Source organism: Pseudomonas sp. 21LCFQ02 (genome assembly GCF_024129895.2).
Classification (GTDB): Bacteria; Pseudomonadota; Gammaproteobacteria; order Pseudomonadales; family Pseudomonadaceae; genus Aquipseudomonas.
The window spans coordinates 4630134-5091506 of record NZ_CM178749.1; the positions used below are offsets into that span (position 1 = coordinate 4630134).

At 60.9% G+C, this 461373-nt stretch carries 374 protein-coding genes, 1 tRNA gene, 14 pseudogenes and 1 riboswitch (2 of these 390 running past the window's edge); of the genes and pseudogenes, 169 read left to right on the forward strand and 220 right to left on the reverse strand.

Annotated features, from left to right (window positions below; genetic code table 11):
* Both NJC40_RS21065 and NJC40_RS21070 read left to right on the forward strand, forming a co-directional pair.
* Window positions 1–414: the final stretch of a hypothetical protein gene (locus tag NJC40_RS21065; RefSeq protein ID WP_253142911.1), read on the forward strand. 531 nt of this gene lie to the left of the window's left edge; only the last 414 of its 945 coding nucleotides appear in the window; its start codon lies off the left edge, out of view; it ends in the stop codon at window positions 412–414.
* Between the two features lie 259 nt (window positions 415–673).
* Window positions 674–2323, forward strand: coding sequence for a hypothetical protein (locus tag NJC40_RS21070; RefSeq protein WP_253142912.1), 1650 nt, complete (start codon window positions 674–676; stop codon window positions 2321–2323).
* Window positions 2324–2486: 163 nt separating this feature from the next.
* On the opposite strand, the gene NJC40_RS21075 is transcribed toward NJC40_RS21070, so the two are convergent.
* Together NJC40_RS21075 and NJC40_RS21080 are read right to left on the reverse strand one after the other, a co-directional pair.
* Window positions 2487–5426 (reverse strand): DEAD/DEAH box helicase, encoded by a 2940-nt coding sequence (locus tag NJC40_RS21075; protein ID WP_253142913.1) that lies wholly within the window; start codon window positions 5424–5426, stop codon window positions 2487–2489.
* Window positions 5427–5965: 539 nt separating this feature from the next.
* On the reverse strand, window positions 5966–7216 hold the full coding sequence (locus NJC40_RS21080) for an MFS transporter (RefSeq protein ID WP_253142914.1): 1251 nt from the start codon (window positions 7214–7216) through the stop codon (window positions 5966–5968).
* Between the two features lie 102 nt (window positions 7217–7318).
* On the opposite strand from NJC40_RS21080, the gene NJC40_RS21085 reads away from it, so the two are divergent.
* The 3 genes and pseudogenes from NJC40_RS21085 to NJC40_RS21095 all read left to right on the forward strand — a co-directional run.
* On the forward strand, window positions 7319–8323 hold the full coding sequence (locus NJC40_RS21085; protein ID WP_045494800.1) for an AraC family transcriptional regulator: 1005 nt from the start codon (window positions 7319–7321) through the stop codon (window positions 8321–8323).
* A 400-nt stretch (window positions 8324–8723) separates the two neighbouring features.
* Window positions 8724–9431 (forward strand): annotated as a pseudogene (locus NJC40_RS21090) (MCP four helix bundle domain-containing protein); the annotation flags it as partial.
* Window positions 9432–9737: 306 nt separating this feature from the next.
* Window positions 9738–10334, forward strand: a pseudogene (locus tag NJC40_RS21095) (methyl-accepting chemotaxis protein); the annotation flags it as partial.
* Window positions 10335–10438: 104 nt separating this feature from the next.
* Here the strand turns inward: NJC40_RS21095 and NJC40_RS21100 are convergent.
* A complete protein-coding gene (locus NJC40_RS21100) occupies window positions 10439–11065 on the reverse strand; it encodes a TetR/AcrR family transcriptional regulator (protein ID WP_253117356.1) in 627 nt (208 codons plus the stop codon).
* Between the two features lie 134 nt (window positions 11066–11199).
* On the opposite strand from NJC40_RS21100, the gene NJC40_RS21105 reads away from it, so the two are divergent.
* On the forward strand, window positions 11200–11640 hold the full coding sequence (locus NJC40_RS21105) for a hotdog fold domain-containing protein (RefSeq protein ID WP_253142915.1): 441 nt from the start codon (window positions 11200–11202) through the stop codon (window positions 11638–11640).
* Here NJC40_RS21105 and NJC40_RS21110 read toward each other — a convergent pair.
* Window positions 11632–12645, reverse strand: a complete 1014-nt coding sequence (locus NJC40_RS21110) for an AraC family transcriptional regulator (RefSeq protein WP_253142916.1) — start codon at window positions 12643–12645, stop codon at window positions 11632–11634. The two genes, NJC40_RS21105 and NJC40_RS21110, sit on opposite strands and share 9 nt — an antisense overlap.
* 44 nt (window positions 12646–12689) lie before the next feature.
* Between NJC40_RS21110 and NJC40_RS21115 the strand changes: the two genes are divergently transcribed.
* On the forward strand, window positions 12690–13688 hold the full coding sequence (locus NJC40_RS21115; protein ID WP_045491583.1) for a zinc-dependent alcohol dehydrogenase family protein: 999 nt from the start codon (window positions 12690–12692) through the stop codon (window positions 13686–13688).
* Window positions 13689–13844: 156 nt separating this feature from the next.
* On the opposite strand, the gene NJC40_RS21120 is transcribed toward NJC40_RS21115, so the two are convergent.
* Window positions 13845–14624 (reverse strand): hypothetical protein, encoded by a 780-nt coding sequence (locus NJC40_RS21120; RefSeq protein ID WP_253142917.1) that lies wholly within the window; start codon window positions 14622–14624, stop codon window positions 13845–13847.
* Between the two features lie 1014 nt (window positions 14625–15638).
* Complete coding sequence (locus NJC40_RS21125; RefSeq protein WP_253143067.1) at window positions 15639–16871, reverse strand: IS4 family transposase; 1233 nt, start codon at window positions 16869–16871, stop codon at window positions 15639–15641.
* Window positions 16872–17068: 197 nt separating this feature from the next.
* On the opposite strand from NJC40_RS21125, the gene NJC40_RS21130 reads away from it, so the two are divergent.
* Window positions 17069–18130 (forward strand): RNA-guided endonuclease InsQ/TnpB family protein, encoded by a 1062-nt coding sequence (locus NJC40_RS21130; RefSeq protein ID WP_492180406.1) that lies wholly within the window; start codon window positions 17069–17071, stop codon window positions 18128–18130.
* Between the two features lie 13 nt (window positions 18131–18143).
* Here NJC40_RS21130 and NJC40_RS21135 read toward each other — a convergent pair whose 3' ends face one another.
* A complete protein-coding gene (locus NJC40_RS21135) occupies window positions 18144–19358 on the reverse strand; it encodes an aldose 1-epimerase family protein (protein ID WP_253142800.1) in 1215 nt (404 codons plus the stop codon).
* A 262-nt stretch (window positions 19359–19620) separates the two neighbouring features.
* On the opposite strand from NJC40_RS21135, the gene NJC40_RS21140 reads away from it, so the two are divergent.
* Complete coding sequence (locus NJC40_RS21140) at window positions 19621–21474, forward strand: ABC transporter ATP-binding protein (RefSeq protein ID WP_253142799.1); 1854 nt, start codon at window positions 19621–19623, stop codon at window positions 21472–21474.
* A 51-nt stretch (window positions 21475–21525) separates the two neighbouring features.
* Here NJC40_RS21140 and NJC40_RS21145 read toward each other — a convergent pair whose 3' ends face one another.
* The 3 genes from NJC40_RS21145 to NJC40_RS21155 are packed head-to-tail and all read right to left on the reverse strand — an operon-like array spanning window position 21526 to window position 23254.
* A complete protein-coding gene (locus NJC40_RS21145) occupies window positions 21526–22056 on the reverse strand; it encodes a hypothetical protein (protein ID WP_253142798.1) in 531 nt (176 codons plus the stop codon).
* The gene (locus NJC40_RS21150; protein ID WP_253142797.1) at window positions 22053–22577 is read right to left on the reverse strand and encodes a hypothetical protein; all 525 of its coding nucleotides are present in this window, start codon (window positions 22575–22577) and stop codon (window positions 22053–22055) included. The genes NJC40_RS21145 and NJC40_RS21150 overlap by 4 nt, the downstream gene beginning before the upstream one ends.
* Complete coding sequence (locus NJC40_RS21155) at window positions 22574–23254, reverse strand: hypothetical protein (protein ID WP_253142796.1); 681 nt, start codon at window positions 23252–23254, stop codon at window positions 22574–22576. Before NJC40_RS21155 ends, NJC40_RS21150 begins: the two co-directional genes overlap by 4 nt.
* 243 nt (window positions 23255–23497) lie before the next feature.
* Between NJC40_RS21155 and NJC40_RS21160 the strand changes: the two genes are divergently transcribed.
* From NJC40_RS21160 to NJC40_RS21170, 3 genes are all read left to right on the forward strand, one after another.
* Entirely contained in the window at window positions 23498–24028 is a 531-nt protein-coding gene (locus NJC40_RS21160; protein WP_253142795.1) for a sigma-70 family RNA polymerase sigma factor, read from the forward strand.
* Entirely contained in the window at window positions 24025–24963 is a 939-nt protein-coding gene (locus NJC40_RS21165) for a FecR family protein (protein WP_253142794.1), read from the forward strand. Before NJC40_RS21160 ends, NJC40_RS21165 begins: the two co-directional genes overlap by 4 nt.
* A gap of 86 nt (window positions 24964–25049) precedes the next feature.
* A complete protein-coding gene (locus tag NJC40_RS21170; RefSeq protein ID WP_253142793.1) occupies window positions 25050–27452 on the forward strand; it encodes a TonB-dependent siderophore receptor in 2403 nt (800 codons plus the stop codon).
* Between the two features lie 23 nt (window positions 27453–27475).
* On the opposite strand, the gene NJC40_RS21175 is transcribed toward NJC40_RS21170, so the two are convergent.
* From NJC40_RS21175 to NJC40_RS21185, 3 genes are all read right to left on the reverse strand, one after another.
* A complete protein-coding gene (locus NJC40_RS21175; RefSeq protein WP_253117363.1) occupies window positions 27476–28423 on the reverse strand; it encodes a SphA family protein in 948 nt (315 codons plus the stop codon).
* 69 nt (window positions 28424–28492) lie between these two features.
* Window positions 28493–29260 (reverse strand): coniferyl-alcohol dehydrogenase, encoded by a 768-nt coding sequence (locus NJC40_RS21180; protein WP_253142792.1) that lies wholly within the window; start codon window positions 29258–29260, stop codon window positions 28493–28495.
* A 49-nt stretch (window positions 29261–29309) separates the two neighbouring features.
* Window positions 29310–30785 (reverse strand): benzaldehyde dehydrogenase, encoded by a 1476-nt coding sequence (locus tag NJC40_RS21185; RefSeq protein ID WP_253142791.1) that lies wholly within the window; start codon window positions 30783–30785, stop codon window positions 29310–29312.
* A gap of 259 nt (window positions 30786–31044) precedes the next feature.
* Here NJC40_RS21185 and NJC40_RS21190 point away from each other — a divergent pair, with 259 nt between their 5' ends.
* Window positions 31045–32787: a sigma-54-dependent Fis family transcriptional regulator gene (locus NJC40_RS21190; RefSeq protein WP_253142790.1), complete on the forward strand. Its 1743-nt coding sequence runs from the start codon at window positions 31045–31047 to the stop codon at window positions 32785–32787.
* A gap of 4 nt (window positions 32788–32791) precedes the next feature.
* Here the strand turns inward: NJC40_RS21190 and NJC40_RS21195 are convergent, their stop codons facing one another.
* From NJC40_RS21195 to NJC40_RS21205, 3 genes are read right to left on the reverse strand one after another with little or no spacing between them, the layout of a single operon-like run.
* On the reverse strand, window positions 32792–34042 hold the full coding sequence (locus NJC40_RS21195) for an MFS transporter (RefSeq protein ID WP_253142789.1): 1251 nt from the start codon (window positions 34040–34042) through the stop codon (window positions 32792–32794).
* 50 nt (window positions 34043–34092) lie between these two features.
* Window positions 34093–35175 (reverse strand): sugar phosphate isomerase/epimerase family protein, encoded by a 1083-nt coding sequence (locus tag NJC40_RS21200; protein WP_253142788.1) that lies wholly within the window; start codon window positions 35173–35175, stop codon window positions 34093–34095.
* Window positions 35172–36344 (reverse strand): Gfo/Idh/MocA family protein, encoded by a 1173-nt coding sequence (locus tag NJC40_RS21205; RefSeq protein ID WP_253142787.1) that lies wholly within the window; start codon window positions 36342–36344, stop codon window positions 35172–35174. The genes NJC40_RS21200 and NJC40_RS21205 overlap by 4 nt, the downstream gene beginning before the upstream one ends.
* Window positions 36345–36534: 190 nt before the next feature.
* Between NJC40_RS21205 and NJC40_RS21210 the strand changes: the two genes are divergently transcribed.
* The 6 genes from NJC40_RS21210 to NJC40_RS21235 all read left to right on the forward strand — a co-directional run bounded on the left by NJC40_RS21210 (window position 36535) and on the right by NJC40_RS21235 (window position 46082).
* A complete protein-coding gene (locus NJC40_RS21210) occupies window positions 36535–37536 on the forward strand; it encodes a LacI family DNA-binding transcriptional regulator (protein ID WP_253142786.1) in 1002 nt (333 codons plus the stop codon).
* A 310-nt stretch (window positions 37537–37846) separates the two neighbouring features.
* A complete protein-coding gene (locus NJC40_RS21215; protein ID WP_045491621.1) occupies window positions 37847–38992 on the forward strand; it encodes an MFS transporter in 1146 nt (381 codons plus the stop codon).
* Between the two features lie 116 nt (window positions 38993–39108).
* The gene (gene folD, locus NJC40_RS21220; protein ID WP_045491623.1) at window positions 39109–40014 is read left to right on the forward strand and encodes a bifunctional methylenetetrahydrofolate dehydrogenase/methenyltetrahydrofolate cyclohydrolase FolD; all 906 of its coding nucleotides are present in this window, start codon (window positions 39109–39111) and stop codon (window positions 40012–40014) included.
* Between the two features lie 225 nt (window positions 40015–40239).
* Complete coding sequence (mexE, locus tag NJC40_RS21225) at window positions 40240–41481, forward strand: multidrug efflux RND transporter periplasmic adaptor subunit MexE (RefSeq protein ID WP_253142785.1); 1242 nt, start codon at window positions 40240–40242, stop codon at window positions 41479–41481.
* A 12-nt stretch (window positions 41482–41493) separates the two neighbouring features.
* Complete coding sequence (locus tag NJC40_RS21230) at window positions 41494–44685, forward strand: efflux RND transporter permease subunit (protein WP_045491627.1); 3192 nt, start codon at window positions 41494–41496, stop codon at window positions 44683–44685.
* Window positions 44685–46082, forward strand: a complete 1398-nt coding sequence (locus NJC40_RS21235; RefSeq protein WP_045491629.1) for an efflux transporter outer membrane subunit — start codon at window positions 44685–44687, stop codon at window positions 46080–46082. Before NJC40_RS21230 ends, NJC40_RS21235 begins: the two co-directional genes overlap by 1 nt.
* 344 nt (window positions 46083–46426) lie before the next feature.
* Here the strand turns inward: NJC40_RS21235 and NJC40_RS21240 are convergent, their stop codons facing one another.
* Window positions 46427–47035, reverse strand: coding sequence for a S1 family peptidase (locus NJC40_RS21240; protein ID WP_253142784.1), 609 nt, complete (start codon window positions 47033–47035; stop codon window positions 46427–46429).
* A gap of 641 nt (window positions 47036–47676) precedes the next feature.
* Here NJC40_RS21240 and NJC40_RS21245 point away from each other — a divergent pair.
* Entirely contained in the window at window positions 47677–48375 is a 699-nt protein-coding gene (locus NJC40_RS21245) for a helix-turn-helix transcriptional regulator (protein WP_253142783.1), read from the forward strand.
* Between the two features lie 228 nt (window positions 48376–48603).
* Here NJC40_RS21245 and NJC40_RS21250 read toward each other — a convergent pair whose 3' ends face one another.
* From NJC40_RS21250 to NJC40_RS21315, 14 genes and pseudogenes are all read right to left on the reverse strand, one after another.
* Entirely contained in the window at window positions 48604–50571 is a 1968-nt protein-coding gene (locus tag NJC40_RS21250; RefSeq protein ID WP_045491636.1) for a MacB family efflux pump subunit, read from the reverse strand.
* A gap of 2 nt (window positions 50572–50573) precedes the next feature.
* On the reverse strand, window positions 50574–51719 hold the full coding sequence (macA, locus tag NJC40_RS21255; protein ID WP_045491638.1) for a macrolide transporter subunit MacA: 1146 nt from the start codon (window positions 51717–51719) through the stop codon (window positions 50574–50576).
* 563 nt (window positions 51720–52282) lie between these two features.
* Window positions 52283–63817: a non-ribosomal peptide synthetase gene (locus tag NJC40_RS21260; RefSeq protein WP_492180407.1), complete on the reverse strand. Its 11535-nt coding sequence runs from the start codon at window positions 63815–63817 to the stop codon at window positions 52283–52285.
* The gene (locus tag NJC40_RS21265) at window positions 63814–76857 is read right to left on the reverse strand and encodes an amino acid adenylation domain-containing protein (RefSeq protein ID WP_492180408.1); all 13044 of its coding nucleotides are present in this window, start codon (window positions 76855–76857) and stop codon (window positions 63814–63816) included. The genes NJC40_RS21260 and NJC40_RS21265 overlap by 4 nt, the downstream gene beginning before the upstream one ends.
* 275 nt (window positions 76858–77132) lie before the next feature.
* Window positions 77133–77645 (reverse strand): YciE/YciF ferroxidase family protein, encoded by a 513-nt coding sequence (locus NJC40_RS21270; protein ID WP_045491644.1) that lies wholly within the window; start codon window positions 77643–77645, stop codon window positions 77133–77135.
* 470 nt (window positions 77646–78115) lie between these two features.
* Window positions 78116–78373, reverse strand: a complete 258-nt coding sequence (locus NJC40_RS21275) for a DUF1652 domain-containing protein (protein ID WP_253142863.1) — start codon at window positions 78371–78373, stop codon at window positions 78116–78118.
* A 297-nt stretch (window positions 78374–78670) separates the two neighbouring features.
* Window positions 78671–79039 carry an immunity protein PIM1 family protein gene (locus tag NJC40_RS21280; RefSeq protein WP_253142861.1) on the reverse strand — a complete coding sequence of 123 codons (369 nt, stop codon included), beginning with the start codon at window positions 79037–79039 and terminating at the stop codon, window positions 78671–78673.
* Window positions 79040–79071: 32 nt separating this feature from the next.
* Complete coding sequence (gene hisN / locus NJC40_RS21285; protein WP_253142860.1) at window positions 79072–79860, reverse strand: histidinol-phosphatase; 789 nt, start codon at window positions 79858–79860, stop codon at window positions 79072–79074.
* A gap of 84 nt (window positions 79861–79944) precedes the next feature.
* The gene (locus NJC40_RS21290) at window positions 79945–80355 is read right to left on the reverse strand and encodes a response regulator (protein WP_045491653.1); all 411 of its coding nucleotides are present in this window, start codon (window positions 80353–80355) and stop codon (window positions 79945–79947) included.
* Window positions 80356–80583: 228 nt separating this feature from the next.
* A complete protein-coding gene (locus tag NJC40_RS21295) occupies window positions 80584–82995 on the reverse strand; it encodes a TonB-dependent siderophore receptor (RefSeq protein ID WP_253142859.1) in 2412 nt (803 codons plus the stop codon).
* Between the two features lie 192 nt (window positions 82996–83187).
* Window positions 83188–83658 (reverse strand): arsenate reductase ArsC, encoded by a 471-nt coding sequence (locus NJC40_RS21300; protein ID WP_253142858.1) that lies wholly within the window; start codon window positions 83656–83658, stop codon window positions 83188–83190.
* Window positions 83659–83667: 9 nt separating this feature from the next.
* The gene (locus NJC40_RS21305; RefSeq protein WP_045491659.1) at window positions 83668–84954 is read right to left on the reverse strand and encodes an arsenic transporter; all 1287 of its coding nucleotides are present in this window, start codon (window positions 84952–84954) and stop codon (window positions 83668–83670) included.
* A 22-nt stretch (window positions 84955–84976) separates the two neighbouring features.
* Window positions 84977–85327: a metalloregulator ArsR/SmtB family transcription factor gene (locus NJC40_RS21310; protein WP_253142857.1), complete on the reverse strand. Its 351-nt coding sequence runs from the start codon at window positions 85325–85327 to the stop codon at window positions 84977–84979.
* 200 nt (window positions 85328–85527) lie between these two features.
* Window positions 85528–85621, reverse strand: a pseudogene (locus NJC40_RS21315) (MotA/TolQ/ExbB proton channel family protein); the annotation flags it as partial.
* Window positions 85622–85921: 300 nt separating this feature from the next.
* On the opposite strand from NJC40_RS21315, the gene NJC40_RS21320 reads away from it, so the two are divergent.
* Window positions 85922–86863 carry a LysR family transcriptional regulator gene (locus NJC40_RS21320; RefSeq protein WP_253142856.1) on the forward strand — a complete coding sequence of 314 codons (942 nt, stop codon included), beginning with the start codon at window positions 85922–85924 and terminating at the stop codon, window positions 86861–86863.
* A gap of 69 nt (window positions 86864–86932) precedes the next feature.
* Here NJC40_RS21320 and NJC40_RS21325 read toward each other — a convergent pair whose 3' ends face one another.
* The 4 genes from NJC40_RS21325 to NJC40_RS21340 form a co-directional block, all read right to left on the reverse strand.
* Window positions 86933–87577: a DUF6250 domain-containing protein gene (locus NJC40_RS21325; protein WP_253142855.1), complete on the reverse strand. Its 645-nt coding sequence runs from the start codon at window positions 87575–87577 to the stop codon at window positions 86933–86935.
* Between the two features lie 28 nt (window positions 87578–87605).
* On the reverse strand, window positions 87606–90341 hold the full coding sequence (locus NJC40_RS21330; protein ID WP_253142854.1) for an exo-rhamnogalacturonan lyase family protein: 2736 nt from the start codon (window positions 90339–90341) through the stop codon (window positions 87606–87608).
* A complete protein-coding gene (locus NJC40_RS21335) occupies window positions 90341–92566 on the reverse strand; it encodes a TonB-dependent receptor (RefSeq protein ID WP_253142853.1) in 2226 nt (741 codons plus the stop codon). Before NJC40_RS21335 ends, NJC40_RS21330 begins: the two co-directional genes overlap by 1 nt.
* A 66-nt stretch (window positions 92567–92632) precedes the next feature.
* On the reverse strand, window positions 92633–93640 hold the full coding sequence (locus NJC40_RS21340; RefSeq protein ID WP_253142852.1) for an ABC transporter substrate-binding protein: 1008 nt from the start codon (window positions 93638–93640) through the stop codon (window positions 92633–92635).
* A 341-nt stretch (window positions 93641–93981) separates the two neighbouring features.
* Here NJC40_RS21340 and NJC40_RS21345 point away from each other — a divergent pair, with 341 nt between their 5' ends.
* Together NJC40_RS21345 and NJC40_RS21350 are read left to right on the forward strand one after the other, a co-directional pair.
* On the forward strand, window positions 93982–95199 hold the full coding sequence (locus NJC40_RS21345) for an MFS transporter (protein WP_253142851.1): 1218 nt from the start codon (window positions 93982–93984) through the stop codon (window positions 95197–95199).
* Window positions 95200–95284: 85 nt separating this feature from the next.
* Complete coding sequence (locus tag NJC40_RS21350) at window positions 95285–95872, forward strand: histidine phosphatase family protein (protein ID WP_253142850.1); 588 nt, start codon at window positions 95285–95287, stop codon at window positions 95870–95872.
* Window positions 95873–96060: 188 nt separating this feature from the next.
* Here the strand turns inward: NJC40_RS21350 and NJC40_RS21355 are convergent.
* Together NJC40_RS21355 and NJC40_RS21360 are read right to left on the reverse strand one after the other, a co-directional pair.
* Window positions 96061–97288, reverse strand: a pseudogene (locus NJC40_RS21355) (RNA-guided endonuclease InsQ/TnpB family protein).
* Window positions 97289–97543: 255 nt separating this feature from the next.
* Entirely contained in the window at window positions 97544–99100 is a 1557-nt protein-coding gene (locus tag NJC40_RS21360; RefSeq protein ID WP_492180580.1) for a hybrid sensor histidine kinase/response regulator, read from the reverse strand.
* A 197-nt stretch (window positions 99101–99297) separates the two neighbouring features.
* Between NJC40_RS21360 and NJC40_RS21365 the strand changes: the two genes are divergently transcribed.
* Window positions 99298–101421 (forward strand): TonB-dependent receptor family protein, encoded by a 2124-nt coding sequence (locus NJC40_RS21365; protein ID WP_253142846.1) that lies wholly within the window; start codon window positions 99298–99300, stop codon window positions 101419–101421.
* A 366-nt stretch (window positions 101422–101787) separates the two neighbouring features.
* Here NJC40_RS21365 and NJC40_RS21370 read toward each other — a convergent pair whose 3' ends face one another.
* A complete protein-coding gene (locus tag NJC40_RS21370) occupies window positions 101788–103011 on the reverse strand; it encodes an RNA-guided endonuclease InsQ/TnpB family protein (protein ID WP_492180409.1) in 1224 nt (407 codons plus the stop codon).
* 14 nt (window positions 103012–103025) lie between these two features.
* Here NJC40_RS21370 and NJC40_RS21375 point away from each other — a divergent pair.
* Window positions 103026–103112: pseudogene (locus NJC40_RS21375) on the forward strand (IS200/IS605 family transposase); the annotation flags it as partial.
* 152 nt (window positions 103113–103264) lie between these two features.
* Here the strand turns inward: NJC40_RS21375 and NJC40_RS21380 are convergent.
* Genes NJC40_RS21380 through NJC40_RS21390 form a run of 3 tightly spaced genes read right to left on the reverse strand, consistent with a single transcriptional unit; the run spans window position 103265 to window position 104881 of the window.
* Complete coding sequence (locus NJC40_RS21380; RefSeq protein ID WP_363321695.1) at window positions 103265–103957, reverse strand: alpha/beta fold hydrolase; 693 nt, start codon at window positions 103955–103957, stop codon at window positions 103265–103267.
* A gap of 32 nt (window positions 103958–103989) precedes the next feature.
* On the reverse strand, window positions 103990–104352 hold the full coding sequence (locus NJC40_RS21385) for a hypothetical protein (RefSeq protein ID WP_492180595.1): 363 nt from the start codon (window positions 104350–104352) through the stop codon (window positions 103990–103992).
* Window positions 104288–104881 carry an amino acid synthesis family protein gene (locus tag NJC40_RS21390; protein WP_253142279.1) on the reverse strand — a complete coding sequence of 198 codons (594 nt, stop codon included), beginning with the start codon at window positions 104879–104881 and terminating at the stop codon, window positions 104288–104290. The genes NJC40_RS21385 and NJC40_RS21390 overlap by 65 nt, the downstream gene beginning before the upstream one ends.
* Window positions 104882–105115: 234 nt before the next feature.
* On the opposite strand from NJC40_RS21390, the gene mapR reads away from it, so the two are divergent.
* Window positions 105116–106525 carry a GntR family transcriptional regulator MpaR gene (gene mapR, locus NJC40_RS21395; RefSeq protein ID WP_253142278.1) on the forward strand — a complete coding sequence of 470 codons (1410 nt, stop codon included), beginning with the start codon at window positions 105116–105118 and terminating at the stop codon, window positions 106523–106525.
* Between the two features lie 9 nt (window positions 106526–106534).
* Here the strand turns inward: mapR and NJC40_RS21400 are convergent, their stop codons facing one another.
* Together NJC40_RS21400 and NJC40_RS21405 are read right to left on the reverse strand one after the other, a co-directional pair.
* Entirely contained in the window at window positions 106535–107311 is a 777-nt protein-coding gene (locus NJC40_RS21400) for a WaaZ-like lipopolysaccharide core biosynthesis protein (protein WP_253142277.1), read from the reverse strand.
* A gap of 192 nt (window positions 107312–107503) precedes the next feature.
* Complete coding sequence (locus tag NJC40_RS21405) at window positions 107504–108418, reverse strand: LysR family transcriptional regulator (RefSeq protein WP_253142276.1); 915 nt, start codon at window positions 108416–108418, stop codon at window positions 107504–107506.
* Window positions 108419–108540: 122 nt separating this feature from the next.
* Between NJC40_RS21405 and NJC40_RS21410 the strand changes: the two genes are divergently transcribed.
* The gene (locus tag NJC40_RS21410; protein ID WP_253142275.1) at window positions 108541–109419 is read left to right on the forward strand and encodes an MBL fold metallo-hydrolase; all 879 of its coding nucleotides are present in this window, start codon (window positions 108541–108543) and stop codon (window positions 109417–109419) included.
* Window positions 109420–109793: 374 nt separating this feature from the next.
* Here NJC40_RS21410 and NJC40_RS21415 read toward each other — a convergent pair whose 3' ends face one another.
* From NJC40_RS21415 to NJC40_RS21445, 7 genes are all read right to left on the reverse strand, one after another.
* Window positions 109794–110852, reverse strand: coding sequence for a YVTN family beta-propeller repeat protein (locus NJC40_RS21415; RefSeq protein ID WP_253142274.1), 1059 nt, complete (start codon window positions 110850–110852; stop codon window positions 109794–109796).
* Window positions 110853–110944: 92 nt separating this feature from the next.
* A complete protein-coding gene (locus NJC40_RS21420; RefSeq protein WP_253142273.1) occupies window positions 110945–112006 on the reverse strand; it encodes an RNA-guided endonuclease InsQ/TnpB family protein in 1062 nt (353 codons plus the stop codon).
* A gap of 120 nt (window positions 112007–112126) precedes the next feature.
* Window positions 112127–112609: an HIT family protein gene (locus NJC40_RS21425; protein WP_253142272.1), complete on the reverse strand. Its 483-nt coding sequence runs from the start codon at window positions 112607–112609 to the stop codon at window positions 112127–112129.
* 35 nt (window positions 112610–112644) lie between these two features.
* Window positions 112645–112968, reverse strand: coding sequence for a YciI family protein (locus NJC40_RS21430; RefSeq protein WP_253142271.1), 324 nt, complete (start codon window positions 112966–112968; stop codon window positions 112645–112647).
* 35 nt (window positions 112969–113003) lie between these two features.
* A complete protein-coding gene (locus tag NJC40_RS21435; protein WP_253142270.1) occupies window positions 113004–113426 on the reverse strand; it encodes a hypothetical protein in 423 nt (140 codons plus the stop codon).
* On the reverse strand, window positions 113423–113884 hold the full coding sequence (locus tag NJC40_RS21440; RefSeq protein WP_253142269.1) for a metallophosphoesterase family protein: 462 nt from the start codon (window positions 113882–113884) through the stop codon (window positions 113423–113425). Before NJC40_RS21440 ends, NJC40_RS21435 begins: the two co-directional genes overlap by 4 nt.
* A gap of 19 nt (window positions 113885–113903) precedes the next feature.
* Window positions 113904–114266, reverse strand: a complete 363-nt coding sequence (locus NJC40_RS21445; protein ID WP_253142268.1) for a hypothetical protein — start codon at window positions 114264–114266, stop codon at window positions 113904–113906.
* A 175-nt stretch (window positions 114267–114441) separates the two neighbouring features.
* On the opposite strand from NJC40_RS21445, the gene NJC40_RS21450 reads away from it, so the two are divergent.
* Window positions 114442–114939, forward strand: a complete 498-nt coding sequence (locus NJC40_RS21450; RefSeq protein ID WP_253142267.1) for a signal peptidase II — start codon at window positions 114442–114444, stop codon at window positions 114937–114939.
* Between the two features lies 1 nt (window position 114940).
* Here the strand turns inward: NJC40_RS21450 and NJC40_RS21455 are convergent, their stop codons facing one another.
* The 6 genes from NJC40_RS21455 to ydiJ form a co-directional block, all read right to left on the reverse strand.
* A complete protein-coding gene (locus tag NJC40_RS21455) occupies window positions 114941–116479 on the reverse strand; it encodes a sensor domain-containing diguanylate cyclase (RefSeq protein WP_253142266.1) in 1539 nt (512 codons plus the stop codon).
* Between the two features lie 170 nt (window positions 116480–116649).
* Window positions 116650–116724: transfer RNA gene (locus NJC40_RS21460), tRNA-Gln, on the reverse strand.
* Window positions 116725–116933: 209 nt separating this feature from the next.
* Entirely contained in the window at window positions 116934–118493 is a 1560-nt protein-coding gene (locus NJC40_RS21465) for an alkaline phosphatase D family protein (protein WP_253142265.1), read from the reverse strand.
* A 274-nt stretch (window positions 118494–118767) separates the two neighbouring features.
* Window positions 118768–119874: a Gfo/Idh/MocA family protein gene (locus NJC40_RS21470; RefSeq protein WP_045491737.1), complete on the reverse strand. Its 1107-nt coding sequence runs from the start codon at window positions 119872–119874 to the stop codon at window positions 118768–118770.
* 168 nt (window positions 119875–120042) lie between these two features.
* On the reverse strand, window positions 120043–120291 hold the full coding sequence (locus NJC40_RS21475) for a hypothetical protein (RefSeq protein ID WP_045494821.1): 249 nt from the start codon (window positions 120289–120291) through the stop codon (window positions 120043–120045).
* Window positions 120292–120454: 163 nt separating this feature from the next.
* A complete protein-coding gene (gene ydiJ / locus NJC40_RS21480) occupies window positions 120455–123505 on the reverse strand; it encodes a D-2-hydroxyglutarate dehydrogenase YdiJ (protein ID WP_253142264.1) in 3051 nt (1016 codons plus the stop codon).
* 167 nt (window positions 123506–123672) lie between these two features.
* Between ydiJ and NJC40_RS21485 the strand changes: the two genes are divergently transcribed.
* Window positions 123673–124563, forward strand: coding sequence for a LysR substrate-binding domain-containing protein (locus tag NJC40_RS21485; RefSeq protein WP_045491742.1), 891 nt, complete (start codon window positions 123673–123675; stop codon window positions 124561–124563).
* 18 nt (window positions 124564–124581) lie between these two features.
* Here NJC40_RS21485 and NJC40_RS21490 read toward each other — a convergent pair whose 3' ends face one another.
* The 9 genes from NJC40_RS21490 to NJC40_RS21530 all read right to left on the reverse strand — a co-directional run bounded on the left by NJC40_RS21490 (window position 124582) and on the right by NJC40_RS21530 (window position 136400).
* Window positions 124582–125532 carry a D-isomer specific 2-hydroxyacid dehydrogenase family protein gene (locus tag NJC40_RS21490; RefSeq protein ID WP_253142263.1) on the reverse strand — a complete coding sequence of 317 codons (951 nt, stop codon included), beginning with the start codon at window positions 125530–125532 and terminating at the stop codon, window positions 124582–124584.
* A gap of 81 nt (window positions 125533–125613) precedes the next feature.
* Window positions 125614–127263 carry a dipeptide ABC transporter ATP-binding protein gene (locus NJC40_RS21495; RefSeq protein WP_253142262.1) on the reverse strand — a complete coding sequence of 550 codons (1650 nt, stop codon included), beginning with the start codon at window positions 127261–127263 and terminating at the stop codon, window positions 125614–125616.
* Window positions 127260–128126 (reverse strand): ABC transporter permease, encoded by an 867-nt coding sequence (locus tag NJC40_RS21500; protein WP_253142261.1) that lies wholly within the window; start codon window positions 128124–128126, stop codon window positions 127260–127262. The genes NJC40_RS21495 and NJC40_RS21500 overlap by 4 nt, the downstream gene beginning before the upstream one ends.
* Entirely contained in the window at window positions 128123–129130 is a 1008-nt protein-coding gene (locus NJC40_RS21505) for an ABC transporter permease (RefSeq protein WP_253142260.1), read from the reverse strand. The genes NJC40_RS21500 and NJC40_RS21505 overlap by 4 nt, the downstream gene beginning before the upstream one ends.
* A 69-nt stretch (window positions 129131–129199) precedes the next feature.
* Window positions 129200–130798, reverse strand: a complete 1599-nt coding sequence (locus NJC40_RS21510; RefSeq protein ID WP_253142259.1) for an ABC transporter substrate-binding protein — start codon at window positions 130796–130798, stop codon at window positions 129200–129202.
* Window positions 130795–132141: an LLM class flavin-dependent oxidoreductase gene (locus NJC40_RS21515; RefSeq protein ID WP_253142258.1), complete on the reverse strand. Its 1347-nt coding sequence runs from the start codon at window positions 132139–132141 to the stop codon at window positions 130795–130797. Before NJC40_RS21515 ends, NJC40_RS21510 begins: the two co-directional genes overlap by 4 nt.
* Window positions 132142–132156: 15 nt before the next feature.
* Window positions 132157–134589: a TonB-dependent receptor plug domain-containing protein gene (locus tag NJC40_RS21520; protein ID WP_253142257.1), complete on the reverse strand. Its 2433-nt coding sequence runs from the start codon at window positions 134587–134589 to the stop codon at window positions 132157–132159.
* A 6-nt stretch (window positions 134590–134595) separates the two neighbouring features.
* Window positions 134596–135558: an ABC transporter substrate-binding protein gene (locus tag NJC40_RS21525; RefSeq protein ID WP_253142256.1), complete on the reverse strand. Its 963-nt coding sequence runs from the start codon at window positions 135556–135558 to the stop codon at window positions 134596–134598.
* An 11-nt stretch (window positions 135559–135569) separates the two neighbouring features.
* The gene (locus NJC40_RS21530; RefSeq protein WP_253142255.1) at window positions 135570–136400 is read right to left on the reverse strand and encodes a class II aldolase/adducin family protein; all 831 of its coding nucleotides are present in this window, start codon (window positions 136398–136400) and stop codon (window positions 135570–135572) included.
* Window positions 136401–136984: 584 nt separating this feature from the next.
* Here NJC40_RS21530 and NJC40_RS21535 point away from each other — a divergent pair.
* Window positions 136985–138025, forward strand: coding sequence for an ABC transporter substrate-binding protein (locus NJC40_RS21535; protein ID WP_045491771.1), 1041 nt, complete (start codon window positions 136985–136987; stop codon window positions 138023–138025).
* Window positions 138026–138112: 87 nt separating this feature from the next.
* On the opposite strand, the gene NJC40_RS21540 is transcribed toward NJC40_RS21535, so the two are convergent.
* The 4 genes from NJC40_RS21540 to NJC40_RS21555 form a co-directional block, all read right to left on the reverse strand.
* Window positions 138113–139426, reverse strand: a complete 1314-nt coding sequence (locus NJC40_RS21540) for a GDSL-type esterase/lipase family protein (RefSeq protein WP_253142254.1) — start codon at window positions 139424–139426, stop codon at window positions 138113–138115.
* A 31-nt stretch (window positions 139427–139457) separates the two neighbouring features.
* The gene (locus NJC40_RS21545; protein ID WP_253142253.1) at window positions 139458–139946 is read right to left on the reverse strand and encodes a bifunctional diaminohydroxyphosphoribosylaminopyrimidine deaminase/5-amino-6-(5-phosphoribosylamino)uracil reductase RibD; all 489 of its coding nucleotides are present in this window, start codon (window positions 139944–139946) and stop codon (window positions 139458–139460) included.
* A 617-nt stretch (window positions 139947–140563) separates the two neighbouring features.
* Window positions 140564–141247: a glutathione S-transferase family protein gene (locus tag NJC40_RS21550; RefSeq protein WP_253142252.1), complete on the reverse strand. Its 684-nt coding sequence runs from the start codon at window positions 141245–141247 to the stop codon at window positions 140564–140566.
* 50 nt (window positions 141248–141297) lie between these two features.
* A complete protein-coding gene (locus NJC40_RS21555) occupies window positions 141298–142056 on the reverse strand; it encodes an SDR family NAD(P)-dependent oxidoreductase (protein WP_253142251.1) in 759 nt (252 codons plus the stop codon).
* 156 nt (window positions 142057–142212) lie between these two features.
* Between NJC40_RS21555 and NJC40_RS21560 the strand changes: the two genes are divergently transcribed.
* Entirely contained in the window at window positions 142213–143112 is a 900-nt protein-coding gene (locus tag NJC40_RS21560; RefSeq protein ID WP_253142250.1) for an AraC family transcriptional regulator, read from the forward strand.
* Window positions 143113–143234: 122 nt separating this feature from the next.
* Here the strand turns inward: NJC40_RS21560 and NJC40_RS21565 are convergent, their stop codons facing one another.
* Complete coding sequence (locus tag NJC40_RS21565; protein WP_253142249.1) at window positions 143235–144440, reverse strand: MFS transporter; 1206 nt, start codon at window positions 144438–144440, stop codon at window positions 143235–143237.
* 112 nt (window positions 144441–144552) lie between these two features.
* Here NJC40_RS21565 and NJC40_RS21570 point away from each other — a divergent pair, with 112 nt between their 5' ends.
* Window positions 144553–145173, forward strand: a complete 621-nt coding sequence (locus NJC40_RS21570) for a TetR/AcrR family transcriptional regulator (RefSeq protein WP_253142248.1) — start codon at window positions 144553–144555, stop codon at window positions 145171–145173.
* Between the two features lie 320 nt (window positions 145174–145493).
* Here NJC40_RS21570 and NJC40_RS21575 read toward each other — a convergent pair whose 3' ends face one another.
* Window positions 145494–147872, reverse strand: a complete 2379-nt coding sequence (locus tag NJC40_RS21575; RefSeq protein WP_253142247.1) for a TonB-dependent receptor plug domain-containing protein — start codon at window positions 147870–147872, stop codon at window positions 145494–145496.
* Window positions 147873–148091: 219 nt separating this feature from the next.
* A complete protein-coding gene (locus tag NJC40_RS21580) occupies window positions 148092–148973 on the reverse strand; it encodes a LysR family transcriptional regulator (RefSeq protein ID WP_253142246.1) in 882 nt (293 codons plus the stop codon).
* Window positions 148974–149086: 113 nt separating this feature from the next.
* Between NJC40_RS21580 and argC the strand changes: the two genes are divergently transcribed.
* From argC to NJC40_RS21595, 3 genes are all read left to right on the forward strand, one after another.
* Window positions 149087–150025 (forward strand): N-acetyl-gamma-glutamyl-phosphate reductase, encoded by a 939-nt coding sequence (argC, locus tag NJC40_RS21585; RefSeq protein ID WP_253142245.1) that lies wholly within the window; start codon window positions 149087–149089, stop codon window positions 150023–150025.
* A 64-nt stretch (window positions 150026–150089) separates the two neighbouring features.
* Window positions 150090–150659: a histidine phosphatase family protein gene (locus tag NJC40_RS21590; RefSeq protein ID WP_253142244.1), complete on the forward strand. Its 570-nt coding sequence runs from the start codon at window positions 150090–150092 to the stop codon at window positions 150657–150659.
* A gap of 119 nt (window positions 150660–150778) precedes the next feature.
* The gene (locus NJC40_RS21595) at window positions 150779–151570 is read left to right on the forward strand and encodes an outer membrane protein OmpK (RefSeq protein WP_253142243.1); all 792 of its coding nucleotides are present in this window, start codon (window positions 150779–150781) and stop codon (window positions 151568–151570) included.
* A gap of 145 nt (window positions 151571–151715) precedes the next feature.
* On the opposite strand, the gene dctA is transcribed toward NJC40_RS21595, so the two are convergent.
* A complete protein-coding gene (gene dctA, locus NJC40_RS21600) occupies window positions 151716–153038 on the reverse strand; it encodes a C4-dicarboxylate transporter DctA (protein ID WP_253115755.1) in 1323 nt (440 codons plus the stop codon).
* A 221-nt stretch (window positions 153039–153259) separates the two neighbouring features.
* Complete coding sequence (locus NJC40_RS21605; protein ID WP_253115753.1) at window positions 153260–154429, reverse strand: mandelate racemase/muconate lactonizing enzyme family protein; 1170 nt, start codon at window positions 154427–154429, stop codon at window positions 153260–153262.
* A gap of 173 nt (window positions 154430–154602) precedes the next feature.
* On the opposite strand from NJC40_RS21605, the gene NJC40_RS21610 reads away from it, so the two are divergent.
* Window positions 154603–155475 (forward strand): LysR family transcriptional regulator, encoded by an 873-nt coding sequence (locus NJC40_RS21610; RefSeq protein WP_045491812.1) that lies wholly within the window; start codon window positions 154603–154605, stop codon window positions 155473–155475.
* Between the two features lie 44 nt (window positions 155476–155519).
* On the opposite strand, the gene thpR is transcribed toward NJC40_RS21610, so the two are convergent.
* Together thpR and NJC40_RS21620 are read right to left on the reverse strand one after the other, a co-directional pair.
* Window positions 155520–156116 (reverse strand): RNA 2',3'-cyclic phosphodiesterase, encoded by a 597-nt coding sequence (thpR, locus tag NJC40_RS21615; protein WP_045491813.1) that lies wholly within the window; start codon window positions 156114–156116, stop codon window positions 155520–155522.
* A 252-nt stretch (window positions 156117–156368) separates the two neighbouring features.
* A complete protein-coding gene (locus NJC40_RS21620; RefSeq protein ID WP_253142242.1) occupies window positions 156369–157427 on the reverse strand; it encodes an NAD(P)H-dependent flavin oxidoreductase in 1059 nt (352 codons plus the stop codon).
* 93 nt (window positions 157428–157520) lie between these two features.
* Here NJC40_RS21620 and NJC40_RS21625 point away from each other — a divergent pair, with 93 nt between their 5' ends.
* The gene (locus NJC40_RS21625) at window positions 157521–158435 is read left to right on the forward strand and encodes a LysR substrate-binding domain-containing protein (protein WP_253142241.1); all 915 of its coding nucleotides are present in this window, start codon (window positions 157521–157523) and stop codon (window positions 158433–158435) included.
* Between the two features lie 18 nt (window positions 158436–158453).
* On the opposite strand, the gene NJC40_RS21630 is transcribed toward NJC40_RS21625, so the two are convergent.
* From NJC40_RS21630 to NJC40_RS21650, 5 genes are all read right to left on the reverse strand, one after another.
* Entirely contained in the window at window positions 158454–158978 is a 525-nt protein-coding gene (locus NJC40_RS21630) for a glyoxalase superfamily protein (protein WP_045491816.1), read from the reverse strand.
* 191 nt (window positions 158979–159169) lie between these two features.
* On the reverse strand, window positions 159170–160159 hold the full coding sequence (locus NJC40_RS21635) for an asparaginase (RefSeq protein ID WP_253142240.1): 990 nt from the start codon (window positions 160157–160159) through the stop codon (window positions 159170–159172).
* Between the two features lie 133 nt (window positions 160160–160292).
* A complete protein-coding gene (locus NJC40_RS21640; RefSeq protein ID WP_253142239.1) occupies window positions 160293–161705 on the reverse strand; it encodes an aspartate ammonia-lyase in 1413 nt (470 codons plus the stop codon).
* The gene (locus tag NJC40_RS21645; protein WP_253142238.1) at window positions 161692–162681 is read right to left on the reverse strand and encodes a LysR family transcriptional regulator; all 990 of its coding nucleotides are present in this window, start codon (window positions 162679–162681) and stop codon (window positions 161692–161694) included. The genes NJC40_RS21640 and NJC40_RS21645 overlap by 14 nt, the downstream gene beginning before the upstream one ends.
* A 39-nt stretch (window positions 162682–162720) precedes the next feature.
* The gene (locus tag NJC40_RS21650; protein WP_253142237.1) at window positions 162721–164085 is read right to left on the reverse strand and encodes an MFS transporter; all 1365 of its coding nucleotides are present in this window, start codon (window positions 164083–164085) and stop codon (window positions 162721–162723) included.
* A gap of 221 nt (window positions 164086–164306) precedes the next feature.
* Window positions 164307–164518, forward strand: a riboswitch (cobalamin riboswitch).
* A gap of 121 nt (window positions 164519–164639) precedes the next feature.
* Between NJC40_RS21650 and NJC40_RS21655 the strand changes: the two genes are divergently transcribed.
* A complete protein-coding gene (locus NJC40_RS21655) occupies window positions 164640–165653 on the forward strand; it encodes an ABC transporter substrate-binding protein (protein ID WP_253142236.1) in 1014 nt (337 codons plus the stop codon).
* Window positions 165650–166078, forward strand: a complete 429-nt coding sequence (locus NJC40_RS21660) for a pseudoazurin (protein ID WP_045491818.1) — start codon at window positions 165650–165652, stop codon at window positions 166076–166078. The genes NJC40_RS21655 and NJC40_RS21660 overlap by 4 nt, the downstream gene beginning before the upstream one ends.
* Before the next feature lie 116 nt (window positions 166079–166194).
* Here NJC40_RS21660 and cobF read toward each other — a convergent pair whose 3' ends face one another.
* Both cobF and NJC40_RS21670 read right to left on the reverse strand, forming a co-directional pair.
* Window positions 166195–166953, reverse strand: a complete 759-nt coding sequence (gene cobF / locus NJC40_RS21665; protein ID WP_253142235.1) for a precorrin-6A synthase (deacetylating) — start codon at window positions 166951–166953, stop codon at window positions 166195–166197.
* Between the two features lie 89 nt (window positions 166954–167042).
* Window positions 167043–168134 (reverse strand): annotated as a pseudogene (locus NJC40_RS21670) (5-methyltetrahydropteroyltriglutamate--homocysteine S-methyltransferase); the annotation flags it as partial.
* A gap of 218 nt (window positions 168135–168352) precedes the next feature.
* Between NJC40_RS21670 and NJC40_RS21675 the strand changes: the two are divergent.
* Window positions 168353–169867, forward strand: coding sequence for a methylenetetrahydrofolate reductase C-terminal domain-containing protein (locus NJC40_RS21675; protein ID WP_253142283.1), 1515 nt, complete (start codon window positions 168353–168355; stop codon window positions 169865–169867).
* 133 nt (window positions 169868–170000) lie between these two features.
* Here the strand turns inward: NJC40_RS21675 and urtE are convergent, their stop codons facing one another.
* The 9 genes from urtE to NJC40_RS21720 all read right to left on the reverse strand — a co-directional run bounded on the left by urtE (window position 170001) and on the right by NJC40_RS21720 (window position 183219).
* The gene (gene urtE, locus NJC40_RS21680; RefSeq protein ID WP_253115736.1) at window positions 170001–170699 is read right to left on the reverse strand and encodes an urea ABC transporter ATP-binding subunit UrtE; all 699 of its coding nucleotides are present in this window, start codon (window positions 170697–170699) and stop codon (window positions 170001–170003) included.
* A 49-nt stretch (window positions 170700–170748) separates the two neighbouring features.
* Window positions 170749–171612, reverse strand: coding sequence for an urea ABC transporter ATP-binding protein UrtD (gene urtD, locus NJC40_RS21685; protein ID WP_492180410.1), 864 nt, complete (start codon window positions 171610–171612; stop codon window positions 170749–170751).
* Window positions 171609–172688: an urea ABC transporter permease subunit UrtC gene (urtC, locus tag NJC40_RS21690; protein ID WP_045491823.1), complete on the reverse strand. Its 1080-nt coding sequence runs from the start codon at window positions 172686–172688 to the stop codon at window positions 171609–171611. The genes urtD and urtC overlap by 4 nt, the downstream gene beginning before the upstream one ends.
* Window positions 172688–174259, reverse strand: a complete 1572-nt coding sequence (gene urtB, locus NJC40_RS21695; RefSeq protein ID WP_253115732.1) for an urea ABC transporter permease subunit UrtB — start codon at window positions 174257–174259, stop codon at window positions 172688–172690. Before urtB ends, urtC begins: the two co-directional genes overlap by 1 nt.
* Window positions 174260–174362: 103 nt before the next feature.
* Window positions 174363–175628 (reverse strand): urea ABC transporter substrate-binding protein, encoded by a 1266-nt coding sequence (urtA, locus tag NJC40_RS21700; protein WP_253115730.1) that lies wholly within the window; start codon window positions 175626–175628, stop codon window positions 174363–174365.
* A 163-nt stretch (window positions 175629–175791) separates the two neighbouring features.
* On the reverse strand, window positions 175792–176562 hold the full coding sequence (locus NJC40_RS21705) for a GntR family transcriptional regulator (protein WP_253142234.1): 771 nt from the start codon (window positions 176560–176562) through the stop codon (window positions 175792–175794).
* 1 nt (window position 176563) lies between these two features.
* Window positions 176564–180193, reverse strand: a complete 3630-nt coding sequence (uca, locus tag NJC40_RS21710) for an urea carboxylase (protein ID WP_045491831.1) — start codon at window positions 180191–180193, stop codon at window positions 176564–176566.
* Window positions 180194–180203: 10 nt separating this feature from the next.
* Window positions 180204–182015: an allophanate hydrolase gene (gene atzF, locus NJC40_RS21715; protein WP_253142233.1), complete on the reverse strand. Its 1812-nt coding sequence runs from the start codon at window positions 182013–182015 to the stop codon at window positions 180204–180206.
* 283 nt (window positions 182016–182298) lie between these two features.
* Window positions 182299–183219: a LysR family transcriptional regulator gene (locus NJC40_RS21720; protein ID WP_253115724.1), complete on the reverse strand. Its 921-nt coding sequence runs from the start codon at window positions 183217–183219 to the stop codon at window positions 182299–182301.
* 150 nt (window positions 183220–183369) lie between these two features.
* Here NJC40_RS21720 and NJC40_RS21725 point away from each other — a divergent pair, with 150 nt between their 5' ends.
* The 3 genes and pseudogenes from NJC40_RS21725 to NJC40_RS21735 all read left to right on the forward strand — a co-directional run bounded on the left by NJC40_RS21725 (window position 183370) and on the right by NJC40_RS21735 (window position 185105).
* Window positions 183370–184119, forward strand: a complete 750-nt coding sequence (locus tag NJC40_RS21725) for a 3-oxoacyl-ACP reductase family protein (protein WP_253142232.1) — start codon at window positions 183370–183372, stop codon at window positions 184117–184119.
* 77 nt (window positions 184120–184196) lie between these two features.
* Window positions 184197–184670: pseudogene (locus NJC40_RS21730) on the forward strand (GrpB family protein); the annotation flags it as partial.
* 3 nt (window positions 184671–184673) lie between these two features.
* Window positions 184674–185105, forward strand: a complete 432-nt coding sequence (locus tag NJC40_RS21735) for an NUDIX hydrolase (RefSeq protein ID WP_231906620.1) — start codon at window positions 184674–184676, stop codon at window positions 185103–185105.
* 16 nt (window positions 185106–185121) lie between these two features.
* On the opposite strand, the gene dapA is transcribed toward NJC40_RS21735, so the two are convergent.
* The 3 genes from dapA to NJC40_RS21750 all read right to left on the reverse strand — a co-directional run bounded on the left by dapA (window position 185122) and on the right by NJC40_RS21750 (window position 188725).
* Window positions 185122–186000, reverse strand: coding sequence for a 4-hydroxy-tetrahydrodipicolinate synthase (dapA, locus tag NJC40_RS21740; protein ID WP_253142231.1), 879 nt, complete (start codon window positions 185998–186000; stop codon window positions 185122–185124).
* A 420-nt stretch (window positions 186001–186420) separates the two neighbouring features.
* A complete protein-coding gene (locus NJC40_RS21745) occupies window positions 186421–187230 on the reverse strand; it encodes a DUF6216 family protein (protein WP_253142230.1) in 810 nt (269 codons plus the stop codon).
* 592 nt (window positions 187231–187822) lie between these two features.
* On the reverse strand, window positions 187823–188725 hold the full coding sequence (locus NJC40_RS21750; RefSeq protein WP_253142229.1) for a LysR family transcriptional regulator: 903 nt from the start codon (window positions 188723–188725) through the stop codon (window positions 187823–187825).
* A 125-nt stretch (window positions 188726–188850) separates the two neighbouring features.
* On the opposite strand from NJC40_RS21750, the gene NJC40_RS21755 reads away from it, so the two are divergent.
* A complete protein-coding gene (locus NJC40_RS21755) occupies window positions 188851–189261 on the forward strand; it encodes a RidA family protein (RefSeq protein ID WP_253142228.1) in 411 nt (136 codons plus the stop codon).
* A gap of 215 nt (window positions 189262–189476) precedes the next feature.
* Entirely contained in the window at window positions 189477–191690 is a 2214-nt protein-coding gene (locus NJC40_RS21760; RefSeq protein WP_253142227.1) for a TonB-dependent siderophore receptor, read from the forward strand.
* A 278-nt stretch (window positions 191691–191968) separates the two neighbouring features.
* On the opposite strand, the gene NJC40_RS21765 is transcribed toward NJC40_RS21760, so the two are convergent.
* A complete protein-coding gene (locus NJC40_RS21765; protein ID WP_253142226.1) occupies window positions 191969–193402 on the reverse strand; it encodes a purine-cytosine permease family protein in 1434 nt (477 codons plus the stop codon).
* Window positions 193403–194062: 660 nt separating this feature from the next.
* Here NJC40_RS21765 and NJC40_RS21770 point away from each other — a divergent pair.
* The 4 genes from NJC40_RS21770 to NJC40_RS21785 all read left to right on the forward strand — a co-directional run bounded on the left by NJC40_RS21770 (window position 194063) and on the right by NJC40_RS21785 (window position 196435).
* The gene (locus NJC40_RS21770; protein WP_045491844.1) at window positions 194063–194548 is read left to right on the forward strand and encodes a flavin reductase family protein; all 486 of its coding nucleotides are present in this window, start codon (window positions 194063–194065) and stop codon (window positions 194546–194548) included.
* Between the two features lie 90 nt (window positions 194549–194638).
* Window positions 194639–195676, forward strand: coding sequence for an LLM class flavin-dependent oxidoreductase (locus NJC40_RS21775; protein WP_253142225.1), 1038 nt, complete (start codon window positions 194639–194641; stop codon window positions 195674–195676).
* Between the two features lie 190 nt (window positions 195677–195866).
* Window positions 195867–196067 carry a type II toxin-antitoxin system VapB family antitoxin gene (locus NJC40_RS21780; protein WP_045494840.1) on the forward strand — a complete coding sequence of 67 codons (201 nt, stop codon included), beginning with the start codon at window positions 195867–195869 and terminating at the stop codon, window positions 196065–196067.
* Window positions 196067–196435 carry a type II toxin-antitoxin system VapC family toxin gene (locus NJC40_RS21785; RefSeq protein ID WP_253142281.1) on the forward strand — a complete coding sequence of 123 codons (369 nt, stop codon included), beginning with the start codon at window positions 196067–196069 and terminating at the stop codon, window positions 196433–196435. The genes NJC40_RS21780 and NJC40_RS21785 overlap by 1 nt, the downstream gene beginning before the upstream one ends.
* A 160-nt stretch (window positions 196436–196595) precedes the next feature.
* Here NJC40_RS21785 and NJC40_RS21790 read toward each other — a convergent pair whose 3' ends face one another.
* From NJC40_RS21790 to glnT, 5 genes are all read right to left on the reverse strand, one after another.
* Window positions 196596–197921 (reverse strand): ammonium transporter, encoded by a 1326-nt coding sequence (locus tag NJC40_RS21790; RefSeq protein WP_052483507.1) that lies wholly within the window; start codon window positions 197919–197921, stop codon window positions 196596–196598.
* 141 nt (window positions 197922–198062) lie between these two features.
* On the reverse strand, window positions 198063–199400 hold the full coding sequence (locus tag NJC40_RS21795; protein ID WP_045491848.1) for an FMN-binding glutamate synthase family protein: 1338 nt from the start codon (window positions 199398–199400) through the stop codon (window positions 198063–198065).
* A gap of 15 nt (window positions 199401–199415) precedes the next feature.
* Entirely contained in the window at window positions 199416–200099 is a 684-nt protein-coding gene (locus tag NJC40_RS21800) for a GltB/FmdC/FwdC-like GXGXG domain-containing protein (protein ID WP_045491850.1), read from the reverse strand.
* A gap of 12 nt (window positions 200100–200111) precedes the next feature.
* Window positions 200112–201017: a class II glutamine amidotransferase gene (locus tag NJC40_RS21805; protein WP_253142224.1), complete on the reverse strand. Its 906-nt coding sequence runs from the start codon at window positions 201015–201017 to the stop codon at window positions 200112–200114.
* 131 nt (window positions 201018–201148) lie between these two features.
* A complete protein-coding gene (gene glnT / locus NJC40_RS21810; protein WP_045491854.1) occupies window positions 201149–202483 on the reverse strand; it encodes a type III glutamate--ammonia ligase in 1335 nt (444 codons plus the stop codon).
* 282 nt (window positions 202484–202765) lie between these two features.
* Here glnT and NJC40_RS21815 point away from each other — a divergent pair, with 282 nt between their 5' ends.
* The 14 genes and pseudogenes from NJC40_RS21815 to NJC40_RS21880 all read left to right on the forward strand — a co-directional run bounded on the left by NJC40_RS21815 (window position 202766) and on the right by NJC40_RS21880 (window position 219799).
* Window positions 202766–203365 carry a helix-turn-helix domain-containing protein gene (locus NJC40_RS21815; protein ID WP_045491856.1) on the forward strand — a complete coding sequence of 200 codons (600 nt, stop codon included), beginning with the start codon at window positions 202766–202768 and terminating at the stop codon, window positions 203363–203365.
* 400 nt (window positions 203366–203765) lie between these two features.
* Window positions 203766–204632: a formyltetrahydrofolate deformylase gene (purU, locus tag NJC40_RS21820; RefSeq protein ID WP_253142223.1), complete on the forward strand. Its 867-nt coding sequence runs from the start codon at window positions 203766–203768 to the stop codon at window positions 204630–204632.
* Window positions 204629–205525 carry a bifunctional methylenetetrahydrofolate dehydrogenase/methenyltetrahydrofolate cyclohydrolase FolD gene (gene folD / locus NJC40_RS21825; protein ID WP_253142222.1) on the forward strand — a complete coding sequence of 299 codons (897 nt, stop codon included), beginning with the start codon at window positions 204629–204631 and terminating at the stop codon, window positions 205523–205525. Before purU ends, folD (NJC40_RS21825) begins: the two co-directional genes overlap by 4 nt.
* Window positions 205516–206757, forward strand: coding sequence for an FAD-dependent oxidoreductase (locus NJC40_RS21830; RefSeq protein ID WP_253142221.1), 1242 nt, complete (start codon window positions 205516–205518; stop codon window positions 206755–206757). The genes folD (NJC40_RS21825) and NJC40_RS21830 overlap by 10 nt, the downstream gene beginning before the upstream one ends.
* Before the next feature lie 14 nt (window positions 206758–206771).
* Window positions 206772–207074: a sarcosine oxidase subunit delta gene (locus NJC40_RS21835; RefSeq protein ID WP_045491864.1), complete on the forward strand. Its 303-nt coding sequence runs from the start codon at window positions 206772–206774 to the stop codon at window positions 207072–207074.
* The gene (locus NJC40_RS21840) at window positions 207071–209977 is read left to right on the forward strand and encodes a 2Fe-2S iron-sulfur cluster-binding protein (RefSeq protein WP_253142220.1); all 2907 of its coding nucleotides are present in this window, start codon (window positions 207071–207073) and stop codon (window positions 209975–209977) included. The genes NJC40_RS21835 and NJC40_RS21840 overlap by 4 nt, the downstream gene beginning before the upstream one ends.
* A gap of 2 nt (window positions 209978–209979) precedes the next feature.
* Window positions 209980–210555: a sarcosine oxidase subunit gamma gene (locus NJC40_RS21845; RefSeq protein WP_253142219.1), complete on the forward strand. Its 576-nt coding sequence runs from the start codon at window positions 209980–209982 to the stop codon at window positions 210553–210555.
* Between the two features lie 106 nt (window positions 210556–210661).
* Window positions 210662–211450 (forward strand): IclR family transcriptional regulator, encoded by a 789-nt coding sequence (locus NJC40_RS21850; RefSeq protein WP_253142218.1) that lies wholly within the window; start codon window positions 210662–210664, stop codon window positions 211448–211450.
* 307 nt (window positions 211451–211757) lie between these two features.
* Window positions 211758–212642 (forward strand): annotated as a pseudogene (locus NJC40_RS21855) (HAMP domain-containing protein); the annotation flags it as partial.
* A 309-nt stretch (window positions 212643–212951) separates the two neighbouring features.
* Window positions 212952–213548: pseudogene (locus tag NJC40_RS21860) on the forward strand (methyl-accepting chemotaxis protein); the annotation flags it as partial.
* A gap of 433 nt (window positions 213549–213981) precedes the next feature.
* A pseudogene (locus tag NJC40_RS21865) lies at window positions 213982–214866 on the forward strand (cache domain-containing protein); the annotation flags it as partial.
* Window positions 214867–215067: 201 nt separating this feature from the next.
* Window positions 215068–215772 (forward strand): methyl-accepting chemotaxis protein, encoded by a 705-nt coding sequence (locus NJC40_RS21870; protein ID WP_492180582.1) that lies wholly within the window; start codon window positions 215068–215070, stop codon window positions 215770–215772.
* 247 nt (window positions 215773–216019) lie between these two features.
* A complete protein-coding gene (locus tag NJC40_RS21875) occupies window positions 216020–218488 on the forward strand; it encodes a sensor domain-containing protein (RefSeq protein WP_045491876.1) in 2469 nt (822 codons plus the stop codon).
* A gap of 78 nt (window positions 218489–218566) precedes the next feature.
* Complete coding sequence (locus NJC40_RS21880) at window positions 218567–219799, forward strand: IS4 family transposase (RefSeq protein ID WP_253143067.1); 1233 nt, start codon at window positions 218567–218569, stop codon at window positions 219797–219799.
* Between the two features lie 854 nt (window positions 219800–220653).
* Here NJC40_RS21880 and NJC40_RS21885 read toward each other — a convergent pair.
* From NJC40_RS21885 to NJC40_RS21920, 8 genes are all read right to left on the reverse strand, one after another.
* On the reverse strand, window positions 220654–221931 hold the full coding sequence (locus NJC40_RS21885) for an OprD family porin (protein WP_253143021.1): 1278 nt from the start codon (window positions 221929–221931) through the stop codon (window positions 220654–220656).
* 79 nt (window positions 221932–222010) lie between these two features.
* Complete coding sequence (locus NJC40_RS21890) at window positions 222011–223213, reverse strand: benzoate/H(+) symporter BenE family transporter (RefSeq protein ID WP_253143022.1); 1203 nt, start codon at window positions 223211–223213, stop codon at window positions 222011–222013.
* 82 nt (window positions 223214–223295) lie between these two features.
* A complete protein-coding gene (locus tag NJC40_RS21895) occupies window positions 223296–224636 on the reverse strand; it encodes an MFS transporter (protein WP_253143023.1) in 1341 nt (446 codons plus the stop codon).
* 120 nt (window positions 224637–224756) lie between these two features.
* Window positions 224757–225527, reverse strand: a complete 771-nt coding sequence (locus NJC40_RS21900) for a 1,6-dihydroxycyclohexa-2,4-diene-1-carboxylate dehydrogenase (protein ID WP_253143024.1) — start codon at window positions 225525–225527, stop codon at window positions 224757–224759.
* 15 nt (window positions 225528–225542) lie between these two features.
* Window positions 225543–226553, reverse strand: coding sequence for a benzoate 1,2-dioxygenase electron transfer component BenC (benC, locus tag NJC40_RS21905; RefSeq protein ID WP_045491886.1), 1011 nt, complete (start codon window positions 226551–226553; stop codon window positions 225543–225545).
* Window positions 226554–226599: 46 nt separating this feature from the next.
* A complete protein-coding gene (gene benB, locus NJC40_RS21910) occupies window positions 226600–227088 on the reverse strand; it encodes a benzoate 1,2-dioxygenase small subunit (protein ID WP_045491888.1) in 489 nt (162 codons plus the stop codon).
* Entirely contained in the window at window positions 227088–228443 is a 1356-nt protein-coding gene (gene benA / locus NJC40_RS21915) for a benzoate 1,2-dioxygenase large subunit (RefSeq protein WP_045494852.1), read from the reverse strand. Before benA ends, benB begins: the two co-directional genes overlap by 1 nt.
* 434 nt (window positions 228444–228877) lie before the next feature.
* Window positions 228878–229837, reverse strand: coding sequence for an AraC family transcriptional regulator (locus tag NJC40_RS21920; protein ID WP_045491891.1), 960 nt, complete (start codon window positions 229835–229837; stop codon window positions 228878–228880).
* A 278-nt stretch (window positions 229838–230115) separates the two neighbouring features.
* Between NJC40_RS21920 and NJC40_RS21925 the strand changes: the two genes are divergently transcribed.
* Window positions 230116–230511 (forward strand): hypothetical protein, encoded by a 396-nt coding sequence (locus NJC40_RS21925; RefSeq protein ID WP_253143025.1) that lies wholly within the window; start codon window positions 230116–230118, stop codon window positions 230509–230511.
* 18 nt (window positions 230512–230529) lie between these two features.
* On the opposite strand, the gene NJC40_RS21930 is transcribed toward NJC40_RS21925, so the two are convergent.
* A complete protein-coding gene (locus NJC40_RS21930; RefSeq protein ID WP_253143026.1) occupies window positions 230530–230856 on the reverse strand; it encodes a hypothetical protein in 327 nt (108 codons plus the stop codon).
* Between the two features lie 148 nt (window positions 230857–231004).
* Between NJC40_RS21930 and NJC40_RS21935 the strand changes: the two genes are divergently transcribed.
* The 3 genes from NJC40_RS21935 (at window position 231005) to NJC40_RS21945 (ending at window position 234972) form a co-directional block, all read left to right on the forward strand.
* Entirely contained in the window at window positions 231005–231520 is a 516-nt protein-coding gene (locus NJC40_RS21935) for a sigma-70 family RNA polymerase sigma factor (protein WP_045491899.1), read from the forward strand.
* Complete coding sequence (locus NJC40_RS21940) at window positions 231520–232470, forward strand: FecR domain-containing protein (RefSeq protein WP_253143027.1); 951 nt, start codon at window positions 231520–231522, stop codon at window positions 232468–232470. Before NJC40_RS21935 ends, NJC40_RS21940 begins: the two co-directional genes overlap by 1 nt.
* Before the next feature lie 90 nt (window positions 232471–232560).
* Window positions 232561–234972: a TonB-dependent receptor gene (locus NJC40_RS21945; RefSeq protein ID WP_253143028.1), complete on the forward strand. Its 2412-nt coding sequence runs from the start codon at window positions 232561–232563 to the stop codon at window positions 234970–234972.
* A gap of 281 nt (window positions 234973–235253) precedes the next feature.
* On the opposite strand, the gene NJC40_RS21950 is transcribed toward NJC40_RS21945, so the two are convergent.
* Window positions 235254–236285 (reverse strand): RNA-guided endonuclease InsQ/TnpB family protein, encoded by a 1032-nt coding sequence (locus tag NJC40_RS21950; RefSeq protein ID WP_492180411.1) that lies wholly within the window; start codon window positions 236283–236285, stop codon window positions 235254–235256.
* 187 nt (window positions 236286–236472) lie between these two features.
* On the opposite strand from NJC40_RS21950, the gene NJC40_RS21955 reads away from it, so the two are divergent.
* Entirely contained in the window at window positions 236473–236685 is a 213-nt protein-coding gene (locus tag NJC40_RS21955) for a hypothetical protein (RefSeq protein WP_253117767.1), read from the forward strand.
* Window positions 236686–236697: 12 nt separating this feature from the next.
* On the opposite strand, the gene NJC40_RS21960 is transcribed toward NJC40_RS21955, so the two are convergent.
* The 11 genes from NJC40_RS21960 to ppsA all read right to left on the reverse strand — a co-directional run bounded on the left by NJC40_RS21960 (window position 236698) and on the right by ppsA (window position 249118).
* Window positions 236698–237492, reverse strand: a complete 795-nt coding sequence (locus tag NJC40_RS21960) for an ABC transporter ATP-binding protein (RefSeq protein WP_492180412.1) — start codon at window positions 237490–237492, stop codon at window positions 236698–236700.
* 3 nt (window positions 237493–237495) lie between these two features.
* A complete protein-coding gene (locus NJC40_RS21965) occupies window positions 237496–239154 on the reverse strand; it encodes an ABC transporter permease (RefSeq protein ID WP_253142335.1) in 1659 nt (552 codons plus the stop codon).
* Window positions 239155–239431: 277 nt separating this feature from the next.
* Window positions 239432–240478 carry a Fe(3+) ABC transporter substrate-binding protein gene (locus NJC40_RS21970; protein ID WP_045491914.1) on the reverse strand — a complete coding sequence of 349 codons (1047 nt, stop codon included), beginning with the start codon at window positions 240476–240478 and terminating at the stop codon, window positions 239432–239434.
* A gap of 307 nt (window positions 240479–240785) precedes the next feature.
* Entirely contained in the window at window positions 240786–241823 is a 1038-nt protein-coding gene (locus NJC40_RS21975) for an OmpA family protein (protein ID WP_045491917.1), read from the reverse strand.
* Window positions 241824–241931: 108 nt separating this feature from the next.
* Entirely contained in the window at window positions 241932–242498 is a 567-nt protein-coding gene (sigX, locus tag NJC40_RS21980; RefSeq protein WP_045494859.1) for an RNA polymerase sigma factor SigX, read from the reverse strand.
* Between the two features lie 115 nt (window positions 242499–242613).
* Entirely contained in the window at window positions 242614–243438 is an 825-nt protein-coding gene (locus tag NJC40_RS21985) for a mechanosensitive ion channel family protein (protein WP_045491921.1), read from the reverse strand.
* Between the two features lie 2 nt (window positions 243439–243440).
* Complete coding sequence (locus NJC40_RS21990) at window positions 243441–243689, reverse strand: hypothetical protein (protein ID WP_045491924.1); 249 nt, start codon at window positions 243687–243689, stop codon at window positions 243441–243443.
* A 156-nt stretch (window positions 243690–243845) separates the two neighbouring features.
* Window positions 243846–244841 (reverse strand): divalent cation transporter CmaX, encoded by a 996-nt coding sequence (cmaX, locus tag NJC40_RS21995; RefSeq protein WP_253142334.1) that lies wholly within the window; start codon window positions 244839–244841, stop codon window positions 243846–243848.
* Window positions 244842–244851: 10 nt separating this feature from the next.
* Window positions 244852–245340 (reverse strand): ribonuclease E activity regulator RraA, encoded by a 489-nt coding sequence (gene rraA / locus NJC40_RS22000; RefSeq protein WP_045491928.1) that lies wholly within the window; start codon window positions 245338–245340, stop codon window positions 244852–244854.
* Window positions 245341–245613: 273 nt separating this feature from the next.
* Window positions 245614–246612, reverse strand: a complete 999-nt coding sequence (locus tag NJC40_RS22005) for an alpha/beta fold hydrolase (RefSeq protein ID WP_045494861.1) — start codon at window positions 246610–246612, stop codon at window positions 245614–245616.
* A 130-nt stretch (window positions 246613–246742) separates the two neighbouring features.
* Window positions 246743–249118 carry a phosphoenolpyruvate synthase gene (gene ppsA / locus NJC40_RS22010; protein ID WP_045491930.1) on the reverse strand — a complete coding sequence of 792 codons (2376 nt, stop codon included), beginning with the start codon at window positions 249116–249118 and terminating at the stop codon, window positions 246743–246745.
* 159 nt (window positions 249119–249277) lie between these two features.
* On the opposite strand from ppsA, the gene ppsR reads away from it, so the two are divergent.
* The gene (gene ppsR / locus NJC40_RS22015; RefSeq protein WP_045491931.1) at window positions 249278–250096 is read left to right on the forward strand and encodes a posphoenolpyruvate synthetase regulatory kinase/phosphorylase PpsR; all 819 of its coding nucleotides are present in this window, start codon (window positions 249278–249280) and stop codon (window positions 250094–250096) included.
* 137 nt (window positions 250097–250233) lie between these two features.
* On the forward strand, window positions 250234–250869 hold the full coding sequence (gene yfcF, locus NJC40_RS22020) for a glutathione transferase (protein ID WP_253142333.1): 636 nt from the start codon (window positions 250234–250236) through the stop codon (window positions 250867–250869).
* 21 nt (window positions 250870–250890) lie between these two features.
* On the opposite strand, the gene prpF is transcribed toward yfcF, so the two are convergent.
* From prpF to NJC40_RS22045, 5 genes are all read right to left on the reverse strand, one after another.
* Window positions 250891–252081, reverse strand: coding sequence for a 2-methylaconitate cis-trans isomerase PrpF (prpF, locus tag NJC40_RS22025; RefSeq protein WP_045491935.1), 1191 nt, complete (start codon window positions 252079–252081; stop codon window positions 250891–250893).
* Between the two features lie 55 nt (window positions 252082–252136).
* A complete protein-coding gene (gene acnD, locus NJC40_RS22030; protein WP_253142332.1) occupies window positions 252137–254722 on the reverse strand; it encodes a Fe/S-dependent 2-methylisocitrate dehydratase AcnD in 2586 nt (861 codons plus the stop codon).
* A 65-nt stretch (window positions 254723–254787) separates the two neighbouring features.
* On the reverse strand, window positions 254788–255915 hold the full coding sequence (gene prpC / locus NJC40_RS22035; protein ID WP_253117751.1) for a bifunctional 2-methylcitrate synthase/citrate synthase: 1128 nt from the start codon (window positions 255913–255915) through the stop codon (window positions 254788–254790).
* 200 nt (window positions 255916–256115) lie between these two features.
* Entirely contained in the window at window positions 256116–257009 is an 894-nt protein-coding gene (gene prpB, locus NJC40_RS22040; RefSeq protein ID WP_253117749.1) for a methylisocitrate lyase, read from the reverse strand.
* On the reverse strand, window positions 257006–257725 hold the full coding sequence (locus NJC40_RS22045) for a GntR family transcriptional regulator (protein ID WP_045491943.1): 720 nt from the start codon (window positions 257723–257725) through the stop codon (window positions 257006–257008). Before NJC40_RS22045 ends, prpB begins: the two co-directional genes overlap by 4 nt.
* A 252-nt stretch (window positions 257726–257977) precedes the next feature.
* Between NJC40_RS22045 and rloA the strand changes: the two genes are divergently transcribed.
* From rloA to pabB, 4 genes are all read left to right on the forward strand, one after another.
* The gene (gene rloA, locus NJC40_RS22050; protein WP_253142331.1) at window positions 257978–258508 is read left to right on the forward strand and encodes a retropepsin-like aspartic peptidase RloA; all 531 of its coding nucleotides are present in this window, start codon (window positions 257978–257980) and stop codon (window positions 258506–258508) included.
* Between the two features lie 4 nt (window positions 258509–258512).
* The gene (rloB, locus tag NJC40_RS22055) at window positions 258513–260051 is read left to right on the forward strand and encodes an osmotic stress tolerance membrane protein RloB (RefSeq protein WP_253117746.1); all 1539 of its coding nucleotides are present in this window, start codon (window positions 258513–258515) and stop codon (window positions 260049–260051) included.
* Window positions 260051–261025, forward strand: coding sequence for an alpha-L-glutamate ligase-like protein (locus NJC40_RS22060; RefSeq protein WP_162484360.1), 975 nt, complete (start codon window positions 260051–260053; stop codon window positions 261023–261025). The genes rloB and NJC40_RS22060 overlap by 1 nt, the downstream gene beginning before the upstream one ends.
* Window positions 261026–261126: 101 nt before the next feature.
* Complete coding sequence (gene pabB, locus NJC40_RS22065; RefSeq protein WP_253142330.1) at window positions 261127–262470, forward strand: aminodeoxychorismate synthase component I; 1344 nt, start codon at window positions 261127–261129, stop codon at window positions 262468–262470.
* A 55-nt stretch (window positions 262471–262525) separates the two neighbouring features.
* On the opposite strand, the gene thrH is transcribed toward pabB, so the two are convergent.
* Window positions 262526–263143 carry a bifunctional phosphoserine phosphatase/homoserine phosphotransferase ThrH gene (thrH, locus tag NJC40_RS22070; protein WP_045491954.1) on the reverse strand — a complete coding sequence of 206 codons (618 nt, stop codon included), beginning with the start codon at window positions 263141–263143 and terminating at the stop codon, window positions 262526–262528.
* 203 nt (window positions 263144–263346) lie between these two features.
* Here thrH and NJC40_RS22075 point away from each other — a divergent pair, with 203 nt between their 5' ends.
* Complete coding sequence (locus tag NJC40_RS22075; protein WP_253142329.1) at window positions 263347–264081, forward strand: phosphoadenylyl-sulfate reductase; 735 nt, start codon at window positions 263347–263349, stop codon at window positions 264079–264081.
* A gap of 118 nt (window positions 264082–264199) precedes the next feature.
* On the opposite strand, the gene cysB is transcribed toward NJC40_RS22075, so the two are convergent.
* The 4 genes from cysB to NJC40_RS22095 all read right to left on the reverse strand — a co-directional run bounded on the left by cysB (window position 264200) and on the right by NJC40_RS22095 (window position 267270).
* On the reverse strand, window positions 264200–265174 hold the full coding sequence (cysB, locus tag NJC40_RS22080; protein ID WP_045491959.1) for an HTH-type transcriptional regulator CysB: 975 nt from the start codon (window positions 265172–265174) through the stop codon (window positions 264200–264202).
* Window positions 265175–265310: 136 nt separating this feature from the next.
* Window positions 265311–265799 carry a universal stress protein gene (locus NJC40_RS22085; RefSeq protein ID WP_253142328.1) on the reverse strand — a complete coding sequence of 163 codons (489 nt, stop codon included), beginning with the start codon at window positions 265797–265799 and terminating at the stop codon, window positions 265311–265313.
* A 103-nt stretch (window positions 265800–265902) separates the two neighbouring features.
* On the reverse strand, window positions 265903–266883 hold the full coding sequence (locus NJC40_RS22090; RefSeq protein WP_253142327.1) for a putative 2-dehydropantoate 2-reductase: 981 nt from the start codon (window positions 266881–266883) through the stop codon (window positions 265903–265905).
* Between the two features lie 24 nt (window positions 266884–266907).
* Entirely contained in the window at window positions 266908–267270 is a 363-nt protein-coding gene (locus tag NJC40_RS22095; protein WP_144403405.1) for a YbbN family protein, read from the reverse strand.
* Between the two features lie 181 nt (window positions 267271–267451).
* Here NJC40_RS22095 and NJC40_RS22100 point away from each other — a divergent pair, with 181 nt between their 5' ends.
* Window positions 267452–268528, forward strand: coding sequence for a 3-deoxy-7-phosphoheptulonate synthase (locus NJC40_RS22100; protein WP_045491967.1), 1077 nt, complete (start codon window positions 267452–267454; stop codon window positions 268526–268528).
* 73 nt (window positions 268529–268601) lie between these two features.
* Here NJC40_RS22100 and NJC40_RS22105 read toward each other — a convergent pair whose 3' ends face one another.
* Together NJC40_RS22105 and NJC40_RS22110 are read right to left on the reverse strand one after the other, a co-directional pair.
* On the reverse strand, window positions 268602–268895 hold the full coding sequence (locus NJC40_RS22105) for a GNAT family N-acetyltransferase (protein WP_045491969.1): 294 nt from the start codon (window positions 268893–268895) through the stop codon (window positions 268602–268604).
* A 182-nt stretch (window positions 268896–269077) separates the two neighbouring features.
* Window positions 269078–269260 (reverse strand): hypothetical protein, encoded by a 183-nt coding sequence (locus NJC40_RS22110; protein ID WP_253142326.1) that lies wholly within the window; start codon window positions 269258–269260, stop codon window positions 269078–269080.
* A 167-nt stretch (window positions 269261–269427) separates the two neighbouring features.
* Here NJC40_RS22110 and oprI point away from each other — a divergent pair, with 167 nt between their 5' ends.
* Complete coding sequence (oprI, locus tag NJC40_RS22115) at window positions 269428–269679, forward strand: outer membrane lipoprotei OprI (RefSeq protein ID WP_045491971.1); 252 nt, start codon at window positions 269428–269430, stop codon at window positions 269677–269679.
* Between the two features lie 144 nt (window positions 269680–269823).
* Here oprI and NJC40_RS22120 read toward each other — a convergent pair whose 3' ends face one another.
* The 3 genes from NJC40_RS22120 to NJC40_RS22130 form a co-directional block, all read right to left on the reverse strand.
* On the reverse strand, window positions 269824–270801 hold the full coding sequence (locus tag NJC40_RS22120) for a L,D-transpeptidase family protein (protein WP_045491974.1): 978 nt from the start codon (window positions 270799–270801) through the stop codon (window positions 269824–269826).
* 85 nt (window positions 270802–270886) lie between these two features.
* Window positions 270887–271168 carry a hypothetical protein gene (locus tag NJC40_RS22125; RefSeq protein ID WP_045491976.1) on the reverse strand — a complete coding sequence of 94 codons (282 nt, stop codon included), beginning with the start codon at window positions 271166–271168 and terminating at the stop codon, window positions 270887–270889.
* 57 nt (window positions 271169–271225) lie between these two features.
* Window positions 271226–271834 (reverse strand): arylesterase, encoded by a 609-nt coding sequence (locus tag NJC40_RS22130; protein ID WP_045491979.1) that lies wholly within the window; start codon window positions 271832–271834, stop codon window positions 271226–271228.
* 10 nt (window positions 271835–271844) lie between these two features.
* On the opposite strand from NJC40_RS22130, the gene NJC40_RS22135 reads away from it, so the two are divergent.
* On the forward strand, window positions 271845–272528 hold the full coding sequence (locus NJC40_RS22135) for an ABC transporter ATP-binding protein (protein ID WP_045491981.1): 684 nt from the start codon (window positions 271845–271847) through the stop codon (window positions 272526–272528).
* Window positions 272528–275044, forward strand: a complete 2517-nt coding sequence (locus tag NJC40_RS22140) for an ABC transporter permease (protein WP_253142325.1) — start codon at window positions 272528–272530, stop codon at window positions 275042–275044. Before NJC40_RS22135 ends, NJC40_RS22140 begins: the two co-directional genes overlap by 1 nt.
* A 48-nt stretch (window positions 275045–275092) precedes the next feature.
* Here NJC40_RS22140 and NJC40_RS22145 read toward each other — a convergent pair whose 3' ends face one another.
* Together NJC40_RS22145 and NJC40_RS22150 are read right to left on the reverse strand one after the other, a co-directional pair.
* Window positions 275093–275650, reverse strand: a complete 558-nt coding sequence (locus NJC40_RS22145) for a DsbA family protein (protein ID WP_253142324.1) — start codon at window positions 275648–275650, stop codon at window positions 275093–275095.
* Window positions 275651–275707: 57 nt separating this feature from the next.
* On the reverse strand, window positions 275708–276460 hold the full coding sequence (locus NJC40_RS22150) for an SDR family NAD(P)-dependent oxidoreductase (RefSeq protein ID WP_045491985.1): 753 nt from the start codon (window positions 276458–276460) through the stop codon (window positions 275708–275710).
* Window positions 276461–276624: 164 nt separating this feature from the next.
* Here NJC40_RS22150 and NJC40_RS22155 point away from each other — a divergent pair, with 164 nt between their 5' ends.
* A complete protein-coding gene (locus tag NJC40_RS22155) occupies window positions 276625–277302 on the forward strand; it encodes an IclR family transcriptional regulator (protein WP_253117731.1) in 678 nt (225 codons plus the stop codon).
* A 27-nt stretch (window positions 277303–277329) separates the two neighbouring features.
* On the opposite strand, the gene NJC40_RS22160 is transcribed toward NJC40_RS22155, so the two are convergent.
* Complete coding sequence (locus NJC40_RS22160) at window positions 277330–278043, reverse strand: methyl-accepting chemotaxis protein (RefSeq protein WP_442965481.1); 714 nt, start codon at window positions 278041–278043, stop codon at window positions 277330–277332.
* A gap of 192 nt (window positions 278044–278235) precedes the next feature.
* A pseudogene (locus tag NJC40_RS22165) lies at window positions 278236–279219 on the reverse strand (cache domain-containing protein); the annotation flags it as partial.
* A 248-nt stretch (window positions 279220–279467) separates the two neighbouring features.
* Here NJC40_RS22165 and greB point away from each other — a divergent pair.
* Window positions 279468–279956 carry a transcription elongation factor GreB gene (gene greB, locus NJC40_RS22170; protein ID WP_253142322.1) on the forward strand — a complete coding sequence of 163 codons (489 nt, stop codon included), beginning with the start codon at window positions 279468–279470 and terminating at the stop codon, window positions 279954–279956.
* Between the two features lie 16 nt (window positions 279957–279972).
* Here greB and NJC40_RS22175 read toward each other — a convergent pair whose 3' ends face one another.
* The 3 genes from NJC40_RS22175 to NJC40_RS22185 all read right to left on the reverse strand — a co-directional run bounded on the left by NJC40_RS22175 (window position 279973) and on the right by NJC40_RS22185 (window position 282475).
* Window positions 279973–280284, reverse strand: coding sequence for a hypothetical protein (locus NJC40_RS22175; protein WP_045491994.1), 312 nt, complete (start codon window positions 280282–280284; stop codon window positions 279973–279975).
* 219 nt (window positions 280285–280503) lie between these two features.
* A complete protein-coding gene (locus NJC40_RS22180) occupies window positions 280504–280944 on the reverse strand; it encodes a DoxX family protein (protein ID WP_253142321.1) in 441 nt (146 codons plus the stop codon).
* 103 nt (window positions 280945–281047) lie between these two features.
* Window positions 281048–282475 carry an MltF family protein gene (locus NJC40_RS22185; RefSeq protein ID WP_253142320.1) on the reverse strand — a complete coding sequence of 476 codons (1428 nt, stop codon included), beginning with the start codon at window positions 282473–282475 and terminating at the stop codon, window positions 281048–281050.
* A gap of 209 nt (window positions 282476–282684) precedes the next feature.
* Here NJC40_RS22185 and NJC40_RS22190 point away from each other — a divergent pair, with 209 nt between their 5' ends.
* The 3 genes from NJC40_RS22190 to NJC40_RS22200 all read left to right on the forward strand — a co-directional run bounded on the left by NJC40_RS22190 (window position 282685) and on the right by NJC40_RS22200 (window position 285577).
* Entirely contained in the window at window positions 282685–283539 is an 855-nt protein-coding gene (locus tag NJC40_RS22190; protein ID WP_253142319.1) for a TatD family hydrolase, read from the forward strand.
* Between the two features lie 62 nt (window positions 283540–283601).
* Window positions 283602–285077: a methyl-accepting chemotaxis protein gene (locus NJC40_RS22195; RefSeq protein ID WP_253142318.1), complete on the forward strand. Its 1476-nt coding sequence runs from the start codon at window positions 283602–283604 to the stop codon at window positions 285075–285077.
* A gap of 137 nt (window positions 285078–285214) precedes the next feature.
* Window positions 285215–285577, forward strand: a complete 363-nt coding sequence (locus tag NJC40_RS22200; protein WP_253117723.1) for an Mpo1-like protein — start codon at window positions 285215–285217, stop codon at window positions 285575–285577.
* 129 nt (window positions 285578–285706) lie between these two features.
* On the opposite strand, the gene NJC40_RS22205 is transcribed toward NJC40_RS22200, so the two are convergent.
* The 6 genes from NJC40_RS22205 to NJC40_RS22230 all read right to left on the reverse strand — a co-directional run bounded on the left by NJC40_RS22205 (window position 285707) and on the right by NJC40_RS22230 (window position 291887).
* The gene (locus tag NJC40_RS22205; RefSeq protein ID WP_253142317.1) at window positions 285707–286504 is read right to left on the reverse strand and encodes an acyl-CoA thioesterase; all 798 of its coding nucleotides are present in this window, start codon (window positions 286502–286504) and stop codon (window positions 285707–285709) included.
* Between the two features lie 187 nt (window positions 286505–286691).
* Entirely contained in the window at window positions 286692–287459 is a 768-nt protein-coding gene (locus tag NJC40_RS22210; RefSeq protein ID WP_144403328.1) for a CHAD domain-containing protein, read from the reverse strand.
* Between the two features lie 15 nt (window positions 287460–287474).
* Window positions 287475–289475 (reverse strand): transglutaminase TgpA family protein, encoded by a 2001-nt coding sequence (locus NJC40_RS22215; protein ID WP_253142316.1) that lies wholly within the window; start codon window positions 289473–289475, stop codon window positions 287475–287477.
* Window positions 289475–290428 (reverse strand): DUF58 domain-containing protein, encoded by a 954-nt coding sequence (locus NJC40_RS22220; protein WP_253142315.1) that lies wholly within the window; start codon window positions 290426–290428, stop codon window positions 289475–289477. Before NJC40_RS22220 ends, NJC40_RS22215 begins: the two co-directional genes overlap by 1 nt.
* Window positions 290425–291342, reverse strand: a complete 918-nt coding sequence (locus NJC40_RS22225; protein WP_045492016.1) for an AAA family ATPase — start codon at window positions 291340–291342, stop codon at window positions 290425–290427. The genes NJC40_RS22220 and NJC40_RS22225 overlap by 4 nt, the downstream gene beginning before the upstream one ends.
* A 266-nt stretch (window positions 291343–291608) precedes the next feature.
* A complete protein-coding gene (locus tag NJC40_RS22230) occupies window positions 291609–291887 on the reverse strand; it encodes a hypothetical protein (RefSeq protein ID WP_045492018.1) in 279 nt (92 codons plus the stop codon).
* Between the two features lie 124 nt (window positions 291888–292011).
* On the opposite strand from NJC40_RS22230, the gene NJC40_RS22235 reads away from it, so the two are divergent.
* A complete protein-coding gene (locus tag NJC40_RS22235; RefSeq protein WP_253142314.1) occupies window positions 292012–293046 on the forward strand; it encodes a patatin-like phospholipase family protein in 1035 nt (344 codons plus the stop codon).
* A gap of 10 nt (window positions 293047–293056) precedes the next feature.
* Here the strand turns inward: NJC40_RS22235 and NJC40_RS22240 are convergent, their stop codons facing one another.
* Window positions 293057–293611 carry a TetR/AcrR family transcriptional regulator gene (locus tag NJC40_RS22240; RefSeq protein WP_045492022.1) on the reverse strand — a complete coding sequence of 185 codons (555 nt, stop codon included), beginning with the start codon at window positions 293609–293611 and terminating at the stop codon, window positions 293057–293059.
* Window positions 293612–293795: 184 nt separating this feature from the next.
* Between NJC40_RS22240 and NJC40_RS22245 the strand changes: the two genes are divergently transcribed.
* Together NJC40_RS22245 and NJC40_RS22250 are read left to right on the forward strand one after the other, a co-directional pair.
* Window positions 293796–294965, forward strand: coding sequence for an efflux RND transporter periplasmic adaptor subunit (locus NJC40_RS22245; protein WP_373568477.1), 1170 nt, complete (start codon window positions 293796–293798; stop codon window positions 294963–294965).
* Window positions 294966–294986: 21 nt separating this feature from the next.
* On the forward strand, window positions 294987–298112 hold the full coding sequence (locus tag NJC40_RS22250; RefSeq protein ID WP_253142313.1) for a multidrug efflux RND transporter permease subunit: 3126 nt from the start codon (window positions 294987–294989) through the stop codon (window positions 298110–298112).
* Window positions 298113–298349: 237 nt separating this feature from the next.
* Here NJC40_RS22250 and NJC40_RS22255 read toward each other — a convergent pair whose 3' ends face one another.
* The 4 genes from NJC40_RS22255 to NJC40_RS22270 are packed head-to-tail and all read right to left on the reverse strand — an operon-like array spanning window position 298350 to window position 303015.
* Window positions 298350–299810 carry an amidase gene (locus tag NJC40_RS22255; RefSeq protein WP_045492026.1) on the reverse strand — a complete coding sequence of 487 codons (1461 nt, stop codon included), beginning with the start codon at window positions 299808–299810 and terminating at the stop codon, window positions 298350–298352.
* Between the two features lie 5 nt (window positions 299811–299815).
* The gene (locus NJC40_RS22260) at window positions 299816–301045 is read right to left on the reverse strand and encodes an MFS transporter (RefSeq protein ID WP_253142312.1); all 1230 of its coding nucleotides are present in this window, start codon (window positions 301043–301045) and stop codon (window positions 299816–299818) included.
* 10 nt (window positions 301046–301055) lie between these two features.
* Complete coding sequence (locus tag NJC40_RS22265) at window positions 301056–301979, reverse strand: SphA family protein (RefSeq protein WP_253142311.1); 924 nt, start codon at window positions 301977–301979, stop codon at window positions 301056–301058.
* A gap of 55 nt (window positions 301980–302034) precedes the next feature.
* Window positions 302035–303015, reverse strand: coding sequence for a helix-turn-helix domain-containing protein (locus NJC40_RS22270; protein WP_253142310.1), 981 nt, complete (start codon window positions 303013–303015; stop codon window positions 302035–302037).
* Window positions 303016–303239: 224 nt separating this feature from the next.
* Here NJC40_RS22270 and NJC40_RS22275 point away from each other — a divergent pair, with 224 nt between their 5' ends.
* The 7 genes from NJC40_RS22275 to NJC40_RS22305 all read left to right on the forward strand — a co-directional run bounded on the left by NJC40_RS22275 (window position 303240) and on the right by NJC40_RS22305 (window position 308692).
* Window positions 303240–303833, forward strand: coding sequence for an amino acid synthesis family protein (locus NJC40_RS22275; protein ID WP_045492034.1), 594 nt, complete (start codon window positions 303240–303242; stop codon window positions 303831–303833).
* A gap of 102 nt (window positions 303834–303935) precedes the next feature.
* Window positions 303936–304769 carry an alpha/beta fold hydrolase gene (locus NJC40_RS22280; protein ID WP_045492036.1) on the forward strand — a complete coding sequence of 278 codons (834 nt, stop codon included), beginning with the start codon at window positions 303936–303938 and terminating at the stop codon, window positions 304767–304769.
* A complete protein-coding gene (locus NJC40_RS22285; protein ID WP_045492038.1) occupies window positions 304766–306247 on the forward strand; it encodes an aldehyde dehydrogenase in 1482 nt (493 codons plus the stop codon). The genes NJC40_RS22280 and NJC40_RS22285 overlap by 4 nt, the downstream gene beginning before the upstream one ends.
* 15 nt (window positions 306248–306262) lie before the next feature.
* Window positions 306263–306748, forward strand: a complete 486-nt coding sequence (locus NJC40_RS22290; RefSeq protein ID WP_253142309.1) for a flavin reductase family protein — start codon at window positions 306263–306265, stop codon at window positions 306746–306748.
* Between the two features lie 330 nt (window positions 306749–307078).
* Entirely contained in the window at window positions 307079–307831 is a 753-nt protein-coding gene (locus NJC40_RS22295; RefSeq protein ID WP_253142308.1) for a GntR family transcriptional regulator, read from the forward strand.
* A 2-nt stretch (window positions 307832–307833) separates the two neighbouring features.
* Window positions 307834–308397 (forward strand): NUDIX hydrolase, encoded by a 564-nt coding sequence (locus tag NJC40_RS22300; RefSeq protein WP_253142307.1) that lies wholly within the window; start codon window positions 307834–307836, stop codon window positions 308395–308397.
* Between the two features lie 40 nt (window positions 308398–308437).
* A complete protein-coding gene (locus NJC40_RS22305; protein WP_253142306.1) occupies window positions 308438–308692 on the forward strand; it encodes a hypothetical protein in 255 nt (84 codons plus the stop codon).
* Window positions 308693–308710: 18 nt separating this feature from the next.
* Here NJC40_RS22305 and NJC40_RS22310 read toward each other — a convergent pair whose 3' ends face one another.
* Window positions 308711–309346: a LysE family translocator gene (locus NJC40_RS22310; RefSeq protein ID WP_253142305.1), complete on the reverse strand. Its 636-nt coding sequence runs from the start codon at window positions 309344–309346 to the stop codon at window positions 308711–308713.
* 251 nt (window positions 309347–309597) lie between these two features.
* On the opposite strand from NJC40_RS22310, the gene NJC40_RS22315 reads away from it, so the two are divergent.
* Window positions 309598–310317, forward strand: a complete 720-nt coding sequence (locus NJC40_RS22315) for a hypothetical protein (RefSeq protein ID WP_253142304.1) — start codon at window positions 309598–309600, stop codon at window positions 310315–310317.
* Between the two features lie 152 nt (window positions 310318–310469).
* Here NJC40_RS22315 and NJC40_RS22320 read toward each other — a convergent pair whose 3' ends face one another.
* The gene (locus NJC40_RS22320) at window positions 310470–310757 is read right to left on the reverse strand and encodes a DUF1330 domain-containing protein (protein ID WP_253142303.1); all 288 of its coding nucleotides are present in this window, start codon (window positions 310755–310757) and stop codon (window positions 310470–310472) included.
* Between the two features lie 113 nt (window positions 310758–310870).
* On the opposite strand from NJC40_RS22320, the gene ribBA reads away from it, so the two are divergent.
* The 5 genes from ribBA (at window position 310871) to NJC40_RS22345 (ending at window position 316201) form a co-directional block, all read left to right on the forward strand.
* Complete coding sequence (gene ribBA / locus NJC40_RS22325) at window positions 310871–311989, forward strand: bifunctional 3,4-dihydroxy-2-butanone-4-phosphate synthase/GTP cyclohydrolase II (protein ID WP_253116710.1); 1119 nt, start codon at window positions 310871–310873, stop codon at window positions 311987–311989.
* A 263-nt stretch (window positions 311990–312252) separates the two neighbouring features.
* A complete protein-coding gene (locus NJC40_RS22330) occupies window positions 312253–313278 on the forward strand; it encodes an ABC transporter substrate-binding protein (protein ID WP_045492054.1) in 1026 nt (341 codons plus the stop codon).
* On the forward strand, window positions 313263–314231 hold the full coding sequence (locus NJC40_RS22335; RefSeq protein WP_084710113.1) for an ABC transporter permease: 969 nt from the start codon (window positions 313263–313265) through the stop codon (window positions 314229–314231). Before NJC40_RS22330 ends, NJC40_RS22335 begins: the two co-directional genes overlap by 16 nt.
* Window positions 314232–314237: 6 nt before the next feature.
* Window positions 314238–315053, forward strand: a complete 816-nt coding sequence (locus tag NJC40_RS22340) for an ABC transporter permease (protein WP_045492058.1) — start codon at window positions 314238–314240, stop codon at window positions 315051–315053.
* On the forward strand, window positions 315050–316201 hold the full coding sequence (locus tag NJC40_RS22345; protein WP_045492060.1) for an ABC transporter ATP-binding protein: 1152 nt from the start codon (window positions 315050–315052) through the stop codon (window positions 316199–316201). The genes NJC40_RS22340 and NJC40_RS22345 overlap by 4 nt, the downstream gene beginning before the upstream one ends.
* A gap of 76 nt (window positions 316202–316277) precedes the next feature.
* On the opposite strand, the gene NJC40_RS22350 is transcribed toward NJC40_RS22345, so the two are convergent.
* The 8 genes from NJC40_RS22350 to NJC40_RS22385 form a co-directional block, all read right to left on the reverse strand.
* The gene (locus NJC40_RS22350; protein WP_253116580.1) at window positions 316278–317327 is read right to left on the reverse strand and encodes an AI-2E family transporter; all 1050 of its coding nucleotides are present in this window, start codon (window positions 317325–317327) and stop codon (window positions 316278–316280) included.
* Window positions 317328–317414: 87 nt separating this feature from the next.
* Window positions 317415–318173 (reverse strand): DUF4892 domain-containing protein, encoded by a 759-nt coding sequence (locus tag NJC40_RS22355; protein ID WP_253142336.1) that lies wholly within the window; start codon window positions 318171–318173, stop codon window positions 317415–317417.
* A 181-nt stretch (window positions 318174–318354) separates the two neighbouring features.
* Window positions 318355–319209 carry an alpha/beta hydrolase gene (locus tag NJC40_RS22360; RefSeq protein ID WP_253116582.1) on the reverse strand — a complete coding sequence of 285 codons (855 nt, stop codon included), beginning with the start codon at window positions 319207–319209 and terminating at the stop codon, window positions 318355–318357.
* Window positions 319206–320009 (reverse strand): alpha/beta fold hydrolase, encoded by an 804-nt coding sequence (locus tag NJC40_RS22365; RefSeq protein ID WP_253142302.1) that lies wholly within the window; start codon window positions 320007–320009, stop codon window positions 319206–319208. Before NJC40_RS22365 ends, NJC40_RS22360 begins: the two co-directional genes overlap by 4 nt.
* 145 nt (window positions 320010–320154) lie before the next feature.
* Entirely contained in the window at window positions 320155–320598 is a 444-nt protein-coding gene (locus tag NJC40_RS22370; RefSeq protein WP_253142301.1) for a hotdog fold thioesterase, read from the reverse strand.
* A 34-nt stretch (window positions 320599–320632) separates the two neighbouring features.
* The gene (sixA, locus tag NJC40_RS22375; RefSeq protein ID WP_045492071.1) at window positions 320633–321088 is read right to left on the reverse strand and encodes a phosphohistidine phosphatase SixA; all 456 of its coding nucleotides are present in this window, start codon (window positions 321086–321088) and stop codon (window positions 320633–320635) included.
* A complete protein-coding gene (locus NJC40_RS22380) occupies window positions 321085–321375 on the reverse strand; it encodes a DUF4389 domain-containing protein (RefSeq protein WP_231906624.1) in 291 nt (96 codons plus the stop codon). Before NJC40_RS22380 ends, sixA begins: the two co-directional genes overlap by 4 nt.
* 77 nt (window positions 321376–321452) lie before the next feature.
* On the reverse strand, window positions 321453–322478 hold the full coding sequence (locus NJC40_RS22385) for an NAD(P)H-dependent glycerol-3-phosphate dehydrogenase (protein WP_045492075.1): 1026 nt from the start codon (window positions 322476–322478) through the stop codon (window positions 321453–321455).
* Between the two features lie 267 nt (window positions 322479–322745).
* Here NJC40_RS22385 and NJC40_RS22390 point away from each other — a divergent pair, with 267 nt between their 5' ends.
* The 3 genes from NJC40_RS22390 (at window position 322746) to fabB (ending at window position 326627) form a co-directional block, all read left to right on the forward strand.
* Window positions 322746–324659: a response regulator gene (locus NJC40_RS22390; RefSeq protein ID WP_045492077.1), complete on the forward strand. Its 1914-nt coding sequence runs from the start codon at window positions 322746–322748 to the stop codon at window positions 324657–324659.
* Window positions 324660–324880: 221 nt separating this feature from the next.
* Complete coding sequence (gene fabA / locus NJC40_RS22395) at window positions 324881–325396, forward strand: 3-hydroxyacyl-[acyl-carrier-protein] dehydratase FabA (RefSeq protein ID WP_045492081.1); 516 nt, start codon at window positions 324881–324883, stop codon at window positions 325394–325396.
* Window positions 325397–325406: 10 nt separating this feature from the next.
* Window positions 325407–326627, forward strand: a complete 1221-nt coding sequence (fabB, locus tag NJC40_RS22400) for a beta-ketoacyl-ACP synthase I (protein WP_253116588.1) — start codon at window positions 325407–325409, stop codon at window positions 326625–326627.
* Window positions 326628–326910: 283 nt separating this feature from the next.
* Here fabB and NJC40_RS22405 read toward each other — a convergent pair whose 3' ends face one another.
* Window positions 326911–327816 carry a LysR substrate-binding domain-containing protein gene (locus NJC40_RS22405; RefSeq protein WP_045492084.1) on the reverse strand — a complete coding sequence of 302 codons (906 nt, stop codon included), beginning with the start codon at window positions 327814–327816 and terminating at the stop codon, window positions 326911–326913.
* A 91-nt stretch (window positions 327817–327907) separates the two neighbouring features.
* Here NJC40_RS22405 and NJC40_RS22410 point away from each other — a divergent pair, with 91 nt between their 5' ends.
* The gene (locus NJC40_RS22410) at window positions 327908–328978 is read left to right on the forward strand and encodes a tartrate dehydrogenase (RefSeq protein ID WP_045492086.1); all 1071 of its coding nucleotides are present in this window, start codon (window positions 327908–327910) and stop codon (window positions 328976–328978) included.
* 72 nt (window positions 328979–329050) lie between these two features.
* Here the strand turns inward: NJC40_RS22410 and NJC40_RS22415 are convergent, their stop codons facing one another.
* Entirely contained in the window at window positions 329051–331123 is a 2073-nt protein-coding gene (locus NJC40_RS22415; RefSeq protein ID WP_253142300.1) for a hybrid sensor histidine kinase/response regulator, read from the reverse strand.
* Between the two features lie 197 nt (window positions 331124–331320).
* Here NJC40_RS22415 and NJC40_RS22420 point away from each other — a divergent pair, with 197 nt between their 5' ends.
* Window positions 331321–331617: a DUF3144 domain-containing protein gene (locus NJC40_RS22420; RefSeq protein WP_253142299.1), complete on the forward strand. Its 297-nt coding sequence runs from the start codon at window positions 331321–331323 to the stop codon at window positions 331615–331617.
* Window positions 331618–331702: 85 nt separating this feature from the next.
* Here the strand turns inward: NJC40_RS22420 and NJC40_RS22425 are convergent, their stop codons facing one another.
* Window positions 331703–332155, reverse strand: a complete 453-nt coding sequence (locus NJC40_RS22425) for an Lrp/AsnC family transcriptional regulator (protein ID WP_253142298.1) — start codon at window positions 332153–332155, stop codon at window positions 331703–331705.
* 113 nt (window positions 332156–332268) lie between these two features.
* Between NJC40_RS22425 and NJC40_RS22430 the strand changes: the two genes are divergently transcribed.
* The gene (locus NJC40_RS22430; protein ID WP_253142297.1) at window positions 332269–332889 is read left to right on the forward strand and encodes a LysE family translocator; all 621 of its coding nucleotides are present in this window, start codon (window positions 332269–332271) and stop codon (window positions 332887–332889) included.
* A 29-nt stretch (window positions 332890–332918) separates the two neighbouring features.
* Here the strand turns inward: NJC40_RS22430 and NJC40_RS22435 are convergent, their stop codons facing one another.
* Both NJC40_RS22435 and NJC40_RS22440 read right to left on the reverse strand, forming a co-directional pair.
* The gene (locus NJC40_RS22435) at window positions 332919–333791 is read right to left on the reverse strand and encodes a carbon-nitrogen hydrolase family protein (protein WP_253142296.1); all 873 of its coding nucleotides are present in this window, start codon (window positions 333789–333791) and stop codon (window positions 332919–332921) included.
* Window positions 333791–334378, reverse strand: coding sequence for a GNAT family N-acetyltransferase (locus tag NJC40_RS22440; protein WP_253142295.1), 588 nt, complete (start codon window positions 334376–334378; stop codon window positions 333791–333793). Before NJC40_RS22440 ends, NJC40_RS22435 begins: the two co-directional genes overlap by 1 nt.
* Window positions 334379–334489: 111 nt before the next feature.
* Here NJC40_RS22440 and NJC40_RS22445 point away from each other — a divergent pair, with 111 nt between their 5' ends.
* Together NJC40_RS22445 and NJC40_RS22450 are read left to right on the forward strand one after the other, a co-directional pair.
* Complete coding sequence (locus tag NJC40_RS22445; protein ID WP_045492094.1) at window positions 334490–334888, forward strand: nuclear transport factor 2 family protein; 399 nt, start codon at window positions 334490–334492, stop codon at window positions 334886–334888.
* A 268-nt stretch (window positions 334889–335156) separates the two neighbouring features.
* Entirely contained in the window at window positions 335157–335672 is a 516-nt protein-coding gene (locus NJC40_RS22450; RefSeq protein WP_253142294.1) for a GAF domain-containing protein, read from the forward strand.
* A 9-nt stretch (window positions 335673–335681) separates the two neighbouring features.
* Here the strand turns inward: NJC40_RS22450 and NJC40_RS22455 are convergent, their stop codons facing one another.
* From NJC40_RS22455 to NJC40_RS22480, 6 genes are all read right to left on the reverse strand, one after another.
* On the reverse strand, window positions 335682–336440 hold the full coding sequence (locus NJC40_RS22455) for a sulfite exporter TauE/SafE family protein (protein WP_253142293.1): 759 nt from the start codon (window positions 336438–336440) through the stop codon (window positions 335682–335684).
* 4 nt (window positions 336441–336444) lie between these two features.
* Window positions 336445–336936 (reverse strand): GNAT family N-acetyltransferase, encoded by a 492-nt coding sequence (locus NJC40_RS22460; RefSeq protein WP_253142292.1) that lies wholly within the window; start codon window positions 336934–336936, stop codon window positions 336445–336447.
* A 221-nt stretch (window positions 336937–337157) separates the two neighbouring features.
* Window positions 337158–338168: a transketolase family protein gene (locus NJC40_RS22465; protein ID WP_253142291.1), complete on the reverse strand. Its 1011-nt coding sequence runs from the start codon at window positions 338166–338168 to the stop codon at window positions 337158–337160.
* Window positions 338165–339013, reverse strand: coding sequence for a transketolase (locus tag NJC40_RS22470; protein WP_045492102.1), 849 nt, complete (start codon window positions 339011–339013; stop codon window positions 338165–338167). The genes NJC40_RS22465 and NJC40_RS22470 overlap by 4 nt, the downstream gene beginning before the upstream one ends.
* A 16-nt stretch (window positions 339014–339029) precedes the next feature.
* Window positions 339030–340328 (reverse strand): MFS transporter, encoded by a 1299-nt coding sequence (locus tag NJC40_RS22475; RefSeq protein ID WP_045492104.1) that lies wholly within the window; start codon window positions 340326–340328, stop codon window positions 339030–339032.
* A 127-nt stretch (window positions 340329–340455) separates the two neighbouring features.
* Window positions 340456–341205, reverse strand: coding sequence for an SDR family NAD(P)-dependent oxidoreductase (locus NJC40_RS22480; protein WP_045492106.1), 750 nt, complete (start codon window positions 341203–341205; stop codon window positions 340456–340458).
* Between the two features lie 308 nt (window positions 341206–341513).
* Between NJC40_RS22480 and NJC40_RS22485 the strand changes: the two genes are divergently transcribed.
* Complete coding sequence (locus NJC40_RS22485) at window positions 341514–342431, forward strand: LysR substrate-binding domain-containing protein (protein ID WP_253142290.1); 918 nt, start codon at window positions 341514–341516, stop codon at window positions 342429–342431.
* On the opposite strand, the gene NJC40_RS22490 is transcribed toward NJC40_RS22485, so the two are convergent.
* The gene (locus NJC40_RS22490) at window positions 342421–343155 is read right to left on the reverse strand and encodes a phosphatase PAP2 family protein (RefSeq protein WP_253142289.1); all 735 of its coding nucleotides are present in this window, start codon (window positions 343153–343155) and stop codon (window positions 342421–342423) included. The two genes, NJC40_RS22485 and NJC40_RS22490, sit on opposite strands and share 11 nt — an antisense overlap.
* Before the next feature lie 255 nt (window positions 343156–343410).
* Between NJC40_RS22490 and NJC40_RS22495 the strand changes: the two genes are divergently transcribed.
* Together NJC40_RS22495 and NJC40_RS22500 are read left to right on the forward strand one after the other, a co-directional pair.
* The gene (locus NJC40_RS22495) at window positions 343411–344097 is read left to right on the forward strand and encodes a response regulator transcription factor (protein ID WP_253142288.1); all 687 of its coding nucleotides are present in this window, start codon (window positions 343411–343413) and stop codon (window positions 344095–344097) included.
* 162 nt (window positions 344098–344259) lie between these two features.
* Window positions 344260–345882 (forward strand): phosphoethanolamine transferase, encoded by a 1623-nt coding sequence (locus NJC40_RS22500; protein WP_253142287.1) that lies wholly within the window; start codon window positions 344260–344262, stop codon window positions 345880–345882.
* Window positions 345883–346046: 164 nt separating this feature from the next.
* On the opposite strand, the gene catA is transcribed toward NJC40_RS22500, so the two are convergent.
* The 3 genes from catA to NJC40_RS22515 all read right to left on the reverse strand — a co-directional run bounded on the left by catA (window position 346047) and on the right by NJC40_RS22515 (window position 348481).
* Window positions 346047–346976, reverse strand: a complete 930-nt coding sequence (catA, locus tag NJC40_RS22505) for a catechol 1,2-dioxygenase (protein ID WP_045492116.1) — start codon at window positions 346974–346976, stop codon at window positions 346047–346049.
* 64 nt (window positions 346977–347040) lie between these two features.
* Window positions 347041–347331 carry a muconolactone Delta-isomerase gene (gene catC, locus NJC40_RS22510; RefSeq protein WP_045492117.1) on the reverse strand — a complete coding sequence of 97 codons (291 nt, stop codon included), beginning with the start codon at window positions 347329–347331 and terminating at the stop codon, window positions 347041–347043.
* 25 nt (window positions 347332–347356) lie between these two features.
* Window positions 347357–348481, reverse strand: coding sequence for a muconate cycloisomerase family protein (locus NJC40_RS22515; RefSeq protein ID WP_045492119.1), 1125 nt, complete (start codon window positions 348479–348481; stop codon window positions 347357–347359).
* Window positions 348482–348582: 101 nt separating this feature from the next.
* On the opposite strand from NJC40_RS22515, the gene NJC40_RS22520 reads away from it, so the two are divergent.
* The gene (locus NJC40_RS22520; RefSeq protein ID WP_253116622.1) at window positions 348583–349449 is read left to right on the forward strand and encodes a LysR family transcriptional regulator; all 867 of its coding nucleotides are present in this window, start codon (window positions 348583–348585) and stop codon (window positions 349447–349449) included.
* 17 nt (window positions 349450–349466) lie between these two features.
* On the opposite strand, the gene NJC40_RS22525 is transcribed toward NJC40_RS22520, so the two are convergent.
* The 3 genes from NJC40_RS22525 to NJC40_RS22535 form a co-directional block, all read right to left on the reverse strand.
* Window positions 349467–349682, reverse strand: a complete 216-nt coding sequence (locus tag NJC40_RS22525) for a DeoR family transcriptional regulator (protein ID WP_253142286.1) — start codon at window positions 349680–349682, stop codon at window positions 349467–349469.
* Between the two features lie 85 nt (window positions 349683–349767).
* Window positions 349768–350991: an RNA-guided endonuclease InsQ/TnpB family protein gene (locus NJC40_RS22530; RefSeq protein ID WP_253142900.1), complete on the reverse strand. Its 1224-nt coding sequence runs from the start codon at window positions 350989–350991 to the stop codon at window positions 349768–349770.
* A gap of 657 nt (window positions 350992–351648) precedes the next feature.
* Complete coding sequence (locus NJC40_RS22535; RefSeq protein ID WP_492180413.1) at window positions 351649–353802, reverse strand: TonB-dependent siderophore receptor; 2154 nt, start codon at window positions 353800–353802, stop codon at window positions 351649–351651.
* A 563-nt stretch (window positions 353803–354365) separates the two neighbouring features.
* Here NJC40_RS22535 and NJC40_RS22540 point away from each other — a divergent pair.
* The 7 genes from NJC40_RS22540 (at window position 354366) to NJC40_RS22570 (ending at window position 364807) form a co-directional block, all read left to right on the forward strand.
* Window positions 354366–355697, forward strand: coding sequence for a DUF4214 domain-containing protein (locus NJC40_RS22540; protein ID WP_253142901.1), 1332 nt, complete (start codon window positions 354366–354368; stop codon window positions 355695–355697).
* 581 nt (window positions 355698–356278) lie between these two features.
* Window positions 356279–358822: a TonB-dependent receptor plug domain-containing protein gene (locus tag NJC40_RS22545; protein ID WP_253142902.1), complete on the forward strand. Its 2544-nt coding sequence runs from the start codon at window positions 356279–356281 to the stop codon at window positions 358820–358822.
* 112 nt (window positions 358823–358934) lie between these two features.
* Window positions 358935–360578 (forward strand): ABC transporter substrate-binding protein, encoded by a 1644-nt coding sequence (locus tag NJC40_RS22550; protein ID WP_253116630.1) that lies wholly within the window; start codon window positions 358935–358937, stop codon window positions 360576–360578.
* Entirely contained in the window at window positions 360575–361525 is a 951-nt protein-coding gene (locus tag NJC40_RS22555; RefSeq protein WP_045492132.1) for an ABC transporter permease, read from the forward strand. Before NJC40_RS22550 ends, NJC40_RS22555 begins: the two co-directional genes overlap by 4 nt.
* A gap of 2 nt (window positions 361526–361527) precedes the next feature.
* Complete coding sequence (locus NJC40_RS22560) at window positions 361528–362427, forward strand: ABC transporter permease (protein ID WP_045492134.1); 900 nt, start codon at window positions 361528–361530, stop codon at window positions 362425–362427.
* Complete coding sequence (locus NJC40_RS22565) at window positions 362424–364061, forward strand: dipeptide ABC transporter ATP-binding protein (RefSeq protein ID WP_253142903.1); 1638 nt, start codon at window positions 362424–362426, stop codon at window positions 364059–364061. The genes NJC40_RS22560 and NJC40_RS22565 overlap by 4 nt, the downstream gene beginning before the upstream one ends.
* Window positions 364058–364807: a nucleotidyltransferase domain-containing protein gene (locus NJC40_RS22570; protein WP_253142904.1), complete on the forward strand. Its 750-nt coding sequence runs from the start codon at window positions 364058–364060 to the stop codon at window positions 364805–364807. The genes NJC40_RS22565 and NJC40_RS22570 overlap by 4 nt, the downstream gene beginning before the upstream one ends.
* Window positions 364808–364846: 39 nt before the next feature.
* Here NJC40_RS22570 and NJC40_RS22575 read toward each other — a convergent pair whose 3' ends face one another.
* Window positions 364847–366073, reverse strand: coding sequence for an MFS transporter (locus NJC40_RS22575; RefSeq protein WP_045492137.1), 1227 nt, complete (start codon window positions 366071–366073; stop codon window positions 364847–364849).
* 420 nt (window positions 366074–366493) lie between these two features.
* On the opposite strand from NJC40_RS22575, the pseudogene NJC40_RS22580 reads away from it, so the two are divergent.
* From NJC40_RS22580 to hisD, 3 genes and pseudogenes are all read left to right on the forward strand, one after another.
* Window positions 366494–367567 (forward strand): annotated as a pseudogene (locus NJC40_RS22580) (IS630 family transposase).
* A gap of 914 nt (window positions 367568–368481) precedes the next feature.
* Window positions 368482–369294: a helix-turn-helix transcriptional regulator gene (locus NJC40_RS22585; protein WP_253143015.1), complete on the forward strand. Its 813-nt coding sequence runs from the start codon at window positions 368482–368484 to the stop codon at window positions 369292–369294.
* A 238-nt stretch (window positions 369295–369532) separates the two neighbouring features.
* Entirely contained in the window at window positions 369533–370840 is a 1308-nt protein-coding gene (gene hisD, locus NJC40_RS22590) for a histidinol dehydrogenase (protein WP_253143014.1), read from the forward strand.
* A 71-nt stretch (window positions 370841–370911) separates the two neighbouring features.
* Here the strand turns inward: hisD and NJC40_RS22595 are convergent, their stop codons facing one another.
* The 3 genes from NJC40_RS22595 to NJC40_RS22605 all read right to left on the reverse strand — a co-directional run bounded on the left by NJC40_RS22595 (window position 370912) and on the right by NJC40_RS22605 (window position 374764).
* Window positions 370912–372066, reverse strand: a complete 1155-nt coding sequence (locus NJC40_RS22595) for an MFS transporter (protein WP_290447806.1) — start codon at window positions 372064–372066, stop codon at window positions 370912–370914.
* Window positions 372067–372147: 81 nt separating this feature from the next.
* On the reverse strand, window positions 372148–373527 hold the full coding sequence (locus tag NJC40_RS22600; RefSeq protein ID WP_253143013.1) for an amino acid permease: 1380 nt from the start codon (window positions 373525–373527) through the stop codon (window positions 372148–372150).
* A 178-nt stretch (window positions 373528–373705) separates the two neighbouring features.
* A complete protein-coding gene (locus NJC40_RS22605) occupies window positions 373706–374764 on the reverse strand; it encodes a LacI family DNA-binding transcriptional regulator (protein ID WP_253143012.1) in 1059 nt (352 codons plus the stop codon).
* 881 nt (window positions 374765–375645) lie between these two features.
* Between NJC40_RS22605 and NJC40_RS22610 the strand changes: the two genes are divergently transcribed.
* The 6 genes from NJC40_RS22610 (at window position 375646) to NJC40_RS22635 (ending at window position 382940) form a co-directional block, all read left to right on the forward strand.
* Entirely contained in the window at window positions 375646–376305 is a 660-nt protein-coding gene (locus tag NJC40_RS22610; RefSeq protein WP_253143011.1) for a ThuA domain-containing protein, read from the forward strand.
* Window positions 376306–376398: 93 nt separating this feature from the next.
* Window positions 376399–378186, forward strand: coding sequence for a thiamine pyrophosphate-binding protein (locus tag NJC40_RS22615; protein WP_180688484.1), 1788 nt, complete (start codon window positions 376399–376401; stop codon window positions 378184–378186).
* A 22-nt stretch (window positions 378187–378208) separates the two neighbouring features.
* On the forward strand, window positions 378209–379801 hold the full coding sequence (locus NJC40_RS22620) for an FAD-dependent oxidoreductase (RefSeq protein ID WP_253143010.1): 1593 nt from the start codon (window positions 378209–378211) through the stop codon (window positions 379799–379801).
* Window positions 379802–379878: 77 nt separating this feature from the next.
* On the forward strand, window positions 379879–381129 hold the full coding sequence (locus NJC40_RS22625; protein ID WP_492180414.1) for an MFS transporter: 1251 nt from the start codon (window positions 379879–379881) through the stop codon (window positions 381127–381129).
* 123 nt (window positions 381130–381252) lie between these two features.
* The gene (locus NJC40_RS22630) at window positions 381253–382476 is read left to right on the forward strand and encodes a maltoporin (RefSeq protein ID WP_253143008.1); all 1224 of its coding nucleotides are present in this window, start codon (window positions 381253–381255) and stop codon (window positions 382474–382476) included.
* 71 nt (window positions 382477–382547) lie between these two features.
* Window positions 382548–382940: a GlcG/HbpS family heme-binding protein gene (locus NJC40_RS22635; RefSeq protein WP_253143007.1), complete on the forward strand. Its 393-nt coding sequence runs from the start codon at window positions 382548–382550 to the stop codon at window positions 382938–382940.
* A 349-nt stretch (window positions 382941–383289) separates the two neighbouring features.
* Here NJC40_RS22635 and NJC40_RS22640 read toward each other — a convergent pair.
* The 3 genes and pseudogenes from NJC40_RS22640 to NJC40_RS22650 form a co-directional block, all read right to left on the reverse strand.
* A pseudogene (locus NJC40_RS22640) lies at window positions 383290–384363 on the reverse strand (IS630 family transposase).
* Between the two features lie 76 nt (window positions 384364–384439).
* Entirely contained in the window at window positions 384440–385783 is a 1344-nt protein-coding gene (locus NJC40_RS22645) for a putative bifunctional diguanylate cyclase/phosphodiesterase (RefSeq protein WP_253142528.1), read from the reverse strand.
* Window positions 385784–386804: 1021 nt separating this feature from the next.
* Window positions 386805–387263, reverse strand: a complete 459-nt coding sequence (locus NJC40_RS22650; protein ID WP_253142529.1) for a winged helix-turn-helix transcriptional regulator — start codon at window positions 387261–387263, stop codon at window positions 386805–386807.
* A gap of 96 nt (window positions 387264–387359) precedes the next feature.
* Here NJC40_RS22650 and NJC40_RS22655 point away from each other — a divergent pair, with 96 nt between their 5' ends.
* The gene (locus NJC40_RS22655; RefSeq protein ID WP_253142530.1) at window positions 387360–388307 is read left to right on the forward strand and encodes an aromatic alcohol reductase; all 948 of its coding nucleotides are present in this window, start codon (window positions 387360–387362) and stop codon (window positions 388305–388307) included.
* Between the two features lie 306 nt (window positions 388308–388613).
* On the opposite strand, the gene ybiA is transcribed toward NJC40_RS22655, so the two are convergent.
* From ybiA to NJC40_RS22670, 3 genes are all read right to left on the reverse strand, one after another.
* The gene (gene ybiA, locus NJC40_RS22660; RefSeq protein ID WP_253142531.1) at window positions 388614–389177 is read right to left on the reverse strand and encodes a riboflavin biosynthesis intermediates N-glycosidase; all 564 of its coding nucleotides are present in this window, start codon (window positions 389175–389177) and stop codon (window positions 388614–388616) included.
* 222 nt (window positions 389178–389399) lie between these two features.
* Window positions 389400–391739, reverse strand: coding sequence for a GAF domain-containing hybrid sensor histidine kinase/response regulator (locus tag NJC40_RS22665; RefSeq protein ID WP_290447756.1), 2340 nt, complete (start codon window positions 391737–391739; stop codon window positions 389400–389402).
* 618 nt (window positions 391740–392357) lie between these two features.
* Complete coding sequence (locus NJC40_RS22670) at window positions 392358–393314, reverse strand: LysR family transcriptional regulator (protein ID WP_253142533.1); 957 nt, start codon at window positions 393312–393314, stop codon at window positions 392358–392360.
* 393 nt (window positions 393315–393707) lie between these two features.
* Between NJC40_RS22670 and NJC40_RS22675 the strand changes: the two genes are divergently transcribed.
* The 4 genes from NJC40_RS22675 (at window position 393708) to NJC40_RS22690 (ending at window position 396258) form a co-directional block, all read left to right on the forward strand.
* Complete coding sequence (locus NJC40_RS22675; RefSeq protein WP_253142534.1) at window positions 393708–394442, forward strand: putative quinol monooxygenase; 735 nt, start codon at window positions 393708–393710, stop codon at window positions 394440–394442.
* Window positions 394443–394575: 133 nt separating this feature from the next.
* On the forward strand, window positions 394576–394926 hold the full coding sequence (locus NJC40_RS22680) for a DUF1330 domain-containing protein (protein WP_253142535.1): 351 nt from the start codon (window positions 394576–394578) through the stop codon (window positions 394924–394926).
* 83 nt (window positions 394927–395009) lie between these two features.
* Window positions 395010–395504 carry a (R)-mandelonitrile lyase gene (locus tag NJC40_RS22685; RefSeq protein ID WP_253142536.1) on the forward strand — a complete coding sequence of 165 codons (495 nt, stop codon included), beginning with the start codon at window positions 395010–395012 and terminating at the stop codon, window positions 395502–395504.
* Window positions 395473–396258, forward strand: a complete 786-nt coding sequence (locus tag NJC40_RS22690) for a carboxymuconolactone decarboxylase family protein (protein ID WP_253142537.1) — start codon at window positions 395473–395475, stop codon at window positions 396256–396258. The genes NJC40_RS22685 and NJC40_RS22690 overlap by 32 nt, the downstream gene beginning before the upstream one ends.
* A gap of 249 nt (window positions 396259–396507) precedes the next feature.
* Here NJC40_RS22690 and NJC40_RS22695 read toward each other — a convergent pair whose 3' ends face one another.
* Together NJC40_RS22695 and NJC40_RS22700 are read right to left on the reverse strand one after the other, a co-directional pair.
* Window positions 396508–397041, reverse strand: coding sequence for a HEPN domain-containing protein (locus tag NJC40_RS22695; RefSeq protein ID WP_253142538.1), 534 nt, complete (start codon window positions 397039–397041; stop codon window positions 396508–396510).
* Window positions 397038–398177, reverse strand: coding sequence for a DUF262 domain-containing protein (locus NJC40_RS22700; protein ID WP_253142539.1), 1140 nt, complete (start codon window positions 398175–398177; stop codon window positions 397038–397040). Before NJC40_RS22700 ends, NJC40_RS22695 begins: the two co-directional genes overlap by 4 nt.
* Before the next feature lie 205 nt (window positions 398178–398382).
* On the opposite strand from NJC40_RS22700, the gene NJC40_RS22705 reads away from it, so the two are divergent.
* From NJC40_RS22705 to NJC40_RS22715, 3 genes are all read left to right on the forward strand, one after another.
* Complete coding sequence (locus tag NJC40_RS22705) at window positions 398383–399003, forward strand: tyrosine-type recombinase/integrase (protein WP_253142540.1); 621 nt, start codon at window positions 398383–398385, stop codon at window positions 399001–399003.
* 307 nt (window positions 399004–399310) lie between these two features.
* On the forward strand, window positions 399311–400438 hold the full coding sequence (locus NJC40_RS22710) for a phage exclusion protein Lit family protein (protein WP_253142541.1): 1128 nt from the start codon (window positions 399311–399313) through the stop codon (window positions 400436–400438).
* Window positions 400439–400551: 113 nt separating this feature from the next.
* Window positions 400552–401178, forward strand: coding sequence for a hypothetical protein (locus tag NJC40_RS22715; RefSeq protein WP_253142542.1), 627 nt, complete (start codon window positions 400552–400554; stop codon window positions 401176–401178).
* A 293-nt stretch (window positions 401179–401471) separates the two neighbouring features.
* Here NJC40_RS22715 and NJC40_RS22720 read toward each other — a convergent pair whose 3' ends face one another.
* On the reverse strand, window positions 401472–401741 hold the full coding sequence (locus NJC40_RS22720) for a DUF6124 family protein (protein ID WP_231906505.1): 270 nt from the start codon (window positions 401739–401741) through the stop codon (window positions 401472–401474).
* Window positions 401742–402249: 508 nt separating this feature from the next.
* Here NJC40_RS22720 and NJC40_RS22725 point away from each other — a divergent pair.
* The gene (locus NJC40_RS22725; RefSeq protein WP_253142543.1) at window positions 402250–403428 is read left to right on the forward strand and encodes an MFS transporter; all 1179 of its coding nucleotides are present in this window, start codon (window positions 402250–402252) and stop codon (window positions 403426–403428) included.
* 100 nt (window positions 403429–403528) lie between these two features.
* Here NJC40_RS22725 and NJC40_RS22730 read toward each other — a convergent pair whose 3' ends face one another.
* From NJC40_RS22730 to NJC40_RS22740, 3 genes are read right to left on the reverse strand one after another with little or no spacing between them, the layout of a single operon-like run.
* Window positions 403529–404167: an RraA family protein gene (locus NJC40_RS22730; protein ID WP_253116652.1), complete on the reverse strand. Its 639-nt coding sequence runs from the start codon at window positions 404165–404167 to the stop codon at window positions 403529–403531.
* Window positions 404168–404197: 30 nt separating this feature from the next.
* Window positions 404198–405175: a hydroxyacid dehydrogenase gene (locus NJC40_RS22735; protein WP_253142544.1), complete on the reverse strand. Its 978-nt coding sequence runs from the start codon at window positions 405173–405175 to the stop codon at window positions 404198–404200.
* A gap of 10 nt (window positions 405176–405185) precedes the next feature.
* Window positions 405186–406535: an MFS transporter gene (locus NJC40_RS22740; RefSeq protein ID WP_253142545.1), complete on the reverse strand. Its 1350-nt coding sequence runs from the start codon at window positions 406533–406535 to the stop codon at window positions 405186–405188.
* 246 nt (window positions 406536–406781) lie between these two features.
* Between NJC40_RS22740 and NJC40_RS22745 the strand changes: the two genes are divergently transcribed.
* Entirely contained in the window at window positions 406782–408266 is a 1485-nt protein-coding gene (locus tag NJC40_RS22745) for an IclR family transcriptional regulator domain-containing protein (protein ID WP_253142573.1), read from the forward strand.
* Window positions 408267–408302: 36 nt separating this feature from the next.
* Here the strand turns inward: NJC40_RS22745 and NJC40_RS22750 are convergent, their stop codons facing one another.
* Together NJC40_RS22750 and NJC40_RS22755 are read right to left on the reverse strand one after the other, a co-directional pair.
* Complete coding sequence (locus NJC40_RS22750; protein ID WP_253142546.1) at window positions 408303–408926, reverse strand: SMI1/KNR4 family protein; 624 nt, start codon at window positions 408924–408926, stop codon at window positions 408303–408305.
* A 94-nt stretch (window positions 408927–409020) separates the two neighbouring features.
* Window positions 409021–410268, reverse strand: coding sequence for a D-amino acid dehydrogenase (locus tag NJC40_RS22755; RefSeq protein WP_253142547.1), 1248 nt, complete (start codon window positions 410266–410268; stop codon window positions 409021–409023).
* 97 nt (window positions 410269–410365) lie between these two features.
* On the opposite strand from NJC40_RS22755, the gene NJC40_RS22760 reads away from it, so the two are divergent.
* From NJC40_RS22760 to NJC40_RS22770, 3 genes and pseudogenes are all read left to right on the forward strand, one after another.
* Window positions 410366–411229: a LysR family transcriptional regulator gene (locus NJC40_RS22760; RefSeq protein ID WP_253142548.1), complete on the forward strand. Its 864-nt coding sequence runs from the start codon at window positions 410366–410368 to the stop codon at window positions 411227–411229.
* Window positions 411230–411638: 409 nt separating this feature from the next.
* Window positions 411639–412499, forward strand: a pseudogene (locus NJC40_RS22765) (methyl-accepting chemotaxis protein); the annotation flags it as partial.
* A 201-nt stretch (window positions 412500–412700) separates the two neighbouring features.
* The gene (locus tag NJC40_RS22770) at window positions 412701–413405 is read left to right on the forward strand and encodes a methyl-accepting chemotaxis protein (protein ID WP_492180587.1); all 705 of its coding nucleotides are present in this window, start codon (window positions 412701–412703) and stop codon (window positions 413403–413405) included.
* 112 nt (window positions 413406–413517) lie between these two features.
* Here the strand turns inward: NJC40_RS22770 and NJC40_RS22775 are convergent, their stop codons facing one another.
* Complete coding sequence (locus tag NJC40_RS22775; protein ID WP_253142550.1) at window positions 413518–414147, reverse strand: glutathione S-transferase family protein; 630 nt, start codon at window positions 414145–414147, stop codon at window positions 413518–413520.
* Between the two features lie 104 nt (window positions 414148–414251).
* Window positions 414252–415085 carry an EamA family transporter gene (locus tag NJC40_RS22780; protein WP_257107422.1) on the reverse strand — a complete coding sequence of 278 codons (834 nt, stop codon included), beginning with the start codon at window positions 415083–415085 and terminating at the stop codon, window positions 414252–414254.
* 108 nt (window positions 415086–415193) lie between these two features.
* On the opposite strand from NJC40_RS22780, the gene NJC40_RS22785 reads away from it, so the two are divergent.
* Window positions 415194–415670 carry an Lrp/AsnC family transcriptional regulator gene (locus tag NJC40_RS22785; RefSeq protein WP_253116668.1) on the forward strand — a complete coding sequence of 159 codons (477 nt, stop codon included), beginning with the start codon at window positions 415194–415196 and terminating at the stop codon, window positions 415668–415670.
* Between the two features lie 204 nt (window positions 415671–415874).
* Here the strand turns inward: NJC40_RS22785 and mqo are convergent, their stop codons facing one another.
* Window positions 415875–417521, reverse strand: a complete 1647-nt coding sequence (gene mqo / locus NJC40_RS22790; RefSeq protein WP_253142551.1) for a malate dehydrogenase (quinone) — start codon at window positions 417519–417521, stop codon at window positions 415875–415877.
* 338 nt (window positions 417522–417859) lie between these two features.
* Between mqo and NJC40_RS22795 the strand changes: the two genes are divergently transcribed.
* Window positions 417860–418030 carry a hypothetical protein gene (locus tag NJC40_RS22795; RefSeq protein WP_253116672.1) on the forward strand — a complete coding sequence of 57 codons (171 nt, stop codon included), beginning with the start codon at window positions 417860–417862 and terminating at the stop codon, window positions 418028–418030.
* Between the two features lie 59 nt (window positions 418031–418089).
* Window positions 418090–418464: a hypothetical protein gene (locus tag NJC40_RS22800; RefSeq protein WP_253142552.1), complete on the forward strand. Its 375-nt coding sequence runs from the start codon at window positions 418090–418092 to the stop codon at window positions 418462–418464.
* Window positions 418465–418705: 241 nt separating this feature from the next.
* Here the strand turns inward: NJC40_RS22800 and NJC40_RS22805 are convergent, their stop codons facing one another.
* The gene (locus tag NJC40_RS22805) at window positions 418706–420346 is read right to left on the reverse strand and encodes a methyl-accepting chemotaxis protein (protein WP_253142553.1); all 1641 of its coding nucleotides are present in this window, start codon (window positions 420344–420346) and stop codon (window positions 418706–418708) included.
* A gap of 174 nt (window positions 420347–420520) precedes the next feature.
* The gene (locus tag NJC40_RS22810; protein WP_253142554.1) at window positions 420521–421561 is read right to left on the reverse strand and encodes a zinc-dependent alcohol dehydrogenase family protein; all 1041 of its coding nucleotides are present in this window, start codon (window positions 421559–421561) and stop codon (window positions 420521–420523) included.
* A 145-nt stretch (window positions 421562–421706) separates the two neighbouring features.
* Here NJC40_RS22810 and NJC40_RS22815 point away from each other — a divergent pair, with 145 nt between their 5' ends.
* The 4 genes from NJC40_RS22815 (at window position 421707) to NJC40_RS22830 (ending at window position 424148) form a co-directional block, all read left to right on the forward strand.
* Window positions 421707–422189: an Lrp/AsnC family transcriptional regulator gene (locus NJC40_RS22815; RefSeq protein ID WP_045492180.1), complete on the forward strand. Its 483-nt coding sequence runs from the start codon at window positions 421707–421709 to the stop codon at window positions 422187–422189.
* A gap of 96 nt (window positions 422190–422285) precedes the next feature.
* Window positions 422286–422996, forward strand: a complete 711-nt coding sequence (locus NJC40_RS22820; RefSeq protein WP_045492182.1) for an AzlC family ABC transporter permease — start codon at window positions 422286–422288, stop codon at window positions 422994–422996.
* Entirely contained in the window at window positions 422993–423304 is a 312-nt protein-coding gene (locus NJC40_RS22825; protein WP_253116675.1) for an AzlD domain-containing protein, read from the forward strand. Before NJC40_RS22820 ends, NJC40_RS22825 begins: the two co-directional genes overlap by 4 nt.
* A 10-nt stretch (window positions 423305–423314) precedes the next feature.
* Window positions 423315–424148 carry an AraC family transcriptional regulator gene (locus NJC40_RS22830; protein ID WP_253142555.1) on the forward strand — a complete coding sequence of 278 codons (834 nt, stop codon included), beginning with the start codon at window positions 423315–423317 and terminating at the stop codon, window positions 424146–424148.
* Window positions 424149–424169: 21 nt separating this feature from the next.
* On the opposite strand, the gene NJC40_RS22835 is transcribed toward NJC40_RS22830, so the two are convergent.
* Entirely contained in the window at window positions 424170–425507 is a 1338-nt protein-coding gene (locus tag NJC40_RS22835; RefSeq protein WP_253142556.1) for an OprD family porin, read from the reverse strand.
* 326 nt (window positions 425508–425833) lie between these two features.
* Between NJC40_RS22835 and accB the strand changes: the two genes are divergently transcribed.
* The 10 genes from accB to NJC40_RS22885 all read left to right on the forward strand — a co-directional run bounded on the left by accB (window position 425834) and on the right by NJC40_RS22885 (window position 434328).
* Window positions 425834–426304: an acetyl-CoA carboxylase biotin carboxyl carrier protein gene (accB, locus tag NJC40_RS22840; protein WP_045492189.1), complete on the forward strand. Its 471-nt coding sequence runs from the start codon at window positions 425834–425836 to the stop codon at window positions 426302–426304.
* A gap of 5 nt (window positions 426305–426309) precedes the next feature.
* Window positions 426310–427665: an acetyl-CoA carboxylase biotin carboxylase subunit gene (gene accC, locus NJC40_RS22845; protein WP_253142557.1), complete on the forward strand. Its 1356-nt coding sequence runs from the start codon at window positions 426310–426312 to the stop codon at window positions 427663–427665.
* Window position 427666: 1 nt separating this feature from the next.
* Window positions 427667–428092, forward strand: coding sequence for an acetyl-CoA carboxylase biotin carboxyl carrier protein (locus NJC40_RS22850; protein ID WP_253142558.1), 426 nt, complete (start codon window positions 427667–427669; stop codon window positions 428090–428092).
* 4 nt (window positions 428093–428096) lie between these two features.
* On the forward strand, window positions 428097–428864 hold the full coding sequence (locus NJC40_RS22855; protein WP_253116687.1) for a LamB/YcsF family protein: 768 nt from the start codon (window positions 428097–428099) through the stop codon (window positions 428862–428864).
* 131 nt (window positions 428865–428995) lie between these two features.
* Window positions 428996–429739, forward strand: a complete 744-nt coding sequence (locus tag NJC40_RS22860; RefSeq protein ID WP_253142559.1) for an SDR family oxidoreductase — start codon at window positions 428996–428998, stop codon at window positions 429737–429739.
* Between the two features lie 100 nt (window positions 429740–429839).
* Entirely contained in the window at window positions 429840–430541 is a 702-nt protein-coding gene (locus NJC40_RS22865) for an amino acid ABC transporter permease (protein ID WP_045494901.1), read from the forward strand.
* A gap of 6 nt (window positions 430542–430547) precedes the next feature.
* Entirely contained in the window at window positions 430548–431306 is a 759-nt protein-coding gene (locus NJC40_RS22870; protein WP_045492196.1) for an amino acid ABC transporter permease, read from the forward strand.
* 14 nt (window positions 431307–431320) lie between these two features.
* On the forward strand, window positions 431321–432049 hold the full coding sequence (locus tag NJC40_RS22875; RefSeq protein ID WP_045494904.1) for an amino acid ABC transporter ATP-binding protein: 729 nt from the start codon (window positions 431321–431323) through the stop codon (window positions 432047–432049).
* Between the two features lie 74 nt (window positions 432050–432123).
* Window positions 432124–432957, forward strand: a complete 834-nt coding sequence (locus NJC40_RS22880; RefSeq protein WP_045492198.1) for a transporter substrate-binding domain-containing protein — start codon at window positions 432124–432126, stop codon at window positions 432955–432957.
* Window positions 432958–433125: 168 nt separating this feature from the next.
* Window positions 433126–434328, forward strand: a complete 1203-nt coding sequence (locus tag NJC40_RS22885) for a pyridoxal phosphate-dependent aminotransferase (RefSeq protein WP_253142560.1) — start codon at window positions 433126–433128, stop codon at window positions 434326–434328.
* 74 nt (window positions 434329–434402) lie between these two features.
* Here the strand turns inward: NJC40_RS22885 and NJC40_RS22890 are convergent, their stop codons facing one another.
* From NJC40_RS22890 to NJC40_RS22900, 3 genes are read right to left on the reverse strand one after another with little or no spacing between them, the layout of a single operon-like run.
* On the reverse strand, window positions 434403–435371 hold the full coding sequence (locus tag NJC40_RS22890) for a 5-oxoprolinase subunit C family protein (RefSeq protein ID WP_253142561.1): 969 nt from the start codon (window positions 435369–435371) through the stop codon (window positions 434403–434405).
* Window positions 435368–436069 (reverse strand): 5-oxoprolinase subunit PxpB, encoded by a 702-nt coding sequence (gene pxpB / locus NJC40_RS22895; RefSeq protein WP_253142562.1) that lies wholly within the window; start codon window positions 436067–436069, stop codon window positions 435368–435370. The genes NJC40_RS22890 and pxpB overlap by 4 nt, the downstream gene beginning before the upstream one ends.
* Window positions 436070–436105: 36 nt before the next feature.
* The gene (locus NJC40_RS22900) at window positions 436106–437626 is read right to left on the reverse strand and encodes an MFS transporter (RefSeq protein WP_253142563.1); all 1521 of its coding nucleotides are present in this window, start codon (window positions 437624–437626) and stop codon (window positions 436106–436108) included.
* 277 nt (window positions 437627–437903) lie between these two features.
* Here NJC40_RS22900 and nac point away from each other — a divergent pair, with 277 nt between their 5' ends.
* Window positions 437904–438821 (forward strand): nitrogen assimilation transcriptional regulator NAC, encoded by a 918-nt coding sequence (gene nac, locus NJC40_RS22905; RefSeq protein WP_045492208.1) that lies wholly within the window; start codon window positions 437904–437906, stop codon window positions 438819–438821.
* A gap of 33 nt (window positions 438822–438854) precedes the next feature.
* Here the strand turns inward: nac and NJC40_RS22910 are convergent, their stop codons facing one another.
* On the reverse strand, window positions 438855–439868 hold the full coding sequence (locus tag NJC40_RS22910; protein ID WP_253116700.1) for a bile acid:sodium symporter family protein: 1014 nt from the start codon (window positions 439866–439868) through the stop codon (window positions 438855–438857).
* A gap of 238 nt (window positions 439869–440106) precedes the next feature.
* Between NJC40_RS22910 and NJC40_RS22915 the strand changes: the two genes are divergently transcribed.
* Window positions 440107–440808 carry a DUF3053 domain-containing protein gene (locus NJC40_RS22915; RefSeq protein ID WP_045492211.1) on the forward strand — a complete coding sequence of 234 codons (702 nt, stop codon included), beginning with the start codon at window positions 440107–440109 and terminating at the stop codon, window positions 440806–440808.
* 135 nt (window positions 440809–440943) lie between these two features.
* Window positions 440944–442023 (forward strand): metal-dependent hydrolase, encoded by a 1080-nt coding sequence (locus NJC40_RS22920; RefSeq protein ID WP_253142564.1) that lies wholly within the window; start codon window positions 440944–440946, stop codon window positions 442021–442023.
* Between the two features lie 137 nt (window positions 442024–442160).
* Here the strand turns inward: NJC40_RS22920 and NJC40_RS22925 are convergent, their stop codons facing one another.
* From NJC40_RS22925 to NJC40_RS22940, 4 genes are all read right to left on the reverse strand, one after another.
* The gene (locus NJC40_RS22925; RefSeq protein ID WP_253142565.1) at window positions 442161–443807 is read right to left on the reverse strand and encodes a BCCT family transporter; all 1647 of its coding nucleotides are present in this window, start codon (window positions 443805–443807) and stop codon (window positions 442161–442163) included.
* Window positions 443808–443983: 176 nt separating this feature from the next.
* Complete coding sequence (locus tag NJC40_RS22930; protein ID WP_253142566.1) at window positions 443984–445126, reverse strand: FAD-binding oxidoreductase; 1143 nt, start codon at window positions 445124–445126, stop codon at window positions 443984–443986.
* A 6-nt stretch (window positions 445127–445132) separates the two neighbouring features.
* Entirely contained in the window at window positions 445133–446389 is a 1257-nt protein-coding gene (locus tag NJC40_RS22935) for an aromatic ring-hydroxylating oxygenase subunit alpha (protein ID WP_253142567.1), read from the reverse strand.
* A 118-nt stretch (window positions 446390–446507) separates the two neighbouring features.
* Window positions 446508–447464, reverse strand: coding sequence for a LysR substrate-binding domain-containing protein (locus tag NJC40_RS22940; protein ID WP_253142568.1), 957 nt, complete (start codon window positions 447462–447464; stop codon window positions 446508–446510).
* Window positions 447465–448011: 547 nt separating this feature from the next.
* Between NJC40_RS22940 and proV the strand changes: the two genes are divergently transcribed.
* The 5 genes from proV to fdhA all read left to right on the forward strand — a co-directional run bounded on the left by proV (window position 448012) and on the right by fdhA (window position 453936).
* Window positions 448012–449172, forward strand: coding sequence for a glycine betaine/L-proline ABC transporter ATP-binding protein ProV (proV, locus tag NJC40_RS22945; RefSeq protein WP_253142569.1), 1161 nt, complete (start codon window positions 448012–448014; stop codon window positions 449170–449172).
* A gap of 28 nt (window positions 449173–449200) precedes the next feature.
* The gene (proW, locus tag NJC40_RS22950) at window positions 449201–450154 is read left to right on the forward strand and encodes a glycine betaine/L-proline ABC transporter permease ProW (RefSeq protein ID WP_253118187.1); all 954 of its coding nucleotides are present in this window, start codon (window positions 449201–449203) and stop codon (window positions 450152–450154) included.
* A 57-nt stretch (window positions 450155–450211) separates the two neighbouring features.
* On the forward strand, window positions 450212–451249 hold the full coding sequence (proX, locus tag NJC40_RS22955; protein ID WP_253142570.1) for a glycine betaine/L-proline ABC transporter substrate-binding protein ProX: 1038 nt from the start codon (window positions 450212–450214) through the stop codon (window positions 451247–451249).
* A gap of 98 nt (window positions 451250–451347) precedes the next feature.
* A complete protein-coding gene (gene dddP / locus NJC40_RS22960; protein WP_253142571.1) occupies window positions 451348–452694 on the forward strand; it encodes a dimethylsulfonioproprionate lyase DddP in 1347 nt (448 codons plus the stop codon).
* A 39-nt stretch (window positions 452695–452733) separates the two neighbouring features.
* Window positions 452734–453936 carry a formaldehyde dehydrogenase, glutathione-independent gene (gene fdhA, locus NJC40_RS22965; RefSeq protein WP_492180415.1) on the forward strand — a complete coding sequence of 401 codons (1203 nt, stop codon included), beginning with the start codon at window positions 452734–452736 and terminating at the stop codon, window positions 453934–453936.
* 182 nt (window positions 453937–454118) lie between these two features.
* Here fdhA and NJC40_RS22970 read toward each other — a convergent pair whose 3' ends face one another.
* Complete coding sequence (locus NJC40_RS22970; RefSeq protein WP_253142443.1) at window positions 454119–455075, reverse strand: hypothetical protein; 957 nt, start codon at window positions 455073–455075, stop codon at window positions 454119–454121.
* 370 nt (window positions 455076–455445) lie between these two features.
* Here NJC40_RS22970 and NJC40_RS22975 point away from each other — a divergent pair, with 370 nt between their 5' ends.
* Window positions 455446–457587 (forward strand): TonB-dependent receptor, encoded by a 2142-nt coding sequence (locus tag NJC40_RS22975; protein ID WP_253142444.1) that lies wholly within the window; start codon window positions 455446–455448, stop codon window positions 457585–457587.
* A gap of 240 nt (window positions 457588–457827) precedes the next feature.
* Here the strand turns inward: NJC40_RS22975 and NJC40_RS22980 are convergent, their stop codons facing one another.
* From NJC40_RS22980 to NJC40_RS22990, 3 genes are all read right to left on the reverse strand, one after another.
* Entirely contained in the window at window positions 457828–458730 is a 903-nt protein-coding gene (locus NJC40_RS22980) for a DUF4214 domain-containing protein (protein ID WP_253142445.1), read from the reverse strand.
* Between the two features lie 117 nt (window positions 458731–458847).
* The gene (locus NJC40_RS22985) at window positions 458848–459009 is read right to left on the reverse strand and encodes a hypothetical protein (protein ID WP_253142446.1); all 162 of its coding nucleotides are present in this window, start codon (window positions 459007–459009) and stop codon (window positions 458848–458850) included.
* Window positions 459010–459030: 21 nt separating this feature from the next.
* Window positions 459031–459285 carry a hypothetical protein gene (locus NJC40_RS22990; RefSeq protein ID WP_045492235.1) on the reverse strand — a complete coding sequence of 85 codons (255 nt, stop codon included), beginning with the start codon at window positions 459283–459285 and terminating at the stop codon, window positions 459031–459033.
* A 162-nt stretch (window positions 459286–459447) separates the two neighbouring features.
* Here NJC40_RS22990 and NJC40_RS22995 point away from each other — a divergent pair, with 162 nt between their 5' ends.
* Entirely contained in the window at window positions 459448–459786 is a 339-nt protein-coding gene (locus tag NJC40_RS22995; RefSeq protein ID WP_045492236.1) for an FKBP-type peptidyl-prolyl cis-trans isomerase, read from the forward strand.
* Window positions 459787–459791: 5 nt separating this feature from the next.
* Here the strand turns inward: NJC40_RS22995 and NJC40_RS23000 are convergent, their stop codons facing one another.
* A complete protein-coding gene (locus tag NJC40_RS23000) occupies window positions 459792–460280 on the reverse strand; it encodes a DUF3237 domain-containing protein (protein ID WP_253142447.1) in 489 nt (162 codons plus the stop codon).
* Window positions 460281–460397: 117 nt separating this feature from the next.
* Here NJC40_RS23000 and NJC40_RS23005 point away from each other — a divergent pair, with 117 nt between their 5' ends.
* Window positions 460398–461373, forward strand: the 5' portion of a protein-coding gene (locus NJC40_RS23005; RefSeq protein ID WP_253142448.1) for a tannase/feruloyl esterase family alpha/beta hydrolase. It continues 686 nt past the right edge of the window; only the first 976 of its 1662 coding nucleotides appear in the window; the start codon lies at window positions 460398–460400; its stop codon lies beyond the right edge, outside the window.

Consider the following 461373-nt stretch of genomic DNA (forward strand, 5'->3'; position numbering starts at 1 on the left):
CGCAGTATGATCATGTTCCATGGTGCAGGAGCACTGATCATTAGCGTGCCATTTGCCATGAGCTACGGCTACCTTACCGACAACTTCAATCCGGCCTTCAAGGCCGTGACCAAAGTCATTGCACTACGAAGTGATTTCCACAAGACCCCTAACTATCCCGACGTGCGGACTGGAGAATATGTGCATCCATTGGAGAATGGCTTTATCGCTTACGCCCGCGAACTAGAAGACAAAAGTGTCATCATTGGCGTTCGTCTACAGCCTGCCGAGAATTATGATGTCGTCGTGTCAACTATTCCGCCTCTCAAGGTTGCAATAGCAACCATGGCAGAACACGTCAAGCAATCCCCAGCGCTGATTTGGCTGCTCAGTAACACTGCTTCAGAAACTAAGTCTGACTCGATGCTGCGTTAGGCCTGGTTGCCGAGCCAGCAGGACAGCAGCTTGAGACATCAGTGGATGAGTCAAGGCGCATCAGTTGCTCTCCACCGATCCATTTCTTACAGGGGCATAGAAGAGCTTAAGCGACGGAATCTGCATCTTCCAGCCCTGAATCTCCAAAACCCAAAAAACCGCCAATACAGATAAACGGCTTCAAAAAGACAGTGGAGGAAAGGCTTTGATCTGGTACGGACTACCAATAGGACAAATTAAGACGTTGCGGCGAATGATGATGCATCCGCTCGACTTTGACCCAATAAGTTACATTGAGAAAACCCTTCATGAACCTGACTCTCATCCCTCGAAGGAAACGCTGATTCTGGCTAGTGAGTTCAACAGGCTTAGAGAAAAGTTACTGCCTTCACTGGGCCAGATTCATTCCGATCTAGCGAATAGCGGACCATTAAACCTTGAAAACACCACAGCAAAGCCTAGGCCACTAGAATACAAATTCTTAAAGACCAGCCTTTCAGAACCACTCAAACAAGCGCTAACCATTAAAGCTTGCGATGGCATCAACATGCAACTAGACAGGATCTCTGACTCTCTTAAAATAAATGAATATCACGGCACAAAGCCGAATGAAGGCCTATATGACATTATTAGGCTTTACTTTCTTAGCGAGGTGCTTTTTCTTCTGCTATCAAAAACCGCATCCGCGACAAAGCAGGGTAACTCAATCGAAGTCAGACCATCCTCCCATGAAGTCACGAAGCAATTGCATCGAAAGTGGTTTGCTAATCAATGGGAGCAAAATAGCTGCGCAGCCAACATAGCTTATCTTGACATGATTCCTTTAGGCTTCGATAAGCATTCCATGTTCCCTTTGATTATAAAGGCGCCGGGCGAAAAACTTACAGACAAAATATTTTTTGTTCCCGAAGGGGAACTACCATATAAAATTCAAAACCTTCCAAGCATACAATGGGCTAGAAAGCTTTGTAAGCTTGCAGTTCTTTGCTCATGGTGTCAGATCAAGAACGAATTGAATTACGCACCCAATCAGCTCATCAGCAAGATAGGTATAACAACAGACGAAATTCAAAAAATCGAAGAGTTCTCGGAAAAACAGCCAAGACCTGACCGGGTGTTCGATGTCACCAGCAAAGGAATATCCATTAATAACCCCAGCATTACAATACAGCTTCGGCATACAATCAATTATCTCGCCAACAAGATTTCTGACGAGAAATTAAACCATGAAATTGGAATATTTTTCGAAAAAAGGTGTGTGTTTGACTATTTTTTCCGTGAAGACATCAAGAAAAATTACTGCGCATTTGAAGGCTTTGTACCTCATGAACTCGGTGAGAAAAATCTTAACCCTGACGTAGACCTGATAATCAAAGACATAAAGCGAAATCAATATTATTTTACTCAGGTTAAATATCTTCGAACAGGCGGCAGAGCCTATATTCTTGGGGATAGTGACCACCTCGTTACCGACAAAATAAATAAAGGCCTTCGACAGCTGACTGACGCTAGACTTGCACTAAAGGAAGGAAAACTCGACGAAATACTTAAAAGAAAAGGAATATACGACTGCACCAACGAGAACTCACACCTCCTTCTAATTCATAATATTTTTAACTTTGACTTCACAATATGGCCACAAGGCGTGATTTCGTACGAATGGAATACGCTCAGGAACGTATTAAATAATGGAATGGTACGATTTAGCCATAGCCAACAAGCTTTAAAAACTTGGCAGCATGCAAATGTTCTTCCACTTGAAGACCCTGATCAGCTTATAATGCACTACATTAAAAACTCCCCTGCACAAATTGCATGTTCCATCGGCACAATTTTTGATGCTGACAATATTGTAGTGCAAACGGAGATTAATGGAATCGAAATTCGTTGCAGAGGCCTCGGGCTTTGACTCAACCACGACAGCCAAGCATTGCCTGGCTTTTATTGATCGTAAGCGTTCCATAAACCCCAGCGTGTAAACGATGAGGCGGTGCGTCAGCGATGTTTCAATGGTTTTTCTGAAGCACCACACTAAGTGTTCAGTCTCTGAGAGTTATGAGTCCACCTTCGTGTTACGCACTGGTTACGACCCGGACATCTGAACCGGACACGTTCTTAATATAAGAGTAACTGGTGCCGAGGACAGCAAGCTGATCAGCGGAGATTTTCGCTGCTGAAATGGCGGGCTGTACGATCACGAATCTGAAAATCATCTCGTGGTCGTGGCACTTGTTGCGAAGCAGCTCCAAATCCATTGGGTCACCCTTGAGGATTCTGTCGAACCCTTTCGGCAGCGATTGCTGGTACCGTCCCATCAATCGATTGAAGAATTTTTCCTCGGTGTGCAGCCACTTCACCGATCGTGAGGCCTGGCCGCAGACCTCATAGACATCGTTCACACGAGCGCCAGGTCGAGCCTCTCCATCTTTTTGGGGGCAATACTTGCAGTGGTAAAGGTCGACAAAGATTGCGTCTTTGCTCTCTTTGATTGCCACCAAATCCGCAATCTCACCTGCGCTATCATCGTTGAAAATGAATGCATAGTCGTCCTCGATTCGGCTGTAGGTGAACCCTTGGACGGTGTCCATGTTACGAGTTGCTCTCATGGACTCGCTGTGAATCTGAGTGGTCCCCCAGTCCCAAGCCTCAATCAGCGCTATCGGAAGCTTCAAGTCCAAACTATTGGGTGTGTAGAACCGGTAATTGCCCTCGATCATCGAGCCGTCCACGGCTAGCAGGACCAAAGGGTTCATATCCAGGTACTGCTCGAACGAGCTCTCTTCGGCGAAAATGATCTTGACCCCAGGGCAGGAGACTTTGTAGCTGTCGTTCAGTAACCGTATCGTGATGTCAGGCAACAGACGCTCCGTGCCATCTACTGCAATGGCGATGAGGGGCACTTCTAGTGTCGGGTCATCTCTTCGCCGAGGCTTGCCAAGCTCGACATCAAGCAGGTTGAAAATCTCACCGTTGAACGCTAGCGAAATTTTCTGCTCGTTTTCGATCGCAATGGACTCTGGCCAATCAGCATAGAAAAGTCCCGTTGGCCAAGCCCCTTCGATCTTCTCCGAGCGAATCACATCCTTGAGCACTTCAGAAGGGTTGATCGAGGCATCGTTGAGTTTTTGCGAGGCACGTTTGCACCACTCAATCCAGTAAATGATGCTGGAAGAGTTCATCTCCCAGATCTTCCCTTTGTGAGAGCAGCCAACGGTGGTGCGCTGTCCATCTTCATAGCCCGTTGCGAAGATGTTGGACTTTTTCGCAGTGCCGTTCTCGATTTCACTGATGACGGTATTGATGTCCCGCCCGACGTGCATCGTGAATCTCAGATCCTTGCGTGTCCTGGACAGCCCCACGTTCTGCAGCTTCATGAGCTTGATGTCGTGCAGGGTTCGGAAGGTAGACTCACCGTTGATTCGCCTGGCATCCTTGGCAATCAAATTCAAAAAACGCGTCGCTTGCGACTCATCACCAGAGGAGTGAATGAAGAGCGTCTTGTCGGGCGCGTGGTAGTACGCCAGGTACAGAATCCAGTTCGTGTCCACAATCGCCGAGGTCTGAGCCCATCCGACGGGTGTTTCTCGTCGGGTCACCATGATGATGGTGTCTGAATCGTCGTTGATAGAAAGGAACTGCAGCGGTTCTTTCTTCTGGGAGAAGTGATCCGCTTTTTCTGGCCGCCAATGGTCGCGCTCCACATGGTAGGCGATCGCACTGATCTTCGGGTTTGGGTTCAACCCGAAGATCTCCTCGGAGTCGGCATCATCCGGGAACTGTTCAGTGAACGCCTCTTTTTCGATTTCGCGGGCGATCTTGTCTTGGCTCACATCTCGAATCACGGCGCTCCAGTCGGCACTTTCCTTGTAAAGCACTGCCATCTGGTAATCGACTTTCTGGTTGGCAATGTTTGAGACGAATTTGGCGTCGCCTAGCGTGTCATCAACCCGGGTTAGCCGACCGATGAACTGTAGCGTGACGGCCGGACTGCGATGCTGGTCGTGAATAGCCGCGATTTTCAGCTCTGGCAGGTCGAAGCCTTCGCCCAGCATGTCCACGCATACGATGATCTTGTATTTCTTCTCGACAATTTCACCCAGCAGTTTGACCCGATTCGGCACCTTGCTGTGGATGAGAATGGGTGAGAGGTCTTCATGCTTTTTGTAGAGCTCAAATAGGGCTTCAGCACGTTTTTGCGATCGTGCACGTACCATCAGTAGGTGGTTAAAGCCTTGCTCTCGATCGCCTCGCAACAACTCTACCGCCTTATCAGCAACCACTTGGTCAGCCAACTCGAGGTTGTATTCGCGCACTGGGTGAAATTCGATCGACTTGAAGTAGCCATCGATCTGCGCATCCTTCAACGGGTAGTTGTAGATAATCTTGCCTTCAAGGGGCTGATTGTCCTCCCTGAAAGGCGTGGCAGTGAACTGCAGGCATGGCTTCTCTTTAAACGCGGTTTTCACCCGCCCCCATGTCATGGCGGCCACATGATGGCTTTCATCGATGATCAGGTGGCTGCAGAGCTCAGCCAAGGCTTGGAGGGACTCTGTGTCGAATCGCTGCAATGCTTGCGGGGTAGCGACAATTACATTCGCCTCGGCAAGCTGTTGGACATCTTCAGCCGACATTCCTGAGCCGATCGCCCTAACCACAGGGTTAAGTGCTGTGGCAGAAACAGCACCGATCTCCCGAAGTTTTTTCAGCCCGAGGCATTTTTCGACAAGCTGGGAACGCAAGGCATCTGACGGGACGAGCACCAATGTCCTTGCCAACCGCCCTGCGATAAGCAGACCAAGCATGGTATCGGTCTTGCCGGTACCCGTTGGCATCACGATCGTTGCCGTCGTGGCCGGAGACATCACCAAGTGGCCCAGTGAAGCGTATAGGGCGGCAAGCTGAGGCTTACGCAAACCCGGCGTATTGGTATCCCGGACTGCCAGGTTGAAGTTGAAGAGGTGTTGCTGCCAGCTTTGATATACGTCTAAGTACTTCCCTGTAGCATCGACCATTGCGCTCACCAAATTGAATGTGAGAATCAGCACCGATTATTAAATGGCTACATGCTATCAGTGAACATCATTTCAGGTGTCCCCCGAAAAGCAGTGCTCAAACGCGCCACGCCCTCTGCCTTCACCAACCGACTATCGATGCCAAACAGTCCAATCTGAGATGAAGGTACACTGAAAGCCATCCGAATCCATCTTGGTCTATTTAAGAAATCGCCATTCGCGATCACTCGCAAAACTGATGCCATTGGGGGCAAAATTGGGGACATATTTGATATTTTTCCGCCTAAAAATACCGTCCTAGAGCCTAGTCAAAATGTTTTTTGGGGATCCAGATAGTCTCTGACCTACACCTCCCTGCCATCAAACGTTGCCCACCTGGATCACGAACACGCCGTACCCTTCCGGCGGTCGTATCGAACAGGTGTCCGTGCTGTGTAGCTCAACCTGGCAACGACTTGAGGCGTACCTGGTGAGACGTCGTATCGTTGCCGGGTTAACTCCTGATCACGGACGGGATCAAGACGATTTGGCAAACCGGATCAAAGATGCAACGCAGGCTTGGGCTGGCCAACGCCATGGCCAGATGGAACCCGGACCCGCAGCGCAATCAGCAGCGCGGCCAGCAGCATCAGCACGGCCGCTGCGACGAATACGCCTGCGCTGCCACCGAGGCTGAATACTGCACCGCCAGCGGCGGCGCCTGTTGCGATGGCGGACTGCACAGATGCCACCACCATGCCCCCGGCGCTTTCCGCCTGATCAGGGACTGCACTGGCAACCCAGTTCGACCACGCCACCGGCACACCGCCGAATGCCAGGCCCCAGACCGCCAAGAGTATCGCCTGCCCCGCCACCGAGGCCGGTAACAGCACCAACGCCAGTGCTGCAATACCGACCAGCGCGGGCATCAATACGAGCGTGGCCAGCGGGTGGCGCTCCAGCAGCTTCCCGGCCAACAGCGTGCCGGCGAAGTTCGCCACACCGAAGCCCAGCAGCATCAGTGACAGCCCTTGCGGGCCGATGCCGGTAGTCCCTTCAAGCAATGGCCGAACATAGGTGAACATCGCAAAGTGGCCGCTGTGCACCAGCACGCAACCGAACATGCCCATGGCAATGCCCGGACGCTGCAACACCTCGAGTACGGTGCGCAGACGTGCCGGCCGGCGCGGCGCAAGGGGCGGTAGAGTGAACAACTGGAACGCCAAGGTCACCATGCCAACCGCCGCCGCTGCAAAGAACGCGCTGCGCCAGCCATACAACCCGCCCAGATAGCTGCCCAGCGGCACGGCAACGACTGTCCCGATGGCAATGCCGCTAAAAATGATCGACAGCGCCCGTGGCAACAAAGCGCTCGGTACCAAGCGCATCGCGACCGCCGCCGCCATGCTCCAGAACCCGCCAAGGGCAATGCCCAGCAAGATGCGCATCAACAACAGCACCGCGAAGCTGGAGGAAACGGCAACCAACAGATTGGAGGCTACCATCAACGTGGAAAAACCCAGCAACACCCAACGCCGGTCGATGCCACGGGTCAGGCCTGGCACCAACAGGCCGGCGAACAGCGCGACGACTGCTGTCACCGTTACCGCCTGGCCAGCCAGCGCTTCGGACACGCCAAGGTCAGTCGCCATCAGCGTCAACAAACTGGCCGGAAGGTACTCAGCGGTCAGTAACCCGAATACCCCCATTGCCAACGAAAAGACCGCCAGCCACGCGGGGGTCGCAGGCTCCACCTCCAAGTCGACGCCAGGATGGCGGTCGGGTACGGCATTACATACACAGTCAGTCATCGTACGGATCTCCCAATCTTCATTACGAGCCGAAGTCTAGGCCTCCGAATCCGGATGATCTATGATTGAAAATCTCTATTTTTTGACCAAAACACCTGAATGATGCCTGCAGATCAGTTTGCTCTTTCTTCGGACCTCATTAACGAACTGTTGCGCGGCATGCGCCTGCGCGGCGTCGAATACCGACGTATTCAGGCAGGTCCTACCTTCGGCTTGGGCTTCACGGAAAAACCTGGGCACGCCTGGTTCCACTTCATAGCCGTCGGCAATGCGGTGCTGCAAATGGAGGATGGCACCCACTACGCGCTGTCTGCCGGCAACGCCGTATTCATCTCCCATGGCGCAGCCCATCAACTGCTTTCCCACCCTGGCGCGCCGGTTCTAGACATCAACCGCCTGGACGGCGCCCCGCTCGGTGACACCGTCAGCGCAGTGGATACCGGAGCCGATGCCAGCCCCACGCCAAGCACTACGTTGTTCAGTGGTTGTATGGAGTTTGAACTGGGCAGCATCCATGGCCTTGGCCAGCTGATGCCGGGCGTGATGCTGATTGATGCCGGCGGCCAGCGTTACCCCGGTTTGGTACCGATCCTGGCAACCATGGAGCGCGAGGTTAGCAGCGCACGGGTCGGCTTCGCCGGTATCCTTGCGCGTTTGGCCGACGTGGTGGCTGCGATGGTCGTTCGCGGCTGGGTGGAATGCGCCTGCGGCAATGCTTCAGGTCTGGTCGCCGCCTTGCGGGATCCGCGCCTGGCCGGTGCACTGCTTGCGCTCCATCAACAGCCAGGCCGCGACTGGACCGTTGCGCAGTTGGCAGCGCACTGTAATACCTCACGCTCGGTGTTCGCGGAGCGCTTCCAGGTGACAATTGGCATGGCCCCGCTGCGCTATGTCACCGAACTGCGAATGCGGCTTGCGAGCCAGTGGCTGACCCTCGAAAGGCTGCCGATTGAAGAGGTAGCGCAGCGTTTGGGCTACACATCGCAGGCCGCATTCAGTCGTGCCTTCAAGCGCATTACCGGCAAAACCCCTGGATTAAGTCGTAAGGTGAGGCAACCCGCTGTTACTCGCAACCGAGCGCAAGTCGTTGATGATCCATGCCTATGACCCATTCACGACTCCAAATCCAGAGTGATTGTCCGCGCATGGATCAACGATGAGAACACCTGAGGTCAACTGACGGCCGGATTGGGGTTTCTGCGAAAAAATCACAAACTGATAGTTTTTGCGAATATCACTGCCCTCATTGAACCTGTACCGTTGCCACTGAAGTTTCGCCCTCCTCGCCAGCCACCTTATTGGCGTCAAAAAATAGAACTAAATATCTCCTCAACAATTCCCGAAGGCCTGCCGATAGAAGTAACAAGGTGTTACGAGCGCAGATCCTCTTGTCTAAACGCTGGTTTAACAAGGCAGGATCCTACAGGGCAGGTTGCGACGTAACGGTTAGAGCATGAAGCGCTTTTGCTGTTTACTTCACTGAGAAAAATTTATGTCTATAAGAAACATGAATATCGCTCCACGAGCGTTTCTTGGTTTTGCGTTCATTGCTCTATTGGTCGTCGCGCTGGGGCTTTTTGCGCTGAACCGCATGAGCCTGATCCGCCAGGCCACGGTCGACATGGAAACCAACACCATGCCGAGCATCACGCTGCTAGGCAACGTCAATGAATCGGTGCTGCGCCTTAGGGTCTTTTCATTACGCCTGCTGGTCAATCGCGAGCCTGAAATGCTGCAGGAGACCGATCAGCGGATTGCTGAAATAACCACCCAATTGCAAACGGCCAAGTCTGCTTATAGTGCGCTACCGGCCGAGGCGCAAGAGAGAGCTACTTATCAACAGTTCGATACAACACTGACTCAGTATCTTGGGTTACTCAATCAGGCACTGCAGCTGTCGCGTGAGAACAAGACCGAAGAAACCCGGACCATGATTAACACGGGTATGCGACAAACTTCTGACTTGATGACCAAACAACTCAAGGATCTGGTTGATATCAACCGAGCCGCTGCTATTGCAGGCTCTCACATAGCTGGGCAGCAATATGACGGTGCAACGGTTGCCATTATTGCCGTGGCGATAATTGCATCAATGATGACGGTCCTGCTCGCCTGGTTACTGACCCGCAGTATTGTGACGCCTTTGTCGCGAGCGGTTAGCGTTGCTCAGGCAATCGCGGCGGGCAACCTGACCAAACACATTGAAGTCGATGGCAAGGACGAACCGGCGCGCTTGCTTGAAGCGTTGGTGGTCATGCAGCAGAACCTTCGTACGACTATCCAGATGATTTCAGGGTCGGCCACGCAATTGGCCTCGGCAGCAGAAGAGTTGAGCGCAGTCACTGAAGAGTCGTCCCGCGGCTTGCAAAAGCAAAACGATGAAATTGAACAGGCAGCGACTGCCGTGAACGAAATGACCGCCGCTGTCGAGGAAGTTGCGCGCAATGCCGTGTCCACCTCCCAAGCTTCAGAGCAGTCAACGGATACAGCGCGTCAGGGTCGCGACAAGGTCGTGCAGACCGTACAAGCGATTCAGGCCATGACCCAGGATGTGCAGACCACCTCCAACCTGATTGAAGGCCTGGCAGAACAGGGCCGCGATATCGGCAAGGTGCTGGATGTGATTCGCTCCATTGCCGAGCAAACCAACTTGCTGGCATTGAACGCGGCAATCGAAGCTGCAAGGGCTGGCGAAGCAGGTCGTGGCTTTGCGGTGGTGGCCGATGAGGTTCGGGCTTTGGCCCACCGTACGGCGCAGTCGACTCGAGAGATCGAACAGATGGTCGCCGGTATTCAAAGCGGAACCGGCAATGCCGTGCAGTCGATGAGTTTGAACACCAGCCGCACGCTCACCACGCTGGAGCTTGCCCGGGCTGCCGGAGAAGCGCTTGAGCAGATCACCGAAGCCATTTCGAAAATAAACGAACGCAACCTGGTGATCGCCAGCGCCTCGGAAGAGCAGGCCCAAGTGTCTCGCGAAGTGGACCGTAATCTGGTGAACATTCGTGACCTGGCCACTCAGTCGGCAGCCGGGGCCAATCAGACCAGTGCCGCCAGTCATGAGTTGTCGAGATTGGCAGTGGCCCTGAACGGCATGGTGGCACGCTTTGTGTTTTGATTAGCGCTTGACTGAACAAGTGCGGCTGTAGTCATGAGTCTGATGCAGTCCGCACTTCAATCAGCACACTGTAGATCAAGCCTGCAAACCCGTGCGGCATGAGGCTAACCCGCTTTGGCCGCCGTTTCGATCGACTGCCACGCCGCCCGCCCCAGCATGTCCCGATAGTGCCTGGGGCTATTAACCACACGTTTCGATAGCCAGGCCCGTGAATAATTTTCTGCCTGACCAATGATCAGCGACGGCAATAACTCGGCAGGCACGTGCGCAAAATGCTCGGCGATGCCTTGCGCGGTCATCCATTCCAGCAACTTCTTGTTGCGCTGCTTGTTGCGGGCGGCGAGTTCTTCCTTGAACGGACCGGTGGCCACGGCAAAGCGCCCCTGCAGGACAAATCGTGCCCAGTCCGGTTGCGCGTCCACCCAGTCGACATAGCTGTGCACCAGCGCAAGTACCCCGGCCTTGGCGTCACCTGCGTGTTGCAGGTAGGCGTCGCGCAGCCGTTCCTGGTCATCAAGCGCTGCAAAAAACAGCGCCGCCACCAGCCCTTCCTTGCTTTGAAAGTGGTGGTAAATCGCCCCCACGCTGGTGTCGCATTCGGCACGAATGGCCTCGATGGTAGTGGCTTCAATACCCATATCGTTAAAGGAGCGCAAAGCCTGGCGCAGGATGGCGCGTTTAAGGTCGCCGCGTCTCCCGGGAAAAACACGGTCTAGCAGATCAGATTCCATGCGGGTGCGCCTGAAAAAGACGAATGGTACGACGACCACGGGGGCTGCAGGAAGCGGCGCTTGACACCTGTCAAATACAGAATTATGTTCTGTAACAGAGCAATATTCTGCAACCAACAAGAAGGTCGTGTTCCATGAGCCAAGCCCTGAGCATGTTCAACAGCGTCGGATCATCTGCATTCAGCAACATGGTCTGCCAGACGGCCCCTTACTTCAGCACTATTACCCCGGAAGTGGCTGAGCTGAGGCCCGGTTATGCGCTGGTTAAAGTGCCGTTTCGCAAAGAAATCACCAATCACTTGGCATCAGTGCATGCCATTGCCTTGTGCAACGCCGCTGAACTGGCGGGCGGCATGCTGACGGACGTATCCATTCCCGCGGGCGGCAAGTGGATTCCGAAGGGCATGACCGTTGAGTACCTGGCAAAAGCCAAAACCGGCATCCGCGCAATTGCCGATGGCAGTGGCGTTGACTGGAACAGCGCAGGCGACAAGATCGTCTCGGTGGATATTTTTGATGAGGCGGATGTGAAAGTGTTTACGGCCAAAATCACCATGAATGTGAAGTCAGCTTGAGCTGAGCGAGGCGCCTCGGGCAACCCTGTGGCGCTCATTGCGCCATTGACCGGGGGCCACCCCGGTTGCGGCCTTGAACGCGCGACTGAGGGCCACATCCGAGCCGTAGCCCGTCTGCTCAGCCGCTATCGCAATCGAGTGCCCCGCCGCCAGCAGTAGCTTGGCCTGATAAATCCGCCAGGTCGCAATGTAGGCCAACGGCGGTATGCCGATAACCGACTTGAACAACGCCGCGAACGCCGAACGGGACATGGCCGCATCACGCGCCAACTGCTCCAGCGTCCAGGGATGGGCGAGGTCTGCGTGAATACGCCGCAGGGTTTTCGCCAACTGCCGGTGACTCAGGCCGGCCAGCCAGCCATCGGCCATGTTGCCTTCGGATGCCGCCCACACCCGAATCGCCTGAATGAACAGAATGTCCAGCAACCGACTGACGATATAGGGCGTGCCCAACCCATCCTGGGCCTCCTCCAGGCCGATCTGTTCAAGAACCGAAAGCATGCGCCCGGTATCAGAATCGCTCATGGCAACGTGCACTACATCAGGCAGCAAGGCTGACAGCGGCTCGCCGGCGGCATGGTCGAAGCTGAACAGGGTCGAGAAAAACTCACAGGCCGGCCCTTCACCGCCAAAGGTGACCCGATGGCCTGTCACGTGATCCGCCACCTCCCAGCAGGAGATGGCGACGGTGTCCGGTGTGTCGCCCAACACGCCGTCCACGCTCTGCTTGATGATCAGGCAGTCACCAGCCCTGATCTCGACAGGCGCCTGCCCTATGCGGGTGAACCAGCACTGGCCGCTGGCAACAACCAACAGCCGAGCCTGCCCCCCACTGTCAAACGAAATCGCCCACGGCGCCTGCCCACGCAAACGAACAAACAGGGAGCTTTCCAGGTGCATGGCATTGAGTACGGAGTCGAAGGGGTGCATGGCGCCGACTTTGGACGATGGGTTAAGACTTCGATACTCCAGGCAATGGGCCATCCAGTCAAGCAAGGCCACCATAGGCCTTATTCAGGCCATTGGGACCTGATCGACCGAGGTGACGCATGAAGGTTTACCGTTTACAGAAAATCGGATCCATCGAAGGCCTGGAGCTATGTGAGGAGCCCATCCCGACACCAGGGCCAGGTGAGGTTCTGGTGCGCATTGTGGCCACCTCCCTCAACTACCGAGACTTGGCGATTCTCAATGGCTCATTGCCGTTCGGCGCGCAGGACGGTCGAGTACCGCTGTCGGACGCATCCGGCATTGTCGAGGCAGTGGGCGCCGGTGTGAGCCGGTTTGCGGTGGGCGATCGAGTGGTCAACGCGTTCGTTCCCGGCTGGGTGTCGGGGCCTTTTCGTGAGTTTGCCCCGCAATACGGTCTGCAGCTCGATGGCTGGTCCAGCGAATATCGCACTATTGACCAACAAGAGCTGGTAGCGTTACCCGACTCGATCAGTTTCGAGGCCGCAGCCACCCTGCCCTGCGCCGCCGTTACCGCTTGGTCAGCACTCAAAGGCATCGGCCCGCATCAACGGGTACTGACCCAAGGCACCGGCGGCGTGTCACTGTTCGCCGTGCAACTGGCCAAAGCCGCTGGCGCGCAGGTCATCGCTACCACGTCCTCGGAACAGAAAGCCGCACAATTGCGCGACCTGGGCGCCGATCACGTCATCAATTACCTTGAGCACCCGAACTGGAGCGAGGCCGTTCGGGCACTGACCAACGGTCGTGGCGTGGACCGTGTGGTCGAAGTCGGCGGCCCCGGCACCTTGATGCAATCGGTCAAAGCGGTCGCCATTGGCGGGCAAGTGTCACTGGTGGGCATATTGGCGGCCGGCGAAATGCCAGGGTTCATGGATATTTTCCTGAGCCAGGCACGCTTGCAACCGATTGCCACCGGTAACAGACAGGACCTGGAAGATCTCATCGCCACCGTGGCCCGGCATGATCTCAAACCGGTGATCGACAGCCGCTATGCTTTTGATGATGCGTCCAGTGCGTGGCGACGCTTTGCGGCACGCAATCTGTTTGGCAAGGTGGTGATCACCCAAAACCTGTGACCCAACGTCCGGTACCCAGGCCCTGCCATCGGTGCATTCCTGGGTTTGCTGGAGCAAGGCAAAAACAAGTGAAGAAGCGGCCAGGGCGGACTCGCGCACAAGCCTGTTTTTAACACGGCTATGGCAACACAGTTAGTTTTAGAGGTGCCCGGATATCTAGCCAGGGATTACCACGCAGCCGTTCTTCAACCGCGGTACAACAATTTCAAGAAAATAGACGTCCAGCGGCCAACTAAAGAACTCGTCCTGCCCTGCGAAAATCACATCATGAAGAACCCGCTCGATACGCGAAACCCGATTGATGGGGCGTTCGACTTTCCAGGCATCCGGTTTAAGCAGACGCGCTTCAGCGATCCGCGACATCTGACCGGGCAGTATATTGGCCGCATGCCTTCGGCTCTTGGCCACATTGTCCGTATAGCATTTGCCGCAATTCTTCGCCGCCTGCCAGCCAATAGCGCAGATATCTGCCAGCGACAGTGTCTCAAGCATCGTACGCAGCACTTTTCTTGTGGCAGCCTCGCAAGAGAGCTCCAGCCCCGCCTTGTGCATCTCTAATTCGATGTAAACATATGCTGCGTCTTCTACCAGTTCCCTGATCATGGCGACCAATATCGGTTCATCGCTTGTCTGCAGATTGTTATCCAGGTCAGTGAACAGACACTCGACCAGTTCGGCTGCCGGCACTGCCGCCTCATCGCCCTGCTCTGCGCTCACATTGCTCGACCAGCCGTACTCTTCTGGCATGTAGACCCATTCTGAACGATGGTCCGAGGTGCGCCAGGCGGGAGCGCGGCTCAGCACGATGACGCCCGCATCCCATAGCTCATTGATAAATGATTCGGCACTGCTGGAGCCAGGAGCGAAAGGTCCGAGTTCACGGGCTCTCTTCGTACCTGCCACTTCGTCACGCTGCGTAACAAGCAGCGCACTCAAGAGAATCTTTTGTCTAAGGCCCAATTGTGAGTATGGGAGCCGCGTGGCGGCCCATTCCCGATTGGCACTTTGCAGCCGCTGATGATAGCAGTACCGGCATAGGCAACTTTGGGTCTGCTCATGGCCACAGGGTTTACAGAATGCTGACTGCAATCTGTAAGACCTTGTTGGCCATTTTTTTCGCATCGGTGCGCTGCAACCCGGACATGGCTGATCGTTGAGAATCTGCAGCGGTAACAGCGACGCCAACTGGTTCTGTTTGTACTCGATTCGGTACTCGGCCAAAAGGCTCTGCACGGTCGCACCGTCCATATAGCGCGCGTGCATTTCGCTGATTTGCTCGATTGAAAGGTGCGAGAGTGCTGGATGTAGAGGAGCGTACGAGATAGATGCTGACATCTGTGCCTGTGTTCTATAGCCGACCATTGGGGCCAGCGAGAATAGGGGCAGGTATCTGCTCGACGTTGAAAAACCTGTAACAAACTCTAATGCCTATATCAATGACGACACAGCCCAGAGCCCCGGAATTCATGTGAGTGTCGATTGACCATACAGGCGACGTTGAAAATTCACGTTACATTTTCTCAATGCTTGGCAAGCCACAAGTAATACGCAGCGACGTGCAAATACCTTCCCGCTCAAACCCGCCCGTTTACCCGGCTGAGCGTAATCCCAATACTGCTCTATTAGACTGGAGGAAGTTTGCTTGCTGGCGAAGGCGACGACACATTCACCACAAATGCTGTGATTTCAATGGCCTCTTCGCGAGCAAGCTCGCTCCCACAGAGATTTGCGATGCTTAATCGAACAGTATTGGGCGTAATTCCAATACTGTTCACTTAAGCAAAAATGGGTACTTGACTACATGGCCGATTGAGGGGCTGTCCTCGTCGTCGGACGGGATAGCCGCTCATCTTGCGCTTAACGCCTCGCGGATTGGCCTTGCCTCGACTGCTGATGCACTTGCCGCGCAAGATCTCTTTCAAAACCGATTCACGCCAAAGTTCGACGTGCTCAGGGGGGAAAAGCTGCCGCTTGCGGCAGCTTCCTTCTGACTACCCACACGGCGTTCGTAAAACCCAGCCTGTCCGGGTCGATCGCTGCCTTATCAGCCGCCTGGATCATCAACTGGCGGATTGCAAAATGTGCCAGTAGAAAACCCCACATCTCTTGCTTGACCAGTTCGGGCTTCTTGCTGCGCAGTACCGTGCTGGCTCCGCGCAAATGGGTTTTGAGTTCATCGAAGACGTTTTCGACCTCCCAGCGCTCGTGATACAAGGCGGCCAACTCTGCTGCAGGAGCTTCCTCAGGCACTAGCAGGTTGGTCACCAGTCGGTAGCGCTCACCCAGTTGCCCCTCCTCATCCACCAGAGTGAACTCCACGACCCGTACGCGATGGCTGTTTTTTCGGTTTCGGCCATGGAGTTCGTACGTCGTACTCAAATACGAGCCATCACTGAGGCATTCTTCGACTGGCAGCTTGACGGTACTTTTGACTCGCCAAAGCAATTTACCTCCACACTGAGTCGCCAAACTCCAAAGCTTGAAGCTGTAGAAGCCCCGGTCGGCCATCAGTAACTCGTCAGATCGAAGATGTTCGGGCAACAATCGCTCTGCCAGGGTTTGCTCGCTCTGGCGGCAATTCCCAAGCTGGGCCGCCGTGATGACATGGGTTCCGCACTCGACCAGGTTGACGAGCCGCAGTTGTGGAAACGCACTGCTACCTCTCGATGAAGGCGGGTAGCCAAAGTAGTCGGCGTTGGCTTGCTCGTCAGCCACGTCGAGGACGGTGCCATCAAGGCCCATCAAGCGCCAACCACGATACCAGGCACCTCGGGTCTCGGGCGTGGCCAGCGGGCGTAGCACCCGTTGTGCGAGACCCTGCATGACTTTGGCACCTAGCCGGTTGCGGGCGGCCGAAATCGCCGATTTGGTGGGTAGTTGGAGGTTGTGAGGATGAGCTCCGGCGCCAATATTGAGCCAGTTCGCGCCCTCACAGACGATCCGTAAAACCTCTTCGAGCGGAGCGTCACGCCAAAGCGCCATGGCCATTACGTAATAGACAACGGTGGGGGCAGTTAACAGACGTTCACGTTGGCTGCCGCGTCCTGTTTGTTTGAGAACTTCGTCGATCAAGGTACGAGGACAGCTGTTTATCAACACACCTGCACTGATCAAATGAGCCAGATCGAGGGAGTCTGGAAGGCATTTGCGTGTCCGAGCCACAGGCGTGTCCTCCTGAGCCATTTACAGGAGGATAGCTCGGCCAGCATTCACTTCGTCTAACTGAACAGTATTGGGCGTAATTCCGAACCTGCAATGATTGTTTACCAAGCTGGCGCGAAAAGCCCCTTCCTTCAGGTGGGGGATGAAAGCGCCACCGCGAAGCGATCATAGGGGTTAAAACCCCAAAAACCGCCCCTATTCTGTGTTTCATGACTGAAATGAAAGCGACCAAAACCCTCAGGATTCGAGTGCGAGACAAGCATGCAGCGCAGCTGCGTGAAGCTTCTCGTGCTGTGAATTTTGTGTGGAACTACGTAAACGAGTTGAGCAGTCGCTCGATTCGTGAGCGTGGCCGTTTTCTGTCGGCGTTCGACATTCACAAGTACACCAACGGGGCCAGCAAAGACCTGGGACTGCACAGCCAATCGGTGCAGGCTGTTGCCGACGAATATGTCACACGGCGCAAGCAGTTCAAAAAGCGCCAGCTCCGCTGGCGCTGCTCGGGCGGCGCCCGGCGCAGCTTGGGCTGGGTGCCCTTCAAGGTCGGCGCTGCTGTCTGGAAAAACGGCCAGGTCGTCTTCAACAGACAGCACTTCAAGGTCTGGGACAGCTACGGCCTGGCGGGCTTTAAATTCAGATCCGGCAGCTTCAACGAAGACACCCGTGGACGTTGGTATTTCAACGTCGTGGTCGAGGTCGACCGCCAGTTATCGCCAGGCCAGGACGCGGTGGGTATCGACCTCGGACTGAAAACCACGGCCACCTGCAGCGACGGTGATCGCCTTGAAAGCGGCAGGTTCTACCGGGATCTGGAGAGCGCCCTGGGCACGGCCCAGCGCGCCGGCAAGAAAGCCCGTGTGCGGGCGATTCACGCCAGGATTGCGAACCGCCGCAAGGATTGCCTGCATAAGTTCAGCAACGCGCTGGTCGCACGTTGTGGCGTCATTGTGGTGGGCGATGTGAACTCACTGAAACTCGCGAAAACCAGGATGGCCAAGTCGGTGCTGGACGCCGGCTGGGGCCAATTGAAAACCATGCTGGAATACAAATGCGATCACGCAGGCACGGTTTTCAAGGTTGTCAGCGAGAGAAACACCACCCAAACCTGTTCGAGCTGCAAGCAATTGCCGGACTCGAGGCCGAGAGGTATCGCAGGGCTTGGAATAAGGGAATGGACTTGTTGTGGGTGCGGTGTCACCCACGACCGCGACGTCAACGCCGCAAAGAACATTCTCGCGCTCGGGCATGAGCGTCCAATTGTGGGAATCCCGGCCCTTTAGGGCGGGGAGGATGTCAATCTTTGCTCAAATCCACCAACGGCACCTGGCGTACTTCGGTCGCACGGCCGTTCTGGATCGTTTTGATCTGCTGCAGTGCCTGGTCCACCGCCGGTTTATCGGCCAGCAAGGCGTAGCTGATGCTGAACTGACGCTGTTGTTCAGGACCAATAGTCGGCACCAGATTCAGCGGTCGCTGGTAACGCCGGTTGTACGAGAAACTGGTGCCAGGCTCCAACCCGGTGACGTAGCCCTGGCCGCGGGTGTCAGTGTTTTTCCATAGCGAGAACACTGGCAACTGCTGGATATTGAAGCCCACTGCAACGCCGAGGCTGGCGGCTTTGTTGTGCAGCACCGTCAGCGTGTTGCCTTGGTCGTCGCCGTAAGGCACCACGTTGTACACGGTTTCATCGTAGTCAGGGGTCGGCCCGCGATAGGTCTGCCAGTCGCTCAGGTCGGCTTTGGCTTTATCGTTGAAAGGCGACACTTGCTTGACCGGCGCGGCAAAGCGCGCGCCCTCCTCCAAAAACGGCGTACTGAAGTTGCTGTGGTACAGCGCCTGGTATTCCTTTGGATAGTCGCCATTGTTGGTCAGGGTGTCATTGAGCACGAACCGCGCCGTACCTGGCTCAGTCACCAGTTCGGTCTGCACACTGAAGTCCACTTTCTTGAACGCCTGCTCTTTCAACTCACCACGCACCCGAATGGCATACGGCGGGGTTTGGTCGATATGCACGGTGACCTTGCTGGCCGGAATATTCGCTGCGCGGCCATGCAGGGTCAGCAACTCGCCATTGTCGATGCCCGGATGACCGACCCATTCGTAACCGCAGCGGGTGACCAGTTCGTTGAAACCTTCCAGCCAGCCCAGACCACCGCGCCCGTTAAGCTCAATGAAGGCCGGGTTGACCACTTCATTGACCGGCGAATCCCAGCCCATCCTGGCCTCGCCGACCTGAGCATTGAGTACGTTCATGCCACGGGTCGGCACCAGCGTCAGCTTCATCGTGCCGTTATCAATATCAATCAGGCTCACACCTTCCTGACGCCCGCCATGCAGGGTGCGCATGCTGATGGAAAAAGGCTTGTCGAGCTTGACCCCAAGCTGCTCGCTGGTGATCCGCATATTGCTGGCGGGCTTGTCGCTGTCGAGCAGCACGAAGTCCCAGGCAAGGGCCTGGGTGCTAAGAGAAAGAGCGGCAATGGCGCAGGAAATCAGAGGCATTTTCATGGGCGGTTCCTTTCTTGGAATTATGATTCGCTTAAACAGATGAAACGTTTCAGCGACAGGTCCAGTCTAGTCCCATTTACAGCGCCGGTGTAGCCACCCATGGCCTGGCCACCTGTCTGCGACCGGGTCGAGACTCATGACTTTGCCAGCGCGCGCTCGCGCCTGACGAAGTGAATCTTCTCTGGGAAAAATCGTCCAGAGATCACTCAAGACAATCACACAGTGGCAAAATCGCGCTAACTTGAACACTTCGGAGACCCCGATGCTTCGCATTTTTGAACGCTGGCTTGACCCTTTTCCGCCCGACGAGACGCCGCCACCGCCCATGGGCCTGGCGCGTTTTCTGTGGGCCTGCACCCGCGGTGCGCGTGGCTACATCCTCATGTTTGCGCTGCTCAGCGCCGCCGTCTCGATCTACGAAGCCTGGCTGTTTTCGTTCCTTGGGCAAGTCGTGGACCTGCTGTCGACCTGGCAGGCCGGCGGTGCGGTGAGCGCCGAAGAAAGCGGTGTGCTGTGGGGCATCGGCATTGTGCTGCTGGTCAGTATCGTGCTGGTGGCGCTGCGCACCATGGTTCAGCATCAGGTGTTGGCAATCAACCTGCCGCTGCGGCTGCGCTGGGATTTTCACCGGCTGATGCTGCGCCAGAGCCTGTCGTTCTTTTCCGATGAGTTTTCCGGGCGGGTCACCACCAAGGTGATGCAGACCGCGCTGGGCGTACGTGAAGTGCTGTTTACCCTGATCGAGATCATTCCCGGTATCGGTGTGTACTTCATCGCGATCATCGCCCTGGCCGGCGGCTTTGCCCTCAAGCTGATGCTGCCGTTCATTGCCTGGATCGTGTTGTTTGGCCTGGCCATGCTGTATTTCGTGCCGCGTCTGGGCCAGGTCGGTCAGGAACAGGCCAATGCGCGCTCCTCGATGACCGGCCGGATCTCCGACGCCTACACCAACATCACCACGGTCAAGCTGTTCTCGCACTCCAAACGCGAGGCGCATTTTGCCCGCGCGGCGATGGAAGACTTCAAGCAGACCGGCTTTCGCCAGATGCGGCTGGTCAGCCAGTTCGAGATCGTCAACCAGACCCTGGTGGTCGCGCTGATCATCGGTGCCGGCGGCTATGCCCTGTGGCTGTGGCACCAGGGTGACGTCGGCACCGGTGCAGTGGCGGCAATCACCGCCATGGCCTTGCGTATCAACGGTATGTCGCACTGGATCATGTGGCAGATGACCTCGCTGTTCGAGAGCATCGGCACCGTGCAGGACGGCATGGAAACCCTGGCCAAGGGGCCCAAGGTCCAGGACGCGCCGAATGCCACGGAGCTTGCGACCACCGGCGGCGCCGTGACCTTCGACAACGTGAGTTTCAACTATAACGGCGAGCGCCAGGTACTCGACGGCCTGACGCTGAACATCCGCGCGGGTGAAAAAGTCGGCCTGGTGGGCCGCTCCGGGGCCGGCAAGTCCACCCTGATCAACCTGCTGCTGCGCTTTTATGACGTCGACCAAGGCGAGATTCGGGTTGATGGCCAGAACGTCGCCAAGGTCACGCAGGACAGCCTGCGCAGTGCCATTGGCATGGTCACTCAGGACACTTCGCTGCTGCACCGTTCGATCCGCGACAACATCGCCTACGGCCGCCCGGATGCCAGCGACGAGCAGGTCCGGCGCGCCGCCATCAACGCCCAGGCCGACGGCTTCATCCGTCAGTTGAGCGACAAGCATGGCCGCAGTGGCTATGACACCCAGGTTGGCGAGCGCGGCATCAAGCTGTCCGGCGGCCAGCGGCAACGCATCGCCATCGCTCGGGTGATGCTCAAGAACGCACCGATCCTGCTGCTCGACGAAGCCACCAGCGCCCTGGACTCGGAGGTCGAAGTGGCGATCCAGGAAAGCCTGGATGAAATGATGGTCGGCAAAACCGTTATCGCCATCGCCCATCGACTGTCGACCATCGCCGCCATGGACCGACTGATCGTCATGGACGATGGACGGATCATCGAACAGGGCACGCATACCGAGTTGCTGGCGAAAAACGGCGTTTATGCAAGATTGTGGCAGCACCAGAGTGGCGGGTTTCTGGGAGAGGATCAGGGCGTGGTTGAGGCCGTGGAATAACCGCGCAGCATTAACCTGCAGGAGCGGCTTTAGCCGCGAAAGACTTCGCAGCTAAAGCTGCTCCTGCTCATGCGGTATCAGTGCACTGCGCTCCAGATCCTGCATCAGTTCGGTCAGCATCTGCCGCCGGTTTTCGGTAATCGGCGGCGGGACGTACCAGGTGGCCACGCTCATGCCTTCGCGCTTGTAGGTGAAAGTGCGCAGTAACTGGCCGTCCTTGTAGACCTTGCCCTCAAGGTTATGCAGGTAGCTGTAAGGCACCGGCAAGGTCAGCAGGGTCAGGGCGTTGAGCGCCACCAGCACGCCTGCGCCCTCGCCCGGCGGCTGGCTGATGACCAGCCCATAGCCCTTGCGTGAGAAACCGTGGTCAACGAACGAGAACGCGCCCGATGACTTGACCGCCTCGGTCAGTTCGTTGCGTTCCTGCATGTCATGGCGCGTATAACCTTGCGGCACCACCATCAGGCTCATCGGCACATAGCGCTGTTGCGCGTGATAGCCCAGCGGCTTCATTGACGGGTTGCATCCGCCCAGCAACAGCAGCCCGCCAGCCGCTATTGATATCTTGACCAAGCGGTTCATCGTGGTGCATCCAGCGGCTGGTCGGCCAGGCTCGCGGTCTGCATGTCACGGGCAAAAGCGCGGGCAATACGCCGGATGTTTTCCTGCCGCTCTGGCACCCCGAGATCAAACAGCCAGGAATACTTGCCCATGTAGTTTTCGTAGTGATAACGCTTGAGCACCTTGCCGTCGCGCATCACGGTGAAGTCGGCCTTGGAGTCCATGTCGTTTTGCAGCGGCAACAGGAACAGTGTCGCAGCGCTTAGAAACAGCAGCGGCGTGGGCGCCAGTTCGCGTTTGACGTTCAGGTTGACCATCACCTGGGTTTCCCCGGCCTTGGCGCTGCCATTTTCGACCTTGCTGAACACCCCGCTTTCGCGCAGGTAATTGCGCAACTCGGCGCCATGCTCCAGTGAATCAACCATCACCGTGATCGGCGGCAGATAATCGCGCCCCGCCTCGATCTGTGGATCGGGCAGCGTCTGGGTGCCGGCGCAGCCGCCCAGCAGCACGCTGGCAGCAAAGACCATCGGTTTGTTCATGGTGTGTTCCTTGGGGTGGTTGATTGCGCGTCGGTTCGCCCCTGCGCTGGCATTGGCAGGACGAAGGGATAGGCAGGTTTCAGGTCCAGGTTCATGGGCTGCAATACCGGTAAACCGGGGCTATAGCGCCGGGCGATTTGCTCATCGCGGGGTTGCTGATTGGCATGCAGGAACATGCACACCGACATACCGATGCAGCGCGAGCGAAATTCACCGAGGTAATAGGCCTTGCCGGCCTCCAGACGCAGCGGCACCACGAACTGCTCGCGCGCCTGCAAAGAACGGAAGCTGCTGTTGGCGCCAGTCCAGAAAAACTGGAAGTCATACAGCTCGTAATCGCCCGGCTTGAGCGGCATGACGAACACACTGGCCTGGCCAGGCAGGGCCTTTTCATCGGCGCTGCGCGAGTCTTCGATGTCCTTGGGGGTATGCGCCACCTCGGCATGGCCCCACCAGGCTGCCGCACCGTCTTGCGAACCGCGCTTGCGCAGCAGAATGCGCTGATTGGTAAAAGCGCTGTCGCGCCCCTGCGGGCCGATGCTGCCGACCAGCCAAGCCACCGGGCTACCGGCCGCCGGTTGCAACGGCTCGCTGACGAACACGGGCGACTTGGCGGCGCAGCCGGTAATCAGGGCGATAGGTAGAAGACGTGCGAATGCACGGATAAATCCAGACATGAGGGGTCCTTTGGATGAGTCGCGTTCCATCGGTGGCAAGCGGCTGACAACTGTTGCAGGTTTGCGGGGTGTCACGAGGATTGCCGCCTCAGGCAGTCTCTGACCAGCGGCTGCGCGTCTGATCGTTTTAAACCGCGAAGGTTCCCCCAGAGGGCCGGCTCATGTGGCGAGGGCGCCTGGCGGATTGCAATCAAACGGCCTTCCCGGCATCATTTGATAACAATTTCCATTAGCTTTTGAGCCATGCCACCATCCACGTCTGACGCCGCGCAATTGAACGTCCGCAATCGTGTTCTGCATCAGTTGTTCGGCGATCACCACAGCTGGCTGCTCGGCCGCCTGCGCGCACGCCTGGGCTGCCCGGCAGAAGCCGCAGACATGGCTTCGGAAACCTTCGTTCAGGTGGTCGCTGCGCCTTGCCCGCTGGCAATTCGTGAGCCGCGTGCGCTGCTGACCACCATCGCCAAGCGTCTAGTGTTTGCCAGTTGGCGACGCCGTGACCTGGAACGCGCCTATCTGGAAAGCCTGGCGCAGCAACCCGAAGTTTACGCCCCGTCAGCCGAAGAACAGGCCCAGGCACTGCAAGCCTTGGTGGCGCTGGATCGGCTGCTCGAAGGCCTGTCACCGATCGGCCGCAGCGCCTTTCTGTACAGCCAGCTGGACAACCTGACCTACGCCGAAATCGGCCAGCGCCTGGGCATTTCTGCGCCACGGGTTCATCAGTACGTGGCCAAGGCGCTGGCGCTTTGTTATCTGGCGCTGGAGCCGGCATGAAAGCCCGCCAACTGCCGCCCGCTGTAGCCCAGGCCGTCGAATGGCTGGCCTTGCAACGCTCCGGAACGATGAGTGACGGCCACCGGCAACGCTTCGAACACTGGCTGCACGCCAGTCCTGAACACAGCCTGGCCTGGCAGCAGTTGCAGCAGCGAATTGGCCAGGTGTTCAGCGGCACACCGCAAAGCTCGCGAGAAATGCTTGATCGTGCCGGCAACAGCCGTCGCCACCTGTTACGCGGCGCATTGGGGCTGAGCGGAGTGGGTTTGGCTGGCTGGTGGCTGCAAGGCCAGGGACTGCTGCCCGGCCTGGGCGCCGATCTGCAAACCGCAATCGCCCAACGCCAGCGCTTCGACCTGGCCGATGGCAGCCGGGTGCTGCTCAATGCCGATAGCCGCGTCGATCTGCTGTTCGACGGGCGCCAGCGCACGTTGCTGCTGAGTCAGGGCGCGCTGAATATCGAGGTGGCGCGCGACCCTGAGCGGCCATTGGTGGTGCGTACCGCGTTTGGCGAGGCGCGGGCGCTGGGCACCCGCTTCAGCGTGGCGCTGCACGAGCAATCGGCGCAGGTCTGGGTGCAACAGTCGCACGTGCTGGTCTCGGTGCCTGGCGCGACGCCCTTGCAACTGCGCGCAGGCCAGGGCGCGCAGCTCGACGGTCGCCGGGTGCAGGCGCTGGATCCGCAACTGGCCCGCGCTGCGGCCTGGGAAGATGGCCGCCTGGAAGTCCATGACCGCCCCCTGAGTGAAGTGATCGAAGCCTTGCGCGCCTATCATCCCGGCTGGCTGCGGATCAGCGCCGAGGCTGCGGCCTTGCGGGTGACCGGCATCTTCCCGCTGGACGACAGCACCCAGGCACTGCGCATCCTCCAGGAGGTGTTGCCAGTGCGGGTCGAGCGCCCGCTGAGCTGGTGGACCCAGGTGAGCCTGCGCTGAGCCTGAATTATTTTTTCATTGCCCCCTTAATAACCACCCCGCTCACGTCACAAGGCAGGCATCCACCTCATCAGGAACCCGCCGCCATGCATTATCCGTTGCCCTTCTCACCTATCGCCCTGGCCTTGGCGCTGGCTTTCGGCTCCAGCCTGGCCAGTGCCGACAGCCTGGCTGCGCCTGCTGATATCAGTCACGCATCATTCGACTTCGACCTGCCAGCCGGCCCGCTGGATGCCACCCTGACCGCCATTGCCCGCCAGAGCGGGCGCAATATCGCCTTCAGCGCGTCTTTGACCCGTGGCCTGAACAGCCCCGCGCTGCGCGGTCGCTACAGCGCCGAGCAAGCAGTACAGCAGGCCTTGCAAGGGCTGGCCCTGCAACTGGGCATCACCCCCAGCGGCACCTTGAGCATCGAGCCGCGTAGCGACGCCGCCGTACAACTGGCGCCCATCGACATTGCCGCCGCCAGCCACGCGCAGAATGCCTGGGGACCGGCGTACAGCCGCGTGGCGACCCACAGTGCCAGTGCCACCAAGACCGACACCCCGCTGCTGGAAACGCCACAATCGGTCTCGATCATCACCCGCGAAGAAATGACCGCCCGCCAGCACACTAGCCTGGCCGACGTACTCAACTACACCCCCGGCGTGATCGCCCAACCCAACGGCTACAGCCGGGTGGCCGATGACTACCGGATGCGCGGTTTCGACATCGGCCCGCGCACCGGCAGCGTGCTGCGCGACGGCATGAAGATGCAGAGCACTCAATTCGAAGGCGGCCAGGAGCCTTACGGCCTGGAGCGCGTTGAAGTGCTCAAAGGCGCCTCCTCGGTGCTTTACGGGCAACTGGCGCCGGGCGGGCTGGTCAACACGGTAAGCAAACGCCCGACCCTGACGCCGCTGCATGAGCTGAATCTGGAGTATGGCAATCACCAGCGCATGCAGTTGTCTACCGACCACGCTGGGGCACTGGATGAGCAAGGTCGCCTGAGCTATCGCCTGACTGCGCTCAGCCGTGACAGCGGCACCCAGTATTCGGCCATTGACGACGACAAGCACTACATTGCCCCGGCGCTGACCTGGCAGATCAGCGACGACAGCCGCCTGACCCTGCTCGCCAGCCAGCAGCGCACCCGCACCACCCTCACCCCGCCGATGCGTTATGACCTGACCGTGTATAGCCGCACACCCGGTTACAAGGTGCCGTATGACCTGTTTGCCGGCGAGCCGGATTACGATCGTTATGACGGCAACCTGCATACCGCAGGCTACCTGTTCGAACATCGCGTCAATGAGCACCTGCAACTGCGCCAGGCCGTGCGCTATTTCGAGTCCAGAGCCGACTACGACTACATTACCCTCAACACCAGCCGGGTCAGCGGCGCCAATCTCTCGCAACTGTCGCGCAGTTATAACAGCCGCGAAGACATCGCCACCGGCTGGACCAGCGACAACAGCCTGCAACTGGACCTGGAACACGGGCGCTGGCAACACACCGTGCTGGCCGGCGTGGACTATTACCACAAGACCTACGACAGCCATCGCTTCAGCGGTAACGCGCCGGTGCTGGACCTGGCCAATCCGGTGTACGGTAACCTGCCCAATGTTGACCGCTCAGTCGATCGCGGCTCAGACCTGCACGCCCGACAACTGGGTCTTTACCTGCAAGAACAGCTTAAGTTTGATGAGCACTGGGTCGGCGTGTTCGGCTTGCGTCAGGACTGGGCCGACAGCACGACCCGCACCTACCGCGAAGGCGCACGCAGCACTACCGACGACAGCCAGCTTACCGGCCGGGTCGGGGTGGTCTACCTCGCAGGCAACGGCCTGGCCGCCTACGCCAGCTACAGCCAGTCATTTCTGCCGGCCAGCGGCAGCGGCGCCGACGGCAAACCGTTCAAACCCACCGAAGGTGAACAGTACGAGATCGGCCTGCGTTATCAGCCAGCCGACCGCGAATGGCTGCTCAGTGCAGCGCTGTATCAACTGACCCAGCGCAACGTCACCAGCTCGATTCCCGGCTCCGATTTCGACGAGCAGACCGGCAAGGAACGCAGCAAGGGCCTGGAGCTCGAAGCCAAGGCGCAGTTGACCGATAACCTGGCGTTCAGCGCCGGCTACGCCTACACCGACGCCCATGTGATCGCCGACAACGACCCGCAACTGGAAGGCTCGCGCATAGAGGGCACGCCCTACCACAGTGCTTCGCTGTGGCTGGACTACCGCCTCGCCGCATTGGGTCTGCACGGCGTCAGCGTCGGGGCCGGAGCGCGCTACAACGGCACCACCCATACCCTGCCGAGCATCAGCGACCGCAAGATCCCGGCCTACACCCTGTTCGACGCACGGCTCAGCTACGCACTGGACGACCATTGGCAACTGGCCGTCCGCGCGCAGAACCTGACCAACCAGCGCTACCTGTACTGCGCCAACTCATGCCGCTATGGCGATGAACGCAGCCTGGTGGGTTCAGTCAGCTACAACTGGTAACGGCTAGGCAGATGGCTGCACAGCTAGAACTTGTGCAGCCAGTTCAGCACCAGCTTGTCGCCCTCGGTGCGGTTCTCGGCGCCCTGTTCGAAGTACAGGTTGACCGACAGCACGTCCTCTTTGCTGAACGCGTAGAGCATCCCCGGCCCCGCTGCCCAGACCTTTTCGCGGCGGCCGCTGACCGCGTGGCCATCGACTTTGGTGTCGGTGAACTGCTTGAGCCAGTAGCCGTTCAGACCCACGCTAAACGCCTGGCTGACCGCGTATTGCAAGGTCAGGTTAGCGTGCAGCGCCTGACCGGCCTGGGTGTCGGAGACATCACCGAAGCCGGCCTGCGGGTCGTTGTTCTTGCCGTTCCACAGGTACATGAAACGGCCGCTGGCCGACCATTTTGGCGTGAACCAGTAGGTGGCCGCGTAGTACGGGTTGAACGACCAGAAGTTGCTGCCCGGATTGATCGAGCGCTCACGGTCATAGGCGCCCACCGGGATCGACACATCAGCTTCAATGCGCTGGGTCAGCAGCGGGCTGCCGTCGGCGCGGGTCAGGGTCGGCAATTGCAAGAACGCGCCGAGCACCAGATCGCCCAGCCCGGCACGCGAGCTGAGCGCCGCGTTGTTCAGACCGTCATCGACATCCACATGGGCCAGTGATGTGTTGATCAGGGTAAAGCCCGGCATTGCGCCATTGGCCCATGGCTGGCCGAGGTAGATGATTTGCGTGGTCGGCGCGAATACCTCCAGATCCTGCCGGGGCAAGCCCAGCTTGTCGCCATTGGCATCATTGAAGCGGCTGGCCCGTGAGTAGGTCAGGTACTCTTCCAGGTACCAGCCAGGCCCGGCTGGGGCCGGCGAGCCATCATAGAAACTGGTGGAGCCCAGATTGAGTCCGGGCAAGTCGTAACCGTGGGCAGTCGAGCACAGCGCAACACAAAGCATGGCCGCAACCGGCCGCAAGAATGGCTTGGGCATCTTGTAAGTCCTGTATTGTTTTTATTGTTCAGAACCCCGCCGCCTCAGGGCTGGCGGGGGGGCAAGCGCTCAAACGTAAGTGGCTGCCAGGCCGCCATCCACCGGCAGGTTTACGCCATTGACCCAGCGCGCCGCATCCGAGCAGAAAAAGGCAATCACCGCCGCCACCTCGTCGGCCAATGCCGGGCGGGTCATGCGCTGGCTGTCGCGGGCCACCCGCTCCGGGCCGAGCATGCTGACGAAATCACCGAGGATCGGCGTGAATACCGGGCCGGGCGCGACGCAATTGAGGCGCACGCCATGGTCACGGAACCACGCCTGCGATTGCTGAAAGCTCCAGACAATCAGCGCCTCCTTGAAGTATTGATAGCAATCGCTGTGCTGTACCGGGTTGGCGTCCAGCCAGGCGCGGCCTGCCGCGTAGCTGTCAGTGCCGGCCAGCGCCTTGTGCTGCTCCACGCGCAGCGGCCATTGCGCGCCCAACACCGACGCCACGTTGACGATGCTGCCGCCACCGGCCAGGCGCGGCAGCAGCGCGGTAGACAACTGCCGCACGCCCAGATAGTTGACCGCCGCCACCACGTCGAGCGGCGCGGTGCCGGGCACCCCGGCAATGTTGCACAAGGCATCGACCCGGGCCGGCAGGCGCTCGACCAGCGCGTCAATGCTGGCAGGGTCGCCCAGGTCGGTTTGAAAAAAACCGTCCAGGCTCAGTTGCGCCTCGTGGCGGTCCACACCGATAACCCTGGCGCCTTGAAGGCGCGCCAGCCTTGCCACCTCGGCACCGATGCCCGACGCAACGCCGGTGACCAGCAGGGTTTTGTTGTACAGATTCATGTTCAAGCCCTCTTATTGTTGTGTAGGCATGCCGCGATAAATCGATCACTCAAAACGGGTACTGCGGCGCGGTGTTTTTCACCGTCACCCATTGCCACTGGCTGTATTCATCCCAGTCCGCCGGGCCGCCGACGCTGCCGCCGTTGCCCGAGGCGCCGCGGCCGCCAAATGGGTTACTGCATTCATCTGCCACGGTCTGGTCGTTGATGTGCAGCAGACCGCAGTTCAGCCGCTCGCCGATGGCCATGGCGCGGCCCACCGAAGCCGAGATCACCGCCGCCGACAGGCCGTACTCGGTGCGATTGGCCAGCTCGACTGCCTCCTCATCGGTCGCAAAACTCACCACCGCCGCCACCGGGCCGAACAGTTCTTCCTCGAACACGCGCATGCCCGGCCGCACCCCGCTGAGCACCGTGGGGCGGTAGAACAGTTGTTCATACTCACCGCCCGCCTCCAATCGTGCCCCGGCCTGCAGGCTGTCGCTGACGATGGCGTGCAGGCGCTGCAATTGGCGCGGGTTGATCAGCGGCCCCAACACCGCTTCACCACGCGCCGCATTGCCGACGCTCAGCGCCCTGGCCTTGTCGGCCAGCTTGCGGGTCAGGCTGGCGGCGATGGACTCGTGCGCCAGAATCAACCCGCTGGCCATGCAGATCTGCCCCTGATGCAACCAGGCGCCCCAGGCGGCATTGCTCGCGGCAAGGTCCAGATCAGCGTCTTCGAGGATGATCAACGGGTTCTTGCCGCCCAGTTCCAGAGCGACCTTTTTCAGGTGCTCACCGGCCACAGCGGCGACCTTGCGCCCGGCGCCGGTAGAGCCGGTGAAGGCGATCATTCGTACATCCGGGTGCCGACACAGCGCCTCGCCCGCGTCAGCGCGCCCCGGCAGCACATGCAGCAAGCCTTTGGGCAGGCCGGCCTCTTCGAGCAGCCGAGCGATGAGAAAGCCGCCGCTGACCGGGGTCTGCGGGTCGGGCTTGAGCACCACCGCATTACCCACCGCCAGCGCCGGAGCCACCGAGCGCAGCGACAGAATCAATGGAAAATTGAACGGCGAAATCACCCCCACCACCCCATGGGGCTGGCGCCGCGCATACGACAGCCGCCCGGCCGCGCTGGGCAGCACCAGACCGTGGGGTTGCGACAACAGGCCGGCCGCCTGATGCAACAGGACAATCGCCTCACGTACTTCATGCTCGCCTTTGAACAACGCCCCGCCAGTCTCCCGCGCCACATACAGCGCCAGTTCAGAGAAATTGCCTTCGGCCACCTCCGCAGCCTTGCGAAAGATCTGCGCCCGCTCGCGAGGCCCGAGTGCCGCCCAGGCCGGCTGCGCCAAGGCAGCGCTGCGACAGGCAGCGGCGACATCATCGGCATCGGCCATGGCGCAGTACATCAGCGGCTCGCCAGTGGCCGGCTCGACAACCGGATCAACCAGACCGGACCCGCGAATCCAGTCACCGTTGAACAGGCATCCGGGCACCAGCGCCGGTTGCAGCAAAGAGGGGGTGTGTGACTCTGACATGGCAACTCCTGATTCTTATGATTGTGTTCGGCTGCGCCGCACCAGGGTCAGAGCAAGGGCTGTGCCGTGTTGCTCAGCACCTTCACGTATAAATGCCCAAAGGCTCTGCACCAAGGCTTTGCATGCAGCGGCCCTGCTGCACAGTGCAAAGCGGCTGCCGGGGCATCAGCGCGCGGACTTGTTCATTTGATAAAGTTATGTTTAATAACTATCTGCGTAGTTGCTCATATCAAGCACTCAGCCATCCAGGGGCATAACAATGACTAATCCCCGCAGCGCCCAACCCGTTACTGCTCCACCGCGTGGTGACAGCCGCCAGTTAAGCGCCAGCAGTTCGCCCACTCCAGCGGAGCTGACCGATTGTTTGTTTTTCTGCCCTGAAGACGGACGGATCTGGCTCAATGACCAGCGCATGCTGTTGCTGCACAGTTCCTCGTTCGGCGCGCTGCGCAGCGAGGTGATCGCCCGGTTGGGGCTGGAGCAGGCGCGTGGGCTGTTCACCCGCACCGGCTATGCCTCGGGCCTGCGCGATGCCCGGTTGATCCGCGAACGCTGGCCACAGGCCGATGCCGCTGCGGTGTTCCGTGCCGGCACCCACCTGCACACCCTGGAAGGCATGACCAAGGTCGAACCGCTGTATTTCAAATTCGACGCCGAATCGGGTTTCTACGAAGGCGAGTTTCTTTGGCACCACTGCTGCGAAGCCGATGAACACCTGGCTGTGCACGGTGTCGCCCAGGATCCGGTGTGCTGGACTGAAACCGGCTACGCCATGGGTTTTGTCAGTGGCTTGTTCGGGCAAATGGTGATTTTCCGCGAGGTGCAGTGCCGCGGCATGGGCCACGCCAGCTGCCGGGTGGTCGGCAAGACCGCTGCCCAGTGGAACGATGCCGGGCAAGACCTCAGCTACCTGAATGTGTCGTCGAGCTTGAGCCATCCTGATCCGGCCCCGGCGCCTGTGCCACACGCCGCGGTCGGCCCGCACCCGCCGCTGATCGGCGCCAGCGCGGCCTTCAATGCTGCCACCCAGGCTCTGCAGCGGGTCGCCAAAACCCCGGCCAGTGTGCTGATCAGCGGTGAGTCGGGGGTGGGCAAGGAGTTGTTCGCCCGTCAGTTGCACCAACTCAGCCAGCGTCGCAACGGCCCGTTCGTGGCGCTGAACTGCGCAGCGATTCCGGATAACCTGATCGAAGCCGAGCTGTTTGGTGTCGAACGCGGCGCCTACACCGGCGCCACCCATTCAAGACCCGGACGCTTTGAACGGGCCGCCGGCGGCACGTTGTTTCTCGATGAAATCACCTGCCTGAGCCTGGCCGGCCAGAGCAAGCTGCTGCGCGCCCTGCAAGAGCGGGAGATCGAACGAGTCGGTGGCGTGCACGGCATCCGGGTCGATGTGCGCGTCGTTGCCGCGACCAATATCGATCTGCGCAAGGCTGTGGCTGACGGCAGCTTTCGTGAAGACCTGTTCTACCGATTGAACGTCTACCCGATCGCGTTGCCGCCATTACGCGAGCGCCGCGATGACATTGCGCTGCTGATCGACGCCTTCCTGACCCGCTTCTGCCGGGACTATGAGCGCACCCCGGCGGGGCTGACCATGCGTGCCCTCAAGGTCCTGCTGCGCTACGACTTTCCCGGCAATGTGCGAGAGCTGCAAAACCTCATCGAGCGCGGCCTGATTGCCAGCGATGAGGGGCAGCCCATTGATCTGGTGCATCTGTTTCGCAATGAGCCGCTGCCCGGCGACCCGTATGGGGTGGATGATCACGGCAGCCTGTCCAACAGCATGCCACCTGCCCCAACAGCAGCAGCTGCCCCGCCGCTGCTGGAAACCCTTGGCCAACTGGACCCGGCTTTTACCCTGCACGGCCTCGAATCACGGCTGATCAACGAGGCCTTGCAGCGCAGTGCAGGCAATCTGGCGGCAGCGGCCAGGCAATTGGGCCTGAGCCGGGCGCAGTTTGCCTATCGTTTGAAAAAGCATCAGCCAGCGGCTGATTGAGCGCTCAGCGTGTTGCTTGCGCGCTGTTGGCTTCAGGGCTGCCAGGCTCACGGCCCTTGAACACCAGCAAAAAGCACACCAGCACCAGCGTCGCAAAGGCCGCCGGGAACAGCCAGATGCCCTGCCAGTCATGGCTGCCAGCGCCGGTGGCGTAGTGATCGGTCACTCGCCCGGCGACCCAGAAGCCGATCAGCATGCCGAATCCATAGGTGGCCATCGTAATCAGGCCTTGGGCGGAGCTTCTGAACCGCTGCGGTGCTCTGGCGTCGGTGTAGATCTGCCCGCAAACAAAGAAGAAGTCGTAGCAGATGCCGTGCAAGGCGATGCCGATGAACAGCATGAAGGCCAGCTCACCGTTATTGCCGTAAGCGAACAACAAGTAGCGCAATGACCAGGCCAGCATCCCCACCAGTAGCGCAAGCTTGATCCCGAAGCGCTGGATGAACAACGGCAGCAACAGCATGAACAGCACTTCCGAGACCTGCCCGATCGCCATCTTCGCGGTCGGGTTGGCCATGCCGGTCTGGGCCAGGAACGGGTTGGCGTTCTGGTAATAGAACGCCAACGGAATGCAGATCAGGATCGAAGCGATGAAGAACACCAGGTAATTACGGTCCTTGAGCAGGCTCAAGGCGTCCAGCCCCAGGTTCTGCCGCACGCCGGCATTGCCTGCCGTGGCCTGCACCGGCGGCGTGCTCGGCAAACTCAGGCTGTACAGGCCCAGCAACAGCGAGGCGAGTGCCGACATCAGGAAGGTGTTGCGCAGCGCGCCGGACGCAATCGCGCTCTGCGCGTCCCAGGCGAACACAAAGCTGATCAGCAGACCGGCCACGATCCAGCCGACCGTGCCCCATACCCGAATGCGCGAGAACTCCAGCGCCGGGTCGCGCATCTGGCGCAAGGCAACCGAGTTGACCAGCGCCAGGGTCGGCATATAGACCATCATGTAGGCCAGCACATACGGGTAGAAGCTGCTGAAGTCCTCGGCCCGGTAGAGCTGCAACAGCAGCACCGCGCCAAGCAGATGCAGCACCGCAAGGATCCGTTCGGCATTGAACAACCGGTCGGCGACCAGGCCGATCACAAAGGGCGCGATGATCGCGCCCCAGGACTGGGTGGCAAACGCCATGCCGATCTGCCCGCCCGAAGCCCCAAGGCTGCTGCCCAAAAAGGTGCCCAGGGTGACGAACCAGGCGCCCCAGATAAAGAACTGCAAGAACATCATTACGCTCAGTCGCGCATTCATTCTGGTCATGACAGTACCGCCTTATTGTTGTTGTAGGTTTGCCAACCAGCGTGCCGGCCTCAGGCCTCGGGCAAGCCCAGCAGGCGCCGATTGGACGCCGCATCAGCCGACACGCCGGCAAAGTCGTCGAACGCCTTGCGGGTCTTTTCAATCATGTGCCGCTCGATGAAGGCCACCCCCTCGGCAGCGCCCTGGCGGGCGTCCTTCAGGCAGCACTCCCACTCCAGTACCGCCCAGCCGTTGTAGCCGTACTGAGTCAGTTTGCTGAAGATCGATTTAAAGTCGATCTGCCCATCGCCCAGTGACCGAAACCGCCCCGGCCGCTGCACCCAGTCCTGATAGCCGCCATACACCCCGGAGCAGGCATCGGGGCGGAACTCGGCATCCTTGACGTGGAACATGCGAATCCGTGGGTGGTAACGGTCGATAAAGCCCAGATAGTCCATCTGCTGCAGCAGCAAGTGGCTGGGGTCATAGAGGATCGCCGCCCGCGGGTGGTGATTGACCGCCTCCAGAAAGCGCTCAAATGACGCGCCGTCGTGCAGGTCTTCGCCGGGGTGAATCTCGTAGCACAAATCGACCCCGGCCTGCTCGAAACAGTTGAGGATCGGCAGCCAGCGTTTGGCCAGTTCGGCAAAGCCCAGCTCGACCAGCCCGGCCGGGCGTTGCGGCCAGGGGTAAACAAACGGCCAGACCAATGCCCCAGAAAATGTCGCGTGAGCGGTCAGGCCCAGGCGCTGGCTGGCGCGGGCGGCCAGTTTCAGTTGCTCAATGGCCCAGGCCGTGCGCTCGGCCGGTTTGCCGCGCAAGTGGGCCGGGGCAAAGTCATCAAACAGCTCATCGAAGGCCGGATGCACCGCCACCAGTTGGCCCTGCAAATGAGTCGACAACTCGCTGATCTCGACACCGGCCTCGGCACACACGGCCTTGAGTTCATCGCAATAGGCCTGGCTTTCGGCGGCGCGCTGCAAATCGATGAAACGCGCATCCAGGGTCGGCAACTGAATCGCTTTGTAGCCCAGTGAAGCCGCCCACTGCGCGATATTGGCCAGATTGTCGAACGGCGCTTGATCGGCGATGAACTGCGCAAGAAAAATTCCCGGCCCGCGCAGGCCGCCAGAGGTTTTGAGTGAATCAGTCATGGTGTGCTCCGTTGCGGCAGCTCGCTCCACTTGGCCGTGCCGTGATGGTTGGTGATAGCGGTCTCGATAAAGGCCATGCCGCGCAGGCCGACCTCGATACCCGGCACACCGGGTACCTGGTGACCGCTCACGTGGCTACGAATCGCCGTGGCGAAGTCGCCGTACAAATTGGCCATGGCTTCGAGATAGCCTTCCGGGTGCCCGGCCGGCAGGCGCATGCGCTGCAACGCCGCTGCGCACAACCATGGCTGGCCAAGGCCAGCGCGCAGAACGCGCATGGGTTGCTCCAGCGAGCGGTGAATCAGGCTGGCCGGGGTTTCCTGCTGCCACTCCAGACCGCCCAGCTCGCCGTAGACGCGGATTTTCAGCGGGTTCTCTTCGCCGGCGCAGACCTGGCTGGCGATCAACACGCCGCTGGCGCCATCGGCCATGCGAAACAGTATCGCGGCGTCATCGTCCAGTTGCCGGCCTTCAATGTGGCTGCCGAGCATCGCGCTCAACTGACGGATTGGCTGGTCAGCAACAAACTCGGCCAGCGCAAAAGCGTGGGTGCCGATGTCGCCAATGCAGCCGCCCAGCCCGGAGTGCTCCGGCTGGTCGCGCCAGGCCGCCTGCTTGTTACCCTGCCCGGCTACATCCTGACTGAGCCAGCCTTGCGGGTACTCGACCAGCACCTTGCGGACTTTACCGATAGCCCCGCTGCGCACCATCTCCCGCGCCTGCCAGACCATCGGGTAACCCAAGTAGGTATGCGCCAGGCCGTACAGACGGTTGCTGCGTTCGGCCACCTGCTTGAGCGCCAGCAACTCGTCGAGGTTCAGCGCGGCGGGCTTTTCACTGAACACATGAAAGCCCGCCTGCAGCGCCTGGCTGGCGATTGGCGCGTGCAAGTGGTTAGGGGTGACGATCACCAGCAGCTCCATGCGCTGCTCGGCAGGCAACGCCTGTTCGGCCTGGAGCATCTGCTGCCATTGGTCGTAGCACCGCGCAGCCGCCACCCCCAACACCGCGCCAGTGGCCTGATTGTTGGCCGGGTCGCGGCTGAATGCACCGCACACCAGTTCGAAACGGCCATCGAGCCCGGCAGCCTGACGATGCGCCTGTGCGATGAACGCCCCGACACCGCCACCGACAAAACCCATTCTTACTTTCGGCACTGCAGTATTCATCCATTCTCCATTTGCAGGGTCGTGGCTAGACTATTGAGCTCGCGACGCACAGAATGTAACCGGTTACATTGATGCAGAAATCTAGGCCCGTCATGCCGGTCTGTCAATGCTCGCCTTAACGACCTGAGCGTTTCAGGCTAAAGGCCAGCTGCGGTAAGCTCGCAGGCTACGCGTTCTGAAAGAGGTGCTCTTGTCCAATATCCGTGAAGTCGCCCGGCTCGCCGGGGTCTCTGTCGCCACCGTGTCCAGAACCCTGAAATACCCCGAGCGCGTGCTCGCCCAGACCCGTGACAAGGTCAACGCGGCAGTCAAACAGGCCGGCTACCGGCCCAACCAGATGGCAGTGCAATTTCGTTCACGCAAGACCGGCAATCTGGTGATTCTGGTGCCGACCATCGCCAACACCTTCTTTGCCCGGGTCATCAGCGGCGCACAACAGGCGGCCCAAGCGGCCAACTACCGCTTGTTGCTGTGCGACACCCAGGGCCGCGAGGCCGTCGAACGCGAGTTCGCCGAGCTGGTGTACGCCCACCAGGCCGACGGGGTGATTCAGTTGCGCGCCTACGATCCCTATCAACAGCCACTGCTCGGTGTCGAATTACCGCCCATCGTCAATGCCTGTGAAGTCGACGCCCAGGGGCGTCATCCGACCATCAGCCTGGACAATCGCGCCGCCGCCAGGGCCGTAACCCAACACCTGATCGAGCTGGGCCACCGGCGCATCGGCCTGATCAAGGGGCCAAAAAGCAGCCCGCTGACCCGCGAACGTGTGGCCGGTTATCAGGATGCCGTGCACCAGGCCGGCATCGCGCCAGACCCGGCGCTGATCTGTCATGGCAACTTCAGCCTGCAGGCCGGCTATGACGGCGCGGCGAACCTGCTGCAACTGGCCGAGCGCCCGACCGCGCTGTTCTGTGAAAACGACGAAATGGCGATTGGCGCGCTCAAGCAGATCAAACAACACGGCCTGCGCGTACCCGAAGACATCTCGCTGGTGGGTTTCGACGACATCCCGTTCGCGGCCTACTGCGACCCGCCGCTGACCACCATCGCGCAACCGGCAGAAGCCTTCGGCCAACTGGCGGTCGAAATGCTCATCGCCCTGATCGAGAAGAAGCCGCTGGCCGCCCAGCACGTAACCCTGCCGTTCGAGCTGACACTGCGGCAAAGCACAGCGCCGCCTTCAAACTGAACGAAGCGGGTCGAGAATGCTCTAGAACAAGCATCTACATCCGGGTGCCTCTAAAAACGTAGGCGAGGCAGTCAGCGCTAGGCGAAATCAGGCGAGCAACGGTCGGAGTCGCGCACGACTTTACGGGTTGTAAATGAGCATTTTGAGCCTGATTTCAACAACGCGATGGCAACGCAGGTAGTTTTTAGAGGTGCCCACATGACGGTGCGGGCCTGATGCCGTATGGTGCCCGGCCTCGCTGTCTTGCGTACCACCGTTGTAATGAGGTTCATCCGTGTCAACAAGCAATGAAAACACCCCCTCCTCCGGCATGCGCCTGCTGATTCTGATCGCCCTGTCGATGGGCAGTTTCGCCATCGGCACCAGCGAATTCGTGATTATGGGCTTGCTGCCGGAAGTCGCCCGGGGGCTGGCCATCACCGAGCAACAGGTCGGCCATCTGATCAGCGCCTATGCCTTGGGCGTGGTGATCGGCGCCCCGGTGCTGGCGATTCTCGGCAGCCGCCTGAAACGCAAGACCCTGCTGGTGGCGCTGATGCTGTTTTACGGCGTCGCCAACCTGGCCAGCGCGATGGTCAGCGATTACCACGGCGCGCTGCTGGCGCGCTTTATCAGTGGCCTGCCACATGGCGCCTATTTTGGCGTCGCCGCCCTGGCTGCAGCGGCCATCAGCCCATTGCACAAACGCGGCGCGGCGGTCAGTGCAGTGATGATGGGCCTGACCCTGGCGATCCTGATCGGCAACCCGCTGGCCACTTGGCTGGGGCAGATCCTCGACTGGCGCTACGCCTTTGTGGTGGTGGCGGTAATTGCCGGGCTGACCAGCATGCTGGTGTACGCCCTGCTGCCGGGTGGGCCGAAGCCTGAAGCCAGCAGCGTGCGCGGTGAACTCAAAGCGTTCTTCCAGCCACAGATTGGCGTCTTGCTGCTGATCGCCTCGGTCGGCTTTGCCGGCATGTTCTGCGTGTTCAGCTACCTGGCGCCCACCTTGCTGCAGGTCACCGGCGCTTCGCCAAACTGGATTCCGGCAGCATTGGCCAGTTTCGGCGCCGGCGCGGTGCTGGGCAATATCGTCGGCGGGCGGTTGTTCGACCGCTACGGCGTGCAGGCGATCGGCATCGTACTGGTCTGGTCGATCGTGGTGATGCTGGCTTTCCCGTTGGCGGCGCAGTCGATCTGGACCCTGCTGCCGGGCATTGCCTGTGTCGGCACCATGATCGCCCTCGGTCCGGTGCTGCAAACCCGGCTGATGGACATCGCCAAGGGCGCGCAAACCCTCGCTGCGGCCTCCAACCATGCCGCGTTCAACCTGGCCAACGCGCTGGGGCCGTGGCTGGGCGGCATGGCCATCGCCGCCGGCTGGGGCTGGACCTCGACCGGCTTCGTCGGCGCCACCACCGCGCTGCTGGGCTTGCTGGTGTATGTGGCGGCGGTACGCGGCAAGACGGCCGGCTAAGGGGGAGTTGACGACACCGCTCATGGCCGCGACCATGAGCGGCTTGCCAGCGTTGATATTCAGCGTAACGATTCATCGTCTGGCAACTTTCCAACCCCGCAGCGGAAGACCCGGCAATGACCACCTCACACACCTGCGACCTCTCCTCGCCCACCCAGGCGGCAATCATCGACGGCAAGCGCTTTGCCGAGCAGGTGCGTCAGGAAGTCGCCGAGGGTGCCCGAGCGTTTCGTGACACTTACCAGCGAGGACCGGGCCTGGCCGTGGTGCTGGTTGGTGACGACCCGGCCAGCCAGGTTTATGTAAAAACCAAAATGAAAAAGGCCGCCGAGCTGGGCATTGAGTCGTTCCCTCACCTGTTGCCGGGCAGCACGCCTCAGCAAGAGTTGCTGGCACTGATCGACATCCTCAACCATGACCGCAGCGTGCACGGCATTCTGGTGCAATTGCCGCTGCCCGCCCATATCGATGAAGCCCGAGTGATCGCCGCCATCGCTCCGGCCAAGGACGTCGACGGCTTTCACCCGGTCAACGTTGGCCGCCTGGCGCAGGGCAAACCCGGCCTGACGCCCTGCACACCGTTGGGCTGCCTGATGCTGCTCAAGGACCGACTCGGCGACCTGACCGGCAAAAAAGCCGTGGTGGTCGGGCGCTCGAACATCGTCGGTAAACCCATGGCCAGCCTGCTGTTGCAGGAAAACTGCACGGTGACCATCGTTCACTCGCGCACCCAGGACCTCAATGCCGAGTGCCGTCAGGCCGATATCCTGGTAGTCGCCACCGGCCACGCCGAACTGCTCGGTGCCGAGGCCATCAAGCCTGGCGCTGTGGTGATCGACGTCGGTATCAACCGCATCGAACGCAACGGCGCGCCGGTACTGGTAGGCGATGTGGACTTTGCGGCTGCCAGCCAGGTGGCCTCGGCCATCACCCCGGTGCCAGGCGGCGTCGGGCCGATGACCGTGGCCTGCCTGATGAAAAATACTCTGACGGCAGCGCTGGCGATTGAGGCGGCCGTTTAAGATTGATGCTGGTCAGTAGCGCTAATACCAGATCTTTCGGCCGAGCTTGGTTCTAGTGGGAGGGGCCGGCCGGCTCCCTCCCACCGAGTCCGCAGTGCTTATCTGAACAGTAGTCGGTAAACATCAATCAGATCGATATTAACCTTCGTCCCATTCGATTCGTTAATAGTCCGCGCGCACAACAGAATCCGCCCCATCACCCTTTTTACCTGCGGCGGATTCTCCATGGCTCAGTCACTTCACTTTTTGCGCTACCCCTTAACCGCACTGGCCATGGTGGTACTCACCGCCTGTGGTCGCGCCCCGGAAGCCACTCAGGCGCCAGCCGCCCCCAAGGTCAGTGTGGCCAAGGTGCTGGAGCAGCCGATCAACGAGTGGGACGAATTCACCGGGCGGCTCGAAGCGCCGGAAACCGTTGAGGTCCGTCCACGAGTCTCCGGCCAGATTGATCAGGTGGCCTTCACCGACGGCGCGCTGGTCAAGAAAGGCGACCTGCTGTTCCAGATCGACCCGCGTCCGTTCCAGGCTGAAGTGCGCCGTCTCGAAGCCCAACTGCAACAGGCCCGGGCCGTGGCCAGCCGTAGCGAGAACGAAGCCGAGCGTGGCGACCGGCTGCGCGCCAACAACGCGATTTCTGCCGAACTGGCTGATTCGCGGACCACTTCGGCACAGGAAGCCAAGGCCGGCGTGGCAGCGATTCAGGCGCAACTGGACCTGGCGCGCCTGAACCTGAGCTTCACCAAGGTTACCGCACCGATCAGTGGCCGGGTCAGCCGCGCCGAGATCACCAGTGGCAACATCGTCACCGCCGACGTCACGGCCCTGACCAGCGTCGTTTCCACCGATAAGGTCTATGCCTACTTCGACGCCGACGAACGCGTATTCCTCAAGTACAACGAACTGGCCCGTCAGGGTCAGCGCGGCCAGAGCACCCCGGTGTATCTGGGCCTGTCCAACGAAGCGGATAACCCGCACCTGGGCCAGATGAACTTCGTCGATAACCAGGTCAACCCGCGCACCGGCACCATTCGTGGCCGGGCAGTGTTCGACAACACTGACGGGCGCTTCACCCCTGGCCTGTATGCGCGCCTGAAGCTGGTGGGCAGCGGCACCTACTCGGCAGTGCTGATCCAGGACGAAGCGGTCGGCACCGACCTGGGCAAGAAGTTCGTGCTGGTCATGGACCAGAACAACACCCCGGCTTACCGCGCCGTGGAGCTGGGTCCGAAGCTTGAAGGCCTGCGCATCGTGCGCAGCGGCCTGGCCAAGACCGACACCATCGTGGTCAAGGGCCTGCAACGTGTGCGTCCCGGCCAGCCGGTGGACCCGCAGGTCACGCCGATGGCCAGCGACCAGACCCTCGCCGCCCTGCGCCAACAACGTGAGGCGCTGGAAGCCAGCAACATGGCGCCTGTCAGCACCAAGACCACCGTCAAACTCGCCAGCGTCACAGCGCCACGCGGTTAAGGGATACGACCGATGAACTTCTCGACATTCTTTATATCCCGGCCGATCTTCGCCGCCGTGTTATCGCTGCTGATCCTGATCGCCGGTTCCATCTCGCTGTTCCAGTTACCGATCAGCGAATACCCGGAAGTGGTGCCGCCCACCGTGGTGGTGCGCGCCAACTTCCCCGGTGCCAACCCCAAAGTGATCGGCGAAACCGTGGCCTCGCCACTGGAGCAAGCCATCACCGGCGTGGAAAACATGCTCTACATGTCCTCCCAGGCCACCGCCGACGGCAAGCTGACCCTGACCATCACCTTCGCGCTGGGCACCGACCTGGACAACGCCCAGGTGCAGGTGCAAAACCGCGTGACCCGCACCGAGCCCAAGCTGCCCGAGGAAGTGACGCGCATCGGGATCACGGTGGACAAGGCCTCGCCCGACCTGACCATGGTCGTGCACTTGACCTCGCCGGATGACCGCTACGACATGCTCTACCTGTCGAACTACGCGGTGCTCAACATCAAGGACGAGCTGGCGCGCCTCAATGGCGTGGGCGATGTGCAGTTGTTCGGTATGGGTGACTACTCGCTGCGGGTCTGGCTGGACCCGAACAAGACCGCTTCGCGCAACCTGACCGCCACTGACGTGGTCAACGCGATCCGTGAACAGAACCGCCAGGTCGCCGCCGGCCAGTTGGGCGCGCCACCGTCGCCGAATGCCACCAGCTTCCAGATGTCGATCAACACCCAAGGCCGCCTGGTCAGCGAGGAAGAGTTCGAGAACATCGTCATCCGCTCCGGTGCCAACGGTGAAATCACTCGCCTCAAGGATGTGGCGCGCATCGAGCTGGGTTCGAGTCAGTACGCGCTGCGCTCACTGCTCAACAACAAACCTGCTGTCGCCTTGCCGATCATGCAGCGCCCCGGCTCCAACGCCATCGACATTTCCAACCAGGTCCGGGCCCGCATGGCCGAACTGAAGAAGGAATTCCCGCAGGGCATGGACTACGAGATCGTCTATGACCCGACCATCTTCGTCCGCGGTTCCATCGAGGCAGTGATCCACACCCTGTTTGAAGCGCTGATTCTGGTGGTGCTGGTGGTGATCCTGTTCCTGCAGACCTGGCGCGCTTCGATCATCCCGCTGGCGGCCGTGCCGGTGTCGCTGATCGGCACCTTTGCGGTCATGCACATGTTCGGCTTCTCGTTCAACGCCCTGTCGCTGTTCGGCCTGGTGCTGGCGATCGGGATCGTGGTCGACGACGCCATCGTGGTGGTAGAGAACGTCGAACGTAACATCGAGCTGGGCCTGGAACCGGTGGCTGCCACCCACAAAGCCATGGGCGAAGTGACCGGGCCGATCATCGCCACGGCGCTGGTACTGTGCGCGGTGTTCGTGCCGGCGGCGTTCATTTCCGGGCTGACCGGCCAGTTCTACAAACAGTTCGCCCTGACCATCGCGATTTCCACAGTGATCTCGGCATTCAACTCGCTGACCCTGTCGCCGGCCCTGGCGGCGGTACTGCTCAAAGGTCACAACGCACCGAAAGACCGCTTCTCGCGCCTGCTTGATCGTCTGCTGGGCGGCTGGCTGTTCAAGCCGTTCAACCGGGTGTTCGAAAAAGCCAGCCATGGCTACGTGGGCACTGTGGCGCGGGTGATCCGGCGCAGCGGCATTGCCATGGTCGTGTATGCCGGGCTCATGGCCCTGACCTGGCTGGGCTTCTCGACCACCCCGACCGGCTTCGTGCCCAGCCAGGACAAGCAATACCTGGTGGCCTTCGCGCAACTGCCGGACGCAGCGAGCCTGGACCGCACCGAAGAGGTGATCAAACGCATGTCCGATATGGCCCTCAAGCAACCTGGGGTGGCCAATGCCGTGGCCTTCCCCGGCCTGTCGATCAACGGCTTCACCAACAGCCCGAACAGCGGCATCGTATTCGTGACCCTGAAGCCCTTTGATGAACGCAAGGACCCGAGCCAATCGGCCAACGCCATTGCCGGTGCGCTGAACGGCCAGTTTGCCTCGATCCAGGAAGCCTACATGGCGATCTTCCCGCCACCACCGGTGATGGGCCTGGGCACCATTGGCGGCTTCCGCCTGCAGATTCAGGACCGTGGCAACCTCGGCTATGACGAGCTGTACAAAGAAACCCAGAACGTCATCGCCAAGAGCCGCAGCGTGCCGGAACTGGCCGGGCTGTTCACCAGCTACACGGTGAACGTGCCGCAGGTCGATGCCGCCATCGACCGTGAGAAAGCCAAGACCCACGGCGTGGCGATCAGCGATATCTTCGACACCCTGCAGGTTTACCTGGGGTCGCTGTATGCCAACGACTTCAACCGGTTCGGCCGTACCTATCAGGTCAACGTCCAGGCTGAACAGCAGTTCCGTCAGGATGCCGAGCAGATCGGTCAGCTCAAGGTCCGCAACAACCTGGGCGAAATGATCCCGCTGGCGACCTTCGTCAAGGTCAGCGACACCGCAGGTCCCGACCGGGTGATGCACTACAACGGCTTTATCACCGCTGAAATCAACGGCGCGGCCGCCCCCGGCTACAGCTCCGGCCAGGCCGAAGCGGCGATGAACAAGCTGCTGCGCGCAGAACTGCCCAACGGCATGACCTACGAGTGGACCGACCTGACCTATCAGCAGATCCTGGCCGGCAACACCGCGCTGTTCGTGTTCCCGCTGTGCGTGCTGCTCGCGTTCCTGGTACTGGCGGCACAATACGAGAGCTGGAGCCTGCCGCTGGCGGTGATCCTGATCGTACCGATGACCCTGCTGTCGGCGATTGCCGGGGTGATCATTGCAGGGAGTGATAACAACATCTTCACCCAGATCGGCTTGATCGTACTGGTCGGCCTGGCGTGCAAGAACGCAATCCTGATCGTCGAGTTCGCCAAGGACAAACAGGAAGAAGGCCTCAGCCCGCTGGACGCGGTACTGGAAGCCTGCCGCCTGCGGCTGCGGCCGATCCTGATGACCTCCTTCGCGTTCATCATGGGCGTGGTGCCGCTGGTGCTGTCCAGCGGCGCCGGTGCCGAAATGCGTCATGCCATGGGCGTGGCGGTGTTCTCCGGGATGCTCGGGGTGACCTTCTTCGGCCTGTTGCTGACCCCGGTGTTCTACGTGCTGATCCGTAACTTCGTCGAGCGTCGCGAGGCCCGCAAGGCGGCCCGCATCGCCCAACAACCGACTCACTCCGTGGAGGCGCATTGATGAGTGCCCTGAAACTCTTCGCCCCTTCCTTGCTGGTGCTGGCGCTGGCGGCCTGCGCCGTCGGCCCGGACTACAAGGCCCCGACCACAGCTGACGCCAGCGCCCAGGCCGCTGGCGCCCAGGCGGCCTATGACCGCAGCCGCAGCGCCGCCAACTGGTGGCAACAGTTCGACGATGCGACCCTGAACAAACTGGTCGAGCAGTCTCTGGCCGGCAACCGTGACCTGCGGGTGGCGTTCGCGCGCCTCAAGGCCGCCCGGGCGATCCGCGATGACGTCAGCAACGACGCCATGCCGGTGATCACCAGCCGCGCCAGCAGCCAGATCGGCAAGGGCCAGGTCCCCGGCCAGACCGAAGACCGGGTTAACAGCGAACGCTACGATCTGGGCCTGGACATGGCTTGGGAAGTCGACCTGTTCGGTCGCATTCAGCGCCAACTGCAAGCCAGCGATGCCGACCAGCAGGCGGCCGAAGCCGAGCTGTACCAGTTGCAAGTGACCCTGATCGCTGATGTGGTCGATGCCTATGGCCGCCTGCGCGGTGCCCAGCTGCGTGAAGCCATTGCCCGCGACAACCTGAAAAACCAGCAGGACTCGCGCAACGTCACCACCCAACTGCGTGACGCCGGGGTGGGAAATGAACTGGACGTGGTGCGCGCCGATGCGCGCCTGGCCGCAGTCGAGGCCAGCGTGCCGCAACTGCAGGCCGAACAGGTGCGCCAGCGCAACCGCATCGCGACCCTGCTGGGCGAACGCCCCGATGCACTGAGTGTCGATCTGAGCCCGGCCGGGCTGCCAGCGATCAGTAAAACCCTGGCCGTCGGTGATCCGACCCAGGTGTTGCGCCAGCGGCCTGACGTCTGGGCCGCCGAACGGCAACTGGCGGCGTCCACCGCACGCATTGGCGTAGCCACTGCCGACCTGTTCCCACGGGTCAGCCTCAGCGGTTTCCTGGGGTTTACCGCCGGGCGCGGTTCGCAGATCGGCTCCCAGGCGGCCAAGGCCTGGAGCCTGGGCCCGAGCATCACCTGGGCGGCCTTCGACCTGGGCAGCGTCCGCGCCCGGATTCGCGGTGCCGACGCCGACGCCGAAGGCGCGCTGGCCAGCTACGAGCAGCAGGTATTGCTGGCCCTTGAAGAGTCGCAGAATGCGTTCAGCGATTACGACAAACGCCAACAGCGCCTGCTCGCCCTGCTGCGCCAGAGCAACGCCAGCCGCGAGGCGGCCCGTCTGGCCTCGGTGCAGTACCGCGAAGGCACGGCGGATTTTCTGGTGCTGCTCGACGCCGAGCGTGAGCGCCTGGCTGCCGAAGACGCCCAGGCTCAAGCGCAGATCGAGTTGTATGAAGGGATCGTCGCCATCTACAAAGCCCTGGGCGGCGGCTGGCAACGGGCCTGATGGCCCGGCTTCTTGTTTTTGCTGCTCGAACCGAGATAGTACTGACACCGCCGAACGCGACTTGGGTGCAGGCCGAGGGTAGGCGTCGATTCGGGGGAGAAACCGACATGGATGTCGGTTTCAGGTGCGCTGGGCAGGACGCCCATCGCGCCGGCCCCCGAATCGGCGCCGGACGGAGGGAAGTCTGCCCGCAGGGCAGACCCAAACCAGGAGCAAGCGGTTTTCCCCTATTTTGCCAAGCACAAAATAGGGTCGCCCGTCGGGGCGAAACCCGCAGTTCAGACAACCGCGGCAACGATCCTTACATTGGACCCAGCCATTGGCACGAAAAGCCACACGGTGGCTTACCGCGCCGCCGTCAAACCCACCGGCGCCGGCACCGCTCTGGCCTTGGCCTGCAACTGGGTCTGAAAGCGCTGCCATTCGCGGTTGATTTCCGAGTACGGCAGGAAAATGCTGACCTGGGCTTGCGCCGGCAAGTCGGCACGTTTGAGCATCTGCAGGTCGTCGCCTTCCAGATAGGCCACGCTGATGCCCACCGCCTGACCATCGGCGGCAAACACCGGTCCGCCCGACATCCCCTTGACGGTAGGGCCATTGTGGGTGGCGTACATCACTCCCCCATCATTGGCATCCAGACGCACCATGGCACTGAGCGCATGGCCCTGCCCCTGAGTCGGGAGATACATCGAGTTGAAACCCACCGCGGTGACTTGCTCACCCGGTTTGTACTGGCGCCATACCGGCGCCTGTTCAGCCTTGTGGCGGAAAAACTGCACATCGCCACGGCCCTGGAATACCGCGCCCGGTAAATACGGCAAGTGTTTTACCGTAACGGCATAGTCATCGTTCCACTGCACTGCGGTACCGATCATCAATAATGACAACGGCCCGCCAGCATGGACGAGAAATGCCTGTTCTTGAATGGGATCCTTGGTTAACGCGGTGGACATTCCATTGCAACCACCCAGCAGCATGAATGCTGCCAATAGAGGCTTGCAGGAAATCATTTTGACTCACGGCAGGAGATGAAGACGGCGCAAATATGTCACTGTGCTACTATCAAATCAATATGCCATCACGCGCCGCTGGTCGGCTGTGCCAATTGCCGTCTGGCCTCATCAGGCAAACCGCCGGGGCCACTGGTACCGCGCTCTGGCGGGTGCGTGGCAGCTTACAAAAAATGACTGAAAAGGCGACAAACGGTAAGCCGGACACTGTGCCCGGACGTCATCCGGGGCTTTCCTGGAGTATCAGGTTCACCAACATAAATCGGTAATGCACTTTACTGTAAGGTGTAATAACCCCAACTAAACATGGAAAATTACAGCCACCCACTAAAACTAGCCAAGACCAAAAACGCTATGCTTAGAACCTTTAAATGAGTAATACCGACCCAGAAACGGTTATGCTGTTGTTCTGCGGCATTAGCACTTACCCCCCCTGTTAGAAGGACCTGCCTATGTATCCTCTGCCCGAGAAGTCTCTGGCCCTGCATGACGTCGTGCCCCGCCCCGCCTGTTCCCAATCTACGCGCATGGGCCAGGCTGATCGCGCGCACTAATCACGACACTTGTAACTCAGGGATGAAACGATGAATTCACGTGCGCTGTTCCCTCACCTCGGCAAGGTCATTGCCAGTACCGGCAGCCGGCATTTTCCGCGCATGCTGCATGATCTGATCCACAGTCATCTGGCCATCGATGCCACGCACATTCGCCGCCTGCCACTGGACCCGGTGCAACAGGCCAGCTCCCCCGACGAAATCGACTTCTGCGCTTCGGCCCATGCCGAGCAGACGCCAACCGCGTCGCACACAGAGGCCGCGCAACTGCATCTGAGCCGCCACAAGGACGGTTTCCGCTACGAAATTTCCTTGTACCGCAGCCGCGAGCCGCAGGGCTTTTCGGCCCAGGAGCGCACGCTGCTGCAGGATATCTCGCCGCTGTTGCTGCCCATGGTCGAAAAACACATCAGCGCCGTGCAACCGGCCGATACTCAAGCGCCAGTCGATGACAGCAGTGAACCGCAAACGCTGCGCCTGCGCTTCATCGAACGCCTGCAGCAAAGCGGCCTGAAACTGTCGGCCCGCGAGATGGAAGTCTGTGTCGGCCTGCTGGCCGGGCGCACCGCACCGGAGCTGGCTGTTCAGCTGGACCTGAAGGTCAATACCATCGAAAGCTATCTTAAACGCGCCTCGATCAAACTGGGCATCAGTGGCCGGCATTCACTCAAACGCTGGATGTACTCGGCAGACGACACACCGCTCGCTGGTGAGCCGTACGTTCAATAACGCTGCCGCCTCTGCGCCGCGCTCTCGCGCAGCAAACACGGACCCCGTAGGACCGGCCGGGCGGCGATCCGCTTTAGCCGGGAAGCCTTCGTTGCTGAAGCAGCTCCTACGGAATAACCATTAAAAATCAATGGTTTGTAATGTTGTTTGATGAGAGCCGCTTTAGCGGCGAAGCTTTCGCGGCCAAAGCGGATCGCCGCTTGGCCGCTTCTGCCAAACAGCATTCGATCAATCCCGCGCCAGCGCATCAATCGGATCCAGGCGCGCCGCGTTGCGCGCCGGGACGAAGCCGAACACCACACCAATCAGGGTCGAACAGGCCACGGCGGTGATGATTGCCCCGCCCGAAAACACCATCTCCCACTCCTTGATGAACACCGTAAACAGATGCCCGAGCCCGTAGGACAGCGAGATCCCAATCGCCCCGCCCAACAGGCAGACCATCACCGCTTCGACCAGAAACTGCTGGCGGATGTCTGACTGACGCGCGCCGACTGCCATCCGAATGCCGATTTCCCGGGTCCGCTCGGTCACCGACACCAGCATGATGTTCATCACCCCGATACCGCCCACCAGCAATGAGATCACCGCAATCAGCGACAACAGCAGCGCCAGTGAGCGGCTGGTTTTCTCCACGGTCTGCATGATGCTGTCGAGGTTATTGGTGAAGAAATCCTTGGTGCCGTGGCGCTGCTGCAGCAATTCGGTGACTTTCTCTTCGACCAGCTTGCTTGGCTGACCATCGCGGATGCGCACGCTGATGCTGTCCAGGTGGCGCTGGCCCAGCAGCCGGCCGGCGGCGGTCTGGTAAGGCACCCAGACGTTCAGGGCCTTGCTGGCGGCGAACATGTTCTTGTTGTCGGCGGTGACGCCGATCACCGTCACCGGCAAGTTGTCGATCAGGATCACCTGACCCAAGGGGTCGATCGTGTTGCCGAACAACCGCTGGCGCGCGTTGTGATCAATCACGACCACCTGGGCCTGACGCCGGGCATCGCTTTCACTGAAGGTGATACCCGCCTCCATCTTGATCCCGCGCACCTGGAAATAACTGTCGCTGACCCCGTTGACCTGGGCATCGAGGTCGATATTGCGATAGCGCAGCAGCAGGTTGCGGTTGACCACTGGCGTTGCGCTGTCCACGTAATACAACTGCCCCAGCGCCTGCACGTCCGAAAGCTGCAAGGTCTCGATGGCCGCCGCCCGGCTGTCGCCAAAGCTGGCGCCGGGGTACACATCAATGGTGTTGCTGCCGATCGCCTGAATGTCCTTGAGCACGTAGCGCTTGGCACCTTCGCCGATGGCCGAGATCGACACCACCGAGGTGATGCCGATAACGATGCCGAGCATGGTCAGCAAGGTGCGCATGCGATGCGAGATCAGCGCCACCCAGGCCATGCGGAACGCTTCCTTGAACAAACCGACGCTGGCCACCATGCGCCGTGCAACCCCCGCCGCTGGCTGCTCGGTCGCCGGTTTGTCATGCGCCGAAAGCTGAGCATCGTTGCGCCGGTCGCTGATGATCACCCCGTCGCTGACCTCAATGATCCGCTCGGCATTGGCGGCCACCTTGGGGTCGTGGGTCACCAGAATGACCGTGTGCCCGGCAGCATGCAGCTCCTGGAGGATCGTCATGACCTCCTTGCCGCTGGTGGTGTCCAGTGCGCCAGTGGGTTCGTCCGCCAGGATCACCTCCCCGCCGTTGACCAGCGCCCGGGCGATACTCACCCGCTGCTGCTGGCCGCCGGACAGCTGGCTGGGGCGATGATGCACATGGCCGCTCAGGCCCAGTCGTTCGAGCAACCGCCGGGCCCGGCTGTGCCGTTCTTCGGGCGCGGTGCCGGCATAGATCGCTGGCATTTCGACGTTGTGCATCGCGCTCAGGTGCGGCAACAGGTGATAGCGCTGGAAGATGAAACCGAAGTAGTCACGGCGCAATTCGGCCAGTGCCTGATCATCGAGCTCACGGGTTTCCTGGCCATTGATCCGGTAGCTGCCGGCGCTGGGTTGGTCCAGGCAGCCGAGGATGTTCATCAGCGTCGATTTACCCGACCCCGAGGCACCGATGATGGCGACCATTTCGCCGGCATGGATGCTCAGGTCGATGCCCTTGAGGGCAATGAACTCACGGTCGCCGGCCATGAAGCTGCGGGTGATGCCTTTGAGGTGCAGCAAAGGTTGCTTGCCGTGCGCCATGCTCAGGTGTCCTTGTTGGCGTTGATCGGGTCGCCAATGACCACCCGATCGCCTTCAGCCAGGCCGGATTTGATCTCGACCCTGACGTTGTTATTGATGCCGGTCTGGACGCTGCGGCTCTGGGCCAGGCCTTTGCCGTCCAGCACCCGCACGTTGTAGCTGCCATCGGCGCTGCGCGCTCCGAGGGCGGCCACCGGCACGTTGAGTACCGCCTTGGCGGTGTCGAGCACGATATGCACCTGGGCAGTCATGGCGATGCGCAGGCGGTGGCCGGGGTTGGGCACGTCGAACAGGGCGTTGTAGAACACCGCGACGTTCTGTTTGGCGCTCTCGCTGTCGGCCTTCTGGAAGTCCTGCGGGGCCGGTTCGATACCGCGCAAGGTGGCGTAGTAGCGTTTGTCTTCACCAAGAATGGTGAAGTACACCTGCTGGCCGGGGCTGATGTGGATGACGTCAGCCTCGGAGACCTGAGCCTTGACGGTCATGGTGTCGAGGTCAGCGAGTTTGAGCAGGACCGGTGCCAGTTGGTTGGCAATGACGGTCTGGCCTTCCTGGGTGACGATCGCGACAACATCGCCGTCGATGGGCGCGTTGATGCGGGTGTAAGCCAGGTTGATTTTGGCCGTATCGATCTGGATCCGCGCATCTTTGATCTGGGCCTTGAGCGATTGCAGGTTGGCCTGCTGCACTTCGTGGTCGGATTCGGCGTTCTCGAATTCCTGGCGAGAGATGGACGAGCCGCTTTCAAGAATGGTGTAGCGTTCAAAAATGCGTCGGGTTTTCTTCAGTTGCGCTTCGGTCGCGCGCAGTTGGGCCTGGAGGTTTTCTTCGGCAATCTGCGCTTGCTGCAGGGTATTGCGCAGGATCTGTGGGTCGATTTCAGCGAGCCACTGGCCTTTCTGGACTTTGTCGCCGAGTTTGACCTTGAGGGACTTGAGCTGGCCGGAGACCTGGGCGCCGACGTCAACCTGTTTGATGCCTTCAAGGGTGCCGCTGGCCAGCACGGCGTTTTCGATGTCGCTGCGTTCGACCGGGGCGCTGAGGTATTGAGGGGCGTCGGCAGGTGCTTGTATGGCGTACAGAGCCAGGCCAGCCGCTACGGCAAGGGCCAGGCCAAGCGCGGTTTTGCGCAATGTTGAGGTTTGCATAGATCACTACCGTTCCAGGCTTTGCATGGGTGTTGCTGAGGTGTTGTGGGTTTGTTTGCTGATTGCTGATTGGTGGTCTTGCGGTCTTGTGATTGATCCGAAATACCGGTGCCTGAACCTCGGGTTCCGCCCCGACGGGCGGGTTACTTTGTTGCGGCAAAGTAACCAAACCGCTTGCTCCGGGTTTGGCCCCTTCGGGGTTCCCTCGCGCAGGCGCCATTCCAGGGGGCCGCCGCAATGGGCCATCCATGGCCCGGTGCGGCTAAACCGGCATCCATGCCGGTTTTCCCCCTTCCATGACACCTGCACTCGGCCAGCACCAACGTCGCGTTCGGCGGCGTCTGTGAGATCCCGGTTCGACGAGCAAGAGCTGGCGTCAACACTGTCCGAATAAACACCGCGAACCCGGTGGGAGCGAGCTCTGCTCGCGAAGGGGCCAGCAAAAGCGGCACATCTGCTGTGGATGTCACCCTGTATCGGTCGTGGTCCGGCATCCCGGCAAGCCAACTCCCATCGGGCTACCAGAACAATGCTGGAGCAAGAATGGATTCGCACTCCAGGTTTCATGACAACACCTCTCCTTCGGTGACGGTCTGTCCGTCGTGCCACCAAGCGGCGAGGCTATAGACGTTGGGGGTTTTGAGGATGGTGAAATGATTGCCGGGGCCGTACCAGACGGCCAGTTCCGGAGTGAGTTTTTCCCAGCCGTTGAGCATGTTGGTTTGTTCGCGCTGGTTGCCGGCGCTGTCCAGCACCGGGTCATCGACCAGCACCAGGCGCAGCGGGCCGTCGTAGCGTTGGGTCGGGCGGTAGCGGGTTCGCAAAGCGGTGGCGTAGGTGCGCGCAGGTCCGTGCATGGCGTCGGGAGCCGAGTGGCGCGACAGCACGCCAGCGCTGACCAGGCCCTGGTGCAAGAGCTGCAACTGGCTGGCGTCGTCGGCGTCGGCAAACACCTGCGGGTCAATGCCCAGCGACTTGCCCGAGGCCAGTTGCAAGGCTTCGATCAACCGCTGCAAGGCGGCGGTGGTGGTGTAGGACCGCCCCGCCACACCGCTGCTGCCGGGCGCTTCGCTGTCGATCAGGGTCAGCGAGGTGATTTCCCGGCCACGGCGTTGAAGTTCGGCCGCCATTGCGTAAGCCACCCAGCCGCCGAATGAATGCCCGACCAGGTTCAGCGGCCCGTGCGGGTAGACCTGTTCGATGGCTTGCACGTAGAAGCGCGCGGCCGCTTCGACCCGGCTGTGGGGCACCGAGGTACCGTCCAGGCCACGCGGTTGCAGACCGTGGATCGGCCATTCCGGACCCAGCGCTTCGCTCAGGCCAATAAAGCTGGTGATGCTGTCGCCGGCGCCCGGCACGCAGAACACCGGTGCATGGCTTGGCTGGCCGCTCTGGATGGTGACCAACGGCTGGTACGCCGCAGCCTGTGGCTGCCCGGCCCGCGCCTGCTGCGCCCGGCTCATGGCAGCGCTCAGCGCCTGGCCCAGCACCTGCACATGGGGTGCCTGCATCATGCTCTGGTGATCGCCCGGCACCTCGATGCAGCACAATTGCCCGGCCGCCAGTTGGGTTTCCCAGCCCAGGCTCGGGCTGCGCTGCGACAGCGGGGTCGGCCGCTCGGCGGCGCAGAATAGGTGGACCGGCAGGTTGATCGGGTTGATCCGGTAATGCGCCAGCGCATGCCCGTGGGCCACTTCCCGGGCCATGAACTGTTGCAGGTCCGCTGCACTGGCAGCGGCCAGGTCCGGATACAGCAACTGCTGGTCGCGGCAGCGTTGCAGCAGTTCGTTGAACTCAAGCCCCGCCGGTAACCGATCAAGGTCCTGCAACGGCTGCCGGCCAGCCTCGCCCTGGCTCAGCCAATGCATGCGGCAGTGCAGCAGCAGTTGTTGTTGCAGCACATCGACGCCGGACCAGCGCGCCTTGCCCTGGTCGGTCCAGCGCGGCACATAGGTGTCGAGCAGGCCGAGGAACTCGACCTGCTGGTCCATGCCCAGCAGTTGCAGGGCGACCTCAAAGGCCAGCACCCCACCGAATGACCAGCCGGCCAGACGATAAGGCCCTTCAGGCTGGGCGCTGCGGATCACCGTCACCAGCCGTGCGGCCAGGCATTCCATGGTCTGCAGTTGCGGCTGGCCCAACGCGATACCCGGCAGGCCGTAGATCGGGAAGTCGCCGTCGATGTGCCGGCCCAGCGCCGGGAAATACACATCCAGGCCGCTGAACTCATGAACCAGAAATAACGGCGTGCCGCTGCCCCCGCCGCGCACGGTAATCAGCGCCTGATTCTGCTCCGGCAAGCCGCTGCGTTGCGCCAGCAAGGCGGCCACAGACTCGACACTGACGTGCTGGAACAGCTCGGCCAGGGTGATACTCAGCCCGGCCTGCTGCAATTGGTTGACCAGCCGCACGGCCAGCAATGAATGACCGCCCAGCTCGAAGAAACTGTCATGGCGGCCCACTTGCGGCACCTGCAACACTTCGCGCCAACAGGCCGCCAGTTGCTGCTCCAGCTCGCCTTGCGGGGCCTCGAAAACGCGGCTGACAAAGGCTTCCGGGGACGGCATCGGCAATGCCTTGCGGTCAACCTTGCCGTTGTTGGTCAGCGGCAACTGGCTCATCCGCACCCAGGCGGCCGGCACCATGTACTCCGGCAGACGCGCCTGCAGCCAGGCCCGCAGCGCAGCGTTATCAGGGCATGCGCCGGGCTGCTCGGCCACGGTGTACCAGGCAACCAGCCGCAGGGTGCCAGGTTCGATCTGGCGGGCCAGCACCACCACGTTCTTGACGCCCGGACAGGCGGCCAGGCGTGCTTCGATTTCGCCCAGCTCGACACGGAAACCACGAATCTTGACCTGATCGTCATGCCGACCGATGTATTCCAGCTGGCCGCTCTCCAGCCAGCGGACCTGGTCGCCCGTGCGGTACATCAGCGCGTCGGCCTGTGGGCTGAATGGGTCACGGAGGAATTTCTCGGCGGTCAGCTCAGGGCGGTTCAGGTAACCGCGCGCCACCCCGTCGCCGCCGATATACAACTCACCGGGCACCCCCAACGGCACCGGCTGCTGCCGCGCATCCAGAACATAGACCGTGCTGTTGGCAATCGGCCCGCCGATCGGTACGCCCTGGGCGTGCTCATCCACCGCCTGCACCTCGTAGGTGGTGGCGTAGGTGGTGGTCTCGGTCGGCCCATAGCAATGCACCAGTCGCAGCTTCGGCGCCACGGCCAGCAGCCGCCTGAACATCGCCGGCTCGGCCCGTTCACCGCCACACAGCAGAATCCGCAGCCCGGCCAGTACCTCGGGCATCAACTGCACGTACTGATTGAACAACGCGGTGGTGACGAACAGGATGCTGACTTGCTGCTCGCGCAGGCAATCGGCGAAGCGTTGCGGGTCGAGCAAGGTGGCGTGGTCGACCACCACCACGCAGCCGCCGTTGAGCAACGCCCCCCATACGTCCATGGTGCTGGCGTCGAATGCCGGGTTGGAGGCGAAGGCCACCCGGTCTTGGGCGTTGAAGTCGGCATAGTTGCTGTTGAGCACCAGCCGGGTGATGCCGCGATGGGCGATCAGCACGCCCTTGGGCGTGCCGGTGGAGCCGGAGGTGTACATGATGTACACCGGCGCAGCGGCGTCCTGCGCCAGTTGCGGGTTATGGACCGATTGGTCGGCAAGTGGCAACTGGTCCAGATCCAGGCGCCGGGCCGGGTACTCCAGCGCGGTGTCGCTGCGGGTCAGCAACGCCACGGCCTGGCTGTCCTGGACGATAAACGCCTGGCGCTCGGCCGGCGCATGAATGTCCAGCGGCACATACACCGCCGCGCATTTGCTGATCGCCAACTGGCTGACCAGCAAGTCGATGCTGCGTGGCAACAGGATTGCCAGATGATCGCCGGGTTTGACTCCGATACCGATCAGGTAATGCGCCAGGCGGTTGGCACGGGCGTTGAGTTGCTCGTAGCTTAAGGTCTGCGACCCGTCCACCACCGCCGTGGCCTGCGGTTGCTGCGCGACCTGCCGTTCAAACGCCGCATGGGCCGTCAGTTCGCGTGGGTAGTCACGGGCGCTGGCATTGAAATCCACCAGCAAGCGTTGGCGTTCAGCCGCTGGCAGCGGATCCAGCGCCAGCAGCGCAGACTGCGGCGCCTGCTCCAGCGCCAGTGTCAGTTGCTGCAAGACCTCAGCCATTGCCCCGCACACCCGGCTGGCATTGATGCCCGACGTGGTCAGGGCGGTCAGGCTCAAGCCGCTGCCCAGATCATCGACACTCAAGGTCAGCGGGTAGTTGGTGCGTTCCTCACTGTGCAGCACTTCAATGCCTTGCCAGGCCTGCCGGCCCTGGCTGGCCGCATCGGCCGGCTCGGCGCTGTGCCGGTAGTTGAGCAAGGCGCTGAACAGCGGCGTGCCGGCGGCCAGGCCGCTGCAGCGCTGGGCCAGCGCCAACGGCGCGTGTTCGTGGCGCAGCAAGCGGGTCAGCCCGGCGTGTACTGCGCGGGCGGCGACCTCGACGCTATCCTCGGCAAGCCTGACGCGCAGCGGCAGGGTATTGATGAACACCCCCAGCGCCCGTTCGGCACCCTCGCCGCCCTGCAGACGCCCCAGCAACACGGTGCCAAACAGCACATCATCACGCCCCGCTAGCTGCCCCAGCAGCCGCGCCCAGGCCAGATGCACCAGGCTGGCGGTGCTGACGCCCAGCCGCCGGGCCTGCTCGCGCAGGCGCACACTCAAGGCGTCGTCGACCCGCTGCTGTGCCCGGCCGGTCGGCCCGGCGGCAAGCTGCGCGATACCAAACGGCAAGGTCGGCTCATCGACATCAGCGAGCATCTCGCTGAACAGCGCACGGTGTTGTTCCTCGCCCAGCCCCTGACGGCTGAGCGCGACGTAAGTGCGATACGGCACCGGGGCCGGCAGGCTCGCTTGCTCGTGCACCAACAGCGCCTGCATTTCATGGCGCAACACCTCCAGCGCCACGTGGTCCATGACCAGATGATGGAATAGCAGCAAGGCCACTACTCGCTGGCTGCCCGGCTCTTGCGCCTGCACCAGGCGCAGCAGCGGCGCCTGATCCAGCGGCATGCGGTAGCTATGGCTGGCGTAACGGGCCTGCAACTGTTGCAACAGCCCGGCCTCGCCCGGCGCGGCGTGGAATGTTTCACGGATCAGCGTGGCCTGGCGCCAGACCACCTGCACCGGCTCCGCCAGCGCGTCCCAGAACATCGAACTGCGCAGGATATCGTGGCGATCAATCACCGCCTGCAAGGCCTGGGCAAACGCATCGAGACGCTGCGGATCGGCAAACGCGAACTGCGCCTGCAACACATAGGGGTCGCCCTCACCGGCGGCCAGGTGATGGTAGAGAATCCCGGCCTGCAACGGCGCCAGCGGATAGATGTCCTGCACATTGGCAGCGCCGCCAGGGACGCTGGCAACGATGCGGTTGATATCGCTCTGTTGCAGCGCCAGCAGTGGTAACAACTCAGGGGTGATCTGGGTGCAACCTGCCGGGATCCGATTGGCCGGTACATCAGCCTGCGGGCCACGGCTCAGGGTCGCCGCCAGCGCCGCCAGGGTCGGCTGGCCAAACAACACCTGCACATCCGTGGCCAGCCCCAACCGGCGCAGGCGCGCCACCAGGGTCACGGCCAACAGCGAATGCCCGCCCAGCTCAAAGAAGTGATCCTGCCGTCCAACCCGCTCCACCCCCAGCAGCTCGGCCCACAGCCCGGCCAGGGTGATTTCCAGCTCGCCCTGTGGCGGCTGGTATTCACGCACCGCCAGCGATTGCGCATCCGGCGCCGGCAGGGCCTTGCGGTCCAGCTTGCCGTTGGGGCTCAGCGGCAAGGCCGCCAAGTGCACGAACTGCGCCGGGACCATGAACTCCGGCAGGCTTGCCAGCAGGTGCGCCCTCAAGGTGGCGATTTCCAGGGCATGGGCAGCGGTGTAGTACGCCACCAGACGCTTGTCGCCCGGCACGTCTTCGCGGGCAACCACGACTGCTTCATTAATTTCAGACTGATCGGTCAGGGATGACTGAATCTCGCCCAGCTCGATCCGCAGACCACGGATCTTCACCTGGTCGTCATTACGTCCCAGATACTCAATCGTGCCATCGGCCAGATAGCGTGCGACGTCGCCGGTACGGTACATGCGGCCGTCCGCAAACGGGTCATTGAGGAAACGTTCGGCATTCAGCTCCGGGCGGTTCAGGTAACCGCGCGCCACCTGCACGCCACCGATGTACAGCTCACCGACCACACCCAGTGGCACCGGTTGTTGCTGGCTGTCGAGGATGTACATGCGGGTATTGGCAATCGGCTGGCCGATCGGCGTGTTGTCCGGGGTCTGCTCCAGCGGCCCGGCGCAATCCCAGGCGGTGACGTCCACTGCCGCTTCGGTGGGGCCATACAGGTTGTGCAGTTCGCTGTGCGGCAACTGCGTCTTGAAGCGCCGCACCAGGTGGCCCGGCAGGGCTTCACCGCTGCACACCACGCGCTTGAGCGACGTGCAATCGCCCGCCTCGCCATGGGCCAGGAACACCTCCAGCATCGAGGGCACGAAATGCAGGGTGGTGATCTGCTGCTGATCGATGATCCGCTTCAAATAGGCCGGGTCTTTATGGCCCTCCGGCTTGGCCATGACCAGTTGCGCGCCAGTGATCAACGGCCAGAAGAACTCCCACACCGAGACGTCGAAGCTGAACGGGGTCTTTTGCAAGATCCGGTCTTGCGCCGTCAGGCCATAGGCGTCCTGCATCCACAGCAGGCGGTTGACCACCGCAGCGTGCTCGTTCATCACCCCTTTGGGCTTGCCGGTAGAACCGGAGGTGTAGATCACATAGGCCAGATTTGAGGCCGATGCATTCGCGAGCAAGCTAGCGCCTACAGGTGCTCCAGCGACAATTGTCTCCAGATTGATGACCGGGATGCCGCTGACGGGCAACAGGTTGCGGGTCGCTTGATGCACCAGCAACACCACCGGCTCGCTGTCTTCAAGCATGTGCTGCAGGCGCTCCAGCGGATACGCCGGGTCCAGCGGCACGTAGGCACCGCCAGCCTTGAGAATGCCCAGCAGGCCGACCACCATCTCGACACTGCGCTCGACACAGATCGCCACCCGCGCATCGGGCTGTACGCCCTGCTCAATCAGCACCTGAGCCAGAGCATCGGCCCGTGCCTCCAGTTGTGCGTAGCTGAGCACCTGCTCACCGGCCTGCAATGCCGTAGCATTCGGGGTGCGCTGCACCTGGGCAGAGAAAAGCCCGTGCAGGGTCTGCTCAAGATCGTAAGGTACCGCGGTGGCGTTGAAGCCTTCCAGCAACTGCCAGCGTTCCTCGGCCGTGAGAATGTCGGCATATTCCAGCGCAGCCTGCTCGGCATCCAGCATGGCCTGCAGGGTGCGCTGCAAGTAGCCGGCATAACGCTCGATGGTCGTGGCATCAAACAAGGCGCTGGCGTATTCCAGATTGCCGCCAATACCGCTGGCGGTTTCGCCCAGGTTCAGTGACAGGTCGAACTTGGCCACCTGGCTGTGCTGGGCAATACCTTGCAGATGCAACTCGCCCAGCATCGGCTGGCCATCGGCGCTACCGTCCAGCCCGCCATCCAGCCCCGAGTCCCAGCTCAGCAAGGTCTGGAAGATCGGGCTGTAAGCCAGGCTGCGGGCCGGGCGCACAGCCTCGACCACCTGCTCGAACGGCAATGCCTGATGCGCCTGGGCCTGCAATACCCGGTCCTTGACCCGTGCCAGCAGGGTCCGGGTGTCAGGCGCGTCGCTGATGTCGATGCGCAGGGCCACGGTATTGACGAACAACCCGATCAGGTTATCGATTTGTGCAGGATCACGGTTGGCCACCGGCGAGCCGATCACCACCTCTTGCTGACCGGACAAGCGCCCAAGCAACTGTGCCCAGGCACTGAGCATGACCATATACAGGGTCACCCCGTGACGCCGGGCCAGGGCCTTGAGCCCGGCGCTCAGCCGGGCATTGAGTTCGAACGGCACACTGGCGCCGCTGTAGTCCTGCTGCGCCGGGCGTGGGCGGTCGGTGGGCAGCAGCAGTTGCGCCGCAGCCCCGGCCAGGGTCTGACGCCAGTAGTCGGCCTGCTGGCTGAGCACTTCACCGCTGAGCCAGCGCCGTTGCCACACGGCGTAGTCACCATATTGCAGCGCCAGAGGCGGCAACGGGTCGGCCGCCCCCTGGCTGAAGGCTTGATACAAGGCGGCCAGTTCACGGGTCAGCACGCCCATCGACCAGCCGTCAGCGATGATGTGGTGCAAGGTCAACAACAGCACATGCTGGTCGTCGGCAATGCGCAGCAGCTGACCACGAATCAGTGCGTCGTGCTGCAAATCGAAAGGCCGCGCCGCCTCCTCACGCATCAGCGCATCGATATCCAGCCCCTGCGCGTCACTGACGCGCAGCAGCGCCCCGCCTTCGGCCGGGCTGATGTGCACCCGCGGTTCATCGTCATGGGCGACAAACCGGCTGCGCAACGTCTCATGGCGGGCCACGATACGGCTCAGCGCGCGTTGCAGGGCATGCTCATCGAGCCGGCCACTCAGGCGCAGCCGTACGGCAATGTTGTAGGCCGCACTGGCGCCCTGCATCTGGGCGAGGAACCACAGCCGCTGCTGGGCAAACGACAACGGCAGCGGCTCATTGCGCGCCACCGGCATAATCTCTGGCTGGCTGCTGCGGCTGGCGCGGCTCAGCGATTGGGCCACGGCAGCAAGCTCGCCATTGGCGAATAGCTCGCCCAGGCTCAGCTCCACCCCCAGCCGCTGGCGCACCTGGGCGGCCAGACGCATGGCCAGCAGCGAATGCCCGCCCAGTTCGAAGAAGCGGTCATGGCGGCTCACTCGCTCCACGCCGAGCAACTCGCCCCAGATCTGCGCCAGCGCGGTTTCCAGTTCGCCCTGCGGCGCCTGGTAACCGTGGCTGAACAAGGCACTGCGCTGCGGACGCGGCAAGGCGCGGCGATCGACCTTGCCGTTGGCGGTCAGCGGCAGCGCGTCAAGGCTGACAAACGCCACCGGCACCATGTACTCCGGCAATACGCCGAGCAGTTGCTCACGCAACACAGGCGGCTCCATGACCTGGGCAGCGGTGAACCAGGCCACCAGCCGGCTCTGGCCGGGCTCGTCTTCCAGCGCCAGCACCACCGCCTCTTTGATGCCCGGTACGTGCGCCAATGCGCTTTCAATCTCGCCCAGCTCGATGCGCACACCGCGGATCTTCACCTGGTCGTCATTACGGCCCAGATATTCGAGGTTGCCATCGGCCAGCCAGCGCACCAGGTCGCCGGTGCGGTACATCCGCCCGCCATTGAACGGGTCAGTCAAAAAGCGCTCGGCGGTGAGGTCTTCACGGTTCAGATAACCCCGCGCCACACCGGCGCCGCCGACATACAACTCACCGACCACACCGATTGGCACCGGCTGCTGTTGCTCGTCCAGCACGTAAGCCCTGGAATTGGCCATCGGCTTGCCGATATGCAGCAAACCGTCGACCTGCATGACCCCGGAGGTCGCTACCACGGTGGCTTCGGTCGGGCCGTAGTTATTGACCACCGCAAAGCCTGGATCACGCTGGAACTGGCGCAGCCGGTCACCGCCGATCAACAGGGTCTTTAGCGTCGGATGCGGCTGTTGCTGGCTAAAGGCGTATTCGGCAACAGGCGTGGGCAGGAAGCTGACGTCCAGCGGCTGAGCCCGCCACCAGTCGAGCAAGGCTTCGATGTCCTGTTCGCCGTCCTGAGTCGGGGCCAGATGCAGGGTCGCGCCACTGCACAGTGCCGGCCAGATTTCCCAGGCCATGGCGTCGAAACCGAAGCCGGCCAGGCTGGAGGTGTGTTTGCCCGCGCCAAGCTCGAAGGCTTGACAGTGCCAGTCCACCAGATTGTTCAGGGTCTGGTGCTCGACCATTACACCTTTGGGCAAACCGGTGGAGCCGGAGGTGTAGATCACGTAGGCCAGGTTATTGACCGTGGCCCGTTGAGTCAGCTCGACGTTTAGCTGGGCTAAAGGCAGACGGTCCAGTTCGATCACCGGCACTGACAACACCGGTAGCCGGCCAACCAGCTCGCTCAAGGTCAGCACCACCTTGGGCTGGCTGTCACTGAGCAGGTAAGCCAGCCGCTCGGCCGGGTGCGCCGGGTCGACCGGCACGTATGCGCCGCCGGCTTTGAGCACCGCCAGCAACCCCACCAGGGTGTCGAGGCCACGGCGGGCCACCACGGCCACCCGCTCATCGGGCTGGACGCCCTGCGCCAGCAATTGAGCCGCCAGGCCGTTGGCGCGCTGCTCCAGTTGCCCATAGCTCAGGCTCTGGCCCTGATACACGGCGGCTACGGCGTCGGGCCGTTCGGCAGCCTGCGCGGCCACGCGCTGATCAATGGTCAGGTGCTGCGGATAATCCGCGGCCGTGGCGTTGAAGCCGTTCAATAGCTGGCGGCGCTCAGCCGCCGGCAGGATCGGCAAGCTATCAATGGCGATCTGCGGGGTCAGCTCCAGCGCCTGGACCAGTTGCTCCACGGCGCAGAGCATGTACTGGCAGACTCGCGGGCCGTCGATGCCCGCCGTGCTCAGCAGGCTGAGACTGAACTCACGACCCAGGTCATCGACGCTCAGGGTCAGCGGGAAATTGGTGCGCTCGCGGCCATGACGGGTGTCGATGCCCTCCCAGGCCGCCAGCGCCTCGGCATTGGCGCCGGCCACGGTGCCGCTGGCGCTGTGTCGGTAGTTGAGCAACGCGCTGAACAACGGCGCCGGAGCCGCCACGCCGCTGCAGCGTTGGGCCAGGGCCAGCGGTGCGTGCTCGTGGCGCATCAGGCTGATCAGCCGGGCATGGGTGGCTTTCAATGCCTGGTCGGTGGCCGCGCCGTCGATATCCACCCGCAATGGCAAGGTATTGATGAAAATGCCCAGCGCCCGGTCAGTGGCTTCGGCGCCTTGCAGGCGGCCCATCAACACCGTGCCGAACACCACCCGGGCCTGGCCGCTGAGCACGCTCAACACCCGCGCCCAGGCCAGATGGAACAGGCTGGCGGCGCTGATGCCCTGCTGGCGCGCCTGTTCACGCAAGCGCAGGCTCAGTGGCGGCGGCAGGTTCAGGCCGGTCTCGCGGGTCGCGCTGCCGTCGCCCTGCACATCATGCAAACCAAACGGCAAGGTCGGCTCGTGGACCGCACCGAGCATGTCGCGGAAAAACGCTTCGTGATCGGCCTCGCTGGTGCCCAGCCGGGCCTGGGCCACGTAATTGCGAAATGGCACCGGCTTGCCCAGTTTGCCGCCCTGGCCACTGAGAAACGCCTGCATTTCATGGCGCACGACATCCAGTGCACTGTGGTCCAGTGCCATATGGTGAAACAGCAGCACCGCGCTGATCGTGCCGTTTTCTGGGTGACGGCTGAAGCCCAGTTGCAGCAGCGGCGCCCGGCTGACGTCCAGCCGCAAACGGGTCGGGTCAAAGTGTTGTTGCAGCGCCGATTGGGGCGTCTGGCCGGGCGCAGCGAGCACTTCCTGCTGAATCAGAAAGGCCTGGCGCCAGACCACTTGCACGGGTGCTGGCAGGCCCTGCCAGAGCACCGCGCTGCGCAGAATGTCGTGGCGGTCGATCACCGCCTGCAAGGCCAGCACAAAGGCGTCCAGGCGTTGTTCGCTGGCAAACACAAACTGCGCCTGCAGCACATAAGGGTCACCGCCACTGGCGCTGACATGGTGATAAAGAATGCCCTCCTGCAGCGGTGCCAGCGGGTAGATGTCCTGCACATTGGCCGCCCCGCCCGGCACCGTGGCGACGATGGCGTCGATCTGGGCCTGGTCCAGGCTTACCAGGTTAAGCATCGCCGGGGTGATCCGGGTGGTTGCTTCGGTAATGGCATTGGCCGGCACCGTGACCTGGCCGGTGTTGCCGGGGTCGTATAGCCCTGCGCGAATCAGCTCCAGCAACGCCGGCTTGTGCGCGCGCAATATCGCCAGCATGCCCGGCTCGCTGAGCGCCTGCCGGTTGCCTTGCACCACCAGTTGGTCATCCTTGAGCGCCAACTGGATGTCCTTGGCCTTCAGGGCCGCCAATACGTCATTCAGGCTCACAGGACGATCTCCATTCTTTCCGTAATTGCCGCGTAGCCGGCCAGGGTCGGTTGCTCGAACAACGCCCTGACATCGGCCTCGATTCCTTGCTGTTGCAGACGGCCGATCAGGGTCACGGCCAATAACGAATGCCCGCCCAGCTCAAAGAAGTGATCCTGCCGTCCGACCCGCTCCACCCCAAGCAGCTCGGCCCACAGCCCGGCCAGGGTGATTTCCAGCTCGCCCTGTGGCGCCTGGTATTCACGCACCGCCAGCGATTGCGCATCCGGCGCCGGCAGGGCCTTGCGGTCCAGTTTGCCGTTGGGGCTCAGCGGCAAGGCCGGCAGATGGACAAACTGCGCCGGGACCATGAACTCCGGCAGGCTTGCCAGCAGGTGCGCCCTCAAGGTGGCGATTTCCAGGGCATGGGCAGCGGTGTAGTACGCCACCAGACGCTTGTCGCCCGGCACGTCTTCGCGGGCAACCACTACTGCTTCATTAATTTCAGACTGATCGGTCAGGCGTGACTGAATCTCGCCCAGCTCAATTCGCAGACCACGGATCTTCACCTGGTCGTCATTACGCCCCAGATATTCGATGGTGCCATCGGCCAGATAGCGTGCGACGTCGCCGGTACGGTACATGCGGCCGTCAACAAACGGGTCATTGAGGAAACGTTCGGCATTCAGCTCCGGGCGGTTCAGGTAACCGCGCGCCACCTGCACGCCACCGATGTACAGCTCACCGACCACACCCAGTGGCACCGGTTGTTGCTGGCTGTCGAGGATGTACATGCGGGTATTGGCAATCGGCTGGCCGATCGGCGTGTTGTCCGGGGTCTGCTCCAGCGGCCCGGCGCAATCCCAGGCGGTGACGTCCACTGCTGCTTCGGTGGGGCCATACAGGTTGTGCAGTTCGCTGTGCGGCAACAGCGTCTTGAAGCGCCGCACCAGGTGGCCCGGCAGGGCTTCACCGCTGCACACCACGCGCTTGAGCGACGTGCAATCGCCCGCCTCGCCATGGGCCAGGAACACCTCCAGCATCGAGGGCACGAAATGCAGGGTGGTGATCTGCTGCTGATCGATGATCCGTTTCAAATAGGCCGGGTCTTTATGGCCCTCCGGCTTGGCCATGACCAGTTGCGCGCCAGTGATCAACGGCCAGAAGAACTCCCACACCGAGACGTCGAAGCTGAACGGGGTCTTTTGCAAGATCCGGTCTTGCGCCGTCAGGCCATAGGCGTCCTGCATCCACAGCAGGCGGTTGACCACCGCAGCGTGCTCGTTCATCACCCCTTTGGGCTTGCCGGTAGAACCGGAGGTGTAGATCACATAGGCCAGATTTGAGGCCGATGCATTCGCGAGCAAGCTCGCGCCTACAGGTGCTCCAGCGACAATTGTCTCCAGATTGATGACCGGGATGCCGCTGACGGGCAACAGATTGCGGGTCGCTTGATGCACCAGCAACACCACCGGCTTGCTGTCTTCGAGCATGTGCTGCAGGCGCTCCAGCGGATACGCCGGGTCCAGCGGCACATAGGCACCGCCAGCCTTGAGGATGCCCAGCAAGCCGACCACCATCTCGACACTGCGCTCGACACAGATCGCCACCCGAGCATCGGGCTGTACGCCCTGCTCAATCAGCACCTGAGCCAGGGCATCGGCCCGTGCCTCCAGTTGTGCGTAGCTGAGCACCTGCTCACCGGCCTGCAATGCCGTAGCATTCGGGGTGCGCTGCACCTGGGCAGAGAAAAGCCCGTGCAGGGTCTGCTCAAGATCGTAAGGTACGGCGGTGGCGTTGAAGCCTTCCAGCAGTTGCTGACGTTCTTCGTTGTCCAGCACCGGCAGGGTATTGACCGGCCGCCGCGGCTGCTGCTCCAGAGCCTCGACCAGCTCGCTCAGAGCCTGCTGCATGTAGCCGCACAGGCGCTCGGCACCGATGCTGGCCGGCGTCAAGACAGTCAGTCTAAAACCATCACCCAAATCGTCGGCATTCAGGGTCAGCGGGTAGTTGGTGCGCCCTTCATGCTTGAGGGTGACGATGCCTTGCAAGGCTTGTTGCTGGCTGGCGTGGTTCTCGCTGTGACGGAAGTTGAGCATCGCGCTGAACAGCGGTAGCGGCGCGGCCACCCCGCTGCAACGCTGGGCCAGGGCTAACGGCGCGTGTTCATGCACCAATAGCGCACTGAGCCGGGCATGGGTGCTTTTGAGCGCGTCACGCACACCGGCACCGTCAAGGTCGACCCGCAGCGGCAAGGTATTGATGAACATCCCCAGGCCGCGATCAGCGCCGGCACCGCCTTGCAGGCGGCCAAGCAACACGGTGCCGAACACCACGCTGTCCTTGCCGCTGGTGGCGCCCAGCACCCGTGCCCAGGCCAGGTGGAACAGGCTCGCCGCACTGACCCCGGCCTGTTGCGCCTGACTGCGCAGGCGGCTGGCCAGGCTGGTCGCCAGCTCCAGCTGGAATTGTTCGATATCGGCGCCGTCACCCTGCACGTCACGCAGGCCAAACGGCAGGGTTGGCTCGTCGATGTCGCCAAGCATGTCGCGGAAAAACCCTTCATGCTCCTGCTCACTGACCCCATGGCGAGCCTGCACCACATAGTTGCGATAGGGAATTGCCTGGCCCAGCGAGGCGTCCAGGCCCAGCAGGCTGACCTGCATTTCCTGGCGTACCACCTCCAGCGCGGTATGGTCCAGCGCCAAGTGATGGAACAGCAGGATCGCGACCACCCGCTGATTGGCCGGATCATTGGCCAGCACCAACTGGACCAGCGGCGCCTGGCTGATGTCCAGGCGGTAATCGCGGGCGTCGAAGCGCGCTTGCAACTGGGTCAGCACATCGCCGGCGGCCAGGTCGAGCTGCACTTCCAGCAACGGCAAGGGCGCCTGGCGCCAGACCACCTGCACCGGGGTCGGCAGCCCCTGCCAGAGCACCGCAGTGCGCAGGATGTCATGCCGGGCGATGACCGCGCGCAGCGCGTCAGCAAAGGCCAGCAGGCGTTCATGGCTGTCGAAGGCCAGGCACGATTGCAGCAGGTACGGGTCACCCTGGCGGGCACTGATGTGGTGATAGAGGATGCCTTCCTGCAACGGCGCCAGCGGGTAAATATCCTGCACATTGGCCACGCCGCCCGGCACGCTGGCGACAATATGGTCGATGGCTGACTGATCGAGCTGCACCAGCGGCAGCAGGTCGGGGGTGATGCGTTGCGTATCAAGCGTGATCAGGTTGGCCGGCACCGCCACTTCACGGCTGTTGCCCACGGCGGCGGCCAGCGCGGCCAGGGTCGGCTGGTTGAACAGCACCCGCACATCGCTGGCCAGCCCGGCCTGGCGCATGCGCTCGACCAGCGTGACCGCCAGCAACGAATGCCCGCCCAGTTCGAAGAAATGATCGAAACGCCCGACCCGCGGCACCTTGAGCACCTCAGCCCAGATCGCTGCCAGGGCCGTTTCGGTCTCGCCTTGCGGCGCCTGGTACTCACGGCTGAGCAACGCCTCCTGATCCGGGTCCGGCAGCGCCTTGCGGTCGAGCTTGCCATTGACGGTCAGCGGCAGGCTGTCGAGCTGTACCCAGGCTGCCGGTATCAGGTAATCGGCCAACCGGCCTTGCAGGTAATCACGCAGCGCCTGCAGGTCCACAGGCTGTGTGGCACTGAACCAGACCACCAGTTGCCCGCCGCGTACCAGCGCCACCGCATCCTTGACGGCCGCATGGCTGCTCAGCGCGGCTTCAATCTCGCCCAGCTCGACCCGCACACCGCGGATCTTCACCTGGTCGTCATTACGGCCCAGATATTCGAGGTTGCCATCGGCCAGCCAGCGCACCAGGTCGCCGGTGCGGTACATCCGCCCGCCATTGAACGGGTCAGTCAAAAAGCGTTCGGCGGTCAGGTCTTCACGGTTCAGGTAGCCGCGTGCCACACCGGCACCGCCGACATACAGCTCACCGACCACACCGATTGGCACCGGCTGCTGTTGCTCGTCCAGCACGTAAGCTTTGGCATTGGCCATCGGCTTGCCGATATGCAGCAGCTCACCCACCTGCATGACGCCAGAGGTCGCCACCACCGTGGCTTCGGTCGGGCCGTAGTTATTGACCACCGCAAAGCCTGGATCACGCAGGAACTGGCGCAGCCGGTCACCGCCGATCAACAGGGTCTTGAGGGTCGGGTGCGGCTGTTGCTGGCTAAAGGCGTATTCCGCTACCGGGGTCGGCAAGAAGCTGACGTCCAGCGGCTGAGCCCGCCACCAGTCGAGCAAGGCTTCGATGTCCTGCTCGCCGTCCTGGGTCGGGGCCAGATGCAGGGTCGCACCGCTGCACAGCGCCGGCCAGACTTCCCAGGCCATGGCATCGAAACCGAAGCCGGCCAGGCTGGAGGTGTGCTTGCCCACGCCCAGATCGAAAGCCTCGCAGTGCCAGTCCACCAGGTTGTTCAGGGTCTGGTGCTCGACCATTACACCTTTGGGCAAACCGGTGGAGCCGGAGGTGTAGATCACGTAGGCCAGGTTATTGACCGTGGCCCGTTGAGTCAGCTCGCCGTTCAACTGCGCTAAAGGCAGACGGTCCAGTTCGATCACTGGCACTGACAACACCGGTAGCCGGCCAACCAGCTCGCTCAAGGTCAGCACCACCTTGGGCTGGCTGTCGCTGAGCAGGTAAGCCAGCCGCTCGGCCGGGTGCGCCGGGTCGACCGGCACGTATGCACCACCGGCCTTGAGCACCGCCAGCAAACCCACCAGGGTGTCGAGGCCACGGCGGGCCACCACGGCCACCCGCTCATCGGGCTGCACGCCCTGCGCCAGCAGCTGGGCCGCCAGGCCGTTGGCGCGTTGCTCCAGTTGCCCGTAGCTCAGGCTCTGGCCCTGATACACGGCGGCTACGGCGTCGGGCCGTTCGGCAGCCTGCGCGGCCACGCGCTGGTCAATGGTCAGGCCTTGCGGGTAGTCAGCAGCCGTGGCGTTGAAACCGTCCAGCAGCTGTTGGCGCTCAGCGGCCGGCAAAATCGGCAACTGCTCCAGCGTCTGCGCCGGATCAGCCCGCAGCGCCTCGCTCAATTGCTGTACGGCCGCCTGCATATAGCCGCAGATGCGCTCGGCGCCGATGCTGCTGGCGGCCAGCACGGTCAGGGCAAAGTCTTCGCCCAGGTCATCGACACTCAAGGTCAGCGGGTAATTGCTGCGCTCTTCACCCCCCAGCAGTTGCACGCCTTCCCAGATCCCCTGGCCGTCGCGCGGCTGGTGTTCGACGGCGCTGTGGCGGTAGTTAAGCAAGGCGCTGAACAGCGGCGAGCCCTTGGCCACGCCGCTGCAACGCTGGGCCAGCGCCAGCGAGGCATGTTCGTGACCGAGCAAGGCGGTCAGGCGTTGATGGGTGGTCTTGACCCCGTCACGCAGCGCCGCACGGGTGTCGACCCGCAGCGGCAGGGTATTGATGAACACCCCCAGCGCCCGGTCGGCGCCCTCGCCGCCCTGCATGCGGCCGAGCAATACGGTGCCGAACACCACGTCACGCCGGTTGGCCAGAACCCCCAATACCCGCGCCCAGGCCAGGTGCATCAGGCTCGCGGCACTGACCCCGAGCTGACGGGCCTGCTCGCGCAGTTGGCGGCTCAAGGCCGGCGCCAACGGCAGGCGCGCCTCCTCGATGCCACGCCCGTCGCCTTGCACGTCCTGCAAGCCAAACGGCAGGGTCGGCTCGTCGATATCGCCCAACAGCTCACGGAAGAACAGCTCATGCTCCTGCTCGCTGGCGCCAAGCCGGGCCTGGGCCACGTAATTGCGGTATGGCACCGGCTGGCTCAGCGACTGGGCCTGGCCGAACATCAGCGCCTGCATTTCCTGACCGACCACCTCCATGGCGGTATGGTCCAGGATCAGGTGGTGGAACAGCAGAATCGCGACCACCCGCTGGTTGACCGGGTCATCGGCGTAAACAATGCGCAACAGCGGCGCCTGGCTCAGGTCGAGCCGGTAGTGGCGGGCGTCGAAACGCGCCTGCAACTGGTTGAGCACATCACCGTCCTGCGCCGCCAGCGGCACGTGCTGCACCGGCAGCTCGGCGTGGCGCCAGACCACTTGCTGGGCGGCGGGCAAGTCCTGCCAGAGCACCGCAGTGCGCAGAATGTCATGGCGGTCGATGACCTGCTGCAACGTCGCGGCGAAGGCCTGTAGACGTTCGACACTGTCAAACGCCAGACGCGACTGCAACAGGTACGGATCGCCGCGTTCGGCGCTGATGTGGTGGTACAGAATGCCTTCCTGCAGCGGTGCCAGGCCGTAGATGTCCTGCACATTGGCCGCACCGCCCGGCACGCTGCTGACGATCCGGTCGATCGACGGCTGGTCCAGCACGGTCAGCGACAACTGCTCCGGGCTGATATGTTCAGCGCCGCGCGCAATCAAGTTGTCCGGCACCAGAACTTCCCGGCCACTGCCCACCGCTGCCGCCAGCGCCGCCAGGCTTGGCTGGCTGAACAGCGCACGCACGTCGCAGCTCAGGCCGATCTGGCGCATGCGCTCGATCAGCGTCACGGCCAGCAGCGAATGCCCGCCCAGCTCGAAGAAGTGATCGAAGCGCCCGACCTGCTCGACCTTGAGCAACTCGCTCCAGATCGCCGCCAGGGCAATCTCGGTATCGCCCTGAGGCGGCACGAACGCGCGGCTGACCAGCGCCTGCTGGTCCGGGGCCGGCAAGGCGCGGCGGTCGAGCTTGCCGTTGCGGGTCAGTGGCAGGCTATCGAGCTGCACATAGGCAGCCGGCACCATGTAATCGGGCAACTGGCTGTGCAGATGCTCATGCAGTTCGGCCAGCAATGGCGCAGGCGCGCCGGCCTGAACAGTGAAGTACGCCACCAGGCGTTTGTCTCCCGGCGCGTCCTCGCGCACCAGCACCGCCACGTCGCGCAATGCCGGCAGCGCCGCCAGCCGCGCTTCGATCTCACCCGGCTCGATACGGAACCCGCGAATCTTCACCTGCTGGTCGTTACGGCCCAGATACAGCAGGGTGCCATCGGCCTGCCAACTGACCAGATCGCCGGTGCGGTACAGCTTTGCCTGGGGCTGGTCGCTGAACGGGTCGGCAATGAAACGCTCGTCAGTCAGTTGCGGCTGGTTCAGGTAGCCCTTGGCTACGCCGTCGCCGCCCACGTACAGCTCGCCCACCGCACCGACCGGCAACAACTGCTGGCGCGCGTCGAGCACATAAACCCGGGTGTTACCAATCGGCCGACCAATCGGGATGCTGCCCGGCCCGGCCTGGGTGATGAGCTCAGTGGTGGTAAAGGTAGTGGCCTCGGTCGGGCCATAGCCGTTGAGCAGGTGCTGCGGCGCGCCGTCGCGCAGGACCCGGGCGATCACCGCCGGGTCGAGCACGTCACCACCGACCATCAGGTAGCGCAACCGGCTGAACGCTGGCAGCAAGTCTGCGGCGTATTGATGAAACAGCCCGGCGGTCAGCCACAGGACACTGATGGCCTGCTGCTCCAGCAACGCGGCAAAGTCCTGGCGCGACAGCACGGTGTCCTGGCCGACCACCACCACACAACCGCCGTTGAGCAGCGGCGCCCAGACTTCCAGGGTGCTGGCGTCGAACGCCGGGTTGGAGGCAAAGGCCACCCGGTCCTGCGCGTTGAATTCGGCAAAGCCGTTATTGATCACCAGCCGGCTGATGGCCCGGTGCGGCACCAGCACCCCTTTGGGCGTGCCGGTGGAACCGGAGGTGTACATGATGTAAGCCACGCCTTCGGCTGATTGCATCAGATGCGGATCGTGGGCCGGGTAATCGTGCAGCACCTGCTCGTCGAGATTCAGGCGCCGCGCCGGGTAATCCACGGGCTGGCCGCTCTCGGTCAGCAACAGCACCGCCTGGCTGTCCTGAACCATGAATGCCTGGCGTTCGGCCGGGGCGTTGACATCCAGCGGCACGTACACCGCCGCGCACTTGCTGATTGCCAGTTGCGCCACCAGCAGCGGCAACGAACGCTCCAGCAACACCGCCACGCTGTGCCCGGACTGCACGCCCAGGCCGAGCAGATGATAGGCCAGGCGGTTGGCCTGCTCATTGAGCTCGCGATAGCTCAACTGCTGCGCGCCATGCACCGCCGCCACCGCCTGCGGCTGGCGGGCAGCCTGCAGCTCGAACAGCCGGTGCACGGTTTGCTCGCGGGGATAGTCACGCCCGGTCAGGTTGAAACCGCTCACCACCCGCTCGCGCTCGGCCGCCGACAGCACCGAAACCTTGTGCACGGCACGGTGCGGGGCCTGCTCCAGAGCCAGAACCAGGTTGTCCAGCGCCGCATGCAAGGCTTCGCAGACCCGCACCCCGTCCACGCTGGCCAGCGCTTGCACGGTCAGGCGCAGGCCGCTGCCGAAATCATCGACGTTGACCACCAGCGGGTAGTTGCTGCGCTCCCGGGAGCTGAGTACGTCAATGCCTTGCCAACCGGCCGCGCCGCTGTCGGGCGTGGTGTTGTGGCGATAATTGAGCAAGGTGCCAAACAGCGGCTGGGCCGCCGGCACCGCGCTGCAACGCAGCGCCTGGGCCAAGGATGCCTGCTCATGACCGAGTAACTCGGCCAGGCTTTGATGGGTGCTGCGCAGCGCCTGCAATACCGGGGCGGCATTGACATCAATGCGCAGCGGCAAGGTGTTGATAAACATGCCCAGTGCCCGGTCCGCGCCCTCGCCGCCCTGCAAACGGCCCAGCAGCACGGTGCCAAACACCACCTGCTCGCGCCCGGACAGGCGCGCCAGCACCAGTGCCCAGGCTTGATGCACCAGGCTCGCGATACTGATGCCCAGGTGCCGGGCCTGCTGACGCAGGCGTGTATCCAGTGCAGCATCGACCGGCAGGTGGCTGTCGACAATGGCACTGCCGTCGCCGTGAACATCCTGCAAGCCATAGGCCAGGGTCGGTTCGTCGATGTCACCGAGCATGGCCCGGAAGAACGCTTCATGAGCCTGCTCATTGGCACCCAGTCGTGCCTGGGCCACGTAGTTGCGGTATTGCGCTGGCGGCGCCAGCGGCTGGGCAACCCCGGCAAGCGCCGCGCTGATTTCGGTAACCAGGGTTTCGAGCGCCGTGTGGTCGAGGATGATGTGATGCAGCAGCAAAATCCCGACCCAGCGCCGGTTGGCCGGGTCGCGGGTATAAGCCAGCCGCAGCAGCGGCGCCCGGCTCAGGTCCAGGCGGTAATGACGGGGGTCGAAACGCGCCTGCAATTGCGTCAGTACATCACCCTGCAAAAGCGCTTCGTCGATTCGCTCAAGGGCCAGTGGCGCACTGCGCCATACCACTTGCACCGCTTCTTCGAGCCCTTCCCAGACCACGCTGCTGCGCAGAATGTCATGACGGGCAATCACCGTGTTCAGAGCGGCGACAAAGGCTTTGATCCGCTCGATATCGGCAAACGCGAACTGCACCTGCAACACGTAAGGGTCACCGGCAGCGCTGGCAAGGTGGTGGTAAAGAACCCCCGCCTGCAACGGCGCCAGGGCGTAGATGTCTTGCACATTGGCCGCGCCGCCCGGCACGGTGGCCAGCACTTGGTCGATCTGGGCCTGGCTCAGGCTGGCCAGCGGCAGCAGGTCCGGGGTGATGTGCTGCGCATCGGCGGCAATGCGATTGGCCGGCACCGCGACCTGCGGCGCAGCGTACTGTGAATCCCCCACCGCCGCTGCCAGCGCAGCCACATTCGGTTGGCCGAACAGCACCCGCACATCGGCGTGCAATTCGTGCTGGCGCATGCGCTCGACCAGCTTGACCGCCAATAACGAGTGACCGCCCAGCTCAAAGAAGTTGTCATGCCGCCCGACCCGCTCGATCTGCAGCAGGTCCTGCCAGAGCCCGGCGATCAGTTGCTCGACCTCACCTTGCGGGGCCTCGAACTGCTGGCGGGCAAACGCTTCGCTGTCCGGGCGCGGCAGCGCCTTGCGGTCGAGCTTGCCGTTGGTGGTCAATGGCAAGGCATCCAGGCGCACAAACGCACCGGGCACCATGTAGTCGGCAAGGTTTGCCAGCAATTGCTCGCGCAGTTCAGCGACCGTCGGCGCTGCACCCTCGGCGGCGATCCAGTAAGCCACCAGACGCTGGTCGCCGGGATTGTCCTGGCGCGCGATCACCACCGCGTCACGCACGCCGGCACAGGCGGCCAGCCGCGCCTGGATTTCGCCCAGTTCGATACGGAAACCGCGAATCTTTACCTGATCGTCATTGCGACCCAGATAGTCCAGGTCGCCCTCGGCATTCCAGCGCGCCAGGTCGCCGGTCCGGTACAAGCGGGCCTGCGGGTCGCTGCTGAACGGATCGTTGATAAACCGCTCGGCACTCAGTTGTTCGCGGTTCAGGTAGCCGCGGGCCACCCCGGCACCGCCGACGTACAGCTCGCCCACCACGCCGACCGGCAGCGGCTGGCGTTGCTCGTCCAGCACATACAGTTGCAGGTCGGGAATCGCCCGACCGATCGGGCTGACCCCGATCAGTTGCGCGTCGGCCGCCTGCAACGGCCGGTAGGTAACATGCACGGTGGTCTCGGTGATGCCGTACATGTTCACCAGCCGCGTGCCGGCATTGCTCAGATTGGCGTACCAAGGCTTGAGCATGCCCGGTTCCAGCGCCTCGCCACCGAAGATCACCTCACGCAGCGAATGCTTGAACGGGCTGCCCTGCTGGGCGGCGATCAGCTGGCGGAACGCGCTGGGGGTCTGGTTCAGCACGCTGACGCCGGCCTCGCAGAGCAAGGCGTAACACGCCTGCGGCTCACGGCTGATACGTTGCGGCACGATCAGCAACTGACCGCCGTAGGCCAATGCCCCCCAGATTTCCCAGACCGAAAAGTCGAAAGCAAAAGAATGGAACAGCGCCCAGACATCCTGCTGGTTGAAGTCGAACCACTCACGGGTGGCCGAGAACAGCCGGGTGACGTTGCGGTGTTCGACCATCACCCCTTTGGGCAGGCCGGTGGAGCCAGAGGTATAGATGACGTAGGCCAGATGCTGGCGGCCCAGGCCGACGACCTGCGGATTACTGGTGGGCTGGCTGGCAAGCCCGGCATCGCCCAGCTCAATGATCGGCAGGCCGGCTGAGGTGACTCGCTCACGGCTGTCGCCCTGGACCAGCACTGCCAGCGGCGCGCTGTCTTGCAGGGTGAAGACGATGCGTTCCTGCGGGTAAGCCGGATCGATGGGCACATAGCCAGCGCCGGCCTTGAGCACCCCCAGCAGGCCGACGATCATTTCCACGCCACGCTCGACACAGATCGCCACCCGTTGATCCGGCCCGGCGCCCAGCGCCAGCAGATGATGGGCCAACTGATTGGCGCGGCTGTTCAATTGGCCATAACTGAGCCGCTGCCCCTCGAAAATCAGCGCCGTGGCCTGCGGCCGGGCTGCGGCGTGGGCTTCGAACTGCTGATGGATCAGTGGCAGGTCGGCAAACTGCTGCGGTGCCGGGTTCAGACCGTGCAGCAAATGCTGGCGCTCTTGGGCCGGCAGAATGTCCAGGTCATGCAGCGCGCTGTCCGGCTGCTGCTCAAGGGCCTGGCTCAGTCTGTGCAGCGCGGTCTCCAGGTAATGGGTGAACCGCTCGGCGCCAATGCGGGTATCGGCCATGGCGGTGATGCGCAAGTCTTCGCCAAGGTCGTCGATGTTCACCGTCAGCGGGTAATTGGTGCGCTCTTGGGCCCCGAGAATCTGGATGCCTGGGGCGACGTCGATGATCTGCGCGCCGTCGACGGCATCGCTGTGCCGGTAGTTGAAAATCGCGCCGAACAACGGGGTCGGCACGTTCACCGCACTGCAACGCTGGGCCAGCGCCAGCGATGCCTGTTCATGGCCGAGCAAGGCGGTCAGCCGCTGATGGGTGGCCAACACCGCGTCGCGCACGCCCTGCCCGCCAACATCAACCCGCAGCGGCAGGGTGTTAATAAACATGCCCAACGCCTGCTCGGCACCGGCGCCGGCGTCCATGCGGCCAAGCAGCACGGTGCCGAACACCACCGCCTCGCGGCCGGACACCACGCCCAGCACCCGGGCCATGGCCAGGTGCATAAGGCTTGCCACACTCACCCCGGCCTGGCGAGCTTGCGCACGCAGCGTGCGGCTCAGGCCGGCGTCGAGCATCAGCCTGGATTCTTCGATGTCCTTTACATCCGCTTCCTGCAAACCGAACGGCAAGGTCGGTGCATCAATGTCGCCGAGCATGGCAGTGAAAAATTGCTCTTGGGCGCCAATGTCGTTATTGAGCCGCACTCGAGCCAAGGCATCGCGAAACGGCACGGCCGCCGGCAACTGATCGGCCTGGCCGGCGAGCACCGCCTGAATCTCGCGCCGCACCACGTCCAGCGCGGTGTGATCCATAACCATATGGTGGAACAGCAACAAGGCCACCACCCGCTGATTGGCCGGGTCCTCGGCAGACACCAGCCGCAGCAGCGGCGCCTGGCGAACATCCAGACGCAACTGCCGCGAGTCATGCCGGGTGCGCAGTTGCTGCAATACATCGCCGTCAGTGGCCAGGCTCAGCGTCTCAAAAGCCAGGGTTGCCCGGCGCCAGACCACCTGCAGCGGCTCGTCGAGCCGGTCCCAGACGATGGCGGTGCGCAGGATATCGTGGCGATCGATCACCCATTGCAGCGCCTGGGCAAAGGCTTGCAGGTGCTCGGCACTGGCAAAGGCGAACTGCGCCTGCAGCACGTAAGGGTCGCCCTGCCCGGCAGCCAGGTGGTGATAAAGCATGCCCTCCTGCAACGGCGCCAGCGGGTAGATGTCTTGCAGGTTGGCCACACCACCGGGCACCGTCGCGACAATGCGGTCGATGGCCGCCTGATCCAGCTGCACCAGCGGTAGCATGTCCGGGGTGATCCGGTAGGCCGGGCTCAGCCAGTTGCCACCGCGCAGGGCGAGCATGTCCAGCAGCCCGGCCTTATGTTCGGCCAGGCTGTCCCACAGCGCATCGTCTAGCGTTTCATCGTTGCCCAGCAACATCAGATCGGCGCCTTCACGTTGCAGACCGATCGCGTGGGTGGAAAGAACAGCCATTAATTCGCGCAAATGCATGGGAAGAACCTGCCGTGAAATCGTTGACGGAAACAGCCGGGCGGGCGTTTTCCAACTGCAAAGCCAACGCGAGCCTTCCTGGCCCGCTACCGGGGGAGAAAACTAAAGCATCCGGCAGTGGCACTCTGACAGGGGAAGCAGGGACAAACCGCAGGATTGGGTTGAACGCATCGGGCCAGAGCGGTTCGTGGCCTTTGGGGCGGCATGGGCGGCGGGTGATTGGCCGCGAAAAAAAGCCCGCCATCAAGGCGGGCAAGCTCGCACATCCGTTCGGCTTACTTTTTATTGGCCATCTTGGCGGCCTGAGCAGCACCTTGTTCGGCAATCACGGTGAGCTTTTCGTCGGCGCCCTTTTCCTCGACCAGAGTGTCCTTAAGCAGCTTTGCCGCCTCGTCGAACCCCAGTTGCCTGGCCATGGCGATCAAGGTGCCGTAGCTGGCGATCTCGTAATGCTCGACCTTCTGCGCCGCGCCGATCAGGGCGGCATCGAGTACTTCGCCCTTCTCGATTTCTTCGAGCAGGTCTTTACTCTCTTCAACCAGCCCTTCCATCGCGACGCACTTGATGCGCTTGAGCTTGAGCCCGGTGACCTCGACCAGTTGATCGATCCGTTCGATCTGGCCACGGGTTTCTTCCAGGTGCGTTTCAAAGGCCTCTGCCAGTAACGGGTTTGTGCAAGCGCGTGCCAGGCGTGGCAGCGCTTTGGTGATCTGTTTTTCTGCGCTGTAAACATCGGAAAGTTCGTGCACAAACAGATCCTGAACCGTAGTACGGGTAGCTTTAGACATGACAATTCTCCAATAAAAATACGATACAACCGATAAACACCGGCTCACCTTAGTTACAAATACTCAGCCACTGCCAATAAAACACCTGACAGCCCATCACTGTTTAGCGCGTGCATCAACACCGGGTTTAGCCGCAAAAAAAACAAGTACACGGGCTCAGTAGAAGTGCCGTCAAAAAAGCCAGGCGAGGCAAGCATTGCAAGGTAAATACTGGCCGCAATGGACTACCTGAATTCGCTCACACGCAATGCGCTGTGTTTAGTTACGACCGAAGCTGACCGGCGAATCGTTCATCTTTCGATATTTATAATGACGGACGGCAAGACAAGCGGCGCCTTGGTCAATTGAACAGTGTCCAGTGGCAAAAGCCCACTAACCAACAACTGTCTATTTCAACTTTAATAACGGCCTGAAAGCCTGAAAAAAGTTAAGCGGACAGCCCGGTTGGTTACGGATTGAATACCCCCGGCTCAGCTTTCCTTGCGCCAGTTCTCCAGGGTTCCGTGATGCTGTTGAGTCAGCTCCTGCTTGAGCTGGAACACCAGATCCACGATGGCCCGACTGGTGGTCAGACTGGAGGCGTCAATCTCATGGGCAATGAACGATGGGTGGCCCTTGCCCGACTGGTAGACCGAAACGGTCATTTTCTGGTTGTTGTCGATGGTGCAGATACACCTCAACGGAAGAAAGCCAGACTCGATGATCTGGCGAAGCTCTAGGGGCGACATCACGGCTGCTCTCCCGGACGGGTGGATGATCCATAAGCAGTCGAAAGGAAATGTGCAGTGTTTGTTCCATGAACTGGACGAGCGGGCGCTGATCGCAGCAAACACCGGATGTAGGACCGACTTTAGTCGCAATACTGTTCAGTTAGGTACTGTATACCCCCGGTGGGAGCTACCTTGGTAGCGAAGAGGCCGGTAAAGTCATAGCATTTGCTGCGAATGTGCGGCAATCTTCGCGACCAAGGTCGCTCCCACAAAGAAGCCGCTCCTACCCGGCCCGGCACCCCGGCGCGAGCACGCTCAGGACGGAAACCGCCCGCTGCAATACGCGCCGAGCATGTCACGCAGCCAAGGTGTCATCACCTGCTTGCCCAGCGCATCACCCAGCAAGCCCATGTCATCGGACACGCAGGCAGCGATCTCGGCATTGCGGGTTACCCGAAAACAGCGTTTGAACACGTACTCGCGCAGTTGCCTGACCTGCTCGGCCGCCGTCGACGAAACATGCTCATGGCAATCGACCATGGTGCAGGTCTGCACCCAGCGGCTGTCGAACGACTCACTGTCACGCCGTTCCAGCAGCGTATCCCAGTCATCGATATGGCCCAGCAGGCGCTGGAAAAAATCGTCCTGGCGCACGACAGCCGTGAGCTCGGCAAGGCTTTGCATAATCAGTGCATCGCTCCATCAGAGGGCAGGATTCAGCCCTTGCCCGCCAGCAACTCCAGCACCTGCGCGTGCAGCGCCGGATCACCGCAAGCCACCACCGGGCCGCCATGCTGCGCCGTGCCGCCGGTCCAGCTGGTCATCACGCCACCCGCGCCTTCGATGATCGGCATCAGTGCCTGCACGTCATAAGGTTTGAGGCTCGCTTCGATGATCACATCGACATACCCGCTGGCCAGCATGCAGTACGCATAGCAGTCACCGCCCCAACGCATCAGGCGGGTCTGGCTGGCGATCCGATCAAAGGCTGCACGCTGCGCTTGATCGAACATGTCTGGCGTCGTCGCCATCAGCGTCGCTTGCGACAGGCTCGCGCAACGGCGGGTCTTCAGCGGCGCGCCATTGCACCAGGCGGCGTCGCGGGTGCCGACATAACGCTCGCGGGTGAACGGCTGGTTCATGACGCCCAGCACCGGCTGCTCGCCGTCATTCAACGCAATCAGCGTGCCCCACAGCGGCAGCCCGGTAATAAAGGCACGGGTGCCGTCGATCGGGTCCAGCACCCAGGTCAGGCCGCTGCTGCCGGCCACCGCCTCTTCTTCTTCACCGAGAATGCCGTCGTGCGGGTAACGGGCCTGGATCAGCTCGCGCATCACCCGCTCTGCCGCCTTGTCGCCCTCGGTCACCGGATCGAACAACGCCCCGCCCTTGTCTTGCACCGCCAGCGGCGCACGAAACCACGGCAAAATCGCCAGGCCCGAGGCATTGGCCAGTTGGTGGGCGAAAGTCAGGTACTCCTGGAGTTTTTCTTGCGGCAAAGACATGAGCGATTCCCGGGCTTGATGCGAATAACGGGGGCAGATTCAGACACGCCCGCCATGACAGGCGCGCATCATAGCCCGAGCGCATCAGGAATGCAGGCCCGGCGTCTTATCCGAGCGGTTCCACGGATACCCCTTGGCCATCAGCAGCATCTCTTTGGCCTGATCGAGAAAATCACTGATCAGCCACGGCTTGGGCATGAACCGCGCATTGGCCGGCAACTCGTCATTGCGCACGGCGCGATGCCCGGATGTCACCAACACCGGAATCTGCGGCCAGCATTCAGAAATCAGCCAGGCCAGCTCGAACCCGTCGATCTTGCCCGGCATCTTGATGTCGGTGATGACCAGCCCGATGTCGGGGTGCTCCTGAAGAATCTTGAACGCTTGGTCGGCATTGGGCGCACCCAGTGCCTTGATCTCTCCAAGCTCAAGAATCTCCTGGGCCAGTTCCAATAACACCGGCTCGTCTTCCACTACTAATACGTACTGTTCCATAGACTCGGCTCCATCAGTTGTTACCCATGTGAAGCCTTGACTGGACAAACGGTTCAGAGAATTTTGCCGAACGGTCGTGACCGTGGGTTTGGGCAAAGGTGGTGGTGGCGGGGGTGGATTCCGATGAGTGGATAATGGCCTGATGCCTGGTCTTTGAGATGCTCAATCATGCCTGAACAGTCCCGATGGTTCCTGTCGGCAAGAACCATCGGCCGTCACGCGCCTTGACTAGAACGCATACACCAGTGTGGCCGTGGCGCTGCGCGGCGTGCCATACCAGCCACGTGAACCAATCGCGGTGTAGTATTTCTCGTCAAACAGATTATTGAGGTTGAGCGAAACACGGGTTTGCGCGGTGAACGCGTATTGCGCCATGACGTCGACAATGCTGTAGGCATCCTGGCCGAATGTTTCGTCATTGGGGCCGGCGCCCTTGTAGTACTCCGCCCCTTGCCAGCGCACCCCGCCACCCACTTTCAGTTGTGGCATCGACTGCAAGCGATAGCTGGTGAACAGCTTGAGGGTATCCCTGGGCACCTCAGTGCGCAGGCGCTGGTCATCCGAGTCCTCAATCACCGCGTAGGTGTAGCTGGCAGACACTTGCCAGTCAGGAAGGATTTCGCCAGCCATTTCCATCTCGAAACCACGGGTCTTGGTACCAGACTCGGCACGGTAGGCCTGATTGCCGTCCGGCGCCAGGTTGCTGCCGTCGGCCACCGCGAGGTTGTCCTGGCGGACCTCGAACACACTCAAGCCTGCGGTCAGACGCTTGTCCCAGAACTCGCTCTTGAGACCCAGCTCGTAATTCACGCCCTCTTCCGGATCAAGGTAGCTGCCAGTGACCGTCCTGTTGCTTTGAGGCTTGAAGATCGTGGTGTAACTGGCGTAGGCCGACCAGTTTTCGGACAGGTCATAGACCAGCCCCAGATAAGGCGTGACCACCCCGCTTTCGCCACGTGAAGTGCGGGTGACACTGCCGGTCGACAAGCGTTGGGAGAGGTCGTCACGTTGCCAGTCGATCACCCGTGCTCCGGTAATCAACGCTAGATCATCGGCCAGGCTCCAACGCACTGAAGCCACCAGCCCGGTCTGGGTTTCGTCCTGCGCCGTGCGCGAAGAGCGGGTATGGATCGCGCTCGGGGTCGCCAGCGAACCGTCCCATGTATAGATGTTGTCGATGGTCTGAAACGACCACAGCGGGTAACCGTAACTACGATAGTAGGCTTTGTAGTGGCTGGCTCCGAGGTAGAGCTGATGCTCGCGGGACAACAACTGGAACGGGCCGGACGCCGACAGTTCGAATGAGGTCTGGCGCGGCTCCCCTGCCCAGCGGCCAGTCCAGGTACTGATGCCGCTGCCATCGGGGTTGACAGTACCGCTGGCAGCGGTGGCAAAGGCATCGTCATAGCTGCGGCGGCTATGCTCGGCGTTGAGTTTCAACTGCCAGCCATTTCCGAGCTCATGGTCCAGGCTGGTGAACAACGTCTTGCTCCGACGTTTGTGGTAGCTCCAGTCCGACGCCGAGTTGAACGAGCGCGAAGGCTTGAAATGACTGCCATCAGTGTTGTACATCGGGAAGCCGTGATTGCCAGCGCCTTCGTTGTCCATTTCCTGGTATTCAGCCCCCACGGTCAGCATCGTGCTGTCAGTCAGGTCCCACTCCACCACCCCGTAAGCCACCTGCTTTTCCAGGGACTGGCGGTCGACATGGCTCTGGCCATCGCTGGCCGAGGCAACCAGGCGCCCGCGCACATGACCGCTGTCCGATAGCTTGCCGGACAGGTCCAGCTCAGTGCGGTAGGTGTCCCAGGAACCGGCTTTAAGGGTCAGCGAACGCTGCGGTTCGAAGGTCGGCTTCTTGCGAATCAGGTTGACCGTCGCGCCGGGGTCCCCGGTGCCGGACATCAGCCCGGTGGCCCCACGCACCACCTCGACCCGGTCATAGCTGACCATGTCGGCAAGGTCGTCGCGAAATCCGAAGGTATCCGGGCGGTTGAAACCGTCAACCTGAATACTGCCGACCTCAAAGCCGCGCACATAGATATGGTTGGCGTCGCTGCCAGCCGGCCCCATGCTGTCGACGACCACACCGGGCGTCTGCTCCAGTACCTGAGTAACATCGGTCAGGTTCTGGTCGTCAATCTGCTGGCGGGTGACCACACTCACCGACTGCGGTGTCTCGCGTGCCGACAGGCGCAGCCCAGTCGCGGTATTGGCAGAACCTGTGGTGTAACTACCAGTGCCTTCAGTGGTGGCCCCTAACTGCACGCTCGATACAGTGGTCGCGCCCAGCTCCAGCGCCCCTGGCTGTGCGGGTTGGGCCAACAGGTAACGCTTGTCTGCGGCGCGCTGCATCTGCAGCCCACTGCCCTGCAGCAGGCGCGCCAACCCTTGCTCGGGCTCGTAACGGCCCTGCAACCCCTGACTGCGCAGGCCGGCGGTTTGTTCGTTGCTGAAGCTGACCGTCACCCCGCTGACGGTGGCGAACTGGTTGATGGCAGTGGCCAGCGAACCCGCCGGGATGCTGTAGGCGACCGGGCCTGCCCAGGCATTGGCCCCCACCAGCATCGCACCTGAAAGGCCCGCTGCCAGGGTGGCCTGACGAACACTGATGGCGAGGGGAGAAAAACAAGCGGACATCCATTGACTCCTGTTCCGTGGACATTCGATTACCAATGCGAAACGAATCGATAACGAGAATCCTTCGTATGAAAGGGGCGCAATGTTCTGTAATGTTTTGCTGGTTTGTCAACTGGCGATCAGGATTTTGCCACTTGGCAATATGCCACCACGAAGTGTCTGGTTCGGGGTTATCGCAGACTCCGGCGACCGTTACTGCTGACCTATGCGGTCCAGCTCGTGCTTGAGTTTCTCCGCTGTGAGGGCCGAATGATCCAGGCGCAAGAATGCTTCTAAACGCTTTTTGATCTGGTCGACTGTCGCGTCAAATGCGGCCTGAACCTCGCTGTCTGATCCTTGCACGGTAGAAGGATCGGCAAGGCCCCAGTGGCTTTTGACAGCGGCTGCGAAATAGACCGGGCATGGTTCGCCTGCGGCCTGGTCACACACGGTGATCACCACATCCGGTGGTGAATCCGAAAAAACCTCTGAGCCTTTGCTGTAAAGATCGGTGGTGTCGATACCCAGCGCCTGTAGCGTGCTGACAGCGCGAGGATTGAGCTGGCCGCTTGGCAAGCTGCCTGAACTGACCGCAGTCAATCCACTCGGAGCCAGGTGGTTGAACAGCCCTTGCGACAGAACACTGCGGCAACTGTTGGCCGTGCACATAAACAACACTTTCATGGCTTTCTCCTAGGGGATGCTCAGCCGCAACGCCAGTGCCGCGAGCGTTACCAGCAAGATAGGGAGGGTGAGGATGCTGCCAACTTTGAAGTAGTAGCTCCAGCTGATACGGATGTTCTTTTGCGCCAGGACATGAAGCCACAGCAGTGTGGCCAAGCTGCCGATGGGGGTGATCTTCGGACCCAGATCGCAACCGATGACGTTGGCGTAGATCATGGCCTCACGCACCAGCCCCGTAGCGTTGCTGCCCTGGATGGACAGAGCACCGATGAGCACACTCGGCATGTTGTTCATGATCGACGACAGCAGCGCAGCGGTAATGCCCGTGCCCAAGGTGGCCGCCCACAGTCCATGCCCGGCGAACGTATCAAGCAACCCGGTGAGGGCGTCAGTGAGTCCTGCATTGCGCAGGCCATAGACCACCAGGTACATGCCCAGTGAAAACACCACGATCTGCCAGGGCGCGTGCCTGATGACTTTTTTTGTCGAGATGATGTGGCCTCTTGCAGCGATAGCCAGCAGGATTACCGCACACCCTGCAGCGACGGCGCTGATGGGGATGCCTGATGGCTCCAGGGCGAACAGCCCGAGCAACAGCAGGCCAAGCACCCACCAGCCAGCAATGAAGGTCGCCCGGTCACGAATAACCGCCTCTGGTGCCTCAAGCTGACCCACGTCGTAGCGGGCGGGGATGTCCTTGCGATAGAACATCCAGAGCATCACCAGCGTCGCCGCCACCGCCACTAGATTCACCGGCCACATGACTGACGCGTACTCTGCGAAACCCACGCCAAAGAAGTCGGACGAAACGATGTTGACCAGATTGGACACCACCATGGGCAGACTGGCGGTATCGGCGATAAAGCCTGCGGCCATCACAAACGCGAGGGTCGATGCAGGACTAAAACGCAGCGCCGTCAGCATCGCTATAACGATGGGGGTGAGGATCAGTGCGGCGCCATCGTTGGCAAACAATGCCGAGACGCTTGCCCCGAGCAGGATCATCAGCGCAAACAGACGCCCGCCTCTGCCGCCCCCCCAGCGGGCGACGTGAAGCGCTGCCCATTTGAAAAAGCCTGCCTCATCAAGCAGCAGACTGATGATGATCACGGCAATGAAGGTCGCGGTGGCGTTCCAGACGATGTGCCATACAACCGGCACATCCTCCCAACTGACCACACCCGTCAGCAATGCCAGACAGGCACCCGCAGCTGCGCTCCAGCCGACGCCCAAGCCCCTTGGTTGCCAGATGACGAGCACCAGCGTAACTACAAAAATCGATGCAGCGATAAACATGGGGATGTTCCAGATCAAGAGGTCAGCAGCAGGAGGTTTGGCGTACGGGCCTGTCGTGCATCGAAGCCAGCCGTCCTTGCTGGTCTTTGACCCAGCGCTGGTGGGCGTGCGTTGTGACCTTCAGAACATCCAGCGCCCACTGTTCAAGCTCAGGGTGCAGCCGGTAGTAAACCCACTGACCCTGCCTGCGGTCTGCGAGCAAGCCACAGGCACGGAGTTGGGCCAGGTGCCTGGATACCTTCGGCTGATTGTCATCCAGCGCCCAGATCAGCTCGCACACGCACAGCTCACCCTCAGCGCAAAGCATCAGCATGATCCGCGCGCGGGTTTCATCCCCCAGGCATTTGAAGAACGTGTGTGGTGCAAGAGTCATCGGCGAGCGGCCTGCATATACGGATAAACGAATATGCGGATGTAATCATATTTGACCCGTTTGTACAAATGCCTGGCGAAGATAATTATCGGCCACGTCCGGGATGCTCGGTCAGGCCAGCATTGAGACTGGCTACAACGCTTATAACCGGTGCGACTCGTCACTCTCCTTTGCCAACCGCGCTGCCCCGGCCCTTTCCATCACGGCCAGCCCGAGCACAGCGATCGAAAACACAATCAACAACCACACGACAGAGTTTTCAATCGATTGAAAAGGCGATTCGAGCAGTTCCATGGCGTTATTCCTGTTCCAGGGCTGGGGTATTGCGACGCGCCTTGGTTCAGGTAGCCCGCGAAGTGAGATGTACGGCGACGGCTCAAATAGAGCCTTCAGGCCACCGGACCCGGCCATGATGACCAACTCCGTATATTTCCAAAAAGAATTATTGGTTATTTTTAAATAACCGAAATTTACTCACCGCAGTAAATCCGAAATGGCATAAAAATCCAATTTTTGATTCTTTTTCAAATTTTCCCGCATCAGGCACAGTACTTCCCCACTCTTCTTGTTACCCGCCAGGAGCCGCCCTGCCCCATGCATCTGGATCTGCGTCAATTGCGTCATTTCATCGCTCTGGTCGAACACCGTAACTTCGGCCTGGCCGCGCAGGCGTCGAATATCTCGCAGTCGGCGTTCAGCCGCAGTATTCAGGGGCTGGAGCAGAGTTTCGGGGCGCGGTTGATTGATCGCACGCGCAATCTGGAGCCGACCAAGAAGGGCATGATTGTGCTGGAGCATGCGCGGTTGATGGTGGGCAATGCCCATGATCTGCTCAATGCCGTGCGTCAGTTCAATGAGCGTGAGGCCGGTGAGTTGTCGTTTGCCTGCGGCCCGGCGCCGGCGGCGTGGTTGATGCCGCAGGCGCTGGGGTTGTTTACCCGGCGGCTGCCGAAGGTGCGGCTGCGTTTTCATGTCGATAACTGGCAGGCGCTGGGGCAGCGGTTGCTGGCGGAGGAATGCGAGTTTTTCGTCGCCGATGCGCGTAATTTCGAGCATGACCCGGATTACCGGGTGGAGCTGCTCAGTTCGCATCGCTGGGGCTTTTGCTGCCGCAGCGATCATCCGCTGGCGGCGTTCGAGCAGGTAACGGTGGAGCAGTTGTTCAGTTATCCGCTGGCAGGTTCGGTGCGCCCGCCCAACCTGCGCAAGGCGCTGGTGGAATTGAGCGGGCGGCCGGATTTTCAGACCAGTATCGAGTGCGACAACGGCTATAGCCTGATCAGTGTGATTCAGCATTCCGATGCCATTGGCACCACCAATGTCAGCAAGAGCAATCCGTACCTGCGCCAGGGCTTGAAGATTCTCGATGTGCAGGGGCTGGATCCGCAGTTGCCGGAGTTTTATACCCACTACGGGATCGTCAGCCGGGCCGGTTACAAGCTGTCGTTTCTGGCCCAGACCTTGATCGAGTGTTTCCATGAGGCCGATCAGGCGATGCAGGCGCTGGAGGCACAGGATCTGTGCCTGGAGCATTGAGCAGATGGTGCGCAGTGTCAGTGCCGGCCTCTTCGCGAGCAGAGCTCGCTCCCACAGGGTTTGTGGTGATTACAGCGCTGTCACCCTGAAGCGGCTGATGGCCTGGCGTGACCAGACCGAGCGAAAGCCGAAGTAGCCGTCTGTGGATCGCCCGTCCAGCGCTTGCTGGAACATCAGCCGGTCATCGACCCAATAGGCGGTCTGGTCGGCGCTGACTTCAACCCGAATGCGGTAAATGCGTCCGGCTTCGAGCAGGTATTCGGGTTGCAGGTGTTCGCCCAGCAAGTGACGCTCGCCGCTGCCGTCGTACCAGCGAAAGCGCGTGGTGCTGTTGCCGTTGCCGCCCATGCCCACGTACCAGCTGGCCATGTTGTCGTAGGCTTCCAGCACGCCGTTGCGTCGCGCCAGGCGCAAGTGCCCGTCTGGCAGGTCCGGTTCGTGGGCGCCCCAGAACAGGTTCATGTCACTGAGGCGGTCGTTGGCCTGGCCGGCCACCAGCACCTGGCGCAGAAATTCGATGCGGTAGGCACCGCGCAGCGGCCGGTCGAGCCAGACGGTCATGCCGGCGCGGGTGTCCATGATCAGCCGTTGTTGCTCGACGTATACCGCCGAGCCGGCCGGATCCTGGGTTTCGATGCGCCAGCGCTGGGGGTCCAGTGCGCTGAAGTCATCCTGCTCGATGGCCGGGGCCGGTTGAGCGATCTGGGAAAGCATGGTTACGCCCTCTGAACGGGTAGATGGGTCAGGCATCGTGGTTAAAGGCCAGCAGGGCCATGGCGGTAAGACCCCATTGCGCCACGGCATTGGTCGACAGGTTGGCCGCTGCGGAGGTGCCAGCCTGTTCGTCGATCCGCGACACCGGGTCCGGTTCATCGAGCGGGTACAGGTAGGCCGGCACCTCGACGCGGTTCAGGCGTTCGTTGGGTCTGGGGATGCCGCCTGAGCCGGCGAAAAACTCCTTCCAGGCCCGCTCACGCAGGCCGCTATCGTTGAGCCGCCAGCCAGCGAACGCGGTCAGCCGGGCATGCCCTTGGGCCAGGTTGAGGTTGGCCAATGGCTGGCCGAGCGCCTTTTGCTTGTCAGCCGGTGCCGCGTTGTAGAGCCGGCAGTAGTCGAGCCAGGCTTTTTCGAAGCCGGCCGAGGGCAGCAGTTGCAGTAGTTCGCTGCAGATTTCTGCCAGGCCGAACACGGCTGACAGGTGCGAGACGCTGAGCTTGCCAGTGGTGTTGGGCTCGAAGCGGCCACTGTCGAGGTGCATGCTCGCCACGCCGGTAAAAAACCCGTGGGGCTGGGCGGCGATCGATTCCATGCTGGTGAGCAGGCGTTTGCCGATGGCCGGGTCGCCGCTGCGCTCCCACTCGGTGAGCCAGGCGGCGGCGATGGCGCCCCAGTCGGTGCCAAAGCTGATGCTGGCGTAGCCTTCGCGCGGCTCCGCCTGCTGACCAATCTTGCGCCCGGGCACCACTTCGCGCAGGGTGCGCAGCGCCTCGTTCTGCTCACGCAGCAGGTCACCGACCCGCTCGTCAGCGGTCAGGTAATAAAGAAAACGCCGGTTGGCGGCGGTGGAAATGCGCAGTTGCTTGGCGCTGTCGCCCCAATGCTGGACGTTGTGCCGCGAGCCCAGTGGTGCGAAGCGGCCCAGGTGGTGCACATCGACTTCACCGGTGTGGCGGGTCATGGCTTCGGCCATGCGGAACACGTCGTGGCGGCCGCTGCGCAAAAAGTAGTACCACAACCACAGGTCGGTGCTCAGTTCCGAGTTGTCCCAGGCGTAGCCGCCGACGTCGTAGCGCCACACGTGGCGATGCTCGTCGTAGGTGTGCATGACATCGCCGTAGTCCCAGAAGCCGTACCATTTGCGCTGTTCGACTTCGTTTTTGTAGAAGTCGAAGTACCAGCCCAGTTGCGACTCAAGCTGTTGCTCGCGTGCCCCGCCCTTGCCCGCCGGCGCCCAGCCGGGGCCGAACACCTGTGCGGCGTGCAAGTGCTGCGGGCTGGCCAGCAGTAACGGCGGCTCCTGAATACGCCGGGCGATCTGCTGCAGTTGGCGGTTGCTGGGGGTGGCAGCGACCAGTTGCAGTTCCAGCTCACTGGTGCGCGCCACGCCCAGTGGCGTGTTAAAGCCCGGTTCGTAGTCTTCGTAAGTGATTTCCAGTGCTTCACGCTGTTTGACGAAGCTGTCCTGGCCCAGGCCGTCGTGGTACGGGCGCAGGTCCATGGCGCTGGCCTGAGGCGCCCACAGCCAGAGGGTGATCTGCGCCTGGTCGGTGTGCGCGTCATTGATGTCCAGTTGTGCCGGGTAGCTCTGCCAGAAGTTGCGCAGGCCGAACACCACCCCGCCGCTCGGCGAGCCGAGGTAACCGACCCCTGCAGCACGCTGGCCACTGGCGCTGTGCAGCCAGCTGTGACCGCTGGCGGTGCGTTTGCTGATCTGGAAGCCGTCCGGGTGCGCCTGTACCAGCCGGTAGCTGCCGAACGCCGGAATGTAGTGCAGACGGTTGCCGACCTCCGGGGCGAACTGCTCCACCGGGCCGGTGCTGCGCCCTTCGACCTGGGCGCGCAAGATCGCCTCGCCCGCGTCGCGGCGCAGGCCGGTGAGGCCCCGCACCGCTTCGCTGAACACCCCGCCGTTGGCACCGACAAAGCGCACGTGGCGGTCATGCAGCGGCGCTTGCTGAGGGCTGTCGAAACGCAGCCCCACGCCCTTGATGAAGTCCTGTTGCGCATCGCCGTCGAACACCTGGGTGTGCAGGATGCGCAGGCTGTCACTGTTGGCGTAGGCATACAGGCGCACCACGAACGGCAGCAGGCTGCCCTCGCCGCCCTGTAGTTGATGGGTGCCGTGCAGCGCGACGACGGTGCGCAGCGGGCCGTTCTGCTCCAGCAGCACGCGCTGCACCCGGCTGCGGTAGTGACGCAGCGCGCCGCCGGGCTGGTCCGGGTCGCCCTGCACTTGCAGCAGCAGATGGCCGTTGCGCAGCAGGGTCTGGCCATGGCGTTGCACGCTGTCGAGCAGCACGTCGCCCTGGCGCGGGATGACGCAACGTAACAGGCCGGTGTCGATCACGATGCTGCCCGGCTGCTCATCGGCCAGTGGTTTACCGGACGGAGCAGCACGGGCCGGGCGCAGCTCGAACTGCTCAGCCAGTGGTACGCCGGGTGCCAGGGCATGGGCGGTCCATTTCAGGCTGCCATCCGGCCAGTAAGCCAGCGGCCAGCTCTGTACAGCGGTCGAGCCACTGCCGTGAGCGTGCAAGGCGAACTGGCTACCGGCCGGCACTTGCCCACGCGCCCACGGCGTGCCCCAGGTCACCCCGGCAAAGGCGTCCGGGCGCTGGCCGCCCAGCCAGGCCAATGGCGCCGACGCGGGCGCCAGCGCCGGGTTGGCAGCCTGCGCCTGAGCAAGCAACGGTGCGGCGCCGGCCAGTATCGCGCTGGCCTGGATGAAGCGGCGGCGGTCAATCAGCGGGCCGCGCATCAGAAGTCATAACCTACGGTCACACCCAGGGTGCGCGGCTCGCCGACCACACCAAAGGCCGAGCCATAGTCACCGGCGCTCATGCTGCGGTAGTAGCGCTTGTCGGTGAGGTTGTTGGCCCACAGTGAGGCACTCCAGGTGCCGTCGGCGTACTTGCCAGACAACCCGGTAGACAGGTTGAGCAGGCCGTAGCCGGGAATCCGGGTGAACGCCGAGTTGTCCACCGAGCCGTAAGCCCAACTGCGGTACGACCAGCGCGCCTGGGCGAACGCCTGCAGGGCGGCGAAGGTCTGCCACTCGTAGCGGCTGGTCAGGTTGTAGGTGACCTTGGGCGAGCGGAATACCCGTTCGCCGTTCATGTTGCACGAGGACGGCGCATTGGGTGCCAGGGTGATTTCCGCCGAGCAACGGCCGTCCGCGAAGTCCAGGTACTTGTTGTCCAGCAACGTGCCGTTGAAGTTGAGGCTCAGGCCGTCCAGCGGCTTAAGGGTGATGTTGGTCTCCAGCCCGCGCGAGCGCATGGTGCCGGCGTTGATCAGGTAGCTGCTCTGACTTTCCAGGTCATAGGCGGTGGTCTGGAACTGCTCGACCTGCGACCAGAACAACGCCGCATCGATGCTCAGGCGCTGGTCCAGCCACTGGCTCTTGAACCCCAACTCCGCGCCGCGAGTGCTTTCCGGTTCCAGCAGCAGGCTGTCGAAACCGGCTCTGGCCGCCGCGCCCGACGACACGTTCATGCCGGGGGATTTCTCGGCGTAGGCCAGCGTGGCGTAACCCTGCAGGGTCGGGGTGAAGTAGTAGGTGGCGTTGAGCATCGCTGCGGGCAGAACTTCGTACTGATTCAACTCGCCAGAGTCGAAGTCGTTCTTGTTGACCCGGCGGAACGAGCCGGATTTTTTCTCATAGGTGGCGCGTAACCCGGCGGTCACATCCAGTTTGGGGCTCAGGTGCCAGGTGCCCTGGCCAAATACCGAGAACATCGTGTCGTCGATCTGGCCCCAGCGCTGCACCAGCTTGCCGGTATTGCTGGTGTTGCCGTAGTACTGGGTGACCTGAGCGCTGCTGCCATAGTAGTCGTGGGCGTAGGTGTCGAGGTTTTCGCCCCAGTACACCGCGCCCAGGGCGTAGTCGAAGAACTCGCCCTTGGGTGAGTCCAGACGAATCTCCTGCGACCACACCCGGTCGCGCACATCGGCACCGCTGCCGGCATACAGCTTGATGTCGGTGCCGTCGGTGTTGTTCGGCTGGTAGCCGAAATAGCGGTAAGCGGTGGTCGAGCGCAGGTTGTAGCCGCCATCGAGCTTCCAGTTGGCCTCGACCGACAACCCGCCCTGATTGACGTAGGCGCGGTTCTCGTCGTCGGTATTGACCCGATAGCCGCCGCCCACCACCCGTGCGCCGACCAGGTTGGTGCGGGTGATGTAAGGCACGCTGCCGTTGATGCTGTGCGCCGCATCGAGCACCTGCACCGGGTAGCTGGTGGCCTTGTTGTAGTCGGCGATCACCCGCAGGCTGAAATCATCGCTTGGCACCCACAGCAACTGGCCGCGCGCGCCGTCTTGGTTGCTGCCGCCCAACTGGTGGCCGCTGTACTCGTTCTTGATGTAGCCGCCCTTCTCGGTGTGCGACACGTTGATGCGCCCGGCCAGGGTTTCGCTCAGGGGACCTGAGAACATCCCCTGGGTCTGGGTGTAACCACGCTGGCCGAGGGACTGACGAATCGAACCCTCGGGGCTAAAGGTCGGTTTGCGGGTATGAATGTCCACCGCGCCGCCGGTGGTATTGAAGCCGCGCAGGGTGCCTTGCGGGCCGCTCATCACCTCGGCGCTTTCGATGTCCAGCAGGTCATTGGAGAGCATGCCGGGGCGGCTCAGGTACACGTTATCGAGAAACAGCCCGACACTGCTGGGCATGCCGATGTTGATCTCGCTGCCGCCGCCATCGCCGACGCCGCGAATGGTCATGCGCGTGTCGAAGGCGTCGACAGTCGCCACGTCCAGGCCGGAGGCCACCTGCTGCAGGTCTTCAAGGCGATAGACGCCCTGCTGCTCCAGGGTCTTGCCGCTGAGTTTGCGCACCGAAGCCGGCGGTTGCTGAGCGTCGGCCTGGCGCTCGCCCTCCACCTGTACGGTCGACAGCGTGACCGGCTCGGCCAGGGTCAAGGCCGGGGCCAGCACCAGCGCGCTAAGCCAGGGAAGGTGTTTGTACTGCGGTAGAAGGTTCATGGCGGTTTCCAGAGGACGAGTTCAGGCCAGCCGGCCGCTCGGGGCGCCGGCACAGGAATGACGAAACTATTGGGCGGAGCTGTTCAAAAAGCGTGGCTCAAGCCACTGCTGCAGATCGATATCGCGACGAATCAGGCGCGCTTCTTTGGCACTGTCGATGGCCTGGCGCAGTTGCGCGACGAAGGCCGGATCCAGCTCCGGCGACAACAACTGCGAAAGCGGCGGCGCACCCTCCAGGTCACTGCGCAACAGGTCGATGGGGTAACCGGCCTGTTCGCTGAGCAGTTGCAGGTAAGCTTCGCGATGGTCCGGGGTACTGGCCCAGGTGGCGGCCTCACGCTGCACCTGGACGATGCTCTGCACCCAGTCGGGGTGTTTTTCCAGCAAGCGCCCGGAGACCAGCACCAGCCCGGCCAGCTCACCGGCGCCACCGAGGCTGCGGGTCGACACCGGTATCTCGGCCAGGCCGCGCCGTTTGAGGGCCAACACGTTGGCGCCGCCCCAAGTGGCGTCGATCTGCCTGGCCGCCAGGGCCGCGCTGGCGGCGGCGAAGTCCAGGTTCACCACTTTAAGGTCCTGCTCGGTCAGCCCGGCGGTGTGCAGTGCGCCAATCAACGACAGTTGGGCGGCGGTGCCGCGAAATACTGCGACGCGCTTGCCCTTCAAGTCCGCCAGCGCATGAATGTCCGAACCCGGCGCCACTGCCAGGTGATGCGCGATGCCGCGCGCCGCAACCGCCACCACACGGGTGTCCAGCCCGCCGGACTTGCCGACGATGCTGCCCAGGTCACCGAGGTACGCCATGTCGATCTGGCCGTTGGCGAACGACTCGTTGATCAGTGGTGCGGCGCCCTTGATGAAGTGCCATTTGATCTGCACGCCCTTGGGCGCCAGAGCCTTTTCCAGGCGTTGTTGGGCATGGATCACATCCACCAGCGCGCCGCCGGCCGGCTTGCCGCCGGCACCGATATCGGACACCGCAACATTGAGCTGCAGGGCTTCAGCCATGGCGGCTGGACTGCTCAGGCCAAGGCTGAACATGAGGGTCAGGGCTATGCGGAAAACAACAGACATCTTCGGCTCCGGATTCAATCGCCAGCACACAGGCTGGCTGCACGGCGCCTTTTAATCACGGCGCAATGCCTGCCGCTAAATACCTAAAGCGCCCTTGCTTATGCCCTGATGGCATAAACGGCTTAATCCGTGGTGCGCAGCGGTTATGTGCAAAGCGCAAAAAAATCTTGATGAAAACGCATTGGCCGTCCGTACAAGAAGCAGGTTTACTGCGCAGCCCTCGTGCCCAATGGACGCCGCGTACACGCCAGGCAGTTGCTGCTGTGTTGAACCCCGTCGCGGGCGAACGGTGCTGCTCACATTTAGGCTCGTCGCCTTTTTCATCTGATGATCAATCGCCCATGACCGCACTGCCTGCCTTGACCCAGCCCGCCAACCGCGTCTCCCCGCTGCTGATCACCATCGCCATGGCTCATGCCATCAACGACCTGTTCCAGGCCGTGCTGCCATCGCTGTATCCAGTGCTGCAGAGTCAGTACGGCCTGAGTTACACGCAACTTGGGCTGCTGACGCTGATGTTTCATCTCATCGGCTCGTTTTGCCAGCCGCTGGTAGGCTGGCACACCGACCGCCGCCCCTGCGCCTGGCTGCTGCCCTGCGCCATGTTGTGCATGGGCGCGGGCATGGTGCTGCTGGCCTACGCCGAGGGCTTTACCGGCTTCATGCTGGCGGCGGCCCTGGTCGGCCTGGGCTCATCGATCTTCCACCCCGAAGGCTCCCGCGCTGCACGGGCCGTTTGCGCTGGCCGGCCGGGACTTTCGCAGTCGGTGTTCCAGTTGGGCGGCAACCTTGGCTCGGCGGCCGCGCCACTGTTGCTGGCCACAGTCCTGCTGATGCCGATTGCTCAGTTAGGTTGGTGGATGGCCGCCCTGGCGGTGGCCGGCTGGTTGCTGTTGCGCAGCGTGGTGCGCAGCAATAGCAATGCCCGCCTGATGCCGGTAAGCCCACCCTCGCCACTGGGGTTGCTGCCAGCCAGACGCAAGGTTCAGGCGCTGAGTTTGCTGGTGGTGTTGGTGCTGTCCAAATATGTTTACCTGGCCTGCATCGCCAACTTCTATACCTTCTTTCTCATCGAGCGCTTCGCCATGGACATTCGCCAGGCGCAGCTGTACCTGTTCGCCTTTCTGGCCGCCATCACCCTCGGCAGCCTGCTCGGCGGGCCGCTGGTGGATCGTCTGGGCCGGCGCCGGGTGATTGTGCTGTCGATACTGGGCGCCTGCCCCTTCGCCTTGGGCCTGCCCTTGGCCACGCCAGGGCTGGTACTTGGCCTGTCGCTGCTGATCGGCTTGATCATTGCCTCCGCCTTCGCCGCCATTTTGCTGATGGCCCAGGACCTGCTGCCCGGCCGCATCGGCATGGTAGCGGGCGCGTTCTTCGGCCTGACCTTCGGCATCAGCGGCATCGGTGCAGCGGGGCTGGGGGTGATGGCTGACCGCTGGGGAGTGATTGCCATCTTCGGTTACGCCAGTTGCCTGCCACTGCTCGGCCTGCTGGCTCTGGGCTTGCCCAGAGACGACGATAAAAAACCGCCTCGGATATTCCGGGATGGAATCAGCTAGACCGCTAAAGCCTTTCACCCTGCCATCAAGGCTGGTTATAAAAAATGCTGTTAATACCCTTGGCAATTATCGGGAGCCTGTAACCATGACCCTGCAGCTCTACGTAGTACGCCACGGCCAGACGTGGGCCAACCGTGAAGGGCGCTACCTCGGCGCACTGGATGCAGAATTGACTGAAGACGGCCGTCAGCAGGCCGAGGCCTTGCGCAACGCGTTACCCGCGCAGATTGACGTGTTGGTCAGTTCGCCGCTGTTGCGGGCACGGCAAACCGCCGAGATCCTCAACCAGTCGCTGAACCTGCCTCTGGTTGTCGATAAGCATTTTCGTGAGCGTAACGTCGGCGTATTCGAAGGGCTGACCCAGGCTGAGGCCCGGACCCGCTATCCGCAGTTGTGGGCGCGCAATATCACCCGGCAATGGCAGCAAGCACCCGATGGCGGCGAGACCATTGCCGAGGTGGTCGAGCGGGTACGGCTGGGCCTGAATGGACTGGTCGAGCGCCATGCGGGCAGCACCGTGGTGCTGGTGGCCCATGGCTTTGTGGGCAAGACCGTGCGGGCACTGGTGCGCGGGGACTTCTCGGACTTCTTCGACTGGCAGCTTGAAAATGGGCAGCTGCTGGCCTTGGAAAATGTGGGCGGTATTGCTTTGCCCACTTCAGCGGTCATTTGAAATCGACTGAGTGGTGTTGCAGCCCATTCGCCAGCAAAGCTGCCTCCCACAGATCAGATCCGGGCCTGGATCTTGTGCACCTCCCATCAGCCAGCCGCCAGGCCCCACTCTTGTAACTGATCGACTTTATGCCGTGCGGCTATAATTGACATCCTCCCCGGCCTGAAGGCCGGAGATTCCTGCGGCGCTCAGGCGCGGCATCGAGCCGCCCCCGAGTCGCTTCGGTGGGTTCCTGCTGCTGGCGCCATGACCTCTGCGCTCACTTCACAGGCTAACCGGGCGTGTCCCGCCCTTAGTACATTGATCGCGCCGACCACATCGGCGTTGCCTTCGAAACCACATCCCACACACCTGAACAGCGCTTGCGTCTGGCGGTTGGCCGCCGACACATGGCCGCAACAGGGGCACCGAAGTGCGGCTGGTATCTCGCGGCGGTACGGCAATCAGCCAGCCGCCGCGCCACGCCAGCTTGTAGTCAAGTTGGCGGCGGAACTCGAACCAGCCCTGATCGAGGATGGCCCTGTTCAGGCCAGACTTGGCCCGAACGTTTCTTCCCGGCGCCTCGGCCGTGCCTGCCGCCGACCTGGACATATTGCGTACCTGCAAGTCCTCGATACACACCATCGCGTGGTTTTGGCTGATCGTGGTGGAGCACTTGTGCAGGTAGTCGCGGCGGGCATTGCCGATGCGCGAGTGAATGCGCTGGACGCGGGCTTTCGCCTTCTTCCAGTTGCGGCTGAATCTGACCTTGCGGCTCATCGCCTGCTGCGCTTTGCACAGCGCGGTTTCATGGCGTTTGAAGCTGTTGAGGGGTGCGTAGAACGAACCATCCGAAAGCGTGGCGAAGCGGGCAATGCCCATGTCGATGCCGACTGCCGCACCCTGTGCCGTGGGCTGCTCATCGATCTCGCGTTCGGTCTGGATGCTCACGAACCACTTGCCACACGACTGGCTCACGGTGATGTTCTTCACCGTGCCAGGCACCTCGCGGCTGTTGCGGTAGCGCAGCCAGCCCAGCTTGGGCAAGAACAGGCGGCTGTTGGTCTGGTCGAGCTTGATCTGTTTCGGGTCGGGGTAGCGGAAACTGTCGCGCTGCCCCTTCTTCTTGAGTCGGGGAAAGTCGGCTCGCTTGGCGAAAAAGTTGGTGTAGGCCCGCTCCAGATCCTTGAGGCTCTGTTGCAATGGGTGAACAGGCGCATCGGCCAGCCATGCGGTTGGCGGGCTATTGCGCCACTCGGTCAGCAACTTGCACAGGCCCGCATAGCCGAGCTTCTTCTCGCCTTGCTCGTGGCGCTCCTTCTGCAACGCCAGCGCCTTGTTGAAGACGAAGCTACAGGAGCCTGCAAAGCGGCGCATTTGCCCCTCCTGCTGGCCGTCTGGCATGAGCTCGTACTTGAAGGCTTGAAGTCGTTGCATGCTGCTCTTGAGCCATGAGCAATGAAGACGCCATTAGGCGCGGACGGCACGGTGTTTTCAAGCTGCATGACCATGGGGTCTTTGTAACGAAATACCGCCGTAGAAGGGCATCTGTGTCGCCGTATTACGTCGCATCATCCTGTGGCGGTGCGTCCATCGAGCAGCAGCAGACACCCCACGGCAACCAGGGACGGCTACGCCGTCCGCGCTATCCTTCCCCGCCCTGAACGGCGGGGCTTGTCGCGCGCCCGATGGTCAGGCAATCCCGTTCGGCCCATCCAGCACCTGCCGGACCTTGCGCGCCAGGTCGTGGGGCATACACGGTTTGGACACCACATCGAACTCCGAGCCGCCAATGTCGGTGCGCTCGATGGAGTTTTCCGCGTAGCCGGTGGTGAGCAGGACCTTCACCCCCGGATAACGACGCCGCACCTCACGGGCCAGCATCACACCGTTCATGCCGCCGGGCATGATCAGGTCGGTAAACAGCAGATCATAGCGGGCGCCGGCTTCGAATTTATTCAGTGCTTCGCGGGCGTTGTAGACGATTTCGGTGGTGTAGCCGTAGTCGTCCAGCACCATACGCGCCAGTTCTGCCACGTCCGGGCGGTCCTCGACGATCAGGATGCGTTCACTGCCCTGGCGCCGCTCGGGCACGTAATGGACTTCATGGTGAGCGACACTGGCCTCATCGACCGGGAAGTACAGACGCAAGGTGGTGCCAACGCCCTCTTCGGTGTAGATGCGCGCGGCACCGCCGGACTGTTTGGCAAAGCCATAGACCATCGACAGGCCGAGGCCCGAACCCTTGCCTTCGTCCTTGGTGGTAAAAAACGGGTCCATGACCCGCTCACGGATGCTGGCCGGCATGCCGATGCCGTTGTCGGTGATCGCAATGCTCACGTAATGCCCCGGCAGCAGACCGTCATGGGACATGCCGGCCAGGTCATGAATTTCCAGGTTGCGGGTTTCGATGAAGATTTTCGGCTCAGGCCTGCCGACCAGCGCGTCGCGGGCATTGGCGAAGATGTTGAGCAACGCGACTTCGGCCTGGGTGGGGTCGATCCGGCAGTTGCCCAAGGTCGGGTCAAGATCGGTTTCCACCTGCACATCGGCACTGAAGGTGCGCTCGATCATCGGTTGCATGGCGCCCACCAGACCATTGAGGTTGAGCACCCGTCCATGCAGTTTCTGCTTGCGAGCGAAGGCCAGCAGTTGCTTGGTCAGGGTGCTGGCGCGCTCCACGGCGGCCTTGGCGTGGTAGACGCTGCGCTGCACGCGCTGGCTGTCAATCTGCGGTTTCTCGGCAGCGCTGCCGATCAGATCGATATAGCCGCCCATGACCTGCAGCAGGTTATTGAAGTCGTGAGCAATACCGCCGGTGAGTTGCCCGAGGGCTTCCATTTTCTGGGACTGGCGCAGCGCGTCTTCGGCATCACGGCGGCGGCTGACATCCAGTTGCGAGGCGAAGAAATAGATCAGGTCGCCGTTCTCGTTAAAGATCGGCGAAATAAACAATGCGTTCCAGAAACTCGAACCGTCTTTGCGGTAGTTGAGAATCTCGGTCGACACGTCCTTGCGCTGAGCAATCGCCTCGCGCACGCTGCGGACCATTTCAGGGTCGGTTTCAGGCCCCTGCAGGAAGCGGCAGTTGTGCCCCAGCACCTCCTCGCTGCTGTAGCCGGTCATGTTCAGGAAGGCTTTGTTGGCAAACAGGATCGGATTGTCCGGCCGGTTCGGGTCAGTGACGATCATCGGCATGCGGGTGGTTTCCACGGCAGCGAAGAAGATGTTCTTGCCCAGCTGGGATATGTCCCCGGTGGCCGCATTGTCGACCCGTATCTTGTTGTCCGCCACGCTGTGTTTCCCCGATGTCTGTTCGTCTTACTGGCTACGACTTGTCGAGCAGTAAAAGAGTTCGCTCAAGTGCCAGCATGACGTGACGCCAGCCGCCGGCCCGGCATCGAATGACCACCCCTTTTTAGTTTATTGCCCCAAGGAACCCTGCGATGCGTGTGCAGCCTGCCCTTCCCCTTGCGCTCAGCGCCACGTTGCTTGGCGCGCCTTGCGCACTGGCGGCAGAGGGTGCCGTGACCCTGTCGGGCATTGCCGTCAATGCCACGGCCGCCAGCCCCGTCGAAACCGCCCAGGAGCAATTGCGCCAGGTGGCGGGCGCCACCAATGTGGTGGACATGAGCCAGGTCGATCAGGGCCGGGTCAGCAGCAGCGAAGATGTGTTCCGCTATCAGCCGGGCATCTATGCGCGCACTGCACATAACGAAGGTAGCAAGATTTCCATTCGTGGCTCGGGCCTGAACCGAGCCCCTGGCGGCCATGCCTCGGGGCTGTTCGAGATGCTCGACGGTCTGCCGCTGACCGGCCCCGGCGGCACCCCTTATGAACTCAAGGAACCGCTGTGGCTGAGCCGGGTCGAGGTGTATCGCGGCGCCAACGGTTTCGACCAGGGCGCGCTGTCGCTGGGCGGTGCGATCAACTATGTAACCCGCACTGGCCGTGATGCTTCGCCGCTGCAACTGCGCTACGAAGTTGGCAGCCATGGCTACAGCAAACGGCAGATCAGCTCCGGTCAGGTGCTGGGCGATCTGGATTACTACGTCAGCCTGACCGACTCCAGCACGGACGGTTTTCAGGACCAGACCGCAGGTGGCAGCAAGGGCATCGCCGCCAACCTCGGCTACCGGCTCAGCCCGAACCTGGAAACCCGGTTTTATTTCCGTTACCGGGAAAACGACTATGAGACGCCAGGCCGTCTGACCCGCGAGCAGATCCGTCACGACAGCCGCGCGGCCAGCCCGCTTAATGTCGCCCGCGACAACAAACGTATTCAGCCGGGCAGCACCTGGCTGGCCAACAAGACCACCTATTACATCGATGACAGCTCACGCATCGAGGCCGGGCTGGTCTATCACGACTACCCCATGGACCTGCGCGAAGGCACCAACCGCCTCAAGGTGGCCTACACCGACATCAGCGGCACCCTGAACTATGTACGCCAGGACACGCTGCTGGGCATGGCCAGCCAGACCACCGTCGGCCTGCGCCATACCAAAGGCCTGCCGAACAATGGCAGCTCGGAGTTCGTGCGCATCCCCACCGGCAATACCGCCGGCTACGCACCGGGCACACGCACCCGCGACTTTAGCTATCTGGGCTCGGACACCACGCTGCACATCGCCAATGAGCTGGAACTGGCACCGGACCTGTGGCTGAGCACCGGGGTTGCCGCGCTGTACACCCGCCGCGAGACCGAAGTCACCTACCCCGACGCCCGCGACCCGCTGAGCATGAGCGAGTGGGACTACGCCGCACGGCTCGGCCTGCGTTACCAGATCAACCCGGACCTGCAGGTGTACGGCAACCTGAGCCGCTCGGTGGAGCCGCCGCACGCCTGGTCGATGATCTGGGGCTCGAACAAGTACTTCCCGGCCGGCAGCGGCGCCTCGACCGGCCTGCAAAGCGGCGGCGTGAAGCTCGACAACCAGACCGCGACCACTCTGGAACTGGGCAGCCGCGGCGACAGCCGGTTCGGCCAGTGGGACCTGGCCTGGTACTACTCGCAGGTTCGTCATGAACTGCTCAGCGTCGAGATTCAGGCGGCGACCCAGACCACCTCGTCGATCATTGCCGAGAACAACGCCAGCCCGACCGTGCACCAAGGCATTGAGCTGGGCCTGCACAGCCCGCTGTGGCAAGGTCCGGCCGGCAAGGTCGAACTGCGTCAGGCCTACACCTGGAACGACTTCCGCTACCGTGATGACCCGCGGTTCGGCGACAACCGCCTGCCGGGCATCCCACAGCACTACTACCAGGCCGAAGTGCGCTACACCCACTCCAGCGGCGTGTATGTCGGGCTGAACACTGAGCATGCGGCGAAAGTGGCGGTGGACTATGCCAACTCGTTCTACGCCGATCGCTACACCCTGATTGGCGCGACGCTGGGCTACAACTCGCCGGACCAGAAATGGCAGACCTGGCTGGACCTGCGCAACCTGACCAACCAGCGCTACGCCACGACCGTGACGCCAGGCTACGACGATCGCGGGCTTGATACCGCCCGCTCGACGCCGGGCGAAGGCGCCGGGGTTTATGCCGGGGTTTCGTGGAGTTTGTAGACCGGCCGGGCGGCGATCCGCTTTAGCCGCAATACTGTTCAGATAAGCACTGCGGACCAAGGTGGGAGATTCTATGGTCCTGTGCAAGCCCGTTATTTCAGTTGTGAACGCAACATCGCATTCGTCGGCTGACCGGGGCGCCGGCCAGCCACTCCCACCGAGGTGGCGTGATGCCTGATACTTGAGCACGACGCAAACCCGGTGGGAGCGAGCTTGCTCGCGAAGAGGCCAGTAAAAGCAATACATCTGCTACGAGTGGTGGCCGATTACCTGATCGAACTGTTCGAGTAGCGTGTATCGAACTCGATCCGGCCCATTAAGCGTTGACATCCTCCCCGGCCTGAAGGCCGGAGCTTCCTACGGCGCTCAGGCGCGGCATCGAGCCGCCCCCGAGTCGCTTCGGTGGGTTCCTGCTGCTGGCGCCATGACCTCTGCGCTCACTTCACAGGCTAACCGGGCGTGTCCCGCCCTTAGTACATTAATCGCGCCAACCACATCGGCGTTGCCTTCAAAACCACATCCCACACACCGGAACAGGGCTTGCGTCTGGCGGTTGGCCGCCGACACATGGCCGCAACACGGGCACATGCGGCTGGTATTCTGCGGCGGCACGGCAATCAGCCAGCCGCCGCGCCACGCCAGCTTGTAGTCCAGTTGGCGGCGGAACTCGAACCAGCCCTGATCGAGGATGGCCCTGTTCAGGCCAGATTTGGCACGGACGTTTCTTCCCGGTGCCTCGGCCGTGCCTACCGCCGACCTGGACATATTGCGTACCTGCAAGTCCTCGATACACACCATCGCGTGGTTTTGGCTGATCGTGGTGGAGCACTTGTGCAGGTAGTCGCGGCGGGCATTGCCGATGCGCGAGTGAATGCGCTGGACGCGGGCTTTCGCCTTCTTCCAGTTGCGGCTGAATCTGACCTTGCGGCTCATCGCCTGCTGCGCTTTGCACAGCGCGGTTTCATGGCGTTTGAAGCTGTTCAGGGGTGCGTAGAACGAGCCATCCGAAAGCGTGGCGAACCGGGCAATGCCCATGTCGATGCCGACTGCCGCACCCTGTGCCGTGGGCTGCTCATCGATCTGGCGTTCGGTCTGGATACTCACGAACCACTTGCCACACGACTGGCTCACGGTGATGTTCTTCACAGTACCCAGCGTCTCGCGGCTGTTGCGGTAGCGCAGCCAGCCCAGCTTGGGCAAGAACAGGCGGCTGTTGGTCTGGTCGAGCTTGATCTGTTTCGGGTCGGGATAGCGCAAGCTGTTGTTCTGCCCCTTCTTCTTGAACCGGGGAAAGTCGGCTCGCTTGGTGAAGAAATTGGTGTAGGCCCGTTCCAGATCCTTGAGGCTCTGTTGCAACGGGTGAACAGGCGCATCGGCCAGCCATGCGGTTTGCGGGCTATTGCGCCACCCGGTCAGCAACTTGCACAGGCCCGCATAGCCGAGCTTGTTCTCGCCTTGCTCGTGGCGTTCTTTCTGCAACGCCAGCGCCTTGTTGAAGACGAAGCGACAGGAGCCCGCAAAGCGGCGCATTTGCCACTCCTGCCGGCCATCTGGCATGAGTTCGTACTTGAAGGCTTGAAGTCGTTGCATGCTGCTCTTGAACCATGAGCGATCAAGACGACATTAGGCGCGGACGGCACGGTGTTTTCAAGCTGCATGCCCATGGGGTCTTTGTAACGAAATACCGCCGTAGAAGGGCATCTGTGTCGCCATGTTACTTCGCATCATCCTGCGGCGGTGCATCCATCGAACAGCAGCAGCCCCTCACGGCAACCAGGGACGGCTACGCCGTCCGCGCTATCCTTCCCCGCCCTGAACGGCGGGGCTTGTCGCGCCCCGATGGTCAATCAGCCAGCCACTCCTGCAGCAACTGCGTGGTGCGCTCAGGATGTTCCAGCGGCGGTAGATGCCCACACTCGGCAAGTGTCACCAACCGTGAGCCGGCGATTTGTTCATGGATGAACTGTGCCTCAGCCGGCGGAGTGATCTGGTCGTCCTCGCCCACGACCACCAGGGTCGGCACCTTAATGTGCGCCAGTAACCCTGAATAGTCGGCACGCTCGATGATCGCCTGCTGCTGGCGAATGAAGCCGTCGCGGCCAACCTGTTGCGCCATGTCCCTGACCTGTTGCGCGGCAGCTGTACCCAGACTGTTGCGGTGGATCAGTTTGGGCAGCAACTGCGGCGTGACGCCCTTGAAGGTGCCCATCTGCGCCAGCTCCAGCAAGCCGCGACGCACCCTGGCCCGGTCGGCGCTGTCGGGGCGTGCCATGGTGTCGAACAGCGCCAGACGCGCCACGCGCTGCGGCGCCTGACGGATGATTTCCATAGCCACATAACCGCCCATGGACAACGCCGCCAGGGCGAATTGCGGTGGCGCCGCTTGCAGCACCCGTGCGGCCATCGCCGCAATCGAAGTGTCCTGGGTCAGGTCGGGGATCTGCACATGGCGGTCGCGAGCGATCAGCGCCTGCTGCTGCGCCCACAGGCGGGCATCGTTGAGCAGGCCGGGGAGCATGACGAGAGGGAGAATCAAAGGAGCAGTCCAGTTGGGCGAAGGGCCACAGTTTAAACCGCCTGTGCAACAGAGCAACCGTCTGGCCTGCCCTTTTCAGCGCCTTTGAGCAGGCACGCAGAAAAGACCCTTGATTGCTCAAGAGCCTTTTGCGCAATTGAATTGACGCGGCTTACAGCGGCGGCGGGATGGTCGCCAACAAGCCGATCAAAATGGTCACCGCCAAGAACCCAAGCATGAAAAACGCCATCTTGCCCATCAGATTGCTCCCATAGCCCTAAAAGATCATGGGGCCATGATGCAGCAGGCACTGATCCGGTTACAGATTCAGAAACCTGAATAAAAACCGGATCAGACGGCCGACTGTTCTGCGGCCAGCTCCTGTTGGTCGATATAACGGTTGCCGATTCGCGCATGGGGCCGGCCACCATCGGCGGCGCCCAGCACCACCACGATTTCGTCGGCGCGTGGCGCGTCGTCGATGCGCAACTCCAGGGTCAGATAGTGGGAGCGCAAGCCCTCATCGTCCTTGTGCATCATCGGCACCTGAATGGAGGTGCCCGCCCCGCCGCGCTTGTTGGTGAACACCAGGTAACTCTTGGCGTCCACCGCCTCACGAAAGTGATTGCCGAAGCGCAAGGTGTGGATCACCGCCGAGGCATGCTCGATTTCGCCCGCCTCCCCAACCACTGCGGCCTTGCCATAAGCCTCAATGCGCGCAGCACCACCGATGGCCTGGGCCAGTTGCGCAACGATCAGTTGCCCAAGGTCCGAACAATGCTCACGAATCTGCGGTTTGAAGTCCTCGACAAAGCCGCGACCGTGCCAGGGGTTAGTGATGATTGCCGCCACCGCGACCATGTTCAGTGGCGTCTGCACTGCTTTGCCACCTTCGATGAAGATCTGTTCTTTATACGTGACGAGTTTGCGGATCTGAAATGCCATGGAGCCTCCGATTTATGAACACCGTATTACGGTATACCAATGTTCTGTAATCCATAGGCACGGATAACAGGCTCAGATCCGGGCGTTTTTTGCAGAGCAGCGTCTTCAATGCCTCCGATTCAGCTTCATGCCAAACAAGTCATCTGATCCGTAAATAAATATCGAAAATGCATCTGGTGTCGTTTTTTTCCCGCAGGCATGCTGACGCCTCGATCCGCATGACACGACCTGCCCATGAAGCGCTACGAACAACTTGCCGAAGACATCGCCCAGATGATCCGCAACCGGACCCTCAAGGGCGGTGAGAAGCTGCCATCGGTGCGGGTCGCCAGCCAGCGCTTTGCGGTCAGCCCCTCAACCGTGTTCCAGGCCTATTACCGGCTTGAAGACCGCGGGCTGATCCAGGCGCGGGAGCGTTCGGGCTATTACGTGCGTGAACATGCCAGCCGCTCGCTGAGCGAACCGGCCATTCATCTGAGCCCTTCACTGGGCACCGAGGTGGATGTCAGCGAGCTGGTGTTTTCGGTGCTGGGCAGCTTGCAGGACCCGCAAACCGTGCCGTTTGGTTCGGCGTTTCCCAGCCCGGACCTGTTCCCCCTGCCGCGCCTGGCCCGCTCCATGGCCCACAGCGTGCGCGGGCTGCTGCCCCATGCGGTGATCGCCGACATGACCAGCGGCAACCAGGAACTGCGGCGCCAGATCGCGCTGCGCTACCTCAACAGCGGCGTGCACCCGGAACGCGAAGAACTGGTCATCACCAATGGCGCGATGGAAGCCCTGAGCCTGTGCCTGCAAACCGTGACCCAGCCGGGCGACCTGGTGGCTATCGAGGCTCCGGCGTTTTATGCCTGTTTGCAGATGCTCGAACGCCTCAAGCTCAAGGCCGTGGAAATTCCGGTGCACCCGCGTGACGGCGTGGACCTTGAGCAACTGGCCGACCGCCTCGGACAATTGCCGATCAAGGCCTGCTGGTTCATGAGCAGCCTGCAGAACCCGCTGGGCGCGAGCATGCCCGATGCCAACAAACAGGCGCTGTACGAGTTGCTCAAGACCCATCAGGTGCCATTGATCGAAGACGATGTCTATGCCGAGCTTTATTACGGCAGCCGTGCGCCACGCCCGGTCAAGAGCCTGGATACCGAAGGCCTGGTGATGCACTGCGGCTCGTTTTCCAAATGCCTGGCACCGGGTTACCGGGTCGGCTGGGTGGCGGGCGGACGCTATGCGCAAAAAATCAGCCGCCTGAAACTGATGACCAGCATTTCGCCCTCGGTGCCCGCGCAAGCGGCCATTGCCGATTACCTGCAACACGGCGGTTTCGACCGGCACCTGCGCAAATTGCGCCATACCCTGGAGATGCAACAAGGTGCGATGCTCGCCTCGGCGGCCCGGCACTTTCCGGAACAAACCCGGGTCACCCGGCCAGCCGGCGGATACTTTCTGTGGTTTGAGTTTCCCGAACGGGTCGACTCGCTGAAGCTTTACCAAATGGCGCTGGCGCAGGGCATCAGCATCGCGCCAGGGCCAATGTTCTCGGCGCAGCGCGGCTTCAGCCATTGTGCGCGGCTCAACCATGGCTACCCGTGGACCCCGCAGCGCGAAGCGGCGATGGGGGTACTGGGGCGCATTCTGCAGGCGTTCTGAGCTGATTTTTTATGCGTTGAGCATGCCTTCGACCTGCGCCAGGCTGACCTTGGGAATCACCCGCTCGGGGATTCGCGAGCGTGGCGACAGGTTGTACACCGCAAAGTCCTCGCCCACCACCTTGTCAGCCATGATCTGCAACGACGGCAAAATTCGCCGCTGAAAATGCTGGTCCAGGCCGCAGGGTGAATTGGCCGGATCGTTCGGGCTGGCCTCGTAAAAGCGCCCGACCGACTGATCCAGATCCACGCCCACCAGAAAGACCTTGCGAAACCCCGAGTGATAGGCGATTTGCAGGGCCAGATACGCCACCGTGCGCGCATCAAAAAAGCCTTGCGACAGGTCCTTGCTGAACCCCAGCGAGCGGGCACGACGGCTCCAGAAGGCACCGCTGCGCACCAGGTTGCGCTCGCGGCGCAGCAACGTGCGCAACAGCGACGGCGGCCCGGCCTTCTTCAAAGGCAGGACTTTATCTGCCGACAGCGCAGGCAGGTCGTCCAGCAGTTCGTCCCATACAGCCAGACGCTGGCTACGCTGAACGGCCTCGTTGAACAACTGCGGTTGCTGGCGTGGAAAATCCTTGTCGGTGCAGGCGTAACAGAACGGCCGGATAGCGGTGCGAGTGAACATCGAGATCGCGCCGTTCATGGTAATCATCGGCACCTTGGCAAAACGCTCAATGGGAAAATCCCGCGCCGAAGGCCCGGAGGCGACGATAAATACGGCGTTATGCTCGCCGCTGCCTGTGCTACGCCGTACAAGCGGGTGGTTGCTGGCCAATGGCACGATGCTGCTCCCTGGTCTGGCCGGATACCCGACGCTTCAAATCTGGCCGACAGGTATAAACGCCATTCTTTTCCGGGCAATCGCCGCTTGGTAGTGCTCTGCTACACAGCTGACACATTCGCTGATCTACCTGCGCGACCGACCTCACAGGAGCGGCTTTAGCCGCGAAAAGCTTCGCTGCTAAAGCAGCTCCTACGAATGAAGCGCTACCCGGTCCCAAGGAGCAACATCGCCGCCAAATCGCTCGGCCAGAAACTCGATAAGCAAGCGCAGCGGTAACGGCTGGTGGCGCCGCGACAGGTAGACGGCGTGGATATTCATGGTATCGAGTGCATAGTCGGGCAACACCACCTGCAGTGTGCCGCAGGCCAGCGCCTCGCCCACGTAATAGGTCGGCAGCATCGCAATCCCCGCACCCGCCAGTGCGGCGGCCAACACGATGGAGGTTTCGTTCGCCGTCAGGCTGCCTCGCGCTTGTACGACTGTCAGTTGCTCGCCCTTGCGCAGGTTGTAACTGGTCGCAAAGCCATGGCTGTGCAGAATGCTTTTGTGCGCAGCCAGATCCTCGGGGCTTACAGGCGTACCGACCCTGGCCAGATAAGCCGGCGACGCGCACAGGACCGAGCGGCAGACCGCCAGACGCCGTGCAACCAGTTCCTCATCGATGCGCTGGCTGAGGCGAATGGCCAGATCGATGCGGTCCTGGACCAGATCGACCGTCCGGTCGACCATCACCAGGTCAATCTCGACCTTGGGGTGCAGGGCCTGAAACTCCACCACCGCTGCGGTCAATTGCGCCTGCGCGAACGACGGCGCCGAGCTCAGCCGCAGCCGCCCCTGCACCTCGCCGGCCTGACTGGCTTGCGAAACAATGTCGCCGGCCAGGCTGACCATTTCCCGGCAGCTCTTGAGCGCCTGCTCACCGGCATCGGTCAGCGCCAGCCTGCGTGTGGTGCGGTGCAGCAGGCGCACGCCCAGCCAGGCTTCCAGCCCTTCAAGGTAGCGGCTGGTCATGGCCCTGGACATGTCCAAAGCCTCGGCGGCAGCGCTCATACTGCCCCGTTCGACAATCTCTACAAACACCCGCATGGCGGTAAGACGATCCATTGATATGCTCGATCTGGTTGACAAACCATTGCCTGAAGCGAAGTTTATCTGCGCCTATTGAATCAATACAGTGCTCTCCACCCGCAGCAGCCGCTGCAATCCAATCTGGAGAACACCTTTTGATGACGATCCCGCGCCTTTTCACCCGTCTGGCTGCCGTCGCCGCACTCTCGCTGTCGGCCGCCGCGGTCGCTCAAGCCGACCCGCTGGACCTCAAGGTCTACCATGCCGATGCCAACAGCTTTAACGTCAACGCCGTGCTGGTCACCGGCAAGACTGACGCGCTGCTGGTCGACACCGGTTTCACCCGCGCTGACGCGCTGCGCATCTCGGCCATGGTGCTCGACAGCGGCAAGACCCTGAAGACCATCTACATCAGCCAGCCTGACCCGGACTACTACTTCGGCATTGATATCCTCAAAGGCTACTTTCCGGATGCCCAAGTAGTTGCCACTGCGCCAACGATCAAAAAGATTGAGGCGACCCTGCCGACCAAGCTGAGCTTCTGGCCCGCGAAAATGGGCGCCAATGCCCCCGCACATGTCAGCCTGCCTGCCGTGCTTGAAGCCAACGCGCTGACGCTGGAAGGCCATACCCTGGAAATCCGTGGCGCCGACGGCCGCCTGCCGCATCGCAGCTATGTGTGGATTCCCTCGATCAAAGCCGTGGTCGGCGGGGTCAATGTGTACGCCGGGCTGCATGCCTGGACCGCCGACGCTGCCAGCGCTGAAGACCGCGCGGCCTGGTCGGCCAAGCTTGCGGACATCGCCGCCCTGAAACCGGCCATCGTGGTGCCAGGGCACGCCGCACCGGGCGCCACGCAGGACGTTTCGCAAGTGACCTACACCCAGCAGTACCTGCAACGCTGGGACACTGAGCTTAAGAAAGCCAAAGACAGCGCCACGCTGATCAAGGCCATGCAAACCGCTTATCCCGATGCCGGGCTGGGCATCGCGCTGGATATCGGCGCCAAGGTCGCTACCGGCGAAATGAAGTGGTAAGGGAGCGCGCATCACGCGCCAGCCAAGCGTTGGCGCTTAACCGACGCGGCTGTATATCGATGGCAATCCCGCCCCCCTTGCCGGGCACCGGCGCGACGCTGGCAGAGCTTGATTCGCAGCTAGACGCAATACTGTTCTATTAAACCTGTGGGAGCTAGCTTGCCGGGGTGCCGGACCACAGCGAAGGCGGCGGCACATTCGCAGCAGATGCTGTGACTTTCCTGGCCCTTTCGTCGGAGTGCCGCCCAGACCAAGGTCGCTCCCCCAGAGATCTGTGGTGCTTGTCTGAACAGTATTGCAGCTAGACGCGCATTCGGTGGGAGGCAGCTCAGCTGGCGAATCCAGTCCATTGCCCGGCCAAGCCGCCCCTCGTGTCAATCGCGGATGATGGCCAGCGCATCGGGCTCCGGCCCGGCCTTCCAGCGCTGCTGAATAGTCCATGTAGCGGTGTCGATCACCGCCACATGGTCACCGCCACTGACCGCCACAAAGGCGCGTTTGCCATCGGGAGCAACAATCGCACCGATCGGCAATGCCGCTTCACCGAGCATGGTCTTGCGGTAGCTCACGCCCTCCTGGGCCAGGGCGATGCGCTTGATCTCCTTTTTCTGCGCGACATCGATAACCGACAGTTCAGCCGAACGCGCATTGGTGACCAGCGCGTGTTTGCCATCCGGGGTCATGACGATACGGATCGGAAACTGGCCGGTCTTGATCCGCTCGGTGACCTTCAGACTCTGCGTATCAACAAACACCACTTCATCGGCTTCGCGGTTGCTGACCAGCACTTCGCGGCCATCCTTGCTGATCGCAATACCTTCACTGCCTTTGCCGGTCTCGACCTCGGCGATCTTCTGGTACTGCTCAAGATCCACCACCGACAGGCGGCCGCCGTCAACGTGGGTCACATAAGCACGGGTCTCATCCGGCGACAGCTCGACCATGTGCGGCTTGCCACCGCCAATGGCGATGCGCTGCACCACCTTGCCCTGTTTCAGGTCCACCAGCAGCAGGCGCTCGCTGCCCTCGGTGGTGACTGCAATGCGCTGGTTATCCGGCAGAAAGCGGATGCCGTGAGGAAAGGTGTCTTCGCCCAGGTCCACAGTGCGCAGCACCTTGCGCGTCGGCCAGTCGATCACCGTCAGGCTGTTGTTGGGCTTGCCCGGCGCACCGTAATTGCCAACCACAGCCAGTTTATTGTCACGCGACACGATGACCTCATGAGGACCGGTGCCCACCGGCAGACGCAACAGTTCCTTGCCATCGGCCATGCTCAGCGCCGAGACGCTGGCGCCGTCCTTGTTGCCGACCAACAGCACCTCGGCAGCCTGGGCCAGTGGCGCACCCAGCAACAGGCCGGCCAGGCAGGCACGGCGCAGGAAGGGGGGATTGAATGCAACATCGACAGTCTCCTTGCAGCGGTGAAATTCCATGATTGAAAAGCCGGATTTCGACTCGCTGCCTGCACTGTGAGTTCGCGACTAGAGCGTTTGCGGATGTTGCAGAGGTTGACATCCTCCCCGCCCTAAAGGGCGGGGATTCCCACAATTGGACGCTCATGCCCGAGCGCGAGAATGTTCTTGGCGGCGTTGACGTCGCGGTCGTGGGTGGCACCACACCCACAACAAGTCCATTCCCTTATTCCAAGCCCTGCGATACCTCTCGGCCTCGAGTCCGGCAATTGCTTGCAGCTCGAACAGGTTTGGGTGGTGTTTCTCTCGCTGACAACCTTGAAAACCGTGCCTGCGTGATCGCATTTGTATTCCAGCATGGTTTTCAATTGACCCCAGCCGGCGTCCAGCACCGACTTGGCCATCCTGGTTTTCGCGAGTTTCAGTGAGTTCACATCGCCCACCACAATGACGCCACAACGCGCGACCAGCGCGTTGCTGAACTTGTGCAGGGCATCCTTGCGGCGGTTCGCAATTTTGGCGTGAATCGCCCGCACACGGGCCTTCTTGCCGGCGCGCTGGGCCGTGCCCAGCGACTTTTCAAGGTCTCGGTAGAAGCGTCCGCTTTCGAGCCTGTCACCGTCGCTGCAAGTGGCCGTGGTTTTCAACCCAAGGTCGATACCCACGGCATCCTGGCCCGGCGACAGCTGGCGGTCGACCTCGACCACGACGTTGAAATACCAGCGTCCACGGGTGTCTTCGTTGAAGCTACCGGATCTGAATTTAAAACCCGCCAGGCCGTAGCTGTCCCAGACCTTGAAGTGCTGTTTGTTGAAGACGACCAGGCCGTTTTTCCAGACAGCAGCGCCGGCCTTGAGGGGCACCCAGCCCAGGCTGCGCCGAGCGCCGCCCGAGCAGCGCCAGCGGAGCTGGCGCTTTTTGAACTGCTTGCGCCGTGTGACATATTCGTCGGCAACAGCCTGCACCGATTGGCTGTGCAGTCCCAGGTCTTTGCCGGCCCCGTTGATGTACTTGTGAATGTCGAACGCCGACAGAAAACGACCACGCTCACGAATCGTGCGACTGCTCAACTCGTTTACGTAGTTCCACACAAAATTCACAGCGCGAGACGCTTCACGCAGCTGCGCTGCATGCTTGTCTCGCACTCGAATCTTGAGGGTTCTGGTCGCTTTCATTTCAGTCATGAAACACAGGATGGGGCGGTTTTATGGATGTTAACCCCTATGACCGCTTCGCGGTGGCGCTTTCATCCCCCACCTGAAGGAAGGGGCTTTTCGCGCCAGCTTGGTAAGCCCTCATTCTTCGAAAGCACGACGAAGTATGGCAACGACCTGCTCACGCCCTGGCCCGACAACCGGTGGTTTGGTCGGGTTCTCCCCAAACTCGCGCCAGATGAACAGGGTCAGTTCGGCACCGTCGGTCGTCGGGCTGGCAGCGGGAGGGTAATCGAACGCTCTGAGCGCCCGGTAGCGCTCATCCTTCCAGAACAGTTCTTCGACCCAGGCATAGACAGGGATGCAATGAAAATGAATAGGCCAGCCCGCCTCATGACCGTAACGGCTGATATACAACTGCTCAGGTTGCAACTCGCTCTGCATGATTCGCTGAACCTTGGCGAGCAGCACACCCAGTTCAGCCTGGGCGATCTCAGGCAAATCGCCCAAGGCACCTGCAGTTTTGGCACCGAGCATCAGATAGCCTGGCAGCGCAGAAGCCATGTGATGGTTGAGAACCCAGTGCCCGGTTTCAAAAATGATCAGGTGTTCAGGAATGTGCATCGCGGACCAGAAGGAGCTATGGGGTTGGCAGGATATCAGCAGTTGTTAGAGGGATGATGCCCAGCCGCATCGAACTGCCCCAGCCACCAGCGCAACCGCCAGGGTATGATTTGCACCTCGGCGCGAATGCCCGCTTTGGCGTAAGGATCTTCTGCCTCGAAGCGTTCAGCCTCTTGCCGATCTTCGGTGTCGATCAACGAAGCACCGCCTATGATCCGGGTGCCAGTCTCATCCAGCAGCGCGCCGGATGACAGCAACTTGCGGCCATAGGTCGCCAAGTACTGGCGGTGCGCGTCACGCACCTGCTCACGTGCCTGGTCCTTGCCCGGATGGTCATAAGCGATGATCAAGTACGGCATACCGTCCTCCATTTCGTTGCGGCTGATTCGCCCGCTCAGGCACTGCGCCTGTTACGGCCAGCGTTGAGCAGCAAGCCAGCCAACCAGGCGGCCCCCAGCAGCGGCCAGAGCATGAACAACTGCCCGGTGATGACCAACAAGATCACACTGCACAGCGTACCGCTGAGCAAACCGGCCCAGGCCCATTTGGACCACCGCGGATACCCGAATGATTTTAAAAAATGATAGTAAAGCCGCCAGCCCGTTACGATGCCGAACCAGCCGCCACCGAGCAAAACCGCCAGCCCCACGCGGCGGAGCATGTCCTCGATAGACAGCACAGCCTCTTCAACGACAAAGGACACCAGCAGACCCAGTGCCAGCAGGCCATAGACCCCGGCCAACAGCGTCACCGGCAGCATGACCACAATGGCCACGACTCGCAGCATCAGCACGGTGAAAACCGAGCGTTGCCTCATGAAGCCAGCAACGCCACCAGCCGCGCCTCGATACCCGAATCCAACACCTCCAGCAGCGCCACGGTCACCGGCAATTTGAAGCGTCGCGGCCCGGCACTGCCGGGGTTAAGGAATAGCCGCTCGCCGCGCCAGTCAATCAAGGGTTTGTGCGAGTGGCCGGTGATGACCAGTTTTATCGCCGGATCAAGCGGCGCAGGCACATCAGCGACATCGTGAACCAGCAACACCTGCCACGGCCCCAGATCGAACAGTGATTGATCCGGCAGGTTCTGCGCCCAGGCAAACTCCAGGTCGTTATTGCCGCGCACCACATGCAAGGGTGCGATACGCGCCAAGTGTTCCAGCACTTCGGGCTTGCCGATATCCCCGGCGTGGATGATCCGCTCACAGCCCTGCAAGGCCGCCACGGCCTCGGGACGCAGCAGGCCGTGGGTATCGGAAATGACGCCGATTTTCATGGGTTCTCCATCATCAGGATCAACCGCGCCAGACCTCACGTTTGGCCAGGGCACACTTGAATTGTATATGGGTCTCATCAGGCCATTCAAAGCCCAGCTGGTCAAGTTGGCGCATGGTGGCATTTATGAAAGCCTGCCCTTCAACACCGGTGCGACACACCCAGTTCAGGCCAATCACACGGGTGACCTTGCCTTCGTCGTTCACGCTGATGCGGTAGTCAGCCTCAACATCGCCACCAAACTCGGCCTTGAGGCGCAGGTTGAGCCGCTCGACTGTTGCACGGTCGGGCAGGCTGTTCGAAAACTGCTGGTAGCCGGTGTACATTCTCCAAGGGTACGACCAGTCGAGCCGGGTCCCAACGGCAAACAGTGCCACCGGCACCAGAAGGGTCAGTAAAAAGCGCGTCCTGCGGGGTATAACGAAGCCTCCATGACAAAGGCCACGCTGTATAGGCTTCAGCGAATGGCGCTTGAGCGCTTCGGCATTTCATGACCAGGCTACAGAAACAGGCTATCTTCACACCTCCTTCCATTGCTGACAGGCAGCGTCGCTCTCTATGTCATCCATTCTGAAAAAACCGGCATTCGCCATCGTTGCCGGTGTCCTGTTCGTGCTGTTCGACCAGTGGGTCAAACTTGTCGCCCTCGCCCGCCTGCCCTACGAGAACTTTCGCTACGGCTCCGACAGCCTCTGGCTGGACGTCGCCCTGAGCCTTAACCCCGGCGCCTTTCTGAGCCTGGGCGCCAGTCTGCCGCCGATGGTCAAACAAGGCATTTTCATCGTCGGCGTGGGTGTGGTGGTGGCCTGTGCGCTCTGGTGGGCGTTGTCACGCTGGCAGGCTTCACCTGCCAAAGCCGCAGCGGTGTACCTGATTGCTCTGGGCGGTGCTTCGAACCTGTTCGACCGCGCCTGGCGCGACGGCCATGTGGTGGATTACCTGGTGCTGAACGTTGGCAGCCTGCATACCGGCGTGTTCAATATCGCCGACATGGCGATCATGGCCGGTGCGCTGTATCTGCTATTTGAAGGTTTCGGCAAACCCCGCACGGCCTGAGTCAGGAAACCCCGTACACCCTGGGCCCAGCCTGGCAGACCCGGTTTCTGCCCTGCTGCTTGGCCTGGTACAGCAATTGATCGGCGCTGGCCAGCAACTGGGCAGCGTTGCTGGCCTGAAGACTGTCGCTGCTGACCACACCGGCACTGATCGAGACATGACCGAGCGGGCTGGCAGCGTGTTCCAGGCAATCGGCAGCAATCGCTGCGCGAACCCGCTCGGCGACAGCAGCGGCATCGGCCAGTGCGCTGCCGGGCAGCAGGATCACAAACTCTTCACCGCCGTAACGCGCCGCCATATGATCGGGGCGTTCAAGGTTGTCACGCAGCAGGCGGGCGACCCGTTTCAGGCACTCATCGCCTTGCAGATGGCCGTAGCGATCGTTGTACTGCTTGAACCAGTCGATATCCAGCAGGATGACACCCAGCGGCAGCCGGTTGATCCTGGCATGAGCCCACTCGCGCTCCAGCGCCAGGTCGAACGAGCGGCGGTTGGCAATGCTGGTCAGGCCGTCGGTGCGGGCAATCTGTTCCAGTTCACGGTGCGCAGCACTGAGGCTGTGCTCGGCACGCAACAGCCGCTGAATCTGTTGCCAGATCAGGTAGCCGAGCAAAGCCACTACCGTCACCATCAAACCGGTCAGGGCGAAGGAACGCCACACATAGTTCCACCACTGGGCGTATACCGCATCGAGCGACAGGCCCGCAGCCGTTACCAGCGGCAAGCCGGGAATACGCTGATAGGCATACAGCCGCTCGACCCCGTCAACCACGGAAGTAACCACGGCGCTGCCATGATCAGCCAGCGGCAAGTACCTGCTGAAGATCTCGCCCTTGGCGATATTGGTACTGATGATCTTTTCCAGCGTCGGGCGACGTGCCAGCAGGTCGCCATTTGCCAGGGCCAGGAAAATCACGCCCTTGCCATCAACGTCCAGGCGTTCAAAGAAGCTCTGGAAATACGCCACCGGTACAGTGGCCAGAACCACGCCGGCAAAGCTGCCATCGTCATGATTGAGGCGTCGGCTGATCGGTACGATCAGATCGCCTGTCGTGCGGCTCGCCACAATCGAGCCGATATGGACCGCCGCACTGGGGTTGTCCCGGTGCCAGATGAAGTAGTCGCGGTCGCTGTTGTTGCGGCTGCTCTGGGTCTGGGTGAACGAGTTGGCGATCCAGTTGCCGTGTTCGTCATAGATGAACAGCCCCTGCACGCCCTCCACGTCCACCACGTTGCGGGCCATCAGTTGCGAAAGACGCAGCCGCTGCGGCGCCCCCCAGCCATCGACCTCGATGCGTTCAGCAATGTTCTTCAGAGTGCTGTCAGCCTGGCGCACGGTGTCGGTCGCGTGTTGCTCGGCCGCCCGGACGATGTTGAACACCGCACTGCGGGCATTGGCCAGACGCTCATCCGCCGACTGTTTGACCTGCCAGAGCGTGGCCAATAGCAGCGAGACACAGACCAGGCAGATGAAGACCACGATCCACATCGACAGCGCTTTGGGCGTCAGGCGTCCAGACAGGAAGGCAGTTGGGTTCATAAATCGTCGTCAACGTTCTGGCAGTTACGCTACGCACTGCAGGTTTCATACCCTGCGGCATCTGAACGAAGAAAAATCTGCACATGCATACGTGCCTGTTGGCGGCTGCTGTGCTGACGACTTCAAGAGCGATTATTTAGAGATTCGGCCCGGCTGAGCCTGAGAGAAAATGGCAGGGGCGGCTGGATTCGAACCAACGCATGGCAGGATCAAAACCTGCTGCCTTACCGCTTGGCGACGCCCCTGTAGCGACGAGTGCGAACACTCTGCTGAAGATTCCTGCAAGCCTGTTTGGCGGGCTGTGCTGGAATGAGCGGCAATTTACCAACATTATTTACGTCTGTGAAGCCCTTTGTTTAAAAAAATTACTTTTAAAACAGCTGGTTACTGTTTAACCAGCTGTATGCACAGGCTTTCACAGGAATTTGGCCGCTGCGACCAGGCCAATCGCCCTTCAACTGACAGCGGGCGCCAGGGTCTTCTCGAACACCGCGACCCCGTCCAGATCCCTCAGGGTTACGGTCAGCGCGGCGCTTTGCCCGTCAATATTGACCTCACCGAAAAACTGAAAGCCGGCAAACGGCGAGGTGTTCTGCGCTGGCGGGGCCTTGTGGAATACCAGTTCCGGGCCAAAGGTCTTGTCCAGCGGGTTGGGGCCGAAGCTGCCAGCGTTCAGGGGACCGGCGACAAACTCCCAGAACGGGTCGAAATCCTGGAACACCGCGCGCTCAGGCTGGTAATGGTGAGCCGCGCAGTAATGCACGTCGGCGGTCAGCCATACGCAATCGCGAACCTGCTGGGCCTTGAGAAAGCCAAGCAGTTCGGCGATTTCCAGCTCCCGCCCGGCCGGTGCACCGTCCTGGCCGTTGGCAATGGCTTCCCAGCGCGGTACACCGGGGCTGACTTCGCCGTCCGGCACACCCAGCCCAATGGGCATGTCGGCCGCAATGATCTTCCACTGCGCTTTAGAGGCTTTGAGTTCGCGCTTGAGCCAGTCCAGTTGCTCGCGCCCTAAAAAAGCCGTGCCGGGGCCAGGCTTTTCGCTCAGGTTGGCGTCGTTGGCATCACGGTAACTGCGCATGTCCAGCACGAACACATCAAGCATCGGGCCATAGCCAATCTTGCGATAGACCCGCCCGCCGTTGTCAGCCTGCTGCAGGCGCATCGGCGCGTATTCGAGAAACGCCTGACGACCGCGCGCCGCCAGCAGCTTGATGTCCTTGACCTTGTAGCGGTCATCGAGCTGCTTGCCCGGTGACCAGTTGTTGGTCACCTCATGATCGTCCCACTGCCAGATCTGCGGCACCTGGGCATTGAAGCGGCGCAGGTTTTCATCGATCAGGTTGTAACGATAATTGCCGCGGTACTCGTCGAGGGTCTCGGCCACCTTGCTTTTCGCCTCGGTGGTGATGTTGCGCCAGATCTGCCCGCCTTCGGTACTCAGTTGCGCCGGCACCGGACCGTCGGCGTAAATGGTGTCGCCGCTGTGAATAAAGAAATCCGGCAGACGCAGGCGCATCGCTTCATAGATACGCATGCCGCCGATGTCCGGGTTGATACCAAACCCCTGCCCCACCGTGTCGCCACTCCAGACAAAACGCAGGTTGCGCCGTTGCTGCGGGGTGCTGCGCAAGTGGCCAAACTCCGGCTCGCTCAGCACACCGGACTGTGCATCCTCGAACTGCACGCGATAGAAGACCGCCTGATCGGCCGGCAATTCGCTCAGATCGACCCTGGCGGTGAAGTCACTGCGCGCATCGGCCAGCGCCGAGACCAACCGGCGCGGGTTGCTGAACATGCTGCGGGTGTCCCATTCCACAACCAGCCGCGCAGGCCGGTCGCAACGACTCCAGACCACGGCACGGTCGCCGGAAATGTCGCCGGACTGCACGCCATCGGTGATCTTCGGTCGGTCCCGATTCGAAGCGATCACTGCCGGTGCCAGGCCCGGCAAGAGCAGACCGGCACCGGCCACTTGAATGATGCGACGGCGTGTGGGGTCGAACAGGGTCATGGAGAAGCCTCTTGCAGATGTGAGGCTTCACGCTAACAGCCAGGCTTGGCAGGGATGTGACAGTGTTTCGTTGCGCTCTGGCCTACAGGCAATACTGCTCAGATAAGCGCCGCAGCCCTTGTGGGAGCTAGCTTGCTAGCGAAGACGGCGGCGTGTTCGCAGCAGATGCTGTGACTTTACCGGCCTCTTCACGTGCGACCGGAACGCCGGCCGGCTGCTCCCACAGAGACTTGCAGTGCCTAAACGCCCTCCCACAAGACCGCGCTCCCGACAATTATTCCGTCGGCATCTCGGTGTCGATCATCTCCGGCACCTTGGCCAGCGGGAACTGCCGCGCCTGGCCGGGTTGTGGTCCGCGCCTGGCCGGCAACGGCTCCAGCACCTGTGGGTGCCCGGTCTGCAAGGCGCGCTCGATGGCCGCGACCACCCGAACATCGCGCCAGCCTTCCTGGCCATCGGCCTCCGGTACTTCGTTGTTAAGTATGCAGTCAGAAAAATACGCAGTTTCACCGGCAAACTGATCCACCACCGGATGGGTGACCCTGCGGCTCTCGTCCTGCAAATGGGCACGGTAAGCAATGCCGACCCCTTCGCCGTAACCGAAACAAGGTGAAGCCTCGACCTCGCCTTCGCTACCGATCAGCTGGAAGCGCTCGCTGTCCGGCAGGCTGTAGCTGACCGTGAACTGCGCCAGGCGCTCATCCGGAAAGCGCAATGAAACGGTCACCGTGTCCCAGGTGCCGATATCACGGCCCGGCGTCTTGACGCCCACTGCACTGACCTCAATCGGCTCGGCCGCGAACAACTGGCGCACCATGTTCAGCGGGTACGGCCCCATATCCGGCACGGGACCTGCGCTAAAGCCATGTTGGGTACGGTGATTACTGAGTTTGACGGTCTGGGTGAAGGTCGAGGTAAACAGCCGAGGCACACCGAACTCCCCTGCCCGCACCCGCTCGATGATCTCCAGCGTGCCCGGCTCGCTGTGCAGCCGGTATGCGATCATCAGCTTGCTGCCAGTACGGTTGGCCGCTTCGATCATCGTGTGGCAGTCAGTCTCATTGGTGGCCATGGGCTTTTCCAGCAGCACATGGATGCCCGCCTCCAGAGCCGGCAGCACAAACTCCAGATGGCGAAAGTTGGGGGTGGCCACGTAGACCGCATCAATCTCGCCGGACTTGAGCAGCTTGCCATAGTCCTCATAACGGTAGGCCTTGATGCCATACAGCGTCGCCAGTCGATCAGCCTTGTCCGGGTCACCGGTCACCAGCGCCGTCAGCGTCGAATTACCGGTCTGGCCGACACCGGGCATGAATGCCCCTTGAGAAATCGAGCCGCCACCTACCACACCGTAGCGAATCTTGCCGTCTTCACTTGGCATCCTGACTCTCCTGGATCGCGGGCAGCCGGTTGGTTGCCCTCTCTTGAATGGGGCCAGTGATGGGCGGGGAAGTTCAGAGAATCTTGTCGGCGGCTGGATACGCGGCGATCACAGCATTTCAATCAGAAGCCTGCGAACAGCCAGGTTCACAGGCTTCCGCTCAAGTCATCAGGCATCGAGGCGCTTGGCCTGCTCCACCCCGGCACTGCTCAGTTTGATAGGAAAGGTGATCTGCGGCTCGTCCTGTTCGGACGTGACCGGCTGACCATGGATCAGGTTACGTGCCTGCAAATCCTTGAGGGTTTGGGCGACGACCTTCTCACCCCGGTAGTTGTCCAGAATTTCCTTGCCCAGCCCGGCCGGGTGGGCGTGCAGTAAACGGGTAAGAACTTCGCGCTCCAGTTCGTTATTGCTCATAGCGACCTCTCTGGTTGCAATCGACGTTTGTACACCTTTGATGATCGGGTGCCACATCAGGTCTGACCCGACCGACCAACAGAGATTCAGACAGATTGCCGCAGGTTTGCCGTACACAGAAAAACGCCCGCAAATGCGGGCGTTTTCAAAGGCTCGGTTTCCGTTACCGGGTATTGCTGCCACGCAAATGCGCCAGCAGCACCTGCAGCGGATGCAGTACCACCTTGCCATCCTGGCGCTTGACCTGGCTGCGGCACGAGTAGCCGTCGGCGACCAGCCCGCCATCTTCGCCGTGTTTGGCGACCAGTGGCTGCCAGGACTGTTGGTAGATGATCGCGGAGGTCTGCACGTTACGGGTTTCGTGGCCGTAGGTGCCCGACATGCCGCAGCAGCCGCTGGGCAGTACATCGAGCTTCAGGCCCAGCCGGCTATAGGCTTTCTGCCACAGACCGACGCTACCCGGTTCGTTGGTTTTCTCGGTGCAGTGCGGCAGGAAGCGGAACACCTGGCCTGAAGCTTCACGCTCCGGCAGTTGAGCATCGACCAGCCACTCCTGAGGCAGCAATACCGTGGGCGCCTGTTCGCCGAGGGTTTTGCTGTATTCCTGGCGATAGACCAGGGTCATCGCCGGGTCCAGTCCGACCAGCGGGATGCCGTAGGCCTGCAAGGTCCGCAGCGACTGGCTGTTGTAGGCAGCGGCTTTTTCGAAGGCGGCCATGAAACCCTGCACCTGCAGCGGCTTGCCGTTCGGCGCGAACGGCGCCAGGTACACCTGATAACCCAGACGGCTGATCAGTTCCAGCCAGTCGGCGGCCAGGTGAGTTTCGAAATACCGGGTGAAAGCATCCTGCACCACAATCACGGTGCGCTGGCGCTGTGCATCGCTCAGCCGGGCCAAGCGTTCAGGGGTGGCGATGGCCACATTCCAGCGCGCGCAGGCGGCGCGAAAATCCATCAGGCTCAGCAGCGGGCTGTCGACCATGCCGGCCAAGCGTTCCAGCAGGTAACGGACCGGTTTGGCGGCCATGATGGCGTTGTACAGCTTGGGGAAGCGCGCCATGTACGGAATGGTGAATTCCAGCGAACCGATCAGGTAGTCCTTGAGCGGGCGCAGGTAGCGGGTGTGGTACAGCTCCAGAAACCGCGAGCGGAAGTCAGGCACGTTGACCTTGATCGGGCACTGCCCTGCGCAGGATTTGCACGCCAGGCAACCGGCCATGGCCTCGTACACCTCGTGAGAGAAGTCCTGCTCGCCACGGCGCCGGCCCAGGCTGTTGCGCACCTTGCTGGTCAGCCCGGTGAAGAAACTGGCCGACCGCGCCCGCACGCTGGCCGCCAGCACGTCGATGTTTTGTTCGCCTTGCAGGCGCAGCCATTCGCGGATCAGCGAGGCGCGGCCCTTGGGCGAGTGGATGCGGTTGCGGGTAGCCTTCCACGACGGGCACATGGCGTCGTTGGGGTCGTAGTTGTAGCAGGCACCGTTGCCGTTGCAGTGCACGGCGCTCTCGTAGTGCTGCCAGACCCGCTCGTCGATGGTGCGGTCCAGGTCGCCACGCAGTTGCACTTCGTCAACCAGAGTCAGTTGCGCTTCGGGGCGCGTGGCCGGGGTCGCGATCTTGCCGGGGTTGAGCTGGTTGTGCGGGTCAAAGGCCGCCTTGAGCGCCTGCAACGACGGGTAAAGCTCGCCGAAGTAACCCGGCACATACTGCGAGCGCAGGCCCTTGCCGTGCTCGCCCCACAACAGGCCGCCGTGTTTCTGGGTGAGTGCGGCAACCTGATCGGAAATCGGCCGGATCAGGGCCGCCTGGGCCTGGTCTTTCATGTCGAGGATCGGCCGCACGTGCAGCACCCCGGCATCAACATGGCCAAACATGCCGTATTGCAGGCCGAAGCTGTCGAGCAGGTCGCGAAATTCCTGAATGAAATCGGCGAGGTTTTCCGGCGGCACGGCGGTGTCTTCCACGAACGGCTGCGGGCGTGCTTCGCCCTTGACGTTCCCCAGCAGGCCCACCGCACGTTTACGCATGGCATACACGCGGTTCACCGCCGCGCTGCCCACCGCCAGGGTGTGGCCGAGGCGCACCACCGAGGTATCCGTTTGCAGGTGTTCGATGAACTCGTGTACGCGGCGCTCGACGTCGTCCAGCTCATCACCACTGAACTCGATCAGGTTGATGCCCAGCGTCGGGGTGTCCGGGTCAGCCGGGAAGTATTCAGCCACGCCGTGCCAGACGATGTCTTGCATGGCCAGCATCAAAACCTTGGAGTCCACGGTTTCGATCGACAGCGGCTTGTGCGCCATCAGCGCCTTGGCATCGCGCAGCGCTTCCATGAAGCCGGCATAACGCACGTTGACCAGAATCGAGTGCTTGGGAATCGGCAGCACGTTCAGGCGCGCCTCAACGATGAAGCCCAGCGAGCCTTCCGAACCACACAGCACGCTATTGAGGTTGAAGCGGCCATCCTGCTCACGCAGGTGCGCCAGATCGTAGCCGGTCAGGCAACGGTTGAGCGGCGGGAAAATGTCCTTGATCAGTTGCGCCTTTTCATCGGCGATACCCTGGGCGCAGCGGTACACCTCGGCGGCACGGCCGCTGCCGGCTTTGGCGGTGTTGAGGGTGTCTTCGTCGATCACATGGCTGTACACCGAGCCGCCGCCGAGCAGGACGGTGTCCAGGTCCAGCACGTGGTCACGGGTCTTGCCATAGGTGCAACTGCCCTGACCGCTGGCGTCGGTGTTGATCATGCCGCCGATAGTGGCGCGGTTGGAGGTCGACAGCTCCGGGGCGAAGAACAGCCCGTGGGGCTTGAGCGCCGCGTTGAGCTGGTCTTTGACCACCCCGGTCTGGACCCGTACCCAGCGCTCTTCGACGTTGATTTCCAGAATCCGGTTCATGTGCCGCGACAGGTCGACCACCAGCCCGTCGGTCAATGACTGGCCGTTGGTGCCGGTGCCGCCACCGCGTGGGGTGAGGACGATCTGCTGGAATTCCGGGCTGCCGGCCAGGCGGGCAACGATCTCGACGTCATCGCGATCACGGGGAAATACCGCTGCCTGGGGCAGGCGCTGATAGATCGAGTTGTCAGTGCCCAGTACGGTGCGTGAGCCATGATCCCTGGCAATTTCTCCGGCAAAGCCTGACTGGCCAAGGGCGGTAAGGAAGCGCTCGTAGAGATCGGCCTGTCCGGTGACGGGTTTGAGCTGGGCAATCATGGCGGTAGTTCCTGATGCTAAGACTTTTTATATGCAGAACACGTAGCCCGGGACCAAGCCCGGATACGCTGCTATTCACGGTTAGCCGCGATTTTGCGTAAGATCCATGCGCACGGCAAATGTAAATCCTGGCCGTTTTGCATGACTTTTATGAATGAGCCCTGTGCATGAATCCGCGTCGTCTTACCCCGTCCATGTCATTGCTGATCGCTTTCGAGGCGGCGGCCCGGCATGGCAGCTTCACCAAGGCCGCCGATGAGCTGGCGCTGACCCAGAGTGCGGTCAGCCGTCAGGTTCAGGCACTGGAGGCGCAGCTGGAGGTCGAGCTGTTCAAGCGCGATGGCCGGCGCATCGAACTGACCACCGCAGGCGCGTTGTACCAGCATGAACTGGCTGCAGCACTGGGGCGCATCCGCAGCGCCACCTTGCAGACCATCGCCCACAAGTCGCAAAGCGGCACCTTGAGCCTGGCAGTGCTACCGACCTTTGGCTCGCGCTGGCTGCTGCCGCAGATGCATGACTTTTATGCCCGGCATCCCGGCTCGGTGGTGCATATCCATTCGCGCATTGCCTCAGGCGACCTGAGCGCCGCTTCGGCGGATATGAATGCACTGATTTGCGTCGGTAACGGCAGTTGGCCGGGGTACATTGCGCATCCGCTGATGGCCGAGGAACTGCTGGTGATTGCCAGCCCGAGTGCCCTGCCCGACCATGCCGGCATGCGCCCTGCGGATGTCGCCCAGCGTTCGCTGCTAAGCGTGGTATCGCGGCCCAACGCCTGGTCGGACTGGTTCGAGCATCATGGGCTGGACCACCACATCATGCGCCCGGGGCCGAGTTTTGAGGTGACCTCGCATTTGATTCAGGCGGTAGCGGCCGGGATTGGCATTGCGCTGGTGCCCAGTGTGCTGGTGCGCGATGAGCTGGCACGTGGCGAGCTGGTCAGTCTGTTTGCACCGATGGACAGCGGACGCCGCTATTACCTGGCCTATCCGACCCGCTTCCAGAACCTGCCGGCGTTGGTGGTGTTTCGGGATTGGCTGTTGAATAGTTTGTAGGAGCGAGTCTGTCTGTTTTCAGTACCCACGCTCAAAATCCACTACATCACCCAGCGGCTGGTCTTTGTGATACCGCAGCAGGTTGGCGACGAAGTGTTCGACGATGTTGTGCCAGATCACGCCGCTGGCCGGGGATACGTGGGGCGACAGGCGCACTTTGGGGTGTTTGTAGAAGGGGTGGTCAGCCGGGGTCGGTTCTACGGCGGTGACGTCGAGGGTGGCGCGGCTGAGCTGGCCGGCGTCCAGCGCGTCGAGCAGCGCGGCTTCGTCGATCAGGCTGCCGCGGGCGATATTGACCAGGTGCAGGCCCGGTTTGGCGTGGCTGAGCAGGGCCTTGTCGACCAGTTGCCGGGTGGATGAGGTGGCCGGCGCGGCCAGTACCACGTGGTCGGATTCGACGAACAGTTGCTCCAGGCTCTCGGCGCGCTCGACTCCCGGTACGTCGAAGGGTTTGCCCGAACGGTTCACCGCGATCACCTTGACCCCAAGCGCTTGAGCCCGCACCGCCAGGTCACGGCCAATGGCCCCAAAGCCGACGATGCCCAGCGTGCTGCCGCTCAATTGCTGCAACGGAAAGCGCTGCCACTGCTCGGCGCTGTCGATCCAGACCTGCGGGAACTGTTTGACCTGGGCGAGGATCGCCGCCAGGGCGAATTCGGCCACCGCCACCGAGGCGGTGCCGCGCGCCGACGACACCGGCAATTGATCGAACAGCCAGGCCGGGTAGCCGTCGATGCCCGACGAGGTCAGTTGGACCCACTTGAGGTTGAACGGCCAGCCCGCCGGCTGCTCCGGCAGTTCCTGAGTGAGAAAGTTACCGAAGAACGGCCGGGTCAGCAGAATGCTCGCCTCGGGCGGCACCTGCGGCGCGCCCTGGCCGATGGCAACGATGGTGTACTCCGGCAGGCGCTGGCGCAGCAGCGCGTTGATTTCTTCATCGTGCTGGCTGGCGATCACGGTGTGGGACATGGATCAGTTCCTGTTTGATTTGCTTGATAAAGCGATGCTAGCAATCCGCGCGTGATGCCGAAAATGAATTAAAAATCTAAGCTAATATGCATTTCCATAATTAAGCGCCAACGCAGCTTCAGGTACTTGAGTATCGAGCCAGAGCCTTCCCGGCACATCAGCCAGCAACTTCGCGGTGTAGTCGGACGACGGCGCCTGAAACACCTGCTCGCAGGCGCCCTGCTCCACCACCTTACCGTCGCGCATCACCACGACATGATCGGAAATCTGCCGCACCACGGCCAGGTCATGGGAGATGAACAGATAACTCAGGCCCAGACGCTGCTGCAATTGCCCCAGCAGCTTGAGGATCTGCGCCTGCACCGAGGCATCCAGCGCCGACAGCGCTTCGTCGAGCACCAGCAGCTCCGGCTCCAGCGCCAGGGCACGGGCAATCGCCACGCGCTGGCGCTGACCGCCAGACAACTCGCCGGGCTTGCGCTGCAACAGATGGGCCGGCAGTTCGACCTGCTCCAGCAGACTCGCCGCACGCGCCCGGCGTGCAGCGCGCTCGCCAATGGCAAACGCATGCAGCGGCTCGCTGATGATCTGCTCCAGGGTCCAGCGCGGGTCAAGTGACGCGTAAGGGTTCTGGTAGACGATCTGAATGCGCTGGCGCAGGGGCTGCCAGGCGCGCCGCGACAGGCGGCTCAGGTCTTGCCCGGCAAACAGCAGCTGGCCACGGTCGGCCCGCTCCAGGCCGAGAATCAGCCGCGCCGTGGTCGACTTGCCCGACCCCGACTCGCCCACCAGGCTGGTGGTGCCATGGCGTAGCACATTGAAAGACACCTCATCGACCGCTGCGCGCCCCGGCTGGCGCCAGCTGGAGAAATCCTTGCGCAGCAGATGCACCTGCAACAGCGGCTCGGCACGCAACACCCTGTCACGGCGCGCTTGCGGTGCATCGCTCAGGGTCGGTGCCGCATCGAGCAATTGCCGGGTATAGGCATGCGCCGGGTGCTGAAAAATCTGCTGCGCCGGGCCGCTTTCAACGATGCGCCCGCGCTGCATCACGATCAGCCGGTCAGCGCGATCCAGCGCCACCCCAAGGTCGTGGGTAATCAGCAATACCGCTGTGCCGCGCTGGCGGGCCAGGGTTTGCAGACGATCAAGCACCTGGCGCTGCACCCCGACGTCCAGCGCACTGGTGGGCTCATCGGCAATGATCAGCGGTGGGTCGTTGGCCAGCGCAATGGCGATCAGAATGCGCTGGCGCATGCCGCCCGACAACTGATGCGGATAGCTGCGCGCCACCCGCTCGACTTCATTGAGGCCAACCTGCGCCAGCAACGCTGGCACCCGTGCGCGGGCCTCGCGGCGCGATACACCGTGTACGGTCATGGCCTCGCTGAGTTGCTGGTCGATGCGTTTTACCGGGTCCAGCGACAGGCCGGGGTCTTGCGGCACAAAGCCCACCAGCCGGCCGCGGCGCTGACGCCACTGGCGCTCGCCCAGGCCGACCAGCTCTTCGCCGGCCAGGCGAATACTGCCGGCTTCAATCACCGCGTTACTGGCCAACAGGCCAATCAGCGCCCCGGCCGTGGTGGACTTGCCCGAACCGGACTCGCCAACCACTGCGACGATTTCCCCCGGATGGATGGCAAAACCCACCTGATCAATGCCCTCGACCCGCCCGGCGGTGCTGCAGTAACCGATGCGCAGACCTTCAACCTGCAAGATTGGCTGGCTCATGGGTGTTCTCCCTGAATGTCCTGAATGGCCCGCGCCAACTGGTTGGCCGCCAGCACCACCGAAGCCAGCACCAGCCCCGGCAGCGTGGTGTACCACCAGGCCGCGACCATATAGTTGCGTCCTTCGGAAATCAGCAGCCCCCACTCCGGTTGCGGCGGCGGCGCGCCAAAGCCGAGAAAGCTCAAGGCCGACACCGACAGCACTGCCGCACCAAACTCCAGCGCCGCCAGGGCCAGTACCGGCGCGGCGGCATGGGCAAGGATATGCCCACGAATGATCCCCCATGGCCCGACCCCGCTGACCAGCGCCGCCTCGACAAACAACCGGCTGCGCCAGTGCAGCACTTCGCCGCGTACCAGCCGGGCAAAGGTCGCCACTGACGACAGGCCCACCGCCAGGGCGATGTTCAGGGTGCCGAAGCCCAGTACGGTGATGATCGCCATGGCCAGCAACAGCGACGGAATAGCCATCAACACCTCGACCATGCGCATCAACAAGGCATCCAGCCGACCACCGAAATAGCCGGCAACTGTGCCCAGTACGATGCCCACCAACAAGGCGATCAGCACCGCCAGCGCGGTGGCTTGCAGCGACAACGCCGCCCCATGCACAGCGCGGCTGTACAGATCGCGGCCCAGATGGTCAGTGCCGAACCAGTGCTGCGCGCTGGGTGGTTGCAGCGCTTCGGCCGGCAGCCCCAGCAGCGGGTCCTGGGTGCTGAATAAAGTCGGCCAGAGCGCCCAGGCCAGGGCCAGGCTCAGCACGATGATGCCCAACGGCAGCAACGGCCGTTTGCGCAGCACCGGCCGCACGCGGGCCAGCCAGCCGGTGCCGTTTGCGGCATATAGAACGGTGGTAGTCATGGGGCACCTGCGCGGATACGTGGATCAAGCAACGGATACAGCAGGTCCACCAGCAGGTTGACCAGAATGAAGATCACCGCAGCGAGCAGCACCACGCCTTGCACCATGGGAATGTCCTGATTGCTCACCGCCGCCTGGGCCAAGCGCCCGACGCCCTCACGGGAGAACACGGTTTCGGTGACCACCGACCCCGCCAGCAGATTGCCCACCAACACCCCGGACAGGCTCAGCACCGGCACCGCCGCGTTGTGCAGCAGGTGCACGAACAATAAGCGCCGGCGGCTTAGCCCCTTCGCCAACAGGCTCTCGGCGAACGGCTGGCGCGAAACGTTGGCCAGTGAGCGCAGCAGCACCTGGGCAATCACCGCCGCGGTGGGAATGGCCAGGGTCAAAGCTGGCAACACCAGCGCAGCAAAACCCTGGTTACCCATGGCCGGAAACCAGTGCAGCTTGAACGAGAAACCCTGCAACAGCAGCAGCCCGACCCAGAACGTGGGCAACGACACCGACAACGCCGGCAGCCCGAGCAAGGCGTCGCGCAGCCAGCGCCAACGCACCAGGCTCGCAGCCAGCGCCAGACCGATACCGCCCAGTAACGCCAGGCCCAGCGCCAGCAGGCTCAACTGTGCGGTGGCAGGCAATGCCTGGAGCAAGGCCGCCGCCACCGGCTCGCCACTCTGGATTGAATGGCCGAAGTCCAGTTGCAGGGCTTTGTACAGGGCAATGCCGTACTGCACCGCCAGCGGCTCGTCCAGATGGTATTCGGCGCGCAACGCCAGAACCTGCGCCTGATCCGCCGCCGACGGTTCGCCACTCTGGTTAAGCATGATGCTTACCGGGTCACTGGGCAGCGCATACAGAATCACGAACGAAACCGTGAACGCCGCCCACAGCACCACTGCGCTCTGCCACAAGCGGTGCAGCGCGGCGGTTACGGTCTGGCGCCAATACAACCCCTGGCCTGGCGCGCCAGGGGTGGCGGTTATCGTTGAAAGGTCTGTCATTGGGTTACCTATTGGAGAGCCGTGGCCCGTTCGCTGCTGAAGCAGCTCCCACAGAGGCGCGTACGGCGTTCATGGCTTCTGCAGCCAGGTATCGAAGAACTGCAAGCGCGACGAAGCCTCGTAATGCAGGCCATGTACCCGTTTTCCATGGGCGATCACCGTGGCCAGTTCGATCAGCGGAATCACCTGGCCCTGTTCGATCAACTCACGGCTCACCGCGTCGACCCGTTGCTGGCGCAGCGCCGGGTCGAGGGTGGCCGCCGGGGCTTCGAGCTGTTTGTCCAGCTCGCCTGGCTGACGCTTGCCATAGTTACGCCCGTTCACATGAAACAGCGTGCGCAGCACATCCGGGTCAGCGCGGGTCAGGTTGTAGAAATGCAGGCTGATATCGCCGCTGTTCATCAGTGCGGTGACCTGGCTGATGGTGGTACGGTTCAGCCGCAGCTCAACCCCGACGCTTTTCAGTTGCTGCTGGATAAGCTCCAGAATCGGCGTGTTCTGCCAGTAATCGACCTTCAAGCTCAGGCGCTGGCCGTCTTTTTGCCGGATGCCGTCAACACCCGGCAGCCAGCCGGCCTCATCGAGCAGCCGCTTCGCGCCGTCAGGGTCATAAGTCAGCAGCGCGGAAAAGTCCGTGTAGAACGGCGTACTGCTGGCCAGCACCGAGGTCGCCGGGCGCTGGTAACGGGAAATGATGCTGCGCAGTTGCTCGCGATCAATCGCCTTGATCAGCGCCTGACGCACCCGCAGGTCGCGGTACAACGGGTTGTTCAGGTCGGGGGTGAGGTTGTACACCACCCCAGGGTTGGCGCGGGTCAGCAAGGGGATGTCCTGAGCCTCCAGGGTTTTCTCGTTCTGCGCCACCACCCCGGTATCGACGTCGATCTGCCCGGACAACAGGCTGCCCAGCCGCACCCCGGACTCAGGCACGATGATGAACTCGATGCCGTCCAGCCGGGCCTTGCCGGTGTGCGCCGCCAGCGACGAGCCCCAGTTGTAGTCGTCACGGCGTGACAGGCTGACCTTCTGGTTGTGCACAAAACTGTCGAGTTTGAACGGCCCGCTGCCAATCAACTTGCCCTGGCAACGCTCGGCCGGGTCGCTGGCCAGCGTGGCCGGTGCCAGCAACCCCAGGCTCATGGTCGAGGTGGCCTGCAGGAACTGCGCATTGGGTTGTTTGAACTCAATGACCAGGGTACGGCTGTCGGGGGTGTCGATGCGCTGCAGGCCCGCCAGATACGTACCGGCCAGGATCGAGCGGGCGCTCAGGGCGATGATCTTCTCGAAGTTGGCCTTGACCGCCTGGGCATCCAGTGGCGAGCCATCGCTGAAGCTCACCCCGTCGCGCAGGTAAAAGGTAAAGCGCCGGGACTCGGCGTCGATCTCCCAGCGGCTGGCCAGCCACGGCACGATCTCGCCAGTCTGCGGGTCCTGGTCGGTCAGCGAATCGACCAGTTGCCGACCGACATTCAACGCGGTGTTATTGCCGGCCTGATGCGGATCGACACAGTTGGGGTCGCCATCCAGCGCGACCTTCAGCACCCCGCCACTGACCGGCGTGCCGACCGCCGCCTGGCTGGCAGGCGGCGACGACTCGCCACAGCCGGCCAGCAGCAAGGCCAATACCAGCGCGGCGGGCTTGAACAACGTTTGCACCGGTTTGCTCATGCCACCTGCCCCGCTGTATGACGGTTGCGAATGTACGGCAAGCCCAGATTGTCGCGCAGGGTCTGGCCTTGGTATTCGGTGCGAAACAGCCCGCGGCGCTGCAACTCCGGCACCACCTCTTTGGCGAAGCCTTCGATGCCTTGGTGCAACCCGGAAAACATCACATTGAAGCCGTCGGCAGCATCGGCCTCGAACCAGCCTTGCAGGTCGTCGGCGATGCTCTGGGCGGTGCCGATCAGAATCCGGTGGCCGCCGGCGGTGAGCTTGTTGAACAGCTCACGCACGGTGGGCCGTTCACGGCGAATCAGCTCGAACACCAGTTTCTGCCGGCTCTTGTGAGTATTGGTGTCGAACTGCTCCGGCGGCAGCGGCACCACTTCGTCGAACGGCAGCTCGGACAAATCAAAGCCCAGGCTGGCGAACTTCGAGATGCTGCGCAGAAAGGTTTTCGGTTCCAGCAGTTCCTGCAACTGGTCATAGCGGGCCTGCGCCTCAGCCTGGGTCTTGCCGACCACCGGAGAAACGCCGGGCAGGATCTTCAAGTGATCGGGGTCGCGGCCGAATTCTGCCGCCCGCGCCTTGATCTCGCGGTAGAACGCCTGGCCCTGCTCGATGGTGTGTTGGGCGGTGAAAATCAGCTCACCGGCCCGCGCCGCCAAGGCACGCCCGGAGTCCGACGAGCCGGCCTGGGCGATCACCGGATAACCCTGCACGGGACGTGCGGCATTGAGCGGGCCACGGACCTGAAAGTGCTTGCCGTGGTGGTCGAGCACATGCAGCTTGGCGGTGTCGAGAAAGCGCCCGCTGGCCTTGTCTTGCACAAAGGCATCATCGGCGTAGCTGTCCCACAGGCCGGTGACCACGTCATAGAACTCTTCGGCGCGCTGGTAACGGTCAGCGTGCAGCACATGGGCGTCGAGATTGAAATTTTCACCGCCGCCCAGCGACGTCACCAGATTCCAGCCGACCCGGCCACCGCTGAGGTGGTCGATATTGGCCAGCTTGCGGGCCACGTTGTAAGGCTCGTTATAAGTGGTGCTGGCGGTGCCGATCAGGCCGATATGCCGGGTGACCAGGGCCAGTGCCGGGAGCAGGATCAACGGGTCCCAGCGCACGCTGTTGGGGCCGCGCTCCAGCACCGCCAGGTCCGGTTCGACATTGACCGTGTCATTGAAGAACAGCGCGTGAAAACGGGCGGCTTCGAGGGTCTCGGCGATCCAGCGAAAGTGCCCGAAGTCGCGAAACGAGTCAGGTGCGGCGCTCTCGTGGCGCCAGCTTGAACCCATGATGCCGGCGCTGGGGATGAAGGCGCCCAGCAATAGTTGTTTCTGCGTTGTGCTCATGAAAGCTCCTACAGATCAGAAGTCATAGCTCAGGCGCGTGTACCAGAAGCCGCCATAAGGGTTGAACGGTGAGGCGTTGCCGAATTTCGGGAAGCCGTTGACGTCACCGGCCGGGTAGCCGTTGTTGTCGGCACGCACGTCGAACAGGTTGTTGGCGCCCACAGCCACGCCCAGCTGGTCGGTGACCGCATAGGCGACTTCCAGGTCGGTGATCCACTTGGCGCCAAAGGTCGAGTCGAAGTTGGGGTTGGCATCGCGCACCGTGACCTTGTCGTAACGGGTCACGCCGAGGTTGATGTCGAAACGGTCGATCTTCCACTGCCCGCTGAGAATCAGCTTGGTCTCGGGGTTGGCCACGGTCAGGTAACCCTGGGCAACCCGGTCGAACAGCTCCAGCCCACTGCCGGATAACGCCGCCGGCGTCGACTTGATGCTGTCCAGCTCGGTCTTGTTGTAGTTGAACGCCACGCCGTACTTGACGCTGCCAAAGCGCCCGTAATCGACCCGATAGTCGGTAACCAGATCCACGCCACGGGTGGTGGTGTCTGCGGCGTTGGTGAAGTACTTGACCCGGTAACCGGGCGTATAACCCAGTTGCTGCAGCACCTGGTTGACCCCGCTGCCAAACAGAAAGCCGGTCAGCGCCACCCGGTCCTTGATCTCGATCTGGTAGGCATCGAGGGTCACGTTGGCTTGCGGCAATGGCTTCCAGGTCAGGCCCAGGCTGATGTTGCGCGACTTTTCCGGGTCGAGGTCTTCGGCGCCCAGGGCGCGGGCCAGCGGCGAGTCGACCCGTGCGGTTTTGGCTTCAACGAACTGCGCCACGCCGTTGACCAGGGTGTACTGGTTAGAGGTCTGGGCATAGGTCGATTGCGACAGCGACGGCGCCCGAAAGCCATTGCTCAGCGTGCCGCGCAGGGCGAACTCCGGGGTGAAGTCGTAGCGCACCGAAACCTTGCCGCTGGCGGTGTTGCCCGAGCTGTCGTCATATTTTTCGAAGCGCCCGGCCAGGCCCAGGTACAGCTTGTCAGTGGGGTTGATGCCCAGGTCCAGGTAAGTGGCGTAGCTGTTGCGGCTGTTCTGCCCGGCGTCTTCCGGGGTCAGGGTGATCGCGCCTTGGGCACCCACGGCGGCAGGCTGGCCGGCCAGCGGCCCGCTCGGGTAGACATAGCCACCGTTGATCCAGGCTTCGACATCTTCGGACTGGGTCTTGTAGCGCTCGTGACGATGCTCGGCGCCCCACGACACTTGCAGCGGCTTGGCGAGCCCCACATCAAAGGCGCGGGTCAGGTCGAGGTTGCTGGTCCACTGATCGAAGGTGTTGGTGTAACTGTCGAAGCGGGTCGGGCTGCCGGGGCCCAGCGAGGCGTTAAGGCTTTCGTCCGAGCCGGCCAGCGACTTGGCGCGGCCAAAGGTCGAACTCAGGTCCCAGTTCCACTCGGCGAGCTGGCCCTTGGCGCCGGCAGCGGCCTGAAAGTCGGTCTCGTCCAGGGTGTAGAACGGTGCGGTGCCGTCCGGGTAAATCTGCGGGATGATGTTGGTCGAGTTGGGCCGCCGGAAGTTCTGCCCGCCCCTGGCATCGCGCTGGCTGTAGGTCGAGAACGAGTACAGGGTCAGGTCGTCATTGACCGGCAGTTCGGCGTTATAGCTGAGGTTGTAGCCCTTGATCTTCGGCAGACCGTTGCGCTGCGGCTGGCGGTCGGCGCCGGCCTCGCGTGCATCGCCGGGAAAGTAGAAGTTACCGGTCGCGTCCCTGGAGCGCACCGCCGTCTGTTGCGATTTGGCATCCACCGAGACGTTGAAAAAGCCATCGTTGGGCAAGGCAAAGCCGGAGTTGACCGCACTGCGAATCGTCCCGCCGTCGCCGCCTTCGTAGTATTCGCCATACTGGGTGCTGACCGAGCCGCCATGGTCGGTCTGTTTGAGGATGATGTTGATCACCCCCGCGATGGCATCGGAGCCGTACTGCGCCGAGGCACCGTCGCGCAGCACTTCCACATGGTCGATGGCGCTGACCGGAATCAGGTCCAGGTCCACCGGGTTGGTGCCATAGGCGGCAGTGGAATCGAGGTTGATCACCGAGCTGTTGTGGCGCCGCTTGCCATTGACCAGCACCAGCACGTTGGAACCGTTCAGGCCGCGCAGGCTGTAGGGCCGGGCAATGCTGTCGTTGGAGCTACCCGACGGCCGCTGACTGAACGACGGCAAAGCTTTTTCCAGCGCGCCGCGCAGGCTGGCCTGGCCGGTTTTTTCCAGTTGCGCGCCGCTGACCACATCAATAGGCGCCGGGCTGCTGGTCACGGTGCGGGCTTCACTGCCGCGTGAGCCGGTGACCACTACGGTTTCCAGGCTTTCAACAGGTTCGGCGGCATGCACCGGCAACAGCGTGAAGCCAGCCAGCAGCATCGGTGCCAGCGCCAGGGAGGGCTGAGGGAACGTCAGTTTCATAAGGGATCAGGCTTCCAGAATGGTTTTAAAATCGTCGCGCCACAGCGGTCGTACATCGACGCGCTGGCGAATCAGGCGATGCTCGAAAAAGCTGTCAGCGACCTGCTGCGCCGAGACGATGGCCGGCTCGCTGATCGGTGCCAGACGCACCGGCTGGCCACGCTCACGGAACTGGCGCAGGTACAACTCGGCACTGATGCCGGTCAGTTCACTGCTGCGCTGTGCCCAGGCTTCGGGGTTGGCCGCCACCCAGGCCCAGATGGCGCGTTCGCGGCGCAGAAAGTCGGCGATCTGCGCCCGCTTGGCCGGGTCATCCAGAGCATCACGCCGCGTCGCAATCACCGTATTGCCCACGAACGGGCTGGCGTTTTCCAGACGCGCCCCTTGCTTTTGCTCAGTGGCCTGCAAGGCGCTGATACCACCGGCCACCAGCGCATCCAGGTGCCCGCTGCGAAAGGCGATCAGCGCTTCCTGCATGGGCATGGGCACCGGCTTGATGTCTTGCAGAGTCAAGCCGTGGCGGCTAAGCAGATCGAGCAGGTAATACTGGGTATTGGTGCCGCGCACATAGCTGACGCTACGACCTTTGAGGTCGGCGACTTGGGCGATGCCACTGCCCGCCCCCACCACCAGGCCAAGGTCCTGGCGGTCACCGGGCAACAGCGCGACCACTGCCAGCGGCACTTGGGCCAACGAGGCAAAAATCGGCGGCACGTCGCTCATCTGGGTGTAATCCAGACTGCCGCTGCGCAGCGCCTCCAGCACGATATTGCCCCCGGCAATGTCGACCCACTGCACCGGGTACGGCGTGTCAGCCTGGCCGGCCAGCTCGATGAACGACGCCGCCGAGCCCTTATAGCGCCAGACCCGCAGCGGTTCCTGCGTAGCCGCCAGTGCCGGAGCCAGCAGCCCGGCGGCGCCCAGCGCGGCCGCGCCACGCAGCAGCTTGCGTCGTGTCAGGTCGGTCATGATCAACCGCCTCAGTCGAGCAAGTCAGGCTGTTGGGCGATGATCTCGTCCCACAGCGGCTGGAAGTTCAGCCACGAAAACAGCTCGTTGCGGGCGCGGCTTTGCGCGGTGACCGGGTCGGTTTGCGGCACCACCGGCACACCGGCAGCACGGGCCAGCAAATGCGAGCGCGCCACGTCCTCGGCCAGAATGAAGCGCCAGGCGGCACTCTCGACGCTCTCGCCCACTGTCCAGACCCCGTGGTTTTGCCAGAACAACAGATTGTTGTTGGCAAAGCTGTCGACAAAGGCTGCGGTCACCCGATCACGGTCGTTGTCGAGGCGGCCGTCGCCGCTGCGCAGCTCATGGCGGCGGAAGATCGCCTGATCGTCAACAAAGGCACCGGCCTCGGCGGTAATGGGCTCGAACAACTGGCCAAGCGCTGACCAGGTGCGGCCATAAAAGCCGTGCAAGTGGGCGATGCCGACCACCTCAGGGCGCGCATTCTGGATACCGTCGTGCAGCTCCAGCGCGCTGGTGTTAAGCAGGCCTTCGCCCTCCACCACCTGCCCCTCACGGTTGACCCGCAACAGGCTCGATACGCTGATTTGCGAGAACGGCACACCCAACGGGTTGATCCAGTAATGCTCCGGTTCGATCGGGTCGCGGGCAGTGAAATGCCCGGCCAGCCCGACTTCGAACCCGTAGCGGGCAAACAATCGATAAGACGCCGCCAGACGCTGCTTGCGGTGCAGGCGCTCCAGCTGCAGGTCGTCGTGGTGCGGCACCGCCTCAAGGTTCAAGCGGTTATTGCCATGGGGCAGGCTCAGCAAGCTGTTGGAATAAGGTTGTCTCTGGCTCATGCCGGTTACTCGTGCTGGCGCTCGGCTTGGCGAGCTTTATTCAGAGCGAACACAGGCGCAAAGCGCCGTGCTGGGCTCAGGTTCGGGTTCGGACTCGGGGTCGATAAGGAGGATCTACGTCTGGGGCGACGGATCGGCAGGCAGTGTCAGGTGCTCATGTACAGGAACCCTCGCATGGAATCGATATGGCTACAGCTCTCCTCCACCGTGCGAGGGGTCGGGTCGAGCGCGATCTTGCTGGGCCGGAATGTCAAAAACGGCCTGGTGACCAGAGTGCGTGGCGATCCTGCCACGCGGCAAACGCACATCCATGCTGTGGCCGAGGATGCAGGGGAGCGTCATGAGCGGCCATGGCTAGAACATAAACGCAGGTTGATTGATCTGTAAAATTCCTTAATCGCATAACCTAATATTAATATTTGTTATTTATCGTTAATTTATTTATCTGAAAAGCGCATAAGAAAGCGCACTCGCCCGGCAGCGCTTCGAAACTATCGTTATTCAATATCGATATTTAAAAAATATTTTTAATACCTATAAGATCCATGCATCGAATGCCACCATTGCCGAACACCGGAGCATGCATGAACAAATCCACCCGCTTTCCTCGCCTCAGCCGCCTGGCCACCACCCTGGGCCTGTGCACCAGCCTGCTGGCCGGCGCAGCCATGGTGCCTGCCACCGCCCAGGCTGAAGGCGAGATTCGCATCGCCGAACAGTTCGGCATTGTTTACCTGCTGCTCAACGTGGTGCGTGACCAGAACCTGATCGAGAAACACGGCAAGGCTGACGGCCTGGAGATCAAGGTCGACTGGACCCAGTTGTCTGGCGGCTCGGCGGTCAACGACGCGCTGCTGTCTGGCTCGATCGACATTGCCGGTGCCGGTGTCGGCCCGCTGCTGACCATCTGGGACCGCACCAAGGACCGCCAGAACGTCAAGGCCGTAGCCTCGCTGGGCAACTTCCCGTACTACCTGCTCAGCAGCAACCCCAACGTGAAGACCATCGCTGACTTCACTGAAAAAGACCGCATCGCCGTACCGGCAGTCGGCGTCTCGGTGCAGTCGCGTTACCTGCAATACGCCGCCGCGCAACTGTGGGGCGACAAGGAATTCAACCGCCTGGACAAATACACCGTCAGCCTGCCGCACCCGGACGCCACCGCCAGCCTGATTGCCGGCGGCACCGAACTGAACGGCCACTTCTCCAACCCGCCGTTCCAGGATCAGGCACTGGCGAAAAACAAAGACGTGCACGTGGTGCTCGACACCTACAAACTGCTCGGCCCCAACTCGCCGACCGTGCTGTTCGCCACCGAAAAATTCCGCGCCGAGAACCCCAAGACCTACAAGGCGTTCATCGAAGCACTGGGTGAGGCCGAGGCCTACATCAAGAAAGACATCAGCGGCGCCGCCGACACCTACATCCGGGTCAGCAAGGCCAAGATCGACAAGGCCGAACTGCTGAAGATCATCGACAAACCCGAGTTCCAGTTCACCACCACCCCGAAGAACACCTACCCGCTGGCTGAATTCCTGTTCCGCGTGGGCGCGATCAAGAACAAACCGGCCTCATGGCAGGACTACTTCTTCCAGGACTCGTTCAAGCCGTTGCAGGGCAGTTGATGGCGGGTTAGCGATAGAAAAAGCGCAGCCTGTGGTGAGCAGGCTGCGCTTTTTTATATTTGCTCGATATAGCCCACGATCTACAGTTTATTTCGTTCCAGGGTTTAGAAGCATTTCAAGATCTATCGCCTTTCCCATCGCCTGATAACCTGCTCTGTTCGGATGGACTCCGTCGCCCGGGCCGCCGATCGTGCTGTCTGGCACGAATTGCTTTTGCAATTTTCCCGAGGCGGGATCGCGGGTAGCCAGGTCAAAATCAACATAGCCGTCGAATAACTGACTCGACCGGATAAAGTCGTTTAACGCTTTGCGTTTATTGTCTTGCTCGAGACTTCCATGGGCTGCGCTGGTACTGCCGTAAGCCGTCGTGAGGGTTGCACCTATGATGCGAACACCGCTTACCCACTCACGCAATTTTGCAATCGCGCCCGTCATTCCTTGGATAACGTCATCTAGCGAGGCCCTGCCGTTCTCGCTAAAGTCATTTATACCTTGCATCCAGATCACCGTCGAAACGCCAGACAGCTTGACAATGTCCGTATCAATTCGTGATACAGCGGCCGGTCCACCCCGAAAGGCCTGCTGCGCAGTATAGACACTTGGGCCAATGATCTGATTGCCACCCATCCCAAGGTTTACAACCGAAAATTTATCGCCGTAGGCGGCATGTAAGCGCTGGTTCAGAACATCCGGCCAGCGATCATCACCATTTAACGTTGACCCCACACCGTCGGTGATTGAGTCACCCAATGCGACGACAACTTGTGCATCGCCAGGCATACGCATATCCACAACATCAAGAAAGTAAGTGGATATCGTGCTGTAAGGCAGCTCCAGCCCGGCGTCATCATTCGCAGACGCAACGGTGTTGGGGTTGCTTAGATAGGAAGTGCTCAGCGACTTGGCATGCCATGTCATCGGCCCACTCGAACCTACGACAGCGAAACTGACGGCTATTTTCCTTCCCTCCAGCAGAGGGAATGCCTGTTTATGAATCGGCAGCTCAACAGCATCGCTCCAGACAGACTCCCCGGCGGGAATGATCACTTTACTTTGGCCCGCGAACAAAACCGGTCGACTGCTGCCTGCCACGATTGAAGACCCGTAAGCATGCAAGCCGACAGAGACTCCCTCAAATACCACCGACTGTGTACCAAATGAGTTTGATAGTCGAATACGGGCATGTGAGCCCCAGCGACTGGGCCGAACGATGAGGCGGAAACTCTGGTTGTTCGCCCCGCTCGCCTCATCTGGAAACGCATACTGTAAATCAGGCTGAGCGGCAGGATTTCCAACCGGATAAGGGCCCTGCTCGGCTGCCGCCCATACGGAAATCCATTTGCTGTCAGGGTCCGGACTTGAGTGAGCGCCAGGGCTCAACATATTGCTTGGTAAGATCATGGCCATCCTTGTTATGTTTATTCGGCGTATATCATTGACCTGGTTTTTCGAGCAGACCGAGGCCGCGATGCAGGTACGCGCCCAGATCCTCGCCAGCCTGCTCTTCAAGCAAGCCAAGCGTAACCGCTATCCCCGCTTGCTGAAGAATCGCGATACCCGCGCCAGCATTGCGCGGGTCAGGGTCCAGCATCGCGACATGCACGCGCTTGATCCCCGAACTGACCAGAGCCAGCGCACAGGAAGGCGTGCGCCCCGCGAACGAGCAAGGCTCCAGCGTCACATAGGCCGTCAGCTCATCGAGGCCTGGCGCCAACCGGGACAGCGCCATCGCCTCCGCATGATGCTGCCCCGGCGGCTGCGTGTAGCCGCTGGCGACAACAACGCCATGGCGCACGATGACGCAACCCACCGGCGGGTTCGGCTGGCAGCCGGGCAATGCGCGCCGGCCCTGCTCCAGTGCCTGATTCATGAACAGCCGGTCTGATTCCGAGAATATAGAGTGCTCAGCGGTTAGCGACATGGCTGAATCCTTGTGTTGCGGGATGGAGGTGTTTGGGGGATTGGATACTGAACCCCGATTGCACACGTTCGCGGCGTCCAAACAAAGCTTGCGCCCACGAGGCACATCCGCTGTTCATATTCTTTTTTCTAGCGAAAAAGTATACGTGAGAACGGTACAGTCTGTTTAATCATCAACACACTCTTCACGCAAATATGCAGAGATTTGCCAGGAGGTGCTTCGATGGTAAGCCTTGCATCTCGTGTTACGGAGTGTTGGAAATCAACGGAAGGCACAGTCGCTGCACTGTCTACTGGCTATCGAAGATTTTCTGAGCGAAGTTCACATCAAAGCAATCTCTCCATGCAGTGATCTAATCGCCTCCAAGCTCCAATATACCCATTACTTTCGTGGCTCCAATCTCGCTGCCATCAGCGCGCTCGAACTTATCGAGTCGTTCGATGAGCACTCTGTTACCGCCTGCAGCAATGGTGAGTATTTCAAAACTTACCTTTCGACTTTGGCGTCGGGACGCATCATGGCCAAGGCTGCGGAAATAATTCGGGAGCCCAGCATCAGGCTTCTGCTTGGCGGTTTGAATGTGGGGATCGTGGATCACTTACGATCTGAGGTTCTATTTAGCGAATAAAACCTGAGACTATCGCCTGCTGCTTAACCAAGTGCTGTTGAAATAACTCAGCATAATCGTCCCGCACAGCAGAAACCACACTCGGCCTGTTTGCCAGCGAACCCCGCCACGCTGTGACGCGAGGAAGGTTGTTGAAGATCCGCTGGGAGACGACTGGGCTCAGCACGTCGAAGTAACGAAAAAGTGGTGCAAACACTACATCGACCATGCTGAACGCTGATCCGGAAAAATAGGGCACTTGATCTAGCTCGTTTTCAAGCCGCTGCAGTTTGCTTCGAAAGACAGCTTTCTTGTTCTCAGCGATTTCAAGGTCTTGGGCGTTGAGAAACTGCCAGGCATCTGCAAGCGCCGCGGCGCCAAACTCTATCCAGGCACGCTGTTGCGCACGTGAGAGTGCGTTGTTGGAATAGAGACTGACGCCACCCTGCGTTTCATTGAGGTATTCGCAGATGGCCATGCTCTCGAACAGTATCGTGTCTGCCCTATTTGGCCGCTCCACCTTAAGCAAAGGCACCTTTCCTGTCGACGATAGCGCCAGCAACCAATCTGGCTTGTAGACGAGGTCGACATCGACTCTCTCGAAGGACACATTTTTTTCCAGCAAGACAATCGCCGCTCGCTGCACAAACGGGCACAACGGATGGCTGATGAGTGTAAGTCGGGCGTTCGACATGGTGATCTCTCGGCAAGGCTGCGACGGGATGGGAGTCGATGCGGCTATCGCTACAGCAATTGCCCGCCGGAAATGTCAAAAGTCGTCCCATTGGCCCAAGCCATGTCATCGGACAGGATCGCGGCTACCGCACCACCGATATCGTCTGGCAGACCGACACGGCCAAGCGCGATGCCCTGTGCCACGTATGCGTTCACCTCCTTGTTGTCACGTACCGCACCACCGCCGAAGTCGGTTGCGATGGCACCTGGGGCAATTGCATTGACCCGAATTTGGCGCGAGCCAAGCTCTACGGCCAAGTAACGGGTTAGAACTTCGATCGCGGCCTTTACTGCTGCATACACGCTGTAGCCCGGCAGGGTAAAACGCACGAAGCCGGACGATACGTTCAGGACACGACCGCCATCTTCCATGATTGGCAACAGTTTCTGGGTCAGAAAAATTGGCCCACGAAGGTGAGTGGCAACCAATGAGTCAAACTGGACTTCGGTTGCGTCAACAAAGTTCGAGAAGAGCCCATTACCGGCATTGTTGATGAGGAAGTCGAAGCGTTCACGGCCGAAGTCGTTCTGCAGCGTACTGGTCACCGCCCTTACGAAAGCGGGATAGCTGCTGGTCACGGTGATCTCGAGCGGCAGCATCAAGGCTTTGCCGCCCAAAGCTTCGATCTCCTGTTTCAATGTCTCGGCCTCTGCAGAGCTACTGCGATAGGTACCGATGACATGGACGCCGCGCTTGGCGAGATGAAGCGCCATATTGCGGCCAAGGCCACGGCTGGCGCCGGTGATGAGTGCGATCTGATTGGTCATGGGATATCTCTGTAGGTTAAGCGCGCCCTGCGGCGCTTTCTTGACCAGATCAAGATAGGCGTTGACCGTTTTTCAACACACGTCCAATAAGCTCAGTTCATTGCCTGATTGTCTCAAGTGTCTTGCGCACTCGCGAGGCGTTGGCATAATCGCCGCATGACCGACGATCTTGCCCCGCACCTCGATATAGCCCTGCGCCACGCGCCACCGGGTTTGACCATCACCCAGATCCCCCGTGTGGATATCTGCGTGGGTCAGGGCTCTACCGACAAGGCGCCCTGTCTGTACCGTTCAATGATTTGCTTCATCCTGCAAGGCTCGAAACGCGTTGCGATCAACGACAATCTGCTGAGTTACAACAGCGAGCAATATCTTATCAGCGCCTTGGATCTACCTTTGATCGGGCAAATTCTTGATGCTGAAGGAGGGCGGCCTTATGTGGCACTATCGATCGTGCTGGATCCGGCCATATTGGCTGAATTGGCCGCAGCGATGCCGCCGGTACGCGAGAGCGAGCAAAAGGGCATTGGCATCGCGATAAACCCAATGACCGCTCCGCTTCGAGGCACCCTACTTCGTTTGCTGTCGCTACTCGATACACCTGACGATATCCCGATTCTCGGCCCCATGGTCGAACGGGAATTGCTTTATCGTCTCTTGCAAGGGCCGCAGGGAAGGCTCCTGCGGCAGATCGCTCAACCTGAGGGCCCCCTGGGTAGCATTCGGCGTGCCGTTGCCTGGATCAGGGATCATTACAATACCCGGCTTCGCATCGAGGCGTTGTGCGATGCAAGCGGTATGAGCCGGGCGAGCCTGCATCGCCATTTTCTGTCGATGACCGGTCTTAGTCCTGTCCAGTATCAAAAACAGCTCAGATTGCAGGAAGCTCGCCAGCTCTTGCTTGCTGGCGAGCATCGAGCGGCTGACGTGGCGTTCGCTGTCGGCTATGAAAGCTCATCGCAGTTCAGCCGCGAATATTTGCGCCAATTCGGCGCATCGCCTGCACGTGATGTACGCGAGATCCGGCAGGCAATAGGCAATCCAATCAGGGTGTAGATGGCAGATCAAGATGAGAACCAGACAGGCAGTGACAGTGCAGTTATCCAACGCCTGAGAGGCGACTTGGCGCAGAACACCTGAGCCGTTTTTCCGCCCTCAGGGCGTCCATGAACGGCCCATCAATGCGCAATGATCACCTGACCGGCCTGCCGGTGCCCCTTCGCAAACCCATGCACACTCGCCCGCCATGCAATGACCAGGCTCAGCAGTAACAACACCACCAAAACCCATGCAAAAGAACTGACGCCCCATTGACCGAGCAGCACGCCGCCGAGTAGCCCGGCAGCGGCGATGGCACTGTTCCAGACCACCACGTTCATGGACAGCGCGACATCAGCGCCCTCACCTGCCGAGTCGGCCAGCGCGGTCTGCAACAGGGTGGCGGCGCCGCCAAAGGTCAGGCCCCAGATGAACGCGCCGACGTAAATCGCCAGCGCCGACGCTGAAAACAGGCCGAACAGAACCGCAACCGCTGCGAAGGTCGCCAGGCTGGCCAGCACAGCCTTACGCAGGTGACGGTCAACCAGCTGCCCTGTGATCCAGATGCCTGCCAGCGCCGCAACACCAAATGCCAGCAAGACCAGATCGACGTCATTGGCCAGCCCGGCGTTGGCAACAAACGGCGCGACATAGGTATAAAGAATGTTGTGTGCCAGCATCCAGGTGAACACCACAGCCAGCACCGAACGCACACCGGGCGTGAGGAAAACCTGACGCAGTGCCATACGCTGCGAGGCCGCCTGGCCAGGGTAGTCAGGTACTTTGACCAGCACCCAGACGATGAGCAGCAGGGTCATTGCGGACATCAGCCCGAACGCCATACGCCAGCCCATGAGCCCACCCAGCCAGGTGCCCAGCGGCACGCCCAGTGACAAGGCGACAGGTGCGCCCAGCATCGCCACCGCCAGCGCACGGCCCTGCAAGTGCGGAGCAACCATGCGCCGTGCATAACCGGCAATCAGGCTCCAGGCCAGACCTGCCGAGACTCCCGCAAAAAACCTCGCCACCAGGGTCAGCCAGTAGCTGGACGACAACGCCGTGACCGTGTTGAACAGCAGAAAGCCGACCACCGTCAGCAACAACACCGTTCTGCGCCGCCAGCCTTGCGTGGCGATGGTCAGCGGAATGGCCGCCAGCAACGAACCCAGCGCATAAACCGTCACCATCTGCCCTGCAAGCGATGCCGAAACGTCCAGGCCATTACTGATCTCAGGCAGCAAGCCGGCAGGCAACGTCTCGGTCACGATGCAGATAAAACCGGCCATCGCCAGTGCCAGTAACGCCCCAAGCGGCAGCTTCTCGCTGTGTTTCTCATCGGTAACCATTTAACACCTCAATTTATATACTGATCGATACAGATGTTAGGCGTGATCCGGGCGGGTGGTCAACGACTTATGTATCGACTAGTATTTAAATCATTCTGCATGAGGATTTGACATGGCACAGATGGGTCGGCCACGCACGTTTGATCGTGACCTGGCAATCACTCAGGCGCTGCACCTGTTTTGGGAGCATGGCTATGACGCGACCTCGCTCAGCCAACTCAAGGCCGGGATGGGCGGCGGTATTAGCGCGCCGAGTTTTTACGCCGCGTTTGGCTCGAAACAGGCGCTGTTCAATGAAGTGGTCGAGCGCTATCTCGACACCCACGGCCGGGTCACCGACAGCCTGTTCGATACAACCCTGCCGCCCCGAGAAGCCATTGAAACCGCCCTGCGCCGCTCGGCGAAAATGCAATGCGAGCCCGATCATCCCAAGGGGTGCCTGGTGTCGCTAGGGTTGATGAGCGCGTGCTCAGAAGAGAGCAAGGCCATCGCCGAACCGCTGATGCGCACCCGAATCCTCAACCGTACCGCCATGGCTGCATGCGTCGAACGCGCTGTCGCGGCAGGTGAATTGCCCGCGACGGTGATCCCCGAGACGCTTGCTGCTGCCTTCGACAGCTTTCTGCTTGGCTTGTCGACCTTGGCACGCGATGGCGTGGCGCATGAAACGCTGGACGCTGCGGTAACGCAGATGATGGGAATGTGGGATGGCTTGCGCGCTGCCGGGCATTGAATACAGGCGTCAGGTCGATGCGGTCTCTGTGGGAACGAGCTCGCTCGTGAAGACGGCATTACATTCACAGTAAATACGCCGGGTTTACTGGCACTTTCGTCGGTATGCCGTCCAGATCAAGGTCGCGTCCACAGGTATCTGGCCAAGCCCCAAAGTCTTTTAACTGATCGGCATTAGCGTGTAGGAGCTTCAGCAGCGAAGGCTTCGAGGCTAAAGCGCATCGCCGCCCAGCCGCCCCTGCGGATTTCGCTTTACTCAGCTAGAAAAAAGCCCGCAACCCCGAATTCATCCGGGTCTGCGGGCTTTTTCAACGGTATCACTTACCAGCTATACGCCACCTGCGCATAGTAGAACGCACCGCTGTACCCATAAGGCGAGTAGGTGCTGTACGCCAGGTTGCCGCCGCTGTTGGCGAAGCTGTTGAGCTTCTCCGGGTATTGGTCGGTGACGTTGTCGCCGCCCACGGTGAAGGTCCAGTTGTTCCAGTTGTAGTCCACCGACAGGTCCAGCAGCCAGGCGGCGCTGAAGGTCTGGTCGTTGACCGGGTCGGCCTGGTAGCTGGTGAACTCACCGTAACGCACCAGGTTGGAATGCAGTGCCCAGTTGCCGAAGGTAAAGTCGTTGCCGAAGCTCAGCTTGTGCTTGGGCGTGGTGTCGCCCAGCAAGCCGATGCGCTCGCGGCGGTCGACGCGCACCAGATCGACGCCCAACTGGCTGAGCACGCCGGGGTTGGCTTTGACGTCGGTGACTTTGGTGTGGCTGTAGTTGTAGCCCAGGGTGCTGTTCCAGCGCACGCCGTTGTCGAACCGGTAACGGTAGTTGGCAACCAGATCGACGCCGTCGGTGCTGGTGTCGGTGGCGTTGGTGAAGTAGCGCACCGAGGTGTAGTTGATGTCCCCTACCCCGTTGGCCCGCAGGTAGTTGGCCGCGGCGTTGTTGAGCACCAGGTTGGACGACAGCGAGATGCGGTCCTTGATGTCGATGCGGTACACATCGGCGGTCACAGTCAGGTTGTCCAGCGGTTCGAGCACCAGACCCAGGCTGTAGTTACGCGACTTTTCCGCTTCCAGGTCTTCAGCACCCAGCAGTTGCGCCACGCGGCTGCTGGCCGGGAAGGTGCCGGCTTCCTGGATGCTGTTGCCGATCAGTTGCGAGGAGGTGAAGGCAAAGTTTTGCTGGGCCAGCGACGGTGCACGGAAGCCGGTGGAGACGCTGCCGCGCAACGCGACCTGCGGGGTGAAGTCGTAACGGGCCGATATCGCCCCGCTGACGTTGGAGCCGAAATCACTGTAGTCCTCATGGCGCACCGCAGCCGAGGCGCTGAGTTTGTCGGTGAAGTTGGTTTCCAGGTCCAGGTACTGGGCGAAGTTATGCCGTGAGGTGCTACCGGCGTCCGAAGCGCGGAAGCCTGCCAGCCCCGAGCTGCCGCTCTGGAAGTACGATTCAGCCTGGCCGGCAGCAATCTGATAACCCTGGCGCAGGTATTCAGTACCGAACGCCACCGACACCGGGTTGGGCAGCCAGGACGCGCTGAACTCGCGAGACAGATCGAGGCTGAGCTGCTTCTGGTCGTTGGTCAGGGTGCCGTTATAGAACGAACGCGGCGTGGCCAGGCCGAGCGAGGTGTTGATGGTCTTGGTGTGGATTTCGTAGCTGTTTTTGCCGTAGTTGGCCGACAGGTCGTAGTGCCAGTCGTAAGCCAGTTCGCCACGCAGACCGGCCACCAGGGTGGTGTCTTCCAGGGTGCCGCGAATCAGAGGCAGGTAGCCGTTGGGGAAAATTGCCGGGTTGTTGTTCGACGCGTTGCTGGCCCGGTAGAAGGCAGCAGTTTCGCCACGACGCTTGCTGTAACCGCCGAAGCTGTAGAACTCGGCCGCATCGTTGAAGCTGTACTCGCTGTTGAACTGGATCTTGCCCTCTTCACTGGCCGGCTCACCCTGACGGAATACATGCTGGCCGTAGGTGGTCGAGCCGATGCTCGCGGCGCGGAAATCATCACCGGCGCGGTCGGTGTAGTCGTTGTTGGCGCCTTCGGCGGACAGGTTGATAAAGCCGTTCTCACCCAGTGCAAAACCGGTATTGCCGGCCACCTGGCGCTGGATGCCATCGCCTTTTTTGTACTGGCCGAAGCGGGTCGAGACCGTACCGCCGTTGTCCGCGCTTTTCAGAATGACGTTGATCACCCCGGCAATCGCATCGGAGCCATAACGCGCCGAAGCCCCGTCACGCAGCACTTCGATACGCTCGATGGCCGACAGCGGGATGGCGTTCAGATCCGCCGGTGCCGAACCGCGCCCCACCGCGCCGCCCAGGTTAATGAACGCCGACGTGTGGCGGCGCTTGCCGTTGACCAGCACCAACACCTGGTCCGGCGACAGCCCGCGCAACTGCGCCGGGCGGGTCAGCTCGGCGCCGTCCACCAGGCTGGGGCGTGGAAAGTTGATCGATGGAATCAGCTTGGCCAACACCGCGCCCAACTCGGCGGAGCCGGTGCTGCGCAGGGCATCGCCGCTGATCACATCAATCGGTGACAGCGACGCGCTGGCGGTGCGCTCCTGAGCGCGGGTACCGGTGACGATCACCGTGCTCAGGGTCGAAGACTCCTGCGCCGCTTCCTCTGCCCCCGCAAAGGTGCTGACGCCCAACAGATTGGCCGAAACGATTGCCGTGGCCAACAAATGACGCTTGAAACTCCTCATACCGCTCCCCTTGAATCCCTTTACCGAGGCAGGCAGCCCCAGCCGTGACGAGCGATCCGTGCGGCGGACGGTGGCGATCATCTGGTCATTATGATTTGAATAACGGTGGCCCGATGACATATATCCTAACGCGATTTAAATGTGGTTTTTAAATACGACTTAGAAATATGCAAGTGCAATTGGGTTTGGATTCACAGGCCGCGCAGCACGCCATTCTGTTCAGACGCGCAACTCCCGCAACACCTCCAGCACATGGGTTGTGGCGCGTTCACAGCGGGCGGCGCGATGGGCAATCCCCAACTGGCGCCATAACGGCGGCTGCAAGGGCCGCATCACGATGCGCGGGTCAGGCGCCGGGGTGGCCGCCTCATGGGGCAGCAGCGTGGCACCGTAGCCCGCCGCCACCAGGCTTTTTATCGCATCGTTGTAGTTAAGCTCGATACGCGCCACGGGATGACACTCATCAGCGGCAAACCACTCGCTGGTCAGGCGCGCCAGTCGGGTGCTGCTGTCATTGAGAATCAGCGGCTGACGGGCCAGCCAGGCTGGTGTGATGATCTCGGGGCATTGCCAACGGGCCGGCAGAAAAGCCATGACCGGATCACGCCGCCACGGCTCGATGCACAACCCCTTGGCTGGCGCCTGCGGCAAAGCGACCAAACCAATGTCCAGCGCCCCGCAGGCCAACCGATGCAAGGTTTCCTGAGAGGTCAGCACCGCAACCTGGACGTCGATAGACGGATGCCGCTCACCGAGAATTTCCAGGGCCTGAGGCATCAACTGCGCAATTGCACCGGTGGATGCGCCCAGCCGTACCCGTCCGGCCAGCCCTTGGACCTGACGTTGCACTTCCTCCAGCGCCTGGTCGGCTTCGGCCAGCAGGTTGCGGGCCCGCACGATCAGCGTTTCACCGATGGCGGTAGGCTGCACCTGCCCGCGGGTACGCGACAGCAGTGCAGCGCCCACCCGCGCCTCAAGGTCGGCAATGTGCAGGCTGACCGTCGGCGCGGCGAGGTTGAGCGCCCGCGCCGCTTGAGCGAACGACCCCAGGTCGGCAATCGTCACCAGGGTACGCAGACGGTCGAGGCTGACTTCACGCATGGCACAGCACTCATTCAGAAAAACTGAATGAAAGCATTTTTAAATTCAACTTTCACTATCTTAGGTATCAACCGAATATTCGCCGGGTTGATTCCTCACGCGAGAACAGCTTCATGAGTACACCCCTGATCTTCATCGATGGCGACCAAGGCACCACCGGGCTGCAAATCCAGCAGCGTCTGCAAGGGCGCACCGGCCTGCAGTTGCTGACCCTGCCAGCCGAGCGGCGCAAAGACCCGCTGCTGCGTGCCGAGGCCCTGAATGCTTGCGACATCGCCATTTTATGCCTGCCGGATGACGCCGCCCGCGACGCCGTCGCGATGATTGAAAACCCTGCGGTACGAGTGATTGATGCCAGCTCTGCGCACCGCACCAGCGCCGGCTGGACCTATGGCTTTGCCCAGATGCACGCCGGGCAGGCCGAACAGATTGCCAAGGCCCGGCGCGTGAGCAACCCTGGCTGCTACCCCACCGGGGCGATTGGCTTGTTGCGGCCGTTGCTGGATGCCGGCCTGCTGCCTGCCGATTACCCGCTCAGTATTAATGCCGTGTCGGGCTACTCCGGCAAAGGCCGCGCCGGCATCGAGCAGTACGAGGGCGCACATGCCGCCGACGCGCCGGCCTTTCAGGTTTATGGATTGGGGCTGACGCACAAGCACGTACCGGAAATCCAGCAGCACAGCGGGCTGAACCAACGGCCGCTGTTCATCCCGGCCTACGGCGCTTTCCGCCAAGGGATCGTGCTCACCGTGCCGCTGCAGCTGCGGCTGCTGCCCTCGCGGCAGGCGAACCAACGCACCCGCGCCGCCGATCTGCACGCCTGCCTGGCGCAGCATTACGCTGCCAGCGACTACGTGCAGGTGATGCCGCTGCAACAGTCTGCGGCACTGAGCCACCTCGACCCACAGGCGCTCAATGGCACCGATGCGCTGCGCCTGATGGTTTTCGAACATGACGAGCACGCCTTGCTGGCAGCAGTGTTCGACAACCTCGGCAAAGGCGCAGCGGGTGCCGCGGTACAGAATCTGGATCTGATGCTCAGCGGCGCCTGACAAGAAAAATGGCCGTCACCATGTTCTAATCGCCGGCCACTCCAAACACAGGGACCGTTGTAGATTGAACAGGGAAATCATCCTCATGCGCCACGGCCAGCCCGCGTTGGCCAGTGTCGCAAAGCTTTCACCCGCTGCCATGCGCGGCTGGATTGCCGACTACGAAGCTGCCTCGATCACCGCCCAGCCACCTTCCCAGGCCAGCCTGGAGCTGGCCGGTCGGGCCAGGCGGGTCATTTCCAGCAGCGCGCCGAGGGCGCTCGCTTCACTGGCTGCGCTAGGCCTAGAGCCGCAACTGAGCGAAAGCCTGTTTTGCGAGGCTCAATTACCCCATGGACGCTGGCCCCTGCCACGTCTGTCGCCGTTCACCTGGGCGTTCATTCTGCGCATGCGCTGGCTGTGCGGTTTCAACGGCCAGGTCGAGTCCGCCGATCAGGCCCGGGCGCGCGCAGCCCAGGCCGCCTCGCGCTTGCAATCAATGGCCGACGAAGGCCCGCTGCTGTTGATGGGTCACGGCTTCATGAATCGTCTGATCGGCAAGCAACTGCAAGCCCAAGGCTGGACCCGTCACTCCCGTGACGGCCAGGGCTATTGGAGTGCGGCGGTGTACAGGCTGCCCGCAAGCAGCGTGTGACCTGACCCGCCTGAGGTCAGTCCAACCCGGTCCGGCGCATGACCACCTGCTGCCTTGTTGAAAACAATCGCAGCTCAGCGTGCGCCTGTTGATCTCCGATTCTCTTGATGGATGCAGTAATGAAAACAACCCTGGCTTCGTCACTTTTCACCATTGGCCTGCTTGGCTCTACAAGCGCCGTGGCCCAGAGCCCGTTGCTGTGGCATGACGAAAGCATCACTTACCTGTACGGCAAGAACTTCAAGATCGACCCGGCGATCCAGCAGACCATCACCCTGGAACATGCCAGCGCCTGGACCTGGGGCGATCTGTTTGTGTTTGTCGATAACATCTGGTTCAACGGTGCGAAGTCGGGCAACGGCCACCACAACATGTATGGCGAAATCAGCCCGCGACTGAGCGCTGGCAAGCTGTTCAACACCGACCTGTCGTTCGGCCCTATCAAGGACGTGCTGCTAGCCAGCACCTGGGAGTTCGGCGATGACGATGTGGATGCTTACCTGCTTGGTCCGGGTTTCGACCTGGCGGTTCCCGGCTTTGACTATTTCCAGCTGAACTTCTACTACCGCCAGCCTGACGGTGACCGGGTGCGTGCCGGTGCCTGGCAGATCACCCCGGCCTGGTCGTACACCCTGCCATTGGGCAACTCGAACCTGGTGATCGACGGCTTCATCGACTGGGTGGTCAATAACAAGTCCAGCAGCGGCGGCAAGCAGAGCGACTACCATGCCAACTTGCACTTCAACCCGCAGATCAAGTACGACCTGGGCAAGAGCCTGGGTTACGAGGCCAAACATCTGTATGTCGGCGTGGAGTATGATTACTGGTCGGACAAATACGGGATTAAAGACAGCCAGGTGTTTGCGACCGACCAGAACACCACCAGCCTGCTGGTCAAATACCACTTCTGAGCCAGCGCTGTTTGACTGGGTGTTTGCCGCGCTGTCGCACGGCAAACACGGGACTCCGTAGACCGGCCGGTCGGCGATCCGCTTTAGCCGGGAAGCCTTCGCTGCTGAAGCAGCTCCTACGAGCGAGAACGGTCGCGCACTGGCTTCAGCTCTTTTCAGTCTTGGGCGCACCCTGCGCTTCAACCGTCGACACCTTGCCGTTATCCAGCGCGGCGATCTCGCGCTTTGCCGTAGCCAGATCAAAGGCGTTGTCCCACTTGGCAATCGCGATGGTGCCGATGCCATTGCCGATCAGGTTGGTCACGGCCCGCGCCTCATTGAGGAAGCGGTCGATACCCAACAACAGCACCAGCCCCACCAGTGGAATGGTGTGAATGGTGGTCAGGGTTGCGGCCAGGGTCACAAAACCCGCACCGGCGACACCCGCCGAGCCTTTCGAGGTCAGCAGCAGTACACCCAGTAAGACGCACTGGTCCATGACCGTCAGCGGCGTGTTGGTGGCTTGGGCAACGAAAATCGCGGCCATGGTCAGGTAGATGCAGGTGCCGTCAGCATTGAAGGTGAACCCGGTGGGCAACACCATGCCGACCACCGATTTCTGGCAACCGAGTTTTTCCAGCTTGGCCATCATCCGCGGCAGCACCGACTCAGTGGAACAGGTGCCGAGCACGATCAGGATTTCATCCTTGAAGTAGCGCAGGAACTGCATCAACGGCAGGCCAGACCAGCGCGCCACCGCGCCGAGAATGATCAGGATGAACAGCAAGGTGGTGACATACAGCGCGATCAGCAGTTGCCCCAACGACAGCAAGGTGCCGATACCGTACTTGCCGATGGTGAACGCCATGCCTGCACCGGCACCGATAGGTGCCAGGCGCATGACCATCGCCACGATTTTGAACAACCCTTGCAGCAACAGATCAATGATGTTGATCAACGGTTTGGCGACCGGCCCCATCTGCACCAGCGCCACGCCCATCAGCACCGACAGCAGGATCACCTGCAGCATCGAACCTTTGGCGAAAGCATCGACAAAGGTGTTGGGAATAATGCCAAGGAAGAAGTCCACCGTACCGCCCTGCTCATGCGCGACCTGGGTGTACTTGCTGATGGTGCTGCCATCGAGCTTGCTGGAGTCAATATTCATGCCCTCGCCGGGCTTGAGGATATTGACCACCACCAGGCCGATGACCAGGGCAATGGTAGAGAGGATTTCAAAGTAGATCAGCGCTTTGACACCAATGCGCCCGACCTCCTTGATGCTGCCCATCTTGGCCATACCAACCACCACCGTGCCGAAGATGATCGGCGCCAGCAGCATCTTGATCAGCTTGATGAAACCATCGGCCAGCGGTTGCAGTTTGGCGCCGAAGCCAGGTTCGAAGTAACCCAGCAGACCACCGATGACGATGCCGATCAGCACCTGCACATAGAGCTGGCTGTACCAGCGGGAACCGGACTTTTCCATGTTGTCGCACCTCGTCTTGTTCTTGTTGGGAGGGCATGCAGAAGGGCACCTCTAAAAACTACCTGCGTGGCCATCGCGTTGTTGAAATCAGGCTCAAAATGCTCATTTACAACCCGTAAAATCCGCTTTCTCGCCTGATTTCGCCTAGCGCTGCCTGCCTCGCCTACGTTTTTAGAGGCACCCCGGCAGCGGCCGCCACACCAGACGGCCGCTGCGGGGCATCAACGTTCGCCCAGCTCGCGCATCACCTCATACAGCGCGGCCTTGGCTTCGAAACCCACCCCCGGAATGTCCGGCAGGCCGACGTAGCCGTTTTCGACGCGGATGCCGTCGGCAAAGCCGCCAAACGGCTGGAACACGTCCGGGTAGGACTCGTTACCGCCCAGGTGCAGACCGGCAGCAATGTTCAGCGACATCTGATGCCCGCCGTGCGGCACCACGCGCCGCGACGACCAGCCCAGCTCCTGCATCACGTCGAGGGTGCGCAGGTACTCCACCAAGCCGTAAGACAGTGCGCAGTCGAACTGCACGAAGTCGCGGTCCGGGCGCATGCCGCCGTGGCGCAGCAGGTTGCGCGCATCCTGGTGGGAGAACAGGTTTTCACCAGTGGCCATCGGCAGGTCATAGTGGTTGGCCAATTCGGCTTGCAGGGCGTAGTCCAGCGGATCACCGGCTTCCTCATACCAGAACAGGTCGTATGGCTTGAGCGCTTCGGCGTAGGCAATCGCGGTTTTCAAGTCGAAGCGGCCGTTGGCGTCTACCGCCAGGCGCTTGCCACTGCCGACCACATCCAGCACCGCTTCGATGCGCGACAAATCTTCGGCCAGCGGCACGGCACCAATTTTCATCTTCACCACGTCGTAGCCACGGTCCAGATAGCTCTGCATTTCGGCCTTGAGCTGGGTGTGGTCCTTACCGGGGTAGTAGTAACCGCCGGCGGCGTAGACCCAGACCTTGTCGTCGGCTACGCCATTGCGGTAACGGTCGGCCAGCAGCCGGTACAGCGGCTTGCCTTCGATCTTGGCTACCGCGTCCCAGACCGCCATGTCGATGGTGCCCACCGCCACCGAGCGCTCACCATGACCGCCGGGCTTCTCGTTGGTCATCAGGGTTTTCCAGATGGCGAACGGGTCGAGGTTGTCGTTGGCCTGATCGATCAGCGATTCGGGGCTGGCTTCGCTGATCCGCGCCAGGAAGCGGTCGCGCATCAGCGCGCCCTGACCATAACGGCCATTGGAGTTGAAGCCGTAACCGATCACCGGCTTGCCGTCGCGGATCACATCGGTGACCACCGCGACCACCGAGCAGGTCATCTTCGAAAAGTCGATGTAAGCGTTGGCAATGGGCGAGGCAATGGAGACGGTTTTTTCGCGGATATCAACGATGCGCATGGCGCTGTCCTCTTGTTGTGTTGAGCACAACGTTAGGCGCATCCCGCCGTGGCGAATAATGCCGTTATCGCGCCGGGCAATGCCGAAACAGCATTGCCCGAACTTGGCTGGGTACGAAATATTTGCTTTAGGCGTGCTATAACGGTTCACCCCCATGCACAGGCAGCATCACTATGGAACTGGTCTGGCTCGAAGACTTCATCGCCCTGGCCGAACACGGCGGCTTTATTCGCGCAGCGCAAACCCGGCATGTGACCCAACCGGCATTCAGCCGACGCATTCGTGCGCTGGAGCAATGGATGGGGGTCGAGCTGTTCCAGCGTTCGGCTCAGGGCGCAACCTTGACGCCGGCCGGCGAGCATGTGCTGGCCAGTGTTCAGGATGCCGCAGCACGCCTGTACCGCATCCGCGAAGAAGCCCGTGAGGTGGCCGGCACGGCGGCCAAGAGTCTCCGGTTCTCGGCGACCCATTCGTTGTCGTTCACGTTTTTTCCGAAATGGATCCGCCAGCTCGGGCGTGGCGCCCCGATTGAGGCGGTGCGCCTGCAGTCCGACAGCATGGCCGAGTGTGAGCGGCTGCTGATGCACGGCCAGGTGCAGTTTCTGATCAGCCATCGGCACCCGCAGGTGCCACCGAAGCTGCCGCCGGGCCAGTACCTGAGCAAGGCCATCGGTGAGGACAGCCTGATTCCGCTGATGGGCGCCGACGCCGGGTTCAGCGCCGACCTGCAAACTCTGCCCTACCTGGCTTACAGCAAAGAGTCAGGGCTGGGGCGGATCATCGACCATCACCTGCAAGACAAGGCCGGTTACCTGCACCTGCAACCGTCGTTCAGCAGTCATCTGGCCGCGGTGCTCACCTCCATGGCGCTTGAAAACAAAGGCGTGGCCTGGCTGCCCAACAGCCTCACCGAGCAGGAGCGGGCCGACGGCAAGCTGGTGCGGGCGCTGGATGACAGCTGGGACATTCCGCTGCAAATCCACCTGACCCGCCCGCTGGCACCCTTGCCGCCGTTTGCCGAAGCGTTCTGGGCCGGGCTGGACTGAACAGTTTTCAGTTACCTGATCGGCCCAGTCGCTTGGCCACCGGTCTATAACCCGAACGGATGCACCAGCGGCCGGTGTCGCTCGATTTTCACCGGTGCCTCGGCCAGCGGCCACTGGGCCAGGGGTTCATACTTGCCCTTGTAGGACTCATACAGGACAAACTCGCGGGCGCTCAGGTGAAACTCGGTGCCCAACGGCGCCTCCGGCACCTCGCCACGGTAGTCGCGCAGCAGGGTCACGTGGGGCTGAAACTCGCGAGGGTCGACGGCAAAGCCCAATGGCAGCATGGCCTGCTGCAGTTCATACACCCAACGCAAAAAGGCCGCTTGCGGGTACTCCGGCACCAGCACCAGGGCCTGGCTGCGCCGCCAGACCTGCAGTTGGTCGAGCACAATCGACGGCGACGCAGCCAGCGGGCGCAAGCGCGCAGCCGCCTCGGTGATCGCTGGCAGCTGTGACACGCCGACATCGCCCAGAAACATCAGGGTCAGGTGAAAATTCGCCGCCGGTACCGGACGGCCGCCGCGCAGTTTCAAGTCCGAGCGCCAGCGTGAAATGGCCTTGGTTTGCGCACCATCGCAAGGCAAGGCGAAGAACAACCGCTTGAAGGGCTCGTTGGGGGTGAAGTCGTTGCTGCTCATCGGGCGTTCCTCCATGCAGTAATCGGTACCAACATACCCTATTGCGATGGAGGGTTGCCAAGCGGTTGAAGTTCACAGAATTGAACGCCGGTGAACGGAGAACGCGACTCAAGCCCGATAGTGTTCGGTTAAACGCTGCACACTTCTATCGGAGCTACCTTGGTATGGGCGGCACTCCGACGAAGAGCCCGACAAAGCCACCACCGATGCAATGCAGCGAATGTGCCGCCGCCCTCGCGAGCAAGCTCGCGCCTACAGGCCTTGCCACTCCTGCACCAGCAACTCAACCAGTTCGCGGGCCGGCAGCTGGCGGGCCAGCGGTGCGCCCTGCCCGGCCCAATGCGCAGCAAACTCATCGCTGCCGGTCCTGGCCGCTGCGCCATTGAGCTGCTTGGCCGCATCATAGGCCAGAGGATAAGCCGCAGGCTGCACACCGCCCCGCTCGGCATGCTCGATAAACCGATTGACGATGCCCCGCGCCGGACGCCCGGACAGCGTGGCGGTCAGCCGGGTCACAGCCGCGCGCGGGCTTTTCAGATTGGCGCGATAACCCTGGTTGGCCGCCGACTCGGGGCAGAGGATAAAAGCCGTACCCAGTTGCGCGGCAGCCGCCCCTAGATCCAGCGCAGCCCGAATCCCCTGGCCGTCCATGATGCCGCCAGCGGCAATGATCGGCAGGTCGATGTGCTTGACCAGCAGCCGCACCAGCACCGAAGTGCTCAACCGCTCATCAACCGCCTGCGGGTCGAACATCCCGCGGTGCCCGCCGGCCTCAATGCCTTGAGCAACGATGCCATCAAAGCCCAGCTGTTGGATCTGCAGTGCCTCGGGCAGATTGGTGGCACTGGCCAATGTGTAAATCCCGGCCTGTTTGAACGCTTGCAGTTGCGCCCCAGACGGCAGGCCGAAATGAAAACTGACCACCGCCGGGCGTGTGTCGAGCAACATCTCGAACAGTTGATCATCGGCGGCAAAGCTCTTGTAAATCTCTGCCAGGGCTGCCGGCGGCTCGGCTGCAAATTCATCGAACAATGGCTGCAAGTGCCTGAGCCAGGCCTGCTCGCGCGCAGCATCGCGCACGGCGGGCGCATGACAGAACACATTGACGTTGAATGGCCGGTCGGTCAGTGCTTGGGTCTGCTCGATCATCTGCCGGGCCTGGGCCACCGTGCTGGCGCCGATGCCCAACGAGCCCAGCGCACCTGCATTCGATACCGCCGCTGCCAGTTCAGACGTGGCAACTCCGGCCATGGGTGCCTGGATGATCGGATGGGTGCCCAGCCGGGCAGTAAATGCGTTAGCAAAACTCATGATCGGCTCCAGCGGATACTCAAGTAAAACGGCGATTGATAATTATCATATTGAGAATAATATAATCACATTATTCTTCAATGGTGAATTTAATTGGATCTGGAAAGCCTGCGCATTTTCGACGCTGTGGCCGCCGAGCTGAGCATCACTCGCGCCGCCGCGCGCCTGGGTCGAGCGGCCTCGAATGTCACCACGCGCATCCAGCAACTGGAAGCAGAGCTTGCCACCGAGCTGTTCATTCGCAGTGGTAAACGCATCGCCCTGTCGCCGGCCGGCCAGCAGTTCCTGAGCTACGCCCGGCGCATGCTGGCGCTGGAGGATGAAGCACGGCAGATGCTCAACGGCAGCGCCGAGGGCGGCAGCCTGCGGGTCGGCAGCATGGAAAGCACCGCCGCCAGTCGCTTGCCTGAGCCGCTGGCCGCCTACAGCCTGGCTTATCCGCAAACCCGTTTACTGATCAGCACCGGCCCCTCGGTGGTGCTGCTCGAACAGCTTCGTCAGGGCTTGCTCGACTGCGCCTTCGTGGCCTTGCCCGAAGATTTGAACGATGAACTGGCGATGGCCACCAGCGGCTTGCAAGGCATGCAACTCTGGCAAGAACAACTGCTGCTCCTGCTGCCAGCCAGCGAGGCTGAAGTGCAAAAACCTGCTCAGGTACGCACTCGCACCTTGGCGGCGTTCAAATCCGGTTGCACGTATCGGGCGCTGGCCGAGCAGGCGCTGCAAACGGCCAATGATCCGCGCTGGCAGTTTCAGGAATTGGGCTCTTATCACGCCATGCTGGCCTGTGTGGCCGCAGGTGCGGCGGTGACGGTGTTGCCGCGCAGCGTCTTGCAACTGTGCCAATATCCGGTGCAGTTGCCGACTCTGGACCTCGGCAACCGCACGACCTGGCTGGTGTGGCGAAGGGGCTATGCCACACCGGCATTTGAACGTTTTGCCGAAATAATTCGGCACCATGCAGGAGCGGCTTCAGCCGCGAACAGAGTGCAACCGCTTCATGACTAGGGTCGCGAAAGCGCTGTATCAGTCTTCGCAGAACCTCAACCGGTTACCGAACGGGTCATGCACTTCCAGCAGCCGCCCCCAGGCCTGCTCGACGATTTGCGGGCGTCCGTAGCCGTATTGCTTGGCGTGCAGCTCATCGCGCAGCGCCTCGACACCCTGCATCGGAATGAAAATGGTCGCGCCGGGGCTGGCATCGCCATGGTGTTCGGACAAGTGCAGTTGCAGGCCATCGCGTACGATACCCAGGTACAGCGGCAGGCCTGGCTCGAAGCGGTGTTCGAACTCGACACTGAAACCCAGGAAATCCAGATAGAACTCCCGCGCCTTGGCTTCGTCGAAGCTGCGCAGGATCGGGATTGGTTTGGCGAAGCTGATCGCGGCCGGTGCAGACTGCTCGGGCAGCCGCGCTGCCGCAACATTCCAGTCCTTGTAACCCAACTGTTGGGCGACCAGTTCCAGCGCGGCGCTATGCGAAAGTACGCTATCGGGCAACGCAGCGCGCAAGCGCTTGGCCATTTGTTTGGCCTGTTCAATGGTGATCATCACAGCTCTCCGGTCAAGGCAGTCCGGTGCCCGCATTGCCAAGCCTCGACGCTTGAAAGCAGCGATAGGGTTGGGTGTGTACAGCGATGCTTTCACCTTCCTGGCCGGTAGAGGACGCAGGGCGAGCGGCGGGCAGCGTCAGACCGGTGCTGATGCTACACACCGGCCCGTACTGTCAGCAAGCGCAGTACTCAGAACTGCCTGAACATGGCCTGGACCTGCGCCGGATCCTGGCTTACGGTCAGGGCCAGCATCAACAGGATGCGCGCCTTCTGCGGATTGAGGTTGTCGCCCAACAGGCCCGGATAGGCGTCATCGGCAGGAATGTAACCGCCGCCGGTACGCGATGAACGCACCACGATCACCCCTTGCTCGATGGCCTTGCGGATCGACGGGATCACAAAGTTCGATTCGCTGCCTGCGCCGACCCCAGCCACCACGATGCCCTTGGCCTGATGCGCCACCGCAGCGTCGTACATGTAGCCGTTGTCATTCTGATAACCGTAAATGATGTCGACTTTGGGCAAGCTCTCCAGTTTCGACACGTCGAACGGCGTCTGCAGCGTATGCTGTCGGGCCACGCGGTTGTCGAAGTACGGCTGCTGGTTGACCAATCGTCCCAACGCCCCGGCGCCAAACGATTTGAAGGTATCCAGGGAATTGGCGTCGGTCTTGCTGGTGAAACGCGCCGCACCGATCTGGTCATTGAGCACGATCATTACCCCGCGCCCCTTGGCCTCGGGCGATGCCGCCACGCTCACCGCCTGGAGGATATTGCTCGGCCCATCAGCGCCGATGGCGGTCGCCGGGCGCATGGAACCGGTGACCACTACCGGCTTGTCGCTCTTGACCACCAGATTGAGAAAGTAGGCGGTTTCTTCGAGGGTGTCGGTGCCATGGGTGATGACCACACCCGATACATCCTTGTCCTGCAACAGCGTATTGACCCGTTTGGCCAGCTTGAGCAGCAGGCTGTTGTCCATATTGTCGCTGCCGACGTTGGCAACCTGCTCAGCGTTGATGCGGGCCACTTTGTCCAGCGCCGGTACCGAGGCGACCAGCGCTTGAGCCGAGAGCACGCCCGGCTTGTAGCCGGTGGTCTGGCTGGCCTGCTCGGCGGTACCTGCGATGGTGCCGCCAGTGGCCAGGACGGCCACGGTGGGAAGCGGCTGTTGAGCCATGACGGATGTACCGGAAATGAACGTCAGAACGACGGCTGCAATGCCTGCATGGATTGTTTTCATTATTTGGCTCTGCACTGTAAGGGGAAAGTGGCCAGACGCTCCTGATCATCTGGCCGATTGGACGGCTATCTCAGGCTTCGAACACCGGGTGCGAGGCTTTTTCAATGGCCGTCATGGCTTCGGCACGGGTCATGACCCCGGACTCTTCCATGATTGCCAACAGCGTGCGGCCTTCCTGTACCGACTGACGCGCCAGCTTGCTGACCTTGGCATAGCCCAGTTCCGGCACCAGCGCGGTGGCCACCGCCATGGAATCGGTGAGGTGCGCCAGATTACGGGCTTCATCGGCCTGGATGCCGGCCACGCACTTTTCCCGAAAGCGCTGAATGCCACGGGTCAACAGGGTGATGCTGTCGAACACCCGGGATGCGACCACCGGCTCGAAATGGTTGATTTCCAGCTCACCGGCCTGCGCCGCCTGGGCCACCGCAACATCGTTGCCAATCACCGCAAAACTCAGCTGGATCATTGCCATCGGCAGCACCGGGTTGACCTTGCCGGGCATGATCGACGAGCCGGCCTGGGCTTCGGGCAGCTTCAACTCACCAATGCCGCCCACCGGGCCGGACGACAACTTCGTCAGGTCGGTGGCGATTTTCGCCAGCGAGGCCGAACAGGTACGCAACTCACCGGATACGCGGCTGAACACATCCATGTTCTGCATGGCATCGAAGGCATTGTCCGGAGCCTGATAGTCGACACCGGTGATCACACCCAGATGGCGGTAAACCGCCTTGCGGTAGGCGGCCGGCGCGCCAAAGCCGGTGCCAATTGCGGTGCCGCCCAGTGGCAGGGTGCGCAATTTATCACGCACCGTGGCCAGCTCGACCGCCAGCCGATGGGTCAGCGAGGCGTAGCCGGAGAACAGCTGGCCCAGACGCATTGGTTGGGCGTCCTGCAGGCAGGTACGGCCCAGGTGCAGGATGTCGGCGAACTGCCCGGCCTTGGCGTCGAATTGCAAGGCCAGTTTTTCCACTTCCGCAATCAGCCCACCGAGCATTGCGTAGGTGGCGATCTTCAGTGCCGCCGGGTATACGTCGTTGGTCGACTGCGAGATGTTCACGTGATCATTGGGATGCACGCTTTCATAAGCACCGGGGGCGTGGCCGAGAAACTGCTGGGCACGGTTGGCGATGACTTCGTTGAAGTTCATGTTGGTCGACGTACCGCCGGAGCCCTCCAGCAGGTCGACGATCAGCGAATCATCGCAGTGCCCGGCGATCACCTCACGGCAAGCAGAGACAATGGCCTCACACTGCGTGGCGGCCAGTACGCCGCTGTCCAGGTTGGCCAGCGCTGCGACCCATTTGCACTGAGCAAAGGCATCGCGAAACGCCGGGTAATGGGCCACGGTCAATGGTGAAATGCTCAGGTTGTCGAAACCGCGCACCGAGTTCACGCCATACAGCTTGTCGGCCGGAATCTGCACCGTACCGACGTAATCCTGTTCAACTCTCACATCCAGACGATCAAAAGTACTCACGGGTGTCTCCCTCATCCAATCTGACCAAGGCCTCGACACCTTTGCCCAGGGCTGCAAGCCTCGGCACAAAGGAGTTGAGGATGACTTCACGCGCCGACTCGCAGGCATCTGCGAAGAAGGCGCTGTATTCGTTACGCCGGGCCACCAGGTACAACGAGCGTTCCAGGCCCAGCTCCGGGGTTAAGTGGGCAGTGACGTTCTCCACCCAGGCCGAGGCCTGCAGGAAGCACATCGGGCTGGTGACCGCCCAGCCGATGCCCTCGGCTACCATGGCGGTCAGGGCATCAGCGTTATCCAGCTCCAGCCGGTTCGGCACCCGCACATTCAGGCCGCGCAGATGCCGCTCGATCTGCAGACCGACCTGGGACTGGCGGTTGAAACGCACCACCGGCAACACATTGGCCAACGCCCTGATGTCGTCCAGACTGCTCAGCTGTTTGTTCAGCGCCTTCGGGGTAATGGCGAAGTAACGCTCGGAAAACAGCCGGTAGCGGATCAGGTCGTTGGCATCCATCAACGGATCGCTGCTGACGATCAGGTCCAGATCACGACGCAGCAGCGACTCGCCCTGCTGCGGGCTGAGGCCGGTGCGCACCGAAAGCTGCGCCACCTTGCCGAGCATCTGCCGGGTGAACATCGAGCCGCAGGTCGAGGCAAACGAGTCCACCAGGCCGATCCGCAGGTCCGGCTTCACGCCCCGTCCGGCGTCCAGCACCTGGGCCTTGAGGTTGCTGATTTCCTCGTTGAGGATCGAACCGCGGTTGCGCAGCGCCAGGCCGAACGGGGTCAGGCTCAGAGGCCGGGTGGTACGGTCGACCAGTACCACGCCCAGTTCGTCCTCCAGTTGCCGGACCATTTGCGATACCCCGGACTGTGAGATTCCCATGCGGTTTGCCGCGGCAGACATGCTGCCCTCCTCGGCTACAGCGATGAACACCTGTACCGCGTACATGTCGATGAATCGGGTGCCAGTCATGGGAATCCTCACGTGATCGGGTCGATGGTTAACCAGCGATCATTTTCCTTCAGGGCTTGGCGCCTGTACCGTGAAACTGCCGTCCGGGCTGCCAGCCAGCGGCTTGACCCCGGCCAGGTCTTGCTGGCTGGTTTCCGGCGCAAAGGCGTGGCAGAACAGCCCACCGAACAGCAGCACGCCGACACACACGCCCAGCGCGGTCTGCACGCCCAGTTGTTGCACGGCGATCGGCAGCAGGAAGGTGGCAAAGGCCGAACCGAAGCGGCTGGCAGCCACCGCCATGCCGATCCCGGAAGCCCGCAGGTGGGTCGGGAACAGTTCTGGGGGGTAGACGAACTCCAGGTTCACCGCAGCGGCCAGCACACAGGCGAAGAAACCGAAGGCAATGATGGTGCCCAGCGGCCCGAACCCGGCGTAGGCCAGTACTCCCAGACCCAGGGCGCTGAGATAGAAGGTCCCGACCAGAAAGGCCCGCCGCGAAATCTTGTCGATGATCATCAGGCCCAGCAGTGCGCCGGTCATCAGCAGCACGTTGTAGACCAGCCCGCCGACGAACTTGTCCTGCACGTTGAGCGCTTCCAGTACCCGTGGCGAGAAAGTGCCCAGGGCGAAGAACGGGATCACCTGGCAGGTGTAGAACACACAGCCCACCAAGGTGTTCTTGCGCCAGCGCTTGCTGAACAGCTCACCCAGGCTGCCGCGGTTCTTCTGCGTGGCCGGTGCTGCCGCTGGCAAGGTCACGTGCGGACCGAACCTGGCCTGCACGATTGCCATGGCTTCGGCTGTGCGACCACGAGCCATCAGCCAGATCGGCGACTCGGGTACTCCCAGACGAAACGGCAGGATCAACAACGCCGGCACCCCGCTCAGAGCCAGCATCAGACGCCAGGCATCCGGACCGATATCGCGGATGGCAAAACCCACCAGATAAGCCGCTACATAACCCGCCGCCCAGGCGGCCGCCAATACACTTAACAGCCGCCCGCGATACTGGCGCGGCGCAAACTCGGTCACCAGTGATTTACTGACGACATAGTCGAAGCCCAACACCAGCCCTAACAATAAGCGCAGGACCAGAAGTTGCTCCGCTGAAGTAACAAAGAACTGCGAGGCGGAAATAATTGCAAACAGCAACATGTCCCAGGCGAAGATGCTGCGGCGACCGAACTTGTCGGCCAGCGGGCCGGCAAACAGGCTGCCGATAAACAGCCCCGCCAATGAGGCAGCACCCAGCAGCCCCATCCATAAAGCCGTGAGTTGCAAGGGGCCTGCCGCCATGCTGACGGCAATGCCGATGATGCCCAATACGAATCCGTCGCTGAACTGTCCTCCCGTGCCGCTGAATACCGTTCTGATATGAAAACGGCTCAGCGGAAGATCTTCGAACGAAACTGAATGACTCATTCGTGTCTCCACTTGCTTCTTATAGTTGTGGGACCGGTATTAACCACCGGGGTACGAGTGAGTGTACGGCTGCTTGTTCAGGGAAACAGCATGTGCAATTGCAGTATCAGCAATACTGATACTAGCCTGCTTAATTGTTGATGACGGAGGTTTAGAACACACTCGCAGGGCCCGGACAAAACAGCAGTAACTATCGACGCTTTCGCTTTGCCGCCCGATGCCCTACCATGCCGCTCGCCGGTTTCCACCAGGAATTAATAGGGAATCCGTCGCTCGCCAGGCGGCTCAAGCACCTGACCCGCGAACCGGAACTGCCCCCGCAACTGTAGGTGCCGAGCCTGCTCCACGATGCCACTGGGTCGAATGATCCGGGAAGGCCGGAGCCGGGCCAGGACGCACCAGTCAGGAGACCTGCCGGCAAAAAATCAACCAACCGGCGGGGTGTCCGGGATGGACATCCGCGCCCGGCTCCGGGTGCAGCCCTGTGCTTATGGGGCTTATCGATGCCTGTCCGGGCGCCTGCCTTTGTGCAGCTTCGACAGGAGTACCGCAGCATGCTCGCTCGCCTTATCACCCTGGCCGCCACGTTCAGCCTTGCCGGTCTGGCCCAGGCCGCCGCCACCCAGTACCCGTTGACCATCGATAACTGTGGCAAGCCACAGACTTTCGCCCAGGCTCCCGAGCGCGCCGTCACCATCGGCCAGGCCGGCACGGAAATTCTTTATTCGCTGGGGCTGGGCGACAAACTGGTGGGCACCTCGTTGTGGTTCAACAATGTGCTGCCGGAGTTCAAGGCGCAGAACGACAAGGTCGAGCGCCTGGCCGACAACGATCCGAGCTTCGAGGCGGTGATCGGCAAGCGGCCGCAACTGCTGACCGTGCAGTTCGAGTGGATGGTCGGCCCCCAAGGCGTGGTCGGAACCCGTGAGCAATTCAGCGACCTGAAGATCCCCACCTACCTGCTGCCCTCGGACTGTGAGGGCAAGGACAACCTGGTCGGTGCCGACGGCACCCGCACCCAGAACTTCCAGATCGATACCATCTACAAAAGCGTCAGCCAGTTGGCCGAGATTTTCGACGTGCAGGAGCGTGGCCAGCAGTTGAACGCCGAGCTGAAGGGACGCCTGGACAACGCCACCCGCAAACTGGCCGGCAAGGACCTGAGCAACACCAGTGCGGTGTTCTGGTTCTCCAGCGCCGACCTGGAAATCGACCCCTACGTTGCCGGCCGCCAGGGTGTTGCCGACTTCATGCTGCAAACCCTGGGCGTGCGCAACGTGGTCGAGTCCAGTGAAGAATGGCCGACCGTGGGCTGGGAAACCCTGGCCAAGGCCAACCCGACCTGGATCATCATCGCGCGCATGGACCGTCGGCGCTTCCCGGCGGACGACTTCCAGAAGAAGCTGGAATTTCTCCACCAAGACCCGGTGACCAAAAACATGGACGCGGTAAAAAACAACCGCATCATCATCCTCGACGCTGATGCGATGCAGGCTGGTGTGCGCCTGTTCCGTGGCCTGGAAACCCTGGCCAGCGCGTTTGCCAGTGGCAAGGCCGAACAGCCATGAGACGTTTGGCCTGCTGGCTGCTGCTCGGTATCGCACTGCCAGCGACAGCAGAAGTCTGGGAAGTCAAAATGCTCACCCGTGGCGCCGAGGGCGCCATGGTCTATGAACCGGATCACCTGCACATCGCTGCCGGTGATACGGTGCGATTTCTGCCCACCCAGAGCGGCCATAACGCGGCCAGCCTGACGGGCCTGCTACCGCAGGGCGCCGATGCCTTCAAAAGCCCGTTGAACAAGCCGTTCGAACACACTTTCAGCGTGCCGGGACTGTACGGCGTGCAGTGCATTCCGCATCTGGCTATGGGCATGGTCATGCTGATTCAGGTGGGTGAAGCAAATAGCCAGGCGGGTCTGCCAGATGACCTGCCGGCGCGGGCCAAAGAGCGTTTTGCTACGCAACTGCAGAATTTGCGGGCTTCACGCTAAGTTGGTGGACGCGCCATTCCACCGGGCCGCGCCGCCCTTAACTGATCGGCATTATCCCGTAGGAGCGGCTTTAGCCGCGAAGGCTTCCCGGCTAAAGCGGATCGCCGCCCGGCCGGTCATTCAGGCCGTTTGAGCAGGCAGGTGTCCATGATCCAGCCATTGGCTGCCCTCGCCTGCTCACGCAGCCGCTCGATGTCTTCTGCCACATCGCGCAGCTTGCCTGAAACGAGGATTTCATCTTCCGTGCCCAGGTAAGCGCCCCAGTAGACCTCCAGATCCTGGTCAACCAGGCTGCGCAAGCCATTCCCGGCATCGAGCATCACCACCACACTGTCGACATTATCGGCAAAGCCTTCGGCCACAAGCCGCCCGGGGGTGATCGCGATCGAGCGACCGATATTGTTGAGTGCCACCTTGTGCTGTGCGGCCAGGGCCTGGACGCTGCTGATGCCGGGAATCACCTGATAATCCAGCGCGTGACGCTCGCTCCGGCTGATGGCCTCGATGATACGGATCGTGCTGTCATACAACGACGGATCGCCCCAGACCAGAAACGCCCCGCACTGCCCGTCTTGCAGCTCTTCGTCAATCAGCCGCTCGAAGACCAACTGTTTGGCCGCATTGAGTTCAGCGACGCTCTGCCGGTAATCCTCAGCGTCACCTGCCCGTGACGGGCTCGGCGCTTCGACCATGCGGTAGTCACGGTCCTTGATGTAACGCTGGCAGATGTCCCGACGTAGCTGATTAAGCTTGCCCTTGCTCAGGCCTTTATCCATCAGGAAGAACACATCCACCTGATTCAGCGCGTTGACCGCCTGGACAGTGAGGTAGTCCGGGTTGCCGGCACCGATGCCAATGATCAGGATGGTTTTCATGACACCTCCAGCCAGCACAACCACCGGAACCTTTGGGCTTCAAGCGGCCACGCTTAGGCCGCGCAGCTCTGTGCCGGGGTCGCGGTGACAGACTCTGGCCAGTTGAGCGCCTTGGCCAGCACGGCAACCTCAGCGCACTTTTGCACGGCGCTGGCCAGCCCGCCGTGCCGTCCGGCATCAGGCAGGCCATCACCGGCTGCGGCGGCCGGACCGTGCAGCAATGAGCACGATGGCGCGACCCACAGGCGTTCACCAAGCCTTTCGTGAGCATGGCGCAACAGCGCCAGCGCCCGGTCCAGATCGCAGCGCTGCGGCTGGCGAGCGTCGACCAGCCCCAGCGACAGGATCTTGTAAGCCGGCAAGCGGTCGAGAATCACCGGGTAACGGGCCGGGGCGCAAGCCAGGTCGATGTGCAGGCCATCGACCGGTAATCCGGCGGCCAGGCCAAGGTTGTCTTCCAGGCCACCGAAATAAGTGGCGACCAGCTTCTTCAGCGGTTCGCGCTGCAGCAGGTTGTAGACGCGCTCATAGGCATTTTTCCACTCCTGCGGCAGGTCGAGCACCAGGATCGGCTCATCGATCTGCACCCACTCGACACCCTGGGCAGCCAGGCGCTGAAAGATCTGGCCATACAGCGGCAGCAGGCGGTCGACCAGTTCCAGTTTGTTGAACGCCTGGTCCTTGGCCTTGCCCAGCCACAGGTAAGTCAGCGGGCCGATCACCACCGGTTTGACCGCATACCCCAGCGCATGGGCTTCGTCGACTTCTTCGAACAACTGCTCCCAGCTCAGGGAAAACGCTTGATCGGCGCTGAACTCAGGGACCAGATAGTGCTCCTGAGTGTCAAACCACCGGCTCATGTCGTCGGCAGTGGCGTCACGGGCCATGCTGAACAGCGTCTGTAACGTCGGCCCGAATTCGCCTTTGCTACGTACATGCGGCGCGACCACGCCGAACATCAGCGAGTGGCTCAGCACCTGGTCGTACCAGGCGAAATCACCCACTGGCAACAACTCGATGCCGGCCCCCTTTTGCATTTGCCAGTGCGCGCTACGCAACTCGCGGCCTTTGGCACGCAACCCGGCTTCGTCGAGCTCGCCGTTACAGAAGGCCTCACGCGCCTTGTTCAGTTCATGGTCGCGGCCAGAGCGCGGAAAACCCAGATTATGTGCCAGGGCCATGGTGCAATCCTTCGGTGCAGATAGTCGATGGCCAATTGTCGGCAAGCGCAGCGACTGAGACAAACTCATATAATTTGAGATGAACTAGAGTTTTTCTCATATTCGCATTTATCCCCTGCTCAATCGCCGCTTGGCCGTTCTCGCCATGTCGCTCTCAGACAACAGGCACCCACGCCACCAGTCGACAATAAGCGCCTTGCCCCACCGGTAGCGACATGATGATCAGCCTCAAGCAGGCCCTTAACGAGCAGCCTTTCGTTTGCCTCGTCGAATTCGTGCCCAAGCCCACCGCGAAAAGCTTCGAATCGTTCGAGACGCTGATGCAGCGCGGCGATTTCTGCGGCTGGCCGTTGCTCGGCACGATTGCCGACCGGGTCGGCAGCCGTTTCGACCTGACGCCGCTGGATGCCTACAGCCGCCTGTCGCGTCCGGTGCCGGCGCTGGTGCATTTTTCCGGCAAGGACCGCGAGCGCGCTGACCTACTCGGTCAGCTCGAACGCATCGACAATCTGGGTCTTGAGCAGTTGTTCATCGTCACCGGCGACCGGCTGCCCGGCCATGAGCCGGGCCAGCAGCCGGTGCGTTACCTGGAATCGGTATCGGCCTTGATGATCGCCCGGCAGGCGCGCCCGCACTGGCTGCTGGGCGCGGCGCTGAACCCGTTCAAGTACCGCGAAGAAGAAAGCGGCGCGCAGTATTTCAAGGCTGAGAAAAAGCTCAAGGCCGGTGCGGATTTTCTCAGCCTGCAACTGGGCTTCGATGCGCAAAAGCATCTCGAAGCCCTGGCCTGGATGCGCCGCCAACCCTCGCCCAAGCCAATGCTGGCCTGTGTCATGGCCTTGACGGCAGGCCGGGCCAGAATGCTCGAGCATGTGGCCGGGACGGTGGTCAGCCCCTCGATGCTGGAGGCGGTGAACGCCGAGGCCGAAGTCTCGAAAGCGTTCGCTCAACAGCGCAGTATCAGCCGCCTGGGGTTGCAGATTGTCGGCCTGAAACTGATGGGCTATGCCGCAGTGGAGCTCTCTGGCGTACACGACGCCACGCAAATGCACGCGCTGGAGCAGGCGGTCAACGACTGGCAGGCGCAGATTACCGACCTTGAACAATGGTCCAGCGCCTGGCAGGCCAGTTGGCAGATGCCAGGGCTGGCACCGGTGAGCTTTCAGCCGGCCGGCGAAACCTGGCAACCGGGTCAATCGCAGGCCAGAGCCAGCAACAAAGAGCAGCTGCGTTACCACCTGATGGACGCCCTGCATCACCAGCTGTTTAGCCGCACCACCTGGCTGAGCCGTGCGTTTGGCTGGGCCGTGCGACGGCCAGTGTGCGCGACGGCGGGTGGTGCGCGCCTGTTGCACCGCCTGGAGCGCAGTGCCAAACGCCCTATTGTTGGCTGCGATAGCTGTGGCCGCTGCCGCCTGCAAGACACCCTCTACGTGTGCCCCGAGACTTGCCCCAAAGGCCTGGCCAACGGGCCATGCGGCGGCACAAAGCTCAACCGCTGCGAATTTGGCGACCGCGAATGCATCCACAGCATCAAGTACCGCATCGCCAAGACCGTGCAGCAAACCGACATGCTGAGCGACCGGCTGATTGCCTGCATCCCGGTCGAGACCCGGCATCGCAGCTCCTGGCCGCAGTGGTTTGAGGATGCAGTGCCCTCGGTGCAAAGCCCCCAGTTGATAGAAACCCGGCGCTCGCAAGAGCCGGTCGACGCTCCGGTTGCTAGCAAATAAAGCGGTACATTCGCAGCAAATGCTGTGACTTTACCGGCCTCTTCACGACCAAGGTCGTTCCCACCTTATTTCAGATTAGAATTGAGGTGGGAACGACCTTGGTCGTGAAGGGGCCGGGCCAGACACTAAAGATTTAGATGGTCACTAGCCCCCGCACCCCTTGCGCCTCCATGTGCTCGCCCCGGCCCTGCTGGACAATCTCACCGCGCGACATGACCAGATACTGGTCGGCCAGCTCGGCGGCAAAGTCGTAGAACTGCTCGACCAGCACAATGGCCATGTCGCCCCGCTCGGCCAGGCGCTTGATGACTGCGCCGATCTCCTTGATCACCGATGGCTGGATGCCTTCGGTGGGCTCGTCGAGGATCAACAGCCGCGGGCGGCTGGCCAGGGCACGGCCGATGGCCAGTTGCTGTTGCTGGCCGCCAGACAAATCGCCGCCACGGCGCTGCTTCATTTGCAGCAGCACCGGGAACAGTTCGTAGATAAAGGCCGGGACCTCTTTGGCCTCGCTGCCGGGAAAACGCGACAGGCCCATCAACAGGTTTTCCTCGACCGTCAGCCGGGCGAAGATTTCCCGGCCCTGCGGCACATAGGCAATCCCGGCCTGGACTCGCTGGTGCGGTTTGAGGCTGTTGATGTTCTGCCCCTCCCATTGCACCGCGCCTTCGCGGGCTGGCAACAGACCCATCAGCACCTTGAGCAGGGTGGTCTTGCCAACGCCGTTGCGGCCCAGCAGGCAGGTCACTTCGCCGACGTTGGCCTGGAACGACAGGCCGCGCAGGATATGGCTGCCGCCGTAGTATTGATGCAAGTCGCTTACTTGGAGCATGTGGATTCCTCGAAATTGCAGCGGCAAGTCTCTGCTTGAAGCCGGCGCGTCAGCGCCCCAGATAAACCTCGATCACCCGCTCGTCAGCCTGTACATCGGCCAGCGAGCCTTCGGCCAGCACGCTGCCTTGATGCAACACCGTGACGTGGTCGGCAATCGCGCCGACAAAACCCATGTCGTGCTCGACCACCATCAGCGAGTGCTTGCCGGCCAGACTCTTGAACAGCTCGGCGGTGAATTCGGTTTCGGCATCGGTCATGCCCGCCACCGGTTCATCGAGCAATAGCAGTTGCGGGTCCTGGACCAGCAACATGCCGATTTCGAGAAACTGCTTCTGGCCATGGGACAACAAGCCCGCCGGGCGATCCCGGGAGGCGCTCAGGCGAATGGTGTCCAGCACCTCATCAATGCGCGTGCGCTGCTCGCCATTCAAACGGGCCCTGAGGCTGGCCCACACCGACTTGTCGGTCTTGAGCGCCAGCTCCAGGTTCTCGAACACGCTCAGCGCTTCGAACACCGTGGGTTTCTGGAACTTGCGGCCGATGCCGGCCTGGGCGATCTGCACCTCGCTCATGCGGGTCAGGTCCAGAGTTTCGCCAAACCAGGCCACGCCATGGCTAGGCCGGGTCTTGCCGGTGATGACGTCCATCAAGGTGGTTTTGCCCGCGCCGTTAGGGCCGATGATGCAGCGCAGTTCACCGACCCCGATGTACAGGTTGAGATTATTCAGCGCCTTGAAGCCATCGAAGCTGACGCTGATGTCTTCCAGGGTCAGGATCGTACCGTGCCGGGTATTGAGGCCGGGGCCGGCACTGTTACCCAGACCCAGTGCGTCTCGGCCAGTGCCGGCGTCGCTGTTGGGGTCCAGAATCGGCTCCAGCATGAAGGCCGGGTTTGCGTGGCTGGCAATCATGATTCGCTCCTTTTCTTCAGCAGACCGATCACGCCCTTGGGCAGGTACAGGGTGACGACGATGAACAGCGCGCCCAGGCAGAACAGCCAGTATTCCGGGAAGGCCACGGTGAACCAGCTCTTCATGCCGTTGACCAGCCCGGCACCGAGCAGTGGCCCGATCAGGGTGCCGCGCCCGCCCAATGCCACCCACACCGCCGCCTCGATCGAGTTGGTCGGTGACATTTCGCTGGGGTTGATGATCCCCACTTGCGGCACGTACAAGGCCCCGGCCAGCCCGCACATCACCGCGCTGAGCACCCAGATGAACAGCTTGAAACCGCGCGGGTCGTAACCGCAGAACATCAGCCGGTTTTCCGCATCGCGCAGCGCGGTCAGCACCCGACCGAACTTGCTCTGCGCCAGCCGCCAGCCCACATACAGGCAGCCGGCCAGCAGCAACACGGTGGCCAGGAACAGCACCGCACGGGTTCCCGGCGCGCTGATCGAAAAGCCCAGGATGCTGCGAAAGCTGGTAAAGCCGTTATTGCCGCCAAAGCCGGTCTCGTTACGAAAAAACAACAGCATGCCGGCGAAGGTCAGCGCCTGGGTCATGATCGAGAAGTACACGCCCTTGATCCGCGAACGAAAGGCGAAGAAACCGAACACCAATGCCAACAGGCCGGGGGCCAGAACCACCAGGCACAGGGCCCAGAGAAAGTTATCGGTACCGGCCCAGTACCAGGGCAGTTCGGTCCATGACAAGAAGGTCATGAACGCCGGCAGGCCATCACCGGCCGCTTCGCGCATCAAATACATGCCCATCGCGTAGCCGCCCAGCGCGAAGAACAATCCGTGGCCCAGCGACAGCATTCCTGCATACCCCCACACCAGGTCCAGCGCCAGGGCGACAATGGCGTAGCAAAGGATCTTGCCGACCAGGGTCAGGGTGTAAGCCGAAACCTGCAACGGGTGTTCGGCAGGCAATAGCGACAGCAGCGGCATGGCCAGCAGCACCGCCAGCAGCACGCCGCCGATCAGCAGGGTGAGTTTCGGGCCGGCCTTCTGCGCGGCGGTCATCATCAATGGCTGGTTCATCAGTCGATCACCCTTCCCTTGAGCGCGAAGAGGCCTTGCGGACGCTTCTGGATAAACAGAATGATCAGCGCCAGGATCAGGATCTTGCCCAGCACGGCGCCAATCTGCGGTTCGAGAATCTTGTTGAGCACACCCAGGCCAAACGCGGCGCTGACACTGCCAGCCAGTTGCCCGACCCCGCCAAGCACCACCACCAGGAACGAGTCGATGATGTAGCCCTGGCCAAGGTCCGGACCAACGTTACCGATCTGGCTGAGCGCCACGCCGCCGAGCCCTGCGATCCCCGAGCCCAGGCCAAAGGCGAGCATGTCCACCCGCCCGGTGGGCACGCCGCAGCAGGCCGCCATGTTGCGATTCTGGGTCACAGCGCGCACGTTCAGGCCCAGCCGGGTCTTGTTCAGCAACAGCCAGGTCAGCGCGACCACGCATAGCGCAAAGCCGATGATCACGATCCGGTTGTACGGCAGCACCAGGTTGGGCAACACCTGAATCCCGCCCGACAGCCAGCCGGGGTTGGCAACTTCGACGTTCTGCGCGCCGAAAATCAGACGTACCGCCTGGATCAGCATCAGGCTGATGCCCCAGGTCGCCAGCAGGGTTTCCAGCGGGCGGCCATACAGATGACGGATCACCGTGCGCTCCAGAGCCATGCCGATCAACGCCGTGACACAGAAGGCCGCTGGCAGTGCCAGCAACGGGTAATACGCCAGCGCATCGGGCGCGTACTGCTGGAACAGCACCTGCACACAGTAGGTGGTATAGGCACCGAGCATGAGCATCTCGCCGTGGGCCATGTTGATCACCCCCAACAAACCGAAGGTGATCGCCAGGCCCAATGCGGCCAGCAGCAGGATCGAACCCAGCGACAACCCGGTAAACGCCTGGCCAAGCAGGTCGCCCATCAACAGCTTGCGCTTGACCTGCGCCAGGCTGGTCTGCGCAGCAATGCGTACGCTGGCGTCGGGCTCCACGCCCGGTTCCAGCAGCGCCTCAAGCCGGGTGCGCGCCAGCGGCTCACCGGTTTCGCCCAACAGCCGCACCGCCGCCAGCCGCACGGTGGGGCTGCTATCGGTCAATTGCAGGTTGGCCAGCGCCAGGTTCAGGGCGTTCCATACCTGACTGTCGGACTCGCGGGTCAGGCTCTGGCTGAGCAACGCCAGTTGTGCCGGGCGGGCATTGCGTTGCAGATGCTGCGCAGCGGCCAGCCGCACTGCGGCATCGTTACTCATCAGTTGATGACTGGCCAGCGCGGTGTCGACCAGCCCGCGCAGGCGATTGTTCAGGCGCAGTTTACGCGGCTCGTCGGCCGCTGCCGGACCGCCGTCCACGGCGCTGTACTGGCCGTCGTTGTCGATAAATGCGCGCTTGCTGCTGTCGGCCGCCACCCGGCCGTCACGCAAGGCTTCAAGCCAGGGCAGTCGCTCACCGAGCGGTTGCACTGACCAGGCTTCGAGCAGGTCGGCCTGCGCGGCGGAGTTGCCGGCAACAAAGTCGTCGGCCTCCCCGGCCTGCGCGCCCAAGGGCAGCAGCAGTGCACAGATCAGCATCAAGCGGTGAAAGAAGTTGGGCATGATAAGTGACCTGTAGATTGGACAGGGCTGTGTAGGAGCCGCTTTAGCGGCGAAGCCTTGAAAGCTTCGCGACCGAGGTCGCTCCCACAAGTACCGGCGTGTATCAGTTGCTCTTCACCGCGTGGTCAGGCTTCTTGTCGTTGCCGGGAATGTACGGGCTCCATGGCTGGGCGCGGATCGGCTCCTGGGTCTGCCAGACCACACTGAACTGGCCGTTATCCTCGACCTCGCCGATCATCACCGGCTTGTGCAGGTGGTGGTTGGTCTTGTCCATGGTCAGGGTGAAGCCCGACGGCGCAGCGAAGGTCTGCCCGGCCATGGCTTCACGCACCTTGTCGACATCGGTGGATTTGGCTTTTTCCACCGCCTGTGCCCACATGTGAATACCCACGTAGGTGGCTTCCATAGGGTCGTTGGTCACCGCTTTGTCGGCGCCCGGCAGGTTTTTCTTCTTCGCGTAGGCCTGCCAGTCGGCAACAAACTTCTTGTTCACCGGGTTATCAACCGACTGGAAGTAGTTCCAGGCTGCCAGGTGGCCAACCAGCGGTTTGGTATCGATGCCGCGCAGCTCTTCTTCGCCCACCGAGAACGCCACCACCGGCACGTCGGTGGCTTTCAGGCCCTGGTTGGCCAGTTCTTTGTAGAACGGCACGTTGGAGTCGCCGTTGACCGTGGAGATCACGGCGGTCTTGCCGCCGGCGGAGAACTTCTTGATGTTGGCGACAATGGTCTGGTAATCGCTATGGCCGAACGGGGTGTAGACCTCTTCGATATCGCTGTCTTTGACGCCTTTGGAATGCAGGAAAGCGCGCAGAATCTTGTTGGTGGTGCGCGGGTAGACGTAGTCGGTGCCGAGCAGGAAGTAACGCTTGGCCGCCCCGCCGTCTTCGCTCATCAGGTACTCGACTGCCGGAATCGCCTGCTGGTTTGGCGCGGCACCGGTGTAGAACACGTTGGGCGACATTTCTTCGCCTTCGTATTGCACCGGGTAGAACAGCAACCCGTTGAGCTCCTCGAACACCGGCAACACCGATTTGCGCGACACCGAGGTCCAGCAGCCGAACACCACCGCGACCTTGTCCTGGGTCAGCAACTGGCGGCCCTTCTCGGCGAACAGCGGCCAGTTCGAGGCCGGGTCGACGACCACGGCTTCGAGTTGCTTGCCGTTGACACCGCCTTTGGCGTTGATCTCGTCGATGGTCATCAGGGCCATGTCCTTGAGCGAGGTCTCGGAGATCGCCATGGTTCCGGACAACGAATGCAGGATACCGACCTTGATGGTTTCGGCGGCTTGTACAGTCCAGCTCAGGCCCATGGCGGCAATAGATGCAGACAAGGTAAAGGCTTTGATCAGGCTACGACGACGCATGGATGAATCCCCCATCATATTGTTGAGTCAACAGTTGGCTTGCGGGCACCTCTAAAAACTACCTACGTTGCCAGCGCTGCGTTAAAACCAGGCTCACAATGCTCATTTACAACCCGTAAACTGCGCTTGCTCGCCTGCTTTCGCCTTGCTCTGGCTGCCTCGCCTACGTTTTTAGAGGCTCCCTAAGGTGGGCAGACGCGAAATGTTCTTGCTTGCTACCTGCCGCCAGCGAACGCTGGCGGGCGGTGTGCAACATATGCAGAGTGACCTTGCGGACCTCGGCCTTGCTGACCTCTATGTGGGTCTTCAATAACGATTGCGCCTGCTCGCAGCGGCGCTTGAGGATCGCCTCCAGAATCAGTGCATGTTCCTGATAGGTCAGCTCGATGCGCGGCCCCTGGGTGAAATCCAGCCGGCGAATGATGCGAATTTTCTCGCTGACCTGGGCATGAATCCGCGCCATCTCGCGATTGCCGGCCGCCTCCAGCAAGTGGCAGTGAAACTGCTCGTCCAGCCGCGACACGGCGCTCCCGTCAGTCAGGCGCTGATCGGCCGCGACCATCCAGGTCTCGGCCAGTTGCGCCAGCAGTGGCGGTAGCTCTGCACGCGGCCAGTCACACAGGCGCTTGACCGCTTCGAGTTCCAGCACGATGCGCAGATCGTAAAGCTCTTCGAAATGCTCGAAATCAAACGGCCGCACCTGCCAGCCGCTGCGGAAATACACCTCCAGGTAACCTTCGCGCTCCAGGCGATACAGCGCCTGGCGCACCGGGGTGCGGCTGACCGCCATGCGCTCGGCGACTTCGCCTTCGGAAAAGCGGTCACCCGGCAGCAGGCGAAACTCGAAGATGTCGTCCTTGAGCTGCGCATAGATCCGCTCGGCCAGATTCTCCGGGCGTTCCTTGCTGCGCATGACGGTGCTGGACAATTGCATGTCAGGCCGCCTCACCCGGTTCCAGCCACACCAGCGCATCGCCCGGCGTGATCGCCTTGCCGGGCTGGCAACGCACGGCCTTGACCACTCCGGACACCGGTGCGATCACCGACAGCTCCATCTTCATCGCCTCGACCACCAGCAGGGGCGTACCGGCCTCGACGTGCTGACCCGGCTCGACCAACACCTTCCAGACACTGCCGCACATTTCGGCGCTGACCAGATGGCCTTCATAGTCCTGCGCATCAGCCTCGCTGTCGGCCGCCGCTCGGAGTACCGGCGGCTCATCGTCGTGCCACAGCTGCGCCTCGCTGTCGAACGCCGCCTTCTGTCGGCTCTGGAACTCGGCAATGCTCTCGGCGTTGTCGGCCAGCAAGCGCTGGTACTCGGCGAAGTCGAATTCGCTGTGCTCGATGCGGATCTGGCCACGGCCTTCACGAAACGCCTCGCGCTGTTCATTGAGTTCAGCTTCGCTGACCGGGTAGAAACGCACCTGGTCAAAGAAGTGCAGCAACCATGGCTGGCCGTTGGCGAACTGCGGGTTCTTCACGTACTTGTTCCAGATCGGCAGGGTACGGCCCACCAGCTGATAGCCGCCGGGCGAGTCCATGCCGTAGATGCACATGTACATGCCGCCGATGCCCACCGTGCCCTCGGCGGTGAAGGTCCGCGCCGGGTTGTACTTGGAGCTGAGCAACCGGTGGCGCGGGTCCAGCGGCACCGCACAGGGGGCGTCGAGGTACACGTCGCCCAGCCCCAGAATCAGGTAGCTGGCCTGGAACAGGATGTCACGCACCTGCTCGCGGCTGTCCAGGCCATTGATGCGCTGCAAGAAGTCCACGTTATTCGGTAACCACGGTGCTTCACTGCGCACCGTCTCGCGGTAGCGCTGGACGGCGCCGAGGGTCGCGCTGTCTTCGAAGGCCATCGGCAGATGAATGATCCGGGTCGGCACCTTGAGCTGCGAGACGTCGCCCAGCCCCTCTTCGAGCATCAGCAGGTGCTCCAGCAGGCTCTTCTGGTGCAGCACGCGGCTGTCGTAGCGCAGTTGCAACGAACGCACGCCGGGCGCCAGCTCTTCCAGGCCCTTGAGCGGCCGGGCCTTGAGGGCTTCCATCAACAGGTGCACGCGCAGCCGCAGCGCCAGGTCCAGCACGTTGTCGCCGTATTCGAGCAGAATGTAGGCGTCACCGGCCTGGCGATACACCGCCCGTGGCCGTGAGCCGCTGGCCGGCAGCTCGGCGAGAATGGTCGCCGACGCGGTGTCGGCCGGTTGCAGGGCCGGGGCTGGCAACGGCACGGCGCTGATCGCGGCCAGGGCTTCGAGGCTGCCCAATTGTGCCTGCTCCAAACTCTGCGCCTGCTGAAAACCGATGGGTTTGAAGCGCAGCTTGTCGCCGGGTTTGACCTGGCCGATCTTCCACAGCTCGGCCTTGGCGATGGTCACCGGGCAGACAAACCCGCCCAGGCTCGGGCCATCCTTGGTGAGGATCACCGGGAAGTCACCGGTGAAGTTGATCGCGCCGATCGCGTACTCGCAGTCATGCACGTTAGAGGGATGCAGGCCCGCCTCGCCGCCATCGCTGCGCGCCCAGTCGGGCTTGGGACCGGACAGCCGCACGCCAAGACGGTTGGAGTTGTAATGCACCTCCCACTCGGCGGCGAAGAACGCCTCGATCGATTGTGCGGTAAAGAAATCCGGCGCTCCGTGCGGGCCATAGAGCACGCCGATTTCCCACTCATTGCCGTAGTGCGGAATCAGGCTGGCATGCACTGCCTGCGGCGCACTGATCGGCGCCGGGGTGGTGCAGGCGGCCAGTTCCGGCTGCGAGATGGCCAGCATGTCGGCGGTGCGCAGCGTGCGCCCGGCATGCCCGCCGAACTGGCCCAGCGCGAAGGTCGAGCGGCTGCCCAGATACAGCGGTACATCCAGACCGTTGCGCACGGCCAGATACGTGCGGCAACCCGATTGCGCACGCCCAAGCTTGAGCACCTGGCCGGCCTGTACGGAAACCGGCTGCCAGTAGGCGACCGGCTCGCCGTCCAGCGTCGCCGGGCAATCGGCACCGGTCAGGGCGATCAGGGCTGCGCTGTGAAAGCGCAAGGTCGGCCCTTGCAGAGTGAACTCCAGCGCCGCGGCACTGACATGGTTGCCGACAATCCGGTTGGCCAGGCGAAACGCCTGATCGTCCATGGGCCCTGACGGCGGCACGCCAATGTCCCAGTAGCCCAGCCGCCCTGGATAGTCCTGAACACTGGAATAGGTGCCCGGCTCCAGCACTTCAATGACACTGGCCTTGAAAGTGAAATCGTCGAGCAGCCGGGTCCAGACATCACCACGGGCAAACCGCGGGTCGGCCACCACCTGGCGCAGATAGTCGAGGTTGCTGGCAATGCCGTGCAGCCGGGTCGCGGCCAGTGCAGCTTGCATCCGCGCCATGGCATCGGCGCGGTCCTCGCCCCTGACGATCAGCTTGGCAATCATCGGGTCATAGAACGCCGACACTTCACTGCCGGTGCTGACCCAGCCATCGACCCGCACATCGTCCGGAAAGTACACGTCGGTCAATACACCGGGGCTCGGCTGAAAGTTCTTCAGCGGGTCTTCGGCGTACAGCCGCACTTCAATGGCTGCACCTTGCGGAGCGCGTCGCAGCGCTGCCCAATCCAGCGGGCTGCCGGCGGCGACTTGCAGCATGCATTCGATCAGGTCAAGGCCGGTGACCATCTCGGTGATCGGGTGCTCGACCTGCAGGCGGGTGTTGACCTCCAGAAAGTAGAAATCGTCCCGCGCAGGGTCATAAATGAACTCTACGGTGCCGGCACTGCGATAAGCCACTGACTGCCCCAGTTGCACGGCGGCGGCATGCAGGCGCTCGCGGGTGGCCTGGGGCAAGTTGGGCGCGGGGGTCTCTTCCACCACTTTCTGGTTGCGCCGTTGCAGCGAGCAATCGCGCTCGCCGAGGGCCACCACCTGCCCCTGACCATCACCAAAAATCTGCACTTCGACATGCCGGGCCTTATCGACGAAGCGCTCAAGGAACACCCCGGCATCACTGAAAAACTGCTCGCCCATGCGTTTGACGCTGTCATAGGCGCTGCGCAGCGCTGGCTCATCAGCACAGCGAGTCAGGCCAATACCACCGCCGCCGGCAGTGGTCTTGAGCATTACCGGGTAACCGATCTGCTCAGCCGCTTGCACCGCCTGCTCCAGGCTGTCGAGCAGACCGGTGCCGGGGGCCATTGGCACCTGGGCTTGGCCGGCCAGCTCACGGGCACGGTGCTTGAGGCCAAACTCACGGATCTGGCCGGCGGTCGGACCGACAAAGGCAATCCCGGCCTGCTCGCAGGCGTCAGCAAACTCGGCGCTCTCAGACAGAAAACCGTAACCCGGATAGATCGCCTGGGCACCGGTTTGCTTGGCGGCGGCGAGAATCTTGTCGATACGCAGGTAGCTGTCGGCAGGTTTGTCGCCGCCCAAGGCAATCGCCACATCGGCGTCGCGCACATGCGCCGCATTGCGGTCGGCATCGGCGTACACCGCCACGCTCTTGATGCCCAGACGCTTGAGGGTGCGGATGGCACGTACAGCGATTTCGCCACGGTTGGCGATCAATACGGTATTGAACATGACAGGCGCCTCAGACGTTGGGGGTGGGTGTGCTGTTGCGGCTGGCAATGAATGCCCGCCATCCGCCGAGTTCGGTAATGTCGGTAGCGCTGTGCAGCGCCAGCGGTTCGCAGATGAAGCCCTTGACCCAACGGCCATCAGCCAGTTGCAGGTTGCCAATGCCCAGCGGCGGCGGAATTTCGGCGACGAACTCGCCAAAGCGCGCCAGCGGGATGTCCCACAGCTCGACGATGATCGGTGCACCGCTGGCAGAGCGCGCCAGCCCAGGCTTGGGCGGTACGGTGCCGGGCAACGCATACAGCCGGTAATCGCTGGCGGTCAGGGTCTGCTCGACCAGCACCGCGTTGCGCTGGGTGAGCTGGAAGTTCAGCGGCATGCCGGTCAGGTGCGCACCGACCACTGCCAGACGCACACAGCCCGGCGCTTGCAGGGCTGGTGCAGGCGCAGGCTTCGCAGCGCCAGTGGCGCCCAAGGTAAGGTCTTGGGCCTGCTGCCAGCGCTTGCCCAGGCTGACCAGCGCCAGGTCGTGCCAGGCCGGCGCCAGCAAGGTGATACCGGCCGGCAAGCCGTCATCGCGCAGCCCGGCAGGCAGGGCCAGCGCCGAGAGGTCGGCCAGGTTGGTGAAGTTGGTGTAGGTGCCGAACTGGCTGTTGAACAGCACCGGCTCCTCGGCCATCTCGGCGATACGGCGGATGGTCGGCGCGGTCGGAACCACCAGCGCATCGAAGCCGGCCAGGCTATCGTTGATCTGCCGCGACAGCTCGGCGCGCAGGTACTCAGCCTTGTAGGCGTCGCAGGCACTGTAGCGTTTGCCGCCCTCGACAATACCGCGTACCACCGGGTCGATTGCCGCAGGATCCACGCCTTCAACCGCGACGGTTCGCTCAGCCACCCACGGGCCCAGATACAACTGCTCGGCCAACCGGCTAAATGGGGTGAAGTCGATTTCGCTGATTTCGGCACCTGACTGGCGAAGCCGGTCCAGCGCTTGCTGGAACTGCACCCTGCTCTGCTCGTCGCTAAAGAACTCCAGGGTTGCCGGGACTGCCAGCTTGGGCCTGGCGCCGATTGCGACTGGCGCGCTGTTGGGGTTGTGCCGACTGTAGGGGTCGGCGGCGTCATAACCGCTGGCCAGTTTGAGCACGGTTTCGGCGTCATCGACGGTCAGGGCGAAGATCGAGATGCAGTCGACAGTGCGGCAAGCCGGCACCAAACCGGTGTTGGGCAGCAGACCCTTGGTCGGTTTGAGACCGACAATGTTATTGAAGCCCGCCGGCACCCGACCAGAACCTGCGGTGTCAGTCCCCAGCGAAAACGCCACCAGGCCACGGGCAACCACGCTGGCAGAGCCCGAGCTCGAACCACCGCTGACGTAGTCCGGATCAAAACTGTTGGGCACCGCGCCATAGGGCGAACGGGTGCCGACCAGACCGGTGGCAAACTGATCCAGATTGGTCTTGCCCATCAACACCGCACCGGCAGCGCGCAACCGCGCCACAACCGTGGCATCGGTTTGCGCAGCATAGGCAAACTCTGGGCACGCGGCGGTGGTCGGCCAACCGGCCGCATCGATGTTGTCCTTGATGGCGAACGGCACGCCGTACAACGGCAGCGCACTACGATCCCCACCCGCGGCCTCCAGCCGGGCCTGCAACTGATCGAGTTGCGCATCGAGCTGTTCGGCACTGACCCGGCTGATCCACGCCGTGTCGTCTTCACTCAAGCGGTTGCGCAGCTCATGCAGCAAGGCGCCGGGTTGCAGAGCGTCGCGATAGGCCTGTTGCCAATCAGCCAAGGTGTAAAGCGCAGAAGCCTGGGACATATGCTGAGATTCCATCTTGTATCCAAGTTTGGATCTGTATTGCAACGTGAGTGCCAGGTCTTATAAACGCTTTAAGTTCAGCCACTTAGCTTTATAACAAGGGGAATTTTGGATTTTCTGCACGGGCCAGTCGCACGCTTATTGCGCAGCCTGCCTGCTCGTGGTGCAGCGGCCTTGTAGTTAACCTGCGGGAGCTAGCTGAGCTGCCGCTCAAGCGCTTGCTCTGTGGCACTCCTTCCCCACCCTGAACGGCGGGGCTTGTCGCGCCCCGATGGTCACGGCCTCAAACGGCGCTGAACCGCTGCGCCAGCCCCTGCGCCTTGAACCGCTCCAGCAGAAAATCGACGAACGCGCGGGTCTTGCCCGGCAACAGTTTGTGCTCGGCGTAGTACAGGGAAATATTGCCATCGTCGACATACCAGTCTGGCAGTACCCGTACCAGACGCTGACGTTCCAGGTACGGCAAGGCAAACGGCAGGCTCACCAGCGCGATGCCAAGGCCCTGCTCGGCGGCGGCGCAGGCGGCTTCGGAATCGCTCAGGGTCATGCGCGGCTTCAGGCGTAGCGGGCATTGCTCCTGATCGCGGTGAGTCAGCGGCCAACTGCGTACCCGGCCAGTCTGTGGCGAGCGAATCAGGATGCCGGCGGCGTTTTCCAGATCATCCGGGTGTTCGACCGGGTTCTGGCGCAGATACTCCGGGGCGGCGACCAGAATGCGGTGGGCCGGCCCCAGCTTGCGCGCCACCACACCAGGCGGCAGTTCGAATCCTCCACCGATGGCGGCATCGAAGCCCTGGCCGATCAGGTCGACCTGACGGTTATCGAAATGCCAGTCAGCGACAATCGCCGGGTACTGCTGCAAAAACTCACCCAGCAGCGGCAGCACATAAAGCCGCCCGAACATCAGGCCCATGCTCACTTTGAGCGTACCGGCGGGCTGGCCTTCGGCGCTGGCCAGGTTAGCCACGGCATTCTGGATCACACCAAAACTGCCACCGACCTCATCAAGAAAGCGTCGCCCTGCTTCGGTCAGGGTCAGTCGGCGGGTGCTGCGCAGAAACAGCCGCACGCCCAGCCGCGCTTCCAGCCCAGCGACATTCTTGCCCACTGCGGCGGAAGTGAGCCCCAGCCGCCGCGCGGCCTCGGCGAAACTGCCGGCTTCGGCACTCCGGATAAAGCTCTCGATGCTGCCAAAGGTTTCCATGGCCGATCCTTGCAGAAGACAAACACGGCCTGATCATAAACTTCTGGTTTACTCAGAGCATGCGATTAATGGTCTACCGGGCTGGTAATTCACCCGCAATACTTGACTCACTGCGGGGCGCATCGCCCTGACCCTTTCAGGAGAACAACCATGACTAATTGCCCTTCACTCGCCGGCAAAGTCGCTCTGGTTCAAGGCGGCTCACGCGGCATCGGCGCAGCCATCGTCAAACGCCTCGCCGCCGAGGGCGCCAGCGTCGCCTTCACCTACGTCAGCTCGGCCAGCAAAGCCCAGGCGCTGGAGGACGAAATCATTGCCGCTGGCGGCAAAGCGCTAGCCATCCAGGCTGACAGCGCCGACGCCGAAGCGGTGATTGAGGCGGTCGCACAAACAGCAGAAGCCTTTGGCCGGATCGACATTCTGGTCAACAACGCAGGTGTACTGGCCTTGGGCTCGGTCGAAGAGCTGCCGCTGGCCGACTTCGACCGCACCCTGGCGATCAACGTACGCAGCGTGTTTGTCGCCAGCCAGGCGGCGCTGCAACATATGGGCACTGGCGGGCGAATCATCAATATTGGCAGCACCAATGCCGAGCGCGTGCCCTTCGCAGGGGGGGCCACCTACGCCATGAGCAAGTCGGCGCTTATCGGTCTGGTCAAAGGCATGGCCCGTGATCTGGGGTCACGGGGCATCACCGTCAATAACGTACAACCCGGCCCGGTGGACACCGACATGAACCCCGCCAACGGTGAAATGGCGCCAGGCCTGCTGGGCCTGATGGCACTGGACCGCTACGGCAGCGCCGAAGAGATCGCCGGGTTTGTCGCCTACCTGGCCGGGCCGGAAGCGGGCTATATCACCGGTGCCAACCTGACCATTGATGGTGGCTTTGCGGCCTGAAACAGAGGTGCGCCATGCGCGCTGAGCCGTTACTATCGCGCCCCGCTTCTTATTGGCCGCCGATACAAGGACGCAGCATGGCACTCACCAGCACCATTACCCCCTACGACGATCGCTGGCCAGCGCTGTTTAAGGCAACCCTTGAACAGCTTGCTGCAGCCTTCGGTACTGAGCATGTTGCCACCCACCATGTGGGCAGCACCGCCGTCGAAGGGCTGGCTGCCAAGCCGGAAATCGACGTACTGATCGAAGTCCGTGAACACTGTAACGAAGCTCAGCGTGATGCCGTGTTGGCCGGGTTCGGCTATGTACGCGGCAGCGACCTTACACCGGGGCATCATTTTTATCGGCGCAATGTCGACGGTGTGCGCACTCACAAATTGCACATCTGCGTAACCGGTCATCCGCAGATTGAACGGGTGCTGCGGTTTCGCGACCTGTTGCGTGCGGACGCGGTACTGCGCCAGCGTTATCAAGCGCTCAAGCTCGAACTCGAAGCGAGTAACACGGCCGGTATGGGCCAATACCTGGCCGGCAAGGCGCCGTTCATTGAGATGCTATTGGACAAGCCGGGCAAGGCTTGCCCGGTGCTGTTGCGGCGCCAGGGCGAACAAGTGCAGATCCTTGCGTTCCGGCACCCGCTGGCCGGCTACCAACTGGTGAAAGGCAGTATTGAACCTGATGAGTCAGCAGCCCAGGCGGCCGTGCGCGAACTCGCGGAAGAATCGGGGCTTACCGGCGCCCGAATCAAATGCGACCTGGGCGTCTGGCCTTGCGGCGTTGATGGGCAACTGTGGTCTTTGCAGTGCTGCGAAGCTGTCGGGCCAGTGCCGGAGCACTGGCGCTTTACCACCGCGGACGATGGCGGCCGGGTTTTTGAGTTTTTCTGGCAACCACTGGAGCAAGATCTGCCTGAACCCTGCCACCCGGTGTACCAGCGAGCCCTGCAACAGATCAGGAGCAGGACCGCTGCCCTGCCCGACTGAAGCTGTTTGACCGGTTTCAGATCCGGGGCTTGAGGTCCAGTTGCGCCAGCACATCAGCCAGACGCTCCCGCGTCGCCACTGAACAGCCTTGCATCGGCGCACGCAAGTCAGGCACCAGCAAACCTTGCAATGCCAGTGCCGCTTTGACCGGCGCCGGGTTCGGTTCGCAGAACGCGGCCTGCATCCACTCGCGCAGACGGTAGAAGGTCGCGCGGGCGGCGGCCAGTTCGCCGTTGTCGACCTGACGCTGCATCTGCACATACAGGTCGGCACGAATATGCGCTGACACCGAGATCGCACCAGCACCGCCCAGGCACAGGTTGTTGAAGATCTGCAGGTCTTCGCCGGTGAGAATCTCGGCATTGCCATCGGCGATCAGTGCAGTGGTGGTGTCCAGGTCGCCGCCACAATCCTTGACCGCTGCAATACGCGGATGGCGCACGATCCGCCGGATCGTCTCGCGCTCGATACGCACGCCAGTGCGATAAGGAATGTCGTAAAGCACCACCGGCACCGTGGCAGCATCGGCCACGGTCTGGAAGAACGACTCCAGCCCGGCCTGGGACGGACGAATGTAATACGGCGCCGGCACCAGCAGGCCAGCCAGCGCCCGTTGCTGGATCTGTTGTTGAAAAGCCAGTAACTCGCGCTGGTTATTACCGGCCAGGCCCATGATGACCTGATCGGCCGGCACCCGCTCAAGCACCGCATCGAGCACCGCCAGTTGCTCGGCATGGCTGAGCGCTGCGGCCTCGCCGGAAGTGCCGCAGACCACCAGACCACGAACTCCGTCGTCGAGCAGCTTGCCAGCCAGGTGCTGCAGGGCAGGAAAATCGATTTCATCGTCACGAAACGGCGTGACCAGCGCGACCCAGATACCACGAAAAGCTGACATGCAAAATCTCCTTGAGTAGACCGGCGGGTCTCGTCAGGAGGGTGCGGGAGCGGGTGCTGGGAGGGTATCTGCCTGGCGCCTTGGTGTCCTGTCAGCCCATCTGACGGGACAGCGCGCCCCGGTCAAATGAGCGACTGTTTCTTGGATTTATTGGCAACGGACACGCACACGCACGCCGCGAGACAGAGGTCCCGGGAAAGCGGCGAATGGTCAAGGCTAGTAGGCATTGGTAGTCCGTGGCGCAGTGATTGCCCGGCGATCATGCGCGGGCAAGCTAAACAAAGTCAATAGAGCGAATCGAAATAATTAACTCTCACCCAAAACATGACAAGGTGCGGCCAGAAATGGGATTAACAACTTTAGACCCCCGGATCCTGACCGCCTGAAACCACCTCTGTCTGATAGCGCAGCACGAGCATGTCAAGGAGCAGCAAGTACACTTAATCTCTTCGCCATGCGTGCGCTGGCCAAGTATCGAACGATCATCAAGACAACCAGAAAAAACGCAGTACCCAAGACCCAGCCCATGATCTGCTGTTCCCGCAGTATGCTCTTCACCTCATCAGAAACCGCGGCATTTAGGCTGGAGCAGATAACCTCCAGATCTTCTTTGGTGACACCGTCTATTTCCAACCCCGGCTGCTGACAATCGGACCTGAGTACAATGAAATCGTGTGTGCTCCAGTCAAGCGCAAAATCTGTCGCCTTCAAACCATCTGTCCAGAACATTGTTCCGGTTTTCTTGACTGATAGTAACGCCTCTGTCTGAGCCCCGAATGACATCATGAGAAATCCTACTACCCAGAAAAAACCGATACCCGTATAAATCAGGTACTTCCAGGTGCTCAGTTCAGGATCTTTTACTTTCCAAGGTTCATCACCTATCCAAGCTTTCGCGAATGACAGGTCACTGATGTTCATACGGTGACTTTCAAGCCACTTCAGGGTCTTGAGGAACGCCTCCTTCGAAGAAAAATTGATGCCTGTTCTGAATCTGAAACCTTCCATGTCCTTGACAACCGCCCATGCACTGACCAGATCCCCATCACTTGTCGCCCCCCCTCCGATGAATCGCCAGAGTCTGTCAAAGAGAAAGTGTGCAGATCTGGCGCGGATGATGGCCCAAGTCATTATGCCCACAGTGAACGCTAGCCCTAACCATGGATTCCACTCGCTTATCAGACTGGTTGCCTGCTCCATTACTTTTGCCTGAGCCTCTTCGCTTGACACCGGTGTACTCCCTATTAAAAAGTTTCTATTTTCAAATGAAATCCCCCATTAAACGCATCCGCAGAAAGCCTATTTACCTTCTGAAGTCCATGGCAAGACCTGATGCACCTAACGTGTTCGCCTGTTGCTCGCCATATACTGTCAGACAAGGACAGGCCGGGCGGCAATTTCATGCAGCGAGGACGATTCCGGATCTTACCTGCGTACTCCAGTGCGGGGTACGAGAGCTAGCTCTTCCAAAGAGCCCATCCAATACTGAAGACTGACGACGGCACGAAAAGCGATTTTACACAAGTTAACGTCATTAACTAATAGTCTGACTTTTCTCCAGCAGATCAACACGTGAAAATAAGACAGTCACGTAAGCGACTGCATATTTTCTGCTCTCTACGCTTTTGAACTACCCCTTATGACTAATGCCGATCAGTTAAGCGATTTCGGATCGTACTCAGTCTCGGTGGGAGGGAGTTCTACTCGCGACAGTGCCAGTAAAGCCGGCACATCTGCTGTGGATGCACCGCAGCATTCGCCAGCAGACCGGGGCCCCGGCCGGCTCCTCCCATAAGACCGCGTTGTCCTTAACTGATCGGCATTACCCCTTATGACCCACCATCTCCACCACCCACTCGATGAACATCCGCAGCTTGGCACTGACGTGCCGGTTCGGCGGCCAGGCGATGTACATCGGCATCGAATCGAGCTGCCAGTCGCTGAACAGCTGCATCAGCTCACCACTTTGCACATGCGCTGTCGCCATGTACTCCGGCAGCCAGAGAATACCCAGCCCGGCCAGGCCGGCGGCCAGATAGGCATTCCCGTCATCGACCGCCAGTGCGTGATGGCCGTGGACCTTGAGGCTTTCGTTGCCCCGCTGCATGGCATAGGGCAAGGGTTTACCGGTGCGGGCCCAGAGATAACCGACGATCCGGTGGCGGCTATCTTCCAGCTCACGGGGGTGCGCCGGGGTGCCGAAGCGCTGCAAATAAGCCGGCGCGGCGTAGACGCCCAGCCGCAAGTCAGCGAGTCGTCGCGCGATTAGCGACTGATCGGTCAATTCTCCGCCGCGCACCACGCAGTCAACGTTTTCGTCGATCAGGTCGACCTTGCGATCACTGACGCCCATGTCCAGTTGAATGTCCGGGTAACGGGCGTAGAAGCCTGGCAAGGCCGGGATCAACACCTTGGCCGCCAGCGGGCTGGGCACATCGATCCGCAGCCGTCCACGTGGCACTGCAGCGGCGCTCGACAGGCTGGTTTCGGCATCGTCCATATCGGCCAGCAGCCGCACCACGCGCTCGTAATAGGCCGCGCCATCGGCGGTGACATTGACCTTGCGCGTGGTGCGGTTGAGCAAGCGCACCCGCAAGCGCGCCTCAAGCTGCTGGATCAGTTGGGTCACGCTGGTCTTGCTCAGGTGCAGGGTGTCGGCAGCCTTGGTGAAGCTGCCGGTTTCCACTACGCGGGCAAAGGCCAGCATCGCGTCGAAACGGTCCATCAGCGCTCCTGATTGTTTGCGATTTACAAACAGTGATGGGTGAGTTTGCGAGTTTATCCGCACCGGGGCGCCACCTAAAGTGGCCTTCAGCACATCGCTTTCCGGCTCATCCCCAGGAGTTTCCCATGACCCAACGTGACGTTGTTTTCCCCGCTGGCCGCCAGGCCCTTTATGAGCGCAACCGCTACTCGCCGGCCGTTCGTTCCAATGGTTTTCTGTTCGTGTCCGGCCAGGTCGGCAGCCGTGAAGACGGCTCGCCGGAACCCGGTTTGCAGAATCAGGTACGCCGGGCCTTTGACAACCTCAATGCCATTCTTGAGGCCGCGGGTGGCAGCTTCGAGGACGTGGTGGATGTCACCGTGTTCATGGTCGATCCGCAATCGACCTTCGAAACCATCTGGCAGGTGGTGCCCGAATACTGGGGCGAGGCGCCCTACCCGACCATCACCGCCGTTGGTGTGACCTGGTTGTACGGGTTCGACTTTGAAATCAAGGTCATTGCCAAGGCCCCGACAAGCGCCAATAACGGCGCATGATCGCCGACATTCGCTGGTTACTCGCGACCCTTGGCGGGCAGGAACTGCCCGCCGAGGTTTCCCGATCTGATTAATTGAGGCCAACAATTAGGGGTGGTATTACGCTCAAGAAAAAACATTTTGTAAAAATTTCGTTAGGGGGCACTTGTAAAATCAATTCAAATGTAAATAATTCGCATCCGAAAACAATTAGCACTCACATTCGGATCTCTCCCATGCTCCCTCCCCGCTCCTTCCAGCGTACGTCCCTGCACCTGTCTGTCTGCCTGGCCCTGAGCAGCATGCTGCTGCACGGCCCGCTACAGGCCGAAACACTGCCCGTCGACACTCATGACAGCGCTTCGGGCGTGGAGCTGGCGGCCACCAACATCGAGGGCCAGGCCCTGGGTGAAAGCACCGAGAACACCGGCAGCTATGCGCCCGGCACCACCGCCATGGGCGGCAAAAGTGCGCAAAAGCTCAAGGACATCGCCCAGTCGGTGACCGTAATCACCAGCCAGCGCCTGGAAGACCAGCAGCTAAAGAGCATGGATCAGGTGATGAACCAGATGACCGGCATCTCGCGCCAGGAGGCCTGGGCGAAGAACACCTACCTGTCCCGTGGTTTCGCGATCAATGACGTGCGCTATCAGGGTGGCGCGACCTCTACCCTGCTCGACAGCGCCCGTTATGAAGACCTTGCGCAGTTCGACAGCGTCGGCGTGCTGCGCGGCGCCGATGGCCTGTACGGTGGTGGCGAGCCTGGCGGCGTACTGAACCTGATGTACAAGCGGCCGCTGGCTTTCAACCAGGTAAAATTGCAGACCTCGGCGGGCAGTTGGGACAACTACCGTGGCGAGATTGACGTTACCGGCCCCCTGGGCCTGGACGGCCGCCTGCGTGGCCGCTATGTCGCGGCACTGGAAGACAAGCGCAACTTCGTCAACTACGATCACAAGAAGCGCAACCTCAACTACGCCTCGTTCGAATTCGATGCCACCGACGACACCCTGCTGCTGGCCGGTTTCAGCCATCAGCGCGATGACCTCAATGGCGTGCGCAACACCATCGGCCGCTACGCCGACGGCGGCGACCTGGGCCTGTCGCGGCGCACCAACATGACCACGCCCTGGAGCTGGAACGATATCGAGAACACCACACTGTTCGTGCGTCTCGACCAGCAACTGAGCGACAACTGGAAGGCAGTGGCCAACCTGCGCCACAACATCAACCAGAATGACCAGAACGTGGTCGAGCTGGAAAACCCCATCGATCGTGCTACCGGCACCGGCGGCGACTGGTGGAACAACCAGCACAGCTACCGCAACACCCAGACCACCTTCGACCTAAACCTGCAGGGCTCTTTCGAGCTGCTGGGTCACAGCCACGACCTGACCGTCGGTGTCGATGCGACCAAGATCAAAAGCCGCGGCGGCAGCTACTGGAACTACCTGTACTCGGATACGATTTTTGCGCCGACCCTGCCGGCCTACTTCCCGACCGCCGAGAGCTTCCCGGACACCTCGACCGACATCCGCAAGGTCGGTTCGTACACCTCGTTGCGGATTCGCCCGACCGACGAGTTATCGCTGATCGTCGGCGGCCGCTACACCCTCAAGGAAGACACCGAGTACGTCGGCGCCACCGGCCAGAAACTGTCGTCGCTGGACGTCGACAGCCAGTTCGTTCCTTATTACGGCATCGTCTACGAACTGACCCCGAGCGTCAGCCTGTACGCCAGCCATGCCGAAATCTACAAGACCCAGTCCACCCTGCTGCAAGGCCCGCCGCCAGGCAGCAAGGCGCTGGAGCCGATGACCGGCACCAACTACGAGATCGGCATCAAGAGCGAAATGGCCGACGGCAAACTGCTTGGCAGCTTCGCCCTGTACCGCATCGAGAAGAAAGGCGAAGGCCAGCAAGACACCAGCTACCCACGCCAGTGGGGCAGCGTGACCTCGTGCTGCTACATCGGTAATGGCTACCAGTTGAGCCAGGGCTTTGAAGTGGAACTCAACGGCGAAGTGCTGCCGGGCTTGCAGGTCGCCATGGGCTACACCTACAACGCCAACGAGAACAAGCGCGAAGGCGACGCGCGTTTCAGCAGCCACACCCCACGGCACCTGTTCAAGCTGTGGAGCGACTACCGCTTGCAGAGCCTGCCCAAACTCAGCATCGGCGCCGGGGTCCTGGCCCAGAGCGCGCAAAGCGAGGCCGGCAGCGTCGTGCCGCTGGGTGGCACACAGTCGCTGGACTACTCCTACGTCGAAGGCGGCTATACGATCTACTCAGCGCGCGCGGCCTACAAGCTCGACGAGCACTGGACGCTGGCCCTGAACGGCAACAACCTGTTCGACAAGACCTATTACAGCACCGTCTCGTCCAGTGGCTACGGCAACCTGTATGGTGAGCCGCGCAACTTCGTGCTGAGTCTCAAAGGCCAGTTCTGATCCCGACGGTTTGCAGGAGCGGATTTATCCGCGAAGGGCCCTGAAAGCTTCAGGGCTTAAAGCTTCGGGGCTAAAGCCAATACTGTTCAATTAAGCGCCGCAAACCTCTGTGGGAACGAGCTTGCTCGTGAAGAGGCCATTAAAGTCACAGCATTTGTAGCGAATGTGCCGCCGTCTTCGCGAGCAAGGTCGCTCCCACCGGGGGCATACAGTGGCTGCACGACCCATTCCCGAGTCCCGGCAACACGGCCGGGGCGCCCTTGGGCGGGATGATCCACTCAGTCGTTGTACCGCAACCGTGCAGCCCGACTGGCTTCGCTTTTACTGCGCGTGGCCAGGCAGTAATACAGCGGCGCAGTGACCACCAGACCGACCAGCCACGACAGGTCGGCGCCTTCGATGTAGTTGGCATATGGGCCGACGTACAGCGAGGTGTTGGCGAATGGCAGTTGCACCAGGATGCCGATGGCGTAAGCGATGATCGCGTGGGGGTTGAAGCGCCCATAGATGCCGCCGTCATTGCGGAAGATCGACTCGATCTCGTACACGCCGCGCTTGATCAGGTAGAAGTCGATGATGTTGATCGCCGCCCACGGCACCAGCACGATCAGCAGTGCCAGGATCAGGCCGATGAACTTGCTGATAAAGTCGCCCGAGGCGCTGACCGCCACCAGGCAGCAACCCACCAGAATGATCGTCGACAACACCACGCGCAGCTTGATGCTCGGCGTCCACTGCGCAGCGAAGGTCTGGATCGAGGTGACGATGGACAGCACCGCGCCATACAGATTCAAGGCGTTGTGGCTGATGATGTTGAGCAGAAACAGCACCATCAGGATCGGCCCCAGCCAGCCGGTGGATTGCTTGACCGCCGCCATGGCTTCGGTGCCTTGCGGGGTGGCCAATGCTGCGACCATGCCGAAGCTGAACGAGGCGATAGTGCCCAGGCTGGCACCGAAGTAGGTAGCCCAGAACGGTTTGCCGATGCCGATTTCCTTGGGCAGGTAGCGCGAGTAATCCGAGGTATATGGCGAGAAGCTGATTTGCCAGATGATGCCCAGCGACAAGGTGGCGATCCAGCCGGCGGCATCGAAGCCGCCACGAATGAAGAAGTCATCCGGCAACTCTTGCAGGAAGATCATGCTGAAGCCGGCCAACAGCGCCGCGCCCATCACCCAGGTGCCGATCCGGTTGAGGGTGTGAATGAACCGATAGCCGATCACGCCGATGGCGGTAGCGCTCAGTGCGCCGATCAGGATGCCGGTGGGCATCGACACTGACGGTGCCAGGCCCTGGATCGACTTGCCCGACAGGACGATGTTGGAGATAAAGAAGCCGACGTAGATCAGCGCGGTGATGAACACGATCAGCAACGCGCCGTAACGACCGAACTGGCCCCGGCTCTGGACCATTTGCGGGATGCCCAGTTGCGGGCCCTGCGCCGAAGCCAGACCGATGACCACGCTGCCGATCAGGTTACCCAGCACAATCGCCAGCAGCCCCCAGAAAAAGTCGAGGTTAAACACCTGCACGGCCATCGCGCCGGTGACGATCGGCAGTGGCGCAATATTGGTACTGAACCACAGGGTGAACAGGTCGCGGGCCTTGCCGTGGCGCTCTGCCGGGGGAACGTAATCAACGGTGTGGTTTTCGATCAGCGGCGCGCTGCCGCTGTCATGTGGGTTTTGCTGGGGCGTGTTGTGCTTGGACATAGTCGCTATCTCGAAACCGATGGCCGACGCCGTGGCGGGCGCCAGATGACAAACCCATCAGGCCCTGCGGCTTTTTCCGGACGAGCCGGGCCACGACCTGCGCATGGCGGGCCGGCGAGGCTCAATCATCCGGGCTTAGAAAAGCGGCAGGCCCGACGCCTTACGCACTGAAGGTGCGCAGACTCTTGGCAGTTGAGAAATCCGTTACGAATCGAATAACGCTGGGCAGCGTGGTGACCGGCACCATTGGGTAAAAGTGAAGAAACATCGTCTCGCCTGAATTTGTTGTTGTGCAGAGCCAAACCATGCAGCGCCCTGCTTGAACAGGGCCGGAATGAGTGTGAGGCAATGAAGGTGTCATTCGTGCCATTCATTGCGCTGATAACACCATATTATGGTATGCCACATACACACAACCCCCTACCGGCCATCTTTCGGCCCCTCAACAGGCGCCTGTCAAGCGTCAGAAGCGGCCGCAAACAACGGTGCAGGTCAGAAATATCAAGGCATACAGCCCAATTGCAGCGTCAGGCTCAGACAAGCGATGCAACAAAAACACTTGCGAATTAAGTATTACGGTATACCATCAGACAGACAACAATCTGCTTCGGCTCCGTCCACACCAGCGCGCCCCCAGCGGTCTCCAACGAGAGGTATCCAATGATCGACCCGAATGTCTACAAGAACGTCATGGGCTCCTTCCCGTCCGGCGTTACCGTCATCACCACCCTGGATGATGATGGCCAAGTGGTCGGGCTGACTGCCAGCGCCTTCAGCGCGCTGTCCCTGGAACCGGCCCTGGTGTTGTTCTGCCCCAATTACAGCTCCGACTCCTATCCTGTACTGATCAAGAACAAACGCTTTGCCATTCACCTGCTCGGCAGCGAGCAGAAAACCGAAGCTTATGCCTTCGCGCGCAAGGGCAAAGACAAGGCTGAAGGCATCGAGTGGAGCTTGAGCGAACTGGGCAATCCATTGCTGGCCGGTGCTACGGCGATCATTGAATGCGAGCTGTGGCGCGAATACGAAGGTGGCGATCACGCGATCATGGTTGGCGCAGTGAAGAACCTGATCCTGCCTGAGCAGCCCGTCGCACCGATGGTGTATTGCCTGGGCAAAATGGGTGCCCTGCCCACGGCGGCTTGATCTGCGTCAGCATTCGATATTACGGTATACCAAAAAATACAGACCCGCCCTTCCCCACTCACTGTCGGGCGCCAAGACCGAGGTAACGTCATGAAATTTTCGTTGTTCGTGCATATGGAACGCTGGGACGAGCAAGTCAGCCACCGGCAGCTGTTCGATGACCTGACCGAGCTGACCCTGCTGGCCGAAAAAGGCGGTTTCAGCACCGTCTGGGTAGGCGAACACCACGCCATGGAATACACCATCTCGCCAAGCCCGATGCCGATCCTCGCGTATCTGGCAGCCCGCACCACGACCATCCACCTGGGCGCCGGCACCATCATCGCGCCGTTCTGGCACCCGATCCGGGTGGCCGGTGAGTGCGCCCTGCTCGACGTGATCAGCAACGGCCGCATGGAAGTGGGCCTGGCCCGTGGCGCCTATCAGGTCGAGTTCGACCGCCTGGCCAACGGCATGCCCGCCACCGAAGGCGGCAAGGCCCTGCGCGAGATGGTTCCGGTGGTCAAGGCCCTGTGGCAAGGCGACTACGCCCACGACGGCGAGATCTGGAAATTCCCGACCTCCACCAGCATCCCCAAGCCGATCAACACCCCACCGGTGTGGATCGCCGCCCGCGACCCGGACTCGCACAACTTCGCGGTTGCCAATGGCTGCAACGTGATGGTCACGCCGCTGATGAAAGGCGACGAAGAAGTCCTGGACCTGAAAAACAAATTCCAGGCCGCGCTGGACAACAACCCGGACGTGCCACGCCCGCAACTGATGGTGCTGCGCCACACCCACGTGCACAGCGCAGATGACCCGGACGGCTGGAAAGTCGGCGCCGCCGCGATCAACAAGTTCTACCGCACCTTTGACGCCTGGTTCGGTAACAAGACCGTACCGGTCAACGGCTTTCTGGAGCCAAGCCCGGAATCGAAATTCGCCGAGCGCCCGGAGTTCGAACTGGAGAACATCCGCAAAAACACCATGATCGGCACCCCGGAAGAAATCATCAAACGTATTCGTTACTACCAGGAACTGGGTGTCGACGAGTTCAGCTTCTGGTGCGACAACAGCCTGCCGCACGCCGAGAAGAAGAAATCGCTGGAGCTGTTCATCCAGCACGTGGTGCCGGCGTTTCGTTGAGATACGCTAAGTGACGCAAAAGCCGGGCGCGATGCCCGGCTTTTTTGTGGGAGGCTGAGCGCCGTACGCCCTCAGCCAGCAGGTCGTTTTTCAACAGCCTGTCGAGCGTCTAACGTTGACAGAGATGCCCCGACCTCATCAAGGCTGATGTAGAATTGCATCATTATTGATGACAGATGCGAGCTTGATCATGAGAACGACCGTTACGATTGATGACGCCTTGTATGAACGTGCCCTTGAAGTCGCAGACCCTAACATGGACAAGGCCGAGCTTTTTCGTGAGGCCGTGCAGATGTTTGTCCGTATTCAGGCAGCAAAGCGTTTGGCAGCCCTTGGCTCTGCAATGCCCTCAATGGAGGATATCCCCCGTCGAAGTGATGCATCCGAATGATGGATGTGCTTGTCGATACCTCTATCTGGGTGGCTCACTTTCGCAGCTACACCCCGGGCCTTTCGAACTTGCTTCAACAGGACCGGGTGCTGATCCACCCCATGGTTATGGGTGAACTGGCGTGCGGTACACCACCTGAGCGGACTCGAACGCTGGCAGATCTGTCCAGTTTGAAGCACTGCCAGCAACCCACATGGACCGAAGTAATGACTTTCGTGGAGCAGCACAAGCTCTACGGTTTGGGGTGCGGGCTGGTGGACATGACACTGCTGGCATCAGCCTTGATCACTCGGGCGCATTTGTGGACGCTGGACAAACGACTGGCCAGCCTGGCCACACGCTTGCAGATCAACCACCAGCCCGACTGAGTACTGACTCCTGGTCTGTTGCCGTTTCATCACAACCGCGCCGAGGCCCTGCGGGTTGCGCCCCAAAATCGCGCCAGCGCGGGCGGCGTTCCACTCGTTGAAGGACTTGAAAAGGAGAACCTGGCCGCCTTGCATGGGTGCAAGGCGGCTATCCCTGAACTCAGTGGTTATACGCCCGCTCGTTATGCTCGCCCAGATCCAGGCCCAGCTCTTCGGTCGAGTCATCGGCGCGCAAACCGACCAGTGCCTTGACCACCTTGAGGATCGCCCAGCTGACCACGAAGCAATACACCACAGTCAGCGCCACGCCTTTTATCTGTGCGATCACTTGATCGAGCATGTTGGCGTCCGGCACCAAACCGCCCAGTGCCGGCACGCAGAACACCCCGGTCAGCACCGCGCCGACAATCCCGCCAATGCCATGCAGGCCGAAGACGTCGAGGCTGTCGTCGTAGCCGAGGCGTTTCTTCAGCACGGTGACGCCCAGGTAGCAGCACACGCCGCACAGCAGGCCAATCACCAGCGCACCGCCCACGCCGACGTAGGCGCAGGCCGGGGTGATGCCGACCAGGCCCGCCAGCGCGCCGCAGGCCAGCCCTTGCGCGCTGGGTTTGCCGGCTTTGAGCCACTCGCTGAACATCCAGCCAATGATCCCGGCGCACGCACCGACCTGCGTGTTGATCATCACCATCCCGGACAACCCGGAAAGGCCGCCGCCGGAGCCGATATTAAAGCCGAACCAGCCGACCCAGAGCATCGCCGCGCCGGCCATGGTCAGGCTCAGGTTGTGTGCCGGCATGGGTTCATTCTTGTAGCCTTTGCGTTTGCCCAGTGCCAGGCAGGCCGCCAGTGCCGCGACCCCGGCGTTGATGTGCACAGCGGTGCCACCGGCGTAATCAAGCACGCCCCAGTTGTGCATCACCGCCCCGCCGCCGCCCCAGACCATGTGCGCCACCGGGGCGTAAACCAGGGTGAACCACAGCGCCATGAACAGCAGCGCGGCGGAGAATTTCATGCGCTCGGCAAAGGCCCCGGCGATCAGCGCCGGGGTGATGATGGCGAAGGTCATCTGGAAGGTGATGAAGACACCTTCGGGGATTTCGCCGACCAGGCTGTCGGGGGTCAGGCCGGCCAGAAAAGCGCGGTTCAGGCTGCCGACGAAGCTATTAAAGGTCACCTCCCCGGCGACCATATTGGTGGTGTCCAGCACCAGGCTGTAGCCGTAAAGCACCCACAACACACCGACCAGCCCGGCGATGCCAAAGCACTGGGTGAACAGCGAGAGCATGTTCTTGGCGCGTACCAGCCCGCCGTAGAACAGGGCAAGACCGGGCAGGCACATGAATAGCACCAGCACCGCGGCGGTGATCATCCACGCGGTGCTGCCGGTATTGAGGGTCGGGGTTTCGGCCGCCTGGGCCAAAGGAATACAGGCGCCCAGCGCCAGTGCTGCAAGAAGGGATTTGCCAGGTAGACGATTAACCATCTTCAACGCTCCTGCGGGGTAATGGAAAGTGTCTGGCAGCGGGGAATGTTGTTTGGAAAACGGGCCTTTGCGGCCTCTCGGGATGTGATGCCGATCATCGGTAGGAGCGAGCTTGCTCGCTCCCACAGAGGGATCACCGAATCAATACTGCGAGCCTGGAATCCAGCTGGTGCCGGCCAGCGGTACGCGGGCCATGGCCGCCGATTCGACGGTCAGGGCCACCAGGTCCTCGGGGTCGAGGTTGTGCAGGTGGCTCTTGCCGCAGGCGCGGGCCATGGTCTGGGCTTCGAGCACCAATACACGCAAATAGTTTGCCAGGCGGCGCCCGCCCTCGACCGGATCCAGACGTTTGGCCAGTTCCGGGTCTTGGGTGGTGATACCGGCAGGGTCGCGGCCGTTCTGCCAGTCGTCGTAGAAACCGGCGGCCGAGCCGATCTTTTTCAGCTCTTCGTCCAGCCGCGGATGGTTGTCACCCAGCGCCACCAGTGCAGCCGTACCAATCGCTACCGCATCAGCGCCCAGGGCCATGGCCTTGGCCACGTCTGCACCATTACGAATCCCGCCGGAGACGATCAATTGCACTTTGCGGTGCATGCCCATTTCCTGCAGGGCCTGAACCGCTTGCGGGATGGCCGGCAGGATCGGGATACCGACGTGTTCGATAAACACTTCCTGAGTCGCAGCGGTGCCGCCTTGCATGCCGTCGAGCACGATCACATCGGCACCGGCTTTGACTGCCAGTTTCACATCGTAGTAAGGACGGCTGGCGCCGATTTTCACGTAGATGGGTTTTTCCCAGTCGGTGATTTCACGAATCTCGGCGATCTTGATCGCCAGATCGTCCGGGCCGGTCCAGTCCGGGTGACGGCAGGCCGAGCGCTGGTCGACGCCGATCGGCAGGGTACGCATGCCCGCGACTCGCTCGGTGACTTTCATGCCCAGCAGCATGCCGCCGCCGCCCGGCTTGGCGCCCTGCCCCAGAACGATCTCGATGGCATCGGCCTTGCGCAGGTCATCCGGGTTCATGCCGTAGCGCGACGGCAGGTACTGGTAAACCAGGTGCTGCGACTGGCCGCGCTCTTCCGGGGTCATGCCGCCGTCGCCGGTGGTGGTGCTGGTGCCGGCGATGCTGGCACCACGGCCCAGCGCTTCCTTGGCATTGGCCGACAGTGCGCCGAAACTCATGCCGGCAATGGTCACCGGAATCTTCAGGTGCAACGGCTTCTTGGCGAAACGGTTACCGAGGATCACGTCGGTGCCGCATTTCTCGCGATAGCCTTCCAGCGGATAACGCGACACGCTGGCGCCGAGCAGCAACAGGTCATCGAAGTGCGGCAGCTTGCGCTTGGTGCCGCCGCCGCGAATGTCATAGATGCCGGTTTCGGCGGCGCGCTGGATTTCCTGGATGGTCAGGCGATCGAAGGTGGCCGACTCGCGCAGGACCGGAGCCTGGGCTTTGGAATTGGAAAACTCGGTCATGGTTAGTGCTCCTGATCAGTACGCGCTGGCGTTGTCGACTTTGAAGTTGTACAGCTGGCGCGCCGAGCCGTAGCGTTTGAAATCGGCGGCGTTCTCCTTGAAACCGGCGCGGTTGAGCAGCGCCTGCAACTCTTCGATATGCTCGGCGCGCATCTCTTTCTCGATGCAGTCAGAGCCCAGTGACTCGACGCTGCCTTTGACGAAGATTTTGGTTTCATACAACGAGTCGCCCAGCGCATCACCGGCATCGCCGCATACCACCAGGCGCCCGGCCTGGCCCATGAAGCAGCTCATGTGGCCGATGCTGCCACCGACCACGATGTCGATGCCCTTCATGGAAATCCCGCAACGCGCGCCGGCATCGCCTTCGATGACCAGCAGCCCGCCGTGGGCGGTGGCACCGGCTGCCTGGGAGGCGCTGCCTTTGACCCGCACGTAGCCGCTCATCATGTTCTCGGCGCAGCCGACGCCAACATTGCCGTGCACGGTGACCGAGGCTTTCTGGTTCATCCCGGCGCAGTAATAGCCGGCGTGGCCCTGGATATCGATGGAGATGGCTTCGTTGACGCCCACCGCCAGGTTATGCGCGCCGTTGGGATGAGTCACCAGCCACTCGCGCTCTTCGACAGTTTTGGCCTGGTCATGCAGAGCCTGGTTCAGATCACGCACGCTGGCGCTGGACAGATCGATGGTTTTCATAATGCGTGCTCCTTAAGCCGACTCGCGTTCCCAGATGTACATGGTGGCGGGAACAGGTTCCCAGACCTTGGCGTTTTCGATCCCCGGCAGGCTCGACAGCGCCTGATACTCCGAAGCCATGGCCACGTAGTCCTCGGTTTCGGCGAGGATCGCGGGCTTGCAGGCAATCGGATCACGGATCACGGCAAAGCCGTTGCGGGTGCCGATGGCGAAGGTAAAGAAACCGTCGAGGGCTTCCAGCGAGTTATCCAAGGCCTGTTTCAGGGAATCGCCCTGTTGCAGGCGCCAGGCCAGGTAACCGGCGGCCACTTCGGTGTCGTTCTCGGTCTCGAAGTTGATGCCTTCACGGCGCAGCTCCTGGCGCAGACGGAAGTGGTTGGACAACGAACCGTTGTGCACCAGACACAGGTCAGCACCGGTGGAGAACGGGTGGCTGCCCTCCATGGTCACCGCACTTTCAGTGGCCATGCGAGTGTGGCCGATGATGTGGCTACCCTTCATGGCGGCCAGGCCGAAGCGCTCGGAAATCTCCTGCGGCAAGCCCATGCCCTTGAGGATCTCGATGCTCTGCCCGGCGCTCATGATGCGCACGCTCGGCGCCAGCTCGGCCAGTACGGTACGTACTGCGGCTTCTTCAGCCTTGATTTTCAGCACGATGGCGCTGGCGTTCTGAAACCAGTCCAGCTCGGCATCCAATTTGCTCTTCACGCCATCGACCAACGCGGCGAAGTCATAGCCTTCGGTGGTGGCTTGCAAGGTCAGCTTGACCCAGCCATCAACCACTTCATCGCCATAAATGGCAAAACCTGCACTGTCGGGGCCGCGATCGGTCATGGCTTCGAGCATCGGCTCGAAGAGCTTGCCGAGCTGCGATTCCAGCGCCGGGTTCTTCAAATACAAACCAACAATTCCACACATAAGGCAGGCCTCACTTTGTTCGGCAGTGGCTAGCTTTAAGCTGCAAGCTTCGAGCTGACCGTGTTGATAGAAAATCGTGTACTCACCGCAACTCTGCTTTTGCTTGCAGCTTGCGGCTTGAAACGTGTCGCTTAAAAAAACTCGGTGTAGCGCTTCACTTCCCAGTCGCTGACGTGGCGGCTGTATTCCACCCATTCCATGCGCTTGAGCTTGATGAACTCGCCGACGATTTCCGGGCCCAGCACTTCGGCAAACAGCGGGTCGGCCTCCAGCGCGTCGCAGGCTTCCTTGAGCGATTGCGGCAGGGTCTTGATGCCGCGTGCAGCGATCTCTTCAAGGCCCAGCTTGTAGAGGTTTTCGTTGCACACCATCGGGACTTCCAACTGCCGATCGATACCGTCCAGGCCAGCGGCAATGATTGCGGCGCTGACCAGATACGGGTTGCAGCCAGCATCCGGCAGGCGGAACTCCAGGCGCCCATAAGGCACGCGAACCATGGCCGAGCGGTTGTTGGAGCCAAAGGCAATGAACGCCGGCGCCCAGGTCGCGCCCGACAGCGAGTTGCCAACCACAAGCCGCTTGTAGGAGTTGACTGTGGGGGCCGCAAACGCGCACAGCGCGGGACCGTGGGCCAGCAGGCCGGCGGCGAAGTGGTAGGCCATTTTCGACAGGCCCATGCCACTTGGGTCACTGGCGTCGTGGAACAGGTTCTTGTTGGTTGCGCTGCTGATCGACAGGTGAAAGTGCATGCCGTTACCGGCCCGTTTGGGGTCCGGCTTGGGCATGAACGAGCAGATCATGCCCATGTCGTTGGCGATCTCGCCGGCGGCCATGCGGAAGAAGGTGAAGCGATCGGCCGACTCCATGGCGTCGCTGTAGGTGTAGTTGATCTCGAACTGGCCGTTGGCGTCTTCGTGGTCGATCTGGTAGATATCAAAGCCCACCGGTTGCAGGGCTTCGGTCAGACGTTCGAGAAATTCGCGTGAACGCGACAGGCCTTTGTAGTCATAGCAAGGCTTGTCGAGGTTATCGCTGGCATCGACCAGTTGCAGGTGGCCGGCAGCATCGCGCTTGAACAGGCTGAACTCAGGCTCCAGCCCGGTGTTGAGGGTCCAGCCACGCTGGCTCAGACGCTCGACCTGCTGTTGCAGTACATAGCGGCTGTCGTAAGGCCAGGGTTTACCTTCAACATGACCGATGCACACCACGCGGCCATAACCGGGCTGCCATGGCACCGGTACCAGTGACGACAGGTCGCCACGGGCCATGAAGTCGGGACCGTGCGGCTCCATGCCCATACCGGTGATGGCGAACCCGGCGAAACCGGCGCCACTCTCGGCTACCATTTCCAGGCCGCTGACCGGCACCGATTTGGTCTTGGACGAACCGTGAATATCGACGAACTGAGCCAGCACGTACTTGATGCCGTGCTCCTGGATCAGACGCTGTGTTTCTGTTGGCAACATAGAGCGTGACTCCTGTGACGAAAGCGGCTTGAAAGAAGAACCCCTGTTTCGCTGCCGGAAGCACTTATTCCGATCAGGAAACTTACTTTCATTACAGGAATGCAATGCCCTTGCCAGTTTTTCAAGCAGGGCTAAAAAACCTTTGATCAAGCCTTTTGTTCTGTATATATGGGAAACTTGTTTTCCCAGCGCGAATATTTCACCGGCAAAACAGCCATACGAACGTCGCTGCACATTCTCAGTGCGAAATAAAAATTATTGAACGGAAACCGTGCACAGCCTATGACTCAATCGGACACCCCCAAGCTCAAGCTGGAGCAGTACATCGGCATTCAGATCAAACGCCAGCGCCAGGCCCAGGAACTCAAGCTGGCGGATGTGGCGCGCATCGCCGGCATCAGCCAAGGGATGTTGAGCAAGATCGAGAATGCGCAGGTGTCGACCAGCCTGGATAACCTGGGCCGTTTATGCGATGTGCTGGGCATGCCGATGTCGAAACTGTTCAGCCAGTACGATCAGCAGGGCAGTACGGCGTTGCTGGTCAAAAAGGATGAAGGGCTGGAGGTGGTGCGCCGCGGTACGGAGAAGGGCCATACCTATCATCTGCTCAACCACACCCGTGGGCCGAAGAAGAGTTTCGAGGCGTATATGGTGAGCATGGATGACGCCAGCGAAGAGTTTCCGACCTTCTCGCATCCGGGCACGGAGTTTTTGCATCTGCTGGAGGGCGAGCTGATTTACCGGCATGGCAATCAGTTGTACCGGATGGAAGCCGGCGACAGCCTGACCTTCGACGGTGAGGTGCCGCATGGGCCGGAGCAACTGGTGCAAGTGCCGATCCGCTTGCTGTCGATCATGAACTATGGGGCGCAGGGCGAGTAAGCCGCTCGCCTCTGTGTAGGAGATCGCCCGCCGCCTCGGCGCCGCGCTGTCGCGCAGCAGACACGGACCCGGTGGGAAGAGCCGGCCGGCCAGCGCCCAAGTCGCGATTGGCGTCGTCTGGACCATCTCGGTTCGAAGAGCAAAAGCAAATGGAGCCTGGCTTAGGCTTTTTTCTTGCCGCTTGAAGCTTACCGCTTGCCGCCCGCGCCCACGGCGCGACTTTCCCCACAAGAAATATTCTTTCCAGATTTCTCTGGACGGCCCGTCCGCTTTCACCTATAAATTCGCCACAACGAATATTTAATTCCCATCGGGAATTTTTATTCATCCTTAAAACCAGAATTTACTGCTGAATTTTTTCGCTCTGCGTTGAGCTGCCGCCATTTTCCGAGGACGTGCCATGCACCACGAAAAGAACCATTTCATCCTGAAGATCAGCTGTCCGGCGACGTCCGGGATTGTCGCGGCGGTGACGTCGTATCTGGCGGGTAACGCTTGCTACATCGGTGAAATGGCACAGTTTGATGATGAGTTCAGCGGGCGTTTTTTCATGCGCGCGGTGTTTCGCTTCAACGAGGGTCACGCCGGTGACATCGAGCAGCTCAAGGCCGGTTTCAGCGATGTAGCGGCCAGCTTTGACATGGACTGGGAGCTGCATGACAGCAGCCGGCCGATGCGGGTGCTGCTGATGGTCAGCAAGTTCGATCATTGCCTGACCGACCTTTTGTATCGCTATCACAAGGGCGAGATGCACATGACCATCACCGCCATTGTCTCCAATCACCTCGATCTGCGGCCGATGGCCGAGCGTGAGGGCATCCGGTTTATCTACCTGCCGGTGACCAAAGACACCAAAGCTGCTCAGGAGGCGGCGCTGATGCAGGTGGTCAACGAAACCGGTACTGAACTGGTGGTGCTGGCGCGCTACATGCAGATCCTCTCCGATGATCTGTGCAAGCAACTTTCAGGCCGCGCCATCAATATCCACCACTCGTTCCTGCCGGGCTTCAAAGGTGCCAAGCCGTATCACCAGGCTTATGAGCGTGGCGTGAAGCTGATCGGCGCCACCGCGCATTACGTGACCAGCGACCTGGACGAGGGGCCGATCATCGAGCAGGAAGTACAGCGGGTCGACCACGCCTATTTGCCTGATGACCTGGTCGCCATCGGCCGTGATACAGAAACCGTGGCGCTGTCCAAGGCGGTCCGTTATCACCTTGAACACCGGGTCTTTCTCAACACTGACAGAACGGTGATCTTCCGGTGAATAGCTCAAAACTGATCGACGGCAAGGCCGCTGCCGCCCGGGTGCTGCAGCAAGTCAAACAGGACGTGCTGATGCTCAAGGCCGATCACATCCAGCCAGCGCTGGCGGTGATTCTGGTCGGTGAAGACCCGGCCAGCCAGGTGTATGTGCGCAACAAGATTCTGCGCGCCGAGGAATGCGGAATTCGCTCCATCGAGTACCGGCTGGCAGCCGATTGCCCGCAGGCCCGGCTGCTGGACTTGATCGCCGAGCTGAACCACGACGCTTCAGTCAACGGCATCCTGCTGCAACTGCCGTTACCCGGACACATTGAAGAAACCCGCGCCTTGCAGGCGATTGATCCGGGCAAGGATGTCGACGGTTTTCATAGCGAGAACGTCGGCGGCCTGAGCCAGGGCCGTGACGTACTCACGCCCTGCACCCCCACCGGCTGCATGTACCTGCTGGAGCAGACCCTCGGCGACCTGAGCGGCAAGCACGCGGTGGTGATTGGCCGTTCGAACATCGTCGGCAAGCCGATGGCGGCCTTGCTGCTCAAGGCCCACTGCTCGGTGACGGTGGTGCATTCGCGCAGCCAGGATGCCAAGGCGCTGTGCCAACTGGCCGACATCGTGGTCGCGGCAGTCGGTCGGCCGCGGATGATCGATGCCAGTTGGCTGAAACCCGGCGCGGTGGTGATCGATGTGGGCATCAACCGTATTCAGGACCACGACCGCAGCCGGCTGGTCGGTGATGTCGACTTTGACGCCGCCCTGCCCCAGGTCTCGGCCATCACCCCGGTGCCCGGCGGGGTCGGGCCGATGACCATCGCCTTTCTGATGAAAAACACCCTGATCGCCGCGCAACAGCAGGCGCATGCCCACAGCAGCCAGCAGGAGGCCATATGCCTTTAGGTCTATTGAAGTACGGGCTCAGCTCGGAGTACCCGGTGGAAGTCGACTTGCCGGCCCCCAAGGAACTCAAGCCGGCCTATGACGTGGTGATCATCGGCGGAGGCGGCCACGGCCTGGCCACCGCGTATTACCTGTCCAAGTACCACGGCATCAACAATATTGCGGTGCTGGAAAAAGGCTACCTGGGCGGCGGCAACACCGCGCGCAACACGGCGGTGATCCGCTCCAACTACCTGACCAGCGAAGGGGTGAAGTTCTACGCTGAATCGGTACGGATGTTCGAAGGGCTGTCCAATGAATTCGACTTCAACATCATGTACTCGCACCGGGGTCAGTTGACCCTGGCGCACACCGACGCCACGGTGCGTTCATTCCGCCAGCGCGCCGAGGTCAACAAGCACTTTGGCGGGCGCACCGAGATGATCGACCGCCAGCAGATCCGCGAGTTGGTGCCGAGCCTGAACCTTGATCCGGGGCATATTCCGGTGCTCGCCGGGCTCTGGCACATCGACGGGGCGACAGCGCGGCACGATGCGGTGGCCTGGGGCTACGCCAAGCAGGCCGCCAAGCGCGGGGTCGAGATTCATCAACTGACCGAAGTTCAGGAACTGGTGATCGAAAACGGCGCCATCACGGCGGTCAAGACCAACCGGGGCACGGTGCGTTGTGGCTGCGCGGTGCAGGCGGTGGCCGGCATGAGTTCGCAAATGATGAAAAAGGCCGGCATCCGCTCGCCGATCCAGACCTTCCCGCTGCAGGCGATGGTCACCCAGCCGTTCAAGCCGTTTCTCGACCCGCTGGTGAGTTCTTCGGCGCTGCACTGTTACGTGCAGCAGACCAGCCGTGGCGAGGTGGTGTTCGGCGGTGGCTCGGATCCCTACCCGCTGTTCAACACTCGCTCAACGCTCGACTTGAAAGAAAGCCTGCTCTCGCACGCCATCGAGATGTTCCCGTTTCTGGCCAACGCCAAGCTGATGCGCCAGTGGGCCGGGATCACCGACATGACCCCCGATTACAGCCCCATCATGGGCCTGTCGCCGGTCAAGAACTACTACCTGGACGCCGGCTGGGGCACCTGGGGTTTCAAGGCCACACCGATCTGCGGCAAGACCATGGCCGAGCTGGTCGCCAGTGGCGGCAAGGTCCCGGAGCTGATCAAGCCATTTGGCCTGGAGCGTTTCTCGACCTTCCAGCAAGTCAACGAAATGGGCGCCACGGCGGCCAGCCACTAAGCGGAGAGCGACACATGAAAGTCATGACATGCCCGCTCAACGGGCCGCGCAACATCAGCGAATTCACCTACGGCGGCGAATTCAAACCCATGCCCGACCCGCAGACCTGCAGCGATGCCCAGTGGGCCGACTACGTGTTCAACAGCGAAGACACTCTGGGGGTGGTTCGCGAGTGGTGGATGCACACGCCATCGAGTTACTGGTTTCTGGCCGAGCGCCACACCGGCAGTGACGAGATTGTGCGCACCTTCGATGCCCGCGAGCTGTTCAACAGCCGGGTCGAATTCACCCAACAGACTCAGGAGATCGCAGGATGAGTACCGCCAACCGCCTGCCCGCCCCGATGGGCCTGCTGATCGACCGCAGCAAGCCGCTGACCTTCAGCTTCGATGGCAAGGCCTATGAAGGCCTGCAAGGCGACAGCATTGCCAGCGCCCTGCTCGCCAGCGGCCGTCATCTGCTGTCGCGCTCGTTCAAGTACCACCGCCCGCGCGGCCCGCTGAGCATGGCCGGGCAAGACGCCAATACCCTGGTGCAACTGCCCCGCGAGCCCAACGTGCTGGCCGATACGTTTGCCCTGGAAAATGGCCTGCGGGTCAGCGGCCAGAACTACAACGGCTCACTGGACAACGACAAGGACGCCCTGCTCGGCAAGTTCTCCAAATTCATGCCGGTGGGGTTCTACTACCGCTCCTTCTATAAGCCCAAGGGCATGTGGAAAGTCTGGGAGCCGGTGATCCGCAAAAAAGCCGGCCTGGGTGTGCTGGACCTCGGCTTCAAGCCCGAGTACTACGACAAGGCGTATCTGTTTACCGACCTGGCAGTGATCGGCGCCGGTCCCGCCGGCCTGCAAGCGGCGCTGACCGCCGCCAATGCCGGCGCCAAGGTGCTGCTGATCGAGCAGCAGCCGATTCTGGGCGGCTCGCTGACGTATGCGCGCTTTGACCTTGAAGGTCAGCGGGCCGGGCAACTGCGCACCGAACTGGTGGCGGCCGTAGAAGGCCACGCCAATATCCGGATTCTGCACAGCGCCACCTGCAACGCCTGGTTCACCGACAACTACCTGCCGGTGATTCAAGGCAAACGCCTGTATAAAGTGCGCGCGACGCAGTGCCTGATCACCAGCGGCTCGTTCGACCAGCCGGTGATTTTCCGCAACAACGACCTGCCCGGCATCATGCTGACCAGCGCGGCGCAACGGCTGATGAAGCTGTATGCGGTCAAGCCCGGCCAACGCGCCGTGGTACTCACCGGTAACGATGACGGTTATCTGGCCGCGCTGGATCTGCATGATCAGGGCGTGCAGGTGGCCGCTGTGGTGGATATGCGTAACCAGCCAGCCGACCGCCGCCTGTTGATCGAGCTGGAAAAACGCGGCATCACTTGCCACGCCAGCACCACCGTGTATGAAGCACTGCACGAAAAGGGCATGCGCCACATCAATGGCGTCGAACTGCGCAAAATCACCGGCCAGGGTCAGGTGGCCAGTGCGGGCATGACGCTGGACTGCGACCTGCTGTGTATGTCAGGCGGCTATATGCCGGTTTATCAATTGCTGTGCCAGGCCGGTGGCAAGCTCGCCTATGACGAACAAAGCGCCGGGTTCAACCTCAGCGGCCTGCCGGCCAATCTGAACATTGCCGGTTCCGTAAACGGCCAGCACAGTCTGGACAACGTACTGGCAGACGCCACCCGCGCCGCCCTCGACATCATTGCCAGCCTTGGCCTGCACACCACCCAGCAGGCCGCGCCGCTCAAAGGCGAGGCACAGGTGAATTTCCCCTGGCCGATTTTCCCGCATCCCAAAGGCAAGGATTTCGTCGACTTTGACGAAGACCTGCAGGTGCGCGATATCGTCAATGCCACGCGCATCGGTTACCGCGATGTGCAACTGGTCAAGCGTTACTCCACGGTGGGCATGGGTCCATCTCAGGGCCGTCACTCGGCGCTGCCGACCGCACGCCTGGTCGCCGCTGCGACCCAGCGCAGCATCAGTGAAACCGGGGTCACCACCGCGCGCCCGCCGTTCGAGGCGGAAAAACTTGCGCACGTCGCCGGGCGCGGCTTCGACCCGTACCGCCAGACCCCGATGCACAGCCGGCATATAAAAGCAGGCGCGAAAATGATGCCCGCCGGTATCTGGCAGCGCCCGGCCTTCTATGGCCAGCCCGCCCAACGCGATGCCTGCATGCAGGCCGAAGCCAAGCATGTGCGCAGCAAGGTCGGAATCATCGACGTCTCGACCCTGGGCGGCCTGGACATCCGCGGACCGGACGCCGCCGAGCTGCTGAACCGGATGTACACCTTTGCCTTTATCAAGCAGCCGGTGGGCCGTTCGCGCTATGCGTTGATGACCAACGAACAGGGCGCGGTGATCGACGACGGCGTATGCGCACGCTTTGCCGAGCAGCACTTCTACGTCACCGCCACCACCAGCGGCGTGGACCGTATCTATCAGCAAATGCTCAAGTGGAATGCCCAGTGGCGGCTGAACGTCGATATCGCCAACGTCACCGCCGCGATCAGTGCGGTCAACGTCGCCGGCCCCGACTCGCGCAAGGTGCTGGAGAAAGTCTGCAGTGACATTGACCTGTCGCCTGAAGGTTTTCCGTATCTGGGCGTACGCCAGGGCACGGTCGCCGGGATCAAGGCGCGGCTGCTGAGGGTCGGCTTTGTCGGTGAGCTGGGCTATGAGATCCATGTGCCGGCCCGCCATGCCGTGCAGCTCTGGGATGCGCTGATCGAGGCCGGCAAGCAATACGATATCAAGCCATTCGGGGTCGAGACCCAGCGCCTGCTGCGCCTGGAAAAAGGCCACGTGATCATCAGCCAGGACACCGACGGGATGACCCATCCCGGCGAAATCGATATGAATTGGGCGGTCAGCCGCAACAAGCCGTTTTTTGTCGGCCGCCGCTCGATAGACATCCTCCAGGCCCAGCCGCAAAAACGCAAACTGGTCGGTTTTACCCTGCCAGCGGGCAGCCCGCAGCCGCTCGAAGGCCATCTGGTGCTCAGCGGCCCGGACATCAGTGGCAACGTGACGTCCTGCGAGTACTCGCAAACCCTCGGCAAGATCATCGGCCTGGCCTATGCAGGCTTTGATCAGAGCCAGCCCGGCCAGCAGATCCCGATTCGCGTCGAGGGCGGCGTGATGGTCCAGGCCACCGTGGTGCAACTGCCTTTCTTCGACCCTGAAAACCAGCGTCAGGAGCTTTGAACATGTCCAGCCTTCTTGTTGAAAATGTCACCACCCGGCGCCCGATAAACGCCGATAGCCTGGCGTTGTGCAGCCTGAGCGACCTGACCGACCTGCCGCGGGTTGGCTTTCGCGGCACACAGAGCGCTGAGTACCTGGCGGCGCGCGGTTTTCAACTGCCAGACGCACCCAACCGTGCCGTGACCCAGGCCGATGGCAGCCATGTGGTGCGGCTGTCGCAAACTGAATACCTGCTGCTGGGCAGCCCCGCCGATCAGGGCGAGCGGATTGCCGATGAAGAGGCCCGCTGGGAACTGGATCACCACGCCAACTACCTGCTGCCACGCCAGGACAGCCACGCCTGGCTGCAACTGTCGGGCAGCGCGGTCAGTGAGGTGATGGCCAAGCTGTGCGGCGTCGACCTGCGGCCCCAGGCTTTCGGCCCCGGCGCCGTGGCCCAGACCTCGGCAGCGCGGATCAGCGTGATCGTGATCAATGTCGGTGCCACGCACACCGCGTGTTTGCAGATTCTCTTTGATCGCTGCTCGCTGGAGTATTTCAAGGCGGCGTTGCTCGATGCGATGGGCGAATTTTCCTGAGCAGGGCCGATCGCGCAGCAAACACAGGACTTGGGAGCTGCTTTAGCTGCGAAGCCTTCGCTGCTAAAGCTGCTCCTACGGTCCAATGCATCACCCTGGAGATTGCATGATCGAACCTCTGGACAAAGACGTCGATTACCTGGTCCCGGCCCTGGCCCGGGGTTTGAGCGTGCTGGGCCTGTTCAACGCCCAGGTGCGGGCGTTGAGCATTCAGGAGATCGCCGAGCGGCTGCAGGTCAGCACCTCGGCGATCTACCGGATTCTGGTCACGCTGACGCACATGGGGTATCTGAACAAGCTCAACAGCCACTATGAACTCGGTGCGCGGGTGGTCAGCGACGGCTTCAGCTATCTGGCCAGCCGGGACATCGTCGATGTCGCCATGCCGGCGCTCAATGCCCTGCGCGACCGCACTTCACTGTCGTGTCATCTGAGCATCCGTGAACACACCGACAGCCTTTATCTGTATCGCGCGTTTGCCGCCCAGCGCCTGTCGGTGAACATTCCGGTGGGTACACGCATTGCCTGCCATTGCACTGCCATGGGGCGCATGTTGCTGACCGCACTGGATGATGCCCGGCTTGGGGCACTGTACCAGCACATTCGCCTGGACGATTACCCGCCACCCGCGCCGCGGACATTACCCGAACTGCAAAGCATGATCCGCCAGGACCGCGAGCGCGGCTGGGTCGTGCATCGCTCCGATTACTCCACCGCGATTGCCACGGTAATCCGCGATCACACCGGGCAGGTGACGGCGGCGATCAACCTGTCCGGGCCCGATGCCGTGATGGACCCTGAAGGCGCAACGGAGCGTTTTCAGACCCTGCTGCTGGAAACCAGCGCCTGTATCAGCCGTGAACTGGGTTACCGGGACACACGCCCGCTGGCTTAAACATTTAAGCGCAATCAGCCACTCAAGAATTCCACCGCAACGCCGACGTTACTAGCGTGTACTTCTGCTTTGACCGGTTTTGCTGGCACCGGCACGCAGCGTGCATCAGCGGTTGCTCAATTGCGATGTATAAAAATAATCCGGAGCCAAAATGAATATCAAACAGAAGCTGACAGGGGCGTTCGCGGTTATCGCGTGCTTGCCCATTGTTGTTGTCGCCAGCATCGTTATCGTCAACCTGCGCACAGAGGCCACGGATGATTTTGTCGACAACAGCGGACGGGAAATCCGCCAGGTCGAGAATGCAATGCAGTTGTTCTTCGACGGTATCAGCCAGAATATCGATTACCTGGCCGCCAACCCGCTGATCAACACCGCCGGCAACGGTTTGAAAAGCTACATGACACCGGAGCAGAAGGCGCTGCCCGACAGCGAGGCCGACAAGGCGATCTTCGCCCTGTTCGATCGCATGGGCACTTCACACCCCTCTTACTCATACATTTCCTACGGGATGGCCAACGGCACTTACGCCTCCTGGCCAGCAGGCCAGAAATTCGACAACTACGACCCGCGTGTGCGTCCCTGGTACAAGACCGCGCTGGCCAACCCCGGCAAGACCGTGCGCACCGACGCTTACTACTGGCCAGCCGATGATGCGGTTATGGTCGCCACCGTCCGCGCTGTTCCCAATGCACTGGGTAATCCGGGCGGGGTCGTCAGCGTCGACGTGACGCTCAAGGCGCTGACCAATATCGTCAAGCAGATCAAGCTGGGCCAAAGCGGTTACCTGATGCTGCTGGAAAACAACGGCAACGTTCTGGTCGACCCGAACAAACCGGAAAACAACTTCAAAAAGCTCGGCGAACTGGGCGGCGGCTACAGTGAGCTGGCCAAGGCCGGCAAGGGCCTGGTCAAGGTCGAGCTGAACGGCGAGCGCTACATGGCCAACGTCTATCCGGCTGACAAACTGGGCTGGAGCTTCATCGGCCTGATCAAGCAGGACGAAGTCATGGCCTCGGCCAATAGCCTGACCTGGCTGATCGGCATTATTGCTGCCGTGCTGGCCGTGGTGTTCGCCCTGGTGGGGGCCAGCTTCGCCAGCCTTATCGTGCGGCCGATCAACGGCGTATCCAGCGGCCTGGAAGGCATTGCCCAGGGTGAAGGTGATCTGACCGTGACCCTACCGGTGCGCGGCAATGACGAAACCGCCAAACTGGCCGGCTGGTTCAACCAGTTCCTGGGCGCCATCCGCAGTCTGATCCAGCACATCACCAATGCTGCGCACAGCATTCTCGATGCCTCCCAGAGCGCAACCCGGGTCTCGGGCAACATGGCCGACGCCGCCAATCGCCAGCGCGAAGCGGTGGACATGGTCTCTACCGCCTTCCACGAAATGGTCGCCACCGCCAACGAAGTCGCCCGCTCCTGCAGCCAGGCCGCCGAGTCGGCCGACACCAGCCAGCAACAGGCCCGCGACGGTCAACGGCAGATCGACGACGCGGTGCACAGTGTCGACCAGCTCAGCGAGGAAATCGCTCGCTCGGCCAAGGACATGAGCCAGCTGGAAAAAGACAGCAACGACATTCAGTCGATTCTCGACACCATCCGTTCGATTGCCGAGCAAACCAACCTGCTGGCGCTCAACGCCGCCATCGAAGCGGCGCGGGCCGGTGAACAGGGCCGTGGTTTTGCCGTGGTGGCCGACGAAGTCCGGGCGCTGGCCAAACGCACGGCCGACTCCACCGCAGAAATCGACACCCTGCTCGGCAATCTGGCCCGCCGTACGGCCTCGGTCGCCCAGCAGATGCATTCAAGCCTGGAAGTGTCGCAGCAGTCAGTCAGCAAGATCGGCCAGGCACGCACCAGTTTCGGCCAGATCCGCGAATCGGTGGATGTGATCCGCGACATGAACACCCAGATCGCGACCGCCGCCGAAGAGCAGCATCAGGTCGCCGAGGACATCAACCGGCACATCAGCCAGATCCATGGCGATGCACAGCTGGTGGTGGAACTGGCTCAATCGGCACGGGTGGATTCGCAAAGCCTGGCGTCGCTGTCCAATGAACTCGATACCCTGGTGCGCAAGTTCCGCACCTGATTGCTACCCTGCTCAAGCAAAAGGCGGCTTAGGCCGCCTTGTTGTTTTCTGGCCTCCCCGCTCGCTCAGTTTTCGCCTAAACCCCTCTAGTTCAAGCATTGCCAATGATCCCCGATAGAAAGAATTGGCATACCATCAGACAAAAAAGCTAAAGAATCGCACTTATTGGCCGAGACCCTGACGGTTACTTGCCAAGCCCCGGTTTTCTGGCGGCTAGACCCACCCTGCGTGCACAGCGGCGGTCGCATCCCGGTCCTAATAACAATCTGGAGCCTGAATGAACATCAAACAAAAGCTGACCGGTGCCTTCGCGGTTATCGCGTGCCTCCCCATCGTGGTGGTGGCCAGCATCGTTATTCTCAATTTGCGTAGTGAAGCGACCGACACCTTCACCGACAGCAGTGGCCGGGAAATCCGCCAGGTCGAGAACGCCATGCAGCTGTTTTTCGAAGGCATCAGCCAGAACGTTGATAACCTGGCCAGCCACCCGCTGCTGCTCAATGCCGGCAACGATGTGAAGAGCTACGTCAGCGCCGATGCTCAGAGCGTGGCTGCCTCGGACACCGACCGGCAACTGACCGACCTGTTCAGCCGCCTGATCAAGAGCCACCCGGCCTATGCCTATGTGCAGTTTGGCCTGAGCAATGGCAGCTATGCGATCGGTCCGGGCGAGCCCGACCTGAAAAGCTATGACCCGCGTACTCGCCCCTGGTACAGCCTGGCGATGGCCAGCCCGAACAAGACGCTGCGCACCGAAGCGCATTACTGGGCAGCCGACGACGCGGTACTGGTCAGCACCGTCCGGGCGATCCCCACCGCCTTGGGCAATCCGGGCGGAGTGATCAACATTGATGTGTCACTCAAACAACTGACCACCATCGTCAAGCAGATCAAGCTGGGCAACAGCGGCTACCTGATGCTGGTGGAAAACAACGGCAATGTGCTGGTCGACCCGAGCAAGCCGGAACACAACTTCAAAAAGCTCGCGGAGCTGGGCGACGGCTACAGCGAACTGGCCAAGGCCAGCCAGGGCCTGCGCGAAGTGCAGCTCAATGGCGAGCGCTACATGGCCAACGTTTACCCGTCGACGCAACTGGGCTGGAGCTTTATCGGCCTGATCAAGCGTGACGAAGTCATGGCCTCGGCCAATAACCTGACCTGGCTGATCGGGGTGATTGCCGCCGTATTGGCCGTGGTCTTTGCGCTGATCGGCACCAGCTTCGCCAGCCTGATCGTACGCCCCATCAATGATGTATCCAGCGGGCTGGAAAGCATTGCCCAGGGCGAAGGTGACCTGACCGTGACCCTGGCGGTACGTGGCAATGACGAAACCGCCAGACTGGCCGGCTGGTTCAACCAGTTCCTGGGCGCGATTCGCAGCCTGATCCAGCACATCGCCGGCGCCGCCAGCAGTATTCTGGCGGCCTCACGCAGCGCCACCCAAGTGTCAGGTGACATGGCCGACGCCGCCAATCGTCAGCGTGAGGCAGTGGATATGGTCTCTACCGCCTTCCACGAAATGGTCGCCACCGCCAACGAAGTCGCCCGCTCCTGCAGCCAGGCCGCCGAATCGGCCGACACCAGCCAGCAACAGGCCCGCGACGGCCAGCGGCAGATCGACGACGCGGTGCACAGTGTCGATCGGCTCAGCGAAGAAATCTCTCGCTCGGCCAAGGACATGAGCCAGCTGGAAAAAGACAGCAACGACATTCAGTCGATTCTCGACACCATCCGCTCGATTGCCGAGCAAACCAACCTGCTGGCGCTCAACGCCGCCATCGAAGCCGCGCGCGCCGGTGAGCAAGGCCGTGGGTTTGCCGTGGTGGCCGACGAAGTCCGGGCGCTGGCCAAACGCACCGCCGACTCCACCGCCGAGATCGACACCCTGCTCGGCAACCTGGCCAGCCGCACCGCCTCGGTCGCGCAACAAATGCATTCGAGCCTGCAGGTGTCGCAGCAGTCGGTGAGCAAGATCGGCCAGGCACGCAGCAGCTTCAGCCTGATCCGCGAGTCGGTGGATGTAATCCGGGACATGAACACCCAGATCGCCACCGCTGCCGAAGAGCAGCATCAGGTCGCCGAAGACATCAACCGGCATATCAGCCAGATCCATGGCGATGCGCAGTTGGTGGTCGAGCTTGCGCAGTCGGCAAGGTCCGACTCGCAGAGCCTGGCGTCGTTGTCTGACGAACTCGACGCACTGGTACGGCGCTTTCGCACCTGATTGGCGCCGCGCCGCGCACATCAACAGTGCGCGGCGCTGACCGTCGGCCTATCAGGAACGCACTCCTGATTGCGCATCGTTAACACCCGCAGTTTTCTTCCCCCCTAATTGGCGTGAAATAACCTGAATACGGGTGTCGCTCAATTACCCCCACGTGAAATAATGGCAATGCGCTAGCCAGCATGCTTGCGCACCATTAAAGTGCAGTACGCACACCCTGCCCTTACCCTGGACGATATGTGTAGCAATGACACTGGTAGCTGAAAACACGGATGTGATGTATCGCCTGCTGGTGCAGAGCGTTGTGGGTTATGCCATCTATATGCTGACCCCGGAGGGAGTAGTCGCCAACTGGAACAGCGGCGCCGAACGGGCCAAGCAGTACAAGGCTGAAGAAATCGTCGGTCAGCATTTTTCGTTGTTTTATAGCGAAGACGAACGTGCCCGTGACGTCCCCATGCACGGCCTGAACATTGCTCGTCAGACCGGCCGGTTCGAGGCTGAAGGCTGGCGCCTGCGCAAAGACGGCAGTACCTTCTGGGCGCACGTGATCATCGACGCGATTCGTGCTGATGACGGTACGCTGATCGGTTTCGCCAAAGTCACCCGTGACGGGACGGCGCAACGGCAGGCCTTGATGGCCCAGCGCGAACAGGAACGGCGCTTTCGTCTGCTGGTGCAGGGGGTTCCTGACTACGCGATCTACATGCTTGACCCGGACGGCCATGTCGTGAACTGGAACTCCGGAGCGCAGCGCACCAAGGGTTATCTGGCCGAAGAAATCGTCGGTCAGCACTTCTCGCTGTTCTACACCGCCGAGGACCGCGCCAAAGGCCTGCCGGATCGGGGCCTGGCCACCGCACTGCGTGACGGCCGGTTCGAGGCCGAGGGCGTGCGCCAGCGCAAGGATGGCAGCACCTTCTGGACTCACGTGCTGATCGTCCCCATGCATGACGAAGACGGTCTGTTGATCGGCTTCTCCAAGATTACCCGGGATATCACCGAGCGCCGCGAGGCCGAGCTGCAGGTGCTGGCCGCCAAAGAACTGGCCGAGCGCTACAGCGAAAAAATGGCAGCCCTGTCACGCTTTCTCGACTCGGTGATCGGCAGCATTCCGGCCGGGGTTATCGTGCAGGACGCCAGTACCCGCGAGGTGTTGCTGGCCAACGAGCAGGCGCAGCGAATTTTTGGCAGCGCACAGTCAATGGTCGGCCGTCGCGTGCATGAGTGCCTGCCTGCCAACCTGGCCGACTATATTCGCGAACAGACTAATCAATGCCTGAACGGCGCCGGCATGCGGCTGGCCGAAGATCGTTTGCGGACCGCCATCGGCCCGCGGGTGCTACGCACCAAGAGCCTGCGCCGCATTGATGTCGATGCGCACTCGGACTATGTGCTGCTGATTACCGAAGACGTCACTGACGAGATCGCCGCCCGCGAGCAGATCCATCATATGGCGCACCACGACTCATTGACCGGTCTGGCCAACCGCACCTTGCTGCACGAAGAGCTACAAGCGGCGCTGCACAATTGCGCCATGAATCAACGCATGGTCGCCACCCTGTGCCTTGATCTGGACAAGTTCAAGAACGTCAACGACGCTTTCGGCCATGCCTTTGGCGACAAGCTGTTACGCGCGGTGGCCGAACGGCTGCACGGGGTACTGCGCGACGAAGACACCCTGGCGCGGCTGGGCGGCGATGAATTTGCCATTGTCCTGCCGCGCATCGATCGCCCTGAAGACGCTTTGCGTACTGCGCAGCGCATCATCGATTGCATCGCCCCGGCGTTTCTCATGGACGGCCATAACTTCCTGATCGGCGTGAGTATCGGTATCGCTTTTACTCGCAATCCGCACGAGCACGCCGAACTGCTACTCGGTCATGCCGACATGGCGCTGTACGAAGCCAAGCGCAATGGTCGCAACCGCTATGAGGTGTTCCACGAGGACATGGCCGAGGCTGCCCAGCGCCGTCGGCTGATGGAAATCGATCTGCGCAAGGCGCTGCACCTTGGCCAGTTGCACCTGTATTACCAGCCCATCATTGGCATGGACACAAGCTGCATCACCGGCTACGAAGCCCTGATGCGCTGGCAACACCCGTCAAAGGGGCTGGTGATGCCGCTGGAGTTCATTCCGGTTGCCGAGGAGACCGGCCTGATTCACGAGGTCGGCGCCCGGGCCTTGAACCTGGCCTGCCAAGAGGCGTGCACCTGGGGCACTGAGCAGAGTGTGGCGGTGAACCTGTCGCCGGCGCAGTTCAAGAACCGCGAGCTGGTCAGTATCGTCAAGCTGGCGCTGGATGACTCGGGCCTGGCGCCACATCGTCTGGAGCTGGAGATCACCGAGTCGGTGTTGCTGGAAAATAACGAAGAGAACCTTGAGACCTTGCGTGCACTCAAGGCCTTGGGGGTCGGTATTGCGCTGGATGACTTTGGTACCGGCTATTCGTCGCTGGGCTACTTGCGTTCCTTCCCGTTCGACCGGATCAAGATTGACAAGTCATTCGTGCATGAGATGGAAGAAAGCCGTGAGGCGATGTCGATCATTCGGGCGATTACCGGGATCAGCAGCAGCTTGTTGATCAAGACTACGGCTGAAGGGGTCGAAACCGAAGAGCAGTATGCGCGGCTGCGGGCCGAGGGCTGCTCGCACCTGCAGGGGTATCTGTTTGGCAGGCCGTCGCCGACGCATGAGCGCAAGAAGAAGATGTGATGTGGCGGTAGGAGCGGCTTTAGCCGCAATACTGTTCAGTTAGACGAAGTGAATGCTGGCCGAGCTATCCTCCTGTAAATGGCTCAGGAGGACACGCCTGTGGCTCGGACACGCAAATGCCTTCCAGACTCCCTCGATCTGGCTCATTTGATCAGTGCAGGTGTGTTGATAAACAGCTGTCCTCGTACCTTGATCGACGAAGTTCTCAAACAAACAGGACGCGGCAGCCAACGTGAACGTCTGTTAACTGCCCCCACCGTTGTCTATTACGTAATGGCCATGGCGCTTTGGCGTGACGCTCCGCTCGAAGAGGTTTTACGGATCGTCTGTGAGGGCGCGAACTGGCTCAATATTGGCGCCGGAGCTCATCCTCACAACCTCCAACTACCCACCAAATCGGCGATTTCGGCCGCCCGCAACCGGCTAGGTGCCAAAGTCATGCAGGGTCTCGCACAACGGGTGCTACGCCCGCTGGCCACGCCCGAGACCCGAGGTGCCTGGTATCGTGGTTGGCGCTTGATGGGCCTTGATGGCACCGTCCTCGACGTGGCTGACGAGCAAGCCAACGCCGACTACTTTGGCTACCCGCCTTCATCGAGAGGTAGCAGTGCGTTTCCACAACTGCGGCTCGTCAACCTGGTCGAGTGCGGAACCCATGTCATCACGGCGGCCCAGCTTGGGAATTGCCGCCAGAGCGAGCAAACCCTGGCAGAGCGATTGTTGCCCGAACATCTTCGATCTGACGAGTTACTGATGGCCGACCGGGGCTTCTACAGCTTCAAGCTTTGGAGTTTGGCGACTCAGTGTGGAGGTAAATTGCTTTGGCGAGTCAAAAGTACCGTCAAGCTGCCAGTCGAAGAATGCCTCAGTGATGGCTCGTATTTGAGTACGACGTACGAACTCCATGGCCGAAACCGAAAAAACAGCCATCGCGTACGGGTCGTGGAGTTCACTCTGGTGGATGAGGAGGGGCAACTGGGTGAGCGCTACCGACTGGTGACCAACCTGCTAGTGCCTGAGGAAGCTCCTGCAGCAGAGTTGGCCGCCTTGTATCACGAGCGCTGGGAGGTCGAAAACGTCTTCGATGAACTCAAAACCCATTTGCGCGGAGCCAGCACGGTACTGCGCAGCAAGAAGCCCGAACTGGTCAAGCAAGAGATGTGGGGTTTTCTACTGGCACATTTTGCAATCCGCCAGTTGATGATCCAGGCGGCTGATAAGGCAGCGATCGACCCGGACAGGCTGGGTTTTACGAACGCCGTGTGGGTAGTCAGAAGGAAGCTGCCGCAAGCGGCAGCTTTTCCCCCCTGAGCACGTCGAACTTTGGCGTGAATCGGTTTTGAAAGAGATCTTGCGCGGCAAGTGCATCAGCAGTCGAGGCAAGGCCAATCCGCGAGGCGTTAAGCGCAAGATGAGCGGCTATCCCGTCCGACGACGAGGACAGCCCCTCAATCGGCCATGTAGTCAAGTACCCATTTTTGCTTAAGTGAACAGTATTGGCTTTAGCCGCAATACTGTTCAATTAGGCGCCGCAAATCTCTGTGGGAACGAGCTTGCTCGTGAAGAGGCTGTTAAGTCACAGCATTTGTAGTGAATGTGCCGCCGTCTTCGCGAGCAACCGTAGCGCCGGCCGGCTCTTACCACCGGGGGCATGCAGTTCCTAAGTGAACAGCGTTGGCTTTAGCCGCGAACGGTTTGGTTCGTTGCAAGGATCATTGCCGCGGTTGTCTGTGCGTTGGGTTCCGCTCTTTACGAGCGGGTTACTTTGGGGCGCCAAAGTAACCAAAGCGCTAGCTCCGGTCTTGGCCCCCTGCGGGGGTCCCCTCGCTCCGGTGCCGATTTGGCGGTCGGCGCGATGGGCGTCCTGCCCAGCGCACCTAAAGCCGGCTTCCCTGCCGGCTTTCCCACCAAATCGACACCTACGCTCGGCCAGCGCCAATCGTCGCGATTGGCGTCGTCTGTGCCATCTCGGCTCGAAGAGCAAGATCAACGGCAACGGCAATGGCAATGGCAATGGCAATGGCAATGGCAATGGCAATGGCAACAGAGCTTTCGAGCCGGGCGCGTTTTTTTGGAATGCGATCTTGCAGACGCCGACAATCGCGACCATTGGTGCTGGCACGGAGCAAAAGGTCAATTCGCAACTGAAGCGAAGCGCTGAGCGCCTACAGCAGTTTCCATGTATAGCTAAGAATCAGCCGGTTTTCGTCGATATCACTGCGGTAGTTGGAACGTGCCGCAACGTTACGCACGCGAATGCCCAGGCCTTGCAAGGTGCCGCTCTGCACCACATAGCCGATGTCCAGATCGCGCTCGCGGTCTTTGCCTTCATAACCGGCCCCGGTGGTGACGTTGTCGCCGCTGATGTAGCGCACGGTGGTGGTCAGGCCGGGTACGCCCAGGGCGCTGAAGTCATAGTCATAACGCACTTGCCAGGAGCGCTCGTCGGTGTAGGCGAACTCGTAGGTCGGCACTTCGTTGCCCAGCGGGGTGACGTTGGCAAATACCCTGGGGAACGGGCTGTCGCCGTACATGGCCTGGTAGCCAACATAAAAGGTGTGCCCGCCGCGCTTGGCCGACAGCAGCGAGAAGAACGCCTGGTTGTCGATAGTGCCAAGCAACTTGTCGCCATCTTCTTTGGCGCTGTAGTAACCCAGGTTGGCGCCCAGCACCCAGTTGCCCACTGGCTGGCTGTGTTTGAGGCCGACGAAGCCTTGCGCATAGATGTCTTCAAGCTGGCCGTACCACAGGCTCAATGAGCTGCGTTTGTCGTTGAAGCTGTAGTCGCCGCCCAGGTAGTTGAAGGCATCGGCAGCCGCCTGGCGTTGCGGCACATGGCCAAGCATGGCGTTGAGTTTGTCGTCGCCGGCTTCGTTGCGCAGGTGGGTGCTGTTGAGGTGACCGGCCTGCAGGGTCAGCCCGCTGATTTCGCTGGAGCTGAGCGCCACACCCTGGTAGCTCGGCGGCAACAGGCGAATATCACTGAAGCTCAGCACCGGCAGGTTGGGTTGCAGTTCGCCAACTTTGAGTTCGGTCTTCGATAGCCGCGCCTTGAAGGTCGCCGCGACCCGGCTGTACTCATCGGCTGCCCGGCCATCGCCGTGGGTAGGCAGCAAGCCGGTGTTGACCCGATCCGGGCTGCTGTCGAGTTTGATACCCAGCAGCCCGGTAACGTCCAGGCCGAACCCGATCACACCTGGGGTGTAGCCGGACTTCACATTGAGGATGAAGCCCTGCGCCCACTCCTCCTGCTTTGACTGCCGGTTGGCGCCGACAATGTCAGAGAAATCACGGCTGAAGTAGTAATTGCGCGCTTGTAAGGTGGCACTGGCGCCGTCGATAAAGCCCTCTTTCTCCGCCGCGCCGGCGGTTAACGCGGTCAGCGGCAGGCTCAGGCTGACCAGGCTGATGAGGTGACGCTTGGCGATCTGCTGTTGGCTCATGGTTGTTCTCTTGTTGTTATGAATAAGTGAAGCCTCAGCGCGCCGAAACCGGCACAGCCTGCGCTGAGGGGCAACGCTTTCAGGTTTTTTCGCCAGGCAAGGCCGCCACCGATGACGGCCGTCGTGCCTGCATCGCGACGTGCACGATCACCCCCGCCAGCAAGCCCCAAAAGGCCGCCGACAAGCCGAGCAATGACACCCCCGAGGCGGTCACCAGAAAGGTGAACAGCCCGGCGTCGCGCTCAGCGGGTTGCGCACTGCTGCGGCTCAGTGCCTCGCTGATTGCACCGAACAGCGCAAGCCCGGCCAGTGCAGCGATCAGTTCTTTGGGAAAGGCAGCAAACAGCGACACCAGGGTGGTCCCGGCAATGCCCAGAATCAGGTACAGCAGGCTGCCAGACAGCGCCGCGATGTAACGCCGCCTGGGGCTTTCATGGGCTTCGCGGCCGGTACACAGGCTGGCGGTGACCGCCGCCAGGTTTAGGCCATGGCAACCGAACGGCGCCAACAAGGCGCTGCCTAGGGCGCTGGCGCTGATCAGCGGGCTGGCCGGGGTCTGGTAACCGGCGTTGCGCAGTACCGCCATACCCGGCATGAATTGCCCGGTCAGCGCCACCAGTACCAGCGGCAAGGCCAGATTCAGGGTCGCTTCAACGCTGAACTCAGGCGTGATCAGGGTCGGTGTGGCCAGCCCCAGCACCAGCGCATCGCCCTTGAAATCACCGTTCAGCCAGGTCATCAGCGCACCCACCAGCAGCACCGCCATCACCGCGTAACGTGGCAACAGGCGCCGCATCGACACATAGGTGGCGAACATTGCCAGCACCAGCCAGGGCTTGGCCGGCAGTGACTCGAACAGCGCCGTGCCGAAGCTGAACAGAATCCCGGCTTGCAGCCCCGCAGCGATCGAACCCGGCAAGCGGGCAATGATTCGGTCGAAGGCGCCACTCAGACCAACCACCCCGATGATCAGGCTGGCGACCAAATAAGCGCCCACCGCCTGGTTGAGCCCCAACTGCGGCAATTGCGACACCAGCAACGCACTGCCCGGAATGGACCAGGCAATCACCACCGGCACCTTGTAGCGCAGACTGAGCAAGCCGCCCAACAACGCGCTACCGATGGAAATGGCCCAGATCCACGACGACAGTTGGGCATTGGACAACTGCGCCGAGTCAGCCGCCTGGAAGATAATCACCAGCGGCCCGGCATAGGAAATCACCGTGGCAATGCAGCCGGCCAGCACCGCAGACAGGGACGCATCCTTGAACAGGTCGTTCATGGGACCTCGCAAGACGTAGCATTTTTATAAGCGAGCGGAGCCTCTGCGCGAGCGCCAGGCCGCTCGCTCGCGCAGATGGATTTCAGGCTTGCCTGGCCAGCAGCGGCGCACTGGCGCTCGTCTGGCGTTGCGCGCTGATGGCGAACACGGTCATGGCAATCGCCGCGATGGCACCGGGGATGGCGAAGGCCATGAAGTTCAGTTGCAGCGGCAGGTTGATGCCCATCAGCGCGCCGCCGAGCAGCGGGCCGACGATGGCGCCGTTGCGGCCGATGCCCGAGGCCCAGCCAAGACCTGTGGAGCGCATCGACAGGCCGTACAGCTGCGCCGCGCCGGCATACAGCAGAATCTGGGTACCGATGGTGGTGGCCCCGGCGATGAAGATCAGCAGGTACAGCACTGGCATCGGGCTGTTGAAGCCCAGCAGGCTGATCGACACGGCACCCAGAATGAAGAAGCCTACAGTGACTTTGGTCAGGTTCAGACGGTCACCCAGCCAGCCGCCGAAGATCGCCCCGAACATCCCGCCGAAGTTCAGCGCCAGCAAGAACGACAAGCTCGAGCCCAGGCTATAGCCGGCATTGGCCATCAGTTTCGGCAGCCAGGAGCTGAGCGCATACACCATCAGCAGGCAGCAGAAGAACGCCACCCACAACGCCAGCGTGCGCACCGCACGGCCCTCGCGAAACAGCTCCAGAACCGCCACGCCTTTGCCTTTGGCATCGCTTACAACCAGTACGTCATCGGTCGTGAGGTTGTGGCTGGCATCGAGCCGATTGAGCAGTTTGCGCGCTTCATCACTGCGGCCCTGGCGCACCAGAAAACCGATTGACTCGGGCAGGTAGTAGAGGATCGCTGGCAGCAGCAACAGCGGCAGTGCGGCGACCAAGAACATCGACTCCCAACCGAAGCGCGGCAGCATGAAGATGCCCACCCCGGCCGCGAGCATGCCACCGAGTGAATAACCGCTGAACATCACCGCCACCAGGGTGCTGCGCATACGCTTGGGGGCGTATTCGTTCATCAGTGCCACGGCGTTGGGCATCAGGCCGCCACAGCCTAACCCTGCGATAAAGCGGCAGATACCAAACTCGGTGGGGCTGCTGGCGAAGCCGTTGACGATGGTTGCGCCGCTGAACAGCGCAAAGCAGATGGCAATGCCCTTTTTGCGCCCGATCCGGTCAGCCAGGCTGCCGAACGCCAAGGCACCGAACATCATCCCAAACAGCGCGTAGCTGCCCAGTGCACCGGCCTGCAGCGGGGTCAGCCCCCACTCTTTCATGATCGCAGGCAATACCACGCCATAAATGAACAGGTCATAGCCGTCGAAGATCAACAGCAAGGCACACCAGCTCATCACCATCCAGTGGAAGCGGCCGAACCGCGCGTTGTCGATAATTGCGTGTACGTCGATGTTTCGCATGGCATCAATCTCTTGTTTTTGTTGTGGAGAGCATTGCTGCGTATAAGCTTTTTCAGACAGTGCCACGCACTGCATTGGTCGGCACTCCGGTTGCCAACCAATGCAGCGCACAGCGCTGCCCTACCCCAGATCCCCGCCGCCTACCGGCAACGTCACGCCGGTGATGTACGAAGCCTCGTCCGAGGCCAGGAACAGAATGGCGCCAACCTGCTCATCAAGGCTGCCGTAGCGTTTCATCAGGCTGCTGCCCAGGGTCTGGTCGACGATCTGCTGATACCAGACTTGCTCCTGCTCGCTCTGGGGCGCAGCGTTGCGCGCAATGCGCCGCGGTGGCGCTTGGGTGCCGCCCGGTGCAGTGGCATTGACGCGGATCCCGCGCCCGGCGGTTTCGAACGCCAGGCAGGCGGTCAGCGCGTTGACCCCACCTTTGGCCGCGCCGTAGGGCACGCGATTAACGCCACGGGTGGCAATCGACGACACGTTGACGATCGCGCCGCTGCCCTGCTCCAGCATGTACGGCAGTGCGGCATGACAGCACCACAGGGTCGGGAACAACGAGCGACGCACCTCCGCTTCAATTTCCTGTGCCTGATAGTGCTCGAAGGGCTTGGCCCAGATGGTCCCGCCCACGTTATTGATCAGCACATCCAGCCGACCAAAGCGCTCAACGGCCGCCGCCATGACCCGCTGCGCGTCTTCGCAGCGCTCAAGGTCAGCGGTCAGCGCCAGGCATTGGTCGTCCAGGCTGTCGGCCAGCTCGAACACCAGCTCGCTACGGTCCACCGCCACCAGCCATGCGCCTTCGCTCAGCAACCGCTCGGCGAGCCGTCGGCCAATGCCTTGCGCGGCACCGGTGACCAGCACCACTTTGTCTGCAAATCGCTTGCTCATCACAGCCTCCCTGGCTCAGGCCGCACTGGCGGCGAATTTTTCGAAATAGAAGTTCGCCGGCGTGATGCCCTGCTCGCGAATGAACTGGCTGACCGCCTCGACCATCGGCGGCGGGCCGCACAGGTAGACATCAACGTCGCCGTCGTTGAGATGCTTGGGCTCGATGTGATGGGTGACAAAGCCCTTGTGCGGGTAACTGCTGTCCGGGCTGGACACACAGGCGCTGTAGCTGAAGTCGGGAATCCGCGTGGCGAAATCGGCCAGCACGTCCATCTCCACCAGGTCGCTGTCATGGGTCACCCCATAGATCAGATGCAGTGGGTGCTCGCTGCCCTGCTCCACTATTTTCTCCAGCATCGCGGTGAACGGCGCCAGCCCCGTACCACCAGCCAGCAGCAACAGCGGCCGCTTGATGTCACGCAGGTAGAAACTGCCCAACGGGCCGGCCAGGGTCATGCTGTCGCCGGCCTTGGCCATACCGGTCAGGAAGCTACTCATCAACCCGCCCGGCACATTGCGGATCAGAAAGCTGACCTCGCCGTTTTTCTGCAATGAGCTGAACGAGTAGGCGCGGCTTTGCTCGCTGCCCGGCACCTTGAGGTTGACGTACTGACCAGGCAGAAACGCCAGCTGGCTCAGCGACTCACCTTTGATTTTCAGGGCGATGGTGCTGTCGGAGAGCTTCTCGACCTGGCTGATCGCCGCCTCAAAACTGGCCTGGCGGGTCTTGCACACATCCGAGGACGCCGGGATACGGATCACGCAGTCACTTTCAGCGCGCATCTGGCAGGTCAGTACATAGCCTTGTGCGGCTTCGTCTTCAGTCAATGCGTCTTCGATATAGTCCTCGCCCAGCTCGTAGCGGCCGGCTTCGGCGAAACACTTGCAGGTGCCGCAAGCGCCGTCACGGCAATCGAGCGGGATATTGATACCTTGCCGATAGGCCGCATCAGCAACCGTCTCGGTGGCAGCGGCGTCGATGAAACGGGTCACGCCGTCTTCGAAATTCAGGGCAATCTTGTGCATGACGCACCTCGCAGCAGCAGTCGGCCAGTCATCCAGCCACGCCGATTCAGATGTGATAAACGTCGATCAGCTGACGTACGTAGTCGTTCTTGAGCACCACTTTCTTGGCCCTGATCAAGGGCTGCCCACCGCGGATATCGAGGGTGTAGAAGCTGGTGCCGAAATAGCTGTCGACGGTCTTGTAGCGAAAGCTCAGGGTGTGCCAGTTGAAACGCACCTTGCACTGCCCGTCGTCCTGCTCCAGCACTTCGATGTTGCTGATGTTGTGCGAGGTGCGGGTGTCGGGAATGGTTGCGCTGGAGCGTTCGGTCTTGATCCGGAACACCCGGTCTTCCAGGCCGCCACGGTTGCCGTACCAGATCAGCGAGATTTCCTTTTGCGGGTCTTGGGTCAGCTCGTCGTTATCGTCCCAGGCCGGCATCCAGAAGGTCGCGTCGCTGCTGTACAGTTCCAGCCAGTTGTCCCAGTCGGCGTCATCCAGGTAGCGCGCCTCGCGGTACAGAAAATCCCGCACGGTTTCATACAGGGCGCTCATCACACAGCCTCCACAGGGATCAGTTGCGGTTCGTCAGCTACGGCCTTGAGCATGGTTTGCTGCCAATACTTGTGTTGCAGCACGAACAGACCCTCGTCTTCAGTGCGCACCCCGGACAGCAACGGTTTGAGTTCGATCTCCTGGGCGGCGGCATCAGCGCCCTCGATCCAGTGCGCGGCACCGCGCGACATGTCGTTCCAGCCCCGTGAACCCTGGTAGCCCATCTGGCACGAGCGGAATTCTTCCAGGTCGTCCGGGGTGGCCATGCCGCTGACGTTGAAAAAGTCTTCGTACTGACGAATGCGCTTGGCCCGGGCCTCGCTGCTCTCACCCTTGGGGGCGATGCAGTAGATGGTGATCTCGGTCTTGTCCACCGCAATCGGCCGGGCGATGCGGATCTGCGAGCTGAACTGGTCCATCAGGTACACATTGGGGTACAGGCACAGGTTGCGCGAGTTCTGGATCATCCAGTCGGCACGGGCCTGGCCGAAGTCCTTGGCCAGTTCGTCGCGGCGCTCGAACAGCGGCCGGTCTTCCGGGTTGGCCCAACGGGTCCAAAGCAGCAGGTGGCCCTTGTCGAAGGAGTAGAACCCGCCACCGGTCTTGCCCCAACTGCCGGCGCTCATGGTCTTGATCTCTTCACCGGCTTCACGCAGCTTGCGCTGGTTCTGGGTGGCAGCGTAGTTCCAGTGCACGGCGCTGACGTGGTAGCCATCGGCGCCGTTTTCGGCGGTCAGCTTCCAGTTGCCTTCGTAGATATAACTGCTGGAACCACGCAGCACTTCCAGGCCCTCAGGCGACTGATCGACGATCATGTCGATGATCTTCGCCGACTCGCCCAGGTGCTCGACCAACGGCAGCACATCGGCATTCAGGCTGCCGAACAGAAAGCCCCGGTAAGACTCGAACCGCGCCACGCGGGTCAGGTCATGGGAGCCTTCGCAGTTGAAGCTTGCCGGATAACCGGCGTCCTTGGGGTCCTTGACCTTGAGCAGTTTGCCGTTGGTATTGAACGTCCAGCCATGGAACGGGCAGGTATAGGAGGATTTGTTGCCGCGCTTGTGCCGGCACAGCATCGCGCCGCGATGGCTGCAGGCATTGAGAAAGGCGTTGAGTTCGCCGTCCTTGTTGCGGGCAATGAAGATCGGCTGGCGACCGATGCTGGTGGTCAGAAAATCATTGACCTCAGGGATCTGGCTCTCGTGGGCCAGGTAGATCCAGTTGCCTTCGAAGATGTGCTTCATCTCCAGATCGAACAGGCGCGCATCGGTGAACATCTCACGCTTGCAGCGGAAGATGCCCTGCTCCTTGTCTTCCTGGAGCAGTGAGTTCAGGTAGTCGAATCCCAGGGACATGGCCAGGGCCTCCATTGTTATTGTTCAGGCCGGGTCAGGTTAGGGTCAGGGCGGGATGGGCAATATCCGGTTCTTGCAGATCGCTATCCGTTTTCTGCAAAGCGGGGGTTGGCCAGGGGCATTTGTGGGAGCGGCTTTAGCCGCGAAGATCTTTCGGTTTATGCAAAGGTCATTGCCGCAGTTGCCTGTGCCTCGGGTTCAGCCCCGACGGGCGGGTCACTTTGGTTTCGCCCAAAGTAACCAAAGGCATTGCTCCTGGCTTGGCCCCGCCCTTTGCGGGCGGGGTTCGCTCACTCCGGTGCCGATTTGGCGGTCGGCCAGCGCCAAAGTCGCGTTCGGCGGCGTCTGTGATATCTCGGCTCGAAAAGCAGAAGCAGCGGGAGCAGCGGCGCAGAGAATCTGCCGCCCGGTAGTGCCTACCGAGCCAGCAGGCGTTACAGCTGTCGGCGCTTAAGGGTATCGGAGGGCAGTTCGCCGAAGCGCTGGCGGTAGCTTTCCGAGAAGCGCCCCAGGTGCAAAAAGCCATGGTCCATGGCAATTTCGGTGAGGCTGCGCACGGTGCAATTGGGGTCTTTGAGGCAGGCATGGATGCGTTCAAGCCTGCGCTGGCGCACGTAGAGTTTGGGCGTGACGCCCAGATGCCGCTCGAACAGCCCGTACAGGCTGCGCAGGCTGACCCCAGCCTGGATGGCCAGGGCATCGAGGTCGATATCGTGTTTGAGGTTGCGCTCGATGTAATCGAGCAGCCGTTCGAACACTGCCGGCTGCCCGGCGAGGTTCTCGCGGCTGACGTTGGTCTTCATCAGGGTCAGCATCTTGCTGGCGACAATCTGCGCGTAGTGCTCCTCGACCTTGAGCATCCGCTCGTCAGCCTCAGCCTCCTGACAGACCATGGCCAGCAGATTGACGAAGCCATCGAGGCCCGGCAACTGATAGCGATTTTCGGTAAACCGCACCCCGTCACGCGGGTGCTGCCAACGCTGCTGTTCGCACACCGACTCGATCAGGCTCACTGGCATTTTGAGGATGAACTTCTCGCAATCATCCGAATAGGTCAGGTCCACCGGGTCATCAGGGTTGATCAGCAGCAGCTCACCGGGGGCGAAGTAATGCTCCTGACGATGCCCACGCCACAGGCAGTGGCCACTCAACAGGATCTGCAAATGGAAGATGGTTTCCAGCGACTGGGAGATGACCCTGACACTGCCGCCATAGCTGATGCGGCACAGGTCAAGGTTGGCGAACTGGCGATGGTTGAGGCTGGCCAATGGACGGCCTGCTGCCGGCATACGAATATTATGGGTACCGACATGCTGGTTCACATAGCCCGATACGAGATGCGGGTCGGCACGGTCGAACACCCGACTGCGCTCACTGAGCAGACGACTATCCATAAGGCAAGGCACTCTTGTAATTATTCTTGTCGGGCTGCCGTGGCGTGGTCGCACCAGGCAGAGGCTAATCGGCGGTGCTCTGACGGCCCACTCATCGGTCACTGGCCTTCAGAGTAAGGTCGCCGCGCGACAAGCGTCAATCAGCCTTCAGTGCTATCCGGGCGATAATCGAACGGGACCGTCAGGCCGTACTTGACAGGAGCGTCTGGAACGCGGCTTGTAGCTGATCCGTCGCGAACGGATATTCACATTTGGATACGAGTGAGTATGCTGCAACCATGAGCACGAGCCCGCTTCGCCATCCCTGCCCGCCCGGCGCCTGTGATTGTCGGCGTGAACAATTGCACGCACCCGGCACCGACCAGCGCATCCTGCTGCTGACCCGCGAGCAGGAAAAGCGCTTGCTCGAACGCCTGGAAAACGTCGAAAGCCTGGCGCAACTGGAACATCTGCAAAAGCGGATCTTCGAACAACTGGGGGTTCGGGTGCACATCGCCCCCGGTTTTAATGAAGTGCGCAGCATGCGCGGTATCGGCATTCACCTGGACGACCTGCCCGGCTTATGCCGCAAGACTCGCCAGGCGATCCCGGCGGCGATCCGCCGGGGCCTGGAAAAGCGCCCGCACATCGCCTGGGACCTGCTTAACGCCAACGACCTGCTACGCGATACCTGAATGGCTGGCGCCGCAGGTTCAGCCCCGCGACAACATACGCTTGAGAATCAACCCGACCCCGACAGCGACCAGCGCAGCCTTGCCCGGATTGGCGCGGGCGAACGCCTTGGCCTGTTCCAGCTTCGACGGGCCGGCGCTGACCGGCTTGGGTCGTTTGGGCGAAAGCAGAGCGTCAGCGCGGTCGAGCAGTTGACCTAGCAGATGGCGCGACTGCGGTCCGCGATTAGCGCCAATGGCGTGACCGCGTTTGATCAAGGCATCGGCCTGATCAAGAAAGCTGTCGAGTTCCGAACGGGTCTTGTCGTGCAGGTCGCGAGCGAGCTTGTCGGAAATATCACGGGCCATGAACTGTACCTTTTTAGGTGGGGGATACAGCGTTGACTGCGTGGCGAGCGGCTTCGTTCCCGGCATCATGAGCGCTATCTGCCACTTGCATGACTGCCGTGCCCTCACTAGCATTGGGAACCTTTCTCAAATGCTAGCCATTCACGCCATGAGTGATGTCCCACCAGCGACTTCCGCGGCCCACCTGAGCATGATCGAAGCCTTGTACAGCAGCCATCACAGCTGGCTGTACAGCATGCTGCGCAACAAGCTGGGCAATGCCATGGATGCGGCAGATCTGGCTCAGGATACCTTCACCCGGATCCTGGCCTCACGCGTGACCCGCATCGAACAGCCGCGTGCTTACCTGCACTGTGTGGCCAAGGGCATTCTGGTCAACTGGTATCAGCGCAAGGCGCTGGAGCGCGCCTACCTTGAGGCGCTTGCGCAGCTGCCTGAGCCAGAGGTGCCATCGCCCGAGGTGCGGCTGATGGTGCTGGAGACGCTGCATGACATCGACGCCATGCTCGATGCGCTGCCGCCGCTGGTGAAGCGCACCTTCCTGCTCTCGCAGATCGCCGGCCTCAAGTATCAGGACATCGCCACCGAATTGAACATCTCGCTGATCAGCGTCAAACGCTACATGAAGCAGGCCTTCGTCCAGTGCCTGTTGCTGGTCGAATGATGTCTGCAACCGGTGAGCATCAGGCCCTGGAAGAAGCCGCTGAATGGCTGATGCGCTTGAACGAGGGCGGGCTGAATGAGCATGAGCGGGTCGAGTGGCTGGCCTGGCAGGCCAGTAGCCCGGCGCGTGCGCACGCCTGGCAGCGCGCGCAACTGTTGCAAAGCAAGCTTGGCGGTTTGCCGCCGACACTGGCCATGGCGGCGCTGGATCGCCCGGCCAGCCGCGAGCGTCGGGCGCTGGTCGGCAAGCTGGCCGTGCTGCTGGCGGTGCTGCCGACCGGTTGGGCGGGCTGGAAGGTTTTCGACACCGGGCATTGGTCGGCGGACTACCGCAGCGCTGTGGGTGAGCGCCGCGAGCTGACCCTGGCTGATGGCTCACAGCTCACTCTCAATACCGACACGGCCATTGATGTGCGCTTTGATGACCAGCAGCGCCTGATCCGCATGCTGGCCGGTGAACTGCTGGTGCAGACCGCCAGCGACCGGCGACCGTTGCGGGTCAGCACGGCGCAAGGCCGGATGCAGGCGCTCGGGACGCGGTTCATCGTGCGGGTGCTCAAGGCCAGTACCCGCTTGCAGGTGCTCGAAGGCGCGGTGCAGGTCCAGCTCAATGATGCGCAGGCAGGCGCTGCGAGGCGGGTCAATGCCGGGCAGAGTGTGCAATTCACCAGCCGCGAATATACCGTGCCTCTGGCACTCGACCCGGCAGCCGGCGCCTGGACCCGCGGCATGTTGCTGGCCGATAACCAGCGCCTTGACGACTTTATCGCTGAGCTGGGCCGCTATCGCCCCGGCGTGCTGCGCTGTGACCCGGCGATTGCCGGGCTGCGGGTGGCCGGCGCCTTCCCGCTGCAAGACACCCGACGCGCCTTGCAGATGCTGGCGCAAACCTACTCACTGACGGTCAGCGAGCATCTGGGCGGCTACTGGACAACGTTGTCAGCGACGTAGGCCGGATTATTTCCCGGCAGGCCTGATACTTTTTTCGTTCCTGGCTGGCAAGGACATAAACCCTGCCATCTTCGCCAACAAGGTTCCTGCATGTCCGCCACTCCTTTCCCGCCTCGTGCACTCTTCCTGGCTGTTCGCAATACCCTTATCGGATGCTCATTGAGCGCGGTCATCGGCGCATTGCCGGTCGTTGCCGCCAGCCCCGACGGCACCAGCCATGCGTACCGGATTGCTCCGGGGCCGCTGGGTGCGACCCTGTCCAGCTTTGCCGTTGAGGCCGGAGTGGCCTTGTCGTTTCAGCCGGCGCTTACCGAAGGCTTGAACAGTCCGGGGCTAACCGGTGACTTCACCGCCCGGCAAGCCCTGACCCGGCTGCTGGCCGGTAGCGGGCTGGTGCTGGTCGAGCGCGGCGATGGCAGTTACAGCCTGGCCCCACAACCGCCCAGCAGCGGCCTGACCCTTGACAGCACCACAATCAGCGCCAGCTCAAGTCACCCTGGCAGCCTGCCCGAAGCCTACGCCGGCGGTCAGGTTGCCAGGGGCGGACGTGTGGGCCTGCTGGGTAACCGCGACATCATGGATACCCCGTTCAGCGTCAGCCAATACACCGCAAAGATGATCAGCGACCAGCAGGCGGTGACGGTTGCCGATGCCCTTGAACGCGACTCATCGGTGCGCTCTACCGGGCAGACCGGCGGGATCGTCGACTCGTTCTTCATTCGCGGTTTTCCGGTAGGCGAAGGCAACCTCGGCGAGCTGGCCTTCGATGGCGTGTATGGCGTGGCCCCCAACTATCGGGTGTTTACCGAGTACGCCGAACGCATTGAAGTGCTCAAAGGCCCTGCCGCCCTGCTCTACGGCATGTCACCCAACAGCGGCGTCGGCGGGGTGATCAATATCGTGCCCAAGCGCGCTCTGGATGAAGACCTGAACCGCTTTACGGCCAGCTATGCCAGTGACTCGCAACTCGGCGGGCGCATGGACCTCAGCCGCCGCTTTGGCGAGTCGCGCCAGTTCGGCGTGCGGTTCAATGGCAGTACCCAGCAAGGTGATACGCGCATCGACAAACAACAACGCGAGGTGAATATTGGTGCGCTGTCGCTCGATTATCAGGGCGAACGGCTGCGCACCTCACTGGACCTGATCAGCCAGGCCGAACACTTCGACGCGGCATCGCGGCCGTTCCTGATTGCCGCAGGCCAGCCGATACCCTCAGCCAGCAACGGCCGCAAAAACGTCTCGCAAGCCTGGGGCTGGTCAGAAACCCGTGACAAAACCGCCCTGCTCAGTGGCGAGTACGATCTGAGCGACTCGCTGACCCTGTTCGCCCACGCCGGTGGCGGTCGTTCGCAAGTCAATCGCCTGTCGGATCAGACGCCCACCCTGCTTAACCGCGCAGGCGACACCAGTTCGGTGCCCGGTTACTACCGCTTCGAAGTTGAGCGTTATACCGTCGATGCCGGTGCGCGCTGGAGTTTCGACACTGGAGCGGTGAGCCATAGCGCCACATTACAGGCCACGCGCTACCGGGACGAGCTGTCGCGCGGCATCATTTCCGGCGCTGCATTACGCTCAAACCTGTATCACCCGCAAGACAGTGCCAAGCCTTCGATCGCCCGCCCCGACCCGGCAAAAGTCTCGCAAACCGAGCTGTCGGGTTTGGCCTTGGCCGATACCCTGTCAATGGTCGACGAGCGGCTGCAGGTCACCGCCGGTCTGCGCCAGCAGAGCATCAAATCGGATAACTTCAATGCCGCTGGCGCGGTGACCTCGCGTTATGACGAAAGCAAAACCACGCCGTTGTTTGGCGTGGTCATCAAACCCTGGGAACACGTCTCGCTGTACTACAACTACATCGAAGGCCTGAGCAAAGGCGATGTGGCACCGGCGACGGCAAGCAACGCCGGAGAAATCTTCGCACCCTATATCAGCCGTCAGCACGAAGTCGGCATCAAGGCCGATTATGGGACATTCTCATCGACCCTCAGCCTGTTTCAGATCAAAAAACCCAGCGGCGAGTTGAGCAATGGTGTGTACGCGGTGCAAGGCGAGCAACGCAATCGGGGGGTGGAGCTCAATCTGTTCGGCGAAGTCACGCGCGGTACGCGCCTGCTTGGCGGCCTGACCTTGCTGGACGCCGAACTGACCGAGACCGCCACAGCGGCCAATCGCGGCAACACTCCGGTAGGCGTGCCGAAGGTCCAGGCCAACCTGTGGGCCGAATGGGACACCCCCGCCATCGAGGGCCTGACCCTGACCAGCGGTGCGATCTATACCGGCAAACAATACGTCGACCAGGCCAACAACCAGGCGCTCGACCCGTGGACCCGTATCGATCTGGGCGCGCGCTATACGACCCGAATCGCTCAACGCCCGACCACGTTCAGGGCCAGCGTACAAAACGTGTTCGATAAACAGTATTGGTCGGGCGTCGCCTCCTACGGGGCGTTCTCCCTGGGCTCACCCCGCACGCTGCAGCTGTCGGCCACGGTCGACTTTTAAAGCAAGCCCGATCCAGCCCGGCGCCAGCGCCGGGCGGGTTGTTCTGGGCAGATTCACAGCAGATGCGGTGACTTGACCGGCCTCTTCGTCGCAATGCCGCCCAGACCAAGGTCGCTCCCACCGGGGGCATACAGTACTTAGTGAATGTATGTTGGCATTAAGGCTTGATGCCAAAACACCATCAAAAATGATAATATTTCTCACTGACGGAGCGGACTGGGACTTGCGGGCAAGCGAATGCTGGACAAGTATGAAATTCATTACTTGACATCCTCCCCGCCCTAAAGGGCGGGGATTCCCACAACTGGACGCTCATGCCCGAGCGCGAGAATGTTTTTTGCGGCGTTGACGTCGCGGTCGTGGGTGGCACCGCACCCACAACAAGTCCATTCCCTTATTCCAAGCTCTGCGATACCTCTCGGCCTCGAGTCCGGCAATTGCTTGCAGCTCGAACAGGTTTGGGTGGTGTTTCTCTCGCTAACAACCTTGAAAACCGTGCCTGCGTGATCGCATTTGTATTCCAGCATGGTTTTCAATTGGCCCCAGCCGGCGTCCAGCACTGACTTGGCCATCCTGGTTTTCGCGAGTTTCAGTGAGTTCACATCGCCCACCACAATGACGCCACAACGCGCTACCAGCGCGTTGCTGAACTTATGCAGGGCATCCTTGCGGCGGTTCGCAATTTTGGCGTGAATCGCCCGCACACGAGCCTTCTTGCCGGCACGCTGGGCCGTGCCCAGCGCGCTCTCCAGATCCCGGTAGAACCTGCCGCTTTCAAGGCGATCACCGTCGCTGCAGGTGGCCGTGGTTTTCAGTCCGAGGTCGATACCCACCGCGTCCTGGCCTGGCGATAACTGCCGGTCGACCTCGACCACGACGTTGAAATACCAGCGTCCACGGCTGTCCTCGTTGAAGCTACCGGATCTGAATTTAAAACCCGCCAGGCCGTAGCTGTCCCAGACCTTGAAGTGCTGTCTGTTGAAGACGACCTGGCCGTTTTTCCAGACAGCAGCGCCGACCTTGAAGGGCAGCCAACCCAGACTGCGCCGAGCGCCGCCCGAGCAGCGCCAGCGGAGCTGGCGCTTTTTGAACTGCTTGCGCCGTGTGACATATTCGTCGGCAACAGCCTGCACCGATTGGCTGTGCAGGCTCAGGTCTTTGCTGGCCCCGTTGGTGTACTTGTGAATGTCGAACGCCGACAGAAAACGACCACGCTCACGAATCGTGCGACTGCTCAACTCGTTTACGTAGTTCCACACAAAATTCACGGCACGAGAAGCTTCACGCAGCTGCGCTGCGTGCTTGTCTCGCACTCGAACCTGAGGGTTTTGGTCGCTTTCATTTCAGTCATGAAATACAGAATAGGGGCGGTTTTGTGGATTTTAACCCCTATGACCGCTTCGCGGTGGCGCTTTCATCCCCCACCTGAAGGAAGGGGCTTTTCGCGCCAGCTTGGTAAAACACGGCCTCAAGAAAGTCGTGGTCCGTGACTGCAACGCCATGAACGAATTCGATGCCTGGAAATCGGCGCTGCTCGCCGATGGCGAATGCGTGGGTACCACGGTGTCGCTGCGTAACCTCAGCGATGCAATGCGCAAGGCTGGCGCCAACGGGATCGCCAAGGTCCGTTGGAACAAGGCCAGTCATGTGGTCACCTGGAGTGAACGCGCCAGGCAGAGCCAGAACACCCTGCCGCTCAGGCGCGTCGATTGACGAGCACCCTGGCTACACCAGCAGCGGCTCCAGCTCACCGCTGAGAAATTGCTGCACATAATCCGAGGCCGGTGCTGAACGCAGCGTGGCCGGATACGACCATTGTTCGAGCCGGCCGTCGCGCATGACGCCAATCCGGTCGGCCATGGCAAACGCCTCATCCTGGTTGTGGGTCACGATGATTGCCGTGTGGTCGGTCGCCTTGATGATCTCGCGCACCTCACTGGCCAACCGTTCGCGGGTATTCACATCCAGGTTGGAGAACGGCTCGTCGAGCAGCAGGATCTCCGGCGCGGGCGCCAATGCCCGGGCCAGCGCAACCCGTTGCTGCTGCCCCCCGGACAGCTCATGCGGATAGCGGCTGGCGACATCCGGCAGGCGCACCGCTTCAAGCATCTGCTGCACCCGCAGCAGGCGCGCCTGCTTGCTGACGCCGCGCACGCCGAAGCCGACGTTCTCGCCAACGCTCAGATGCGGGAACAAGGCGTAGTCCTGAAACATCATACCGATGCGCCGCTCTTCCGGGGCAACGTGCACCTGTGCCGACGACAGCAGCCGACCGTCCAGACTCAGTGCGCCTGCAAGCACCGGTTCGAAACCGGCAATCGAGCGCAGCACTGTCGACTTTCCGCAACCGGACGATCCAAGCAGGCAACCGACCTGGCCCCTGTCCAGCGTCAGAGAGAAGTCATGGATGACATTCACCCGGCCACGCGGCGTGTCATAAGCGACCCGAACCCCGGCAAGATCCAGATAGGGACGACTGGAAAGATCTTGCGCCACGCCAGAGGATTGATAAACAGGCATCAGTCAGTGTCCATAAGAGAGTTTGGTGCGGGCCAACAGCATCACAGGCAACAAGCCCGCCAGGACGATCAGGATGGCGGCGATCGCGCCTTCTTCATAAGTGCCGCGTGAGGCCTCGGCGTACAGCCGGGTGGCAAGCGTGTCGAAATCAAGCGGCCGCAGTAACAGCGTGGCCGAGAGCTCTTTCATCGTATCGACGAACACCAGCAGTGCGCTGGCCGCCAGGGCCGGGCGCAACAGCGGCAGATGGACCCGCCGCAAGGTGGCGCCGGGGCGCTCGCCCAAGGTTCGTGCGGCATGCTCGATGGACGCAGGCACCCGGGTCAGGCCGGCTTCGACAGCACCGATCGGGATGGCCAGAAAACGAATGCAATACGCGATGATCAGCAACCCGGTCGAGCCCATCAAAAACAGCTTCTGGGTTCCCAGCAGGCCGCCGACCAGGTTCTCGATCAACATCGCCGGGGTCATCAGGCCAATGGCCAATACTGTACCGGGCAGCGCGTAGCCCAGGCTGCCGACCCTGGCGAACCCTCTGGCCGGCTGGCGCCAGGCACTTTCGCGCAGGGTTCTGCCGGCCCAGGCGATCATCAGCCCGACGGCCACGGTGATCAGCGTCGCCAGCGACGCGACCAGCAGTGTGTTGTGAAGGCTGTCGAGCAATGCACGCGACACCCCGGCCGAATGGTTAAGGCGTTTCCAGGCTTGCACACACAGGTAGGCTGCCGGGATCACAAAACCGATCAGCACCGGAACCAGGCCCAGCGACAAGGCCATCAGCGCGGCAGGCCCATGCAAGGTGCGCGGGCGCATCGGTTGCATTTTCTGGGTGTTGGCGAAGCGCTGACGAGCACGACCTTTGCGCTCGATCAGGATCAGCCCAATGATCACCACCAGCATGGTCAGGGCAATCTGCGCCGCCGCAGCCAGGTCAGAACGCGCGGTCCAGGCGGTATACACCGATACGGTAAGGGTTTTAACCCCCAGAAAACTCGACGCACCGATGTCGTTGAGGGTTTCGAGCAAGGCCAGGCTCAAGCCCACCGCCCAGGCGGGCCGCGCCAGCGGCAGGACAATACGCAGGAACACTTCCTGACGCCTGGCCCCCAGGGTTCGCGCCGCCTCGATCAGGTTGGCCGCCTGGGTCAGGAACATCGCGCGCATGGTCAGATAGACATACGGGTAAAGCACAAAGCCCAGAATCAGAATCGCGCCGGTCATGTTGCGCACGTCGGGCAAGCGCCATTCGCGCGGACTGCTGTAGCCCAGCAACGCCCTGATCGATGATTGCACAGGGCCAATCGGGTGCAGCAGATCCAGGTAAGCGTACGCCATGATGTAGGTCGGCACTGCCAGCGGCAGCAAGAGCGCCCAGCCAAGCAGGGCCTTGCCTGGAAAATCATACGCGCTCAGTAACCAGGCACTGCCGACACCGAGCACGGTCACCACCACGCCGACCCCGGCCAGCAAAATCAGCGTGTCGCGCAGGGCCACAGGCACCACGTTATTGAGCAGATGCTGCCAATGGGCAACATCGCCGGCAAACGCGTGCCACAGCAGCGCGGCGACCGGAGCAATGACTATCAAGGCTGCCAGTAATGAGCCTGTCGGTGCCCACAAGCCACGTACGGCGCGGGAAAAACGCAAAGAGTAGAAATTCATCGGTCACGAGGGTATCTGAAGGGCACCTCTAAAAACTACCTGCTGGCTGGGCGCCTGCGGCGTTACGCGCGCCATCGCCGCGTTGAAAACAGGCTCACAATGCTCATTGACAGCCAGTCAACTCCGCTTGCTCGCCTTTTTTCGCCTTGCGCTGGCTGCCTCGCTTACGTTTTTAGAGATACCCTGAAGGCGACACTCACTGTTTTGAGCACCGCGTATAACAAACGCCCCTCGCCAGCCAGAAAACGGCCAGCGAGGGGCGCTGCAAACGATTACGTCAGTTGTCGAAACCGACTTTATCGACCAGTTCACTGGCCTGCTTGCGATACTTGGCCACTTCAGCCACGTTCAGCGTATCGGCTTTCAATGGTCCCAATGCAGCGATGACCGGATCGACCGCTACGCCCTCGCGAACCGGGTACTCGTAGTTGGCCTTGGCATACAGCGCCTGAGCGTCTGCCGACACCAGGTACTCAAGGAAACTGACCGCGTTATCACGGTTAGGGGCACTTTTGGCGACCGAAGCGCCGCTGATGTTAACGTGGGTACCGCCATTGGGATTGCTGGCAAAGGTCGGACGCACGACCTTGATGGCATCGCCCCAGGCGCGGTCTTCGCTGCCCGGCTTGGCGTTTTTCATGTGGCCCACGTAGTAGGCGTTGGCAATCCCCAGGTCGCAGATGCCGCCGAGGATGTCGCGCGCGACGTTGCGGTCGCCGCCGGCAGCAGGACGCGCCAGGTTCTTCTTCACCCCTTCGAGCCAGGCTTGAGTGGCGGGCACGCCGTCATGGGCAATCTTGGCCGCAATCAGCGCGGTGTTGTACGGATGCTGACCGGCGCGGATGCAGACCTTGCCTTGCCACTTAGGATCGGCCAGCTCTTCATAGGTGAACGAGGTGATCGGCAGATCCTTGTCGGCGTACAGCACCCGATCGCGCATCGACAGCGTGAACCACTGACCATCAGCGCCGCGCAGGTTGGCCGGGATCACCTGTTCCAGGGTTTTGGACTTGACCGGCTGGGTCACGCCACCTTCGACCAGGTCCATCAGGTTGCCAATGTCGACCGTCATCAGCACGTCAGCCGGCGAACGCTCGCCTTCGGCCTTGACCCGCTCCAGCAAGCCCTCAGAAACAAAAATGGTCTTCACCTGCACGCCGCTCTGCTGGGTGTAGGCATCGAGCAATGGCTGGATCAGCTTGGGCTCACGGGTGGTGTAAAGGTTAAGCTCTTTGGCAAACGCGCTACCCGTCGCGCCCATCGCCGCCGTGACAGCAAATACGGAGGCTGCGAGTTTTAGCACTGGGAACTTCTTGGACGACATTTTTATTTCCTTTTGTATGAAGTCTGAAACGCGTGGCATCCGCTGGCAGCGTCCGGTATGAGGCGCGTGCTGACAGGCTCCTGGCCCCCTCAAAAGGTTCGCCCGGATCGTTTTAAGAGCAAATTATAAGCATTAGCGGTTCAACCCACGGCTGGCGAATGTGTGTCAATTCATGAGTGGCCAGGCGCAACAAGCGCTTTGGCGATGAGGCTGGAAATACGGACAAAAAAAATGCCCCGAACCTTACGGTCCGGGGCATTTTTTTGAACCAGGCTGCCAGGCAGCCGGTCCGGTAGAGGTCAGGCTATTACTTGGCCTGGGCTTCTACTTGAGCTTCTACGCGACGGTTGACTGCACGGCCAGACTCGGTGGCGTTGTCAGCAACAGGGCGCGATTCGCCGTAACCAACGGACTGAACGCGGTTAGCGCCAACACCGTACTGGTTGACCAGGACCTGTTTAACAGCGCCAGCGCGACGCTCGGACAGTTTCTGGTTGTAAGCGTCAGTACCAACGGAGTCGGTGTGACCTTCAACAGTAGTGGTGGTTTGTGGGTACTGCTGCATGAAGTCAGCCAGGTTCTTGATGTCGCCGTAGCTGTCAGGCTTGACAACCGACTTGTCGAAATCGAACTTCACGTCCAGCTCAACGCGAACGACTTCGGCAACAGCCGGGCAGCCATCAGCGTCAACAGTAACGTTGGCAGGAGTGTCTGGGCACTTGTCGACGTTGTCGCAAACGCCGTCGTTGTCGCTGTCGGAGCAGACTTCAGCAACTGGTGCTGGAGCAGGTGCTGCGGCTGGCTTGCTGCCGCCACCGAAGTTCACACCGATACCGACGCTTGGTGCCCACTCGGTGTCACCCTGGTCGATGTTGTACTGAGCTTCAACGCCGGCACGGGCGTAGAAGTTGTCAGTGAAGTACAGCTTGGCACCAGCGCCCAGGTTGGCGAAGGTGGAGCCGTTACGACCACCACGGCCGGTCTGGCCGATGCTCTGGTCGGAGAAACCTGCCGAAACGTAAGGACGCAGCATGTCGCCTGGGTTGTTGAAGTGGTACAGAGCGTCCAGGGCGGTGTTGGAGCCCTTGATGTTCTTGCCATCTTCGCCACGAACGTTGTGAACTTCGTCGTAGCCCAGACGCAGTTCAACGTCGTCGGTCAGGAAGTAACCGATCGAGCCGCCGAACAGGTTGCCGTCATTTTTGAAGTCACGCTGGCTGTCGTAATATTCTTTTTTGGCAAAGCCTTCGATTTCGACTGCGCCTTGACCCTGTGCCAGCGCGCCGAACGAAGTTGCGGCAACGATAGTACCAATGGCCAAGCCCAAGGTGTTTTTCAGTTTCATCCGTTAAATCCCCATCTGGTGATGTGTGAAGCGACCCCATAAAATCGGGGACAATTCGTAGGCAAGTCTATCAGAACATGCCGGTTTGTTAGAGGTATTTGCGCCGGGTTAAGTTTCGGCAATACCTGCAAATTTTTCACGAAGCTTATCCAAAGCCCGCTTGTAGCGCATTTTCGTTGCGCTCAAGCCCATGTGCATGATGTCTGCGATCTCCTGGAATTCCAGCTCTGCGACAAAGCGCAGCACCAGAATTTCCCGATCGATCGGGTTGACGTGCACAAGCCAGCGATCGAGCCCGCCCTTTTCTTCGGTCTTCGGCGTCTTGTCTTCCGACGCTTCCTCGACCGGGTCCAGGCTCAAGGCGTCCATCAAGCGACGCTTACGCCGTTCCTTGCGGTACTGAGTGATGCATTCGTTATAGGTGATGCTGTAGAGCCAGGTTTTGAATTTCGATTTACCTTCGAAATTTTTCAAGCCATACAACACCTTAAGCATCACCTCCTGACAGACATCGTCCGCGTCGCGATCGTTCCCTAAATATCGTGCGCATACGTTAAAAAGTGTCCGCTGGTAGCGACGCATCAGTTCTTCGTAGGCTCGCGTCACGTGAAACAGTTCATCATGGGCGCGCGCGACCAGCTCCTCGTCGGAGAGATCCCGTGGTTCATAGCGCAGCGATAGCGGAGAGGGTGTATTCAAAACGAGTCGTGCCGACAGTCAGGTCATAGGCCGCCATCGCCTGCGCAGGTGCAGACGATTTTTGGGCGGCACATATTAGCAAATCAGCCGCTTAACGGCTGCTTACTCGTTGTTCAAGAAGAATACGGTTGGAGAACGACACCAGCTCGCCATCATCGGTCAGCAGGGTAGTTTTCGCGGTGCCGATTTCCTCGATTTGCCCCTCGATATCGCCGACCTGAATGAACTGGCCAACCTGATAGAGCTCACGCACATAGATACCCGCCAGGATCTGCCCGGCGATTTCCCGGCTGCCCAGGCCCATCGCCAATGCTACCGCCAGACCCACCGTGATCAACACAATGACAATCACGTGGTTGAGCAGGTCGGTTTTCACTTCCAGCTGACTGATGGCAACCGAGATACTGATGATGATCACCAGACCCTGGGCAACGCGTCCCAGCCCTGCAGCATAGTCGACACCTACGCCTTCTGCTGCGCCACGTACCAGACCATTGGCCAATTGTGCCAATAAAACCCCTACCAGCAGCACCAATGCTGCGCCAAATACCTTCGGCAGGTACAGCGCAAGCATGTCCAGTGTCGCGGAAACCCGCTGCAGGCCCAGCGATTCTGCAGCCGAAACCAGAAAAATCAACAGCACGAACCAGTAGACGATTTTGCCGATCAGGGTCGAAATCGGCACTTTTACGCCGGCCCGGCTGATCAGCTTGGTCAGCCCGGTGCCGCCCATCAGGCGATCCAGACCCAACTTGGCCAGCAGCCGTGACAGTAGCGCGTCCAGCAGTTTGGCAACCACAAAGCCCAACAGCACGACAACCAGCGCGCCGAACAGGTTAGGTATGAAGTTAGCGATTTTGGTCCACAACGCAGTCATTGCGGTCACGAGACTCTGGGTCCAGAGATCCAATTCCATGTTCAATCAGCCTTATCGACAGGGCGAGCATTAGGTTTGGCACGACGCGAAACCGGGGAAACGTGGGCACTGCCGCTGTTCACGGCAATCATCATGGCTTGCGTCCAGCGGCCCAGCAGACCGAACAGCACGCCCGCACCGACCTGGCGGTTGGCGGTTTTCAGGACACGGCCCAGACAGGCATCGTCGTCGCGCACGGAGGACGACGCCTTGAGCATGTCACGCAGTGATTCTTCGAACGGATCGTGCATCGGACACCTCATCGCAATGTCACACAGAGACGAGACCTTGGGTCAACGAGTCACAAACCGCTTGCAGGCCACATCCGGCCGCTGCAACTGGCAACTACCCTACCCCAGGCTTGCTGACCGCCGGCTGCCGGCAACACCGATATTACCGGCTGCCCGTCACAACCAGCGAAGACGCCGGTACAGCCACCACTGCCCCACCGCCAGCGCCACGATCAGTGCGCAGGCAATCAGAAACCCCTGCGAATTGTCCGCCCCTGGAATGCCACCGACGTTGATGCCGAGCAGGCCGGTCAGAAAACTCAGCGGCAGAAAGATTCCGGTGATCACCCCGAAGCGGTACATGGTGCGGTTCATTCGCTCGCTCAAACGCCGGTCTTCGGCATCAAGCAGCAGCCCGACGCGCTCACGGGTCAGCTCCAGTTCCTCAAGATAGCGGGTCATGCTGTTGTTCAGCTCGTTCCAGTAGTCGGCATCGTCGTCGACGAACCACGGCAATTTGCTACGCGACAGCTGGCCGAAGATATCCCGCTGAGGGGCCAGAAAACGCCGCAAACCGGCCGCCCGACGGCGAATCTGCAACAATTTGCCGTGGTCGGGGTTATAGCACTCGTCGGCGTCGTTCTTTTCTTCTTCCTCGTCGGTCGCCTCGCTCAGGTCGGTCACCAGGTCCTGCAACTTGTCGGTCATAAACTGCGACAACCACAGAATCAGCTCTGAAGCGGTCCGCGGGCCACGCCCCTCGAGCAACTGCTCGATCAGTTCGTCCGTGGCCCGTAGCGGTCGCAGACGCAGGGAGATGACCCGCTGAGCCGCCGCAAAAATGCGCACCGAGACCATGTCTTCCGGTTCAGCGCCTGGGTTGAGATTGACCCCGCGCAAAAACAGCAACAACTCCTGATCCGGCAACGACAACAGACGCGGCCGGGTGTTTTCTTCAAGTAACAGGTTGCAGTTGAACTCCGACAGGCCACTATCCTGGCGCAACCAGGCGTGGGTCTGCGGATGACCACGATCCCAGTGCAGCCACAGGCTTTGTTGCGGTTGTAACTGCAAGTCGTCAAGTTCGGTGCGGGCGATCAGCCGCGCACCGCCCTGACCATCCAGCACGAGGGCATGCACCAGCCCCCACTGCGCGTTGGCTTCATCAAACATGGAGGTTCGCTTACTCGGGCATTTGCAAGGCAGAGGCAGAAATGATCACGCCGTTGTTGTCGGCATAGAGATAGTGTCCTGGGCGGAAGGTCACACCAGCGAAAGTCACCGGCACATCGACATCGCCAACCCCACGACGTGTCGACCTCATCGGATGACTGGCCAACGCCTGAACACCCACGTCGGTCTGGGCAACCACATCGACGTCACGAATACAGCCGTAGATCAGCAACCCTTCCCAGCCGTTTTTGGCCGCCTGCTCGGCGAGCATGTCACCCAGCAGCGCACAACGCAGCGAGCCACCACCGTCAACCACCATCACCTTGCCTTTGCCATCCTGGGCCACCAGTTCCTTGACCCGCGAGTTGTCCTCAAAGCACTTGACGGTGACAATCTGGCCGCCGAACGAATCGCGGCCGCCAAAATTACTGAACATCGGTTCCAGCGCGGTGACCTGTTCAGGGTAGGCATCGCACAGGTCGGGGGTGATGTAGTGCATGGGGTAACTCCTGTCAGTGGAACAGCTATGGGCACCTCTAAAAACTACCTGCTGGCTGGGCGCCTGCGGCGTTACGCGCGCCATCGCTGCGTTAAAAACAGGCTCACAATGCTCATTTACAATCCGTAAACTCCGCTTGCTCGCCTGTTTTTGCCTTACGCTGGCTGCCTCGCCTACGTTTTTAGAGCCACCCTATCAGGATCAGAGCGGCAAGCTGCCGCCCTGACACGACCGTACCCAGCCGGGTGCGGTTGTGCAAGCGCCGCCAACCTTTCAGACCTGTTGCGCGACCACTTCGTGCCCTGCCACAGGCAACGACTCGCCCACCGGTTGGCGTTGCAGCCACTGCAGCACCTGCGGCCAGACTTGCTCCTGGGCCGCCTTGCTGACAACCATGCGCACGTGATCGAAGTCTTCCGTGAACCCCTGCTCGCGGCTCAGGCACAGAAACTGCCGCTGCGCTGAACCAAAACGCTCCAGCAGCAAACGGCAGGCCCAGGGCGGATCCTGATGATCGCCAGCGGCGGCCACGGCCAGCACCGGCACGCGCACCTCAGCCAGGCCGCTCCACCAGTTATTGTTGCGTTCGCCAAAACGGCCGAACAAGCCGTGCCAGCGCATGCTTTCCAGCGCCACGCCAATTGGCTCATCCTCCGGGCCACGCTTGAAACGTGAACCGGAAATGTGTTCGAACGGTTTGAGCAGCAGCCTTCCGGACCACTGCACCGGTGGCAGTTTCAGCGGCCAGTAAGTACGGCTGACCTGACTGCCGAACAGCGCCACCGAGGCCGCACTGTCCTGATCCAGATACTGCCCGCCAAGGGCCGCCGCCAGGGTCGTGCCGCCCAGCGAGTGACCGATCCAGTGCGGTATCTGAGCACTGAGTTCCTTGACGAAGCTGGCGATCGCCGGCAGGTCATAGCGGGCGTAATCCGCGACCCGGTTGTAGCGGTAGCGCTGGTTGCGTACCGACAACCCGTGACCGCGCATTTCCGGAATCCACACATCAAAACCGGCCCGTGCCAGATAAGGCCCAAGACCAACCCCCTTGGGCGAATACCAGAAGCGTCGGTTGGAAAAGCTGCCATGGAGCAGAATCACCGGTGTGCCCCGCACCTCGGGGCCATCGACCCGCCCCAGCCGGGTCACGACCAGTTCCACACTGGAGTCGGGGCTGTTGCCCGGTTTGAGCCGATAGACGTCCTCGACCAGATCGCCACGACGCTCGGCGCTCATCAGGGCAACGGGAAAAAGAGAGCTGCTGCTTTGCATAATGTTCTTGATCGGTGAGACAAAATGACGGGAAAAGCGATCGTAAAAAAAGGCGGCCTCCGAGAGCACCGCCTTTTCCCAACGAGTCCTGAACCAGATAGACGGCTCAGTGGCTCATCGCATCACATCATCAGGCCTGATCCTGACCTTCCGCGAGGAAGAACCAGGTCTCCAGTACCGAATCAGGGTTGAGCGAAACACTCTCGATGCCCTGCTCCATCAGCCAGCGGGCCAGATCCGGGTGGTCCGAAGGACCCTGACCGCAGATGCCGATGTACTTGCCAGCCTTGTTACAGGCCTGGATAGCATTGGACAGCAGCTTCTTGACCGCCGGGTTGCGCTCGTCGAACAGGTGCGCGATGACGCCGGAGTCACGGTCCAGGCCCAGGGTCAACTGGGTCAGGTCGTTGGAGCCGATCGAGAAACCATCGAAATACTCAAGAAACTCCTCGGCAAGAATGGCGTTGGATGGCAGCTCGCACATCATGATGATGCGCAGGCCGTTCTCGCCACGCTTGAGGCCATTGGCCGCCAGCAGCTCGATCACCTGGCTGGCTTCGCCCAGGGTACGGACGAACGGCACCATGATCTCGACGTTGGTCAGGCCCATGTCTTCACGCACGCGCTTGAGGGCACGGCACTCCAGCTCGAAGCAGTCGCGGAAGTTCTCGCTGATGTAGCGCGAAGCACCACGGAAGCCCAGCATCGGGTTCTCTTCTTCAGGCTCGTAAAGCTTGCCGCCGATCAGGTTGGCGTACTCGTTGGACTTGAAGTCCGACAGGCGCACGATGACCTTTTTCGGGGTAAAGGCGGCGGCCAGGGTGCTGATGCCTTCAACCAGCTTGTCGACGTAGAAGCTCACCGGGTCGCTGTAGCCCGCTACCCGCTTGTCGACGCTGTCCTTGATGTCGGCCGGCAGGTCGGCATAGTTGAGCAATGCCTTGGGGTGCACGCCGATCATGCGGTTGATGATGAACTCCAGACGCGCCAGGCCCACACCTTCGTTAGGCAACTGAGCGAAGTCAAAGGCACGGTCGGGGTTACCGACGTTCATCATGATCTTGAACGGCAGCTCAGGCATGGCATCGACCGAGTTGGTCTTGATGTCAAAGCCCAGTTCGCCTTCGAAGATAAAGCCGGTATCGCCCTCGGCGCAGGAAACGGTCACGCCCTGGCCTTCCTTGAGCAGTTGGGTCGCGTTGCCGCAACCGACCACTGCCGGAATACCCAGCTCACGAGCGATGATCGCCGCGTGGCAGGTACGGCCACCACGGTTGGTGACGATGGCGCTGGCGCGCTTCATCACCGGCTCCCAGTCCGGGTCGGTCATGTCGGAAACCAGCACGTCACCGACCTGAACCCGATCCATCTCGGAGACATCCTTGATGATCCGCACCTTGCCGGCACCGATGCGCTGGCCAATGGCACGGCCTTCGACCAGCACGTTGCCTTTTTCCTGAAGCAGGTAGCGCTCCATGACGTTGGCGTTGCTGCGGCTCTTCACGGTCTCGGGACGCGCCTGGACGATATACAGCTTGCCGTCGTCACCGTCCTTGGCCCACTCGATGTCCATCGGCGCCTTGTAGTGCTTCTCGATGATCACCGCCTGTTTGGCCAGCTCGGTGACTTCGGCTTCGGTCAGGCAGAAACGGGCACGATCAGCGGCATCGACGTCAACGGTTTTCACCGAACGGCCGGCCTTGGCTTCATCGCCGTAGACCATCTTGATCGCTTTGCTGCCCAGATTGCGGCGCAGCAACGCAGGCCGGCCAGCGGCCAGGGTGTCTTTGTGGACGTAGAACTCGTCAGGGTTGACCGCCCCCTGCACCACGGTTTCACCCAGGCCGTAAGCGCCGGTAATGAACACCACGTCACGGAATCCGGATTCGGTATCGAGGGTGAACATCACCCCGGCGGTACCGGTTTCCGAACGGACCATGCGCTGCACGCCCGCCGACAGGGCAACCAGCTTGTGGTCGAAGCCCTGGTGAACACGGTAGGAAATGGCCCGGTCGTTGAACAGCGAGGCAAAAACTTCCTTGGCCGCACGGATCACGTTGTCCACGCCACGGATGTTGAGGAAGGTTTCCTGCTGGCCGGCGAACGACGCGTCAGGCAAGTCTTCAGCGGTGGCCGAAGAACGCACGGCCACGGCCAGGTTGGGGTTACCGGCCGACAGGGCAGCGAAAGCCTCACGGATTTCAGTGTTCAGGCGCTCGGGGAATTCGGCTTCCATGATCCATTGGCGAATCTGGGCACCAGTTTTGGCCAGGGCATTGACGTCATCGACGTCCAAAGCATCCAGAGCAGCGTGGATCTGATCGTTCAGACCACTCTGCTCAAGGAAATCACGGTAGGCCTGGGCCGTGGTGGCAAAGCCACCAGGTACCGAAACGCCAGCACCGGCGAGGTTGCTGATCATTTCGCCTAGGGATGCGTTCTTGCCTCCCACGTGCTCCACATCATGGACGCCGAGCTTATCGAGGGAAACTACGTACTCTACCAAGGTGATCTCTCCACTAACTGTTATGCGTTGTTCGGAAAAGCTCATGTGCCCGGGCGCTTGTGGCCCAAGCCTGGAAAAAGCGAGAATGCGGGCCATCAGGGCCAGCAAACGCGCCTATCATATCCAAGAATCGTCATCAGCTTAAGGCTAACGTCGCAAATGAAACGATCCGCGTTCTTTATCTCCGACGGCACAGGCATCACCGCCGAGACCCTGGGGCAAAGCCTGTTGGCGCAATTTGAAAACACGCCGTTCAACAAGTTCACCCGGCCGTACATCGACAGCGTCGAAAAAGCCCGGGCCATGGTCCTGCAAATCAATCAGGCCGCTGAACGCGACGAAGCCCGACCGATCATTTTCGACACCATCGTCAACCAGGAAATACGCGAGATTCTGGCCACCTCAAATGGCTTCATGATCGACATTTTCTCGACCTTTCTCGCCCCGCTGGAACAAGAGCTTAGTTCACACTCCTCGTACTCGGTGGGCAAGTCGCACTCCATTGGTCAACACTCCAATTACATGGAACGCATCGAGGCGGTGAACTTCGCGCTCGACAACGACGACGGCGCCCGCACGCATTATTACGACAAGGCCGACATCATTCTGGTGGGCGTGTCGCGCTGCGGTAAAACCCCGACGTGCCTGTACATGGCCATGCAGTTCGGTATCCGCGCAGCCAACTATCCGCTGACCGAAGACGACATGGAGCGCCTGCAACTGCCCGCCGCACTGAAGAACCATCGCAACAAGCTGTTCGGCCTGACCATCGACCCTGACCGGCTGACTGCAATCCGCCATGAACGCAAACCCAACAGCCGTTATGCCAGCTACGCACAGTGCGAGTTTGAAGTGCGCGAAGTCGAGAACCTGTTCCGCCGTGAAAACATCCCGAACCTCAACTCCACGCACTTCTCTGTGGAAGAGATCTCGGCCAAGGTGCTGGTGGAAAAAGGCGTTGAAAGACGCTTCAAGTAAGCAATGGGTGCGACACTATGCCGCAACCGGCGAGTCACTCTGATATTCCTGCCAGGAATGGCGGCATAGAAATTCAGAATTTTATTTATAGGTGACGCTCGCTTAGTGTGGACTCCCAAGTCATAAGGAGATGCCCCGTGAGCAACGACCACCTGCTGCTATATGTCGACAGCCATTACACCAGCCCATGGGCTTTGGCTGTTTTCGTGACATTGCGTGAGAAGCACCTGCCCTTCTCGTTGCGTCCGCTCGATTTGGACCGCGGCGATCATCAGGCGCCAGACTACATAGACCTGTCGCTGACCCGCCGCGTCCCGACGCTGGTGCAGGGCGATTTTGCGCTCTCGGAATCCTCGGCAGTCATTGAGTACCTGGAAGACAGCTTCGCTGAACGCCCGGTATTGCCCACCGATCGTCAGTTGCGTGCCAAGGCACGGCAGATTCAGGCCTGGCTGCGCAGTGACCTGCTGCCCATTCGCCAGGAGCGCTCAACCCTGGTGGTGTTCTACAGCCAGAAAGTCGCCGCCCCGTTGTCAGCCAATGCGCAGGCTGCGGCCGACAAGCTGATCAAGGCCGCCCAGAGCCTGCTGGCCGATGGCCGGGAGTACCTGTTCGGAAACTGGTCGATTGTCGACGTGGAACTGGCGGTCACCCTCAACCGCCTGATCCTTAACGGCGACCCGGTGCCTCAGGCGCTGGTGGAGTACACCAGCCGCCAGTGGCAGCATCCGGCTGTGCAGGAGTGGCTCAACCTGCAGCGGCCCGCGCTGTAGCGGCTGCCAGGCTTGCGCGACTTAAGCCGCTCCCGCCGGCACCCGCACCCAGCCTTCCATCAACACCCTCGCGCTGCGGCTCATGATGGCCTTGGTCACCTGCCACTGGCCGTCGACCTCGACAGCCTCGGCACCGACCCGCAAGGTGCCGGACGGATGACCGAAACGCACCGCCTGGCGCGGCTGGCCGCCGGCGGCCAGGTTCACCAGGGTGCCGGGCACCGCCGCTGCGGTGCCGATGGCCACGGCCGCAGTGCCCATCATCGCGTGGTGCAGCTTGCCCATCGACACGGCCCGCACCAGCAGGTCGATGTCCTGGGCGCGGACGGTTTTACCACTGGAGGCGCTGTAGTCCGCCGGCGGTGCCACGAAAGCCACCTTGGGGGTGTGCTGGCGCTGCGCCGCTTCGCTGAGCTGACTGATCAGGCCCATGCGCAGCGCGCCTTCGGCACGGATGCTTTCCAGCAACGCCAGAGCCTTGGGGTCAGCGTTGATATCGACCTGCAACTCGGTGCCGCTGTAGCCCAGATCCTGGGCATTGATGAACACCGTGGGAATACCGGCGTTGATCAAGGTGGCGTTAAGACTGCCCAGCCCCGGAATCTGCAACTCGTCGACCCGGTTACCGGTGGGAAACATCGAACCGCCCTCGCCGTCTTCATCGGCGGCCGGATCGAGAAACTCGAGCTGCACCTCAGCCGCCGGGAAGGTTACCCCGTCGAGTTCGAAGTCACCGGTTTCCTGCACCAGGCCTGCGCTGATCGGAATATGGGCAATGATGGTCTTGCCAATATTGGCCTGCCAGATCCGCACGATGGCCACGCCGTCATGGGGGATACGGCCCGGCTCGACCAGCCCGCTGCTGATCGCGAAGGCCCCCACCGCAGCAGAAAGATTGCCGCAGTTACCGCTCCAGTCGACGAAGGGTTTGTCGATCGCCACCTGACCGAACAGGTAATCGACGTCGTGGCCCTCGCGCTGGCTGCGCGAGAGGATCACCGTCTTGCTGGTGCTGGAGGTCGCCCCGCCCATGCCGTCGATCTGTTTTTCATAGGGGTCGGGGCTGCCGATTACCCGCAGCAGCAGCGCGTCGCGGGCCGGCCCTGCCACCTGCGCCGCTTGCGGCAGGTCATCAAGGACGAAAAACACCCCCTTGCTGGTGCCGCCGCGCATGTAGGTGGCGGGAATTCTGAGTTGCGCCGGATGAGCCATCAACAGGTCTCCTGAAATCGTGGCGGATTTGTCCGCGAAACATTACAACCGGGCATCAAGCCACCTCGCCGGCCAGGAAATCCTGGGCAAAACGCTGCAATACCCCGCCTGCCTCGTAGATCGACACTTCTTCAGCGGTATCCAGACGACAGGTCATCGGCACCTCAAGGCGCTCGCCGTTACGCCGGGTAATCACCAGGGTAAGGGTCGCCCGCGGCGTACGCTCACCCACCACGTCGAACACTTCAGAACCGTCGATGCCCAGGGTCAGACGGTTGGTGCCGGGTTTGAACTCCAGCGGCAGCACCCCCATGCCCACCAGGTTGGTGCGGTGGATACGCTCGAAACCCTCGGCTGCGATGGCCTCGACGCCAGCCAGGCGCACCCCCTTGGCGGCCCAGTCGCGAGACGAGCCCTGACCATAGTCGGCGCCGGCGATGATGATCAACGGCTGCTTGCGCTGCATGTAGGTTTCGATGGCCTCCCACATGCGGGTGACCTGGCCTTGCGGCTCGATACGCGCCAGCGAGCCTTTCTGGACCTTGCCGTCCACCACCGCCATTTCGTTGACCAGTTGCGGGTTGGCGAACGTTGCCCGCTGCGCGGTCAGGTGATCGCCGCGGTGCGTCGCATAAGAGTTGAAGTCCTCTTCCGGCAGGCCCATTTTCGCCAGATATTCACCCGCCGCGCTGCTGGCCATAATGGCGTTGGACGGCGACAGGTGGTCGGTGGTGATGTTGTCAGGCAACACCGCCAGCGGGCGCATGCCCTTGAGGGTGCGTTCGCCGGCCAGCGCCCCCTCCCAGTAAGGCGGGCGACGAATATAGGTACTCATCGGCCGCCAGTCGTACAACGGCGCGACTGCGGTTTGATCCGCCTCAATGGCGAACATCGGGATGTAGACCTGGCGGAACTGCTCGGGTTTGACCGAGGCGCGCACCACAGCGTCGATTTCCTCGTCGCTGGGCCAGATGTCCTTGAGGCGAATGTCCTTGCCGTCGGCCACCCCCAGCACGTCGTTCTCGATATCGAAACGGATCGTCCCGGCGATGGCATAGGCAACCACCAGCGGCGGCGACGCCAGAAAGGCCTGCTTTGCGTAAGGGTGGATACGCCCGTCAAAGTTGCGATTGCCGGACAACACCGCCGTGGCATACAGGTCACGGTCAATGATTTCCTGCTGGATCTGCGGCTCCAGCGCACCGGACATACCATTGCAAGTGGTGCAGGCAAACGCCACCACGCCAAAACCGAGTTGCTCCAGTTCGGATGTGAGCCCGGCCTCGTCCAGATACAGCGCCACTGTTTTGGAGCCCGGCGCCAGGGAGGATTTGACCCACGGTTTGCGGGTCAGCCCCAGCCGGTTGGCGTTACGCGCCAGCAGCCCGGCCGCGATGACATTGCGCGGGTTGCTGGTATTGGTGCAACTGGTGATCGCGGCGATGATCACCGCGCCATCGGGCATCTGCCCCGGCACTTGCTGCCAGGCACTGGCAATCCCCTTGGCGGCCAGATCAGTGGTCGCAACCCGCGCATGAGGGTTGGAGGGGCCGGCCATGCTGCGCACCACACTGGACAAATCGAAGCTCAATACCCGCTCGTACTGCACCTCGGCCAGGCTGTCGGACCACAGGCCGGCAATCTTCGCGTAGTGCTCGACCAGTTGCACTTGCTGTTCTTCACGCCCCGTGAGGCGCAAATAGTCCAGCGTCTGCTGATCGATGGAGAACATCGCAGCGGTGGCGCCATATTCCGGTGCCATATTGGAGATGGTCGCGCGGTCGCCCAGCGTCAGGCTGGAGGCACCGGCGCCGTAAAATTCCAGGTACGCACCGACCACCTTTTGCTGGCGCAGGTATTGGGTCAGGGCCAGCACCACATCGGTGGCAGTAATGCCCGGCTGACGGCTGCCAGTCAGTTCGACACCGATGATGTCCGGCAAGCGCATCCATGACGCACGGCCCAGCATCACATTCTCGGCCTCCAGACCACCGACGCCAATGGCGATCACCCCCAGGGCATCGACGTGCGGCGTGTGGCTGTCGGTGCCGACCAGGGTGTCGGGGAACGCCACACCGTCAAGCACCTGCACCACTGGCGACATTTTCTCCAGATTGATCTGGTGCATGATGCCGTTGCCGGGCGGGATCACCTCGACGTTCTTGAACGCCTTTTTGGTCCAGTCAATGAAGTGGAAGCGATCCTCGTTGCGGCGGTCCTCGATGGCACGGTTCTTTTCGAACGCCTGCGGGTCATAGCCGCCGCATTCCACGGCCAGCGAATGGTCGACGATCAGTTGCACCGGCACCACCGGGTTGACCCGCGCCGGGTCGCCGCCCTGATCAGCGATCGCATCGCGCAGCCCGGCCAGATCCACCAGTGCGGTCTGGCCGAGGATGTCATGACACACCACCCGTGCCGGGAACCACGGGAAATCCAGGTCGCGGCGACGCTCGATCAATTGGCTCAATGACGCACGGAGGCTGGCTGGCGCGCAGCGGCGCAGCAGGTTTTCTGCCAGCACCCGCGAGGTGTATGGCAGCCCCGCCCAGGCACCGGGGCTGATGGCCTCCACCGCTTCACGGGCATCGAAATACTCGAGCGCGGTGCCAGGCAGAGGTTTGCGGTATTGAAGATTCATGGGGCGCAGACTCGGTCACGGTAGGATTTAAAGGTGGGAGGCTCATGGTTGGCCTCCCTGCCCGTTCAGCGTTGCTCCAGCGCCACGAAAGGCCGCTGCGCGACGCCGGTATATTCCGCGCTGGGGCGAATGATGCGGTTATTGGCCCGCTGCTCGAACACATGCGCGGCCCAGCCAGTCAGCCGCGAGCAGACGAAGATCGGCGTGAACAGCTTGGTCGGGATACCCATGAAGTGGTACGCCGAAGCATGGTAGAAGTCGGCGTTGGGGAACAGCTTCTTCTCGTCCCACATGACCTTGTCAATGGCCTCGGACACCGGGAACAGCACGGTATCGCCTGCTTGCGCGGCCAGTTGCCGTGACCAGTCCTTGATCACCTCGTTGCGCGGATCCGAATCACGGTAGATCGCATGGCCAAAGCCCATGATCTTTTCTTTACGGGCCAGCATGCCGAGCGTGCCTTCAGTGGCCTCTTCTGCCGAGCCAAAGCGCTGGATCATTTCCATTGCTGCTTCGTTGGCACCGCCATGCAGCGGGCCACGCAACGTGCCGATCGCAGCCGTGACACAGGAGAACAGGTCCGACAGGGTCGAGGCACACACCCGAGCGGTAAAGGTCGAGGCATTGAATTCATGCTCGGCGTACAGAATCAACGAGACGTTCATCACTTTGCGATGCAGCTCGCTGGGGCTCTTGCCCGAGAGCAGACGCAGGAAATGGCTGGCCAGGTCCGGCTCATCGCTGCTGCAGTCGATGCGTTGAGCGTCGTGACTGAAGCGATACCAGTAGCACATGATCGCCGGAAAGGCCGCCAGCAGGCGGTCGGTGGCGGCGCGTTGCTGGTCGAAACTCTGCTCCGGCTCAAGGGTGCCGAGCATCGACGCGCCCGTGCGCATCACATCCATCGGATGGGTGCTGGCCGGGATACGCTCAAGCACTTCTTTCAAGGCTTGCGGCAGGTCGCGCAGTGTTTTCAGGCGCTGCTGGTAATCGGCCAACTGCGCCTGAGTCGGCAGTTCACCGTCCAGCAGCAGGTAAGCGACTTCCTCGAAACTGGCGCCTGCGGCCAGTTCACGTACATCGTAACCACGGTAGGTGAGCCCGGCGCCGGACTGGCCGACGGTGGACAGGGCAGTCTGGCCGGCGACCTGACCACGCAGGCCGGCGCCACTCAATACTTTTGCTTCAGCCATGACATTCTCCGGTTATCTGTTTTTTCTGGGAATGGGCAATCTTTTCGGGTTGTTCACAGTCTTGCGACGATCATCTGCAGGAGCGAGCTTGCTCGCGAAGGGGCCTCGAAAGCCACAGCATCTGCTGCATATGTGCCGCAGTCTTGGCTAGCATGCCAGCTCCCACCGACGTACAGACGCCTGACCGAGCTGTACCTGGTTCAGCCCTTCTTCTGGGCAAACAGCGCATCAAGCTTTTGCTCGAAGCGGTGGTAATCGATCGCGTCGTACAGCTCCATGCGGGTTTGCATGGTGTCGATCACGTTCTTCTGCGTGCCGTCGCGGCGGATGGCGTTAAATACGTTTTCTGCGGCCTTGTTCATCGCGCGGAACGCCGACAGCGGATAAAGCACCAGGCCTACGCCCACCTCACGCAACTCGTCAGTGCTGAACAGCGGCGTGGCACCGAATTCGGTGATATTGGCCAGGATCGGCACGCCGACCCGGCTGGCGAACTGCTGATACATGGAAAGCTCGGTGATCGCCTCCGGAAACACCATGTCGGCCCCGGCTTCAATGCAGGCCGCCGCGCGTTCCAGCGCCGCATCCAGGCCTTCAACCGCCAGCGCGTCGGTGCGTGCCATGATCACAAAGCCAGGATCGGTACGGGCATCCACTGCGGCCTTGATGCGGTCGACCATCTCCTGCTGGGAGACGATTTCCTTGTTGGGCCGGTGGCCGCAACGCTTGGCGCCGACCTGGTCCTCGATATGAATGCCGGCGGCACCGGCCTTGATCATCGAGCGTACGGTCCGCGCCACATTGAAGGCCGACGAGCCGAAGCCGGTGTCGGCATCCACCAGCAGCGGCAGATCGCAGACATCGGTGATACGCCGCACATCGATCAGCACGTCTTCAAGACCCGAAATCCCCAGATCCGGCAAGCCCAGCGAACCTGCCGCTACCCCGCCACCTGACAGATAAATAGCCTTGAACCCGGCGCGCTGGGCCAACAGGGCGTGGTTGGCGTTAATGGTGCCCACCACTTGCAGGGGCTGCTCGCTGGCCACTGCATCGCGCAGGCGCTGGCCGGGACTGGTATGGACGTGACTCATGCTTCACCTCGGTCGGGGGCGGCCTGGTAATGCCGCTCGATATTGCGTCGGGAGGCGCCGATATGGCGGCGCATCAAAAGTTCGGCCAGCTCGCCATCACGGTCGGCGATCGCATCGAGAATGCGATGATGCTCGGCAAAGGCCTGGCGGGGACGATTGGGTGTCGTGGAGAACTGAATGCGGTACATGCGCACCAACTGATACAGCTCGCCGCACAGCATCTGGCTCAGGGTCTGGTTGCCGCTGCCCTGAATGATCCGGTAGTGGAAATCAAAATCGCCCTCCTGCTGGTAGTAGCCCAGCCCGGCCTGGAACGCTGCGTCGTGCTCATGGGTATGCAGCACGTCGCGCAATTGCTGGATCTGCGCCTCGCTCATCCGCTCGGCCGCCAGCCGACAAGCCAACCCTTCCAGCGACTCACGGATCTGGTACAGCTCGATCATCTGCGCATGGGTAAGCGACACTACCCGCGCCCCGACGTGCGGCACCCGCACGACCAGGCGCTGGCCTTCGAGCCTGTGAATTGCCTCACGCAGCGGACCACGACTGATGCCGTAGGTGCGCGCCAGCTCCGGTTCAGAGATTTTGCTGCCGGGGGCGATTTCGCCGCTGACAATAGCGGCCTGGATACGCCGGAACACATTCTCGGAAAGTGTTTCAGTTTCTTGCCCGGCAGGTACGCCGGCTGGCGGCAACGGCTCAACCACATCCAGCATATTGTCGACACCTTTGATTTCACATACCCGACAATCTAGCCAACGACAGGAAATACGTCAAAACAAATACATGGATTGTCGACAATCGTCTAATACCGGACGAAACAATGATAGCTGGCAGTTGGCTGGCGTCATAAAGGCTTCATGTTAGAATGCCCGGCGTTTTTTGCCCCTCTTTACATGACCTGCGAACCCATAGCCCCGCTGCGGGTCTGAGGCTGTCACCGTTTTTCTCCGATGTACCAGGACCCAATGACCCGCTTTTTTCTGTTCTGCCTGCTGATACTGCCCCTACCCGCACTCGCTGCCGACCGATCGGTCTACGGCCTGAGCGAATACGCCCGGCTACCGGAAATCGACCTTGATGTGCCCGCCAAGCTCGACACCGGTGCTGTCACCGCCTCACTGAGCGCCCGTGACATCTCGTATTTCACCCGTGACGGGCAACGCTGGGTGCGCTTCTACCTGGCCATCGACAAGGCTCATGCCCACCCCATCGAGAAACCGCTGCTGCGGGTCGGCCAGATCAAGCGCCGCGCCGATGATATGGGCGCCAATAAAGAACAGCAGTACAGCGCCAGGCCGGTGATCAGCCTGGACGTCTGCCTGGGTGAAGATTTACGTCACCTGGAAGTGAACTTGACCGACCGCCGCGCTTTCCAATACCCGCTTTTGATTGGCGCCGACGCGCTCAAACGCTTCAACGCGATGGTCGACCCCAGCTTGAAATACGCCGCCGGCAAACCTGCCTGTGCCGCCAAAATCGCTCAACACGCAGAGTAATCCCATGCGCGCTCTTACCCTTCACCTGAAAATCCTGATCGGCGTCCTGGTCACCTTGGGCCTGGCGATCACGGCCTGGCAGGTATTGGTGCTCGGCATCCCGATGACCGAAGACGAAACCGACGACCTGTGGAATATCGACGCCAAGATCGAATTCCTCGCCAACGCCAAAGAGTCGGTCAAAGTGCAGATGTTCGTTCCGCCACTGAACCAGGACTACATCAGCCTCAACGAGAGCTTCATCGCCAATAACTATGGGGTCAGCGTCAATCGCGTCGACGGCAACCGCAAGGCCACCTGGTCATCGCGCCGCGCCAACGGTAACCAGACCCTGTACTACCGGCTGGTGCTGACCAAACGCTACAGCGCTGACAAACCCAAGCCCAAAGGCCCGATTTTCCGCGACAGCCTGCCGGTAGAAGGGGCCGAGAAGATCGCCGCCGACGCCCTGCTGGCCCCCATACGCCAGCACTCGGCGGATGTCGAAACCTTCGTCAGCGAGGCGATCAAGCGGGTCAACAACAGCAACGACGATAACGCCAAGTTGCTGCTCGGAGGCGATCCGTCGCCGGCCCGCAAGGCCCAGGTGGTCGACCTGCTGCTGTCGATCGCGCATGTGCCAATGGAGAAGGTACACACCATTCGCCTCGAAGCAGGCACCCCGCAGACTCCGGAACTGTGGCTGCGCAGCTTCAACGGCAAGGATTGGCTGTATTTCAACCCACTGACCGGTGAGTCCGGCCTGCCGGGCGATCGCCTGCTGTGGTGGACTGGCGACGAGCCGCTGGTCAGCGTGGATGGCGCCCGCAAGGCCACGGTGAGCTTCACCCTGAGCAACAGCGAGATGAACGCCATCCGCCTGGCCCAGCTCACCGATGAAAACACCGACGCCGACTTTCTTTCCTACTCGCTGTACGGCCTGCCGCTACAAACCCAGCAGAGCTTCATGATCATGGTCATGATCCCCATCGGCGTGCTGGTGATTCTGGTGCTGCGCAACCTGATCGGCCTGCAGACCCTGGGCACCTTCACACCGGTCCTGATCGCCCTGGCCTTTCGCGAGACCCAGCTGGACTTCGGCATCCTGCTGTTTACCGTGATCACCGCGCTGGGCCTGTCACTGCGCTCTTACCTTGAGCATCTCAAGCTACAGATGCTGCCGCGCCTGTCGGTGGTGCTGACCTTCGTGGTGGTACTGATCGCGGTCATCAGCGTGTTCAGTCACAAGCTGGGCATCGAACGCGGCCTGTCGGTATCGCTGTTCCCGATGGTGATCCTGACCATGACCATCGAACGGCTGTCGATCACCTGGGAAGAGCGCGGCGCCAGCCATGCCATGAAAGTCGGGGTGGGCACCCTGTTCGCCGCCTCGCTGGCCTACCTGATCATGACCGTGCCGGAGCTGACCTACTTTGTGTTCACCTTCCCGGCCATCCTGCTGGTACTGGTCGGCTTCATGCTTGCCATGGGTCGCTACCGCGGTTATCGCCTGACCGAGCTGGTTCGTTTTCGCGCCTTCCTCAAAGAGGAAGACGCCAAATGATTGGCTGGTGGAAGACCTGGAAGGAACTGCAAGCGCGCGGCATCATGGGCATCAACCGGCGTAACGCCGACTACGTGCTCAAGTACAACAAGCGCAGCCTGTACCCGATTGTCGATGACAAGATCATCACCAAGGAGCGCGCCATCAGCGCCGGCATTCATGTGCCGCAGATGTACGGCGTGATCTCCACCGAGAAGGAAATCGACCGTCTGGACGAGATCATCGGTGGCCATGATGATTTCGTTATCAAGCCGGCCCAAGGTGCCGGTGGCGACGGCATCATGGTCATCGCCGACCGTTTCGAGGACAGCTTTCGCAGTGTCTCCGGGCGACTGGTCAGCCGTTCGGAGATCGAGCACCAGATTTCCAGCATCCTCACCGGCCTGTATTCGCTGGGCGGCCATCGCGACCGGGCGCTGATCGAATACCGGGTAATTCCCGACACCATCTTCAAGAGCATCAGCTATGAAGGTGTGCCCGACATTCGCATCATCGTGCTAATGGGCTATCCGGTGATGGCCATGCTGCGTTTGCCGACCCGTCAGTCCGGCGGCAAGGCCAACCTGCACCAGGGTGCCATCGGCGTGGGCGTCGACCTGGCCACCGGCATCACCCTCAAAGGCACCTGGCTGAACCGCATCATCAGCAAACACCCCGACACCGCCAATGCGGTGGATGGGGTGCAACTGCCCTATTGGGACGGGTTCATGAAGCTGGCGGCCGAATGTTACGAGCTGTGCGGCCTGGGCTATATCGGCGTCGACATGGTGCTGGACCAGGAAAAAGGCCCGTTGATTCTCGAACTCAATGCCCGCCCCGGCCTGAACATCCAGATTGCCAATGACTGCGGCCTGACTCTGCGCACCCATGCCATTGAAGCGCATCTGGAAAAGCTGGCGCTCAACGATGAACAACAAACCCCGGAGCAACGGGTTAGGTTCGTTCAGCAGCTGTTTGGCCACGTGCCCGCCTGACCCGCATACTTCGCACGCCAGCCAGACAACGACAGGGGTCTGTCCTGATGGGGCGCCGGTGATTACAATCAGCGCCTTTCCGTCGTTGATCGTAGTCACGCATGCCAACCTGCACGCTGCACCCTTTGCCGTACTCCCCTGATCCGGGTGTCTATTTCGCCAGGATTCGCCAGGCGCCCGGCGCCGTGTTGCTCGACAGTGGTCGGCCGACGGCGCAGCGCGGCCGCTTTGACCTGTGCAGCGCCTGGCCATTGGAAACCCTGCAATGCCAACAGCAGGAAAGCGGCGAGGCATTCCTGCAACGCCTGCGCCAGGCATTGACCCAACTTGGCAGCGCCGACCTGCCGACAGGCTGCGAGCTGCCTTTCGCAGGCGGCTTGATGGGCTACCTGGGCTATGACTTCGGCCGTCGTCTGGAAACCCTGCCGGGCCAGTCGGTGGACGACCTGCAACTGGCAGACGCCCAAATAGGGCTGTATGCCTGGGCACTGATCAGCGACCATCAGGCCACTACCAGCCAGTTGATGTTTCATCCCGCCCTGGCCAGCACCGAGCGCCAGCGGCTGATCGAGCTATTCAGCCAACCGGGCGATAACCGTGTTGACACCTTCCGGCTGCACAGCCCGTTTGCCGCCAACCTCAGCGCCGACCAGTACCGCGCAGCGTTTACCCGCCTGCAGCACTACATTCAGGCAGGCGACTGCTATCAGGTCAACCTGACCCAACGCTTCCAGGCCACCTGCTCGGGTGATCCGTGGGCGGCCTATACCGCTCTACGCGAAGCCTGCCCGACGCCCTTCTCGGGCTATATACCGTTAGCCGAAGGTGCTGCGCTGCTGAGCGTATCGCCGGAGCGCTTCGTTCAGGTGCACCAAGGCCAGGTTGAAACCCGCCCCATCAAAGGCACCCGGCCACGCAGCCTGGACGCTGACGAAGACCAGCGGCTGGCCGATGAGTTGCTGGCCAGCCCGAAGGATCGTGCAGAAAACCTGATGATCGTCGACCTGCTGCGCAACGACATGGGCCGCAACTGCCGGACCGGCTCGGTGCGGGTGCCGGAGCTGTTCAGCATCGAAAGCTACCCCAACGTGCACCACCTGGTCAGCAGCATCACCGGCGAACTGGCCGCCGACCGTGACGCCCTGGATTTGCTCGGCGGCAGCTTTCCCGGCGGCTCCATCACCGGCGCCCCCAAGATCCGGGCCATGCAGATCATCGATGAACTGGAACCACAGCGCCGCGCCCTGTACTGCGGCTCGCTGCTGTATCTGGACGTGCGCGGCGAAATGGACAGCTCGATTGCCATCCGCAGCCTGCTGGTCAAGGATGGCAAGGTGTCCTGCTGGGCCGGCGGCGGCATCGTTGCCGACTCGCAATGCGAGGCGGAATATCAGGAATGCTTTACCAAAGTCGGTGTGCTACTGCGTACTCTGGAGAGCCTGTAGGAGCCGCTTCTGCGGCGAAAGCTTGCGCCGCTGAAGAAGCCCGGCGGTGCCCGCCCTACAGGCTCAACTCACGATTCGACGCCTTGATGAACTCTTTCTTCAAGTCCTCAAAGCTATGCACCGCCGGGAACTGCGGGAATTCGCGAATCACGTTGTCCGGCGCATGGAACAGAATTCCGGCGTCGGCTTCTCCTAACATGGTGGTGTCGTTGTACGAATCGCCGGCCGCGATCACTCGGTAGTACAGGCTCTTGAAGGCCAGTACCGACTGGCGCTTGGGGTCTTTCTGGCGCAATTGATAGCTGATCACCCGATCCGTCTCGTCAGTGATCAGGCGGTGGCACAGCAGGGTCGGGAAGCCCAGTTGACGCATCAGCGGCTGCGAGAACTCGTAGAAGGTATCCGAGAGGATGACCACCTGAAAGCGCTCGCGCAGCCAATCGACGAACTCCACGGCGCCGTCGAGCGGCTTGAGGGTGCCGATCACTGCCTGAATATCGGACAGCTTCAGGCCATGCTCGTCAAGAATGCGCAGGCGCTGCTTCATCAGCACGTCGTAGTCGGGAATGTCCCGAGTGGTTGCCCGCAGGGCTTCGATACCGGTTTTTTCGGCAAAGGCGATCCAGATTTCCGGAACCAGCACACCTTCCAGGTCGAGACAGGCAATTTCCACAGAACACTCCTTGAATGGATCTTGAGAGAAGCGGCACTTTAGAGGCTAATGTCGCCACAGCGCAAGCTGACGTCGCATCTGGAAAAAACCTCGCCACTGTCAGGCTCCACGCGGGGGCAACGCGCTCACACTCAGACAGTTTTTGTTACCATGGCCGCCACCACGAGCGCTTAAGCGCCACCTCAGTACTAGGAACACACCTGATGAGCCAACCATTCGACGTTGCCGAACTGGCCGCGGCGTACGCCAACAAATCCCCCCAGGACATCCTTAAACTGGCCTTTACTCACTTCGGCGATGAACTGTGGATCTCGTTCAGCGGTGCCGAAGACGTGGTGCTGGTGGACATGGCCTGGAAGATCAACAAGAACGTCAAGGTCTTCAGCCTCGACACCGGCCGTCTGCATCCGGAAACCTACCGTTTCATCGACAAGGTGCGCGAGACCTACGCCATCGACATCGATATCATTTCGCCGGATCACAGCAAGCTTGAGCCTTTCGTACGCGAAAAGGGCCTGTTCAGCTTTTACAAGGATGGCCACGGTGAATGCTGCGGTGTGCGCAAGATCGAACCGCTGCGCCGCAAGCTGAGCACAGTGAAAGCCTGGGCCACCGGCCAGCGCCGCGATCAGAGCCCGGGCACCCGCAGCCAGGTTGCCGCCCTGGAAATCGACGGTGCGTTCTCGACCCCAGAGCGCCCACTGTACAAGTTCAACCCGCTGGCACAGATGAGCAGTGAAGAAGTGTGGGGCTATATCCGCATGCTGGAACTGCCCTACAACAGCCTGCACGAACGCGGCTTCATCAGCATCGGCTGCGAACCCTGCACCCGCCCGGTGCTGCCGAACCAGCACGAGCGCGAAGGCCGCTGGTGGTGGGAAGAGTCGACCCAGAAAGAATGCGGGCTGCACGCTGGCAATTTGATCAGCAAGGCTTGAGCAAGCTGCCGTAGGAGCGACCTTGGTCGCGAAGATTGGCCAGACGCCGCAAATGCGGAGGCTGTATCGGCTCTTTCGCGACCGAGGTCGCTCCTACAGTTGTTCACTTTGGTATTTGTCAGTGAACAGGCAATTCCACGCCGGCGAACAGCTCTTCAAGCTCTTGCTTGTTATGGCAATGAATGGCCTTGGCCATCATTTCACGGGTCAGGTGCGGGGCGAATTTTTCGATAAAGTCGCACATGAAGCCGCGCAGGAAGGTACCGCGACGGAAGGCGATCTTGGTCACGCTCGATTCGAACAGATGGCTGGCATCCAGCGCCACCAGATCCTTGTCCAGCTCCTCATCGACCGCCATGTGCGCGACGATCCCCACCCCCAGGTTCAGCCGCACATAGGTTTTGATGACGTCGGCGTCAGCCGCAGTGAACACAACCTTGGGCACCAGGCCACGATTGCTGAATGCTTCGTCGAGCTTTGAACGGCCAGTGAAGCCGAACACGTAGGTTACGATCGGGTACTCGGCAAGCAATTCCAGGGTCAGTTTCGGCGCCTTGGTCAGCGGATGCCCCTGCGGCACTACCACACAACGGTTCCAGCGATAGCACGGCATCATAATCAGATCACCGAACTGCTCCAGCGCTTCGGTGGCAATCGCAAAGTCCACCGTACCATCAGAAGCCATCTCGGCGATCTGTGTCGGTGAACCCTGGTGCATGTGCAAGGCCACATCCGGATACTGCTTGATGAAACTGCCAATGATCGGCGGCAGGGCATAGCGCGCCTGGGTATGGGTCGTGGCAATCGACAGGGTGCCTTTCTTCTCGTTGGAGAATTCCTGGGCAATCTGTTTGATGCTCTCGACCTTGCGCAGAATTTCGCCTGCGGTCGTGATGATCCGCTCGCCAGCCGGGGTGACCCGGGTCAGGTGCTTGCCGCTGCGGGCAAAGACTTCCACGCCCAGCTCGTCTTCGAGCAGGCGAATCTGTTTACTGATCCCCGGCTGGGAGGTGTACAGGCTCTGGGCCGTCGCCGAAACGTTGAGGTCGTGGTGCGCCACTTCCCAGATATAGCGCAGTTGTTGAAGCTTCATAGGTATCCCTCAAGCAGATGGGCATCAGCGACGGTATATAACTGTATTAATGGTCTGAGTTAGAAAGCTAGAACTTTTTATCACCTTTACGCGGTAATGGCACGCGCGATTTCACTTCAGACCATCAATTTTTTCATCACTGCCCGCTCTGCATCATGGGCACCATGTAAACCGGTACAACCGAATACTGCAAAACCCGGGCAACGGTACGCCCGATCGGCGCGCCCTCCCCGACCATTCGGCTCTGACTGCCGATGACCAGCAGGTCTACAGCCAGTTCACGTGCCTGTTCGAGAATCACATTGGAAGGATCGCCCTGCACGACTCGCACCGTGCGGATGAAGGACAGGTCCTGATGCCCTTCGCCCAGCTCTTCACGAAACCCGTCGAGCATCCGTTGCTCTATGCCTTCCATGAATGTACTCACGCCTTTGCCGTGCAACTGCCGGAGTGCTTCATCACCCAGATAGCTCTGTAGCACCGACTCGGCGAACAGCCCCAGCGGCTCGACAACATGGATGACGTGCAGCCGCGCATTGAAGGTTCGAGCCAGTGCCAACGCATGTTGCGTCACGTAAGGCGCGTACAGACCGAGATCTGTGGCATACAGCATCGAACGAATCATACGGCCTCCCGGACTGCCAGAAATGGCGGAGATTGATTGAGCTTAGCAGCGCCCTACCAATGCGGCGGCGAACCTGGCACCGGTCCGCCATGCCCGTATCAGCTTATGCCAGGGCGGCTGGCACATCCGCCCGTTGACGACGATCGATGAATGTCAGCGCCTGATACAGCATGCGCACCTGTGGCATGTCACATCCGGCGGCACGGGCTGCGTTCAGCGGTGCTTCGTAAATGGCCTGTAGCTCCAGCGGGCGCCGCTCACGGTAATCGAGGTACATGCTCGGCCAGTAGTCGGGCATTTTTTCGGTAAAGCTGAACAGGGTCTGGGCATACTGCTCCGGCAGCACATGGCCACAGGCAGCAGCGCCCTGAATCACTTCATTCATCAGGCTCACAATCAGCTCGCGAACAGCCGGGTCATTCATCAGTGCCCCGGTACCCGCCTGCAGCACCACCGACAACCCGTTATAAGGCACATTCCAGACCAGCTTCTGCCAGCGCGCCTGCTGCAGATCTGCCATGGCCTGGCTGTCCACCCCGGCAGCGCGCAGTAATGCTGCGCCCTCCTCGACCACCGCCTGACGCTGCGCCGACTCGCTTGCCGGACCACTGTGATAGCCCAGGTTGACCGCACCACCGGACTGATGCACGACGACACCGGGCGCCTGGCGGTACACCGCGATGAAACACAGCCCGCCAAGAATATGCAGGGTCTCGGGCAGCAAGGCACGTAATTGGTCTTCGACACCGAGACCGTTCTGCAACAGCACAATCCGCGCGCCAGGCGCGGCGGCCTGGGCGATCAACGGAGCCAGGTCAGCGTTAGAGGTCGATTTGGCGCCGACCAGCAACCAGTCGCAGGGCGGCATGTCGGCAACGCTGCGGTGGGCATTGACCGGTGCAAGCAGCAAGGGGCCGTGTACCTGGCTGTCGACCCGCAACCCCTGCCGGCACACGGCAGCGAATTCGCTACGCAGTAAAAAATGCACGTCGAAGCCGGCGCGCGCCAGCATCAAGCCATAAAAACCGCCGATCGCACCGGTACCGATGATGCCGATGCGCGGGCGTTGAGTCGTTAAGGTCATTGGCACAGATCCTTGTTGTCAGGCTCAGGGCAGCTCGTCAGGCTGCTGGGCGAAGGCCTTCTCAAGCGCCTGAGTGAGCATTACCCGGTTCAGGGAGGAGCGTATCGCACCATAAAACTGGCCGTCACACACCACAAACAAGGCCGGCAAATGAAACACTTCATAACGCGCCACCGCACCGCCGTTACGTTCAGCGTCGATCCAGCACAACCGTTCAAGCGGCAAGCTCATGTGTGGCAGTTGCTCGTAAGCCCACCGGCAACTGGCACAGCCTTGTCCGGTGAACAGCAACAGTGAGCGGCCTGGCAAATCCAATAGCTGACGGTCAATATCAAGGTCAGTGAGCTGCAATTGCTCCACGCGGTACGCTCCAGAACGACAAGGCATGAGTTTATCGAGATTTGCGTCACTGTTCATATGCCGCTCATGGGCGGCGCAGATTGGCCAGCGCACGGTAACGCCAGCTTGTAGAAACACGCGCTAACGCGATAAGGTTCGGCACCCGCAACGCTCAATATGCTGGGACCGCCCGCCGGCGGCCAGCCACCGTGACCAGATGAGTAAACCGATGGCCGATTTACCGATTGACGACCTTAACGTCGCTTCCAACGAGACACTGATCACCCCGGATCAGCTCAAGCGCGAGATCCCCCTGACTGCTGCGGCGCTCAAGACCGTAAGCGAAGGCCGTGAGGTGATCCGCAACATTCTCGATGGCAAGGATCACCGCCTGTTCATCGTGATCGGCCCCTGCTCGATCCACGATCTGAAGGCAGCCAAAGAATACGCCGAGCGCCTCAAGGCGCTGTCCGCTGAAGTGTCGGACACGCTCTATCTGGTCATGCGCGTGTATTTCGAAAAGCCGCGCACCACCGTGGGCTGGAAAGGCTTGATCAACGACCCGTACCTGGACGACTCGTTCAAGATCCAGGACGGCCTGCACATTGGTCGGCAACTGCTGCTGGATCTGGCCGAGATGGGCCTGCCTACCGCCACCGAGGCGCTGGATCCAATCTCGCCGCAGTACCTGCAGGACCTGATCAGCTGGTCGGCCATCGGCGCCCGCACCACCGAATCGCAGACCCACCGGGAAATGGCCTCGGGCCTGTCTTCGGCGGTAGGTTTCAAGAACGGCACCGATGGCGGCCTGACCGTAGCAATCAATGCCCTGCAGTCGGTTTCCAAGCCGCACCGTTTCCTGGGCATCAACCAGGAAGGCGGCGTGTCAATCGTCACAACCAAAGGCAATGCCTATGGCCACGTGGTGTTGCGTGGCGGCAACGGCAAGCCCAACTATGATTCGGTCAGCGTCGCCTTGTGCGAGCAAGACCTCAACAAGGCCAAGATCCGCCCGAACATCATGGTCGATTGCAGCCACGCCAACTCCAACAAGGACCCGGGCCTGCAGCCACTGGTCATGGAGAACGTGGCCAACCAGATTCTCGAAGGCAACCAGTCGATTATCGGTTTGATGGTTGAAAGTCACCTTAACTGGGGTTGCCAGTCGATTCCGAAAGACCTGGCAGAGCTGCAATACGGCGTATCAATCACCGACGCCTGCATTGACTGGTCGGCGACTGAAAAGACCCTGCGCAGCATGCACGCCAAGCTCAAGGACGTATTGCCGGCGCGTAACCGCGGCTGAGGCTCAGCGCCAGGCCACAAGCACAATGCAAAACGCCGGGCAAAGCCCGGCGTTTTCAATTCTGGGTGACCGATCAGCCAATCACATCCTGGGCGCCGCTACGGCGCTGATGGCGCTCCATGTAACGCTCGACATACGAGCACGATGGAATCACGGTATAGCCGCCCTGGTCAGCAAAGGCCAGCGCATGCTCAGTCAGCGCTGCCGCAACACCGCGACCGCGCAGGGCATCAGGCACGAAGGTGCGATAGAAATCCAGGGTCTGCTTGCCCAGGTCCATGTAGGTCAAATAGGCGCGATGGCCGTCGATCTCGACTGCAAACTGATGTTTGGCCTGATCATGTTCAATGGACAACGCCTCGCTCATCATTACTCCTAGCGGGTCTTGGAATTGGACCCCTACCTTACCGATGTTTTTCCGGCGAAGGAACCTCTATGCCGCCCTGTGTTGTACAGGTAACGACCGACACATCGCCTATCAACCTGAACAGCACTACCAAATAGTAGGCGTGATTGTCCAATCTACTCAAGCAAACCGTCCGTTAAAAATCAGACCCCGCAATCTGCTGTTTGATAATGGAACCTGACACTCTTGCAAGTTGTCCATTGAGACGCCTTGATGACCGCTAAAGTCACTGTGACATCACGCCACAGGCTGCCCAGGCTTTTGCAAAGACCCTGAACAGCAATCAACAACAGCTCGTCCGTCAGGCCGAAGTGGATAGTTTTCATACAATCCACTTGAGAAGTATGACGAAAGACTTTCAGCGACAAGAATTTTGTGGGTATCTTGCGCTTCGTCCGTTTACTTACTACAAACAATGAGTACTATGTACGCCAGTCATTTTCTCACTTTCGAGAGATGACGAATTTGAAATAAGTCCTTGAAGGGGAACACGATGAACAACGTTCTGAAATTCTCTGCTCTGGCTCTGGCCGCCGTTCTGGCCACCGGTTGCAGCAGCGTCTCCAAAGAAACCGAAGCTCGTCTGACTGCTACTGAAGATGCAGCCGCACGTGCACAAGCTCGTGCTGACGAAGCCTACCGTAAGGCTGACGAAGCTCTGGCTGCTGCTCAGAAAGCTCAGCAAACTGCCGACGAAGCCAACGAGCGTGCTCTGCGCATGCTGGACAAGGCTAGCCGCAAGTAATAGTCCCTTCGGGATTGTGAAAAGGCCGACCCGCTCGCGGGTCGGCCTTTTTTATTGCCTGGGGAACCGGCGGCGCAGGAGCGGCTTCAGCCGCGAACGGTACAATTTAGCGCAATAGGCTTCCCTGCCCAGCGCTTTCATCAATTACTGAAACACCGCCTGCACATTGTCCTGCACAGGCACCGCCGGGGTATTGGCGGCCGGCACGGCGATTTCGGTCGGGATGCCGTCTTCCGCCGCTACGACGTCACGCACCAGATCCCAGTTGGTGCGCATGTTGTTGGCCAGGTCTTCGTGCTTGAGCAAGCTATTGATCACCGCAGTGTGCTTGTCGACGACCGAAGGGTTGCCTTGCTCATCGAGCGGGGTGTGGGCTTCAAGGTAGACCTTGCCGCCGCTGACACCGAATTTGTAAGGTTCGTTGATGATGCGCACCGAGGTGCCAACCGGGGCCATGTCAGCCAGGGTCAGGACGTCGTTGTTGTACATCCGAAAGCAGCCGTGGCTGGTGCGCATGCCGATGCCGAACTTTTTGTTCGAGCCGTGGATCAGGTAGCCAGACATACCCAGGCCGAACTTGAACGGTCCTAGCGGGTTGTCAGGGCCGGCAGGCACTACGGCGGGCAGGATATCGCCATCGGCCGCATGTTCGGCGCGGATCGACGCTGGCGGTGTCCAGGTCGGGTTCGGTGTTTTGGCAACGATGCGGGTATTGCCGATTGGCGACCCCCAGCCCTCGCGACCGATGCCCAAGGCGTAGGTGTAGACCACATTCTTGCCCTTGGGGTAGTAATACAGGCGGTATTCGGCCAGGTTGATCACGATGCCTTCACGCGGGCCGGGTGGCAGGATGAAGCGGGTTGGCAGCGTGACCCTGGTACCGGCGCCAGGCAGCCAGGCATCGACGCCGGGGTTGGCGGCGATCATTTCCAGGTAGCCCAGGCCATAGCGGGTGCCCAGATCGGCGAAGGTGTCTTCGTACCTCGCATCGATGACCTGCACCTGGCCGACGATATCCTCGCCTGGCGGCGGCAAGGGCAGTTCGGTGGCCTGGGCAGAACAGGCGACCCACAGGGCGGCAAGCGACAGACAGCGGGCAACGACAGGAATGCGCGACAACATCCGGTGAAATCCTTCGGCTAAACACGGTAGAAATCGCAGTGTACACCCGGCTTGACGCGACCGGGAGCCTGCTGGCTCGCGCCGCTTACAGTTCAGGCCAGATCGGGTGCATGCCACGCCGCTGCGCGTCAAGGATGGCCTTGCACAGCGGGCACAGGCGCTCTTGCTGAAGTATTTGTGTCTCAACCTGTAACAGGCGCGGCTGAGCCGGCAGCAACGTACCGCACAGCGTCCGGTCGGCGGTGCCTCCCAGCACCAGTTGCCGGGCGATCAAATGGACCCTGGCTTCCTGGCAGGCGAACAGATCGAGCTGTTCGTCAGGTTCGATCATCTGATAAGCAAAAAGGGACCAGGCAGGGCGCGGCATGGAGGGCTCCAGTGAGGGGGGCGCAACATTAGCCGAAAGCGCCCCGCTGGAAAAGCCTCAAAGCAAGGGTTTCAGGGTCGGCCAGACGTTTTCCAGCAACGTGTTCTGGGCCGCGGCGGCAGGGTGGATGCCATCAGCCTGCATCAGCGCAGGCACCCCGCCTACCCCTTCCAGGAAAAACGGCACGAACGGCAACTGTTTCTCCCTGGCCAGATCAACATAGGCGGCTTCGAATGCCTGGGTATAGCGCGGCCCGTAGTTAGGCGGGATCCGCATGCCCAGCAACAGCACCTTGGCACCGGCCTTTTGTGACTGATCTACCATGCTGGTCAAGTTTTGTTGCAATTGCGCGGGCAGTTGTCCACGCAGGCCATCGTTACCGCCCAACTCAAGCACCACCAGTTGCGGTTTATGCTCTGCAAGCAGCGCAGGCAGCCGCGCGAGCCCGCCGGCGCTGGTGTCGCCACTGATCGACGCATTGACCACCTTGCTGTCGAAACCCTGCTCCTGCATGCGTTTTTGCAACAGACTCACCCAGCCCACACGGGTATCCAGGCCGAAAGCCGCGCTGATACTATCCCCAACGATCAACACTGTGCCCGCCGCTGCGCCCTGTGACAGCAGCAACAACGACCCCAGAGCAGCATTCAATAACCACGCACGCATCGGATTCTCCATGAGTGAAAGTATTCTCAGTGCCCAAAACCTCAGCAAAGTGGTCCCCAGCACCGAAGGTGACCTGACTATCCTGCACGAACTCTCCCTTGAACTGAACAAGGGTGACACCCTGGCCATTGTCGGCGCTTCGGGTTCAGGCAAATCCACCCTGCTCGGCCTGCTGGCCGGCCTTGACCTGCCAAGCGCCGGCAGCGTGGTTCTTTCGGGCCGCAATCTGAGCCAGCTGGACGAAGACGAACGCGCCAGGGTTCGCGCCGAGCACGTCGGTTTTGTCTTCCAGTCGTTTCAATTGCTCGACAGCCTCAATGCCCTGGAAAACGTCATGCTGCCGATGGAGCTCGAAGGCCGCAAGGACGCCCGCGAACAGGCCCGGACCCTGCTGGAGCGGGTCGGCCTTGGCAAGCGCCTGACCCATACCCCACGCCAACTGTCCGGCGGTGAGCAGCAACGGGTCGCCATTGCCCGGGCCTTTGCTGCCGACCCGGACGTGCTGTTTGCCGACGAGCCGACCGGCAACCTCGACAGCCACACCGGTGAACGGATCAGCGACCTGTTGTTCGAACTGAACAAGGAACGCAACACCACCCTGGTGCTGGTCACCCACGACGAGCGCCTGGCACACCGTTGCCGCCGCCTGATCCGTCTTGAAGCCGGGCGCCAGGTCGCCCCTCTGGAGCCTTGATGGCACGTATGCCCCTGACGCGTCTGTTCAGCCTTGCACTGCGCCAGTTACAGCGCGATGCCCGCGCCGGTGAACTGCGCGTACTGTTCTTTGCCCTGATGGTGGCGGTGGCCGCCAGTACCGCCATCGGTTACTTCGGCGCCCGGCTCAATGCTGCCATGCTGCTGCGCGCCACCGAGTTTCTTGGCGCCGATCTGATTCTGGAAGGCTCCAGCCCTGCCACTGACGAGCAGCGCGCTGCCGGCTTGCAGGCGGGACTCAAGCACGGCCAGATCGTGATTTTCTCCAGCGTGATCGCCACCGACGACGGCATTCAGCTGTCGAGCATCAAGGCCGTCGACGACGCCTACCCGTTGCGCGGCGAGCTGAAAAGCGCACCTGACCTCTACCAGGCCGACCAAGCCAGTAAAGGCCCCGCTCCCGGCGAGGCCTGGGCCGAAGCGCGGTTGCTGCCGGCAGTCAACATGAAAGTCGGCGATACCATTGATGTCGGGGCCAAGCCATTGAAGCTGACCCGCATCCTGACCTATGAACCGGACCGCGCCGGCAACTTCTACAGCCTCACCCCCCGCGTGATGATCAACCTGCAAGACCTGCAGGCCACCGGCGTGGTCCAGCCCGGCAGCCGGGTGACATACCGCGAGATGTGGACCGGCTCGCCCCAGTCGCTGGCCGCCTACCGCCAGGCCATCGAGCCGGGCCTGCAACCGCACCAGGAAATCAAGGACGCCCGCGACGGCAGCCAACAGATCGGCGGAGCTTTGGGCAAGGCTGAGCGCTATCTGAATATGGCCAGCCTGGTGGCGGTGTTGCTTGCCGGGGTCGCCGTGGCGATGTCGGCAGCGCGCTTTGCGGCCCGGCGTTTCGATGCCAGCGCCCTGTTGCGCTGCCTGGGCCTGTCACGCCGCGAAGCACTGCTGCTGTTTGGTATGCAACTGGCGGTCATCGGCCTGGCGGCCAGTGCCAGCGGCGCATTGATCGGCTGGCTGGCACAGCTGGGCCTGTTCAGCCTGCTGCATAACCTGCTGCCGGCCACCGTGCCACCCGGCGGAGTGATTCCGGCCCTGGCAGGGATTGGCACAGGCCTGGTGGCCCTTGCCGGCTTCGCCCTGCCGCCGCTGGCGGCACTGGGCCGGGTCCCGCCGCTGCGGGTCCTGCGCCGCGACATGCTGCCGGTACCGGCCAGTTCCTGGCTGGTCTATGGCGCGGCCATCGTCGCGCTGGGGCTGATCATGTGGCGCCTGAGCCTCGACCTGGTGCTGACCTTCGCATTGCTGGGTGGCGGTATTCTCGCTGCCGTGGTGTTCGGTGCTCTGCTGCTGATCGGCCTCAACAGCCTGCGCCGGCTGTTGGCCGGGGCGCCACTGCCCTGGCGCCTGGGCCTAGGCCAGCTGTTGCGCCACCCGCTGGCGGCCGCCGGACAGTCGCTGGCCTTCGGGTTGATTCTGTTGGCGATGGGCTTGATCGCCTTGTTGCGCGGTGAACTGCTCGACACCTGGCAGAATCAGTTGCCTGAAGATGCTCCGAACTACTTCGTCCTCAATGTCCTGCCTGCCGACAAGGATCGCTTCAGTCAGACCCTCACCGGCCTGTCGAGCCACGCAGCGCCCCTGTACCCAGTGGTGCCGGGACGCTTGATGACGATCAACAGCGAGCCGGTCGGCCAGTTCGTCACCAAAGACTCGCGGGGCGAAAACGCCACCCGCCGCGACCTGAACCTGACCTGGGCCGCTGCCATGCCCGAGGGCAACAGCATCACGGCCGGCCGCTGGTGGGACAGCAACGCCCCGGCACCGGCCACCGATGCCGTGCCCGGTGTCTCGGTGGAAGCCAAGCTGGCCGACAGCCTGAACATCAAGCTTGGCGACCGTCTGGGTTTCAACGTCGGCGGCCTGACCCGCGAAACCGTGGTCACCAGTCTGCGCGATGTCAACTGGGACACCTTCCAGCCGAACTTCTTCATCATCTTCCAGCCCGGCACCCTCACCGACCTGCCGACCACCTACATGACCAGTTTCTATGTGCCGTCGGGTCATGACCGGCAGATCGTCGAGCTGTCGCGCGCCTTCCCGTCAATCAGCATCCTCGGCGTCGAGGCACTGCTGGCACAGGTGCGCAGCATTCTCGATCAGGTGACCCTGGCCGTGCAGTTCGTCTTGCTGTTCGTGTTGGCGGCGGGCGTGGCGGTGCTGTTCTCCGGCTTGCAGGCGACTCTGGACGAACGCATTCGCCAAGGTGCATTGCTGCGCGCACTGGGCGCCGGCCGGGCCCTGCTGATCAAGTCACGACGCATCGAGTTCGGTCTGCTGGGCGCCGCCAGCGGCCTGCTGGCCGCGCTGGGCTGTGAACTGGTGAGCTTTGCCTTGTACCGCTTTGCCTTCGACCTGCAATGGGCACCGCACCCGTGGCTGCTGGTACTGCCGTTGATCGGTGCCGTGCTGGTCGGGGGCGCCGGGGTCTACGGCACGCGCCGGGCACTCAACGCCAGCCCGCTGAGCGTGTTGCGCGAGGGTTGAGTCACCGCGCCGGCCGGTCTGTAACGACCGGCCGGCACCACGCGGGTGTCAGATATTCGCCTTGGCGATCCACTCGGACGGCTTGTCTCTGCTCCCAATCGCATCGTGCACCACCCCATCGACCATGAAAGTCGGCGATACGTGAATGCTGTTCTGGCGGGAGTATTTGCAGTGCCATTTGATGGCATGTTCCAGTTGCGGCTGAGCGAACGCCTCGGCCAGCTTCACACCGCTATAGCCTTCGAGCCGGGCAATGATCTGATTAGGCGTGGCGTCCATGTTCGGGCCGCTGGCATGGTGATCGAACTCGAACTCCTCACGGTGCGCAGCAATTGCCGCCATCACCCTTCTGGCCGTGTCCTTGCCGCCAGGCAAGGTCGAGGCGGCCAGGATGCAACGCACCAGCACCCCGGAAAACATATGCCAGGGCTGCGAATGCAGGCGGATTTTAAGGGTTACCCGGTCCTCACCCGCTTCGGCGAGAAAGTCATCGAGCTTGTTCAGGGCCCTTATCGAAAACGGGCACGTCGGCTCCAGAAACACTTCGAACGTACGCGGACCGTGGCCCCAGATCAGGGGATCGGCATTCCAGACAGCAGTTTCCATGATTTCTCCATGATGGATCGGCTTGATCGGTATCGACCGCAGGCGGCCGACGGGTGTTCAGAACTGCACGCCACGGCTCAGGCCACCATCGACCAGCAAGGTGGTGCCGGTAATGAAACTGGCGGCAGGACTGGCGAGAAACACGGCAGCCCGTGCCACCTCCTCCGGCCGGCCCATGCGCCCAAACGGGTTGGCCGCCAGGCATTGGGCGAAGGTCTCTGGCTGCTCGCGCTCAATGGTGCCCCAGACACCGTCCGAAAAATACACATTGCCCGGCGAAACGGTGTTGACCCGGATGCCCTCCCCGGCATGCCGCGCCGACAAGGTCTTGCCGTAATGCGTCAACGCCGCCTTGAGCACCCCGTAAGGCTCAGCGAACTGATCGACTTCGCGTCCTGAAACGCTGGAAATCAGCACCACCGCGCCCGCCCGAGACGTCCTCAACCAGGGCAGCGCGGCGCTGACCAGGCTGACCGTACCCAGCAGGTCGGTGTCGAATGCCTTGCGCCACACCTCAGCCTCGCTGCCAGCCGCCAATGCGCTGACGTTGGGCACCACGATATCGATACCCCCCAGCCGTTGGGCGCTGCTGGCGACCCAGTCGGCCACCTGCGCGGGCCTGGTGATATCCAGCGCGAAGCCACAACAATCCCGCCCAAGCGCAGCTTCGGCGGCCCGCACCTCGTCTTTGTTCCTGGCACAGAACGAAACCTGTGCGCCTTCAGCCAGAAAGCTTTCCACGATCGCCCTGCCGATACCACGGGTGCCGCCGCTGACCAATACCCGCTTGCCTGTGAGTTGAAGATCCATAATCTGCTCCAGCAAAATGAAAACGCAGGTACTCTATCGAGCCTCACGCACTGCTCGTGAGGTTGCTCAAGCAAAACAGGGAAATTCCGGCAATGCCGAAAAATACGCCAGAGGACAGCAGGCCGAACCCGCGAAATCGCGCTATCCAGTCGCTGGAGCGCGGCATGAGCCTGCTCGAACAGCTCAAGATCAAGCCTCAGGGTGCGCGTCTGCAGGAGCTGTGCGCCGCCACCGGGCTGTCCTGCAGCACCGGCCACGGGCTACTCGACACACTGGTCGAGCTGGGCTACGTGAACCGCTGCGGCACGCACTACAGTCTGGGCCTGCGTATGGGGGCACTGGCCGAGTCCGGCACCGCGCCTGCCAGCCGCCTGCGCGAACTGTTCAATCCTGCGCTGCGTGCCTTTAACGAACTGTGCGAAGAAAATTGTGTTTTGGCCGTACCTGGCGGCACCCGCAACTACCTGGCGCTGGCGGCCCTGGACCGTCACGGCAGGCCACTGGAGTGGAGCGCCGATGCACGCCGCGACAGGCTGACCACCTCCGCAGTGGGCAAGGTATTTCTCGCCAACGACCCGGCGTTGCTGCGCAGAATAAGACGCAAGCAGGCACTGGGCCCGGTACTGGAGCAGGAACTGGCGCAGATTGGCAAAAGCGGGTTTGCGCTGGACCTGCAAAACTCCGAACAGGGCCTGCATTGCATGGCAATCCCGCTGCGCCTGAACGGCAGACTGGTCGGCGCGCTGGGCACCGGCGCACCGGCCGGACGCTTGCAATCGGCGGTGATGAGCCGCCTGGCCCGGCGGGCGATGCGCGATCTGCTGCATTTGGCCAGCGCCTGAACGGCCAGTTCAGGCGCGAACCCAGACTCAGACGTTGAAGCGCCCCAGCAAGCGACCCTGCTCGCCCACCTGCTCAACCATCAGCGCACATTGACGCACCTGCTCCTCGGCACCGGCAGCCACTTCGTGGCTGATATCGCGGATATTGGTGGTGTTGCGATTGATCTCCTCAGTGGTCGCGCTCTGCTCTTCGGCTGCGGTGGCGATCTGGGTGTTCATGTCGTTGATGTGCACGATGGCCTGGCGAATACGCGCCAGCATCTCGTTGGCTGCGCCTGCTTCCTCGGCGGTCTTGCTGGCGCTGTCGCGGCTTTTTTGCATACGCGACTCGGCCTGACGCACGCCGGCCTGCAACTGATCGATCATCTGGCGGATTTCCTGGGTCGACTGCTGAGTGCGCGAAGCCAGGGTGCGCACCTCATCGGCCACCACGGCAAACCCGCGCCCTGACTCACCGGCCCGCGCCGCCTCGATGGCAGCGTTCAACGCCAGCAGGTTGGTCTGCTCGGCAATGCTGGTGATCACCCCCAGAATCGACTCAATGTTATCGCTGAACTGCGCCAGCTCCAGAACCGCCTGCCCGGCATCTTCCATTTCACCTGCCAGCCGCTTGATCGCCTCTGTCGAGCGCAACACCACCCGCTCGCCGCTTTCGGCCTCCTGGTTGGCCGCCAGCGCCGCCTGGGCCGCCACCTGGGCATTGCGCGCGACGTCCTCGGCAGTCGACGACATTTCCTGCATGGCAGTGGCCAGTTGATCGAGTTCCTGCAACTGACGCTGCAGCCGCTCATCGGCCTGGGTGGCCTCGTGGGAGGTGGCGGCAGTGCTGGTCCGTACCTGGCTGGAGGTGCCGAGAATCTGGCTGATCAGGCTCTGCAGGCTTTGCAGGAAGTCGTTGAACTCTCTGGACACGGTCGCCACTTCATCTGTGCCGTTGGCCGGCAGTCGGCGGGTCAGGTCACCCTCGCCGCTATTGACCTCCTTGATCGAACGTTGCAGCAGATCCAGCGGTTTGAGCAGATGGCTCATGAACGTGCCGAGCACCAGCAGGCTGAGGACCACGCCCAGCACGGTGGCGATGATGGCGCGCCACGTCAGGCTGTCGGCCTCGGCCATGACGATCTTCTCGTCAAGCACCACACCAATGTACCAGTCGGCGCCGCGCAGATTGCTCAACGGCGTGAAAGACACCAGCAGATCCTTGTCGCCGGCATGAATATCCTGCAAGCCGCCGGTCAGCGTTGGCTGCTGGCCGGCAAACAGTTCGCTGTAGTTCTTGCCGTTCATCTCGGCCTTGGGGTGAGAAATGATCGTACCGTTTTTGCTCAACAGGAAGGCGTAGCCGGCCTTGTTGAAGTCCAGGGTATTGACCGCATCGACTACCACTTTCAGGCGCAGGTCACCGCCCAGCACGCCCATGAACTGCCCGCCATTGCGGATCGGGGTGACCGCAGAAATCAGGTTCTCGCCGGTGATGCCATCGACATAGGGCTCTGTGAGCACCGTCTTGTCAGCGGCCTTGCCCTGGGCATACCAGGGCCGCACACGACCGTCCCAGTCCGGCTTGGGCTGCCAGGAATCGAGGTTCTTGAGGGTTTTGCCGTCGGCGTCCAGCGAGCCGAAGATCATGATGAACTCATCTTTGAGCACTTGGCTGTTAATGCTCAGGTTGATCTGCTCAAGGCTGTAACTGGCCGCGATATTCTGCGCCATCAGGTCCATCAGCCTGAGTTTGGCATTGAGCCAGTTCTCGATCTGCCGGGCCAGCGCACTGCTGGACTCGCCGATGCTTGCAGAGGTTTGCTTATACAGGGTGTCGCGCACCTGAGTGATCTGCGACAACGATAACAGGCTGGTCGTAAGAAACAGCACGGCAGCCGCGGCCAGGCTGACCTTTCGCACGATTTTCACAGGCACGCTCCAGAATAATTTGTAAGAATATTTTTACAGTTACTGCAATAGCTAAATGACGGCACATCAAGCCAATACGCCATTTGTATCGTTGTTTCTCATGGTTTCTGAAGCCTTTTCGGCCAAAAGAGTAGTAAATAATTTACACCTTCTTTCCATGTACCTTCCCGTCCCCCGACACGGCCCGTTATATTCAGCGCCTGTCCCTGGCTGGGCGCCGTCCAGCCCTTGATCAACCTGCCAACGGAGGCGGCTTGGCGACCAACATCATCACCCGCGAAGGCCACGACAAGCTCAAGGCCGAACTCGATCACCTGTGGCGGGTTTATCGCCCGGAAATCACCCAGAAAGTCTCCTGGGCGGCGTCACTGGGCGACCGCAGCGAAAACGCCGACTACCAGTACAACAAGAAATTGTTGCGCGAAATCGATCGCCGCGTGCGCTATCTGCGCAAATGTCTGGAAGATGTAAAAGTCGTGGATTACTCGCCGCAGCAGGAGGGCAAAGTGTTCTTCGGCGCCTGGGTCGAAGTCGAAAACGATGACGGGCAGACCATGAAGTTTCGCATTGTCGGCCACGACGAGATCTACGGCCGCAGCGACTACATCTCCATCGACTCGCCCATGGCACGGGCGCTGCTCAAGAAAGAGCAAGACGACGAGGTGGTGGTGCAGATCCCCGATGGCCAGGCGACCTGGTACATCAACAGCATTGCTTATCGGCTGGCGGATCAAGGCAACTGATCCGCCCGCGCAACCTTCAGCCCAGGGTAATAAGCCCCTGGCGGGCAATCCGGGTCAGGTCGCGGATCACCGCCGGCGCACTATCGGCATCCGGGGCATGGATCACCGCCAGATCGAACTGGTCATTGGCGTAGCCGGACAACGGCTGGCGGGTATCGACGAACTGCAACAGAAAGGCACTGGCCTTGCCGCCTTTACGCGGCCAGCCGTCCAGATAACGCAGCAGGGTCGGTTGATGCACACCACCGAGCAGGATCCGCGGGTTCTTGCGGCCGATATAGGCGGTGACGGGGGAAATACGCAGGGGGCGGCGCTGGGTCTGGCTCATGCTCTGGGTCTCTGCCTCACTGATTCCGCTGGGCAGCGGTGGGAGGCAACACCGAACCAACGTTTTAGCGGTATTTCGGCTTGAGCCGGGCGCCCCGCAAGTAGTTGTTAAATCGGCGCAGGTGGCCATCTTAGGGCCAGTAGTGAGGGCAACGCAAGCGCAGTAACGCCCAAGACCGTGCAATGCACGGTCCTGGCAGCGTCGATCAATTCAGTGGCTTCAGACTCGCGCGGCAATCGCCCGGTCAACCGACAGCTTGCCTGCCCCTTCGATCAGCACAGCCACCGCGCCGCCCAGCAGCGCCAGGGCAAATTCGTAGCCGTTGTTGGCCATGAACAGGCCGTTGGCCAAATGCACACTGATGATCGCCACACCCAGCAGGAAGATCAGCACCGCGGCGGCCGGACGGGCCAGCAGACCGATGACGAAGGCCACACCGCCGAAGAATTCGGCACTGCCAGACAACAGCGCCATCAGGTAGCCAGGTGTCAGGCCAATGCTTTCCATCCACTGGCCGGTGCCTTCCAGACCGTAGCCACCGAAGGCGCCAAACAGCTTCTGGCTGCCGTGGGCGATGAAGATAATACCGACGATGACGCGGATGACCGTGATGCCCAGGCCGGCACGGGTAGACACAACAGTGTTGATCAGGTTTTTCATTTCGGTGATTCCAATTGAGTGATAAGCGGGAATGGCGCCATCATAATCGAATCAATAAATATGAAAATCGCAAAAAACTTGGCATTAAAATCGAATTATTCGATCAATTGCGCGTGACGTACTTTCTTGCACCCGGCCCACGCTCCAGCGCGTCGCGTTGCCGGTCAAAAGCCAGGTAGTACTTGTTGACGCTATTGACGAACGTCACCACGCCGGCGCCCTTCTGTTCCATGGCGATGCGTTCGGTCTGGAAGAACCACTGGTTGGGGTTCAGGCCGCGTTTGCGCGCTTCCTGGCGCATGCTCTGGACCCGCTCCGGCCCCAGGTTGTAGGCGGCAAGCACAAACGCCATGCGCTCGCGCTCGTTGATTTGCGGGCTGGCAAAGAATTTGCGCTGAATCAGCGCCATATAGCGCGCTGCCGCCTGCACGTTGCCATCGGCGGTGTGAATGTTATTGACCCCGACCCGCCGTGCAGCCGACGGGGTGATCTGCAGCAGCCCGGTAGCGCCGCCGCTGCCTTTGGCCGTGGTATCGAGCTTGGACTCCTTGAACGCCAGCGCGGCCAGGTCCAGCCAGTCAATGCCGTGAGCATCGCCATGGCGTTGCAGGATCGGCCGCAGTTCGTGCAGGCGTTGCAGGTTGCTGCGCGCCAATGGGTTATTGACCCGGTACATTTTTTTGAAGGCTTTTTCGAACACCAGATCCTGGTTGGCCGGCGCTTTGTAGGTGGCCAGAAAACCATTGATGCTGGCCTGCAACAGCGGCGCGTCTTCACGGACGAACCAGCCGATATTGCCGTGGCTTTCAAGCTTGAGGTTGCGCTCGACGCGCAGCTTGGGCATGACCCGCGCCCAGCGCTCGGCAATCGGCTGTTCGACCAGGGTCAGCGGATAAATCCCGGCCTGGACCATCTCCAGCACATCCTCTACCGACAGGCTGGGGTCGACCCACTCGATGTGCACCGGGGCCAGCTTGCGCTGCGCCAGGCGCAGGTTGAGGTCATGCACCGCCGCATCGGCCACACTGCCGGCCGGCAGGCTCAGGGTACGCCCGGATAACTGCTCGATGTGCTTGAAACTGCGCTGGCCACGGCCAGTGACCACCACCAGCGCTACGTCGGCAACGATCGGCCGGCTGGCGCTCACGCCTTTGCCAGCAGTTTCAAGCAGCTCACCCGGCGCAATAAGGTCACCTTCGCCGCGCAGCAACGCGGCCAGCAACTGACTCTTGGCCTTGGGAATGATTTTGAACGTGACCTTGCCGCCACGCTGACCATTGAGGTGCTTTTCAAAGGCTTGCAAACGTTCGTACTCGACGCCGACTTCCTGCCCCTTGATATCTCCAGAGCTGTTGCGGCTTTGGTTGACCAGTACGCGCAACACCTTGCTGCTGCGAATGGCCGGCAGGTCGCGAACCTGGGCCCGTTTTTGCACCGCCTGGGGACCGTTGTGGGCGACCTTGCGCGGCTCAGCCGATAACGGCGCGGCAAACGCCAGACAAACAATGGACAATAGCGCGGCTCGGATCATTCGCTCTCCGTGGGGCATTCTGGATCAGCCAAAAAGCCAGGTAAGACAGACAGAAAAAGGTCCCTTATGACCCGTACGGTGACGGTAAGGTCCCTTCAGGTGTTGCCAAAAGCGTTGAACCGCGAGGTCCAAGGTATTGAATGCACAGCGTTTTCGGGTACTGCGACAGGCTCTGTTATGCTCAGCGGCATCAGGCCAGAGGTGGAACCATGCAATTGATCGACATCGGCGTCAACTTGACTAACGCCAGCTTCACGTCCGACCGACAGGCGGTATTGCAACGCGCGTTCGACGCCGGCGTCACCCAATTGGTGCTCACCGGCACCGATCTGGCGTGCAGCGAACAGAGCCTCCAGCTCTGCCACGAACTGGATGAAAGCGGCCAGCAACTGTTCTGCACCGCCGGTTTTCACCCCCATCATGCCAGCGACTGGGGCCATGAAAGCGAGCGGCAACTGAGCGCCCTGCTGCGCGAGCCACGGGTGCGCGCCGTCGGTGAATGCGGCCTGGACTTCAACCGCGACTTTTCACCCAGGCCGCAGCAAGAGCGGGTGCTGCATGCACAACTGGCTCTGGCTGCGCAGTTGCAACGCCCGGTTTTTCTCCACGAGCGCGACGCCAGTGAACGGTTGCTGGCTATTTTGCGCGACTACCGCGATCACCTGCCGGCCGCCGTGGTGCATTGCTTCACCGGTGACAAGCAGGCGTTGTATCGCTACCTGGACATGGACCTGCACATCGGCATCACCGGCTGGATCTGCGACGAGCGTCGTGGCACCCACCTGCACCCGTTGATGCGTGACATTGCTCGCGGCCGCTTGATGCTCGAAAGCGACGCACCATGGTTGCTGCCGCGTACATTGCGGCCCAAGCCGAAAAATGGCCGCAACGAGCCGGCCTTTCTGCCCGAAGTGCTGCGCGAAGTGGCACTGCACCGTGGCGAAAGCACCGACGACCTGGCCAAGCATACCAGCGAGTGCGCACGCAGCTTCTTTGGTCTGCCAGTGCTAGCGGGAGATGAAACCTCGGATTTTGTTGACACAAATCAACGGCCCCGGGGATGAATAAGGCAAGGTGATATCACCTTGCTGAATACCTTCCACTACGACCATAAAGAAGACCACTCATGGGCTCATGGCTTAGCAACCTCTCTTTGAAGTACAAGTTCTGGGCCGTCAACACGGTGGCCTTCTTCACCACCTTGATGCTGGTGCTGTACGCCCTGCAACTGGAGCAACAGAGCCGCCAGCTCAGCGCCCAGCAGGCCGCGCAAAGTCAGGCCCGGTTGCTGACAGCGTGGCCGGCCGGGCAGCCGCTGCCGACCGGCATCGATGTGGTGGCGTACCCGGCCGGCCAGACGCCTTCGGTGAATGGTCAGGCGCTGCCAGCCCTGGCGTCAGGGCGTGGCTGGGTCGAGCTTGATCTGCCGCTCAACGAACGCACCTTGTATGGTGCCCAAGTGGTCGAGCGCAATGACAGCCAGCGCCTGGCCGTGCTCGCTTATGCACCGCACTTCAAGGCCGTGCTGCTTGAGCGCTTTGGCCAGTACGCCATTGCGGTATTTCTGTTGATGACCCTGATGCTCTGCGCTTCGCAATTGCTGATCCGGTTTCTGCTCAGCCAGCTCAACGCCCTCAAGGATGTGATGCTGCATGTCGAGCGCAGCGGAGACCTCTCGGTACGCGCCCCCAGTGGCGGTGAAGATGAGGTCGGGCAGATGGCAAAGGCCTTCAATGCCATGCAGGCCGGCTATCAGCGCGTCGTCAATACCGTGTCGCAGACCGCCGCACGGCTGGATGCCGGTGCCGCCAATCTGGCCAGCGGGATGAGCGAAGTGCGCCACGGCATGCTCGGCCAGCAGAGTGAAACCGATCAGGTCGCCACCGCGATCAACGAGATGTCAGCCACTGTCCACCATATCGCCCAGCACGCCAGCACCACCCGCGACCAGTCGCAGACTGCTGACACCTTGGCCGGCAGCGGCAAGCAGGTGGTGGATCGGGTCCAGGTGTCGATTGCCGGCCTGTCCAGCGGCGTGCAGCAGACCGCCGAGATGATTCAACGCCTGGCCGAAGACAGCCAGAAGATCAGCGGCGTGGTCAATGTGATCCACAGCATTGCCGAACAGACCAACCTGCTGGCCCTCAACGCGGCCATCGAAGCGGCACGGGCCGGCGAGATGGGTCGTGGTTTTGCGGTAGTCGCCGACGAAGTGCGCAACCTGGCAAAGCGCGTGCAGACCTCCACCGACGAGATCACCAATATGATCGAAGCCCTGCAATCTGGCACCCGCGACGCGGTGGACTTCATGCAGGACAGTTCGTTCAAGGCCGACGAATGCGTGCAGCAGGCCCAGGAAGCCGGTCAGGCGCTGGCCGCCATCGCCGATGCCGTAGCGCAGATGCGCGAGAGCAACACCCAGATTGCCGTGGCGGCGCAGCAGCAAAGCCAGGTGGCCGAGGAGATGAACCGTGCGGTGGTGAGCATTCGCGACGTGACCGAACGCACTGTGACCCAGACCGTCGATTCGGCCTCCACCAGCAGCGATCTGGCGACCCTGGCCGGTGAACTGAACAGGTCGATTGGGCAGTTGAAGTTGTAAGCGCAGCGGGTCGCCCCTGGCAGCCCGCTATGAGGCCGATAGTCAGCCTCGATTCGCCGCCTGCCGTTGGTCAGCCTAGACTTCAGACACTGGACCGCAGTTGCCGCTGCGGTGATGTTTCTGAACAGGAGCGCCACATGGCCAAGCGACTTCCCAACCTGCACAGCTGGCAATGGCGTGGCTATGCGGCCACGCACCGCCATCCGACCAACCTGACTCTGCACCTGCTTGCCGTACCACTGTTCATACTCGCGGCGCTGTTGCTGCTGGACGGGGTGTTGTCCTGGAGCCTGACCTCCATCGCCATCGGCGTGATTGGCCTGGTGGCGGCGCTGGGCCTGCAACGGCATGGGCACCGGCTGGAAAAACAGGCGCCAGAACCTTTCGCCAATCGCAGTGATGCGGTCAGTCGGCTGGTGATGGAGCAATTCGTGACCTTTCCGCGCTTTGTGTTCAGTGGCGCCTGGTGGCGCGCCTGGAAGGACCGGCATCGGCATTGATCGGCCCCTTGCAAAGTCCCCACCCCGACCCTGACCTGAAATACAGTGGGAACGAGCTCGCTCGTGAAGAGGCCAGACCAGACACACCCGGCACCATAGCCTTCGCAGCTAAAGCTGCTCCTACGGGGGTTAGCCAAACACGGTCACGGTCTGGCGGCTGATGGCGATCAGCTCGCCGTCCGGCGCGCGTAGCGTGGCGGCCACATGGCCGTAGCCGGCCGCCGCCTGTTCAACCTGTGCATGGTAATGGCACCAGTCCAGTGTGGTGATTTGCGGTTGCGGGTGGATGAACTCGATGGTCCAGGTCAGTGAGCTGTGCGGCGCCGGTTTGCTCAGCCAGCCGAGCAGGCCGGGCGGCCATGCATCGACCAGTGCCAGAATATGGGCTTCGGTCAGTGGCTGTGGCTGAGCATCGCGCAGCCGTACGTAACCACCAATGGCCGGTGCCGGGGTGCCGCTGTACGGCAACCCGCCCAACCCCCACTGGATGTCCAGGTGCTGGAAGAAATCCGGCATGACGCCTTTGATAAATGGCAGCGCGGTGCAACGTTTGAGCGGCGGCACGTCGGTGCTCATCGGGGCCGGCGCGAAGCTTACTATCGAGTCGCGTGCAGCGCCGAAGCTGCCCTGAATCAGGGTCGTGACTGCGCCGTTTTGCACGGTGCGGCCCAGCACCTGGGTGACTGCTGAGCCTTGACGCAGGATGTCTGTTTCAAATGCGACCGGCACGTCAGGGGCCACCGGGGCGACAAAGGTGATTGCCAGCGAGCGCAGTTGTCGGCTGGCCTCGACCTGGGTGCGCATGGCCTGGTACTGCAGCGCTGCCACCAGGCCGCCAAAGCTGGCCCGGCCTTGCGCCCAGTGCCCGGGGATGGTCAGCGAATGAGGGTTATCGGCTACGGCGGCGAGCAATTGGGCAAAGGTCATGGAGGCTCCGTTCAGGTTCAGGATTTACAGATCGCCGCAGGCCCCGTGCCGACAGGTCTGGGCTGGCACCGAGATGTGTGTACTTAACAGAACAGGGTTGGATCTGGCGCAAGGCAGCCCGGCCAGCTTACTCAGTTCTGCAGGCCCGGGAAAAAGGCATTTGCGCCATAGAGCCGGTCGATATGCCTTATTCCGGGAAGCATGCCTGGGTCAGTCGCTGCAAGGCCGATTCGCCTTTGCTTTCGGCGCGGCTTATGCCGGTCTGCCATAGCGCTACACAGGGCGTCAGGTCCGCGTGCTGGTCGGCCAGCGCCAGCCATTGCAGGTGATCGTGCCAGTCGCCCAGCGCGCCTTGGGCGTCTTTGAGGCGTTTGCTCATGCCCTTGGGCTGGTGACTGAGGTCGGGATAGACCTCGGCGGCGTAGCGCACCCGTTTGATCAACAGGCGCAGGTGGTGGCGATCGTGTTCAGGGTCGGCAATGGCGTCGCGCAGTTTGCGCCACTGTTTATCCATGACTTTCTCGATGCTGCGGCGCAGACCGCGCACCAGCCCGGCGCGCTGCTGCTCTCGCAGTTGCTCCGGGAATTTGCCCAGCCGCTCGAACAACCGCTTGAGTTGCGGACTGCCCGCCACCCGTGGGCAGGCATCGTCCAGAAACGCTTCGCGGGGTCGGGCCAGGGCATGCCAACCGTTGTCGTGCAGTTGCGCGCACAGCACTTGCTGATCACGCAGTGGCGTGGTCAGGCGGCCGACTTCCCGGGCCGCATCTTCCAGCTCGTCGACCCCGCGAATCCCGCGCAATGGCCGCAGCAGGCTGCGCAGGCGCCTCACTGTGGTACGCAGGTCGTGCAGCGCCTCGCTGTCGGTGGATACCGCCAGGCGCGCCTGACAGGCATACAGCCGCACTTCCAGCGCCAGTACTTCGGCAATCAGATGGCTTACCATCGATGTCATGGTTGTTCCCCAGAGTCACGGATGTCGGTTCTTCGCGCTCGCCAGACGCCAGGGCAACTGACGACGCAGATTCTTCAAGGCGCGGCGCAAGCCATGCAACGAGGTCGAAGGTGCAGCATAGCGCTGGGCGATAAACTGCACGATGAAATCCTCGATGGCCAACGCCTGCTGCGGAAACCGCAGCGCGGCACGCTCACCGAATGCCTGAGCCCCCTCGCCCGGCAAGCGTCGCAGCCCATGGCGCGCCAATAACCGTTCGAACGCATTGAACAGACGAAGTTGCGCATCGCTTTCGCGCTGCCAGGGCTTGAGTACCCACAACACCCCCAGCGCCAATGCCAGCAGCAAGGCAACCACGAACGCCGGCACCTGCCAACCCGAGAACCAGCGATCGAGCACTTGCAACTGCTGCTGGCCCTGATAGCCCAACACCCAGCGCTGCCAGCCGTAGTTGAGGTTGTCCCAGCCCAGACGCAAATCGTTGAGCCACGGTACATGACGGTAGCGCAGCGCCGACATCGGTGCGTCAGCCAGAAACGCTTCATCGGCGGCCAGGGCCTGCTCCAGCCCTTGCTCGATACGCTGTGGCGCCACCGCAGCAGTCGGGTCGACAGAGCGCCAGCCGATTTCTGGCTGCCAATATTCGACCCAGGCGTGGGCATCGTACTGGCGCACGGTCAGGTACTCCCCAGCGGGGTTGAATTCGCCGCCCTGATAGCCGGCCACTACCCGGGCCGGAATGCCCGCCGCGCGCAGCACGAAAACCATCGCGCCCGCGTAGTGCGCGCAAAAGCCTTGACGGCTGGCAAACAGAAAGTCGTCGACACTGTCGGGCCCCAGCACCGGTGGCTTGAGCGTGTAATGAAAGGCCTGCTCACTGAACTCCCGCAGCACCGCCTCGGCCAGCCTGTCTGGCTGCCGGTAGCGACGCTGCAAGTCAGCCGCCCATTGCCGGGCCTGCGGGTTGCCCTTGGCAGGCAACTGCAGGGCCTGTAGCTGCAGGTAGGCATTGGGCTGCACGTCGCGCAACGCCTGCGGCCAGGCCTGGGCGGCGTACATCAACGACTGGCTGACCGGGCGGCGCCGCTGCAGGCGAAAGTCGCTCATCAGGCGCACATCGCCCTGATCGCTCTGGCTGACGTCCAGGCTGGGTAACCAGGGCTTGCCGCTCGGCTCCATCACGATGCTGTAACCCAGCGGCTCGCCCTGCTTTTGCCACTGCGCCAGTTGCACGCCTTGGGTCGGTGCCGACTGCGACCAGCGCCGGCCATCGAACTGATCGAGGGTCAGGCTGCGCCAGTACAGGCGGTTACGCGCCGGCAGCTCGCCGTCGAAGCTGGCGCGAAACACCAGTGCTGGCGAGCGACTCAGCTCAGCCATGTCCCCCGGCGCCATATTGTCTGAAAGCCCTGTCATGCCTTTGTTGCCCGGCTGTGGCAGCGACCAGATCGGCTCCAGCCGTGGAAAGAACAGGAACAGCACCAGCATCAGCGGTACGGCCTGGAGCATCAGCTTGCCGGCCAGACGCAACGTCGCGCCCGGATTGCTCTGCGGGTCACTCTGGTTCAGGCCAATCAGCGCCGCCAGCAAGGCGCCGACCGGCAACAGGGTGAACAGCCCCCAGAACAGGTTGCTCTCAAACAGGTAGCCCACCACCACACAGAAGAACCCAAGCAGAATCAGTACCAGCGCATCGCGCCGGGTGTGCATTTCCAGCATTTTCAACACAAAGGCGGCAATCAGCAGCGCCGCACCGGCTTCCAGCCCTATCAGGGTGCCTCGCGCCAGATAAACGCCGCCCGCCGTGCCAATCAACAGCGCAACCTTGACCCAGGCACTGGGTATCCGCGCGCGCATGCGAAATACCTGGATGCGCCACAACGTGCACACCAGCCACAGGCCGATCAATGGCGGCGGCACATGCATGACAAAGGGCACGATGATCAGCGCCTGGGCCAATAACAGCCAGGTCAGGGCGATGCGGCTGATGGGCAGGGAAAGCTCGGCTTTGCTCATCAGCGCACTCCGTACAGTGCCAGGGCGCGCAAGCAGGTCTCGCGATGACCATCACCGCTGTCGATGGCCACTTCAAAGCCGGGCAGGCGCATGGCAAACGGCTGCTGCCGCTGTGACAATTCCAGCACCCAATAACACAGCCGCGACAGCCGCTGCTCGATATCACCATCAAGCACGGTGAAATCCAGGCACAGGTCATGGCCGCTGAGGTCATTGAAATCCTTGACCAGCAACCCCTGCCCCCGCGACCAGGCTTTCCAGTGCAGACGCCGCAGGTTATCGCCGGGCTGGTAGCTGCGCAGGCCCTGATAATCATCCACCCCCTGGCCGCGGGTCAGTTGACCATCGTCTTCGGCATGCGGCTGTACCCCGGCCTGCAACGGCATGCGCCCGGCGACCGGCTGCGGGTAGATCAGCACCGTCTGCTCCAGGTCGAGCCAGGTCCAGGCACGCAACAAACCCAATGGAAACACGCTCTCGACCCGCAACCGCGGCGCGCGCAGCCAACCGCGGGCCTGGGCCGGCAGGCTTAACTCCAGCTCGCTGTTGCCGGCGGCGGGCACATTGCTTCTCAATAGGCTCAGCGCATCCCAGCCCACGCCAATGCACTGGTGGGCCGGACCGGCGCTGTCCAGGCGCAGGCGCAGTAACACGGTCTCACCGACAAATACCGCACGGGCGGCGCCAGCGCTGATGACCAGGCCACTGAGGTTGCGATAGGTATGGACGATGCCCAGCAGCCCCACCGACAACAGCAGGAACGTCAGGCCATAGGCCAGGCTGTTCTGATAATTGATGCCCACCAGCAGCATCAACAGCAATAGCCCGGCAAACGCCGCGCCATTACGGGTCGGCAGGATAAAAATACGCCGGTGATCGAGCACGATGCGCGTCGCCGCCGGAATGCGCCGCACCAACCAGCGTTGCCAGACAGGCTTGAAGCGTTCGATCACAGCGCTGGCACCTCACGCAGCAACCACTGCACCAACGCATTACCACCATGCCCGGTCGGGTCACTGCGCTCACGCAGCCGATGGCCGACCACCGCAGGCAATACTGCCTGGACATCTTCCGGAATCACATAATCGCGGCCCGCGATCAGCGCCCAGGCCCGCGCTGCCGCCAGCAAGGCCAGGCTGGCACGGGGCGACAGGCCAAAAGCGAACTGTGGCTGGCTGCGCGTGGCATCGACCAGCCGCAGGACGTAATCGACCAACGCATCACTGACCCGTATCTGGCGCGCCTGAGCCTGCAACAAACCCAGCTCGGCATGATCAAGCAGTGGCTGGATCTGCGGCAACAACAGACGCCGCGACTGCCCCAGCAGCAAGGCTTTTTCGGCTGTACGGGCCGGATAGCCCATCGAAATACGCATCAGGAACCGGTCCAGTTGCGACTCCGGCAAGGCGAAGGTGCCGCCGGAACTGAACGGGTTCTGGGTCGCGATGACAAAAAACGGGTCAGGCAGCAGCCGCGTGGCGCCTTCGATAGACACCTGCCCCTCTTCCATGGCTTCAAGCAGCGCGCTCTGGCTTTTCGGGGTGGCGCGGTTGATTTCATCGGCCAGCACCAATTCGGTGAAGATCGGCCCCGGATGAAAGGTGAACTGCCCGGTTTCACGGTCGAACACCGAGGTGCCAAGGATGTCGCCCGGCAGCAGGTCGGAGGTGAACTGAATACGTTGATAGCTCAGACCAAGCACCCTGGCCAGGGTATGGCTCAGGGTGGTCTTGCCCATTCCGGGAAGGTCTTCGATCAGCAGATGGCCGCCTGCCAACAGACAGGTAACAGCCATTCGAACCTGGGCTTCCTTGCCCAGCACGACCTCATTGATCGCGCTCAGACAGGCATCGAGTTTTCTCCCCATCACACAACCTCTCTTGACAGCTGATGGCCATTGCTGTGCCACAAGTAAGACACACTACGAGTAGCGTAGGTCTTTTCAGCATAGAGATGGTTTGATTCAAATGTTTTCTGTTAATTGGCGACTCAGGGCACCTCTAAAAACGTAGGCGAGGCAGCCAGCGCAAGGCAAAAACAGGCGAGCAAGCGGAGTTTACGGGTTGTAAATGAGCATTGTGAGCCTGTTTTTAACGCAGCGATGGCAACGCAGGTAGGTTTTAGAGGTGCCCGTCAGCGACCTGCACGCGACTCACGGATATAGAACCGGGCTTTCTCGGCCTTTTCAGTGCAGCCTTCGAAGGCTTCGAACTGTTGCTGGGTCTTGGCACCGGTCAACAATGACAGCGCCTTGGAGTAACTGACAGTGCCGGCAAAACCTTCGGCCTTGGCCAGATCCAGCTCTTTCCAGGCGGCGTCGAGCTGGTTGCCACAACTGGCCCGATAGCTGGTCTTGCCTGCACAGCCAGCCAGCGCCACGATAATCAAGGGCAGACAGATCCAGGCTTTCATGGGATGTTTCCTCAAACGTATTAGGGGGTAGCTGTTGGACGATGCCGTGCAGTGAAAGTGCCATGACCATCTCTCGAAAGCGTAACCGTTTTTGTAGTCATTTGAGACCACAGAGGGTGTTGTCATGAGCAAAAGAATCGCGCTGGTACTGGGCTCCGGTGGCGCACGAGGTTATGCCCACATTGGGGTCATCGAAGAACTGGAACGCCGCGGCTATGAGATCGCCTGCATTGCCGGCTGCTCCATGGGCGCGGTGGTCGGCGGCATCTACGCGGCCGGCAAGCTGGGTCATTATCGCGACTGGATCGAAAGCCTCGATTACCTCGACGTGCTGCGGCTGGTGGATGTGAGCTTTCGGCTGGGCGCAATTCGCGGCGAGAAAGTCTTCGGACAGATTCGCGAGATCGTCGGTGACATCAACATCGAAGACCTGGCGATCCCCTATACCGCCGTCGCCACCGACCTGACCAACCAGCAGGAAATCTGGTTTCAGGAAGGCTGCCTGCATCAGGCGATGCGCGCCTCGGCGGCGATCCCCAGCCTGTTTACCCCGGTCATGCAGGGCTCGCGCATGCTGGTCGACGGCGGCCTGCTCAACCCGCTGCCCATCGTGCCGGTGGTATCGAGCCATTGTGACCTGATTGTGGCGGTCAACCTCAACGCCACCCACCAGCAGCCTTACAGCCTGCCGGTCATCGAGCGCCCGCCAGCGGTGAAAAAACGCTTCGACCTGCTGCTCGGTTCAATCGGTTCGCGCCTGCCGTTTCGGCGTCGCCTCGAAGGCAACGAGCAGCCGCTGGCTGGCGAGGACCAACCCCAGCCATTCAACCCATGGCTGAATGAATCCAGTGCCGACCCGCAGGGCCAGCAGGCCGCAGCGGCCCCGGAAAAACCCGGCGCGCCGAAGTCCGCGACCGGCGCAATTGTCATCGACAACGTCGGCCCGGCGTCGCTGCTCGACCTGATCAACCAGAGCTTCGAGGTGATGCAGACCTCACTGGCGCAGTACAAGATCGCCGGTTACCCGCCGGATATCCTGATCAACGTGCCCAAGCGGGTGTGCCGCTTTTTCGAGTTCTACAAGGCCCCGGAACTGATCGCGCTGGGCCGGCAAATCGCCCGCGACACGCTGGATCGCTATGAGGGTGAGGGGCGCTGAAATAGTGATTTCAGGCCTTGCCTGCACCTTCGAGAAAGAACTTCAGCAATACCCCCGGCATCGCCGCACGGGCCACCCGGCCACGCCGCTCGGATTCGACCAGGCCGAAGATCATTGAACAGAACAGCTCGGCCAGCACCGGCGCACTGATGTCGATACGAAACACCCCGGCATGCTGGCCACGCAAAAAGAACGCATCCAGCGCATCGGAGTACGGCATCCAGCGGCGCATCTCGGCATCTTCCTGCATGCAGTCGGGGCGCCATTCGGCCATCATGAAGATCAGCATTTCCCGGTGGGTCAGATGCCCCTCGATCAGACGTTGCAAGGCCGTCAGGGGCGGTGCGTTTTGCAGGTCGGCATCGACAGTGGTCTGCAACATCAGCCTGGAACTGTGCTCGTGTAGCATTTCGACAAGATTTGCCCGAGTGCCGCAGAAGCGATTGAGGGTCGCCTTGCTGACCCCGGCGGCCTGAGCAATGTCTTTGAACGTGCCACTCTGATGATCGACCACGGCAACCGCCAGGGCCTTTAAAAACTTGGTGTCTGAAGCAGGTAGATCCATGAGACGGGACTTCACTCGGCAAGAACAGCGTGGGCGCCATTGTGCAGAAATGGCTCACAATCACAATGAATATTGCAAAATTGCTCACACAAGCATCACATGAGTCAATATTGACTCATATAGCACAAAGCTAGATCATTGCCAGCTTATTGAAAAGGACTATGGGCACTGCCCCGGGTGAGTAATGAGCAAAATGCACAGAGGGCGGATCGCTACGGCGGTGGCGCTGGTGGCCGTGTTGGGCCTGAGCGGATGTGATCAACAGCCAGCGGAACAGGCGCCGGGTGCAGGCGGGCCGCGCGAGGTCGAGGCCCTGACAGTCAAGGCAGAACCGTTCACGGTCATCAGTGAACTGCCCGGCCGGGTCGAACCGGTGCGGGTCGCTCAGGTGCGGGCCCGGGTCGCCGGTATTGTGCTGAGCCGCAACTTCACCGAAGGCAGTGACGTCAAGGCCGGTCAGGTGCTGTTCCAGATCGACCCGGCGCCATTCAAGGCCGCGCTGTCCAAAGCCCAGGGCGACCTGGCGCGTAGCGAAGCGACCCTGTATGACGCCCAGGCCACCCTTAAGCGTTACGAGCCGCTGGTGAAGATCGAAGCGGTCAGCCAGCAAGCCTTTGATACCGCCAAAGCCGCCATGCAGAATGCCCAGGCGGCGCGCCGGGCAGCCCAGGCCGATGTCGAGACCGCGCAGTTGAACCTTGGCTATGCGACGGTCAAGGCACCGATTTCCGGACGGGTCGGGCGTGCCGCCGTGACCGAAGGCGCGCTGGTCGGCCAGAACGAAGTCACACTGCTGGCCACTATCCAGCAACTGGACCCGGTGCATGTCGACTTTACCCAACCGGTCGCCGATGCCCTGCGCATGCGTGCAGCCATGCAGGACGGCCGGCTGCCCAAAGGCGGTGAAGAGGCCTTGACCCTGAGGGTCGAGGGCACTGACTACCAGAGCCGCGGCACCTTGCTGTTCACCGATGTGGATGTCGAGCGCAATACCGGCCAGGTGGCCTTGCGAGCGCGCTTCAACAACCCGGACGGCCTGCTGCTGCCAGGCATGTTCGTGCGGGTTCAGGCCCCGCAAAGCGTCGAGCCGCAGGCCATTCTGGTGCCGCAGCGAGCCGTGCAACGCAGCGCCGACGGCAATGCTCGGGTGATGGTGATTGGTACTGACGGCACTGCCCAGGCGCGCCCGGTACAGACCGGCGCGATGCAGGATTCACGCTGGCAGATCACCGCCGGCCTGCAGGCCGGTGAGCAGGTCATTGTCGGCGCCATGAACGGCCTCAACCCCGGTGACAAAGTGAGCGTCAAGGCACCCGATCACGTGCAAGCACAGGCCCAGCCTGCCGCCCGCTAAGCCTGACTACGAGGAACCGTCATGTCAGAGTTTTTCATCAAGCGGCCCAACTTCGCCTGGGTCGTCGCCATCTTCATCCTGCTGGCGGGGTTGATCGCCCTGCCCTCGCTGCCCGTGGCCCAATACCCCAACGTGGCACCGCCGCAGATCACCATTACCGCGACCTACCCTGGCGCCTCTGCCAAGGTGCTGGTCGACTCGGTGACCAGCGTGGTCGAGGAAGAGCTCAACGGCGCCAAGGGCCTGCTGTACTACAACTCGACCAGCAACGCCAACGGCATTGCCGAGATCAACGTGAGCTTCCAGCCCGGTGTCGACCCGGACCTGGCTCAGGTCGAAGTTCAGAACCGCATCAAAAAGGCCGAAGCGCGTCTACCCCAGGCGGTATTGACCCAGGGCCTGCAGGTCGAACAGGCCAGCGCCGGCTTTTTGCTGATCTACGCCTTGAACTACAAGGGTGATACCGCAGGCCGCAGCACCGTGGCGCTGGCCGACTACGCCGCGCGCAACGTCAATAACGAGCTGCGCCGGGTTCCCGGTGTCGGCAAGCTGCAGTTTTTTGCCTCTGAAGCGGCCATGCGGGTATGGATCGACCCGCAGAAGCTGGTCGGCTATGGGCTGTCGATCAGTGACGTGACCGCCGCGATCAGTGCCCAGAACGTCCAGGTGCCGGCTGGCAGCTTCGGCTCCAGCCCCGGTGCGCAAGGCCAGGAACTGACCGGCGTACTGGCCGTGAAAGGCACCCTGGACAACCCGGACGAGTTTGCCCGGATCGTGCTGCGCGCCAACCCGGACGGCTCCAACGTCACCCTTGGCGAGGTCGCGCGCCTGGCCGTTGGCAGCCAGGATTACAACTTCGACGCGCGCATGAACGGCAAGCTGGCAGTGGCCGGCGCGGTGCAACTGTCGCCGGGCGCCAACGCTATCGCCACCGCCGAAGCGGTCAAGCAGCGCCTGCAAGAACTGTCGGCCAGCTTCCCGGAAGACGTGGAATTCTCGATTCCCTACGACACCTCCAAGTTCGTCGATGTAGCCATCCAGAAAGTGATCTACACCCTGGTCGAGGCCATGGTCCTGGTGTTTCTGGTGATGTTCCTGTTTCTGCAGAATATCCGCTACACCCTGATCCCCAGCATCGTGGTGCCGGTGTGTCTGGCCGGCACCCTGGCAATCATGTACCTGCTGGGCTTCTCGGTGAACATGATGACCATGTTCGGCATGGTCCTGGCCATCGGCATTCTGGTCGATGACGCCATCGTGGTGGTCGAGAACGTCGAGCGGATCATGGCCGAAGAAGGCCTGTCGCCGGCCGCAGCTACGGTCAAGGCCATGGGCCAGGTGTCTGGCGCGATTGTCGGCATCACCCTGGTGCTGTCGGCGGTGTTCCTGCCGCTGGCGTTCATGGGCGGTTCGGTGGGCGTGATTTACCAGCAGTTCTCGCTGTCGCTGGCGGTGTCGATCCTGTTCTCGGGCTTCCTGGCCCTGACCTTCACCCCGGCGCTGTGCGCTACCCTGCTCAAGCCCATTGCCAAGGGCCATCATGAAAAAACCGGTTTCTTCGGTGGCTTCAACCGCCGCTTCGGGCGCCTGACCGAGCGCTATACGGCGCTCAATTCGAGCCTGCTGCAACGCGCCGGGCGCTACATGCTGATCTATGTCGGCATCGTCGCCCTGCTGGGTTTCTTCTACCTGCGCCTGCCGGAGTCCTTCGTGCCCATCGAAGACCAGGGCTACACCATCGTCGATGTCCAGTTACCGCCCGGCGCGACACGGGCACGTACCGACGCGACCGCCCAGCAACTGGAACAGTGGCTGATGAATCGCGAAGCCACCGATGCGGTGACCATGATTCTTGGTTTCAGCTTCTCTGGTATGGGCGAGAACGCCGCGCTGGCCTTCCCGACCCTCAAGGACTGGTCAGTGCGGGGCGACGGCCAGTCAGCCGCCGATGAAGCCGCTGCCTTCAATCAGGCGTTTGCCAGCATCAACGACGGCGCGGTCATGGCGGTCACGCCGCCGCCCATCGAAGGCCTGGGCACCTCCGGCGGTTTCTCGTTGCGCCTGCAGGACCGTGGCGGTCTTGGCCGTGAAGCACTGATCCAGGCACGCAACCAGTTGCTTGGTCAGGCCAACGGTAACCCGCTGATTCTCTACGCGATGATGGAAGGTCTGGCCGAGGCACCACAGTTGCGTCTGGATATCGACCGGGAAAAAGCCCGCACGCTGGGGGTGAGCTTCGAGTCGATCAGCAATGCACTGTCCACCGCCTTCGGCTCGGCCACGGTTGGCGATTTCGCCAATGCCGGACGCCAGCAACGGGTGGTGGTGCAGGCCGAATCCGCCTCGCGGATGACCCCGGAGAGCGTACTCAAGCTGTTCGTGCCCAACAGCAGCGGTACACCGGTGCCGATGGGCGCGTTCATCACCACACGCTGGGAAGAAGGCCCGGTGCAGATCGCCCGCTACAACGGTTACCCGTCGTTCTCGATTGCCGGTGACGCTGCGCCCGGCGTCAGCACCGGTGCCGCGATGGCGGAGCTGGAGCGGATCATGGCGCAGTTGCCCGAGGGCATCGGCTATGAATGGACGGGCCTTTCGTACCAGGAGAAGATCGCCAGCGGCCAGGCGACGACGCTGTTCGTACTGGCGCTGCTGGTGGTCTTTCTGCTGATGGTGGCGCTGTATGAAAGCTGGGCGATTCCGCTGGTGGTCATGCTTATCGTACCGGTCGGTGCCTTGGGTGCGGTGCTGGCGGTGACTGCGGTCGGGCTGCCTAACGACGTGTACTTCAAGGTCGGCCTGATCACCATCATCGGTCTGGCGGCGAAGAACGCCATCCTGATCGTGGAATTTGCCAAGGAAGAGTGGGAAAAAGGCAAGCCGCTGCGTGAAGCAGCGCTGGAAGCGGCACGCCTGCGCTTCCGACCGATCGTGATGACCTCGCTGGCGTTCATTCTCGGCGTGGTGCCGCTGACGCTGGCGACCGGTGCCGGGGCCGCCAGCCAGCGGGCGCTGGGTACCGGAGTGATCGGCGGGATGCTCAGCGCGACCTTGCTGGGAGTGATTCTGGTGCCGATCTTCTTTGTCTGGGTGCTGTCAGTGCTGCGGCGCAAGCCGCATGGGCATGAAGAGCGTCAGGAGGCGTAGCCGCCCAGCCAGCACCGGACCTTTTGGGAGCGGCCGGGCTGCGATCCGCTTCAGCCGCGAAATGTTCGCGGCTGAAACCAATACTGGTCAGATACGCACCGAGGACCCTGTGGCAAGAGCCGGCCGGCGCCCCGGTCTGCTCGCGAAGAGGCCAGTAAAATCACAGCATCTGCTGCGAATGTGCTGCCGTCTTCGCGAGCAAGCTCGCTCCCACAGAGAATTTGCGAGGCCGTGATATCAGCGAGGCTGACTGCCCATGGCATTGACCGGCGGCACCCGGCCGCGCCATGGGCGGGCGCGTTCGAGTTGGGCGGCCAGGGACAACAGCAATGACTCTTCGCCAAACCGGCCCATGAAATGCGCCCCCAGCGGTAACCCGCTCGGGCTCCAGTACAACGGCACCGACATCGCTGGCTGGCCGCTGGCGTTGCACAGGGCGGTGTACGGCGAGTAGCTGTGGAAATGCTCGATCAGTTGCTGCAGCGACCAGCGGTCGCTCTCGACCTGTAGCTCACCGAGGCGTGGCGGCAGGCGGGCCAGGGTCGGGGTAAGGATCACATCGTAGTTCTGCATGAACCCCGCCATACGCCGGCCAAACGCATGAATCCACTCTACCGCGCCGGCATATTGGGCACCGGTTACTTCGCCTTTATCACGCAGGATGATCCGGGTACGGGCTTCGACTTCGTCGAGGCTGACCGGCGCGCCGCGCATTTGCCCCAATACATCGAGGTAGTTGCGGGTGCTGGCGCCGATGATGGTGAATACCTGATCGAGAAACGCCTCAAGGTCCACCGGCAGGCTTTCCTGCACCACCCGATGCCCCAGCGACTCGCAGAGCGTGGCTGCATCGCGCAGCGCTGCCTGACTGTCAGCAGACACCGGCCACGGACCGACCTGTTCGACCAGTGCGATGCGCAGCGGCGCCGGCTCGTCGAGCACTGCCAGCCGATAGGGCCGCGCCGCCAGCGGTGCGGCATAGGGTGCGCCCAGGTCAGTGCCAGCGGTAGCATCAAGCAGGGCGGCGCTGTCGCGCACGCTCAGGGTGATCGCGTGACCGGTGCCCATGCCCGCCCAGCCTTCGCCCACGATCGGCCCGGACGGCAGCAAGCCACGACTGGGCTTGAAGCCAAACACCCCGCAGCACGACGCCGGCACCCGCAGTGAGCCGCCGCCATCATTACCGTGGGCAAAAGGCACCACCCGTGCCGCGACCAAGGCCGCCGCCCCGCCGCTGGAGCCGCCGCTGCTGTGCTCCAGGCTCCATGGGTTGCCGGTGGCGCCGAAGCGCTGAGATTCGGTGGTGTACGAGGTGCCGAACTCCGGCGAGGTGCTGGTGCCCATCAACAGGCACCCGCTGCGCCGCAGGCGGCTGACCAGTTCGCCGTCGAAATCCGGCCGCGCCAGGCCCAGGGCATGGGAGCCATTGCTCATCAATGCGCCGGCCAGCGGCGAGAACAGGTCCTTGACCAGCGTCGGCACGCCCGCGAATGGCCCCAGCCGACTGGCCGGTTGTCGGGCGGCTGCACGGGCATCGTCATACAGCCGCTCGACCACCGCGTTAAGCTGCGGCTCGACCCGCTCCAGGCGCACGATGGCCGCCTCCAGCAGTTCAGCGGGGTGTAGCTCGGCATTGCGCACCCGGGTGGCCAGGCCGGTGCCGTCTTCCTGATCGAACAAATTGTGGATGTCTTGCATGTCGGTCATTCCTGATGATTCAAAGAAGAAGCCGCTGGCGCAATGCCCTGGCGACGCTGTACAGCAATCAGGGCGCAGAGCAGTGCCACGCCGAACCCGGCCAGCGCCAGGCAGAAGATCGCCTGAGGGATGCCGCCGGCCTGGGCGGCCACCGCCAGCACGACGATGGGGCTGATGAACTGGCCCAGATACAGGCACGCGGTAAAGCCACCCAGGCCACGACCCCGAGTGCGCGCGGTCAGCGCATTCATCACCGGGGCCATGACGTTAGGCACCAGCAGCCCGGCCCCAAGGCCGTGAATGAACACCGCCAACAGCACAGCGTTGTAGCTTTGTGCGCGCATCAGCAGCCACAGCCCCAGGCCCATCAGGCACAGCAAGGCCGCATTGCAACCCGGCACCCCGAGGCGACGGCGCAGCAACGGCCAGCCCAGCGAGCCGAACAGGGTCGAGAGCAGCCCCAGACCTGCCGACAGCCCGATCAGGGTGCTCGACGTCACGCCCATGGCCACCAGCAGGCCGGGCGTCTGGATCGGCACCACGAAGGTCAGGATCATGCCGCCGAGCACCAGCGCATAGCCGATCAACACGCCCGCCAGAGACACCCGGGCGCCCTCTTCGCCCGCCACCTGAGCGACTTGCCGGTTCGGCTCCCAGAGCCAGCGGGCCATCAATGGCAGCAGCAGTAACGGCAACAGATACAGCGCGAACGGCCAGCGCCACGAGTGTTCGCCCAGCGCCCCACCGGCGACGAAAAACAGCGCGCCAACCAGGCCGATGGTCACCACCTGGCGGTTGACGTAGCGCAGCCGTTCTTCGCCATGCCAATAGTCGGCGATCAAGGCGGCGCAGCAGGTCATCACCGCCGCCTCAGCGCAGCCGAACAACATGCGCACCGCAACAATCGCCCGCAAGTCATCGAGCAGCAGCGGCAAGGCGCCCAGCAGCGCATAGAGCAAGGTACCGAGCACGAGCAGGTTCTTGCGCCCCAGTCGGTCGGCCAGCCAGCCGGCCAGGGGCGCAAACAGCGCGATGGCCAGCGCCGGACCGGTCACCGCCAGCGGCACCAGCACCTCGGCATGGGCGGTGGTCGGGCCGAATTCGGCGCCGATACGCGGCAGCACCGGCGCGATCATCACCGAACCCATAATGGTCAGGCTCGAACCCAACATCAGTAACACGCCCTCACGGCGCCCACGGGCAACCCGGAGGCTGCCCTCATGTGCAGTAGTCATGCTGAAGTCCTCAGAAACTGTGGGCGATGCGCAAGGCGACGGTGTAGCCCTCGGCCCGGTTGCGGGCGTCGAACTCTTTGTAGGCATGCAGCCAGACTGGCGGCAGGCCCGGCTTGAAGTAACTCAGCGCCGGCCCTACCGCCATGACCCGGGCACGGTTGCCGGTGGTCAGGTTCGGTGCGTCGTCGTCACTGAACTGGCGGTAGTAGTAGCCGCCGATGCCCGCTGTCCATGGCCCGAAGTGCTGGCCCACGGCAAACTCGTGGCGGTACTCGACGCCGTTTTTGTAATCGGTGGCGTTGTTGCGGGTGTTGACGTCGACCTCGAAGCTAGACGACACCTCAAAGCCGCTGTCACTGATCCAGGTGCCATTAACGATCGGCGAGAAGGTCCAGTGATTGAGGCCGGGAGAAATCAGGCGGTTTTTATCGTAGTCGCCGGTCGGTGCCTGAATCTGGAATTGCGCGTTGACGAACAGGTTCGGCGACAGGTTCCACTGCAGGATCAGCGGGGTTATTTGCACGTCAGCCAAGCGAAACGGATCGGCCTCGAACTCCAGCCGCCCGACCGGTGTGTCGATGCCGAGTTCGGCGTCCATTTTGAAGAACGGCACCACCGTACTGAAGCCGTAATTGGCACCGAACAGTTGGTAGTCGGTCATGCGAATGTAGGCCAGCCCCAACGACAGCACACTCAGGGAAAAGTCATTGTTGACGTCGTTGCCGCGGCGGTCTTTCTGCACCTTGGCCGAATAAAAGGAAGTGCGCAGGCCCAGCGTACCGTTGGGGGTGACCGGCGGTGTCATCCCGGCACCGAAGTCATAAACCCCGACAGCGGTGGTGGGTGCACCGTTCTCGGTCGCCAGGGCGGTCCCGCACAGCCCTGCCAGCGTGGCCAGTAACAAAACCCGCGCGTTGTTGTTTTTATGGTTCATGGGATGCCCCTTGTTTAGTGTCAGGGACATCCTCGACGGTAGCGGCCAAAGGCCGTTATCCGTTTTCAGCACAACCGCTGCGGCGCAGGGTTTGTGACGGCAACTCGCCGAACATCTGCCGGTATTCACCCGAAAAACGGCTCAGATGCCAGAAGCCCCAGCGCGCCGCCACGTCCTGCACCGAGGTCGCGGCACTGCCACGCAACAGCTCACGACGCACCGCATTGAGGCGCACCGCACGCAAGTAAGCCAGCGGGTTGAGGCCCAGAGCCTCCTGGAAGCAGTACTGCAATTTGCGCCGGCTGGCACCGATGTTGTTGCACAGGTCCAGCAGGGTGAAGGGTTGGTCGAGGTGGGTCAGTGCGTACTCCCTGGCCCGGTCGACCATGCGCTTGCGGGCCGTGGCATTCAGGTGCTCGCCATCCGGGGCCACCTGATCGAGCAATTGCAGCATGATCGCGTCGCGCAGCGCATGGCGAATCGACTCATAGTTGAGGGTCTGCGCGTCAGTGCTGAACAAGTCATCGAGCACCCCGCGCAGTTCAAGGTGTAACCCGGTCTCCTCCAGCCGGTAACAGGTGGGAAAAGAGGTAATCTGCAATTCACGGTTCTGGCGCTGCAGTATGTCTTGCAATGCGTCGCGCTCCACGGCGATGCACAGCAGGTCCAGCGGGCCTGGGGTGCGCACTTGCGGCAGGTCATCGGCTTGCGCCACCAACAGGCTGGGGCGACTGATGGTGTGCCCGGCGCAATACACATCGTCATGTTCGGCCAGCGGCAGGCTGAACGTCAGCGCCCCCTGCCAGGCCTGGCCGCTCTTGATCATGGCCTGATTAGAGCGGTCGCGCACCAACTGCATCCAGCCGCAGCGCAGCTCGGTGAGCTCGCCCGCGAAGCGTCCCGGGGTCAATTGGTCGTAGCTGAGCTGCCAACTGGACAGGTTATGCGCATGCTCGTCGATATCGGTGGCCTGGCAACGGCGCAGGCCGGAAAAATCCAGTGCGGGCGTATCGCCCGCTACAGTGAAATGGTTCATCGCCTGTCACTCCCGACGCAGTCGTCGGCACTGAGGCAAGTTCCGTTCCGGGCGCCTGGGTGCGGGCAATATTGTGCCGAAACTGGATAGTGCTGACGTCGCCGGTCACGGTCCGGGCAGGCCCGAGCGGCTTTTTTTCACCGGCTTTATAGAAAGGACTTGCGCGGACAATCTTATGGTATACCATCATACCAAATACAACGACCCACCTATGGGAGTCCTCCATGAGCTTCGAAATTCGCAAGATCGTCACCTACACCGAAGAAACCCTGATTGAAGGTGGCAAAGCCACTGACAAGCCGGTGACCATGGTCGGCCTGGCCGCCGTGATCAAGAACCCGTGGGCGGGTCGTGGTTTCGTGGAAGACCTCAAGCCTGAAATCCGTGCCTGGTGTTCCGACCTGGGTGCGCTGATGGTTGAGCGCCTGACCGCCGCCATCGGTGGTGCCGACAAGATCGAAGCTTACGGCAAGGCCGCTGTGGTCGGCGCTGATGGCGAAATCGAGCACGCTTCTGCGGTAATCCACACCCTGCGCTTTGGCAACCACTACCGCGAAGCGGTCAAGGCCAAGAGCTACCTGAGCTTCACCAACAAGCGTGGCGGCCCGGGCACTTCGATCCAGGTGCCAATGATGCACAAGGATGACGAAGGTCTGCGTTCGCACTACATCACTCTGGAATTCCAGATCGAAGATGCGCCACGTGCCGACGAAATCGTCGTGGTACTGGGCGCAGCCAACGGCGGCCGCCTGCACCCGCGCATCGGCAACCGCTACATCGACCTGGAAGAACTGGCTGCCGAGAAAGCGGCTCAGTAATTTCATTCCGGATCTGTGCGAAAGGATGGCGCGTGCAGGCCAGGATGGCCGCGCAGTGCCCCTTTCGCTACAGAGTCTGATACGCCTGTGTAGGAGCAATCCATGATTCGGCTCACCGCTGAACGCACCCCGGCCGGCACCAGTTATCTGGCGACCGGCCAAGGCCACCCCGTGGTGTTGATTCACGGGGTGGGACTCAACAAAGAAATGTGGGGCGGGCAGATCGTCGGTCTGTCGACCGGCTACCAGGTCATTGCCTATGACATGCTCGGCCATGGTGCCAGCCCGCGTCCGGACCCGGACACCGGCCTGCCAGGCTATGCCGAACAACTGCTGGAACTGCTCGACCACCTGGGCCTGGAACACGCCACGGTGATCGGATTCTCAATGGGCGGTCTGGTGGCACGTGCCTTCGCACTGCATCATCCGCAGCGTCTGGCCGGCCTGGTGGTGCTCAACAGCGTGTTCAACCGCTCTCCCGAACAGAGTGCCAGCGTTATTGCCCGTACCACTCAGGTCGCCGAACACGGCCCGGATGCCAATGCCAGCGAAGCGCTGGCGCGCTGGTTCAGCCGTGAATACCAGGCGGCCAACCCGGCGCAGATCGCCGCGATTCGCCAAGACCTGGCCAATAACGACCTGCAGGGTTACCTGACCACTTATAAACTGTTCGCCACCCAGGACATGTACCGCGCCGAAGACCTGGGCAGCATCAATGTGCCGACCCTGATCGCCACCGGCGAGCTGGACCCAGGCTCGACCCCGGACATGGCTCGCCAACTGGCGATGCGCATCAAGGGCGCCGAAGTGGCCATCCTGCCTGAACAGCGCCACATGATGCCGGTCGAGTCGCCACGCCTGGTCAACCAGGTGCTGCTCGACTTCCTCGACAAATCCGCGGCCTTACACAACCCGATCAAAGGGGATGTTGCATGACCCTCACTCGTTTTCAGATGTGCATCGACGGCCAATGGGTCGATGCCCTCTCCGGCAAGACTTTCGACAGCCTCAACCCGGCGCTGGCCGAGCCTTGGGCGCAGTTGCCCGATGCCGATGAAGCCGACGTCGAACGTGCCGTACAGTCGGCGCAGACCGCCTTCGAAAGCCCGGCCTGGCGCGGTTTGACTGCCACCGCACGGGGCAAGCTGCTGCGTCGGCTGGGCGATCTGATTGCCGAGAACAAAGAACACCTGGCCCAGCTGGAAAGCCGTGACAACGGCAAGCTGATCCGCGAAACCCGCGGCCAGGTCGGCTACCTGCCCGAGTTTTTTCACTACACCGCAGGGCTTGCCGACAAGCTCGAAGGCGGCACCCTGCCGCTGGACAAGCCTGACCTGTTTGCCTACACCGTGCACGAGCCGATGGGCGTGGTCGCCGGGATCATCCCGTGGAACAGCCCGCTGTACCTGACCGCGATCAAACTGGCCCCTGCCCTGGCGGCCGGCAACACCATCGTGCTCAAGCCTTCCGAGCACGCCTCGGCGACCATTCTGGAGCTGGCGCGCCTGGCGCTGGAAGCGGGCTTCCCGCCGGGTGTGGTCAACGTGGTCACCGGCTACGGCCCAAGCACCGGCGCCGCGCTGACCCGCCACCCGCTGATTCGCAAGATCGCCTTCACCGGCGGCGCCGCCACCGCGCGCCATGTGGTGCGTAGCAGCGCCGAGAACTTCGCCAAGCTGTCGCTGGAACTGGGCGGCAAGTCGCCGAACATCATCTTCGCCGACGCCGATCTGGACAGCGCCATCAATGGCGTGGTCGCCGGCATCTACGCCGCCTCGGGGCAAAGCTGTGTGGCCGGCTCGCGGCTGCTGGTGCAGGACGAGATCTTCGATGAATTCGTCGAGCGTCTGGTCGAACGCGCCAAGCGCATCCGGATCGGCAACCCGCAAGACGAAACCACCGAGATGGGCCCGATGGCCACCGCCCAGCAACTGGCAGTCGTCGAAGGCCTGGTGGCCGACGCCGTCGCTGAAGGCGCACGCCTGCGCCTGGGTGGCAAACGCCCGGCAAACGCCGAGGCCGGCTGGTTCTATGAGCCGACCCTGTTCGAGTGCGACAGCAACTCGATGAAGATCATGCAGGAAGAAGTGTTTGGCCCGGTGGCCTCGGTGATTCGCTTCAAGGACGAGGCCGAGGCGCTGGCGATCGCCAACGACTCGCAGTTCGGCCTGGCGGCCGGCATCTGGACCCGTGATCTTGGCCGCGCACACCGGCTGGCTCGCGACGTGCGTTCCGGTATCATCTGGGTCAATACCTACCGCGCGGTATCGGCCATGGCGCCGATCGGCGGTTTCAAGAACAGCGGCTACGGTCGCGAGAGCGGCATCGACTCGGTGCTGGCCTATACCGAACTGAAAACGGTATGGATCAATCTCTCGCAAGCACCGATGCCCGATCCTTTCGTGATGCGTTAACCGAGGCTGCAACAAATGATCGAACCCGGTATCTACAAAGAAGTCATGGGCTCCTTTCCGTCAGGGGTGACCATCGTCACCACCCTGGACGCCGAAGGCAACCTGGTAGGCATCACGGCCAGTGCGTTCAGCGCGCTGTCCATCGATCCGGCGCTGGTGCTGTTCTGCCCCAACTACGCCTCGGACACCTACCCGGTGCTGCGTGACAGCAAGCGCTTCGCCATTCACCTGCTCGGTGCCGACCAGCAAGCCGAAGCCTACGCCTTTGCCGGCAAAGGCAAAGACAAGGCCAAAGGCATCGAGTTCACCCTGAGCGAACTGGGCAACCCGTTGCTGGCCAAGGCTACAGCGATCATCGAGTGTGAACTGTGGCGCGAGTACGACGGCGGCGACCACGCCATCATCGTCGGCGCGGTGAAGAACCTGATCCTGCCGCCAGAGCCGGTCACCCCGATGATCTATCATCGCGGCAAGCTCGGCGCCCTGCCCGCGTTCGGCTAAGACTGATCGTCATGGGTGGCCTTGTTGGTTCGGGGCAACTGCGTGATAAACTCGGTAAAAGTCCGGGCACCCTTGGGGTGCGCGGGCTTTTGCGTTAGTCCAGTCATTTACTGGCTTCGGCAGGCTATCAGCGTTCGTGTAAGAGGGTGTTTACAAAATCGACGAGCGAAGGCAAGACAAGGCGAATTGGCCGAACAAGCGCAATGTACATTGAGTACATGAGCATTTTGAGGTCGATTTCAACGCCGTATTGCCGAGCGCAGCCATTTTGGAGCTACCCTCTGATGAACCGATCCTTGCCAGCAGCCAGCCATACTCCGAGCCGAACCGATGAAACGCCTGCCACTCGATGACACCTTCAAGGTCAACCGCAATCCCGTCACCCTGCGGGAAATCGTGTTGGACAAACTGCGCAGCGCGATCATGAATTTCCAGCTGTTGCCGGGCGACCGCCTGGTCGAGCGCGACCTGTGCGACCGCCTCGGGGTCAGCCGTACCTCGGTGCGCGAAGCCCTGCGTCACCTGGAGTCCGAAGGCCTGGTGGAATTCGCCGACGCCAAAGGCCCACGGGTGGCGATCATCACCCTCGAAGACGCCTGCGACATCTACGAGCTGCGCTGCGTACTCGAAGGCCTGATCGTGCAGCTGTTCACCCTGCGCGCCAAACCCCGCGACATCCGCGCCCTGGAGGCGGCCCTGGAAGAAAACCGCCAGGCCCTCAAGGACGGCGAGCTGCAACAGGTGATCGATTCGGTACAAGGCTTCTACGACGTGCTGCTCGAAGGCTCGGGCAACCACGTGGCCGCCACCCAGTTGCGCCAGTTGCAGGCCCGTATCAGCTACCTGCGCGCCACCTCCGTGTCGCAAGAAAACCGCCGCGGCGCCAGCAACCAGGAAATGGAACGGATGGTCGAGGCGATCAAGAGCGGCGACCCGCTGACCGCCCACCAGGCCTCGGTCGACCACGTGCGCAACGCCGCCCGCGTGGCCCTGGAGTACCTGCAATCGAAACAGGACGACGGCACCGAAGCACGCGACATCGTGCAGCCCGTTGCACTCAAAGACCCTCGCATAGGCCGCTGATCATGCCGCTGCCGCGTTACTGCCCGCAATGCGGCAGCACAGACCTCACCCACCGCTCGCCAGCCGGCGACACCCACCAACGGCTGATGTGCGGGGCCTGCCAGTACATCCACTACATCAACCCGAAGATCATTGCCGGCTGCATCATCGAGCAAGACGGCAAATACCTGCTGTGCCAACGCGCCATCCCCCCGCGCCCCGGCACCTGGACCCTGCCGGCCGGCTTCATGGAAGGCGGCGAAACCACCGAACAGGCCGCCCTGCGTGAAGTCTGGGAAGAATCAGGCGTACGCGCCGAAATCATCTCGCCCTACTCGATCTTCAGCGTGCCGAAGATCAGCGAGGTGTACATCATCTTCCGCGCCATCGCCCTGGAAGTGACCGACCAATATGGGCCGGAGACCATGGACTACCGGTTTTTTGCCCCCGAAGAGATTCCTTGGGAGAGTATTTACTACCCGGCGATACGGCAGATTCTGGAGCGGTATATCGAGGAGCGGCAGGCGGGGGTGTATGGGATTTATATTGGCAATGATGACAGTGGGAAGGTGCATTTTATTCGGTGAGTTGGGCCGGCGTGGTGGTGGCGAGTAAAGACGGGTGGGGATGGGCTTGCCAGACCACAACGAAGGCGGCGACATATTCGCAGCAGATGCTGAGACTTTACTCTTCCTTGTAGACACAAGCTCTGCTGGCGAATGCAGCGCATCCATAAAAAATGTACCGCAGCAGTCGCCAGCAAAGCTGAACTGGCGCCGGGACCCGTTGCCAATCGCCCCGAGCTTCGCCGCGTTCGGCAAGCTGCTGGCAGCATTGGCACAGGCAAATCACGACAACGTGCACTCTCAGCAACAGCAATAAAGGCCAAGAGGTCACGACTTAGCGCCTCTGCTCCACTGCCATACGTACGGCCAAGCCCATCAGTACCGTGCCCATTATCCAGCGCTGCGCGGTTTGCCAGACGGGCCTGTTCACGAAGAAGTGCGCGATGGAGCCGGCCGTGATAGCAATCAGCGCATTGACGCTGACGCTGATTACGATCTGGGTAAAGCCAAGCACCAATGATTGCGTCAGCACGCTGCCATGGTCTGCAGGGCTAATAAACTGGGGCAGCAATGATAAATACATCACTGCAATTTTCGGGTTCAGGAGGTTGGTGACAAAGCCCATCATGAACAGTCTGCGAGGGCTGTCTTTGGGCAGATCCTGCACCTGGAACGCAGAGCGACCGCCAGGTTTGATGGCCTGCCAGGCAAGATAAAGCAGATACAGCGCGCCGCCGATTATCAGGGCGTCATAGGCATAGGGAACCGCCATTAACAAGGCGGTGATACCCAGTGCGGCGCAGAGCATATAGAAGACGAAACCCAACGCCACGCCGCCCAGCGAGATTAACCCGGCCTTGCGCCCTTGGCAAATCGACCGCGAGATGAGGTAGATCATGTTTGGTCCGGGCGTCAAAACCATGCCCAGCGAGATCAAGCCATAGGCCAATAAATTGGATAACTCGGGCATGGTATTACTCCTGAAAACTCGACTCGATTGACTTAGCAGACATGCCACAAGAGTTTGAGATGTGCATGGCTGGCGGCACGATAATAGGGCGCTGGATCTGAGGCCGTTAGATACAGATCGACCGAAAAAACGTCATACACAAAAAACCTGCTGGGGAATGTCTGAGTGGGTCTCCAGCAGAGCTTGCCTCCCACAAGAATTGTGCTGATTCTTGATTAATCGGCATTACTGTTTAAGGACGCCATTGATCCATGCTTTCGCTTCCCGAAACCCTCCAGGCGTTCCTGACCGACCCCGTCATCGTCGGTGACGCATACTTACCCACGCACTACCCTGCCCCAGATCGCCTCGATGATTTCCAGATAGGCTTTCGCACCCACGGCCTTACCGGCGAAAGCCTGGCCAGCGAAGCCAACGGCGCCTGGCATCCCGCCTGGTATGTCATCGCTTTGACCGGGCTGGACGACCCCATTTTCATCTCCACAGCCGAGGCGCAAAGCGGTTATCCGGTGTATTACGCACCTCACGGTGCCGGGCGCTGGGACGCGACGCAGATTGCCCCGAGCCTCGCCGCTTTCGCTCGGCTGCTGGCCGCATTGGCGCAGGTGAATGAAGACAACGCTGAGTTTGAGCGTTTGATCGTCGAGGCGACGGGCTCGTCGAATAGATTCTGGCGGGAGATTCTCGATGCGCGCCGGGATGGTGGGGATCTGGAAGAGTCATCGCTTGATGGCGCTGACTTCGATCCGGCTGACTATCAAAGCGGCGAGTTGATCGTGAGTGATCTGGGTCCGCACAAGCTCAAGGTTGTTCAGGTGATCAGCAAGAGCCGAAAAATGTCGTTGAAAGAAACATTAGCATTGGCTGAGGCGCCGCCATTTACAGCGGCAAGCGGTGTAAAGCTGCAACTTCGCCGCTTGAGTGAGCAGCTTGAAGTGCTGGGGGCGACGGTCAAATTCCGATCTGAGTGAACGGGACAGGCTGACCGGGAAAAGCGTGAAGGGCCGGTACATTCGCAGCATCTGCCGCGAATGCACTGACCTCTTCGCGACCAAGGTCGCTCCTACAATGATGTGAGGCGTCTGGCCGAGCAGTGTTTCAGCAAGACACAACGCCTCGCCTTTCAAATCCCCTCAACAATCACAATCTCAGCCTTCGCCACACCCTCACGATGCCCCGCCGCTTCCTGATACTCGGGCGAGTTGTAGCAGGCAATGGCCTGTTCGTAAGAATCGAATTCGATTACTACACTGCGTTGCGGGGTGTCACGGCCTTCGATGGCTTCAGAGCGGCCGCCGCGTGCCAGGAATTTGCCACCAAATAATTTGAACGCAGCAGGCGCGCGCTGGGTATATTCGGTGTACTGCTGTGGGTCGGTCACATCGACGTGGGCAATCCAGTAGGCTTTCATCTTGATCTCGCTGTTTTCAATGGATGGTTTGCAATGGAAAGCAATCTGCGAAACTCTTCGTATTATGGTATACCAGCATGGAGCACCGTAACCATAACACCGAGATCCTGATAATGCCGTTCGATCGTATAGAAGACATCATTGACGACTACCGCCAGGGCAAGATGGTCTTGCTGGTCGATGACGAAGACCGGGAAAACGAAGGCGATCTGCTGCTCGCCGCCGACCGTTGCACGCCGCAGGCCATCAGCTTCATGGCTTGCGAAGCACGCGGCCTGATCTGTCTGACCCTGACCGATGAACACTGCGAACGCCTGGGCCTGGAACAAATGGTGCCCAGCAATGGCAGCGTGTTCGCCACCGCCTTTACCGTATCGATTGAAGCCGCGACCGGAGTCACTACCGGCATCAGCGCCGCCGACCGCGCACGCACGGTGCAGGCCGCGGTGGCCGCCGACGCCAAGGCCGAAGACCTGGTGCAACCGGGCCATATTTTCCCGTTGCGCGCCCGTGAAGGCGGCGTACTGACCCGCGCCGGGCACACTGAAGCCGGTTGCGACCTGGCGCGCCTGGCCGGTTTCAGCCCGGCCTCGGTGATTGTTGAAGTCATGAACGACGACGGCACCATGGCCCGCCGCCCGGACCTGGAAAAATTTGCCGCCAAACACGGTATCCGCATCGGCACCATCGCTGATCTGATCCACTACCGGCTGAGCAACGAGCACACGGTCGAGCGCATCGGTGAACGCGAGCTGCCCACTGTGCATGGCACCTTTCGCCTGTTTACCTATGAAGACCGCATCGAAGGTGGGGTGCACATGGCCATGGTCATGGGCGATATCAAACGTGAGCAGCCGACTCTGGTACGGGTGCATGTCGTCGACCCGCTGCGCGACCTGGTCGGCGCCGAGTACACCGGCCCGGCCAACTGGACGCTGTGGGCCGCGCTGCAACGGGTTGCGCAAGAAGGCCATGGCGTGGTGGTGGTGCTGGCCAACCACGAGTCCTCGCAAGCGCTGCTCGAACGCGTACCGCAGCTGACCAAACCGCCCCGCCAGTACACCCGCTCACAATCGCGCATCTATTCCGAAGTCGGCACCGGGGCCCAGATCCTGCAGGACCTGGGTGTCGGCAAGCTGCGTCACCTCGGCCCGCCGCTCAAATATGCAGGTCTGACCGGTTACGACCTCGAGGTGGTCGAAAGCATCCCGTTCACTGGACCCATCGAGTGAAACACTCGGCCACTACCCTTACAGAATAAAAGCGACGAGGAGGTGAATCAGGGCAGGCAAAACGCTTGCAGAAAGTTTGGAATACCATAATATGATATCCCGTAGACCGAAGATTTTCGTCAGGTGCGCCCGCAAGGGATAGCCAAAAAAACAGCCTCCTGGCCCGGTCGCCAGTTTCAAAGGGTCCGCTTGGATCCACTGCTCCGATATAAGCGGGCACAAAACACAGGCCCGCTCAAAACACAACAAATGAGGGCGTGAAAATGGTGTTGAACAAACGTGCAACTGCAGTCCTGGCTGCTGGCGTGTTGGCATTCTCGAGTGCTGCAGCCATGGCCGCTGAAAGCGTGAACTTTGTCAGTTGGGGGGGCTCGACTCAGGATGCGCAGAAGCAGTCCTGGGCCGTACCTTTCACCAAGTCGAGCGGGATCACCGTCGTGCAGGACGGCCCCACCGACTACGGCAAGCTCAAGGCCATGGTGGAAAGCGGCAACGTCCAGTGGGACGTGGTCGACGTAGAGGCTGACTTTGCCCTGCGTGCCGCCAGTGAAGGCCTGCTGGAGCCGCTGGATTTCAACACGATCAAGCGCGACCGGATTGATCCGCGATTCGTTTCCGACCATGGTGCTGGCTCATTCTTCTTCTCCTTCGTGCTGGGTTACAACGAAGGCAAGGTCGGCGGCAAGAATCCGGAAAACTGGTCGGCGATGTTCGACACCAAAACCTACCCTGGCAAACGCGCCCTGTACAAATGGCCGAGCCCCGGCGTGCTGGAACTGGCCTTGCTCGCCGATGGCGTAGAAAAGGACAAGCTCTATCCGCTGGACCTGGACCGCGCCTTCAAAAAACTCGACACCATCAAGAAAGACATCGTCTGGTGGGGCGGCGGTGCCCAGTCCCAGCAACTGCTGGCCTCGGGTGAAGCGTCCATGGGCCAGATGTGGAACGGCCGGGTTTATGCGCTGCAGCAAGACGGCGCACCGGTGGGCGTGAGCTGGAAACAGAACCTGGTCATGGCTGACTTCCTGGTTGTGCCAAAAGGCGCGAAAAACAAGGAAGCTGCGATGAAGTTCATTGCCGAAGCCACCAGCGCCAAAGGCCAGGCCGACTTCTCCAACCTCAGCGCCTACGCGCCGGTCAACCTCGACAGCCAGGCCCGCCTGGACTCGACCCTGGCCAAGAACCTGCCGACTGCCTACCCGGATGAGCAGATCACCCTGGACTTCGCCTACTGGGCCAAGAACGGTGGTGATATCGCCAAGCGGTGGAACGAATGGCTGGTCAAGTAAAGATGCCGGCCGGGACTCTCGGCCAACCCTCTGTGTCCGGTGGTGCGTCCAGCACCGCCGGCGCGGTTCACGCCCCGCTAGCGAACACGAGAGCGAGCATGACAATCAAGCCTTCACTGTCACAACGCTGGCGTGGCAGCCGCAACCTGCTGCCCGCCCTGCTCTTTCTGGGGCTGTTCTTCTTCGCACCGCTGATCGGCCTGTTGCTGCGCGGTGTCCTGGAACCCACCCCGGGGCTGGGCAATTATCAGGAACTGTTTGCCAACTCGGCCTATGCCAGGGTGTTGTTCAACACCTTCTCGGTCGCCGGGCTGGTCACCCTGTTCAGCCTGCTGCTGGGCTTCCCGCTGGCCTGGGCGATTACCCTGGTGCCACGCGGCTGGGGCCGCTGGATGCTGAACATCGTGCTGCTGTCGATGTGGACCAGCCTGCTGGCCCGCACCTACTCCTGGCTGGTGCTGCTGCAAGCCTCCGGGGTGGTCAACAAATTCCTGATGGCCATGGGCATCATCGATCAGCCGCTGGAAATGGTGCATAACCTGACCGGCGTGGTGATCGGCATGACCTACATCATGATCCCGTTCATCGTCCTGCCCTTGCAGGCGACCATGCAGGCGATCGACCCGATGGTGTTGCAGGCCGGCTCCATCTGCGGTGCCAGCCCGTGGACCAACTTCTTCCGGGTGTTCCTGCCGCTGTGCCGTCCGGGGCTGTTCTCCGGTGGCCTGATGGTGTTCGTGATGTCTTTGGGGTACTACGTCACCCCGGCGCTGCTCGGCGGTGCCCAGAACATGATGCTGCCCGAATTCATCGTTCAGCAGGTGCAATCGTTCCTCAACTGGGGCCTGGCCAGTGCGGCCGCCGCATTGCTGATCGTGATCACCCTGACGCTGTTCTACTTCTACCTGAAGCTCCAGCCGGAATCCCCGGTCGGCGCCAGTAACGCGAGGTAAGCGACCATGCTTCTGTCACCCAATGCCATGGGCCCGCGGCTGAAGACCGGTCTGTACACCGTCACTGCACTGATCGCCCTGTTCCTGCTGCTGCCGATCCTGTTCATCGTGCTGCTGTCGTTCGGTTCCTCGCAGTGGCTGGTGTTCCCGCCACCGGGCTGGACGCTGAAGTGGTATCAGCAGTTTTTCTCTAACCCTGACTGGATGGACGCGGCCCTGGCCAGTTTCAAGGTCGCCATCCTGACCACCATCTGCGCGGTCGCGCTGGGCTTGCCAACAGCCTTCGCGCTGGTCCGCGGGCGGTTTCCGGGCCGCGACTTTCTGTATGGGCTGTTCACCCTGCCGATGATCGTGCCGCTGGTGATCATCGCCGTGGCGGTCTATGCGCTGTTTCTGAAACTGGGCTACACCGGCACGCTGTTCGCCTTCGTGGTCAGCCACGTGATCGTCGCCCTGCCGTTCACCATCATCTCGATCATCAACTCGTTGAAGCTGTTCGACCAGTCGATTGAAGATGCGGCGGTGATCTGTGGCGCCTCGCGCCTGCAGGCGATCTACAAGGTGACCTTTCCCGGCATTCGCCCCGGGATGATTGCCGGTGCACTGTTTGCCTTCCTGGTCTCGTGGGACGAGGTGGTGCTCAGTGTGATGATGGCCAGCCCCACCCTGCAAACCTTGCCCGTGAAAATGTGGACCACCCTGCGTCAGGACCTGACCCCCGTGATCGCCGTCGCCTCGACGCTGCTGATCGGTCTGTCGGTGCTGGTCATGTTCATCGCCGCGACCCTGCGTCGCCGTAACGAAGCCCGGAGTACCTCATGAGCGCTGTGATCAAAGATTCCGCCCACAGCGGCCAGCCACTGGTCCGCCTGAGCAACCTGAACAAGCACTACGGCGACTTCGCTGCGGTGGACAACATCAATCTGGACATCCAGGACGGCGAGTTCTTGACCTTCCTGGGTTCCAGCGGCTCGGGCAAGAGCACCACCCTGTCGATGCTGGCCGGTTTCGAGACCGTCAGCAGCGGCGAGATCCTGGTCAATGGCAAATCGCTGGTCAACGTACCGCCGCATAAACGCGGGATCGGCATGGTGTTCCAGCGCTACTCACTGTTCCCGCACCTGAACGTGCGCGACAACATCGCCTTCCCGCTCAACATCCGCAAGATGGATGCCGCCGAGCGTGACAAGAAAGTCGATGCCATGCTCAAACTGGTGCAGCTGGAAAAGTTCGCCCACCGCCGCCCCGCGCAACTCTCTGGCGGCCAGCAACAACGGGTAGCGATTGCCAGGGCACTGGTGTACGAGCCACGCATCCTGCTGATGGACGAACCGCTTGGGGCACTGGACAAAAAACTGCGTGAGGACTTGCAGGACGAGCTGCGTCAGCTGCATCGCCGGCTGGGCATCACCATCGTCTACGTGACCCACGACCAGGAAGAGGCCATGCGCCTGAGCCAGCGCATTGCAATCTTCAGCCACGGCAAGATCGTCGGTCTGGGCAGCGGTTACGACCTGTACCAGAACCCGCCCAATGCCTTTGTCGCCTCGTTCCTGGGCAACTCCAACTTCCTGCGCGCCAAGGCACAAGGCAACGCGGTGGCAACCTTCGAAGGCCAGCCACTGTCGATCCGCCTGACCGCGGGCCTGAAGACCGATCAGGACATCCTGCTGATGGTCCGCCCGGAAAAAGCCCAGGCACTGAGCGTCGACCAGGCCCAGACCCAGCCGCTGGCCGAAGGCTGGAACGAAGTCACTGCCAAGGTGACCGAAGTGCTGTTTCTGGGCGAGAGCCAGACCTGCGCAGTCGTCACCCAAGGCGGCACAGCGATGACCGTCAAAGCGCTCTCGGCCACCGGCATGCCGCTCAAAGCCGGTGACCCGGTAAAAGTCCGCTGGGCCACTGCCGATGCCTGCATCTACACCGAATGGGCCGAAGAGGACCTGAACAAGGCCGCTGGCGCGCATTGACTCAACGCTCAACGCAAGACCGACAATGCCCTCGCAAGAGGGCATTGTCGTTTGTGCTGCGCCGCTCAGGCGTGAATCAGCGCTGCGGTTGTTGACGCCCTTCGGCGACCCAAGTGTTGAGCAGGCTGTAGGCCACCGCCAGCAGGGTCGGGCCGATGAACAGGCCGATAAAGCCGAATGCCAGCAGGCCGCCGAACACACCCAGTAGCACGATCACCAGCGGCAGGTTGCCGCCGCGGCTGATCAGGTACGGCTTGAGCACGTTATCCACCCCGCTGATGACGAAGGTGCCCCACAGGCCAAGAAACACCGCCATGCCATAGCTCTCTTGAAAAATCAGCCAGGCGGTGGCCGGGATCCATACCAGTGGCGGCCCCATGGGAATCAGACTGAACACGAAGGTCAGAATGCCCAACACCAGCGCCCCCGGAATACCGGCGATCAGAAATCCGATCAGGGCCAGAATGCCCTGCGCAGCGGCCGTACCGATCACCCCGTTGACCACTCGTTGCACCGTACCGGCAACCAGATCCAGGTAAAACTGCGCACGCTCGCCGATCAAGCGTTCCAGCAAGCGCAGCACAAAGGCGGCCAGCCGCGGGCCATCGCGATAGAAAAACCAGGCAAAGACAATGCTCAGGGTCAGTTCCAGAATGCCGCCGCCGATTTGCGCGCTGCGGGCCAGCAGCCAGTTACCGACCTGACCGAAATAAGGCTTGATGTTGGCCAGCAACGCCGCGCCCTGTTCATCGATGGTGTTCCAGAAGCCCACCAGCCGCTCGCCCACCAGCGGAATGCCGGCCAGCCACTCGGGCGGGTCTGGCAAGCCATCAACCTGCACGTCACGGATGAAGTTGGTGGCATCGCGCACATGATCGGCCAGGTTGAAGCCAAGCCACACCAGCGGCGCGGCGACCAGTACCAGCCAGCACAGACACATCAGGCTCGCCGCCAGGGTTTCATTGCCGCGACAGGCCCGGGTCAACAGGCGCATCAACGGCCAGCTGGCGAACGCCAGCACCGCGCCCCAGACCAGCGCCGACCAGAACGGCGCCATCACCCAGAAACAGGCACCCAACAGTGCCAGGAGCAGAATCTGCACCAGCAGACGATCGTTATTGAGCATGACGTTGTCCAGCAGAGAGAAGAATTAGCGGTCGAGCATAGTGGCCGGGCATGACAATCGGCAGCCAATCATCACGCCCGCTACACCTTAACGAATCACGTTGACCAGCAGGCCGGGCTGCTCGGCAGCGCTGATTTCCAGACGCGCAGCACGCACGCCCTTGGCAATCAACGCATCACGCCAGGCCTGGGCCTGACTGCCTGCAACTGTGACACGCAAGCTGCTGTCGAGGTTCAGGCCACGGGCCAGAACCGTGACCCAGTTGTCTTGCGGCTCGCCCTTGAGCCGCGCCAGCTCCAGGCTGCCGCTGGTCTTGAGTTGGCGCAATAACGTGGAAGGACTCGGCAGCAGGTCGCCCAGCGGCGCCTGGGCAGCCAGTTGCTCGACATGCAGGTAGGCGCGGCGGTTGCCACGGGTAATGGCGTACAACGCCACCAGAGTGTCTTGCTCAGGTTCGACCAGGCGCAACAGCAGATAGGCCTGACGGTCGTCGGCCCCGTACAGCCGGGCGTTGCCGAACACCTGATTGGCCCACAGGCTGCTCTCGCCGCAATCACGGGCCTGACACCAGAACAGCAATTCGGCGTGGCGCGCCTGCAACGCTTCGCGGGCAGCGGTAAAGGCGGCATCGGAGCTATGGCCTGCGGGCAGCTCATAAGTGACCGCCTGCAACGGGCCACGGGCCGTGACCGGATTATCGTAGCGCAACTGGCCGCTGATCTTGCGAACGGCGCCGAGCGGATAAGTACGCTCCTGTTCGGCAGGCGCCCGATAATCGACAATTTCGGTGTCGACCGGACGCGGCACGATATCCAGATCGCGGCTGCCGGCGATGTCTGCGGCCATTGCCGTCGCCGGCAAGGCCAGCCACAGGCACAGCCAAGGCGCGCCGAATGAACGTAAGCGGCGGTTCATAGGCACAGCGCCGGACGGGAAAGACAAAGACTGGAATTAAAGACTGCGGGGTGATCCATCATGATTGACTCCTGTTTCAACCTGCCCAGCCTCGGTAGTTGACCGGCGCAAGTCAAGAAATGGAGAACAGCCGATTGAAACAGTCTGCGACAGCATGTGTCCCGGTGACATCATCAAGGTGCAGATGATGACCGCCTGGCAGGCTGTGAATGCTAATCGGCAAGTCCTCCAGCAAGGCCCGATGAGCACTGAGCAAGCCGTCCTCAGCCAGCACCAGCAGGCTCGGACAACGGATGCGCCGGGCAAAAGCCAGCGCCTGTTCAGGTGTGAAACGCACTGCGGTGGGCAGCGTCAGACGGCTGTCACTGCGCCAGGTGTAACCGCCCGGTACCGCCATCAAGCCACGTTGGGCGAGCAATTGGGCCGCTTCGCGGCTGACCGGCAAGCGGCCACTCATGCGTGCCTGAATGGCCCGCTCCGGATCGCTGTACACCGGTTTTTTCTTGTCGCCCAGAGCCAGTCGCGCAAGCAGCGCTTCGCCCAGCCGCTCAGGGGCCTGCCCGGCTTCGTCGGTCAGTGGCAACAGGCCGTCGATCAACGCCAGGCGCTCGACACGCTCGGGCAAGGCGCCGGCCAGCAATACCGAAATGATCGCCCCCAACGAATGCCCCAACAGCGAGAAGCGCTGCCAGCCCAGTTGCCCGGCGACCAGCAAGACGTCTTGCACGTAGTCTGCCAGGTGATACCCGACCCCGGCCGGCCGGTGATCAGAGTGGCCATGCCCGGCCAGGTCTAGGGCGACGATGCGCAGCCCCGGCAAGGCCGGCGCCAGCCGCGCAAAGCTGTTGGCGTTGTCCAGCCAGCCATGCACGGCAATCACCGGCTGGCCATCTTCGGGACCGAACAGGTGCGCGGCCAGCTCGATATGGCCGAGGTTGATGCGTATTTCTTCGACGAGCGGGTTCATGGCTGGCCTGCGTCGTGGTTATTCCAGCGGGTAAACAGGGTTTTTAGCATGTGCGCCGTCTGATCAGGGTGTTCAAGGGGAAACATGTGCCCACCGGGCATCGACAGGTATTCACCGTGGCGCAGCCGGCGGACCTGCAGGCCATGGCGCGGCATGACCACCCTGCTCTGTTGGCCGCGGACCATCGCCAGCGGCACTTCAAGCTGGCGCGTAGGCCGCGGGCTGGTGTGCGGGATGCTGCGGTAGATACTGATCTCGGTGGCCGGATCGAAACGCAGGGTCAACTTTTCGCCGTCAGCGCGCAAACCATGGCGCAGGTAAGCTTCGAAACACTCGGGGTCGAAACGGCGGAACAGACTTTTGCTAGCGAAGTAGGCACGTGCGGCCTCCAGACTGTCAAAGTCCTCGCGTCGCCCCAGGGTGCGACCAGCGGGCGTGATCCGGTCGATGAACCCCAGCCGCTTGGCGGCGCGGATCATCCATTGATCGGCCAGGCCCAGCACTGGCGAATCGAGCATCACCACGCCACGGTACAGCTCGGGGCTGCGTAACGCGGCATGAAAGTGCAACAGGCCGCCCAGTGAATGGCCAACACCCCAGACCGGTCCCGGCTGCTCGCGCAGATGATGCAGCAGCTCATCAACCAGGTTCAGCCAGTTTTCATTGACCGGAAAACGCGGATCATGGGCATGCTGTTCAAGATGGGCTACGGCGAACTCTGGCGCCAGGGCGGCGAACAGCTTGCCATAGGTGGCCGAGGGAAAGCCGTTGGCGTGGGCGAAGAACACCTGTTGCGACATGTCAGCACACTCGTGGCCGGGTCAATGGCGATGATTTTGCGCAGCGCTGCAGTGGCCGGGCAATGATCGTAAGTGACATCACCAAGGGTACTTTGGCCACTGTTCAAACAAGCTGAATCATTGCCCTGTACGGCAGACACACATTTCAGCGTGCCGGCGGCTCCTGACCATGAGGCACCACGGCAACGGTCAGACGCGAAATGCAGCACAGCTTGCCTTCATCGTTACTCAGACGAATGTCCCAGACGTGAGTGGTGCGACCAATGTGTACCGGACGCACCACGCCGGTCACCCGGCCGCTGCGCACACCCCGCACGTGGTTGGCATTGACCTCAAGGCCGACGCAGAAGAACTTCGCCGTGTCGATCACCAGATAACTGGCCATCGACCCCAGGGTTTCTGCCAGCACCACTGAAGCACCGCCGTGCAACAGGCCGAACGGCTGATGAGTGCGATGATCCACCACCATGCTGGCGGTCAGCGTGTCATCAGTGAAGGCTTCAAAGCGGATATCCAGCGACGTGGCGATGGTGTTGGCACCGGCGGCATTGATCCGGTCGATCTGGGGCGTTTCACGCCATAGGCTCATGGTTGCTCCTTGCTTGGTAAGGGATCTGACGCACTCAGACGTGGTGGACGTTGCGCAACTGCAGAGCACCGGCCAGGACGAACTCACCATCCAGTTGCGCCAGGCTGGCCGTGTTCATCGGCTCGGCGTCCTGCACGCTGCCGTGCACCAGCAAACCGATCAGGCTACCCACCAGCGGCTGATGACTAACCAGCAGCACCTCGTCCAGCTCCAGCGCGGCGATCTGACGCAAGGCTTCATCAGGACGAACATCGGGGGTCAGCCAATCGACGGTAACACGCGGGATGTCCGCCGTGAGGACACCTTGCAGCACATCGGCGGTCTGTTGGGCACGCACATACGGGCTGACCAGAATACGCTGCAGCCCCCGCCCCTCAAGATGGCGGGCACTGCTGCGCACCTGCTGGCGGCCTTCGGCAGTCAGCTCGCGCTCGGCATCGCTACGGGCCTGATGCTGAGCCTGGCCGTGGCGCAAGACCCACAGCTTCATAGTTTCGGTTCCTCATCGCGAACCGGATGAGCAGCGGCCGGAACCTTGTGCGGGGCCTCGCCTTCAGGCGCACGCGGGGTTGGCCAGTCAGCGAACGGCCAGGGCTTCTGGTCGCTGTGGAAGGTGCCAAACCGGCCGATCTGGGCAAGGAACTGACTCAGGCTGTCGCCGAAATCCATCAGGCTGGCGCTCGGTGCACCGTAGAATAGCCGGTAGCCCAATTGCAGCAACACCACCCCGGCCAGCACGATCTCGGCCAGTTGCCAGACCACCAGATACACCAGCATCCACAGCACACGCAGTGCGATGGATTCACGTTTGAAATTGGATTCGCTCAAGACCTTCTCCCTGATCAGTATGGATTTCAATTGAAACCGGTTGTGGAAATGAAGTCGACATCGGTCTTTGGCTCGCCGCGCATCAACACTTCGATCACCTGCGCCAGGGTCCGCCCCTCGAACAGGATGGCATGCAGGCCGGCCACCAGCGGCATGTAGACCTTTACTTCCTGAGACTTGGCCTTGAGCACCTTGAGGGTATTGACCCCTTCGGCCACTTCGCCCAGGCGGCTGACCGCCTCGTCAAGGCTCAGGCCTTGACCCAGGGCAAAACCGACCTGGTAGTTACGGCTCTTGGGCGAGGAACAGGTGACGATCAGGTCGCCCACCCCGGCCAGGCCCAGAAAGGTCATCGGGTTGGCACCCTGGCTGACCGCAAAGCGGGTCATCTCGGCCAGCGCGCGGGTGATCAGCATACTCTTGGTGTTTTCACCCATGCCCAGCGCCACGGCCATGCCGGAAACAATGGCATAAACGTTTTTCAGCGCCCCGCCCAACTCTACGCCAAACCGGTCGTTGCTGGCATAGACGCGGAACGTCGGCCCGTGCAGGGCAGCCTGGACCTCCTGACACAAGGCTTCGTCTTCGCTGGCCACCACCGTGGCGGTCAGCGCGTGCTCAGCGATTTCCCGGGCCAGGTTAGGGCCAGACAACACGCCAATGCGGGCTTTGGGCACGATTTCTTCGAGAATCTGGCTCATCAGCTTGAATGTCTGAGCTTCGATGCCCTTGGTCAGGCTGACCAGCATCTTGCCAGTCAGGCGCTCGACATGTTCGGCCAGTACCGAACGCAGGGCGCTGGAAGGCAAAGCGACAAAGATCAGCTCGCTGCCTTCCAGGGTTGCGGTCAGGTCGGTGACCGGCTCGACACCCGGCAACACCTTGATGCCTTTGAGGTAGCGCGGGTTCTCACGGTGCAGGCGGATCGCCTCGGCCTGCTCGGGATCACGCATCCACTGACGGACCTGATGACCGTTCTGCGCCAACAGATTTGCGATGGCGGTGCCGAAGCTGCCGCCACCAAGAACCGCTACAGGTTGCAGTGTGCTCATAAACCAATCCATCCAGGGCCATTGATCTGGCGATGGGGCATTATACGGAGCGTTACCGTGGCGGCCAGCGCCAAACAAGGCAAAGCATCGGCCGCTACTGCCCCGGTTGAGACATCAGCACAGCACAAGTTCCATGAAAAGCCTGTGAATCTTGGTTACCATGCGCGCAACGCACGGAGATCGCGGCAACAGGCCAGTATGTTGTCGGCAAGGCATGGGGTAAATGGACGCGTCACAAGAGTTTGCAACGCCTCAAGGGCGTCGGTCATGAAATTGCATCAGTGGGATATCAACACCCGTACCCAGGTCATCAGCCTGGGGCCGGCCCTGTTGTTGACGGTGCTGCTGACTGCGTTCTTCACCTTCGTGCGCTTGCAGGACTTGCGCGAAGAGCTCAATCACACCGGCCAGTTGATCGCCAATCAGCTGGCGCCCGCCGCCGAACGTGGCGTATTGAATGACGACGAAGAATCGCTCAAGGCACTGACCCGTGCCACTTTGTCGATGCCCAGCGTGCAGTACGTCGAGATTCAGGACAGCAGCAACAATCCGCTGACCCACGTCCAGCAAGCCGAAGACCCGACGGGCAACAAGCGTCAGCTGGAGATTTTTCAGGCCCCGATTCATTTCACCGCGCCCAGTGCCGCCATTGACGCCAAGCCGGTGTTTACCGCTGGCAACGAGGGGTATCTGGGCCGGGTGCTGGTAGGGATGTCCCGCGACACCTTCAACCAACGCCAGCAGGAGATTTTGTTCAAGGCCGGTTTGCTGGCGTTCGCCGCGCTGCTGTTCACGTTCTTGCTGGCCCGCGGCCTGGCGCTGAGCCTGTCGCGCCCGATCAGCGAAATGGGCGAAGTCGTCAAGGCCATCCAGAAGGGCGACTATCACACGCCACTGCCGGTCACCGACGACGCTGAACTCGGGGCCCTGGCCCGGCACATCAACAACCTGGCCGCCAACCTGGAACAAGCCAGCCTGGAGCAACAACACTCCATGGCGCAGCTGATTCATACTCGCGAGCAGGCCGAGCAAGCCAACAAGGCCAAGTCGGACTTCCTGGCGATGATGAGCCACGAGTTGCGCACCCCCATGAACGGTGTCCTGGGCATGCTGCAATTGATGGAGACCACGACGATGACCGCCGAGCAGGCCGAATATACGACACTGGCCGCCGAGTCCACCGAGCACCTGCTCAAGGTCATCAACGACATTCTCGACTTCTCGCGTATCGAGCGCGACGCCCTGCAAATCGAAGGTATCGCCTTCAACATCGCCGAGCTGATCCAATCCTCGACCCAAGCCTTCAACCCCACCGCCCAGCAACAGGGGCTGGTCCTTGATCTGCAACTGCAAGCGGGCATCGAACAGCTGGAGGTGCTCGGTGATCCGACCCGCATCCGCCAGATTCTGGTCAACCTGATTGGCAATGCGCTGAAATTCACCGAGATCGGCGGGGTGCGCGTAGAAGCTGGCTGGCGGGCTCTGGACGGTGACCAAGTGCGGATAATCTGTACGGTGCACGACAGCGGTATAGGTATTCGCGCCGACCGGCTTGAGTCGATGTTCAATGCCTTTCAGCAGGCCGACAGTTCCATCTCCCGTCGTTATGGCGGTACCGGCCTGGGGTTGTCGATCGCCCGGACCCTGGCCGAGCGCATGGGTGGCAGCCTGCATGCCCATAGCGAAGAAGGCGCAGGTTCCGTGTTTACCCTGGAATTGAACCTGCCGCGCACCACCGGCAGTCAGGCGCAGCACTCCCCCACCGTGGTCAACACCGCAGAACTGAACGGCGAACGCTGCGTATTGCTGGTTGAAGACAACCCGGTCAATCGCACGGTAGTCGAGGCGATGCTGCACAGCCTGGGCTTCAGTGTCGACGTCGCGGTGGATGGCGCCGAGGCGGTGTACAAAGCCCAGGCCGCTCATCACGCCGTGATTCTCATGGACTGCCGGCTGCCGATCATGGACGGTTACGAAGCCACCCGTCGGATTCGTCAGATCGAGGGTCTTGAACAGGTGCCAATCATCGCCCTGACCGCTAACGCATTGCACGGTGATCGCGATGCGTGCCTGCAGGCCGGGATGAATGACTACTTGTCGAAACCGTTCAAACAGGCTGATTTGCACCAGGTTTTACTGCGTTGGCAAGCCTTTCAACCACTTGCGACTGGCGATAAATGATAAATTGCGGCAGTCTTGGCAGCTTGTTCGGCAATGGATATCGGTCGGACGAAGATTTTCAGTGTACAGGTGTACATTCATCGCACCGGCACTGTGACTTTCATTACAACGCAACAGTCTATGACTAGGCTGCCGGACAATGTCCTGGCGAAAACGTCCGTCAGGACTGGCGCGTGGGCCCGATCGGCCAGCGTCGCAAGTGAACATTTTGAGGAGCTCGCATGACCAAACAACACGCCTTTACCCGGGAAGACCTGCTGCGCTGCAGTCGTGGCGAGCTGTTTGGCCCAGGTAACGCGCAACTGCCCGCCCCCAACATGCTGATGGTCGATCGTATTACCCACATCAGTGAAGAAGGCGGCAAGTACGGCAAGGGTGAGTTGGTCGCCGAGCTGGATATCACCCCCGACCTGTGGTTCTTTGCCTGCCATTTCGAAGGTGATCCGGTGATGCCTGGCTGCCTGGGTCTTGACGCCATGTGGCAGTTGGTTGGCTTCTATCTGGGCTGGCAGGGCAATCCTGGCCGTGGTCGTGCCCTGGGTTCTGGCGAAGTGAAGTTCTTCGGCCAGGTTCTGCCGACTGCCAAGAAGGTCACCTACAACATTCACATCAAGCGCACCATGCGCGGCAAGCTGGTTCTGGCAATCGCCGACGGCACCGTGAGCGTTGATGGTCGCGAAATCTACAGCGCCGAAGGTTTGCGTGTCGGCCTGTTCACCTCTACTGACAACTTCTAAGGGTACCCGCATGCGCCGCGTCGTTATCACTGGTCTGGGCATCGTTTCGTGCTTGGGCAATGACAAAGACACCGTCTCCGCCAACCTGCGTGCTAACCGCCCTGGCATCCGATTCAACCCGGAATATGCCGAAATGGGTCTGCGTAGCCAGGTTTCCGGCTCCATCGACCTCAACCTCGAAGAACTGATCGACCGCAAGGTATTCCGCTTCGTGGGCCACGCTGCTGCCTACGCCTACCTGGCCATGGCCGACGCCATCAAGGACTCGGGCCTGACCGAAGAGCAGGTTTCCAACCCGCGCACCGGTCTGATCGCAGGTTCCGGCGGTGCTTCGACCCTGAACCAGATGGAAGCACTGGATATCCTGCGCGAGAAAGGCGTCAAGCGTGTAGGTCCGTACCGCGTGACCCGCACCATGAGCAGCACCGTTTCGGCGTGCCTGGCCACACCGTTCAAGATCAAGGGCCTGAACTACTCGATCGCCTCGGCCTGCGCCACCAGCGCCCACTGCATCGGGACTGCCATGGAGCAGATCCAGATGGGCAAGCAGGACATCGTGTTCGCCGGCGGCGGTGAAGAAGAGCACTGGAGCCAGTCGTTCCTGTTCGACGCCATGGGCGCATTGTCCAGCAAGCGTAACGACACCCCGGAAAAAGCCTCGCGCGCCTATGACAACGACCGTGATGGCTTCGTCATCGCTGGCGGTGGCGGCATGGTCGTGGTCGAAGAGCTGGAGCACGCTCTGGCCCGTGGCGCCAAGATTTACGCCGAAATCGTTGGCTACGGCGCCACTTCCGATGGTTACGACATGGTTGCCCCGAGCGGCGAAGGCGCGATCCGCTGCATGCAGCAGGCGCTGTCGACCGTCGACACCCCGATCGACTATCTCAACACCCACGGCACCTCGACTCCGGTCGGCGACGTTGCCGAGATCAAGGGTGTGCGTGAAGTGTTCGGCGACAAGGCTCCGGCCATCAGTTCGACCAAGAGCCTGTCGGGCCACTCGCTGGGCGCCGCTGGCGTTCACGAAGCGATCTACTGCATGCTGATGATGGAAGGCAACTTCATTGCCGGCTCCGCCAACATCGACGAGCTGGACCCGGCGGTCGCTGACCTGCCGATCCTGCGCGAGACTCGCGAAAACGCGAAGATCGACACCGTGATGAGCAACAGCTTCGGCTTTGGCGGCACCAACGCCACGCTGGTACTGAAACGCTGGCAGGGCAAGTGATCGTCTAAGTTGCACGCAACATGAACAAGGCCAGTCACTGACTGGCCTTTTTCTTTGCCGAAAATGTTAAGCGCCGCACACCCGGCGGGAGCAGCCGGTCTAATTGGACAGTATTGGCTTTAGCCGCAATACCGTTCAGTTAAGTACTGCATGCCTTTGTAGGAGCGACCTTGGTCGCGAAGAGGGCGGCACATTCGCAGCAGATGTAGTGTTTTTACTGGCCTCTTCGCTAGCAAGCTAGCTCCCACAAAGGCATGCGGCGCTTATCTGAACAGTATTGGCTTTAGCCGCCAAGCTTGCGCGCCAGGTATTCGCGTAGAAACTCAACCGTGACCCTGACCTTGGCCGAGTTGATCAGTGGCGAGGTATACACCGCCCAGATATCGGCATCCTGCCGGTAGCCCGGCAATACCTGCAGCAACCGGCCGGCTTCCAGATCGGCCTGCACATCCCACATTGAGCGCAGCAGGATACCGCGGCCATCCAGGCACCATTGGCGGGCGATTTCGCCGTGGTTGGTGGACAGGCTGCCAGTGACCTTGACGGTTTGCGCGCCTTGCGGGCCTTGCAGATGCCAGATCCCGAACGGTCGGTCGCGCTCTTTGATCAGCAGGCAGTCATGGTTGGTCAATTCTGCCAGGCTGCCCGGCGTGCCTTGACGCTCCAGGTAGGTCGGGCTGGCGCACAGCACCCGCCAGTTACGAGCCAGATGCCGGGCACGCAGGTGCGGGGCAATCTGGTCGCCAACGCGAATGTCCAGGTCCACCCCCTCATCGATCAGGTCCACCAAACGATCCTGGATGTCCAGGCGAATATCCAGTTGCCGATAGCGCGCCGCCAGTTCCGACAACGCCGGGGCCACCAGCCGCCGGCCAAAGCCTTGGCTACTGATCACCCGCAGCACGCCACTGGGCTCTGCGTGCCGGACAGCGACCTCTTCACTCATCTGCTGCACCGACTCAAGAATAGTCCTGGCCCAGTCATAGACCCGTTCGCCATCCTCGGTGATCGACACCTGACGTGTCGAGCGATGCAGCAATTGCACGCCCATGCCCTGCTCCAGCAGCTTGATGCGCTTGCTTACATAGGCTGGCGACATGCCCAGTTCACTGGCTGCCGCTATAAAGCTGGCGCGCCGGGCAACATGGACAAACACGTTCAGGTCATCAAGTGCGGGCAGATTATTCACAGCTCGTGTTCCTTCAATTCATATCTACGCGGATTATCACCTATTCGTAAGCCGATAGGATGAGCCCATTCCCTCAAACCTGGAGAGCGACATGAATAACAAGACTCTGCGCATTGCTGCGATCGCTGGCGACGGCATCGGCCTGGAAGTGCTACCCGAAGGTGTACGCGCGGTACAGGCAGCGGCTGACCGGTATGGTATCGCCCTGCAGTTCGAGTATTTTGAGTGGGCCAGCTGCGATTACTACCTGGCCCACGGCCAGATGATGCCGGACGACTGGCGTGAACAACTGTCCGGCTTCGATGCGATCTTCTTCGGCGCGGTGGGCTGGCCTGACAAAGTCCCGGACCACATTTCGCTGTGGGGCTCGTTGCTCAAGTTCCGCCGCGAGTTCGATCAGTACGTCAACTTGCGCCCGGTGCGCTTGTTCCCCGGTGTCCCCTGCCCGCTGGCTGGCCGCCAGGCCGGTGAGATCGACTTCATGGTGGTGCGCGAGAACACCGAGGGCGAGTATTCATCGCTGGGCGGCATCATGTTCGAAAACACCGCTAACGAGTTCGTTATCCAGGAATCGGTGTTCACCCGCCGCGGCAGCGATCGCATTCTCAAGTACGCCTTCGAACTGGCCAGCCAGCGACCGCGCAAACACGTCACCTCAGCGACCAAGTCCAACGGCATGGCGATCAGCATGCCGTACTGGGACAAACGCACTGAAGCCATGGCCAGCCATTATCCCCACGTCAGCTGGGACAAACAGCATATCGACATCCTCTGCGCACGCTTTGTGCTGCAACCGGAGCGCTTCGATGTGGTGGTAGCCACCAACCTGTTCGGTGACATCCTCAGCGACCTGGGCCCCGCGTGCACCGGCACCATCGGCATCGCACCGTCGGCCAACCTCAACCCTGAGCGGCATTTCCCGTCGCTGTTCGAACCGGTACACGGCTCGGCCCCGGACATTGCCGGGCGCAACATTGCCAACCCGGTGGCGATGATCTGGTCCGGCGCATTGATGCTCGATTTCCTGGGCCACCGTCAGGCTCATGACGATATCCTGCGGGCCATCGAACAGGTGATCGCCAGCGGCGAAGTGACCCCGGACCTGGGCGGTACGGCCTCGACCCAGCAGATGGGCAATGCCGTGGTGCGGGCGCTGGGCTGAGCTTCAGCTCGACATACAGTGGGCTTGTAAATGGCGGCAGCCGTTGCTGCGCGATTGATGACGCGATCGACGTCAGTCCCGAGCCCCCAGCAGGGCACTGACACTTGAGGTCAGTGCCTGCAAGGCAAAGGGTTTGGTCAGCACTGCCGTGGCCGTCGTCAGCGGGCTGTCACCCAGCACATGAGGCAGCGTATAGCCGGTCATGAACAGCACGGGCAACGCTGGTCGAACCTTGCGCCCGGCTTCGGCCATCTGCCGGCCATCCAGCCCGCCGGGCAGGCCGATGTCGGTGACCAGCAAATCGATGCGCGTGTCAGAGCGCAGCAGCTGCAAGCCGGCGAGGCTGTCCGCCGCTTCGATCACCACATACCCATGACTGCCAAGGATCTCGCTGACGAACAGCCGTACCGAGGACTCATCATCAACCACCAGCACGGTCTGGCCGGCACCGGCCAGCGGCACTTCATCGCTCACCGGTGGATGACCTGGCGCCTCGGCCTGGGCGGCGCAGCCGGGCAATTGCAGATAGACCCGGGTGCCCTTGCCCTGCTCTGACTGGATGCGCACCTGCCCACCGGACTGCTTGGCGAACCCATAGACCATCGACAGGCCGAGGCCCGTTCCGGCACCGACCGGTTTAGTGGTGAAAAACGGCTCGAACGCCTTGGACAGGGTTTGCTCACTCATCCCGACCCCGTTGTCTGCCACACAGATGGTCAGGTAGGTACCCGGCACCAATTCTGCGTCCAGCTCGGCACCGGACTCCAGCACCTGATTGAAGGTCTTGATCGAGATGACGCCGCTACCGCTCGGCATGGCATCGCGGGCGTTGATGCACAGGTTCAGCAGGGCATTCTCCACCTGCGCAGGGTCAACCATGCAGGTCTTCAAGGCGGCTGCCAGCTCGACCTTGAGCTTGATCGAAGGCCCGGCGGTGCGCCGAATCAACTCTTCCATGCCACTGATCAAACCGTTCACATCGGTGTGCACCGGCACCAGCGTCTGGCGCCGGGAAAAAGCCAGCAACCGATGGGTCAAGGCCGCGGCACGCTGGGCCGCGCCCTGGGCGACAGACAGATAGCGCTCCAGATCGGCGCTGCGTCCCTGGCTCAGGCGCAGTTTCATCAAGTCCAGGCTGCCGCTGATGCCGGCCAGCAGGTTATTGAAATCGTGGGCGATGCCGCCGGTCAATTGGCCGACCGCTTCCATTTTCTGGGCCTGACGCAATGCCTCTTCAGCCGCCTCACGCTCGGCAATCGCCTGACTGACGCGCGCCTCCAGCGTGCGATTGAGTTCCAGCAATGCCGACTCGGCGTTCTTTCTTGCGGTGACATCCATCGACGAGCCGATCAGGCCGATCACCTCACCGTCATCATTGAGCAGCGGCGCCTTGATCGACAGCCAGAACGTCGCCGAGCCATCGGGCATGTCGACCTGCTCTTCGATCTGCTCAACCCGCCGGCCGTGCATGATGCGCTGATCGGTGGCCATCACCTGTCGCGCCTGGTCTTGGTCTTCGAGCACCTCCAGGTCAGTCTTGCCGAGATAGAACTCTGGCGGCTTGCCGATCAATTGCGTGGCACCGTGGTTGGCGACCAGCAACCGCCCCTCAAGGTCCTTGGCATACACCACCCCAGGTACCGCAGCGGCGAAGGTACGCAACAAGGCCGACATCCGGTCACGCTCGGCCTCGGCGGCGCGGCGCGACTCAATATCCATCAACACCCCCGGAAAGCGCACTGCCTGCCCTTGAGGGTCAAGCTCGGCGCGGCCGTTGGCCTCGACCCAGCGATAGCAGCCATCGTCCTGGCGGACCCGATACTCACAACGGAACGCGCCGCCACGAGCCATCGCGGCCTCGATGTCAGCCGATACCCGCTCCCGATCCTGCGGATGAATCGAGGAAAACGCCTCGGTAATCGCGATGCCTGCGGCGCAGCGCTCGGCAGCCAGCCCGAATGTGCGGGCAAAACGCTCATCGGCGGTTACACAGTCGTTGGGAATGTCCCAGACCCAGGTGCCAATAATCGCCCCGGCATCCAGTGCCAATTGCAGGCGTTCAGCCGCATCGGCAGGAAATCCGCGCCTTACCGGCGGTGCGGCCGGGAGTGCTTCAGGGGGTGGCGGTCGGCGGGTCTGATCCATAAGGGTCTCGATGATCACGTGCACATCGGGTTTTGGGCGTCATTCAAGCAACATTGACAGCAATATCAACGAAATGTCCGCTCAGTCGGCGCGCAGATTACACGCAGTAGCGCATTGGGTCGCCCTTGTAGCTGCTTGCGCCCAGAAATGCTCCAATAGCAGGCTTGTCAATCGCACTGCCAAGGACACCCTCTTTAATGTCACAAGCCACTGACAACGACTTCTATGACCGCGCCGACGCGCATATCAACCTTTCCAACGAACAACTCGGCGCCTGTGACAATCCCGGCGCGGTGAGCGCATCGATGATGTTCGCCGCCACGCGCTTCAACACCTGGGTCAGCGCACGCGGGTTCAAATCCGGCGAAGAAATGGCCCAGGCCCGCGAGCAAATGCTCAAGTACTTCTGCGAGCAGTACCAGATGATGCTCGAAGACAACCTCGATGATTACATCAATAACTTTGATCACTACATGGCCGGGCAAAAAACCTGACAGGCTTTATGTTTCGTGCCTCGCTATCGGCTATCGATACCGGACCTCGATAGCCCCTTAACGGCCGATGACGGCGGCAACAGCCTCAGATCGGCAACGGCCGCCCGGCAATCACCTGCTTCATCACCAGGGTCGACATCACCCGCTGCACATTGGGCAGCGAGGTGAGTTGCTCGTCATAGAGTCTCTGGAACGCGGGCAAGTCGCGGGTGATGACGTGCAGCAGGTAATCCGGATCACCGAACAGCCGCTGCGCCTCGACCACCTGAACAATGTCCAGCAGCGCTGTCTCAAACGCCGCAACGGCTTCGCGCGTGCCTTCCCTGATGGTTACGAACACCAGCGCCGAGAAATTCAGCCCTACCGTCTCCGGTGCCAAGTGGGCGCGATAGCCCTTGATCACGCCACTGTCTTCCAGGGCTTTGACGCGTCGATGACAAGGCGACAGGCTCAACCCTACGCGGTCGGCCAGTTCCGTGACCGACAAACGCCCATCGCCTTGCAGCTCGGCAAGAATATTCCGATCAATACGATCCATCCGGAAGGATCTCCCCTAAAGAGTCGATAGTAATAGAAGATTCGAAAGATAATGCCCGCAGCCTGTCTTTATTCTTCTCTCCAGTCAACCAAGCTCATTACTGGAGATAACCCATGAGCATGCATCTGCTGGCAACCTTCTGGGTCGTGTCCTTTCTGCTGATCATCACCCCCGGCATGGATTGGGCATACATGATCGGTGCCGGCATTCGTGGCAAAGGGGTGGTGCCCGCCGCCACCGGACTGGTGTCCGGGCATCTGGTGGCAACCTTGCTGGTGGCCGCCGGTATCGGTGCGCTGGTGGCCAGCCAGCCGGGGGCCATGACCACCCTGACCCTGGCGGGTGCCGCTTATTTACTCTGGCTGGGCGCGAACATGCTGCTCAAGCCGCCGGTGCCACAGGGCGCCCAGGCCGATGGCCGTTATTCGTGGCTGGGCTGTCTGCTCAAGGGCGCCGGCATCAGCGGCCTGAACCCCAAGGTATTGCTGCTGTTCGTCGCCCTGCTGCCGCAGTTCACCGACCCGACGGGCAGCCTGTCGATCACCACGCAGATACTGCTGATGGGGCTGGTGCATTTGATTGGCTGTGCAGTGGTCTATCTGCTGGTCGGCTTTGCCAGCCAACGGGTACTCAAGGCCAGGCCCGCCGCCGCCCGCTGGGTGGGGCGACTCTCCGGGCTGGCGATGCTGGCAATCGCCGCAGGATTGCTGTTAGAGCGGCTGACAGCCTCTTGAGCCCGCTGTGCTATCGAGCCTGCTGCTTTTCACAGGTCCCTCTCAAACTGCCGTGGCCAGTCCTTGCGGGTAAACACCTGGCCATGGTCGCGCAGGCGCCGTACCTCATCCAGATCCAGCTCACAGATCAGCCACTGGCTCGCTGACGGGCACAACGCTTCGCTCTCGGCGATCACGCCATTGGCCGGCATGCCGTAATCGGACGGCACGTACAACGCTGCGCGGCCGATGTTTTCGTCAAGCGCCGGCGACCAGGGCGCCAGGCCGACGGTGGGTGCTTGCAGTACCGCGATCTGGTTCTCCAGCGCCCGCGCCTGGGCGCCGATGCGCACCCGAAAAAAGCCCGCTTCGGTGTCGGTGCAGCTCGGCGCCAGGATCAGGTCGGCACCGGCTTCGGCCAGGCTGCGCGCCAGCAGCGGGAACTCGTTGTCATAGCAGATCAGGATGCCGAGCTTGCCCAGTGCGGTATCGAACACTTTAAGGCCCGAGCCGGCGCTGATGTTCCATTGTTCGCGCTCGAAGCGGGTCATCATCAGTTTGTCCTGGCTGCCCAGGCAACCGTACGGGCCGAACAGCCAGGCACGATTACGGTACTGGCCGTCCTCGTCCAGCACCGCCACGCTGCCCGGTTGCAGGTAGACATTCAGGCGCCGGGCGAGGCTTTCGCACAGTTCCAGCCAGCGTGGTAATAGCGGCTGGATGTCAGCGATCGAGGCATGCAGGTCGCTGCGTTGCGCAGCGGGTAATTGCCCGGACAACACCAGCCCGGCGTACTCGGGCAACAGCAGGAACTGCGCGCCCTGCCCGGCTGCAGCTTCGCAGAGTTCGGTGAGGTGGGCGGCATAGGCATCCCAGCTTTGCAGCAGGTCAATATGGTACTGGCAGGCAGCAACCTTGATCATCAGACAAGCTCCTTCAACCAGAACGACATGGGTTTGCCCGATTCCTCGGTTTCATCCAGGTCGCGCCAGTGATATTCAGTGTGCAGCTCAGGGTGATGGCGGTAGCCACGCCGGGTCCAGAAAGCGTCCAGCGGCTGATAGCCGGCCGGGCGCCGGGGGTGATCCTGCGGACGCTGCACAGCGCAGAACGCGCACCATTCAAACAACCCCAGCCGCCGGGCATGGGCTTCGCGCTCCTGGAAGAACCGCACCCCCAGGCCGCGACCGCGCCAGCCCGGCAACACCACCGACTCGGCGCAGTAGAAAATCTGCCCGGTGTTCCAGCCCGCCGCCACGAACGGCCGCTGAAACTGCTCGGTCTCATCCGCCAGCGGCAAGCCCGTCGACGCGCCGACTACCTGCCCCTGGTCACGTACCAGTACGCAGACACTGTCGGGGCTGCGCAGGTAGGTCGACAGGTACTCGGCCTCGTAAGCCAGGTCGCCGTCATACAGGTACGGAAACTCGCGAAATACGCTGATGCGCAGTTGCGCCAGCTCTTCGATGCACGGCTCTAGCTGCGGCCCTTTGAGCAATTGAATGTCCATGCTGAGCGTTGGCCACCAAGAAAGTGACGCTGACAGATATGCCAGCGCAGGGCGCAGAACTTATCATGAGCCCCGCTGCCCCCGTCAACGCACCCTATAAGGAACAGCCCGATGAACACCACCGAACTGATTCAGGCCTACTACGCCGCTTTCAACGCCGGCGACATGCCTGCTTTTCTGGACCTGCTGGCCGAAGACGTGGTGCATGACATCAATCAGGGCGAGCGGCAGATGGGCAAAGCCACCTTTGCCACGTTCATGAACAAGATGAACCGTTGCTACCGCGAGCGCCTGAGCGACATCGTGGTCATGGTCAACCACGACGGCAGCCGCGCTGCTGCCGAGTTCGTGGTGCACGGTGAGTACCTGGCCGACGACGAAGGCCTGCCACCGGCCAACGGTCAGAAATACGTGTTGCCGGCCGGTGCATTTTTCTACATCAAGGCCGGCAAAGTGGCGCGGATCAGTAACTACTACAACCTTAATGACTGGATCGAACAGGTTGGCTGAAGCCAGCACTGCGGTGCGTTGGTCGTAGGGATTGGCGTACCGCGCAACTAACCAGAAGCGCCTGTTAATCAGGTCGCCAGTGGCACACCGACATAACTTTGGCGTCAGAATTGAAGATCGGTTAGTTGACTAACGATTAAACGATCCAGCATTGAAGAGTATCGGCCTGGTACTTCTCTTGGAGAAAATAAAGTTGCGCTGACAGGCACGCCAAGGATAAATTCAAAAGCCTGTCCCCCCCACAAAACACCTGCAATCAGGAGCCCCCATGCATCAACCTGTACCTCCTGTGCAGTACACCCCACCGGGCCTCGACTGGCTTGAACTGCAGGCGATCAACGAAGTGGAGGGCCTGAGCAATGTATTGCAACTGGTGCTCTTGCTCACCGGCCTGAAGTTTGCCGCGATTGGCAAGTTCAATGAGGAAAACTGGGTCGCCTATATCGTTAACGATGAAATGCACCTGGGCCTGGAGCCCGGTTCCACCATCCCAAACGAAGTTGCCATCTGCACTAAGGTGATGCAGGAGCATACCCCGCTGATCATGCCACGCATCAGCGACGACCCGGCTTACCGCTCGCACCCCAATGTCATCAAATTCGGCCTGCAAGCGTATATATCGATGCCGATCTTCCTTATCAACGGCGAGTTCTTCGGCACTTTGTGCGCGACCGCGCCCTATCCCGCCGATGTTCTTGGCAACGAAAAAACCCTGGACTCGATGAAACTGTTCTCACGTCTGGCCGGCCAGTTGCTATCGCTCAACCCAAGCCATCTTCAATAGATGCCGGAGCTAAGCAGCACCGCTAACCAGCAGCTTCGGCAGCGACAGGCCGATCAACAACCCGCCTGACAAGGTCAGCAAACCCAGCACCAGACGGCGAAAAAGCTGGTCGCTCATCCCCCGGTACAAACGCACGCCAAGCAGCGTCGGCACCAGCACCGCCAGCACCACCACCGGAAACAGCCCCAGCGCCTGGGCGGTCACTGTACCGCTCAGCAGATAAGTGAGCATCGTGCTGGCCTGCATCGCCAGATTAAAGCCCTGAATCACTGAGCGCTGGGTAGCCCGGTCCCAGTTGTTGAGCACGGCCCACAATGCCGGGGCCGGACCACTCAAGCCCCCCAGCCCGCCCATGATGCCGCCGACCAGGCCAACACCGGCATCGGCGCGGCGGCTATTGCCAGCCAGGCGTGGCAAGTGCGCCGAGAACAGCATCAACGGGCACCACAGCACCAGCACAATCCCGACCAACAGGCGAAACCATACGGGATCGACCTGATGCAACAACAGCACGCCCAACGGCACGCCAAGTACGCCGCCGGCAACCATCGGCCAGAGCCTGGGCAGATCGAGCTGCTTGCGCAGCGCCCCGGCGGCCAGCAGTTGCCCGGTCAGCGAGCCACAGACCACCAGCGGTCCGGTCAGGGTCGGGTCGAGCGCCCAGGCCCAGACAGCCATGGCCACCAGACCGAAGTTGGAGCCTGACAGCCCTTGGACAAAGCCGGCCAGAGCAGCGCCAAGGATGACGATCAGGATCAGCGAGTCCACCGAGTTAAAGCACCATGATCATTTCATGCCAGGCCATGCCGCCATGATCGGACTGCGAAGGCTGCACATAGCGATACCCCATATGCTCATAAAGGCCGACATGGCGGTCTTTGCACATCAGGTGGATGGTCTGTTTATGCATGGCGCGCATGCGGCCGATGAACTCGTTCATCAATTGCAGGGCGTAGCCTTTGCCCTGATGCAACGGATCGACGACCACTGACATGATGACCACGTTAGGCGCATCACTGCTGTGGCCGACCAGTTCCTTGAAAGCTTCGTCGGACATCTGCACCACATGGGCACAGCCACAGTTGATGAAACCGATGATCTGGCCGTCAGTTTCCGCAATCAGGAAACCCTCGGGGTATTGGGCGATACGCGTGGCGATCTTTTCCAGAGTTGCAGCTTCATCGCCTTCGTAGGCACCGATCTCGATCTCGTAGCAACGGCGGGCGTCGGCGGGTGTGGCGTTACGCAAATGCAGGCTGGACATGGGTGTTCCTGAACACATCGGACAAAAGCCTGCATGGTAGAGAAAAACCGCCATGCAGGGTAATCCCAATGCTATTCAGTCAGGCTCGGTAGGAGCGACCTTGGTCGCGAAGGCGGCATGAAACTCACCATAGATTTGACGACTTTACTGGCCTCTTCACGACCAAGGTCGTTCCCACCGTATTTCCAAGTCAGAATCGAGGTGGGACCGACCAGCACCAGTTACAGCCAGGCCTTGATCTGCTGGCTGACCGCTGCGGTGGAAATCCCGTAGCGGTCATGCAGGGTCGGCAAGGCGCCGGCGTCGAGGAAGGCATCCGGCAAGGCGATCTGGCGGAAGGTAGGCGTCACGCCGTTGCGCAGCAGCACGCCGGCCACCGCTTCACCCAGGCCGCCGATGATCGAATGGTTCTCCGCCGTGACCACCAGCCGCCCCGGTTTGCGACATTCGGCCAGGATGGTCTGCTCATCCAGTGGCTTGATGGTCGGTACGTGCAGGACCGCCACGCTGACGCCATCGGCCTGGAGTTTTTCGGCCGCTTCCAGAGCGCGCATGGTCATCAACCCCGAGGCGATAACCAGCACTTCGTTACCGGGGCGGATTACCTGGGCTTTGCCAAGCTGGAACTTGTAATCATAGCGGTCCAGCACCAGCGGCACATTGCCGCGCAGCAAGCGCATGTACACCGGGCCTTGGTGTTCTGCGATGGCCACGGTGGCCTGTTCGATTTCCAGCGCATCGCAGGGGTCAACAATGGTCAGGTTGGGCATCGCACGAAAGATCGCCAGGTCGTCGGTGGCCTGGTGGCTGGGGCCGTAGCCGGTGGTCAGGCCCGGCAGGCCGCAGACGATCTTGACGTTGAGGTTCTCTTCGGCAATCGCCATGCAGATGAAGTCATAGGCGCGCCGCGAAGCGAACACCGCATAAGTGGTAGCGAACGGCACGCAGCCTTCGCGAGCCATACCGGCAGCGGCGCTCATCAGCAGTTGCTCGGCCATGCCCATCTGATAGAAGCGCTCCGGGAACGCCTTGGCGAAGATGTGCAGGTCGGTGTACTTGGACAAATCGGCGCTCAGGCCGACGATCTCCGGACGCTGGGCCGCCAGTGCTGCCAGCGCGTGACCAAAGGGTGCCGGGCGGGTCGGCTGACCTTCGGCGGCAATCGAGGCGATCATCGCGGAGGTGGTCAGGCGTTTCTTGCCGGTCTCGGTGGTGTTCTTGACGGTACTCATACGTTGCTCCCGGCGTCCAGATTCTGCAGTGCAATATCCCATTCGTGTTCATCGACCCGGATGAAATGGGTCTTCTCGCGGCTTTCCAGAAACGGCACGCCCTTGCCCATCCGGGTGTCACAAATGATCACCCGTGGCTGCGCACCAGGGTGCTGGCGGGCGGCATCGAACGCCTGGACCAGCGCGTCGAGGTCGTTGCCATCGACGCGCTGGGTGAACCAGCCGAATGCCTGCCAACGGTCGACAATAGGCTCAAAGGCCAGCACTTCACTGGAGTGGCCGTCGGCCTGCTGGTTATTGACGTCGACGATGGCGATCAGGTTGTCGAGTTTCCAGTGCGAGGCGGACATCACCGCTTCCCAGGTCGAACCCTCGTTGAGTTCGCCGTCCGACAGCAGGTTGTAGACGAACGACGCACTGTTCTTGCGTTTCAGCCCCAGGCAGGCACCCACCGCGATGCCCAGGCCATGGCCCAGCGAGCCGCCGGTGATCTCCATGCCCGGCGTGTAGGCGGCCATGCCCGACATCGGCAGCCGGCTGTCGTCGGCGCCGTAGGTTTCCAGCTCGTCCAGCGGGATGATTTGCGCCTCGATCAATGCCGCATACAGGGCAATCGCGTAATGACCGATGGACAGGTAGAAGCGGTCGCGGCCTTCCCACTCCGGCTCAGCCGGGCGCAGGTTCATGGCGTGGAAGTAGGCCACGGCCAGCAGGTCGGCGGCGCCAAGGGCCTGGCCGACATAGCCCTGACCCTGGACCTGACCCATGCGCAGGGCATGGCGGCGAATATTGTGGGCACGTTCGCCCAGGCTTGTAGCAGGTGCGGATGACAGGTTAGCGCTCATTGCGTAACTCCTTGAATCAACGATTGACCAGTGCGGCAGGCACTCGCAGCACCAGGGTGGCGCCGAACAGCAGCACCCCGGTGATCAGGTACATGCCCAGCGCACTGGAGCCGGTATTGGTGGTGATCCAGCCGATCAGGTAAGGCGAGCAGAAACCGGCCAGGTTGGCGAAGCTGTTCACCGCGGCGATACCGGCCGCAGCCGAGACCCCGCCGAGTAAGGTGGTGGGCAGCATCCAGAACAGTGACGAGGCCGAGAGAATGCCGGCGGCGGCCAGGCACAGGCTCATGACCGAGAGCAGCAGGTTGCCGCCCAGTACCGCTGCCAGGCTCAGACCCATGGCGCCAAGGATCATCGGAATTACCAGGTGCCAGCGGCGCTCCTGATGCTTGTCGCCGCTGCGCCCGGCCAGCAGCATGGCGACGATGGCGCACAGGTATGGCAGGCTGGTCATCATGCCGATGTGCAGCGGGTCGGAGAGCCCGGCGTTGCGGATCAGGGTTGGCAGCCAGAAAGTGATCGCGTACTGGCCCATGACCACGCAGAAGTAGATCCCGGCCAGCAGCCACAGGCGCCGGTCACGAATGAACTCGCCCACGGAGGCATGAGTAACCTTCTGCCGGTTGTCCTCTTCCAGTTCCTTTTGCACCAGCTCCTTTTCCTCGGCAGTCAACCAGGTGGCCTGATGGACACCGTCCTTGAGGTAACCGAGCACCATCAGGCCAACCACCACGGTGGGAATCGCCTCGATGACAAACATCCACTGCCAGCCGGCCCAGCCATGCACACCAGCGAAGGCGTTCATGATCCAGCCCGACAGCGGCCCGCCGATCATCCCAGACAACGGAATGGCAACAAACCACAGCACGGTCATCTTGGCCCGGCGGTAGGACGGGAACCAATAGGTGAGGTACAGCAGCAGACCCGGTGCCAGCCCCGCTTCGGCAACCCCGAGCAGAAAGCGCAGCACGTAGAACTGCCAGGCGGTTTCAACGAAGGCGAACAGGCCGGAGATGATGCCCCAGGTAATCATGATCCGGGCGATCCACACCCGCGCACCGACCCGGTGCAGAATCATGTTGCTAGGCACTTCACAGAGGAAATAGCCGATGAAAAACATGCCCGCGCCCAGGCCGTAAACCGCCTCGCTAAGGGCCAGGTCGTTCATCATCTGCAGTTTGGCAAAACCGACATTGACCCGGTCCAGGTAGGCACACAGGTAGCAGAGCATCAGAAACGGCATCAACCGCCACGCGGTCTTGCGATAAGCATTGGCGCGTACGTTGGACGCCGCTTCCAGTGACAGGGTAGTCATGATGGTCTTCTCTTTATTGTTATGACCGCCCTACTGTGTACAGATCAGGTGACAAGGATTGCTCGTCGCCACACTCTGTACGGCAGGGCTGAATATTCATGGCGGGCCGCCAGGCCCGCTGCGCTCATCAATGAATCAGCATGCCACCGTTAACGTCCAGAGTGATGCCGGTCAGGTAAGCCGACAGGTCACTGGCCAGAAACAGCGCGGCATTACCGACATCTTGCGCCTGGCCCAGACGGCCCAGCGGAATGCCGTCGATGATCGCGTGGCGGCGTTCATCCTGCATCAGGCCGCCGGTGATGTCGGTCTGGATCAGGCCGGGGGCGATGGAGTTGACTCGCACATTGTCCGGACCCAGTTCGCGGGCCATGGCGCGGGCCAGGCCCAGTACGCCGGCCTTGGCAGCACTGTAGTGCGGGCCGCCAAAGATGCCACCACCGCGCTGGGCAGATACCGACGACATACACACGATGCTGCCGGACTTCTGCTCACGCATGGCCGGAATCACCGCTTGCGACATTAACAGTGTGCCGCGCAGGCTGACATCCAGCACTTTGTCGTAATCGCTGTGACCAATGTCGAGGGTTTTCAGGGGTTGGGTGATGCCGGCGTTGTTGACCAGCACATCGATGCGCCCGAAGCGTTCGAGCACAGTGGCTACGGCAGCGTTGACCTGGGCTTTATCGGCAACGTTGGCGGCCAGACCCAGATGGCCTTCGCCTAGGGCGGCAGCGGCGTCGCGAGCGGCAGACTCGTCAAGGTCAAGGATGACCACCCGGGCACCTTGACGCGCAAAAATTTCAGCAGTGGCCCGGCCAATACCGCGTGCCGAAGCGGCGCCAGTGATGATTGCAATCTTGTCTTGCAGCAGCATGGGGCGTTCTCCCGTTTGTTTTTATGAACTCGATTTGCAATAAATCGTGGACACAGCTTGTGCCCCACCCTGCGCCTGAGCAATAACGTGAAATTCAGCAAGTGCTGAAAAAAATTCAGCACTCAGAACCAACATCACCGATATTTTGCCGTACCCCTGTGGGAGCGAGCTCGCTCGCGAAAGGGCCAGTGAAGCTGCACATCTGCTGTGAATGTGCCGTCTTCGCGACCAGGACGGATGGCTGCCCTGTCGCTCCCACCTCACTGGACATAACACCCGATTACTACTGATTACTGGAAAATCCACCCATGCCCACCCCCACCGATGCCTCTCTAAACCTGCCGCCGCTCAAGGCCATCCAGGCCTTCGAGCAGACCGCCCGCTTCGGTAACGTGGCACGCGCCGCCGAGCAGTTGAACCTCACCCCCTCGGCGGTCAGCCATCAGTTGGCCAAGCTCGAAGCCATGATCGGTCGCCAGCTGTTCCTGCGTAACGCCCGTGGCGTGACCCTGACGCCAGTGGGTGAGCAATACCTGGCTGATGTCTCTGGCATCCTGAACAGCTTTGCCGTGGCCACCGAACGCGCCAGCAGCGATGTCAGCCTCGATTGCCTGCGCCTGCACGCATCACCGAGTTTCGGATTTCTGTGGTTGATGCCGCGCATCGAGCAGTTTCGCCAGAGCCACCCGGATATCCAGATCAACCTGTCGTGCTCGTACGAGTCGCTGCATTTCAGCCGCGACAAGATCGACGTGGATATCCGCCATGGCCAGCCCAACTGGCCGACGCTGGAAGTGCGCAGCGTACCCAACGAGCATCTGGCAGTGATGGCCTCACCGGCACTGCTGGCGAAGAGCCCGGTGTCTAGCCCAGAGGACTTACTGCACCGCCCGCTGGTGTTGTCTGAAGCCACTCTGGTTAACTGGCCACAGTGGTTTGCCCAGCACGGCCTGTCACGGCCCGACAGCCCCTACCCGCTGAGTTTCGACCGCTCGTATATGGCCCTCGAAGCGGCGCGCCTAGGGCTGGGTTTTGCGCTGGAAAGCACCCTGCTGGCCAGAGAATTCCTGAGCCGCGGCGAGCTGCTGGTGATCGCGCCCGAACGCCTGAGCGTGCCGGTCAGCGCCCACCACCTGGTGTTTCCCAAGGCGCATGCCGGCTTTCCAAGGGTGCGGCGCTTCTTGCAGTGGATGCAGCAGGAGCTGGGGCGGGATTTCAGCTACTGAGGGCGGTGCCTGCACGGGCAACGGTGCGCTGTGGGCAATACAGCAACCAGCGATAACAACCCAGACAAATCAGCCAGTCGATCAGCAGAGTCCACAGGTTGTGCGACAGAAAATGCGCGCCCTGCATCATCCGCCCCAAAGAGAACAGCGCCCCCAGTGCGATGGCGAACACCAGCGCGACCCGGGCGGCACCAGGTTTGCGGTCGCGCAACGCGAAAAACAGCGCCAGCAGCGAGAAGCCGGTGGCCGCGTGCCCGCCCGGCCAGCACAGTCCCGGTTTGAGACTCGGCGCGCGGTGGCTGAGCAGTGGCGTATGGGTCTCGACGCCGCCAAAATCACTCAGGCTCCAGGGGCATTGCACCTGGGTCAGGTTCTTCAAGGGCGTGATCACTGCGGTAGACAAGCCCATGGCCAGGACGATGTAACCCAGGGTCCGGCGCCAGGGCCGCAGCGCAGCCACCTTCCAGCTCAGCGCGAAGGCCACGGCAAAACCGAGTGCCAGTGCAATCACCAACTGCTTGGCGCGATCATGCAGAATCGTTTCCAGCCAATAACTGTGTGCACCGATGAAGCCCTCGCCGGGGATATAAAACAATCGGGCCAGAAAGTAATCCAGTGCAGTCGGATCGAAAATCAATAACAACGCCATGAGTGCAACAGGAAGACCTGCGGCCAGACGAAAGTTGAAAGGACGTGATGCCGGGACCGTTAATACATCGGCCATGAAAGATGCTCCGCAATGAGGCCAGCCATGAAAGTCCACAGCTTATAACCGGCTTCTTGCCTTTCAGGTAAAGAACCCATCAGAAAGTTGTTCGTCAGACAGCCTGCCGACAGCAAGCAAGCGGACCAGCCGCAGTTTTGACATTTTTCTCACAAACCGTTGACGCCGTGCAGACTGATTGCCGTCTAGTCTTCTCCCTGCCAACTTCCGAACGATAGCCGTAGCCACGGCGGACTGCGCATAACACAACCGACAATGAAAATATTAGTAATCGAAGATAACCGTGATATTCACGACAACCTGGTGGAGTTTCTGCAACTCAAGGGGCATCAGGTCGAAAGCGCGCTCGACGGCCTGAGCGGGCTGCATCTGGCAGCGACCAAGGCGTTCGATGCGATCATTCTCGACATCATGCTGCCTGGCATCGACGGCAACCGCATCTGCCATAGCCTGCGCCAGCACTCGCGCTCTGATGTCACCATCCTGATGCTCAGTGCCCGCGACACGCTGGAAGACCGCCTGGTGGGGTTCTCGGCCGGCGCCGATGATTACGTGACCAAGCCCTTTGCCATGGCCGAAGTGCTGGCGCGCCTGGAAGCCATCACCGCCCGCCGCCAAGGCACTGGCAACCGGGTTTTGAGCGTGGCCGACCTGACCTACGACCTCGACACCCTGGAGGTGTCACGCGCCAACGCCGTGCTGAAACTCAACCCGACCCACTTGAAACTGCTGGAGCTACTGATGCGCCGCAGCCCGCATCTGGTCCCGCGCAAAGAGCTGGAACTGGTCCTGTGGGGCAACGACACGCCCAAGGGTGGCAGCTTGCGCAGCAACATTCATATTCTGCGCCGCACACTCGATGGCGGGTTCGACACCGAACTGCTACAGACCGTGCACGGCCTGGGTTACAAGCTGTGCGCCGCGCCCGCGCGGGCAAGCTGAACGAATGCTTTCTGAATCGTCGCAAATCGGCCCGGCCCGCTGAGTTTCATTGGCGGGCGGGCAACAAAGATTCGATACTTTTCTGACCGCCAGCCACACGACGGAGCGCCACGCTTAACGCGTGACGTGCTCTCTGCCCACCCTATTAGTGAAGTAACCCGCATGCCGAACATCAAAGCCGTTCGCCCTGAAGTTGTGACCGTGCTCGCCACTTTTTACTTGTTACTGGCGTTTAACAAGAGCCTTTGGCAGCATGTTTTCAGTTTGACTGCCGCTGACCATACCGGGTTTATTCTAAGTGTCGCCTTTGCGGCGCTGATCGCGATCATCTTCAATCTTTTTCTCACCCTGATCGCGTTCAAACGGGTCCTTAAACCGGTACTGATCACCCTGTTCATGCTCGGTTCGGGCATTGTTTATTTCATGAACGAGTACGGCATCATCTTTGACGCGGCAATGTTGCGCAATGTTGCCGAAACCAACCCGACCGAGGCGTTGGGTCTGCTCTCCGGCAAGCTGTTTCTGTATATCGCTGCGCTGGGCGTGCTGCCGTCATGGTTACTGTGGAAGACGCCGATCAACTACCGCCGCTGGCCAGCCGAAGTGCTCAGTAAAGCGCTGATCAGTGTCGGCTGCGTGGCGCTGCTGGGCGGGGTCGCACTGGTCAACTACCAAGGGTTGGCCTCATTGTTTCGCAACCATCACGAACTGCGCCTGATGGTGGTGCCGAGCAACCTGATCGGCGCTGGCTGGAGCTATCTGCATGAGCAGGTCCTCGCCGCTAAAACCACCTTTCGCCCGACCGCCAGCGATGCCCTGCGCGAACCGCCTTCCAGCTCCCATCCGCGCCAGTCACTGACGGTACTGGTGGTCGGCGAAAGTGCCCGGGCCGAGAACTTCGGGCTGCTCGGCTACACCCGCGACACCACGCCCCGGCTCAAGGCTGAAGGCGATGTGATTGCGTTCAGTGATGTCTGGTCATGCGGCACCGAGACGGCCGTGTCAGTGCCGTGCATGTTTTCCGACCTGGGCCGCAAGCGCTACAACGCGGCCACGGCGAAGACCCAGGAAGGCTTGCTGGATGTACTCAAGCGGGTCGGTTACAACGTGATCTGGCGTGACAACCAGGCCGGTTGCAAAGGCACCTGTGACCGGGTGACCTTCATCGACCTGAGCAATGACAAGGACCCTGGCCTGTGCGCCGACCATGAATGCCGCGACGCCATCCTGCTGCGCGACCTGCAGGCCGATATCGACAACCTCAAGACTGACACGGTTGTGGTGCTGCACCAGATGGGCAGCCATGGTCCCGAATACTTCAAACGCTACCCGGCCGAATTCGAGAAATTCACCCCGGTGTGCAAAAGCAATGCGCTGAACAACTGCTCACGCGAGAGCATCGTCAACGGTTATGACAACACCTTGCTGTACACCGACCATGTGCTGGCCAGCCTGATCGACATTTTGCGCAGCAACCAGGACAAGGTCGACACCGCCATGCTTTACCTGTCGGACCACGGTGAATCACTGGGCGAGTACAACCTGTTCCTGCACGGCACGCCCTACATGGTGGCGCCCGAACAGCAGCGGCATATTCCGATGGTGGCATGGTTCTCTGAGGGTTATCGACAGTCGTTCGGCGTCGATACTGACTGCCTGCAAGCCACGCGCAACCAGCCGCTCAGCCAGGACAACCTGTTTCACTCGATGCTGGGCCTGCTCAACGTAAAAACCAGCGACTACAGTCAGCCGCTGGATATGTTTGCCAAGTGCAGGCATCGCTGAATCCTGCCGGACCGGCCGGGCGGCGATCCGCTTTAGCCGCAATACTGTTCGTTTAGGCGCTGCATGCCTTTGTGGGAGCTACCTTGGTAGCTCCCACCGGACCGCGTTGGCCTTGACCGGTCGGCATGACGCCTACGGGATATCCATTAAAAATCAATAGATTGTCAGGCCTCCAACGCCCGCACCCGCTCGCGGCGTGCCTGCTCGGCGGCCTGTTCGGTGGATTGCAATGCGAAATCGAACTCGATTTCGGCAAAGCGGCCTGATACGCCACGCTGCGCGGCGCGCTCGGCGTCGTCGATGAAATGGATCTGGGCGATCAGTTCATCCCGGGTGGCGTAGGCAAAGTCGTCATGCAGGTACGGATCGCCTGCCAGGTTGATCTGGGTGGTCAGGTGCCGATGGCCGGGGGCAGAGATGAAGAAGTGCACATGTGCCGGACGCTGGCCGTGGCGGCCCAACTGGTCGAGCAGGCCCTGGGTCGGACCATCGGGTGGGCAGCCGTAGCCGGACGGCACGATGCTCTGGAAGCGGTAACGGCCCTGGGCGTCGGTCTGAATGCGGCGGCGCAGGTTGAATTCCGATTGAGTCGGGTCGAAGTACGAGTAGGTGCCGCCCGTGTTGGCGTGCCAGACATCAACGGTGGCGTTGGCCAGCGGCTGGCCGTCGACATCGCGGACCTGGCCGTGCATGAACAGCGGCGTGCCAGCGTCAGTGCCGTCATCCAGGCGTGCTTCGTACTGACTCAGCGGTGCGCCAGCCACGTACAGCGGGCCTTCGATGGTCCGTGGGGTGCCGCCGACCTGACCGTTCTGCTCGTCTTCAGCGTCCAGCAACAGGTCCAGGTAGTGCTCCAGCCCCAGGCCGGCCACCAGCAGACCGGCTTCCTGACGGGCACCGAGTTCGTTGAAGTAGTTCACCGCTTTCCAGAACTCTTCCGGAGAGATCTGCAGGTCTTCGATGATCTTGATTGCGTCGGTGAGGATCCGGTGGACCACGGTTTTCATCCGTGGGTTGCCGGCGTCCTCGTCGAAGCCCGAGGCATTCTCGAAGAATTTCTGGACGTCAGCGGTGTGGGAAATACGTACGGTCATGGTGGCGTGTCCTCGTCATTATTCTTGTTCAGGCTTGCTGCGTATTGATTGTCGGGTTCAGGGCTCAGCGATCATCGGCATGGATCGACGAAGGGTGCCTGCACAGCGGCGTCACTTCGATATCCATATACGGGTACAACGGCAATTGCATCAAGGTGTCGTGCAATGCCTGATTATCCGCCACATCGAAAATGCTGAAGTTGGCGTACAACCCGGCGATGCGCCACAGGTGGCGCCAGACACCCTCGCGTTGCAGGCGCTGGGCCAGTTCCTTTTCGTCGGCCTTGAGCCGGGCAGCCTGCTCGGCGGGCATGTCGGCCGGCAGTCTGACAGTCATGCGTACGTGAAAAAGCATCGTGCAGTTCCTTGTCGATCAGGGGTCAGCGGCGGGCAAAGCGCGCCAGGCGTTGTTCGTCCAGCTCCAGGCCCAGGCCTGGCGCGGTCGGAATCAGCAGCTGGAAATCACGGTACAGCGGCGGCTCGACCAGGATGTCTTCGGTCAGCAGCAACGGGCCGAACAGTTCGGTGTGCCATTCCAGTTTGTCGAGGGTCGCGAAGGCATGAGCGGAGGCCAGGGTGCCAACGCTGCCTTCGAGCATGGTGCCACCGTACAGGCCGATACCGGCCGCCTCGGCAATCGCCGCCGTGCGCAATACCGCACGCGGGCCGCCGGTCTTGGCGATCTTTAACGCGAAAATCGGCGCCACGCCGGACTGCGCCAAGGCAAAGCTGTCCTGTACCGACTCGATGGCTTCGTCAGCCATCAGCGGGATCGGGCTGTGGGCATTGAGGCGCACCATGCCGGCGCGGTCAAACCGCGACAGCGGCTGCTCGATCAGCTCTACCCCGGCCTCGGCCAAGCGCCGGCTGGCATTGATCGCCACCGCTTCGCTCCAGGCCTGGTTGATATCAACCCGCACACTGGCGCGCTCACCCAGCGCTTTTTTGATCGCCCCCACGTGGGCGATATCGCGGGCCACATCGCCCGCGCCAATCTTCAATTTGAAATGCCGATGGCGACGCCGATCGAGCATCTGCTCGGCTTCGTCGATGTCGCGGCCGGTGTCGCCACTGGCCAGGGTCCAGGCCACCTCGACACCGTCACGAACCCGCCCGCCGAGCACCTCGGCCACCGGCAGCCCGAGGCGCTTGCCCTGGGCATCAAGCAGAGCCGTTTCCACAGCACTGCGCGCAAAGGTATTGCCCCGGATGCCGCGATCAACCCGCTGCATGGCAGCATTGAGGTTGCGTGCATCCTGACCGATCAACAGCGGCGCGAACCAGGTGTCGAGGTTGACCTTGATGCTTTCGGGGCTTTCGCCGGCGTAGGCCAGGCCGCCAATGGTGGTGGCCTCACCAACCCCGACGATACCGTCGCTGCAACGAATGCGCAGAATCACCAGCGTCTGGCCATACATGGTATGCATCGCCAGCTTGTGCGGGCGGATGGTCGGCAGGTCGACGATCAGGGTTTCAAAGCTTTGGATGGTTATTGCATCGCTCATGAAGCTATCCGGCAGGTCAGGTGTGCTTGAGGCCAAGATTGACGCTCGACAGCCGGGCGGTCCAATATTGATTAAGTCTCGCTTCATACCCAGGAGGTATCGTGGAGCTGCGTCATTTGCGTTATTTCCGGGTCGTGGCCCAGACCCTCAACTTCACTCGTGCCGCCGAGCAGTTGAACATCGCCCAGCCGCCCTTGAGCCGGCAGATCCAGCAGCTGGAAGATGAACTGGGCGTAGAGCTGCTGGAGCGCAGCCGACCACTGCGGCTGACCGAGGCCGGGCGGTTTTTCTATGAGCACTCTTCACAACTGCTGGAGCAACTCAAGCGCATCAGCGACGATACCCGCCGGGTTGCCAGTGGCAGCAAGCGCTGGCTGGGCATCGGCTTTGCGCCCTCGACGCTGTACGGGCAACTGCCGGAACTGATCCGCCGGTTGCGCGGTTTTGGCGATGTGGAACTGGGCTTGTCCGAGTTGATCACCCTGCAGCAGGTCGAGGCACTGAAAAGCGGCCGTATCGATATCGGTTTTGGCCGCATGCTGTTCGATGACCCGGCCATCACTCAAGAGGTGCTGCGCGAAGACCCGTTGGTGGCCGCCCTGCCCGCCGGCCACCCGCTGCTGGCCGGGCCGGTGAGCCTCGAACGCCTGGCCGCCGAGCCATTTGTGCTATACCCCGGCAACCCGCGGCCCAGCTACGCCGACCATGTGCTGGGCATCTTCAACCGCCAGGGCCTGAAGATTCATGTGGCACAAATGGCCAACGAACTGCAGACCGCCATCGGCCTGGTGGCGGCCGGTATCGGCATCACCCTGGTGCCCGCCTCGGTACAACGTCTGCACCGTGACGACATCGGCTACAGCGAACTGCTCGACCGCCACGCCACCTCACCGATCGTGATCAGCTATCGCAGCGGCGACGGGTCAGAGTTGCTGAGGCAGTGCCTGCGGGAGGTCAAGGCAATGTAAGGCGTGCCAGAGGGCCGTCATAGACGATTGGAACCACTGCCACGAATATGCGCCATCGCATCTTCACGGGCGATGTAGTACCAGGTCTTGCCCTCACGGCTCTTGCCCAGCAACTTCAGTTGATAGAGCTTTTCCAGATCGGTCCTGGCCGTATTTTCGGAAATGTCGAAGTCATTCTTGACCTCTTTGGCAGTAAACAACCGACCCGGATTGCGCAGCAGCTTTTTGAGCAAGTGGATCTGTCTGAAATTCAGGGTCTTGTTGAAACCGGACTCGTTGACATCCTCCCCGGCCTGAGGCCGGAGATTCCTACGGCGCTCAGGCGCGGCATCGAGCCGCCCCTGAGTCGCTTCGGTGGGTTCCTGCTGCTGGCGCCATGACCTCTGCGCTCACTTCACAGGCTAACCGGGCGTGTCCCGCCCTTAGTACATTGATCGCCCCGACCACATCGGCGTTGCCTTCAAAACCACATCCCACACACCTGAACAGCGCCTGCGTCTGGCGGTTGGCCGCCGACACATGGCCGCAACACGGGCACGTGCGGCTGGTATCTCGCGGCGGCACGGCAATCAGCCAGCCGCCGCGCCACGCCAGCTTGTAGTCCAGTTGGCGGCGGAACTCGAACCAGCCCTGATCGAGGATGGCCCTGTTCAGGCCAGACTTGGCCCGAACGTTTCTTCCCGGTGCCTCGGCCGTGCCCGCCGCCGACCTGGACATATTGCGTACCTGCAAGTCCTCGATACACACCATCGCGTGGTTTTGGCTGATCGTGGTGGAGCACTTGTGCAGGTAGTCGCGGCGGGCATTGCCGATTCGGGAATGAATGCGCTGGACGCAAGCTTTCGCCTTCTTCCAGTTGCGGCTGAATCTGACCTTGCGGCTCATCGCCTGCTGCGCTTTGCACAGCGCGGTTTCATGGCGTTTGAAGCTGTTGAGGGGGGCGTAGAACGAGCCATCCGAAAGCGTGGCGAACCGGGCAATGCCCATGTCGATGCCGACTGCCGCACCCTGTGCCGTGGGCTGCTCATCGATCTCGCGTTCGGTCTGGATACTCACGAACCACTTGCCACACGACTGGCTCACGGTGATGCTCTTCACCGTGCCAGGCACCTCGCGGCTGTTGCGGTAGCGCAGCCAGCCCAGCTTGGGCAGAAACAGGCGGCTGTTGGTCCGGTCGAGCTTGATCTGTTTCGGGTCGGAATAGCGGAAACTGTCGCGCTGCCCCTTCTTCTTGAACCGGGGAAAGTCGGCTCGCTTGGCGAAGAAGTTGGTGTAGGCCCGCTCCAGATCCTTGAGGCTCTGTTGCAACGGGTGAACAGGCGCATCGGCCAGCCATGCGGTTTGCGGGCTATGGCGCCACTCGGTCAGCAACTTGCACAGGCCCGCATAGCCGAGCTTCTTCTCGCCTTGCTCGTGGCGTTCTTTCTGCAACGCCAGCGCCTTGTTGAAGACGAAGCGACAGGAGCCGGCAAAGCGGCGCATTTGCCGCTCCTGTCGGCCGTCTGGCATGAGTTCGTACTTGAAGGCTTGAAGTCGTTGCATGCTGCTCTTGAGCCATGAGCAATGAAGACGCCATTAGGCGCGGACGGCACGGTGTTTTCAAAGTGCAGGCCCATGGGGTCTTTGTAACGAAAGATCGCCATAGAAGGCATACTGTGTCGCCGTGTTACTGCGCATCATCCTGTGGCTGTGCATCCATCGAACAGCAGCAGACACCCCACGGCAACCAGGGACGGCTACGCCGTCCGCGCTATCCTTCCCCGCCCTGAACGGCGGGGCTTGTCGCGCCTTGATGGTCATGCCAATGCAGATAACGGCCCTTCTGATCGACCGCCCGAAACTGCGGCATCAGCTTGACCACCGCCTCGGCGCTGTATGCCAGTGTCTCAAGATGAGACTTCGGTTTTTTGATGGATGCCATCTTCAAATAAATTTATTGAAAATTGAGTTGATGTTATAGAGCAGCCCTGTAATCGGCGTCAACCGGGCAATATTGCCCCGCAGAACACCTCAGGCTGTCAGTTGAAAATCAATTTTCGCTTTGCTGCGCAGTTCATGCGCTGCAAGCGGTTTCGGACCTTCAAAAAAATACCCCGAACCAGTCGGGGTATTGTTCACTTGGGCACCTCAAGTCTTTGAGGGAACGAGCGGGCGGCGATCCGCTTTAGCCGCGCTCTTCCCGGCTAAAGCCGGTCCTACTCAAAGGGTCCATTTCAGCGAGAACATCAGGTTGCGCGGGTCGCCATAGGTGCCGCTGCCCGAACCGGTAGGGATGCCCTGCCAGTATTTCTCGTCGGTGACGTTGTTCAGGTTGACCCGGCCATCCCAGTGCTCGTTGAAGCGGTAGCCGGCCATCAGGCCCAGTACCGCGTAGGCGTCCTGAGTGGCGTAGCCGCTGCCGACCACGTTGAAGGTCTCGCTCTGGGCGAACACATCAGCGCCCACGCGCCACTTGCTCAGGTTGCCCGGCAGGTTGTACGAGGTAGCCACCTTGAACAGGTGCTTGGGCTGGTTCGGCGCGAACAACCGGCCTTCGTTACGCTGGTTGGCGTCCTTGATGTACTGGCTCAGGACATAGGTGTACGACGCCGAGAACTGCCAGTCAGCGGTCAGCGCACCGGTCAGTTCAGCGTCGATACCACGGCTGCGCACTTCACCGGCTGCTTCATAGCAGGTGCGGTTCTGTGCACGACAGGCATCAGGCTGCGAGGTCAGCGCGTAGGCACGGTTTTCCTGGGTCATGTCGAACAGCGCGACGGAGGCGTTCAGGCCGCCGTTGAAATACTCGCCCTTGAGGCCGATTTCATAGCTTTCGCCAGTCATCGGATCCAGCACGGTACCCGATACATTCTGCTCGCTTTGCGGCTTGAAGATCTGCGTGTAGCTGGCGTACACCGAGTAGGTGTCGTTCAGGTCGTAGATCACACCGGCATACGGCGTGACTTCCTGGGTGACTTTATAGGTGTCGCCGCTGACGCGGTTTTCGTAGTCGTACCAGCTCAGCCGGCTGCCGATGATCACGTGCAGCGGGTCGATCGGGTTCAGCCGCGCGGCGGCGTAAACGCTCTTCTCGATGCTGGTGTTGCGCCCGGCATAGGGGTTGCGGTCGCTGGACGACGGCTTGGCGATCACGCTGTGGTTGAAGTTGTAAGGATCGATGGGCGTGGCCTGCCCCCACCAGCCGCCGGACTGGTCGAACTTTTCTTCACGACGGCTGGCACCGAACACCAGCTCGTGCTCACGACCGGCCAACTGGAACGGCCCGGACAGCGTGGCGTCAAGGTTGGTCTGGTCATCGGTGTTGAAATACTGCCCCGAGTATTGCTCCAGGGTCGGGCCGTTGTAGCTCAGGTAGCTGGAGAACGTATCGGCCTCGGCCCAGATCTTCTGCGCCGCCAGCTTGCCGGTCCAGCCGTTGTTGAAGCGGTGGGTAATGTCGGAGAACAGCGTGTAGTTGTCCTTGTCCCAGTACGACCAGTCGTTGCTCAGGAAGGTCGAACGTGACAGGTGCAGGTCTTCACCGTTCGGGCCGCTGGGCAGGCTGCCCCAGTCGGAGGTGTTGTCATCGCGCTGCTTGGAGGCGCCGATGGTCCAGGTGGTGGCGTCGCTCAGATCGGCTTCGATGATGCCGTAGAAGGTCTGGCGCTGGCTTTCACGCACATCCTGGAAGCTTTTCTTGTCCTCGTAAGCGGTCACTACCCGCCCACGCAGGGTGCCGGATTCGTTGAGCTTATTAGAGGCATCGACCTCAAGACGGTAACGGTCCCAGCTACCGGCGCTGGTGGTCACGCTGACCTGCGGGGTGTCGGTCGGGCGCTTGCGCACCAGGTTCAGGGTCGCTGACGGACTGCCGGCGCCGGTCATCAGGCCGGTGGCGCCACGCACCACTTCAATGCGGTCGTACATCGCCAGGTCAGCCGCCGAGATGGTGTCCTGAGTGAAGCTGCCCACGGTGGTCGGCAGGCCGTCGTACATCAGGTTGTCGATCTTGAAGCCGCGCGACAGGTATTCCAGACGGTCCGAGCCGTACTTGCGAAAGGTAATGCCAGGGGCGTACTTGACCAGATCATTGAGGTCGTTCATGCCCTGGTCTTCCATGCGCTGACGGGTAATGACGCTGACCGACTGCGGGGTTTCACGGATCGACAGCGGCAGCTTGGTCGCCGTGCTCATGGAACCTGTGGTGTAAGAGCGGGTGCCTTCCGTGGTGGCCGCATCAGTGGTGCCTTGTTCGGCATTGATATTCACGTTGTCCAGAGTCACCGTGCCGTCGGCTGCAGGAGCCGCCAGTAGCGAAGCGGACAGGCTCAGCGTCATGACACCGGCCAGTGTGGGGAAGGCAAGACGAAACATCGAAGGATTCCTGGGCTGGAGAGGAAAATCATTGCGCGCACTTCTGAGGTCGGGCAGCCGAAGCTGCCGACACAGTCAGAAACAGCAGGTCGCAAAAATTAACACAAATTAACAAAGCTAATAATAATGATTTGTAATTCCAGACATACATTTTTGATGCAAATGGATGAACCTTGGCGAGCTAGAGCGCTCAAAGCGTGGTTATGCTCAAGCAAACGCAACGTTTATGCTCGTCTCTTTGCCAACCGTTGAAATATCTTGTTTCAAAAAACTTTTCCTCAGCGCTGGTGCCGAGTCAGTCAAGTGATTGATGTGCCGATCGGCGCTCAGGTTGCCGGGGCGCCGGACCACAGCGGCAAAACCGGCCCATCTGCTGCGGCTGTAGCGCAGCATTCGTCGGCTGAGCCGACTCCCACCGGACCGCGGTGCCCTTGACCAATCATCAATACCAAGAGCAAAGGGCGTATTGCCTTGGAACAAGCAGAGGCACCACACTGCCAATGTCTTTGTGGCGATACACGCCTTAACCTAACAGCCATAGCGCCATCACGAAGTGAGTATCCATGGCCACAGAAGTCAGCCCAGCCCGTTACCCCTACTCCACCGCCGTTTTCATCAAGGCCACGTTTGCCAGTGGCGACGTCTACATTGGCAGCGGTTCGGTGGTTGGACGCAACGACATACTCACCGCCACGCACGTGGTCTACGACCCGGACCTGGGTGGCTATGCCACCCGCCTGGAGTTCTACGTGGGGGCTGACTACAACTTCCGGACCGGCCGGTTCGACAGTACGCCGCTGGTCTCGCTCACTGACGCAGACTGGCAGGTCCTGGCCTACCCCGATCAGGTGTTCCAGAACAGCAACAACAACACCCTGACCCAGGCCGAGTCGCAATACGATGTGGCGTTGATCGGCCTTGATGTAGCAGTGGGTGACCAGGTGGGCTACATGGGTCTGGCATCGGGCTACAACCAGTCGATCTGGGCCAATTCGTTCGGCTATCCTGGCGGCAGCACCGGGCTGATGTACGGCTCTGCCTATATTCACCACGACGCACGTTATTCGACCTACACCGCCTACGCCTATGAGGGCAGCGATATCCTCGACAGGGGCAGCTCTGGCGGCCCGCTGTATGTCACTGACAGCACTGGCTCATATGTAATCGGAGTCAAGAGCTCAGGCAGCTCGACCGTGGATGTGTGGGCAGATATCGGCCTGGTGTACGACGATCTGATCGGTTTCATTCCCAGCAATGACGCCATGCTCGCAACCACCACTGCCGCCGTGCAGACCGGCACTACCGGCAACGACGTCTTTTTCGCCAGCCCGGCGGCCGATCATTTTCAAGGTTTGGATGGGCTGGACAGCGTTAGCTATAACGGGCTGCGCAGCAGCTACGAAGTGTCGCGCAACGACACCCTGACCAACGTGACCCGTCTCGCCGCCACCGAAGACCGGGACACGCTGACCGGTATCGAACGGTTGAAGTTTCAGGATGGGACTCTGGCACTGGACACCGGAGCCGGGCAAACCGCAGGCAGTGCTTACCGCCTGTATCAGGCTGCACTCGACCGCACACCAGACACAGGCGGCCTGCGCTACTGGGTTACGTCGATCGACAACGGAGAAAGCCTGTTGTCGGTGGCCAACGGTTTCATGGCCAGCGAAGAGTTCCGCACCCTCTACGGCGCCAGCCAGACTCAAAGCGAACTGCTCACAGCCTTCTATCGCAACGTACTCAACCGCGAGCCGGACGCCGGTGGGTTCAACTACTGGATCAACGAACTGAACAGCGGGCTGAGCATTCAAGGGATGCTGGTGTCGTTCTCGGAAAGCAGTGAAAACATCGCCAATCTGGCCGGCAACATGAGCCAGGGCATCTGGCTCGGGTGACCTCGATACTGTTCGTTTAGGCATTAAAAACCTCTGTAGGAGGCCGCTCTGCTGGCGAATACAGGGGTACATCCACATCGGACACGTTGCAAAACCATTTCCAGCACCTCGAAAAGCACAGCCCGTTAACCCGGCCGGCAGATCGGTGCGCGGTGCTTTTTTCAGAGCATCGCGCAGGCTCCTGTGCGCGTCTTGCAAGCCAGGTTTAAGCGGGCCCAGCCGCATCTGACGCTCCGCGCTTCGCTTTATTCAGCAAGCCCGCCGGACGGCGGCCGTTCGCCCGCCCCACTAAATCAGATATTTGCATAATGTTAGCCAGCAACATTCTATTTGTTTAACATTAGCTTATTCCTAAAAAGAATTTTCCACGCTTTTTTTATAAATATACGATTCAACCCATAGCCACTTAATGACCTAACCGGGCGGCCCCCGGACAGTTGCACGACCCGAGCGACCTCACCACCACCGCATCGCTCCAGACCATCGACACGCATCGCGCCGCTAACTGGCAATGCGCAATAGCCAACAGGGTACGCCGTCGCCAACCGGCCAAGCCCCCGCTGTCATCTGGAACTGCATACATGACTCCATCGTTTTCACGCCACGCCCGCCACGTCTTGCGTACCGCCCCGGCCCGCGCCGGCCTGGCTCTCTCGAGCCTGACCCTGGCCTGCCTGCTGGCCCCACAGACCCAGGCCGCAAACAGCGAAGACGCACGCCTCGATACCGTGACCGTGATTTCCACCGGCGTACGCGGCGCGCAGCGCACCGTGGCCGACAGCCCGACACCGATCGATATCATCAACAGTGAGCAACTGCTCAAGACCGGTCGTGCCGAACTGTCGGAGGCGATTTCCAAACTGCTGCCGTCGTTCAACTTCGGCGCCAACACCTCAGGCTTTCAGTCCACTACCCGGCCGCTGACCAATCGCGGCCTCGGCCCGGCCTACACCCTGGTGCTGGTCAACGGCAAACGCCGGCATAACGGCGCCATGCCCTCGGGCGGCAATGTCGACACCAGCGGCGCCAACGCGGTGGATATCGACCTGATCCCGATCAGCGCCGTCGAGCGCATTGAGGTGCTTAAAGACAGCGCCGCTGCGCAATACGGCTCTGACGCGGTGGCCGGGGTGATCAACGTGATCCTCAAATCGGGCGCCAGCGGCGGGCATCTGGAAGCCAGCTACGGCCAGTTGGGCAGCGGCCAGGGCGAAAACATCAAGTTCGCAGGCAATAAAGGCTTCGCCTTGGGCGATGGCGGCTTTGTGCAAATCTCCGCCGATGCGCGCAAACGCGATCAGGCATTTCTGTATGACAAGGCCGATGCCAACTACCGTGGCTACGCGCCGGGTGACGCGCGGCAAGACAGCTGGGACCACCGCGCCCTGAAAAACGGCGACCCGGACCTGGAAGCCTTCAACCTTGGTTACAACGCCGAACTGCCGCTGAGCGACAGCACCAAGCTGTATTCCTACGCCACCTACGGCGAGCGCGACGCGATCATCTACAACAACAAGCGCCTGGCCTACAGCACCGCCTCGATCCCTGAGCTGTTCCCGGACGGTTACGATCCGCTGAACAACATCAAAGACACCGACTATCAATGGCTGATCGGCGGCAAGGGCGAATTGGGCGCGTGGAACTGGGACCTGTCGAGCACCTACGGGCGCAACAAGAACGAGCACTCCAGCGACCTGACCATCAACCCGACCTATGGCCCGGCCTCGCGGACGTCGTTCGGTAACCTGGCAACCTTGCAGTTCGACCAGTGGGTCAACAACCTCGACGTGACCCGCCATTTTGAAAGCCTGCCGCTACTGCCCTTCCCGGTACAGGTCTCGGCCGGTCTTGAGCATCGCTGGGAACGCTTCCAGACCTTCGCCGGCAGCGCCGATGCCTACTCGGTGGGCAACTACCGCTACCCGCAAACCCTGGCCAACGGCGCGCGCAATCCGCTGTATGACCTGAGCGTGGCCAGCGGCCTGAACGGCGGGCCGAGTCGGGGTGCGCAGGCGGCGCTGGTGATCCGCCCGGAAGACGAAGCCGACCTGGATCGCAACAACTTTGCCGGCTATCTGGACTTCGGCCTCAACCCCAGCGAGCGCTGGTACATCGGCGTAGCCGGGCGGGTCGAACACTACGACGATATCAAGAAGAACACCTTCGCCCTCAAGCTCAACTCGCGCTACGAACTGACCGACACCCTGGCGGTGCGCGGCACCGTGGGCACCGGTTTCCGCGCCCCGTCACTGACCCAGTTGGGCTACTCGGTGGCCGACAACCGCACCGGGGTCAACGCCGACGGCGTGGTGGTGCCGGCGCTGCGTTACACCGCCACACCGGGCAGCGCCCTGGCCAAGGCATTCGGCGCCAGTGAACTGGACCCGGAAAAATCACGCAACATCGGCCTGGGCCTGACCTGGCAACCGGCGCGGCGCACCAGCGTGACCCTGGACGCCTATGTGGTGGACATCGACGACCGTATCGTGCTGTCGCAGGACATCTATGACCGCGGCAACGGCCTGATCAACAACACCCTGCGCTCGCTGGGTGTGGCCGAAGGGTCGTGGGTGACCTACTACACCAATGCCTTCGACACCCGCACCCGCGGCCTGGACCTGGTGCTCGACCACCTGACCCCGCTGGGCGGCTTTGGCGATGTGCGCTGGAGCGCGGCGTTCAACTGGAACAAGACCACCGTAGAAGGCCGCCGCGATTCGCCGGCAGACCTGACCGCCTCGGGCATTTCGGTGGTTGGCCATGCCGCCGAGGGCAATCTGGTGGCCGCCTCACCGAAAACCAAATGGGTGTTGGGCGCCAACTGGAGCATCGACAAATGGGTGGTCAGCCTACAGACGACCCGCTACGGCAAGGTCGAGACCTGGGCCCAGAACGCCAGCGCCGACCGCAGCTTCGAAGCCAAGTGGATCACCGATCTGGATATCGCCTACTCGGTCACCGACAACCTCACCGCAAGCATCGGCGGCACCAACATCTTCAACGAATACCCCGACCGCAACGGCGTGGTCGCCCTGCCCTCCAACGGCGGCCAGGGCATCTATGGCAACCCGCCGTTCAGCCCCAATGGCGGGTTCTGGTACACCAAATTGGCTTATGACTTCTGATCTATCCATGTGATTCGCGGCTGAAGCCGCTCCTACGGCGGTAAACCGTAGGAGCGGCTTCAGCCGCGAAGCAGACCGCCTTAGCAGACAGTATTGATACAAGGACACCACCATGACCCAAGCTGTTTTCCCCGGCCGCCTGCTGGCCTCTGTCGCGCTGACTCTGGCGCTGACCGGTTGCTCGCCATCCGGCGACCAAGCCGCCAGCAAGACCCTGAACATCGCCTTCTGGGGTGACAACACCACCCTGGTCAGCGTCGACCCCTTCCAGGTCTATTGGCTGGAGCACCGGGTACTGCTGCGCAACGTCGCTGAATCGCTCACTGACCAGGACCCGGACACCGGCAAGATCATCCCCTGGCTGGCGAAAAGCTGGGAGGTCAGCGACGACGCTCTGACCTACACCTTCAAGCTGCGTGACGACGTGACCTTCAGTAACGGCGAGCGCTTCGATGCCCATGCCGTGAAGACTGCTTTCGACAGCAACAAGGCGTTCGCCACCGAGTTGCCGGCGACCTTCGGCGCCACCTACCTGGCCGGTTATGACCATGCTGAAGTGGTCGATGACTTTACCCTCAAGCTGGTGCTGTCCAAGCCCAACGCCGGCTTCCTGCAAGCCACCTCCACCACCAACCTGGCGATCCTCGCCCCGGCCTCGTACAAGCTGACCGCCAAGGAGCGCTCGCTGGGCAAGATCATCGGCACCGGCCCGTTCACCCTAGAACACTACACCCCGGAAAGCGGCGCAAAGCTGGTCAAGCGCAAGGGCTACCACTGGGCCTCGGCCAACGTGAAAAATCAGGGTGAAGCACACCTCGACACCGTCGAGATCAGCTACATCCCGGAAGAAAGCGTACGCAACGGGCTGTTTTTACAAGGCAAGGCCGACATCCTCTGGCCGCGCAACCCGTTCTCGGAAGTCGACCTGAAGCTGTTCCAGTCCAAGGGCGCGACCATCCAGAGCCGTTCACTGCCCGGCCCGGCACTCAACCTGTTCCCCAACACCCGTGGCGAGCGCCTGCTCAGCGACAAGCAAGTGCGCCTGGCCCTGCAAAAAGCCATCGACCGCAAGACCTACGCCAGCGCCGTATACAACGCCGAGTTCCCGGTGGTGACCGGGATCTTCGACGTCACCACCCCGTACTTCAAGAGCCAGGCCGCCAAGCTGGCCTACGACCCGGCCGGCGCCGAGCAGTTGCTCGACAGCGCCGGCTGGGCCAAAGGCACCGACGGTTATCGCTACAAGGACGGCAAACGCCTGAGCCTGAGCTACAACATCAGCCCGGCAGAAACCGCCGGCGACGTGCTGATTCAAGACCAACTGCGCAAAGTCGGCGTGGACCTGAAACTCAGTGTCGTGACCCGCGCCGAGTGGGTTGCCAACAACGCCTCGGGCAACTACGACCTGAGCATCAACTACATGACCCGCGCCGACCCGATCATCCTGCAGACGATTCTTGACCCCCGCGCCGCCAACAGTGCGGCACTGGCCACCAACATCTACGAGCCGCAAACCCTGGAAAAAGCCAAGGCCCTGTTCGATGCCGGCATCACTGCCACCCAGAGCGAGCAACGCGCCGCCGCCTATGGCGAACTGCAAGACCTGCTGGTCGACGAAGGCTCGGCATTCCCGGTGTACGAGCGGGTCTGGCAGGCCGCCACCGCCGCCAAAGTGAAGAATTTCCGCTGGACCGCAGAGGGCTTCGCCCTGCTCAGCGACATTGAACTGGCAGGCAACCAAGAGGCGAAAAAATGAACCGCTACCTGATCGGCCGCGTGGGCCAGGCCCTGCTGGTGTTGTGGGGGGCTTACACCATCACCTACTTCATCCTCTATATGCTGCCCGGCGACACCTTGTCGATCATGCTCAGCGCCTCGGGCCTGGAGGCCGATGCGCTGAGCCCCGAAGACCTTGCCAAAGCCCGGGCCTATTACGGCCTGGACAAAGGCATCTTCGAGCAATATTTCGACCTGCTGTGGCGGGCCATACAAGGTGACTTCGGCCAGTCACTGTCGCTGAACCGCCCGGTCAACGAACTGCTCGCCGAGCGCCTGCCGCAAACCCTCGCCCTCGCGGGGCTGGCCATCGTGCTGTCGCTGATCGGCGGCATCGGCCTGGCTTACCTGGCGTCCTATATTCGCTGGCAACCGCTGAAAGTCGCCCTGGCACGCCTGCCGTCGCTGGGCTTTTCGGTGCCAGTGTTCTGGATGGGCCTGCTGCTGATCCAGGTCTTTGCGTTCAGCCTGGGCTGGTTTCCGGCCACTGGCAGCAAGGGCTTTGAAAGCCTGATCCTGCCGGCCGTCACCCTGGCGATTCCCAGTGCAGCGGTATACGCCCAAGTGCTGCAACGCGGCTTTCAAGGCGTGTGGCAGGAACCCTATATCGCCACCGCCTACGCCAAAGGCTTGAGCCGTGGCCAGGTGCAACTGCGCCACGGCTTCAAGAACGCCGCGCTGCCGATCCTCACCCTGATCGGCCTGCAGGTCGGCAACACCGTGTCTGGCGCGGTACTGGTCGAAACCATCTTTACCCGCAACGGCGTTGGCCGCCTGGCCCAGGAAGCGGTGCTACGCCAGGACATTCCGGTGGTACTGGGGATCGTCGCCGCCTCGGCAGCGGCTTTTGTGCTGATCAACCTGCTGGTCGACCTGCTCTACCCCTACCTTGACCCACGCATCACTCACCAACCGAAGGTGTCCTGACCATGAGCACCGATAGCCGCCTGTTACGCGATAACTCGATCACCACTGCCGCGCCGCTCTGGCGCCGCCGCAGCCGCCTGCAACGCCTGGGCACGGCGCTGCTGCCGTTGCTGCGCAAACCCGGCTTCAGCCTGGCGCTGCTGATCGTCGGCTTCGCCCTGCTCGCCGCGCTGGCGCCGCACCTGCTGACCAGCTTCGACCCCTACGCCACCGCCCCCAGCGTCAAGCTCACCGCGCCAAACCTGACCCACTGGTTCGGCACCGACGAGCTGGGCCGCGACCTGTATACCCGGCTGGTGTATGGCTCCAGCCTGTCGATCCAGGCTGCGCTGCTGGCGGTGGGCATTGCCCTGGTCGGCGGCCTGGGGCTGGGCGTGCTGGCGGGTTTTGCCGGCGGCCGGATCGACGCGCTGATCATGCGCTTTGTCGATGTGCTGCTGGCCCTGCCCGGCCTGCTGCTGGCGCTGGCCATCGTCACCGCGATCGGCTTTGGCACCGTACCGGTGGCGATTGCCGTGGGGGTCGGGATCATCCCAGGCTTCGCCCGCACCACACGGGCCGAAGTCCTAAGGGTCAAGACCCTGCCTTACGTTGAAGCCGCACGCCTGGGCGGCGCCAGTTGGGGACGGACCCTGGTGCGGCATATCCTGCCCAACGCCTGGGGCCCGGTGGCGGTGCTCGCCACGCTGGACTTCGGTGCGGCCATTCTCGCCACTGCCGGCTTGAGTTTTCTCGGCTTTGGCGCCGCGCCACCGGCTGCCGAGTGGGGCACGCTGATCGCCAACGGCCGACACTTTCTGATCACCGCCCCGTGGGTCTCGCTGCTGCCCGGCCTGTTCGTGGTGGCCGTGGTGTTCAGCCTCAACCATATCGCCCGCACCTTCGAGGAGAACCCGCGATGAGCACGCCAACGCCTTTGATCGACGTTCAGCAACTGGCTGTGACCTACGCCTCTGCCGGGCAACTCACCCATGCGGTGCGCAATGTTTCGTTCAGCGTCAGCCAGGGCGAAACCGTGGCCATCGTCGGCGAGTCGGGCTCTGGCAAATCAACAATGGCCAACGCGATTCTCGGCCTGCTGCCAGACAACGCGAAAATCACCGGCGGCCAACTGCGGGTCGACGGCACCGACCTGGCCCACGCCAGCGAACGCCAGAAACGTCAGTTGCGTGGCCGAGTGATCGGCCTGGTGCCGCAAGACCCGATGGTCAGCCTCAACCCGACCCTGCGCATCGGCCAGCAGATCGGCGAAGCGCTGATCCTCGCCCATGGCCGCCGCTACCCGAGCGTCGATGCCGACATCATCGAACTGCTGCAACAGGTCGGCCTCGACAACCCGCAACTGCGCGCCCGCCAGTACCCCCATGAGCTGTCCGGCGGCATGCGTCAGCGCGTGTTGATCGCCATCGCCCTGGCCGGCAACCCGCGGCTGATCATTGCCGATGAACCGACCAGCGCGCTGGACGTGACCGTGCAGCGCAAAATCCTCGACCACCTGCAACAACTGGTCAGCGAACGCGGCATCTCGTTGCTGATCATCACCCACGATCTGGGCGTGGCCAGCGACCGCGCCGACCGCCTGCTGGTGATGAAACAGGGCGAACTGGTCGAACAGGGCGCGCCGCAAACCATCCTCGCCCAGCCACAACACGACTACACCCGCGCCCTGCTCGCAGCAGCCCCGGCGTTCAGCCAGCGTCGCCCGCTGTCGCAGCGGCCTGTTGCGCCTGACGACAAAGCGCCAATCCTTAGCCTGCGCAATGTAGGCAAAGTCTTCGACCTGCCGAAAATCAAAGGCCAGGAGGCGCAGTTCACTGCCTTGCAAGACTTGACCCTCAACGTCTATCCCGGCCAAACCCTGGCCATCGTTGGCGAATCCGGCTCGGGCAAAAGCACCGCGCTGCGGATCGCCCTGGGCCTGGAAAAGCCCAGCAGCGGCCGAGTGCTGTTTGAGCAACAGGACGTCACCGACCTGAACTGGCGCGACTTCCGCCCGCTGCGCAAGCGCATGCAACTGGTCCAGCAAAACCCCTTCGCCGCCCTCGACCCCCGCTTCACCATCTTCGACAGCATCGTCGAACCGCTGGTGTCGTTCGGCCTGCTAAAAGGCGCGGCACTGGAGCAGGCGGCACGCGAGTTGATCAGCCGCGTGCACTTGCCGGTCAGCTACCTCGACCGGTTGCCTCGTGAGTTGTCAGGCGGGCAACGCCAACGGGTGGCCATCGCCCGCGCACTGGCCTTGCAGCCGGACCTGTTACTCCTGGACGAGCCGGTCAGTGCGCTGGATGTATCAGTGCAGGCGCAGATCCTCGACCTGCTCGAAGAGCTGCAACGTGAACTGGGCATCGCCTACGTACTGGTGTCCCACGACCTGGCGGTGGTCGCCAATGTCGCGCACCAGGTGCTGGTGCTCAAGCAAGGGCAAGTGGTCGAATATGGCAGCGTGGACACGGTGTTTGGCGAGCCGCAGGCGCAGTACACGCGGGAATTGATTGGCGCGATACCGGGGCGCAAGGCCGAGCGGGCGGCGGCTTGACGGGGCCGGCACGATGTCCCTCCCCGACCGAGGCGCTGGCTATCGCGCAGCACATCCTTGACAGCCGCTACCCCGAAGCCGCCTATGCGTTCGTCGCTGGCTCCATCATGCGCGGCCAGGGCACCTATCTGTCCGACATTGATCTGGTGGTGATCTATCCGCGCCTGGCAGCCGGTCGCCGCGAATCATTCATCGACCGGGGCGTGCCGGTCGAAGCGTTCGTCCACGACCCCGGCACCCTGGTCTGGTTCATCGATGCAGACGTCAAACGCGGTCGACCTTCGCTGTTGAACATGATCAAGGAAGGCCTGTTGATCGGCCCGGCTCAAGAGGCCGCCGAGCTGCTGCGCAGTGAAGTGATTCAGCGACTGGCCCAAGGACCCGAACCACTTTCGGCAGATGCCCTGAACGTGCTGCGCTACGAAATTACCGACGCAATAGATGACCTGCGTGGCGAACGCTCGGCCAGCGAAATATTGGCGATTGGCGCAATGCTGTATCCGAAGCTGGTGGAACTGGCATTGCGCGGGCGTGGCCGCTGGTACGGAACAGGAAAATGGGCGCCACGGTTACTGGCTGAAGTGAATGCGGAATTGGCGCAACGTTTCGATGAGGCGTTTCGCAGGTTGTTTGCAGAGGCAGATACTCAGACCGTGATTGAACTGGCCGAAGGTGAGCTGGCGCCGCATGGCGGTCTGCTGTTTGAGGGGGATCGTCGAGTGGCGCCGGGGCAATGGAGGGTTTGAATTCATTGAGCCACCCTCACATTGCCTCGCCTACCACGCCTAGCCCGGCTGCGCCGCCAGGCTGTTACTGACGCCCCGGCCCAACACCAGCACCGTCACAAATCCGCAGCCCACCAGCGCCGTGGCCAGGCTCAACAGCACCGAGGTGCCCAACTGGTCGACGATCTGCCCGCCGAAGAACGAACCCAAGGCAATGATCACCTGGAACATCGCCACGAACAGTGGCATGCCGCGCTCGACATCCTTGGGTGCGACGATAAACATCCAGATGCTGGAACAGGCCGGGAAGGCACCGAACGCGAAGCCCCACAAGGCGATGAGCATCACTGCGCCGGTCATGCCGGTGGCAAAGTACGGGAACAACGCGGTGCTGATGCCGATCATCAACGCGACCAGCATCAGGGTATGGCGCACACTGCGGTTGGCGGCAAAGCCTGCAAAGATGTTGCCCGCGACCCCGGCGATGCCATAGAGCAGCAGCAATGAGCCAATGGTCGGCCCGTCGAAGCCGGAGCTTTGTTTGAAGAAAGGCGCGACATAGGTGTACGCCGCAAAGTGCGCCAGGCCAATCAGCAATACCGCAATCAAGCCCACCCGCGCCTGCGGGTTGATGAACAGCGCCGGCAGGTCACTGACCCGGATCGCCTTGTCTGGCGCCAGCCGTGGCAGCAGGAAGATCTGCGCCAATAGCACCGGCACGCCCACCAGCGCGGTCACCAGAAAAGTCATGCGCCAGCCCATCAGGCCGCTCAGCCAGGTGCCAACGGGTACGCCCAACACCGTGGCGAGGGTCACACCGACCATGATGATCGAGGTCGCTTGCGCCACCCCGACCCCTTTAGGTGCCAGGCGGCCACTGAGGGCAATGGCGGTCGCCCAGAAGCCGCCGATACTAATACCCAGCAGCACGCGGCCGAACAGCAGCAGGTTGAAGTCGGCGGCGTAGGCCACCACCGCGTTGGCGATGATCATCAGCAGCGTCAGGCTGATCAGCAAATAGCGCCGATCCAGCGCACCAATGCCCACCGACAGCAACGGCGCGGCCAGCGCGGCCATGATGCCGGGCAAGGTCACCATCAGCCCGGCGTGGCCGGCGCTGATACCGAGGTCGCTGGCGACATCGTTGAGCACGCCGACCGGGAGAAACTCGCTGGTCACCAGCGCAAAGGCGCCAACGGCGACCGAGAGAATCGCCAGCCACTGCTGGACGACGCTCTGTTGATTGTGTTCGGGAATGTTATGAGGGGCCTGACTGGCACTTGGCATGGGGCTGGGTTCCATGGGTAAGGTCGCCTGAAGCAGGCGTAGAAAGCGGAGGGAAATGGCAGGCGATTATAGGAGTCGGCTGTGAAAGGCAGACAGGCGAGCGTTTCGATAGTAATCATCAGCGGGATCGATGAGGCGCCCTGAGTAGAGCGTCTGAAGCCTGGATACTCTACGAAGCGCGAGTCGTGGTAAGCCTTTGATTGTCGCGCTGCAAACACAGGGCCCCGTAGGAGCCGCTTCAGCCGCGAAAACCGCGATTCTTGTGGTGACCCTGGTCTGGGCGGCATACCGACCAGAGTGTGTAAAAAGAGAGCGCCGGGCAGCCGATGCCCAAGCATCGGCTGTTATTCATTCGTCAACTAGTGTGGTGTTTCACAAGTACCAATGAAAATATGGTCTATGCTCATTTGAAACCCACTCGTGAGAGCTGAGCATTTATATGGGCCGACCAGCGAAGCCGAAAAAGCCGAGCTTCTACGCCGCGTTAAACAGCGTAAGGGCGCGCAGGATGCCTGCGTTCGTGCCGAAATTATCCTGGCATGCGCAGAGGGCGAATCTGGAAATGCCATTGCCCAGCGCCTCAACGTCAGCAAGGACGTAGTCTCGCGGTGGCGGACGCGCTTTTCAAAATGGGGGCTGATTGGCCTGAATGATGAGCATCGTTCGGGCCGTCCGCGCACAATCAGTGATGAACAAGTGCAGAAGGTGGTTGATCAGGTTCTGAAGAGCAAACCCGAAGACGCCAGCCATTGGAGTACCCGGCAAATGAGTCGGGAAACAGGAATATCTCCGGCTAGCGTGATGCGTATCTGGCATGCCTTCGGGATCAAACCTCACCTGTAGAAAACCTTCAAGCTTTCTACCGATCCGCTTTTCGTCGACAAAGTGCAGGACATCGTGGGCCTTTATTTGAACCCGCCTGAGAGAGCACTGGTGTTATGTGTTGATGAGAAAAGTCAGATCCAGGCGTTGAACCGCACACAACCAGGGCTGCCTTTAGCGCTTGGAAATCCTGCGACACGCACGCACGATTACAAGCGCCATGGGACGACTTCTCTGTTTGCGGCTCTGGATGTAGCAACGGGCGAAGTCATTGGTCGGTTAAAGCGCCAACATCGCAGTGTCGAATTTCTATCGTTTCTCAAAGAGGTAGATGCCTCGGTACCGAGCGATGTGCCGATCCATCTGATTATGGACAACTACGCAACGCACAAGACCGACAAGGTCAAAGCGTGGCTGGCCGCACGTCCTCGTTACAGCATCCATTTCACCCCCACGTCTGCCTCATGGATGAATCTGGTGGAGCGTTTCTTCTCAACACTGAGCGAGAAATGGATCAAGCGCCAGGCTCATGTCAGCGTGAAGGATTTAGAGGCCTCAATCGAGTACTACCTGGAAACCTACAACCAGAATCCGAAGCCATTTCGCTGGCACAAAAAAGCGAACGAGATCCTGGGTTCCGTAGCGCGTGCAGCAAAAGCATTGGGTAAGTAGTTTTTCGCCCTACTTGTGAAACACCACACTAACATCCCCCGCATCACCTGATAATCCCATTTGGTGACGGAATGCAGTTACACCGGTAGACCACACATACATCATAGCTCCCAGAAGAAGAAGAAAGCCGATGAAGGTGGCCGCCCTTACCTTTCTAACTTTATTAGTAATCACACTTAGTCCTCTTTCTTGTGTTTATGGAGGATCGTGCGGCTGCACGTAGTGCGCGGCGTATTCAGAACCGTCCTATTAGACAGTTACCATTCCGACGCGAAAAGTCTGCAATCTACCCTCAGCGATCAAGCGCCAAAGTAGAAAAGCGTGACATCCTTCCGGTTGAGATGGCAGTAAGAAGTACGCCCCTGCTTTTTATATTTATAGGCAAAACCAGGGGAAATAAAGGGCCTCATTGTTGGTGTATCACCTCCATCTTGATTAATCCTACCAAAGCTCAGAAACTAGCCATCAGATTTGAAAACACCACACCCACGGTAATTTCAGAGCAAGTTCCCTGCCAACAATGGCAAACACCTCTAACACGCGGGAAAATGACCGCTCGAAAGAAAACCAAAATGCATTATTGCGAAAATCCATAGCGAGTTCGCATTTTGGCGACAGACTAAAGACTCACCAAAGCTAATCCTAATTTCAAAATTCATATAAACCGCCAAAATTTATCCCTCGTCCTGGCTAATAAAATCTTCTACCCCTCCAGACGCTGCACCGCTCTGAAGCACTGACCGGTCTTGAGATATGCTCAATCGGGCACCCGATCCCCAGCACCTGGGCATAGCGCTGGTGCCCAGCGTGATCAAGGATCGGAAGGCAGACGCACCAAAATTCATCTTCCCGTTGATGCTTAGCTGGAAACCCCATAAGATGAGCTCAATGATATATCTGAATCTAGACAAGCCATGCACAATCAAGAAAACTTTCAAGAAAACCTGAAAATGCTATGTGAACAGGTTGGCACAGTTTCAGAGATGTGCCGGCGCATAGGCGTCAATCGGCAGCAATTCAATAAGTACTTAGCTGGAACACATCAACCTTCAAAATCAAACTTACGCTCAATAGCTAATTTTTTCGGCCTTAGCAACGATGTGCTTTTCAGCAATCCGAATGACTTTCGATCAATGATCGAGGGCGGTCACTTTCATCTATTTAGAAACCTAATCCAAACCCCAAAGATGCTCATGTTCGTTAATGAACTATTACAAGCCAACAACTCCAACCTAGGAGAACTAACCGGCGTTTATGAGCGATACCATCACTCTTCTATCTATAAGGGGAAAATTGTTAGATCCGTTTTTTGCATTTATGAAAAAAATGGAATGCTCATGCATTATTACATCGAACGTTTTCCTAACCAGGACGGCAGTGGCAAGATTGATTATCACTTCAAGTATCATGGCTTGACTTTCTTGATATCCAGTCGAATCTTTTGCGTAGATTTTGAAAGCATTCAGAAGAACGAAATCACCTTCACCAACCTTGCAGCTGTAAGCAGAAACTCTAGGAAATTCGTTTTTGGTGTTTCTAGCGGCATCGCAGCAACCATGGTACGCCAGCCTGTCGCCACAAAGGTTGCAATGCATTTCGTCACCAAAGGCCTCATGAAGAAAGAACACATTCGCCGTGCAACCGTTCTCTCCCCTGATGATCCTTCCATCCCCAAGGAGGTCGTAGATTATTTAGGGGCCGGCACTTCCTCGATCGATCCCGTCTGAATAAAGACCAACACATTTCAGGCCAATGCGTCAAATATCTTAACAAAATGCGTCACATTGCGTCATTAGTTGTTCATTTGAGAAATTGTTTGCGTCATCGATCAACGGTAATTTGATTCAAGCAGCTCGATACTCGAAACCGTAGCAGATCGCATTAAGCAACTCCTGCTAAGCGGCAACCGCGCTCGAGTGCTGCCCAATAATCCTAATACTGTGTACGCCCGATAGAGGTGATGTGATGGCTGAGTGGATCAAAAAGGCTAAACCTACTGAACAACAGGTTGATCGCAACGAGCAGGTGAAGTCTGATGTCTCCCGCATCCTGCTGGACATCGAAAAACGCGGCGATGCCGCTGTCCGTGAGCTCTCGATTAAGTTCGATGGCTGGGATCGCACCGACTACCGTCTGACCGATGCCGAAGTCAAAGAATGTGTATCCAGGCTCACCGAGCGTGAATACAACGACATTCTGTTCGCTCAAGAGCAGGTGCGCCGCTTCGCTGATGCTCAGCGTAAATCCCTCCTGGATGTTGAAATTGAGAGCATTCCAGGTGTCATCCTCGGCCACAAGCACATCCCTGTGAATGCAGCTGGCTGCTACGTGCCAGGTGGCAAGTACCCACTGCTGGCATCGGCCCACATGTCGATCGTTACCGCAAAATCGGCTGGCGTGAAGAACATCACCACAGCTGCCCCGCCCTTCCAAGGCAAGCCGGCGCCTTACATCGTTGCTGCACAGGCGCTGGGCGGTGCTGACGCCATCTACAGCCTGGGTGGCATTCAGGCAGTTGCGGCGATGGCGATCGGTACTGACTCGATCAGCCCAGTAGATATCATTGTTGGCCCAGGCAACGCTTATGTTGCCGAAGCAAAGCGTCAACTCTTCGGGCGTGTTGGCATCGATCTGTTCGCAGGCCCAACCGAAACACTGCTCATCACCGATGACTCGGTAGACGGCGAACTGTGTGCGACCGATTTGCTGGGCCAAGCCGAGCACGGTGTGGACTCCCCAGCTGTCATGCTGACCACTTCTCGCGAGTTGGCAGTGGAAACGCTGAAAGAGATCGAACGCTTGCTGGTCAAGCTGCCTACCCAGAAAATCGCCCGTGAGGCGTGGGATAACTTCGGCGAGATCATCCTCTGCGAAAACTACGAGGAAATGGTCAAGCTCTCGGATGAATACGCATCTGAGCACGTTCAGATCATGACTCACGATGACGATTACTTCGTGAAGAACCTGACTAACTTCGGCGCTCTGTTCGTAGGTGCCCGCACCAACGTTTCCTACGGTGACAAAGTGATCGGCACCAACCACACCCTGCCGACCAACAAAGCCGCTCGCTACACCGGTGGTTTGTGGGTTGGTAAGTACATCAAGACCTGCACCTATCAGCGTATCCTGACCGACGAAGCCTCTTCGCTTATCGGCGAATACTGCTCGCGCCTGTGCTTGATGGAAGGTTTTGTCGGCCACGCTGAGCAGGCGAACATCCGTGTTCGTCGCTATGGCAAGAAAGAAGTAGGCTTCGGCGAACCCGCAATGTAAATCCACTGGCTCAAAAAATGCCAGCTCACTTGGTGGGCTGGCATTTTTATTGGCCAGGTGAAAATCAAACCTCAAGGCTGCTTCACGACAGTCCTTGAGGTAGCAATGACAAACACCAGAAGGATTCCAGTCAGCAGCAGTGCGATACTCAATGTGGTCAAGTGAGCCACAAACCCTATGACTGCTGGCCCCATCAGGATGCCCAAATAGCCAATTGCATTGACTGTTGAGAGCGCCATGGCTACCGGCATAGCGCCCTGCTTGCCCGCTGCAGAGCAATACACTGGGACTAGGTTAGCGATACCAGCCCCAATCAGGACGAAACCTGCCAACGTGACAAAGGGGTTGTCGACCAAAATGGCGATCATGACCCCTACCAGCGCCACGCACCCGCCACCTAAGAGCACAACCCGCTCCGTCAGTTTCGGAACCAACCAGTCCCCAGAAAGCCTCCCGATTGCCATCGTAACGGAGAAGAGTGCGAAACCAATCCCAGAATGACTGATATCCATGCCCCTGACGGTATTCAAGAATACTGCACTCCAGTCGAGCATTGACCCTTCAACAAGAAAGGCAATCAGGCAGAGCACACCCAAGAGCAGCACGTAGGGTGTTGGCTTGACGAACATTGAACCTCCGCCACCCTCTCCATAAGGAAGCATATGTCGACCTACGCCAAGTAACAGAGCTATAACCAATACTACGAGAGCAAAGACAGCCGCCATCGGTGACAGCCCGCACCACAAGAGCCCAGAAACGACCAGGGCGCTGACAATATTCCCAACGCTGAACAAACCATGAAAGCCGGACATCATCGAACGTCCTAGACCTCTCTCGACGATGGAACCTTGCAGGTTCATCGTCACGTCGGCTGTCCCCAAGCAAGCACCGAAGATCAGCAGAAATACGACAAGCAGCGAAAACTGAGAAACGCTAGCTAGAAACATCAAACTGGTGATAGCGCCCAGAAGAGCCGTGATCATTGTCGCCCTGCACCCTACTTTGCTGACGATCTTTGCAACGAACGGCATCATGCATAGAGAGCCAGTCCCTAAGCAGAGCAGCAAGATACCCAGTTCCCCATCACCAATTCCAGCCCGCTCCCTGGCAAACGGCACGAGTGGCGCCCATGCGCCCATCGCCACCCCAGGAAGGAAAAAGGCAGTTCGGCATGCAACCAAGTTCCTCCTGCTAATCGTGTAAAAATCATCGGTTAACGCATTCATAAATTACCCCAAAAAAAACGCCCATCAGGAGATGGGCAAAGTTTGGTGAGCACCGCACACAACAAATCTAAAGATCGCTATTCACCTGTCTCTCTTTTGAAGGATCACGCCAATGATGACCAACGCCAGTGTGAGTATTGAAGACACAAGCAGTTCCGTTTGGTGGCCCGGCACGACAGCCATCAGAATTAAGAAGGAGACGATTGCAGCGATGGTTACGTAGGACAGCGCCGGGAATAAGGGAAAACTCACCAGCAGCGCCCTCCCCTGAGCAATGGCACGCTTACGCAAGACCACTTGGCTCACCGCGATGACCAAGTACATTACAAGAGCAATCGTACCGATCGTGGCAATCAAGGGTACCAGCACGGCTTGCGGCAACGTGTAGTTGGCCACCAGAAGAACAAGAGCTCCCGCGCTCGCATAGAAAATCGACACCTTCGGAACACCGTTGGCGGTCGTCTGAGCCCAAGACTGAGGCGCATCTCTACGCACGGCAAGCGAATATCCCATACGAGACGCAGTGAAAATCGCAGAGTTGAGGGTGCTCGCAACGCCCACCAGGATCACTGCCTGAATGATGCCGGCAGCACCTGGGATACCCATCACCTCCAGCGCCGACTGGAAAGAGCCGACCTCCAGACGAGGAGAATTCCAAGCTACCAAGGCAACAATTACAAAAATGGAGCCAAAGTAGAAAATCAGCATTCGCCAAACCACAGAGCGAATTGCCCTTCGAATGTTTGCTCGGGGGTCTTCAGATTCAGCTGCAGCGATGGTCACAATTTCCATGCCGGTGAAGCTGAACAGCGCCAGAACCAGCGCTGATGCAATTCCCGGGAGCCCTGTGGGCGCAAAGCCGCCGTCTTGCCAGAGGTGACCAAATCCACTAGCCGTGCTGGTAGGGAGCACCCCGGACATCGCAGATACGCCCAGGCCAATGAAGGCCAAAATGGAGACGACCTTGATGAGAGACAACCAGTACTCAAGCGTACCGAAGTTCTTCACGCTGAGTATATTGGTCAGAGTGAGGCCGACGATAAGCGCCACACCAATCGCCATTGACGGGATTCCAAGCCAGCCGCCGAGAATATCGGAGGCCACGATAGCCTCTAGTGGTATGACGAGCACATAGAACCACCAGTACAACCAGCCGATAGAGAAGCCCGCCCAGCGCCCCATCGCTTGCTGTGCGTAGGTGGAAAATGAACCTGTATCTGGGTTTGCGGTTGCGAGTTCGGCAAGCATGCCCATCACAAGTACAACCAGTACCGCAGCAATAGCGAAGGAGACCAATACCGCTGGCCCAGCAGCGCTAATGGCGCTCGCGGAGCCCACGAAAAAGCCCGCACCAACTACACCACCAATAGAGATCATGGTGATCTGGCGACTGCTCAAGCCCTTAGACAACGCCCCATGAGACACCGCCTTCTCACAGGGAGAATCTATTTGATATTCCATGCCTAGCCCCATCAGGCACTTCTACCTACCGCCCTAAGCGGTACAGCCTGGAGGCAGACGGAAGTGAGTTTCACAGTTATTTTTAGAAACCGCCGCATTGCGATCTCAGATTATGTTGTGAAACTCACTGGGCCAATTTCTCAATCAAACACAAAGTGACGCAGACTGACGCACAGAGCTACAGTCGGCGCGTAGTGGTTCGTACGACAAGCGATGTTTCGAAGATCTTGACTATCGGCTGTAGGGGCTCCGACGCCTCTAGTTCATCGAGCAGAATACGAGCAGCACACTCTCCCTTACCAATGATGGACTGTCGGATGGTGGTCAGGCCTCTCGGTGCCGCATCAGGGACGTCGTCAAACCCGATAACCGATAGCTGTCCGGGAACGGCAACACCCTCTTCTTCCGCTTTTGACAGACACGCTAAAGCCATCACATCAGAGCTCGCTACAACAGCCGTGACGCCGGACTCACGTAGCAGTGTGGACGCCGCCTCCCGACCGAGCGCATCGGTAAATCCGCCTGCTTCGATAATCACCAACTCGTCGTAAGCAATGCCGTGCCTTTCTGCAGTCTCGACGTAGGCCGTAAGCCGCTCTCTAGCGATTCTCTCCGTCGACTGCCTAAAGCGCTTTTGGCTAACCCGCCCCCTCTTCCCATCGGGGATCAAGCGCTCGACCAGAATCGCGATCTTGGTATGACCAAGGCCTAGAATGTGCTCCATTTGATCCGTTGCAGCTTGCCAATCGTCGATCCCGACAAAATGCACCCCCTCAAGTCTGGGCGAGTCGATAATCACCGCTGGTATGTTGCGTTTCACGATGAACTGGGTGATTGGATGATCGTCAGGCAATGTGGAGATGATCAGGCCGTCGACCAGCCCCCTTACGGCCAGGTTGGAATCATCTTCCTGATCACCCTCAAGTTTTTTGCTCTTCAACGGGAAGAGGGTCAATGCGACGTTGGCGAGTTCGTTGACCTTGGCTATTCCTTTCAGAAGAGACATCGCCCAAGGGTCATCAAACGCATAGGACAACTGATCCATTACGACAAGGCCAATAGCACCGACTCGACCCGAACGCAGGCTTCTCCCGCGAAGGTTCGGCCCTGGATATCCCAAGCTCGCAGCGACTGAAAGAATGTGCTCCCGCTGGCTGGCTGAGACCTTACTCGAGCCGCTGTAGGCATAGGAAACCGCTGGCTGAGAAACGCCCGCTGCTTTTGCCACATCTTTCATCGAAACCATCTGAAGATCTGCCCTATATTTATTTCTATGACATGCAGGAATTGCTCTGCATACGCTGATTGCAGAGCTAGTTAGGATAACGGCTCGAGGTCTGGGAGGATAACTATTTTCCCTGGCGCCGTTGCTGCCACACACCTAGCTCGAGCCCCTGTCCAACACAGAAAAAAATCGTACTGGTGCATTTTTTTTGGCTCGCTATTGGCCTAGCGACAAAGAAAAATGAGACCAAAATCGCTGATCATCATCTCCCTTGATGCCGCAAACCACGCGGCTTCCAACCACAAATTTGATGCTTCACTGCTAGAGGTATGCGCCCAATCGAGGCCCCGACCTTTTGTCGTGTGCGGGTATTGACAACCTCAAAACGCGTGTTACCTTGTGCTCACAGGTTATACGAATAACCACCCAAACAAGAAAAGAGGCTGCTTATGTCTAGCGCCCAAACGCTGAACGTACTAGCTCAGCGAAATCATCAAGCGAGATGCATGCCGTCACTAGCTCTTCGGCTCACATCCCAGCTATTTCTTAGATTCACTGCCCATAAAGCCCGAAATGCGTCGATGCGTCGGAGCCATAGTGCCGAGACCCAGACCAACTCAGCTGTATTAACGGCTAGGAACGCCTTTACCTGGAGTTTAAGTGCGCAGTGAAATCATCGTTAGATAAACCCCCTACTTTGAACGCAAGATACACAGCAATCATTTCGCTCGCTGTGACAATGTAGGCAGGTAAAGGCTCACCCGAAGTTATCCCTCGAATTTGTTTCGATGACTTCGTGCAGCCGCAATAAAGGCAAGTCAATAGCTGAGAATTCTGTCGATGTTTCATCGACGGCTGCTCTTCGTCAAAAAATAAATACTGGAGGTATAACCGTGACTCGTGCTCTCTATCTTTACGGCGGCTGGCCTGGACATTACCCATACGAAATCGCTGGCTGGGCTCGCGAGCTCTTCAAGGAGTTGGACGTTGAGGTGGAAGAGTCCACCGATATCTTCACCCTGGATCGTGACCTGAAGAGTTATGACCTGATCATCATCGGATGGAACAACGCTGTTACCACCGAAACCCTGACAGCTTCGCAGGAAAAGCATCTCTCGGAAGCAGTCGAAAGCGGCGTGGGCCTTGTTGGCTGGCACGGCGCAGGAGCGGCATTCCGCGCAAGTCTGAAATATCACTTCATGCTGGGCGGCTCCTTCCTTGAGCATCCGGCTGGCGAAGGTTACCCACACCCGTACATGGTCAATTTCATCGACCGTGATCACGAGGTGACCCAAGGCGTTGAAGATTTTGAGGTTCGCTCCGAGCAGTACTACATGCAGGTAGACCCAAACATACACGTCCTGGCTGAAACCACTTTTGATGGCAACCCCATGCCATGGCTTAAAGGTCACCGAAGCCCAGTTGCTTGGGTTCGTAACTGGGGCGAGGGCCGAGTGTTCTATCACTCGATCGGCCACGACACCAGCAATCTCGCCGACCCAAATATTCGTCGCCTCACTAAGCAGGGCTTGGTGTGGGCAGCGCGTAAGTAAGTACCTGACCGGTAATTCGAGATCTTCAGGGTTACTCCACGCGGTTTCCCTGAAGAGCGTTTAGTGAAACCCTCCAACTAGGAGCGATGCAACATGCCTAAACTCACAGGCAGCCAAGTGGTTGCCCAAACACTAAAAAATTACGGCGTCGAGTACGTTGCCGGCATTCCTGGGCACGGCATCTGGACGTTGATGGACGCCTTCATGGAAGAGGAGTCCAAACTCCGCTTCATTCAGGTTTTCCATGAACAAAGTGCCGTGCACCTAGCCGACGGCTTCTACCGTGTTTCGGGCAAACCAATGGCTGCAATCACATCGATTGGCGCCGGTGCGAGCAACACCGTCATCGGTATGGCGACCGCCTACACCGACTCGACCAGTTGCATGCTGATCACCGGTGGCCCACCCACTCACATGCGTGGCCATGGCTTGCTGCAGGAGTTGGAGCGCTACACGGACAACGACTTCCCGAAAATCGCCGAAGCAGTATCCAAGCGGCACTGGGTTGCCACTCGCACCGAAGAGATGCCGTTCATCATGCACCGGGCTTTCAGCTCTATGCTGACCGGTCGTCCCGGCCCTGTTCACATCGAAATCCCGATGGACGTACAGGCTGAAGCGGCTGAAGTGACTCTGCACGACCTGCAAGAGCGCATTCCCGTTGGTAAGGTCTACCCAGATCCGAAAGCCATCAAGCGCGCGGCCGAAGTGCTGCGAGAGGCTAAGCGTCCAATGATCGTTATCGGTGGCGGCGTTATCACTGCCGAAGCATTTGACGAAGTTGTAGCACTGGCTGAAACCTGGAAAATCCCAGTCGTTACGACTTGGAACGGTAAAGGTGGCTTCCCAGAAGACCACGCGCTGTTCGCAGGTAGTGTTGGCCAGACCGGCACGCTCTGCGGCAACAAGATGGCATCGAGTGCTGACGTGATCCTGGCAGTAGGCTGCCGATTCACTGACTGGTCGTCTTCGAGCTACGCCCAAGGCGTAACATTCTCGATCCCACCAGGACGCCTGATTCACATCGATATCGATCCGCATGAGATCGGCAAAAACTACCCAGTTGCTGTCGGTATCGTTTCGGACGCGAAGTACGCTCTGGCGCACATTGTTGAAGAGCTGAAAGACGAAACTGTTGATCGCACCGAGTACCTGCAAGATCTGAAAGAGAATCAGGACTTGTGGGAAGCCAAGCTGGCTACCCGACGCGACTCTGATCGCTTCCCGTTCACCTCACAGCGTCCTCTGGGCGCTCTGCGTAAGATCTTCCCGCGTGACACCATCGTTGTGGTGGGTTCCGGCAATGCGCAGGGCGCAGTGAAGCAGACCTTCCCTGTTTACTCTCCGCGCACCCACCTAACCTCGGGTGGCTTCTCCTCGATGGGTTGGGCTGTACCTGCAGCAATCGGCGCCAAATTGGCAGCTCCGAATCAGCCAGTTGTGTGCATTCTGGGTGACGGCGACTTCCTGATGAACTCTCAAGAAATCGCCATCTGCAAAACCAACGACATCCCTGTTGTTTTCATCATTCAGAACAACGCAGGCTACATGTCGATTCGTGGCGGCCAGCGCAAGCAGACGGATCGACACATCGGTAGCGAGTTCAACACCCCTGATGGCAAGCCTTACTCCCCGGACTACGAGGCATTGGGCAAGGCGTTCGGCCTGAAGTCCTTCTGCGTTCGCAGCAACGATGAGCTGGAGCCAATCCTTCAAGAAGCCTTGGAGTCCAATGAGGCTGTTCTGATCGAGATTCCAACCGACCGTGACGCGGCAGGCCCGTGGGTACCAGGCTGGTGGGACTTCCCAGTTCCAGAGTACATCACCGACGAACGTCAGGATGAGTACTGGGAACTGCGCAACAAAGAACAGCACCTGTAACTAAAACTGAGGCATGCAGGAAATGAGTACTGAAGTGTTAAACACTCATTCAGAGCAAGCCCGTTTGGAAGGAGCGCCGGCCCGCCGGCGCTCCAATCCAACCGTGAAGCCTGATGAAAATGGTGTAGTGACCTGCGATGTGCTGATCATCGGATCCGGCATGGGAGGCTCCACATTTGCTCATGCTCTGATCAAGAAAGGGCTCGATGTCCTGGTCGTAGAGCGCGGAGATTTCCTTCCTCGTGAAACCGAAAACTGGAGTGCGGAAGCTGTTTTCGGTGAAGGCCGCTACAGGAACGCGGAACAGTGGCTGGACAGAGATAACAAGCCTTTCTCGCCAGGCGTATTCTATTACGTAGGTGGCAATACCAAATTTTATGGCGCAATGCTGCCGCGCTTCCGGGAGGTAGACTTCTCGGATGTGAAGCATGCAGAAGGTGTCGCGCCAGGCTGGCCAATCAGCTACGCGGAATTGGAGCCATACTATTGCCAAGCCGAGCAGCTCTATAAAGTGCACGGTAATGCAGGCCAAGACCCCAGCGAGCCATGGCGGTCGCAACCATACCCTTGGCCAGGACTTCAGCACGATCCTGCACTGCTCTCGCTAGAGAAAGTGATGAAAGATGACGGACTGTCGCCTTTCGTAATGCCGGCTGCTGTTGACTACGGCGAGGATCGCGCCTGCGTGCTCTGCTCTACGTGCGACGGTTACCCATGCTTGCTTGAAGCCAAAGGCGACGCCGAGATTTCGACCTTGCGTCCAGCGTTGGAGTCAGGCGCCAGGCTGATGGTAGGCACCAAAATCGACAAGCTCGTGACCAGTAAAGACGGAAAGCGGGTTACTGAAGCTTTAGGTATCCAGGACGGTCAACCGGTCAGAATTCTGGCTAATCGTATCGCGCTCGCATGTGGCGCGGTTAACAGCGCAGCCCTGCTTTTCCGTTCAAAGACCGAGCAGCATCCTACCGGCCTTGGTAATAGCTCTGACCAACTAGGTCGGAACTACATGGTGCATAACAGCACGTTCATGATCGCTGTTGACCCACTGCACACCAACAAGGTGAAGTTCCAAAAAACCCTGGCTATTAACGATTGGTACTCGGCAGGCCGTCACAACACATTCCCGTTGGGGAATGTGCAAATGCTCGGCAAGATTCGAGAGCCAATGATCACGCCAATGCGGCCATGGATTCCGAAGATTGTCTCTCGGTTCATCACCGGCCACAGCGTTGACCTTTATCTGACCTCTGAAGATATTCCAACACAGGACAATCGCGTGGAATACGATGAAAAACGTGATTCCATCAAGGTTCATTGGACGCCTAACAATCTCAGTGCTCATGATCAGCTGGTTGAAAAAACCACTGCAATCATGAAAAAAGCTGGTTTCCCAGTTGTACTGACCGAGCGTATGGGCATCGCGACAAACTCTCACCAATGTGGTACTGCGGTAATGGGTACTGACCCGAAGAAAAGTGTTCTTGACCCTAACTGCAAAATGCATGACCTGGACAACGTATGGATCGTTGACAGCTCATCATTCCCCTCTTCAGCAGCAGTTAACCCTGCGCTGACAATTGCGGCAAATGCGCTAAGGATAGCGGATAAATTTTAATAAAAATGCCATCCATTTTTTACAAACGGATGACACCCCGACCTTAACCGACAGGAACGTGTTAAAAAATGAATAACATGAACAATAGCCTTGTCACCCCTCGAATTAGAAGGGCTCGTGTTGCTACCGTTGCGGGCTTTATGATTCTTGGGGCCATGATGTACATCTGGTCTACTGGCGTATCAGCATTTCGTCACCACATGGGACTTAATGGTGACCTCGGCGACGCCAACTTTGGCATGATCGCGTTTGGTATTGGTGTTGGCAGTGCGGTTGGTTCGTTCATCGTTGGCATGTTCCTGGACAGGTTTGGTGCCAAAAAAGTTATCCTTACAACCGCAATTGCGTACCCGCTCTCGATCATCCCGATGGGCTACGCCACCGACGTTTACTTTGCGTTGAGCTTCGGGGTTGTCTTGGGATTGCTTCGTGGTGCTGCAGACACTGCGTACAACACCCATGGTGTGCAGGTAGAGCGTTTCTACCAGCGCTCGATCATGACCACATTCCACGCGGCCTACTCCTTAGGTGGCTTCGTTCTCGGCATGGCGGGTAGTGGGTTTGCGGCACGTTACACCGAAAGTGCCGCCGTCCCATTCACTGTTCTGGGCGTGCTGTTACTCGCAATCGGCATCATTTCCAGCGTCTTCATGCTCGATCAGCATGAGGTAGTTCCAGAGGCAGCTACTGATGCGAAGGGAGCCAAACCGGCCAGCTCCGCTTCGCTTGGCGTGATCGCGCTGATGGTGGGGTTCGGTATCCTGTTGCTCGGCAGCATGGTTGGTGAAGGGGCTGTCGCCGACTGGGGCCAAGAGTATGGACGTCGTGTTCTTGGTGTCACCGCTGCCGATGCTGGTGTTGCCGTTTCGGTCTTCATCGGGGCGCAGTTCATTGGTCGAGTGATTGGCGACCGTCTCGCAGCGCTGATCGGCGCAGTTCGTCTCGTATTCCTGAGCGCTGTCATCGCCATCGCTGGTCTGATTCTGATCGTAGTCGTCAATACAGAGTTCGCGGGCCTAGTTGGCTTTGCAATGTTCGGCCTGGGTCTTGCCAGCATCGCACCGCTCATGCTGTCCAGCGCTGGTCGTAAAGACCCGGCCAACGCAGGACGCAACATCGGCATCGTGAACTGCATTGGTTATTCAGGCATGCTTATCGGGCCGGCAGCCATTGCTCTCGTTGTCAGTACCTTCGGCATCGACAAACTGCTCTACTTCCCGATTGTCCTCCTCATCCCGCTCGCCGTATTCGGCCCAGCATTGATGAAACAAGGTCGCTCGAGCAATTCCTCGCTTCAAACCCCCATCAGCGAACACAAAGTAAGCTGATTCTTTGGGGCTGCCTGCTCGGGCAGCCCCTTTTCCTACACCATCTAATCAATAAAAGCAGTAGTCAAACGAATTCCTGAACAATCACTACCTGCCATAAAACATATAATAAAGGAAACATTCATGCTCAATAGCAAGAAGCTAGGGCTTTCGGCTGCACTCAGTATATTATCTCCGCTTGCAGCAGAAGCACTCGAGTTTAATGGTTATCTTCGTAGTGGTATTGGCGGTGCGACCTCTGGCGGAACTCAGTCATGTTTTCAGTTGCCAGGTGCACCCACAAAATACCGTTTAGGTAACGAATGCGAGCAGTACGCCGAATTCGGAGTCCGCCACGACCTTGCCACACTAGATGATGGGTCGGTTCTTAGCGTCGAGGGGATGGCCGCCCTACAAAATCAGTATGGGCACACTCCGAAGTTTTCAGATGACTACGGATACGCTCGGATAGTTCAAGCCTACGCCGAGTGGAGCAAAGTCCCACAACTCAATAATGGTTCCTTGTGGGCGGGCCGTCGCTTTTACAAGCGCAATGATATACACATCTCAGATTTTTACTATTGGGATCAAAGTGGCACCGGCGCAGGCATTGAAGATTTCGAACTCGGCGGCCTAAAATACAGTTACGCATTCTCCAGGAAGGATAACGTCTTTCAAAAGGACTACACCAACCGACACGACTTCAATATAGGCGGTATCAACACAAACCCCGGCGGCGAGCTTGAGTTTGGCGTAAGCTATATCGAAGATCCGGATCGTGGTGATACCCACAGCGGATGGGCGGTCACTGTCCAGCATCGCCAGAGCGATGTACTCGGTGGAAAAGCCAACACCGTAGCAATCCAGCATGGCCAGGGCCCAGGCACCAGTTTAGGTTACACAGGGAACGTGGAGCTCGAGCGCAGCAACCGAAGCTGGCGAGCCTTGGATTATTTTGACTGGCAAATCACTCCTCGGTTCGGCGGCCAGTTCCAGGTTGTAGCTCAGCGAGATTATCGCGACGGTGGGGAAAAACAGGATTGGGTATCAGTGGGCGTCAGACCTGTTTATGCGATCTCCGATCAGTTAAAGCTCATTGCGGAAATCGGCCACGACCAGATTGATGCCGCCGATGGCACTCGGAAGCTGAGCAAATTCACCGTGGCCCCTACCTGGTCTCCCAAAGGGTCTGGTTTCTGGGATAGACCAGAAATCCGACTGTACTACACCTACGCGAAGTGGAACCGAGCCGCCCAACAGGCTGCAAATGAAATGGATGAAGGATCTGCACTTTCGTCTACTGGAGCGTTCAATAGCTCCCGCCACGGCAGCAATTTTGGTGTTCAGGTTGAATACTGGTGGGAATGAACGATGCGGTTCAATTTGGTGCCCGCACCTTCACCACCCTGATATAAACGCCAACTACGCGGAAAATAGATATGCATTCATCAATCGCTCAACTTATTGTTCAACGGACTGAAGCAATTGCAAGCCGCAGTGGCCACCAAGTGTGCATCTCGGTGGTGGATGCGTCGGGTCTTCAAGCTGCATTTCTTCGTATGGACGATGCCATCCCTGGTGCTATCGACATAGCTGTAAAAAAGGCCCGCACTGCAGCCCTGTTTCGGACAGATAGTACGTCCATCGGTCGAGAGGCTCGTCCAGATGGGGCAATCTATACCCTCGAGGCAACGAATGGCGGCCTCATAAGCTTTGGTGGGGGCGTTGTAATACTAGACGAGCAAGGAAGGACTATAGGGGGGCTTGGCGTTTCTGGGGCACCTGTTGAAGTTGACCAAGCAATTGCTCTGGAAGCTGTAGGCAGACAGTGACGTTTCTGCGGTTAACCATGAGAGACCAGGTTAATCTCCTGGTCTTCTCCACGTATCATAGTACCGCATGCAACGAGGCATTCTCGGATAGACTTCAACCGTTACCCATCCGAAGATTTTTCGCTAATTCATGAACGGCTTCAACGTGAATGCTCTTCAACAACGAGCCATTGAATAGTGACGCAAGCACTTCAGTGCCAGCCGACCTCGCCGCCTCCACCGAGCTTGAGACCCGCTAGCACCAGTGCCCAATGCTTCTCGATTAGCTCCGCGAAGCCGGGGCAGACATCCGGAAACAGAAAGCGACACACGCCCCCCTAGTGTGGTGTTTCACAAGTAGGGCGAAAAACTACTTACCCAATGCTTTTGCTGCACGCGCTACGGAACCCAGGATCTCGTTCGCTTTTTTGTGCCAGCGAAATGGCTTCGGATTCTGGTTGTAGGTTTCCAGGTAGTACTCGATTGAGGCCTCTAAATCCTTCACGCTGACATGAGCCTGGCGCTTGATCCATTTCTCGCTCAGTGTTGAGAAGAAACGCTCCACCAGATTCATCCATGAGGCAGACGTGGGGGTGAAATGGATGCTGTAACGAGGACGTGCGGCCAGCCACGCTTTGACCTTGTCGGTCTTGTGCGTTGCGTAGTTGTCCATAATCAGATGGATCGGCACATCGCTCGGTACCGAGGCATCTACCTCTTTGAGAAACGATAGAAATTCGACACTGCGATGTTGGCGCTTTAACCGACCAATGACTTCGCCCGTTGCTACATCCAGAGCCGCAAACAGAGAAGTCGTCCCATGGCGCTTGTAATCGTGCGTGCGTGTCGCAGGATTTCCAAGCGCTAAAGGCAGCCCTGGTTGTGTGCGGTTCAACGCCTGGATCTGACTTTTCTCATCAACACATAACACCAGTGCTCTCTCAGGCGGGTTCAAATAAAGGCCCACGATGTCCTGCACTTTGTCGACGAAAAGCGGATCGGTAGAAAGCTTGAAGGTTTTCTACAGGTGAGGTTTGATCCCGAAGGCATGCCAGATACGCATCACGCTAGCCGGAGATATTCCTGTTTCCCGACTCATTTGCCGGGTACTCCAATGGCTGGCGTCTTCGGGTTTGCTCTTCAGAACCTGATCAACCACCTTCTGCACTTGTTCATCACTGATTGTGCGCGGACGGCCCGAACGATGCTCATCATTCAGGCCAATCAGCCCCCATTTTGAAAAGCGCGTCCGCCACCGCGAGACTACGTCCTTGCTGACGTTGAGGCGCTGGGCAATGGCATTTCCAGATTCGCCCTCTGCGCATGCCAGGATAATTTCGGCACGAACGCAGGCATCCTGCGCGCCCTTACGCTGTTTAACGCGGCGTAGAAGCTCGGCTTTTTCGGCTTCAGACAAGACAATGACAGTCGCTGGTCGGCCCATATAAATGCTCAGCTCTCACGAGTGGGTTTCAAATGAGCATAGACCATATTTTCATTGGTACTTGTGAAACACCACACTAAGGCTGAGCCAGCGTCGGTGAATGCGCCTCCAGAAACTCATCCGCCGCAATCGGCCGCCCGAACAGATAACCCTGGAACACCTCGCAGCCCAGTGCTCTCAAGCATTCACTTTGCGGCCGGGTTTCGACCCCTTCAGCGATGGTCGATGCGCCAAGAATTCCCGCAATTTCGATAATCTTTCTCACCAATTCTCGCTTGCTTGGGTCCTTCTCAATGTCATGGACAAATAACTGATCAATTTTCAACTCATCCAGTGGCAGCGCTTGCAGCAATGACAGTGAAGAAAAGCCCGTGCCGAAATCGTCCAGCGACCAGCTAATGCCATCGTCGCGCAGCGCGTTCATTTTTGCAGCGATCAACCCAAGGTCGCCGGTAAACACCGACTCGGTAATTTCCAGGCACAGCCGGTTGGCTGGGACACCGACCTTGTGCAAGACAGCCCTCACATCTGCAACGAACGATTTGGACGTCAGTTGCAAGGGGCTGACATTGACCGACAGCGTCCACTGATCGACACCCGGCAGCCTGGACCAGGCTTTCAAGTGCCAACAGGCCTGCTCCAGAACCATCAACCCCATTTCATGAATAAGGCCGGTTTCTTCTGCCAGGCGGATAAAGGTAGCGGGCGACTGGATGCCGTGGCCGGGCCGGTCCCAGCGCAACAGCACTTCCGCGCCGATCACGCGCCCATCGGATGACACCTGGGGTTGCAAGTAAGCACACAGCTCGCGCTGCGCAACCGCTCGGGCCAGCGCCGTGTATTGGTCGACCTTCGCGCCAAGGTCCTCACGAAAGATCGTCAGGACACCCACCGTCAGCACCATGGCAGTCAGGGTGTTCAGGTCATGGCCCAGTTGACGGATAGTGGCGGGTAACAGCTCAAGGTCCTGACCAAAGCTCACCTCACTGAGTTCCAGAACAGCGAGCGCGCTAAAGCAGGCGCCCGGAAACAGCCAGCGCAGGTAAAAGCGCTCACTGCGAAACAGGAAGAACGTTGCAATGCCGATCGGCATGAAGAACAGGTGCGTAGACCTGCCGACCGCAGTTGTTGGCGCATCGGCAAAGCTGGCGAACAGGGTCAGGACCAGCAGCACATGAACAACGATGCCTAGCGACACGTGCTCGGGCGTCTTCGCCAGATACAGACACGCCAACCCTAGCGCCATTAGAGCAAACAAGACCACGGCCAACACGCTCATGCCCTGGGTTGAGTAATAGCTCCCCCACGCCAGGCCATGCAGCACACACGCACCACCACCGAAGCGCAAAAGCCGCTGGATACGCGGCCATTGAGCGGTATCTGGAAACTTTGGCTTCGCCAGCTCGCTATTTGACCTCAAGCGAATATCTTTCACACCGGCCCCTTGTCACTGTAATGCAATTGGCACACCCCATCTTCTGCCAGAAAAATAGTAGTCGTAATCAGCACCAGCAAGTAAAACCCGGCAGCATATCCGCCTGCACAGCGGTGCTGCCTGTTCATCCTGGCAATAGCCGTGTGGCCATTTTGATTTGTCGGTTCATTGTTCGACTCTTCAGACTGAGCGGCATGGACGTGCCAACGGGTTCGGTCACGGCTCTGTGAGCCAGAAAGCTCGACGCCAGGCATTACATATATGTGCCTGCAACGTGACAGAGAGGTTTATCCAGGATTAAACACTCCACATGGACCGCAGCCATCGCCAAATTGCACTGTTGCCCATGCAGGCTGTCAGCACCTGCGTATGCCGTTGCATAAGCGCAGGACAGCACGTCCCAGCCGCTGTTGGGCGGGTCTTCCAAGCAGATCAGGGCCGGGCCGGAATCAGACTGCGGAGTTGATGCAGGTGGCTCGGGTATACGCTTTTTCATGCTCAATCTCCGCAATCAGGTGCTATCACCAACCTCTCGCGGCCAAGCAATGAGGTGACAACTGTACAAGGGTTGGCCGACCGGGATGCGGAAGAACCCGGCACACCGAAGAGCGTACGGTGTACAGCGGGCGTAATGTGCAGGCCATGGCCGATAACACCCGCGCCAACATTCACGCACTGTCGTTGCGCAAATCAAGGCGTCCAAGCCCCGTACCGATCTGCGCGACGGGAGCCAGCCTAGTGAGCGAATCGGGCAGGCGCAAGCGGTCGGCATTCTCTCGGAAATTTCACTCAAACAAAAGAGAGACCTCTTGCAATCAAGCTGCAGATTCGACAGAAATCGCCACGTAGCTGACCGCGTTTTCCGGATTGGAAGCCACAGTGCCTTAGTGGATCTTCGCCTATCTCAAGGATGTATGGACGCGGTTGCCAACACACAAGGCCAGTGCGATTGGCCTGTGACTACCCCTCAATGGGCACAGGGCATCTAAAAAGCGCTGAGCAATACTTAGTCAGATGCCTCTGGGTCTGGCACTGCCGGTGTTGGTATTTGCCATGCGGGCTTTTTTTCACCCTGACTATCGAAAATACGCCGTGCCTTGCGAAAATCCTCAACGTTCTCGACAACCCAAGTCCAGATAGGGGACATGCGAATCAACAGCCCCCTACCCAGCGGCGTCAGCTCATACTCGACACGTGGCGGAACTTCACCGAACTCCCGCCGAACCACCAGGCCATCGCGCTCCATCGAGCGTAACGTCTTGGTCAACATCCGTTGGGTCACCCCGCTCATCTGCCTCTTTATTTCGGCATGACGCATGGTGCCATACACCCCCAAGGCATGCAGAATACCTAACGACCAGCGGCTACCTGCGTGAGCAAGCACTTCCCGCCTGACGCCATCATCGTCTTCTCTAAGCGTGCGGCAGATAGTCTCTGCCTGGCGAAGAGCTTCCTGATCGGACAATTCTATTTCTGGTATCACAGGTGTGCCTTCTTACGAGCGTTGCCTAATCGTGCAAGCATTTGGTCATCTTACAGGCAACAAGTCTCAGGAGAAATCATGACCGGAGTGACCCAGTTCCCCCCCCAATCCATTCTCGTTCTAGGCGCCGGTGAGCTTGGGCTGCCGGTTTTGCGTAATCTTGCGCGAGTAGCCGAGCGAGCGCCCGGTTCCACAATCAGCGTCCTGCTCAGGGATTCGACCATCAGCACTCAGGTGCCCGAGAAAAAGGCCGAAATCGATGAGCTTCGGGCCCTCGGCGTCCAGATGGTGGCCGCTGACCTCGTAAATGACTCAATCGATCAACTGTCTGAAGTATTCGCACGTTTCGATACCGTAATAGGCTGTGCAGGTATGGTTGCAGGCCGGGAAACACCGATGAAGCTGGCTACCGCTGCACTCAAGTCCGGTGTGAAGCGCTACTTCCCGTGGCAGTTTGGTGTCGACTTCGAGGTAATCGGTCGGGGCAGTCCTCAGGACCTGTTCGATGCTCAGCTTGATGTACGCGAATTGCTTCGAGGCCAGGATAAAACTGAATGGGTAATCATCTCGACAGGTATGTTCACCAGTTTCCTTTTCGAGCCTGTATTCGAGGTGGTTGACTTCGAAAACGACACCGTGAACGCGCTGGGCAGTCTTGAGACCAGCGTGACGCTTACGACCCCGGAAGACATTGGTGCATTGACAGCGGAAATCGTTTTCTTCGAACCTCGCTTGCGCAATCAGATTGTGTACCTCTCGGGAGATACAGTGACGTACGCAGAGGTTGCGAGCCTCCTTGAACGTGTATTGGGCCGCCCGTTTAAACGTAACGTATGGACTGTTGCGTACTTGCTCCAGGAATTGGAGAAAGACCCAACGCATCACATCAAAAAGTACCGCGCTGTATTCGCTCAGGGCAGAGGTGTGGCTTGGCCTAAAACAGGCACCTTCAATGCACGACAGTCGATTCAAGTCACGACTGCTGAGGAGTGGGCGCGGACCAATCTGCCAACCTCTTCGGCCTAACGGCAATCGCTGAATGAACGCTCGCGCGCTGAGAGTTGACCCGCTAAAACGACTATCAGTCTGATAAAGGCGCTGATGAGCGAAACAAAAACGCGGGTCTCGGGGCGGGTAACCCGCAACGGCCGGATCTTATCCGCTCCACTTACCGAGGTCTGAGGCGCTCCAAAACCGCCCACTATCGAGTTTGCTCAGCGCAAAGGGCGAGCCAAAGCGCGTTAATCAAACGCTTGCCATGGACTCGCGCCCGAGCCGGTTTTCAACGCAGCGATGGCAACGCAGGTAGTTTTTAGAGATGCCTGAAGATCACTACCTTGCGGCTGAGATGCTGCCCCCGTCGCGCACCTGCATCAGTGCAAAACCCAGCAGGTTCAACCCTTTCCATAGGTTTGGATTGTTCGCATCCGCGTTGTCCTGTGCAAGCCCTATACCCCAGATGTTATCAACCGGGCTGGCTTCGACAATAACGCGCGACCCCGTTTGCAGAAGATATTCCATTAACTGCGAATTCTGAGAAAACTTGGCCTGGTTTGCTCGAACGACGATGTCGTATCGGTGTTGCAGCCAAACCTCATTACCAAACCCGCGCACCTTACGGCCTAGTGCTTTGGCGGCATTGGGAGTAGGCGCGTTCAGCACCTGCTCAAGAATGTCCTGATCGTCGAACAGGGTCGCTTTCTCGGCCATCATGAAGTGTTCGGCCGTTGGATAATATTGGCCTTCGACCGTAAACCCGGCCTCGAACCATTGGCTGAAGCACGAAGCCGTGACGGCAGCTTTGCTGCGCTGGTGCCCCCAGAAAAACAAAAAGCTCAGGGGCTCTCCCGAGTTGAAACGGACGCACAGTTCTTTCAGATGTTCAGAGTCGTTCAATGAGATAACCTCGCCAACTGAAGATCGAAGCTACACTTTTTTCACCACCGCGTCGCGCTCACTTGTTTTGGACGGGAAACGAGCCTGAATCATAGGCATGGCATTCGTTGGCTGGCTGGCGATATGCGCTCGATCTTCGAGGCCCTCTACAACGCCTGAAGCAGCCGCCGCGATGAAGAACGTCGACAATGAAATAGCTGACGCTCGTGACCTGAGCCCCCACTACCGCTCAAGTTGAGACAAACTTAATGCAAGCTCGTCTTTGCGAAATGGCTTGGTCAGTCGCGGAAGGCCGGGATCGAGCCCCTCTCTTTCGGCATAACCCGAAACAAGCAGGATCGACACTCCAGGCCTGATGTCGCGGATCAAACCGGCCAACACGGTGCCGCTAATACCGGGCATGAGGTGATCGGTTACGAGCAGATCCAGTGGCTGCCCAGTTGAAACCAATTCCATCGCTTCCTCGCCAGACGCGGCCTCAATTACGCGGTAGCCAAGCTCGGCCAGCATGTACGAAGTGCTTGCACGCACCACGTCTTCGTCATCTACCAACAGCGCGATCCCGCGTGTCGATCGTGGCTCCGAAGTTTCGATGATACGCACCGTTGTTGTCGGCACTGTCATGCTGCGTGGAAGCCACAACTCTACGTTCGTCCCAAAGCCTGGCGAGCTGCGCAGAGTCAGCGCACCGTTCAACTGTAATGCCAGTCCGTGCACCATTGAAAGCCCTAGGCCAGTCCCTTTGCCGACGCCCTTGGTGGAAAAGAACGGTTCAACCGCCCGGGCGAGTGTTGCTGCATCCATGCCGATGCCGGTGTCCGCCACGGACAGACACAAGTACTCGCCTGTCGCCAGTCTGGAGCGATGCCCCGGCTCGACCCATTCGGTGCTGGCCGAGATACGCATCGTTCCGCCCTCCAACATCGCGTCGCGCGCATTGACGGAAAGATTGAGGAGTGCCATTTCCAGCTGGTTCAGATCTGCAATCGCTGCCGGGAGATTCTCCGGTGAATCCACGACGACTTTGATTTGAGGGCCAGTGGTACTGGACACAAGATCGCCCATATCGCGCACCAACTTCGCCACGTCGACTGGAACCGGTTGCAAGGGTTGACGGCGGGCGAATGCAAGCAACCTTTGCACTAGCGTCTTGGCGCGCTCGGCTGATTGCATCGCCCCAGCGATGAGCCGTTTCTCACGCTCGCCCCCTTCACCTCGTCGTTGGAGCAAGTCGAGCGTACCGACAATCGGTGTAAGCAGGTTGTTGAAGTCATGGGCGACACCGCCAGTAAGCTGACCCATCGCCTCCATCTTCTGACTCTGCCGCAGCGCCTTCTGAGCTTCTTCGCGCTCGGCGATGGCCTGAGAGACCCGCCCTTCGAGGGTGGCATTGAGCTCGCGCAGTTCTTCCTCGGCAGCCTTGCGGTCGGTGATCTCGATAGCCGTGCCGGTCACGCGCAGACAGCGCCCGGCTGCATCGAACACGCCCCGACCTTTTGCCGCTACCCAGCGAACAATGCCGTCCTCCCGACCAACCGTACGGTAGTCAACGTCGTAAAGCGCGCGATGCTCAGGATCGATAGCGGCGGTAAAAGCTTCAATCGTCGCGTCACGATCCTCGGGGTGCAAGCCATCGTAGAAGTCCTGCAGCGTGACGGGGACGTCAGCCGATATGCCGAACATCGCTTTGGTCTGCGAAGGCCAGACCAGCGTGTTCTGCACGAAATCCACGTCCCAGAACCCCACGTCGGCGTGGTCAACCGCGAGTCGCAGCCTGGCCTCACTGCGGCGAGTCTCGGCATCCGCACGAGCACGATGCACGACGAGTGCGACTGTCTGTGCGACGAAGTCGATGATTTCAGTGTCGCCGGGCGTTGGCTCACGCATCTCGGGGTGGTGCATGACGAAAGCACCGAGTAGTGCGCCCTGCGCGGAGCGGATCGGAATTGACCAGCAGACTTGCAGACCTTGTTTCATGGCCAACGCGCGAAGCTCGACCCAGAGCGGCCCACTCGATATTTCGGGAAGGTTAGTCAGTGGGTCGAACAACGCGTCGGCAGTGCAGGCGTTCGTATGTGCTTTGAGGGTAATGTCTTTAACGCTTTCGTTATAAGCGCCAGGAAGGCTAGGCCCTGCCCAGTGTTCCAACTGCTGGCCAGCTTCATCCAGCAGCATGATGCTTCCCAGGAACCGGGCTGAAGACAGCGCTTCCATCTCGCGGACAATGGCATCCAGCGTGATGCTGAGTGCAGTGTCTTCGACAGCCAGTTCCAGAATGCGGGTTTGCGCAGCCCCGATGGCCATCGCGCGGTTACGCGCCTGGGTAAGCCGAGCATTCTCGATGGCAATTGTTGCAAGGCGCGCCAAACTCTCCAGCCGCATAACGGTGTCGCCACCATGGTCACCGACCGCCGACCAATATGCTCCGAGCGCCGCGACCGGAACAGGCCTGCCTATGGGCACCATGACCAGGCTGCGGACAAACGTCGGCGCATAAGCATCTTGCGGGATGCGCGGATCATCCCAGACGTCACGAATCGCGACAGTCTCACCGTGATGCATAACCCAACCCGAAATACAGTGGTCGGCCTGGAAGGTCTGACCTTGCCAAAGCGGGGAGTCCGCATCTTCCGCAACATAGGAACAACGCCCTGCGTCTTCAATAACAACCGCGATGCCTTCTGCCCCTACCGCCGCGCGTGCGGTGTCTCGCAGTACGGCTACAACTTCGTCCACTGACCGTGCCGTGCTCAGTCGCTCACTTGCATTGAGCAAGTGGGAGAGACGGCCCTCATTGTTTTTATCCACTGAAACGGTCGACAAGCAGATCTCCCAACGTAGGCCACAGAGACATTTCCGTGGGTGAATCCAAGATGCAGTTGATCCAAGAGGTGCTACAGGGCGAACCTCTGATCGGAGTCCAATTGAGTGTCTCAGAAATGTTACGGTTTGCCATGACTGTCTATCGGAACATCTCAACTTTATGCCATATGCCTGGAGATAAAGCCTCAAGCCTATTCACGGCCCCACGTCTGGATGACTGAAGTAGTGGATCTTCGCCGTGGCCGAATAAGAGCTACTTGGTGCACGAAAGCACCTATGAAAGTCAGGGCGATCCACTGATGGGCAGATGCGCTAATGGCCACCATGGACAAGATAAACCGTAGATGGGGAATGGCCTCAGGCTACATAGGATTCCAGCGCGCCCAGCGGGATATGTAGCAACTGATCGTCGGCCAGTGCCTCCAGCAGGTAGTCCAAGGTGGCGCGGACGCGCGGGGCAATCAGCGCACGGTGGGGATACTGGATCGCCAGCTCGTAGCCACCTGGATGATGGTAGCGATGCAATAGAATCTTCAGGCGACCCTCTTGCAGGCTGCGCCATGCGAGGTGCACGGCTACTTGAGCGATGCCGATGCCATCGCACGCAGCCTGAACGATTGCTTCCGGCGCGGAGAGCGTGGCCACCGCCGAATCCGCAGGGTCGAAGGTGACGACACTGTTGTCATCGGCGCGCAAAGGCCAGGGCGAAACGCATCCACCCAGAAAGCGCCTTGCGATCAGCCGGTGTTCTCTGAGTTCCTCGGGCGATCGAGGCACTCCATGCCGAGCGAGATACTCAGGTGAAGCAGCGATGGCGACATTCAGGCGGCAGATTGGTCGTGATATCAGCGCCGAGTCCGGAAGGTTACCGCCTCGGATCGCGAGGTCATAACCATCACGGACAAGATCAATGACCCGGTCGTCGAAATCTACGTCGACCGACAGACCTGGGTGTCGTGCCAACAGGCCAGGCAGCACTGGCAACACGTGGCCGCGACCGAACGCCGAGCTGGTCGATAGGCGAACCCGTCCGTTCGGCCCCAGACGCTGGGAGGCGACGGTTTCCACCGCAGTGTCGAGCGCTTCGAGGGCAACGCGTGCCTGTCGGAGAAAGGCAGTACCTTCGTCAGTGAGCTGTAGCGTGCGCGTGGTGCGGTTCATCAGGCGCACGCATAGGTCCTTCTCGAGGTTTGCCACGTTCTTACTGATCGCCGCCGAGCTTACGCCCAGCAACCGGCCTGCCGCCGAAAAACTGCCGGCGTCGACCGCGTGCACGAATGACAGGATCGCGCGAACGCGTTGAGAAGAGTCCATATATCCTCGCTTCAGCTAGCGACATCCTACACAGATTATCAACTCCCAGTTGAAGACCCTTCAACCCTGGCCTGGGTTTTTGTTATGACTGAGGCTCGCCAGAATGGCCTTCATCAATAGAGCAGAAGGATGATCGCCAATGTCGGCAGCTCTTGTGAGCATCGTTTATGACAGCGGATTCGGTCACCCGCGCAAGACTGTGGCCAAGGATGTTGACCGAGTTTCCGGCTTGACGGCACAGCTGAGCACCGCCGGTGGAGACACTCCTTGCAGGTGTCGGCCAAGAGCCACTCGATCATTTTCAATTCGGCGCGCACCTCTCCCGCGCCATTCTCGATGGGTGAGCCGCAGTAGTTTGTCCCGAAGCTGCGTTGTTGACGAAGGTAAACCCACATGAATCTCAGCAGAGCACTATTGACCATGACAACGATGCTGACGGCACAGATCGCGCTCGCACATCCTGTGGTGCATATGTCGGAACTCAGGATCGATGCTGCACAAGCACAGGCATTTGATGCGGCCGGACGGCACAACATGCTGCACTCGCTGCGCGAGGAGCCTGGCGTGCTGGCGATGCATGCCGTTGCAAGCCTGGATCGACCAGGGGTGGTGTATATGTTTGAGGTCTACAGCGGTGAGGCCGCCTACAAGCACCACGTCGAAACCATGCATTACAAGGGTTTCGTCGACACGACCTGGTCATTGGTCGGCAGCCAGCAATCAATCGCAACCGAGCCAGTGTTCCTTGTGGAGAAGCCTGCATCGTTATCAGTGGTGCAGCGTGGTCGGACGCCAGAAACCCGCATCGTTGAAGTTACGGTCAGGCGCGAGAACCTTGATGCGTTCCGTCGCATCGTGACCGCGGGGATGCGCGAGTCGATGAAGGTCGAGCCTGGCGTGCTGGCGATGTACGCCGTAACTCGCAAAGATCACCCAGAGCAGTGGATATTCTTCGAGATCTACGCCAGTGCCGATGCCTATGCGTCGCATCGAAAAACGCCGCACTTCATGGAATACCTGCGCCTGACTGGTGACATGCTGGTCGACAAGGGGCATATCGAGGTTGAGAACATCGCGCTGCATAGCCGCGGCGGTTTGCACGTCGACTCAACGGCGCCGAACAAGTAGACGCCAGATGACCTGACACATAGAGGACTCGCTATGCTCTTGCAGAATGAACACCCACACCGCAGACCTGCATCTCCCTCTCGCAGGGTTCGCGCACGTGCCTTCACGCTCGCATCGTTGGCCTGCTTGACGCTTGCTTCGATACAGGCCAGCGCAAAGCCCCCCCACCACCCAGGATGAATCTGCGCCCGCCTACTATGTTGCCGAGTTCGAAGCGACTGATCCTGACGGTATCAAGCCCTATAGTGCGCAAGTCGAGAAAACGTTCACCCCTTTCGGTGGCAGCTTCGTCATCCGCGCAGGAGTACTAGATGTGAAAGAAGGTTTCGGCGCGCAGGGACGTCTGGTTGCGATTCGTTTTCCGAGCCTGGCGCAAGCTCAGGCTTGGTACGAATCCCCGTCCTACCAGGCCATTATTCCGATCCGCCACCGCTCCGGAAACACGAGGACTTACATCGTCGAAGGATTACCCGGCTCCAGGTAACGGCAGCGTTCCTGTCCCGGACGCAGTGGCCACTGGCAATGGTCGCTGGCCGAATCTCACATTGAACGAATAGAGGAAGAAGCATGAACCAACAGACTTACAAGGTGGTGCTTTGTACTGCCGTTCTTTATCTCGGAGCAGCCAGTGCCGATAGCGATGCCCAACGTGTGCAGCAAATCATCCGGGGTGGTGAGCAAACGTCCATCGCCGGATCTGAGCAGTTTTTCACCGGCCGGGTTCGGATTGATCCCATTTGGCCAGCCGACGAGCACATCAGTGCATCCGGTGCTTTGGTTACGTTCGAGCCGGGTGCCAGGTCGGCTTGGCATACCCATCCGGCGGGACAAAGACTGGTGGTGTCCTCTGGCGTAGGCCTGACCCAGGAGTGGGGCAAGCCGATTCAGGTCGTTCGTCCCGGAGATGTGGTTTGGTGTCCGCCTGGCGTCAAGCATTGGCATGGGGCTGCGCCGACGACAGCCATGTCGCACATCGCAGTGACCGCCACATTGAATGGCCAAAACGTCGACTGGATGGAGAAGGTAAGCGATGAGCAGTATGGCCAGCCCCGTGAAGATTAAATTCGGCGTACTCGTCGCGGTATTGACTACCGCATTGACGGCAAGTGCCTCAGTTCAAATCGCTATCGCTCAGGAGAATAAAAGTATGAGCTCGCCTACCACGGCCAACGTCAGTGAAGCCCTCAGCGTGCACCAGCAGGCCATCGTTGCCGTTGCGGCGTTTGCCGCCTTGGGCGACATCTCCCGTCTCGGCACGTCTCTCAATGCCGGGCTGGATGCCGGCTTGACCATTAGCGATGCCCGTGAGGTGTTGGTGCAGTTATATGCCTATGCCGGCTTTCCGCGCAGCCTGAATGCACTTGCCGAGCTGAAGAGGGTTGTGGATGAGCGCAAGGCTAATGGCAAAAAGGATGCTCTGGGCCGCGAACCGAGCAAGCCCGCGCTTAAAGGTGACGCCCTGATTGCTGCAGGGACCGTGAACCAGACGGCGCTTTCTGGCGCGCCAGTTGAAGGACCTCTGTTCGACTTTGCCCCAGTTGCCAACGAGTACCTGAGAGCACACCTTTTCGGGGACATTTTTGAGCGAGACAACCTCGACTGGCAGAGCCGTGAGCTCGCGACAGTCAGCATGCTCTCCACCTTGCCCGGTGCCGAGTCGCAGTTACAGGCACACATGCGCATGAGCATGAATACCGGCGTAAGCGCAGCTCAGCTACGCGAACTCGTCCAGGTGCTGGCAGCGAAGGTGAGTGACGAAACATCTCAGAGAGCACTCCAGGCCTTGGAGCAGCACCTTGCCAGTAGAACGCCTTGACGGTGCCTGCTAGGTGACGGTCTGGTGCTGCCTGCCGTATAGGGCTTACCGCCTCTTGTGGCCGCTCTTGGCCATGAACTGCCTCCACCAACGGCAGTTTCGGGTCGAAAGCGGCCTATCGCCAATGACCGCTAACGACCCGAAGCGCACGGTCGCTGATGTCGGGTATCGGCCAGAAACGATCTAATGTAAGTCAAGTCCCAGCGCCAAACCTTTGGTTTTTATACAATTGTGAGAACTAAAAACGGGTTACTCTAATTCATTCACAGGCTCATCCTCACCTTCCTCAAACTCATGATGAACAACCTGATCAAGAATCCGCAGCACTTCACAGCCGCCTTGATAGCATTCAATTGTTTCTTCTATTTCGACATTTGGGGATCCGCCGTGAGCAAATTCATTCCTTGCTTTAACCAACTTGTTCAATGCTGTGTTAAATTTTGGCTTATCGCTTAAGCCTATCAATTCTTCAAATTTTTTTCGCCACCTCAAGTCAAAATCTGAAAGTATATTTTCTATTTGTCCAAGACGAGGATTGAATGAGCTATCACGAATCTTCTTCTTCACAAAGTTTCTAGCCTGTATAGCGCACTCTGCATCAACTTTGTCTGCGATTATTTTCTTAAATCCGACTTCAATAGCTCCCGACGCTCTAATTACGGCATAGCGTCGCATGTAAGGTGTTGGGTTGGCGCCCGCCCCCATCCCTACCAAAAGCTGCCTGATCCCCTCAAGTTCTTGACTGCATAATTCAAGTTGGTGCAATACCTCCTGATTTATCATCGAGGTGCTCCTTTGAAAAGCTCTCCATACATTTTCCAGACTCTATTACGAATAGTCTCAGTCCGCATGGTTTCAAAAGAAAGATAGGTTTGAAGTGCTTTGTCTTGTAGCGCTTTTTTACGTCGAGCAGACAAATTTTCTGTATGGCTGTGCGCGATGTTCTTTCTCAATCCCCAGTCAACAGCGATCATCACTGAATCGAAAACGGTTGCGCTAAATGCAGGGACCACGCGATCAGGATTGCTAGGTGATAGATTGTGAAAGGCTTCGACGCCTAAATTATCGTGAATGTAGCGTGTCGCCAACAGGAACCTATTGCGGAATGCATCGCAAAAGTCGACGCGATTATGCAGTCCCATGTACTGATTAAGATATTTTTTTAGCGAAACTCTAGAAGGAGCTTTTTTAGAATCCAGAAGTGCCAAGTCAGAGATAGCGAAGAAGCGTAGAATACACTCCATATCCCGCATTCTAGAATCAGTCTCCTCCCTCCCCCATAACTGTCGCCAAATTGGGTCTGTGTTCAATTCAAATAACAGAGAGTTGAATGGGCCTTGGTATACACAGTTGCGTATCTCTTGAGGCAACAAAGATCGACCGCCGGAATTGATGCGCTCGAAAACTTGAAACAGACTAGTATCTCCATCAGTTGGAGATTTTTGCATAAATACGATGGCGTGAATGGTCGTATTTCTAATCTTACGCTGTTCCTCCGGCTGAAGCTCTAAGAAAGCCTTCCCCTTCCAACGCTCATGAATTTTATCGCTTTTTGATAGTTTGAATACGGATCCATCTTTTGTAAAAATCCCTTTTACATAATCGCGCACGGTCATCAATCTTTGATAACCATCTATTATCAAAAGTTTTTCATCATTGGTTTTTGCTAAGAAAATACTTGGCACAGGAAGCCCAAGCAAAATGGAGTCAATGAACCTTGAGGCTTCCGACTTATCCCAGACGTAATTTCTTTGAAGTTCTGGCTTTACAAGTTCGTTATCATCATAACGACTTATTAGTTCGCGAAAGCTTAGGTCTGCCCCCCATGATGAAATTTCAAATAAGTCATCATCGCTATAAAAATCCTCATTTTCTTCTGAAGGCACATCTAGAACTACGTTGCTTTCTTCAGCGCTCATGTTTAGCGTCCTGTGCGTCATGATGGCTAGGTGCCACGATCCCAGCAAAATAGCTTAGCTTTGCGTGATTCGCAACTGAAAGCGTTACTAGAAAAACCTGCATGACTTTTGACAGCGCAGACCCAATAGAGTGGCCGCTTTGGGCCGGTTAGAGACCGTGGCTCTGGTTAGCCATCCCTATCCTTTCACACGTGGAGGACGTGTCATGAGTATCATCGCTACCCACAGCCGTCAGTCCTGGAACAAAGGAAAATTGGTCGGGCAAAAAAAAACGCTACCACTGAGAGATATCTGGGCTATCCGAGTAAGGCTTCAAATTGCAGAAAGAACTCGATATCTGGCTCTCTTCGATATTGATATCTACAGCAAGCTTCGGGCTTGCCACTTAACTAAGCTCCGCGTGCGCGACGTCGCCCATGGCGAGCACGTATTATCACGAGCCTTGGTGATGCGACAGAAAACGCAGCGGCCTGTGCAGTTCGAGATTACTGAACAAACACGGTCCGCTCTCGCGGCCTGGATACATCGGCCCCAGTTACGCAGCGAGAACTACCTTTTCCCTAGCCGGCTGCATACTTCAGACCATCTATCCACTCGGCAGTACGCTCGCATCGTCAAAGGCTGGGTGGAGGCCGTTGGGTTTGATCCAGCCATGTGTGGCATCCATACGATGAGACGTACGAAGGCCTCACTGATCTATCGCAGGACGAAGAACCTACGGGCGGTGCAGTTGCTGCTCGGCCATACGAGGCTGGAGAGCACTGTTCGATACCTGGGGATTGAGGTCGATGACGCCCTGAAGATGGCGGAGCAGACTGAGGTTTGATCATGTGTAGCGGCGGTCGGAGTCAGACCGTCGCTAACCGACCCATACCGGCCCGTCAGTTCTGGCAGATACCCGCAAATACGAATTACGAGACAGACCCTGGCTGTGTGTGAGGCATTTCGCTAATGCCCGTTTGATGGGAACTTGATATTATTTTTCGACATACGCTTATTGGCACGCCCCCGGAACTCTAAACGGCGAGGCTCTAACGAAAATATCGATGTCCTTCTGAGGCAGCGCCTTCAGAAAGGTATCGCCAATTCGCTTCAGTCGCGAGACCAGTTCAACAAAGTTGCTTGGATGCTGAATGAACGATCACACCACGAAGCTATACGAAATCTCCGACCTTATAGAACTGGCATTGACGATTGCCGATGAGGTTAAAGATAGGCTGTGCCGTCAGTGGTACACCGCCGCTGAGGTCGAATTGAGTATCAGCTGGATCGCTACTAATGACATACGTGCGGTGGCAACGGTTGAGCCATCGCTGGAAAATGTTCAGCGCCACGTCATCGCCTTGAGCTATGGGATGCTAACCCAGATCTATTCAAGTGCTTTAGAATTTGCGCGCTTCTCTCAACCTGGCCCGGATGGCGGGACTATAAACGGAACGCAGCCGCTTCCCAGGCGATTCGACATGCTGCATGCCGCTGAGCTGATGTTCATCTCAGGTGTTAGCTTTGTGATTTACCACGAGTTGGGCCATCTCAACCAAAATCACGGGGCTACACGCGCAAGGTATGGAGCAGGTTCAGCCGCCAGCATCAGCGAATTCCAAGTTGCAGGGGCGGCAACGCTCTTAGGGGATCAGGCTGCTATCTCGCATGCTACTGAACTTGCTGCGGACTTCGAGGCATTGGACTGGTTGGCGATGAGGCTTGCCCCATACAAGGGCGAAGAATTTCTGGACCACGCTTACCTACAATGTGCGATTGTAAGCTGCGTTATGCTTATGTTTCATGGCGGACGGCCTGCTCGAATGGATATGACGCCCTCAGGTACTCACCCGCCTTCAATCCTAAGAATGGATTTTTGGGTTCGTGCGTATGTGGAGCGCATTGCCTTGTTCTCACCGCAGCTTGGCTTAACGAAAGGACGCCAAGAGATACTGAATTTTTTGGACGACACTTCGTTTCTAGCGCTCCTGAGCTGCCTGAATCGACTAGGTTGTATGGACGACCCTGAGTATCAAGACTTCTGCATAGGCTCTACGACTCATCCAAACTACAAGAGCTATATGAAGAGCGTCATCAATATCTGGAGCCAGCACGACGATGAGTCCCGATCCTCACGCCGTTTTGGTGGAGTAGGTTCAGTGCTGTACTTCTCTGATGAACATAGGGTGATGGTAGGCGCTGTTCCCAACAGAGATTCGTGGAGTGAGCATCTCAAACTGACTAAGAGCTTTTTGCAAGCATCCCTGGCTAGTACATGACTCATATTAGTAGCGCGACCAAAATATATTTTTTCAAAAAATAAACGACCAGAGGTAATATTAAAGTGCTTATAGGGTTGATGAAGTGGAATTGCTTTTTGAGGAGGAAAGGGGTGGAAGCAGAAGGGGCAGAAAAGGCTGTAAGCAGCCCTGAGTTCAGCTTGACTGGCTGGAACGCATTTTGGCAGCGGACTATGGAGGATTGGCTTTCCATACCCTTTTTCTGCCTGTGGGCTATACCTCTTTGCGTAGCAATTCAGTATTCGAGCGACGAGAAAGTTAATGATTTTTTCGTGAATACGCATGGGGAAGGAATTGCGATTAAAAGTATGGGTATGCTGCTGGCTACCTCTTTATTCCCCGCAGGCTTAGCTCTGGTGTTGCACCCGAACCCAAACGGAAACTGGGTCAGGCTGCTGCGCTCACCAGCCAGAGCCGGGCGTTCCATGAGTATGACTACGTTTGCATTCATGCTTGGCGCTGCATTTGTGTTGGGTATTGCGGAAGGCTCGTCGCGCATGTACTCCCTGATGACTTTTCCACTTGCTGGTTGCGTCCTAATTTGGGCAATGCTATTCGCACTTGACTCCTTTATTTTGCAGGCCAAGAGTTGGAGCACTATGAAACTACACGGATTAGCAACTGCCTTGGGGTGGTCGCTGGTAATTACAGGGATCGTTGCGCCTATGTATTTGTATTCTCAAATAACTCATGGGGTATTTTTCCCGGCTGCAAGTTAAAATCCACGCTAACTTCGGCGACAGCATGGTTATTTGCGAAGTCATAAGAAAGCTGGTTGATCTACTGCGCACAGAGTCGACCACCTAATAGTTCTCGGAGGATTTCATCCTACTCGAGTGTCTGCTTCTGGCCGATAACAGCCATTTCTCATCAAGCATTTCAAAAAATCCCTACTGGCAAACACTCCCCGCGAAACGCTCCTGCACGCCAGGATGTTGCCTAGATATCTTCATCAACCAGCAGGAGCCCGAACCACTTCGAGCCCCTGCCGCACAATCGCAACCTCTAAACCTCAGCCACCCTCACCCACTCCAACCCCCTTCGGCAAATGCTCGATCATCTGCTCAAGCATCGCCTGGGCCTGCGCCACCAGATGCACCGCAGCCATCGCCAGGTTGCGCTGTTGCCCATGCAGGCTGTCGCCACATTCATAGGCTGTTGCATAGGCGCAGGACAGCACGTCCCAGGCACTGTTGAGCTGGTCTTCAAAAGAGATCAGGGTCGGGCCAGAGTCAGGCCGGGTGGTTGATGCAGGTGGGTCGGGTACAAGCTTCATAGTCATGGTGTATCTCCAGTTCATAAGTGAGATCACCACCAGTGCCGCGGCCAAGCGGATTGGGTGGCAACAGTACAAGGGTTGGCCGACCGGATGAGCTGGCAAATCCGGCACACCCGAAGGTGTCCCTTGCACAGTTGCCATAAAACGCGAGCACGGACGACCAGCATCCGCACGACATCTCAAGCGACTGCAACCAGACTCAATCCAACAATGGGCGGCCAAGCCCTGCCGCATATCTGTGCGACGGGAAGCAGCCTAGTGAGCGAATCGAGCTGGCGCAAGCGGTCGGGATTCTCTCGGAAATTTCACTCAAACAAAAGGGAGGCGTCTTGCAATCAGCTTGCAGATCCGACTGAAATCGCCCTACAGATCACGACTTTTCGCACAGGTGCAGTCAACCGCCCCAACCTGCCCCTTATAGCCATCAGTCATCTACCCATTCGAAATCGGCGGTTGACCCATCCGGGCTCAATGCCTACCGTGAAGTGCCTTTTTCCTGTCTGAGCAGTCAATGATTCACCGTCCAAAACTCCCCTCTACTGTCTACCTGCTGGCCTTGACGATCTTTTCGCTGGTCACCGCCGAATTCATGATCGCCGGGATGATGCCCGCGCTGGCGCAGGCCTTCTCGGTCAGCCTTGCCCAGGTTGGCAACCTGATCGCCTTCTATGCCCTGGGCATGGCGCTGGGTGGGCCGCCGGTCACGGTGTTGCTGCTCAGCCGCGGCTTCAGCAACAAACGCGCCCTCACCGGCTTGCTCGGTGTGTATGTGGCCGCCGGTGTTCTCGCGGCCACGGCGCAAAGTTACGAAGTGCTGGTGCTGGCGCGGGTGATCATGGGCGTGTCCAGTGCGGTGTGTATTGGTTTGTGCATGACGGTCTGCGCCGAGCTGGTCGAGGTGTCGGAGCGTGGCCGGGCCGTGGCAGTGGTGCTGGCCGGGTTGATGCTTTCACCGGTCGCCGGCGTGCCAATGACCGCCTGGGTCGAGCAGCATCATGGCTGGCGCGCCAGTTCGTGGGCGGTGGTGGTGCTGGCGTTGTTGTGCACGGCGCTGGCGGCGGTGCGATTGCCGCACAGCCAACCGGGCAGCGAATCGGGCCTGGCGCAGCAGTGGGCGACGCTGCATAACCGCAGTTTATGGGGCGCGTACATCACCAGTGGCTTGATCATCGGCGCGACCTTTGCGGCGTTCAGTTACTGCACGCCGATCCTGATCGAGGAAGTGGGTATTGCCCCTGGGCATGTCGCGCCGTTGCTGGCGCTGTACGGGGTGGCCAATTTAGTGGGCAATATGATTGTCGGGCGGCTGGCGGATCGTTACACGCTGCCTACCCTGGGCTGGGGCCTGGCCTTGATGGTGTTGGCACTGGGAGGTTTTGCGCTGGCGGGCGATCAGCTGTGGCTGAACCTGGGCTGTTTCATCCTGCTGGGGCTGACCGGTGTGGCGCTTAACCCGGCGATGGTGGCGCGGGTGATGCGCGCCGCCGAGCCGGGGGCGCTGGTCAATACGCTGCATACCTCGGTGATTACCGCAGGGTTGGCGTTTGGCAGTTGGGCGGGCGGCGTGGCGATTGATGGCGGTTATGGGCTGCGCGCACCGCTGTGGGTCGGTGCGCTGATGGCTTGCCTTGGCTTGCTGAGCCTGGTGCGGCCGTTTGTGGGGTATCGGCAGGCGAAGCTGTGTTCGTGAAGCTTCGTGGTCGCTAACCGAACCCGCCAGCATGCCCCATTGATCGGCATGCTGGCGACGGTCGTAGGGCCGTCAGACGCCCCGGCAGTGTCGATAAGACTCAACGAATGCTTGCCCGAACCTTGTCCCTGAAATCGTTCTCCATCGCTTCCTGGACCTTGAGTTTGTCGGCAAGTGTGGCAAGCACAGAGCGACCTATGACGATAACGCCATCTTTGTCTCCTAAAATCGCGTCGCCCGGGTTGCAGACAACATGACCGCAGGCCACCGGCGAACCCACTTGGCCTGGGCCGTATTTCGAAGGGCCGGCCGGGTTCACGGCCCGTGCGTAGGTCGGCAGTCCCATAACGCTCAGTTCCTCCACGTCGCGCACCGCGCCGTCGATCACCACCGCCGCCACCTGCCGGGCAAGGCACACTTCTCCTAGCAGGTCACCAAACACCGCACGGTTGGTTTCACCGTGGCCATTAATCACTAGAACGTCACCCGGGCGGGCGTCATCCAATGCCCTGTGGATGGCCAGGTTGTCACCTTCTCTGGTCTGGATCGGCAGGACCGTGCCAAAGAATGATGGCCGGCCTGCCACATGCTGAATGGCCGAAGCCATCATGCCGGTACGCTGCAACACGTCGCCGATCAGCGCGACCGGGTAGCGGGATATTTCTTCAATCTGTTGCAGCGATGCGCGTTCCCAGGCGTCGCTCACAGTAATGTTTTCAGCAGATGCATTGATAAACATGATTACCTCGGCGTGAATTCGTTTTACCCGTTACCCGTTGAAGGCCCTGGGTAGCGGTTTGTTTACGGGGTGCTGGGGGGCTTCGCCGCGCAAGACGGCGGCAATCGCCTCTGCTGCGCTCATGCCGACGCGCAGCAGTGACTCGTTGGTTTGCCCCGCAACATGGGGGGTGACCAACAGATTGGGCAGTTCCGAGACCGGGAAGGTGTTACAGCTGAACGGCGCAATCATGTCGGTGTTTTCAGCCGCCAGCACATCCACACCAACGCCACCCAGCTTGCCGCTGCGCAGGGCGTCGGCAACGGCCGCTTCATCGATCACGCCACCGCGACTGGTGTTGATCAAGATGGCGCCGGTTTTCATTTTTTCGATTTCCAGACCACCTATCAGGTTCTGGGTACTGACTTGCAGGGGCACATGGAGACTCACCACATCCGCCTCGGCGAGCAGCGTATCGAAGCTCACCAGGCGCTTGTCAGCGCTTGAATCATAGGCAGGGTCGGTGGCCAGAACCCGCATGCCGAACGCCTCTGCAACCGGTGCCACGTGCCGACCGATATCACCAAAACCGACCAGGCCCAAGGTCCGACCTTCCAGTTCGATGCCTGTCAGCGACAGGCGATCGGCCGCCCAGATGCCTTGGCGGGTCTGGTCGGTCGCCAGCTGTATTTTTCGACTCAGGCCCAGCAACAAGGCGAATACGTGCTCGACGACGCTGCGACGGTTTTCGCCGGGCGTATTGGTGACCCAGACGCCAAGCTCTGCTGCAGCTTCATGGTCCACATTGTCATAGCCGGCGCCATGACGGGCGATGATGCGCAGGTTCGCAGACGCGGCGATCATCGCGGCTGAGAAATGGCCACCGCGCAAAAATACGGCATCTACCTGACTCTGGATGTCGCCATATGAGACGGCGTTCGGGCCATAGCCCAGTTTTACGCGGCCTACCTTTGAGAGTGCCTTGAGTACATCTGGATGGATCGGGCTGGTTACGTAAATCAGGGGCATGATCGGCACCTTATGAAAATTGGTGGGTATTGGCGTCGTCGGTCGCCGTCGCTGCATTTTTACGAACCGTCGCGATGATGATCAGCCCCAGCAGGCCTGATGCGCACAAGATGAACGCGGGGGTTGACTGGTTGCCGGTTGCACCGATCAGCCAGGTGGCCAGGAACGGTCCTGAACCGCCGCCGATAACCGCACCGACGCTGTGACCGAATGCAACGCCGGTATGGCGGATGTGCACCGGGAAAAATTCCGGCATCACTGAATAGGTGCCGGCCTGACAGAGGGCATACGGAATCATGCCCAATGCCAGCCCGACCATGGCCAAGCTGACCGAGCCTTGCTGCATCAACATAAAAGACAGGATAGAGATCAGCGCGTACGCGAGGTAGGAGTAGCGCAGGACATTTTTTCCGCCGCGCTCGGAGGCGATCTGGCCCGCCAGCGGGATCAGGAACGCGGCAAGAATGACGGCCAGCAAGACAATGGTGGACGCCTGCCCTTTCGAGTAACCCAGAATCGAACTGAAATAGGCCGCGATGAACACCGTACCGATGTAAGTACCGATGTTCTGCACCATTGCGATCATGATCACCTTGACCAAAGGCTTGCGGTAGTCGCGAAGCAACTCGGCGAAGGGTTGGCCCTGTTTGACTTCAGCCGCCTCTTTTTTGGACGCGAACTCCGGGCTGTCTTCAATGCTCAGGCGCATGTACAGGCCGATGATGCCCAGTGGCAAGGCCAACAGAAACGGAATGCGCCAGCCCCACGAAAGCATCTCTGGATCAGTGAGGGTCGCAGCAGCCAGCCCTGCTATCGCCGCCGCCAGGCCTTTACCAAACTGGGCAATGGAAGGCAGGAACGAGATGTAAAGCGCGCGGCGTTTTGGTGGTGCCCATTCGCGTATGTAACTGGCAGCGCCGCCGATTTCGCCACCGGCAGAAAACCCCTGAAGCATCCGCAAGACCACCAGAAGTATCGGAGCCCACACTCCGATCTGGGCATAGCCGGGCAGCAAACCAATCAGCGTAGCCGCAGCGCCCATCAAGGTGATGCTGGCGATCAGACTGAAGCGCCGACCTACTTTGTCACCCAGCCAGCCGAACGCGACGGCCCCCAGTGGACGCACCAGAAATGCAGAACCGAACACCAGAAAGGTATTGAGCAAGCCGGTAGTCGGGTCGTCTGACGGGAAAAACACCATCGCCAGGGTGGCCGCAACGTAGCCGTAAACGCTGAAGTCGTAATACTCGACAAACGTTCCGAATACAGCAGCCCTCGTGGCTTTCTTGGCTTTGCGTGTCTGCTCGGTGTCTTGGACGGCCTGCGCGACCGGCTCGGCCATAACGTTATTGTTGTTCATGGGCACCTCAGGTTATCGAACGCCGCACCAATTCAAAAAATGGGACAGTGTCCTGCTTTTGTTTTAATTAGAATCTAGAACGTTGAGCGACTTGTCAACAGCATCACGTCATTTGCGATATGACGCCCTTAGACGCCAGAATGGGGACCCGACATGCCGGCTTAACTCGTGATGGCTCAAACACAATCGCTTCCCAACGCAGCGCCAACGACCTCCCCTGCCTCCAGTCACACGCGCTTGATCGAGGTGCTCGACGCGCTTGTCAGCCGCGCTGGCGGCGAACCCTGGGGCGTTCGGGAACTGGCGGCACAGCTTATGGAGAGTCGCAGCACCGTCAACCGGATCCTGGGCTCACTGGTTGATCGAGGCTTGGCGGTGGAGGCAGGGACCGGCAAGTACAGCCTTGGGCCGCGTATCAACGTCCTGCTCCAGAAGCTACGCGACTCGAATGTCCTGCTTGGTTGCCACAGCAACGCGCTGAGTGAGCTGGCGGACGCCACCCAAAGCACCGCGCTGGTCTGCATTTATTGCCCCGTCAGTGGAGGCTATTTCGTGGCCGCTTGCAGTGAGGCCAAAGCCACTCTTACATTCAGGCCACAGCTAGGCACGCTCTATCCGCTAAGCTTCGGCGACATTGGTCGCTGTTTTGCCGAGTTTCTGGCCGCCGATCGACACCTGCCGCAGGCCTGTGATGTAGCCGACAACTCGGGCAAGGTCAGCAAAGTTCCGGATGCTCACGAGGTTTTTTCAGAAGCCGAATTCCCCAAGGCATCGTCAACAGCATTAAGGCGGCTGAACAATGGGCTGCTCATTGCTGTTTCGGTGCACTCTGTCAGCGACCCGCAGCCAGCCATTATCACGCGAGCACAAGCCGGGGTAATGGGCTTGATTGAAGAAATCGTCGCGCTCACCGAGGCAGCTGAAACCGGTTCGCGGCAAGCGCCCGTTATCAGCACAGAAGAGGCCAAATCCACCCTTACCCGCCTTGAGCGACTGCTGCTGCTGGCGTGTGCCTTTCCTGCCGGTTTAAAAAACAGCGTAGGGCTTCATGAGCAAATGCTGTGCAATGAGGCAACGGCCAAGCGGCTCATCCAGTCAGCGATGCAGACAGGCATCGTGAATTTTCAGGATACAGGCCTGTATCCGGGTGCAAAGCTGTATCAGTGGGCCGCCAGAACGGGTTCAGGCTGTGAGAACCTTGCTCAGCTGACCCGGCCGATTCTGCTTGATCTGGTGCAGGAAACCGGCGAGACCATTGCGTTTCTTTCTTACGAAAAAACAACGGGGCGTGCTGAGTTTCTTGAGGTCATTCACGGTTGGCGCCCTATTCAATACACGCTGCAAACACATACCCAAGTCCCCCTCTATGCCGGCGCGGCCGGTAAAGCGGTACTGGCTTACTGTGATCAAAGCAGCGTCGAGTCGATCAAGCTTGAAAAGATCACCGACACCACGATTACCTCCCATGAAGTACTCATGGCTGAACTGAGCAACATTCGAAACAGGGGCTGGGCAACCGGTGACGGTGAACGGGTACTGGGCGCTTTCGGGGTGGCTGTACCCTTCTTCGTCGACGGCACTGTCAGGGGGTCGATCTCGGCAACGATCCCGCAATATCGTAAAGACGAGCGCGACCTGACGCAGTTGACCACATTGATGCGCCAAGCCACTGCAAAAATTGAGCGTCTGTTGTCGCTGGGCATTGCTGCTCCTTGCACAACAGGCATTTGAGCACGGCTCGCCGGCGACAGCCTGACTGCAAGATATTCAAACAGGTCTGTCGGCCACCCTCGCATTCCACTGTTCCCGGTAGCGTTCGCGCCAGCCGGGGTTGCCTTTGTCGAGCCACTCCAGGGTGGCTTCGATGCTGGTTTCGCTGATCAGGAAGTTGTCGATATGGTCGGCGATGCGCTCTTCGCTCAGGTGCAGTAAATCCAGGTAGCCGTTGAACGAGTCCGCCAGCACCACGTATTCATCGCCTTGCTGGCGGCGGCCGGTCCAGGCCGGCAAGCCGGCGACCATCGCGCCCACCTCCTGACGCCCGTCGCGCAGATCGAGCAGCAACACGCTGGCCCCGCCGTCACGCCCGATGGGCAGCAGGCCGGTGGGTGGATAGCCGTCCTGTTCGCGTAGCTGTTCGAGTTCAAAGGGGTTGGACTCGTATTGCTCGGCGGGGTCCAGGCCGTATAGCGCGAAGCTCATCAGTTCTTTGTCGCCATTGCTCAGGGTGGCGACGACGTCGTATTCCAGATAGCCGCCGTTGCAGGTTTTCAGGAACTGGCGGTAGTCGTCGGGCAGGCGGGCGCCAAGACTGCTTTCCAGTTGGGCGATGGCGTCGTCGGTCGCGCCTTCGCGGGTGTCGTCAAGGATGAGGCCGCGGTACTCGGTCATAGGTGGGCTCGTTATGAGTGTTATATGGATTTTGATGCCGCCTTCGCGAGCTCGCTCCCACAAAGTACGCTGCCGCAAGAACGGCCAAAACCGGTTATGCCAGGCGAAACGGTGCCGTGTCGATCTGCGCAGGCTGGCCAGTCACCAGGCTCGCGGTCAATTCAGCACTGGCGCAGGCCAGGGTGAAGCCCAGTGCGCCGTGGCCAACATTGAGCCACAGATTGCTCAGCGGCCCTGCCCGGTCGATGATCGGTTTACTGCCAGGGGTCGCCGGTCGCAGGCCGGCCCAAGGGCTGGCAGCGGCCAGGTCAAGTGCCGGGAAGACCTCCAGCGCCTGGCGCTTGAGCTGTGCGATGCGTTTGGGGTCGACCACCGCGCCGGGTTGCCCCATGTCGACCATCGCGGCGATGCGCAGTTCATCGCCAAGCGGTGCGTAGACCACCTTGCGTTCGGCGTCGGTCACGCTCAATTCGGGGCGTTTGCACCCGGCTGGCAGAGCACACGTCAGGCTGTAGCCGCGCAGGCCGTAAAGCGGCAGCGACAGCCCCAAGGGCGCGGTGAGGCGCAGGCTGTCCAGGCCGGCGGCGATGACAAAAGCGTCGGCTTCGACATCCCCGACAGGCAGACACACCGCGGCAATCCCGGCGCCGCGACGGACCAGATTCAGGATCGGCTGGCCCAACAGTACCTGCACATTGGGCAGGCCCTGCAGCATCGCGAACAGGCTTTCACAGAACAGGCGGCAATCGCCGGTGGCTTCGGTGGGCGTGTAGATGCCGCCCGCGATGGAGGACGCCACAGCGGCCAGCGCCGGTTCCAGCGCCAGGCACTCGGCCGCGTTCAGCAGGCGTTGGTCGCTGCCCAGTGAACGCTGGTACTCGACGCCCCTGGCGGCGGCAGCAAGGCTGCTGGCAGTGCGGTGCATCACCAGTTTGCCGGTGCGCTTGAGTTTGAATGGCAGGTCGTGTTGTGCCAGCAGCTCATCCAGCAACTGGCGGCTGTGCATCGACAGCTGGAGCATTTCCCAAGTGGTCTGCGCCACCTGGCGGCGGTTGCAAGCCTTGAGAAAGGCGTAGCACCAGCGCCATTGGTCCGGGTCCAGCCGGGGCCGAAAACGCAGCGGCGAATCGGCGTTGAGCAGCCAGCCCGGCAGCTTGGGCAGCACCGCCGGGTCGGCCAGTGGGGTCACGAAGTCATAACTTAACTGGCCGCCATTGGCGAAGCTGGTTTCCCGCGCCACCTGTGGCTGGCGGTCGATCAGGGTCACTTGCACGCCTTGGCGGGCGAGATACCAGGCGCTGGTCAGGCCCACTACGCCGGCGCCGATGATGATTACGTGCATGTCTCACCTCCTGTTATGACCCGGCCGATTGTGAGCCGATGGCATGCCCCGGCGCCAAGGCGTATAACGGCAGCATCCATAACCTTTGGTAATACGCGTGCGAACACGTCACATCGAGATTTTCCGGGCAGCACATCGCACCGGGTCACTGACCAAGGCCGCCGAGTGGCTGTGTATCTCCCAGCCGGCGGCCAGCAAACTGCTCGCCCATGCCGAAGCGAGTTTGGGCTTTCGGCTGCTTGATCGGGTCAAGGGGCGCCTGCAACTGACCCGTGAAGGTGAGGCGCTGGTGCCTGCGGTTGAGCGGATGTACCGCGAACTCGAAGAAATCAAACGCCTGTCACGCAGCCTGCGCGCCAACCCACAAGGCCAGCTCAAGCTCGGTTGTATCCCGACCCTGGGCCTGAAGGTGCTGCCGCGCACCCTGGCCGCCACTCAACAGGCCAACCCCGGCGTAACGCTGGAGCTGACCACCGCGCACAGCGAGCAACTCGCCCAGGCGCTGCTGACCCGCGAAATGTCCATGGCGGTGGTGTTCAACCCGCGCCCCTACCCTGGCTTGAAGGCCATTGAAGTGGGCAGCATCGAGCTGGTCTGCGTCGATGGTACGAATGCCAGAACGCCGGTCGCGCTGGATCAGCTCGACCCCGCCAGAGTGATCGCCCTGCCGGCAGAAGACCCGCTGGGCACTCTGGTCCAGACCCTGCTCCCCGAACAAAACAGCGCGTTCAAGGTGCAGACCTATTACGTGGCCTGCGCCCTCGCCCAGTCCGGGGCCGGTGTGGCAATCATCGATGAACTGACCGCCCAGGCGTTGCTGGAGCCGGATCAGCATGCGCGGGCGCTGCTGCCGTCAGTCCGTATCAGCGTGGCGGTGCTGGTGCATGAAGCGGCAGTGCTGTCGGTGCTGGAAACGCAGGTTCTGGACCGGCTCAGGGCCGTACTGCAAGCGCGAGACTGATAAATCCAGCCGTTACCTCTGTCGACACACACATTCACCCAAAAATGTATAGAACCAATGTGCCATCACTTGGTCTGTGTTGAGTCTCCAGCGCCAGCAAAGCGCCATTACCGCAATGATCAGGCTTGAGGCGGTGTTGTGCCTGCTGCCAGGCGCGGCGCAGGACATTGAGCGTCATGAACGCCTATTCGATAAGAAACCGCTCTGCCACCCCGTTAAACCTTCAGGGGTTTGCACTCCGGGCTCCATTCAGGAAATCAACATGCAAGATAAACGCTCGAATTTTCTAAGTGACATCAGCGTCAGGTCCAAACTGGTCTTGGGTTTTTCGCTGCTCATGTGCATGATCCTGTTGATGACCTACACCGGTTGGTATGCCACCGACACCCTGCGCGACCGCAGCGAGCGGATGATCGATATCGCCACGTTCAGCACTGCGACCCGCGATATGCGCATTGAGCGGCTGGTCTACCTCACCAAAGCCGATGACGTGCAGGCCGCAAAGTGGCAAGCCAAGATCGACGAAACCACTCGCCACCTCACCAGCATCGCGCCGAACTTCCAGTCGCCGGCCAATATTCAGTTGCTGGCCGACGCAGATGGCAACCTCAATCGCTATCGCGGCTTTTACAACCAGGCGGTCGCCGCGACCCGCGAGCGCGAGGCGTCACGCATGGCGGCTACCGGGTTGGCAGAGGCGGTCAATGCCGAACTCAAGCGTCTTGCAGCCATCGCCAATGCCGAAACCGGCACGCCACAAAGCCGTGCGGCGCTGACCGAGACCTTTCTCGCCACGCAGAAGATGCTCGCAAGCTTTAGCAGCTATACCGCACTCCCCAGCCCGGCGACGGACGCCGAGGCACACAAGGCAATCGCTGAAGTGATGGCCTTGGTCAACAGCCTCACCGGCGCCGCCATACCGGCCCGCGACGTGCAGCAGCTAAGCGCTGAACTGCAACGGTACGAGGCGCAGCTCAACACCATGGTGGCGACCCAGGCCCGTATCGACCAGGCCCAGGCGGGGATTACGCTGACTGTCAGTAATCTGCTGGACATCGCCGGCAAGATGACCGCCATACAGCGGCAGAACCGCGAAGACGATGTCGCCAGCGTCAGGCAGATGCTGGGGCTGTGGATGGTCCTGGCATTGATCTGCGGCATCGTGGCCGCCTGGCTGATTACCCGCTCGATCGTGACCCCGCTCAAGGAGACTGTCGCCATCGCCGAGAAGGTGGCAGACGGTGATTTCACCGCCACGGTGGTGGTCAACCGCAAGGACGAACTGGGCGCACTGCAGTCATCCATGCAGCGCATGACCGTGGCCCTGCGCGGGCTGGTCAGCGAGGTCAAACACGGCATCATTCAACTGGCCAGCGCTGCCGAGGAGCTGTCGGCGGTGACCGAGCAAACCAGCGCCGGGGTCAACTCGCAAAAGGTGGCAACCGATCAGATCGCCACGGCCATGCAGCAGATGACCGCCACCACCCACGACGTGGCGCATAACGCCAGCCAGGCGGCCAAGTCCGCTGTCAGCGCCAGTGACAAGGCCGCGCAGGGCGACAAGGTGGTCAGTCAGGCCGTCGAACAGATCGAAACCCTGTCCAGTGATATGCAAGTGACCAAGGAGGCAATGACTGAGCTGCGCGCCAACACCGAGAGCATCGGCGGCGTGCTGGACGTGATCAAGGCGGTGTCTGACCAGACCAACCTGCTGGCCTTGAACGCCGCCATCGAGGCCGCGCGCGCCGGGGAAGCCGGCCGCGGCTTTGCGGTGGTCGCTGACGAGGTTCGCGGGCTGGCGTTGCGCACGCGGACCTCAGCCGACGAAATCGCTCAGCTCATCGAACGCCTGCAAGCCAGCACGCATCAGATGACATCGGCGCTGGAGCAGAACATCGCGCTGACCGGTAAAAGCGTCGAGCACTCCCGCGATGCGCGCACCATGCTTGGCAGCATCATCGAGTCGGTCAGGGATATCGAGCGGATGAACGAGCAGATTGCTTGCGCCTCGGAACAACAAAGCTCGGCTGGCGCAGAAATAGCCCGCAGCGTGACCGAAGTACGGGACATCTCGGATCAGACCGCAGCGGCCAGCGAAGAAACCGCCTCCTCCAGCATGGAGCTGGCAAGAATCGGCGTACAACTGCAAGCGATGGTCGAGCGCTTCAAGGTGTAATGGCTGGCAACCATGGGACCTGCAGGAGCGGATTTATTCGCGAAGCTTCAGCCGCTAATTCGCCGCTAAAGCGGCTCCTGCAGGTCCTGATGGCCAACCATCACCGCCCGCTTCAGAGGCCGGTCGGCCCCGGCATCAGCTCATATGGATGCTGCCAGCCCGGCAGCTCCTGAATGCGCTTTTTCCAGGCCTGGATATGCGGATAAGCCTCCATCGACAGCCCGGTTTCTTCAGGCATGAACACATAACCGGCCAGCGACAGGTCAGCGATGGTCACACGCTCGCCGACCAGCCATGGCGTCTTGCTCAGGTGGGTATCAACCACCTGATAGGCCGCTGCAGCGCGGTCACGCAGAAAACGCGTCACTTCAGTGTCACCGGTTTTCTGGATGCCATACAAAAAGCGCAGCGTGGCGTAGTAGCTGGTAAATTTGTGATTGTCGAAAAGCATCCAGCGCCAGATTTCCTGTTTTTCTTCCGCCGTGCGGCCGCCAAACTGGCCGGTGTAATCGGCCAGGTAGTCGAGAATCAGCGCCGACTGGGTGAGGCTTTTGCCCTGATGCTCCAGTACCGGGACTTCGCCCTGTTCGTTGACCGTATCGCGCCACTGCCGGGTGCGGGTCTGGCCGTTGAGAAAGTCGACGAACACCGGTTGCCAGGTCTGCCGGGACAGCGCCAGAAACAGCGCGACCTTATAAGCGTTGCCTGATAGGGCAAAGCAGTGCAGTTTGAATTCGGACATTTTCCCGCCTTATCGTTATTGATCCCTGAGCATTGCATAACAATGCCAGCACAGTATCAGGGCTATAAAGACTACAGACCAGCACCAAGCCGTAACCACACTAATCACTGCCTGCGCCCGACCAGCGCCGCTCCCGCACAGGCCGCGGCAATCGCCGCCACTCCGGCACACTGCAACAGGCTCAAGGCCTCGCCCAACACCAGCCAGCCGGCCAGCGCCGCCATGGCCGGTGAGGCACTGAGCAGAATGCCGAACACCTGCGCCGGCAAATGGCGCATGGCGTACATGTCCAGCAGGTAAGGCACCATGCTCGACAACAGCGCCACACTCAGGCCAATCGCCAATACCCAAGGTTGCAATAGCTGCTCACCCGCCTGCACCACGCCCAGCGGCGCACCAAACAGCGCCGCCACCAGCATGCCCGAAGCCACCGCCTGCTTGCCGTGGATGGCCACCCGGGTGCCAAGCTTCACATACAACCCCCAGGCCGCCGCCGCGCCCAAGGCGTAGGCAATGCCACGCGGATCAAGCCCTTGCTGGCCACTGCCCCAAGGCAGCAACACCAGGCCGAGCAGCGACAGGCCGATCCAGAGTAAATCGATCCGCCGCCGCGACGCCAGCAAGGCCACCGCCAGCGGCCCGACCACTTCGATGGACACCGCCACGCCCACCGGAATGTAGAGCATGGCGCGGTAGATCAGCAGGTTCATCGCCCCCATCATCACCCCGTAGCCGATCAGGCCCGGCAGGTTCGCGGGTTGCCAGATCCGCCAGGGCCGCAGCAGCACCAGCATGACCAGCGCCGAGATCCCCAGGCGCAGTGCCGCGACACCTTCCGGACCGACCAGGGTGAAAATGGATTTGCCCACCGCCGCGCCGGTCTGGACCGAAATGATCCCCAGCATGGCGGCAAGAATGGAAGTGCTTTGCAGGTTCACGGAAAACTCCAGCCCAAGTGCGTGGCAGGATTCTAGGCTTTGCCGTGCGGGCGGTTTGCTGTATACCGCTGCGCAGGACGAGTGAATTGCTTGATTTAGGCCGTAAAAATGAATGAATCACCCAAGCGTGCGCTGGACAGCTTCGATCAGGCAATCCTGCGCATGCTGCAACAGGACAACAAGACCTCCCAACGCGCGATTGCCGAAGCCATCGGCCTGTCGACCCCGGCAGTGCAACGGCGCATCGCGCAACTGGAAGACAGCGGCGTGATTGTCAGCAACACCGCCGTGATCGCCCCGGAGAGCGTCGGCCAGCAGATCACCGCGATTGTCGAGTCACGCCTGTGCGACGACCGCGCCGTGGTGATGAACCGCGCCAAACGCTACTTCGCCGGGGTAAGTGAGGTGCAGCAGTGCTATTTCGTCAGCGGCGGGGTGTCGTTCATCATCGTCATGCTGGCCCGGGACATCGCGCATTTCGATCAACTGGTGCAGCAGCATTTTGCCGGGAATGAGGATATTCACACCTACCGCACCTTGATCGTGCTGGACAAGGTCAAGGTGGGGCTGACGGTGCCGGTGTAACAACGGCCGATTCTTGCAGGAGCTGCTTCAGCTGCGAAAGTTTGGCGGCTAAAGCCAATACTGTTCGTTTAGGTGCTTTATGCCTCGGTGGGAAGAGCCGGCCGGCGCTCCGGTTGCTCGCGAAGAGGCCGGTAAGGTCACAGCCTCTGTTGTGAATGTCACGCCGCCTTCGCGACCAAGGTCGCTCCTACAGGTTGAACACCCTCAAGGTTTCAGATCCGGATCGCTGTCCTGATTGTCCTGCCCCAACGGGTCGATATCGTCCGGATTGCGTGGATCCTGGCGCGTGTCGATGCCCGGTGCCGGGGCCAGTTGCAAGACCTCGTTGGTGTAGGCCCAAGTCTTTTGCACCTCATCGGGGCGGTCGTTCAGGTGAAAACCATACGAGGGGATAATCTGTTTGATCTTGCTCTGCCAGGCCGGGGTGGCGAGCTGGTCCTTGAACACTTTGCCCAGCAGGTCGAGCATGATCGGCGGTGCAGTGGAGGCTCCTGGCGAGGCGCCCAGCAGGCCGGCGATACTGCGGTCAGCCGAGACCACCACTTCGGTGCCGAGTTTGAGTACCCCGCCCAGGTCTTGATCCTTCTTGATGATCTGCACCCGCTGGCCAGCCTGCCACAGGCGCCAGTCTTCCTTCTTCGCCTGCGGAAAGTAGGTTTGCAACGCGGCAAAGCGATCATCGTCGGACTGGATGACCTGGCCGATCAGGTATTGCACCAGGTCAAACTCACGTACGCCGACCCGCACCATCGGCCAGGTGTTATGCAGGTTCATGCTGCCGACCAGGTCAAATAGTGAACCTTGCTTGAGAAACTTGGTGGAAAAGGTCGCAAAGGGTCCAAACAGAATCATGCGCTTACCGTCCAGCACGCGGGTGTCAAGGTGCGGCACAGACATCGGCGGTGCGCCGGTAGCGGCGATGCCGTAGGCCTTGGCCATGTGCTGCTGGGCGATGGTCGGGTTGTCGGTCACCAGAAACGAGCCACCCACCGGGAAACCGGCATAGGCTTTGGCTTCTTCGATACCGGACGCTTGCAACAGCGGCAAGGCTGCACCGCCCGCCCCGACGAACAAAAACTTCGCGTCGGTGGCGCCGCTAGTACCGTCCTTGAGGTTTTTGTACTCCACGTGCCAGGAGCCATCGGCGTTGCGGGTGATGTCACGCACTTCGGTCGACAGCTTCAGGTCGAAGTTGGGTCGGCTCTGTAAGTAGCCCACATACTGGCGGGTGATTTCACCGAAATTGACGTCAGTGCCAATCGGCGTCCAGGTCGCGGCCAGCTTCTGGCTCGGATCGCGGCCTTCCATCATCAGCGGCACCCATTGGCGAATCTGCGCCGGGTCTTCGGAATACTGCATGGGCCGGAACAGCGGGCTGGCTTGCAGCGCCTCGTAGCGTTTCTTGAGAAAACGGATGTTGTCGTCCCCCCATACGAAACTCATGTGCGGCGTGCTGTTGATGAACGAACGCGGGTTCTTCAACACGCCCTGCCTGACCTGCCAGGCCAGGAACTGCCGGGTGATCTGGAACGATTCGTTGATCTCCACCGCCTTGGTGATGTCGATCTTGCCGTCCTTTTCAGGCGTGTAATTCAGCTCGGCCAACGCCGAATGCCCGGTGCCGGCGTTGTTCCAGCCGTTGGAGCTTTCCTCGGCGACCTTGTCGAGGCGCTCGACCATTTCCATCGACCAGCCCGGCTCCAGTTCATTGAGCCACACGGCCAGGGTCGAACTCATGATCCCGCCACCCACCAACAGCACATCCACACGCCGGGTCTCGGCGGCTTGTGCACTGAGCAGGCAACATGCGAGTGCGGTCAATGCCCACTTCAGCCCGGTTTGGTACTTCATATCTGCTCCCGCGAGGCCTTCGCCCCTGTCTGAATACTCCGCCAGCCACGAGGCGGCTGGCTGATGAGCCAGGACACGACATCGGGCGCCAGCACGGGCTGCTGACAAGCAATCAGTGCACATCGGGCCAGCCCTCGCTTGATGGTTCGAGGCACAAAGGCGATCGCAGTTCAACCCGTCGGCCAAGCGGGCGCTTAACGGCACCTGGTTGTATCAGCCAAGTAACACGGCGCGTACCGCAGACCATTTATCCGCCGGGCGATAAGCCGGTTGAACCTCTGCGCCGGCGCAATGGCCTTCTGTTTTGTGAGCGGCAACAGCAATATTTCGGAGGCCACATGAACAACACTCCCCGGGAACCGCGTCAGGATTCCAAGCAACCTGAACATACCGGCGAAGCCGAACGCGACAACGACGCCCTGCGTCCGGACGGCTCGACCGGCACGCAGCACGACTCGACCGCGCAGAAAGCTGCACGCGGCAAGGGCAAGCCGCCGGGTACTCGTTGAACCCGATGAGCCTTTGACCGTCTTATCAGGGCGACCCAACTGCCTTTGTGGAGGCCCTGATGAAGTGTTTGAGCGCCGTATTATTGGCATGTCTGAGCAGCGCTGCGCTGGCCGCCCCACCCGCGCTGGACCTGCCCAGCTGCAACCTGGTCGAGCAACGCGCTTTGCCTGGGGAAACCGGTGGCTCGGTAAAAGATGTCGGCCACGCACATATCTCGGAGCGCGCCAATGTGCTGGTGGCCGACATAGGTACTTCGCGCAAGGCCCGGCACATTACCCAGGACCAGGCGGCGAAGCTGACCAAACGGATTGAATCAGTGCGTGCGCAGACCGAAGGGTTCGTCAAGCAACAGGGGTTTCTCAGTGCAGGAGAACGGGCCAGTTTTGACCGGGAATTTGATGCGATAGCCCACAAGCTGTGCAAGCCTGCGTGATCGCAGACACCCGCAAGAGCGGCTTTAGCCGCGAAGATTCAGCGTCAGAAACCTTTCGCAGCCAAAGCCAACACTATGCCCATGTGGGAGCGAGCTCTGCTCGCGAAGAGGCCAGTAAAAACATTATATCTGCTGTGAATGTGCCGCCGTCTTCGCCAGCAGAGCTGCCTCTCACCGAGATGTGTGTACTTAACCGAACAGTCTTGAAGCTAAAGCGGCTCCTACAAGGTAATACCCCGGCCTAGCCCACCTTGAACATCGCGACCTTCTCGCTCAGGCGGCTGGCCAGTTCGGCCAGTTCGCTGCTGGCCGAGGCCACTTGCGACGAACCGCTGGCGGTGTGGACGGTCAGTTCGTGAATACGGCTGATGTTCTTCGAAACGTCCTCGGCGACGCTGCTTTGTTGTACCGCCGCACTGGCGATCTGCGCGTTCATGTCGTTGATCGCGCCTACCTCATGGCTCACTTTGGCCAGCGCCGCCTGGGCGTTACGGGTCTGCTCCACGGTGCGGGTGGCCAGTTCGCAGCTGTTGCGCATGTTCTGCGCGGCGGCCTCGGTGCCGCTTTGCAGGGTGCTGATCATTTCACGGATTTCCTGGGTCGACTGCTGGGTGCGGTTGGCCAGCGAGCGCACTTCATCGGCCACCACCGCAAAGCCGCGACCGTGCTCGCCAGCCCGCGCCGCTTCAATGGCAGCATTGAGGGCCAGCAGGTTGGTCTGCGCGGCAATCGAATTGATCACCTCAATCACCGACTCAATGTTTTCACTGTCGCGCGATACCTGCTCGACCGTGTCGGTGGTCTGGGTCAGGGTGACTGCCAATTGCTCGATCGATTGTGAGGTATCAGTCACCAGGCGGTTACCGCTCTCCACCCCGACATCCGCCTGTTTGGTCGCACTGGCGGCCTGCACGGCGTAGCCAGAGACCTCATTGACGGTCGAGGCCATTTGCGTGATGGCGGTGGCAATCTGCTCGGCTTCGCGGGTCTGGCGACTGATGTGTTCGTTGTTCTGTGCCGAGGTGGCGGTCAGTTGCGCCGACGCATGACTGACCTCGTGGGCGGCGGCACGCACTTGGATAATGGTCTGCGACAAACGCGCCAGCGCAGACTTAAGCACGCCCATGACGCTGGCCGGGTACCGGGTGGTCAGCTTTTGCTGCAAATCACCGGCCGCCAGGCGCTCGATGGCTTGCGCCACCTCGGTCGGTTCGGCGCCGAGGGTCGAAGTCACATAGCCGATGATCTGCCGGGCCAGCAGAATACTCAGCAACAAGGCCACACCGCTGGCCAGCAGCATCAGGCCACGAAACGAACTGGCGGTGTCCTGCACGTCGTTGAGCTTGGCCCTGATCAACACTTCTTCCGAGTCGATCAGCGCGTTGACGCGCTTGAGCCACTCGCTGTACAGGCCAGCAGTGCGTTGCAGCAACAGCGCCTGACTGGCGGCGATATCACCGCTGCGGCGCAGCTCGATCAGGGTTTTGGCCGAGGCCTGGGTCTGCTGTTCGATGTCCTTGATCGCCGCCAGCAGCTTGCGCTCCTCCGGGGTCACGTCGCGGGTGCTGAACAACTGATCCATGCTGACTGCAGCGTCAGCGTAGGCCTTTTCCAGACGGCTGATTTCGGCCAGATGCAGCTCCAGACTCTGGTTGTTATCGACCAGCACCGCATCGCGGATGGCAATCGCCCGATCGTGCACGCTGCCCCGGAAATTGATCGCATAACGCTGCACCATTGCGGCGTTGTCGCTGACATTGGCCAGGGTGCTGTCGATGTAGCCGACGCGCTGAATCCCCACCGCGGTAATCATCAGCAGCAGCGAGACAATCGCGCCGAAACCGAGGCCGATGCGGGTCGAGAGGGCAAGAGGTTTTTTCATTCGCAGGACTCGGCTGGGCGTCAGGGGAGAAAGATCACGTATATCAGAGTGACATCACTCTACCAAGCGACCATAGCCGATAGCGAAAAGAAATCTGTCATTAATATTTCTTAATGACCCCATAGCTGAACTTGACCTGCCCTGGCATGCATCGGTCGGCGGCGGCCGTAATGATCAGAACTGCGTCACCACCGTCACCCCGGCAGTTTCAAAGCGGTCCATATTGACCAGCGCGTCAATCGACTGCTCCAGGCTGATGGTCTTGCCCACCAGTTTTTCGGGGGCCAGTTTGCCGGAGTTGATCATGTCGAGCATCGCGCCGTAGCGGTGCGCCTGCATGCCGTGGCTGCCATAGATTTCCAGCTCATGGGCGATCACCTTGCTCATCGGGATGGCCGGCGTGCTGTGGTCGGCGAGCATCAGCCCGACCTGCACGTGCTTGCCGCGGCGGCGCAGGTTGTTGATGGAGTTGAAACAGGTGGTCGGGTGGCCTAGGGCATCGAGTGACACATGCACGCCGCCGCCGCTGATGTCCTGCACCGCTTCGGTGACGTTGGCCACCTGCCGGGCATTGACCGTGGCCACCGCCCCCAGCGAACGCGCCAGGGCCAGTTTGTGGTCGGCAATGTCGATGGCAATCACGTTGGCACCAATCGCGTGAGCGATCATCACCGCCGACAGCCCCACCCCGCCACAACCATGCACCGCCACCCATTGCCCGGCGCTGACCTTGCCCTGATCGACCACCGCGCGGAACGAGGTGACAAACCGGCAGCCAAGGCTGGCTGCGGTGGCGAAATCCATGCTCTCTGGCAGCGCCACCAGGTTCAGGTCGGCCTGATGAATACCGACATATTCGGCAAACGACCCCCAGTGGGTGAAGCCCGGCTGGAACTGGCTGTAGCACACTTGCTGGTTGCCGCTGTTGCACTCCGGGCACGCGCCGCAGCCGCCCACGAACGGCACAGTGACGCGATCACCGACTTTCCAGCGGGTCACGTGCCGGCCCACTGCCGCGATGACACCGGCCAGCTCGTGGCCGGGGATGTGCGGCAACTGGATATCCGGGTCGTGGCCCTTCCAGCCGTGCCAGTCGCTGCGGCATACACCCGTGCCGAGCACTTGCACCACGACACCGTGCGCCTCAGGCGTCGGGTCATCGACCGTCATCAGCCGCGGGGCGGCGTTAAAGGCTTCATAGACAACAGCTTTCATGGCAATTCCTCAAGCGGGTGACAGGTCATGACGACGCGAAGAATTATGACCAAACGGCCTGAAATTACTTTGCAGATTACCGTTGACGGTGGCGCACTACTGAAAATAGCCTTCATTCAACCGAACAAAAATGAAGAGTTACTCCATGCTGAACCCCCTCGACAAGCTGGATCTTGCAATCACTGACCGCCTGCAACGTGATGGTCGATTATCGAACGTCAAACTCGCCGAGCAGTTGGCAATGAGCGAAGCCTCGTGCTGGCGCAAGCAGAAGCGCCTTGAAGACAGCGGGGTGATCGAGGGTTATCAGGCAATCCTCAATCGCAAGAAACTCGGCCTCGGCGTCATGGCCTTCGTGCAGATTTCCTGCGCCGACCACAGCGAAGAAACCACCGCGCAGTTCGAAAAAATCATTGAGTCGGCCCCGCAGGTGCTGGCCTGCCACAACACCACCGGCGAAGCGGACTTTCTGTTGCAGGTGGTGGCCCGTGACCTGGACCACTACAGCCGCTTCGTCGAAAAGGTGCTGCGCAAACTGCCGGGGGTGACCAGCATTCGTTCGAACCTGTCGCTGCGCGAGCTGAAAACCACCAATCGCTTGCCGGTGACTGACCTGCTGAACATCTGAACAGCACCGCAAGATCGTTCAAGACAGCGCCGTGAGCTCTATAGCACCATCGCTGCCCCGCCCGCTTTGAAGGTTGTGATACACGTGTTGAATACGATGCTGGTTGATTGCAACGCCAACCGGGCGTTCTACAAAGGCGCGATGGCGGTGCTGCCACTGTCGTTTGCCTGCGCCCCCTGGGGTTTGCTGGTCGGCTCGCTGGCCATCGGTGCCGGTTTCAGCCCGCTGCAAGGCCAGAGCTTCTCGCTGATTGTGTTTGCCGGCGCGGCGCAACTGGTGGCGATCGGCATGATCAAGAGCGGCGCCAGCTTGCTGTCGATCCTGATCACCACCCTGCTGCTCACCTCGCAGCATCTGCTGTATGCCCTGCATATGCGCCCGAGCATCGCCCCCCTGTCGCCACGCTGGCGACTGGGCCTGGGCTTTCTGCTGACCGATGAGTTCTTTGCCCTCAACAGCCAGCCACGCAGCGTGGCCTTTGACCGCTGGTATGCCCTCGGGGCGGGTTTTACCTTCTACGTGGCGTGGAACATCTTCACCCTGATTGGCCTGCTGTTGGGCCGCAGCATTCCAGACCTTGAGTCGCTGGGCCTGGAGTTTTCGATTGCCGCGACCTTTGTCGCGCTGGTCACCCCCTTGGTCAAATCGGTGCCGGTGGTGGTCTGCGTGGCGGTGTCGCTGATGTGTTCGGTGTGGTTTTCCTGGCTGGGCTGGCAATCGGCACTGGTGCTGTCGGGGCTGGCCGGGATGCTGGCCGGCTTCAGCGTCAAATGCCTGATGCAGGACACGACGGAGCGTCAGCCATGATCTGGGTGGTGATTGTGGGCATGGGTGCGATTGTGTTCTTCAACCGCTATGTGTTTCTTGAACCGCGCCTGCCGCTGCGGCTGGGCAAACACACTCGCGACTTTCTCGGTTTCGCGGTCCCGGGGATGCTCACTGCGATCTGCGGCCCGCTGATTTTCATGCCCGGCCAGCAACTGGACCTGTCGCTGTTCAACCCGTACCTTGTCGGCAGCCTGTGCGCGATCATCTGCATGCTCTGCACACGCCGGGTACTGACCAGCGTGGTGTTGAGCATGGGCGTGTTTTACTTGCTGCGCTGGCTGGGCTGACAGGATCTGTATGACGCTAAACGCTGAACAGACACGCTTCTGGCAATCCCCGGTACTGGGCGGGGTCGAGCTGCTACGCGCGCAGTATGTGCAGCAGAAATTCGCCCCCCATGTGCATGACAGCTTCGTTTTCACGGTCATCGAGTCCGGGGCCCAGCGGTTCAGGCATCGTGGCGCTGACCACCTGGTGAGCACCGGCGGTATGGTGCTGATCAACCCGGATGAAACCCATACCGGCGCCACCGCCCATGAACAGGGCTGGCGCTATCGGGGCTTCTACCCGCAGCAGGTGCAACTGGCCGGGATCCTCGCGGAGCTGGACATTGCCTGCCCTGGCACGGCGGGGTTTGCATCGAGCGTCGTGATGGACACCGACGTGGCTGCGGCGTTTTTGCAGGTTCATCGGCTGGCTGAACAGCAGGCCAGCGCCCTGCAGTTACAAACGCTATGGCGCGAAGCGGTGTTCAGCTTGTTCAAGCGCCATGCCCGCCTCGGTTCGGCCTTGCAGCCTGGCAAAGAACCGCTGGCAGTGCGCCGTGCCCAAGAACTGTTGCTGGCCCGCCTGGCCGACCCGCCGTCGCTGCAAGCGCTGGCCGCAGAGGTCAACCTGTCGCCGTTTCACTTTGCCAGGGTGTTCAGCGCCGCCACGGGCGTCAGCCCGCACCATTGGCTGATGCAGCAACGCCTGGCCGGTGCACTGAGCCTGCTCAGAAGCGGCGCGCTGCCAGCGGTGGTGGCGGCCGAACTGGGCTTTGCCGACCAGAGCCACTTGACCCGCCAGTTCAAACGCGCCTACGGCATCGGGCCGGGCGCATTTCGGGCCGGGCTGGCCGGCACACGTTAGCCTTGCGGCAAGCGGTATGGGTCAGAACAGGTTGACCGGATAATCGATGATCACCCGATACTCATCGGTGTCACGCTGCATGTCGGTGCGAAACACGCCATAACGCAGTTGGGTGTTCAGCCCCTTGGCCGGGCCGCTCTGTACCACGTAGCCCAGGGTTGCGTCGCGGGCCCATTCCTGCCTGTCGCCGGTGGCGGTCTTGATGTGATCGCCATTGTAGTAGGTCGTACGGAACGTCAGCCCCGGCACGCCCAACCCGGAGAAGTCATAGGCATAGCGCACTTGCCAGGAACGCTCGCCGGCCCGCTGGAACTTGCCCGACATGGTTTCGGTGATGAAGTTACTGGTGGTGCCGGCCCCTTCGTTGACCCACACCGCATCGCTGTCACCGTTGACCTGCTGATAACCGGCACCAAACAGATGACCGCCCAGTGCGTAGGTGAACAAGATACTGCTCAAGCGGCTGTCAACTTCACCACGAGTGCGACCATTACCGTAATAACCGCTGCTGTAGTAATCCGGGTCATTGCCATTGGCGCCGGACGAGCTGTTATTGTAATGACGAATATCGGTGGTCAAACGACCCGGCCCCAGCGGCACGGTATAAACGGCACCGAGAAAGTGCTGATTATAAAAATCTTCCAGTTGCGCGAGGTAATACTGCAGGCTCAGATCCGGTGTCGCTTTATAAGTACCACCGGCATACAGAAACTGGTTTACATGGGTGCTGCGGGCAGTGTTGATACCGGGATTGACCGGGTCGACGGTGGCGTTGGAGCCGGCGATCGACAGCCCTTCCCAGTCGGTCGAACCACGTTCCTTGACATGGTCGATGCGCCCTGCTGTGAGGGTCAGTTTGTCGATGTCTTTCGACTCCACCTGAAAGCCATTGAAGGTCTGAAACACCAGGCGATCACTGGCGATCAGAATCGGCAGGCGGGGCTGCAACGTACCGTAGCGGAACTCGGTCTTGCCGATGCGCGCCTTGAGCGTCGGGCCCAGGCTGGCGAAGTCGTCCACCGCCCGGCCGTCGCTGTCGGTGGGGAAAATATTGCCGTTGCTGGCACTGCTGGTGGGGTTGTAATGACGGCCCTTGCCCGAGTCCAGACGAATGCCGAGCATGCCCACCGCATCAAGACCAAAACCGATCGGCCCTTCGGTAAAACCGGAGCTGTAGTTGAGCACGAAGCCCTGCCCCCATTCCTGGGTGTAGTTGGGATCGGCCGCACCATCGCGATTATCGACCTGGCTGAAAAAGTTGCGCACCAACAACGTGGCGTGACTGTCGTCGATAAACCCTGCTGCCTGGCTTTGTTGTGCAATACATAATGCCAATAAACCCAACGAATATTTTTTCATCGTGGACTCCCCGCCCCATTATAAGAAGTTTGTACTGGCAGGCTGCGCGAACGCAGCAAAGTGGAAATATCCGCCTGTTATGTAATAGGTAAGTGGCCGGTTGGTCCTGGCTTGTCAGCGGTATTTACACGCTACTCAGGCCGGCACCGGCAGCGTTAAGACAAAGTTCTTCTGATTGGATAGGAAACACTTATGACCCGAAAACCGCGAATGTCATAAGTCGTGCTTATCACCCCACCTGCAAAGCCTCTTGGCCCTGCCCGCTGCGCGCTGGATAGAGTGGCGTCATTCCTGCATTTTTGCGCCAGCCGCCAAAGGGCCCAACGATGGATCAACACCGTATCAAAGACCTGATCGACCTTATTGGTGCGTCAGACCTGACCGAACTGAGTCTCAGCGAAGGCGGCAGCCACCTGCACCTGGCGCGCCACGGCCGCCGGGCTGAAACCCGCAGCGCGCCGCTGCACTCATCCACCGCCGCCCCTCAACCCACCCAGGCCCCGAGCGCCTGCTCGGGCACTGAGGCCACGCCGCAGCCCCCCATCGCCGCCACCCACGAAGAGGTGCGCTCGCCCCTGTATGGCGTGCTGCACCTGACGCCCTCGCCTGATGAACCGGCGTTCGTTCAGCCGGGCGATACCGTCAGCGCCGGCCAGACCCTGTGCATTGTCGAGGCCATGAAAATGTTCCATCAGGTCAGCGCGCCGGCGGCCGGCACGGTTAAAACGGTGCTGGGGCAGTCCGGCACGGAAGTCGAACGCGGCCAGCCGCTGTTTCACATCGCCAAGGCGGGGTAACCGACATGTTCGATACCGTTCTGATCGCCAACCGGGGCGAAATCGCCCTGCGCATTCAGCGCGCCTGTCATCAACTGGGCCTGAAGACCGTGATGGTCTACTCCCAGGGCGATGCCGGCGCGGCCTATCTGCAACATGCCGACCAGGCGCTGTGCATCGGTCCTGCGGCCCCCGGACAAAGCTATCTGGACAGTCGGGCTGTTATTTATGCCGCGCTGGCCAGTGGTGCCCAGGCCGTGCATCCGGGCTATGGCTTTTTGTCGGAGAACGCCGCCTTCAGCCAGGCCGTGAGCGATGCCGGCCTGACCTTCATCGGCCCGGACGCCGCGTGCATCCGGCGCATGGGCGACAAGGTGGCGGCCAAACGCGCCATGCTTGAGGCCGGCGTACCCTGCGTACCCGGCCCACAAGGGGCGCTGCCCGAGGAGCGCGAGCGCATTGAAACGATTGCCCTGGAGATCGGCTACCCGGTGATCATCAAGGCTGCCGGCGGCGGTGGTGGCCGGGGCATGCGTGTGGTGCACAGTGCCGCCGAGCTGCTGCCTGCCGTCAGCCTGACCCGCGAAGAAGCCCGCCGCGCCTTTGGCAACCCCGAGCTGTACATGGAGAAATTTCTCGGCCACCCGCGCCATGTCGAGATCCAGGTGTTGTGCGACCGCCACGGTAACGGTGTGTGGCTGGGCAGCCGCGACTGCTCGCTGCAACGTCGTCACCAGAAGGTGCTGGAAGAGGCACCGGCACCGGGTATCGATGCCCAGGCACTGGCGCAGGTGGGCCAGCGCTGCGTTGAAGCCTGCCGCCTGATCGGCTATCAGGGTGTGGGCACCTTCGAGTTTCTCTATGAAGACGGCGAGTTCTTTTTCATCGAGATGAACACCCGCCTGCAGGTCGAACACCCGGTCACCGAGATGACCACCGGCATCGACATCGTCGAACAGCAACTGCGCGTGGCCAAGGGTGAAGTACTCAGCCTGCGCCAATCCGACATCGTCACCCAGGGGCACGCTCTGGAATGCCGGATCAACGCCGAAGACCCGCAAACCTTCATCCCGACCCCCGGCACGGTGACCCGCTGGGACCTGCCGGGGGGTATCGGCGTGCGTATCGACTCGCATGTGTGCGCAGGCTACAAGGTGCCGCCCTACTACGACTCGATGATCGCCAAGGTCATTACCCACGGCGCCACCCGCGAACAGGCGCTGGCCCGCATGCGTACCGCCCTGGCGCAGTTTGCGGTCGAGGGCATCAGCACCAACCTGCCGCTGCACCGGCAGATCGTCACCGACAACGCCTTTGTCGCCGGTAGCGTGGACATTCATCACCTGGAGCGCTGGCTGAGTACACGCCAGGCGGAGAGCTGAAATGCGCATTGAGACAATCCGCCAACTGGCCGGCTGGATGAGCCAGGCCGGGCTGAGCAGCCTGGAGTTCAAGCAAGACGGTTTCGAGTTGCGTCTGGTACGCCCGGCCAGCCAACCGGCCCTGGCCGCCAATCCGCCCATCAGCGACGCGCCAGCCGCTGCGCCGATAGCGGCTGCAGCCAAGCCTGAAGTGGCCGCCATGGCGACCCTGTGCGGGCACTTCCACGCCCGTCATCCGGCCCGCGAGCAGCCACTGGTGACGCCCGGACAAACCGTGAACGTCGGCGACACCGTCGGCGTGATCGCGGTCGGCAGCCTGTTGCTGCCGGTGACCGTACAGCACGCCGGCATTGCCGGCGATTACCTGATCGAAGATGGCGAGCGGGTGGAATACGCCACCCCGGTGCTCGCCCTGGCGGGAGAGTGACTTCATGAAAATCGACTTGAATGCAGACCTGGGCGAAGGCTTCGGCCCCTGGACAATGGGCGAAGACGATGCCCTGATGGAGATCATCTCGTCCGCCAATGTCGCCTGCGGCTTTCACGCCGGCGACCCGCTGATCATGGACAAGACCGCGCGCCGGGCGCTGGCCGCAGGCATCGACCTGGGAGCCCACGTCGGCTACCCCGACCTGCTCGGCTTCGGTCGCCGGCCGATCCAGGTCGACACTGCTGAATTGCAAACCTGGGTGACCTACCAATTGGCCGCCCTGGCGGGCATGGCGAGGGTTGCCGGGCACCGGATGACCCACATGAGTTTCCACGGCGCACTGGGCAACCGGGTGGCCGCCGACGCGGCCCTGGCCGACGCCCTGCTGGGCACAGTGGCCGCCTTCGACCGCGAGCTGATCGTCAGTTCCTCGACCAGCGTGGCCATGCAACAGGCTGCCGACCGCCATGGCCTGCGCCTTGCACTGACCTTTCTGGCCGACCGCGCCTGCGACAAGGACGGCCTGCTGGTGCCCCGCGCCCTGCCCGACGCGGTGATCAAGGACCCGCAGCGCGTGCGCGAACGGGTCCGGCAATTTCTCCAGCAAGGCACCGTCACCTGTTACACCGGTGAAATCATTGAGGTCCCGGCCTGTTCGATCCTGCTGCACGGCGACACCGCCAACGCCCTTGAGCTGGCGCGCAGCATCCGCACCGAAATCGAGCATGCCGGCGGGGTGATTGCCCCGATTTCGCACCTGATGGCGTGACAGGCCGGTAACGATAAGAAAGCCTTATCACCCAACAGCCAAACCCTCTTGGCGCCCGTTTCAGCAGCTCCTTACAGTCACTGCATGCCCATTGGCAGTGACCCAGACAATTATTCGATGAGGAACCGGCCATGCCATTTTCCGACTACACCACTGCGCTGGTCACCGGCGCATCTTCCGGCATCGGCGCCGCCACGGTCGAGCGCCTGAGCCGCGAAGGTATCAAGGTGCATGCACTGGCCCGCAGTGCCGACAAACTGGCCGAACTGGCCGAGCGCACCGGCTGTGTCGTCCACGCCGTGGACGTCGCCGACCTGGATGCGCTAACCCGTACTGTCGAAGGCCTGCAGATCGATATTCTGGTCAACAACGCCGGTGTCGACCGGCCCGGCTCGATTCTCAATGCGACCGCCGAGGGTATTGACGCGCTGATCGACGTCAACCTGCGCGCCGTACTGCACTTGACCCGCCTGCTGGTGCCGGGCATGGCCGAGCGTGACCGGGGCCATGTGATCAACATCAGCTCGATTGCGGCGGCCTACAATTTCGGCGGCAACAGCACCTACCACGCCACCAAGGCCGCCGTGAGCATGCTGTCGCGCAACCTGCGCATCGACCTGTTCGGCAAGCGCGTGCGGGTCACCGAGATCTGCCCCGGCCGGGTCGCCACCGACATCTTCGAACACGTGCACGGCAACGCCGCCGAAACCCGCGCCAAGTTCATTGACGGCTTCGAGTTACCGGTGGCCGAGGACATTGCCGGGGCGATTGCCTTCGCCATTGCCGCACCGGTTGCGATGAACGTCGGGCACATGGAAATCACCCCAACGCTGCAAGTACCAGGCGGCCTGCAAACCACCCGCCCGCAGCACTGAAACCCGCGCCATTACCGGACAAGAGCGGCCACCTTGAGTGAGCCGCCACCCCACCGGTGAAGAATTCGCTTACTGCCCCGGACCCGACTGGGTGACCTTTATGATGAAAGACTTCGACCTGGGGCCAATCCTGACGGGCGAGTACGCCGAGCTGCTGCTCAAGGGCGCGGCCATGACCCTGCAGTTGATGCTGTATGCCTGGTTGCTGGCGATGTCGCTGGCGTTTGTACTGGTAGTGATCCGCCTGACCGGCAAGGCGCTGCCCGAACGCCTGGTGGCCGGCTACGTGTCGTACCACCGCAACGTGCCGACCCTGGTGCAACTGATGCTCTGGTACTTCGGCGTGCCGACCCTGCTGCCTGAATCAACCCAACTGTGGCTGGCCAATTTCAGCACCGAGTTCATCTTTGCGGTGATTGCGCTGGGCCTGTGCCAGGCAGCGTACTTCTGTGAAGACCTGCGCGCCGGACTGCGCGCCATTCCAGACGGCCAGAATGAAGCGGCTCGTGCACTGGGCATGGGCTACCTGCGCTCGATGCGCTACGTGATCCTGCCGCAAGGGGTGCGCAACGCCCTGCCCTCGCTGATCAACCACACCGTACTGCTGTTCAAGAACACCAGCCTGGCCATGGCCATCGGCGTCGTTGAACTGACCTACGCGACCCGCGAGGTCGAGAACTACACCTTCCGCACCTTCGAATCCTTCCTGGTCGCCACCCTGGGCTACCTGGCGGTGTCGCTGTTGCTAATGGGTATCGGCGCGCTGATCGCGCGGCGTTTCGATCTGGCCAAGGCGAGGTAATCCGGCATGTTCGAGGTATTCAAAATCGTTCACGAGCACTGGGAACTGCTGCTCATCGGCCAGTACCCGCACGGCCCGATCGGCGGCCTGGTCAATACCCTGATGCTCTCGGCGCTGGCCCTGCTGCTGGCGTTTCCGTTGGGCATCGTGCTGGCCATCGCACGCATCTCGCCGTTCGCCTGGCTGCGTGCGCCGGCCACCGTGTGGGTTTACGTGCTGCGCGGCATCCCGCTGATCATGGTGATCTTCTGGACCTACTTTCTGGTGCCCTTGCTGATCGGCCACAACATCAGCGGCTTCGCCACCATGCTGTGCACCCTGGTGATCTACCAGAGCGCCTACCTGGCGGAGATCGTGCGCGCCGGGATCGAGGGCCTGCCAAAGGGCCAGTTCGAGGCTTCGCGGGCCCTGGGCATGGGCTATTTCCGCACGCTGGGCTGGGTGATCCTGCCACAGGCGCTGTACAACGCCTTGCCCAGCCTGATCAGCCAATTCGTGTCGATCATCAAGGAAACCACCCTGGGCTACATGATCAACGTGCAGGAGATGACCTTCGCCGCCAACCAGATCAACAACCAATTACTGACCAAGCCGTTCCAGGTCTACGCGATTCTGGCGGTCACCTACTACTGCCTGTGCTACAGCCTGACCCGCCTGGCCACCCATGTGGAGCGACGCATCGAACGCAAGCGCCAGGGCGACCGTGGCCAGACACCCGGCGCCGCGCTCAGCACTGCGCTGCCTTCTTCCCAAGCTTCGAGATAACCGCCATGAAACCACTGATCATGTTTGCCAATGTCGACAAGTGGTACGGCGAGTACCGCGCGCTGACCACCATCAACGCCGAAATCCGCCAGGGTGAAGTGGTGGTGGTGTGCGGCCCGTCCGGGTCGGGCAAGTCGACGCTGATCCGCACCGTCAACCGTCTGGAAGCCATCCAGAGCGGCCAGATTCTGTTCGAAGGCCACGACATCCATGGCACCGACGCCAACCTCAACCGGCTGCGCAGCCGCATCGGTTTTGTGTTCCAGAGCTTCAACCTGTTCCCGCACCTGTCGGTGCTCGACAACATCATCCTCGCCCCGACCAAGGTCAAGGGCCTCAAGGGTGCAGCCGCCAGACAGCGGGCCATGCAACTGCTCGACCGGGTCGGTATGGCGCACAAGGCCGGCAGTTATCCGGGCCAGTTGTCCGGCGGCCAGCAGCAACGGGTGGCGATCGCCCGGGCGCTGGCCATGGAGCCGCCGGTGATGCTGTTCGACGAGCCGACCAGCGCGCTGGACCCGGAAATGGTCGGTGAAGTGCTGCAGGTCATGCGCGGCCTGGCCAAGGACGGCATGACCATGATGTGCGTGACCCACGAGATGAACTTCGCCCGCGAGGTCGCCGACACCATCTGGTTCATGGACGCCGGCCAGATCCTGGAGCGCGCCACCCCCGAGGTGTTTTTCAGCAAACCGCAACATCCACGGGCGCAGCGCTTTATCAGCGACCTGCGCGCTCACTGAGTTCCCCGAGTCGCCACAGAGCGACCACGCCCTACCCCCACTGCCGGCCATTGTCTTATTCGAGGATCATTGCGATGCGTATCAAACAAGCCCCGTTGGCCCTGATGTTGCTCCCCCTGCTGGCCGCCACCGCCCACGCCGACCAATGGGCCGATATCCAGGCCAAACAGTCGATCAGCTGTGGCGTGTACTCCGACGTGCCGCCCTTTGCCTCGCCCAACCCGCAAAGCCGTGCACTGGAAGGCATGGATGTCGACCTGTGCACTGCGCTGGCCAAACACCTGGGCGTCAAACTGGAGCTCAAGCCGCTGTCGGGTGAAGCCCGGGTGCCTGAGGTGAAGATGGGCCGCGTCGATGTGGTGATCGCCAACCTGGCCTACACCAAGACCCGCGCCCAGCAGATCCAGTACTCCGACCCCTACTACGTGGCCAAGGAAGTGCTGGTGGTCAAGGCGCCGCTGGCTGACAAGCCGCGTTCGTACTTTGCCGGCAAGCGCATCAGCGCCACCAAGGGTTCGACCTCGGAGCAATCGATTCGCCTGGCCGACGCGGTACCGGTGACCTTCCAGGACACCGGCTCCGCCTACCTGGCAGTGCAGCAGAACAAGGTGCTGGGCGTGGTGACCAACACCATGTCGGCGAAAAAACTGGTGAGCCAGGCCAAGGCCGGCGGGGTCGACCTGGGCATCGTTGCCGAGCCGATGGCCCTGGAGCCGGTGGGCGTGGGCATGAAGCTCGAAGAGCCGGCGCTGCTGGCCAAGGTCAACGATGCGTTGTACGCCATGGACAAGGCCGGCGAGATCGACCAGATCTGGAGCAAATGGATCGGCCCGGCCACCGAGTACAACATGGTCCGTGAAGAGCGCGTGCAGAAGCTCGCCGACATGCAGTTCCAGGCCCTGGAATAACCCCGCCCAGCTCCGACACCCCGGCGCAAGGCCGGGGGTGTTTGCTGTTGGCGACCTGCACACAGCCATCCAGAAATCTTATGACCCGACAACAAAGCGCTATTGGAGCCTGCCGACAGGCCGCTCTTATGCTGTGCCTTGCCCGTTAACCCCCTCAAGAAGCCGCCCATGCCCACTTTTGCCGATCGTTTGAAAAACGTCTCTGTGTCCGCCTCTGTCGCCATGACCCAGAAAGCCCGTGAACTCACCGCCCAGGGCGTCAAGGTCATCAGCCTGTCGTCGGGCGAGCCAGACTTCCCCACCCCGCCCCACGCCATTGCGGCCGCCCATGCTGCCGCGCTGGCCGGTGACACCAAATACCCGGCCATCGAAGGGACCCCGGCGCTGAAAATGGCCATCCAGCGCAAGTTCCAGCGTGATAACCAACTGACCTATGAGCCGAACCAGATCCTCGTCGCCGGGGGCGGCAAGCAGGTGATCTTCAATGCCATGCTCGCCACCCTCAACCCCGGCGATGAAGTGGTGATCCCGACCCCGGCGTGGATCAGCTACGCCGACATCGTCAAGTTCGCCGGTGGGGTACCGGTGCCGGTGCCGTGCAGCCAGGCCAACAACTTCAAACTGCAGCCTGAAGACCTCAACGCCGCCATCACCCCACGCACCAAGTGGCTGCTACTCAACTACCCAAGCAACCCCACCGGCTCCGCCTGCTCGCGCGCCGAAATGGCCGCCATCGCCGAGGTCATGCTGCACCACCCCGAGGTGTGGATCATGACTGACGACATGTACGAGCACTTGATCTACGACGGCTTCGAGTTCTGCACCATCGCCGCTGTCGAGCCGCGCCTGTATGAACGCACCCTGACCGTCAACGGCGTGTCCAAGGCCTATGCCATGACTGGCTGGCGGATGGGCTACTGTGGCGGCCCGCAAGAACTGATTCGCGCCGTAAGTAACGTCAACACGCAAAACAGCGGCGGCGTCTGCACCCTGACCCAGGCCGCTGCCACCGCAGTGCTCAACGGCCCACAGGAGCTACTGGCCGAGCGCGCCGGGGTCTACCAGCAACGTCGCGACTACGTGCTGGGCCGCCTGGCTGACATCCAGGGCCTGAGCTGCCACAAGCCCGAAGGGGCGTTCTACCTGTTCCCCAACATCGCCGAATTTATTGGCCGCACCAGCCGCGGCGGACGCAAGATCGGCAACGACACCGACTTCTGCATGGCGCTGATGGAAGAGCACCACGTAGCAACGGTACAAGGCGCGGCCTACGGCCTGTCGCCCTTCGTGCGGCTGTCCTATGCCACCAGCCAGGCCATGCTGGAGCAAGGCTGCGACCGCATCGCCGAGTTCTGCGCCGGCCTGCGCTGATCGGCAAGCACAAAAAACCGCCGGTATCGGCGGTTTTTTGTGCTTTCCAAACGCTGCCGACAACCGGCACGGCGTCAGAAAATCGCCCGCAACCGCTGCACATCCTCCAGATAAGCCTCGATGGCCTGCTCGGCGGCAATCGCCTCTTGGGGACCTGCCTCGACAAACCGGATACGACTGCCGATGGCGGCCTGGCCGAGTCGCCACAGATCGGCGTCGATGACCCCGGCAATCTTCGGATAACCGCCGGCGGTGTTGGCGTCGCTGAGCTGGATGATCGGCTCGCCTCCCGGCGGCACCTGCACCACGCCTGGCACCAACCCGTAAGAGCGCATCTCCATGGTGGTGTGCGGCACGATCGGCTCGCCGCTCAGGCGGTAGCCGGTGCGGTTGCTCTGCGCCGAGATTTTCCAGGGCTGACGCCAGAAACGCTGCTGGTCGCGCTCGAACAACCCATATTCACCGGCGGGTATAGCGCGCAGCAACACGGTGCCATCCGGGTCGCTGGCAAAGACCTCGGCCATGGCCTGCACGGGGGGCCGCACGCCAAGCCCACCTGCCGGCAGCGGTAAGGCCGCCGTGGCGCCTGTTGCCAGCACATCACCGGCCTGCAACACGCGGCCTTCGAAGCCGCCAAAGCCGCCGCGCAACGAGGTGCTGCGCGAGCCCATCAGCTCCGGCACATCGATGCCGCCGGCCACACACAGGTAGACCCGCGCGCCGCTGCGCGGGTAGCTGATACTCAGGGTCTGACCGGCCTTGACCGTTACCGCCCACCACGGCAACAGCGGTTGATCATCCAGTTGCGCCTGACCATCGGCACCGGTCAGCGCGATCGCGGTATCGGCGCCAAATCGCACTCGTAAAGGGAAGGTCTGCACCTCCAGCGCCGCCAGGCCGTCGGGGTTGCCCAGCAAGCGGTTGCCGACCCGCAACGCCAGGCCGTCCATGGCGCCGCTGATCGCCACGCCAATATTGCGATACAGCGAGCGCCCGAGGTCCTGCACGGTATTTTGCGGGCCGGTGGTTAGCACTTCGATCACAGTTCAATCCTCTCGGGCACGAAACGCAGGGTGTCACCCGGGGCCAGCAACGCAGGTTGCGCGGCCTGGGGGTCGAACATCGGGGTATGGGCAAAGCCGATCGAGTTCCAGCCATTGGGGCCATCCAGCACGGCAATGCCCGACTGCATACCGCCAATGGTGACCATGCCTTTGAGCATGTTCAGTGACGGGACCTTCTTGCGCGGCATGTAGATGGCCGGGTCCAGCCCCCCGAGATAACCAAAGCCCGGCGCGCTGGCGACGGCAAACACGCTGTATTGGCCCTGGTGATGGCGGCGAATCACTTCGGCGTCGCTCAGGCCGCTGAACTCACACAGCGCCGGCAGGTCAATCGCGTGCTCGCCGCCGTAGACCACCGGCACCTCGATCAACCGGCCACTGCGATGCAACGGGTCGGCCTCGCGCCACAACTGCTGCAACTCGGCAAACACCGCTTGCGGCTGCAAGGGTATGGCGCTGAACACCACCAGCAGGTTGGTCATACCAGCGATGGTGGCTTGCACATCACCGCGTTGTTCCAATGACTGCGCCAGGGCCCAGATACGCCGCTGGGTTTCAAGTTCCAGCGCGCCAGGGGCCTCCAGCAGGTAGGCCCGGGCACCGATCATCGAAACACGGGCAAGCGCTTCGGGCAGATGGGCCGCAGGCGTCGATACGACCTGCGCGGTTAGGGTCATGATTCACTCCTTGGGCGAGAACGATAATGGGGTAACTCAACGCAGGGCGCGGCGCTCGCCAAGGTCAACCGCCGGCAGCCGGCTCATCACCAGCAAAGCCAGCAAGGCGCACAAGGCGCAGCCCAGCAGCCCGCTACCCAGCGCCTGAACCAGGGCCTGGCGGGCCAGTTGCAGCTCAGCCATCGGCAACTCGCCGGCCGCGCTCATCAACACCTGAGGATCGGCCAGCCGGGCCAGCGCGTGCAGATCGCCGCTGGCCTGCAGGGCGACCTGCACGTAGCGGGCGTAGAGCAGGTTGACCAACGAGGCCATCAGCGCAGTACCGAGCAGGCCGCCGACCAGGCGCAGCGACTGCTGCAGCGCCGTGGCGATGCCCAGGTATTGGCGCTCGGCGAGGGTCTGGGTGAACACCGTGAGGTTGAGAAATACAAAACCCAGGCCAAGGCCGGCTAGCAGAATCAGCCCCAGCAAGGTATTGAACCCGGCCTCTCGCCCCACTGCGGCCAGTGCGGCGCAGGCACACAACAACGCGGTAAAACCGCCCAGCGGCAGCCAGTTGGGGTTGGCCAGACGGGTCATCAGCCGGCTGTTGACGATGGCCCCCAGAGTGATGCTCAGGGCCAGCGGGGTGATCAGCAGCCCCGCCTCTGCCGGGCTGTAGCCGTAGCCGCCCTGCAGCAACAGCGGCAGGTAAAACAGCAAGGTAAACATCACCCCACCGGCCAACACCGCCAGCACAAACAACAGGCGTACGCTGCGGTCGGCAAACAACGCTCCCGGCAGCAGCGGATTGGGGCAGCGTCGCTGCTGCCAGATCAGCCCCAGCCAGGCCGCCAGGGTGATGGCTGCCAGGACCAGGCTGGTGGCCGCACTGCCATTGCCCAGGTGCTCGACGAACAGTTGCAAGCCGCCCAGGCTGAGCACCACCAACAGCGCCCCGAGCCAGTCCAGACGCACCGGCGCGCTGCGCTGTGGCCGGTACCAGGGCAGATAGCGCCAGGCAAAAAACAGCGCTAGCGCGCCCAGCGGCAGGTTCAGCCAGAACACCGAGCGCCAGCCGAACTGCCCGGTCAGGTAGCCACCCAGGCCCGGGCCGATCGAGTTGATCACGCTGAACATCGTACTGAGCAGCATCTGCCAGCGCAGACGCTGTGCGGTATCCGGGAACAGCTCGGGCACACAGGCAAACGCGGTCCCCACCAGCATGCCGCCACCGATGCCCTGCATGACTCGCCCGGCCACCAGCCACGGCATGCTCGGGGCCAGCGCACAGACCAGCGAAGCCAGGGTAAACAGGACGGTGGCCGCCAGCACGAACGGTTTGCGGCCAAAATAGTCGCCGAGGCGGCCAAACACCGGGATGGTCACGATGGACGCCAGCAGGTAGCCGGTGGCAACCCAGGCATAGAGTTCAAAGCCCTGCAGCTGGGCGACGATACTCGGCAGGGCATTGCCAATCACGGTCTGATCCAGTGCCGAGAGCATCAGCACCAGCGACACCCCCAGCATGGCGAGCAGGGCTTGGCGAAAAGTCAGGGCAGCAGGTTCGGCGATCATCGAGTACTCGGGCCAGCGGCAAAAAAACGGTCACCTGGCCACGTTACGGACCCCGGAGCCGGAGGCAAAAGAGGAGTTCGCTCTGTACGGATAAGCCAGCCTTATGACCGCCCGCAGCCGCCTTTCAGGCGGCAAGCGTTGTGCACGCTGACGGGCACGCCCCGCGCTGGCGCCCGACAATGGCGCACCGGGTGCCATAGGCAGCGCTTATGACCGCCTCAGGGGCTGGCCCGCTGCTTGCTACGCGTACCGGACCGTATACGCGAGTACTGCTGACATGAACCTGCGCCGCCTCAAATATTTCGTGAAGATCGTCGACATCGGCAGCATGACCCAGGCCGCCGACATTCTGCACATCGCCCAGCCGGCCCTGAGCCAGCAACTGGTGACGCTGGAGGCCGAGATGCAGCAGCAATTGCTGATTCGCACCAAGCGCGGCGTGACGCCCACCGAAGCCGGCAAGGTGCTCTACGCCCATGCTCAGTTGATTCTGCGTCAGTGCGACCAGGCCATGAGCGATGTCACCTCCAGCAGCCGTGCCCTGTGCGGCAACGTCTCGGTCGGGCTGGCGCCTGGCACCGCGGCCTCAAGCCTGTCAGTACCGCTGATGCGCCGGGTACGCGAACTGCATCCGGGCATCACCCTGTACCTGAACGAAAACTTCGGCACCACCCTCAGCGAACTGATCATGAACGGTCGCATGGACATGGCCGTGCTGTACGGCGGCCGCGAGATTCATGGCTTGTCATTCGCCCCGCTGCTGCGCGAGCAGTTGTACCTGGTCAGCGGTGAGGCGCGCTTTGCCGACCTGCCGCAGATTCCACTGGCAGCGGTGGCCGGGCTGGACCTGCTGCTGCCACGCCCCTACAACGTGATGCGCCGCCTGGTCGACGAGGCGTTCAGCCAGGCCGGGCTGAGTGCCACGGTGATCGCTGAAGTGGAGTCGGCCACCACCTTGGCCAGCGCAGTGGGCGAATGCTTTGCCTCGACCATCCTGCCGGAGTCTGCGGCGCGCGCGCTCCGTGAGCATCAGGACGTTCATCTTTGTCGCATCGTCGACCCCGGCATCGAAGCACCGCTGACCCTGTGCCTGTCAGGCCATCTGCCGCTGTCGGTGCCGGCCCAGGCCGTCAAGGGTATCCTGCTGGAATTGATCGCACAGATGCGCGGCACCCTGAGCAGCGCCCGGGACTGAGCGCTGCGCAGGGCGTGGAGGTCAAGCGTGAGGTCAGCCCTTGACCGCGCTTGCGGGTACCTTGTCAGCCACTACCAGCGGCGCTTCAGGCCGACGTGCGTAGCGCTGCGCCAGCCAGGCGCAGACCATCAACTGGATCTGGTGGAACAGCATCACCGGCAGAATCAGCAAGCCGATCGTGCTACCGGCAAACAGTACCTGGGCCATGGGTACGCCGGTGGCCAGGCTCTTTTTCGAGCCGCAGAACAAAATGGTGATACGGTCTTCAACACTGAAGCCCAGCAATTTGCCCAGCAGCGCAGTGATGCCCAGGGCGATGGCAAGCAGTACGCAGCACCCCAGCACCACCCAGAGCAGCATCACAGGCGGCACCTGTTGCCACAAACCGCCAATCACGGCAGCACTGAATGCCGAGTAGACCACCAGCAGGATCGAGCTCTGGTCGACGTACTTGAGCCAGTTCTTGTTGCGCCCCACCCAGTTGCCGATCCAGCGCCGGGCGATCTGACCGGCAATGAACGGCACCAGCAGTTGCAGGCTGATCTTGCGGATCGCTTCCAGGGTCGAGCCACTGTCACCGTGCACGTTCATCAGCAAGGCCACCAGCAACGGCGTGAGGAAGATACCGATCAGGCTGGAGGCTGCCGCACTGCAAATGGCCGCCGGGATATTGCCCCGTGCCAGGGACGTAAAGGCAATCGCCGACTGCACGGTAGCCGGCAGCGCACAGAGGTACAGAAAGCCCAAGTACAGCTCAGTACCCACCAGCGGTTGCAACACCGGCTTCATTGCCAGCCCGAGCAGCGGGAACAGGACGAAGGTGCAGCAGAACACCAGCAAATGCAGGCGCCAGTGGCCGGCACCGGCCAGAATGGCTTCGCGTGACAGCTTGGCGCCGTGCAGGAAGAACAACAGGGCGATGGCGATGTTGGTGATCCAGTCGAACGCCACGGCAACCTGGCCACTGGCCGGCAGGAAGGTGGCGGCGACGACCACCGCAAGCAACGTGAGCGTGAAGTTGTCCGGCAAGAAACGCGAACGGGCCATGGGTAAAGGTCCTTATGAGCAAAATAGCCTGCACACCTTAACGCTGATTGGATGTTCCGGCTAACGCGACAATGGCATCAAATGTCGATTAACGGACAATCTGCGCAGTTTGATGGCCTTATGGAACCTAACAACGGCACCTGCGTCCTATGCCCGGCAACCGGCAAGCACCCGGTTGACCCTGCGCAGGCACACCGTTGCCGCGCCTGTGCCACATCCCACTGGAGTCATCATCGACATGAACGTCTCGTTCCGCCCGCACTGGCTGCTCGCCCTCGCCCTGCCCCTAGCCCTGATCGCCTGCGGCAATGACGAACCCAAGCAGCGCGCAGCTTTTACCGAGTTCCTGCAAACCCGCATCGTCGACAAACCCGGTGTCCGGGTGCCCAAGCTGACCGCCGAAGAGTCCAAGTCGTTTGGCGACTACACCCGCCATTACGCAGTGATCAGCGATTTCAACGGTGACATGGACACGGCAGCCAAACCGCTCAGCGGCCTTTTGCAAAAAGGTGCAGTGCGTTCGCTCAACGATGTGATCGACCGCCGCGAAGACATCAAGACCGCGCAGGCCGGTCTCAACGACATGGGCGTGCAGCTCAAGGAGCACAAGGCCAAGGCCGACAGCGCCCACGCCCAGCTCAAGCAGCCAGACGATTTGAAGGTGGTGTATGACAAGGCCTATGCAAAGACCGTGAGCGTGCCGGCCGATACCTTTCTGGAGGTTCTGCCGCAGATCAATGGCACCCTGGACAGCAGCCTGAAAGTTGCTGACTACGTGACCGCGCACAAAGAGCAGATCGATATCAAAGGCCCGGTGGTCACTGTCAAGGATCCGAACGTACAGGCAGAGTTGAATACCCTGCTGCAGGAACTCAACAGCCAGGCGCAAGCCGTGCAGAAGGCCCAGCAGAAGTTGCAGGGTGTGATGCTCGGGCGTTGATTCTCGCACAGCGGCGCTGCGCTGCTGCGCCGTCCTGGCACAGTAGCGCAGTCATAGGCTGTAACGTTCCAGCAATTGCGGTAACGAATCTGCCGTGGGTAGATTTCCGTGAACCTCTATTCAGGAAGCCAACCATTGGACTCTCTCACCCAGGCTGTGCTCGGTGCCGCCATTCAAGGTACGGTCTTGGGCCGCGTACAGGGCAGGCGTTCGTTGCTGTATGGCGCAGCATTAGGCACGCTCCCCGACCTGGATGTGCTGATCAGGTACGCTGACCCCGTGTCGCAGATGACCTTCCATCGCGGCTTCTCGCACTCTGTCTTTGTCCTTACAGCGCTTGCCCTGCTGCTGGCCTGGGGGGTTCATTGGCTAGCCAGGCGGCGCTGGCCGGATAAGGGCTATACCTATACCAGACTGTTCGTGGCCTTCTGGCTGGTACTGCTGACCCATCCGCTGCTCGACTCATTCACGGTCTTTGGAACCCAACTGTTCTGGCCGTTGCAGTGGGTGCCAGAAAGCTGGTCAGCGGTTTTCATCATTGATCCTGTCTACACCGTGCCACTGCTGGCGGCTGTTAGCTACGCGCTGGTCAAAGGTCTTGCCGGACGTGCGACCTATGTCATGGGAACGGCGCTGTTGCTGAGCACGGCTTACCTTGGCTTGTGCCTGGCGGGCCGGGTGGTCATCGAGCAGCGGTTTGCCTCGGTGCTGAGCCAGCAAGGTGTCATCGTAGCTGACGTGCGCGCGGTCCCGATGGCGTTCAACAGCCTGGTATGGCGGGTAATGGCCAAGGCGCCGAATGGGGAGTACTACGAGGGTGTGAGCAGCATCTTTGACCGGGCGCCCCCGGAAATGCAGCGCCATCGTTTCAACCTTGAACTGGCCAAGCCGCTGACCGACGTGCCGTTGCATGATCGGCTGCGCTGGTTCACCGATAACTGGCTGCGGTACGACATCGTTGCCGGGGGCTTGATCGTCACCGACCTGCGCATGGGTACGCCTGGCAACTACACCTTCCGCTTCAAAATGGCCCAGCGCAATGCCGCTGGCAGTTGGGAAGCAATCACCCCCCAGAGGCATCGCAGTGCGGGCCCTGATGCTCTGTTCAATCGCCAGGACCTCAGCCTGATCTGGCAGCGCATCCTCGATCAACAGCCACCGCTGCCTTTGGCAGCATGGACCAGCAGATACCTGGCTGAGACCGAGGGGCAGTGAGCACAAACACTGCATGCCTTTGTGGGAACGAGCTTGCTCGTGAAGGGGCCGGTAAAGTCACAGCAGATGTAGTGTTTTCACTGGCCTCTTCGCGAGCTTGCTCGCTCCCACAGGGTCGGTAGTGCTTATCTGAACAGTCAGGCGGTCGTCTTGCGCACCGCCGGTTGCTCGAACCGGACGGCTTCAGCAGCCATCAGCGACGCTGAATGGGCCTCAAGCAGTGGCGCATTGGCAAACAGGCTGCGGGTCAGGCTGTAGCCGGTCAGCAGCATGTAGAACGCGATCGGCAGGCCCACCACGATACTTGCCATCTGGATCGCCACCAGCCCGCCAGCAATGATCAGGCTGGCGGCAATCGCCCCTTCCAGTACACACCACAGTACCCGTATCCAGTTCGGCGGGTTGATGCTGCCCAGTGAGTTGAGCATGCACAGCACCTGGGTGCCGGCATCGGCCGCGGTGACGAAGTGCACGGCCAGCAGCAGGCAGACAATCACACTGAGAATACCGCCCACGGTCGGCCCGTCCAGACGCTCAAGCAGGGTGAACATCGCCAGGGTGGTTTCCTTGCGGGTCGCCTCCAGCACCGGGCCACCCTTGAACTCGCCAGCCGCCTGTTGTTCGGCGACCGGCAACTGCGCATAAGCGTGGCGGGCCTGCTGTTCGTCCTTGAGCGACGCGCCGCCGAACACCGCCATCCACAAAATAGTCACCATGGTCGGCACCAGCAGCGCCCCGAACACCAGTTCACGGATGGTCCGGCCCCGGGAAATACGCGCGATGAACAGGCCCACGAACGGCCCCCAGGTCATCCACCACGGCCAGTAGAACGCAGTCCAGCTTTTCTGCCAGTCTGTATTGGCCTGGGTGTCGGTCCAGAAGCTCATGGCGACGATGTTCTGCAGGTAGTCGCCGGTCGATTCGAATGCCAGGTTCATGATGTAGTTGGTTGGCCCCAGGGTCAGCACCACCAGCATCAGGCCGAAGGAGATCCACATGTTCAGGGTCGACAGGCGCTTCATGCCCTTCGACACCCCGGCCACCAGCGAGATCGAGGCAATGATCGTCACCACGGCGATGATCGACAGCTTGAAACCCATGCTCACTGGCACGCCGAACACCTGATGCAGGCCCATGTTGATCTGCTCGACCCCCAGCCCCAGCGATTGGGAAACGCCGAAGGCGGTCACCGCACCGCCGACAATGTCCACGGTATGACCAATCGGCCCGTAGATGCGCTGACCAATCAGCGGATAAAGGATCGAGCGCAGCGCCAGTGGCAGCCCTTCGCGGTAGGCGTAATAGGCCAGGCCCAGGCCGATGATGGTAAAGATTGCCCAAGGGTGCAGACCCCAGTGCAGCAGGGTAATGCGCATGGCCATCGACGCGGCCTGATCGGTCATCCCCGCAGTGAACGGGTTGCTGGCGTAATGCAGCACCGGTTCTGCAACCGACCAGAAGATCAGCCCAACGCCCATCCCGGCGCTGAACAGCATGGCAATCCAGGCGGCAAAGCTGAACTCTGGCGCTTCATCGGGGCGGCCCAGTTTCAGACTCCCGTGGCGGCTGAAGGCGATCACGATCAGCAGCGCCAGGACGCCGCTGACCAAGGCCAGGTAGAACCACTTGAGATTATCCAGAATGGCGTCGGAAGCGCCTTTGAACACCCCCGCTGCCTGGTCACCATAAGAAGCGCAGAGGATCACGAACGCGACGACGATGGAGATCGACCCCACCGTCACAATAGGGTTGAGGCCTTTGAACAGGCCTTGTTTTGCACGCATCAACGATGTCCTTCTTATTCTTGGAAAATGGGTGAAGCGTCCCCCCTGCGGGAGCGGGCCTGCCGGAGTGCCGGACCACAGCGAAAAGGCCGGAAAATTCACGGCATCTGCTGCGAATGTGCCGCCGTCTTCGCCAGCAAGCTGACTCCCACCGAGCTGCCAGAACAGCAGTGGGCTTACAGATCGACCACCAGGTCCGAGGTCGGGCGGCTGCAGCACAACAGGCGCATGCCCTTGTCAATTTCACGCTGGCGGATGCCACCGTTGTGGTTCATTTCCACCGTGCCTTCCAGCACCGCGGTCTTGCAAGTGCCGCACACGCCCTGGCTACACGAAGACGGCACCACCGCGCCAGCGGCCTTCGCCGCCGCCAGCACGGTCTGGCTGGCGGTCATGGTGAACTCCTTGCCGGAACGGGCCAGGCGCACGGTAAAGGTGCCCTGCTCCTGGCTTGGAGTGGCGGCTGGCGCAGGCGCTTCGACCACCACTTCGGCAGTGATATCGAAGCTCTCCTGGTGGTAGCGCTGCATGTCGAAGCCGGCACTGCCGAGCAGCGACTTGACCGCGTCCATATAGCCCTTAGGTCCACAGGTAAAGACTTCACGCTCTTGGTAGTCAGGAATCTGCCGTTGCAACTCTTCGACCGACAGGCGCCCTACCGGCCCGCTCCAGTCCGGCTCGTCACCCAGGCCCTCGCAGAAAAACAGGGTGCGCAAACGTGGCATCGAACGCTCCAGACGCGCCAGCTCATCACGAAAAATGATGTCCTTGGGGGTGCGCGCGCTGTGCACGAAGACAATGTCCAGATCCGCGTGCAGATCAGCAGCGGCGCGGGTCATGGCCATTACCGGGGTGACCCCGGAGCCGGCCGACAGGTACAGCAGTTTGCGCGCCGGTGCCGCCACCGGGGTGAAGATCCCGGCAGGTCCCGAGGCTGCCAGTGCATGACCGGCGCGCAGGTTATCGTGCAACCAGTTGGACACCGCGCCGCCCGGCACCCGCTTGACGGTAATCGAGAAAGTGAACGGCCGGGTCGGCGTCGAGGACAGCGTGTAGCAGCGTGAGACGCTCTGCCCATCGATGACCGGCGATACGGTGAGGAACTGCCCCGGCTCATAAGCCAGTGCCGAATAATCCGGGCAATGGAAAGTAAAGGTCTTCACGTCGTGGGTTTCATCCACGACGCTCAGGCATTCGATGCGCCTGGTATCGCCGCTGCCCCACTGGGCGCCATAGGCGCTCCAGTGGTCGGTGTCGGCAAAGCGCTGGTCAGCACGCAGGCTGGCCACGTTCTGCTGCAGGTTCTCGAGCATATTCATCGGCGGTCAGACTCCGTGGGCGGCGAGGCGCGCGCGATACCAGCGAGCAAACTGGTCGACATACGGCTCGGTGAATTCGGAATACGGGCCAGGCGCGAACGCCGGGTCCTGAGTGCCGCTCTGGGTGATCGCCACCAGTGCCGCGTCTTGCTGGGTGGTCGCCACCCAGACTTCGGTGAGCCGCTTGAGGTCATAATCGACGCCTTCTACGGCGTCCTGATGCACCAGCCATTTGGTGCGCACCAGAGTGCGGTCCGGCGACAGCGGGAAAATCCAGCTGATCATCGCGTGGTCGCTCATCACGTGCGCCCAGGCGTTGTTGCCCCACATATGCGTATCGCCCAGATCGCGCCGGGTCAGGTTGCCCAGCAGCTTGGTGCAGGCCACTTTGGTGTCGAGTGTCTGCGACTCGCCGGCGCCTGCGATGATCATCCGCTGGGTGCGAAATTGAGTCGGCGCGTTGTCGTCCAGGTGCTCGACGGTCTCATACAACAGGCCGTCGCTGGCCCAGCTGGCTTCGATGCCGGCCTTGCGAATCTGATAGGCGTCATAGGAGGCCCGATCGGCTTCGCTCATTTCTTCCAGGCTTACCCCCAGGTCTTCAGACTGATAGGAGACGATCAGTTCCGGGTGGGTGCCTTCGCAGTGATAGCACTCGCGGTTGTTCTCCATCACCAGTTTCCAGTTGCCGTTTTCGACATAGTCCAGCTCGTAGGCAATCCGGGTTTTGCTCAGGTCAAACGGCTCGAAACGCGGTGCCATCGCCGCCTGTAAATCGGCGATGTCCTCAGGCGGGTTGTCGGCCAGACACACCAGTACATGGGCGCCGACCACCACGCAATTGACCGGGATCAGGCTGCGGCACTTGGGATCAAAGCCTTTGCCCATGTTCTTGGCATGCTTGAGGCTGCCGTCCAGGTCGTAAGTCCATTGGTGATAAGGACACACCAGCATGCCCACAGTGGACTTGCCGGCCGGTTTGAGGCGTGCGCCACGATGACGGCAGACATTGCGGTAGGCGCGAACCTGCTCATCGTCGTCACGTAACACCAGAATCGAAGTCTTGCCGATATCCACCGCATACACATCACCCGGCTCCGGCACGTCGGCGGTGACCGCAACGGTGATCCAGTGTTTGTGAAAGAACACATCGACATCGGTCTCGAAAACATCCTGGCGACTGTAAAGTTCGCCATCCATGCCAAAACCGGGGCGGCGTGCATCGAGCAATTCGCTATGCGATTTGTTGGGTGAAGTACTCATAATGACCCTCAGGCACTTTATTTTTTTGTTTGTTAACCCAGCACAGGTTTGAGTGGATTATCAAAGTGCCCCGAAAGTGCGTCAATGCGCTTAATTTTACCTCTCCCATCACTTCAGGTTATTCAGCAATTTCCTGCACCTGAACCGCTTGGGTTTTTACTTGCAGCCATTGCGCAATCGCCAATACATCCGGATTAACACAATGACCATGTGGCACCACCAGGTAATAAGCATCTTTGGGGCGCACGACAAACGGCTCCAGCCGGACCAACGTGCCGGCATCAATAAAGTGCTCGACCATGCGCCCCCAGCCTAACGCCACACCATAACCGTTCAACGCGGCCTGCACCGCGTCGGTATATAAACTGCAACGCAAGTTGTACTTCAGCCCGGCCAGGTTCACCCCTTCATCCTTGAACCAGCTTTGCCAGGTCACCCAGCCTTCGGAGGTGGCGTCAGCATCCAGCAAACCGGCACCGGCCAGTTCATCGAGGCTCAGCGGTATCGGATTGCGCGCCAGCCAGGCCGGCGAGCACACCGGGAAGACCTCTTCTTCGAATAGCAACAGCGCGTGGCCGTCGTCCCACTCGCCGTTGCCAAAGCGCACATCCAGGTCGAAATCCGGGGTGCGCAGGTTGCCGGTGAACATCTGGGTGGCAAGGCGCAGACGGATATGCGGCAAGGTCTCGCTGAGGCTGGCCAGCCGCGGCATGATCCGGCAATGCGAGAAGGTGGCGGTCGAGCCCAGCACCAGTTCGCGCTTGTCACTGCCCTGGGTGATCTGGTCAAACCCACTGGCAATTTTTTGCAACGACTCGGAGATGATGGCAAATAACGTCTCGCCGCCTTCGGTCAGGTAGATGCTGCGGTGCAGGCGCTGAAACAGCTGCACGCCGATATTCTCTTCCAGCACCTTGATCTGTTTGCTGACCGCCGCCTGGGTGACGCCCAGCTCCTTGGCGGCCAGGGTAAAGCTGTTCAGCCGTGCGACTGATTCGAACTGTAACAGGGCAGTCATCGACGGGATGATGCGCCGGTAACCCTTCTGGGTGCTGCCAGCTTGCTGGTTTCTCATTATTGTTCCGCAATCAGGTTTTCACGAATCAGGTTTTCACGAACGACTAGCAATAAACAGGCCGACAACGTGTTGAGCCTATAACTCGGGTCGTCATCGCCCGCTCATGGCGTTCAGGCCGCGGCCAATATAGATATCCGCACACCACCCTACAATAGCGAGGCCCGATAGCAGCACCCTGCATAACCTGAACTCATGCAAGAGGCACTTTAAGTTATCCAGCCATTGATCGCCCCGACACCCGCCAACCCGACCTGCCGCCCGATCATACAATTTGACCCATCCATACAATCAAGCCCTTGCCACCGGGATTAAAGTGAATCAAGTTCTGCAAACACAAGCATCCCTTAGTGCGCAACGAACGATAATTAATAAAAACAACGCATTGTTAGCAGGCCATCTTTCAACCCACGCCTGCAACAAATAAATCGCCCTACCTTTTTACTCGCTCACTGTGCTGAGCGGCCTGCCAATCACCAGCCGGTATCCAGAACGTTTAGTTGGGTCTCAGGCATTAATTGGTCACAACTATAATAAAGAGGGTCGTATGAGTGATACCGATGAAATCCTTGCGGTAAAAAACATCTTCAAGGTCTTTGGTCCGAATCCGGACATGGCCATGCAGATGTTGCGCAACGGAGCCGATAAAAACGAAATATTCAGCAAAACCGGCCATGTGGTCGGTGTCTTCGACGCCAGCTTTTCAGTCAAACGCGGCGAAATCTTCGTCATCATGGGCCTGTCCGGTTCGGGCAAGTCGACCATGGTGCGGCTGTTCAACCGGCTGATCGAACCCACCTCCGGCAGCATCCACCTCAATGGCAGGGAAATCACCGGGCTGTCTGATAAAGACCTGCTGGATGTACGTCGGCGGGAAATGGCCATGGTGTTCCAGTCGTTCGCCTTGATGCCGCACATGAGCGTGCTGGAAAACACCGCTTTCGGTCTGGAAATTTCCGGCGTGGCCGAAAAAGAGCGTCACGCCCGTGCCAGTGAAGCGCTGCGCCAGGTCGGCCTGGGCGCCCATGAGCACAGCTACCCGCACCAGTTGTCCGGCGGTATGCAACAACGGGTCGGCCTGGCCCGCGCGCTGGCCAACGACCCGACCATCCTGCTGATGGACGAAGCGTTCTCGGCGCTCGACCCATTGATTCGTCACGAGATGCAGGGTGAGCTGATCCGCCTGCAGGCCGAGCAGCAACGCACCATCATTTTCATCTCTCATGACATCGAAGAAGCCATCCGGATCGGCCACCGCATCGCGATCATGGAAGGCGGCCGGGTGGTGCAAATCGGCACTCCGCAGCAATTGATCAATCAGCCGGCCAACGACTACGTGCGCACCTTCTTCAAGGGCTTCGACAGCTCGCGGGTGCTCAAGGCCGGTGATGTGGCGAAATTCGACCCAGCCAGCGTGTGCAAACTCAACGGCAAGGCGCCGCAGTTCAAAACCGGCAACGATTACGGCTACCTGATCGACGAGCACGGCCACTTGCTGGGCGTAGTCGACACCGATGCCAGCGGTGTTCCGGCAGCGGATCGCTATCGCCTGCATGAACAGCAGCCGGTGTACACCGACACCCCGCTGCACGAAGTGCTCGGCATCGTCGCCGGCCTGCCCTACCCGGCTCCGGTACTGGACCGTGGCGGTGCGTTCAAGGGCACGATTTCCAAGACCCTGTTGCTCCAGACCCTGAGCCGCGACTAAGCGCCCACGCCAAAAAGAGGTAGCCCCCATGTCCGAATTCAGCCTTCTCGATCCGTTCCAGTCGATGACCATTCCCTTGGGCGACTGGGTAGAAGCCGCACTTAATTACCTGGTACAGAACTTCCGCGAAGTGTTCCGTGCCATCCGCTGGCCCATCGATCAGGTGCTCAACGGCACCGAATACATCCTGCAAAGCATCCCGCCGAGCATCGGCATCCTGTTGTCGTCATTGCTCGGCTGGCAGCTGGCGGGCAAGCGCATGGCCCTGTTGTGCTTTGTCACCCTGACCCTGCTGGGCTTGATCGGCGTGTGGTCGGAGTCAATGACCACCCTGGCGCTGGTGCTGACGGCGGTGTTTTTCTGCGCGGTGATCGGTATTCCGCTGGGCATCCTCTGCGCGCGCAGTGACCGGCTGGAAAAGATCATTCGTCCGGCACTCGATGCCATGCAGACCCTGCCCGCCTTCGTGTACCTGGTGCCGGTGGTGATGCTGTTCGGCATCGGTAACGTGCCCGGCGTGCTGGTCACCATCGTGTTCGCCCTGCCGCCGCTGGTGCGCCTGACCAACCTGGGTATTCGCCAGGTGCCGGAAGACAAGATCGAAGCCGCCCGCGCCTTTGGCTGCACGCCCCGGCAGATGCTGACCCGTGTCCAGTTGCCGCTGGCGACCTCGACGATCATGGCCGGCATGAACCAGACCCTGATGCTGTCGCTGTCGATGGTGGTCATCGCCTCGATGATTTCCGTCGGCGGGCTGGGCCAGATGGTTCTGCGCGGCATCGGCCGGCTGGACATGGGCCTGGCCACCGTCGGCGGGGTCGGCCTGGTGCTGCTGGCGATCTTCCTTGACCGCCTGACCCAGGCGATGGGTGAGCGCAGCAGCGCCGAACCGGGCCGCCGCTGGTATCACACCGGGCCGCTGGGCCTGCTGCTGCGCCTGTTCGGCGCCAACCCGGCTGCAGGGCGGCGCAAGACCGCCTGATTCACTCCCCTCTTGATCTGCCGTACTTGAATAACAACCAGAAGAAGGTATGCCACGATGTTTGAATTCAAGATATCCCAGCGCTTTAGCCAATGTGCCTGCGCCGTCGCGCTGGCGGTCGTGTCACTGGGCATGGCGACAGGCGCCAGCGCGGCGAGCTTCGAAAAACCGGGCGAAGGCGTGAAGATCACCCCGGCCTTTCCGACCGTCGATGAAGAACGCTTTCGCGGTGAAATCGCCATCGCGGGTCTGCGCGAGCTGGGCTACAACGTCCAGAAACCCAAAGAAACCGAATACGCCACCATGGTCCTGGCGGTTGGCTTCGGCGATGCCGACTTCAGCGTCAACCTGTGGGACAAGTTGCATGCCAGCTTTTATCAGAAGGCCGGTGGCGACGCGGCGATGATCAAGGCAGGCGACATTCTGCCGGGCGTATTGCAGGGTTACCTGATCGACAAGAAAACCGCCGATGCCTACAACATCAAGTACATCACCGACCTGAAGAAACCGGAAATTGCCAAGCTGTTCGATGTGGATGGCGATGGCAAGGCTGACCTGACCGGCTGCAACCCCGGCTGGGGCTGCGAGCTGGTGATCGCCCACCACATGAAGGCGTACGAGCTGGACAAGACCGTGCATGTCAACCAGGGCTCCTACTTCGCCCTGATGGCCGACACCATCACCCGCGCCAAGGCCGGCAAGCCGGTGCTGTATTACACCTGGACCCCGCAATGGGTGGCCGGTGTGCTGGTCGAGGGCAAAGACGTGGTCTGGCTTGAAGTGCCCAAGACCGACCTGCCGGGCGGCGATAACAGCGTCAACACCCAGTACCAAGGCAAAAACCTCGGCTTTGCCGTGGACAAGGTCGAAGCCGTCCTGAACCGCAAGTTCGCCGAGAAGAACCCGGCGGCGCTGAAGTTCCTGTCGCTGGTGCAGATCAGCGCCGCCGACGAAAGCGCGCAGAACCTGAAGATGCAGAACGGCGAAAACAAAGCGGCAGACATCCGTCGCCACACGCAGGAATGGATCACCGCACACCGTGCCGACTTCGACGCCTGGCTGCAGGCCGCCCGGGACGCCGCCAAGAAGCCGTAAACCGTTCGCTGGCAAGTCGGCTGCCCCTGTCCGGTGGCAGCCGGCTTGCCAGCGAAGCTTTTGACGACTGGCATTACAAGAACAAGGAAAGTCCAGCCATGATGACCTCACCCTTCTCCATCGCGCACCACGCCCGGCGTATCGAGCCGGGCCGCGTTACCGACAGCCCGTTCAAACCCGACGGCTCGGAAAACCACAACGACCGGGTCGAGATCGGCCCGACCCCGCTGGCCTTCGCCGAGTGGGATGCCCTGGGCCTGCAGGCGCCGAACCTGGCAGCCATGCGCGAGTACCGCCTGCAACGCATTCGCGAGCAACTGATCAAGCGCGATCTGGCCGGCATCCTGCTGTTCGACCCGCTGAACATTCGCTACGCCACCGACACCACCAACATGCAACTGTGGACCACTCACAACCCGGCCCGTGCCTGCTTCGTCGCGGCCAGCGGCCATGTGGTGCTGTGGGATTTTCACGGTTGCGATCATCTTTCAAGGCACCTGCCGCTGATCAGCGAACTGCGCAGCGGCGCGTCGTTTTTCTACTTCGAAACCGGCGAGCACACCGACCTGCACGCTAAACGCTTCGCCGGGCAAATCAATGAACTGCTGCGCAACCACGCAGGCTCCAACCGCCGCCTGGCTGTGGACCGCATTGAGGTGGCCGGCCTGCGTGCCCTCGATGCACTGGGCATCGAAGTGCACAGCGGCCAGCAAGTCACCGAACTGGCACGAGTCATCAAAGGCCCGGACGAGATCCTCGCCATGCGCTGCGCGGTGGCGTCCTGCGAAGCATCTATCGCCGAGATGCGCCTGGCGATGCGCGCCGGCGCCACCGAGAACGACGTCTGGGCCGCGCTGCATGCCGGCAATATCCGCCGCGGCGGCGAGTGGATCGAAACCCGGATTCTCAGCTCCGGCCCGCGCACCAATCCCTGGTATCAGGAATCGGGGCCACGGGTACTGAGCGATGGCGACCTGCTGAGCTTCGACACCGATCTGATCGGCGTGTACGGCATGTGCGTGGACATGTCGCGCAGTTGGATCTGCGGCGACCTGGAGCCGAGCGCCGAGCAAAAACGCCTGTACCGCATCGCCCATCAACACATCAGCGTCAACACCCAGATGGTGCGCCCCGGCGTCAGCTTCGCCGAGCTGACCGCCCAGGGTCATCGCCTGCCCGAGAGCTGCCGCGCCCAGCGTTACGGGGTGATGTTCCACGGCGTGGGCCTGTGTGACGAATACCCCTGCATCCGCTACCCCGAGGATTTTGAGTCGCACGGCTATGCCGGCGAGCTGGAGACGGGCATGGCGCTGTGCGTGGAGGCCTATATCGGCGAGGTTGGCGGCAAGGACGGTATCAAGCTGGAGAACCAGTTGCTGGTGACCGAGACCGGCTGTGAAGTGCTGACCCATTACCCGTTCGAGAGCAGCTTTCTCAACGATTGATTTGCATCGCCCGCAGTTTTTGTAAAAGGAGAAGTAGCAATGAGTACAGGCAACAGAGGCGTGGTGTACCTGGGGGCCGGCAAGGTCGAAGTCCAGAACATCGATTACCCGAAAATGCAGGACCCGCGCGGCAAGAAGATCGAGCACGGTGTGATCCTCAAGGTGGTCGCCACCAACATCTGTGGTTCCGACCAACACATGGTGCGTGGCCGTACCACGGCGCAGATCGGCCTGGTATTGGGCCACGAGATCACCGGTGAAGTGATCGAGAAAGGCTCGGACGTCGAGAGCCTGAAAATCGGTGACCTGGTCTCGGTGCCGTTCAACGTGGCGTGCGGTCGTTGCCGCTCGTGCAAAGAGATGCACACCGGCGTGTGCCTGACCGTCAACCCGGCGCGTCCGGGCGGTGCTTACGGTTACGTTGACATGGGCGACTGGACCGGTGGCCAGGCCGAGTACGTGCTGGTGCCCTACGCCGACTTCAACCTGCTGAAACTGCCGAACCGCGACAAGGCCATGGAAAAGATCCGTGACCTGACCTGCCTGTCGGACATTCTGCCTACCGGCTTCCACGGTGCGGTGACCGCTGGCGTTGGCCCAGGCAGCACGGTCTATGTCGCCGGCGCCGGCCCTGTGGGTCTGGCCGCTGCCGCTTCGGCGCGCCTGCTCGGCGCTGCCGTGGTGATCGTCGGTGACCTGAACCCTGCGCGTCTGGCGCATGCCAAGGCCCAGGGCTTTGAAATCGCCGACCTGTCGACCGACACCCCGCTGCATGAACAGATCGCCGCGCTGCTGGGCGAGCCGGAAGTGGACTGCGCGATCGACGCCGTGGGCTTCGAAGCCCGTGGCCACGGCCATGAAGGTGCCAAGCACGAGGCGCCGGCCACGGTGCTTAACTCGTTGATGCAGGTGACTCGCGTGGCGGGCAAGATCGGTATTCCGGGCCTGTACGTGACCGAAGATCCGGGTGCAGTAGACGCGGCGGCCAAAAACGGCGCCCTGAGCATCCGCTTCGGCCTGGGCTGGGCCAAGTCGCACAGCTTCCACACCGGTCAGACTCCGACCATGAAGTACAACCGCCAGCTGATGCAGGCGATCATGTGGGACCGTCTGAACATCGCTGAAATCGTTGGCGTGCAGGTGATCAGCCTGGATCACGCACCGGCTGGCTACGGCGAGTTCGATGCAGGCGTGCCGAAGAAATTCGTCATCGACCCGCACAAGACCTTTAGCGCGGCCTGAACGTCAGGCCAACTACTGATCTCTGTGGGAGCGACCTTGGTCTGGGCGGCATTCCGACGAAAGGGCCAGGAAAGTCACAGCATCTGCTGCGAATGTGCCGCCGCCTTCGCCAGCAAGCCAGCTCCCACACATCTAATAAAACAGTATCGAGGCGAACAGTAACGGGCCGGGTCTGCTGCGGGTCAGCAGGCCCAGTCCAGCTCCATCTTCACCAGGTCGATTTGGCCGTTGCCGCTACCGAAATTGAAGCCGCCGAAATCCTCTTCGATCTCCAGATAGCGCGGGCCGAACTCCGGGTAGCCCTGCACCGGGAACATGGTCCCGCCAAGGTGATTGCGGGCATGCCAGCGCTCCAGATTCTGCGCCGTACCGGCATCACTGAAACCCTGGATGTAACCGCTGTCCTTGCACTCCTCATCCCACTCGCGTGGCGGCTTGCCGACATTCGGGTCGTCCTCGCGCTGTTCGGCGCGGATGGCAAAGGCAGTGTCGATACCCGCCTCCCGCCCCTCACCGGGCAGCCACTCATAAGCATCGGTGCCTGGGTTACGCACTTTTTCATACCCCAGGTATTCGAAATAGCTGTGCTCAAGCCAACGTGGCGCCTTGCCCAGCAGCGGATTGCCGCTCAGTGCCGGCGGCTCACACAACGCCGCGTCAAACTCGGCCTGGGTCAGCCAGATCGCCGCGTAATGGGTGCCGAGAATGTCACTCATGTCGAACTGCTTTGGGTGGCGCGCCTGCCGATGGGTCCAGAACGGCAGCAGATGCGCATCAGCCGGTGGTTCGTCAGCCAGAGGTGCGGCAAAGAATGCTTCGATAGCCTCACTGGACTCCAGCTCTTCGAACTGGTCATCGACGAACAGGCTCAACGCCACGAACCGCTCACCCTGGCCGCGATACTGCGCCGGCACATGCAGCGTGAAGGCGTGGCGCAACGGGTAACCGTAGACCGGACTCAGCGGCCATTGCGCCGGCGTGATGCCCGGCGGCCGGCCCAGGCTCCAGCCGCCGGCCCATGGCGCGCCACGGTCGGCTACTGGCAGGGGCTGTTGCGGGTCGCGCAGCAGATCCCAGGCGGTGGTCAGGGTCGGGTCAGCGAGCAGTTGAGGCGTTGCGCAGGAAGATGTGTCAGTCATGATCGAGCTTGCCTGGATGGATACAGATGGCTATCAGACCACGGTCGTGGCGGTTTTATCAGCAGCCGGAGAAAATTCCAGCGCAGACTGATGCAGCAGGTATCGGAAGCAGCACGAATTAAATCAGCTTAATTAATATTAAAACCGATAATAATTCTTAAAAAGCATGATTAGCTTATAGCCAAATATGCTTTCCTCGGCTTTTTTAAAAAGCATATCTTTTATCCAACCCGACCCCACGACATGGCGGAGGCCATGGACTTCTGTTGCCGCGTGTGGGGCGGGCGAACTGCCGCCGACTTTCCAGTGCCCGCCGCTCAGCAGTTTCCGACATCACGACCCCGATCGCTGCATGACAGGAAACGTATCAATGCCCAACATCCCTTATCCTTTGCAACCGCTGCTGCTGGCCATGACTCTGGGCGTCCCGGCGCTGGCCAGTGCTACCGAAGAAGACCGTTTGCCCACGGTGACGGTCACCGCCGAACACCGCGAAGAAAACCTGCAAAAAACCCCGGTGGCGATCAGCGCCTTTGACCAGACCACCTTGCAGGACCAGCAAATCAACAACGTGCGTGACCTGTCTGGCCGGGTGCCGAACCTGACCCTGCCGCGTCAGTCGATTTCCTACAGCGCACAGACCTACGGGATCCGCGGGATCGGCGAGACCGACCCGATCCAGGAAGCGGCTGTTGCGGTGTATGCCGATGACCTGTACATCCCCCGCGCCATTTCATCGATGCTGGACTTCAACGATGTGGAACGGGTCGAGGTGTTGCGTGGCCCGCAAGGCACGCTGTACGGCCGCAATAGCGCGGCCGGGGCGATCCGGGTCATCACCCGTGACCCCGACCAGAGCAGCCGTGGTTTCTTCGAGCTGGGCGCCGGCAACTATGACGCGCGTAACGCTCGCCTGCTGGTCAGTGGCCCGCTGGTGGACAACACCCTGTATGGCAGCTTCTCGGCGATTCGCCTGACCCGCGACGGCACCGTGCACAACCGCACCACCGACAAGGACGTCAATAACGTCGACATCCAGAGTTATCGCGGCAAGCTGCGCTGGGCGCCGGACCAATCGCCGTGGGATGTGCAACTGACCCTGGCCGCCACCGTCGACCGTGGCGATACCACCAGCTACACGCCATTCAACGTGGCCAACGAGCACTATGACAAGTTCACCACCTACAACAGCCTGACGCCGAAGAACAAGCTCGACCAGGGCAGCGCCGTGCTGCGGGCGATCTACAGCATCGACGATAACCTCAAGTTCAAGTCGGTCACCGCCTGGTCCGAGTTCGACCAGCCGGTGGACTACGACAACTCCGGTAAAGCCAATAGCGGCAATGCCTCGCCGATCCAGAACAACCTGATCACCTACAAGCAGCGTTATGCGACCCAGGAGTTCCAACTCAATGGTGACTATGACCGCTTCAGCTACACCCTGGGCCTGTTCCTTTATAAAGAGCGCTTTCGTGCCGAGCGCGACAGCCTGACCTACTCGGTAGCGACCGACCGGGTCAACGCCAGCGGCCAGTACAGCACCACAGACACCGAAAGCTACGCGCTGTATGGCCAGAGCAATTACAAGCTGACCCCGCGCCTGTCGCTGACCACCGGGCTGCGCTACACCTACGAGCACAAGAACTTCGATTACCAGAACTACGCCATTACCCCGGCGCGGCAAATCACCGGCATCAACTTCAGTGCCGAACCCAGCGAGTCGTGGTCTTCAGTCAGCCCTAAAATTGGTCTGGAATACGCCTGGACCGATGATCTGATCCAGTACGGATATGTCGCCCGCGGCTTCAAGGCCGGCGGCTTCGACAACCGCGCCCCGACCCGGGTAGCGGCTGAACAGGGCTTTGACCCGGAAAACGTCACCACTTACGAAATCGGCTTCAAGGGCGACTTTGCCGACGGCCGCCTGCGCAGCAACCTCGCGTTCTTTTACAACGATTATGACGACCTGCAGACCAACGCCTGGGACCCGGCGATCAGCGCCAACCTGCGCACCAACGTCGGCAGCGCCCACACCTGTGGTGTAGAACTGGAAAACACCGCACTGCTGACCCGCGACCTGCGCCTGACCGCTAACCTCGGTTACCTGAAAAGCCAGTACGACGACTTCCAGAATGCCAGTGGTCCGGGGGTAAGTGCCGACGGCAAGGAAATGATCTTCGCCCCCAAATGGAACGCCAGCCTGGGCCTGAGCTGGACGGTGCCGGTGAACCTGCCCGGCGCGCTGGTGGCCAGCACCGATTATCAATACCAGACCCGCTCATACGCCAACCCGCTCAACGCCGACATCTACGAGGTGCCGGCCCAGGGCTTCTGGAATGCGGCCACCAGCTACAGCAGCGGCGACGGGCACTGGACCACCACGGTTTCGGTGAAAAACATCCTCGACCGCGCCTATCCGCAAGGGGTGAGCTATTCAGCGGCGAGCAACACCTCGCACTACGTGATCAACGACCCACGCACCGTGCTGTTGAGCGTGCAGTACGATCTTTGATGCTACCGGGCCAATACGGGTCCATTAGCGTGGAGAGAGTGGCCGGCCGGCGCTCCGGCTACCGACCAACAGGCCAGCAGATTCGCAGCAGATGCAGTGATTTTACTGACCTGCTCGCGAGCAGAGCACCCTCCCACAAGGTGCCGAGTAAGCACAAAACCAATGCTCGACACAAAACTGTGGGAGGCAGTTCTGCTGGCGAATGCAGCGCCCTGCGGGCCTGATTGAGCAGAAGTGGTATCAGCCCAGAATCGAAAACTCAAATCCGGTGCTAGTGATCGCAATGCCAGATATATCAATTGTCACCGTGTCCTTGTCAGTCACGGTGAAAATGCTTCGTGTCGCACCATCGCCGACGTTGAGGACGTTTACATCCTTAAAGTCTTTGAACACATTATTGGCATCTACGATGCTCAAGGTCGTGCCCCCCAACTGAATCGAGGCCCCCACAGGCATGTCGGCGTATATCTTCAAGCGGGTGCCATTCACGTCGAGCTTGATCTGATTGAACGAATTCGGGATGTCCCACTCATCTCCTGAGCCGACCGTAAAGGTAGCCAGCGTTGTATCGTCCGTTGAAAAAGCGCCCAGCGTACGGCCTTCAAAACTGATCGCTTTAGGCGTTGCTGGCGCAACGACGGGATTATCAAAGTAATTATTGATCGCCTGTGCCACGGTCAGTGAGCCTGCGTCACTGGTGACGTAGGTCAACATTGCCTTGGCGTAGACAAGATTGTTTCCAGACACTGACGCCGCGAACTTCTGACCGACCTCAAGCTTGTTTTGCAGCAGTTGCTGGTCACTGCCGGTGCCATTCACGATCGCATCGATAAACTCGTGAATCATGACGGCGCGGTCCTGCAAACTATCCAGACGCCCCTGCCAATACTGGCCACCCCCAATATCGGGGGAGCGACTCAACGCGTTCTGGTACAGGCTATTCAACAGCCCCTGATCAGCGATGTCAGGCCCGACCATCAAAGTCGCTTCTTTACTGAGCAAAAAACTGCTAATGACCTCATCGAAGGTCAAACCTGCATCCATCTGCGCATTCCAATAAGCCAGCCCGCCTTGATCAGGGGCGCGTCCGAAGGCGGCCACATACAGGGCGGTTATGGACTGGGAATTATCGAGAGCGGCCATGAGCGTTCCTTGGTGGTTTTTATTAGAGTAGGAACCCATTCTGCCACTATCACCTGTGCCTCAGGAATACCTATCCGGTTGACGATTCATGATGAGAGGACGGTAGCGAGTCCGGGGCTAGCTCCTCAAGATCCGCAATAGCTGGCTCATCGGTGGCCGGTAACCGGTCAGGGTCACCGGGCCACTAAGGATCAGCGTCGGGCAGATCAAGAGGTGCAGGCTCCAGCGGCTGATCAACAGGCAGCGTAGCCGCGTGGTCAGCACTCTGATCGGTCGCATCTGCGTCACTTGACATGGCATCTACTGCGCATCGATCTGGCTATCGGTATCGGCACCGCCATTTCTGCGCTGGGTCTGGGCGTCCTGATCCGAGCCTGGATTGCCGGGCGGTGGACTCCAGTCGACGGGCCTTTTTTCAGCACCATGTTCATCAACGCCCTGATGCGGCTCGGAAGCGGTCTGCTCCAGGCCAGAACCATGCCCTTCCCCGGTATCAGCGACCCTTTCCGCAGGGTCCGGATATGCACTTTGCGGTCCGTTGTGTTCGATGGTCATGATGGCTCTCCTGTCTGGGCACAGAACGTCTGCGCATACAGGTCAGAGAAAGCCGCCGGTAATGAAGTGCAGCGCAGCCGACGAGCGGCAGACGGCCACTTGCGCCGCAGGGCGTTTCCTGCGAAAAAGCCCGCCCTTTCTTTGTTCATAACGAGCACCCGCATGAGCGATACCCTGCAAATCACCGACCTGCATGAAGGCGACGGCAAGGCCGTGGTCAAGGGCGCCCTGATCACCACGCACTACACCGGCTGGCTGGCCGACGGCACGGTGTTCGACTCATCCGCCGAACGCGGCAAGCCGTTTCAGTGTGTGATCGGCACCGGTCGGGTCATCAAGGGCTGGGATCAAGGCCTGATGGGCATGCGCGTCGGCGGCAAGCGCAAACTGCGGGTGCCGGCGGCGCTGGGTTATGGCGACCGCAAGGTCGGCAGTATCCCGCCAGGCTCGGATCTGACCTTTGAGATCGAACTGCTGGAAGTGCTGACCCGCGACGACTGAGGGGTTCAGTAAATCCGGTAAGCCTTGATCGACACCGCATTGCGCGCCGGTCGCAGGCTGGTCAGGGTGCCGATGAACAGTGACTGGTTAAGCCACTCGTAACGGCCTTTGGGCGCATCGACGGTGATGCGCGAAAACGCATAGCGCTCGGCGCCTTCGCCGCGCACCAGCACCTGATTGCGCACGCTGAGGATCACCCCGTCGTCGGTCTGCATCTCGTAGATCGCGTCCAGCTCGCGCACGCCGTCGCTGCGGATCAACTGCCGGTCAGCGCCGCCCGCCAGCACCTTGCCGGCCAGGCCTTTACCGTGAAACTCACCGCCAGCAATCGGCACCATGCGCCGCTCGCCCAGCGGTCCCTGGCCAAGGCTGACCGCAGGTTCAATATCGACGATGGCCTCATAAACCAGCTCGCTGCGCGGTGGCGCGCTTTCAGCGGCATGGGCTTGATGGACGGCAAGCAAGGCAAGCGACAGAACGATGGGATGACGCATGGAGAAACTCCATTTTGTTGTTGTAGGTAAGGAAAAGCTTGACCGGGCATTTAGTTAATACTATTAACTTTATAGCTCGTCTTTCCCAACTACCACAACAAGCAAAGGGAATTCTTAATGTCATTGGTTACTCGCCTTACCTTCTGCAGCCTGCCGCTTTTCGCTTTTCCGGTTGTCGCTCAGGCGGCCAGCGACGCCTGCGCCGGGCTCGCCAGTAACGATCCGCAGGTGCAACTGCTCAAGACCCTCAATGTGCCCGCCGGTGAAATCCCCAAAGCCAACCCCGGCCGCGCCGCACTGACCGGCCAGGCCCTGTCCAAAGCCGCGATGCCGGCCCATTGCCTGGTTGAGGGGCTGATCAACCCGCGTCAGGGCAGCGACGGCCAGGCGTACGGCATTCGCTTCGAGCTGCGCATGCCGCAGGACTGGAACGGCCGCTTTCTGTTCCAGGGCGGTGGCGGCATGGACGGGGTGGTGAACCAGGCGCTGGGCGCCATTCCGTTTCGCGGCGCCAGCGCCCTGCCCGCGCTCAACCGTGGCTATGCGGTGGTGGCCACCGATTCCGGGCATGCGGGCAAAGACAGCAGTGATGCGCGTTTCGGCCTCGACCAGCAGGCGCGGCTGGACTACGCCTACGCGGCCATCGGCCAGGTAACCCGCCAGGCCAAACAGCTGCTGGCCGAGCATTACGGGCGTGGCCCCGAGCACAGTGTGTTCATGGGCTGCTCCAATGGCGGGCGGGCGGCGTTAATGGCCGCGCAACGCTTCCCGACCGAGTTCGACGGCATCATTGCCGGCAACCCCGGTCTGCGCCTGTCGCGCGCCGCCGTGGCACAGGCCTGGGACACCCGCGCTCTGGAAGCTGCAGCACCGCGCACCGCTGCCGGTGAGCCGATCCTCGCCCAATCCCTGACCCGTGACGACATGAGCCTAGTCAGCCGCAAGGTGCTGGAACGCTGCGATGCGCTGGACGGTGCCCGCGACGGCAGCATTGATGCCATGAGCCAGTGCCGCTTCGACCCCGCTGACCTGCAATGCACCGCTGACGGCCAGGGCCAGTGCCTGTCGGCCGCCAAGGTCCAGGCTTTGCGCA

Coding starts and splice junctions, on each gene's coding strand:
- NJC40_RS21070 (WP_253142912.1), top strand. CDS start 674: ATGCATCCGCTCGACTTTGACCCAATAAGTTACATTGAGAAAACCCTT.
- NJC40_RS21075 (WP_253142913.1), bottom strand. CDS start 5,426: ATGGTCGATGCTACAGGGAAGTACTTAGACGTATATCAAAGCTGGCAG.
- NJC40_RS21080 (WP_253142914.1), bottom strand. CDS start 7,216: ATGACTGACTGTGTATGTAATGCCGTACCCGACCGCCATCCTGGCGTC.
- NJC40_RS21085 (WP_045494800.1), top strand. CDS start 7,319: ATGCCTGCAGATCAGTTTGCTCTTTCTTCGGACCTCATTAACGAACTG.
- NJC40_RS21100 (WP_253117356.1), bottom strand. CDS start 11,065: ATGGAATCTGATCTGCTAGACCGTGTTTTTCCCGGGAGACGCGGCGAC.
- NJC40_RS21105 (WP_253142915.1), top strand. CDS start 11,200: ATGAGCCAAGCCCTGAGCATGTTCAACAGCGTCGGATCATCTGCATTC.
- NJC40_RS21110 (WP_253142916.1), bottom strand. CDS start 12,645: ATGGTGGCCTTGCTTGACTGGATGGCCCATTGCCTGGAGTATCGAAGT.
- NJC40_RS21115 (WP_045491583.1), top strand. CDS start 12,690: ATGAAGGTTTACCGTTTACAGAAAATCGGATCCATCGAAGGCCTGGAG.
- NJC40_RS21125 (WP_253143067.1), bottom strand. CDS start 16,871: ATGGCTCAGGAGGACACGCCTGTGGCTCGGACACGCAAATGCCTTCCA.
- NJC40_RS21130 (WP_492180406.1), top strand. CDS start 17,069: ATGAAAGCGACCAAAACCCTCAGGATTCGAGTGCGAGACAAGCATGCA.
- NJC40_RS21135 (WP_253142800.1), bottom strand. CDS start 19,358: ATGAAAATGCCTCTGATTTCCTGCGCCATTGCCGCTCTTTCTCTTAGC.
- NJC40_RS21140 (WP_253142799.1), top strand. CDS start 19,621: ATGCTTCGCATTTTTGAACGCTGGCTTGACCCTTTTCCGCCCGACGAG.
- NJC40_RS21145 (WP_253142798.1), bottom strand. CDS start 22,056: ATGAACCGCTTGGTCAAGATATCAATAGCGGCTGGCGGGCTGCTGTTG.
- NJC40_RS21150 (WP_253142797.1), bottom strand. CDS start 22,577: ATGAACAAACCGATGGTCTTTGCTGCCAGCGTGCTGCTGGGCGGCTGC.
- NJC40_RS21155 (WP_253142796.1), bottom strand. CDS start 23,254: ATGTCTGGATTTATCCGTGCATTCGCACGTCTTCTACCTATCGCCCTG.
- NJC40_RS21160 (WP_253142795.1), top strand. CDS start 23,498: ATGCCACCATCCACGTCTGACGCCGCGCAATTGAACGTCCGCAATCGT.
- NJC40_RS21165 (WP_253142794.1), top strand. CDS start 24,025: ATGAAAGCCCGCCAACTGCCGCCCGCTGTAGCCCAGGCCGTCGAATGG.
- NJC40_RS21170 (WP_253142793.1), top strand. CDS start 25,050: ATGCATTATCCGTTGCCCTTCTCACCTATCGCCCTGGCCTTGGCGCTG.
- NJC40_RS21175 (WP_253117363.1), bottom strand. CDS start 28,423: ATGCCCAAGCCATTCTTGCGGCCGGTTGCGGCCATGCTTTGTGTTGCG.
- NJC40_RS21180 (WP_253142792.1), bottom strand. CDS start 29,260: ATGAATCTGTACAACAAAACCCTGCTGGTCACCGGCGTTGCGTCGGGC.
- NJC40_RS21185 (WP_253142791.1), bottom strand. CDS start 30,785: ATGTCAGAGTCACACACCCCCTCTTTGCTGCAACCGGCGCTGGTGCCC.
- NJC40_RS21190 (WP_253142790.1), top strand. CDS start 31,045: ATGACTAATCCCCGCAGCGCCCAACCCGTTACTGCTCCACCGCGTGGT.
- NJC40_RS21195 (WP_253142789.1), bottom strand. CDS start 34,042: ATGACCAGAATGAATGCGCGACTGAGCGTAATGATGTTCTTGCAGTTC.
- NJC40_RS21200 (WP_253142788.1), bottom strand. CDS start 35,175: ATGACTGATTCACTCAAAACCTCTGGCGGCCTGCGCGGGCCGGGAATT.
- NJC40_RS21205 (WP_253142787.1), bottom strand. CDS start 36,344: ATGAATACTGCAGTGCCGAAAGTAAGAATGGGTTTTGTCGGTGGCGGT.
- NJC40_RS21215 (WP_045491621.1), top strand. CDS start 37,847: ATGCGCCTGCTGATTCTGATCGCCCTGTCGATGGGCAGTTTCGCCATC.
- folD (WP_045491623.1), top strand. CDS start 39,109: ATGACCACCTCACACACCTGCGACCTCTCCTCGCCCACCCAGGCGGCA.
- mexE (WP_253142785.1), top strand. CDS start 40,240: ATGGCTCAGTCACTTCACTTTTTGCGCTACCCCTTAACCGCACTGGCC.
- NJC40_RS21230 (WP_045491627.1), top strand. CDS start 41,494: ATGAACTTCTCGACATTCTTTATATCCCGGCCGATCTTCGCCGCCGTG.
- NJC40_RS21235 (WP_045491629.1), top strand. CDS start 44,685: ATGAGTGCCCTGAAACTCTTCGCCCCTTCCTTGCTGGTGCTGGCGCTG.
- NJC40_RS21240 (WP_253142784.1), bottom strand. CDS start 47,035: ATGTCCACCGCGTTAACCAAGGATCCCATTCAAGAACAGGCATTTCTC.
- NJC40_RS21245 (WP_253142783.1), top strand. CDS start 47,677: ATGAATTCACGTGCGCTGTTCCCTCACCTCGGCAAGGTCATTGCCAGT.
- NJC40_RS21250 (WP_045491636.1), bottom strand. CDS start 50,571: ATGGCGCACGGCAAGCAACCTTTGCTGCACCTCAAAGGCATCACCCGC.
- macA (WP_045491638.1), bottom strand. CDS start 51,719: ATGCAAACCTCAACATTGCGCAAAACCGCGCTTGGCCTGGCCCTTGCC.
- NJC40_RS21265 (WP_492180408.1), bottom strand. CDS start 76,857: ATGCATTTGCGCGAATTAATGGCTGTTCTTTCCACCCACGCGATCGGT.
- NJC40_RS21270 (WP_045491644.1), bottom strand. CDS start 77,645: ATGTCTAAAGCTACCCGTACTACGGTTCAGGATCTGTTTGTGCACGAA.
- NJC40_RS21275 (WP_253142863.1), bottom strand. CDS start 78,373: ATGTCGCCCCTAGAGCTTCGCCAGATCATCGAGTCTGGCTTTCTTCCG.
- NJC40_RS21280 (WP_253142861.1), bottom strand. CDS start 79,039: ATGCAAAGCCTTGCCGAGCTCACGGCTGTCGTGCGCCAGGACGATTTT.
- hisN (WP_253142860.1), bottom strand. CDS start 79,860: ATGTCTTTGCCGCAAGAAAAACTCCAGGAGTACCTGACTTTCGCCCAC.
- NJC40_RS21290 (WP_045491653.1), bottom strand. CDS start 80,355: ATGGAACAGTACGTATTAGTAGTGGAAGACGAGCCGGTGTTATTGGAA.
- NJC40_RS21295 (WP_253142859.1), bottom strand. CDS start 82,995: ATGTCCGCTTGTTTTTCTCCCCTCGCCATCAGTGTTCGTCAGGCCACC.
- NJC40_RS21300 (WP_253142858.1), bottom strand. CDS start 83,658: ATGAAAGTGTTGTTTATGTGCACGGCCAACAGTTGCCGCAGTGTTCTG.
- NJC40_RS21305 (WP_045491659.1), bottom strand. CDS start 84,954: ATGTTTATCGCTGCATCGATTTTTGTAGTTACGCTGGTGCTCGTCATC.
- NJC40_RS21310 (WP_253142857.1), bottom strand. CDS start 85,327: ATGACTCTTGCACCACACACGTTCTTCAAATGCCTGGGGGATGAAACC.
- NJC40_RS21320 (WP_253142856.1), top strand. CDS start 85,922: ATGCATCTGGATCTGCGTCAATTGCGTCATTTCATCGCTCTGGTCGAA.
- NJC40_RS21325 (WP_253142855.1), bottom strand. CDS start 87,577: ATGCTTTCCCAGATCGCTCAACCGGCCCCGGCCATCGAGCAGGATGAC.
- NJC40_RS21330 (WP_253142854.1), bottom strand. CDS start 90,341: ATGCGCGGCCCGCTGATTGACCGCCGCCGCTTCATCCAGGCCAGCGCG.
- NJC40_RS21335 (WP_253142853.1), bottom strand. CDS start 92,566: ATGAACCTTCTACCGCAGTACAAACACCTTCCCTGGCTTAGCGCGCTG.
- NJC40_RS21340 (WP_253142852.1), bottom strand. CDS start 93,640: ATGTCTGTTGTTTTCCGCATAGCCCTGACCCTCATGTTCAGCCTTGGC.
- NJC40_RS21345 (WP_253142851.1), top strand. CDS start 93,982: ATGACCGCACTGCCTGCCTTGACCCAGCCCGCCAACCGCGTCTCCCCG.
- NJC40_RS21350 (WP_253142850.1), top strand. CDS start 95,285: ATGACCCTGCAGCTCTACGTAGTACGCCACGGCCAGACGTGGGCCAAC.
- NJC40_RS21365 (WP_253142846.1), top strand. CDS start 99,298: ATGCGTGTGCAGCCTGCCCTTCCCCTTGCGCTCAGCGCCACGTTGCTT.
- NJC40_RS21370 (WP_492180409.1), bottom strand. CDS start 103,011: ATGCAACGACTTCAAGCCTTCAAGTACGAACTCATGCCAGATGGCCGG.
- NJC40_RS21385 (WP_492180595.1), bottom strand. CDS start 104,352: ATGCGCGAATCGGCAACCGTTATATCGACCAACAGGAGCTGGCCGCAG.
- NJC40_RS21390 (WP_253142279.1), bottom strand. CDS start 104,881: ATGGCATTTCAGATCCGCAAACTCGTCACGTATAAAGAACAGATCTTC.
- mapR (WP_253142278.1), top strand. CDS start 105,116: ATGAAGCGCTACGAACAACTTGCCGAAGACATCGCCCAGATGATCCGC.
- NJC40_RS21405 (WP_253142276.1), bottom strand. CDS start 108,418: ATGGATCGTCTTACCGCCATGCGGGTGTTTGTAGAGATTGTCGAACGG.
- NJC40_RS21410 (WP_253142275.1), top strand. CDS start 108,541: ATGACGATCCCGCGCCTTTTCACCCGTCTGGCTGCCGTCGCCGCACTC.
- NJC40_RS21415 (WP_253142274.1), bottom strand. CDS start 110,852: ATGGAATTTCACCGCTGCAAGGAGACTGTCGATGTTGCATTCAATCCC.
- NJC40_RS21420 (WP_253142273.1), bottom strand. CDS start 112,006: ATGAAAGCGACCAGAACCCTCAAGATTCGAGTGCGAGACAAGCATGCA.
- NJC40_RS21425 (WP_253142272.1), bottom strand. CDS start 112,609: ATGCACATTCCTGAACACCTGATCATTTTTGAAACCGGGCACTGGGTT.
- NJC40_RS21430 (WP_253142271.1), bottom strand. CDS start 112,968: ATGCCGTACTTGATCATCGCTTATGACCATCCGGGCAAGGACCAGGCA.
- NJC40_RS21435 (WP_253142270.1), bottom strand. CDS start 113,426: ATGAGGCAACGCTCGGTTTTCACCGTGCTGATGCTGCGAGTCGTGGCC.
- NJC40_RS21440 (WP_253142269.1), bottom strand. CDS start 113,884: ATGAAAATCGGCGTCATTTCCGATACCCACGGCCTGCTGCGTCCCGAG.
- NJC40_RS21450 (WP_253142267.1), top strand. CDS start 114,442: ATGTCATCCATTCTGAAAAAACCGGCATTCGCCATCGTTGCCGGTGTC.
- NJC40_RS21455 (WP_253142266.1), bottom strand. CDS start 116,479: ATGAACCCAACTGCCTTCCTGTCTGGACGCCTGACGCCCAAAGCGCTG.
- NJC40_RS21465 (WP_253142265.1), bottom strand. CDS start 118,493: ATGACCCTGTTCGACCCCACACGCCGTCGCATCATTCAAGTGGCCGGT.
- NJC40_RS21470 (WP_045491737.1), bottom strand. CDS start 119,874: ATGCCAAGTGAAGACGGCAAGATTCGCTACGGTGTGGTAGGTGGCGGC.
- NJC40_RS21475 (WP_045494821.1), bottom strand. CDS start 120,291: ATGAGCAATAACGAACTGGAGCGCGAAGTTCTTACCCGTTTACTGCAC.
- ydiJ (WP_253142264.1), bottom strand. CDS start 123,505: ATGATTGCCCAGCTCAAACCCGTCACCGGACAGGCCGATCTCTACGAG.
- NJC40_RS21485 (WP_045491742.1), top strand. CDS start 123,673: ATGAATCCGCGTCGTCTTACCCCGTCCATGTCATTGCTGATCGCTTTC.
- NJC40_RS21490 (WP_253142263.1), bottom strand. CDS start 125,532: ATGTCCCACACCGTGATCGCCAGCCAGCACGATGAAGAAATCAACGCG.
- NJC40_RS21495 (WP_253142262.1), bottom strand. CDS start 127,263: ATGAGCCAGCCAATCTTGCAGGTTGAAGGTCTGCGCATCGGTTACTGC.
- NJC40_RS21500 (WP_253142261.1), bottom strand. CDS start 128,126: ATGACTACCACCGTTCTATATGCCGCAAACGGCACCGGCTGGCTGGCC.
- NJC40_RS21505 (WP_253142260.1), bottom strand. CDS start 129,130: ATGACAGACCTTTCAACGATAACCGCCACCCCTGGCGCGCCAGGCCAG.
- NJC40_RS21510 (WP_253142259.1), bottom strand. CDS start 130,798: ATGAGCAAACCGGTGCAAACGTTGTTCAAGCCCGCCGCGCTGGTATTG.
- NJC40_RS21515 (WP_253142258.1), bottom strand. CDS start 132,141: ATGAGCACAACGCAGAAACAACTATTGCTGGGCGCCTTCATCCCCAGC.
- NJC40_RS21520 (WP_253142257.1), bottom strand. CDS start 134,589: ATGAAACTGACGTTCCCTCAGCCCTCCCTGGCGCTGGCACCGATGCTG.
- NJC40_RS21525 (WP_253142256.1), bottom strand. CDS start 135,558: ATGACCGACCTGACACGACGCAAGCTGCTGCGTGGCGCGGCCGCGCTG.
- NJC40_RS21530 (WP_253142255.1), bottom strand. CDS start 136,400: ATGAGCCAGAGACAACCTTATTCCAACAGCTTGCTGAGCCTGCCCCAT.
- NJC40_RS21535 (WP_045491771.1), top strand. CDS start 136,985: ATGAACAAATCCACCCGCTTTCCTCGCCTCAGCCGCCTGGCCACCACC.
- NJC40_RS21540 (WP_253142254.1), bottom strand. CDS start 139,426: ATGATCTTACCAAGCAATATGTTGAGCCCTGGCGCTCACTCAAGTCCG.
- NJC40_RS21545 (WP_253142253.1), bottom strand. CDS start 139,946: ATGTCGCTAACCGCTGAGCACTCTATATTCTCGGAATCAGACCGGCTG.
- NJC40_RS21550 (WP_253142252.1), bottom strand. CDS start 141,247: ATGTCGAACGCCCGACTTACACTCATCAGCCATCCGTTGTGCCCGTTT.
- NJC40_RS21555 (WP_253142251.1), bottom strand. CDS start 142,056: ATGACCAATCAGATCGCACTCATCACCGGCGCCAGCCGTGGCCTTGGC.
- NJC40_RS21560 (WP_253142250.1), top strand. CDS start 142,213: ATGACCGACGATCTTGCCCCGCACCTCGATATAGCCCTGCGCCACGCG.
- NJC40_RS21565 (WP_253142249.1), bottom strand. CDS start 144,440: ATGGTTACCGATGAGAAACACAGCGAGAAGCTGCCGCTTGGGGCGTTA.
- NJC40_RS21570 (WP_253142248.1), top strand. CDS start 144,553: ATGGCACAGATGGGTCGGCCACGCACGTTTGATCGTGACCTGGCAATC.
- NJC40_RS21575 (WP_253142247.1), bottom strand. CDS start 147,872: ATGAGGAGTTTCAAGCGTCATTTGTTGGCCACGGCAATCGTTTCGGCC.
- NJC40_RS21580 (WP_253142246.1), bottom strand. CDS start 148,973: ATGCGTGAAGTCAGCCTCGACCGTCTGCGTACCCTGGTGACGATTGCC.
- argC (WP_253142245.1), top strand. CDS start 149,087: ATGAGTACACCCCTGATCTTCATCGATGGCGACCAAGGCACCACCGGG.
- NJC40_RS21595 (WP_253142243.1), top strand. CDS start 150,779: ATGAAAACAACCCTGGCTTCGTCACTTTTCACCATTGGCCTGCTTGGC.
- dctA (WP_253115755.1), bottom strand. CDS start 153,038: ATGGAAAAGTCCGGTTCCCGCTGGTACAGCCAGCTCTATGTGCAGGTG.
- NJC40_RS21605 (WP_253115753.1), bottom strand. CDS start 154,429: ATGCGCATCGTTGATATCCGCGAAAAAACCGTCTCCATTGCCTCGCCC.
- NJC40_RS21610 (WP_045491812.1), top strand. CDS start 154,603: ATGGAACTGGTCTGGCTCGAAGACTTCATCGCCCTGGCCGAACACGGC.
- thpR (WP_045491813.1), bottom strand. CDS start 156,116: ATGAGCAGCAACGACTTCACCCCCAACGAGCCCTTCAAGCGGTTGTTC.
- NJC40_RS21620 (WP_253142242.1), bottom strand. CDS start 157,427: ATGAGTTTTGCTAACGCATTTACTGCCCGGCTGGGCACCCATCCGATC.
- NJC40_RS21630 (WP_045491816.1), bottom strand. CDS start 158,978: ATGATCACCATTGAACAGGCCAAACAAATGGCCAAGCGCTTGCGCGCT.
- NJC40_RS21635 (WP_253142240.1), bottom strand. CDS start 160,159: ATGGCTCAACAGCCGCTTCCCACCGTGGCCGTCCTGGCCACTGGCGGC.
- NJC40_RS21645 (WP_253142238.1), bottom strand. CDS start 162,681: ATGACTGGCACCCGATTCATCGACATGTACGCGGTACAGGTGTTCATC.
- NJC40_RS21650 (WP_253142237.1), bottom strand. CDS start 164,085: ATGAGTCATTCAGTTTCGTTCGAAGATCTTCCGCTGAGCCGTTTTCAT.
- NJC40_RS21655 (WP_253142236.1), top strand. CDS start 164,640: ATGCTCGCTCGCCTTATCACCCTGGCCGCCACGTTCAGCCTTGCCGGT.
- NJC40_RS21660 (WP_045491818.1), top strand. CDS start 165,650: ATGAGACGTTTGGCCTGCTGGCTGCTGCTCGGTATCGCACTGCCAGCG.
- cobF (WP_253142235.1), bottom strand. CDS start 166,953: ATGAAAACCATCCTGATCATTGGCATCGGTGCCGGCAACCCGGACTAC.
- NJC40_RS21675 (WP_253142283.1), top strand. CDS start 168,353: ATGATCAGCCTCAAGCAGGCCCTTAACGAGCAGCCTTTCGTTTGCCTC.
- urtE (WP_253115736.1), bottom strand. CDS start 170,699: ATGCTCCAAGTAAGCGACTTGCATCAATACTACGGCGGCAGCCATATC.
- urtD (WP_492180410.1), bottom strand. CDS start 171,612: ATGATTGCCAGCCACGCAAACCCGGCCTTCATGCTGGAGCCGATTCTG.
- urtC (WP_045491823.1), bottom strand. CDS start 172,688: ATGAACCAGCCATTGATGATGACCGCCGCGCAGAAGGCCGGCCCGAAA.
- urtB (WP_253115732.1), bottom strand. CDS start 174,259: ATGCCCAACTTCTTTCACCGCTTGATGCTGATCTGTGCACTGCTGCTG.
- urtA (WP_253115730.1), bottom strand. CDS start 175,628: ATGCGTCGTCGTAGCCTGATCAAAGCCTTTACCTTGTCTGCATCTATT.
- NJC40_RS21705 (WP_253142234.1), bottom strand. CDS start 176,562: ATGCAATTGTCCAGCACCGTCATGCGCAGCAAGGAACGCCCGGAGAAT.
- uca (WP_045491831.1), bottom strand. CDS start 180,193: ATGTTCAATACCGTATTGATCGCCAACCGTGGCGAAATCGCTGTACGT.
- atzF (WP_253142233.1), bottom strand. CDS start 182,015: ATGTCCCAGGCTTCTGCGCTTTACACCTTGGCTGATTGGCAACAGGCC.
- NJC40_RS21720 (WP_253115724.1), bottom strand. CDS start 183,219: ATGGAAACCTTTGGCAGCATCGAGAGCTTTATCCGGAGTGCCGAAGCC.
- NJC40_RS21725 (WP_253142232.1), top strand. CDS start 183,370: ATGACTAATTGCCCTTCACTCGCCGGCAAAGTCGCTCTGGTTCAAGGC.
- NJC40_RS21735 (WP_231906620.1), top strand. CDS start 184,674: ATGCTATTGGACAAGCCGGGCAAGGCTTGCCCGGTGCTGTTGCGGCGC.
- dapA (WP_253142231.1), bottom strand. CDS start 186,000: ATGTCAGCTTTTCGTGGTATCTGGGTCGCGCTGGTCACGCCGTTTCGT.
- NJC40_RS21750 (WP_253142229.1), bottom strand. CDS start 188,725: ATGGACCGTTTCGACGCGATGCTGGCCTTTGCCCGCGTAGTGGAAACC.
- NJC40_RS21755 (WP_253142228.1), top strand. CDS start 188,851: ATGACCCAACGTGACGTTGTTTTCCCCGCTGGCCGCCAGGCCCTTTAT.
- NJC40_RS21760 (WP_253142227.1), top strand. CDS start 189,477: ATGCTCCCTCCCCGCTCCTTCCAGCGTACGTCCCTGCACCTGTCTGTC.
- NJC40_RS21765 (WP_253142226.1), bottom strand. CDS start 193,402: ATGTCCAAGCACAACACGCCCCAGCAAAACCCACATGACAGCGGCAGC.
- NJC40_RS21770 (WP_045491844.1), top strand. CDS start 194,063: ATGATCGACCCGAATGTCTACAAGAACGTCATGGGCTCCTTCCCGTCC.
- NJC40_RS21775 (WP_253142225.1), top strand. CDS start 194,639: ATGAAATTTTCGTTGTTCGTGCATATGGAACGCTGGGACGAGCAAGTC.
- NJC40_RS21780 (WP_045494840.1), top strand. CDS start 195,867: ATGAGAACGACCGTTACGATTGATGACGCCTTGTATGAACGTGCCCTT.
- NJC40_RS21785 (WP_253142281.1), top strand. CDS start 196,067: ATGGATGTGCTTGTCGATACCTCTATCTGGGTGGCTCACTTTCGCAGC.
- NJC40_RS21790 (WP_052483507.1), bottom strand. CDS start 197,921: ATGGTTAATCGTCTACCTGGCAAATCCCTTCTTGCAGCACTGGCGCTG.
- NJC40_RS21795 (WP_045491848.1), bottom strand. CDS start 199,400: ATGACCGAGTTTTCCAATTCCAAAGCCCAGGCTCCGGTCCTGCGCGAG.
- NJC40_RS21800 (WP_045491850.1), bottom strand. CDS start 200,099: ATGAAAACCATCGATCTGTCCAGCGCCAGCGTGCGTGATCTGAACCAG.
- NJC40_RS21805 (WP_253142224.1), bottom strand. CDS start 201,017: ATGTGTGGAATTGTTGGTTTGTATTTGAAGAACCCGGCGCTGGAATCG.
- glnT (WP_045491854.1), bottom strand. CDS start 202,483: ATGTTGCCAACAGAAACACAGCGTCTGATCCAGGAGCACGGCATCAAG.
- NJC40_RS21815 (WP_045491856.1), top strand. CDS start 202,766: ATGACTCAATCGGACACCCCCAAGCTCAAGCTGGAGCAGTACATCGGC.
- purU (WP_253142223.1), top strand. CDS start 203,766: ATGCACCACGAAAAGAACCATTTCATCCTGAAGATCAGCTGTCCGGCG.
- NJC40_RS21830 (WP_253142221.1), top strand. CDS start 205,516: ATGCCTTTAGGTCTATTGAAGTACGGGCTCAGCTCGGAGTACCCGGTG.
- NJC40_RS21835 (WP_045491864.1), top strand. CDS start 206,772: ATGAAAGTCATGACATGCCCGCTCAACGGGCCGCGCAACATCAGCGAA.
- NJC40_RS21840 (WP_253142220.1), top strand. CDS start 207,071: ATGAGTACCGCCAACCGCCTGCCCGCCCCGATGGGCCTGCTGATCGAC.
- NJC40_RS21845 (WP_253142219.1), top strand. CDS start 209,980: ATGTCCAGCCTTCTTGTTGAAAATGTCACCACCCGGCGCCCGATAAAC.
- NJC40_RS21850 (WP_253142218.1), top strand. CDS start 210,662: ATGATCGAACCTCTGGACAAAGACGTCGATTACCTGGTCCCGGCCCTG.
- NJC40_RS21870 (WP_492180582.1), top strand. CDS start 215,068: ATGGTCGCCACCGCCAACGAAGTCGCCCGCTCCTGCAGCCAGGCCGCC.
- NJC40_RS21875 (WP_045491876.1), top strand. CDS start 216,020: ATGACACTGGTAGCTGAAAACACGGATGTGATGTATCGCCTGCTGGTG.
- NJC40_RS21880 (WP_253143067.1), top strand. CDS start 218,567: ATGGCTCAGGAGGACACGCCTGTGGCTCGGACACGCAAATGCCTTCCA.
- NJC40_RS21885 (WP_253143021.1), bottom strand. CDS start 221,931: ATGAGCCAACAGCAGATCGCCAAGCGTCACCTCATCAGCCTGGTCAGC.
- NJC40_RS21890 (WP_253143022.1), bottom strand. CDS start 223,213: ATGAACGACCTGTTCAAGGATGCGTCCCTGTCTGCGGTGCTGGCCGGC.
- NJC40_RS21895 (WP_253143023.1), bottom strand. CDS start 224,636: ATGCGAAACATCGACGTACACGCAATTATCGACAACGCGCGGTTCGGC.
- NJC40_RS21900 (WP_253143024.1), bottom strand. CDS start 225,527: ATGAGCAAGCGATTTGCAGACAAAGTGGTGCTGGTCACCGGTGCCGCG.
- benC (WP_045491886.1), bottom strand. CDS start 226,553: ATGCACAAGATTGCCCTGAATTTCGAAGACGGCGTGACCCGTTTCATC.
- benB (WP_045491888.1), bottom strand. CDS start 227,088: ATGAGCGCCCTGTATGAAACCGTGCGGGATTTTCTGTACCGCGAGGCG.
- benA (WP_045494852.1), bottom strand. CDS start 228,443: ATGTCCCTGGGATTCGACTACCTGAACTCACTGCTCCAGGAAGACAAG.
- NJC40_RS21920 (WP_045491891.1), bottom strand. CDS start 229,837: ATGGATAGTCGTCTGCTCAGTGAGCGCAGTCGGGTGTTCGACCGTGCC.
- NJC40_RS21925 (WP_253143025.1), top strand. CDS start 230,116: ATGAGCACGAGCCCGCTTCGCCATCCCTGCCCGCCCGGCGCCTGTGAT.
- NJC40_RS21930 (WP_253143026.1), bottom strand. CDS start 230,856: ATGGCCCGTGATATTTCCGACAAGCTCGCTCGCGACCTGCACGACAAG.
- NJC40_RS21935 (WP_045491899.1), top strand. CDS start 231,005: ATGAGTGATGTCCCACCAGCGACTTCCGCGGCCCACCTGAGCATGATC.
- NJC40_RS21940 (WP_253143027.1), top strand. CDS start 231,520: ATGTCTGCAACCGGTGAGCATCAGGCCCTGGAAGAAGCCGCTGAATGG.
- NJC40_RS21945 (WP_253143028.1), top strand. CDS start 232,561: ATGTCCGCCACTCCTTTCCCGCCTCGTGCACTCTTCCTGGCTGTTCGC.
- NJC40_RS21955 (WP_253117767.1), top strand. CDS start 236,473: ATGAACGAATTCGATGCCTGGAAATCGGCGCTGCTCGCCGATGGCGAA.
- NJC40_RS21960 (WP_492180412.1), bottom strand. CDS start 237,492: ATGCCTGTTTATCAATCCTCTGGCGTGGCGCAAGATCTTTCCAGTCGT.
- NJC40_RS21965 (WP_253142335.1), bottom strand. CDS start 239,154: ATGAATTTCTACTCTTTGCGTTTTTCCCGCGCCGTACGTGGCTTGTGG.
- NJC40_RS21970 (WP_045491914.1), bottom strand. CDS start 240,478: ATGTCGTCCAAGAAGTTCCCAGTGCTAAAACTCGCAGCCTCCGTATTT.
- NJC40_RS21975 (WP_045491917.1), bottom strand. CDS start 241,823: ATGAAACTGAAAAACACCTTGGGCTTGGCCATTGGTACTATCGTTGCC.
- NJC40_RS21985 (WP_045491921.1), bottom strand. CDS start 243,438: ATGGAATTGGATCTCTGGACCCAGAGTCTCGTGACCGCAATGACTGCG.
- NJC40_RS21990 (WP_045491924.1), bottom strand. CDS start 243,689: ATGCACGATCCGTTCGAAGAATCACTGCGTGACATGCTCAAGGCGTCG.
- cmaX (WP_253142334.1), bottom strand. CDS start 244,841: ATGTTTGATGAAGCCAACGCGCAGTGGGGGCTGGTGCATGCCCTCGTG.
- rraA (WP_045491928.1), bottom strand. CDS start 245,340: ATGCACTACATCACCCCCGACCTGTGCGATGCCTACCCTGAACAGGTC.
- NJC40_RS22005 (WP_045494861.1), bottom strand. CDS start 246,612: ATGCAAAGCAGCAGCTCTCTTTTTCCCGTTGCCCTGATGAGCGCCGAG.
- ppsR (WP_045491931.1), top strand. CDS start 249,278: ATGAAACGATCCGCGTTCTTTATCTCCGACGGCACAGGCATCACCGCC.
- prpF (WP_045491935.1), bottom strand. CDS start 252,081: ATGGCTCATCCGGCGCAACTCAGAATTCCCGCCACCTACATGCGCGGC.
- acnD (WP_253142332.1), bottom strand. CDS start 254,722: ATGAATCTTCAATACCGCAAACCTCTGCCTGGCACCGCGCTCGAGTAT.
- prpC (WP_253117751.1), bottom strand. CDS start 255,915: ATGGCTGAAGCAAAAGTATTGAGTGGCGCCGGCCTGCGTGGTCAGGTC.
- prpB (WP_253117749.1), bottom strand. CDS start 257,009: ATGAGTCACGTCCATACCAGTCCCGGCCAGCGCCTGCGCGATGCAGTG.
- NJC40_RS22045 (WP_045491943.1), bottom strand. CDS start 257,725: ATGCTGGATGTGGTTGAGCCGTTGCCGCCAGCCGGCGTACCTGCCGGG.
- rloA (WP_253142331.1), top strand. CDS start 257,978: ATGACCCGCTTTTTTCTGTTCTGCCTGCTGATACTGCCCCTACCCGCA.
- rloB (WP_253117746.1), top strand. CDS start 258,513: ATGCGCGCTCTTACCCTTCACCTGAAAATCCTGATCGGCGTCCTGGTC.
- pabB (WP_253142330.1), top strand. CDS start 261,127: ATGCCAACCTGCACGCTGCACCCTTTGCCGTACTCCCCTGATCCGGGT.
- NJC40_RS22075 (WP_253142329.1), top strand. CDS start 263,347: ATGAGCCAACCATTCGACGTTGCCGAACTGGCCGCGGCGTACGCCAAC.
- cysB (WP_045491959.1), bottom strand. CDS start 265,174: ATGAAGCTTCAACAACTGCGCTATATCTGGGAAGTGGCGCACCACGAC.
- NJC40_RS22085 (WP_253142328.1), bottom strand. CDS start 265,799: ATGATTCGTTCGATGCTGTATGCCACAGATCTCGGTCTGTACGCGCCT.
- NJC40_RS22090 (WP_253142327.1), bottom strand. CDS start 266,883: ATGACCTTAACGACTCAACGCCCGCGCATCGGCATCATCGGTACCGGT.
- NJC40_RS22095 (WP_144403405.1), bottom strand. CDS start 267,270: ATGCCTTGTCGTTCTGGAGCGTACCGCGTGGAGCAATTGCAGCTCACT.
- NJC40_RS22100 (WP_045491967.1), top strand. CDS start 267,452: ATGGCCGATTTACCGATTGACGACCTTAACGTCGCTTCCAACGAGACA.
- NJC40_RS22105 (WP_045491969.1), bottom strand. CDS start 268,895: ATGAGCGAGGCGTTGTCCATTGAACATGATCAGGCCAAACATCAGTTT.
- NJC40_RS22110 (WP_253142326.1), bottom strand. CDS start 269,260: ATGAAAACTATCCACTTCGGCCTGACGGACGAGCTGTTGTTGATTGCT.
- oprI (WP_045491971.1), top strand. CDS start 269,428: ATGAACAACGTTCTGAAATTCTCTGCTCTGGCTCTGGCCGCCGTTCTG.
- NJC40_RS22120 (WP_045491974.1), bottom strand. CDS start 270,801: ATGTTGTCGCGCATTCCTGTCGTTGCCCGCTGTCTGTCGCTTGCCGCC.
- NJC40_RS22125 (WP_045491976.1), bottom strand. CDS start 271,168: ATGCCGCGCCCTGCCTGGTCCCTTTTTGCTTATCAGATGATCGAACCT.
- NJC40_RS22130 (WP_045491979.1), bottom strand. CDS start 271,834: ATGCGTGCGTGGTTATTGAATGCTGCTCTGGGGTCGTTGTTGCTGCTG.
- NJC40_RS22135 (WP_045491981.1), top strand. CDS start 271,845: ATGAGTGAAAGTATTCTCAGTGCCCAAAACCTCAGCAAAGTGGTCCCC.
- NJC40_RS22140 (WP_253142325.1), top strand. CDS start 272,528: ATGGCACGTATGCCCCTGACGCGTCTGTTCAGCCTTGCACTGCGCCAG.
- NJC40_RS22145 (WP_253142324.1), bottom strand. CDS start 275,650: ATGGAAACTGCTGTCTGGAATGCCGATCCCCTGATCTGGGGCCACGGT.
- NJC40_RS22150 (WP_045491985.1), bottom strand. CDS start 276,460: ATGGATCTTCAACTCACAGGCAAGCGGGTATTGGTCAGCGGCGGCACC.
- NJC40_RS22155 (WP_253117731.1), top strand. CDS start 276,625: ATGAGCCTGCTCGAACAGCTCAAGATCAAGCCTCAGGGTGCGCGTCTG.
- NJC40_RS22160 (WP_442965481.1), bottom strand. CDS start 278,043: ATGCAGGAAATGTCGTCGACTGCCGAGGACGTCGCGCGCAATGCCCAG.
- NJC40_RS22175 (WP_045491994.1), bottom strand. CDS start 280,284: ATGAGCCAGACCCAGCGCCGCCCCCTGCGTATTTCCCCCGTCACCGCC.
- NJC40_RS22180 (WP_253142321.1), bottom strand. CDS start 280,944: ATGAAAAACCTGATCAACACTGTTGTGTCTACCCGTGCCGGCCTGGGC.
- NJC40_RS22185 (WP_253142320.1), bottom strand. CDS start 282,475: ATGATCCGAGCCGCGCTATTGTCCATTGTTTGTCTGGCGTTTGCCGCG.
- NJC40_RS22190 (WP_253142319.1), top strand. CDS start 282,685: ATGCAATTGATCGACATCGGCGTCAACTTGACTAACGCCAGCTTCACG.
- NJC40_RS22195 (WP_253142318.1), top strand. CDS start 283,602: ATGGGCTCATGGCTTAGCAACCTCTCTTTGAAGTACAAGTTCTGGGCC.
- NJC40_RS22200 (WP_253117723.1), top strand. CDS start 285,215: ATGGCCAAGCGACTTCCCAACCTGCACAGCTGGCAATGGCGTGGCTAT.
- NJC40_RS22205 (WP_253142317.1), bottom strand. CDS start 286,504: ATGACCTTTGCCCAATTGCTCGCCGCCGTAGCCGATAACCCTCATTCG.
- NJC40_RS22210 (WP_144403328.1), bottom strand. CDS start 287,459: ATGACATCGATGGTAAGCCATCTGATTGCCGAAGTACTGGCGCTGGAA.
- NJC40_RS22215 (WP_253142316.1), bottom strand. CDS start 289,475: ATGAGCAAAGCCGAGCTTTCCCTGCCCATCAGCCGCATCGCCCTGACC.
- NJC40_RS22225 (WP_045492016.1), bottom strand. CDS start 291,342: ATGGGGAGAAAACTCGATGCCTGTCTGAGCGCGATCAATGAGGTCGTG.
- NJC40_RS22230 (WP_045492018.1), bottom strand. CDS start 291,887: ATGAAAGCCTGGATCTGTCTGCCCTTGATTATCGTGGCGCTGGCTGGC.
- NJC40_RS22235 (WP_253142314.1), top strand. CDS start 292,012: ATGAGCAAAAGAATCGCGCTGGTACTGGGCTCCGGTGGCGCACGAGGT.
- NJC40_RS22240 (WP_045492022.1), bottom strand. CDS start 293,611: ATGGATCTACCTGCTTCAGACACCAAGTTTTTAAAGGCCCTGGCGGTT.
- NJC40_RS22245 (WP_373568477.1), top strand. CDS start 293,796: ATGAGCAAAATGCACAGAGGGCGGATCGCTACGGCGGTGGCGCTGGTG.
- NJC40_RS22250 (WP_253142313.1), top strand. CDS start 294,987: ATGTCAGAGTTTTTCATCAAGCGGCCCAACTTCGCCTGGGTCGTCGCC.
- NJC40_RS22255 (WP_045492026.1), bottom strand. CDS start 299,810: ATGCAAGACATCCACAATTTGTTCGATCAGGAAGACGGCACCGGCCTG.
- NJC40_RS22260 (WP_253142312.1), bottom strand. CDS start 301,045: ATGACTACTGCACATGAGGGCAGCCTCCGGGTTGCCCGTGGGCGCCGT.
- NJC40_RS22265 (WP_253142311.1), bottom strand. CDS start 301,979: ATGAACCATAAAAACAACAACGCGCGGGTTTTGTTACTGGCCACGCTG.
- NJC40_RS22270 (WP_253142310.1), bottom strand. CDS start 303,015: ATGAACCATTTCACTGTAGCGGGCGATACGCCCGCACTGGATTTTTCC.
- NJC40_RS22275 (WP_045492034.1), top strand. CDS start 303,240: ATGAGCTTCGAAATTCGCAAGATCGTCACCTACACCGAAGAAACCCTG.
- NJC40_RS22280 (WP_045492036.1), top strand. CDS start 303,936: ATGATTCGGCTCACCGCTGAACGCACCCCGGCCGGCACCAGTTATCTG.
- NJC40_RS22285 (WP_045492038.1), top strand. CDS start 304,766: ATGACCCTCACTCGTTTTCAGATGTGCATCGACGGCCAATGGGTCGAT.
- NJC40_RS22290 (WP_253142309.1), top strand. CDS start 306,263: ATGATCGAACCCGGTATCTACAAAGAAGTCATGGGCTCCTTTCCGTCA.
- NJC40_RS22295 (WP_253142308.1), top strand. CDS start 307,079: ATGAAACGCCTGCCACTCGATGACACCTTCAAGGTCAACCGCAATCCC.
- NJC40_RS22300 (WP_253142307.1), top strand. CDS start 307,834: ATGCCGCTGCCGCGTTACTGCCCGCAATGCGGCAGCACAGACCTCACC.
- NJC40_RS22305 (WP_253142306.1), top strand. CDS start 308,438: ATGGGCTTGCCAGACCACAACGAAGGCGGCGACATATTCGCAGCAGAT.
- NJC40_RS22310 (WP_253142305.1), bottom strand. CDS start 309,346: ATGCCCGAGTTATCCAATTTATTGGCCTATGGCTTGATCTCGCTGGGC.
- NJC40_RS22315 (WP_253142304.1), top strand. CDS start 309,598: ATGCTTTCGCTTCCCGAAACCCTCCAGGCGTTCCTGACCGACCCCGTC.
- NJC40_RS22320 (WP_253142303.1), bottom strand. CDS start 310,757: ATGAAAGCCTACTGGATTGCCCACGTCGATGTGACCGACCCACAGCAG.
- ribBA (WP_253116710.1), top strand. CDS start 310,871: ATGCCGTTCGATCGTATAGAAGACATCATTGACGACTACCGCCAGGGC.
- NJC40_RS22330 (WP_045492054.1), top strand. CDS start 312,253: ATGGTGTTGAACAAACGTGCAACTGCAGTCCTGGCTGCTGGCGTGTTG.
- NJC40_RS22335 (WP_084710113.1), top strand. CDS start 313,263: ATGGCTGGTCAAGTAAAGATGCCGGCCGGGACTCTCGGCCAACCCTCT.
- NJC40_RS22340 (WP_045492058.1), top strand. CDS start 314,238: ATGCTTCTGTCACCCAATGCCATGGGCCCGCGGCTGAAGACCGGTCTG.
- NJC40_RS22345 (WP_045492060.1), top strand. CDS start 315,050: ATGAGCGCTGTGATCAAAGATTCCGCCCACAGCGGCCAGCCACTGGTC.
- NJC40_RS22350 (WP_253116580.1), bottom strand. CDS start 317,327: ATGCTCAATAACGATCGTCTGCTGGTGCAGATTCTGCTCCTGGCACTG.
- NJC40_RS22355 (WP_253142336.1), bottom strand. CDS start 318,173: ATGGCCGCAGACATCGCCGGCAGCCGCGATCTGGATATCGTGCCGCGT.
- NJC40_RS22360 (WP_253116582.1), bottom strand. CDS start 319,209: ATGAACCCGCTCGTCGAAGAAATACGCATCAACCTCGGCCATATCGAG.
- NJC40_RS22365 (WP_253142302.1), bottom strand. CDS start 320,009: ATGTCGCAACAGGTGTTCTTCGCCCACGCCAACGGCTTTCCCTCGGCC.
- NJC40_RS22370 (WP_253142301.1), bottom strand. CDS start 320,598: ATGAGCCTATGGCGTGAAACGCCCCAGATCGACCGGATCAATGCCGCC.
- sixA (WP_045492071.1), bottom strand. CDS start 321,088: ATGAAGCTGTGGGTCTTGCGCCACGGCCAGGCTCAGCATCAGGCCCGT.
- NJC40_RS22380 (WP_231906624.1), bottom strand. CDS start 321,375: ATGCTGGTGTATCTGGTGGTCTGGCAACTGGCCGAGATCGTGCTGGCC.
- NJC40_RS22385 (WP_045492075.1), bottom strand. CDS start 322,478: ATGAGCACACTGCAACCTGTAGCGGTTCTTGGTGGCGGCAGCTTCGGC.
- NJC40_RS22390 (WP_045492077.1), top strand. CDS start 322,746: ATGAAATTGCATCAGTGGGATATCAACACCCGTACCCAGGTCATCAGC.
- fabA (WP_045492081.1), top strand. CDS start 324,881: ATGACCAAACAACACGCCTTTACCCGGGAAGACCTGCTGCGCTGCAGT.
- fabB (WP_253116588.1), top strand. CDS start 325,407: ATGCGCCGCGTCGTTATCACTGGTCTGGGCATCGTTTCGTGCTTGGGC.
- NJC40_RS22410 (WP_045492086.1), top strand. CDS start 327,908: ATGAATAACAAGACTCTGCGCATTGCTGCGATCGCTGGCGACGGCATC.
- NJC40_RS22415 (WP_253142300.1), bottom strand. CDS start 331,123: ATGGATCAGACCCGCCGACCGCCACCCCCTGAAGCACTCCCGGCCGCA.
- NJC40_RS22420 (WP_253142299.1), top strand. CDS start 331,321: ATGTCACAAGCCACTGACAACGACTTCTATGACCGCGCCGACGCGCAT.
- NJC40_RS22425 (WP_253142298.1), bottom strand. CDS start 332,155: ATGGATCGTATTGATCGGAATATTCTTGCCGAGCTGCAAGGCGATGGG.
- NJC40_RS22430 (WP_253142297.1), top strand. CDS start 332,269: ATGAGCATGCATCTGCTGGCAACCTTCTGGGTCGTGTCCTTTCTGCTG.
- NJC40_RS22435 (WP_253142296.1), bottom strand. CDS start 333,791: ATGATCAAGGTTGCTGCCTGCCAGTACCATATTGACCTGCTGCAAAGC.
- NJC40_RS22440 (WP_253142295.1), bottom strand. CDS start 334,378: ATGGACATTCAATTGCTCAAAGGGCCGCAGCTAGAGCCGTGCATCGAA.
- NJC40_RS22445 (WP_045492094.1), top strand. CDS start 334,490: ATGAACACCACCGAACTGATTCAGGCCTACTACGCCGCTTTCAACGCC.
- NJC40_RS22450 (WP_253142294.1), top strand. CDS start 335,157: ATGCATCAACCTGTACCTCCTGTGCAGTACACCCCACCGGGCCTCGAC.
- NJC40_RS22460 (WP_253142292.1), bottom strand. CDS start 336,936: ATGTCCAGCCTGCATTTGCGTAACGCCACACCCGCCGACGCCCGCCGT.
- NJC40_RS22465 (WP_253142291.1), bottom strand. CDS start 338,168: ATGAGTACCGTCAAGAACACCACCGAGACCGGCAAGAAACGCCTGACC.
- NJC40_RS22470 (WP_045492102.1), bottom strand. CDS start 339,013: ATGAGCGCTAACCTGTCATCCGCACCTGCTACAAGCCTGGGCGAACGT.
- NJC40_RS22475 (WP_045492104.1), bottom strand. CDS start 340,328: ATGACTACCCTGTCACTGGAAGCGGCGTCCAACGTACGCGCCAATGCT.
- NJC40_RS22480 (WP_045492106.1), bottom strand. CDS start 341,205: ATGCTGCTGCAAGACAAGATTGCAATCATCACTGGCGCCGCTTCGGCA.
- NJC40_RS22485 (WP_253142290.1), top strand. CDS start 341,514: ATGCCCACCCCCACCGATGCCTCTCTAAACCTGCCGCCGCTCAAGGCC.
- NJC40_RS22490 (WP_253142289.1), bottom strand. CDS start 343,155: ATGGCCGATGTATTAACGGTCCCGGCATCACGTCCTTTCAACTTTCGT.
- NJC40_RS22495 (WP_253142288.1), top strand. CDS start 343,411: ATGAAAATATTAGTAATCGAAGATAACCGTGATATTCACGACAACCTG.
- NJC40_RS22500 (WP_253142287.1), top strand. CDS start 344,260: ATGCCGAACATCAAAGCCGTTCGCCCTGAAGTTGTGACCGTGCTCGCC.
- catA (WP_045492116.1), bottom strand. CDS start 346,976: ATGACCGTACGTATTTCCCACACCGCTGACGTCCAGAAATTCTTCGAG.
- catC (WP_045492117.1), bottom strand. CDS start 347,331: ATGCTTTTTCACGTACGCATGACTGTCAGACTGCCGGCCGACATGCCC.
- NJC40_RS22515 (WP_045492119.1), bottom strand. CDS start 348,481: ATGAGCGATGCAATAACCATCCAAAGCTTTGAAACCCTGATCGTCGAC.
- NJC40_RS22530 (WP_253142900.1), bottom strand. CDS start 350,991: ATGCAACGACTTCAAGCCTTCAAGTACGAACTCATGCCAGACGGCCGA.
- NJC40_RS22535 (WP_492180413.1), bottom strand. CDS start 353,802: ATGTTTCGTCTTGCCTTCCCCACACTGGCCGGTGTCATGACGCTGAGC.
- NJC40_RS22540 (WP_253142901.1), top strand. CDS start 354,366: ATGGCCACAGAAGTCAGCCCAGCCCGTTACCCCTACTCCACCGCCGTT.
- NJC40_RS22545 (WP_253142902.1), top strand. CDS start 356,279: ATGACTCCATCGTTTTCACGCCACGCCCGCCACGTCTTGCGTACCGCC.
- NJC40_RS22550 (WP_253116630.1), top strand. CDS start 358,935: ATGACCCAAGCTGTTTTCCCCGGCCGCCTGCTGGCCTCTGTCGCGCTG.
- NJC40_RS22555 (WP_045492132.1), top strand. CDS start 360,575: ATGAACCGCTACCTGATCGGCCGCGTGGGCCAGGCCCTGCTGGTGTTG.
- NJC40_RS22560 (WP_045492134.1), top strand. CDS start 361,528: ATGAGCACCGATAGCCGCCTGTTACGCGATAACTCGATCACCACTGCC.
- NJC40_RS22565 (WP_253142903.1), top strand. CDS start 362,424: ATGAGCACGCCAACGCCTTTGATCGACGTTCAGCAACTGGCTGTGACC.
- NJC40_RS22575 (WP_045492137.1), bottom strand. CDS start 366,073: ATGCCAAGTGCCAGTCAGGCCCCTCATAACATTCCCGAACACAATCAA.
- NJC40_RS22585 (WP_253143015.1), top strand. CDS start 368,482: ATGCACAATCAAGAAAACTTTCAAGAAAACCTGAAAATGCTATGTGAA.
- hisD (WP_253143014.1), top strand. CDS start 369,533: ATGGCTGAGTGGATCAAAAAGGCTAAACCTACTGAACAACAGGTTGAT.
- NJC40_RS22595 (WP_290447806.1), bottom strand. CDS start 372,066: ATGAATGCGTTAACCGATGATTTTTACACGATTAGCAGGAGGAACTTG.
- NJC40_RS22600 (WP_253143013.1), bottom strand. CDS start 373,527: ATGGAATATCAAATAGATTCTCCCTGTGAGAAGGCGGTGTCTCATGGG.
- NJC40_RS22605 (WP_253143012.1), bottom strand. CDS start 374,764: ATGAAAGATGTGGCAAAAGCAGCGGGCGTTTCTCAGCCAGCGGTTTCC.
- NJC40_RS22615 (WP_180688484.1), top strand. CDS start 376,399: ATGCCTAAACTCACAGGCAGCCAAGTGGTTGCCCAAACACTAAAAAAT.
- NJC40_RS22620 (WP_253143010.1), top strand. CDS start 378,209: ATGAGTACTGAAGTGTTAAACACTCATTCAGAGCAAGCCCGTTTGGAA.
- NJC40_RS22625 (WP_492180414.1), top strand. CDS start 379,879: ATGAACAATAGCCTTGTCACCCCTCGAATTAGAAGGGCTCGTGTTGCT.
- NJC40_RS22630 (WP_253143008.1), top strand. CDS start 381,253: ATGCTCAATAGCAAGAAGCTAGGGCTTTCGGCTGCACTCAGTATATTA.
- NJC40_RS22635 (WP_253143007.1), top strand. CDS start 382,548: ATGCATTCATCAATCGCTCAACTTATTGTTCAACGGACTGAAGCAATT.
- NJC40_RS22655 (WP_253142530.1), top strand. CDS start 387,360: ATGACCGGAGTGACCCAGTTCCCCCCCCAATCCATTCTCGTTCTAGGC.
- NJC40_RS22665 (WP_290447756.1), bottom strand. CDS start 391,739: ATGCATCACGGTGAGACTGTCGCGATTCGTGACGTCTGGGATGATCCG.
- NJC40_RS22670 (WP_253142533.1), bottom strand. CDS start 393,314: ATGGACTCTTCTCAACGCGTTCGCGCGATCCTGTCATTCGTGCACGCG.
- NJC40_RS22675 (WP_253142534.1), top strand. CDS start 393,708: ATGAATCTCAGCAGAGCACTATTGACCATGACAACGATGCTGACGGCA.
- NJC40_RS22685 (WP_253142536.1), top strand. CDS start 395,010: ATGAACCAACAGACTTACAAGGTGGTGCTTTGTACTGCCGTTCTTTAT.
- NJC40_RS22690 (WP_253142537.1), top strand. CDS start 395,473: ATGAGCAGTATGGCCAGCCCCGTGAAGATTAAATTCGGCGTACTCGTC.
- NJC40_RS22695 (WP_253142538.1), bottom strand. CDS start 397,041: ATGATAAATCAGGAGGTATTGCACCAACTTGAATTATGCAGTCAAGAA.
- NJC40_RS22700 (WP_253142539.1), bottom strand. CDS start 398,177: ATGAGCGCTGAAGAAAGCAACGTAGTTCTAGATGTGCCTTCAGAAGAA.
- NJC40_RS22705 (WP_253142540.1), top strand. CDS start 398,383: ATGAGTATCATCGCTACCCACAGCCGTCAGTCCTGGAACAAAGGAAAA.
- NJC40_RS22710 (WP_253142541.1), top strand. CDS start 399,311: ATGAACGATCACACCACGAAGCTATACGAAATCTCCGACCTTATAGAA.
- NJC40_RS22720 (WP_231906505.1), bottom strand. CDS start 401,741: ATGACTATGAAGCTTGTACCCGACCCACCTGCATCAACCACCCGGCCT.
- NJC40_RS22725 (WP_253142543.1), top strand. CDS start 402,250: ATGATTCACCGTCCAAAACTCCCCTCTACTGTCTACCTGCTGGCCTTG.
- NJC40_RS22730 (WP_253116652.1), bottom strand. CDS start 404,167: ATGTTTATCAATGCATCTGCTGAAAACATTACTGTGAGCGACGCCTGG.
- NJC40_RS22735 (WP_253142544.1), bottom strand. CDS start 405,175: ATGCCCCTGATTTACGTAACCAGCCCGATCCATCCAGATGTACTCAAG.
- NJC40_RS22740 (WP_253142545.1), bottom strand. CDS start 406,535: ATGAACAACAATAACGTTATGGCCGAGCCGGTCGCGCAGGCCGTCCAA.
- NJC40_RS22750 (WP_253142546.1), bottom strand. CDS start 408,926: ATGACCGAGTACCGCGGCCTCATCCTTGACGACACCCGCGAAGGCGCG.
- NJC40_RS22755 (WP_253142547.1), bottom strand. CDS start 410,268: ATGCACGTAATCATCATCGGCGCCGGCGTAGTGGGCCTGACCAGCGCC.
- NJC40_RS22770 (WP_492180587.1), top strand. CDS start 412,701: ATGACCGCCACCACCCACGACGTGGCGCATAACGCCAGCCAGGCGGCC.
- NJC40_RS22775 (WP_253142550.1), bottom strand. CDS start 414,147: ATGTCCGAATTCAAACTGCACTGCTTTGCCCTATCAGGCAACGCTTAT.
- NJC40_RS22785 (WP_253116668.1), top strand. CDS start 415,194: ATGAATGAATCACCCAAGCGTGCGCTGGACAGCTTCGATCAGGCAATC.
- mqo (WP_253142551.1), bottom strand. CDS start 417,521: ATGAAGTACCAAACCGGGCTGAAGTGGGCATTGACCGCACTCGCATGT.
- NJC40_RS22795 (WP_253116672.1), top strand. CDS start 417,860: ATGAACAACACTCCCCGGGAACCGCGTCAGGATTCCAAGCAACCTGAA.
- NJC40_RS22800 (WP_253142552.1), top strand. CDS start 418,090: ATGAAGTGTTTGAGCGCCGTATTATTGGCATGTCTGAGCAGCGCTGCG.
- NJC40_RS22805 (WP_253142553.1), bottom strand. CDS start 420,346: ATGAAAAAACCTCTTGCCCTCTCGACCCGCATCGGCCTCGGTTTCGGC.
- NJC40_RS22810 (WP_253142554.1), bottom strand. CDS start 421,561: ATGAAAGCTGTTGTCTATGAAGCCTTTAACGCCGCCCCGCGGCTGATG.
- NJC40_RS22815 (WP_045492180.1), top strand. CDS start 421,707: ATGCTGAACCCCCTCGACAAGCTGGATCTTGCAATCACTGACCGCCTG.
- NJC40_RS22820 (WP_045492182.1), top strand. CDS start 422,286: ATGCTGGTTGATTGCAACGCCAACCGGGCGTTCTACAAAGGCGCGATG.
- NJC40_RS22825 (WP_253116675.1), top strand. CDS start 422,993: ATGATCTGGGTGGTGATTGTGGGCATGGGTGCGATTGTGTTCTTCAAC.
- NJC40_RS22830 (WP_253142555.1), top strand. CDS start 423,315: ATGACGCTAAACGCTGAACAGACACGCTTCTGGCAATCCCCGGTACTG.
- NJC40_RS22835 (WP_253142556.1), bottom strand. CDS start 425,507: ATGAAAAAATATTCGTTGGGTTTATTGGCATTATGTATTGCACAACAA.
- accB (WP_045492189.1), top strand. CDS start 425,834: ATGGATCAACACCGTATCAAAGACCTGATCGACCTTATTGGTGCGTCA.
- accC (WP_253142557.1), top strand. CDS start 426,310: ATGTTCGATACCGTTCTGATCGCCAACCGGGGCGAAATCGCCCTGCGC.
- NJC40_RS22850 (WP_253142558.1), top strand. CDS start 427,667: ATGCGCATTGAGACAATCCGCCAACTGGCCGGCTGGATGAGCCAGGCC.
- NJC40_RS22855 (WP_253116687.1), top strand. CDS start 428,097: ATGAAAATCGACTTGAATGCAGACCTGGGCGAAGGCTTCGGCCCCTGG.
- NJC40_RS22860 (WP_253142559.1), top strand. CDS start 428,996: ATGCCATTTTCCGACTACACCACTGCGCTGGTCACCGGCGCATCTTCC.
- NJC40_RS22865 (WP_045494901.1), top strand. CDS start 429,840: ATGATGAAAGACTTCGACCTGGGGCCAATCCTGACGGGCGAGTACGCC.
- NJC40_RS22870 (WP_045492196.1), top strand. CDS start 430,548: ATGTTCGAGGTATTCAAAATCGTTCACGAGCACTGGGAACTGCTGCTC.
- NJC40_RS22880 (WP_045492198.1), top strand. CDS start 432,124: ATGCGTATCAAACAAGCCCCGTTGGCCCTGATGTTGCTCCCCCTGCTG.
- NJC40_RS22885 (WP_253142560.1), top strand. CDS start 433,126: ATGCCCACTTTTGCCGATCGTTTGAAAAACGTCTCTGTGTCCGCCTCT.
- pxpB (WP_253142562.1), bottom strand. CDS start 436,069: ATGACCCTAACCGCGCAGGTCGTATCGACGCCTGCGGCCCATCTGCCC.
- NJC40_RS22900 (WP_253142563.1), bottom strand. CDS start 437,626: ATGATCGCCGAACCTGCTGCCCTGACTTTTCGCCAAGCCCTGCTCGCC.
- nac (WP_045492208.1), top strand. CDS start 437,904: ATGAACCTGCGCCGCCTCAAATATTTCGTGAAGATCGTCGACATCGGC.
- NJC40_RS22910 (WP_253116700.1), bottom strand. CDS start 439,868: ATGGCCCGTTCGCGTTTCTTGCCGGACAACTTCACGCTCACGTTGCTT.
- NJC40_RS22915 (WP_045492211.1), top strand. CDS start 440,107: ATGAACGTCTCGTTCCGCCCGCACTGGCTGCTCGCCCTCGCCCTGCCC.
- NJC40_RS22925 (WP_253142565.1), bottom strand. CDS start 443,807: ATGCGTGCAAAACAAGGCCTGTTCAAAGGCCTCAACCCTATTGTGACG.
- NJC40_RS22930 (WP_253142566.1), bottom strand. CDS start 445,126: ATGAATATGCTCGAGAACCTGCAGCAGAACGTGGCCAGCCTGCGTGCT.
- NJC40_RS22935 (WP_253142567.1), bottom strand. CDS start 446,389: ATGAGTACTTCACCCAACAAATCGCATAGCGAATTGCTCGATGCACGC.
- NJC40_RS22940 (WP_253142568.1), bottom strand. CDS start 447,464: ATGAGAAACCAGCAAGCTGGCAGCACCCAGAAGGGTTACCGGCGCATC.
- proV (WP_253142569.1), top strand. CDS start 448,012: ATGAGTGATACCGATGAAATCCTTGCGGTAAAAAACATCTTCAAGGTC.
- proW (WP_253118187.1), top strand. CDS start 449,201: ATGTCCGAATTCAGCCTTCTCGATCCGTTCCAGTCGATGACCATTCCC.
- proX (WP_253142570.1), top strand. CDS start 450,212: ATGTTTGAATTCAAGATATCCCAGCGCTTTAGCCAATGTGCCTGCGCC.
- dddP (WP_253142571.1), top strand. CDS start 451,348: ATGATGACCTCACCCTTCTCCATCGCGCACCACGCCCGGCGTATCGAG.
- fdhA (WP_492180415.1), top strand. CDS start 452,734: ATGAGTACAGGCAACAGAGGCGTGGTGTACCTGGGGGCCGGCAAGGTC.
- NJC40_RS22970 (WP_253142443.1), bottom strand. CDS start 455,075: ATGACTGACACATCTTCCTGCGCAACGCCTCAACTGCTCGCTGACCCG.
- NJC40_RS22975 (WP_253142444.1), top strand. CDS start 455,446: ATGCCCAACATCCCTTATCCTTTGCAACCGCTGCTGCTGGCCATGACT.
- NJC40_RS22980 (WP_253142445.1), bottom strand. CDS start 458,730: ATGGCCGCTCTCGATAATTCCCAGTCCATAACCGCCCTGTATGTGGCC.
- NJC40_RS22985 (WP_253142446.1), bottom strand. CDS start 459,009: ATGCGACCGATCAGAGTGCTGACCACGCGGCTACGCTGCCTGTTGATC.
- NJC40_RS22990 (WP_045492235.1), bottom strand. CDS start 459,285: ATGACCATCGAACACAACGGACCGCAAAGTGCATATCCGGACCCTGCG.
- NJC40_RS22995 (WP_045492236.1), top strand. CDS start 459,448: ATGAGCGATACCCTGCAAATCACCGACCTGCATGAAGGCGACGGCAAG.
- NJC40_RS23000 (WP_253142447.1), bottom strand. CDS start 460,280: ATGCGTCATCCCATCGTTCTGTCGCTTGCCTTGCTTGCCGTCCATCAA.